Annotated in this window: 469 protein-coding genes, 1 tRNA gene, 5 pseudogenes, 1 riboswitch and 1 other annotated feature (1 of these 477 running past the window's edge); of the genes and pseudogenes, 402 read left to right on the plus strand and 73 right to left on the minus strand. The window is 35.7% G+C overall.

Annotation, left to right across the window (positions count from 1 at the left end):
* The 12 genes from CD003_RS22145 to CD003_RS01340 all read left to right on the plus strand — a co-directional run.
* On the plus strand, positions 1 to 631 hold a 631-nt coding region (locus tag CD003_RS22145), incomplete at its 5' end, for an IS3 family transposase (RefSeq protein WP_257008134.1).
* 157 nt (positions 632 to 788) lie between these two features.
* The gene (locus tag CD003_RS01290) at positions 789 to 1517 is read left to right on the plus strand and encodes a sugar phosphate nucleotidyltransferase (protein WP_096199084.1); all 729 of its coding nucleotides are present in this window, start codon (positions 789 to 791) and stop codon (positions 1515 to 1517) included.
* A 40-nt stretch (positions 1518 to 1557) separates the two neighbouring features.
* Complete coding sequence (locus CD003_RS01295) at positions 1558 to 2013, plus strand: dTDP-4-dehydrorhamnose 3,5-epimerase family protein (protein WP_096199085.1); 456 nt, start codon at positions 1558 to 1560, stop codon at positions 2011 to 2013.
* Positions 2014 to 2077: 64 nt separating this feature from the next.
* The gene (locus CD003_RS01300) at positions 2078 to 2860 is read left to right on the plus strand and encodes a glycosyltransferase family 2 protein (protein WP_096199086.1); all 783 of its coding nucleotides are present in this window, start codon (positions 2078 to 2080) and stop codon (positions 2858 to 2860) included.
* Positions 2857 to 4260 (plus strand): capsular polysaccharide export protein, LipB/KpsS family, encoded by a 1404-nt coding sequence (locus CD003_RS01305; RefSeq protein ID WP_096199087.1) that lies wholly within the window; start codon positions 2857 to 2859, stop codon positions 4258 to 4260. The genes CD003_RS01300 and CD003_RS01305 overlap by 4 nt, the downstream gene beginning before the upstream one ends.
* 162 nt (positions 4261 to 4422) lie before the next feature.
* Positions 4423 to 5427 (plus strand): SDR family NAD(P)-dependent oxidoreductase, encoded by a 1005-nt coding sequence (locus tag CD003_RS01310; RefSeq protein WP_096199088.1) that lies wholly within the window; start codon positions 4423 to 4425, stop codon positions 5425 to 5427.
* A 278-nt stretch (positions 5428 to 5705) separates the two neighbouring features.
* A complete protein-coding gene (locus CD003_RS01315; RefSeq protein ID WP_096199089.1) occupies positions 5706 to 6650 on the plus strand; it encodes a dTDP-glucose 4,6-dehydratase in 945 nt (314 codons plus the stop codon).
* A gap of 13 nt (positions 6651 to 6663) precedes the next feature.
* Positions 6664 to 7866, plus strand: coding sequence for a UDP-4-amino-4,6-dideoxy-N-acetyl-beta-L-altrosamine transaminase (pseC, locus tag CD003_RS01320; RefSeq protein ID WP_096199090.1), 1203 nt, complete (start codon positions 6664 to 6666; stop codon positions 7864 to 7866).
* 12 nt (positions 7867 to 7878) lie between these two features.
* Positions 7879 to 9651, plus strand: coding sequence for an N-acetylneuraminate synthase family protein (locus CD003_RS01325; protein WP_096199091.1), 1773 nt, complete (start codon positions 7879 to 7881; stop codon positions 9649 to 9651).
* 18 nt (positions 9652 to 9669) lie between these two features.
* Positions 9670 to 11334, plus strand: coding sequence for a UDP-2,4-diacetamido-2,4,6-trideoxy-beta-L-altropyranose hydrolase (gene pseG / locus CD003_RS01330; protein ID WP_142302821.1), 1665 nt, complete (start codon positions 9670 to 9672; stop codon positions 11332 to 11334).
* Positions 11321 to 12370 (plus strand): pseudaminic acid synthase, encoded by a 1050-nt coding sequence (pseI, locus tag CD003_RS01335; protein ID WP_096199093.1) that lies wholly within the window; start codon positions 11321 to 11323, stop codon positions 12368 to 12370. The genes pseG and pseI overlap by 14 nt, the downstream gene beginning before the upstream one ends.
* 121 nt (positions 12371 to 12491) lie before the next feature.
* Complete coding sequence (locus tag CD003_RS01340) at positions 12492 to 13964, plus strand: capsular polysaccharide export protein, LipB/KpsS family (protein ID WP_096199094.1); 1473 nt, start codon at positions 12492 to 12494, stop codon at positions 13962 to 13964.
* A gap of 367 nt (positions 13965 to 14331) precedes the next feature.
* On the opposite strand, the gene CD003_RS01345 is transcribed toward CD003_RS01340, so the two are convergent.
* Entirely contained in the window at positions 14332 to 14547 is a 216-nt protein-coding gene (locus tag CD003_RS01345) for a hypothetical protein (protein WP_096199095.1), read from the minus strand.
* Between the two features lie 171 nt (positions 14548 to 14718).
* Positions 14719 to 14910 carry a 23S rRNA (pseudouridine(1915)-N(3))-methyltransferase RlmH gene (locus tag CD003_RS22495; protein ID WP_179295383.1) on the minus strand — a complete coding sequence of 64 codons (192 nt, stop codon included), beginning with the start codon at positions 14908 to 14910 and terminating at the stop codon, positions 14719 to 14721.
* A 216-nt stretch (positions 14911 to 15126) separates the two neighbouring features.
* On the opposite strand from CD003_RS22495, the gene CD003_RS01355 reads away from it, so the two are divergent.
* Positions 15127 to 15687, plus strand: coding sequence for a hypothetical protein (locus CD003_RS01355; protein WP_096199097.1), 561 nt, complete (start codon positions 15127 to 15129; stop codon positions 15685 to 15687).
* A 77-nt stretch (positions 15688 to 15764) separates the two neighbouring features.
* Here CD003_RS01355 and CD003_RS01360 read toward each other — a convergent pair.
* Both CD003_RS01360 and CD003_RS01365 read right to left on the minus strand, forming a co-directional pair.
* Positions 15765 to 16006 (minus strand): annotated as a pseudogene (locus CD003_RS01360) (IS5/IS1182 family transposase); the annotation flags it as partial.
* 385 nt (positions 16007 to 16391) lie between these two features.
* Entirely contained in the window at positions 16392 to 19094 is a 2703-nt protein-coding gene (locus CD003_RS01365) for a glycosyltransferase (protein ID WP_179295384.1), read from the minus strand.
* Positions 19095 to 19293: 199 nt separating this feature from the next.
* Here CD003_RS01365 and CD003_RS01370 point away from each other — a divergent pair, with 199 nt between their 5' ends.
* From CD003_RS01370 to CD003_RS01400, 7 genes are all read left to right on the plus strand, one after another.
* A complete protein-coding gene (locus CD003_RS01370; RefSeq protein WP_096199099.1) occupies positions 19294 to 20040 on the plus strand; it encodes a DUF6385 domain-containing protein in 747 nt (248 codons plus the stop codon).
* Positions 20041 to 20117: 77 nt separating this feature from the next.
* On the plus strand, positions 20118 to 22127 hold the full coding sequence (locus CD003_RS01375; RefSeq protein WP_096199100.1) for a glycosyltransferase: 2010 nt from the start codon (positions 20118 to 20120) through the stop codon (positions 22125 to 22127).
* Complete coding sequence (locus tag CD003_RS01380) at positions 22124 to 23848, plus strand: glycosyltransferase (RefSeq protein WP_096199101.1); 1725 nt, start codon at positions 22124 to 22126, stop codon at positions 23846 to 23848. The genes CD003_RS01375 and CD003_RS01380 overlap by 4 nt, the downstream gene beginning before the upstream one ends.
* Positions 23841 to 25751, plus strand: a complete 1911-nt coding sequence (locus tag CD003_RS01385) for a tetratricopeptide repeat-containing glycosyltransferase family 2 protein (protein WP_096199102.1) — start codon at positions 23841 to 23843, stop codon at positions 25749 to 25751. The genes CD003_RS01380 and CD003_RS01385 overlap by 8 nt, the downstream gene beginning before the upstream one ends.
* 210 nt (positions 25752 to 25961) lie before the next feature.
* Positions 25962 to 26975, plus strand: a complete 1014-nt coding sequence (locus CD003_RS01390; RefSeq protein ID WP_096199103.1) for a DUF6385 domain-containing protein — start codon at positions 25962 to 25964, stop codon at positions 26973 to 26975.
* Positions 26976 to 27251: 276 nt separating this feature from the next.
* On the plus strand, positions 27252 to 27437 hold the full coding sequence (locus CD003_RS01395; RefSeq protein WP_096199104.1) for a hypothetical protein: 186 nt from the start codon (positions 27252 to 27254) through the stop codon (positions 27435 to 27437).
* 347 nt (positions 27438 to 27784) lie between these two features.
* Positions 27785 to 28174 (plus strand): phage holin family protein, encoded by a 390-nt coding sequence (locus CD003_RS01400; protein WP_096199105.1) that lies wholly within the window; start codon positions 27785 to 27787, stop codon positions 28172 to 28174.
* Positions 28175 to 28560: 386 nt separating this feature from the next.
* Here the strand turns inward: CD003_RS01400 and CD003_RS22810 are convergent.
* Together CD003_RS22810 and CD003_RS01410 are read right to left on the minus strand one after the other, a co-directional pair.
* A pseudogene (locus CD003_RS22810) lies at positions 28561 to 28640 on the minus strand (IS200/IS605 family transposase); the annotation flags it as partial.
* Positions 28641 to 28807: 167 nt separating this feature from the next.
* Positions 28808 to 30091: a UDP-glucose dehydrogenase family protein gene (locus tag CD003_RS01410; RefSeq protein ID WP_096199106.1), complete on the minus strand. Its 1284-nt coding sequence runs from the start codon at positions 30089 to 30091 to the stop codon at positions 28808 to 28810.
* Positions 30092 to 30366: 275 nt separating this feature from the next.
* Between CD003_RS01410 and CD003_RS01415 the strand changes: the two genes are divergently transcribed.
* The 5 genes from CD003_RS01415 (at position 30367) to CD003_RS01435 (ending at position 37152) form a co-directional block, all read left to right on the plus strand.
* On the plus strand, positions 30367 to 31173 hold the full coding sequence (locus tag CD003_RS01415; RefSeq protein ID WP_096199107.1) for a UTP--glucose-1-phosphate uridylyltransferase: 807 nt from the start codon (positions 30367 to 30369) through the stop codon (positions 31171 to 31173).
* A gap of 14 nt (positions 31174 to 31187) precedes the next feature.
* On the plus strand, positions 31188 to 32285 hold the full coding sequence (locus CD003_RS01420; RefSeq protein WP_096199108.1) for a CotS family spore coat protein: 1098 nt from the start codon (positions 31188 to 31190) through the stop codon (positions 32283 to 32285).
* Complete coding sequence (locus CD003_RS01425) at positions 32285 to 34297, plus strand: glycosyltransferase family 4 protein (protein ID WP_096199109.1); 2013 nt, start codon at positions 32285 to 32287, stop codon at positions 34295 to 34297. The genes CD003_RS01420 and CD003_RS01425 overlap by 1 nt, the downstream gene beginning before the upstream one ends.
* A gap of 258 nt (positions 34298 to 34555) precedes the next feature.
* Positions 34556 to 35662, plus strand: coding sequence for a CotS family spore coat protein (locus CD003_RS01430; RefSeq protein ID WP_096199110.1), 1107 nt, complete (start codon positions 34556 to 34558; stop codon positions 35660 to 35662).
* The gene (locus CD003_RS01435) at positions 35662 to 37152 is read left to right on the plus strand and encodes a glycosyltransferase family 4 protein (RefSeq protein ID WP_096199111.1); all 1491 of its coding nucleotides are present in this window, start codon (positions 35662 to 35664) and stop codon (positions 37150 to 37152) included. Before CD003_RS01430 ends, CD003_RS01435 begins: the two co-directional genes overlap by 1 nt.
* Before the next feature lie 85 nt (positions 37153 to 37237).
* On the opposite strand, the gene CD003_RS01440 is transcribed toward CD003_RS01435, so the two are convergent.
* Positions 37238 to 38329, minus strand: coding sequence for a glycosyltransferase family 4 protein (locus CD003_RS01440; RefSeq protein ID WP_096199112.1), 1092 nt, complete (start codon positions 38327 to 38329; stop codon positions 37238 to 37240).
* Positions 38330 to 38532: 203 nt separating this feature from the next.
* On the opposite strand from CD003_RS01440, the gene CD003_RS01445 reads away from it, so the two are divergent.
* The 3 genes from CD003_RS01445 to CD003_RS01455 all read left to right on the plus strand — a co-directional run bounded on the left by CD003_RS01445 (position 38533) and on the right by CD003_RS01455 (position 41886).
* Positions 38533 to 39480 (plus strand): NAD-dependent epimerase/dehydratase family protein, encoded by a 948-nt coding sequence (locus CD003_RS01445; RefSeq protein ID WP_096199113.1) that lies wholly within the window; start codon positions 38533 to 38535, stop codon positions 39478 to 39480.
* Positions 39481 to 39491: 11 nt separating this feature from the next.
* A complete protein-coding gene (locus CD003_RS01450; protein WP_096199114.1) occupies positions 39492 to 40565 on the plus strand; it encodes a glycosyltransferase in 1074 nt (357 codons plus the stop codon).
* A 175-nt stretch (positions 40566 to 40740) separates the two neighbouring features.
* Positions 40741 to 41886: a glycosyltransferase family 4 protein gene (locus CD003_RS01455; RefSeq protein WP_096199115.1), complete on the plus strand. Its 1146-nt coding sequence runs from the start codon at positions 40741 to 40743 to the stop codon at positions 41884 to 41886.
* 662 nt (positions 41887 to 42548) lie between these two features.
* On the opposite strand, the pseudogene CD003_RS22500 reads toward CD003_RS01455, so the two are convergent.
* Positions 42549 to 42863: pseudogene (locus tag CD003_RS22500) on the minus strand (glycosyltransferase family 2 protein); the annotation flags it as partial.
* A 285-nt stretch (positions 42864 to 43148) separates the two neighbouring features.
* Here CD003_RS22500 and CD003_RS01465 point away from each other — a divergent pair.
* Complete coding sequence (locus CD003_RS01465; RefSeq protein ID WP_179295385.1) at positions 43149 to 44324, plus strand: glycosyltransferase family 2 protein; 1176 nt, start codon at positions 43149 to 43151, stop codon at positions 44322 to 44324.
* A 64-nt stretch (positions 44325 to 44388) separates the two neighbouring features.
* Positions 44389 to 45705 (plus strand): glycosyltransferase family 2 protein, encoded by a 1317-nt coding sequence (locus CD003_RS01470; protein ID WP_179295386.1) that lies wholly within the window; start codon positions 44389 to 44391, stop codon positions 45703 to 45705.
* A 90-nt stretch (positions 45706 to 45795) separates the two neighbouring features.
* On the opposite strand, the gene CD003_RS01475 is transcribed toward CD003_RS01470, so the two are convergent.
* From CD003_RS01475 to CD003_RS01485, 3 genes are all read right to left on the minus strand, one after another.
* Positions 45796 to 46758, minus strand: a complete 963-nt coding sequence (locus tag CD003_RS01475; RefSeq protein WP_096199119.1) for a CgeB family protein — start codon at positions 46756 to 46758, stop codon at positions 45796 to 45798.
* A 10-nt stretch (positions 46759 to 46768) separates the two neighbouring features.
* Entirely contained in the window at positions 46769 to 47461 is a 693-nt protein-coding gene (locus tag CD003_RS01480; protein ID WP_096199120.1) for a hypothetical protein, read from the minus strand.
* A gap of 110 nt (positions 47462 to 47571) precedes the next feature.
* Positions 47572 to 48249 (minus strand): hypothetical protein, encoded by a 678-nt coding sequence (locus tag CD003_RS01485; RefSeq protein WP_096199121.1) that lies wholly within the window; start codon positions 48247 to 48249, stop codon positions 47572 to 47574.
* A 360-nt stretch (positions 48250 to 48609) separates the two neighbouring features.
* Here CD003_RS01485 and CD003_RS01490 point away from each other — a divergent pair, with 360 nt between their 5' ends.
* The 4 genes from CD003_RS01490 (at position 48610) to CD003_RS01500 (ending at position 50753) form a co-directional block, all read left to right on the plus strand.
* Positions 48610 to 49407: a hypothetical protein gene (locus tag CD003_RS01490; RefSeq protein WP_096199122.1), complete on the plus strand. Its 798-nt coding sequence runs from the start codon at positions 48610 to 48612 to the stop codon at positions 49405 to 49407.
* An 89-nt stretch (positions 49408 to 49496) separates the two neighbouring features.
* Positions 49497 to 49658, plus strand: a complete 162-nt coding sequence (locus tag CD003_RS21630; protein WP_179295387.1) for a hypothetical protein — start codon at positions 49497 to 49499, stop codon at positions 49656 to 49658.
* 132 nt (positions 49659 to 49790) lie between these two features.
* A complete protein-coding gene (locus tag CD003_RS01495) occupies positions 49791 to 50150 on the plus strand; it encodes a hypothetical protein (protein ID WP_096199123.1) in 360 nt (119 codons plus the stop codon).
* Between the two features lie 237 nt (positions 50151 to 50387).
* Positions 50388 to 50753, plus strand: a complete 366-nt coding sequence (locus CD003_RS01500) for a flagellar protein FlaG (RefSeq protein WP_096199124.1) — start codon at positions 50388 to 50390, stop codon at positions 50751 to 50753.
* 214 nt (positions 50754 to 50967) lie between these two features.
* Here the strand turns inward: CD003_RS01500 and CD003_RS01505 are convergent, their stop codons facing one another.
* On the minus strand, positions 50968 to 53289 hold the full coding sequence (locus CD003_RS01505; protein WP_257008135.1) for an ATP-dependent helicase: 2322 nt from the start codon (positions 53287 to 53289) through the stop codon (positions 50968 to 50970).
* 253 nt (positions 53290 to 53542) lie between these two features.
* On the opposite strand from CD003_RS01505, the gene CD003_RS01510 reads away from it, so the two are divergent.
* Positions 53543 to 53782: a hypothetical protein gene (locus CD003_RS01510; protein ID WP_096199125.1), complete on the plus strand. Its 240-nt coding sequence runs from the start codon at positions 53543 to 53545 to the stop codon at positions 53780 to 53782.
* A 158-nt stretch (positions 53783 to 53940) separates the two neighbouring features.
* Positions 53941 to 54240 carry a hypothetical protein gene (locus tag CD003_RS01515; protein WP_096202212.1) on the plus strand — a complete coding sequence of 100 codons (300 nt, stop codon included), beginning with the start codon at positions 53941 to 53943 and terminating at the stop codon, positions 54238 to 54240.
* Here CD003_RS01515 and mscL read toward each other — a convergent pair.
* Positions 54237 to 54755: a large conductance mechanosensitive channel protein MscL gene (gene mscL, locus CD003_RS01520; protein WP_179295578.1), complete on the minus strand. Its 519-nt coding sequence runs from the start codon at positions 54753 to 54755 to the stop codon at positions 54237 to 54239. The genes CD003_RS01515 and mscL overlap by 4 nt on opposite strands.
* A gap of 138 nt (positions 54756 to 54893) precedes the next feature.
* Here mscL and CD003_RS21635 point away from each other — a divergent pair, with 138 nt between their 5' ends.
* The 4 genes from CD003_RS21635 (at position 54894) to CD003_RS01535 (ending at position 56502) form a co-directional block, all read left to right on the plus strand.
* On the plus strand, positions 54894 to 55067 hold the full coding sequence (locus tag CD003_RS21635) for a hypothetical protein (RefSeq protein ID WP_179295389.1): 174 nt from the start codon (positions 54894 to 54896) through the stop codon (positions 55065 to 55067).
* Positions 55068 to 55155: 88 nt separating this feature from the next.
* Complete coding sequence (locus CD003_RS01525; RefSeq protein ID WP_096199127.1) at positions 55156 to 55740, plus strand: hypothetical protein; 585 nt, start codon at positions 55156 to 55158, stop codon at positions 55738 to 55740.
* Positions 55741 to 55961: 221 nt separating this feature from the next.
* Positions 55962 to 56162 carry a cold-shock protein gene (locus CD003_RS01530; protein WP_096199128.1) on the plus strand — a complete coding sequence of 67 codons (201 nt, stop codon included), beginning with the start codon at positions 55962 to 55964 and terminating at the stop codon, positions 56160 to 56162.
* Between the two features lie 181 nt (positions 56163 to 56343).
* Positions 56344 to 56502: a DUF1540 domain-containing protein gene (locus CD003_RS01535; protein WP_096199129.1), complete on the plus strand. Its 159-nt coding sequence runs from the start codon at positions 56344 to 56346 to the stop codon at positions 56500 to 56502.
* A gap of 48 nt (positions 56503 to 56550) precedes the next feature.
* Here the strand turns inward: CD003_RS01535 and CD003_RS01540 are convergent, their stop codons facing one another.
* Both CD003_RS01540 and CD003_RS01545 read right to left on the minus strand, forming a co-directional pair.
* Positions 56551 to 56976 carry a GNAT family N-acetyltransferase gene (locus tag CD003_RS01540; protein ID WP_096199130.1) on the minus strand — a complete coding sequence of 142 codons (426 nt, stop codon included), beginning with the start codon at positions 56974 to 56976 and terminating at the stop codon, positions 56551 to 56553.
* Between the two features lie 163 nt (positions 56977 to 57139).
* The gene (locus tag CD003_RS01545) at positions 57140 to 57871 is read right to left on the minus strand and encodes an alpha/beta hydrolase (RefSeq protein WP_096199131.1); all 732 of its coding nucleotides are present in this window, start codon (positions 57869 to 57871) and stop codon (positions 57140 to 57142) included.
* Between the two features lie 131 nt (positions 57872 to 58002).
* On the opposite strand from CD003_RS01545, the gene CD003_RS01550 reads away from it, so the two are divergent.
* Together CD003_RS01550 and CD003_RS01555 are read left to right on the plus strand one after the other, a co-directional pair.
* Positions 58003 to 58554, plus strand: a complete 552-nt coding sequence (locus CD003_RS01550) for a phosphatidylglycerophosphatase A family protein (protein ID WP_096199132.1) — start codon at positions 58003 to 58005, stop codon at positions 58552 to 58554.
* A 113-nt stretch (positions 58555 to 58667) separates the two neighbouring features.
* Positions 58668 to 58853 carry a hypothetical protein gene (locus CD003_RS01555; RefSeq protein ID WP_096199133.1) on the plus strand — a complete coding sequence of 62 codons (186 nt, stop codon included), beginning with the start codon at positions 58668 to 58670 and terminating at the stop codon, positions 58851 to 58853.
* A 14-nt stretch (positions 58854 to 58867) separates the two neighbouring features.
* On the opposite strand, the gene CD003_RS01560 is transcribed toward CD003_RS01555, so the two are convergent.
* The 5 genes and pseudogenes from CD003_RS01560 to CD003_RS01575 form a co-directional block, all read right to left on the minus strand.
* Positions 58868 to 59782, minus strand: coding sequence for a DMT family transporter (locus tag CD003_RS01560; RefSeq protein WP_096199134.1), 915 nt, complete (start codon positions 59780 to 59782; stop codon positions 58868 to 58870).
* A 162-nt stretch (positions 59783 to 59944) separates the two neighbouring features.
* Positions 59945 to 61324 carry a class II fumarate hydratase gene (fumC, locus tag CD003_RS01565; RefSeq protein WP_096199135.1) on the minus strand — a complete coding sequence of 460 codons (1380 nt, stop codon included), beginning with the start codon at positions 61322 to 61324 and terminating at the stop codon, positions 59945 to 59947.
* A gap of 314 nt (positions 61325 to 61638) precedes the next feature.
* Positions 61639 to 62070, minus strand: coding sequence for a peptide-methionine (R)-S-oxide reductase MsrB (gene msrB, locus CD003_RS22505; protein ID WP_373558547.1), 432 nt, complete (start codon positions 62068 to 62070; stop codon positions 61639 to 61641).
* A 63-nt stretch (positions 62071 to 62133) separates the two neighbouring features.
* A pseudogene (gene msrA / locus CD003_RS22510) lies at positions 62134 to 62598 on the minus strand (peptide-methionine (S)-S-oxide reductase MsrA); the annotation flags it as partial.
* Between the two features lie 106 nt (positions 62599 to 62704).
* The gene (locus CD003_RS01575; RefSeq protein WP_096199137.1) at positions 62705 to 63361 is read right to left on the minus strand and encodes a potassium channel family protein; all 657 of its coding nucleotides are present in this window, start codon (positions 63359 to 63361) and stop codon (positions 62705 to 62707) included.
* 226 nt (positions 63362 to 63587) lie between these two features.
* Here CD003_RS01575 and CD003_RS21640 point away from each other — a divergent pair, with 226 nt between their 5' ends.
* Positions 63588 to 63764, plus strand: coding sequence for a hypothetical protein (locus tag CD003_RS21640; protein WP_179295390.1), 177 nt, complete (start codon positions 63588 to 63590; stop codon positions 63762 to 63764).
* 58 nt (positions 63765 to 63822) lie between these two features.
* Positions 63823 to 64020, plus strand: coding sequence for a hypothetical protein (locus CD003_RS21475; RefSeq protein ID WP_142302823.1), 198 nt, complete (start codon positions 63823 to 63825; stop codon positions 64018 to 64020).
* A gap of 196 nt (positions 64021 to 64216) precedes the next feature.
* On the opposite strand, the gene CD003_RS01580 is transcribed toward CD003_RS21475, so the two are convergent.
* Together CD003_RS01580 and CD003_RS01585 are read right to left on the minus strand one after the other, a co-directional pair.
* A complete protein-coding gene (locus CD003_RS01580; protein ID WP_096199138.1) occupies positions 64217 to 64870 on the minus strand; it encodes a glycoside hydrolase domain-containing protein in 654 nt (217 codons plus the stop codon).
* A gap of 398 nt (positions 64871 to 65268) precedes the next feature.
* A complete protein-coding gene (locus CD003_RS01585; protein WP_096199139.1) occupies positions 65269 to 65700 on the minus strand; it encodes a hypothetical protein in 432 nt (143 codons plus the stop codon).
* Positions 65701 to 65845: 145 nt separating this feature from the next.
* On the opposite strand from CD003_RS01585, the gene CD003_RS01590 reads away from it, so the two are divergent.
* Positions 65846 to 66301 (plus strand): YtxH domain-containing protein, encoded by a 456-nt coding sequence (locus tag CD003_RS01590; protein ID WP_096199140.1) that lies wholly within the window; start codon positions 65846 to 65848, stop codon positions 66299 to 66301.
* Positions 66302 to 66626: 325 nt separating this feature from the next.
* On the opposite strand, the gene CD003_RS22150 is transcribed toward CD003_RS01590, so the two are convergent.
* A complete protein-coding gene (locus tag CD003_RS22150) occupies positions 66627 to 66755 on the minus strand; it encodes a hypothetical protein (RefSeq protein ID WP_257008136.1) in 129 nt (42 codons plus the stop codon).
* 141 nt (positions 66756 to 66896) lie between these two features.
* Between CD003_RS22150 and CD003_RS01595 the strand changes: the two genes are divergently transcribed.
* The 4 genes from CD003_RS01595 to CD003_RS01610 all read left to right on the plus strand — a co-directional run bounded on the left by CD003_RS01595 (position 66897) and on the right by CD003_RS01610 (position 69060).
* Positions 66897 to 68033 (plus strand): conserved virulence factor C family protein, encoded by a 1137-nt coding sequence (locus tag CD003_RS01595; protein WP_096199141.1) that lies wholly within the window; start codon positions 66897 to 66899, stop codon positions 68031 to 68033.
* A gap of 19 nt (positions 68034 to 68052) precedes the next feature.
* Positions 68053 to 68340: a hypothetical protein gene (locus CD003_RS01600; protein WP_096199142.1), complete on the plus strand. Its 288-nt coding sequence runs from the start codon at positions 68053 to 68055 to the stop codon at positions 68338 to 68340.
* A 329-nt stretch (positions 68341 to 68669) separates the two neighbouring features.
* A tRNA-Val gene (locus tag CD003_RS01605) sits at positions 68670 to 68744 on the plus strand.
* A 94-nt stretch (positions 68745 to 68838) separates the two neighbouring features.
* Positions 68839 to 69060, plus strand: coding sequence for a DUF1128 domain-containing protein (locus CD003_RS01610; RefSeq protein WP_096199143.1), 222 nt, complete (start codon positions 68839 to 68841; stop codon positions 69058 to 69060).
* Between the two features lie 221 nt (positions 69061 to 69281).
* Here CD003_RS01610 and CD003_RS01615 read toward each other — a convergent pair whose 3' ends face one another.
* Together CD003_RS01615 and CD003_RS01620 are read right to left on the minus strand one after the other, a co-directional pair.
* Complete coding sequence (locus CD003_RS01615) at positions 69282 to 69566, minus strand: cytosolic protein (protein WP_096199144.1); 285 nt, start codon at positions 69564 to 69566, stop codon at positions 69282 to 69284.
* 149 nt (positions 69567 to 69715) lie between these two features.
* The gene (locus CD003_RS01620) at positions 69716 to 71404 is read right to left on the minus strand and encodes a methyl-accepting chemotaxis protein (protein WP_373558548.1); all 1689 of its coding nucleotides are present in this window, start codon (positions 71402 to 71404) and stop codon (positions 69716 to 69718) included.
* Positions 71405 to 71665: 261 nt separating this feature from the next.
* Here CD003_RS01620 and CD003_RS01625 point away from each other — a divergent pair, with 261 nt between their 5' ends.
* The 3 genes from CD003_RS01625 (at position 71666) to ytaF (ending at position 74104) form a co-directional block, all read left to right on the plus strand.
* Entirely contained in the window at positions 71666 to 71896 is a 231-nt protein-coding gene (locus CD003_RS01625; RefSeq protein WP_096199146.1) for a hypothetical protein, read from the plus strand.
* Positions 71897 to 72319: 423 nt separating this feature from the next.
* On the plus strand, positions 72320 to 73444 hold the full coding sequence (locus tag CD003_RS01630; protein WP_257008137.1) for a mechanosensitive ion channel family protein: 1125 nt from the start codon (positions 72320 to 72322) through the stop codon (positions 73442 to 73444).
* A 33-nt stretch (positions 73445 to 73477) separates the two neighbouring features.
* Positions 73478 to 74104, plus strand: coding sequence for a sporulation membrane protein YtaF (ytaF, locus tag CD003_RS01635; RefSeq protein WP_096199147.1), 627 nt, complete (start codon positions 73478 to 73480; stop codon positions 74102 to 74104).
* Between the two features lie 103 nt (positions 74105 to 74207).
* On the opposite strand, the gene CD003_RS01640 is transcribed toward ytaF, so the two are convergent.
* Positions 74208 to 74891, minus strand: a complete 684-nt coding sequence (locus CD003_RS01640) for a methyl-accepting chemotaxis protein (RefSeq protein ID WP_179295579.1) — start codon at positions 74889 to 74891, stop codon at positions 74208 to 74210.
* A gap of 493 nt (positions 74892 to 75384) precedes the next feature.
* Here CD003_RS01640 and CD003_RS01645 point away from each other — a divergent pair, with 493 nt between their 5' ends.
* The 3 genes from CD003_RS01645 (at position 75385) to CD003_RS01655 (ending at position 77304) form a co-directional block, all read left to right on the plus strand.
* The gene (locus CD003_RS01645) at positions 75385 to 76641 is read left to right on the plus strand and encodes an FAD-dependent oxidoreductase (RefSeq protein WP_096199149.1); all 1257 of its coding nucleotides are present in this window, start codon (positions 75385 to 75387) and stop codon (positions 76639 to 76641) included.
* Between the two features lie 157 nt (positions 76642 to 76798).
* Positions 76799 to 77086, plus strand: a complete 288-nt coding sequence (locus CD003_RS01650) for an HPr family phosphocarrier protein (protein WP_096199150.1) — start codon at positions 76799 to 76801, stop codon at positions 77084 to 77086.
* Between the two features lie 26 nt (positions 77087 to 77112).
* Entirely contained in the window at positions 77113 to 77304 is a 192-nt protein-coding gene (locus CD003_RS01655) for a hypothetical protein (protein WP_096199151.1), read from the plus strand.
* A gap of 6 nt (positions 77305 to 77310) precedes the next feature.
* Here the strand turns inward: CD003_RS01655 and CD003_RS01660 are convergent, their stop codons facing one another.
* Complete coding sequence (locus CD003_RS01660) at positions 77311 to 78576, minus strand: MFS transporter (protein WP_096199152.1); 1266 nt, start codon at positions 78574 to 78576, stop codon at positions 77311 to 77313.
* 209 nt (positions 78577 to 78785) lie between these two features.
* Here CD003_RS01660 and CD003_RS01665 point away from each other — a divergent pair, with 209 nt between their 5' ends.
* The 4 genes from CD003_RS01665 (at position 78786) to CD003_RS01680 (ending at position 84183) form a co-directional block, all read left to right on the plus strand.
* On the plus strand, positions 78786 to 79835 hold the full coding sequence (locus CD003_RS01665; protein ID WP_096199153.1) for an HD-GYP domain-containing protein: 1050 nt from the start codon (positions 78786 to 78788) through the stop codon (positions 79833 to 79835).
* A gap of 14 nt (positions 79836 to 79849) precedes the next feature.
* A complete protein-coding gene (locus CD003_RS01670; RefSeq protein WP_096199154.1) occupies positions 79850 to 80698 on the plus strand; it encodes an SDR family oxidoreductase in 849 nt (282 codons plus the stop codon).
* Positions 80699 to 80811: 113 nt separating this feature from the next.
* Positions 80812 to 82026, plus strand: a complete 1215-nt coding sequence (locus CD003_RS01675) for an MFS transporter (RefSeq protein ID WP_096199155.1) — start codon at positions 80812 to 80814, stop codon at positions 82024 to 82026.
* 99 nt (positions 82027 to 82125) lie between these two features.
* Positions 82126 to 84183, plus strand: coding sequence for a putative bifunctional diguanylate cyclase/phosphodiesterase (locus tag CD003_RS01680; protein WP_179295391.1), 2058 nt, complete (start codon positions 82126 to 82128; stop codon positions 84181 to 84183).
* A 231-nt stretch (positions 84184 to 84414) separates the two neighbouring features.
* Here CD003_RS01680 and CD003_RS01685 read toward each other — a convergent pair whose 3' ends face one another.
* Positions 84415 to 84684: a DUF2621 family protein gene (locus CD003_RS01685; protein WP_179295392.1), complete on the minus strand. Its 270-nt coding sequence runs from the start codon at positions 84682 to 84684 to the stop codon at positions 84415 to 84417.
* Positions 84685 to 84873: 189 nt separating this feature from the next.
* Between CD003_RS01685 and CD003_RS01690 the strand changes: the two genes are divergently transcribed.
* From CD003_RS01690 to CD003_RS01705, 4 genes are all read left to right on the plus strand, one after another.
* Positions 84874 to 86370, plus strand: a complete 1497-nt coding sequence (locus CD003_RS01690) for a spore germination protein (protein WP_096199158.1) — start codon at positions 84874 to 84876, stop codon at positions 86368 to 86370.
* On the plus strand, positions 86367 to 87461 hold the full coding sequence (locus CD003_RS01695) for a GerAB/ArcD/ProY family transporter (protein WP_096199159.1): 1095 nt from the start codon (positions 86367 to 86369) through the stop codon (positions 87459 to 87461). Before CD003_RS01690 ends, CD003_RS01695 begins: the two co-directional genes overlap by 4 nt.
* A complete protein-coding gene (locus CD003_RS01700) occupies positions 87458 to 88675 on the plus strand; it encodes a Ger(x)C family spore germination protein (RefSeq protein WP_096199160.1) in 1218 nt (405 codons plus the stop codon). The genes CD003_RS01695 and CD003_RS01700 overlap by 4 nt, the downstream gene beginning before the upstream one ends.
* Before the next feature lie 262 nt (positions 88676 to 88937).
* On the plus strand, positions 88938 to 89549 hold the full coding sequence (locus CD003_RS01705; RefSeq protein WP_096199161.1) for a DUF4309 domain-containing protein: 612 nt from the start codon (positions 88938 to 88940) through the stop codon (positions 89547 to 89549).
* A 65-nt stretch (positions 89550 to 89614) separates the two neighbouring features.
* Here the strand turns inward: CD003_RS01705 and CD003_RS01710 are convergent, their stop codons facing one another.
* The 3 genes from CD003_RS01710 to CD003_RS01720 are packed head-to-tail and all read right to left on the minus strand — an operon-like array spanning position 89615 to position 92189.
* Complete coding sequence (locus CD003_RS01710; RefSeq protein ID WP_257008138.1) at positions 89615 to 90676, minus strand: ABC transporter substrate-binding protein; 1062 nt, start codon at positions 90674 to 90676, stop codon at positions 89615 to 89617.
* A complete protein-coding gene (locus CD003_RS01715; RefSeq protein WP_096199162.1) occupies positions 90673 to 91425 on the minus strand; it encodes an ABC transporter permease in 753 nt (250 codons plus the stop codon). Before CD003_RS01715 ends, CD003_RS01710 begins: the two co-directional genes overlap by 4 nt.
* Positions 91422 to 92189 (minus strand): ABC transporter ATP-binding protein, encoded by a 768-nt coding sequence (locus CD003_RS01720; RefSeq protein WP_096202216.1) that lies wholly within the window; start codon positions 92187 to 92189, stop codon positions 91422 to 91424. The genes CD003_RS01715 and CD003_RS01720 overlap by 4 nt, the downstream gene beginning before the upstream one ends.
* Positions 92190 to 92289: 100 nt before the next feature.
* Positions 92290 to 92389, minus strand: a riboswitch (TPP riboswitch).
* A gap of 568 nt (positions 92390 to 92957) precedes the next feature.
* Between CD003_RS01720 and aceA the strand changes: the two genes are divergently transcribed.
* Positions 92958 to 94259 (plus strand): isocitrate lyase, encoded by a 1302-nt coding sequence (gene aceA, locus CD003_RS01725; protein ID WP_096199163.1) that lies wholly within the window; start codon positions 92958 to 92960, stop codon positions 94257 to 94259.
* Positions 94260 to 94780: 521 nt separating this feature from the next.
* On the opposite strand, the gene rraA is transcribed toward aceA, so the two are convergent.
* Positions 94781 to 95263, minus strand: coding sequence for a ribonuclease E activity regulator RraA (rraA, locus tag CD003_RS01730; protein ID WP_096199164.1), 483 nt, complete (start codon positions 95261 to 95263; stop codon positions 94781 to 94783).
* Between the two features lie 278 nt (positions 95264 to 95541).
* Between rraA and dapD the strand changes: the two genes are divergently transcribed.
* The 4 genes from dapD (at position 95542) to CD003_RS01750 (ending at position 99204) form a co-directional block, all read left to right on the plus strand.
* The gene (dapD, locus tag CD003_RS01735) at positions 95542 to 96258 is read left to right on the plus strand and encodes a 2,3,4,5-tetrahydropyridine-2,6-dicarboxylate N-acetyltransferase (protein WP_096199165.1); all 717 of its coding nucleotides are present in this window, start codon (positions 95542 to 95544) and stop codon (positions 96256 to 96258) included.
* A 228-nt stretch (positions 96259 to 96486) separates the two neighbouring features.
* Positions 96487 to 97701 (plus strand): aspartate aminotransferase family protein, encoded by a 1215-nt coding sequence (locus tag CD003_RS01740; RefSeq protein WP_096199166.1) that lies wholly within the window; start codon positions 96487 to 96489, stop codon positions 97699 to 97701.
* Positions 97701 to 98828 carry an N-acetyldiaminopimelate deacetylase gene (locus CD003_RS01745; RefSeq protein ID WP_096199167.1) on the plus strand — a complete coding sequence of 376 codons (1128 nt, stop codon included), beginning with the start codon at positions 97701 to 97703 and terminating at the stop codon, positions 98826 to 98828. The genes CD003_RS01740 and CD003_RS01745 overlap by 1 nt, the downstream gene beginning before the upstream one ends.
* 124 nt (positions 98829 to 98952) lie before the next feature.
* Positions 98953 to 99204, plus strand: coding sequence for a YkuS family protein (locus CD003_RS01750; protein ID WP_096199168.1), 252 nt, complete (start codon positions 98953 to 98955; stop codon positions 99202 to 99204).
* A 53-nt stretch (positions 99205 to 99257) separates the two neighbouring features.
* On the opposite strand, the gene CD003_RS01755 is transcribed toward CD003_RS01750, so the two are convergent.
* The 3 genes from CD003_RS01755 to CD003_RS01765 all read right to left on the minus strand — a co-directional run bounded on the left by CD003_RS01755 (position 99258) and on the right by CD003_RS01765 (position 101113).
* On the minus strand, positions 99258 to 99722 hold the full coding sequence (locus tag CD003_RS01755) for a spore coat protein (RefSeq protein ID WP_096199169.1): 465 nt from the start codon (positions 99720 to 99722) through the stop codon (positions 99258 to 99260).
* Positions 99723 to 99823: 101 nt separating this feature from the next.
* Entirely contained in the window at positions 99824 to 100150 is a 327-nt protein-coding gene (locus CD003_RS01760; protein WP_096199170.1) for a hypothetical protein, read from the minus strand.
* 123 nt (positions 100151 to 100273) lie between these two features.
* Positions 100274 to 101113: a mechanosensitive ion channel family protein gene (locus CD003_RS01765; RefSeq protein WP_096199171.1), complete on the minus strand. Its 840-nt coding sequence runs from the start codon at positions 101111 to 101113 to the stop codon at positions 100274 to 100276.
* A gap of 520 nt (positions 101114 to 101633) precedes the next feature.
* On the opposite strand from CD003_RS01765, the gene CD003_RS01770 reads away from it, so the two are divergent.
* The 4 genes from CD003_RS01770 to CD003_RS01785 all read left to right on the plus strand — a co-directional run bounded on the left by CD003_RS01770 (position 101634) and on the right by CD003_RS01785 (position 104888).
* Positions 101634 to 102185: a peroxiredoxin gene (locus tag CD003_RS01770; RefSeq protein ID WP_096199172.1), complete on the plus strand. Its 552-nt coding sequence runs from the start codon at positions 101634 to 101636 to the stop codon at positions 102183 to 102185.
* A gap of 83 nt (positions 102186 to 102268) precedes the next feature.
* Positions 102269 to 102721: a redoxin domain-containing protein gene (locus CD003_RS01775; protein WP_096199173.1), complete on the plus strand. Its 453-nt coding sequence runs from the start codon at positions 102269 to 102271 to the stop codon at positions 102719 to 102721.
* A gap of 162 nt (positions 102722 to 102883) precedes the next feature.
* On the plus strand, positions 102884 to 104116 hold the full coding sequence (locus CD003_RS01780) for a peptidoglycan recognition protein family protein (protein WP_096199174.1): 1233 nt from the start codon (positions 102884 to 102886) through the stop codon (positions 104114 to 104116).
* Positions 104117 to 104216: 100 nt separating this feature from the next.
* Positions 104217 to 104888 (plus strand): potassium channel family protein, encoded by a 672-nt coding sequence (locus CD003_RS01785; protein WP_096199175.1) that lies wholly within the window; start codon positions 104217 to 104219, stop codon positions 104886 to 104888.
* A gap of 116 nt (positions 104889 to 105004) precedes the next feature.
* Here the strand turns inward: CD003_RS01785 and rnjA are convergent, their stop codons facing one another.
* Positions 105005 to 106672 (minus strand): ribonuclease J1, encoded by a 1668-nt coding sequence (rnjA, locus tag CD003_RS01790; protein ID WP_096199176.1) that lies wholly within the window; start codon positions 106670 to 106672, stop codon positions 105005 to 105007.
* Between the two features lie 3 nt (positions 106673 to 106675).
* Positions 106676 to 106885 carry a DNA-dependent RNA polymerase subunit epsilon gene (locus CD003_RS01795; protein ID WP_096199177.1) on the minus strand — a complete coding sequence of 70 codons (210 nt, stop codon included), beginning with the start codon at positions 106883 to 106885 and terminating at the stop codon, positions 106676 to 106678.
* A 407-nt stretch (positions 106886 to 107292) separates the two neighbouring features.
* On the opposite strand from CD003_RS01795, the gene CD003_RS01800 reads away from it, so the two are divergent.
* A complete protein-coding gene (locus CD003_RS01800; RefSeq protein ID WP_096199178.1) occupies positions 107293 to 108066 on the plus strand; it encodes a Cof-type HAD-IIB family hydrolase in 774 nt (257 codons plus the stop codon).
* A gap of 43 nt (positions 108067 to 108109) precedes the next feature.
* Here the strand turns inward: CD003_RS01800 and def are convergent, their stop codons facing one another.
* Positions 108110 to 108646: a peptide deformylase gene (def, locus tag CD003_RS01805; protein ID WP_096199179.1), complete on the minus strand. Its 537-nt coding sequence runs from the start codon at positions 108644 to 108646 to the stop codon at positions 108110 to 108112.
* A gap of 145 nt (positions 108647 to 108791) precedes the next feature.
* Positions 108792 to 108983 (minus strand): YjcZ family sporulation protein, encoded by a 192-nt coding sequence (locus CD003_RS01810; RefSeq protein ID WP_096199180.1) that lies wholly within the window; start codon positions 108981 to 108983, stop codon positions 108792 to 108794.
* A 330-nt stretch (positions 108984 to 109313) separates the two neighbouring features.
* On the opposite strand from CD003_RS01810, the gene CD003_RS01815 reads away from it, so the two are divergent.
* The 5 genes from CD003_RS01815 to lpdA all read left to right on the plus strand — a co-directional run bounded on the left by CD003_RS01815 (position 109314) and on the right by lpdA (position 115401).
* The gene (locus CD003_RS01815; RefSeq protein ID WP_096199181.1) at positions 109314 to 109970 is read left to right on the plus strand and encodes a YkyA family protein; all 657 of its coding nucleotides are present in this window, start codon (positions 109314 to 109316) and stop codon (positions 109968 to 109970) included.
* Positions 109971 to 110513: 543 nt separating this feature from the next.
* Complete coding sequence (gene pdhA / locus CD003_RS01820) at positions 110514 to 111599, plus strand: pyruvate dehydrogenase (acetyl-transferring) E1 component subunit alpha (protein WP_096199182.1); 1086 nt, start codon at positions 110514 to 110516, stop codon at positions 111597 to 111599.
* A 3-nt stretch (positions 111600 to 111602) separates the two neighbouring features.
* Positions 111603 to 112580 (plus strand): alpha-ketoacid dehydrogenase subunit beta, encoded by a 978-nt coding sequence (locus tag CD003_RS01825; RefSeq protein WP_096199183.1) that lies wholly within the window; start codon positions 111603 to 111605, stop codon positions 112578 to 112580.
* Positions 112581 to 112679: 99 nt separating this feature from the next.
* Positions 112680 to 113987 carry a dihydrolipoamide acetyltransferase family protein gene (locus tag CD003_RS01830; RefSeq protein ID WP_096199184.1) on the plus strand — a complete coding sequence of 436 codons (1308 nt, stop codon included), beginning with the start codon at positions 112680 to 112682 and terminating at the stop codon, positions 113985 to 113987.
* A 4-nt stretch (positions 113988 to 113991) separates the two neighbouring features.
* The gene (lpdA, locus tag CD003_RS01835) at positions 113992 to 115401 is read left to right on the plus strand and encodes a dihydrolipoyl dehydrogenase (protein WP_096199185.1); all 1410 of its coding nucleotides are present in this window, start codon (positions 113992 to 113994) and stop codon (positions 115399 to 115401) included.
* Between the two features lie 37 nt (positions 115402 to 115438).
* Here the strand turns inward: lpdA and CD003_RS01840 are convergent, their stop codons facing one another.
* The 3 genes from CD003_RS01840 to CD003_RS01850 form a co-directional block, all read right to left on the minus strand.
* The gene (locus CD003_RS01840) at positions 115439 to 115843 is read right to left on the minus strand and encodes a hypothetical protein (protein ID WP_096199186.1); all 405 of its coding nucleotides are present in this window, start codon (positions 115841 to 115843) and stop codon (positions 115439 to 115441) included.
* Between the two features lie 165 nt (positions 115844 to 116008).
* Positions 116009 to 117616, minus strand: coding sequence for a glycine betaine uptake BCCT transporter (locus CD003_RS01845; protein ID WP_096199187.1), 1608 nt, complete (start codon positions 117614 to 117616; stop codon positions 116009 to 116011).
* A gap of 195 nt (positions 117617 to 117811) precedes the next feature.
* The gene (locus CD003_RS01850) at positions 117812 to 118876 is read right to left on the minus strand and encodes an FUSC family protein (RefSeq protein ID WP_096199188.1); all 1065 of its coding nucleotides are present in this window, start codon (positions 118874 to 118876) and stop codon (positions 117812 to 117814) included.
* 145 nt (positions 118877 to 119021) lie between these two features.
* Here CD003_RS01850 and CD003_RS01855 point away from each other — a divergent pair, with 145 nt between their 5' ends.
* Positions 119022 to 119840, plus strand: a complete 819-nt coding sequence (locus CD003_RS01855; RefSeq protein WP_257008140.1) for a polysaccharide deacetylase family protein — start codon at positions 119022 to 119024, stop codon at positions 119838 to 119840.
* Between the two features lie 160 nt (positions 119841 to 120000).
* Positions 120001 to 121065, plus strand: coding sequence for a M23 family metallopeptidase (locus tag CD003_RS01860; RefSeq protein ID WP_257008141.1), 1065 nt, complete (start codon positions 120001 to 120003; stop codon positions 121063 to 121065).
* 55 nt (positions 121066 to 121120) lie between these two features.
* Here CD003_RS01860 and CD003_RS01865 read toward each other — a convergent pair whose 3' ends face one another.
* Positions 121121 to 121558 carry a DUF1885 family protein gene (locus CD003_RS01865; RefSeq protein ID WP_096199189.1) on the minus strand — a complete coding sequence of 146 codons (438 nt, stop codon included), beginning with the start codon at positions 121556 to 121558 and terminating at the stop codon, positions 121121 to 121123.
* A 465-nt stretch (positions 121559 to 122023) separates the two neighbouring features.
* Between CD003_RS01865 and CD003_RS01870 the strand changes: the two genes are divergently transcribed.
* The 3 genes from CD003_RS01870 to CD003_RS01880 all read left to right on the plus strand — a co-directional run bounded on the left by CD003_RS01870 (position 122024) and on the right by CD003_RS01880 (position 123171).
* Entirely contained in the window at positions 122024 to 122473 is a 450-nt protein-coding gene (locus tag CD003_RS01870; protein WP_096199190.1) for a hypothetical protein, read from the plus strand.
* A 109-nt stretch (positions 122474 to 122582) separates the two neighbouring features.
* Positions 122583 to 122879 (plus strand): DUF3055 domain-containing protein, encoded by a 297-nt coding sequence (locus CD003_RS01875; RefSeq protein WP_096199191.1) that lies wholly within the window; start codon positions 122583 to 122585, stop codon positions 122877 to 122879.
* Between the two features lie 151 nt (positions 122880 to 123030).
* Positions 123031 to 123171 (plus strand): GapA-binding peptide SR1P, encoded by a 141-nt coding sequence (locus tag CD003_RS01880; RefSeq protein ID WP_373558524.1) that lies wholly within the window; start codon positions 123031 to 123033, stop codon positions 123169 to 123171.
* A 72-nt stretch (positions 123172 to 123243) separates the two neighbouring features.
* Here the strand turns inward: CD003_RS01880 and CD003_RS01885 are convergent, their stop codons facing one another.
* The 3 genes from CD003_RS01885 to CD003_RS01895 all read right to left on the minus strand — a co-directional run bounded on the left by CD003_RS01885 (position 123244) and on the right by CD003_RS01895 (position 126630).
* Positions 123244 to 123513, minus strand: a complete 270-nt coding sequence (locus CD003_RS01885; protein ID WP_096199193.1) for a hypothetical protein — start codon at positions 123511 to 123513, stop codon at positions 123244 to 123246.
* 251 nt (positions 123514 to 123764) lie between these two features.
* Positions 123765 to 125240 (minus strand): aminotransferase class I/II-fold pyridoxal phosphate-dependent enzyme, encoded by a 1476-nt coding sequence (locus tag CD003_RS01890; RefSeq protein WP_096199194.1) that lies wholly within the window; start codon positions 125238 to 125240, stop codon positions 123765 to 123767.
* Positions 125241 to 125514: 274 nt separating this feature from the next.
* Positions 125515 to 126630: an IS4 family transposase gene (locus tag CD003_RS01895; protein WP_096199195.1), complete on the minus strand. Its 1116-nt coding sequence runs from the start codon at positions 126628 to 126630 to the stop codon at positions 125515 to 125517.
* Positions 126631 to 126937: 307 nt separating this feature from the next.
* Here CD003_RS01895 and CD003_RS01900 point away from each other — a divergent pair, with 307 nt between their 5' ends.
* Positions 126938 to 127213, plus strand: coding sequence for a UPF0223 family protein (locus CD003_RS01900; protein ID WP_096199196.1), 276 nt, complete (start codon positions 126938 to 126940; stop codon positions 127211 to 127213).
* Positions 127214 to 127350: 137 nt separating this feature from the next.
* Here CD003_RS01900 and CD003_RS01905 read toward each other — a convergent pair whose 3' ends face one another.
* Entirely contained in the window at positions 127351 to 127995 is a 645-nt protein-coding gene (locus tag CD003_RS01905; protein WP_096199197.1) for a YktB family protein, read from the minus strand.
* A gap of 283 nt (positions 127996 to 128278) precedes the next feature.
* On the opposite strand from CD003_RS01905, the gene CD003_RS01910 reads away from it, so the two are divergent.
* The 3 genes from CD003_RS01910 to CD003_RS01920 all read left to right on the plus strand — a co-directional run bounded on the left by CD003_RS01910 (position 128279) and on the right by CD003_RS01920 (position 130337).
* Positions 128279 to 128467 (plus strand): hypothetical protein, encoded by a 189-nt coding sequence (locus CD003_RS01910; protein ID WP_096199198.1) that lies wholly within the window; start codon positions 128279 to 128281, stop codon positions 128465 to 128467.
* A 170-nt stretch (positions 128468 to 128637) separates the two neighbouring features.
* Positions 128638 to 129447 carry an inositol monophosphatase family protein gene (locus tag CD003_RS01915; RefSeq protein WP_096199199.1) on the plus strand — a complete coding sequence of 270 codons (810 nt, stop codon included), beginning with the start codon at positions 128638 to 128640 and terminating at the stop codon, positions 129445 to 129447.
* Positions 129444 to 130337, plus strand: a complete 894-nt coding sequence (locus CD003_RS01920; RefSeq protein ID WP_096199200.1) for an NAD(P)-dependent oxidoreductase — start codon at positions 129444 to 129446, stop codon at positions 130335 to 130337. Before CD003_RS01915 ends, CD003_RS01920 begins: the two co-directional genes overlap by 4 nt.
* 44 nt (positions 130338 to 130381) lie before the next feature.
* On the opposite strand, the gene CD003_RS01925 is transcribed toward CD003_RS01920, so the two are convergent.
* Positions 130382 to 130567 (minus strand): DUF5325 family protein, encoded by a 186-nt coding sequence (locus CD003_RS01925; RefSeq protein WP_096199201.1) that lies wholly within the window; start codon positions 130565 to 130567, stop codon positions 130382 to 130384.
* A 270-nt stretch (positions 130568 to 130837) separates the two neighbouring features.
* Between CD003_RS01925 and typA the strand changes: the two genes are divergently transcribed.
* The 3 genes from typA (at position 130838) to CD003_RS01940 (ending at position 133368) form a co-directional block, all read left to right on the plus strand.
* Positions 130838 to 132673, plus strand: coding sequence for a translational GTPase TypA (gene typA, locus CD003_RS01930; protein WP_096199202.1), 1836 nt, complete (start codon positions 130838 to 130840; stop codon positions 132671 to 132673).
* A gap of 86 nt (positions 132674 to 132759) precedes the next feature.
* Positions 132760 to 133092: a YlaH-like family protein gene (locus CD003_RS01935; protein ID WP_096199203.1), complete on the plus strand. Its 333-nt coding sequence runs from the start codon at positions 132760 to 132762 to the stop codon at positions 133090 to 133092.
* A 3-nt stretch (positions 133093 to 133095) separates the two neighbouring features.
* A complete protein-coding gene (locus CD003_RS01940; RefSeq protein WP_096199204.1) occupies positions 133096 to 133368 on the plus strand; it encodes a hypothetical protein in 273 nt (90 codons plus the stop codon).
* A gap of 115 nt (positions 133369 to 133483) precedes the next feature.
* Here CD003_RS01940 and CD003_RS01945 read toward each other — a convergent pair whose 3' ends face one another.
* The gene (locus CD003_RS01945; protein ID WP_096199205.1) at positions 133484 to 133684 is read right to left on the minus strand and encodes a YlaI family protein; all 201 of its coding nucleotides are present in this window, start codon (positions 133682 to 133684) and stop codon (positions 133484 to 133486) included.
* A 155-nt stretch (positions 133685 to 133839) separates the two neighbouring features.
* Here CD003_RS01945 and CD003_RS01950 point away from each other — a divergent pair, with 155 nt between their 5' ends.
* The 3 genes from CD003_RS01950 (at position 133840) to CD003_RS01960 (ending at position 137209) form a co-directional block, all read left to right on the plus strand.
* Positions 133840 to 134295 carry a pyridoxamine 5'-phosphate oxidase family protein gene (locus tag CD003_RS01950; protein WP_096199206.1) on the plus strand — a complete coding sequence of 152 codons (456 nt, stop codon included), beginning with the start codon at positions 133840 to 133842 and terminating at the stop codon, positions 134293 to 134295.
* 92 nt (positions 134296 to 134387) lie between these two features.
* A protein-coding gene (locus CD003_RS01955) for an IS3 family transposase (RefSeq protein WP_096199207.1) occupies positions 134388 to 135550 on the plus strand; the annotation gives its coding sequence in 2 pieces (ribosomal slippage) (positions 134388 to 134664 and positions 134664 to 135550; 1164 coding nt in all).
* Positions 135551 to 135877: 327 nt separating this feature from the next.
* A complete protein-coding gene (locus CD003_RS01960) occupies positions 135878 to 137209 on the plus strand; it encodes a PhoH family protein (protein WP_096199208.1) in 1332 nt (443 codons plus the stop codon).
* Positions 137210 to 138664: 1455 nt separating this feature from the next.
* Here CD003_RS01960 and CD003_RS01965 read toward each other — a convergent pair.
* A complete protein-coding gene (locus tag CD003_RS01965; RefSeq protein ID WP_096199209.1) occupies positions 138665 to 139174 on the minus strand; it encodes a hypothetical protein in 510 nt (169 codons plus the stop codon).
* A gap of 108 nt (positions 139175 to 139282) precedes the next feature.
* On the opposite strand from CD003_RS01965, the gene glsA reads away from it, so the two are divergent.
* The 5 genes from glsA to CD003_RS01990 all read left to right on the plus strand — a co-directional run bounded on the left by glsA (position 139283) and on the right by CD003_RS01990 (position 144819).
* Entirely contained in the window at positions 139283 to 140212 is a 930-nt protein-coding gene (gene glsA, locus CD003_RS01970; RefSeq protein ID WP_096199210.1) for a glutaminase A, read from the plus strand.
* 110 nt (positions 140213 to 140322) lie between these two features.
* A complete protein-coding gene (locus CD003_RS01975; RefSeq protein ID WP_096202220.1) occupies positions 140323 to 140589 on the plus strand; it encodes a YlaN family protein in 267 nt (88 codons plus the stop codon).
* A gap of 239 nt (positions 140590 to 140828) precedes the next feature.
* Entirely contained in the window at positions 140829 to 144278 is a 3450-nt protein-coding gene (gene pyc, locus CD003_RS01980) for a pyruvate carboxylase (protein ID WP_096199211.1), read from the plus strand.
* Positions 144279 to 144392: 114 nt separating this feature from the next.
* Positions 144393 to 144620: a deoxyribodipyrimidine photo-lyase gene (locus CD003_RS22515; RefSeq protein ID WP_373558525.1), complete on the plus strand. Its 228-nt coding sequence runs from the start codon at positions 144393 to 144395 to the stop codon at positions 144618 to 144620.
* Positions 144565 to 144819, plus strand: a complete 255-nt coding sequence (locus CD003_RS01990; RefSeq protein ID WP_096199213.1) for an FAD-binding domain-containing protein — start codon at positions 144565 to 144567, stop codon at positions 144817 to 144819. The genes CD003_RS22515 and CD003_RS01990 overlap by 56 nt, the downstream gene beginning before the upstream one ends.
* 64 nt (positions 144820 to 144883) lie before the next feature.
* Here CD003_RS01990 and CD003_RS01995 read toward each other — a convergent pair whose 3' ends face one another.
* Positions 144884 to 145780, minus strand: coding sequence for a COX15/CtaA family protein (locus CD003_RS01995; protein WP_096199214.1), 897 nt, complete (start codon positions 145778 to 145780; stop codon positions 144884 to 144886).
* A gap of 297 nt (positions 145781 to 146077) precedes the next feature.
* Between CD003_RS01995 and cyoE the strand changes: the two genes are divergently transcribed.
* The 6 genes from cyoE to CD003_RS02025 all read left to right on the plus strand — a co-directional run bounded on the left by cyoE (position 146078) and on the right by CD003_RS02025 (position 151807).
* Entirely contained in the window at positions 146078 to 146998 is a 921-nt protein-coding gene (gene cyoE, locus CD003_RS02000; protein WP_373558549.1) for a heme o synthase, read from the plus strand.
* Between the two features lie 89 nt (positions 146999 to 147087).
* Complete coding sequence (coxB, locus tag CD003_RS02005) at positions 147088 to 148104, plus strand: cytochrome c oxidase subunit II (RefSeq protein WP_096199216.1); 1017 nt, start codon at positions 147088 to 147090, stop codon at positions 148102 to 148104.
* 29 nt (positions 148105 to 148133) lie between these two features.
* A complete protein-coding gene (gene ctaD, locus CD003_RS02010) occupies positions 148134 to 149999 on the plus strand; it encodes a cytochrome c oxidase subunit I (RefSeq protein ID WP_096199217.1) in 1866 nt (621 codons plus the stop codon).
* 2 nt (positions 150000 to 150001) lie between these two features.
* On the plus strand, positions 150002 to 150622 hold the full coding sequence (locus CD003_RS02015) for a cytochrome (ubi)quinol oxidase subunit III (RefSeq protein ID WP_096199218.1): 621 nt from the start codon (positions 150002 to 150004) through the stop codon (positions 150620 to 150622).
* A gap of 4 nt (positions 150623 to 150626) precedes the next feature.
* Positions 150627 to 150971: a cytochrome C oxidase subunit IV family protein gene (locus CD003_RS02020; RefSeq protein WP_096199219.1), complete on the plus strand. Its 345-nt coding sequence runs from the start codon at positions 150627 to 150629 to the stop codon at positions 150969 to 150971.
* A gap of 275 nt (positions 150972 to 151246) precedes the next feature.
* The gene (locus CD003_RS02025; protein WP_096199220.1) at positions 151247 to 151807 is read left to right on the plus strand and encodes a DUF420 domain-containing protein; all 561 of its coding nucleotides are present in this window, start codon (positions 151247 to 151249) and stop codon (positions 151805 to 151807) included.
* Between the two features lie 236 nt (positions 151808 to 152043).
* On the opposite strand, the gene ytvI is transcribed toward CD003_RS02025, so the two are convergent.
* The gene (gene ytvI, locus CD003_RS02030; protein WP_096199221.1) at positions 152044 to 153102 is read right to left on the minus strand and encodes a sporulation integral membrane protein YtvI; all 1059 of its coding nucleotides are present in this window, start codon (positions 153100 to 153102) and stop codon (positions 152044 to 152046) included.
* Between the two features lie 141 nt (positions 153103 to 153243).
* Here ytvI and CD003_RS02035 point away from each other — a divergent pair, with 141 nt between their 5' ends.
* Positions 153244 to 153591 carry an Asp23/Gls24 family envelope stress response protein gene (locus CD003_RS02035; RefSeq protein WP_179295396.1) on the plus strand — a complete coding sequence of 116 codons (348 nt, stop codon included), beginning with the start codon at positions 153244 to 153246 and terminating at the stop codon, positions 153589 to 153591.
* A 184-nt stretch (positions 153592 to 153775) separates the two neighbouring features.
* Positions 153776 to 154234 (plus strand): TcaA NTF2-like domain-containing protein, encoded by a 459-nt coding sequence (locus CD003_RS02040; RefSeq protein ID WP_096199223.1) that lies wholly within the window; start codon positions 153776 to 153778, stop codon positions 154232 to 154234.
* Positions 154235 to 154284: 50 nt separating this feature from the next.
* Here the strand turns inward: CD003_RS02040 and CD003_RS02045 are convergent, their stop codons facing one another.
* Positions 154285 to 154638: a YugN family protein gene (locus CD003_RS02045; RefSeq protein ID WP_096199224.1), complete on the minus strand. Its 354-nt coding sequence runs from the start codon at positions 154636 to 154638 to the stop codon at positions 154285 to 154287.
* A 184-nt stretch (positions 154639 to 154822) separates the two neighbouring features.
* Between CD003_RS02045 and CD003_RS02050 the strand changes: the two genes are divergently transcribed.
* The 3 genes from CD003_RS02050 to CD003_RS02060 all read left to right on the plus strand — a co-directional run bounded on the left by CD003_RS02050 (position 154823) and on the right by CD003_RS02060 (position 156901).
* Positions 154823 to 155251 (plus strand): CBS domain-containing protein, encoded by a 429-nt coding sequence (locus CD003_RS02050; protein ID WP_096199225.1) that lies wholly within the window; start codon positions 154823 to 154825, stop codon positions 155249 to 155251.
* A 224-nt stretch (positions 155252 to 155475) separates the two neighbouring features.
* Positions 155476 to 156573, plus strand: a complete 1098-nt coding sequence (locus CD003_RS02055) for a CAP domain-containing protein (RefSeq protein WP_142302827.1) — start codon at positions 155476 to 155478, stop codon at positions 156571 to 156573.
* Positions 156574 to 156661: 88 nt separating this feature from the next.
* On the plus strand, positions 156662 to 156901 hold the full coding sequence (locus CD003_RS02060) for a hypothetical protein (protein ID WP_096199226.1): 240 nt from the start codon (positions 156662 to 156664) through the stop codon (positions 156899 to 156901).
* 40 nt (positions 156902 to 156941) lie between these two features.
* Here CD003_RS02060 and CD003_RS02065 read toward each other — a convergent pair whose 3' ends face one another.
* Positions 156942 to 157298 carry a hypothetical protein gene (locus CD003_RS02065; protein ID WP_096199227.1) on the minus strand — a complete coding sequence of 119 codons (357 nt, stop codon included), beginning with the start codon at positions 157296 to 157298 and terminating at the stop codon, positions 156942 to 156944.
* A gap of 52 nt (positions 157299 to 157350) precedes the next feature.
* Positions 157351 to 157854 (minus strand): PaaI family thioesterase, encoded by a 504-nt coding sequence (locus CD003_RS02070; RefSeq protein ID WP_096199228.1) that lies wholly within the window; start codon positions 157852 to 157854, stop codon positions 157351 to 157353.
* Between the two features lie 179 nt (positions 157855 to 158033).
* On the opposite strand from CD003_RS02070, the gene CD003_RS02075 reads away from it, so the two are divergent.
* From CD003_RS02075 to CD003_RS02085, 3 genes are all read left to right on the plus strand, one after another.
* Positions 158034 to 158531: a YlbD family protein gene (locus tag CD003_RS02075; RefSeq protein WP_096199229.1), complete on the plus strand. Its 498-nt coding sequence runs from the start codon at positions 158034 to 158036 to the stop codon at positions 158529 to 158531.
* Between the two features lie 21 nt (positions 158532 to 158552).
* On the plus strand, positions 158553 to 158831 hold the full coding sequence (locus CD003_RS02080) for a YlbE-like family protein (RefSeq protein WP_096199230.1): 279 nt from the start codon (positions 158553 to 158555) through the stop codon (positions 158829 to 158831).
* A 147-nt stretch (positions 158832 to 158978) separates the two neighbouring features.
* A complete protein-coding gene (locus tag CD003_RS02085) occupies positions 158979 to 159419 on the plus strand; it encodes a hypothetical protein (protein WP_096199231.1) in 441 nt (146 codons plus the stop codon).
* Here the strand turns inward: CD003_RS02085 and CD003_RS02090 are convergent.
* A complete protein-coding gene (locus tag CD003_RS02090; RefSeq protein ID WP_096199232.1) occupies positions 159400 to 160191 on the minus strand; it encodes an ATP-grasp domain-containing protein in 792 nt (263 codons plus the stop codon). The two genes, CD003_RS02085 and CD003_RS02090, sit on opposite strands and share 20 nt — an antisense overlap.
* A gap of 171 nt (positions 160192 to 160362) precedes the next feature.
* Here CD003_RS02090 and uvsE point away from each other — a divergent pair, with 171 nt between their 5' ends.
* The 4 genes from uvsE to CD003_RS02110 all read left to right on the plus strand — a co-directional run bounded on the left by uvsE (position 160363) and on the right by CD003_RS02110 (position 164036).
* Entirely contained in the window at positions 160363 to 161334 is a 972-nt protein-coding gene (gene uvsE, locus CD003_RS02095; protein ID WP_096199233.1) for a UV DNA damage repair endonuclease UvsE, read from the plus strand.
* A gap of 65 nt (positions 161335 to 161399) precedes the next feature.
* Complete coding sequence (locus tag CD003_RS02100; protein WP_096199234.1) at positions 161400 to 161840, plus strand: YlbF family regulator; 441 nt, start codon at positions 161400 to 161402, stop codon at positions 161838 to 161840.
* 406 nt (positions 161841 to 162246) lie between these two features.
* Positions 162247 to 162525, plus strand: coding sequence for a YlbG family protein (locus tag CD003_RS02105; RefSeq protein WP_096199235.1), 279 nt, complete (start codon positions 162247 to 162249; stop codon positions 162523 to 162525).
* Between the two features lie 278 nt (positions 162526 to 162803).
* A complete protein-coding gene (locus CD003_RS02110; protein ID WP_096199236.1) occupies positions 162804 to 164036 on the plus strand; it encodes an MFS transporter in 1233 nt (410 codons plus the stop codon).
* A 31-nt stretch (positions 164037 to 164067) separates the two neighbouring features.
* Here the strand turns inward: CD003_RS02110 and CD003_RS02115 are convergent, their stop codons facing one another.
* Entirely contained in the window at positions 164068 to 164457 is a 390-nt protein-coding gene (locus CD003_RS02115; RefSeq protein WP_096199237.1) for a DUF7147 family protein, read from the minus strand.
* A gap of 538 nt (positions 164458 to 164995) precedes the next feature.
* On the opposite strand from CD003_RS02115, the gene rsmD reads away from it, so the two are divergent.
* Together rsmD and coaD are read left to right on the plus strand one after the other, a co-directional pair.
* The gene (gene rsmD / locus CD003_RS02120; RefSeq protein WP_096199238.1) at positions 164996 to 165547 is read left to right on the plus strand and encodes a 16S rRNA (guanine(966)-N(2))-methyltransferase RsmD; all 552 of its coding nucleotides are present in this window, start codon (positions 164996 to 164998) and stop codon (positions 165545 to 165547) included.
* A gap of 45 nt (positions 165548 to 165592) precedes the next feature.
* Positions 165593 to 166081, plus strand: coding sequence for a pantetheine-phosphate adenylyltransferase (gene coaD / locus CD003_RS02125; RefSeq protein WP_096199239.1), 489 nt, complete (start codon positions 165593 to 165595; stop codon positions 166079 to 166081).
* A 56-nt stretch (positions 166082 to 166137) separates the two neighbouring features.
* Here coaD and ylbJ read toward each other — a convergent pair whose 3' ends face one another.
* The gene (gene ylbJ, locus CD003_RS02130; protein WP_096202223.1) at positions 166138 to 167328 is read right to left on the minus strand and encodes a sporulation integral membrane protein YlbJ; all 1191 of its coding nucleotides are present in this window, start codon (positions 167326 to 167328) and stop codon (positions 166138 to 166140) included.
* A 343-nt stretch (positions 167329 to 167671) separates the two neighbouring features.
* On the opposite strand from ylbJ, the gene CD003_RS02135 reads away from it, so the two are divergent.
* Together CD003_RS02135 and CD003_RS02140 are read left to right on the plus strand one after the other, a co-directional pair.
* Positions 167672 to 168463 (plus strand): patatin-like phospholipase family protein, encoded by a 792-nt coding sequence (locus tag CD003_RS02135; protein WP_096199240.1) that lies wholly within the window; start codon positions 167672 to 167674, stop codon positions 168461 to 168463.
* Positions 168456 to 169490: a SepM family pheromone-processing serine protease gene (locus tag CD003_RS02140; protein ID WP_096199241.1), complete on the plus strand. Its 1035-nt coding sequence runs from the start codon at positions 168456 to 168458 to the stop codon at positions 169488 to 169490. Before CD003_RS02135 ends, CD003_RS02140 begins: the two co-directional genes overlap by 8 nt.
* A 125-nt stretch (positions 169491 to 169615) precedes the next feature.
* On the opposite strand, the gene CD003_RS02145 is transcribed toward CD003_RS02140, so the two are convergent.
* Positions 169616 to 170836, minus strand: a complete 1221-nt coding sequence (locus CD003_RS02145) for a nucleotidyltransferase (RefSeq protein ID WP_096199242.1) — start codon at positions 170834 to 170836, stop codon at positions 169616 to 169618.
* 222 nt (positions 170837 to 171058) lie between these two features.
* Here CD003_RS02145 and CD003_RS02150 point away from each other — a divergent pair, with 222 nt between their 5' ends.
* The 4 genes from CD003_RS02150 (at position 171059) to CD003_RS02165 (ending at position 173725) form a co-directional block, all read left to right on the plus strand.
* Positions 171059 to 171574 (plus strand): YceD family protein, encoded by a 516-nt coding sequence (locus tag CD003_RS02150; protein ID WP_096199243.1) that lies wholly within the window; start codon positions 171059 to 171061, stop codon positions 171572 to 171574.
* A 142-nt stretch (positions 171575 to 171716) separates the two neighbouring features.
* Entirely contained in the window at positions 171717 to 171890 is a 174-nt protein-coding gene (gene rpmF / locus CD003_RS02155; protein WP_096199244.1) for a 50S ribosomal protein L32, read from the plus strand.
* 133 nt (positions 171891 to 172023) lie between these two features.
* A complete protein-coding gene (locus CD003_RS02160) occupies positions 172024 to 172782 on the plus strand; it encodes an enoyl-CoA hydratase/isomerase family protein (protein WP_096199245.1) in 759 nt (252 codons plus the stop codon).
* Between the two features lie 280 nt (positions 172783 to 173062).
* Positions 173063 to 173725 (plus strand): RsfA family transcriptional regulator, encoded by a 663-nt coding sequence (locus CD003_RS02165; RefSeq protein ID WP_096199246.1) that lies wholly within the window; start codon positions 173063 to 173065, stop codon positions 173723 to 173725.
* A 74-nt stretch (positions 173726 to 173799) separates the two neighbouring features.
* On the opposite strand, the gene CD003_RS02170 is transcribed toward CD003_RS02165, so the two are convergent.
* On the minus strand, positions 173800 to 174282 hold the full coding sequence (locus CD003_RS02170) for an N-acetyltransferase (RefSeq protein ID WP_096199247.1): 483 nt from the start codon (positions 174280 to 174282) through the stop codon (positions 173800 to 173802).
* A gap of 157 nt (positions 174283 to 174439) precedes the next feature.
* Between CD003_RS02170 and CD003_RS02175 the strand changes: the two genes are divergently transcribed.
* From CD003_RS02175 to pyrE, 45 genes are all read left to right on the plus strand, one after another.
* The gene (locus CD003_RS02175) at positions 174440 to 175348 is read left to right on the plus strand and encodes a 2-dehydropantoate 2-reductase (RefSeq protein ID WP_179295397.1); all 909 of its coding nucleotides are present in this window, start codon (positions 174440 to 174442) and stop codon (positions 175346 to 175348) included.
* Positions 175341 to 175727 (plus strand): DUF3397 domain-containing protein, encoded by a 387-nt coding sequence (locus tag CD003_RS02180; RefSeq protein WP_096199249.1) that lies wholly within the window; start codon positions 175341 to 175343, stop codon positions 175725 to 175727. Before CD003_RS02175 ends, CD003_RS02180 begins: the two co-directional genes overlap by 8 nt.
* Positions 175728 to 175824: 97 nt before the next feature.
* Positions 175825 to 177444 carry a bacillithiol biosynthesis cysteine-adding enzyme BshC gene (bshC, locus tag CD003_RS02185; protein WP_179295398.1) on the plus strand — a complete coding sequence of 540 codons (1620 nt, stop codon included), beginning with the start codon at positions 175825 to 175827 and terminating at the stop codon, positions 177442 to 177444.
* 156 nt (positions 177445 to 177600) lie between these two features.
* Positions 177601 to 178038 (plus strand): division/cell wall cluster transcriptional repressor MraZ, encoded by a 438-nt coding sequence (mraZ, locus tag CD003_RS02190; RefSeq protein ID WP_096199251.1) that lies wholly within the window; start codon positions 177601 to 177603, stop codon positions 178036 to 178038.
* Between the two features lie 82 nt (positions 178039 to 178120).
* Positions 178121 to 179053, plus strand: a complete 933-nt coding sequence (rsmH, locus tag CD003_RS02195; RefSeq protein ID WP_096199252.1) for a 16S rRNA (cytosine(1402)-N(4))-methyltransferase RsmH — start codon at positions 178121 to 178123, stop codon at positions 179051 to 179053.
* A gap of 11 nt (positions 179054 to 179064) precedes the next feature.
* The gene (ftsL, locus tag CD003_RS02200) at positions 179065 to 179430 is read left to right on the plus strand and encodes a cell division protein FtsL (RefSeq protein WP_096199253.1); all 366 of its coding nucleotides are present in this window, start codon (positions 179065 to 179067) and stop codon (positions 179428 to 179430) included.
* 78 nt (positions 179431 to 179508) lie between these two features.
* Positions 179509 to 181689 carry a penicillin-binding protein gene (locus CD003_RS02205; RefSeq protein WP_096199254.1) on the plus strand — a complete coding sequence of 727 codons (2181 nt, stop codon included), beginning with the start codon at positions 179509 to 179511 and terminating at the stop codon, positions 181687 to 181689.
* 265 nt (positions 181690 to 181954) lie between these two features.
* Complete coding sequence (locus tag CD003_RS02210) at positions 181955 to 183874, plus strand: stage V sporulation protein D (protein WP_096199255.1); 1920 nt, start codon at positions 181955 to 181957, stop codon at positions 183872 to 183874.
* A 351-nt stretch (positions 183875 to 184225) separates the two neighbouring features.
* Complete coding sequence (locus CD003_RS02215; protein WP_096199256.1) at positions 184226 to 185692, plus strand: UDP-N-acetylmuramoyl-L-alanyl-D-glutamate--2,6-diaminopimelate ligase; 1467 nt, start codon at positions 184226 to 184228, stop codon at positions 185690 to 185692.
* The gene (locus CD003_RS02220) at positions 185692 to 187056 is read left to right on the plus strand and encodes a UDP-N-acetylmuramoyl-tripeptide--D-alanyl-D-alanine ligase (protein ID WP_096199257.1); all 1365 of its coding nucleotides are present in this window, start codon (positions 185692 to 185694) and stop codon (positions 187054 to 187056) included. Before CD003_RS02215 ends, CD003_RS02220 begins: the two co-directional genes overlap by 1 nt.
* A gap of 17 nt (positions 187057 to 187073) precedes the next feature.
* Entirely contained in the window at positions 187074 to 188048 is a 975-nt protein-coding gene (gene mraY, locus CD003_RS02225) for a phospho-N-acetylmuramoyl-pentapeptide-transferase (protein ID WP_096199258.1), read from the plus strand.
* Positions 188049 to 189404: a UDP-N-acetylmuramoyl-L-alanine--D-glutamate ligase gene (gene murD, locus CD003_RS02230; protein WP_096199259.1), complete on the plus strand. Its 1356-nt coding sequence runs from the start codon at positions 188049 to 188051 to the stop codon at positions 189402 to 189404.
* A gap of 83 nt (positions 189405 to 189487) precedes the next feature.
* Complete coding sequence (gene spoVE, locus CD003_RS02235) at positions 189488 to 190588, plus strand: stage V sporulation protein E (protein ID WP_096199260.1); 1101 nt, start codon at positions 189488 to 189490, stop codon at positions 190586 to 190588.
* A 183-nt stretch (positions 190589 to 190771) separates the two neighbouring features.
* Positions 190772 to 191866 carry an undecaprenyldiphospho-muramoylpentapeptide beta-N-acetylglucosaminyltransferase gene (murG, locus tag CD003_RS02240; RefSeq protein ID WP_096199261.1) on the plus strand — a complete coding sequence of 365 codons (1095 nt, stop codon included), beginning with the start codon at positions 190772 to 190774 and terminating at the stop codon, positions 191864 to 191866.
* Between the two features lie 71 nt (positions 191867 to 191937).
* A complete protein-coding gene (gene murB / locus CD003_RS02245; protein ID WP_096199262.1) occupies positions 191938 to 192843 on the plus strand; it encodes a UDP-N-acetylmuramate dehydrogenase in 906 nt (301 codons plus the stop codon).
* A 196-nt stretch (positions 192844 to 193039) separates the two neighbouring features.
* The gene (locus tag CD003_RS02250) at positions 193040 to 193819 is read left to right on the plus strand and encodes a cell division protein FtsQ/DivIB (protein WP_096199263.1); all 780 of its coding nucleotides are present in this window, start codon (positions 193040 to 193042) and stop codon (positions 193817 to 193819) included.
* Positions 193809 to 194516: a DUF881 domain-containing protein gene (locus tag CD003_RS02255; protein WP_306453955.1), complete on the plus strand. Its 708-nt coding sequence runs from the start codon at positions 193809 to 193811 to the stop codon at positions 194514 to 194516. Before CD003_RS02250 ends, CD003_RS02255 begins: the two co-directional genes overlap by 11 nt.
* A 5-nt stretch (positions 194517 to 194521) precedes the next feature.
* Positions 194522 to 195232 carry a DUF881 domain-containing protein gene (locus tag CD003_RS02260; RefSeq protein ID WP_096199265.1) on the plus strand — a complete coding sequence of 237 codons (711 nt, stop codon included), beginning with the start codon at positions 194522 to 194524 and terminating at the stop codon, positions 195230 to 195232.
* 7 nt (positions 195233 to 195239) lie between these two features.
* On the plus strand, positions 195240 to 195599 hold the full coding sequence (locus CD003_RS02265) for a small basic family protein (protein WP_096199266.1): 360 nt from the start codon (positions 195240 to 195242) through the stop codon (positions 195597 to 195599).
* 266 nt (positions 195600 to 195865) lie between these two features.
* Positions 195866 to 197143 carry a cell division protein FtsA gene (gene ftsA, locus CD003_RS02270; protein ID WP_096199267.1) on the plus strand — a complete coding sequence of 426 codons (1278 nt, stop codon included), beginning with the start codon at positions 195866 to 195868 and terminating at the stop codon, positions 197141 to 197143.
* A gap of 47 nt (positions 197144 to 197190) precedes the next feature.
* Positions 197191 to 198336, plus strand: a complete 1146-nt coding sequence (ftsZ, locus tag CD003_RS02275; protein WP_096199268.1) for a cell division protein FtsZ — start codon at positions 197191 to 197193, stop codon at positions 198334 to 198336.
* Between the two features lie 359 nt (positions 198337 to 198695).
* Entirely contained in the window at positions 198696 to 199622 is a 927-nt protein-coding gene (gene spoIIGA / locus CD003_RS02280) for a sigma-E processing peptidase SpoIIGA (RefSeq protein WP_096199269.1), read from the plus strand.
* 27 nt (positions 199623 to 199649) lie between these two features.
* Positions 199650 to 200363 carry an RNA polymerase sporulation sigma factor SigE gene (sigE, locus tag CD003_RS02285; RefSeq protein WP_096199270.1) on the plus strand — a complete coding sequence of 238 codons (714 nt, stop codon included), beginning with the start codon at positions 199650 to 199652 and terminating at the stop codon, positions 200361 to 200363.
* Between the two features lie 296 nt (positions 200364 to 200659).
* Positions 200660 to 201445 carry an RNA polymerase sporulation sigma factor SigG gene (sigG, locus tag CD003_RS02290; protein ID WP_096199271.1) on the plus strand — a complete coding sequence of 262 codons (786 nt, stop codon included), beginning with the start codon at positions 200660 to 200662 and terminating at the stop codon, positions 201443 to 201445.
* Positions 201446 to 201600: 155 nt separating this feature from the next.
* Positions 201601 to 201843 (plus strand): YlmC/YmxH family sporulation protein, encoded by a 243-nt coding sequence (locus tag CD003_RS02295; protein ID WP_096199272.1) that lies wholly within the window; start codon positions 201601 to 201603, stop codon positions 201841 to 201843.
* A gap of 121 nt (positions 201844 to 201964) precedes the next feature.
* Complete coding sequence (gene pgeF, locus CD003_RS02300; RefSeq protein WP_257008143.1) at positions 201965 to 202795, plus strand: peptidoglycan editing factor PgeF; 831 nt, start codon at positions 201965 to 201967, stop codon at positions 202793 to 202795.
* Between the two features lie 134 nt (positions 202796 to 202929).
* Positions 202930 to 203613 (plus strand): YggS family pyridoxal phosphate-dependent enzyme, encoded by a 684-nt coding sequence (locus CD003_RS02305; RefSeq protein ID WP_096199273.1) that lies wholly within the window; start codon positions 202930 to 202932, stop codon positions 203611 to 203613.
* A 19-nt stretch (positions 203614 to 203632) separates the two neighbouring features.
* On the plus strand, positions 203633 to 204067 hold the full coding sequence (locus CD003_RS02310; RefSeq protein WP_096199274.1) for a cell division protein SepF: 435 nt from the start codon (positions 203633 to 203635) through the stop codon (positions 204065 to 204067).
* 21 nt (positions 204068 to 204088) lie between these two features.
* Positions 204089 to 204343 (plus strand): YggT family protein, encoded by a 255-nt coding sequence (locus CD003_RS02315; RefSeq protein WP_096199275.1) that lies wholly within the window; start codon positions 204089 to 204091, stop codon positions 204341 to 204343.
* A complete protein-coding gene (locus CD003_RS02320; protein WP_096199276.1) occupies positions 204344 to 205117 on the plus strand; it encodes a YlmH family RNA-binding protein in 774 nt (257 codons plus the stop codon).
* An 82-nt stretch (positions 205118 to 205199) separates the two neighbouring features.
* Entirely contained in the window at positions 205200 to 205700 is a 501-nt protein-coding gene (locus CD003_RS02325) for a DivIVA domain-containing protein (protein ID WP_096199277.1), read from the plus strand.
* Positions 205701 to 205797: 97 nt separating this feature from the next.
* Positions 205798 to 206024, plus strand: a binding site (T-box leader).
* 81 nt (positions 206025 to 206105) lie between these two features.
* Complete coding sequence (ileS, locus tag CD003_RS02330) at positions 206106 to 208868, plus strand: isoleucine--tRNA ligase (protein ID WP_096199278.1); 2763 nt, start codon at positions 206106 to 206108, stop codon at positions 208866 to 208868.
* Positions 208869 to 209034: 166 nt separating this feature from the next.
* The gene (locus tag CD003_RS02335; RefSeq protein ID WP_096199279.1) at positions 209035 to 209685 is read left to right on the plus strand and encodes a TraR/DksA C4-type zinc finger protein; all 651 of its coding nucleotides are present in this window, start codon (positions 209035 to 209037) and stop codon (positions 209683 to 209685) included.
* Positions 209686 to 209784: 99 nt separating this feature from the next.
* Positions 209785 to 210261: a signal peptidase II gene (gene lspA / locus CD003_RS02340; RefSeq protein WP_257008144.1), complete on the plus strand. Its 477-nt coding sequence runs from the start codon at positions 209785 to 209787 to the stop codon at positions 210259 to 210261.
* A 2-nt stretch (positions 210262 to 210263) separates the two neighbouring features.
* Positions 210264 to 211172 (plus strand): RluA family pseudouridine synthase, encoded by a 909-nt coding sequence (locus CD003_RS02345; RefSeq protein WP_096199281.1) that lies wholly within the window; start codon positions 210264 to 210266, stop codon positions 211170 to 211172.
* Between the two features lie 232 nt (positions 211173 to 211404).
* Positions 211405 to 211944 (plus strand): bifunctional pyr operon transcriptional regulator/uracil phosphoribosyltransferase PyrR, encoded by a 540-nt coding sequence (pyrR, locus tag CD003_RS02350; protein ID WP_096199282.1) that lies wholly within the window; start codon positions 211405 to 211407, stop codon positions 211942 to 211944.
* Positions 211945 to 211993: 49 nt separating this feature from the next.
* Positions 211994 to 213298 carry a solute carrier family 23 protein gene (locus CD003_RS02355; protein WP_096199283.1) on the plus strand — a complete coding sequence of 435 codons (1305 nt, stop codon included), beginning with the start codon at positions 211994 to 211996 and terminating at the stop codon, positions 213296 to 213298.
* 169 nt (positions 213299 to 213467) lie between these two features.
* Positions 213468 to 214361 (plus strand): aspartate carbamoyltransferase catalytic subunit, encoded by an 894-nt coding sequence (locus tag CD003_RS02360; RefSeq protein ID WP_142302828.1) that lies wholly within the window; start codon positions 213468 to 213470, stop codon positions 214359 to 214361.
* Positions 214361 to 215647 (plus strand): dihydroorotase, encoded by a 1287-nt coding sequence (locus tag CD003_RS02365; protein ID WP_096199285.1) that lies wholly within the window; start codon positions 214361 to 214363, stop codon positions 215645 to 215647. The genes CD003_RS02360 and CD003_RS02365 overlap by 1 nt, the downstream gene beginning before the upstream one ends.
* A complete protein-coding gene (locus tag CD003_RS02370; RefSeq protein ID WP_096199286.1) occupies positions 215644 to 216729 on the plus strand; it encodes a carbamoyl phosphate synthase small subunit in 1086 nt (361 codons plus the stop codon). Before CD003_RS02365 ends, CD003_RS02370 begins: the two co-directional genes overlap by 4 nt.
* Before the next feature lie 12 nt (positions 216730 to 216741).
* Complete coding sequence (gene carB / locus CD003_RS02375; protein ID WP_096199287.1) at positions 216742 to 219930, plus strand: carbamoyl-phosphate synthase large subunit; 3189 nt, start codon at positions 216742 to 216744, stop codon at positions 219928 to 219930.
* 14 nt (positions 219931 to 219944) lie between these two features.
* The gene (locus CD003_RS02380) at positions 219945 to 220724 is read left to right on the plus strand and encodes a dihydroorotate dehydrogenase electron transfer subunit (RefSeq protein ID WP_096199288.1); all 780 of its coding nucleotides are present in this window, start codon (positions 219945 to 219947) and stop codon (positions 220722 to 220724) included.
* Complete coding sequence (locus CD003_RS02385; protein WP_096199289.1) at positions 220721 to 221635, plus strand: dihydroorotate dehydrogenase; 915 nt, start codon at positions 220721 to 220723, stop codon at positions 221633 to 221635. Before CD003_RS02380 ends, CD003_RS02385 begins: the two co-directional genes overlap by 4 nt.
* Positions 221635 to 222348: an orotidine-5'-phosphate decarboxylase gene (pyrF, locus tag CD003_RS02390; RefSeq protein ID WP_096199290.1), complete on the plus strand. Its 714-nt coding sequence runs from the start codon at positions 221635 to 221637 to the stop codon at positions 222346 to 222348. The genes CD003_RS02385 and pyrF overlap by 1 nt, the downstream gene beginning before the upstream one ends.
* Positions 222345 to 222977 carry an orotate phosphoribosyltransferase gene (gene pyrE, locus CD003_RS02395; RefSeq protein WP_096199291.1) on the plus strand — a complete coding sequence of 211 codons (633 nt, stop codon included), beginning with the start codon at positions 222345 to 222347 and terminating at the stop codon, positions 222975 to 222977. The genes pyrF and pyrE overlap by 4 nt, the downstream gene beginning before the upstream one ends.
* 57 nt (positions 222978 to 223034) lie before the next feature.
* On the opposite strand, the gene CD003_RS02400 is transcribed toward pyrE, so the two are convergent.
* Both CD003_RS02400 and CD003_RS02405 read right to left on the minus strand, forming a co-directional pair.
* Positions 223035 to 225212: an ATP-binding protein gene (locus CD003_RS02400; protein WP_096199292.1), complete on the minus strand. Its 2178-nt coding sequence runs from the start codon at positions 225210 to 225212 to the stop codon at positions 223035 to 223037.
* Positions 225196 to 225915, minus strand: a complete 720-nt coding sequence (locus tag CD003_RS02405; RefSeq protein WP_096199293.1) for a response regulator transcription factor — start codon at positions 225913 to 225915, stop codon at positions 225196 to 225198. Before CD003_RS02405 ends, CD003_RS02400 begins: the two co-directional genes overlap by 17 nt.
* Positions 225916 to 226099: 184 nt before the next feature.
* Between CD003_RS02405 and qhpC the strand changes: the two genes are divergently transcribed.
* From qhpC to CD003_RS02470, 13 genes are all read left to right on the plus strand, one after another.
* Positions 226100 to 226417 (plus strand): quinohemoprotein amine dehydrogenase subunit gamma, encoded by a 318-nt coding sequence (gene qhpC / locus CD003_RS02410; protein ID WP_096199294.1) that lies wholly within the window; start codon positions 226100 to 226102, stop codon positions 226415 to 226417.
* A gap of 11 nt (positions 226418 to 226428) precedes the next feature.
* Entirely contained in the window at positions 226429 to 228075 is a 1647-nt protein-coding gene (gene peaA, locus CD003_RS02415; protein WP_096199295.1) for a quinohemoprotein amine dehydrogenase subunit alpha, read from the plus strand.
* A gap of 13 nt (positions 228076 to 228088) precedes the next feature.
* The gene (locus CD003_RS02420; protein WP_096199296.1) at positions 228089 to 229543 is read left to right on the plus strand and encodes a radical SAM/SPASM domain-containing protein; all 1455 of its coding nucleotides are present in this window, start codon (positions 228089 to 228091) and stop codon (positions 229541 to 229543) included.
* A gap of 25 nt (positions 229544 to 229568) precedes the next feature.
* Complete coding sequence (locus CD003_RS02425; RefSeq protein WP_096199297.1) at positions 229569 to 230660, plus strand: YncE family protein; 1092 nt, start codon at positions 229569 to 229571, stop codon at positions 230658 to 230660.
* A 22-nt stretch (positions 230661 to 230682) separates the two neighbouring features.
* On the plus strand, positions 230683 to 231624 hold the full coding sequence (locus CD003_RS02430) for a hypothetical protein (protein ID WP_096199298.1): 942 nt from the start codon (positions 230683 to 230685) through the stop codon (positions 231622 to 231624).
* A gap of 25 nt (positions 231625 to 231649) precedes the next feature.
* On the plus strand, positions 231650 to 232645 hold the full coding sequence (locus CD003_RS02435) for a U32 family peptidase (RefSeq protein WP_096199299.1): 996 nt from the start codon (positions 231650 to 231652) through the stop codon (positions 232643 to 232645).
* A gap of 12 nt (positions 232646 to 232657) precedes the next feature.
* The gene (locus CD003_RS02440; RefSeq protein WP_096199300.1) at positions 232658 to 234343 is read left to right on the plus strand and encodes an ABC transporter ATP-binding protein; all 1686 of its coding nucleotides are present in this window, start codon (positions 232658 to 232660) and stop codon (positions 234341 to 234343) included.
* Complete coding sequence (gene qhpE / locus CD003_RS02445; protein WP_096199301.1) at positions 234324 to 235004, plus strand: subtilisin-like serine protease QhpE; 681 nt, start codon at positions 234324 to 234326, stop codon at positions 235002 to 235004. Before CD003_RS02440 ends, qhpE begins: the two co-directional genes overlap by 20 nt.
* Positions 235001 to 236473: an aldehyde dehydrogenase family protein gene (locus CD003_RS02450; RefSeq protein ID WP_096199302.1), complete on the plus strand. Its 1473-nt coding sequence runs from the start codon at positions 235001 to 235003 to the stop codon at positions 236471 to 236473. Before qhpE ends, CD003_RS02450 begins: the two co-directional genes overlap by 4 nt.
* Positions 236474 to 236683: 210 nt before the next feature.
* Complete coding sequence (locus CD003_RS02455) at positions 236684 to 239425, plus strand: response regulator (RefSeq protein ID WP_096199303.1); 2742 nt, start codon at positions 236684 to 236686, stop codon at positions 239423 to 239425.
* 43 nt (positions 239426 to 239468) lie between these two features.
* Positions 239469 to 240296 carry a CheR family methyltransferase gene (locus CD003_RS02460; RefSeq protein ID WP_257008145.1) on the plus strand — a complete coding sequence of 276 codons (828 nt, stop codon included), beginning with the start codon at positions 239469 to 239471 and terminating at the stop codon, positions 240294 to 240296.
* Between the two features lie 55 nt (positions 240297 to 240351).
* The gene (locus tag CD003_RS02465; protein WP_257008146.1) at positions 240352 to 241911 is read left to right on the plus strand and encodes a response regulator; all 1560 of its coding nucleotides are present in this window, start codon (positions 240352 to 240354) and stop codon (positions 241909 to 241911) included.
* A gap of 26 nt (positions 241912 to 241937) precedes the next feature.
* Positions 241938 to 242594, plus strand: coding sequence for a class I SAM-dependent methyltransferase (locus CD003_RS02470; RefSeq protein ID WP_096199304.1), 657 nt, complete (start codon positions 241938 to 241940; stop codon positions 242592 to 242594).
* Positions 242595 to 242653: 59 nt separating this feature from the next.
* Here CD003_RS02470 and CD003_RS02475 read toward each other — a convergent pair whose 3' ends face one another.
* The gene (locus CD003_RS02475) at positions 242654 to 244363 is read right to left on the minus strand and encodes an Rqc2 family fibronectin-binding protein (RefSeq protein ID WP_096199305.1); all 1710 of its coding nucleotides are present in this window, start codon (positions 244361 to 244363) and stop codon (positions 242654 to 242656) included.
* A 188-nt stretch (positions 244364 to 244551) separates the two neighbouring features.
* Between CD003_RS02475 and CD003_RS02480 the strand changes: the two genes are divergently transcribed.
* Positions 244552 to 247263, plus strand: a complete 2712-nt coding sequence (locus CD003_RS02480; RefSeq protein WP_096199306.1) for a cation-translocating P-type ATPase — start codon at positions 244552 to 244554, stop codon at positions 247261 to 247263.
* Between the two features lie 136 nt (positions 247264 to 247399).
* Here the strand turns inward: CD003_RS02480 and CD003_RS02485 are convergent, their stop codons facing one another.
* Positions 247400 to 247909: a hypothetical protein gene (locus CD003_RS02485; protein WP_096199307.1), complete on the minus strand. Its 510-nt coding sequence runs from the start codon at positions 247907 to 247909 to the stop codon at positions 247400 to 247402.
* 62 nt (positions 247910 to 247971) lie between these two features.
* On the opposite strand from CD003_RS02485, the gene CD003_RS02490 reads away from it, so the two are divergent.
* From CD003_RS02490 to spoVM, 13 genes are all read left to right on the plus strand, one after another.
* Positions 247972 to 248859 (plus strand): YicC/YloC family endoribonuclease, encoded by an 888-nt coding sequence (locus CD003_RS02490; RefSeq protein WP_257008147.1) that lies wholly within the window; start codon positions 247972 to 247974, stop codon positions 248857 to 248859.
* A gap of 149 nt (positions 248860 to 249008) precedes the next feature.
* Positions 249009 to 249272, plus strand: a complete 264-nt coding sequence (gene remA, locus CD003_RS02495) for an extracellular matrix/biofilm regulator RemA (RefSeq protein ID WP_096199308.1) — start codon at positions 249009 to 249011, stop codon at positions 249270 to 249272.
* A 109-nt stretch (positions 249273 to 249381) separates the two neighbouring features.
* Positions 249382 to 249996 carry a guanylate kinase gene (gene gmk, locus CD003_RS02500; RefSeq protein WP_096199309.1) on the plus strand — a complete coding sequence of 205 codons (615 nt, stop codon included), beginning with the start codon at positions 249382 to 249384 and terminating at the stop codon, positions 249994 to 249996.
* Between the two features lie 4 nt (positions 249997 to 250000).
* The gene (gene rpoZ, locus CD003_RS02505) at positions 250001 to 250201 is read left to right on the plus strand and encodes a DNA-directed RNA polymerase subunit omega (RefSeq protein ID WP_096199310.1); all 201 of its coding nucleotides are present in this window, start codon (positions 250001 to 250003) and stop codon (positions 250199 to 250201) included.
* A 127-nt stretch (positions 250202 to 250328) separates the two neighbouring features.
* On the plus strand, positions 250329 to 251537 hold the full coding sequence (coaBC, locus tag CD003_RS02510) for a bifunctional phosphopantothenoylcysteine decarboxylase/phosphopantothenate--cysteine ligase CoaBC (protein ID WP_096199311.1): 1209 nt from the start codon (positions 250329 to 250331) through the stop codon (positions 251535 to 251537).
* Position 251538: 1 nt separating this feature from the next.
* Positions 251539 to 253953, plus strand: a complete 2415-nt coding sequence (gene priA, locus CD003_RS02515; RefSeq protein WP_096199312.1) for a primosomal protein N' — start codon at positions 251539 to 251541, stop codon at positions 253951 to 253953.
* A 51-nt stretch (positions 253954 to 254004) separates the two neighbouring features.
* Positions 254005 to 254946, plus strand: a complete 942-nt coding sequence (gene fmt / locus CD003_RS02520) for a methionyl-tRNA formyltransferase (RefSeq protein WP_096199313.1) — start codon at positions 254005 to 254007, stop codon at positions 254944 to 254946.
* Between the two features lies 1 nt (position 254947).
* Entirely contained in the window at positions 254948 to 256297 is a 1350-nt protein-coding gene (gene rsmB, locus CD003_RS02525; RefSeq protein ID WP_096199314.1) for a 16S rRNA (cytosine(967)-C(5))-methyltransferase RsmB, read from the plus strand.
* A 125-nt stretch (positions 256298 to 256422) separates the two neighbouring features.
* Positions 256423 to 257172 (plus strand): Stp1/IreP family PP2C-type Ser/Thr phosphatase, encoded by a 750-nt coding sequence (locus CD003_RS02530; RefSeq protein WP_096202228.1) that lies wholly within the window; start codon positions 256423 to 256425, stop codon positions 257170 to 257172.
* A 9-nt stretch (positions 257173 to 257181) separates the two neighbouring features.
* A complete protein-coding gene (gene pknB / locus CD003_RS02535) occupies positions 257182 to 259161 on the plus strand; it encodes a Stk1 family PASTA domain-containing Ser/Thr kinase (protein WP_096199315.1) in 1980 nt (659 codons plus the stop codon).
* 178 nt (positions 259162 to 259339) lie between these two features.
* Positions 259340 to 260221, plus strand: coding sequence for a ribosome small subunit-dependent GTPase A (gene rsgA, locus CD003_RS02540; RefSeq protein ID WP_096199316.1), 882 nt, complete (start codon positions 259340 to 259342; stop codon positions 260219 to 260221).
* A gap of 1 nt (position 260222) precedes the next feature.
* Complete coding sequence (rpe, locus tag CD003_RS02545; RefSeq protein ID WP_096199317.1) at positions 260223 to 260870, plus strand: ribulose-phosphate 3-epimerase; 648 nt, start codon at positions 260223 to 260225, stop codon at positions 260868 to 260870.
* Between the two features lie 405 nt (positions 260871 to 261275).
* A complete protein-coding gene (gene spoVM, locus CD003_RS02550; RefSeq protein ID WP_096199318.1) occupies positions 261276 to 261356 on the plus strand; it encodes a stage V sporulation protein SpoVM in 81 nt (26 codons plus the stop codon).
* A 113-nt stretch (positions 261357 to 261469) separates the two neighbouring features.
* Here spoVM and rpmB read toward each other — a convergent pair whose 3' ends face one another.
* Positions 261470 to 261658, minus strand: coding sequence for a 50S ribosomal protein L28 (rpmB, locus tag CD003_RS02555; protein WP_096199319.1), 189 nt, complete (start codon positions 261656 to 261658; stop codon positions 261470 to 261472).
* A 384-nt stretch (positions 261659 to 262042) separates the two neighbouring features.
* Between rpmB and CD003_RS02560 the strand changes: the two genes are divergently transcribed.
* The 152 genes from CD003_RS02560 to CD003_RS03315 all read left to right on the plus strand — a co-directional run bounded on the left by CD003_RS02560 (position 262043) and on the right by CD003_RS03315 (position 417226).
* A complete protein-coding gene (locus CD003_RS02560) occupies positions 262043 to 262405 on the plus strand; it encodes an Asp23/Gls24 family envelope stress response protein (RefSeq protein WP_096199320.1) in 363 nt (120 codons plus the stop codon).
* A 21-nt stretch (positions 262406 to 262426) separates the two neighbouring features.
* Positions 262427 to 264103, plus strand: coding sequence for a DAK2 domain-containing protein (locus CD003_RS02565; RefSeq protein ID WP_096199321.1), 1677 nt, complete (start codon positions 262427 to 262429; stop codon positions 264101 to 264103).
* 114 nt (positions 264104 to 264217) lie between these two features.
* Positions 264218 to 264880 carry an L-serine ammonia-lyase, iron-sulfur-dependent subunit beta gene (sdaAB, locus tag CD003_RS02570; RefSeq protein ID WP_096199322.1) on the plus strand — a complete coding sequence of 221 codons (663 nt, stop codon included), beginning with the start codon at positions 264218 to 264220 and terminating at the stop codon, positions 264878 to 264880.
* Between the two features lie 100 nt (positions 264881 to 264980).
* Positions 264981 to 265871: an L-serine ammonia-lyase, iron-sulfur-dependent, subunit alpha gene (sdaAA, locus tag CD003_RS02575; protein ID WP_096199323.1), complete on the plus strand. Its 891-nt coding sequence runs from the start codon at positions 264981 to 264983 to the stop codon at positions 265869 to 265871.
* Entirely contained in the window at positions 265864 to 267909 is a 2046-nt protein-coding gene (gene recG / locus CD003_RS02580; protein WP_096199324.1) for an ATP-dependent DNA helicase RecG, read from the plus strand. The genes sdaAA and recG overlap by 8 nt, the downstream gene beginning before the upstream one ends.
* A 186-nt stretch (positions 267910 to 268095) precedes the next feature.
* The gene (gene fapR, locus CD003_RS02585; protein ID WP_096199325.1) at positions 268096 to 268650 is read left to right on the plus strand and encodes a transcription factor FapR; all 555 of its coding nucleotides are present in this window, start codon (positions 268096 to 268098) and stop codon (positions 268648 to 268650) included.
* A gap of 166 nt (positions 268651 to 268816) precedes the next feature.
* Complete coding sequence (gene plsX, locus CD003_RS02590) at positions 268817 to 269836, plus strand: phosphate acyltransferase PlsX (RefSeq protein ID WP_096199326.1); 1020 nt, start codon at positions 268817 to 268819, stop codon at positions 269834 to 269836.
* Positions 269837 to 269838: 2 nt separating this feature from the next.
* Positions 269839 to 270765, plus strand: a complete 927-nt coding sequence (fabD, locus tag CD003_RS02595) for an ACP S-malonyltransferase (RefSeq protein ID WP_096199327.1) — start codon at positions 269839 to 269841, stop codon at positions 270763 to 270765.
* Between the two features lies 1 nt (position 270766).
* Positions 270767 to 271510: a 3-oxoacyl-[acyl-carrier-protein] reductase gene (fabG, locus tag CD003_RS02600; RefSeq protein ID WP_096199328.1), complete on the plus strand. Its 744-nt coding sequence runs from the start codon at positions 270767 to 270769 to the stop codon at positions 271508 to 271510.
* Positions 271511 to 271743: 233 nt separating this feature from the next.
* Positions 271744 to 271977: an acyl carrier protein gene (acpP, locus tag CD003_RS02605; RefSeq protein ID WP_096199329.1), complete on the plus strand. Its 234-nt coding sequence runs from the start codon at positions 271744 to 271746 to the stop codon at positions 271975 to 271977.
* A 108-nt stretch (positions 271978 to 272085) separates the two neighbouring features.
* Entirely contained in the window at positions 272086 to 272889 is an 804-nt protein-coding gene (gene rnc, locus CD003_RS02610) for a ribonuclease III (RefSeq protein WP_096199330.1), read from the plus strand.
* Between the two features lie 145 nt (positions 272890 to 273034).
* Positions 273035 to 276601, plus strand: a complete 3567-nt coding sequence (smc, locus tag CD003_RS02615) for a chromosome segregation protein SMC (protein ID WP_096199331.1) — start codon at positions 273035 to 273037, stop codon at positions 276599 to 276601.
* 89 nt (positions 276602 to 276690) lie between these two features.
* Positions 276691 to 277695, plus strand: a complete 1005-nt coding sequence (gene ftsY / locus CD003_RS02620) for a signal recognition particle-docking protein FtsY (protein ID WP_096199332.1) — start codon at positions 276691 to 276693, stop codon at positions 277693 to 277695.
* A gap of 245 nt (positions 277696 to 277940) precedes the next feature.
* Positions 277941 to 278273 (plus strand): putative DNA-binding protein, encoded by a 333-nt coding sequence (locus tag CD003_RS02625; protein ID WP_096199333.1) that lies wholly within the window; start codon positions 277941 to 277943, stop codon positions 278271 to 278273.
* A 12-nt stretch (positions 278274 to 278285) separates the two neighbouring features.
* Positions 278286 to 279638 (plus strand): signal recognition particle protein, encoded by a 1353-nt coding sequence (ffh, locus tag CD003_RS02630; protein ID WP_096199334.1) that lies wholly within the window; start codon positions 278286 to 278288, stop codon positions 279636 to 279638.
* A 125-nt stretch (positions 279639 to 279763) separates the two neighbouring features.
* Entirely contained in the window at positions 279764 to 280036 is a 273-nt protein-coding gene (rpsP, locus tag CD003_RS02635) for a 30S ribosomal protein S16 (protein ID WP_096199335.1), read from the plus strand.
* Between the two features lie 114 nt (positions 280037 to 280150).
* Positions 280151 to 280390 (plus strand): KH domain-containing protein, encoded by a 240-nt coding sequence (locus CD003_RS02640; RefSeq protein WP_096199336.1) that lies wholly within the window; start codon positions 280151 to 280153, stop codon positions 280388 to 280390.
* A 118-nt stretch (positions 280391 to 280508) separates the two neighbouring features.
* Entirely contained in the window at positions 280509 to 280934 is a 426-nt protein-coding gene (locus tag CD003_RS02645; protein ID WP_096199337.1) for a YlqD family protein, read from the plus strand.
* Positions 280918 to 281436, plus strand: coding sequence for a ribosome maturation factor RimM (gene rimM, locus CD003_RS02650; protein ID WP_096199338.1), 519 nt, complete (start codon positions 280918 to 280920; stop codon positions 281434 to 281436). Before CD003_RS02645 ends, rimM begins: the two co-directional genes overlap by 17 nt.
* 1 nt (position 281437) lies before the next feature.
* Positions 281438 to 282172, plus strand: coding sequence for a tRNA (guanosine(37)-N1)-methyltransferase TrmD (gene trmD, locus CD003_RS02655; protein ID WP_096199339.1), 735 nt, complete (start codon positions 281438 to 281440; stop codon positions 282170 to 282172).
* 119 nt (positions 282173 to 282291) lie between these two features.
* Positions 282292 to 282636 (plus strand): 50S ribosomal protein L19, encoded by a 345-nt coding sequence (gene rplS / locus CD003_RS02660; protein ID WP_096199340.1) that lies wholly within the window; start codon positions 282292 to 282294, stop codon positions 282634 to 282636.
* A gap of 200 nt (positions 282637 to 282836) precedes the next feature.
* Positions 282837 to 283394 carry a signal peptidase I gene (gene lepB, locus CD003_RS02665; RefSeq protein ID WP_096199341.1) on the plus strand — a complete coding sequence of 186 codons (558 nt, stop codon included), beginning with the start codon at positions 282837 to 282839 and terminating at the stop codon, positions 283392 to 283394.
* Between the two features lie 8 nt (positions 283395 to 283402).
* Positions 283403 to 284257 (plus strand): ribosome biogenesis GTPase YlqF, encoded by an 855-nt coding sequence (ylqF, locus tag CD003_RS02670; RefSeq protein WP_096199342.1) that lies wholly within the window; start codon positions 283403 to 283405, stop codon positions 284255 to 284257.
* Between the two features lie 108 nt (positions 284258 to 284365).
* Positions 284366 to 285145, plus strand: a complete 780-nt coding sequence (locus tag CD003_RS02675; RefSeq protein WP_096199343.1) for a ribonuclease HII — start codon at positions 284366 to 284368, stop codon at positions 285143 to 285145.
* A 12-nt stretch (positions 285146 to 285157) separates the two neighbouring features.
* Positions 285158 to 286963 (plus strand): hypothetical protein, encoded by a 1806-nt coding sequence (locus CD003_RS02680; protein WP_096199344.1) that lies wholly within the window; start codon positions 285158 to 285160, stop codon positions 286961 to 286963.
* Positions 286960 to 287226 carry an EscU/YscU/HrcU family type III secretion system export apparatus switch protein gene (locus CD003_RS02685; protein WP_096199345.1) on the plus strand — a complete coding sequence of 89 codons (267 nt, stop codon included), beginning with the start codon at positions 286960 to 286962 and terminating at the stop codon, positions 287224 to 287226. Before CD003_RS02680 ends, CD003_RS02685 begins: the two co-directional genes overlap by 4 nt.
* A 135-nt stretch (positions 287227 to 287361) precedes the next feature.
* Complete coding sequence (locus CD003_RS02690) at positions 287362 to 287544, plus strand: small, acid-soluble spore protein, alpha/beta type (RefSeq protein WP_096199346.1); 183 nt, start codon at positions 287362 to 287364, stop codon at positions 287542 to 287544.
* A complete protein-coding gene (locus CD003_RS02695; RefSeq protein ID WP_096199347.1) occupies positions 287541 to 287813 on the plus strand; it encodes a DUF3905 domain-containing protein in 273 nt (90 codons plus the stop codon). Before CD003_RS02690 ends, CD003_RS02695 begins: the two co-directional genes overlap by 4 nt.
* 358 nt (positions 287814 to 288171) lie before the next feature.
* A complete protein-coding gene (gene sucC / locus CD003_RS02700) occupies positions 288172 to 289332 on the plus strand; it encodes an ADP-forming succinate--CoA ligase subunit beta (RefSeq protein ID WP_096199348.1) in 1161 nt (386 codons plus the stop codon).
* Between the two features lie 18 nt (positions 289333 to 289350).
* Positions 289351 to 290256, plus strand: coding sequence for a succinate--CoA ligase subunit alpha (sucD, locus tag CD003_RS02705; protein WP_096199349.1), 906 nt, complete (start codon positions 289351 to 289353; stop codon positions 290254 to 290256).
* Between the two features lie 104 nt (positions 290257 to 290360).
* On the plus strand, positions 290361 to 291209 hold the full coding sequence (dprA, locus tag CD003_RS02710) for a DNA-processing protein DprA (RefSeq protein WP_257008148.1): 849 nt from the start codon (positions 290361 to 290363) through the stop codon (positions 291207 to 291209).
* Positions 291210 to 291533: 324 nt separating this feature from the next.
* Positions 291534 to 293606: a type I DNA topoisomerase gene (gene topA / locus CD003_RS02715; RefSeq protein ID WP_096199351.1), complete on the plus strand. Its 2073-nt coding sequence runs from the start codon at positions 291534 to 291536 to the stop codon at positions 293604 to 293606.
* A 78-nt stretch (positions 293607 to 293684) separates the two neighbouring features.
* Complete coding sequence (gene trmFO / locus CD003_RS02720) at positions 293685 to 295007, plus strand: FADH(2)-oxidizing methylenetetrahydrofolate--tRNA-(uracil(54)-C(5))-methyltransferase TrmFO (RefSeq protein ID WP_096199352.1); 1323 nt, start codon at positions 293685 to 293687, stop codon at positions 295005 to 295007.
* Positions 295008 to 295370: 363 nt separating this feature from the next.
* A complete protein-coding gene (hslV, locus tag CD003_RS02725) occupies positions 295371 to 295913 on the plus strand; it encodes an ATP-dependent protease subunit HslV (protein WP_096199353.1) in 543 nt (180 codons plus the stop codon).
* Between the two features lie 74 nt (positions 295914 to 295987).
* Positions 295988 to 297385, plus strand: coding sequence for an ATP-dependent protease ATPase subunit HslU (gene hslU, locus CD003_RS02730; RefSeq protein WP_096199354.1), 1398 nt, complete (start codon positions 295988 to 295990; stop codon positions 297383 to 297385).
* A 20-nt stretch (positions 297386 to 297405) separates the two neighbouring features.
* Positions 297406 to 298185 (plus strand): GTP-sensing pleiotropic transcriptional regulator CodY, encoded by a 780-nt coding sequence (gene codY / locus CD003_RS02735; protein ID WP_096199355.1) that lies wholly within the window; start codon positions 297406 to 297408, stop codon positions 298183 to 298185.
* A gap of 334 nt (positions 298186 to 298519) precedes the next feature.
* The gene (gene flgB, locus CD003_RS02740; RefSeq protein WP_096199356.1) at positions 298520 to 298918 is read left to right on the plus strand and encodes a flagellar basal body rod protein FlgB; all 399 of its coding nucleotides are present in this window, start codon (positions 298520 to 298522) and stop codon (positions 298916 to 298918) included.
* 4 nt (positions 298919 to 298922) lie between these two features.
* Positions 298923 to 299375, plus strand: a complete 453-nt coding sequence (gene flgC, locus CD003_RS02745; protein ID WP_179295400.1) for a flagellar basal body rod protein FlgC — start codon at positions 298923 to 298925, stop codon at positions 299373 to 299375.
* A gap of 14 nt (positions 299376 to 299389) precedes the next feature.
* Positions 299390 to 299695 carry a flagellar hook-basal body complex protein FliE gene (fliE, locus tag CD003_RS02750; protein ID WP_096199357.1) on the plus strand — a complete coding sequence of 102 codons (306 nt, stop codon included), beginning with the start codon at positions 299390 to 299392 and terminating at the stop codon, positions 299693 to 299695.
* Between the two features lie 131 nt (positions 299696 to 299826).
* Complete coding sequence (fliF, locus tag CD003_RS02755; protein ID WP_096199358.1) at positions 299827 to 301401, plus strand: flagellar basal-body MS-ring/collar protein FliF; 1575 nt, start codon at positions 299827 to 299829, stop codon at positions 301399 to 301401.
* Between the two features lie 14 nt (positions 301402 to 301415).
* Positions 301416 to 302432 (plus strand): flagellar motor switch protein FliG, encoded by a 1017-nt coding sequence (gene fliG, locus CD003_RS02760; protein WP_096199359.1) that lies wholly within the window; start codon positions 301416 to 301418, stop codon positions 302430 to 302432.
* Complete coding sequence (fliH, locus tag CD003_RS02765; RefSeq protein ID WP_179295401.1) at positions 302425 to 303243, plus strand: flagellar assembly protein FliH; 819 nt, start codon at positions 302425 to 302427, stop codon at positions 303241 to 303243. Before fliG ends, fliH begins: the two co-directional genes overlap by 8 nt.
* Entirely contained in the window at positions 303230 to 304534 is a 1305-nt protein-coding gene (gene fliI / locus CD003_RS02770) for a flagellar protein export ATPase FliI (RefSeq protein ID WP_096199361.1), read from the plus strand. The genes fliH and fliI overlap by 14 nt, the downstream gene beginning before the upstream one ends.
* Positions 304535 to 304548: 14 nt before the next feature.
* Complete coding sequence (fliJ, locus tag CD003_RS02775) at positions 304549 to 304986, plus strand: flagellar export protein FliJ (protein ID WP_096199362.1); 438 nt, start codon at positions 304549 to 304551, stop codon at positions 304984 to 304986.
* Between the two features lie 14 nt (positions 304987 to 305000).
* Complete coding sequence (locus CD003_RS02780; RefSeq protein ID WP_096199363.1) at positions 305001 to 305567, plus strand: MotE family protein; 567 nt, start codon at positions 305001 to 305003, stop codon at positions 305565 to 305567.
* 28 nt (positions 305568 to 305595) lie between these two features.
* Complete coding sequence (locus CD003_RS02785) at positions 305596 to 306840, plus strand: flagellar hook-length control protein FliK (protein ID WP_096199364.1); 1245 nt, start codon at positions 305596 to 305598, stop codon at positions 306838 to 306840.
* 10 nt (positions 306841 to 306850) lie between these two features.
* Entirely contained in the window at positions 306851 to 307396 is a 546-nt protein-coding gene (gene flgD, locus CD003_RS02790) for a flagellar hook assembly protein FlgD (RefSeq protein WP_096199365.1), read from the plus strand.
* A 33-nt stretch (positions 307397 to 307429) separates the two neighbouring features.
* The gene (locus tag CD003_RS02795) at positions 307430 to 307807 is read left to right on the plus strand and encodes a TIGR02530 family flagellar biosynthesis protein (protein WP_257008149.1); all 378 of its coding nucleotides are present in this window, start codon (positions 307430 to 307432) and stop codon (positions 307805 to 307807) included.
* Between the two features lie 88 nt (positions 307808 to 307895).
* Complete coding sequence (gene flgG, locus CD003_RS02800; protein ID WP_096199366.1) at positions 307896 to 308846, plus strand: flagellar basal body rod protein FlgG; 951 nt, start codon at positions 307896 to 307898, stop codon at positions 308844 to 308846.
* Between the two features lie 66 nt (positions 308847 to 308912).
* Complete coding sequence (locus CD003_RS02805) at positions 308913 to 309131, plus strand: flagellar FlbD family protein (RefSeq protein ID WP_096199367.1); 219 nt, start codon at positions 308913 to 308915, stop codon at positions 309129 to 309131.
* Positions 309132 to 309563 carry a flagellar basal body-associated protein FliL gene (gene fliL, locus CD003_RS02810; protein ID WP_096199368.1) on the plus strand — a complete coding sequence of 144 codons (432 nt, stop codon included), beginning with the start codon at positions 309132 to 309134 and terminating at the stop codon, positions 309561 to 309563. It begins immediately after the preceding gene.
* Positions 309564 to 309592: 29 nt separating this feature from the next.
* A complete protein-coding gene (fliM, locus tag CD003_RS02815) occupies positions 309593 to 310585 on the plus strand; it encodes a flagellar motor switch protein FliM (protein ID WP_096199369.1) in 993 nt (330 codons plus the stop codon).
* Positions 310578 to 311864 carry a flagellar motor switch phosphatase FliY gene (gene fliY, locus CD003_RS02820; RefSeq protein WP_096199370.1) on the plus strand — a complete coding sequence of 429 codons (1287 nt, stop codon included), beginning with the start codon at positions 310578 to 310580 and terminating at the stop codon, positions 311862 to 311864. The genes fliM and fliY overlap by 8 nt, the downstream gene beginning before the upstream one ends.
* A 32-nt stretch (positions 311865 to 311896) precedes the next feature.
* Complete coding sequence (locus CD003_RS02825; RefSeq protein ID WP_096199371.1) at positions 311897 to 312259, plus strand: response regulator; 363 nt, start codon at positions 311897 to 311899, stop codon at positions 312257 to 312259.
* A gap of 27 nt (positions 312260 to 312286) precedes the next feature.
* A complete protein-coding gene (locus tag CD003_RS02830; RefSeq protein WP_096199372.1) occupies positions 312287 to 312949 on the plus strand; it encodes a flagellar biosynthetic protein FliO in 663 nt (220 codons plus the stop codon).
* Complete coding sequence (fliP, locus tag CD003_RS02835; RefSeq protein ID WP_096199373.1) at positions 312946 to 313623, plus strand: flagellar type III secretion system pore protein FliP; 678 nt, start codon at positions 312946 to 312948, stop codon at positions 313621 to 313623. Before CD003_RS02830 ends, fliP begins: the two co-directional genes overlap by 4 nt.
* A 23-nt stretch (positions 313624 to 313646) precedes the next feature.
* Positions 313647 to 313916, plus strand: coding sequence for a flagellar biosynthesis protein FliQ (gene fliQ, locus CD003_RS02840; RefSeq protein ID WP_096199374.1), 270 nt, complete (start codon positions 313647 to 313649; stop codon positions 313914 to 313916).
* A gap of 3 nt (positions 313917 to 313919) precedes the next feature.
* Positions 313920 to 314693, plus strand: coding sequence for a flagellar biosynthetic protein FliR (gene fliR / locus CD003_RS02845; RefSeq protein WP_096199375.1), 774 nt, complete (start codon positions 313920 to 313922; stop codon positions 314691 to 314693).
* Between the two features lie 3 nt (positions 314694 to 314696).
* Positions 314697 to 315782, plus strand: coding sequence for a flagellar biosynthesis protein FlhB (gene flhB / locus CD003_RS02850; protein WP_096199376.1), 1086 nt, complete (start codon positions 314697 to 314699; stop codon positions 315780 to 315782).
* Positions 315783 to 315816: 34 nt separating this feature from the next.
* A complete protein-coding gene (gene flhA / locus CD003_RS02855; RefSeq protein ID WP_096199377.1) occupies positions 315817 to 317856 on the plus strand; it encodes a flagellar biosynthesis protein FlhA in 2040 nt (679 codons plus the stop codon).
* Positions 317853 to 319049: a flagellar biosynthesis protein FlhF gene (flhF, locus tag CD003_RS02860; RefSeq protein ID WP_096199378.1), complete on the plus strand. Its 1197-nt coding sequence runs from the start codon at positions 317853 to 317855 to the stop codon at positions 319047 to 319049. The genes flhA and flhF overlap by 4 nt, the downstream gene beginning before the upstream one ends.
* On the plus strand, positions 319042 to 319905 hold the full coding sequence (locus tag CD003_RS02865; RefSeq protein ID WP_096199379.1) for a MinD/ParA family protein: 864 nt from the start codon (positions 319042 to 319044) through the stop codon (positions 319903 to 319905). The genes flhF and CD003_RS02865 overlap by 8 nt, the downstream gene beginning before the upstream one ends.
* Positions 319906 to 319959: 54 nt before the next feature.
* Positions 319960 to 320988, plus strand: a complete 1029-nt coding sequence (locus CD003_RS02870; RefSeq protein ID WP_373558550.1) for a protein-glutamate methylesterase/protein-glutamine glutaminase — start codon at positions 319960 to 319962, stop codon at positions 320986 to 320988.
* Between the two features lie 53 nt (positions 320989 to 321041).
* Positions 321042 to 321680, plus strand: coding sequence for a chemotaxis protein CheC (locus tag CD003_RS02875; RefSeq protein ID WP_096199381.1), 639 nt, complete (start codon positions 321042 to 321044; stop codon positions 321678 to 321680).
* Positions 321673 to 322161 carry a chemotaxis protein CheD gene (locus tag CD003_RS02880; RefSeq protein WP_096199382.1) on the plus strand — a complete coding sequence of 163 codons (489 nt, stop codon included), beginning with the start codon at positions 321673 to 321675 and terminating at the stop codon, positions 322159 to 322161. The genes CD003_RS02875 and CD003_RS02880 overlap by 8 nt, the downstream gene beginning before the upstream one ends.
* Positions 322162 to 322533, plus strand: a complete 372-nt coding sequence (locus CD003_RS02885; RefSeq protein WP_096199383.1) for a hypothetical protein — start codon at positions 322162 to 322164, stop codon at positions 322531 to 322533.
* A gap of 2 nt (positions 322534 to 322535) precedes the next feature.
* Positions 322536 to 323303, plus strand: coding sequence for a FliA/WhiG family RNA polymerase sigma factor (locus CD003_RS02890; RefSeq protein WP_096199384.1), 768 nt, complete (start codon positions 322536 to 322538; stop codon positions 323301 to 323303).
* A gap of 65 nt (positions 323304 to 323368) precedes the next feature.
* Positions 323369 to 324763 carry a FapA family protein gene (locus CD003_RS02895; protein ID WP_096199385.1) on the plus strand — a complete coding sequence of 465 codons (1395 nt, stop codon included), beginning with the start codon at positions 323369 to 323371 and terminating at the stop codon, positions 324761 to 324763.
* A 68-nt stretch (positions 324764 to 324831) separates the two neighbouring features.
* On the plus strand, positions 324832 to 325140 hold the full coding sequence (locus CD003_RS02900; protein ID WP_096199386.1) for a hypothetical protein: 309 nt from the start codon (positions 324832 to 324834) through the stop codon (positions 325138 to 325140).
* 14 nt (positions 325141 to 325154) lie between these two features.
* On the plus strand, positions 325155 to 325718 hold the full coding sequence (locus tag CD003_RS02905) for a hypothetical protein (RefSeq protein WP_096199387.1): 564 nt from the start codon (positions 325155 to 325157) through the stop codon (positions 325716 to 325718).
* Positions 325719 to 325874: 156 nt separating this feature from the next.
* On the plus strand, positions 325875 to 326597 hold the full coding sequence (rpsB, locus tag CD003_RS02910; protein ID WP_096199388.1) for a 30S ribosomal protein S2: 723 nt from the start codon (positions 325875 to 325877) through the stop codon (positions 326595 to 326597).
* Between the two features lie 130 nt (positions 326598 to 326727).
* Complete coding sequence (tsf, locus tag CD003_RS02915; RefSeq protein ID WP_096199389.1) at positions 326728 to 327612, plus strand: translation elongation factor Ts; 885 nt, start codon at positions 326728 to 326730, stop codon at positions 327610 to 327612.
* 150 nt (positions 327613 to 327762) lie between these two features.
* Complete coding sequence (gene pyrH / locus CD003_RS02920) at positions 327763 to 328482, plus strand: UMP kinase (protein ID WP_096199390.1); 720 nt, start codon at positions 327763 to 327765, stop codon at positions 328480 to 328482.
* Entirely contained in the window at positions 328482 to 329039 is a 558-nt protein-coding gene (gene frr, locus CD003_RS02925; protein WP_096199391.1) for a ribosome recycling factor, read from the plus strand. The genes pyrH and frr overlap by 1 nt, the downstream gene beginning before the upstream one ends.
* Positions 329040 to 329289: 250 nt before the next feature.
* A complete protein-coding gene (locus tag CD003_RS02930; RefSeq protein ID WP_096199392.1) occupies positions 329290 to 330057 on the plus strand; it encodes an isoprenyl transferase in 768 nt (255 codons plus the stop codon).
* 16 nt (positions 330058 to 330073) lie between these two features.
* A complete protein-coding gene (locus CD003_RS02935) occupies positions 330074 to 330871 on the plus strand; it encodes a phosphatidate cytidylyltransferase (RefSeq protein WP_096199393.1) in 798 nt (265 codons plus the stop codon).
* Between the two features lie 40 nt (positions 330872 to 330911).
* Positions 330912 to 332063 carry a 1-deoxy-D-xylulose-5-phosphate reductoisomerase gene (locus tag CD003_RS02940; protein WP_096199394.1) on the plus strand — a complete coding sequence of 384 codons (1152 nt, stop codon included), beginning with the start codon at positions 330912 to 330914 and terminating at the stop codon, positions 332061 to 332063.
* A 63-nt stretch (positions 332064 to 332126) separates the two neighbouring features.
* Positions 332127 to 333380: an RIP metalloprotease RseP gene (rseP, locus tag CD003_RS02945; RefSeq protein ID WP_096199395.1), complete on the plus strand. Its 1254-nt coding sequence runs from the start codon at positions 332127 to 332129 to the stop codon at positions 333378 to 333380.
* A 104-nt stretch (positions 333381 to 333484) separates the two neighbouring features.
* Entirely contained in the window at positions 333485 to 335197 is a 1713-nt protein-coding gene (locus CD003_RS02950) for a proline--tRNA ligase (protein WP_096202231.1), read from the plus strand.
* 105 nt (positions 335198 to 335302) lie between these two features.
* Positions 335303 to 339604 (plus strand): PolC-type DNA polymerase III, encoded by a 4302-nt coding sequence (locus tag CD003_RS02955; RefSeq protein ID WP_096199396.1) that lies wholly within the window; start codon positions 335303 to 335305, stop codon positions 339602 to 339604.
* Positions 339605 to 339906: 302 nt separating this feature from the next.
* A complete protein-coding gene (gene rimP / locus CD003_RS02960; RefSeq protein ID WP_096199397.1) occupies positions 339907 to 340377 on the plus strand; it encodes a ribosome maturation factor RimP in 471 nt (156 codons plus the stop codon).
* A 23-nt stretch (positions 340378 to 340400) separates the two neighbouring features.
* Positions 340401 to 341561 (plus strand): transcription termination factor NusA, encoded by a 1161-nt coding sequence (gene nusA, locus CD003_RS02965; RefSeq protein ID WP_096199398.1) that lies wholly within the window; start codon positions 340401 to 340403, stop codon positions 341559 to 341561.
* 15 nt (positions 341562 to 341576) lie between these two features.
* Positions 341577 to 341852, plus strand: a complete 276-nt coding sequence (rnpM, locus tag CD003_RS02970; RefSeq protein WP_096199399.1) for an RNase P modulator RnpM — start codon at positions 341577 to 341579, stop codon at positions 341850 to 341852.
* Positions 341849 to 342151 (plus strand): YlxQ family RNA-binding protein, encoded by a 303-nt coding sequence (locus CD003_RS02975; protein WP_096199400.1) that lies wholly within the window; start codon positions 341849 to 341851, stop codon positions 342149 to 342151. The genes rnpM and CD003_RS02975 overlap by 4 nt, the downstream gene beginning before the upstream one ends.
* A gap of 16 nt (positions 342152 to 342167) precedes the next feature.
* Positions 342168 to 344321: a translation initiation factor IF-2 gene (infB, locus tag CD003_RS02980; protein WP_096199401.1), complete on the plus strand. Its 2154-nt coding sequence runs from the start codon at positions 342168 to 342170 to the stop codon at positions 344319 to 344321.
* On the plus strand, positions 344318 to 344596 hold the full coding sequence (locus tag CD003_RS02985) for a DUF503 domain-containing protein (protein ID WP_096199402.1): 279 nt from the start codon (positions 344318 to 344320) through the stop codon (positions 344594 to 344596). Before infB ends, CD003_RS02985 begins: the two co-directional genes overlap by 4 nt.
* A gap of 98 nt (positions 344597 to 344694) precedes the next feature.
* Positions 344695 to 345054 carry a 30S ribosome-binding factor RbfA gene (gene rbfA / locus CD003_RS02990; RefSeq protein ID WP_096199403.1) on the plus strand — a complete coding sequence of 120 codons (360 nt, stop codon included), beginning with the start codon at positions 344695 to 344697 and terminating at the stop codon, positions 345052 to 345054.
* Positions 345055 to 345141: 87 nt separating this feature from the next.
* Complete coding sequence (gene truB / locus CD003_RS02995) at positions 345142 to 346056, plus strand: tRNA pseudouridine(55) synthase TruB (RefSeq protein ID WP_096199404.1); 915 nt, start codon at positions 345142 to 345144, stop codon at positions 346054 to 346056.
* A 35-nt stretch (positions 346057 to 346091) separates the two neighbouring features.
* The gene (gene ribF, locus CD003_RS03000) at positions 346092 to 347048 is read left to right on the plus strand and encodes a bifunctional riboflavin kinase/FAD synthetase (RefSeq protein ID WP_096199405.1); all 957 of its coding nucleotides are present in this window, start codon (positions 346092 to 346094) and stop codon (positions 347046 to 347048) included.
* A gap of 146 nt (positions 347049 to 347194) precedes the next feature.
* Positions 347195 to 347464 (plus strand): 30S ribosomal protein S15, encoded by a 270-nt coding sequence (rpsO, locus tag CD003_RS03005; protein WP_096199406.1) that lies wholly within the window; start codon positions 347195 to 347197, stop codon positions 347462 to 347464.
* Positions 347465 to 347631: 167 nt separating this feature from the next.
* Complete coding sequence (pnp, locus tag CD003_RS03010; protein ID WP_096199407.1) at positions 347632 to 349728, plus strand: polyribonucleotide nucleotidyltransferase; 2097 nt, start codon at positions 347632 to 347634, stop codon at positions 349726 to 349728.
* Positions 349729 to 349827: 99 nt separating this feature from the next.
* Positions 349828 to 350805 carry a polysaccharide deacetylase family protein gene (locus tag CD003_RS03015; RefSeq protein WP_096199408.1) on the plus strand — a complete coding sequence of 326 codons (978 nt, stop codon included), beginning with the start codon at positions 349828 to 349830 and terminating at the stop codon, positions 350803 to 350805.
* 16 nt (positions 350806 to 350821) lie between these two features.
* Positions 350822 to 352060: a M16 family metallopeptidase gene (locus tag CD003_RS03020; protein WP_096199409.1), complete on the plus strand. Its 1239-nt coding sequence runs from the start codon at positions 350822 to 350824 to the stop codon at positions 352058 to 352060.
* A 140-nt stretch (positions 352061 to 352200) separates the two neighbouring features.
* Positions 352201 to 352443, plus strand: coding sequence for a YlmC/YmxH family sporulation protein (locus CD003_RS03025; RefSeq protein ID WP_096199410.1), 243 nt, complete (start codon positions 352201 to 352203; stop codon positions 352441 to 352443).
* A gap of 454 nt (positions 352444 to 352897) precedes the next feature.
* The gene (gene dpaA, locus CD003_RS03030; RefSeq protein WP_096199411.1) at positions 352898 to 353776 is read left to right on the plus strand and encodes a dipicolinic acid synthetase subunit A; all 879 of its coding nucleotides are present in this window, start codon (positions 352898 to 352900) and stop codon (positions 353774 to 353776) included.
* 20 nt (positions 353777 to 353796) lie between these two features.
* On the plus strand, positions 353797 to 354390 hold the full coding sequence (locus CD003_RS03035) for a dipicolinate synthase subunit B (protein WP_096199412.1): 594 nt from the start codon (positions 353797 to 353799) through the stop codon (positions 354388 to 354390).
* A gap of 165 nt (positions 354391 to 354555) precedes the next feature.
* Positions 354556 to 355605: an aspartate-semialdehyde dehydrogenase gene (gene asd / locus CD003_RS03040; protein ID WP_096199413.1), complete on the plus strand. Its 1050-nt coding sequence runs from the start codon at positions 354556 to 354558 to the stop codon at positions 355603 to 355605.
* 254 nt (positions 355606 to 355859) lie between these two features.
* Positions 355860 to 357074, plus strand: coding sequence for an aspartate kinase (dapG, locus tag CD003_RS03045; RefSeq protein WP_096199414.1), 1215 nt, complete (start codon positions 355860 to 355862; stop codon positions 357072 to 357074).
* 60 nt (positions 357075 to 357134) lie between these two features.
* A complete protein-coding gene (gene dapA, locus CD003_RS03050) occupies positions 357135 to 357998 on the plus strand; it encodes a 4-hydroxy-tetrahydrodipicolinate synthase (RefSeq protein WP_096199415.1) in 864 nt (287 codons plus the stop codon).
* A gap of 394 nt (positions 357999 to 358392) precedes the next feature.
* Positions 358393 to 360060, plus strand: a complete 1668-nt coding sequence (locus CD003_RS03055) for a ribonuclease J (RefSeq protein ID WP_096199416.1) — start codon at positions 358393 to 358395, stop codon at positions 360058 to 360060.
* Between the two features lie 122 nt (positions 360061 to 360182).
* On the plus strand, positions 360183 to 360947 hold the full coding sequence (locus CD003_RS03060; RefSeq protein WP_096199417.1) for a ClpP family protease: 765 nt from the start codon (positions 360183 to 360185) through the stop codon (positions 360945 to 360947).
* Complete coding sequence (locus CD003_RS03065) at positions 360944 to 361171, plus strand: YlzJ-like family protein (protein ID WP_096199418.1); 228 nt, start codon at positions 360944 to 360946, stop codon at positions 361169 to 361171. Before CD003_RS03060 ends, CD003_RS03065 begins: the two co-directional genes overlap by 4 nt.
* Positions 361172 to 361475: 304 nt before the next feature.
* Complete coding sequence (locus CD003_RS03070) at positions 361476 to 363818, plus strand: DNA translocase FtsK (RefSeq protein ID WP_096199419.1); 2343 nt, start codon at positions 361476 to 361478, stop codon at positions 363816 to 363818.
* Positions 363819 to 363927: 109 nt separating this feature from the next.
* Entirely contained in the window at positions 363928 to 365214 is a 1287-nt protein-coding gene (gene yfmF, locus CD003_RS03075; RefSeq protein WP_096199420.1) for an EF-P 5-aminopentanol modification-associated protein YfmF, read from the plus strand.
* Complete coding sequence (gene yfmH / locus CD003_RS03080) at positions 365214 to 366521, plus strand: EF-P 5-aminopentanol modification-associated protein YfmH (protein ID WP_096199421.1); 1308 nt, start codon at positions 365214 to 365216, stop codon at positions 366519 to 366521. Before yfmF ends, yfmH begins: the two co-directional genes overlap by 1 nt.
* Complete coding sequence (gene ymfI, locus CD003_RS03085; protein WP_096199422.1) at positions 366518 to 367243, plus strand: elongation factor P 5-aminopentanone reductase; 726 nt, start codon at positions 366518 to 366520, stop codon at positions 367241 to 367243. Before yfmH ends, ymfI begins: the two co-directional genes overlap by 4 nt.
* Before the next feature lie 81 nt (positions 367244 to 367324).
* The gene (locus CD003_RS03090; RefSeq protein ID WP_096199423.1) at positions 367325 to 367573 is read left to right on the plus strand and encodes a DUF3243 domain-containing protein; all 249 of its coding nucleotides are present in this window, start codon (positions 367325 to 367327) and stop codon (positions 367571 to 367573) included.
* A 258-nt stretch (positions 367574 to 367831) separates the two neighbouring features.
* Positions 367832 to 368599, plus strand: a complete 768-nt coding sequence (locus CD003_RS03095; protein ID WP_096199424.1) for a DUF3388 domain-containing protein — start codon at positions 367832 to 367834, stop codon at positions 368597 to 368599.
* A gap of 8 nt (positions 368600 to 368607) precedes the next feature.
* Complete coding sequence (locus tag CD003_RS03100) at positions 368608 to 369498, plus strand: helix-turn-helix domain-containing protein (protein WP_257008150.1); 891 nt, start codon at positions 368608 to 368610, stop codon at positions 369496 to 369498.
* 217 nt (positions 369499 to 369715) lie between these two features.
* A complete protein-coding gene (locus tag CD003_RS03105) occupies positions 369716 to 370210 on the plus strand; it encodes a YajQ family cyclic di-GMP-binding protein (protein WP_096199426.1) in 495 nt (164 codons plus the stop codon).
* 54 nt (positions 370211 to 370264) lie between these two features.
* Positions 370265 to 370843 (plus strand): CDP-diacylglycerol--glycerol-3-phosphate 3-phosphatidyltransferase, encoded by a 579-nt coding sequence (gene pgsA, locus CD003_RS03110; protein WP_096199427.1) that lies wholly within the window; start codon positions 370265 to 370267, stop codon positions 370841 to 370843.
* Between the two features lie 33 nt (positions 370844 to 370876).
* A complete protein-coding gene (locus CD003_RS03115) occupies positions 370877 to 372130 on the plus strand; it encodes a competence/damage-inducible protein A (RefSeq protein WP_096199428.1) in 1254 nt (417 codons plus the stop codon).
* The gene (locus tag CD003_RS03120; RefSeq protein WP_096199429.1) at positions 372127 to 373734 is read left to right on the plus strand and encodes a DEAD/DEAH box helicase; all 1608 of its coding nucleotides are present in this window, start codon (positions 372127 to 372129) and stop codon (positions 373732 to 373734) included. The genes CD003_RS03115 and CD003_RS03120 overlap by 4 nt, the downstream gene beginning before the upstream one ends.
* 335 nt (positions 373735 to 374069) lie before the next feature.
* Positions 374070 to 375119, plus strand: a complete 1050-nt coding sequence (gene recA, locus CD003_RS03125) for a recombinase RecA (RefSeq protein ID WP_096199430.1) — start codon at positions 374070 to 374072, stop codon at positions 375117 to 375119.
* 80 nt (positions 375120 to 375199) lie between these two features.
* Positions 375200 to 376198: a metallophosphoesterase family protein gene (locus CD003_RS03130; protein WP_096199431.1), complete on the plus strand. Its 999-nt coding sequence runs from the start codon at positions 375200 to 375202 to the stop codon at positions 376196 to 376198.
* Positions 376185 to 377621, plus strand: a complete 1437-nt coding sequence (locus CD003_RS03135; RefSeq protein WP_096199432.1) for an AAA family ATPase — start codon at positions 376185 to 376187, stop codon at positions 377619 to 377621. The genes CD003_RS03130 and CD003_RS03135 overlap by 14 nt, the downstream gene beginning before the upstream one ends.
* Before the next feature lie 45 nt (positions 377622 to 377666).
* Positions 377667 to 377921: a hypothetical protein gene (locus CD003_RS03140; RefSeq protein ID WP_096199433.1), complete on the plus strand. Its 255-nt coding sequence runs from the start codon at positions 377667 to 377669 to the stop codon at positions 377919 to 377921.
* Positions 377914 to 378579 (plus strand): ATPase, encoded by a 666-nt coding sequence (locus CD003_RS03145; RefSeq protein ID WP_096199434.1) that lies wholly within the window; start codon positions 377914 to 377916, stop codon positions 378577 to 378579. Before CD003_RS03140 ends, CD003_RS03145 begins: the two co-directional genes overlap by 8 nt.
* A 274-nt stretch (positions 378580 to 378853) precedes the next feature.
* Complete coding sequence (rny, locus tag CD003_RS03150; RefSeq protein ID WP_096199435.1) at positions 378854 to 380419, plus strand: ribonuclease Y; 1566 nt, start codon at positions 378854 to 378856, stop codon at positions 380417 to 380419.
* A 140-nt stretch (positions 380420 to 380559) separates the two neighbouring features.
* Positions 380560 to 381357: a TIGR00282 family metallophosphoesterase gene (locus CD003_RS03155; protein ID WP_096199436.1), complete on the plus strand. Its 798-nt coding sequence runs from the start codon at positions 380560 to 380562 to the stop codon at positions 381355 to 381357.
* A gap of 107 nt (positions 381358 to 381464) precedes the next feature.
* On the plus strand, positions 381465 to 381725 hold the full coding sequence (locus CD003_RS03160; RefSeq protein WP_096199437.1) for a stage V sporulation protein S: 261 nt from the start codon (positions 381465 to 381467) through the stop codon (positions 381723 to 381725).
* 584 nt (positions 381726 to 382309) lie between these two features.
* The gene (locus CD003_RS03165) at positions 382310 to 384049 is read left to right on the plus strand and encodes a 2-oxoacid:acceptor oxidoreductase subunit alpha (RefSeq protein ID WP_142302832.1); all 1740 of its coding nucleotides are present in this window, start codon (positions 382310 to 382312) and stop codon (positions 384047 to 384049) included.
* On the plus strand, positions 384050 to 384916 hold the full coding sequence (locus CD003_RS03170; protein WP_096199438.1) for a 2-oxoacid:ferredoxin oxidoreductase subunit beta: 867 nt from the start codon (positions 384050 to 384052) through the stop codon (positions 384914 to 384916).
* A gap of 219 nt (positions 384917 to 385135) precedes the next feature.
* Complete coding sequence (hpaD, locus tag CD003_RS03175; protein WP_096199439.1) at positions 385136 to 386125, plus strand: 3,4-dihydroxyphenylacetate 2,3-dioxygenase; 990 nt, start codon at positions 385136 to 385138, stop codon at positions 386123 to 386125.
* A 124-nt stretch (positions 386126 to 386249) separates the two neighbouring features.
* Positions 386250 to 387083: a MerR family transcriptional regulator gene (locus CD003_RS03180; RefSeq protein WP_096199440.1), complete on the plus strand. Its 834-nt coding sequence runs from the start codon at positions 386250 to 386252 to the stop codon at positions 387081 to 387083.
* A 230-nt stretch (positions 387084 to 387313) separates the two neighbouring features.
* Positions 387314 to 388105, plus strand: coding sequence for a fumarylacetoacetate hydrolase family protein (locus tag CD003_RS03185; protein WP_096199441.1), 792 nt, complete (start codon positions 387314 to 387316; stop codon positions 388103 to 388105).
* The gene (locus CD003_RS03190; protein WP_096199442.1) at positions 388102 to 388860 is read left to right on the plus strand and encodes a fumarylacetoacetate hydrolase family protein; all 759 of its coding nucleotides are present in this window, start codon (positions 388102 to 388104) and stop codon (positions 388858 to 388860) included. The genes CD003_RS03185 and CD003_RS03190 overlap by 4 nt, the downstream gene beginning before the upstream one ends.
* A 38-nt stretch (positions 388861 to 388898) precedes the next feature.
* On the plus strand, positions 388899 to 389285 hold the full coding sequence (locus tag CD003_RS03195) for a 5-carboxymethyl-2-hydroxymuconate Delta-isomerase (RefSeq protein ID WP_096199443.1): 387 nt from the start codon (positions 388899 to 388901) through the stop codon (positions 389283 to 389285).
* Between the two features lie 228 nt (positions 389286 to 389513).
* On the plus strand, positions 389514 to 390158 hold the full coding sequence (locus tag CD003_RS03200; RefSeq protein WP_096199444.1) for a GntR family transcriptional regulator: 645 nt from the start codon (positions 389514 to 389516) through the stop codon (positions 390156 to 390158).
* Between the two features lie 29 nt (positions 390159 to 390187).
* A complete protein-coding gene (locus CD003_RS03205; protein ID WP_096199445.1) occupies positions 390188 to 391057 on the plus strand; it encodes an FAD synthetase family protein in 870 nt (289 codons plus the stop codon).
* A complete protein-coding gene (locus CD003_RS03210) occupies positions 391057 to 391848 on the plus strand; it encodes an SDR family oxidoreductase (protein ID WP_096199446.1) in 792 nt (263 codons plus the stop codon). Before CD003_RS03205 ends, CD003_RS03210 begins: the two co-directional genes overlap by 1 nt.
* 86 nt (positions 391849 to 391934) lie before the next feature.
* Positions 391935 to 392606, plus strand: a complete 672-nt coding sequence (locus CD003_RS03215; RefSeq protein ID WP_096199447.1) for a GntR family transcriptional regulator — start codon at positions 391935 to 391937, stop codon at positions 392604 to 392606.
* Positions 392607 to 392641: 35 nt separating this feature from the next.
* Positions 392642 to 394057, plus strand: coding sequence for an NAD-dependent succinate-semialdehyde dehydrogenase (locus CD003_RS03220; protein ID WP_096202232.1), 1416 nt, complete (start codon positions 392642 to 392644; stop codon positions 394055 to 394057).
* Positions 394058 to 394216: 159 nt separating this feature from the next.
* Positions 394217 to 395140, plus strand: coding sequence for a 2,4-dihydroxyhept-2-ene-1,7-dioic acid aldolase (gene hpaI / locus CD003_RS03225; RefSeq protein ID WP_096199448.1), 924 nt, complete (start codon positions 394217 to 394219; stop codon positions 395138 to 395140).
* 151 nt (positions 395141 to 395291) lie between these two features.
* Positions 395292 to 396767 carry a 5-carboxymethyl-2-hydroxymuconate semialdehyde dehydrogenase gene (gene hpaE, locus CD003_RS03230; RefSeq protein ID WP_096199449.1) on the plus strand — a complete coding sequence of 492 codons (1476 nt, stop codon included), beginning with the start codon at positions 395292 to 395294 and terminating at the stop codon, positions 396765 to 396767.
* Between the two features lie 60 nt (positions 396768 to 396827).
* Positions 396828 to 398303 carry a 4-hydroxyphenylacetate 3-monooxygenase, oxygenase component gene (gene hpaB, locus CD003_RS03235; RefSeq protein ID WP_096199450.1) on the plus strand — a complete coding sequence of 492 codons (1476 nt, stop codon included), beginning with the start codon at positions 396828 to 396830 and terminating at the stop codon, positions 398301 to 398303.
* A 278-nt stretch (positions 398304 to 398581) separates the two neighbouring features.
* Entirely contained in the window at positions 398582 to 399688 is a 1107-nt protein-coding gene (locus CD003_RS03240) for a TRAP transporter substrate-binding protein (RefSeq protein ID WP_096199451.1), read from the plus strand.
* 27 nt (positions 399689 to 399715) lie between these two features.
* Complete coding sequence (locus CD003_RS03245) at positions 399716 to 400204, plus strand: TRAP transporter small permease (protein WP_096199452.1); 489 nt, start codon at positions 399716 to 399718, stop codon at positions 400202 to 400204.
* A complete protein-coding gene (locus CD003_RS03250; RefSeq protein WP_096199453.1) occupies positions 400194 to 401501 on the plus strand; it encodes a TRAP transporter large permease in 1308 nt (435 codons plus the stop codon). Before CD003_RS03245 ends, CD003_RS03250 begins: the two co-directional genes overlap by 11 nt.
* Before the next feature lie 32 nt (positions 401502 to 401533).
* Positions 401534 to 401986, plus strand: a complete 453-nt coding sequence (locus CD003_RS03255; RefSeq protein WP_096199454.1) for a pyridoxamine 5'-phosphate oxidase family protein — start codon at positions 401534 to 401536, stop codon at positions 401984 to 401986.
* Positions 401987 to 402148: 162 nt separating this feature from the next.
* Positions 402149 to 402580 carry a universal stress protein gene (locus CD003_RS03260; protein ID WP_096199455.1) on the plus strand — a complete coding sequence of 144 codons (432 nt, stop codon included), beginning with the start codon at positions 402149 to 402151 and terminating at the stop codon, positions 402578 to 402580.
* A gap of 267 nt (positions 402581 to 402847) precedes the next feature.
* On the plus strand, positions 402848 to 404353 hold the full coding sequence (gene miaB / locus CD003_RS03265) for a tRNA (N6-isopentenyl adenosine(37)-C2)-methylthiotransferase MiaB (RefSeq protein ID WP_096199456.1): 1506 nt from the start codon (positions 402848 to 402850) through the stop codon (positions 404351 to 404353).
* The gene (locus CD003_RS03270) at positions 404353 to 404787 is read left to right on the plus strand and encodes a RicAFT regulatory complex protein RicA family protein (protein WP_096199457.1); all 435 of its coding nucleotides are present in this window, start codon (positions 404353 to 404355) and stop codon (positions 404785 to 404787) included. Before miaB ends, CD003_RS03270 begins: the two co-directional genes overlap by 1 nt.
* Positions 404788 to 405142: 355 nt before the next feature.
* Positions 405143 to 405712, plus strand: coding sequence for an outer spore coat protein CotE (locus tag CD003_RS03275; RefSeq protein WP_096199458.1), 570 nt, complete (start codon positions 405143 to 405145; stop codon positions 405710 to 405712).
* A 182-nt stretch (positions 405713 to 405894) separates the two neighbouring features.
* Complete coding sequence (gene mutS / locus CD003_RS03280; RefSeq protein ID WP_096199459.1) at positions 405895 to 408498, plus strand: DNA mismatch repair protein MutS; 2604 nt, start codon at positions 405895 to 405897, stop codon at positions 408496 to 408498.
* Between the two features lie 152 nt (positions 408499 to 408650).
* Positions 408651 to 410534, plus strand: coding sequence for a DNA mismatch repair endonuclease MutL (gene mutL / locus CD003_RS03285; RefSeq protein WP_096199460.1), 1884 nt, complete (start codon positions 408651 to 408653; stop codon positions 410532 to 410534).
* Between the two features lie 234 nt (positions 410535 to 410768).
* Positions 410769 to 411539, plus strand: a complete 771-nt coding sequence (locus tag CD003_RS03290; protein ID WP_142302833.1) for a class I SAM-dependent methyltransferase — start codon at positions 410769 to 410771, stop codon at positions 411537 to 411539.
* Between the two features lie 27 nt (positions 411540 to 411566).
* Entirely contained in the window at positions 411567 to 412493 is a 927-nt protein-coding gene (gene miaA, locus CD003_RS03295) for a tRNA (adenosine(37)-N6)-dimethylallyltransferase MiaA (protein ID WP_096199462.1), read from the plus strand.
* Between the two features lie 46 nt (positions 412494 to 412539).
* Positions 412540 to 412779, plus strand: coding sequence for an RNA chaperone Hfq (gene hfq, locus CD003_RS03300; protein WP_096199463.1), 240 nt, complete (start codon positions 412540 to 412542; stop codon positions 412777 to 412779).
* 137 nt (positions 412780 to 412916) lie between these two features.
* Positions 412917 to 414062 (plus strand): iron-containing alcohol dehydrogenase, encoded by a 1146-nt coding sequence (locus CD003_RS03305; RefSeq protein ID WP_096199464.1) that lies wholly within the window; start codon positions 412917 to 412919, stop codon positions 414060 to 414062.
* A gap of 10 nt (positions 414063 to 414072) precedes the next feature.
* Entirely contained in the window at positions 414073 to 415737 is a 1665-nt protein-coding gene (locus CD003_RS03310) for a sensor histidine kinase (RefSeq protein ID WP_096199465.1), read from the plus strand.
* A gap of 19 nt (positions 415738 to 415756) precedes the next feature.
* Positions 415757 to 417226, plus strand: coding sequence for a sigma-54-dependent transcriptional regulator (locus tag CD003_RS03315; RefSeq protein ID WP_096199466.1), 1470 nt, complete (start codon positions 415757 to 415759; stop codon positions 417224 to 417226).
* Between the two features lie 203 nt (positions 417227 to 417429).
* Here CD003_RS03315 and CD003_RS03320 read toward each other — a convergent pair whose 3' ends face one another.
* The 3 genes from CD003_RS03320 to CD003_RS03335 form a co-directional block, all read right to left on the minus strand.
* Positions 417430 to 418104, minus strand: a complete 675-nt coding sequence (locus CD003_RS03320; RefSeq protein WP_096199467.1) for a carboxymuconolactone decarboxylase family protein — start codon at positions 418102 to 418104, stop codon at positions 417430 to 417432.
* A 132-nt stretch (positions 418105 to 418236) separates the two neighbouring features.
* Positions 418237 to 419397, minus strand: coding sequence for an iron-containing alcohol dehydrogenase (locus CD003_RS03325; protein WP_096199468.1), 1161 nt, complete (start codon positions 419395 to 419397; stop codon positions 418237 to 418239).
* A gap of 402 nt (positions 419398 to 419799) precedes the next feature.
* A complete protein-coding gene (locus CD003_RS03335; RefSeq protein WP_096199470.1) occupies positions 419800 to 420774 on the minus strand; it encodes a tyrosine-type recombinase/integrase in 975 nt (324 codons plus the stop codon).
* Between the two features lie 163 nt (positions 420775 to 420937).
* Between CD003_RS03335 and CD003_RS03340 the strand changes: the two are divergent.
* The 9 genes and pseudogenes from CD003_RS03340 to glnA form a co-directional block, all read left to right on the plus strand.
* Positions 420938 to 421477: pseudogene (locus tag CD003_RS03340) on the plus strand (AAA family ATPase); the annotation flags it as partial.
* A gap of 148 nt (positions 421478 to 421625) precedes the next feature.
* A complete protein-coding gene (locus CD003_RS03345) occupies positions 421626 to 422618 on the plus strand; it encodes an aldo/keto reductase (protein ID WP_096199472.1) in 993 nt (330 codons plus the stop codon).
* A gap of 493 nt (positions 422619 to 423111) precedes the next feature.
* Positions 423112 to 423240, plus strand: a complete 129-nt coding sequence (locus CD003_RS22155) for a hypothetical protein (RefSeq protein ID WP_257008151.1) — start codon at positions 423112 to 423114, stop codon at positions 423238 to 423240.
* 44 nt (positions 423241 to 423284) lie between these two features.
* Entirely contained in the window at positions 423285 to 424748 is a 1464-nt protein-coding gene (locus tag CD003_RS03350) for a recombinase family protein (RefSeq protein ID WP_096199473.1), read from the plus strand.
* 19 nt (positions 424749 to 424767) lie between these two features.
* Entirely contained in the window at positions 424768 to 425178 is a 411-nt protein-coding gene (locus CD003_RS03355; protein WP_179295580.1) for a hypothetical protein, read from the plus strand.
* Positions 425179 to 425203: 25 nt separating this feature from the next.
* The gene (gene hflX / locus CD003_RS03360; protein ID WP_096202233.1) at positions 425204 to 426460 is read left to right on the plus strand and encodes a GTPase HflX; all 1257 of its coding nucleotides are present in this window, start codon (positions 425204 to 425206) and stop codon (positions 426458 to 426460) included.
* A gap of 12 nt (positions 426461 to 426472) precedes the next feature.
* Positions 426473 to 427744 carry a methionine gamma-lyase family protein gene (locus tag CD003_RS03365; RefSeq protein ID WP_096199475.1) on the plus strand — a complete coding sequence of 424 codons (1272 nt, stop codon included), beginning with the start codon at positions 426473 to 426475 and terminating at the stop codon, positions 427742 to 427744.
* Positions 427745 to 427995: 251 nt separating this feature from the next.
* Positions 427996 to 428391, plus strand: coding sequence for a MerR family transcriptional regulator (locus tag CD003_RS03370; RefSeq protein ID WP_096199476.1), 396 nt, complete (start codon positions 427996 to 427998; stop codon positions 428389 to 428391).
* A 56-nt stretch (positions 428392 to 428447) separates the two neighbouring features.
* Positions 428448 to 429794: a type I glutamate--ammonia ligase gene (glnA, locus tag CD003_RS03375; protein WP_096199477.1), complete on the plus strand. Its 1347-nt coding sequence runs from the start codon at positions 428448 to 428450 to the stop codon at positions 429792 to 429794.
* A gap of 123 nt (positions 429795 to 429917) precedes the next feature.
* Here the strand turns inward: glnA and CD003_RS03380 are convergent, their stop codons facing one another.
* Genes CD003_RS03380 through CD003_RS03390 form a run of 3 tightly spaced genes read right to left on the minus strand, consistent with a single transcriptional unit; the run spans position 429918 to position 432169 of the window.
* On the minus strand, positions 429918 to 431063 hold the full coding sequence (locus tag CD003_RS03380; protein WP_096199478.1) for a site-specific integrase: 1146 nt from the start codon (positions 431061 to 431063) through the stop codon (positions 429918 to 429920).
* A gap of 57 nt (positions 431064 to 431120) precedes the next feature.
* Entirely contained in the window at positions 431121 to 431543 is a 423-nt protein-coding gene (locus tag CD003_RS03385; protein WP_096199479.1) for a hypothetical protein, read from the minus strand.
* Complete coding sequence (locus CD003_RS03390) at positions 431543 to 432169, minus strand: ImmA/IrrE family metallo-endopeptidase (RefSeq protein ID WP_096199480.1); 627 nt, start codon at positions 432167 to 432169, stop codon at positions 431543 to 431545. The genes CD003_RS03385 and CD003_RS03390 overlap by 1 nt, the downstream gene beginning before the upstream one ends.
* Positions 432170 to 432344: 175 nt before the next feature.
* On the opposite strand from CD003_RS03390, the gene CD003_RS03395 reads away from it, so the two are divergent.
* Positions 432345 to 433706, plus strand: a complete 1362-nt coding sequence (locus CD003_RS03395; protein ID WP_096199481.1) for a DUF4041 domain-containing protein — start codon at positions 432345 to 432347, stop codon at positions 433704 to 433706.
* Between the two features lie 128 nt (positions 433707 to 433834).
* A complete protein-coding gene (locus CD003_RS03400; RefSeq protein ID WP_096199482.1) occupies positions 433835 to 434512 on the plus strand; it encodes a hypothetical protein in 678 nt (225 codons plus the stop codon).
* Positions 434513 to 434645: 133 nt separating this feature from the next.
* On the opposite strand, the gene CD003_RS21645 is transcribed toward CD003_RS03400, so the two are convergent.
* Positions 434646 to 434783 (minus strand): hypothetical protein, encoded by a 138-nt coding sequence (locus CD003_RS21645; RefSeq protein WP_179295402.1) that lies wholly within the window; start codon positions 434781 to 434783, stop codon positions 434646 to 434648.
* Positions 434784 to 434844: 61 nt separating this feature from the next.
* Positions 434845 to 435243: a helix-turn-helix domain-containing protein gene (locus CD003_RS03405; RefSeq protein ID WP_096199483.1), complete on the minus strand. Its 399-nt coding sequence runs from the start codon at positions 435241 to 435243 to the stop codon at positions 434845 to 434847.
* 159 nt (positions 435244 to 435402) lie between these two features.
* Here CD003_RS03405 and CD003_RS03410 point away from each other — a divergent pair, with 159 nt between their 5' ends.
* From CD003_RS03410 to CD003_RS03600, 43 genes are all read left to right on the plus strand, one after another.
* Positions 435403 to 435648 (plus strand): helix-turn-helix transcriptional regulator, encoded by a 246-nt coding sequence (locus CD003_RS03410; RefSeq protein ID WP_096199484.1) that lies wholly within the window; start codon positions 435403 to 435405, stop codon positions 435646 to 435648.
* Between the two features lie 54 nt (positions 435649 to 435702).
* Positions 435703 to 435975 carry a group-specific protein gene (locus CD003_RS03415; RefSeq protein WP_096199485.1) on the plus strand — a complete coding sequence of 91 codons (273 nt, stop codon included), beginning with the start codon at positions 435703 to 435705 and terminating at the stop codon, positions 435973 to 435975.
* The gene (locus CD003_RS21650) at positions 435972 to 436142 is read left to right on the plus strand and encodes a hypothetical protein (protein WP_179295403.1); all 171 of its coding nucleotides are present in this window, start codon (positions 435972 to 435974) and stop codon (positions 436140 to 436142) included. The genes CD003_RS03415 and CD003_RS21650 overlap by 4 nt, the downstream gene beginning before the upstream one ends.
* Positions 436143 to 436394: 252 nt before the next feature.
* A complete protein-coding gene (locus CD003_RS03420) occupies positions 436395 to 436634 on the plus strand; it encodes a hypothetical protein (protein WP_096199486.1) in 240 nt (79 codons plus the stop codon).
* A 339-nt stretch (positions 436635 to 436973) separates the two neighbouring features.
* The gene (locus tag CD003_RS03425; protein WP_096199487.1) at positions 436974 to 438278 is read left to right on the plus strand and encodes a 5'-3' exonuclease; all 1305 of its coding nucleotides are present in this window, start codon (positions 436974 to 436976) and stop codon (positions 438276 to 438278) included.
* 34 nt (positions 438279 to 438312) lie between these two features.
* The gene (locus tag CD003_RS03430; protein WP_096199488.1) at positions 438313 to 438507 is read left to right on the plus strand and encodes a hypothetical protein; all 195 of its coding nucleotides are present in this window, start codon (positions 438313 to 438315) and stop codon (positions 438505 to 438507) included.
* Positions 438508 to 438535: 28 nt separating this feature from the next.
* Positions 438536 to 438799: a hypothetical protein gene (locus CD003_RS03435; RefSeq protein WP_096199489.1), complete on the plus strand. Its 264-nt coding sequence runs from the start codon at positions 438536 to 438538 to the stop codon at positions 438797 to 438799.
* Entirely contained in the window at positions 438796 to 439473 is a 678-nt protein-coding gene (locus CD003_RS03440) for a Rha family transcriptional regulator (protein WP_096199490.1), read from the plus strand. The genes CD003_RS03435 and CD003_RS03440 overlap by 4 nt, the downstream gene beginning before the upstream one ends.
* A gap of 33 nt (positions 439474 to 439506) precedes the next feature.
* Complete coding sequence (locus CD003_RS03445; protein WP_096199491.1) at positions 439507 to 440292, plus strand: phage replisome organizer N-terminal domain-containing protein; 786 nt, start codon at positions 439507 to 439509, stop codon at positions 440290 to 440292.
* The gene (locus CD003_RS03450) at positions 440243 to 441034 is read left to right on the plus strand and encodes an ATP-binding protein (RefSeq protein WP_096199492.1); all 792 of its coding nucleotides are present in this window, start codon (positions 440243 to 440245) and stop codon (positions 441032 to 441034) included. The genes CD003_RS03445 and CD003_RS03450 overlap by 50 nt, the downstream gene beginning before the upstream one ends.
* Positions 441035 to 441047: 13 nt before the next feature.
* The gene (locus CD003_RS03455; protein ID WP_096199493.1) at positions 441048 to 441422 is read left to right on the plus strand and encodes a hypothetical protein; all 375 of its coding nucleotides are present in this window, start codon (positions 441048 to 441050) and stop codon (positions 441420 to 441422) included.
* A 51-nt stretch (positions 441423 to 441473) separates the two neighbouring features.
* Positions 441474 to 441626: a hypothetical protein gene (locus CD003_RS21655; protein WP_179295404.1), complete on the plus strand. Its 153-nt coding sequence runs from the start codon at positions 441474 to 441476 to the stop codon at positions 441624 to 441626.
* Positions 441623 to 441775, plus strand: coding sequence for a hypothetical protein (locus CD003_RS21660; RefSeq protein ID WP_179295405.1), 153 nt, complete (start codon positions 441623 to 441625; stop codon positions 441773 to 441775). The genes CD003_RS21655 and CD003_RS21660 overlap by 4 nt, the downstream gene beginning before the upstream one ends.
* Positions 441776 to 441808: 33 nt before the next feature.
* Entirely contained in the window at positions 441809 to 442144 is a 336-nt protein-coding gene (locus CD003_RS03460) for a transposase (protein ID WP_096199494.1), read from the plus strand.
* Between the two features lie 264 nt (positions 442145 to 442408).
* Positions 442409 to 442717, plus strand: a complete 309-nt coding sequence (locus CD003_RS03465) for a hypothetical protein (protein ID WP_096199495.1) — start codon at positions 442409 to 442411, stop codon at positions 442715 to 442717.
* Position 442718: 1 nt separating this feature from the next.
* Positions 442719 to 443027 (plus strand): SANT/Myb-like DNA-binding domain-containing protein, encoded by a 309-nt coding sequence (locus CD003_RS03470; RefSeq protein WP_096199496.1) that lies wholly within the window; start codon positions 442719 to 442721, stop codon positions 443025 to 443027.
* A 4-nt stretch (positions 443028 to 443031) separates the two neighbouring features.
* Entirely contained in the window at positions 443032 to 443211 is a 180-nt protein-coding gene (locus CD003_RS03475; protein WP_096199497.1) for a hypothetical protein, read from the plus strand.
* Entirely contained in the window at positions 443201 to 443491 is a 291-nt protein-coding gene (locus tag CD003_RS03480; RefSeq protein ID WP_096199498.1) for a MazG nucleotide pyrophosphohydrolase domain-containing protein, read from the plus strand. The genes CD003_RS03475 and CD003_RS03480 overlap by 11 nt, the downstream gene beginning before the upstream one ends.
* 131 nt (positions 443492 to 443622) lie before the next feature.
* The gene (locus CD003_RS03485; protein WP_096199499.1) at positions 443623 to 443991 is read left to right on the plus strand and encodes a hypothetical protein; all 369 of its coding nucleotides are present in this window, start codon (positions 443623 to 443625) and stop codon (positions 443989 to 443991) included.
* A 43-nt stretch (positions 443992 to 444034) separates the two neighbouring features.
* Positions 444035 to 444196 (plus strand): hypothetical protein, encoded by a 162-nt coding sequence (locus CD003_RS21485; RefSeq protein WP_179295406.1) that lies wholly within the window; start codon positions 444035 to 444037, stop codon positions 444194 to 444196.
* A gap of 15 nt (positions 444197 to 444211) precedes the next feature.
* Positions 444212 to 444709, plus strand: a complete 498-nt coding sequence (locus tag CD003_RS03490; protein ID WP_096199500.1) for a hypothetical protein — start codon at positions 444212 to 444214, stop codon at positions 444707 to 444709.
* 75 nt (positions 444710 to 444784) lie between these two features.
* The gene (locus CD003_RS03495; RefSeq protein ID WP_096199501.1) at positions 444785 to 445333 is read left to right on the plus strand and encodes a site-specific integrase; all 549 of its coding nucleotides are present in this window, start codon (positions 444785 to 444787) and stop codon (positions 445331 to 445333) included.
* A gap of 337 nt (positions 445334 to 445670) precedes the next feature.
* Positions 445671 to 446381, plus strand: a complete 711-nt coding sequence (terS, locus tag CD003_RS03500; RefSeq protein ID WP_179295407.1) for a phage terminase small subunit — start codon at positions 445671 to 445673, stop codon at positions 446379 to 446381.
* 1 nt (position 446382) lies between these two features.
* Positions 446383 to 447066, plus strand: coding sequence for an HNH endonuclease signature motif containing protein (locus CD003_RS03505; protein WP_096199503.1), 684 nt, complete (start codon positions 446383 to 446385; stop codon positions 447064 to 447066).
* Between the two features lie 106 nt (positions 447067 to 447172).
* Complete coding sequence (locus CD003_RS03510) at positions 447173 to 447520, plus strand: hypothetical protein (protein ID WP_096199504.1); 348 nt, start codon at positions 447173 to 447175, stop codon at positions 447518 to 447520.
* Positions 447513 to 449192: a terminase large subunit gene (locus tag CD003_RS03515; protein ID WP_096199505.1), complete on the plus strand. Its 1680-nt coding sequence runs from the start codon at positions 447513 to 447515 to the stop codon at positions 449190 to 449192. The genes CD003_RS03510 and CD003_RS03515 overlap by 8 nt, the downstream gene beginning before the upstream one ends.
* A 47-nt stretch (positions 449193 to 449239) precedes the next feature.
* Positions 449240 to 450475: a phage portal protein gene (locus CD003_RS03520; protein ID WP_218838240.1), complete on the plus strand. Its 1236-nt coding sequence runs from the start codon at positions 449240 to 449242 to the stop codon at positions 450473 to 450475.
* Positions 450459 to 451112 (plus strand): HK97 family phage prohead protease, encoded by a 654-nt coding sequence (locus CD003_RS03525; RefSeq protein WP_179295408.1) that lies wholly within the window; start codon positions 450459 to 450461, stop codon positions 451110 to 451112. Before CD003_RS03520 ends, CD003_RS03525 begins: the two co-directional genes overlap by 17 nt.
* A 16-nt stretch (positions 451113 to 451128) precedes the next feature.
* Positions 451129 to 452430, plus strand: a complete 1302-nt coding sequence (locus tag CD003_RS03530; RefSeq protein WP_096199508.1) for a phage major capsid protein — start codon at positions 451129 to 451131, stop codon at positions 452428 to 452430.
* A 64-nt stretch (positions 452431 to 452494) separates the two neighbouring features.
* Positions 452495 to 452845, plus strand: coding sequence for a hypothetical protein (locus CD003_RS03535; protein WP_096199509.1), 351 nt, complete (start codon positions 452495 to 452497; stop codon positions 452843 to 452845).
* Positions 452846 to 452864: 19 nt separating this feature from the next.
* Positions 452865 to 453167: a head-tail connector protein gene (locus CD003_RS03540; RefSeq protein WP_096199510.1), complete on the plus strand. Its 303-nt coding sequence runs from the start codon at positions 452865 to 452867 to the stop codon at positions 453165 to 453167.
* Positions 453148 to 453477: a phage head closure protein gene (locus CD003_RS03545; protein WP_096199511.1), complete on the plus strand. Its 330-nt coding sequence runs from the start codon at positions 453148 to 453150 to the stop codon at positions 453475 to 453477. Before CD003_RS03540 ends, CD003_RS03545 begins: the two co-directional genes overlap by 20 nt.
* Positions 453474 to 453890, plus strand: coding sequence for an HK97 gp10 family phage protein (locus CD003_RS03550; protein ID WP_096199512.1), 417 nt, complete (start codon positions 453474 to 453476; stop codon positions 453888 to 453890). The genes CD003_RS03545 and CD003_RS03550 overlap by 4 nt, the downstream gene beginning before the upstream one ends.
* Complete coding sequence (locus CD003_RS03555) at positions 453887 to 454312, plus strand: phage tail terminator family protein (protein ID WP_096199513.1); 426 nt, start codon at positions 453887 to 453889, stop codon at positions 454310 to 454312. Before CD003_RS03550 ends, CD003_RS03555 begins: the two co-directional genes overlap by 4 nt.
* A gap of 15 nt (positions 454313 to 454327) precedes the next feature.
* The gene (locus CD003_RS03560) at positions 454328 to 455386 is read left to right on the plus strand and encodes a phage tail sheath C-terminal domain-containing protein (RefSeq protein ID WP_096199514.1); all 1059 of its coding nucleotides are present in this window, start codon (positions 454328 to 454330) and stop codon (positions 455384 to 455386) included.
* A gap of 13 nt (positions 455387 to 455399) precedes the next feature.
* A complete protein-coding gene (locus tag CD003_RS03565) occupies positions 455400 to 455834 on the plus strand; it encodes a phage tail tube protein (RefSeq protein ID WP_179295409.1) in 435 nt (144 codons plus the stop codon).
* A gap of 13 nt (positions 455835 to 455847) precedes the next feature.
* Positions 455848 to 456246, plus strand: a complete 399-nt coding sequence (locus tag CD003_RS03570) for a phage tail assembly chaperone (RefSeq protein ID WP_218838241.1) — start codon at positions 455848 to 455850, stop codon at positions 456244 to 456246.
* A 185-nt stretch (positions 456247 to 456431) separates the two neighbouring features.
* On the plus strand, positions 456432 to 458507 hold the full coding sequence (locus CD003_RS03575) for a hypothetical protein (protein WP_096199516.1): 2076 nt from the start codon (positions 456432 to 456434) through the stop codon (positions 458505 to 458507).
* Positions 458508 to 458518: 11 nt separating this feature from the next.
* A complete protein-coding gene (locus CD003_RS03580) occupies positions 458519 to 458932 on the plus strand; it encodes a hypothetical protein (RefSeq protein WP_096199517.1) in 414 nt (137 codons plus the stop codon).
* A gap of 28 nt (positions 458933 to 458960) precedes the next feature.
* On the plus strand, positions 458961 to 459923 hold the full coding sequence (locus CD003_RS03585; protein WP_096199518.1) for an XkdQ/YqbQ family protein: 963 nt from the start codon (positions 458961 to 458963) through the stop codon (positions 459921 to 459923).
* The gene (locus CD003_RS03590) at positions 459923 to 460177 is read left to right on the plus strand and encodes a DUF2577 family protein (RefSeq protein ID WP_096199519.1); all 255 of its coding nucleotides are present in this window, start codon (positions 459923 to 459925) and stop codon (positions 460175 to 460177) included. The genes CD003_RS03585 and CD003_RS03590 overlap by 1 nt, the downstream gene beginning before the upstream one ends.
* Positions 460177 to 460623, plus strand: coding sequence for a DUF2634 domain-containing protein (locus CD003_RS03595; protein WP_096199520.1), 447 nt, complete (start codon positions 460177 to 460179; stop codon positions 460621 to 460623). Before CD003_RS03590 ends, CD003_RS03595 begins: the two co-directional genes overlap by 1 nt.
* A protein-coding gene (locus tag CD003_RS03600; protein WP_096199521.1) for a baseplate J/gp47 family protein crosses the window boundary here: on the plus strand, positions 460616 to 461373 show its 5' portion. Its footprint extends 307 nt past the window's final position; only the first 758 of its 1065 coding nucleotides appear in the window; the start codon lies at positions 460616 to 460618; its stop codon lies beyond the right edge, outside the window. The genes CD003_RS03595 and CD003_RS03600 overlap by 8 nt, the downstream gene beginning before the upstream one ends.

The raw sequence follows: 461373 nt of genomic DNA on the forward strand, positions 1-461373 counted from the left end.
AAATGGAATACGTTCTAAAACTGTAAAGAAGTACAAGGCGACGACAAATTCTAAACACAACTTACCTGTCTATCCGAACCTATTAAACCAAAAGTTTCAGGTGGACCATCCTAGCCAAGTTTGGGTAGCTGATATTACCTACATTTGGACAAAGCAAGGCTGGCTGTATCTCGCATCGATTATGGATTTGTATTCAAGACGAATTTTAGGTTGGCATATGAGTGAACGAATGACAAAAGAATTAGTCATCACAGCCCTTGAACGTGCGGTTGTTGCCCAAAAACCAACGCCAGGGCTCATTCATCATTCAGACCGTGGGAGCCAATATGCTTCAAATGCTTACCAAAGTTTACTACGGTCAAATGGTATGTTTACCAGCATGAGTCGCAAAGGAAATTGTTATGACAACGCTTGTATTGAGTCTTTTCATGGCGTGATTAAAAAAGAGTTAATTTTTCATAGAAACTATCAAACAAGAGATGAAGCTAAGAAAGATATATTCGAGTATATTGTCAGCTTTTACAACTACAAACGCATTCATTCATCAAACAATTATCAGTCTCCAATCGTGTTTGAAAAACTCTACTATAAGAATTATGTGTCAATAAGAAAATCCTCACTATCAAGTTGAGGGTGAACCCTTAACTTGATAGTGAGGTCACCAAGCGTAAGCGCGGTAGGGAAAAAGCAAAAGTCCCTATTCGATGTGTCCATTTTCTTGACATAGTATCATTTCTGCCTAAAGTTCGTCACTCTAATTATAATAACTATAAAAAGGAAGTGATTATATGAATAAGGCTGTTATTCTAGCGGGAGGAACAGGTTCACGCTTATCGCCTATCACACGTATCATAAATAAACATCTACTACCAGTAGGTAATTACCCTATGATTTACTGGTCAATTTATAAAGTAAGGGAAGCTGGTATTGAAGAAATCCTGCTATTAACATCACGGGAGTATTTAAGTTTGTTTATTCAATTACTTGGTGAAGGCGAAGAGTTTAATGTGAAAATAAAATATAAAATTCAAGAATCAGCCACTGGAATTGCAGGCGCCTTATCGTTAGCCAAAGATTTTATCGGCGATGAAAAATTCCTAGTATTGTTAGGAGACAATATTTTTCAAGATTCGTTACAGCCCTATTTATATGAATTTGAGGATAATAGGAGTGGGGCATTTGTATTACTAAAGGAAGTTGAGCAACCAGAACATTATGGAATTGCTAGGTTCAATAAGGATAAGGGAGAAATTATCTCAATTGTAGAAAAGCCAAAGGAAGAAGGACCAGCTTATTGTGTAACTGGGATTTACTTTTACGATCCTTCTGTTTTTTCTTATATAGAAAGAATTTCACCATCAACGAGAGGGGAATTAGAAATTACCGATGTAAATAATTTTTATCTCAATGACTCGTTGCTATCTTATGAAGTATTAAAAGGCTGGTGGATTGATGCAGGTACACCTGAATCTCTGTTTCTAGCAAATAAGTTCGTCCATAAAGGGGATGGAAAGTAAAAGGTGACTGACAAAATAAAAGTATAGGAGGCTGGTTTCATTGATTAGTGGAGTGAAAGTAAAAAGATTAATGAAGCATTGCGATGATCGTGGCTATTTTGCAGAGCTAGTTAGGGAAGATGAAGGTTTACTTGAACGGTTTGGGCAGGCTTCTATATCAATGAGCTATCCAGGTGTGATAAAAGCATTTCACTACCATAATTATCAGGATGATCTTTGGTTCTTTCCTTCAGGAAATGCTCAAGTTGTCCTTCATGATTTGAGGGACACATCCCAAACATATGGAGAAACCGACGTTTACTATTTAGGGGAAGAAAATCCTATCCTTTTGTTAATACCAAAAGGGGTTGCTCATGGGTATCGAGTATTAGGTGAGCGACCTGCAACGATTGTTTATTTTACAACAGAAGCGTACAACGGAGTGGACCCAGACGAAAGAAGAATTTCTTACAATGATCCTTGTATTGGTTTTGATTGGGTAACGAGGCACCGGTAGACCTCAAAAGTCCTATTCATGTTGTTAACTACCAACATTTTAAGTTTAATATGGAGTGATTCAGTTGACGAAAGTTTCCATAATTATGACTAGTTATAATAAACCAAAGTTTATAGGTAAAGCAATAGAAGGTATATTAAATCAAACATTTACAGATTTTGAGTTGTTATTAATGGATGATAATTCTAATGAAGAAACTCAAAAAATAATTGAATCATATTTACACGATAGTAGAATTAAATATTTTCGAAGTAATATTAAAAGTACGATAGAAAGAGTACAAAAAACCCGGTATGCTGTCTTAATTAATGAAGCTTTAAGAAAAGTAGAGGGAGAATATATTTCATATGCAACAGATGATAATATATACCTCCCAAAAAGGTTAGAAATAATGGTGGATTATTTAGATAATAATCCTTCAATCCCGATTGTATATTCATCGTCTAAAACAACACATGTCGATAAAAATGGAAGCACAACACATCAAATAGAAAGAAAAGCTATAGTTAATCAATGGCTTGCCTCATGTGTTATAGATCATTGCTCGATAATGCATAGAAAAGGTATTTTAAAAGAAATATATATAAAATGGGGTTCTTATTGGGATGAAAATCCAGAGTTCTATAGAATTGGAGATGCACGCTTTTTTTGGAGGGTAAATCATTTTTGGCCATTTTATCCAATTGATGAAGTACTAGATGATAACTATATTACAGAGGAGTCTATACATCATCAGTTGGTATTTGCCGATGAGAAATCAGAATTTGCTAAACTGCTTCCGCCACAACGAACATGTAAAGAATTACGTGAGGATTTAAGAAGGAATATTAGAGGGGATAATATATGAAGGAGATTTATTTAAAGCATTATTGGTTATTATTTATAGAATTTATAGAGACATTTAAAGAATTAACTCATAATAATATTCCTTTAGCATTGTTAGCAAACTTTTATCAATATATTGATGAAAATGTAAAAAAAGAGATGCATGAGGAAAGCTTTAGGCAGAAGATAAAACAAGAAAGGCTTAAGATGGAGGAAATTCAACCATATTTTGAAAATTTATTGGAACCAATTAAAAGTCCATTAAAAGAGAAAAAGCCAGGACCAACACTTTTAAACTTTGCGTATTTACGTTTTCCCTTAGAGACTTTTCATGATGAATTTAGACCTGAACAAACAGCTGTCCTTATGGGCAGAAAAACAAAAGATAATTCATATCAGGGAATCTCAATTTATCACCTTGTCGATTATGAAAAGAAAAATACTGAAGAAGAGGTACTTTTGATAAGAAAAGCAAAACAAATTTTTACTAATAATAGTAATCACATTTTATTTAGTAATCATTTCTTTATAAACAAGTTTATTAGTCAAATACCAACTATGATACGGATATTGAATAGTGTAAAAAATTTTTTAACGGAAGTTCCTATTTCCTGTGTCATAGTGGGTACCACAGAAGACTTAATAAGCCGTACACTTGCGATTGTTTCTGCTTCAAAAGGTATACCTAGTATTTGTATGCAGCATGGTGCTCTAATGGGGGAAGAAGCATTTTTACCGATATTTACCACTAAGGTGGCTGTTTACGGAGGATATGAGAAGCAGTGGTATTTAGCAAGAGGAGCTATTGAGGAACAAGTGGAAATTATAGGTCATCCACGTTATGATACTATTTTTAAAAGAGAAAGTATGCCAAAAAAACAATTTCAAGAAGAGTTTAACTTGGATCCCAAAAAGCAGTATATACTAATTGCAACTCAACCTGGCTCTCAGAAAAAATGGAGTCAATTAGTCAAGAAACTTATTAAGAATACAGACTATGAAATAATAATTAAGCCTCATCCGTGGGAGATTGGGAAAAAAAACTATTCAATCTATGAAGCACTAGGTAATAAATATAAATCCGTTAAACTTATTTTGAATAAAACGATATCAATATATGATATTTTGCCAAATATTGATCTTGTTATCGTTAAAACTTCTACAGTAGGTTTAGAGGCAATGTTATTAAACAAACGAGTAATTGTACTAAAGGATAGTATGTACCCTTATTATGATCAGCTAGGGAAGTTTGCAAATGATGATATATCAAGTGTAGTTAAACAAATTAATCAACTTTTCATTGACACTAAGTTACAACAAGAATTTGAAGAAACAAGAAACCAATTCCTCACAAATTCTTATCCGCAAAAATTATCAGGGATAAGACTAATTGAGTTAATAAGAAAACTTACAAATGGTTAATATATATTACCAATTTCTAGTTTTTTCATAAACTACGATGTCTAGGTCACAGTTTATGAAAAATTGAATATAACAGTATATTTATGCTGGTAAGGGAGAAGTAAATTTATAATAATGAAGTGTATGTATTATATCAAATTATTCAAGAAAGGAGGACTGATTGTGTTCTTTAGAGATAAAAAGCTTTTAATTATCGGAGGAACAGGAACAATTGGGAGAAATATAATTAAGCATATTTTAGTAGAACAACCTAGCGTGATTAGAATCTTCAGTCGAGACGAATATAAACAATACCAACTACAAAATGAATTAGGGGAAAGGTCTAATCTACGATTTTTAATAGGAGATGTTAGGGATTACGATCGTGTTTATAGCGCAATGCAGGATATTGATTATGTTTTCCATTTAGCCGCAATGAAGCATGTACCATCTTGTGAATATAATCCTTATGAAGCGGTATTAACCAATATACAAGGAACATATAATGTAATAAAAGCAGCAAACGCTCAATTTGTAAAAAAAGTAGTTTTTACTAGTTCAGATAAAGCTATCTCACCAACCAATACGTACGGTGCCACTAAACTAACAGCGGAAAAACTAATTACTGCGGCAGAAGCTACTAAGGGGAATGGTCAAACAACTTTTGCTAGTGTTCGATTTGGTAATGTGCTTGGCTCAAGAGGTTCTGTTATTCCTTTTTTTAAAAAGCAGCTCATAGAAAATAAGAGAATAACAGTTACTGATAAAAAGATGACTAGGTTTATGATGACATTAGGTCAGGCAACGAAACTAACAATCAAAGCACTTCAAGAATCGCAAGGTGGAGAAGTTTTTGTTCTAAAGATGCCAGTTATCCTCTTAGAAGATTTAGTTTCTATTATTATAGAGGAAGTATGCGGAAAATATAATATTAAATTAAAAGAAATAAACGTAGAAGAGATTGGGTTAAGAGCAGGTGAAAAAATGTATGAAGAATTAATGACTTATGATGAATCAACGGTAGCATGGGAGTTACCAGATATGTTTGTGATTCCTGGACTTTATCAAAAAGATGACAAGTATCCTGGAGCACAAAAGGCACTTCGCGGTACGTATAGCTCAATGAATCAAGTTCCACTTACAGATATTGAATTATACAATTTAATCAAAGGTGAACTATTAATATAATAATAGAACATACTTTTATAGAGTGTTCAAAAATTAGTGGCAATGGCTTCGTGCACTGTCCGCCTTAGTAGGAGAAAATCGCTCCAAAGGCTTTTAAAAGATTAAAGTGGCTTCACTCATTGCTTCAAGGTTGTTTAAAAGGGAAAAGACCCCCTTTTTAAACAACCTCTTTTACTATTTAACAGTTTCTTTTAAAAAAAAACGGTATATTACAGGAACCCTACTTATAAAATAAAGTGAAGTACTTACATGGAACAGATGATAGGGGGAGGGACTGTTTGAAAGTTCTTGTTACTGGTGGTGCAGGATTCATTGGTAGGTGGGTTGTCCAACAGCTGTTAAATGATGGTCATTATGTCTGGGTTCTCGATGACCTTTCAAATGGTCGAATAGAGAATATTGAAGAATTTCTAGGTCACAAAAAATTTAAGGAAATGATAAAAGGTGATATTAAAGATGTTTCCCTATTAAAAGACATATTTAAAAATAAGTTTGATATTTGTTATCATTTAGCAGCAAGTATTAATGTTCAAGATAGTATTGAAAGTCCAAAAAACACATTTGATAATGATACGGTTGGTACTTTTAATATTTTGGAACATTGCAAAGAAAGTAATATAAAGATAGTCTTTATGAGTACGTGCATGGTATATGATTGTGCATCTAATATAAGTGGAATTAAAGAAAATGATAAGATTAAACCTGTGTCTCCTTATGCTGGTGCAAAAATAGCAGCCGAAAATATGGTCTTGTCCTATTATTATGCATATGATTTACCAGCTGTAGTTATTCGTCCTTTTAACACGTATGGTCCTTATCAAAAAACGGGTGGTGAAGGGGGAGTTATCGCAATCTTTATAAAAAATAAGTTAGAAGGAAAACAGTTACAAATCTATGGGGATGGTACACAAACTCGTGATCTCCTTTATGTAGAAGATTGTGCTCGTTTTGTTGTGTGTGCAGGTTATACAAAGGAAGTAAATGGAGAAATTGTAAATGCAGGATTAGGTCGTGATATTAGTATTAACAGTTTAGCACAGATAATTGCTGAAGATGGTTCTCGTATCGACCATGTCAAACATATCCATCCACAAAGCGAAATTCCAAAGTTAATATGTAACTATGAAAAAGCAAAGAAACTCTTAGGTTGGGAGCCTAAAGTTAGTTTAGAAGAAGGAATAGAACGAACAGAAAAATGGATTAAATCAACTAACCTTATTTAATAAGGAGAAATACATGAAAAATATTGATAAACTGTATATAAATGGTGGAAAGCCTGTTAGAGACACATATCTTCCATATGGAAAACAAGAGATTGATGATGAAGATATTCAAGCTATTATTAACGTATTAAAAAGTGACTATCTAACAACTGGACCTACAATTTTACAATTTGAAAGAGCAGTTGCAGAGTATGTTGATGCAAAATATGCTGTAGCTTTTGCTAATGGTACAGGAGCATTACATGGTGCCTGTTTTGCTGCGGGTATTCAAGAAAGTGATGAGGTTATCACGACCCCAATGACATTTGTTTCAAGCTCAAATTGTATTCTCTACCAAAGGGGAAAGCCTGTATTTGCTGATATAGATCCTAGAACGTACAATATATCTCCTCTCTCCATCAAAAAACTCATTACCAAAAAGACAAAAGCAATTATTCCAGTTGATTTTACAGGCCAACCAGCCGATTTAGATGAAATTCAATACCTTGCTAATCAATTTAACTTAGTAATAATTGAAGATGCTGCTCATGCGATTGGAGCAACATACAAAGGAAGAAAAATTGGTTCAATTAGTGATATGACAATGTTTAGCTTTCATCCGGTAAAACATATAACCACTGGAGAAGGTGGGATAATCACTACTAATAATAAAGAGTACTACGAAAAGCTTATTCAGTTTAGGAGTCATGGAATAACACGTGAACAAAATCAACTAAGTGAGAATCATGGGCCTTGGTATTATGAAATGCAATTTCTTGGATTTAATTATCGAATGACTGATTTACAAGCTGGACTTGGGATAAGTCAATTAAAAAAATTAGATAGGTTTATAAAAATAAGAAACAAGTATGTAGATATGTACAATAAAGCATTTCAAGAAGTAAAGGAGGTCACGTTACCTTATCAACTAGCAAATTGTCAGTCGAATTGGCACCTTTACATTATCCGGCTTGATTTAGAACAATTAAAAATTGGACGCAAAGAAATATTTGAAGCCTTACAAAAAGAAAATATCGGCATTAATGTACATTATATACCAGTTTATTTGCAACCATATTATCAAAAATTAGGTTATAAAAAGGGAATATGTCCAAATGCAGAAAAACTATATGCTGAAATTATTACACTACCTCTATTCCCAGGAATGTCTGACAGTGATGTAAGAGATGTAATTAAAGCTGTCTTGAAGGTAATCATTAATTATAAAAAAACTTAATAGAAGGGGTTGATGATTATACAAAAACTAAAAATTATTGCTGAAATAGCTAATGCTCATCAAGGAGATATAGATACACTTAAGACATTAATTATAGCATCAGCAGAATCCGGTGCAGATGCAGTCAAATTTCAATGGTTCAAGTATGACTATCTTGCCACACCTGACTTTAATTGGTATTCAGTTTATAAAAATTTATTTATTAGTGAAGATAATTGGAAGAAAATGCTAAACTTAGCAAGGGACGTAGGACTCGAAATCTGGGTTGATATCTTTGACGAATGGGGATTAAAGTTAGCAAATAAACACAGCTCGTTGATCGATGGGATAAAAATACCGACTACTATTATTCAAGCAGAAAAGTTAGTTGAAGAAATATTGAAATTAAATAAGCCTATTATGCTAGGAGTTGGAGGCTGGTACGATAAAGAAATTGATTCCTTCATTAAACTATTAAAAGACAAGATGATAAATAAGACTAAAATCGTATTAATGCATGGGTTTCAAGGATACCCAACAAAAACAGAAGACGCTAATTTAAATCGCATAAATTATTTAAAAAATAAATACCAATTGCCAGTTGGTTTTGCAGATCATGAAGATGGGTCTCGTCCACTAGCAATAGATCTCCCTATGTATGCAGCATGCATGGGTGCAATTTATATTGAAAAACATATAACGCTTGACCGATCAAAAAAAGGGTATGATTATTATTCATCCTTAGAGCCTGAAGAGTTTTCTTTAATGGTTAGTAAATTACATCAACTAGAAGTAATACTCGGAGGGACAGAAGTAGGCGAGACCCAAAGAAACTATCTAAAAGATGCTGTGAGAGTTGTTAGTTCTACAAATATTAAAAAGGGTCAAGTGCTTTCAAGTAATCAAATAGTTTATAAAAGGTGTGAAAGAGAAGATGCACTTATGCCTTGGGATTTCAAAAAAATGTTACCTTGTATTGCAACGGAAGATATTAGTAAAGATAAACCAGTTCTATCCACTATGATTCGTAAACCGACTATTGTCATTGTTGTCATATGCCGTCTGAAGTCAACGAGGTTACAAAGAAAAGCGCTATTGAAAATTAATGGAATCCCATCAATACAAAGATGTCTTATAAATTGCTTGGCTATCCCGAATATATCGTCAGTAGTATTGGCAACGTCAGATCTACCAGAGGATGATCCTTTGGAACAATTTTCACTCAGTGGAAGAGTAAAAGTGGTTAGAGGGGACCCAGAAAATGTAGCTAGAAGAATGATTAAAGCTGTTAAGCTAACAAATGCGGATATCGTATTACGTATAACTGGTGACTGTCCTGCAGTTTCACCTGAGATAGTAAGTTTATTAATTGAGGAGCATTTAAAAAGCGGTAAAGACTTTACTACAGCCACAAGTGAGCACGCTATAGGTACTGCTGCTGATGTAATAACAGTAGAATCACTTAAGAGATTGTTAAATAGGGCAAACAAATTAATTTATACGGAATATTTATCATTTTATTATTATAATAACCCTAGTATTTTTTCAGTCAATTTAGTTAAATTACCAGAAAAATACCAATTTCCTAATTGGCGTTTGACATTGGATGAAGTATTAGACCTAGAAATGTTTGAAGCTTTATATAAAGGATTAGAACTTGGAGAAGAACCTTTATATTTCGAATTATTAAGGAACTATCTAATATATCATCCAGAAATAATAAAACTCAATGAAAACGTCTCACTATTGTGGAAGGATAATGTAAAAAAAATGAAAGAAATTAATCGAGCTACAATCTTGGAATAAAAAAAGGAGATTTTGCACTTGAACATATTTATTAGAGTTGATTCTTCTTTTGAAATTGGTACTGGTCATGTCATGCGTTGTCTTGCACTTGCGGAAGAATTAAAACAAAATGGAGCAAAAGTCTCTTTTATTAGCCGGAGATTTCAAGGAAACCTTCTCCACTTTATACGAGAAACAGGGTTCAAGGTTTGTGCGTTACCACCTCCAAAACAAAGTCTCTTTCATTTAGATAATGAAGTAAAACATTCTCATTGGCTTGGAGTTGCTTGGAAAACAGATGTTGCTCAAACTAAAAAAAAATTAGAAAAGTCCAAACATATAGACTGGTTAATTATTGATCACTATTCAATTGATAAAAAGTGGGAAAGTGAAATACGACCTTATGTAAGTAATATCATGGTTATTGACGATTTAGCAGATCGGCCACATGAGTGTGAATTGTTGTTAGATCAAAACCTCTTTCAGGATATGGAAAAACGGTACGAAGAATTGGTACCGAAAAAGTCAAAGAAGTTATTGGGACCGAAGTATGCACTATTACGTAAGGAATTTAGAGAGGCAAAAAATCATGTGAAGGTGCGAGACGGAACTGTGAAGAGAGTAATGATTTTTTTTGGAGGAAGTGATCCAACTAACGAAACAACGAAATGCTTAAAAGCTATTGAACTATTAAATCGAAGTGACATTATTTTTGACGTAGTGGTTGGAAGTACAAATCTGAAAAAAGAAGAAGTAAAACAAATGTGTGCAGTACTACCTAACGTAAATTATCACTGCCAGATTAATTATATGGCTAATTTAATGCTAAGAGCCGATATAGCGATTGGTGCGGGAGGGAGTACTATATGGGAGAGGTGTTATTTAGCTTTACCCACAATAACCATAATTACTGCTTTAAATCAAGTAGAGGTAGTGTCTGCTGCAGAAGAAGTCGGGATAGTTTGTAATTTAGGTTATAGTAATATCGTAGATTCAATAGAAATTGTTAGGAAATTAAAGTGTTTAATAAATAATCCAGAGAAAGTAAAGGAGATGTCTAAAAACTCCTTGTTACAAACTGGAGAAAAGTCAAAAATGGATGCCCTAACGCAGTCCATTATTTGGGAGAGTACATCAATGATTGACTTAAGGAACTTTAGCATAAAGGACATTCAGGAGGATCAATTGGACTTGGTTCGAAACTGGAGAAACTCTGATGCAATACAACCTTATATGTATACCGATCACAAGATTACAGAGCTCGAACATAAAGAATGGTTTAATAAAGTTAATAAAGATGAAAGTACAATAGTGAAACTCATTTATTATCTTAATAAACCAATAGGATTGGCGAATTTTTCTAATATTAATAAAAATAATAATACATGTAATTGGGGGTTTTATATAGGGGCACAGAATGCACCAATTGGTTCAGGTACTATATTAGGTTTGTTGGCTTTGGAATATATTTTTAAAAAAGTTGGTATGAGAAAGGTATGTGGAGAAGTATTAGAATTTAATCATACTAGTTTAAATTTTCATAAGAAGCTAGGGTTTGAAGAAGAAGGAAGATTTGTTAAACATGTTGTAAAAGATGGTGAATATATAGATGTAATTGCATTAGCTCTTTTTATTGATAAATGGTCAGCAGTAAAAAAAAATTTATTGTTTAAATATAGAGGTGAAGCGAATGAAGGAACTTAATATTTGCGGGAAAGAAATTGGTAGAAAGCACAGCCCTTTTATTATTGCTGAAATGTCAGGCAACCATAATCAATCATTAGAGCGTGCGCTTGAAATTGTAGAAGCTGCAGCTAAAGCAGGAGCCAATGCAATAAAAATTCAAACTTATACAGCTGATACAATGACTATAAATCTCTCGCAAGGCGACTTTACATTAAGTGATTCTAAAAGTCTATGGAAAAATAAGTCTTTATATAAATTATATCAAGAAGCATATACTCCCTGGGAGTGGCATCAACAAATTTTTACACGATGCAAGGAACTAGGCCTTATAGGGTTTAGCAGCCCATTTGATCAAAGTGCTGTTGATTTTCTTGAATCAATAGATGTACCTTGCTATAAGATTGCATCGTTTGAAAATAATGATTTGTCGCTAATACGTAAAGTTGCGAAAACAGGTAAACCATTAATTATTTCGACAGGGATGGCTACAATTGCTGAGCTTGATGAAACTGTAAGAACCGTAAGAAAGTATGGGTGTAAAGAGTTAATATTATTAAAATGCACGAGTACGTACCCAGCTACTCCAGAAAATACAAATATAACAACCATTCCACATATGAGAGAGTTATTTCAATGTGAGGTAGGATTATCAGATCACACTTTAGGAATAGGTACATCAGTAGCAAGTGTTGCCTTAGGGGCAACAGTAATTGAAAAGCACTTTACGTTATCCCGAGTAGATGGAGGAGTTGATGCACCCTTCTCGATGGAGCCGGATGAAATGAAAGCATTGGTAGATGAATCGAATCGGGCTTGGCAAGCTCTTGGTCAAGTATACTATGGTCCAACAGATATTGAAAAATCAAGTATTAAGTTTAGGAGATCACTTTATGTTACGGAAAATATGAAGAAAGGAGATATATTTACAGAACAAAATGTCAGAGTAATACGTCCAGGTAATGGACTGCCTCCTAAATATTATGAGGTTATATTAGGTAAAAAAGCTAATCAGGATATAAAAAAGGGAACAGCTTTCAGTTGGCAATTGATTTAATAGTCCACCAATGTGTATATCTAGAAATAGTTAGATAGACTTACACTAATATTTAAGGGTTTATATAAGGAAACAGAAATGTTTATGAACCATTTCTAATTTTAATAGAATTATAAGGAGGGTGACTGCTATAGGTGAATATGAAAATTATGATGAGTATTACCGTCATTATATGTCTTTATTCTTGGAATTTATAGACGATTTCAAAGGATTATCTTATATGGGCATTCTATTACCGCTTTTAAGCAAATTTGAACTTTATATTAATGAAGATGTAAGAAAAAAGGTGATCCGACCATCATATAGAAGAACTTTGAAAAGACAAATTTATAGGAATGAACAGATACAACAAGGATTTGACCATTATATAAACCTTATGAAGAGTAAACCACCAAAGTCAATTAAGAAAGGCGGAAAAATCTTACTATACCCAGTTGCTCTTCGTTTCCCAGAAGAGATAATGAGGAAATTTAATCCTAGTAAGACTATTATTCTTACACCAAACCAAAACGGAATTTACTACGGAATACCTATACATTCATTAACAGACTATACAAATAATAAGGATCATTTAGTTAAGAGTATTATGACAAGGGCAGAAATATTATTTGCCTATTATCAGAAGCATCCAATCTATAGTGATGCTCATTTTCAAAGAAAGTTTTTTGAAGATATTCCAAATATGATTCACAGTATTAAGGCAATTAATAATTATTTTAATGAGAAGCCGATTTCGTGCGTGATAGTAGGAGCAACATCTATTATCGAAAGTAGTATATTAGCCCTTTTAGCTGCTTCAAGAGGTATTCCAAGTATTTGCATGCAACATGGTTTATTAATGTGTAAACAACATAGTACATTTCTTCCTGTATTAGCAACCAAACAGGCTGTATATGGTCAGTATGAAAAAGACCTATACACACAATATGGAGTTTCAGAAGAAAATATTGAAATCACTGGGCATCCACGCTTTGATAAAATAAATTCGAATCCTTCAATTACAAAAGAACATTTTCTAGACCAACTAAAGATTGATAAAGACAAAAAATCTATTTTGATTACTACTCAGCCTTCTTCAGATTATTTATCTCATCCTACATTTGAATCTTCTCCATATTGGAACACATATATTGATATATTAGCGAAAGACCCTAATATTGAAATAATTATAAAACCTCATCCATATGAATATCAATTTAATACATTATTTTATTATAAGAAATATAGTCAATTATATAATTCAGTTAAGGTTGTTGATCAGGAAATTGATTTATATAGCATTTTTCATCATGTAGATTTAATTTCAATGGCAGGATCAACTACAGGGCTAGAAGGGTTAATTGCCAATAAACCAGTAGTCTGTTTATCCTATAATCAGAAATTTTGGTCAAATAGAGATTATTATGAAAGATTAGGTGATTTCAACCACTTAGATTCTGAGGCCGCTGCAATTTTTACAAAAAGGATCCTTTATAATGAAAGCATGCAGCAGAAAATGATTGAGTCTAGAAAAATATTTTTGAACTACGCATATCCAAATAAGTATGCTATAGATAAGTTATTTGACTTAATAAATAAACTCACTGAAATATGAGTAAAACATAAAAGTAACCATGTTGCCTTGGAAGGACTCTTAAAAATTGAAAATATAGAGAATTACACTGTCTATGAAATAGTCCTTCACTTAAATGCATATAAATCTTATAAACTAAATCTTATAAATCTTATACTAGGCATTCATAGCAATTGATGTATTGATATTTATAGCAAAGAAACACAAAAAATCCTTAAAGAGAAAAAGGCAATTCAACTTTCAAAAGATAATTTACTTTTTATTTTGGATTGGAGAGGTAATCCTAAAGAAGAACTAAATAGAGTAGGGTACCCACTTACGTGGCTATCCCCTCATCAAACCGTACATTCCCTACTAAGGCATACGGGTTACCAATGTGTTACTTGTATTATTTATTAGTTGCTAACCCTTTGGCAAATTTTATATATCGAGTTCGGTCGGGAGAGCAATATTTCTCTCCTTTTTCTTTTGCTCTTAGAATCGCTCTTCCCTGTTGTTTCTTCTGTTTTTCCTTCATGTATCTTAGATAATTTGCGAGTAAAGGACTGATAACACCACACTGAGGAGTGTCAGAATCGACTTGATGATATTTCCCTTCTTCCATGTAGCCAACTTCATATCATATTTAGCGATGTACCAGGTTCTTACTTCCGTACTATGAGAGCGTCTGATTTCTCTATTCATGATAATAATTTCTGTTTACATTATAATAACCTATCCGACTTTCCTGAAATACCAAGGCTATCTATTTTCTCTGAAAGACCCTCAGAGATATTCATCTCTTCCTTGCCAGTTGACACAAGGATTTTATATTATTTATCAGTGATTTTGCTAAGTGAGATTCCTTATTTTTAAACTTCTGTAATTTTATTTTACAGTACCTACTTAAACGCTTTTCATATTCTTTTATTCCTTCAAGGTAAAACTTTTCTATTTTGTCACCTACTATATAAACTTTAAAGTTCAATCGAATAAACTCTATAACTTATTTCGATAAAGGGCCGTTATCTTTAATATACAGGAGAAATATTTGTAGTAAATGGTTTAATTGAATTAGAGATTTTTTTAAGAATTAGACAATTTATGTTTTAATTCTTATTTTTTCCTAATACCTGATAAACGCACAAACATGTAATATATAGAAATCATATTAATAAGTAAGCATTTACTGGAGGGAATGCAGATGCCAAATTTTAATATTTTTAACTCCAAAAATGACCCATTAAATGTATTTCTAATAAATACATCAGGTTCACCAATTTTTACACTTCCTGTTGCTGAGCTCGAACATCCTACAGTAGTGGTTCCAATAGAGGAATTAGCAACTGAAAATGGGTTGCTATTTGCTGGTTCAACAGGAGCAATTAGCGTTCCAGCTAATGGTTTTTTAACTTTGCAATTAACAAATCCAGCTGGAGCTGCGAGAGTACTAGTTTTCTCAAGGTTATCTGGTGGAGCAACAGTTAATACAAGGATTTCAATTCTACGAAATGGTACTTTTACAGCGGCTGGAACAACTATTACACCGCGAAACACAAACTTTAGTTCTCCTGATAATAGTGTATGGACTGCTAAATTTATTTCACAAGCTAGTGACCCCACCGTTGGAGGAGTATTTGTGATTGAATATTCGGGTCGAATTAGAATAAACCCAAACACAACTATGCTAGTAAGAATGGCAAATAATACAAACAAAACAAATCTATTATCACTCAATTTTTCCTATTGGCAAGAAAGTATATAAATTTTCATCTTATAAATGAAAATAGTAGGTGTGATTAAAAAACGGGATTCTTAAGGTGGTCAGTGGCTACCTTATCCTTTTAATAGGGCTTCAATTTTGTGTCCAGAGAAGACAGATTGCGTGTAGGAACATAAGATAATTTTAAGCATCATGCGTGGATGATAGGTAGGACAACCCTCATTTCGAAGAAATGGTACAAAGGCTTCATTAGGGATACTTTCAACTAAATGATGGACATGGAAGGCAATATCATTATTTTGTAATTTCACTTCTAAATCTAAAGGTAAAACTACTTGATTCATGTATAATTTCTAAACATAAGGACCCTTTTTTCAGATGAAATTTTGTGTGGAAACTATATTTTATCAGAAGTGGTCCTTATTTTTATTCAAAAAATAATCAAAGCCGGTGAAATTTACTCGTCGTAAATTTCACCGGCCTTTTCATCTCAGAGGTGGGTTTTGTCCCAGCCTCTGATACAATAAATTAATTTTCGAGAAGCTTTCTTATTAGTGGGAAGGGGTAACATTAGGAAAAAATACTTTTACGTTTAAGGCTAAAGGTTGGAGCAAACTAGATTTAAAGTTGAACCTGTAATAGTATAATAACTTATCAATCATTTGTCACAGGTAAATCAAAATTATATAGAAAAATTAAAGCCACAATCTCTAGACTTTGAAAGCTCTTAGAGATTGCGAGGTTGATTATTTAGATTCGCCAGTAATTTTATCAACTTTAGTAAAGTGGTAGTGTTCTGCAAGAAAGCGTAGCAAAGGTAGGTAAAACATTTGTGTATTATTAGAAGGTATGTCTTTACTAAGGTTGTAGTCCTCAATAGTCGAACGGGGATGCATAAAGCAAAGTAATGGAGGTACAGTTGGTTCCTCTTCTGGTGTATATACTTCAGAATAGATTATCTCATTGTTTTTTTGGTGTCTTACTAATTCATCAATATGATTTGGATAAAAAATATCTCCTTCTTGAATGTAAGCAATAAATTCACCACTAGCAATTTTTAAACCATGCAATAGAAGTTGCTGTTTAGAGTTTACTCTTGACATACAAATGTGTGTGGTTAAAAATGGCCACTCGTCGTTATTGTAGATTTTATTCTCACAAATAGAATATGGATCAAGTATAATTAATTCAATGTTTTTGTACTTTTGCTTTTGTAAGCTATCAAATGTTCTTTTTAGTTTTCCGCCATTTTCTAGTATACAGATGATCGTTACTAAAATTTGAGGTTGTTCTTTGTTAGAACTAATAAATAAGTCTTTAGTTGAATATGTTTTTTTTATAAATTGTGGAATGTTTTGTCGGAATTCAGCGGGTGATTGTAAAGAACCTGGTAATTCCCATTTCCTTTTAAAGATATTCCAGTTTTCTTGCATACGATTTTGAAAATCAATATTTTCACCTCTAAACGTTGAACTTCCAAAGTGATGAATATATACATCGGAGGCTATCCATAGTTCAAAACCGCTTAGCGAAGCGCGTAAACAAAAATCATCATCCTCATAATTACCTAGTGGGAATTGTTCATCAAAACCACCGATATCATTAATTACTTTATGAGTAATAAAAAGACAAAATCCCGAAAGAAAAGTTGTTTTAGTGCCTTGCCTCCAGTAGTGGAGCATTCTTTCTTTAGCATATTCTTTTATCTCTTCGTATGAATCGAATGTTAGATTAGGAATAAGTTGATTTGAGCCGACATAATTGGAAACAGGCCCAATTATATCAGCATTCTTGTCAGTATGAGAAATAAAGCTACTAAGCCATCCCTTAGTTACTAAGGTATCATTATTTAAAAAGACAAGATAATCGCCTTTTGCTACGTTTATTCCTTGATTACATCCCCCAGCAAATCCTCTATTTTCAACGTTTTCAATTAAATTAAGGACGGGTATTGTCCGCAGATATTCAACTGTTCCGTCTGTAGAACCATTATCGACGACAATAATTTCATAGTTTTCTGAAGTGTTCTCAAAAATACTCTTTAAACATTGTTTTGTCATTTCTAATTGGTTTAACGTTAATATGATAATCGATGTTAGTTTGTCAGGATAGGACTTCACTTTTTGTTTAGAGCTACTTACAATAAATTCGGCTGTTTGTAATTCTTCTAAATCATATTTTGTAAGACTTTTTAATGTGTACCCCGTACTATCATAGTTAAACATTTCTTTTCCCTCTGGAATTTGAATAAAGAAATTAGGGTCTTTTGCAAATCCAATCGTTTTTGGGATAAAGCCACTATCATATAAAACTTTCTTCAACTTATTTATAGAGAAAAATTGCCTTTTTTCACTAAAATTCGAAATTGATTTCTCATTAAGAAACGATTCGAACTCTCCAAGATAACGCGTATTAGGAGTACAAGTGATAAGTGTACCGTTATTTTTTAGATAACGAGAGAGGAAACTTAGTGTACTCGTAGGTTCATGAAGAAATTCAAGATGGTTACAAATAATCACATCAAATGAATATGCTTCGAAAGGTAACTCCAATATATGTTCAACATTTGATTGTATCACTTCATCTAAATACTGATTCGCAATAGCTACTGCAACTGGATCATGCTCTATGCCGTATACTTCAACATCTCTATCCACTTCTTTTAACTTTCTTCCTAACTCTCCATATCCGCATCCTATATGAAGAATTGTCTCCGTATGCTCGGGGATAGTTGTGAGAAAATCCTGCCTCGGAGTTACTTGTTTGATGGTTCGTTTATATGGTGAAGTCCTCTCAAACGAACGTTCTTTCCACGGCATGAGTAGGTATTCTTGACTCTTTTTCTGGTCATCGTTTAAGCCTTGGTGTTCTGATATTACTTGTTTTGATTCTCCGTAGTGTTTTATTTTTACATCGATTGCTTTACCCTCACCATAAAGATTTGTAGGGATATAAGCAGATTGTTCTTGTGAGAAGAATCGCAGAGATTGTATATTTTGCCCCCACGTGGTAAATAGACAATTCTTCCATCCCTCGTTATAAATTTGCTTATCAGCGATAAATGAATGTTCTACAGGAAAATAAAGTGTGTGCAGCCTGAAATAGGTATACTGAGGGCTAGTTGGATCAATTCTAGAAATCTCGGTCAATATTCGCACTTTGGCGGATTCTTCTAACACTTCATTTCCTTGTAAAATGAGAATCCAATCAGGGTGATATTTTAGCGCGCTTTGTAAAAGTTGGTTCTTAAATTGCTGCTGTTCTTTCAGTGTTTTTTCAATTAATTTAACCTTTGGATACCCTTTACATTGTTCGATAACGTTATTTGATATTTCTTTAGCGACTATTAAAATTTGCATTGAAAATGAGGAAAGTATGTTTAATGAATATTCGAGTTTCTCATTGTATTCTCCAAGTGTTATGACTGAAAGAATGGTTGGTTTTTTCATGTTGTTGTCCCCCTCCATAAGTTATCATCTGTTAATTATATGAAAATAGGCGGTTGAATAGTGATGTTTTTGAAGGAAAACTAGAATAGTCTAAACAATTTGTACTCGTTATTCATATCCTATTACAGAAGTCTATGAGTTAATTTTAGGGTGACTTTATGTATTAATAAATAAATAAGAGGTAGGAGTTGTGAAAAAAATGCCAAACTTTTCAACGTTTAATTTAGATGCTGATCAGTTACGTTCGTCTATTTTTGGTACGGATGCTACTGGTGATGTATTAGCGGTACGTACAGATGACCAGGGTCGTTTGGATATCGTTGGTGATATTACTGTTCAGACAATTGAAGCAATTATGGGAGCAACGGTTACAACAATTGAAGGCGGAACGCTGAACAAAGTTGAAACAATCGATGCAGTGATGGGAGCGACAATAACAGCAGGAACGCTGAACAAAGTCGAAACAATCGATGCAGTGATGGGAGCGACAATAACAGCAGGAACACTGAACAAAGTCGAAACAATCGATGCAGTGATGGGAGCAACAATAACAGCAGGAATACTGAACACAGTTGAAACAGTAAACGAAGTAACGACTGTTGTTGCAATTTCTCAGCAAAATTTTGTAGAAGATGATTTACAAAACCAAACGCTTCCTGCTGCTCAGACTGACACAGAAGTCCCTGAAGATCAATTAAGGCGGGATACACAATTCTTTAAAGTTTATACGTATTTTATTACAAACCATGCTACAACAGATACACTTGATGTTAAGATTCAAGTAAGTCCCGATAACAATTTCTGGTTTGATGATATTGCGGCAACTGGAATTGTGGATGAGACAGTGGCACTTGTGCCCAAACGATTCGGTAAGTATACAAGACTTGTTTATAGTACAGTGGGAGAGGTAGCAACCGTTGATTTTTGGTTTAACGCACAGGGCTAATATTGCATAGGATAATAAGGAGTACATAGTAAATGTACTCCTTGTTTTGATTAGTGCTTTAGTAGGAGGAAGATCCAATGGGAGATTACAGATTATCTGCTAATATAATCGTGAGAAATGCCGAGGAAACCATTGATGCATGTTTGCAAAGCATTCAAGACATTGTTGATGAAATTGTAGTCATTGATACTGGTTCAACGGATGATACTCTAGAAAAATTGAAGAAGTATAGTGTGGATCTCTATACATGTGAATGGAAAGATGATTTTAGTGAAGCCAGAAATAAAGCATTGGAATTTTCTACAGGAGATTGGGTATTTATTATTGATGCTGATGAAACATTGCAGGCTCAACGTCGCACGCTTGAGGAAATGATGAGCGATTCGAAAGTGGAAGCGTATTGGGTAACTGTTGAGAATTTTCTTTCAACCAACCACTCTCATTCGAATTCTCAACAAAATATTCGAATGTTTCGTAACAATAAGGAGTACAGGTATGAAGGAAGAATTCATGAACAAATTGCTTCTTCTATTTTACGTATACATCCAAGAAATACACTACAAGAAAGTAATTTAACCATTAAGCATTATGGTGACCTCCCCTATTATGTGGAAAAATATAATAAGAATGAAAGAAACCGTTTTATAATCGAATTAGCGTTGGAAGAAGAACCAAATCATCCCTTTTATTTATATAATTTAGCAGTTGAATATATGAAAATTAAAGAATATGAGAAGGTTGTTAATAATCTAACCATCTGTATAAAAAAAGAAAATAAGAAAGCAACTTATTTGCCACATGCTTATTTGTTGTTAGCAACAGCAAAATTAAAAACGAGAGATTTTAATGAAGTATTAGATTTTATAGAACTTGCAATAAAACGATACCCAGATTATACCGACTTATACTATCTAAAAGCGCAAATATTAGCAGATGGCTATCGCTACGAACAAGCACTGGTAGCATTATATAAAACTATTGAATTAGGAGGAGCCCCAAAGAAATACATTTCGACAAAAGGGGTCGGCACTTTTCTTAGTCACTATGAAGTAGGGAAGATCTACAAAAAAAAAGGGTTTACAAAAGAAGCGATGCAACGTTTTATACTTTGTGTTCAAATAAACCCAAAGGTTGAAAAAGCGTATGAACTTATTGCGGAATGCTTAATAGAATTGAACGCAACCCCTCATGAAGTTCTGGAACAGTTTAATAAAATAAGTACTCTAGCTGGTATTTGTTTTTTTTTAATTGCAAAAGCATTATGTCGAATCGGTAAATATGAAGAGGCAATCCCATTACTTCGGAAGATAAAAGAGGAAGACTTAGCTGTTATGTCTTTACAAAATGAATGTCTGATGCAAACTGGCCAATGTATGGAGGCTCTTCAAATTCAAAGAAAGGCATTAAAGAGAATTGAGAAAGAACATTTTGATTCTGAAGAATGGCTAATTAAACATTTATGTTGTTTTTGGTCCGAAGACTTACCAGTTCCTTATACAGTTAGTAAGCATGTTGAATTTAATCCACACAGTAATTGGCTTATTTTGATAATTTCTTTATTAGAGGAAGAAGACACAGATAAGCAATACCCCATTCCAGAAGAAAAAGTAGCATATCTATTCGAATGGCTTTTACATTATGGATTTACAGATGTTGGAGAACGTATCATGAAAAGATTGAAGAGTATTAATTTTTTGTCAGTTTTTACGAAAACCCTTTACAGGAAAGGGTATGTAATGAAGGCAGCAGAAAGATTCATACAGCTATTGGAATTGGGGCAGTTAGATGATGAAGGAACATTTTATTTAGCGGAAATTATGTACGATAGGAGTCAATACGAATATGCAATCGCTTTGTTTGAAGAGGCACTAGAAAAGAATCCGGACAATTGGAGAGCGAGACAAGGAGCAGCATTAAGTTATTTAGCAGAAGGATTGAAATGGGCGGTAGAAAGCAGAGCCCATTATCCATATTCAGAATGGCTGGGTGTTCAAATTCAAGAGATAAAAGTGAGCATTCAACTGTTAAATGAAGTCGATTGGCATACCAAGTGGACGTATCGTCAAAGGAGGAACGCAAAATCATGAAGCCGCTAATATCTTTTTGTATGATTTGTAAAAATGAAGAAAAAATGATTGCACGTTGCTTAAATAGTATTAAACATGTTGTAGATGAAATGATTGTCGTTGATACTGGTTCGACGGATAAAACAATTCAAATTGCCACATCTTTAGGTGCAAAAGTGTATCAACATGAGTGGGTTCATGATTTTGCTGTGGCACGAAATTCTGGACTAGAGAGGGCAACAGGAGATTGGATTTTATTCTTAGATGCAGATGAGGAGCTTCATCCTGAAGATGGAAAAAAGCTCAGGAAGTTCGCGAAATATTCACGTGCCCCTGGCTGCTATCTGAAACTTATCAACTTTGTAGGGAAATCAGATAATTTTAAAAGTTCAACAAAGGATACAGTGCCCGTACTTCGTTTTTTTCGCAATCATCACGACATCCGATTTGTAGGGCGAGTCCACGAACAGATTGGTGGTAGTATACGAGCAAGGTATGAGACAAAGTATATTCCTTACGAGAATATTAGAATTTTCCATTATGGGTATCTTGAGGATATTGTAAAAGAACAGGATAAAATAAAAAGAAATTTCAAACTGATTAAAAAGCAAGTAGAAGAAGAACCTAAAAATCCGTTTCATCATTACAATATCGCGGGGGAGTATATTCGAGTAAATCAATTTCAATTTGCGTTAGAACACCTTAGGAAGGCGAAGTCATTATGCGAGATAAACAGAGTAGGATTTGGCCACTTAATAGTGAAAAAAGAGATTACTTGCCTAGATTTTCTTGGTCGACATGAGGAAGCTCTTGAAGTATGTCGTAATGAAATAAAGAGATTTCAAGACTATCCTGATTTATTGTACATTTTGGGTCGTTGTGCGATCGTTTGTCAAAAGAATGAAGAGGCAAAAGAGGCCTTTAGAAAGGTAATGACGATGACAACACCTCCTTCTCATTACGTAATTGATGTAACCATTCCAAAGATAAAAGCTCCGTTTTATTTAGCTAAATTGTTTGAAGAAGTAGGAGAGGTCGGGAAGGCTCTTAATTTTTACGAGGGTATTCTAATGAATAACGGTTTAGCTTATTATCCAGCATTTGAACGATTTTTAGATTTAATGGTAAGCCAAGAAGGAGAGAAGGTTCTATTACGACAACTAAGAAAACTTTCCTTTTCCAAAATAGAAAAGGAATTAATAGTTCAACATCTTTATGAAGCCAATTTCTATGAACTAGCTTTACAGTTAGTTAAAGAAGGTTGGAACGATAACGGACAGATAAAGAATATGCTACTTTTTTTAACGAACCATGAGAGTGAAGTATCGGGGGAAACTAATTTAAAGCTAATTGTACAATGGATAAAGGAGCAAACTTTGCATAACCCGACTAGAATAGAAAATAGTACATTTATACACTTTTTACACAATGGCGAATGGCCTGATGATGTTTACCCTACGAAGTTAGATTGGGAACTCCTTGAGTTTGCCTATAAATTATCTCGGGTTCATGAAAAGAGAAAGAATGCGACACAATTGATGAAGTTATGGAAATACTTTATATTTCTTAAAGGTAATACGAGTGAGGTAAGTAGAGGAGGATTGTCTCTTGCTTTAAATCTTGTTTTTCAGGCAAGGTCATTGTTAAATGAGCAAAAATCTCCTGTTTCTCACTTATGGGAAGACGTTTCTCATCATATTCCTTATCCTCTGATAGAGCAGGGGGGCCGAATAGATGTTTAAACCATATGATATTTCACTATGCATGGTAGTGAAAAATGAAGAAGGATGGATCAAACAATGTTTATCTTCCGTTAAAGATGTGGTCAAAGAAATGATTGTCGTTGATACGGGATCGACTGACGGCACGAGGAGAATTGCTCAATTTATGGGTGCGCAAGTTTTTAACCTTCCATGGAATGATGACTTTAGTGAAGCGAGAAACTTTGGTTTAAATAAAGCGACGTGTGAATGGATTTTAGTACTTGATGCAGATGAAGAATGGGAACAACCTGACGAAGAAATATTTCATCAGCTTTTATCTGCTAAAGAAGTATATGGCTATCATGTAAAATTGCTAAATTACTATGGGACAAAAAAGTTTGATGGAGATTATGTCATCGACTCTGTATGCCGATTATTCCGTAATGATTCTCATATTCGTTTTCAAGGAATTATACATGAAGAAGTCACAAAAAGTATAAAAGAACGGTACTCTTCACAAAGAATCTTGTTTTCAAATCTCAGAATTCATCATTACGGGTATTTAGATCAAGTTATCGAAAAAAAGCAAAAAAACAAAAGAAATATGGAGCTGGTAAAAAAAGCGATAGAACACAATCCAACAGATCTCTACATGCAATACGCCTTAGGGACGGAATATTTCCAAGAGGAAAACTTTCAATATGCGTTAAACGTTTTTGAACCATTACTTTATAAAATAAAGGTAACAGAAGGCTATGCCTCTGATTTGCTCTATAAGATTGTTTATTGTTTTAAGCAACTAAAGCAATTTTATAAAGCGTTGGATTATATAAAACAAGGAATATCATTTTACCCTGATTTTGTTGATTTGTTAGAATTGGAAAGTTTAATATTATTTGAACTTCACCGGTATCAAGAAGCTAGAGAGGTGTTAGAAAAGTGTTTAAAAATTGGGGATGTATCCCATTTATATTCAACATCATCAGGAGCAGGGACATTTCGAACGCTGTACCTTCTTGGAATGGTGAAGGAACGTCAAGCAGAGTGGAAGCAAGCATTTGAACATTATCTTATGGCAGTTAAGGAAGAAGAAAACTTTACATCGGCGCTTTCTCGTTGGGCAAACCTTAGCTTTTATTTTTATGAGGATGATCAGGAGTGGAGAGACCATTTTCAAAAACATTTTACGCAATTGACTGTGAAAAACTGTATGGTTATTTTGATGCAAGCTGTTTTTTGGGTACGACCTAAAATAGGGCTTACATTAGTAGAGAAAGTATCTACAAAAGATTTGCAGTTAGAATTGTTAAAGGCTATCTTTTATGCACAACAAGGAAGTTTTGTAAAATCAAAAAAAATAGTAGTAGAGTTGTTATCTCACCAACAAACAGAACAACTATATTTATATCTTTGGGCCATCCATCGACATTTAGGTGAAAAAAAAGAAGCGGAACACATATTATCAAAACTTATTCACCTAAAACCAGATTATAAAGGAGTCTATCACATCTTTGTAAAAGAAAATAGGAATATTAAGGTATTAGAAACAGTAAGAACACAATGTATTCACGTTTTATTAGCCCTTCAAGCATGGGAGGAATTACTAGTTCTCCTAGTTAGTACGAACGAGACCGGAAGTATTTTTTTACCGAGTCACCATTTTCCAGCTTTTCAACATGTACCACAGTCTGTATTAAAAGAATTATTAGAACAAACAAAAGGTTTATTGCGGGAGTGGGAATATACCGATTTAATTTTCTTAGGCTGGTCTGCATTAAAGACTAATAATCATCACATGTCCTATCATATATTTAAACAAGCAAAACGTAATACAGACAAGCGAATTGAGCATACAATTGGTGCTTTGTTGCATTTAGAAGGAAGTAGCATTGAAACTTTAAACGTTCACTTTGATCTAGACTGTTTGTTACTAACATTTTAAAAATTAAAAAAACTAAGAACTTCCTAGAGAGTTTCCAATAGAATAAATAAGGGTATTTCTACAGGAAAGATATTATTGTCTTTATAAAAAGGGATACATGAGACTTTAGCATTATATTTTGTTAATTACATTAGTTTAAAAGAAAACAAGCTGGACAAAAATGCGGTTATAGATAAATATGTCCAAGTAGAATTGTGAGGTGAGATTATTTTGGAAGGAGAAGATACTAACTTTAAATGGAAAGGTAAAAAAAAAACATGTTCAAAACTAATGGTGTCCAATCATTTAAAGACCTCCATCTCATCTAATTTGAATAATACTCGTTATGTAGAAGGAGAAAACCAGCCTTTATATTGGGCAAGATCTAAAGTTAAACTAAACCCAGAAGAGGATGGAGTTCTTTCTTTTGGTATGGATGAAGAAAAAAAACTTCATCCAATTAAACTAGATAAAAATGGTCAAATCTTTGTTTTAACAAGAGACTTAAATTCACTAAATGATGGGGTTTTGTCATACGGCCAAGATAAGAATAAAGCGGTACGTCCTATTTTAACCGATTATAAAGGAAGAATTGTATTAAAGGCAAAGAGGTTAAATGCTAAAAAAGACTCGATCCAAATCTTTGGTATGGATAAAGAAAAAAAACTTCAACCAATTAAACTAGATAAAAACGGTCAAGTATATGTAGTAACAAAAAAACTAAATTCTTTAAAAGATGGAGTCTTATCTTATGGTCTTGATAAGAAAAAAAAGGTACATCCTATTTTAACAGATAAAAATGGAAGAATTGCATTAAAGGCCAAAAGATTAAATGCCCAAAAAGACTCTATTCAAATTTTTGGAAAGGATGAACAAAATAAGCATAAAGCTATTCTTACGGATAAACAAGGGCGGGTACAAGTTCAAACAACAAAGTTTGTCTCTATTAAAAAGACAATAATAACAAAAAAGTGTTGGTGTGGCGCTTCCTCATTCGATGTATCCTTATATAAAGTATACTCTTTTGCTATTATCAATTTAACAGATAACCCAGCTGAAGTGATATTACAGATTAGTCCAAATAATGAAGATTTCTTTATTGATTTACCTACAAGAGCTATTCCGGGAGGCGAGACGATTGTCTTAGTACCGAAGCGGTTTTTACAATTTGCTCAACTCGTATTTCGTACAAAGGATAAATGTAAGGATACAAAACTGCAAGTATTCTTGCAGGCTCAATATTAAATTATGATAAAGAGGCTTTCTCATAAATTAAACTTTTGAGAGAACCTCTTTTTTGTTTGATTTAATTAATTCCCCAAAATGTTCTATTAAACTCTAGAATACTTTAAATATATAGCTAAATGCGTTTGCTTCCCTTTAAAATGAAGGCGAGTAGTGGTAGATTGAGATGGTTTTGTTTAAATTTAAAATGGTTTAATAAATAATTTTTTGATAGAGGCGCGCACAATCAAAGGTGCATGCCTTTTCATACTTATATAAAGAAGGGAGGTGGAAAAATTGAATAAATTGAAATCAAGAAAATTTTGGATGGCTATCGTTTCAGGTGGACTTATTGTAGCAAATGAAGGGATTGGTCTTAATTTACCATCAGAATCTGTTATGACTATTGCTGCATTAGTAGCTTCATATATTATTGGAGAATCATATATTGATTCAAAAAACGTTAGCAAAGACAAAAAATAATACTAAACAAGAGTTTACAAAACAATTACCTAATAGTGGCTCTAGTTTGTATTAAAATACTAGGTTAGAAATCAAAGACGTCGTCACTTGAATTCAACAGGTGGTGACGTCTTTGCTTTTGTGAATTATTGGACTTTTAGGTTGGAAAACAGACGGTTATCATAAATTTTTATGAGAGGAGATGCATTTCCACCTCGTGAAGAAGCAAACGTTATGACCAATGGATTTTGTGGTTTATAATGCCACCGATAAATATTAATGTTTCTTAGGTGAATGATAAAACCGTTTTTTTTTTTTAGAATAAATATAAAGTATTAGTTAAAAGGGATTAGGAGGGAGGGAGAAAGATGGAGAACATTAGCAAGTTCATTATTGCTATCAGTAGTTCAATCCTGACATTTTTATTTGGGGCTTGGTCAGTTTTATTACAGGTCTTAATAGTTTTTATAATTATTGATTATGTAACAGGTTTAATAGCCGCTGTGTATAGTGGGAAATTAAGTAGCAAAGTTGGTTTTAAAGGGATAATAAAAAAGGTAATGATTTTATCCATTGTAACGGTTGCTCATGGACTGGACATTATTTTAGGAGGTTTTAATTTTCTGAGGGATGTTGTGATTTATTTCTATATTCTAAATGAATTGCTCTCAATTATCGAAAATGCAGGTAGAATAGGATTACCACTTCCAAATGTAATTAAAAAGGCTGTCGAGGTTCTAAAGAAGAAAGATGATTAAAGGATACTAAGATTATGAAGTATTCAATATACCTAAATCTGGGTTAGTGGTATAAATTTTCATTGTTTAAGTGTATTGGCTGGATGCGTGGAATCCAGTTCTTTTCGTTTACTTGAGTACAATTAGATAGCGTAAATAGGTTAATAGAAATCAAAAATTAGAGGTAGTTTCCTAAAAATTTGATACTACTTCATTTATGTGTTTAAGTATGTATCCGCCCGTAAAACGGGCGGTTTTAATTTCGCCCTATAAGGGCACTTTACTGATAATCCCCTAAACGGGACTCAAAATTGACCGTCAACCGTTCACTTCTATTACTTGTCTTGGAATGGATCAAAGTATTCCCGCTTCGTCAAATGATCGGGCAGTCTATCTTCTGCTGTCTGTTCTCGTATATACTTCGGGATAAAACAATGTGATACTTACAATACCATCTTGTGTGTGATAAACTATTGTCACTCGACATGAGTATGCTCCTATCGTTAAAATAGAAGCTGGATTGATGACCATTTACTATTTTAACGATAGGAGTTTTTTTCTGTCATTATACCACTTAGAAGTTTTATATTCACACTTGCTGAGCATGTGTTTTTAAACCCCATTAATAATACCTGAATAATCCTTAATCAAGGATTATTCAGGTCTCCCCATTCCTAAATAGTGGAACCCGAACTTTTTTACTGTTGAAGGGTGAAACATATTTCTACCGTCTAGAAGGATGTTTCCATTCATCTTGTTATGAACTTTTGACCAATCTATTGATTTAAACGTATCCCATTCAGTTGCGACAATTAATATTTCAGAGTTGTGAATAGATTGATATATATCGTCATGAATCGTTATGTTTCTATCAGTTGAGGTAATAAGAGGATCATATGCATGAACTTCAGAGCCGTATTCTAGTAACTTATCTATTAAAGCCAAAGATTGAGAAAAGCGTAAGTCACCCGTATTTGGCTTAAATGTAAGTCCCCACACAGTGATCTTTTTATTTTCGAGTTTTTGGAATACAGACGTTAATTTATTAAGATACATATCAATTTGTGTTTTGTTAACATTCATAGTTGCCTCTAATAAAGGGACACTGACATTTTTTTTACTTGCTGAATGGTGTAAAGAACTTATATCTTTTGGAAAACAAGATCCTCCATAACCTAAACCAGCCCTAAGGAACAATGAGCCGATTCGAGGATCAGTACCAATACCTTTGGCAATATCATCTATATTGACACCATATGCATCACAAATACGCGCCATTTCATTAATAAAAGAAATTTTCGTTGCAAGAAACGCATTAGAAGCATATTTAATGAGTTCTGCACCAGTTAAACTAGTCATAATAAATTTTCCGTGAAACCCTTTATATAGTTGTTGCACTTTCGGAATTGGTCGATTACTTTTAGAGCCAATAACTGTCTTATCAGGATTTAACAAATCAGCAATGGCTGTTCCTTCCTTTAAAAACTCAGGGTTTGAAACAACGTCGAATAAATCTTCATTAATCCCCTTTTCTACTAATGTTTTATGAATCCATTCATTTGTTCCAGGTGGGACAGTACTTTTTGTCATAATTATCTTGTATGAATTTAGGTTGTTGGCAATAGTGTCAACAACACCTTTAATATAGGATAAATTTGTACTTCCATCAGGAAGAGATGGTGTTCCTACAGCAATGATAATAACTCCACTAGCCTTAATTTTATCAGGTATTTTTGTTGAGAAATTAAGAGTACCTTTCTTTATATTCCTAATAATATAGCTATCTAGTTCAGGTTCATAAATTGGAATTTTTCCTTTATTTAATAGCTGGATTTTCTCTTCCATAATATCAACAGAATGTACATGGTGTCCCTTATCAGAAAGAATCGCAGCTGTTGTGAGTCCGACATAACCAGCACCGACGATACATATCTCCATTAAACTATCACCCCTACAAAGTATTAATAGTTAAACTATTTTAGAGGCTGTTTAAAAAGGAGTAGCCCTTTTATCAACAACCTCTATAAAATGAGCAATTCAAATAAAACTTAGATGGTAAAACACGCTCTTTATAGATTATTTAAGTCTTTGCTAAAGGTGAGTCTTCTTTCCTAAATTGGACGTTTCAGCATTAAACCATTTTTGATAGGACAACTTCCATCGGTCTTCTTTTATGAATATTAATCTTAGTAAGGTTTCAAGGAGGGGTGTCAATGGTAAAAAAAGCCATTATTCCGGCTGCGGGCTATGGTACACGCAATCTTCCAATTACAAAGGTACTACCTAAGGAAATGTTTCCTATAGGGGGAAGACCAGCGATTGACTATATCATTGAAGAGGCTGAGAAGGCTGGAATTACAGAAGTGTTAATTATATTATCGCGTACAAAAACAATGATTATGGATTATTATGATCGTTCTCTTGAGCTTGAATCATTTTTACATTCAAACAACAAAAGTCACTTGTTAGAAAAAGTTAAGCTACCAAATGTTCATATACAATATGTAAGGCAACCATATGCTAGAGGACTAGGAGATGCTATTAAATTAGCAAAAGCATTTGTCGGGAATGAGCCATTTGCGGTACTCTTACCGGATGAAATATTGTTAACTGAGAAGGAACCCGCATTAACAGATTTGATTAAAGTATATGACAAATACGATGGAAACGTTATTGGAGTCCAAAAAGAAGAGGAAAGCAATTTAAAAAATTATGGTGTTATTAATGGTCAAACAATAGACAAGTGTTTATATCAACTATTAGATATTGTGGAGAAACCGCAAAATAATCCCCCATCTAATATGGCGGTAATTGGTAGGTATATATTAAAGGCTAAGATATTCGACTATTTAGAAAAACAACAAATTGGGGTTAATGGAGAACTTCAATTAACAGATGCGTTAAGGGAAATGAGTAAGGTAGAAAAGGCATACGGTTTAGAGCTCGTAGGTGAGAGGTTTGATATTGCAAAAAAAGAAGATTATTTAAAGTTATTAAATTTAAAGTCGAATATTGAATGAATGGTGGTTTAGTAATGGAAGATCAGATGATATTACCTTGGGAATTGATTGACCCTTTAGATAAGTTATATGTTCCTGACTATATCTTGGAGATAGCTCATGAAGTTTGTCAATATTATGATATGACTGTAAGTGACATGGAAGTTATTAATGTTAAGTCACATAAAGGTGGGGCAATTTGGAGGATAGATACGGATAAGGGTCCAAGAAGTTTGAAGTTATTACATCGACGGCCAACAAGAAGTCTTTTTAGCCTCGGAGCACAGGAATATTTAGTGAAAGAGAAACATGCTAGAATCCCTCAAATTATTCCCACAGTTGATAGGGAGCTCTACGTTGAAATGGGAGGTAAACTATGGTTTGTAGCAGAGTGGATATCAACTCTAGAACCTGCAGGAACTGACTTAGAAGGAATGAAAGAGAGAAGTTATGCGATTGGTGAATTTCACCGATTATCTAAAGGATATGTTCCACCAAAAGGTGCTGAACTTGCTTCACGACTTCAACGTTGGCCAAAAACCTACAAGAAAATAATTAATAAAATGGAGTGGTTTAGAGATATTACGAATGGTTACTCCCAAATGCCTGCTAGTTCAAAAATACTTTCAGTACTAGATACGTTTGAAGAACAAGCAATAGAAGCATTAAAACGTCTAGAACAGTCTGTATATTTCGATTTAGCAAATAGAGGAATTGAGGAATGGGGATTAGTTCACCAAGACTACGGCTGGTCAAATGGTCAAAAAGGTGAAGAGGGAATCTGGATAATTGATTTAGATGGTGTTGCATTCGACTTGCCAATTCGTGATCTCGGAAAACTTATCTCAGACACAACTGATAAATTAGGAAAATGGGATTACAACTGGGTAAATGAAATGATTCAAGCCTATCATGAAGCGAATCCAATTGATGATGATATGTATCAAATGTTGTTAATTGATATGTCACTACCCAATTTATTTTATAAAAGTGTTAAAGAAATGGTATATAAACCTACTGTATTCTTGGATGAGCAACTTGAAGAGGTAGTAGATCGAATTGTTTCCATTGATCAAACAAAGTGGCCTGTGCTTCAGGAATTAAATAGGCCATGGGAAGGAGGGAAGAAATAATGAATGTACTCATAATTTGTACAGAAAAACTCCCTGTACCACCTGTGAAAGGTGGGGCGATCCAAACGTATATAGCTGGAGCTATCCCAACGTTAAGTAAAGAACACACAGTTACAATATTAGGAACAACTGATCCCTCCCTCCCTGACGAGGAAACAGTTGATAACGTTCATTACGTTAGAAAGCCAGGTGGATTACTTGAAACCTATAGAGAAGAGGTAATAGAATATTTAAAAACTGAAAATTGCTACGATTTGATTCATATTTTTAATCGTCCTCGTTTGGTTACCGCTGTTCGTGAATTAGCACCTGAAGCCAAGATAATTTTAAGTATGCATAATGATATGTTTAAGCCTGAGAAAATTAGTCACGATGAAGGATTATTAGTTATTAAGAATGTAGATAAAATCGTTACAATTAGTGATTATATTGGGCAAACGATTACAAATTTCTTTCCAGAGGTTGCTCCAAAATTACGTACAATTTATTCCGGTGTAGATTTAGATAATTTTGTGCCTTCTTATTCTGAGAGTGCTATAGCCAAAAGGGAGCAATTAAGGAAAGAATACAATTTGGGTTCAAAAAAAATCATTTTATTTGCTGGAAGACTTTCTTTAAATAAAGGTGCTCATATCTTACTTCGGGCAATTCCAGAACTATCCAAAAAGTATTCAGATATTGCAGTAGTGTTAATGGGTGGAAAATGGTTTAGTGATGATGGGATATCAGATTATACGGCTTATGTTCGTTCACTAGCTGATTGTTCACCAGTACCAGTAATAGCAACAGGGTTTATATCACCTGATAAAATACAAGATTGGTTTGCAGCTGCGGATATTTTTGTTTGTACATCTCAATGGCAAGAACCGTTAGCTCGAGTTCATTATGAGGCAATGGCTGCTGGACTTCCTATTATTACAACAAATCGTGGAGGTAATGCAGAAGTAATTGAATTAAATAAAAACGGTCTCATTGTAGAAAAGCCAGATGAACCATTAGAATTTGCAAAACATCTTTCGTATTTAATAGAAAATCCAGATATTTGTCTAGAGATGGGTCGATACGGACGAAAGCTTGCAGAAGCAAAATATAGCTGGGATCGTGTAGTGAATGATATTTTGACTGTTTGGAATGAAGTTGAAAATATGAGTATTAATAATAATCCTCAAATAGAAGACATGTTAGGAGACGAACTAGATGAGTTGAATATGGGAGAACTAGGTTTAGAGCTAGTTAACCTTAATAATGAACTTGAGCCAGAATTGGATAATTCAGGAGGAGAGCTTCAAGAAGAAATGGAAGTTCAAGGTGAAGGGCAACACGAAGGAGAAGAAACAGTTACAGAGGAAGAAGAACACGGAGAAGAAGAAACAGTTACAGAGGAAGAAGAACACGAAGGAGAAGAAACAGTTACAGAGGAAGAAGAACACGAAGGAGAAGAAACAGTTACAGAGGAAGAAGAACACGAAGGAGAAGAAACAGTTTCAGAGGAAAAAGAACACGAAGGAGAAGAGACAGTTTCAGAGGAAAAAGAACACGAAGGAGAAGAGACAGTTTCAGAGGAAAAAGAACACGAAGGAGAAGAGACAGCTCCAGAGGAAGAAGAACTCGGAGAAGACTTGGCATCTCCAACACTAGAGAATGTTAATACGGATGCAATAGAAGACGATTTACTAGAAAAAGAAAAAATTCTATTAAAAACAAAGAAGAAAGGAAAAAAAGAGAAGAAAAAAAGAGAAGAAAAAATTAAATCAAAAAGCAAGAAGAAGTTAAAAAATAAGAAGAAAAAGAAGCCTTTCGTTACAGAAGAACAAAAAGAACATGTAGAGATAGTTGAAGAAAATGAACAAAACCAAATAGAAGGATATGAAGGCAGTGTAGAAATTAATATCACAGAGGTAGATGATAATAACCAAAATGAGATAAAAAAAGATATTCTAATAAGCTTTCGAGGTCAAAGAAGATACTTTACTCGTTCTGATTGGGAAAAGCAAAGAAAAGATCCTTTGTAATAATATCGTAATTAATCCCCCTTTATGTAATTTGAAGGGGGATTAATTTGTAATCAGAAATTACAAAACAGTCATATACCTAATTCTTATGGGACAACATACTCCTGAATTAATGGGAGAATACCCTATAGTAGGTTGAGAAGGTAGTAATCAGTATTATGCAGCGAACAATAAAGAACTAGTCTTTCATTGGCAGGTTGAACCTGTCACCTGGACTACATCATTAGTAGCAACCTAGGAATGGATGGAGGTAAATTGATGGAAAATGAACAACTGATTGTCCCCTGGGATTTAGGCGAAGAAATGGATGACTTTTATGTTCCGGAGTACATTGTAGAAATGGCTTATGAGGTAAATAAATATTACGACATGAATGTCAGTCATATGGAAGTTATTACGACGAAAGCTGATAAAGGTGGACTCATATGGAAGATTGAAACGGACAAAGGTCCACGAAGCTTAAAAATTTTACACAGACGGCCTACAAGAAGTTTATTTAGTCTTGGTGCACAAGAATATTTAGTAAAAGAGAAGAAAGCTAGAGTGCCAGCGATTATTCCAACGAAGGACGGTGAGCTTTACGTTGAAATGGGTGGCAAGCTCTGGTTTGTAGCAGAATGGATTGAGTCGCTTTTTCAAGTAGAAAAGGATTTAGGAGGAGCCAAAGACCTGTGTCATGCGATTGGGGAATTTCATCAACTATCGAAAGGGTATACTCCCCCAGCAGGAGCTGAAATGGCTTCACGTTTGTACCGTTGGCCGAAAACGTATAAGAAAATAGTCAAGAAAATGGATTGGTTTCGAGATATTGCAAAGTTGTATAACGAAATGCCAGCAAGTAATAGTATTTTAAACGTAATAGATATGTTTGAAGAACAAGCAATAGAGGCAGTATCACGTTTAGAACAATCACAATACTATGACTTAATTGCAAGAGGAAATAAAGCCTGGGGCCTTGTTCATCAAGACTATGGCTGGTCTAATGGACAAAAAGGTGATGGTGGAATGTGGATTATTGACCTTGATGGTGTTGCATATGACCTACCTATTCGTGACCTTCGTAAACTAATTACAGGGACGATGGATGATTTAGGAGGCTGGGATATTCATTGGGTAAAAGAAATGATTCAAGCCTATCATGAGGCAAATCCAATAGATGATGATATTTATGAAATGTTAATTATTGATATGTCACTACCAAACTTATTCTACAAAAATGTGAAAGAACTAGTATATGAGCCATCGATATTTATGGATAACGAACTCGATATGTTAGTTCAAAGGATTGTAGACATTGATAAGACTAAGTGGCCTGTTCTTGAAGAATTAGATGCAAATAGAAGTTGGTTAGGAGGCAAATCATAGTGAAAGTACTCATAATTTGTACGGAAAAATTACCAGTCCCTCCTGTACGAGGTGGAGCTATTCAAACGTATATCGCAGGAGCTGTTCCTACATTAAGTAAGAAGCATAGTATCACGATATTAGGTAGAACAGACCCGGACCTTCCTAATGAAGAAACAATAGATAATATTCATTATGTTCGAACAGAAGGTGGTTTACTAGAAACATACCGTAAAGGTGTAATAAATTATTTAAAGTCAAATCCTTCTTTTGATTTAATTCATATCTTTAATCGACCTCGTTTAGTTAATCCAGTTCGTGATAGCACACCTAATGCGCGAATAGTACTAAGCATGCATAATGATATGTTTCAACCTCAAAAAATTGACCAAGAAGAAGGGGCATTAGCGATAGAACAGGTTGACAAGATTATAACGATTAGTAATTATATCGGTCATGCTATTACAAATTTTTTTCCACAAGCTGCTCCTAAATTACGTACAATTTATTCAGGTGTTGATTTAAATCGTTTTGTCCCCTCTTACTCTGACAAAGCTCGTCCAATAAGGCAGTCAATTAGAAACGAATATCAACTTCAAAATAAAAAAGTGATATTATTTGCTGGTCGCTTATCTGCTAATAAAGGTGCGGATGTTCTCGTACGAGCGATACCTGAAGTTGCTAAAAAACATCCAGATGCTGCTTTGGTTCTTATGGGAGGTAAATGGTTTAGTGATGACGGTGTAACAGACTATATTGCTTATGTCCGTGCGCTAGCACAACGGTCTCAAGTTCCGATTATCACTACTGGATTTGTTGCCCCAGATAAAATTCAAGAATGGTTTGCGGCAGCTGATGTCTTTGTTTGTCCGTCACAATGGCAGGAGCCCCTTGCACGAGTTCACTATGAAGCGATGGCGGCGGGATTACCAATAGTGACAACAGATAGAGGTGGAAACACAGAGGTTATTGACTTAAATAAAAATGGTCTAATAGTTGAGAATCCGGAAGACCCTTCAGAATTTGCCAAGCACATTACTAATCTTTTATCAAATCCTTCAATTTGCAAGGAAATGGGTCAGTATGGGCGCAAAATCGCTGAACAAAAATACAATTGGAGTCGAGTCGTAAGTGATATTGAAAACGTTTGGAATGAGATAGAATATAATATTCAAAATAACATTGAAATAGGAAGTCAAGAAGTAGTAGAAACAACAATGGAAAGTGAACAATTTGATGTTATTGAGCAGGTTAATGAAGAAGTACGTCCTGAGGTTGTAGTACCTCTTGAAACGCAAGAAGACGTATTGCCTCAACAAAGTATAACTGAGGAACATCAAAATGTGGTTGATGTTACTGAGAGGAAACGTAGAAGAAAGCGAAATAGAAACAGAAATAGAAGTAAGGTTAGAAGGAAACAAAATAGCTCTTCTGGACAAATTCTAGTAAGTTTCTCAGGTCAAAGAAAGTACTTTACATCTGGAGAACTGAAAAGACAAAACATCCGTTAGAGGGAACTATAACATTAACCACTTCTAAGCCCGCTACAGTAATTGTATCTTAGCGGGCTATAGGTTTGATAAACATTAAAAAATTCTACCCATTTATAATCTGCTTAATAAATTCGACATACTGTTTCCCGCTTACCTCAGTAGAAAACTTTTCCTCAACTTCAAGAAGGGCATTTTTAATCAATCTATTTCTAGTTTTTGTATCATCTAAAAGACTATGTATCTGTCTAATGGCCATTTTTGTATTGTTTGTTTTGTATAGTTTTCCACTGCAATCGTCTGTAATGACTTCAGGAATTGCTGAGTTTTGAGGTGCGATGACAGGGCAACCACAAGCCATTGCCTCAGTGAAAATATTACCAAACGATTCAAATTTTGTTGTAGAAAATAGACACCCCCCTGAATAAGCAACCTTATTATAGTAAAGAGGAAGATCTTTGTAAGAAATGCTAGGGAACCATGTAAGATACTTTTCTATGCCTAGACGTTTACATTCCAATAAAAACCTTTCTTTTTCTTTACTTTTTATCCCACCAATAATCCAAAAGTAAAGATCGTTTCTATAAGTAGTAATTCTAGAAACTACTTTTAATAAAAATTCCCAATTTTTTTGCAAATTATTAATATTTCCAATCCATGCGATGATTTTCTTATTTTGAGGGAGTAATGGTTCGGGAACTTCGAAACAATGTTCCTTCTTCATCGGTTTAAAAAGTGTTGTGTTAACGGTATTATGAATGACCTGAACGGGAATAGTTTTTGTTGAAAGTACAGAGTTAACAAGTGATTTCTGAAAGTTTGAAGGTACGACAATATAAGATGGCCTTAATTTGCCGAGGTTCTTATATTGACGGCGCACATAGCTTTTAATAGGAACTCTAGATTCAAAAATGATTTTGCCAGCAAATCCAGATTGTGCAATTAGTGGATACATCTCTTGATAATCTATGTTAATAAGACAATCATAGTTATTTTCCTTTAGTAAACGGAGTATATCTTCGTTATTGCTTGTTATAAAGAGTTGAGAAACTGATTCCATCATAACTCTTCCACCGTTATCTTCAGTATATAAAAAATCAGTTGTAATACCATGCTTATAAAAGTAAGCAGCACGATTACGCCAGCCTGCATTAACCCCTCCTATTGATAGGCGTCTCCATATAACCAGTATTTTCATTTTTTCTCTCCTTGTTTTTACCACGTTGAAACTTTTTGGTTTTAGTTTATTAATATTCTAGATTAATAAATCTTATGTGAATATCTAGTAACTACATTACTCACATAATTAGACAGTCGACAGTTACTGATATAGCCAGCGTTGCATAGTTTACTGTATAACAATCATTATGTCGGTTAAGACAAAGGTAAGGAGAGAAAGAAGTGAAAAGAAAAGCTTTAGTTACTGGATGTGCTGGTTTTATTGGATCGACTTTATCAGAGGCTTTAATAAAGCAAGGGTATCATGTAACAGGTGTGGATTGTTTTACGGGAAATTATCCTAGATGGATCAAAGAGAGAAATCTACAATCCCTTATAAATTATCCAAACTTTACTTGGATTGAAGCGGATTTATGTAAGCTAGATTTAAAGTCATTAGTAGACGAACAAAATGTCGTTTTTCATCAAGCAGCTCTGCCAGGAGTGAGGTTAAGTTGGAATAAGGAATTTAAAGAGTATGTCGACAATAATATATTAGCAACACAACTACTACTTGAGGCAGTAAAAAATAGTAACATAGACAAATTTGTCTACGCTTCATCCTCATCTATATATGGATCGATGAATGGTCCAACAAAGGAAGAACAAATACCTTCTCCATATTCTCCGTACGGCTCAACAAAATTATCAGGTGAACATCTATGTCATTTATACTTTGCCAATTATCAAGTGCCTGTTGTTTCATTACGATATTTTACAGTGTACGGTCCAAGACAAAGACCTGATATGGCATTTCATCGATTTATTAAAAATATTTTACTTGATCAACCGATTAATGTATTTGGAGATGGAAGTCAAACACGGGATTTTACTTTTATTAAGGACGCTGTTAAAGCGAACCTGCTTGCGATGGAAAAAGGGAAGCCAGGTGAGGTTTATAATGTAGGAGGTGGTTCAAACATAGCACTTATTGATGTTATAGAAACACTAGGAAAAATTATGAGTAAGCAACCAAAGATTAACTATTTACCAGAACAACCAGGTGATGCTAAGCATACTAACTCTGATATATCGAAAGCTCAACTAGAATTAGGTTACTCACCAAGCTATCCATTAGAAAAAGGTTTAACGGAACAAGTTGCGTATATTAAGTCTCTGTATAAGTTGTAAAGGGGGAATATATGAAGGATTCAGCAATTGTTCATTATTTAATGAACAACTTAAATCCGTATCATGATGAGTTTATATATAATCAAATCTCAAGATTGACGAAATTTCATACAATATTGATTGGACCTTTTCACAAAAGAAGAAAGCAAGGACTATCAATTAAAAATTTCTATAATATTGAGGACATAAATTTTGAAACTTTTATTAAAGAACAAAACGTAAAGGTAATTCATTCCCATCATGGTGGTCAGGCATTAACTATTTTACAAATTTGTAAACATTATAATATTCCACTTATCGTAAGCATGCGAGGGCGTGATGGATCAGCACATGAAATGGCATTTCAACGGAATTGGAACCGTTATAAAGAGTTGAAAGAGTATGCTTCTATGTATTTACCTGTGTGTCAATTTCTTGCAAATGATTTGTTGAAATTAGGGTTTCCGAAAGAAAAAATCAATGTATTATATGGGGGAATTGATGTACAAAAGTTTCCTTATGTTGAGCACAGATTACCTTTACAAGGAAAGATAAGATTATTATCTGTTGGACGACTAGTTAAGAAAAAAGGGTTTGATACATTACTTGATGCTTTTATGAAAGTACATGAGAAGTACCCTATGATTACACTCGATATTATTGGTTATGGTTCCGAATGGGATAATATTGAATCGATAATAAATAGACATCAATTAAATCAGGTTGTAAGACTTAGAGGGAGAATGAAACCTAATCAAATTATTCGAGAGATGAAGAAAGCAGATATCTTTTGTTTAGCTAGTCAAACGGCTTCAGATGGGGATGTAGAAGGTATTCCTAATGCTTTAAAGGAAGCGATGGCAAGTGGACTTCCTGTTATTTCAACTAAAAATGGAGGTATCACTGAATTAATTACTCACCATAAGACAGGGTATTTAGTTCCAGAAAGAAATCCTGAACAACTAGCTATTGGGATTGAATTTTTTATTGAGAATCCAGAGATATGGACTGAATACACAAGGAACGCCCGATTGAAGGTTGAAGAACAATTTAATCTAGAAAAACAAATTAAAGTTCAAGAAGAATTTTATGAAAGAGTACGTTAGAAGGTTGTTCAAAAAGGATTAGGTTCTCCTTTTTGAACAACCTTTTATAATACCTGGTGGAATACACTACGTCATCTATAAAAGTAGGTTTTGTATTATTAACATATTAAATGGCATCGGACTCATAAAATATAATAATTACTATTATTGGTCATATGTTTTGGGGTGAAGTTTGTTGGAGAGAAACTGGAAGATAGAGGAAGCTAATGCGAAGCAAAAGGTTAATTATGATGAGTCATATATTAAAAAGATTAAGCAACCCTTTTCCGTATTATTTCTACTTCCTGTAAGAGGTGGAAGTGGTGGCACTCATTCTGTAGTACAAGAAACGATGGGACTTCGGTCTTTAAATGTAGGTGCCACAATAGCAATACAACGGAAACATCAACAAAATTATTTAGACCTATATCCCGAGTGCAAAGAGAATTTTATCTTTTATAAAAATCATAAAGAGCTCATACGAATTTCGAGTTCTTACGACATTGTTGTGGCGACTATTTTTTCTTCAATTGCAATATTAAAAAAAATAATAGAAAATCATCCATTTATTAGACCAGCATACTATATTCAAGACTATGAGCCATTGTTTTATTCAAAAGAAGATAGAAGATATAAAGTTGCTCAACAATCGTATGAAGAAGTTCCAAATATTTATGCATTTGCAAAAACACAATGGTTATGTAATGTAGTGGAAAAAAAGCACGGGATAAATGTTCAGAAAGTAGAACCTAGCCTAGACCATGAGATATATAAGCCTACCTTAATGTTAAATAATGAATGCGGTACAATTCGTCTAGTGGCAATGATAAGACCTTCAACACAAAGACGTTCACCACAAGAAACTTTGAGGGTATTACAGAAAATAAAAGAAAAATATGAGGAGAAAGTGAACATAAATATTTTTGGGTGTTCAGATAAGGAACTAACTACACTACAATTCAGTAAAAATTTTACCTTTACTAATTACGGAATATTAAAAAGGGGAGAAGTAGCTAAATTATTACAAGCATCTGATATTTTTCTCGATTTATCATCATATCAAGCATTTGGGCGAACTGGTTTAGAAGCCATGGCTGTTGGATGCTCAACAGTACTCCCATTGATTGGTGGAACTAATGAATATGCGACTCATAAAGAGAATTGTTATTTAGTAGATGTTAAAAAGACGGATGAGGTACTAGAAATTATTTCACAGTTAATTGAAAATCAATCAATAAGAGAGCTTTTTTCTCAAAATGGTAAAAAAACAGCAAGCAATTATTCTATCGAAAAGGCATCACGATGTATATACAGTTTATTTATAGAATTAATGGGTATATAATCGTTCAGTATTTGAGTTACAGTAGAACTACCTATAGGCTATAACTGTGTCAAATTACTCAGGGATACCATATTGATTGAGTTAGTAGATATACAATAAGTAAATCATCTAGCTTCACCTGCTTCTCCAAGTTTTATCAAGCTGCTCTATTTGAAACAATTGAAGTGACCACTATTGGAACAATGAATTTGCTTACCTTAGATAAACAAACAAGCAAAATTCGTTTATACGAGTACTAGTGAAGTATACGGTGAACCAGAAGTACATCCTCAACCTGAAGGCTACAGTGGTTCGGTAGATTTCAAGAAATATAAAGGGGTCACTCAGCCTATTGAAGGTGTTTCATCACTATTAGTAGAGTCAATTAAGAATACTACAATAACAGGGTTAATACCAAAAGATTATGTGGAAATAACAATAGTTCCGAGAGGTGAAACTGATCGTTGGTAATGGTATGGTCTTACAAAACAGATTCTGCATTATGCTGATATTGTTCCAAAAAGAAATTAGTTCAGTATGGGCTACACAAGGAATGATTTATCTGGAGAGTTTTTGGGATTTACTTAGGTAATAATCGGTTGCTTTAGTAGGAAGGTGTGCGCATGAAGCTACTCCTATAAGAATAGTTGGATTAGACCAAGAAAGAAAAGTAATAAGTAGAATTAGATATTAAAAATTGCTTTTTTGTGCTTAAAGTTAGTCGTATAAATTCTGTTCCAAAACTCCCCTGATACAAAAACTTTTTCGTGATTCTTATGGGACTCAATATGCTTAGTAATGAAATGTTTCTCGGGTAGCATGTCGCTGTCACTAAAAATAATAATTTCACCGGTGTAAGCTTCTATACCACGGTTTCTTGCAAAAGCCCTTGCTTTATTTAGAGGGAGGGATAGTAATTTTAGGTCATATTTAATTTGCAGATTTGATATTGCTTCTTTTGTTCCATCTGTAGATCCATCATCAACGACAATAATTTCAAATTGTTCATTCGGGAATGTTTGCTAAGTATAAGAGCATAAAGTTAATCGTAGTCTTTCAACAGCATTAAATGAAGATATGATGATACTGACTTTTTTCTTGTTCAAAGTTCCTACCTCCTTGTTAGCTTAGGAAATATACGCTCTGACACAAAAGAAGGTACTAAATTAATGCAACAATACCTATTCTTTATTCTATGAAGCCCTTATTACTTTGTGCAAAGCACTAATAACAAAAGAAGCTCATAGGATAAAGCAGTATGCAGTTGAAGTGGAGGGGACATGATGGGGAAAATAGACGTCAGCATAATCATTCCATCTTACAATAAATATCCACTGAATTTACTCACATTATCTAGCTTAGAAATACAAACATTTGATTTATCTAGAATTGAAGTTATTTTTATAGACGATGCTTCAACTGATGAAACAATGAAAATTAAGGAAGAATATTCACCATCTTATGAATTTCGGTATATCCGTTGTGAAAAAAATATAGGAAGAGCTAAAGCAAGAAACCTAGGTGTTCAAGTTGCTAGAGGTACTGTGTTACTTTTTTTAGATGCAGAAATGCTAGTCGCTCCTCAATTTATCCATGCTCACTTACGTCATCATGAGCAAAATCCTAACCTAATAGTAACTGGAGCACTAGAACTCCAGTCTATCTACTCATTTATTTTGCCCGGATTTTCTAATGAACAATTACATGAGTTAAAACAAAAGATAGGTAGCGATGATAAAGTAAAGAATGAATATCTTAAATTTAGAAGGCAGAGTGAGGATGCTATTCAGCTATTATCAATAGCTGATATAAAACATGACCAATTGAAATCTGTTTCTATTAAACGAAGTAATATGGAAAAAGAAATAACAAGGAAATTCGGTTCTAGTTTCACCAATTTTGAATTACCATGGTTAGCTTTTTTAAGTGGAAATGTTTCATTGACAAAGGCCAGTTTTGATGAAGCGGGTTGGTATGATGAGCGATTTAAAGGTTATGGTTGGGAAGACAGAGAGTTAGGTTATCGGTTACACAAATTAGGGAAGCAATTTGTTTTCGAAAAAATGGCTATTAGTTACCATCAAGAACATCCAATTTCAAAAGGTAAATTCCAAGAATCAATGAAAAATCTGAGGTTATTCCAAGAAATACATGCCGATATTGATGTCCTAGTATTAAGTCTTCAATACATGAATACGAGAACAAAGTATAATGAAATTAATTCAATTCTACGGGAATATAAAAAACTATGTTGGAAATATCCTTCAGAATTCACCACTTTTAAATCTGCATACGAAGCGATGTTGAAAAGGGCAACCTATTTATTAAACGAAGGGGTTCTAGTAAGAAAATTATTAGATCAAATGTATGAAGATTTAGATAAAGAAATCAAACATCTGACTAAGCTGAAAAAGTATAAAAATTTACTTAACTCCTTTCATAAATTACTGAAGATGTAAAGGTAACATGAAAAGGTTGGAATCTAATAAAAAGACGATTTTTTCGTTATAGAAGGTGCTATATGTGAATCCGACAGTATCTATTATTTTAACTAGTTATAATAAGCCTAATTTAATAGGGAAAGCAATTAAGAGTGTACTTCAACAAACATTTTCTAATTGGGAATTATTTATAATGGACGATAACTCAAACCAAGAAACAATAGAAGTTATTACGTCTTGTTTGAATGATCCTAGAATTAAATATAGTAATAGTTACATTGAACATGAAGAAAGGCATAAAACAACTCGTTATGCAACATTAATTAATCAAGCAATCGAGCGTTCGAGAGCAAAGTATGTAACCTATTTAACAGATGATAGTATGTTTTTTTCTGAAAGGTTACAAATAATGGTGAGTGATTTAGAGGCAAATCCACATAAGCAGGTTGTTTATTCAGAGCAAGAGATTAAGAGAATAGATAGCACAGGCCATGTACTTTCTTCCTACACAACTAGGACGAAGGGGATTTTGAAACAAGCTTCGAACATAGTGGATCATTGTTCAGTTATGCATACAAGGAAGATTGCAGAACTAGTTTACAAGAAGTATTGTTCCTATTGGAATGATGATCCGAGCTATTGGCATAATGGTGATGCAGCTTTTTGGGCTAGGTTAAATGAATTTTCTCCTTTTTACCCAATTCCTACTATTTTGGATAGTAGTTATAAAACACCCCACTCATTTCAAAGACTGAATAAGAACATTCCAGATGTAATACCAAATGGAGTGTTAGTTAAAGGATTAGAACCAGATATTTATCTAATTGAAAAACAAAAAAGAAGAAAGGTGACTCCTTCTGTATTTAAAAAATTGAAGTACAATAGGAAAAAGATAATTGAAATACCTGATCCCGTTCTATATAAATATAATGAATCTATAGAAATTAATAAAGATGTCTTTAAAGAAATGAAAAGCTTTCCTAATATGCGATTAGTCAAAGGAAAGAACAGCTCAGACATATACTATATTCAAAATGGGGAAAAAAGAAAATTTGACAACCATGAGATATTATCTAAATTTAGCTTTTCAATGGAAGATGTTATTACAGTTTCAAATGAATTTATTTCCAAATTTCCAGAAGGTTCAAACATTACTCAAATAACAAGTGAGTCGATATTACCGGATGGGGTAATATTTAAAACTAAAAAATCAAGGAAGATATCATATTTTTATAGTGAAGATAATACTCTTTATCCAGTAAGTAAAAATGTAGTAAGACGATTAATGTTAGATGAGAAAGTAGCTAATATCAGTGGAAGAGAGTTAGCTAATTTTCATATTGGTGAAAGGATAAGCTGGAAATTAAAAAAGTGGTCATGCTTCCCAAATAACGACTAGCTAAAAAAGGGTACATATCTAACGTGTACCTTTTTAGTATTAAGAAATGAAATACCCCTCTTAGAAGTATTCCTAAGAGGGGTGAATGATTTATAGAATAATTTTAGAAACTAATGTTTGAATTCGGTGATAAAAAGTATGTTCATTTAACACCCTTTTCCGAGCGTTTTCCCCTATTTTTCCTCTCTTAAAATTATCTCGTAAGTAAAAATCAAGTTTTTCTAAGAGGTCCTTTTCATTTTGATAGGATATCATTTCTACTCCTTCAACAAAGTGAGTTGCTAAATCCTCTTTATGTTCAATTAATTGAAATGTCCCACAAGCAGCGATATCAAATGTTCTATTATTAATACTTTCGTTAATGACCCCAATGCTATTTTCATTACTATGTTCTTGATAATGACGGTGAGGATTGAGAACAATTTTTGCACTTGAATAAAGAGTAGCTACCTTTTTTGGAGGAAACCAGCCTTTACATATTTTTAATTGCTTAGATTCCTTTACTTTTTTACGCCATCCTGTACCACATACTAGGATTTTATAATTTGTATTTTGAGCAATCTTTTTTATAAGTTTTACTCGGTCAGGATAAGGGTATCCGACTAACGCTATATCACTAGCGTAGATGTTCTTACTGGGTTTAGGTGTAAATGTATCACAATCAGTACCTAGTGATAGCAGTTCTACATGATGATAACCTTGTTCTTGATAGAAATCAAACGAACCTTTATCTATCGTGAATACATGATCATAATAGGGAATGAGTTCAATAGATTTATCCATAAAATAGGGATCTTCGGTTAACCATAAGACAGGTTTTACACCATTTTTCTTTAACCAGATTACTATTTCAATAGGTAGGTTATCACCAACAAGTGTTAGAAGAACTGTAGGTTTAAAAGAACCACATAAGGCTTTAAGTCCAGTTATTCCATTTTCCATTTCATAATATGTCGCCTCAATATTCTCAATTGAATGTAATTCATTCATAATACATTGATTGAAAAATTTATAAACCTTTACATAGCCAGAAGGAAGGTAGAGGATCTTCATTTCAACCCCCTTAGTAATTAACAATTATTTGATTAAGTGCAGGTATTCCTTGTTGTATTTCTTGAAAATAGACAAAGCCCGTAACTATAATTGAACTGCCCTTTTTAGGTGGAGAAAGTGTTAAATTAAAATTGGAAAAGCTAATTTGGCCTCCTGGTGATATATCTGTTTGGTGAGAAGGACGTATCCAGTGTTCCCCAGTTTCATTTACTTTTTCCTTCCAATTAGAATGGACATAGCTCCATTCTTCAGTGGCAGAATCCTCAAATAATTTGTCAGTCTCGTTATTTTTATGTGGAGTAAGTTTAATTTTTCCACTAAGACGTGTGCTCTCATAGGGCTCAACTTTTAAACAAAAAACAGGATTTGTTACGTCTGTATTCCCTATATTCTTACAAATGAAATTACCCATAATGATTACATCTCTTTGCTCATCTTCTAATTGAGGAAGTATTAGTGAATAACTAAAGTGTGGTTGAACTTCAATTCTAGTGACTTCTTTTACTTCTGGTTCTTTATTCTTTAATTTTTCTATTTCATTTTGAAGAACTTGATAATTCTCATCCTTTTTTTTCAATTTAATCTTATACTGTTCTAATGTATTCTGATAGCGAGCGACTTCTGAGCGGTAATGGATTACTTTTTGTTTAAGTTGAATAGTAGAATCCTTAGCGAACGATTGCTGAGAGGATTTTTTTGTCATAAGAAATGCCTCCTTATTTTAATGCTTATAATCAAGTGTATGAACAAAAAAAGGAGAGAATTATAAAAAAATAAAAAGGAGGGGAATTCCCCTCCTTTTATCAATACTTATTAGCACTTACCTTTACCTGGAAAAATTTCAGGGCATTGTGGTGGGAACTTTTCAGTTGGGCAAACAACGTCTTCAATTGGAAGCTCTTGACGAGGTTTGCAAATAGCAGCCTCAACTTCAAGTTTCACATCTGCTTCCATTTGTACATCTAAGCAAATTAAGATTGAAATATCTAATTGCTCGAAGTCATCTGTACAAATAATATCTGAATCACATTGGAAGTATGTGACCTTCGCGTGTAAATCCGTTCCCTCTGGAGCACATAGGAAGAATGTTTGTGCAGTTGCAAATGGAATTTCATCAGATACAGCAAGAACTTTTCCATGTGCATCAGTTATTGTTACTTCAACTAATCCTTTAACTAGGACTTTAACTTTCTGAAGTGTAACATTGTCCCCGTTAGGTAATGTTACATCAATATCTTGACGTTTAGGATGTTGTTTGATTTCTTGAGTATAAATAGAATCTTCTACTAAGTTACAGTGAACTTGAAACCCTGGATGTTTTTGTAAAAACTTACATACCTCAGTGTCGTAGTCATTGTTGTTATTTAAGTTATCAAATAAGTCATCCATGTCTCCGCCATCAAAACTCATTAGTGGTAAATCAACTTGACGTTGCACCCAGTCGTAAACCTTTGGTACTTTTATACAAACTTTATGCTTATCGTGGCTCATAATGATACCTCCTTAAATTTTAACCCGCGAATACTGTTTTTTGTTTAGTACACTCGGGCACTGAACTACTTTATCCTATGTTTTTTATAGTCATGTGTGCAGGGATAGGAGTGTAATTTTTGAATTGGGCGAATGTCCTGAAATGAGTAGGCTACTGAAAAAGTCCATTATAGACGATCGAGAAATAGTAATGGCTCAGCACGTTGCGCGCTAGCTATGAGAAAATCCACTCATAGCTAGCTTTTTCAAAGAGGCAACGGCTTCGCACATTACTTAAAGGCCACTTTTTTAGTGGCCTCTGAAATGAGACAAGTTTTTTTGTCATAGGTATTAGTAATAAAGGGAAGAGGAGAGGGTTTGATGAGGAAGAACGACAAAACGGTAGGGCGCTCAAGTGAACCAATGTTATTGAAACAAAAAATCATTTATTTACAATCAGAGCTTTCGTTATATCAACAGAAGGTAAAAAATTATCAAAACAATTATCATTATGCACAGATTGAGGAATTAAAGGTTGAAAATGAACGTTTAAATGAAGAGTATCAATCGACAGTTAGTAAATTAAATAATAAGGTTGAGTTATTACAAGATGAAAATGCAAGAGTAAAGAATAGATATGAAGAGGTTGTAGAAGAGAAGAATAAAGAAGTTCAATTACTGAATAATAAAATTGCTGAGTTATACGATAAACAAGAGTCAATGATCGTAGAATTAAAAGCAGAATTAAATGAAGTGAAGACTATTAATGAAGATTTAAAATATCAATTGTTAGAGAAGGAAGAAGTACTAAAAAAGTCTCAGGCTGAAAATGAACGAATGTTAGAGAAAGACAAAATGATTAAAGAATTAGAGAGTGAAAATGAACATTTAGAAAGAAGGCTCACACATTTGCAGGAGGAATTTGCGAAAACAAAAGGTGATTATCGAAAGAATATAAATACTAATGAAGATGAAGGAGACAATTCATGGTTTCTTCGTAGTTTAAAAGAAACACAATCATATAAAGAAGCTATATCAAATAAAGAAGGAAATACAAAGGCGTTTAACTCTGTTTTCTTCAATAATGTTACTACAAATGAGTTACCAAGAGACAGCTTTATTAACCACAAAGGGTTCCAACAAATAAAAAATAATAGTAAAAACGAAGACAAGGAATAGGGGAATATACTAATTATTTTTAAACCTGAACATCTCATTGTAAAGGGACATAGTATAAGGTATACCTTACAAGAGATGGGGGAGTTACTATGAAACAAAATCGACCAATCATGTCTTCCACGTATTCACAAAAACCTAAAAAGGCTCAAGCCGTTGTAAATCAAAATAATAAACAAGTATTATATGGTAGTGTGTCAACTTCAAAAAAAACTGGTGGCTGTGGATGTGGAAAAAAATATAAAACAAAATAATAGGGTAAATAAAGTTATTGTAGGAAGCTCAGAGCATTTACTGTTCTGGGCTTTTATTTAATTTAATGCCCAATCACTTTTGGGAGAGTGCACATATAGTAGCACAGAGAAATTTATTTTGGAGGTACAGACATGACCAAGAAAAGAAAAGTTTTACGAGTGGATGAATTAATTATCCATGCAAATGATGTTAAAATAATTCAAGATGTAAAACCAGAGAGTCCAATTGAAAAACCGGTAGAATATCGAGAAATTCCAGAAAAGACAGATGCCCCAGCTAAACCTGAACCTAGACCAATCTTTGACCCATGGGGATTTGGGCCACCTCGCCCTCTAGCTGATCAGACGACTTCTGAAGTACCTGAGGTAAACCCAACAGATGAACCAACTGAGCCACTAACGGGAGAAGAGACAATCGACGACACACCAGAACCTAGCGTAGAAGGTGATGAACAACAAGAGACACCAAGATCAAATTGGTCATGGATATAGTGCTAGTAGCACAATTTAGGCATTGAAATGGGTTATTTCCCTTTTCGATGCCTTTTGTAATATACAGATAATTTCTAAGGAGATTTACTAGTACACAAATTATGTCCATTTAAAAGAAAATTCAAAAAATAAATTGTTTAGCTGTCATATCATGGTATTATAATTATGATAAATTAATAGTCTAATTAAAAGACCTTTCGCTTTAAGCAGAATAACTCTAAAGTGAGGTGAGAATATTTGCAAATCCATCGCTCTAACGAATCAATAAAACCAATTCTTAAGCAACCACGTCATGATGTCGACGATCTCAAAACTCCTAAACAGCAGGAAGTCGAGAGGGAAGCAAATATCAAAAATGATAAATCAAAGAGAATCGCTCAACAATCTGTTGACAAGACATATGAAATGATGCAAAAGCTTGTAAAGAACACGGAGTATAATGTTAGTTTTAAAATTGATGAACTAGGTTCTGCTAAGCAATTTAACTTTACTTTGAAGAATAGTGGTGAGCTAATAGCTTCCATACCACCTGACATTGCTGTTAATATGGCTGATAAAGCAAAGAAACAAACAATTGGTTTACTTTTGGATTACCCGGCCTAATGTAAAACAAAAAACGAAAGCCTGATCACCGTTTGGTGGTAGGCTTTCGTTTTTTAATACAAATTTAGAATTTAGAATTTAGAATTTAGAATTTGAATTTAGAATTGCAAATGGCGAATTGCGAATTAAAGGCTTTGATGTTCTAGCTCTGCTAGAACGAGCTCTTGCTAATTGTCGCGGCTGATTTATCAGCCACGCAATTAGCAATTAGCAATTAGCCGCTTGTTTGCCTTCCAATCTCTCGAACAAATCTTGAACGATACGCTTTCTTTCCGCGTCTTGTATTTGGTACGGATATCTTGAGTGTTTGCTCCGCTCTAGTAATAGCTACATACATAAGTCGGCGTTCTTCTTCGATAGGACCATCATCACCGTCACGCCAAGCGTCTAGGGCATAATCATGAGGTATTCCACCATCAACGCCTCCAATAATGTACACGTGTTTAAACTCAAGCCCCTTAGAACGGTGAATTGTCATGAGTTGAATTCCGTCATTTACTTGTCCACGCATATCTTTCATCTCTTTGTTTTTTGCAATCATATGCTCAACATGTTCTAAGAAAGTAGAGACGGTTGGGTGAGTTTTCGCAGCTACTTTTAAATCACGAACATCGTCGGACCCTTTATCCATAACGTTTCCTTCGTTACCTTGCTTTTTTAAATAATCAGAGAGCCCCATTTCTTTTTCAATAAAGGCAATTGCATCAAGAGGGGTAAGTTTTGGAAGCTTTTTAAATAAAGGGACCATTTTTTTTAGTTTCTTTTCTTGGAAGCTTTTTAAGCCTGTGAGCTTTGTTAGAGCTTCGACGAGCGTGCAGTCATTTGTAATACTTAATGCCTTCAAATCCTGGAAGGCAGATTGCTTTAAGAATAAAGCTCCAACTAGGTCTCCCATTGCTTTTGTATCATCAGGGTTCAATCCTAATCGTAAATAAGCTAAAACTTTTCGAACCGCTTTTCGTTGGTAAAACGAATCTCCTTCTTGTTCAATTGTAAATGGAATATTCGATTGAACAAAACGTTCGAATAATGCACGTGCAGCCACATTTGTACGATATAAAATAGCAAAATTGGTAGGGTTTTCCCCAGCTTCAATTCTTTCTTTTATATCAGTAACAATCATCGTTGCTTCTTCTTCCTCATCATAAGGGTAGAAAAGAATTGGTTTATCTACTGAGTCTGACAGGGCTAACAGTTTCTTTGAATTACGAGATTGATTATGACAAATGACATTGTTTGCTGCGCTAACAATTGGATGTGTAGAACGGTAGTTACGATCAAGTATAACTGTTTTTGCTTCTGGATAATCACGCTTGAAGTTTAGGATGTAGGAAGGGTCACTTCCACGAAATCCATAAATTGATTGATCATCATCACCTACTACACAGAGGTTACGTGTTTTACCTGCAAGTAACTCAATAATTTTATATTGAACTTTATTAATGTCCTGAAACTCATCTACTGCAATATAGGAAAAGCGCTCTTGATATTTTTCAAGAAGACCTTCATTTTCCATTAAAAGCTCATAGCATCCTACGAGCATATCGTCAAAATCAAATGTATTTGCAGCTAATTTCATTTCTTCATAACGTTTGTACAAATGAAGTACTCGTTCCTCCCAAATCTCGCCGGCTTTAATGTCAGTGGGGAGCTTCATTTCATTTTTCCATAACCCAATTTGTGTTAAAGCTTGGTCATAGGCAAATTCCTTTTCATCAAGGTCAATTTCACGTCCTGCTTGTTTAAGTAGTTGATCTCTTTGCCAGTCCCATTTTAATAATTGATTAGGCTGCCATTTATCAGGCTGATGATGCATCAACATTTTATAAAAAATACTATGGAAAGTCCCAACAAGTAATTGCCTTAACTGTAGAGAGGTTAAGTCTGGATACATCCCCATTCGTTCTTTCATTTCCTTGGCAGCCTTAGCAGTAAACGTAACAAGCAAAATTCTGTTTGCTGGAATTTGTTTTTCGCTAAGCATATAGGCAGTTCTTGTTGTTAATACTCTCGTTTTTCCACTACCCGCTCCAGCAAGAACTAATAGTGGACCATCTATTGTAGTAGTAGCTGACCATTGTGATGGATCTAGTTGATGATTGTGATTTTGAAGCTTTTGATAGTACGGGTTATCAAAATAAGATGTCTCATTCTCTACTGGGGTAAAGGGAGCGATACCGGTAATTGTTTCTGGTTCGACCCATGTAACGGTTTTATCGGCAACTGCAGTACCACCTGATTGAATTGAACGACCTCTAGGAAGCTGAAAACCATTTGAGGTCATAGTTTGTTCTTCAGAATGTATTTCAATGTTATTTATATAAGCGTCTGCAATCGTTTCGCAGTCGAATGATGTTGTCGGATGAATAAATATAGGTGCTTGGTTAATCCCAAGTCGTAGTCGAAGCGGATCACCACAATGAATACAGTGAATTTGACCATTTAAGCTTTCAGTATAGTATCTTTGAAAATCTTCACGCTGACAATTTGTTAGATTGATAATGTTGTCTCTATATCGTGCAACAAGCAATTTCATTAGTTTCTCTCCTTATTAAAGGATTACGAACATAGGAAAAATCATATAAATTTTATCATAGCAAAATTAGTAGGAACATGATAGACACTTCCTGCATATTTTTATTATAAGTAGTTTGTTAAAGTTGGTTTTCTTTAGGTGGACAACATAAGGAGTTAAGATGGCAGGCGGTTAAACTTTTAAAAAATGTATAAAGAGGGAAAACCCAAAGTAACAAAAGATTGTCCAATTCAGGAAATGAGGTGATGGTCAAATGGGTTATGTACCACCACATCATAACCTAACAGCAGTTAATTATGGAAATCGTACTCCTATCCCACAGAGTTCAATTAGAAGACGGGACCCAGTGCAAAAAGGTAGCTTTTCAACCATGCTGAATCACTATAAACGAGAAGGTCAATTCGCTGAACGGTACGCTGAAGGTGTCATGAAAAGAAGAGAAATTGAGCAAAAGGTAACGGGAAAGGGAAAACAAATTGATACACTAGGATAGAAAAGGCTGGGACAAAAGGTCAACGGACCATTTGTCCCAGCTTTTTTAAGTTTATGTAAAAGAATTCTTTCGTTCTTAGTTATATACTAAGCTTTCTCCCTTTTGGAAAAGATAAACAAAAGATGTTATACAAATCAGTTGCAATTATATTTGGAGGTATGGAAAAAATGGGGAATAAGAGGGGCAATTGTGAGCTTTGTGAAAGGGAGAATGTAACAATTACAGTTCATCATTTGACCCCAAGAGAAGAGGGAGGAAATCACTTAGCGAAGGCTGATCTTTGTATTCCTTGCCATAAGCAAATTCATGCCCTCTATTCAAATAAAGAATTGGCAATAAGGTTGAATACAATTGAACGTCTTAAAGATGATGAGCAATTAAAAAGATTTATTAAATATATTCAAAAGCAACCTTCTACACAGCTTATTCGTGTAAGGAAGTCTAAAACTAAGCGTTAACGTCGTGCTCTCAGTTTGACAACAGTACTGTGTTCAACTTCCTCTTTTTCTTTTTGTACAGGTTCTTCTAAAATCGTTTCATCTAAGATAGAAGTACAATGTGGACAGCGTTTAGCTTTAAATTGAATACTAGAAAAACAGCGGGGACAGAGCTTTGTCTTCATATTCATTAACGGGTCTTCATCTGGTCGTCTCCAACGATTCATTTGACGAACGAATAAAAATAGAACAAAAGCGACAATTGTAAAATGAATGAGATGATTTAAGAAAATCCCATAGTTTAACGTTGGTGCACCTGCAGCTTTTGCTTCAGACAATGATTGATAATGGTCAGAGGTAAGTGATAAATACAGATTAGAAAAGTCAACCCTACCTATTAATAATCCGATTGGTGGCATTAGTACATCATCGACAAATGATTGAACGATTTTACCAAAGGTAGTTCCAATAATCACCCCAACACTCATATCAATGACGTTTCCGCGCATTGCAAACTCTTTGAATTCTTCCATAATTTTCATCGCACAACACCTGCTTGTCTTTACCTAGTTAGTCGATCCTATGCAAGAAAAGGAGTAAGTTTGATAATAAATTACGAGAGAATGTTCAAAAACATACTTTTTATTGAACAACTAAAATTGGAGGGGCTTTTTGTGGGTTTTATCTTGCTTGTCTTTACTGGGTTACTTTTATTATATGGATGCTTTTTCTATGTTTCGAAAATTGATAAAAAGTTAGATAAGTTAATTGAGCAAAATGAGTATTTAATAAAGCTAACGATTGATAGAGAAGTAAGAAGGGGACATGAGGGAAACGACGATACATAAAAAGTGTTATAACGAGCAGTTTCAATGAATATCATCTAAAAACGGCGGACTAGTTCTATGTGTTGACATGAAACTAGGGGGGACCTAGATGAAGATTATTGAATCCTTGGACTTGGTATATGAAAAAGAAAGCTTGTTAAAGTCACGTTTTAATATTCATAAGTCTCACGTAATGGCTGCACTTGATGGAGTTCATTCTGCTATCGAGTGGTTAAAGACATCAATTTATAGAAGTGTACTAAGTGATGTTAGCTTCTATATTACTGATGAACCAATTAATTTCCCTGGTGAACTAATGATTCATGAAAAAGTGGAGTTTCAACCCGTGATTTACTTAAACATCATGACAATTGCAGAAGATTACCAGAATGAGGAATATTTGCTTGAGGTCAAAAAGAAGGATATATCTTGTTTTGAGTATGCAGCTTTCGTTTTACTCCATGAATTTGGCCATCTAATACATGGATTAATTGGTGGAAACGGAAAAAAACAAAGAGATAGACTATTTGATTATTTTGACAGAGGCGAGTATTACTATACACGTTTTATCCAAACTATGAATAAGGGAGAGACTTATGAGGAGAAGAAAAGGTATCGTAACATTCCTCATGAAAAAGCAGCCGATCGATTTGCCAGACAAAATTTAAAAATTATGATGGAACACTACAAGTAGCAGCTTTTTAAAGTAATTATATCTTAAATGTTGAAATAATTTTTCCAAAAAAATTAATAAGTAGTAGCTTTTTGGATTTATCCGTGTTATATTATGAGTAACTTATTTTTGCTCGTTTTTAGTAAGAGATGGATTGCTTTATGTTTTCCTCTTTGTGATTAATAATGACAAGAATAGTAATAAAATTGTGTACAAAAGTACACTAACAGGAGGAAATACACATGTTACAAGGTACAGTAAAATGGTTTAATGCAGAAAAAGGTTTTGGTTTCATCGAGCGCGAAGACGGAGACGATGTATTCGTACATTTCTCAGCTATCCAAAGCGAAGGATTCAAAAGCTTAGACGAAGGTCAAGCTGTAACTTTCGAAATCGTTGAAGGTAACCGTGGCGAGCAAGCTGCTAACGTTCAAAAAGCATAATTAATATAATTAATTATAGAAAAAGACTCTCCTTGTGAGGGTCTTTTTTATTGTTTTCTTCTATAGCTCAAATGGATATTGAGGTTCTTCTGGAATTATTGGAATGATTTAAAGACTCGCCTAAATGTATGGTATTAAAAAAAATGACCAACCTAAATGTTAGAAAGGGAGGTGTTTCAAGATGGCAAAGGACGTATTATGTGAAGTAAGTAACTGTAAATTCTGGGCACAAGGAAACCAGTGTTCCGCTGATGAAATTTACGTGGTCAGTCATAAAGGTGAACAAGCTGCAAAGCAAGAGGAGACTGACTGTAAAACATTCGACCCTGCTGGATTGTAACATTTAAAAAGGAAGGACAGCTTGAACGTGCTGGCCTTCCTTCCCTTTCTAATTTAATTCTTTTTTCATTGATACATGAGGAATACCTGCATCTAGAAATTCATCTGAATATGTAACATATCCTAGGTTTTTATAAAATGTTTCTGCTTGTATTTGAGCATTGAGCTTCAATGCTTTGAATCCTTCTTGTTGTGCTACTTCTTCAATTTTTATCATTAAATCTTTTCCTACATTACGTCCACGGTATTCTTTTAATATACAAATACGTTCTACTTTACCATACCCATCGACAGAACGGAATCTTCCCGCGCCTATTGGTTTTTCTCCGTCATATACGACAAAATGTGTTGCTTCTTCTTCATGTTCATCAATTTCTAATTCAACTGGAACCTTTTGTTCCTCTACAAAAACAATTGTTCTTACTTGATAAGCATCTTTTCGTTGTTTTTCATTTGTTACAATTTCAATCTTCATTGTTTATCTCCTCTACTTACGTTTAATTTTTGTTTTAATATTGTAAAATCTTGGTTGAAGAGGTTGTTCAAAAAGGTAAAATCGACCTTTTGAACAACCTCTTGAAGTATTTCTAGGATGAATCCAATACTCCATACATTGCACATGGCATTTGGAAAACCACTTAGCTGTTATCATTAAACATCATTTTTAATGCTGCTTTCAAGTCCTGTTGCCAATAAAGCCATGTATGGTCTCCTTCAAATTCATTATAGAAGTATGAATGAGACTGTTTGGAAAGGACCTCTTTTAGCTTGCGGTTTGGGGAAAGGAAATCCTTTGTTTTGTTATTGGTCGTCTTCACTTCAGTTTCACCAGTACCAATGACATGGTAAATCGATAAGGCTGGATTAATTTTTTCGCCATTAGTAATGAAATCATCATTGACATAAGGTGATTGCATTATTAATTGGCCAAAGCTATTTGGATAGGCAATAGTAGTATAAAAAGAAACCGTTGCACCCAAAGAATCTCCAATTAATGTTCGTCCAGCCGCGAGCTGATGTGTGTGAAATTCTTGGTCAAGATAAGGGAGTAGTTCCTCAGCTAAAAAACGTAAGTATTGCTTATGCTTACTCCCCTTAGGATGGTATCTTTCTCGTCTTTCTTCAACAGAAGGATATGGAATTCCTACAATAATAATATCTTTGATTTCATCTTCTACAATTAACTCTTCAGCTTGAGTTGCAATTCTACCTAAGCGAAAGTAATCATCACCATCTTGTGCAATTAATAAATCATATGTATAAAGTGGTGAGTAATTTGGTGGTAGATAAAGTAGTATTGATACGTTTTCTTGTAAATGTTTACTGAATAATGATTCTTCCAACCTCTTTCCATAAAGACGCTTTACCATACTAAAAACTCCTTCTGATGTGTATTCATCTGTCCAGATGTTGTTATTTTACCATATTTTCTGGATTCTATTTTGTTCCTAAGAAACATTTCTATAAGTGTGATAGAATAGCCAGTAGGAGGGGAAGAGACATGAAAATACCAGTACCATGCGACATAGTAGAAGCAGAGGCAAGAAGGTTACTTAAAGAGCGTGGGGTTGAAATTGAGGACATTGCAAACATTGTCTATGAACTTCAAATAAAGTACAACCCAGAATTACAACTTGAGGATTGTATCGTTAGTACAGATGCAGTTCTATGTAAACGTGAAATTCAACATGCCATTTTAGTAGGTGTTGAGTTGGACAAGTTAGCAGAACAAGGAAAATTGTCAGAACCATTGCAATCATTAATAACTTCTGACGAAGGATTATTTGGAGTCGACGAAACGATTGCTCTTGGTTCAGTATTTGGATTTGGAAGTATTGCCGTAACAACATTCGGATACTTGGATAAAGCCAAAGTAGGAATAATTGATGAATTAGATAAAAGAAAAAGTGAAACTCATACATTTTTAGATGACCTTGTATCTAGTATTGCGGCAAGTGCAGCTGCAAGATTAGCTCACAGATTGCGTGATAGAGCGGAAAATCGTCGTATGGAAGATATTAAAAGGCGTGAAGAAGAAGATTTAATTGGATAATATAGCAAAATGTGTTCCGGTGATTTTTTTGGAACACATTTTTTCTTTTCATAGTGAACTTTTTCATGAAACTGGATAAAATATAGAAAAAGGGTGGAAAGGTAGAGAGGAAGATGACGAAGAAGCCGCGTTGGATCTATTGGAAGCAAACATTTCGTTCAAAATTTCAAGCTGGCTGTTTGAAGGCTAAGCTAGAAGATAATTGGTTTAATGGTTATGAAATTGGACCTTGTGTAGAAATCAAAAAATTAAAAACAGAAAAATACGTCGTTCGATATACGTATGATGAAATCATGTAAGGAACGACATACTGTTAATTTGTAAGGCTGGTCGAATGTTGACGGCCTTTTTCTTCTGTTCTTTTTTCTTGAACAGTAATTACAGCGATTATTACTAAAGCAATACCAACATATTGCCAAAATGTTAGCATTTCTTGAAAGATTAAGAAGCTCATTAGTGCTGCAACTACTGGCTCTACTGTTGCAATGATTGATGCTCTACTTGATTCAACCGAACTTAAACCCTTTGTATAGAGAATGAAAGCGAGCATTGTTGATAGAAATCCTAATCCAATAATGAAAATCCAAACTTTTAAATCAAGAAATAAATGTCCATAAGACCATATTCCGCTGAACGGGACTATGGAAATTGTAGCGAATATAAATGTATACACAGTAACAGTTAACGAGTCATATTTGTTCAAAGCAAACTTACCGAATATGCTATAAAGAGCATAGAAAAGTCCAGATCCTAAGCCTAAGATTAACCCAAGGAGAGTAATAGATTCACTATTGTTAGGAAAAATTCCTATAACTAATGCACAACCTATTGTCGTAATGAGTAAGGCTGTTATCTTTTGTGGAGTAAGGGATTCTTTAAATAATATTCTTGAAAAAATAGTAACAAAAGCAGGCGCTGTGTAAAGTAAGATTGCGGCAATAGATATTGAGGTTTCCTGTATCGCACTGAAGAAACACAAGTTAAAAAATACAATACTTATAATCCCTGTCCCTACAAAATATTTACTATCTGTTATTTTTATTTTTAGCAGTTTTCTGTTTTTAAAGAGCACATAAATCAATAGGAAGATAGCTGCTGTTGCTACTCGGACTGCAACAACCTGAGTGGGGGTAAAGCCTAGCTCATAAAGGTATGTAACAAAAACCCCAATAATCCCCCATAAAGTGGCTCCCAATAGGATAAGTGTATAGGCGATTTTTTTGTCCATTGAGTAGTACCTCCTGAAGTAAAATAAACTATTAATTCAGTTTACTACTGAAGAACAAATACGGAAAGAATTATTTGAGCTCTCTAAACAGAAAAAAAGCAATGGCATCACTCACTACGAGTTAGTAATGTAGTGGTTGTGCTCATTGCATGGACAAAAAAATTATTTAGTCATGTTTTCAGGCTTTACAATGTCGTCAAATTGAGCTTCTGTTAATAATCCTAGAGAGAGCGTTGCTTCCTTTAATGTAGTCCCTTCCTCATGTGCCTTTTTTGCAATTTTAGCTGCATTTTCATAGCCGATATGTGGATTTAATGCTGTAACAAGCATTAATGAGTTTGTTACGTACTGTGAGATGACCTCTTCATTAGCTTCAATCCCAATAGCACAGTTATCATTGAAAGAAACGATACAATCAGAAAGTAGTGTAACAGACTGTAAGAAGTTATAAATGATAACTGGCTTAAATACATTTAACTCAAAATTTCCTTGACTTGCTGCAAAACCGATTGTCGCATCGTTACCAAATACTTGTGAACAAACCATTGTCACTGCTTCACTTTGTGTTGGATTGACTTTCCCAGGCATAATTGAGCTCCCAGGCTCATTGGCTGGTATTGTAATTTCTCCAATTCCAGAACGTGGTCCACTTGCTAACCAACGAACATCATTGGCAATTTTCATTAAATCAGCTGCTAATGCTTTTAAAGCTCCGTGTACATGAACCAATTCGTCATGGCTTGTTAAAGCATGGAATTTATTTTTTGCTGAAACAAATGTCTTACCAGTTAAAGTGCTTAGCTCTTTAGCTACTGCTTCTCCAAACTGTGGGTGCGCATTAATACCCGTACCTACGGCAGTTCCACCAATCGCCAATTCTCTAACATGGATAAGACTGTTCTGGATCATTTCTTCTGTTTTCTCGAGCATTCGATGCCATCCACTAATTTCTTGTCCGAGTGTTAGAGGAGTTGCATCTTGTAAGTGTGTTCTACCAATTTTAATAATTGAGTCAAATTCCTTAATTTTCTGTTTGAGAGTTTCCTTTAATATAGTAATAGCTGGGTAAAGAGCATTTTCAACCTTTAAAATTGCAGCAATATGCATCGCAGTTGGAAATGTGTCATTTGAGCTTTGTGAGCGATTAATATCATCATTTGGATGAACTCGTGTTTGACTTCCTTTAGCTGATAAAATTTCATTAGCACGAAAGGCAAGAACCTCATTTACATTCATATTTGATTGCGTTCCGCTACCAGTTTGCCAAACGACAAGAGGGAATTGGTCATCATGGCATCCACTTAATATTTCATCAACAGCTTCTGCAATTGCATTTGCTTTTTCTTTTTCAAGATTATTTAACCGTTCATTGCTCGTTGCACATGCTTTCTTAAGTAAACAAAATGCCTGAATAACCTCTTTAGGCATCTTTTCTGTCCCGATTTTAAAGTTTTGAAGGCTCCGTTGTGTTTGCGCACCCCACCATTTATCTGCAGGAACCTCTATTTCTCCTAATGTATCTCTTTCTATGCGTACATTCATGTTATTTATTCCTCCTTTACCTATTCATTTGTTTACCCTCGAATTCAGCTAGTCATACGCCTTTTTTAGTAAGTATGTATAAAAATAGCTAAATTCAGCAATAACTTGGAAGGAAGTACAGCTCCATGCTCAATGAAATGAGGGTATGTTCTTGTTTAAAGGTAATGACTTTTTTGAAGGTGTGTTTTGGTCGAGTCTACTTAGCCTTCCTTTATGGGTGTCTATTATTGGGTGGGTGAAGCTACTGTTTTAGTAAAAAAAGAGTTGTCACAAAGGTCAAATATATTTACCTTTTAGGACAACTCTTTGAGGCTTTATTCAAATAGGTGTAAGAATTTTTCGTATCCTTCTTTTTCTAATTCACTCTTAGGAATAAAACGAAGTGCCGCTGAATTTATGCAATAACGTAACCCTGTAGGTCCAGGCCCGTCGTTAAAAACATGTCCTAGATGTGAATCACCTTCTTTACTCCTTACTTCAGTACGAACCATTAAATGACTGTGGTCCCTTTTCTCAACGATTTGTTCTTCTTTTACAGGGGCTGTAAAGCTTGGCCATCCACATCCAGCATCGTATTTTTCATGTGATGTAAATAACGGTTCCCCAGAGACGATATCGACATAAAGTCCTTCCTCTTTATGATTCCAGAACTCATTTTGAAATGGTGGCTCAGTTCCACTATTTTGAGTAACCTCATACTGCATAGGTGAAAGGTTCTTCTTTAGCTCGGCTTGATCTTTTTTCATTTTCCAGTGCTCTTGTATAAACACATCACGTCCTGAGCCTTTACGATATAGTTTATAACGTAAAGGATTCTTCTTATGAAATCCTTGATGGTATTCTTCTGCCTCATAAAAAGTAGATGCTGGGAGAATTGCTGTAGCAATTGGTTCAGAAAATCGTCCACTTTCCTCAAGCGCTTTTTTTGAAGCTTCTGCTTTTTCTTGTTGTTCTTCCGTATGATAAAAGATTGCTGTACGATAAGAATGTCCCCGATCATGGAATTGACCACCTGGGTCAGTTGGATCAATCTGCTTCCAAAATAAATCAAGTAATTTCTCATAAGAGAAAAGAGAGGGATTAAATGTAATTTGAACCGCTTCATAATGACCAGTCGTTTCTTGGCAAACTTCTTCGTATGTAGGGTTTTCTTTATGCCCACCTGTATATCCAGAGACTACTTGTTCAATTCCCTTTTCCTCTTCAAAAGGTGTGACCATACACCAAAAACAACCTCCTGCAAATGTAGCTAACTCTTCTGTCATGTTTACCATCCCTTCTAACTTCAAATGAAATTTACTTTTATTTTAACTGTTTGGTTTAAGAGGTACAAAGATTATGAATTCAATTTTCGAATTTGTAGATTTGTAAAACTAAAATTTACATTCCTTCCTCTTCAAACCGTTTTAAATCACTTTTATTACCTATAACAATTAAGATGTCGTTCATAAAGATGAGATCTGAAGGAAAGGGGGAAATATTAATTTCCTTTCCACGTTTAATCGCTAATATAGTACAGCCATATTTGGCACGGATATCAAGTTCGAGTAGTGAGCGATTGCAAACTTTATCTGTGGCAATTAATTCAACGATACTATAGTCTTCTGAAAGCTCAATATAATCAATGATTTTCTCAGAGACGAGATGCTGTGCTATTCGAATCCCCATGTCTTGTTCAGGATGAACAATTCGATCAGCCCCTATTTTTTCAAGTACTCGGTGATGATAGTAATTTTGTGCTTTCACCCACACCTTTTTAACTCCTAACTCCTTTAATAGAAGGGTACACAAAATACTTGATTGAATATTATCGCCTATAGCGACAATGACATAGTCAATATTTCGAATCCCTAATGAGATAAGAGCTGACTCATCAGTACCATTTGCAATCACACTGTGGGTTGAATATTTAGTCGATGTATGAACTTTATCTGGATTATTATCGATAGCCAATACTTCGTGGCCTAATTTGTATAATTCTTTACAGACACTACTACCAAATCGACCTAGACCAATAACAGCAAATTGTTTTTTCATCGTAAGACTTCCCCTTAATTTTATAGATCTAGAATAATCGAATAGAAATATTCATATTAATAGTATGTCAAAGGAAAAAGTTTTTATCAGAATTGGTGTAGCTATTAGATTTTACTCAAAAGTAGTAATAATGTAGTATATGAGTAAATGGATGTGTGTTGTCACAACTAGAATCGTTTTGCAGAAAAGCCGTCACCGGGATTTTGCTTGGAAGGGAGGGTGAAGTATGTACGATTTTTTGAATGAAGATGATAAAAAAAATATTGCCGAACTCCAGAAAAAAATAAACAGTGCCAAATCAGATCAAGAGTCCAAAAAGTACTTTACAGAAATGGCCCTTATTACTGAGAAAGCAAGGGTACGAGCATTGAAAAAAAGTAATGTACAAAAACAAAGTACGTAAGGTGGGTCGCGAGGGGACAATCGTTCATAACGGTTGTCCCCTCGTGTTTTTTGTCTAAATGAAAACCCTGGCTAGGCTTGGTTCAGTGGTAGAAGCTGATGACGAGAAACCAACTGTTGTTTTAGTAGAGGATGATAATATCTTAGCGTTGCTACTTAATGAACAACTCCGTTCACATGGCTTCAATGTACATCATGTTCGAGATGGTGATTATGCAATACAGGTTACAAAATGGAGAAGTGTTGTTTCCAGATGAAGATGCTAATGAAGGATTTGGAAGTGAATAAGTGGGTGTGAATTCAGAACATGAATGAGAACACTTAGACTACCTGGGGTCTCAAAAGTTTCTGAAATTAAGGGTGTGCCTCAAAAGGTAAAAACAACCTTTTGGGGTACACCCTTTAAAATAAGTAGTATCTTAAATTCAATTTGTATAATAGTCCGAATTCACTTTACCATAGAACATCATACATCTGTTGGGTAATTAAATTTGTGTCAATTGGACATTGTTCAGCATCTCTTCCATATTGCCAGCCCCACACATTTGCTTCACATTGCACAGATGCTGGTGCAAAGCGTCTTGGTCTATTCTGCTTAGAGGTTGTGCCTGGTTCTGGTTCCGCACTCCAGAGAATAGATTGTATTCTAACTTGTTCATTGTTTTCAACGGCTTCACAAAAGGCACTGCTAAAATTTCCTTGTACAGGGTCATGATAGAAACCTGGTAAATACCCACTCGGATAAAATGCATCGACCCAGCCACGAATCCATCCCTCATCTACATTAAAAAAGTGTTCGACATTAGCAAAAATAACTGAGCCAGTTGGTATCCCTAAGCGTCTTGCTTGAAAGACTGAATTGTTAGCAGTGATTTTTCCTTGTCGATAGCCAACAGCTTCACGAAATACATTATAAATCGGGAGAATCCTAATTCCATTCCCTCTTAAACGAGCAACCTCATCACTTGTAATACCGTCGCTGACATTAGGAACTGTTGTTAAGTATCTCCCCCAATATTCAGGCTTTCCGAAATTTTCAATTACACAATTATATAGGTCTTCACTAACAGCAGCAGCTGAGTCGACACCCCAAAGTGTTCTAGGCATACAATTCACTCCATATCTATAGAAAATAAAGAAGCCTGTGCTATCCACAGACTTCTACCTACGATTACTATATGCAAATGCCTTAATATATGACCCAATCAACTTGGAGCATCGATGGGTTTTTAAGAGGAATTGGTTTAAGCCAGACTGGATACCAACTATTAATCATTGTTGCATTGGAATGTTAAAGAAGGAAGCTTTGAGAGAAAAACGAAGAGGTTGGGACACAAGTCTCTAATAGAGGATGCAATGGCTCGTTCGCTACGCGCCTTGAAAGGAGAAACCCACTCCTTTCAATCCTTTATAATGATGTAGCGACTCCGATCATTGCTTCGAGGCTGTGACAAAAGGTCAAAAACGGACCATTTTTGTCACAGTCTCTTCGAGTTAGTTTTATTTTAGGTACTTTTGGTTTCCCTCTCTTCAGAGTATTCTTGAAGAAGGTTTTCAATTATTTCATGGTGAACGGAAGCCCATGCTTGTTCACGGTAGTGAACAAGTATCGAAGCAATTGTGATGGAAGTGTATATAAGTAGAGCCAAAATAATTATATGAAGATTTTTTTCTGCAAAACCTTGAATTTGTTTCGAAAAAATAAGACCAAGCCAAGGAATTGTTGATACTAATATCGGAATCGTACCTGCACCGTTTTTTTCTTTAATAAAACGATATCGTATTAATCGTAGTTCGTCTTCTGACAGTGTATTGTAGAAATCCTTAATATTATCAATTTCGTGCATCATTTTTAATTTAGCGATAGGTTCTTTTTTATGCACGGCTCTTCGTATTTTTAAGTAAATCCTATGTACATCACCACGTAAAGTAAACATATTATCTCTCCTCCTTATCTTTACCTTTTACCAATAAGGTGATATTAAACAAAAAAGATTCAAGAAAAGCTAAGTTTAATATTTAGTCTGTAGGGTAAAAAACAAACAAGCGAAAGGATATATTATTAGATAGGAGTGATTGATAATGGATAATCAAAAGGAATTAATGGTCGGAGCAGTTGTAGGTGGTGTCGTTGGAGCAGCTACAGCATTATTAACGACTCCAAAATCTGGACAAGAGTTAAGAGCAGATATCAGTAACAGAGTGGAAGAAGGGATGAATAAAACAGAAGAGTTAACAGTTTTTCTAAAAGAAAAAATAACTGAGTTATCAGCATTAGTTAGTAAAAGCTCAGGAGAAATATCAGAGACAGCCCTAGAACAAATTGAAAATGTTTTAGCAGAAGCCAAGGAAGCACTTGAAGTTATTCAAAACAGGGAAGATGTCAAAGTAGAGGATTTTAGGGATGTTATTAAAGAAATCATGGAAGAAGAAATGAAAGCAGGTAAGGAAATAAATAATATTGTAAGAGAAGAAATGAAAAGCTTTCAAGAAAGGCTAAACGAAGATATAGTTGAGTTAAAAGAGAAAATTAAATAGTAAAGAGGTGATCGATTGGAAATTAGTACTGATGCAAGTAAATTTCTTAAACAACTTTTAGTAAAAAGAAAGAAAAGCGGTATTCGAATTGGTTATAATGAAAAAAGTAAATGAGGAGTTTCAAAATTTAAGTTAACTCTGGATGAGTATAACGAAGGTGATTTTCAACAAGTGGTGAAAGATATTACAGTTTTTTACCGAAAAGATGTCATTCCTCATCTGCCACGTTTGTATATTAAAAATGAAAACGGTAGACTGTCCTTAGTAGATAAATCAAATCAACAAAAACCACTCTAATTGAGTGGTTTTGTTGGTTTTTTAGACTTTATTCTTCTTTCTTGCCTTCGAAATTGTCACCAAATCGAGAAATCGTGACCCTTTCTCTACCATTGCTTGGTTGAGCGGCATCTTTACTTTTTATCATATTGCGTTTTGATTTAGAACGTTTACTCATAGAGTATCTCTCCTTAGTGAATCAATTTTCATTTATATTGTTAACCTTCATTAGGAAATAGATGTAGTCAAGTTGTGGAAATGGAGTTTCATTTTTAACTGTGTTAGGATCATATTACATTTATTAAAGGAGCAGATAATTATGAAGTTAATATCAATAGAACCAACACCGAGTCCAAATTCAATGAAAATAAATTTAAGTGAAAGTCTGCCATCCGGTGAGAGTAAAAATTTTAAAAAAGAACAGAAAGCAGAAGCACCAGCACAGTTAAAAAAGTTACTTGATATCGATGGTGTAACAGGTGTTTTCCATGTTGCTAATTTTATCGCAGTGGAAAGACATCCGAAAAAAGATTGGCAAGAAATTCTGCAACATGTCCGTCAAGTTTTTGGAGAGGAATCATTTGAAAATGGTAAAAATGCTAGTGAACAACCAGATGATTCTTTTGGTGAAGCAAAGGTACTTCTACAGGTATTTAGAGGAATTCCAATGCAAATTAAGGTTGAAACTGGTGGAGAAGAAACTCGTTTTGGTTTGGCAGAACGATTTACAATGGCAGCAATGAAGGCAGAGTCTGCATCAGATAATTTAGTGATGGAAAGACAATGGAAAGAATATGGTGTCCGATATGGTGATATAGAAGAAATAGGAAAAGAAGTGGAAGAAGAATTGGAAGCTGCTTATGACCAAAGCCGCTTGGATAGATTGGTAAATGAAGCTTTTAATAAGAATGCTGGTGAACAGGAACAAGTAAAGACAATTTCATCTCAAGAGGTGAAAGAAGCTCTACAGAATTCTGATTGGAAAGTACGTTTTGCTGCACTAGAAAAATTAAACCCTAAAGAAGAAGATATAGAATTATTGGGCTCTGTATTAAAGGATGATAAGGCGTCTATCCGTAGACTTGCAACAGTATACCTTGGAATGATTGAAATAGAGGACGTTCTTCCGTATATTTATCAAGCATTAAAAGATTCATCAGTTACTGTTAGACGTACAGCGGGCGACTGTTTATCTGATCTTGGTTTTTCAAAAGCAATACCAGCTATGATTGAAGCATTAAACGATAAAAATAAGCTTGTACGTTGGAGAGCAGCGATGTTCTTATATGAACTAGGGGATGAGACTGCAATCGAAGCGTTAAGAGCTGCTGAAGATGACCCAGAGTTTGAAGTAAGCTTACAAGTGAGAATGGCTTTAAAACGAATTGAGAGTGGTGAAGAAGCAGCTGGTTCTGTCTGGCAGCAAATGACTAATGCTCGTAAGAATGAATCTTAGCTAGTAAGGAGAGTTTTCATTGATCGATATAAATTTCGAAAAATATTCAGAAACAGTATTGGAAGATTTTAAATTAACGGATATGTATATGATTCAAAATTGGATTCATTGTACAGTTACCTTTACAACCACTAATATGCCTGAGGATATTATCGATCCGCAGGCACTTATCATTATGAATAGTGATAAGGAGATTCTGCAAATTGTTTTACATGAAGAAGGTTGTGACTCGCCTAATTATCAGTTTACTGAGAAGGAAAAGGAACAGATAATGAACTGGTTTAGGACTGAAAAAGTAGAATTATAATAAAAAAGAGCACTGAAAAAGTCCAAGGTAGAGTATTCAAGTAGAAGTAACGGCTTCACACGTTGCAAGCCAGCTATGAGTAAACCCATCCATAGCAGGATTATTTAAAAGAGGCAACGGTTTCGTACATTACTAAAACGCGACTGAAAAAGTGAAGTACATACTTTTTCAGTCGGGTTGTAATAAAGGAGGGTGTGTAGTCTACACATCCTTACAAAAAACGTTCATATTCAACAAAATTTCCTAGGAAATAATCAAGTATCATGTTCCTTTCTATTGACTATACACTAGTATTATTGTATATTTATCTTGTCATAATGTTGAATTTAGGACTGTTAGCTCAGTGGGAGAGCACTTGCTTGACAGGCAAGGGGTCACTGGTTCAATCCCGGTACAGTCCACCATACATATTGTAAATAAGCACCTTCTTGTATAAGAATCAGTACAAGGAGGTATTTTGGTATAAAAATGACTGAATAAAAAGTAAGGGTGATATCATTGGACTTATCTGTAAAAAAATATGAGAATATGGAATTTATGATTGAAGAAATTAAAAAGAAACTACAAGTTGTTAACTCCGGAGTGATTTTAGCTGAATATTTCACATTAGAAAACTATGAGGATATACATGATATTTATGAAATGGTAAACAGAAAAGCATCGGTTAGTGTTAGTGAAATTGAAGCAATTATTTCTGAATTAGGAAAACTTCGTAAGTAGATTTGAAAAAGACTGTACTGATTAGTTTTATCAGTACAGTCTTTTTCAAATTCATCAATACGGATAAGTGAAGTCATATTTAAAGAAAGGAGATGACTTCGCACACTACTCGTAAACTAAGCAACAAGAATAATACCTCACTAAACTTAAAATTATACTGCCTTCATATTGCTTTTAAATTAAACAAAATCTACTTTTGAAAGTTTTATACTTGTACTCGTTTATTGGTCACGGTTATAAGGTGTTTCTTCATTTTTCTCTTTATCATCATGAGTCGGATGCGCGCCAGGGAATTGTCGAGGCATGTCTTGGTGTAAGTTTTTAAACTCATAATTAAATGCGCTATAGTAACGCTGTCCTTCTTTCCAAGGAGTTTCTTTGTTTTCTACTGGTTTTTCTTTATTTCTTGGTGAACCATAAGAACCTTCAGGCAAATCCTCGACTGTTAAAAAATTTCGTTGGGTTTCCACATTTGAAAAGTCAGTATATTCCTCTCGTCGATCCAAGTAAAAACACCTCCTGTATGGTAATGGTGTTAGTTTGTACAGTAAGAAAAGAACTATTCGAGTTGTGAAAAGAACCAGAACGCAATAAAAGCCGGCGTAATGTCGGCTTTTATTTAGAGAGCTCATTTAATAAGAAAAAAGTTTTCTTATTAGACTTTAAAGTTTTGGATTGAACTTAACAGTTCTTCACTTAGACGAGCCAACTGCTTAGATGATTCATTAATGCTTTGGATTGCTTCATCTTGACGTTCAACTTTGTCGGATGCTTCACTTGAGCCGTCAGCTACTTCTTGAGCCAATGTACGGACTTCATCAATACCTGTGAAGATTTGAACTGTATTTTCAGCTATTTGTTCTGTACCAGCTGTTACTGCTTCGATTTCACGAACGGTTGATGTAATTGATTCTAAAATTTGCTGGAATGACTCTCCTGCTGTAGTTGCGATGTGTTCACCTTTTTCAACTTCTTCTAAACCATATTTCATTTTAGAAACAACTTTACTTGTATCTGTTTGTATTTTTTGGATAAGCTCAGTTACATTTTTAGCAGAGGAAGCAGATTGCTCTGCTAGCTTACGAACCTCCTCGGCTACGACTGCAAAGCCTTTTCCTTGTTCACCTGCCCGTGAAGCCTCAATTGCTGCATTTAGAGCAAGTAGGTTCGTTTGCGCTGAAATATCAGAGATAACACTAATAATTGAATTAATTGCTTTGGAACGTTCAGAGAGTTGTTCAATTACTTTTGATAAATCCTGGACAGTATCTCTAATAACATGAATCTGGTTTACTGTACTTTGAACAGCATCCTTACCTTTTGTTGCTTCAATCTCTGTTTCCTGACTCATATTTTTCACTTTTGTTGTTTTGTCAGCAACTTGACCAAAGTGTTTTGTCACATCTTCAATTGTCGTTGTAAGAGTATTAGTTCTAGATGACTGATCTTTGGCACTAGAAGCTATTTGCTCTATAAAAGAGGAAATTTCTTCTGAAGCAGCGCTAGTTTCTCCAGAATTCGAGGTAAGTTGCTGTGAAGCTGCAGTTACTTGTTCTGAGCTTTCTTTCATTTTATGAATTAATTGACGTAATTGTTTTTTCATTTGGTCAGCTGCTTGTGCAAGTTCACCGATTTCGTCCTTTGACCGAATCTCAATATCATTGTCTGTTAAATCACCATTAGATATCTTTTGTACCCTTGAAACAATCGACTGAACTGGTGATACGATTGTTTTGCGAATAGTTATGAAAATAATAACCAATAATAGGAGAATGATGATTAATCCACCTATTACTAATGAACTTGTATTTTCCTTTACTCCATTAATGACATGAGTAGCTGGGACAGTTACTGTTACTGCACCTTTTAAATCACCTACATTAAGACCTTCTCTTACATGTCCTAGTGGGTCAAGTTCTCCTTTAGCTCCACCATGACAGCCAATACATGAGTCGCTAATTCGAAGAGGTTCTAAGTAACGATAAACTTGTTGTCCATTCACCTCTACCAATTGTTGGTATGAAGTAAGTTCTGGATTTGCTTGAAATTCCTCAAGTGCTTTCATTTCAAAAGCATCGGGTTCATGATCTGGATTTCTAAGAAGATCGGGAACACCAACCTGACCAAGTTGCACATGAACAGCTCCATCGAGTTCGTCTCTAATACCTGTTAATTGAATTTTATTCGTATGTATTTGGATAAAAGTACTTTCGTCTGATAGTTGTTCTGCCATTCCTACTGCTTGGTTCTCTAAGTTTGTATGAGCATTGTTCATACTAACGATGTAAAAGTATGTGAACAATAGTGCAAAAAGAACAATTAGGGAAGAAAAGATTATTAACATAAACTTTTTTGCCAATTTTATCACTCCATTCGTTTGCCAGGTAGAAATATTAGCTTGTTAATTGAACTAATGCAGTTATTTGTATTTCAATCTTTATTAAAAAGAATAGTAAAACGTAGAAAAAGTGAAAAACCTATGCCAAAAGTCATTAATTAAAAATTGTGAATTCAGGCTATATTATTATTTTAGTGGTAACTAGTAATGAATAGCAAAGGTTTTTTTGACAAGTTATAGAATAAATTGAAATTGAGGTAGGACTTCATGTCTAGAAGAAGAAATAGTGAAAATATCAGCATAGTATTAGGGGCATTTGCCGGAGGTGTAATAGTAACGTTAGGCGCACGTTTATTATCAGAAAAACAGGGGATGAAAGTCCATAAGATTAATAATCTTATACAAGATAAAGCTGTTGATTTTACAAAAATGTCTACTGAAATGGGTAGTGAATGGATTATGAATTTAGTTGATGAGGTAGAAAAGAAAGGGACATGAGGGCAGGATACATGCTTTTATTAAAACCATAATTTAAAACTTAGATAACATAATTTATTGAATAGTGAAGAATCAAAATAGAATGACAGTGGATATGACATGATTCTATGGACATTATGATGTCCTAGGATGATGTTTTTTTACGGCTTAGGAAATTACAAAATACTTAAGCTGAGGGATAAGTGGAAGCTTATTCAAAGAAGGGCAATGGCTTCGCGCACTACGCGTATAGCGCCAAGAAACCTACTTGTTACTATATTTTAAACAGGTAGTGGCTTCGCACATTGCTTTAAACAAAAGTCCGCTTTGCGGTTTTTGTTCTTGAACTATAGTTGTCCTCGGCCCTTATAGTTTGCTATCTACCTTCTAATAGATTATTTGTGATAAAATGAACGATAAGTGAATAATAAGGTGGGAATTTTTGTGTTAGTGTGGGAATGGGAATCAATAGTTAATTATGTTTATCGTATTCCATGGATGGATATAGGAATTGCGATAGGAATTTTTCTGATATTTTTAGTTTTTCGGAAAATTTTTACGAGATATATCTTTAAATTAATCATTCGTTTGTCAAAAAAGACTCCAACAGAGATTTTTACAAATGTCCTATTAGCATTTGAGAAACCATTACGTTTTATATTTGTCATAATCGGTTTCTATTTAGCTCTAGTATATTTACCGTTAAGTCATGGAACGATGGAACTTATTAATCAAATTTATCGGATGTTAATTGTTGCTTCCATCGGTTGGGGGCTTTATAATTTTGCAGCGGAAAACTCAAGTTTATTTGTTAACATAGCTGAAAAGCTTGATTTAGAAGAAAATAGTATGCTTATACCATTCTTATCTAAGGTTTCTAGATTTATAATAATTGCGTTGGTAGTAAGCATTATTGCGGGAGAATGGGGATTTGAAGTAGGGGGATTTGTTGCAGGTCTTGGCTTAGGTGGATTAGCTTTTGCATTAGCTGCTCAGGATACGATTGGAAATTTTTTTGGTGGGATTATTATTGTTACCGAAAAGCCCTTTAGTAAGGGCGACTGGATACAAACTCCAAGTGTAGAGGGTACAGTTGAGGACATTACTTTTAGAAGTACAAAAGTTCGTACATTTGCACAAGGTGTCGTAACAGTGCCTAATTCAACATTAGCAAATGAAGCGATAACAAACTGGACTCAGATGGAAAAACGTCGCATTACATTTAATTTAGGAGTGCTATACTCTACTCCAAAAGAAAAATTAGAAAATGTTATTAAGCGAATTGAGCAGACGCTTCAAGAACATGATGGAATTGATAAGGACATAATTTTTGTCCGATTTAATGAGTATAACAGCTCAAGTTTAGATATATACTTGTACTTTTTTACGAAAACCACAGTCTGGGCTGAATGGCTAAAGATTAAAGAAGAGATTAATTTTAAAATATTGGAAATCTTAGAGGATGAGGGTGTATCTGTAGCTTACCCTAGCAGAAGCCTTTATTTTGAAACACCTCTCGAAAAACAAATGTTCCATGAGCAAATGAGTAAGAATAAAGAAATAGAGTAGTAAGTCAACTTTATCGAGAGGATTAAATGGTAAATGTATCACTTTTTCTCAATTTTTCTATTAGTAATTGCAGCAAGCATTGATAATTTTGGGGTTGGTATGGTCTATGGGGTACGAAAGATTAAAGTTCCTTTTGGCTCATTACTAATCATTGCTTTGTTTTCTGCTATCGTCGTTGTTGTTTCGATGTTATTTGGAAGAACAATCCTTCAGTTCATTTCACCAGATATAACAGATATAATTAGTGGTTGTATGTTAATCGTAATCGGTATAATCAATTTTTATTTCTTATATAAAACAAATCCTCGCTCCGTGAATAATGATGATAAGAAAAAAAAGAAAAAGAGCGACTCTACATTTTTATCTGTACTTAAAGAACCAACAAAAGGGGATGTAGATAATACTGGGGTTATTACACTTAAAGAAGCTGTAATGTTAGGAATTGCATTAGCAATTGATGCCTTTGGTGTTGGATTGAGCGCGGCATTATTAGGTTATTCAATGATACTAACCACGTTGCTTATTTCTGGATTAGGTGCCGTTTTTGTAGCATTAGGAATATTCTTAGGGATGTTTTTAGCTGATAAAACTTGGGTGAAAGGACTTGCCTATATCCCAGCATTACTTCTAATATTATTGGGAATACATGTACTGCTATAAAAAGAAGAGGCTATTTTAGTTAGGTCACAGTAATAAATGTGATGTAAACTAAAATAGCCTTTTTTCGATTTAGGAGAAAAATGCTCTATACCTTTTTCTCAATCTATCGTTGCAATTCTTTTAATTGGTTAATTCCATCACGCAATTGTCTTTCAACCTGTTCTGCTTCTTGAATGTGTTGCATGATTAAATCATTTGCATCATCAAAAGAACATGTCGTTTGGTGAACTTCATTCATTACATCATTACTTAAACGATCTTGTACTGTAATTGTATCAAGTACATTGGAAACCTCAGAACGAACGGTTTCAATTGCGCCGAGAATTTCATCAATGCTAGCAGCTGTCTTGTTACTGTAATCGATACCTTCTTCAACAGCACGTAATGTATTATTAGAATCTTCTTGAGCGCGTTCTGTTTCGACTTGGATATGCTTAATTAAATCATCGATACTTCTCGTACTTTGTGCAGTGTTTTCTGCAAGCTTACGAACTTCATCAGCAACAACCGCAAAACCTTTTCCATGTTCGCCAGCCCTTGCAGCTTCAATTGAAGCGTTTAATGCAAGAAGGTTAGTTTGCTCAGCAATCTCATTAATTACTTTGACGATTCCTTCAATTTCCTTTGAACGAGATCCTAATTGAGCCATACTATTAGACGTTTGTTTTGATTCTTCCCCTAATCGGTGGATTAAGTTTTGAATCTTTTTAACTGCTTCTTGTCCACTAGTTGACTTTTCTACCATAATATTTGCTGATGAAATAAGGGATTCTCCCTTTTCTGACATAACTGATGATGTATCACTTAATTGTTCACTAATCTCATTCACTTTGTCGAAACGTGATTTTATTTCATTCACAAGGTTACCTAATTGATTATGCTGATCATTTACAGCAGCATGTTCTTCAATTGCTGCTAAAAAAGATGATGCAAGGGCGTCTAACTGTTGATTAGATTGGTTTTCTTTTTCGCTAAGCTTCCCCTCAAGATCAGCGATCTCTCTTTCTAATCGTTCGTTTTCTAATTTTAATTCATTGATCTTTCCATTGGAAAAAAACAAAGACGGTCACCTCGGTTCATTAAAAATAGAGTGATGTACTCTATGACTATCATACCATAAGACTATGACATTAATTACCTAGTTTTCATAAGTTAAATAAATTTATAATTGTAAATGATTATGTTAATTATAATCATTATAATATGGTATTGACTTTAAACAAATAAATAGTTAAAATAAAAATTAAGAAAAATTTAACAGGAAACAGGGGGAGATTTAATTGAGTAACCATGAAGTAATAGTTTATAGCAGTACGGGATGCCCACATTGTGAAAAGGTTAAAGAAGCATTAAAGGCATGGGGTATAGAATATGATGAAAGAAATGTGTCTGTTACAAAAGAATATTTTGATGAATTAATGGCTAAGAATGTACGTGCAACGCCTGCTACTTTTATTAATGGGAAACTAATTCTTGGCTTCCATGAGAAGAGATTTAGAAAGGCTTTAGGATTAAACGAAGAGGCTAAGACTGAGAAAGTTGACGAATCAAATGAGAAAGATGTAGATATCTTTAAGAGTGTTGATAAAGATGTTCTTAATGAAGTCTATGATTTTGTTATGATCGGTGGCGGACCAGCTGGTGCATCAGCAGCAGTTTACGGTGCGAGAGCCAAGTTAAAAACGTTAGTTATTGATAAAGCACCAAAAGCAGGTACTTTAGCAATAACACATAAAATTGCAAACTATCCAGGTGTTCGAGGAGAATTAACAGGACTTGAGCTACTTGATTTAATGCAACGTCAAGCACATGACTTTGGTGCCGAGTTTGTTCGTTCAAATGTCCTATCAGTTGATTTCGCTGGAGACATTAAGAAGATTGAAGTACCTGAAGGAGTTATTCAAGCAAAAAGTGTCTTTATTGGAGTGGGGGCTAAAGCGCCTAGTAGCAAAATAACTGGTGAAGAGGAATTCACTGGTCGTGGTGTAAGTTATTGCTCGACTTGTGACGCAGCATTCTATCAAAATAAGGTAGTAGCAGTTGTTGGTGAAAACGAAGAAGCAATTCATGAAGCAGAAACTTTATCCAAGTTCTGTAATGAGGTTCGAGTAATAATTCCAACTGGAAATGTAAAAGGTGATGCAGACCTTTCTACATTAGAAAGTCTTGATAATGTACAAATCTTCAAGAAGCATCGTGTTAAAGAAATATTAGGTGAAAACGGTGTTGAAAAGCTAGTAATTCAAGATGACAAACGTGAACAGCAAACTTGGGAAGTAGATGGCATTTTCCTATATCTTGCTGGAATGAAGCCGGGTACGGATTTCTTAGGTAATGCAGTAGAGCGTGACGAGGAAGGGTATGTAGTTGTTGATGAAAATTTACGTACAAATGTTGATGGGGTATTTGCTGGTGGAGATGCTCGCCGTACTCCAATTAAGCAAGCTGTTATTTCAGCTGCCGATGGTGCAATTGCTGCATTAGGTGCAGATCAACACGTAAATAGCAGAACAAAGTTAAGGCCACAATATAGCTAATGTATTAAAATGAGGCGGACTTTCATAGTTCGTCTTTTTCTGATTGTAAAAGCAAAAACTTAACTAATTTCTCAGGTAAAAAACCTAACAAACTTGTAGAGAGGTCTATACCTGTTTCCCTATACTAAAAGAAATAACTTTGAATGGAGGGGATATAATGAGTCAGGTACAGACAGTGATTCAACTAAGTGGCTTTACTGTTCGTAAAGTGATTGAACTTGTCTCGATGAATAAAAAATGTGAGAGTGTAATTTATCTTAAAAAAGGGAATCAGCTTACAAACGGGAAGTGTTTACTAAGTGTCCTTTCGTTCATTTTAGTTACTAGAGAAGGAGAGAGATATCAAGTAGTTGCAGAGGGTAAGGATGAAGAGGATGTCATTCACAACTTTATTGCTTTTACTAAGCGAATGAATGGTTCGTATACGTTAAGTTTAGAAAAATAATGAAGTTAAATAGGAGGAGAAGTAGTATGTTTGGATTAATATTTGCTTGCTTAATTGCTGGAATTTTATTAATGTATTCAACTTTATTACATGTAATCAGTGTTAGTCGTGTTAGAAGTCAAGAGATTGCCAGCAAGCTTCGAAAAAGAACATTCACTTATGGTATAAGCGGTATACTTTGCATGCTTACTGGCATTCTTCTCATAACGATACATTGAAATCTCTTAGGCTGAAACTTCTACGTTAGTATTTTGTTTCTTTTGTTTAAGGTGAAGACTGAAGCTACCTAATGTACAAAGTAGACAAGTAAAGCTAGAAAATAGAAATGCAGTTAAATAGGAATTAGTGTATTCAATTAAATATCCTGTAACCATTGGTGAAATAAATTGACCTGCACTAAAGAAAATTGTTACAAACCCCATTGCAACGGGAATATACTTTGGCATAATATAGTCACCGACACTAGCGTTCATAATTGCAGGTACTCCCCAAAGAGTGACACCATAAATGAGGATTAGCCCTAATATTAATAGATGATCAGTTGTAAACGTTAAACCAGTTAACATGACAAATTGGACTAAAAACACCATTGAGAGTGCAGTGGAACGTCCAATTCTATCTGAAACACTTCCCCAAATAAATCCGCTAATTATACTAGCAGCTCCACCAACAGCAAAGTAGGTTCCTGCAAGGGAAGGTTGCATATTAACATCCGCTATTAAATAATCAACGATAAACGTAGAGAAAATAAGGTAGCTCATTCCCCAAAACATATAAATGAAGCCAATGATCCAAAGTGTTTTATTTCGGTAAACGCTACTTGCAGATTCCTTTGTTGGCTCCTGTTCTTTGTTGTTCGGTTTGTTTGGAGTTGTTGTTTCACCACCAATAGGAGACAAATTAAGATCTTCAGGACGGTTTTTTAATAAGAAGATATTAATGATTGCTACCGTAAATACAAAAATCGCTAAGAGGTACCAGCTGATTTTCCATCCATCTACCCCAAATGTAGATACAATTGCTGGGACTGAAAATCCACTTAACACCATTCCAAGTCCAGCACCAGCCATAGCGGTACCCATTGCCATTCCTCTTTTTTTAGGAGAGAACCATTGGCCAACAAGGCCGAGGGATGGTACGTAAGCTCCACCAGTTCCTACCCCAATTAAGAAACAACCGATGTATGCTACTAGAAATCCTGGAGCTAAAGCTGTTAGGACCATGGAAAATGATACTAAAAATAAAGAAAAGATAATCACTTTTTTTGCTGTATAGCGAATAACAAAGTATCCAGCAATAGTTACAGCAAACAAGTATCCAAAGAAAATTGAAGAAGCAATAAAGCCAGTTTGCCGGTAATCCAAGAATAACCCATCTTTCATAAAGGGGAGTATGGCACCAAAGGCAAAACGTCCAAAGCCAAGCCCTGCTAGGACACTTAGTACAATTAAGGCGAGAATCCACCAACCTTTATGTATTTGTTTACTCATAAGTAACCCAACTTTCTGAATATTTTCAATTTAGTTGATCATACAACAAGTTTAGGATTCAAACAATGGGAGAGAAGATATTAATTACTAAGCACGAAAGATTAGTGTAAGTGAAGATATTGTAAGCATTGTATTTCACATTCGTATTTCAATTTGAGTTCCTTATCATCTATAATAAGAAATAGAGAGATTAAGGATGTGAGTGGTCTATGAAATATACATTGATTGATTCTGTAGAGCAAGGTGATTACCTTGGAAAACATATATATGCAAGTGACGGAAGAGTGTTGCTCCATGCAGGGGTCCAATTGACAATTGGCTTAATTTCAAAGCTTCGCCACATGGGAGTTAATGCAGTTTTTTTAAGAGACGAACGTTTAGAGGATATTGAAATTGAAGAAGTTGTTTCTGAAAAAACAAAGAGAGAAACAATGACGACATTAACAGCGTCTTATCAATACATACAAAGTGGAAAAGAAATAGATTCGAAAGCGTTAAACAAATCAGTTAGCAGTATTATCGATGAAATATTATCAAATGAAAATATTCTTCTAAGCCTAACTGATATTCGAACACAAGATAATCAGCTTTTCGTTCATTCTGTTAATGTCTGTATCACTTCTGTTATTATTGGTGTGAAAATTGGCTTAGATAAAACGAAGCTTCAGGAATTAGCAGTCGGGGCATTATTACATGATGTAGGGAAAACATTACCCGATAGTCCAAATGCCATTGTCTCTAAAGATGACGGTGATTTGAATCACCACTCCTGGAAAGGCTTTAATGCTTTAAGGAAAAATAAAGAAATCAGTACATTATCTTCTCATGTCGCACTAACACATCATGAACATGTTGATGGTACAGGTGAACCTAGAAATTTAATTGAAAAGGATATACATTTACTATCAAAAATTGTCTCAGTTGCTAATTTTTATGATAATTTACTTGCGCCAACTGATGGTTCTAACCCGATGCACCCTTATGATGCTTGTGAACATATTATGGGACTTACGGAAAAACATTTCTCACATCCAGTTGTTTGGAGATTTTTGCGAGCGGTTGCATTTTATCCAACGGGAAGTCAGGTTCGTTTGTCTACGAAAGAAACAGGAGTTGTCGTAGGTCAGCATACTGGTTTACCACAACGACCAATTGTCCGTACGTTTAAGATGATCGGTAGCTCAAATGATGATTATGAAATTAAAGAAGTGGATTTAGCAAAAGAAACAACAGTATTTATCCAAGAAATTATTTCATAAGAGGAGAAGGATAGATGGAACGATACAAACAAGTAGTATGTATTACTGGTGCTGGCAGCGGCTTCGGCTTAGATGCCAGCCTCTTTTTTGCAAAAAAAGGGTTTCAAGTGGTTGCGACTGTACGCTCTATAGAACGTAGCAGTTATTTACAGCAACGAATTAAGGAAGAGGGCATAGAAGAGAAAGTTGATGTGGTTGGACTAGATGTTACAAAACAAAGTGAAATTGTGAGAACTATAACTAGTATTCTAGAAAAACATCAGCAAATTGATATCTTAATAAATAATGCCGGATTCGCAATGGGTGGCTTTGCTGAAGAGATATCTCAAGATGAATGGAAAGATCAATTTGATACAAACTTCTTCGGATTAGTGGCAGTTACACAAGCAGTACTCCCTTCGATGAGGAAACGGTCGAAGGGGAGGATTGTAAATATTAGTAGCATTAGTGGAAAAATTGCGTTTCCTGGAATGTCAGCTTATGCAGCGTCAAAGCATGCTGTTGAAGCGTATAGCGAAAGTTTACGCTTTGAAGTTAAGCCATTTGACATAGATGTTTGTATAGTGGAGCCAGGTTCATATCAAACAAATATTTGGTCGAAAGGTAAGAAAGTAGCTTCTAGAAGTGTTGAGCCATCCTCTCCTTACTATAAACAATATGTAGCGATTGAAAATTACTTGAAAAAGTCTGAACCTAACTTCGGTCCAACTTATGAGGTAACGGAAGTAATATTCAAAGCTTGTACAATTATTAAACCTAAACTACGCTACCCAATTGGGAAACAAGTTAAGCTTCTAATCCTGTTGAAGGGACTTCTCCCTTGGAAGCTCTGGGAGCGTTTAGTCGTTAAGACGATGAAATGATGATACAGTTGAAAACGAAGGGCACTAAAGGAGGAAACCTTACCTCTTAAAGTGTCCTTTTACATTACCATTTGATACGATTACTTCAATTAGTAAAATAAGGGTGAATAAAAATGATTGAATTACGTACGAAACAATTTTGGAAAGCATCAGTGGCTCTAGGTATTGCATCTTTTTTAATTTTTGCGAATGTTTACTTTACTCAACCTTTATTACCGTTATTTTCAGAGGAATTTAGTGTATCACCAGTCGTATCAAGTTTGTCAATATCTCTCGTGTTATTAACTTTAGGAATTTGCTTCACATTTTACAGTATTTTTTCAAATGCTATAGGGCGAAAAGTAATTATGGTAGCTTCAATGATAGTTGGCACAATCGTAACATTTTTGATAGCCTTTGCTCCAAATTATGAAGTACTACTCGCCTTTCGAGTTATCCAAGCAATTGCCTTGGCTGGAATTCCTACAATAGCGATGACTTATATAGGTGAGGAGTTTTCAGTTAAGGCATTAACATTGGCTGTGGGTATTTATATTAGTGCTAACACAATTGGGGGGATGGGTGGACGCCTAATGAGTGGGATCATTACTGACTTATACGATTGGCGTATGGCCTTTATTGGCATGGGGATACTTAGTTTCATAATGATGATTGTCTTTATTTTTCTCCTACCGCCATCGAAGCATTTTATAAAAGAAAAAATAAACAAAAAAGTAATTGTGGAGCAGTATCGATCTCATTTACGTAATCGTACGTTACGATACGCCTATATTGTAGGTGGGCTTCATTTCTTTTTGTTTGTAGGGGTATATAATTTTATTACGTACTTACTCAGTGGTGAACCATTTCATGTATCAACGACTATTCTAGGGTTCTTGTTTATTACCTATATAGCGGGTACATTCAGCTCTACCTATGCAGGCAAGGTATCACAAACGTTCTATCAATCTACTTGTATTGGAATTGGAATCTTAATTATGGTTGTAGGGTTATTGCTTACATTAGTGACCAACCTTACAATGATTTTCATAGGATTACTCTGTTTGTCATTTGGTTTTTTCTTTGCCCATTCATGTTCGAGTGCATGGGTAGGTCGCTACGCAACGAAGGCTAAGTCAAGTGCATCTGGTATTTATTTAACCTCGTATTATTTATGTGGGAGTTTAGGGAGTTTTTATTTTGCGTTCTTTTGGAACGCTGCTGGTTGGATTGGAGTTATCGTTGGCGCTGTATTCGTACTTATAATAACAACTTATTGTATGTTTAAAATGTATCAAATTGAAAACAGTATTGTAACAAACTCTCATAGTAAGGGAATAATTGTTTGATAGTTCAGAATATTAAAGGTTTTACGTGTTGAATTGGTGAATAACATACTATAATATAATGAGTATAGTATAGTTGATATGAACCATAGGATGGTGAAGATGGTGAAGCACCAATCAGTAACATCAAAAATTATAATAAGAATGACGGCTGTCCTCATAATTATTGCAATATTTAATTTTAGCTTATCCCATATTTTTTTAAAAGACCGGTTAACAGATTATTTATCGCAAGAGCTTGAGGATAAGAAGCTACTACTCTCTCAATTAGTTGTTTTTTCACAATCCAATGGTGAAGATGAAATGATTGTAGATGAAATTACAATGTTTATTGAAGATAATGAGAATATCGAGAATATTGCACTCTATAAAATGCAAGAAAATACGAACGATATTATCGTAGCCAATAGTGATACACGACTACATATAGAAGATCATGAGTGGGTAGAGTCCGCTATTCTTTCTGGTCAAGAGTTTATATTCGATGAGAAAGTCAACGATAGGGATTTCCGTTATTTTTATACACCAATAAATAATGAGATGGTTGTTGGTATAAAAGCAAATTTAGATCGGCAGAACTCGCTCGAAATCGCAATTATTTACGTTGATATATTTGTTACTTTATTTGCATTCCTATCAATATTGCTGATACTTAGAATGATTTCCCAGAGTCAGTTAAAGCCACTAGGAGAAATTGAAAGGTATTTAACGACCGTTTCTAATGGAGATTTCTCGAAAAAGCTGACAATTGAAAAGAATAATGAATTTGCATGGCTTGGTGACCGAATTAATGAAATGACAAGCAAAATAAACCACCTTATAAAAAATGTGAAAGAGCGGGCTGATGATAAAATAGAATATATGGCGTATCATGATGACCTTACGAATCTACCGAATCGTCGTATGTTTCAAGAGGAAATAGAAAAACATATTATTCAGTCTGAAAATAATACTAGTCAATTTGCAATTTTGTATATTGATTTAGATGGTTTTAAAAGGATCAATGATACGATTGGTCATGTATATGGTGACAAAATGCTTTTGCTTATATCAACAAGATTAACAACAGTTATAAAAAAGGAAGGTTTAATTTGTCGTCTAGCTGGTGATGAATTTGCAGTAATTGTTCCATTTAACGAAAAACGAGAAGTAGCTGCACTCTCGGAGAAAATTCTAAAAAGCTTTGAAACATCCTTTGAGGTGGAAGGGGATGATATGGCTGTATCTATTAGCATTGGTATCTCCATTTTTCCAACAGATGGGACTGACTATGATACTTTACTAAGGAATGCCGATTCAGCAATGTATGAAGCAAAGGAAAAGGGAAAGAAGCGTTATCAATTTTATGAACCATATATGAATGAAAAGAAGCTTGAACAAATAGAAATAGAAAAACATTTAAGAAAATCGTTAGAGAATAATGAGCTAATTCTTTATTATCAACCACAAGTAGATTCAGAAAGTGGTCAATTAGCAGGAGTCGAAGTATTATTACGATGGCATCATGAAGAATTAGGTATGGTACCTCCAGGAAAATTTATCCCTATTATTGAAAAGTCGAATCTTATTAATGATGTAGGTGAGTGGGTATTAAGGAAAGCCTGTATTCAAAATAAGCAATGGCAGGCTGTTGGATTACCTAAGACGAAAATATCAGTGAATGTATCGCCAAGACAGTTTCAACAATCGAATTTTGTTGATATTGTAAAAAAGGCGTTAGATGACTCAGGATTAGATCCACATTATTTATCGATTGAAATTACTGAAAGTGTAGCGATGGATAATATCAATTTAACCTTTGAAAAAATGATCGCATTAAAAGAAATAGGGATTCATGTTGCGATTGACGATTTTGGAACTGGTCATTCCTCATTACGTTATTTAAAGAGTTTTCCTATTGATACACTTAAAATCGATCGAGAGTTTGTTAAGGATGTCAATGAGTCAAACAGTGGTTTTGAAATTGTAACCGCAATAATTGCCCTTGCTCATAGCTTGAAAATTGGATTAATTGCAGAAGGGGTAGAAACTGAACAGCAACTTAGTTTTCTAAAGGAAAAGAAATGTTTCATCATACAAGGCTATTTCTATAGTAAGCCATTATGTGCAGCAGATTTTGAAAAGTGGATTAACGAGCGAAAAGAATTGCAATTAAATTAAGAAAAAGGGGTGTCATCTAAGGTAGATATATTACCTTAGGTGGCACCCCTGTATTTTGGCTAAGGAAATTAAAAAATACCTAAGCTATGGATAAGTGAAAGCTTATTCAAAGAAGGGCAATGGCTCCGCGCACTACGCGTATAGCGCCAAGAAATCCACTTGTCACTATACTTTAAAAAGTATTGGCTCCGCACATTGCTTTAAACAAAAGACCGCTTTGCGGATTTTGTTCTAGCCTTCTTTTGTTTCATTAATTAAAGCTTCATAAGGTGTTAAATCAATACCTTTGCTATTTAACATTGCAATAGCTCTCTCTTGCATTTTGCCAGGAGAACCAACTATGTACCCACGGATTACATGGTCCTTCGTAATTTCTTCTTCACCATTAGCTTGCTGAATAATATTCTTTTCAATCCCTTTTTTTGCCATAGGGCGAACAAATACCGGGATAGGCTTAACTAATTCTTCTAGTAAGGCTTTTGCTTCATCATTCCAATTCATCATTCATCTTCCTTTCATAACAGCTACATTTTGAACAAATCTATTATACACTTTGCACTGTGAAAAATCACTTAATAAAATTACTTATAACTATTTACTATGATCAGCTCCCTTCTATAGATACTCTCTTACTGTGCCCAGAATATTATAAAGTTTACTGGTACATAGTAGTAGAAGAAGTAAAAAGAGGTGATCTCTTTGGATGTTGATACATTATCTGGTCGATTTGGTGAGGATATTATAAGAATTAAGGAAGAATTTTCATATCCAATAAATGAAGATTTCCAGCTTAGGAAGCTATTTATACCTCGATTGGACAAGGAAGCAGTTCTTTTCTATGTCAATGGACTAGTTCAAGGTGATGTGATTGAACAATCTGTCATTACGCCACTCTTAAAAAATAAAACAGCTAGAAAAGGAAAGGCCACTCTCTATAAAATGGAGCAAATGCTACCATTACGTGGAGTAGGAAAAAGTAGTGATATTTCAAAAATTGTTGAAGGTATTGTGAGAGGCAGTGTTGCACTCTTAATTGAAGATGATGATTCTGCCTATTTATTAAACACTTCAACAACCGAGCATCGCGGGATAGGGGAGCCACAATCAGAAAATGTAATAAAAGGACCGAATGAAGGATTCGTTGAATCAAGCATTACAAACCGCTCTTTAATTAGGAAGCATGTTCGTGATCCGAAACTACTAACAGAAACAATGACAGTTGGACAACGAACGAAAAGCGATGTCTCTATTATGTATATAAAAGGAATAGCGAACCCGGCCTTTATTGAGGAGCTTAAAGAACGGATTGGAAATCTTGAAGTAGATGACCTACAAGGAATCTCTGTATTAGAGCAGCATATTGAAGAAAGGCCTTATTCTTTATTGCCTAGTATTCTTTATACTGAAAGGCCTGACCGGTGTGCTTCATTTCTATTAGAAGGTCATATTGTAGTTTCCATGGATCATACTCCAGCTTGCTTAGTATTGCCTGTGACAGTGTGGTCTTTCTTTCATACAGCAGAAGACTTTAATCAACGATTTGCTTTTGGAAATTTCATTCGTTTGATTCGGTTGCTTGCTGTATTTGTGGCTTTATTAATGCCGTCATTTTATATAGCGATTACTAACTTTCATATCGAAATGTTACCGACTGACTTAGTACTAGCTATTGCTGCTACCCGTGAAAGAGTACCATTTCCAGCAGTAGTAGAAGTTCTATTGATGGAGCTAGCCTTTGAGCTATTGAGGGAGGCAGGTGTAAGAATTCCAACACCCATTGGTCCGACAATAGGAATTGTCGGGGCATTGATTCTTGGACAGGCTGCGGTTGAAGCGCATATTATTAGTCCTATTCTTGTCATAGTCATTGCTATAACGGGTCTGGCCTCGTTTGCTATTCCAGATGTTAGCTTTAGTTTTGCAATTAGAATAAGCCGCTTTATCTTTTTATTTTTCTCAATGTTTATGGGCTTTTTTGGTATTGCGGTTATTTTTACGATGATACTAGCATACGCAACAACGGCTAAATCTTTTGGTGTACCATTTTTAGCTCCTGTCGCACCTCATTATCGTTCATCAAAGGACTTAATAATACGCCCTCCTGTTTGGAAACAATGGATTAGACCACAGCATATGAAGCCGGTAGAGTCAGTTCGACAAAAACGAAAAACAGGGAGTACGGAATGATTAAGCCATCAGATGGAAAAATTGGAACAAGAGAATTGATTGCTATTCTATTATTGATCATTGGAATAAAAGCGACAGATATCACACCGACTATCTTAATTGCTGAAGGGAAAAATGCAGCATGGTTAATTCCTTTAGTCTCAGCTTTATTTGGGATGTTACCGTTTCTTTTAATGTTTTTTCTTTTTCGAAGATATGAGGGTAGAGGGCTTATTGACTGTGTCTATCTTTTAACTGGAAATATAGTAGGTCGGTTTATCACCTTTTTATTACTAGTTATTTCCTTTAGTTCTCTAGTCCTCTATAGTCGAAGTACAATTGATGTGGCAACAACTATCTTTTATCCGACAACCCCAATTGAAGCAATCTATATCTTTTTAATTATCGGAAGCTTATTTGTTGCAAAAAGAGGATTAGAAGCGATAGGTAGAACAGCTTGGCTTGTGGTTCCTTGGGTGAAACTTACAATGCTGTTTCTATTTCTTATGTTACTAACATCAATGGATATAGAGAACTTGTTTCCTTTGTTTGGTCCTGGTGGAAAGGAACTAGTAGTTAGTGGTTTTACTAATCAAGGAATGTATATTGAATTATTTCTTTTACTCGTGTTATTCGCTTATGTTAGGTCAGGGAGAGAAGGAAGAATAGCATATATAATTGCTAGTGTGTTCGTCGTGGTTGAGCTGTCATTTTCTTTAGCTGCTTACGTGATGATTTTGGATTTTCCTTCTGTCGAATATATTACTTATCCATTTCAACAGGTGACGAGAATGGTTAAAATAACTGGTGTATTTTCAAACTTTGAAGGATTCTTTGTCGGCTTTTGGGTAATATCATCCGTAGTTCGTTTTGCCATGTTATTATATATTACAACTTACATTTTTGGACAACTTATACAGATAAATGAGTTTGAACCATTGCTCATTTCTTTTGCAGGGCTGACGGTCATGTTAGGCTTATTGCCTGAAAATCCTATCAAAACTACGGCGTATATAGAAAATTATCTTTTCATAGGTAGTTCATTTATTTTCTTTCTTCTTCCCATTCTGTTATTTGTTCTTTCTTGGAGGAAGGAGAGGATGTCAGCATGAAAAAAGTGATTATACTCGTTATCGCTTTATTACTTTCAGGATGTTGGGACCGCGCTGAATTAGAAGAGCTTGCCTACGTCATTGCTGTTGGAATTGATATGGGAGATCATGATGAATTAATCGTTACGTATCAATTAGCTAGACCTGGTGCAACAGCTGAAGGAGGAAATGAGGATGAGTTTTCAGACATTGTTTCCGTTGCAGCACCAGACTTGTTATCAGCAAGAGATCTAGCTGTTGCTTTTGTCACGAGAGATATTATTTTTACCCATTCGAAAGCATTAATTATTAGTGAAGAGGTAGCTAGAGCAAATAAAATGATGCCTTATTTAAGTGCAACTGTACGTGATAGACAATTAAGAAGAAGAATGAATGTCATTATTTCAAAGGAAAAAGCAGAGCATTTTTTACAGGAAAATAAGCCTACATTAGAAATTCAGCCTCATCGATATTATGATGAATTAGCTGAAAGATGGGAAGATACTGGATTTATTCCAGATTCTACACTACATCAATTATTGAGTCGTACCGAGGAAAATGCAGGATTATTTTTGGCTTCATATGGTTCTGTGGACAACTCTACTAATAAAAAGGAGGGAGAAGAAGACAAATACTTTCCAGGCGAAATAAAAAAGTCAGGTGGGAATCCTACTCAAACGATTGGTTCAGCTGTTATTAAACAGGGTGAAATGATAGGGGCATTAAATGGTGAAGAAACAAGATTTTCACTCCTTCTTAGGCCCAAAATTGAAGTAAAGCAGATGATTATTACTTTTTCTGATCCAATTGAAAGTGAAAAACATATTACTGCAAGATTGCTTAATGAACAAAGAACAGAAGTGAAAGTGGATGTAAAGGGTGACAAGCCAGTAGTGAATGTGATGCTGCCGGTTCAGTTAGATATAATCGGTATTCCAAGTCATATCAATTACGTAGAAGATATGGAGAAGCAGCAAATTCTTAAGGAACATATTGAAGCCGAAATAAAAGAAAAAACACTGAATTTAATAAAGAAAACACAAGAGGAATTTCGTGGGGAACCATTTTTATGGTCTTCCATTGTGAAAAGAAATTTTCTTACATTACAAGAGTATGAAAGCTTTGATTGGATGGCGTCATACCCAAAGGCTAAAATTAACGTTGAGGTAGATGTTGAATTAAAGCAATTTGGTAAGCATCTTAATCAAATGGATATAAGAAAGTTTAAGGACTGATGAAGTGGATATTGTGATGTTGTTGATTGGAGCATATCTTTGTTATTATACCTTCACCTATGCCTATATTCTTTGGAAGGATAAGAAACAAATAGGGGCAATTATTGTTGGAGGAATGGCTATGATTTTACTCATACTGCCAATTTGGACTATTTTGAACTAACTTTTAAGATGAATAATTTATTGTTAGTAGGGTACATATGTAATAAAGAGTTGTTAGGTTGCAGGAAAAAGCATCGTTGCCAAGGGAGAGTGATGAACGGTGAAACAGAAGACGACTTTATTAACAATTATTGTCTTGGGTCTATTGCTAACTGGGTGTAGTCATCATGGGGCTCATTTTTTGCATAACAAAACATTTGCTAGTAGTACATTACAATCTTCGATAAATCACAATCTACCAGTCAAGCATATGGAAACGAATACTAAGCTTGGGAGTTATACAACAGAAAAACCAAAACATGAGGAAAAGGAAAGTGTCATTGATTTTAGTTGGATAGAAAAAGGGTTCAAGGGACAATTAGTCGATACTGATCTTCCGGTAGGTACTTCTAAAGAAGAATTACTTGCACAAAAAGGAGAACCTCTTGATACTGGATGGTACGAGGGTGGCCTCTTTTATCAATATGAAGAAGAAACATATTTTATTCATCCAGATAGAGAAGTTGTTGTGGCGATTGCTAAACCAATTTCAAAGCTTGAGCTTAATGTACAAGATGTAAAAAAAGCATTAGGAAATCCAGACATTGATGAACTAAATGAAATGGAAGGGTTATGGATGATTGAATATAAAATTGGTAACTATCGATTAATGTTTGAAGCGGAAGAACAAGATGGAGCGGTTATCTACGTTTGGTTATTTGAACAAATATAAAAAGAAGGAGTAGTAGGGACGATATCTGAGCCCTATACTCCTTCTTTTTACTGTATGATAAAAGTTTAGTTTTCTAAGTTAATGAAAATATCTCCAGCATTCAGTTCTTCAGTTACTAATCCTTCTTCTACAAGCCACTGAATTACCTCTTCCCAAGATTCCTCAAATTGGCTACCAAATGCTTCTGTTTCAGTTTCCATCTTAGATAGAAGGATCTCTAAGCTTTGTTCTTCAACTTCACGAATAAGCGGGAAGTTTGCTTGGTCTTGGTTAGCAAATAAAATGTCTAGTGCTTCACTTGGGTTGTTTTTCATTAATTCATAACCTCTTGTAGCAGCACGCCAGAATGCTTTAATATCTTCTTCTCTTTCAGCTAACGTGTCTTCATTTGTAACGATTACTAATTCGTAAAAAGCAGGGACACCATAGTCAACAGGGTTAAAATAACGAACGTCATGTCCTTGGTGTTGTAATACTGGAAATTCATGATTAATATAAGTTCCAATGACAGCATCAACACGCTCAGAGACGATTGATGAACCTAATTCAAAGCCAACATCAATCATATTCACTTTAGAGAAATCTCCACCGTCTGCTTCAATCATTGTCTTTAGTAACGGTTCATTAACAGGAATCCCAGGATATCCGACATCTTTTCCTTCTAAGTCACTTGGAGATTGAATCTCACTGTCTTCCATTATCATCATATGATTCAATGGTGAGCGAACAATTGCAGCAACAGATACAACTGGAATGTCCATAGCTCTTGCTGAAATAACATCTGGCTGATATGTAATACCTAAATCGATTGATCCTGTTGCAGCTAAATTAATTGGGTCAGTTGGATTAGCAGGGAAGATGATACTCACATCTAAACCTTCTTCTTCAAAATAGCCTTCCTCAATCGCAGCGTATAAATAAGAGTGAACAGCATTTGGATACCAATCTAGCATTATATCGATTGTCGTTAAATCTGGTTCTCCAGTTGTAGCATCCGTTTCCTCGGTAATTTCTTCCTCGCCACCAGTAGCATCACTTTCTTCTAAAGGTTCATCTGTTCCACCGCCACAAGCTACTAAGCTAAGTGCAGTAGCAATTGATAAAAGATACATTGAAAATCTCTTCATTTGTTATTCCTCCATTTTAATGTAATTTGTTCTATTATTTTTACAATTAGGAACAGTAGAATTCCTAAAATAGATAACCATACGATAGGGGCAAAGACGCCTGCCCCGTCAAATTGAGTCATCATGCGACGACTAAAGTAACCTAGACCAGCGTTAGCACCTAACCATTCTCCTATGGCTGCACCAATAACACTTAAGGTTACGGCAACTTTGAGTCCGGAGAAGAAATAAGGAAGTGCAGATGGTACTTGGACTTTAAAGAATACGTCCCTTTTGTTAGCACCCATTGTTTTTACTAAGTCAATTAATTGTTTATTTGTTGAACGAAGACCATCAAAGGTACTGACAGTAATCGGGAAAAATGTAATTAATATAGTTACTACTACTTTGCTCCAAATGGAATAGCCAAACCAAAGAACAAAGATAGGTGCAAGTGCAATGATTGGTATCGTTTGAGAAGCAACGACTAATGGAAAAAATGTTTTTTCAGCAATGACGCTCATATTCATCCAAATAGCTAAAGACACACCAAAGATGATTGAGATTGCTAAACCAATTAATACAATCTGTAATGTCGCCGGAAAGTGAACAAACAACAGAATATTGTTTAGCTCTATCATCTTAAAAAAAATGTCGGTAGGGGCGGGGAGAATAAACTTCTTATCATAACTTTGTGCACTAATCTCCCAGATGAACATTAGAAGCGCGACAAGAATAACTGAACTAAAATAATATTTTAATGATTTCATAGCTTCACCTGTTTACGTAGCTTAGTAAGTAATTCCTGTTTTAGCTTAATCATTTCGGGCTTGATTAGGTCATCCACTTTTCGTGGACGGGAAAGAGGCACATGTAACTCTTCATAGTGTGAGAGCGGCTTATCGGAAAAAAGTAAAATACGATCTGATAAAAACAACGCCTCATCTATATCGTGTGTTATGAATAAGACAGATTTTTGATGCTGTTCCCATTGCTCTAGGAGCCATTCTTGCATTGCTAGTCTTGTCATAGCATCTAATGCGCTAAAAGGTTCATCCAGTAGAAGCATGTCATTTCCACTAAGCATAGCTCTAAGAAATGACACGCGTTGCCTCATTCCACCTGATAATTGATGTGGGAAATCATTTTCATGGCCAGCAAGCCCAAATTCTTTTAAAGTAGTTAATACTCTTTGTTTAGCTTTCTTTTTTGAAACACCTTGTATTTCTAATGGAAGCATTGCATTTTCTGTTACAGTACGCCATTCAAGTAGCATATCTTGCTGAGGCATATAGCCGACCTTGCCACAACGGTTGTTTTCTGGATTTCCATTTAAATTTATTTCCCCAAGTAGTGGTTGTTCTAATCCAGTAATTAATCGGAATATTGTACTTTTTCCAGAACCACTGGGGCCTAATAATGTAACGAACTCTCCTTGTTCAACCTTAAATGAAAGGTTTGAAAGTATGTTCAATTGGTCTGTTTTACTATAAGCAAAGGATACATCCTTAAAGGAAAGGACGTCGTTCTTCATATTAATCGACTCACTTTCGATAAAATAAAGAGCCACTTCAGTCATGAAGTGGCTCTAGGTATATGAGTAATATCATTTTTAAATCAAATTAAAAAGCTCATATGTATCCCATCCACTTCCCTACGCTAGTTTTAACTAGATCAGGTGTAAGGGTTAAGGCTAAAACCTCTCTCAGCATATCAGCACCCCTAGCGGAAACTATTTTATTATTTTTACTATAACTATATAGAAAACTAACATAAATAGACTATAAAAACAATATAAAACTTCTGGTGGAATTTGCTGAATGTTCAATGAATAATATAACTGTTTTATTATATGAAATACCAATTGAGTTGTCTTATAACAACATTTTTTAGAAAAAAATAATATTTGCAAGCGCTTACTAAATAGCCGTAACTACTGTTACATAAGGGTTTAAATTAACAGAAAATTAAGACTTATTTAAAATAGGCCAAAATATGAAAAAAGTGGTTGTAATTTATTTTTCTCTGTTATATCATAAGGACATAAGATAACAACCTGTAGTAATACAGAAGAGAGAATACAAGAAACTGACAATTAATACTATGTTTCTACTATTCTCGTACGACGCAATTACTCATTGTTAGACTTATAACTTTCTCATTTGGCAAAAAAACCTAACTTTCTCAAACAGGTGACGGCTCAATGTAAGCTACTCCTTACAGTCGTCACCAGACAAAACGGCAGCAAAGATTTTTTTCATAAAATTTCAACTTTTACTTATTTATTAAACAATTAAGGGAGATGGAGACTATGACAAAAGTAAACATTCAAGAAGCAGCTAAAAAATTGCAGGAACAATGGGACAACGACCCACGTTGGGCAGGAGTAACACGTCCATACTCAGCAGAGGAAGTAGTTCGTCTTCAAGGTTCTGTAGTTATTGAACATACATTAGCACGTCGCGGTTCTGAAAAGCTTTGGAATCTTATTAATGAAGAGCCATTCGTTAACGCTCTAGGAGCATTAACTGGAGGTCAAGCGGTACAACAAGCTAAAGCTGGTCTTAAAGCAGTTTACCTTAGTGGGTGGCAAGTAGCAGCAGATGCTAACTTAGCTGGACAAATGTATCCAGACCAATCTTTATATCCGGCTAACTCTGTACCACAAGTTGTAAAACGTATTAACAACTCTTTATCTCGTGCAGACCAAATTCAACATATGGAAGGCGAAGGTGACGTAGATTACTTCCTACCAATCGTTGCAGATGCTGAGGCAGGTTTCGGTGGCCAGTTAAACGTATTTGAATTAATGAAAGGTATGATTGAATCTGGTGCTGCTGGTGTTCACTTCGAAGACCAATTAGCTTCTGAGAAAAAATGTGGTCACTTAGGTGGTAAAGTACTTATCCCAACTCAAAATGCAATCCGTAACTTAATTAGTGCTCGTCTAGCAGCGGACGTTTCTGGAGTTCCTACAGTAATCGTTGCTCGTACTGATGCTGATGCAGCGGATTTAATTACAAGTGATATTGATGATAACGATAAGCCGTTCATCAAACAAGGTGAAAGAACTGCTGAAGGTTTCTACCGCACTAATTGTGGTATCGACCAAGCAATCTCTCGTGGTCTTGCTTATGCTCCATATGCAGACCTTATCTGGTGCGAAACTTCAAAACCAAGCCTGGAAGAAGCGAAGCAATTTGCTGATGCTATCCATGCTAAATTCCCTGGAAAAATGCTTGCATACAACTGCTCGCCATCATTCAACTGGGAAGCTAACCTTGACAAAGCAACAATCGAAGAATACCAAAGAGAACTTGGAAAAATGGGTTACAAATTCCAATTCGTTACACTTGCAGGATTCCATGCACTTAACTACAGCATGTTTGAACTTGCTCGTGGATACAAAACTCGTGGAATGGGTGCATACTCTGAGCTTCAACAAGCTGAATTTGCTGCTGAAGAGTTTGGTTACACTGCAACTCGTCACCAACGTGAAGTTGGAACTGGTTACTTCGATGAAGTGGCACAAACTATTACAGGTGGGACTTCTTCAACAACTGCTCTTAAAGGGTCTACTGAAGAAGCACAATTCCAAAAATAATAATCTTCATATGAAACTCCGTCCATTGGGCGGAGTTTTTAAGCGCTTACCAGGAAATTAAAAAATACTTAAGCAGTGGATAAGTGAAAGCTTATCCAAAGAAGGGCAATGGCTCCTTGGACTACGCGTATAGCGCCAAGAAACCCACTTGTCACTATACTTTTAAACAGGTAGTGGCTCCGCACATTTCTTTAAACAAGGCTGTTACAAAAGGTCTGCTTTTGACCTTTTGTCCCAGCCTCCGAAGCAATGAGCGAAGTCGCCACATCTTTTACAAGGATTGAAAGGAGTGGTATTTTCTTTCAAGGCGCGTAGCGGACGGAGCCATTGCACCCTTTATTTAAGACTTGTGCCTCAACCTCTTTTGTTCTGCGCTAAAAATTGATACAAAAGATATAATGATCATTTCAGTAAAATTCTTTGCCTTTGGATGTAAATAAATATAAATAGCACTGAGTAAAATGCTATCTCAGTGCTGTCTTAAATATAATTCTATAAAAAAATAGTGGGAAGCCATAACCTTATAGTTGTAATTCTTCTTCAGAAATTAAAATTCCATCTGTGTCAGCATAAACAAACTGACCTGGAATCCAGTTAATTCCTGCAAATTGAACAGGAACATTTTCTTCCCCTTTTCCTTGTTTAATGCTTTTAATCGGGTTAGTCCCTAAAGCAAAAACTCCAATTTTCATTTCGTTAATTTGACCAGAGTCTCTAATGCAGCTATTGATTATCACACCTGCTAGGTTTCTAGAAACAGCAATTTCAGCAAGGTTATCTCCCATTAATGCGCACTTTCTTGATCCAGCACCATCAACGACTAGAACACTTCCCTCAGGGATTTCTTGTAGTGCTTTTTTAACAAGGACATTGTCTTCAAAAACTCTTACTGTACAGATTGGTCCTGAAAATGCCTTTTTCTTTCCGAAGTGTGAAAAAACTGGCTCAGCAAGTTTTACTTTTTCTACATGTACATCACAAATATCAGCAGTATGTAGTGTCATATTTAAAGTACCTCCTAAAAAGAATATAGTGTAAATATTCGATATTTTCGTTTATTTTTCCTGCGCTTTAGTTCAATAAATGATAACTTATGACAAAAAAGTACTTTTTCTTAATTTTTTTGCGTAAAAATAAGATGATTTAATAGAGTAAAGAGGAAATTTTTGATACAATCAAAACAGTCTACGATGAAGAAGAGACAGTTAGTGAATGATTGCTTTTTCTACGAGGCACTACTATTATTAGAGTGATAATGGTACATAACTAAGGAGGAATAATAATGAAAATGATGGATGCAAACGAAATTATTCAATTTATCTCAACTAGTGTTAAGAAAACACCGGTTAAAGTACATATTAAAGGTCAGCTAGAAGGTATTGACTTTGGTGCAGATACAAAAGCATTTATTACTGGTAATGTAGGAGTTCTTTTCGGTGATTGGGAGCAAATCGATGCTGCAATCAAAGCGAACGAAGGACAAATTGAAGATTATGTTGTAGAAAATGACCGTCGTAACTCAGCGGTACCTCTAATTGACATGAAAAATATCAAAGCTCGTATTGAGCCAGGTGCAATAATTCGTGACCAAGTTGAAATTGGTGACAATGCTGTTATTATGATGGGGGCTTCAATTAATATTGGTTCAGTAATCGGTGAAGGTACAATGATCGATATGAACGCAGTACTTGGTGGACGAGCTACTGTTGGTAAGAACTGTCACGTTGGTGCAGGTTCTGTATTAGCTGGTGTTATTGAGCCACCTTCAGCTCAACCAGTAATCGTTGAAGATGATGTAGTAATTGGTGCAAACGTAGTTGTTCTAGAAGGCGTAAGAGTTGGAAAAGGTGCTGTAGTTGCAGCTGGAGCTATTGTAACTGAAGATGTACCACCAAACACTGTTGTCGCTGGTACACCTGCTCGTGTAATTAAAGAAATCGATGAAAAAACAAAAGGAAAAACTGAAATCAAGCAAGAGCTACGTCGTTTAAATGACTAAAAGAGTAAGATAAAAGTGGTGTTCACTTTTTAATCTTTCTCGGAGCAATGAGCGAAGCCGTTGTAATCTTTTTAAAGCCTTACTAGGAGTGTTTTTTCCTAGGGAGGTGAACAACGTGCGAAGCCATTGATACTACACGATATTCTATACAAGAAATTTACTGGCATTCATTAGGCTAATCTAAGCTTGATGGATGCCACATTTATAAGAAGAAAAGGGGTAGTTATGATGACAGATTGGCAAAACCTCGACCAAACATACATGATGTCAACATATAATCGTTTACCGATTGCCATTGAGAAAGGTGTAGGAAACCGATTGTATGATGTGAACGGAAAGTCATACTTAGACCTTTTTACAGGACTTGCTGTTAATATACTAGGGCATTCCCACCCTGAGATTGTGCGTACAATTAAGGAGCAAGGTGAAAAGTTTCTTCATATTTCTAATGTTTTCTTAAATCCACCTGCAATTCAATTGGCGGAAAAGCTTATAAAGAACACAATTGACGGCAAAGTGTTCTTCGTAAATTCAGGTGCCGAGGCAACAGAAGCAACTTTAAAGCTAGTTCATAAGTGGACAAAGGAACAACCAGAAAAAAGAAATGGGATTGTTGTTCTTCAAAAAAGCTTCCATGGTAGAACACTTGGAGCGTTAAAATTAACTAGGCAACCAGGGGTGTATCAGGACTTTCCTGTAACAGACACACCTGTATATGAAATAGAGCCAGAAAATGTTGAAGCGCTTAAAGAGGTATTAAGAACGAAAAAGCCAGCTGCAGTCATTATGGAACCTGTATTAGGATCAGGGGGTATTGTTCCGTTAACTGAAGAATATTTGAAACAAGTATCAGCACTTTGTAAAGAGTACGGCGCCCTTTGTTGTATGGATGAAATTCAAACAGGAATTGGGCGTACTGGTAAGCTATTCGCCTATCAGTATGCAGGGGTCACACCAGATGTCATTCTTTTTGCTAAAGGTGTAGGTGGAGGATTACCACTTGGAGGGATAATAGTAGGACAACATATTAGTCATTTGTTCAAGCCGGGTGACCACGGGACTACTTTTGCACCTGCTCCACTAAGTGCTGCGCTAGGTAATACAGTAATGAAAGTACTACTAGAAGATGGGCAATTAGAAAAGGGAAGAAAACAAGCTGACTATTTAATGAGTAAATTAACAAGCTTAAAGGAAAAATACCCAACATTAGTGTCTGAGATTCGAGGTAAAGGAATGATGTTAGGAATTGTTACGAAAGTCGATCCTGAATCTGCGAAAGATTTACAGCGAAAAATGCTATCAGATGGTTTTTTAGTTGATGTAACACAACAAACTATTATTCGCTTATTGCCTCCGTTAACATTACTCAAGGAGGAAGTAGACCAATTTGTTGAAACATTTGAAACAAATTTGCTCACTCTTGAGAAAGAGGTCACTTCGTAATGAATAAAGACAAGCTCATTGACATTCGTCGTCAATTACATCAAATACCAGAACTTGGCTATGAAGAAGTAAAGACGCAAGCATTTTTATTGGATTATATTAACTCTTTACCTCAAGAGAATTTGGAACAAAAAACTTGGAGAACGGGGATTGTTGTTAAAGTGAAGGGAACTAGTCCCTCGAAAATGATCGCCTACCGTGCTGATATTGACGGGTTACCAATAACGGAAGAAACAGATTATCCATTTCAATCAATACATGAAGGAAATATGCATGCTTGTGGACATGATTTTCATATGACGATTGCACTTGGGGTGTTAACACACTTTGCTAAAAGCCCTGGAAATGATGATTTGCTATTTATTTTTCAGCCAGCAGAAGAAGGACCTGGTGGAGCACAGTTAATGTTAGAAAGTGATATTTTGAACATGTGGAAGCCAGATCAGATGGTCGCACTTCACATTGCTCCTGAATATCCAGTCGGAACAATTGCTACACGAGAAGGGCTCTTATTTGCTAATACATCTGAACTATTTATTGACCTAAAAGGGAAAGGTGGACATGCTGCTTATCCCCACACTGCAAATGATATGGTAGTGGCAGCAAGTCATCTAGTAACACAGTTGCAAACGATTGTTGCGAGGAATGTGGACCCTCTTGATTCAGCTGTTGTGACGATTGGTAAGATTACTGGTGGAACGAAGCAAAATATTATCGCTGAGAAATCTAGAATCGAAGGGACTATTCGTACATTATCGATTGAGTCTATGACGAAAGTAAAACAAAGAATAGAAGCTCTTGTTAATGGAATTGAAGTTGGGTTTGACTGCAAGGCGACAATTGATTATGGTTCGAATTACTGTCAGGTTTTCAATGATAGCCAATTAACTAGAGAGTTTATGGACTTTTCTAAAACTAAAGTTAACTTAATTGAATGTACCGAAGCAATGACAGGAGAAGACTTTGGATATTTCCTTGAGGAAATTCCAGGTTTTATGTTTTGGTTAGGTGTAGATAGCGAACACGGATTACATGATGCGAAATTAAAGCCTAATGAGGATGCGATTCAAGTAGCTGTCGATTTGTTCGTTGAATATTTAAGCTATAAAGTAAGTTCAAAAGGGTAGAGAGAGTCTACCTTTTTGAACTTTTTATTACTTATTAGCTTTATAAATTTTTTTGTATAGTTCTTCTAGAAAGGCAAATACTAACATTGAAATTAAGTTATTGACTTTTCTGGAGGTGCTACATATGCCAAAAATTGGTGTAGAACAATCGTTAACTGCTGTACAACAAGAATTACAATCAAAAGGGTATGAGGTTGTTCAATTGAAACAAGAGCAAGATGCTACTGGTTGCGATTGCTGCGTAATTACTGGTCAGGATCAAAATGTAATGGGTATTCAAAATGTAGTGACAAATGGTTCTGTTATTAATGCACATGGTATGAATGCTGATGAAGTATGTCAACAAGTAGAACAAAAACTTAATCAAGGTCAATAAAAAGAAAAGGAGCCAAAATCTAACTGATTTTGGCTCCTTTTGTAATCTATTACTTAAAGAATGTCTAGCTTAACAAGTAACGCTAATAGTATTTGAAGTAATACTTGGATATTTAGGGCTACTTGAGTATCCGTTGTTGTTACATCAACGTTTCTAGAGTTTTCAATAATTGTTTTTTGGTGTGTGATTTGTTTAATTTTAGAAGACTGTAGTAAATCTTGAGTGATTTTTTCTGCTCGAGAGCTATCAGCGATTGATATGCTGATAACAATTGCAATAGCTGCTTGTAATGAAGCTTGTAATGAAACAGCTGCTTTCGTGTCTGTTGTATTTACTGAAATATCACAAGAATCTTTAATATAAATATATTCTTCAGATAGTTGAAGAGTTTTGTTTGTTTGTTCAGCACCTTGAGTATCTTGAGGCTCAGTTGGGCACAATGGATGTTTTGTTTTAGGGTCTAGAGCAGACCAATTTGAACTTGGTTTTGCACTTGAACGATAAACATCTTGATTCATGTTTAATTCCTCCTTTCATTATCTACTCTCATCCTATGATAGGAGGGCGTCTTTGTTTGGACAGTTACCCTAGTGCGGATGACCAATTTTTATTCGAATGACTACTTTCTATTTAAGAACGTTCGAACTGTATTTGGGTTATTTGCGGAGTGAAACTGCCTTTTTGGTCTTACTAGTTCTTGTTGTTGTTCTTGTACGTTAGGGTTGCTATCTACAAAGTCTTTTTCTGTTTTCGTATTCTTTTTAGCTAGAAATCCTTCTACTTCTGTTTTAATGTTATCAACGATTTCTTTAATGTTTTTCTTTTCTTCTGGTGATAAATCATTGTCAGCTTTATTTACATGGTGCTTTTTTAATGTTTTATCCACAACCATTTCCATTAGTTTTTGTTGATTCTTTAAGTCTAAACCTAATTGTTCCTTATCCATGATATAAAACCTCCTAAAAAAATTGGAATGCTCCCAATAGTACAATATGCTCGAGGGCAAAATGTGTATAGGTATTCATATAAAAAGGCGAGAAAATGGGTGCCATTTTCTCGCCTGGAACTATTAGTCATTATTTTTTTGAATATAAACTTGATGTGGAAACGGAATTTCGATTCCATTTGCATCAAGGGCCTCTTTACAACCCTTACGAAGCTTTCTTTCTACGGCCCATTGAGACATATTTTCTGTTTTAGCAATAATTCGAATGACAACATCAGAATCACCAAGGCTTTGGACACCAACTACATTAGGGCCTTCTTTTATTGCTGGTTCATCTACGGCAATTTTATCACAAGCTTCTTGAAGAACCACAATAGCTTTGTCAATATCATCATCATATGAAATACTCAGATCTACAAGTGCGCGCATATTACCTCTTGAGTGGTTGCTAATACTACTAATTTCCCGATTCGGTATAAAATGAAGAGTACCATCAAAGCCACGAATCTTTGTCGTACGTAACCCAACCTCTTCAACAACACCATCAAGTCCACCTGTTGTAACATAATCATCTACTTCGATTTGTTTCTCTAATAAAATGAAAAATCCAGTAACAACATCACTAACTAGTCCTTGTGCACCAAACCCGATAGCAAGACCGATAATACCGGCACCCGCAATTAATGGTGCTATTTCAAGCCCGAATATCCCAACAATAATTGTAATAAATACAAAAATAAGAGCATACGAAAATACATTTATAGATAGTTTTTCTAATGTCATGACACGGCCTTTTGACATATTCTTTTGCTCTGCCATTCTCGAAAATCCTGTCGAGATAATCTTCTTCCCAATTCCCTTTGCTACAAAAAATGCAATAATTACGAGGACTATCTGCAAGATGATAACTAGAGCACTATTTAACATAGTGGACCAATCAACCTCTTCTAACCAATTATTCATTAATGACACTCCAATCAATTTTTTAGCGCATTTTTTAAATAGTAATAGTAGTAAAATGCTAAATCTATTTATATATACCCTTTTGCTACTATTACTAATCAAAAAGAATAGCCTCTAAAATAATCGTAACATAGATTTATATTCCTCTCAAACTAGAGGTTATAAATCATGCGAGAGGACCTTATAAAAGATGAGTATGACTACAGAAACATCAATTGTTTCTATTGTTTATAGAATATTTATTAATAAAGAGCTTGTTATATTGAATTGCATGCATAATAAATGAGAATTTCAGATGCATATTATTAGTAAAAAAAGGACAAATCGTCTATAATAAAATTGTTCATGAATTGAGTGTAACTCATTAAAACATGGGTATAATACGTACAGTGCATTATTATAGTAGGGTTAATTATGCAGTTTAAATTAATTATAATTTAATATTGACTAAAAATAACTCTTCTTTTATAATAATCATTGTAAACAAAAATATTAGGAATAATTTTAGGAGGTTTTACATATGACAGATAAGCGTATGGTAGCAAAACAAGCACCTCGTTTTGAGATGGATGCAGTATTACCGAACAAGGAATTTGGTAAAGTAAGTTTAGAAGAGAACATGAAGAACGACAAATGGACAGTACTTTATTTCTACCCAATGGACTTCACTTTCGTTTGTCCAACAGAAATTACTTCTTTAAGTGACCGTTTTGACGAGTTCGAAGATTTAGATACTGAAGTAATTGGTGTATCTACTGATACAGTCCACACTCACAAAGCATGGATCAACACGTCTCGTGACGAAAATGGTTTAGGTGAGTTAAAATATCCTTTAGCTGCTGATACTAATCACCAAGTGGCTCGTGACTATGGTGTATTAATCGAAGAAGAAGGTATTGCTCTTCGTGGTCTATTCATCATCAGCCCAGAAGGTGAATTAATGTATTCTGTTGTTAACCACAACAACATTGGACGTGACGTTGAAGAAACTTTACGTGTACTTCAAGCACTTCAAACTGGTGGACTTTGCCCAGCAAACTGGAAGCCAGGTCAAGAAACATTAAACGTATAATAAATGCATAATATATAAAATGAGAGAGGTCTAGCAGTTATGTGTTAGGCCTTTTTATTACATGAGAGAAGAGGCGATTTACTATGGCATTAAAATTACGTTCTCCATTACCGGAATTATCCGGTGCTACTGAATGGTTAAACGGTGAAGTAAAAAGAGAAGATTTAATTGGCAACAAACCAACTTTAATACACTTTTGGTCAATTTCTTGCGGACTATGTAAAGAGGCAATGCCAAATGTGAATGAATTTAGAGACAACTATAAGGACCAATTAAATGTAATTGCAATTCATATGCCACGTTCGGAAAAGGATTTAAACCTTGATGAAATTAAGAAAGTGGCAGCAGAGCATGAGATTACACAACCAATTGCAATTGATAATGGGCATAAAATAACAGATGCGTTTGAAAATGAATATGTACCTGCGTATTACGTTTTTGACGAAGAAGGTAACCTTCGACATTTCCAAGCTGGCGGTGGCGGTATGAAAATGTTAACGAAGCGTGTCAACCGTGTATTGGGTATTAAAGAATAGTAATTAGAGCGATTTGCACATGCAAGTCGCTTTTTATAATGGCCTACGAAATTAAAAATACTTAAGCTTTGGCTAAATAAAAGACCGCTTTGCAGTTTTTGTTCTGTTTAAAAGTCACCCACACCCACTCAGTAGGCATATACATATCTTGAGGTGGTTTAGTTGAATATTATAGATAAAAGAAATTCACTTACAAGACATAGAAGTAGAACGTATCGACGTCGTGCAAAAAGTGGGATACGGAATATTGCCATTCATCATAGTGCAACGACATCAGGGAGCGCAGAAGCTTTTGCAAGATATCATGTGAATACATTAGGCTGGCCTGGTATTGGTTATCATTACGTCGTAGATAAAGACGGAACAATCAGTCTCTGTCACGATTTAGAAGTAGTTAGTTATCATGTTGGAAATAGTAATAGTAGAGCTGTGGGTATTTGTATGGTAGGAGATTTTCGAACACAAACATTAGGAAATGCTCAAAAAACAGCAACGATAAACTTAGTTCTATCTTTATTAGATGAATTGAGCGGTGTTTCTGTGGAAGATGTCTGGGGGCATATTGAATTTCCGGGCTACTCTTGGAAAGCGTGTCCTTCAATTAGTATGAGTCAATTTCGAAGAGACCTTGCGAGAGAAGCGGGGACAACTGTCCCGAGCTCGATACCATCACCTAACTATATTTCTGGCCCTAGACAACGAACGATTATCTCTAGAGGTGATCAAGGCGATGATGTGAGGGAAGTTCAAGAAAGATTAGATGAGTTAGGATTTAAGCCAGGACCTATAGATGGGATATATGGTCCACAAACGTTTGATGCGGTTCAGCGATTTCAACGGGCTGCTTCTATTTCTGTAGACGGAATTGTAGGACCGGAGACACGGAGGGCGTTAGAGAATTATCAGGCTTCTGACGATATCATAGAGCATGGTTCCCCTACAGATGAACCAGATGAGAGGGAAGAGAGCTTTGCTAGTGAATCAAGACGATTATTACGGAATATGAGGCCTATGATGAGAGGGACTGATGTACGAGAAGTTCAACAAAAAGTAGGAGCGATGGTTGATGGTATCTTTGGTTCAGAAACAGAACAACGAGTTCGAGAATTCCAACAGAGGCACCAATTGACTGTAGATGGAATTGTAGGCCCACAAACTTGGAGATCATTAGACCGTGTGACCGATACAGAACCAAGTTATCACCGCTTATTGTCATTACAAACTCCTTATCTTAGAGGGGATGATGTAAAGAGAGTACAAAGGAGACTGGGAGTTCAAGTGGATGGCTTATATGGACCTCAAACAGAAAGAGTAGTACGAGAATTTCAACGGAGAGAAAATATAACTGTAGATGGAATTGTAGGAACACAAACATGGAGAAGGTTATTTGATTAAAGTTGGTTATTTGACTAATTAATCTATTCTAGAAATTTATCTGATTGTATATGCTAATATATAGGTAACAATATATGAACTAAGAGTAAGTAGGGGTAAAATGAAAAAAAAACAATTTGCCGTTGTTGGTCTTGGACGATTTGGTGGGAGTGTATGTAAGGAATTAAGTAAACAAGGGATGGATGTATTAGCAATTGATACAGATGAAACGAAAGTTAATGAATATAAAAACATTGTCACGCATGCCGTTGTAGCTGATTCTACTGATGAGAATACTCTAAAGTCGTTAGGAATACGTAATTTTGAGCATGTGATTGTTGCAATTGGTGACAATATTCAAGCGAGTATTTTAACGACACTTATTTTAGAAGAATTAGGAGTTAATCATATAACAGTTAAGGCTCAAAATGATTATCATGAAAAGGTATTGATTAAGATAGGAGCAGATAAAGTTATTCATCCTGAACGGGATATGGGTGTACGGATTGCCCATAATATCGTATCAAAAAATGTTCTTGATTATTTAGAGCTATCGGATGAATATAGCATTGTCGAGCTAATTGCAGGAAACATCATGCATGGAAAAACGTTAATAGAACTAGATGTTCGTGCAAAATACGGTTGTAATATTATGGCGATTAAAAGAGGTGAGGATATTAATGTCTCACCTATGGCACACGAATCAATCATAAGAGGAGATATACTAATTGTAATTGGTGCCGATAAGGATATTAATCGTTTGGAAAAGAGTTTGTTGGATGATGATGATTAAAAAAGTGCTAGATGGGATTGAAAGTCCATCTAGCACTTTTAAGGTTAGAGAGCGAATTCGAGGAGGCAAAGGCTCAGCACACTACTTCCAACAAAAGCACCCTTCGGTTTTTGTTTTTATACTTCCATAATAATCGGAAGAATCATTGGCTTACGTTTTGTTTTTTCGTAGAGGAATGGTCCGAGTAAATCACTAATTTCATTTTTGATTTCTGACCATTGTGTTGTCTTTCTTTCCATAATACCGTCTAAGTGTGTTGCTAGTAGCTTTTGAGCTTCGTGAATTAAGTCGCTAGATTCTCTCATATAGACAAATCCACGAGAGATAATATCAGGACCTGCGGTAACTTTAAATTCTTTCATATTTAGACTTACGACAACTACTACAAGACCTTCTTCAGAAAGTATACGTCTGTCTCTAAGAACGATGTTTCCGATATCACCAATTCCATTTCCGTCAACATACACTGAACCAGAAGGTACCTTACCAACAACACCTGCTTCATCTGGATGAAGGGCAAGTACTTCACCGTTGTCCATAATAAAGCAATTTTCAGCTTTCACATCACAATCTTGAGCAAGGACTGTGTGCATCTTTAACATACGGTATTCTCCATGGATCGGCATGAAATATTGTGGTTTCATTAAACGTAGCATAAGCTTTTGTTCTTCTTGACCACCGTGACCTGATGTATGAATATCACTTAAAGCACCATGAATAACATTTGCTCCTGCACGGTATAACTGATTAATTGTCTTACTAACACTTAATGTATTTCCTGGGATTGGTGATGATGAAAATACAACTGTATCTCCAGGAATAATTTGAATTTGGCGATGAGTACCGTTTGAAATACGTGATAAAGCAGCCATTGGTTCACCTTGACTTCCGGTACATAAAATAGTTACTTGGTTATCAGGTAACTTATTTAATTGGGAAGTGTCAATAAATGTATTTTTTGGTGCTTTTATATAACCTAACTCTTGTCCAATTGTAATAGCCGATTCCATACTACGACCAAATACAGCAACTTTACGTTGGTATTTAACTGCAGATTCAACAACTTGCTGTAATCGGTGGATGTTAGAGGCGAATGTAGCAAAAATAATACGGCCTTCTACTTTACGAAAAATGGATTCTATACTTTCTCCTACTTTTCGCTCCGACATTGTAAATTCTGGAATTTCACTATTTGTACTATCTGAAAGTAAGCAAAGGACGCCTTCTTCACCGATTTTAGCCATTTTTGTTAAGTTGGCTGGTTCACCAACAGGGGTAAAATCAAATTTGAAATCCCCTGTATGAACGATATTTCCTGGTGGTGTTTTCACAACTACTCCATAAGAATCAGGAATACTATGTGTTGTGCGGAAGAAAGATACGGATGTTTTTGCAAATTTGATAACTTGATCTTCGTGAATTTCGATCAGTCTAGATTTTCGGATTAATCCGTGTTCTTCTAATTTACCTTTAAGTAAGCCTAAGGCTAATTTACCACCATAGATAGGAACATTAATTTCTCTAAGTAGATAAGGGATACCACCAATATGATCTTCATGGCCATGTGTGATAAATAGTCCCTTAATTTTGTCTGCATTCTTTTGTAAATAAGAATAGTCTGGTATGACATAATCAATCCCTAATAACTCATCCTCTGGGAACTTTATACCAGCATCAATTAAGATAATCTCATCTTGGAATTGAACAGCATATGTGTTCTTTCCAATCTCACCGAGACCACCTAGCGCATAAACGGCTGCCTGATTATTTTTTATTTGCTTCATATACTATATCTTCTCCACTTTAAAGTCTTCGTGTTGTTGTTCGTACTCAAGGTACTCTCCAGATACAGGACGAATGAATTCGATATTGTAGTTACGGTCAGCTAACTTAAGGCGTACATCTGACTCGCTCACACCTTCTACATAAATTGCTTTTGTATTTTCACGCACCGGTGATTGATAAATACTTTCTTGAAAAAATACTTTAAAAATCATAATTACCTCTCCTTAACGAATAGTTTCTATTTTATCATTATAAATGAAATTGGTTTGTTTTTCATGTTTTTATTTTCATTACCAATCACTTAACTAAAATTTGCATGTTTCCTATTAATACCACTTTCTAACGTAATATGCAACTTATCTTTGAAGAGAGGACTTATATTTTCCATTTGGTAGAAGAGTTCGGAAACGCTTTAATAACCTTTCACGCCATCGCTTTAACATTTTTTATACACTCCTTTCACTTTTATGTTCGAGGTATTTCCCTACTTTGTTCTTAGTATGTGAAAGGAATGCCAAACATCTACAAGGTAAAAAATGGAGATGCTGTATGACTAAGAATATATTTAGCAAATGTGGTACATTAGACTATAGGATAGTAATAAAGGAGAGTAAACTAAATGGAGAAAAAATTAGTGTTTTTAGATATTGACGGAACAATTTTAGATGAGGAAAAAAATATTCCTGATTCTGCGTTAGAAGCAATCTCCCTTTTAAAGAAGAATGGTATCCATGTGGCAATAGCTACTGGCCGAGCGCCTTTTATGTTTCAGACATTATGTAAAGATCTTAGTATAGATTCTTATATTAGCTTTAATGGGTCTTATATTGTAGATAAGGGGGAGGTTATTTATAAAAATCCCTTGAGCAAATCGCATTTACAAACACTAGAAAGTCATGCGGCTAATTCAAAGCATCCGATGGTTTTCCTTGATCATAAAACTGCACGTTCTAACCATGAGGAACATCCGTATATCGTTGAAAGTATTGGGAGTTTGAAGCTTCCATATCCACCATATCAGCCAACTTTTTACCAAGAGAAAGAGATTTTTCAAGCATTATTATTCTGTGAAGAAGAACATGAGTCTACATACCTTGATACTCATAAGGATTTTGATTTTGTTCGATGGCATCCATATTCAATTGATGTTCTTCCTTTGGGTGGTTCGAAGGCAAGAGGGATTGAAGAGCTCTTAAAAAAATGGGATATAAAGATAGAGAATACATTTGCATTTGGCGATGGGTTAAATGATCTCGAGATGCTAGCATATGTCGGCACAGGTGTCGCGATGGGGAATGCTGTAGACCCGGCCAAAAAGGTTGCTGACCTTGTAACTAATAATGTTCATGAGGATGGATTGTATCACGGACTAAAGAAGCTCGGATTAATCTAGAAAGAGGAAGTGCTATAAGCACTTCCTCTTTAACTTTCATTCATTATAGGTCCTTTTTCAACTTGTCTTTAAAGTCTTCTATACGGTCATAGAACATTATCCCATTTAAATGGTCAATCTCGTGCTGGAATACGATAGCGGGAAGTCCTTTAAGTTTTATTTGAACTTCTTCTCCTTCTAGAGTTGTTCCTTTGACAGTAATTCGTGCATAACGTGGTACAAGGCCAGGTATTTCTCGGTCTACAGATAGGCAACCTTCACCGTTATCTAAGTGTGTCATTTCAACAGAATGACTAACAATACGTGGATTGTACATTCCGTAGCTTATTAAATTCTCTTGTTCATCTTCGAGGTGAACAGCAATCATTCGTTTGCTTACCCCAATTTGAGGAGCAGCAATTCCGATTCCAGGACGTAAATCAAATTTTTCAGCTATTTCTGGATCTTGACTATTTATAACAAATTCAAGCATTTTTTGTAATATTTCTTTGTCTTCAGCAGAAGCGGGCGTAGGGACCTCTTTTGCCACTTCTCTTAGAACAGGATGTCCTTCACGTACAACGTCTTTCATCGTGATCATCTTCAATCACTCCTTATATGTAGTCATTATGATTTTATGGATGTATGGTATGTAATTTCCTTACTAAGTATAGCAAAGTACTGATAAATGGGGAAGTATAGGATAGTAAATAAGGGAGGCGAATAAACGCCACCCTTTGTATTAATTAGCATTTACCGTAGTAAGAAGCACCTACGATGATTAATAGAATGAAAAGCACAACGATTAACGCAAAGCCTTTACCAGCACCTGCACCGTAACCTGGTCCTGCATAAGCTCCTGCTACTTGAGGTCCGGCTACTGGTGCTCCATATCCATATCCACAAGGGTCCCAACATCCTGTTCCGTGTCCGTACATTGAAACATTCCTCCTTTTGTTTTATGCATCGCTCTTATGTGGCGATTCAATATTACAATATGCATTTCAAGGCTAGGTGTTTGGATGAATACCCAGTTTTCTATAATTTTTTTGAAAAATGAAGACATTCGTACTAAAGTGTTAAAACGTATAATATACTAACAACGTGTTAAACAAGCTGCAGTTGTAATGATTTAAGCAGTATGTTTAATTACGACTAAAACAGTGAAATAGCTATTGTAAAGATAGATAATTTCATATAGTGTTTTAGTTATATACATATCGTTGAATTTGCACGACTAAGTAAGAATTATCTTGGGGGGTTAGTTAGTGGTGAAAGTTAAGGGTACATTAATATTGTCAGTTCTCACTCTTCTGTTATTGTTAACGGGGTGTGGTACAAATCCAGCTGAAACTATGTACGGACATTTAGAGAAGGCAGTTGTAATGGAAGAAATATTTGAACAGCAACAAGAACCATTAGTAGAAGCAGAAATACAAGAGCATGAGCTATATGAGGAAATTATCATGCTAGGTATGACAGACATAGACAAGATTGTTTCGTTATCACAGGAGGCTATCTCATTAGTCGACAAACGACAGCAGTTAATAGATAAAGAAAAGATGAGTATTGAATCAAGCTACGAGGAATTTATGAAAGTTGAAGAATTCATTTCTAAATTAGATGAGGGAAGTCCTCAAGAGTTGGCAATTGAATTGCAAGCGAGTATGACAAACCGCTTTGAATCATACCAATCATTATATAATCAATATTCAGAAGCATTATCACTAGATAGAGAATTATACGAAATGCTTCAAAGTGAGGAATTAACGATAGATGACCTTCAAGAACAAATTGATAAAATTAATGAGTCGTACCAAGGCGTTTCTAATCTAAAGGAAGAGTTTAATGAGAATACTGAGCTATATAATCAAACGAAAAAGGAATTTTATGAAACTACGGGTATAGAGGTACAATATAATTAGGAAAGATAACCAGATGATCCAACATAATCATCTGGTTTTTTGTGTTCTATAAGAGGTGGTTATGACAAATTTCGCGGATTGTTATTTTTGAAACTATGTACTTTTAGACAGTCTGTATTATAAAAATATTCATTTGATATATAACACAGAGTTTTACAGTATGTGAATCGAAATAAATAAAAGATAATTTTAAATAAGTAAAACAAAAGGATTGACGAGTTTTTAGTATGTGAGTTAGACTATAACGGTAATAGAAATTGTATTACTTTATCAAAAAAATAATTAATACAGTTTTAAAAACATGATGGTTAATTGTTTGGCACAATGGGTATTACATAGTAGAGAGGCGTATTAAATTAAGTTTATCCATAATATATTTCTGATTTAATAAAAGCCTTACTGTAATTTAACATTTTAAAAATGGGTATCCTAATAATGATTTTTCTTCGCGTTCATATGGATCGAAAGAACTAATTCAATACTTAATTTTCAAGTAATTGAAGTTAATTTAGATTTTTAGTAGGAAAGGAAGAGGTGAAGGTAATGAACACAAGAACATTAGAACAAATCGAAAGTCAATTTGAAATGTTTCAAATTTTAAATGAAGAAGGCGAAATCGTTAACGAATCAGCAATGCCTGAACTATCTGATGAACAATTACAGGAAATGATGCGTCGTATGGTTTATACGCGTATTTGGGACCAAAGAGCAATTTCTTTAAATCGTCAAGGACGTTTAGGATTCTATGCCCCTGTTGCTGGTCAAGAAGCCTCTATGTTAGGTTCTCAGTTCGCATTAGAAAAGGAAGATTGGATTTTACCAGGTTATCGTGATATTCCACAAATAGTTTGGCACGGACTACCATTACACATGGCATTCTTATATTCTCGAGGACACTTTGAAGGTGGACAAATTCCTGATGAGGTAAACGTATTAATGCCTCAAATCATCATTGGTGCGCAAATTGTTCAAACTGCTGGTGTAGCTGATGGTTTAAGAAGAAGAGGGAAGAAGAATGTTGCGATCACGTATACAGGTGACGGTGGAGCATCTCAAGGGGATTTCTATGAAGGGATGAACTTTGCTGGGGCATATAATGCACCTGCGATTTTCGTTGTTCAGAACAACCGTTTTGCTATTTCTGTCCCAGTAGAAAAGCAATCCGCTGCCAAAACGATTGCTCAAAAAGCAGTGGCCGTTGGTATTGAAGGCATCCAAGTTGATGGAATGGATATTTTAGCTGTATATGCCGCAACTAAAGATGCACGTGATAGAGCTGTGAACGGTGAAGGGCCAACGTTGATTGAGACAATGACATACCGTTATGGTCCACATACTATGGCTGGTGATGACCCAACGCGTTACCGTACTTCAGATCTTGATGATGAGTGGGAGAAGAAAGACCCAATCGTGCGTTTCCGTAAGTTCTTAGAAAAGAAAAACTTATGGACTGAAGATATGGAAAATCAAATGGTAGATAAGGCAAAAGAAGATATTAAAGCAGCTATTAAGAAAGCTGACGGAGCTCCAAAACAGAAAGTTACGGACTTAATTGGACATATGTTTGAAGAACTTCCAGCAAATCTTCGTGAGCAAATGGAAGAATACACAGCAAAGGAGTCGAAATAACCCATGGCGCAAATGACGATGATTCAAGCTATTACTGATGCGATGCGTAATGAGCTGAAATCTAACGAGAATGTACTCGTTTTTGGTGAAGACGTAGGTCAAAACGGCGGTGTTTTCCGTGCTACTGAAGGCTTACAGCAAGAGTTTGGAGAAGAAAGAGTATTTGATACACCACTTGCAGAGTCTGGTATTGGTGGTTTAGCTATTGGTCTTGGACTAACTGGTTTCCGTCCAGTAATGGAAGTCCAGTTTTTCGGATTTGTATTTGAAGTATTTGATTCAGTGGCAGCTCAAATGGCACGTATGCGTTACCGTTCAGGTGGAAAATATTCATCTCCGGTTACAATACGTTCACCGTTTGGTGGTGGAGTAAAAACTCCTGAGCTTCATGCAGATTCGTTAGAGGGTCTAGTTGCTCAATGTCCGGGTTTAAAAGTTGTTATTCCATCAACTCCATATGATGCAAAAGGGTTATTAATTTCTGCAATTCGTGATAACGATCCAGTTGTTTACTTAGAGCATATGAAATTATATCGTTCTTTCCGTGGAGAAGTTCCGGAAGAAGAATATACAATACCTTTAGGAAAAGCTGACATTAAACGTGAAGGTAAGGACATCTCCATTATTACATATGGAGCAATGGTACACTCTTCTTTAAAAGCAGCTGAAGAGCTTGAAAAAGAAGGTATTGATGCTGAAGTTATTGATTTACGTACTATTAGTCCATTAGATATCGAAACAATTATTGCTTCTGTTGAAAAAACAAATCGTGCAATGGTTGTTCAAGAAGCACAAAAGCAAGCTGGTATTGGTGCTTCAGTTGTTGCTGAGATTACTGAACGTGCGATTTTAAGCTTAGAAGCACCAGTATTACGAGTAGCTGCGCCTGATACAGTCTTTCCTTTTGCGGCGGCAGAAGATGTATGGCTACCTGACTACAAAGATATCGTAGAAAAAGCTAAGTATATCGTTAACTTCTAATTCACCTTAGGAAAGGAGTCAGCTTTGCTGATTTCTTTTTCTCTAATTTGATAACGACGAAGAAAAAACTATTGATTTGAAATAAGGGAGGCGCTTTTTGTGGCATTCGAATTTAAATTGCCTGATATCGGTGAAGGTATCCATGAAGGTGAAATTGTCAAATGGTTTGTTAAAGCTGGTGACGAAGTAAAAGAGGATGATATTTTACTTGAAGTACAGAATGATAAAGCGGTAGTGGAAATTCCTTCTCCTGTTGATGGAAAAATTTTAGAGGTCAAGGTAGAAGAAGGTACAGTTGCAATAGTTGGTGACGTACTAATCACGATTGATTATGATGGTGAAATTCCTGCTTCTGCTCATGGTGATCATGAAGAGGAGAAGCCAGCAGAAAAAGCTGAAGTTAAGGAAGAAAAGAAGGAAACGGTTGCTGAACCTGCAGCTGTAGCGGAAGAAGAGGCAGTCGATGAAACAAAGCGTGTTATCGCTATGCCTTCTGTTCGTAAGTATGCACGTGAAAAAGGGATTTCTATCCGTAAATTAAATGGCTCTGGTAAGAATGGTCGTATTCTTAAAGAGGACATTGATGCCTACTTAAATGGAGGTCAAACTGAGGAGGAGGAAGCAACTAAGTCAGACGAAGCTACTGAAGCGAAAGAACAACAGGCGAAGAAACCAGCTTCAACGCCAATGTCAATTCCTCAGGGTGAACTTGAAGAGCGTGTTCCATTAAAAGGTATCCGTAAAGCAATTGCAAATGCAATGGTAAACTCTAAACATACGGCTCCACACGTTACACATATGGACGAAGTTGATGTGACAGCTTTAGTTGCTAGTCGTAAAAAATATAAAGAAATGGCAGCTGACAAAGGTATTAAGTTGACTTACCTTCCATATGTTGTTAAGGCATTAACGAGTGCATTACGTGCGTATCCTACGTTAAATGCTTCAATTGATGATGCAAATGAAGAAATTGTATACAAAAAGTATTTCAATATTGGTATTGCGGCAGACACTGAACAAGGTCTGGTTGTACCGGTAATTAAAGATGCAGATCGTAAATCAGTATTTATGCTTGCGGAAGAAATTAGTGAATTAGCTGTTAAGGCTCGTGACGGTAAATTAAGCCCTAATGAGATGAAGGGTGGTTCTTGTACAATTTCTAACCTTGGATCAGCTCGTGGTGCATGGTTTACTCCAATTATAAACCATCCAGAGGTAGCAATCTTAGGAATTGGTCGTATTGAAGAAAAGCCAGTCGTTAAGAATGGTGAAATAGTCGCTGCTCCTATGCTAGCATTATCAATTAGCTATGATCATCGTTTAATTGATGGTGTGACTGCTCAAAATGCATTAAACCAAATTAAACGTTTATTAAATGACCCAGAATTATTAATTATGGAGGGATAATCGAATGGTAGTAGGAGATTTCGCAACAGAAGTAGATACGCTAGTCATTGGTTCAGGACCTGGCGGATATGTTGCAGCAATTCGTGCGGCACAATTAGGTCAAAAAGTAACAATTGTAGAAAAAGGAAATCTTGGTGGTGTATGTCTAAATGTTGGATGTATCCCTTCTAAAGCATTAATACAAGCTGGTCACCGTTATCATGATGCAAATTCTTCTGAAAACATGGGGATTACTGTGAAAGATGTAAATCTTGACTTCGGAAAGATGCAGGAATGGAAAGGAACTGTTGTTAACAAGCTTACAACAGGTGTTGAAGGTTTATTAAAAGGAAACAAGGTTGAAATTGTAAAAGGTGAAGCATACTTCGCTTCAAGTAACTCAGTTCGAATTATGGATGAGAAACAAGCACAAACATACACGTTTAAAAATTGTATTATTGCTACAGGGTCTCGTCCAATAGAATTACCAGCATTCAAATGGAGCAAGCGTGTATTAAGCTCTACGGGTGCATTAAACCTTGAAGAAAAGCCGAATAAGCTTATCGTCATCGGTGGTGGGTATATTGGTATTGAATTGGGAGCAGCATATTCAAACCTTGGTTCAGATGTTGTTGTACTTGAGGGTGGAAAGCAAATTCTTCCTGGATTTGAAAAGCAAATGAGTCAGCTTGTTTCAAGAAGAATGAAGAAGAATGGCGTGGAGTTTTTCACTCAAGCATTAGCTCAATCAGTGGAAGAAACAGAAACTGGCGTGAAGGTTACTGCTGAAGTAAAGGGTGAAACAAAAACAATTGAAGGAGATTACTTATTAGTAACAGTAGGTCGTTCTCCTAACACTGAAGAAATTGGTCTTGAACAAATCGGTGTAGATATTGATGAAAAAGGTTTTATCAAAGTAGATAAACAATGTAAAACCAATATAGATGGTATATATGCTATTGGTGATATTGTACATGGACCAATGCTAGCGCATAAAGCTTCATATGAAGCGAAAGTAGCGGCAGAAGCAATTGCAGGAATGCCATCAGAGGTTGACTATGTAGCGATTCCTGCAGTCGTATTCTCAGGGCCTGAACTTGCAACTGTAGGTTTATCTGAAGCAGAAGCAAAAGAGAAGGGTTATGATGTAGAAGCAGTTAAGTTCCCATTTGCTGCAAATGGTCGTGCATTATCGATGGATGAGCCAGATGGTTTTATGAAGATGGTTACACGTAAAGAAGATGGACTAGTACTTGGTGTACAAATTGCTGGGGCAAATGCATCTGATATGATATCTGAAGCAAGTGTGGCTATTGAAGCAGGAATGACTGCAGAGGATATTGCGATGACAATTCATGCTCACCCTTCATTAGGTGAAATTACAATGGAGACAGCAGAGGTCGCGTTAGGTCACCCAATTCATATTGTAAAATAAAATGGCGTTAACCATAATTTAAGAAGGCACTTTGATTTTAGTTAATCAAAGTGCCTTCTTCTATATTAAATGCTTCTTTAAGTAATGATACAATTTCTTCTTTCTGGTGTGCTCCCTCTGCTCTTAGTGTAACACCATCACGATTAACAACTAACATTGTGGGATATTCGATGATTTCATAATGGCGAATAAGTGCACGATCAGTTTGATTAACAATCTTTAAAGGAAAGACTTTGTCAGGATAGCTATTTCGTACGTCTAGAAGTGCGTCATAAAATTCTCCCTCTTTATGTAGAGAACTCTCATCGGAGAATAGCACAACAAGGCTTGCCTCATCTGTACCTAAAGGATTTTGATTACTTGCTTCTGATGACCAACATCCAGTAGTAAATATAATTGATGATAAAATAAGAAATGAAAGATGCTGTTTCATCGATAACATTCCTTCCTTCTAAGGTGGATTAGCTATTAGAAACTATTCTATCATGTCAATTTATGGTTTAGAGAGAAGTAACAAAAATGTAATATAAACGAAATAAAAAAGCAGTCTAGACTGCTTTTTTATTTTCCACATATAAGTTATATTCCAACTCTTTACACGTTTTCTTTATTTTTTATCTTTAAACTCAGCTTTTTCTTTCTTGAATTTGGCTTGCTCTTCTTTAAAGCGAGCTTTTTCTTCACGAAATTTAAGCTTCTCTTCCCGTATTCTAACTTTATCGTATGCAAGGATATCCTTTTCTTCTCGTAACGCTTTCATTAATGAGAAAATCATTAATATCATAATAATTGCAAAAGGTAGTGCGGCGATAATAGATGCAGTCTGTAAAGCGCCAAGGCCACCTGATAATAATAAAACTGCTGCGGCAGCTGATTGAATAAGCCCCCATATGAATTTAACTGAGTTAGGCGGCGTTAAACTTCCGTTTGTCGTTTGCATACCTAATACAAAGGTTGCTGAGTCTGCAGAAGTAATGAAGAATGATGCAATTAATAACACTGCTATTATCGACATAAAGGTACTAAATGGGAATTGATCTAATACAGAGAACAGTGCTACTTCCATACCTTGAGTGTTAATTACATCCATAATGCCAACATTATCATATAAGTCTAATGAAATCGCTGTACCTCCAAATACTGAAAACCATAAGAATCCAAATAGAGTTGGGACAGCTAGTACACCGATAACAAATTCTCGAATAGTACGTCCTCTAGATACACGTGCAATAAACGTACCGACAAATGGAGCCCATGCAATCCACCATGCCCAATAGAATATAGTCCATGCCTGTACCCAATTGGTTTCAGGATCAAAAGGATCAAGTCTGAAGCTCATACCAGCAAGATTTTGCAAGTAACTACCTATTGTTTGTGTAAATACATTCATTATAAAGTTTGTAGGTCCAAGGAATAAGAGGAAAAGCATTAATGCAATCGCTAAGTAAATATTAGTCTTACTTAGTATACGAATTCCTTTATTTAGACCTGTTTGAGATGACAACATATATAATACAGTAATAATAACGATAATGACTAGTTGTGTAACTATTGTATTATTAATTCCCGGTATAATATGAGATACTCCCCCTGCAATTTGCGCAGTACCAAATCCGAGAGATGTAGCTACCCCAAAAATTGTAGCGAAAACGACAATGACATTAATGATAGTACCTATTGCCCCGTCAACACGATTCCCTAATAGTGGTCTAAAAATCGCACTCATTACTCCAGGAGCGTCTTTTCTAAACTGGAAGTAAGCAAGTGCTAGCGCAACTACTGTGTATATTGCCCATGGATGTAATCCCCAGTGGAAGAAAGAAAATCGCATAGCAACGCTTGCTGCTTGGTATGATTCAGCCTCTCCTGTAGGAGGAGCATAGAAATGATACATTGGTTCTGCTACTCCCCAGAAGACTAAACCAATACCCATTCCAGCAGTAAAGAGAAAAGCAAACCAGGTAAGGTAATTATACTCTGGCTTATCGTCAGGTTTTCCTAACTTAATTCTCCCATATGGACTGACGATTAGATATAGTGCGAAAATCAAGAAACCTGTAGCAGCTAATAGATAAAACCAGCCGAATTGTTCTGTTATAAATCCTTGGATATTATTTGTTACTGTTTCCATGTTGCTAGGTAATATGGCGCCCCATAATATAAAGGCTAGCGCAATGATGACTGATATCATAAAAACTGGAGTCAGTTTCTTCAAAACAAAGTAACCACCTTTCAACTATGTATGAAATTTTAGGATAACTATACTAACGTAACACATTGGTTGTCTAGAAACAACGAAAACGCTCAAAACGTGTCGATTAAACTCTAAGATTACATTGCCCAATTTCAGCCTAAGTAAAACAGAAAGGGTCATTAAAATGAATAGGTAAATTAGTGAAAAAATAAAACTCTAATCATATGAAACACGTCTATTAAAAATATAACTAGGATAAGTTTGTTCATTTAGAGAATATTGTCGTTCCTTATTAGTAACATCTGCTAAACCATTGACTAACTTTTCTAAAGACACTATTTCAAACAAAAAAAACAAACGTCTATTTATATTTTCATCCATTGTGTGCATTGGGAGATTGTTTACGTCTTGATGTAATTGAAACCTCAATTGTATATGGTTATCATTAATTTCATGTAATGGGTCTTTTAGAATTAGGATTAGCGAACTTGTTAGACCCGTTAATAACGGTTTATCTACTAATGATTTATCATGTTGTGCAAAATCGAAAAACGATATGTTTCCTATATGAAAAACAATTTGTTGGAGGTAGTCTAATTTTTTTTGTAAAAAGATAAATGATCGTTGTTCATTTTCGTTAAAATTTCGGTACTTCAATTCTTCATCTTGAAACTTGGTTAACTGTAATGTTTTTTCGATTTCTTGATTTAATGCTCTGAAGCGTTCTAATAATATTGCTCTTTCTGAGGTTGATTCTTTTTTCAGCACTAATTCTAATAAATTTGCAGCCTGGAAATATAGCGAATCTACTTTATGAACGACTATTGGGCCGAATTTAGGTGGTAAGATGACGAAGTTTACTAAAGTAGAGACCACAATTCCTATTGTTGTACCAGACAGACGACTGATAAAATCGATGATAAAACTTTCGCTCGTACCCGGAATCATAGCGACAGCAGTTAGTGTAGCAATAAGAGTTCCGTTGTCTAGCTTTAGTTTAGAGCAAGCTACTATTGTCGTCATTGCAACGAGAGCATAGGTGAGTGCGGAATGACCGAAAATCATATCTACAACAATAGCAAAAATGGCACCAAGTGCTGCCGCTGGTAAACGAATTGCTCCTTTCTTAATTGAATCTGCTGCTGTTGGTTCTGTAGTAACAATTGCAGTAATAACAGCAAACATTACTGGCAAATCAAAATAATTGCAAACCCAAGCAGTGATGAAAACAGCTAATCCGGTTTTTATTACGCGTCTTCCAATCCATTTAGATTGGTTCATGATGATCACCTTCTAGAAGTTGGCTAGTTTCATCTTCTAGTATGTACTTTGATAACCATGTTATACTCATCGAGGAAAAGTATAGAAAATCAAGATGTCATTTATTTTTAATCAGAATCGTTAACGAATAGGAAGGGTGTTTAAAGTGGAAATAAAAAGGATATTAATACTAATATTATCTTTTGTAATAATAAGCACAGCATGTAATAACGGAGCAATGGAAGAAGAAATAGTGGAAGAGACTGAACAAGAGTTTTCTATTATAGAGGAACCTATAATAGATGAAAGAGATGAGGAAGAGGAGTCAGTAGTTACTGAGGAAGAGAGTAGTATTGAGCCTTTATATGAATTGAGTTCTGACTGGAGAGTTATTCCTATTGAAGGAACGGGAGCTAATGAAAAAGTCGTTCTTCTTACAATTGATGATGCTCCAGATAAGTATGGAGTAGAGATGGCAGAACGACTGCAAAGTCTTGGTGTAGGAGCAATATTTTTTATCAATGGACACTTTTTACAATCAGATGAAGGAAAAAGTCAGTTAAAACAAATTTATGAATTAGGATTTGAAATTGGAAACCATACAATGACTCATCCAAACCTAAGTAAACTTTCTGAACAAGAGCAACGAGATGAAATAATTAAACTAAATGTTTTAATTGAAGAAATAACTGGAGAACGCCCGAGGTTCTTTCGTGCACCATTCGGTGTAAATACAGACATTTCTAAGCAAGTTGTTGGTGAAGAGGATATGAAGTGGATGAACTGGAGTTATGGCTATGACTTTGTAAGTGAATATATGAATGCTGAAGCATTAGCGGAAATTATGGTGAACACAGACTTACTTAGACCTGGTTCTAACTTATTGATGCATGACCGAGATTTTACTTTAGAGGCATTAGAGGAAATTGTAGAAGGACTCCAAGAAAAAGGCTATGAAATAGTTGAACCCAGCCTAATAAAATAGTTTGTGTCAAGGTTGTCTTAATAGTTTGAAACAAACTATTAAGACAACCTCTTCAAATTTACAAAGAACTCTTGAAAAAAATGTCGAAAAACGTTACATTATCTTTTGTATTTAAAGTGTTTATTTCTAATGAAATTAAAGAAGGAAGAGATGGTAGGACATGGTTAAATGGGTCATCGGCATTGTTTTTGTCGTCTTAATGGTAGGATGTCAAAATCAATCAGGAGAAGAGATTACGCATGGTGAGGCTAAAAATAATAATGCGCCATCGGCTGAGTTAGAAAGTTTATCTATGGAGGTAACTGAATCAGAGGCTCGTTTTTTAGTGGACGATTTATTCGCTATCATAGATGGTGAGTATGCGTATGATGAAATTCATCGAACGCTTCAAATGACAATAAATGATGAAAGTTATTACTTGATTGATGGTGTTAAAGTTTTAGAACGTAATGGAGAGTATCTTCCTACTGATGAAATTTATTTAATGATAGAAGGTGACCATGTTTATCTTCCTGCATCATTTTTAAATCAAGGATTAGGGATAGATTTTCAATACGAAGAGTCAGCCTTAGTATTTGGGTGGAAAGGGCCTACTGAAAGGGTAGGAGGACCTCCTACAAATTTTGATTTTGATAGTTGGGATGCAGATAGGATGGTTGAATACTTATCCTTCCTACAGAAACCTATTAAGAATGCACAAGTGAGTACGCTTCCTAATCATCTACCTGGTGCTAAGCGTCTTTATCGAAATGGTTATCATGAGGGTTTAGATTGGTATGACTTTGCATCAGGTGGAAATATTAGTAGTGAAACACCAATCTATGCAATGGGTGAAGGAAAAGTTGTAAGAGCAGACCATGACTATGAGGAATATCCAACTGCTGAAGTTAGAAACGAGGATTTAAAGCTTACAGCAGCTCTTAAAGAAACACCAGAATATATATTTGATCGGTTACGAGGTAGGCAAGTATGGGTTCAGTATGATAATGGAATAATGAGTCGCTTTGCTCACTTGTCTCATATTCCAGAGGAAGTAAAAGTTGGAGATAAAGTAAATGATGAAACTGTCATTGGTTTTGTGGGGAATTCAGGGACAAGTGGTGCTGTAAATCAAGATGATACAGAACTTCATTTGCATCAAGATTTACTGATTTATGGAGAATTATTTTGGAAGCCGTTGAGTCAAGAAGAAGTACATGATGTATTAGTGAGGGTTTTTAAATAATAATACAAAAGAGCCATCAGAAATATTTATCTGATGGCTCTTTTGTAGTTAATTCTTATTTTCTTTTATAGAAGTACATAATGCGATTGTTGAATAAATGAAGCTCACCTTCTAATTTCTTAGCTAGGAATTTACAAAATTCATTAGCTTTTCCTTTATCACCGTGAGTAGCTCCTTCAGGGAGAATGACTTCAATGTACATTTGTTCTTCTGTGGTGTCATCACTAGTAACAATTTCTTCAATCCCAATTCCGAATACGATGTACTTATATCGAGAAATTCCACGGCTTTTTAAATAAAAATATTGCCCATTACTCTCTGGTACATCTAACATTTCATAAGGAAATGATGAATCCTCATAAGCCCAGTCAACTTGTGTTCCAGTTTTTGTTGTAATTGATTGGTAGTATCTGAAAATATCCTTAAGTTCCTCAAGTGTAATCGATTGTTGTTTTGAACCCTCTACCAGCTTTATGTATGCGCGATTTGACATCCTATAAGCACTCCTGTCATTAGAACGTTAAAAATCATACAATTATCTTAGCATTTGTTACCAGAAGTGACAACAAGAAAGTAATTGAGTGATTCTAAAGATTCACAGACTAAATAACTATAAAAGCGACAAAAGGTGTTTCATTAACATAGGTTACGACAAAATAAATTTCTTTCCGACAAAAAAATCGACCGAAATCTATCTGTGGACTAGATGTAATGTTATCTTAGTTACTCGGTAATTAGGTAAAAGGATAGATAATTGACTATATAATTTATGATATCCTATAAAAAGAAAAAAAGAGTAAGTGAAAAGGGTTTAAAACTTGTAAAAATAGACTGTTTTAATAGGGTTTATAAAAGATAGGACTCTAGGTACTGTTCAATGTGCTTGTGATGTAAGTAACTAACAAAATTAGACTAACTAAGTGGAAGAAGATAGAGGATTTGTGTAGGGGGGATTTGTATGAACAAATCACAAATGCTAGATGAATTAAGATTAGAAATAGGTTTGGTACCAGAATACGCTACTACTGTTAAAGAGTTTTACATAGGAATTGTAAAGGCGATTGGAAGTAGAATTAGGGTTAAATACGGTGTAGGTATTTATGAAATGAAGGGAAGTCATTTTCAAATGTTGTGCAGCATGGGGAGTACCCAACATAGAGTTATAGAACCATTTGATGATAGTCCATTTTCAACAAGTGCAATAAGAGGGAATACATTTATTCACACTAATAATAACTATCGTTCAATTATTTCGCCATTTTATAATGGTCATCATCTGATTGGTTTTATTGTTATTGATCTACCTGAGAGGGATTACTTTATTACGGAAGAAGATGTTATTTTTGTTAAAGAAGTATCTCGTTTTATAGAGGTTCAGCATAATCGTTATTCGAATTCTTACCTATAAAATCGTTAGTTGGATTCCGAAAGTAATTAAAGGTATTGTATTTTGATAATTTATAAGTTATAATAATAATCAGAATATTAAATTAATTATAAATCGGGGGTGTGTATCAATGAATTTGTTTGAGCGATTATACGATGAGCAAGAAAATGTAAAGGTACAGTTTACTGGGTTCACGACTGATGAAGCGCGCTATGATTTTGGGATTGTTTATACAAACATGTTCTTTGGTAAGCCTCTAGTCGTTTGCATGCAAACTGGACGTTCTGCATTACTATGTGCAGATGATATTACGAATCCAGAGCATCTACAAAATGCATTTCATATCAAAGAGAGAAAAGAAGCAGAGGATTTGGCGTTATTTTTTGAGAAAGCGTTACCTTCAATGCCGAGAGAGCCTCAGTATTAAATAAAATGAAAAGCGGTCCTAGATAGGGCTGCTTTTTTAATGTGTAATAAAAAATTAAATGTGTTATACGAATTAGGGTTGACAGCATTAATATGACATATTATTATAAAGGTATAGTAAAAATAAAACGCTTTCAATAACATTAAGGGAGATGGAAACTGTGGGTATTATTGTATGTCAAACTTGCAACGAGACAATTGAACATTTTGATGGGGAAAAGGTGACTACTTTATACGCAAAGTGTGCTGCAGACTGTCCAAAGTGTAGTAAAGAGAACTTAAATAAAAAATAAAAAACTATTTATAATATAGAAAGGTGAAGCTTATCAGCTTCACCTTTTTTTTCTGCATATAACAAATTCGCTCTACATAAATTGGTATGGTCCAATTGGCTGTTCTAATACATAGCGTTCTTGTGCCTTGATTAACATCTCATTCCAACTTGTAAATGTCGTTTCATCGCGAACAAATACATCCCATTCATGAGTTCTTTCTTGCGTGAATTGATGCCAAGTTGAAAAGTTTGTGTATTTTTGCATGAAACGATCATTAAATAAATGATGATACGGTGCAATATCCGTTGTTACTTCTGTAGAAAAGAAATCTTTAATTAATGATAACCCGTTCTTAAACATCTTATATCACCTCAGAATTGTTTTGGTTGTATTTGTGTCTTACTCATTAGTATTTATCGTTTTAGTTGTTGTTATTATATTATTCTTATAATTCATAGTTGTCAAGTTGGTTTTATGTAATTTTTACATGAAATAAATGAGTTATGTTAGTAATGTAGTGTTTATAAAACATACTAAATTAGTTGGTTTTAATAAAAAAACAAACCACCATATCTCTAAGGGTATGGTGGTTTGTTTTTTTATCTATTTTATTACCTAATTGCTCGATGTTCTTTAATTACTTTGATCATTTTGAACTCTGGATCTTCTGGTCCTTGTACTGGTAATCCCACTTCAAGGTTTTGATTTATATAATCAATGTTTTGCTCTGATATAATTTCTCCAGGTATGAGAATTGGAATTCCCGGTGGATATACCATGACAAACTCTGCAATAACTCTTCCTGCAGATTCATCGAAAGGAATAGATTCAGTCTCTGCATAAAAGGCATCCCGTGGAGAAAGGGATAGATGTGGAATATTCGGTACATCTACATGTACGGTTTTTCTTGCTTGAATATTCTCTTCATGTAGCTTTGATAACTCAGAAAGTGCACTAATTAAACGGTTGACTTCTTCGTGAGTATCACCGAATGAAATAATACAAAGAATGTTATATAGGTCAGAAAGTTCGACCTCAATATTATACTGCTCTCTAAGCCAAACTTCTGCATCATATCCGGTGATACCAAGATCCTTAATAGAAATAATTAATTTTGTAGGGTCATAATCATAAGTAGCTTTTGTACCTAGAATTTCTTTCCCTACACAGTAAAAGCCGGAAATATCGTTAATTTTTTCTCTAGTGTAATTTGCTAATTTTATCGTATTATCTATCATCATTCTACCTTCAGTAGCTAACCGCTTCCTAGCTGTGTCTAAGGATGATAATAGTAAATAGGATGTTGAAGTAGTTGTAAGCATACTTATAATGGATTGTACTCTAGTAGGGGAAACGAGTCCTTCCTTTACATTAAGTACTGAACTTTGTGTCATTGACCCGCCGAGCTTATGAACACTTGTAGCTGCCATATCAGCTCCTGCTTGCATAGCGGATAGTGGAAGTTCATCATGAAAGTGAATATGAACTCCGTGTGCTTCATCAACTAATACAGGGATAGAATAACTATGAGCTAATTCAACAATGTCTTTTAAATTAGCGGAAATTCCGAAATAAGTTGGGTTTATTACTAGTAGCCCCTTTGCATCTGGGTGCTGTGATAAAGCTTTTGCAACTGAGTCAATTGTGATTCCATGTGAGATTCCAAGGTCCTTATCAATTTCTGGGTGAATAAAAATGGGAGTTGCTCCAGAAAAGATTATCGCCGACATAATGGATTTGTGGACATTTCTTGGTACGATTATTTTATCGCCAGGGCCACAAACAGACATAATCATTGTCATGATTGCTCCGCTTGTCCCTTGGACTGAAAAGAATGTATGATCAGCACCGAATGCTTCAGCAGCTAATTCTTGAGCTTCTTTTATAATCCCGTGGGGGTGATGAAGATCATCTAATGGACCTATGTTTATTAAGTCTATTGACAATGCATTTTCGCCTATAAAGTTACGAAAGCTTGGGTCCATACCTTGTCCTTTTTTATGTCCTGGTATATGGAATTGGATTGGGTTCTTTTTTGCGTGTTCAACGACACCTGTAAATAATGGTGTTAATTGTTGTCGGGACAACGTGGTCACCTCATTCTATAAATATTAATTCTCCTTCATAAAAACAAGATTGAGTATATCAAATACGCAAAAAAAATCATAGATAAATTCATCGTCAATTGTGAAATTTTTATATAGATATTTAACCACTAGTGTTGCATAAACATTGTTAGAATTTTCAGTTTTAATATTTTCTCTTCTTAGAGCCAAAAAAGGGAATACCTAACCAAAGGTGGCTCCATCCATTTGGTAAAATATTTACAATTAAGCATAAGCAACGACGACAATTTGTTTATTAAGGGACTGCTTTTCCTTCAATTTTTCGAATCCAGATATGCGCTGGCTTCCATAGCGCAGCCCTTAAATAACGGCTAATTTGTAAGGTTTTTCGCTTGCTATTCGTTTCGAGTTGAACAAGAACATGCAGGCAAAAAACAATCAGTGCAATAAACACTTGATTTTGAATCGCCCATTCGCTTTGACCATAGAACTTTTTAATGTTGAGATGCTGTTTTATCCATTTGAAAAACAGTTCAATTGCCCAACGTGATTTATACATCTCAGAAATTTCTTCAGCACTCAAGTCAAAACGGTTAGTGATTAAATGAAGTTCATTTCCTTTTGAATCCTTCACTTTTAATAGGCGAAAGTAATTTTCACTACGGTTTTGAGTTGTACCAATCAATACCATTTGATCTGATAATACAGCTGAACCTTCTGGTAGTTTAAATTCATACACTTCACGTACGACAGCGTTTTTACGTAGTCTTGTAAGAAAAAAGTAGCCATCATCCGTCATGCGATCAAAGCGCTCATAATCAAGGTAACCACGGTCAAACACATACATGCATTCTTTGTTATCAATCATCACTTCAAGTTGACCACGATCGTGTTCTTTTGCCGTTGTGATAACAGCTTTTTCAGGATAGGAGAGTCCATTTTCCATAAACACAAGACGCAAATGTAACTTAACTCCCGCTTTTGTTTTGCGGAACTTAGCCCATTTATGATGGGTCAAATTAAGTGGCAATGTGCTTGAATCAATGATTTTTAACGGCATAATAAGTTTTGTAGGGTGTGTTTTGGCATGAATTTGTGTAACTAAATCTAAGAAAAGCTTTTGAAATAAGTCAGGATTCATACCATTTAATCGCCGTGATAGCTGAGAGATACTGATAGAATCAAGGTTAACTTCTTTTTGAAGTTTGTCATCAAAAAGACTATCGCCCAGCGCATGAAGACTTTCGATTTCTTGAATTTGTGCAAAGAGAAGTAATTTTAGAAATGATTCGGTCGTTAACTTTTTCGTATAGTAATCTAATTTCAATGTTTTCACGTTTTCTTCAAATAATTGAAAATTAATGGGTGAAAACCATTGTCCAAATGAAGTTTTTCGTGTAATCTTGTCCATAAGCGTGAGTCCTTTTTAGTGGATTTGGACGGGTTACCACCTGACTTATCCATTATAAAGGACTTTTTCTTTGCGTAAAATAAGATTATTGAAGATTTTGAGTCTTTTTAATATTCAAATTTAATTAATGCAACACTAGTGATATTTAACAGTTAAAATTAAGTATAAGTAAAGTATGATCTGTTTAGGCACAAACTATGAGTTGTAGTCAATTATCGTATCTAACAGAAACTTTGTTACTCATTACGTAAATACGGTATAATGGTTTTAAAAATTAGAATGTAAAATTAGGAATAAGGTGATTAGTATGGAACATAGCGTTAATATGCCTATCTCGTTAGATTGGAGCAAAGAAGAAGTAATTGATGTGATGGAGTTCTTCCAAGGGATCGAAAAGGTTTATAGTAAAGGTCTAGAAAGGGATAGATTAATGAACCTTTATCGTAGGTTTAAAGAAATTGTTCCTTCCAAAAGCGAAGAGAAACAAATTTTTAACCAATTTGACAGTGATTCAGGTCTATCATGCTATCATGCTGTGAAAAAGGCGAAGGAATCTGAATCTGGCTTGATTATTAAGCTATAAAATAAAAACATGTGTTCCAGCAATATTAATATGCTGGAACACATGTTTTTTATTAAAAAATAGTACATATGTAATTATATAAGAAATATGGACATCTCGTACGGTGCCGTTTACAAAAGTACGTTATTTTGTTCTCATTATTCTACCACCATCGTAGATTGTTGAGCCATTTTATATATTGGCATAACAGTTTTAAACGTTTCCTCTATTTTTTTTAAAAGAGCTTGTCCATTTGATAATATAGGGTCATGTCGGTCAATATGAATTCCACATAGTATTTCTGCTTTTTTTACATTCCCTAGACGTTCAAAAAGTGATTCTAGTTCAGTTAAGTCTAATTCCGACTGTTTTGTTGCATCTGGCTTCATATGGTCACCAGACCACATGTAATCATCAGGGATTAGGTCTTTAACTTTGTTTGATTGTGCAAGTAATTGTTTTGAAAATCCTTCTTTGATTGGAGCTTCGTATATCACTGCAAACCATACAAATAAATGACTTTCAAACAAACCAATTTGAAAATGTGGTAACATTTTATAGCCTCGTTTATTGTTAGCAAAGGCAACCCATGTATCATTAGGAGGGTTTACTTTTCTTCTAGCATGTTTGGCTACATGTGGAAACATCTCGTCACCAGTCATAGTAGATAAAGTAGGAGCAAGATGTTCACCTAACTGTTCAAGTTTCGGTCTAACTCTTTCTTTTAAAGCGTCCATACGAGGATCTAATCCTTCTATTGTAAAAACATCAAAATCCTTCTGTTCAAATCCTTGAAAATCCATTGTATACACCTACCTATGAGGATAATTTGTTATTAGTTTACCATATCCTTTTACTTCTTGAAAAATTATAAACCTTCCTTAGAAGGTCAATGTATTATGTCTTAGAATAATCTTATTTTTAAAAATTAAATATCACTGTACCATTTCAAAAACAAACTTCATATGTTATAATAAGTATTAACTAAAGAATCAGAATTTTTAGTTAATAATAGTTGGTGACCATTTATTGAGAAGAAAGCCCCTTATAGTCAGAGATTAACTATTCAAAGGAGTGTGGGTTACCATGGAACAAGTCATGCAAATTTTAAAACGCACAGATGCGGAAAAACGTATTCCGGTACTGAAATTAGAAATTGATTATGAACTAGTTACTTTACACGATGCGATGCTTGTTGAAAATGTAAAAGAGATAAATCAAACCAAACATCGTTTAGAAGAACTTCGACAAGAATTAATTAGGTTAGAAGTATAATTTTAGAAATATTGAAAAGCGTGCCTAATTGGCCGCTTTTTTTTGGATTTATATATAGTTGATTCATAATTTTTTGACAATGTTTTTTAAAACGTTTTCCTGTAGTTATTTTTTATGTCATAATAATGGATAAGAATAATGAACGAGATGGCTAAAGAGGGGGTCACATCATGAATGAAATTGATTGGTTTGACGTTGAAAAGATTGCTAAAGACTGGGTGAAAGAAGCGGGTCAATTACTCAAGGAATCTATGTTACAAACGATAGAAGTCGAGAGTAAATCTAATCCAGATGATTTAGTGACAGAAATGGACCGACGAATAGAACGTTATTTTTTAAATAAAATTAACGAACGATTTCCTAACCATCAATTTCTTGGGGAAGAAGGTAGTGGTGAAGTGGTTGAATCAGAAAAAGGGATCGTTTGGATCGTTGACCCTATAGATGGTACAACAAATTTTGTTCACCAAAAATATAACTTTGCCATTTCTTTAGCTGTCTATGAAAATGGAATTGGCAAGATTGGGCTGATTTATAATGTCATGGCAGATGAACTATTTAGTGCAGTAAAAGGTAACGGTGCCTATTTAAATGACACAAAACTCCCTAAACTAGCCCCTGTATCAGTAGAAAAAGCAATAATAGGGCTGAATGCAAGATGGCTTTTAGAAGAAGAGAATAGTACAAACAAATGTTTTAAACGATTAGTGGAATCTGTTCGTGGAGTTAGATCCTATGGTTCTGCAGCTATAGAAATATGTTATGTCGTTGCAGGAAGGTTAGATGGCTATATCAGTTTAGGTTTATCACCTTGGGACTTTGCAGCTGGTACGGTTCTTCTAGAAGAAGTGAACGGGTGCTATTCAACTTTTGATGGTAAACCATTAAATATACTTAAATCTAGTTCAGTTTTTGTAGGGAAACCAAAGTTTCATGACGAAATAATTAAAGATTTTGTTCAGAAGGAGTTGGGAGCATGAAAGTAGGTTTTATTGGTTTAGGGACAATGGGATTACCGATGACGAAAAATATCATTTCTGCTGGATACGAAACATACGTGGTAAGTAGAAGTCGTCCGCCTATTGAAGAAGCTGTATCACTTGGTGCAAAGGAAGCTGCAAGTCCAAAAGAATTAATAGAGACAGTAGATATTGTTTTAACGTGTTTACCTTTACCAGAATCAATTATTGATGTTTACGAAGGAGAAAACGGTTTAATAGCTGGTGCAACTGAAGGTAAAATCATTGTTGATCATTCCACTGTAAGTCCTGAGCTTAATAAACAAGTGAGTGCTCAGTTGGAGGAAAAGGGTGCATTCTTTATTGACGGACCTGTTAGTGGTGGACCAATGGGGGCTAAGGCTGGCACTTTAACTATTATGTGTGGAGGTAGTGAAAAAGCTTTTCATGACAGTTATGAAGTATTGAAGGTCATTGGGGATTATGTTGTACAAGTTGGACCGACTGGAAATGGAAGTGTGATTAAGCTCATCAATAATATGCTAGTTGGTGTTCATACTACTGCACTTTCGGAAGCGTTTGTCATGGGTGAGAAGGCTGGGGTTAATCCAAAAACCCTTTTTGATATAATAAAAAGAAGCTCTGGTTTTTCTAAAAGTATGGATTGGTCTGTTGAAGCAATTCTTGATCGTGCATTTGAGCAAAGGTTTAGTATTAAGCTACTTCATAAAGATATGAAACTTGCTTTATCTCTTGCTGATAATCTAGAAGTACCTGTTGAAGTGGTGGAATTAGCTGAAGCGATCGTAGCTAGGGCTAAAGAAAGTCATGGTAATGAAGATGTATCTGCCATTATCCGTCCTCTTGAGGAAAAGGTAGGAGTACGAGTGGAGCGTTGGGAGAAGAATTAATTGGAAATGTAAAAAAACAGTTGAGATTAATCTCAACTGTTTTTTTACATTTCATTCGATTCTCGTAGCTTCTTTTTAAGATTAAAGCCCAGACCAGTTGCAATGAAAATCCCAATTAATGATAAGAGTGTAATTAAAAGACTTCGTTCAGCTACCGCTATCCCAATACCCATAATACAAATGACAGTAATCACTGCTAACAATAAAAACATTATATTTTCTTTCTTCATTATTCGTACCCCCTGAAATTCGAAACCATACTTACACTTTACACTAGTTTAACCCCCTTTGCATAGTAGAAATAGCTTTAGATTTGACAATTAAGTTACAGCTCAATCCTGTTTTAATGGTTTAATTGGAGAATTAAAGGGAAAAATGGTATTAAAACTGTAGTTATTTTTCTATTTTTGTATAAAATAAAAATACATTAGATATGCCATAATGAATGTTTATGATATAATTACACAGTTAGTAAATGAAAAGGGAGCGAATAATTACGCATGAAACTTCGTGAAGATTTAAGAAATATAGCAATCATTGCCCACGTAGACCACGGTAAAACAACATTAGTTGACCAATTGTTAAAGCAGTCTGGAACTTTCCAAACACATGAACAGGTAGAAGAAAGAGCGATGGATTCAAATGCTATTGAAAAAGAAAGAGGTATTACAATCCTTGCTAAAAATACTGCAATTAATTACAAAGAAAAACGTATCAACATTTTAGATACACCTGGACATGCTGATTTTGGTGGAGAAGTTGAGCGTATTATGAAAATGGTAGACGGTGTCCTTTTAGTAGTTGATGCTTATGAAGGGTGTATGCCACAAACTCGATTCGTTCTTAAAAAAGCACTTGAGCAGAAATTAAGCCCAATTGTTGTAGTAAATAAAATCGATAGAGACTTTGCTCGACCTGCAGAGGTTGTAGATGAAGTTGTTGATTTATTAATTGATTTAGGAGCAGATGAAGACCAATTAGACTTCCCAGTTGTTTATGCTTCAGCTATTAATGGTACTGCTAGCATGAATCCTGAGAAGCAAGATGAGGACATGTCTTCATTATTTGAAATGATTATCGATAATGTTCCAGCACCGGTAGATAACCATGAAGATCCATTACAATTCCAAGTAACAATGCTTGATTACAATGATTACTTAGGAAGAGTTGGGATTGGTCGTGTCTTCAGAGGAACGATGAAGGTTGGACAACAGGTTGCTTTAATGAAATTAGATGGTAGTGTTAAGCAATTCCGTGTAACAAAGATTTTTGGTTTCTTAGGTTTAAAGCGTATTGAAATTGAAGAAGCAAAAGCTGGAGACTTAATCGCTGTTTCTGGAATGGAAGAAATTAACGTAGGAGAAACAGTTTGTCCTGTTGAACACCAAGAGCCACTACCAATTCTACGTATAGATGAGCCGACGTTACAAATGACGTTCTTGGTAAATAACAGTCCATTTGCAGGTCGTGAAGGGAAGTTTGTTACTAGTCGTAAGCTTGATGAACGTTTAAAAGCACAGTTAGAAACAGATGTAAGTTTACGTGTTGAGAATACTGACTCACCAGATGTTTGGGTTGTTTCTGGGCGTGGAGAGCTTCACCTTTCCATTTTAATTGAGAATATGCGTCGTGAAGGCTATGAACTACAGGTTTCTAAGCCTGAAGTTATCATCCGTCTTATCGATGGTGTGAAGTCAGAGCCAGTTGAGCGAGTTCAAATTGATGTTCCTGAAGAGTACACAGGTGCAGTTATGGAATCACTTGGAGCTCGTAAAGGTGAAATGATTAACATGACAAACACTGGATCTGGTCAAGTTCGTCTAGACTTCATGGTTCCTGCTCGTGGATTAATTGGATATTCAACAGAATTTTTAACTCAAACTCGTGGATATGGGATTATTAACCACTCATTTGATGGTTATATGCCAATGGCACAAGGTCATGTTGGCGGACGTCGTCAAGGTGTTCTTGTTTCTATGGAGTCAGGTAAATCTTCAGCTTACGGTATTATGCAAGTAGAAGACCGTGGGGTAATTTTCGTAGAGCCTGGTACTGAAATTTATGAAGGTATGATTGTTGGTGAGCATAATCGTGATAATGATATAACGGTTAACATTACAAAAATGAAGCAAGCTACAAACGTACGTTCTGCTAATAAAGATCAAACAGTAACAATGAAAAAACCACGTACAATGACACTAGAAGAAGCGCTTGAGTATTTAAATGAAGACGAGTTCTGTGAAGTAACTCCAGAATCAATTCGTTTACGTAAAAAGGTTTTAAATAAGAGTGAACGTGAAAGAGAAGAAAAGAGAAGAAAAGTAGCACAACAATAATAAACTTTTGCCTTTAAACGTAGGACAAGCATACGCTTTTCTATTTTTAAAGGCATTGGTTATAGAACAAATAGGGAGGGACTGGGATGGAAGAAACAGTAGACATAAACCCTAGTGATTTATCCACGTTTGCAGCCCTTGTAAATATAGACCAAAACCCAGTTGTTGGGTTTTGGCTATTATTTGGTATTGTCGTTCTTATGTCAATTGTCGTTTATAATCTAGGCTTTGCTAGAAAACTTCCTTTATTGAAGCAAGCTGTTATATATATTATGTTACTAATTGGTTCTATACCAATAACTATATTTGCTATTGGTATGCCTGTAGTTGAGTCATTACTAGTAGCTGCTTTAGTACTTGGAATTTATAAATATCGACTAGCGAAAAGTCAAAAAGAGCAGCAAGTTGGGGATTCATAATTTATGAATCTACAAGATGCGATCTATAATTGGCTTTCAATTAAAGTAGTACATGAAGCAAGGCCGGACGACAATGCGGCAAAAGAAACCTTTGATTTTTTTACCGAAATACTAGAAGAGGACCATCATATTGAAAAGCTAAATATTTCAACGAGTGGTCCTATGTATGTTGTTACGTATTCGATTGATGGGGAAGAATTAGAGAAGAAATATCCTATTGAGCTTGTTGATGCTCTGTTAGAAAGTATAGAGGCAGAGCCGAAATATAATCAATAAAAAAGATGTTCTAAAAGGTTTTTATTTAACCTTTTAGGACATCCTTTTTTATTGCGTGGTCTATAAAGAAAACTTGCTAATTGAGTATAAAGCCATGTTGAGGTGTCTACTGTGTTTACCAATCATTCTCTGTTTTCTTACTCTCGAATAGTTTGAAGTTGCCAGTAGCCTTTCTTTCGTTTGTACGTACAGTAATTCTTTCATAGCATTCTGGGCATGTATACGTATGAATAGGTCTATTTCTTAACTTTTTAGCTAATGGATTATAATCATCAATGTTGTCTATTCTATCACATATTACACATTTTACTCTCATCTCTTCACCTCGAATCACACGTTAAACATTATCATTTATCCTATTGTAGCTATATTAATGAAAAAAATAAACCCAAATGTAGCATATCTGTTTTAAAAGCATCTAAAATAGGTATAGTATAAGTGTAGCATATATTAGATGTGGAGGGCTTTTTTATGGGAAATCAAGTAGAACAAAGGTTAACAGATGAACTATTACCTCTTTTACAGAAGGAACGTTTTGTTACAATTGCGACTGTTGATTACGAAACAAAAATACCAAATGTAAATGCAATTTCATGGGTATATGCGCCTGATAACGACAAAGTTAGATTTGCTGTAGATAATCGTTCCAGAATTATTGAAAATATCCAAGCGAGCCCTGGTGTAACGATTAATTTAATCGGAAATGGCTCAACTTACTCTATTTCTGGTGAAGCAAAAGTCGTTGTTGATAAGTTAGATGAAGTTCCGTTAAAGTTAGCACTTGTTGAAATATCAATTAGTGCCGTACGTGATGTAATGTTTTATGGATCGAAAATAAGCGTAGAACCGAGCTATGAAAAAACATATGATGCTGAAGCGGCTGCAAAGCTAGATAAACAAGTAATGGAAGCGATTAAAAAAGCTTAGTCTATAGTAGACTAACCTAAATTATTGGGACACTATAAAACACCTTCGAAATGGTACACTTAAAAAAAGTACTATTCGGAGGTGTTTTTTGCATGGGCAAAAACGTATATTCAAATGAAGTGAAATGGGCAGTTGTTAAAGATAAGATGAGTGGGCAATTCACAAATAGAGAAATCATGGAGAAGTATGGAGTTAAAAATGTCTCTCAAATTAAAACATGGATGAAATGGTATCGTGAAAATCAGGTTCATAGATTCGATCAGCCGATAGGCAAACAGTATTCGTATGGTCATGGGCCTGACAATCAAAATGATGAAGAAAGAAAAGAACGACAAATGATGCATTTAAAACAAGAGAATGAAATCTTAAAAAAGTATTTGGAGATCGAAAAGGAGTTGAAAAAGAAATAGTCCTCCAACTAGTAGATACATTACGCAAAAAATATACTGTTTCAGCCATCTTATTAGCTTTAAATGTTCCAAGAGCTACTTATTACCGCTGGGCTTCTTCACAATCAATCAAATTGTCCGTGGAGGAGGAAACGATTATTTCCCTTTGCGAAGAAACGAAATATCGCTATGGGCATCGTAAAATTAAAGAGCTGTTAAAGCGTAAGTACCATATAAAGTTAAACCGTAATACAGTTCAACGGATCATGCAGAAGTATCACTTGCAATGCAGAGTAAAGCAGAAGAGGAAGTGGAAATCTCAAGGAGAATCTGTGATTGTGGCTCCGAACTTATTACAACGAGAGTTTTATGCAATCAAACCTAACCAAAAATGGGTAACCGATATTACCTACATTCAATATGGTCCAAACACTCTGTATTTATCAACAATAATGGATTTATTTAATAACCAAATCGTCGCTTACAAGATCTATACTCACCAACAAATCCCTTTAGTTGTCGATACATTGAATGAAGCATTACAAAAAAGAGGAAACCCAAAAGGGGTTATCATTCATTCAGATCAAGGAACTGTCTATACTTCCTATGCTTATCAAAACCTAATAAAAGAGAAGAATTTAGTGAGTAGTATGTCACGTAGGGGAAACTGTTGGGACAATGCAGTAATAGAATCTTTTCACTCTAACCTAAAATCAGAGGAATTTCAGTATGTTAAATTTAATTCGTTATCTTTAGAAGAAGTTAAAGAGCGTGTAGACGAATTTATGAGGTATTATAATGAAGAGCGTATCCAAGAGAAGTTAGGCTACCACACACCAAAAGAATTTGGTAATATGGCAGCCTAAGAAGGTGTTTTATTACTGTCTCAAATGACTAGGTCAGTCTATAGACTAAGCTTTTTTCTTTAAGGAAAGAGATATATAAATTTGTTGCTTCACACATTGCAATGGATGTCTTAGTCGTTGTTAATACCTATATATTCGTTAAATTTGTTGTGAGAATATTTGTATTTTTGTGACAGAAGTTTCGTTTTCTCTTCTAATAAGATAAGCCCTAACATAGATCTATACTATAAGGCATGTATCAAGTTTAGATAACAATTTTTATACGAGGTGCATAAGCTAGTAGTAAGCAATGTTGACAAAATGATTCTTCAGTCGGGAGGCGGAATTTTGAGGAAAATATACGTCTTAGATACAAATGTTCTATTACAAGACCCACTATCAATGTATTCTTTTGAGGACAATGAAGTCGTATTACCTGCAGTAGTATTAGAAGAGGTAGATTCAAAAAAACGTTATATGGATGAAATCGGTAGAAACGCAAGGCAATTCTCTAAGATGATGGACAGCCTAAGAGGGAAAGGGAAACTCCATGAAGGAGTCGAGATAGAAGAGACAGGTGGTACCGTACGTGTGGAGCTTAATCATCGCTCCTTTGAAAAAATGAAAAAGTCATTTGCGGATATGACTAACGATAATCGTATTATTGCTGTAGCATTAAATTTAATGCTTGAAGAGCAAGAAAAGCATAATGGTAAAGAAGTCATCCTAGTGAGTAAAGATGCGTTAGTACGAGTGAAAGCTGATGCATTAGGAATTACGGCAGAAGACTTTTTAAGTGATAGAGTTATTGAATTTGACCATGTTTATCCTGGTTATGTAGAAATTTATGTAGATACTGATGTACTAAATCGCTTTTACGCATCAAATGAAATTGCTATATCAGAACTAACTAAGCATCCTTTCTACCCTCATCAATTTATTATTATGAAAGATGCGCTAGGAAGTTCCAGTTCTGCTGTAGGAAAAGTTGAACCAGACGGGAAAAAAATTAAGCCATTTATAATGGAGCAAGATCAAGTATGGGGAATTAAGTCTAGGAATGTACAACAAAAGATGGCATTTGAATTATTATTACGTGAAGATATACAGTTAGTAACTCTCATTGGGAAAGCTGGTACAGGTAAAACATTATTATCCCTAGCTGCAGGTCTTTTGCAAACCGAAGATATCGGTTCGTATAAAAAACTATTAGTAGCACGTCCTGTAGTGCCAATGGGAAAAGATATCGGATTTTTACCTGGGGAAAAGGAAGAGAAGCTTAGACCTTGGATGCAACCTATATATGATAATCTAGAATTTCTATTTAACACAAAAAGACCAGGGGAAATTGACCAAATTTTAGCGGGTATAGGTTCAATTCAAGTTGAAGCCTTGACGTATATTAGAGGTAGAAGTATTCCAGACCAATTTATAATAATTGACGAAGCACAAAATTTAACAAAGCATGAAATCAAAACAATTTTAACGAGAGTTGGAGAAGGAAGTAAAATTGTGTTAATGGGAGATCCTGCTCAAATAGACCACCCTTATTTAGACGAATACAACAATGGGCTAACATACGTTGTTGAAAAGTTTAAAGACGAGACTATAAGTGGACATGTCAAGTTAGAAAAAGGGGAGCGTTCAGGTCTTGCGCAGTTAGCTGCGGATTTATTATAACAACTACAATAGATTTACCTATCTATAAATAAAGTAATGGTGCGAATTCGCGGTAATATATTTTGTCGAGGGTGTCCAAAAGGTCGTGTTTTACCCTATTGGAACACCCTCAGGTGCTGCGAATGAACCAAGCTTTTAACTGTGGACAAGCATAAAATTCAAAAAATCTCTGAAGCTATGGGGTTGGGACAAAAGTTCAACGTACCTTTTGTCGAGGCCGCTGAAAAAGTCCAATCTAGACGATTCGAGAAGTGGTAATGGCTCCGCACGTTGCACGCTGGCTATGAGAAAACCACTCCTAGCGCGCTTTTGAAAAGAGGCAACGGCTTGGCGCATTCCTTAAAGGCCGCTGAAAAAGTCCAATCTCGACGATTCGAGATGTGGTAATGGCACCGCACGTTGCACGCTGGCTATGAGAAAACCACTCCTAGCGCGCTTTTGAAAAGAGGCAACGGCTTGGCGCATTCCTTAAAGGCCGCTGAAAAAGTCCAATCTCGACGATTCGAGATGTGGTAATGGCACCGCACGTTGCACGCTGGCTATGAGAAAACCACTCCTAGCGCGCTTTTGAAAAGAGGCAACGGCTTGGCGCATTCCTTAAAGGCCGCTGAAAAAGTCCAATCTCGACGATTCGAGATGTGGTAATGGCACCGCACGTTGCACGCTGGCTATGAGAAAACCACTCCTAGCGCGCTTTTGAAAAGAGGCAACGGCTTGGCGCATTCCTTAAAGGCCGCTGAAAAAGTCCAATCTCGACGATTCGAGATGTGGTAATGGCACCGCACGTTGCACGCTGGCTATGAGAAAACCACTCCTAGCGCGCTTTTGAAAAGAGGCAACGGCTTGGCGCATTCCTTAAAGGCCGCTGAAAAAGTCCAATCTCGACGATTCGAGATGTGGTAATGGCACCGCACGTTGCACGCTGGCTATGAGAAAACCACTCCTAGCGCGCTTTTGAAAAGAGGCAACGGCTTGGCGCATTCCTTAAAGGCCGCTGAAAAAGTCCAATCTCGACGATTCGAGATGTGGTAATGGCACCGCACGTTGCACGCTGGCTATGAGAAAACCACTCCTAGCGCGCTTTTGAAAAGAGGCAACGGCTTGGCGCATTCCTTAAAGGCCGCTGAAAAAGTCCAATCTCGACGATTCGAGATGTGGTAATGGCACCGCACGTTGCACGCTGGCTATGAGAAAACCACTCCTAGCGCGCTTTTGAAAAGAGGCAACGGCTTGGCGCATTCCTTAAAGGCCGCTGAAAAAGTCCAATCTCGACGATTCGAGATGTGGTAATGGCACCGCACGTTGCACGCTTGCTATGAGAAAACCACTCATAGCGCGCTTTTGAAAAGAGGCAACGGCTTCGCGCATTACTTAAAGGCCGCTGAAAAAGTGAAAACCACACTTTTTCAGCGGCCTCCCTTTTGTCCTAGCCTCTTCTTTTTTTACTCACATAAATTATTTCACCACAAAGCGACTAACATGTGTAATAGGTTTATTTTTATTGCTACGATCACCCATGTAAACATGTACTGGGCCTGTTTCTCGTAATGGTTTACCGTCTTTTGAAAATCCTAATAGAATTTGCTGAGCTTCTTTCATATTAAACACATGTGATTCCCCAGTGGATGTCTCTACTACGACCGAAGTAGCGTCTTCTTTAGGAGTGGCATTTTTTAAGAAAGGATCGAATGGTATTCCGAAACTCCCAGATAATAATTCTTCTTTTTTAAATCGCGTATCCGCTTTGTTGTTGTTTTGCTCACTAGGTGGCGTTGAACCTTCTGTTATTTCTCTATCCCATTGTGCAGAGATTGCTTTTTTATATGTAGTTAGTTCATCTTCTACTGGTTCACTCGAGTTAAAGAATGTATCTAAGTTAACCTTTCGTTCATCAAATATCCAAACAGAAGGGTCAATTGTTAATGAATGTTCAACTTCTCCTGTAATAAAAACGATAAATTCCATATTGTATACCTCCTCATTTATTCTTTCATAAGTATAAATCTTATCTATCTTTTTGTCACACTTGGTAAAGATAGTAATACATGATAATAAATAAAGGGGTAGATGTAAATGGAATGTGTGCAAGCGGAAGAATTAGTTAAAATGGTAGAAGAAGCTAGGCATTACACGATTAATGGTAAAGTGGCGGACTATATCCCTGCATTAAAAGAAGCAAACAAGGATGCACTAGCAGTTGCAGTCTATACAGGAGAAGGGGAGTGCTTGTATGCGGGGAATATAGGTGAAACGTTCACATTACAGAGCATTTCGAAAGTACTTTCACTAGTATTAGCTTTAATGGATCATGGAGAGGACTATGTTTTTTCTAGAGTGGGAAAAGAACCAACAGGAGATCCTTTTAATTCAATAGCAAAGTTAGAAACAAGTGTACCTTCTAAGCCTCTAAATCCAATGATTAATGCTGGAGCACTTGCAGTGACAAACATGATAATGGGTGAAAATAATGAAAAAAAGATTAACCGGTTACTGGCCTTGATACATCAGCTAACAGGGAATGACTCAATTACTTATAATAATTATGTTGCTAAATCTGAATATGAAACTGCCGACTTAAACAGGTCATTGGCGTATTTTATGAGACAGCATGATGTAATAAAAGGTAGTATTGAGGAACTGCTCGATTTATACACAAAACAATGTGCAATTGAAGTGAATTGTAATGATTTAGCTAAAATAGGCTATGTATTGGCAAATGAAGGAAAGGACCCAAAAACAAAAAAGCAAATAATCCCTAATGAAATTGCAAGAATAGTGAAAACCTTTATGGTTACTTGTGGGATGTATAATGCATCTGGGGAATTTGCTATAAATGTAGGGATACCAGCAAAAAGTGGAGTTTCTGGTGGAATACTTGGAGCTGTACCAAATGGAATTGGAATAGGGGTTTATGGTCCTTCACTCGATGATAGGGGGAACAGTACGGGTGGTTTAAGGCTAATAGAATTATTATCAGCTAAATATAACTTAAGTATCTTCTAGATGAGAGTAGCGATTTAGTAGGAGAATAAAATGATTGCAATTTATCATGACAAAGGATAGTATAAGAACAAAGGTAATAAAAAGGAGGGATCACCTTGTCTTCAGAGACAATGACAGGACATAGAGAAAAAGCCTATGCCCTTCTTAAAGCAGATGCTGAAAAGATACAAAAGCTAATTGAGGTACAGATGGGAAACTTAACAATGCCTCAATGTCCATTGTATGAAGAAGTGTTAGATACTCAGATGTTTGGTCTTTCAAGAGAGATTGATTTTGCCATACGTTTAGAGTTAGTTGGTGAAGATACAGGTAAGCAATTACTAAGTGAGTTAGAAAGAAAGCTAGCTGCACTACATGATGCATCAACAAAGAGATAAATGAACCAAGCTATTTTTTATAGATAGCTTGGTTTTTTGTATAGTAAAAAATAATAGTTTGCGCATTAAATGGTTACTAGAATTATCTTTATATTAAAAAAAAATTGTTTTTTTTTAATAATTTTAAAAAATCTGATAGAAATCATGGTAATATACATTTTATACTAAGTTATAAATAGTCATCAGATCATCATCTTATTTTATAAATGAAAAGCTGTAAAAGTAAAAGGAGGATATTTATGAACGGTTTAAAAAATATTAAAAAGGTATTAGTTGCTAATCGAGGAGAGATAGCAATAAGGATCTTCCGGGCTTGTACAGAATTACATATTCGAACAGTGGCTGTATATTCAAAAGAAGATACAGGTGCATTCCACAGATATAAAGCGGATGAAGCCTATTTAGTTGGCGAAGGAAAAAAACCTATTGATGCCTATTTAGATATTGAAGGAATTATTGAAATTGCGAAGCGAAATGATGTTAATGCGATTCACCCGGGTTATGGGTTCTTGTCTGAAAATATTCAATTTGCTAAAAGATGTGAAGAAGAAGGGATTATTTTTATTGGACCAAAATCAGAGCATCTTGTGATGTTTGGAGACAAGGTGCAAGCACGTGAGCAAGCGATAAAGGCAGATTTACCAGTAATACCAGGAAGTGATGGACCAGTTAAATCAGTTGAAGATGTGGAAAAGTTCGCTGAAAAACATGGATATCCTTTTATAATTAAAGCAGCTCTTGGTGGTGGTGGACGAGGTATGAGAATCGTTCGTGAGCCTAAAGAATTAAGGGAGGCATACGACCGAGCGAAGTCAGAAGCAAAGTCTGCATTTGGTAACGATGAAGCCTATGTAGAAAAGTTCATCGAAAATCCGAAGCATATCGAGGTTCAAATTTTAGCGGACAAGCATGGAAATACTGTTCATTTATATGAGAGAGATTGTTCTGTTCAACGTCGCCACCAAAAAGTCGTAGAAGTTGCTCCTAGTGTGTCTATTGATAATCAGCTAAGAGATAAAATTTGTGACGCAGCGGTCAAGTTAGCTGAGAATGTAAACTATATTAATGCTGGTACAGTTGAATTCCTAGTTACAGAGTCTGGCGAGTTTTTCTTTATTGAAGTGAATCCTCGTGTACAAGTTGAGCACACAATCACCGAAATGGTCACAGGAATTGATATTGTCCAATCTCAGTTATTTATCGCAGACGGAGAAGAACTACACAGCAAAGTGATGGGAATACCTAAACAAGAAGAGATTCGTTGTAACGGGTTTGCAATTCAATCGCGTGTAACAACGGAAGACCCTAGTAATGGGTTTATGCCTGATACTGGTAAGATTATGGCTTATCGTTCTGGTGGAGGGTTTGGAGTACGTTTAGATGCAGGTAATGGATTTCAAGGAGCTGTTATAACCCCTTATTACGATTCATTATTAGTAAAATTATCAACATGGGCACTTTCGTTTGAGCAAGCAGCAGCAAAAATGCAGCGTAACTTGAGGGAGTTTCGTATTCGTGGAATTAAAACAAATATAGCATTCTTGGAAAATGTCGTTACTCATGAAAACTTTTTAACGGGTGAATATAATACATCATTTATTGATTCGTCACCTGAATTATTCATTTTTCCTAAACGAAAAGACCGTGGGACAAAGATGTTAACATTTATTGGAGAAACAATTATTAATGGCTATCCTGGACTAGAGCAAGTTAAGAAGCCAGTATTTGATACTCCTGTTGTACCTAACGTGAATTATACTGAACCAATTCAAAGTGGGACTAAGCAGATTCTTGATGAAAAAGGACCAGATGGCTTAGCGAAATGGGTTAAGGAGCATAAGGAAGTTTTATTAACTGATACAACATTCCGTGATGCTCATCAATCATTACTAGCAACGAGAGTTCGTACTCATGACTTGAAAAAGATTGCAGAGCCAACCGCAAGAATGATTCCTAACCTCTTTTCAATGGAAATGTGGGGAGGAGCGACATATGATGTGGCGATGAGGTTTTTACACGAAGATCCATGGGAGAGACTGGAAACGTTACGTCAAAAGATGCCAAATCTATTATTTCAAATGCTTCTACGCTCATCAAATGCTGTAGGCTATAAAAACTACTCTGATAATTTAATAAAAGAATTTGTTGATAAATCAGCATCTACAGGGATCGATGTCTTCCGTATTTTTGATAGTCTTAACTGGGTTGAAGGAATGAAATTAACGATTGATGCGGTTCGTCAATCAGGAAAAATTGCAGAAGCATCAGTTTGCTATACTGGTGATATATTAGATTCTAGTCGTACGAAATACGACCTAGCATATTACAAAAACGTGGCGAAAGAACTTGAGCAATCTGGTGCACATATCCTTGGAATTAAAGATATGGCAGGGCTATTAAAGCCAGAGGCGGCTTATCAGCTAATTTCTACTTTAAAAGAGACTATTGATATTCCTATCCATCTTCATACACATGACACAAGTGGAAATGGATTGTTCACGTATTCTAGAGCAATCGAAGCTGGGGTGGATATTGTAGATGTGGCGGTATCTTCAATGGCAGGTCTTACATCTCAGCCGAGTGCAAATAGTCTTTATTATGCATTAACTGGTTCCGAACGACAGCCTAATCTTAATGTACAGTCACTAGAGAAGTTAAGTGAGTTCTGGGAAGGTACAAGAAAGTTCTATAATGGCTTTGAAAGTGGAATGAATGCACCTCATACAGAGGTGTATCAGCATGAAATGCCTGGCGGTCAATATAGTAATTTACAGCAACAAGCTAAGGCAGTTGGGTTAAAAAATCGCTGGGATGAAGTTAAGAAAATGTATCGGACTGTAAACGATATGTTTGGTGATGTAGTAAAAGTTACGCCTTCTTCAAAAGTAGTAGGGGATATGGCCTTGTATATGGTTCAAAATAACTTAACTGAAACCGATGTAGTTCAACGTGGTGAAAGTCTAGATTTTCCAGATTCGGTAGTAGAATTTTTTGAGGGACAATTAGGTCAACCATATCAAGGGTTTCCTGAAGAGTTACAAAAGGTTATCTTAAAAGGAAGAAAACCGATTACATGTAGACCAGGAGAGTTGATGGAGCCAGTTAATTTTGAAGAATTAAAAGCTACATTATCTGAATCTCTAGAGAGAGAAGTAACTAGCTATGATTTATTAAGTTATGCACTTTACCCTAAAGTATTTATAGACTTCGAGCGCTTCCGTGAAATGTTTGGAGATTTATCAGTATTAGATACGCCAACATTCTTCTATGGTTTACGCCTTGGTGAAGAAATTGAAATAGAAATTGAACAAGGGAAAACATTAATTGTTAAACTTGTCTCTGTTTCAAAAGCTCATGAGGATGGAAATCGAATTGTTTATTTTGAATTAAATGGACAACCTCGTGAAGTTATAATAAAAGACCAAAATGTAAAAACATCTGTAATTGCGAAACAAAAGGCAGAGAAGGGTAATCCTAATCAAATCGGTGCATCAATGCCGGGAACAGTAGTAAAAGTGCTTGTTGTAAAGGGAGACAAAGTGAAAAAAGGTGATCATCTAATGATTACTGAGGCAATGAAAATGGAAACGACGGTGCAAGCACCGTTTGACGGTGTCATTAAAGGGCTTCATGTATTGAATGGCGAGGCTATTCAAACAGGTGACCTATTAGTTGAATTAGAATCGTAGATAAAATAATTACCTTGATTATAGTCTGATATATTGGAGTGAGAATGGCTAGAGAAAAATAATCATGGTATCCATCTTCATATTTTGTACGGAAATTTAGAGCAATTTCTACAAATGCTTGTTACATCTATATCCAATTTAACGAGAGTGTATTTTAATGAAGATAAGGTAGGTAGGGGAGCAATAAGGGATACAAAGGCTAGAAATTATTTCTCGATAAATAATATAGAAGTTCATAGTTTTTTTGATGCTCATTTAGTTGAACCTGAAAGTGTTGTAAAGAAGGATGGAACACCTTATAAAGTGTTTACTCCTTATTATCGAGACTTTCAGCATATTTAATCCGATTACTCAAGGGAAACGTTTCGATCCAAATGCAGAGTACATTAAGAAATATGTTAAAGAGCTCGAGGATGTTGAACTTAATGCAATTCATTCTCCTAACAATGATGTGAATAGAGGACAATATCCACCCCAGGTTATTGACCATAAAGAACAAAGAGTGAAGGCAATTAATTTATTTAAACACCTAACTGGATAATTGTTCGATAAAATAAAAAGAGTGAAGCAATTGGAAAGTTGCTTCACTCTTTTCTATTGATTTATTAATTTTGTGGCTTTCTAAACAATACCATCGTCAAATAGGATAATGCAGTAAATAATAAGCAAATAAGTAGAGCGTGGAACATTGCAGTTACTAAGGAATTTCCAGTGTAGATAATAGAGATACCACTAATAACTTGTCCTAATACTAGGATGAACGCGATAATACTACCATAAAATAGAGTTAATTCATGTTTGTATTTCTTAATTGTTATTATAAAGAGAACGACAATAAGAATAAACATAACAATTCCGAAGACACGATGCATAAAGTGAGCACCTACAGGACCACTTAAACCAGGGAATAGTTGTCCATTACATAAAGGGAAGTCACCACAAGCAAGAGTAGCGTGTGTATGTTTTACATATGCTCCTGTGTAAATTGCTAAATAACAGTATATAATGACAAAGTAAACATAATTGCGATAGCCTTTACTTACTAGAGGAGCAGGTACTTTTTGTTTTCCATCTTCAAAAGCTAGTACTGTTAATAAAACAACAGTTGCTAGTGATAGGGACGAAATTCCAAAGTGTAGGGCAAGTATTGCACTTGATTGTCCAAATACAACAGCACCAGCGCCTAGTAGACCTTGGAAGATGATAAAGAACACAGCCATAATTGATAAAAATTTTGTTTCGCGGAGATGTGATAACTTTTTCCAAGCCCATATTGCTAGAATGATTACCATTAACCCTAATAATCCGGAAACAACACGATGGCTATACTCAATAATTGTTTCAATTGCAGGAGAAGTAGGGATAACTTCACCGAAACATAAAGGCCAAGAGGCACCGCAACCCTCACCAGAACCCGTTTTGGTGACAAGTGCTCCTTGCATTAGAACAATAAGCATACCGATTGATGTGATTACACCATAAATCTTTAATAATCTGTGCACTATCTTCACCTAACCTTATATAAGAATAAAATTTCTATTACAATAAACTCATAAATTATCTTAAAAATAATAGTGATAAAAGTCAATTTTTGAAGAATGAACTTTTTATGTATACTATTAAATGTGAATAAAATGTGAAACTTATGATTTTGATGAAACTCAGTAGATTTTGATATATAATGTGTTTAGAGTATAGGCATAGGTCTGTTTACTCATAAAAAAATACTTTTCTAGGAAAGAGTTGCAATGTAATCCTATGAAGGGGGTGAGAACTGAATGAACAAAACCAACACTGCGATTGGGGCAACAAACGTAATTAATTCGACAAATACCAGTAATTCCATACAAGTTTCTCAGCAAAAATCATGGAAAGATTACTTAACTCTTGCTAAGATGGGTATAGTCACCTCGAATCTTATTACAACGTTTGCCGGTTTATTTTTAGCAGCAAAGTATACGGGGGTTAGTTTGTCAGATAACTTGCACATTGTTTTATTTGCACTTGTCGGTGCAGCTCTAGTAATGGCAGGTGGATGTACACTAAATAACTTCATTGATAGAGACATCGATCCAATTATGGAGAGAACGAAGGAGAGACCGTCAGTAACTGGCAGGTTCCAACCTAATCAAATTCTTTGGGTAGGCATAATACAATCAGCTCTAGGTATATTACTTCTATATTTAACAACACCTGTTGCTGGATTAATAGGTATAATTGGTTTACTCGTTTATGTCGTTATCTATACTATGTGGCTAAAACGAACTCATTCATTGAACACGATTGCAGGGAGTGTCTCTGGCGCAGTACCCCCACTTATTGGCTGGGCTGCTGTTGATCCAGGTTTGCATACATTCGCATGGGTTTTATTTTTTATTATGTTCCTTTGGCAACCGCCACACTTCTTAGCGTTGGCTATGAAGCGTTGTGAAGAATACCGTGCAGCGGGGATACCTATGTTACCGGTTGTAGCAGGGTTTGAAATAACGAAGAGGCAAATGGTTGTTTATGTGGCTGCTCTCATTCCAGTATCATTAATGTTATACTCATTTGGGATGGTGTACTCAATAATTGCAGCTATTCTTGGAATTGGTTGGTTAATCCTTGGATTTGCAGGGTTCAAAATGAAAGACGATATTAAATGGGCTAGACTCATGTTCGTTTACTCTTTGAACTATTTAACCATTATTTTTGTTCTTATGGTCATTGTCCACATATAGATAGAGTACCTATGAGGGGGATAGTGACTGTAAAATATTAATTAGACAGTAGTGAAAACTACTTAGCGAAAGTGAGGTTTGATTGTCAGATGAAAAATTGGAAAAATGCATGGCGTTTTTTACCGCTCTCACTAGTCGTTTTATTCTTAGCTGGGTGTGGTGAAGAGAACCTAACTGCCCTAGATCCTAAAGGTCCGCAGGCGGCATGGTTATTAGACAATATGATGTTGTCAGTTTATGTCATGACCTTTGTAAGTGTAGTTGTATTTGCAATCTTCTTTATCATTCTTGCAAAGTTCAGAAGAAAACCTGGTGATGATACCTACCCAAAACAGGTAGAAGGGAATCATACACTAGAGATTATTTGGACAGCTATTCCGATTCTATTATTAGCAATCTTAGCTGTACCTACTGTAACAGGTACTTTCATGTTGGCAGATACTGAGCCGGAAGGTGAACATACAGTAGAGATTAAGGTAACAGGTCATCAATTTTGGTGGCAGTTTGATTACGAAGGTGAAGGATTCACTGCTGGTCAAGATGTTTACATTCCAGTTGGTGAGAAGGTAATCTTTGAATTACATGCATCAGATGTTCAGCATTCATTCTGGGTGCCTGCACTTGGTGGTAAAGTCGATAATGTTCCTGGTATTACAAACCACTTATGGTTAATTGCTGATGAGCCAGGAATATACAAGGGTAAATGTGCAGAGCTATGTGGTCCTGAACATGCTCTTATGGATTTTAAAGTAGTTGCTTTAGATCGTCCTGATTATGATGCTTGGGTAGAAGGTATGCTTGCTGCTACTGGAGAGTCAGAAGATACTTTTGCACAACAAGGTTATGAAGTATTCCAAAACAATGGATGTATTGGATGTCATGCTGTTAGTGGAACAGGAACAGCTGCTGGTCCTACATTAACAAATTTTGGAGAGCGTACGGTTGTTGCTGGGTACTTAGAGTACACAGAAGAGAACTTAGAAGCTTGGATTCGTGACCCAGAATCATTGAAGCAAGGTAACAACATGCCAGGTTACCCACAACTTAGTGATGATGACATGGCTGCATTAATTGCATACTTAAATTCACTCAAGGTTCTTGAGTAAAATTTTCTTATAAAAAGGAGGTAAACCAATTGGCTTCTAAAACAGCTCAAAAAAGCGTTTTATGGGACTGGTTAACGACCGTAGACCATAAAAAGATCGCTATAATGTACTTAATAGCTGGTACGCTTTATCTAGTTCAAGCCGGCGTTATGGCTTTACTAATGCGTATTCAACTTATGTACCCTGAAAATACATTCTTAAGTGGTCAAACATTTAATGAATTGGTAACAATGCATGGAACGGTTATGTTATTCTTTGTAGCCGCACCACTATTGTTTGCCTTTATGAACTATATTATTCCGTTACAAATTGGTGCTCGTGACGTAGCATTCCCATTTGTTAACGCACTTGGTTTTTGGATTTATTTCTTTGGTGCTTTACTAACTAGTTTAAGTTGGTTCATGGGTGGAGGAGCAGATGCTGGATGGACTGCTTATGTTCCACTGGCCGGTGGTGATTATGCTGGACTTGGATTAGACTTTTATGTTATCGGTTTACAGGTTGCTGGTATCGGTACATTATTATCAGCTATTAACTTCTTAGTAACAATTGTTAACATGCGTGCTCCTGGTATGACTATGATGCGTTTACCATTGTTCGTCTGGACATCATTCGTATCTTCAATGCTAATTCTATTCGCATTCACACCATTAGCTGCCGGTCTTGCGTTACTAATGCTTGATCGTATTTTCGACGCACAGTATTTCATTCCTGATATGGGTGGTAATGTTGTACTTTGGCAACATATCTTCTGGATTTTTGGTCACCCAGAAGTTTATATCTTAGTTTTACCGGCATTTGGTATTATTTCTGAAGTATTACCAGCTTTCTCAAGAAAGCGTCTATTTGGTTACACAGCAATGGTTTTTGCTACATTAATTATCGCATTCTTAGGATTCATGGTTTGGGCTCACCATATGTTTACAGTTGGTATGGGACCAATCGCGAACTCTATCTTTGCTGTAGCTACAATGACAATTGCTGTACCTACAGGTATTAAGATCTTTAACTGGCTATTCACGATGTGGGGCGGTAAGCTTACATTTAACACAGCAATGTTATTTGCGGCTTCTTTTGTACCAACATTCGTACTTGGTGGGGTAACAGGTGTAATGCTTTCTATGGCACCAGTTGACCACTTATACCATGATACGTATTTCGTAGTAGCTCACTTCCACTACATCATTGTTGGTGGTATCGTTCTAGCAATTTTTGCAGGTTTATTCTATTGGTATCCAAAAATGTTTGGTCACATGCTAAACGAAACTTTAGGTCAGATTTTCTTCTGGACGTTCTATGTTGGATTCCATTTAACATTCTTAATACAGCATTTCTTAGGTTTAATGGGTATGCCACGTCGTGTTTACACGTACTTAGCAGACCAAGGTTTAGACACCTTTAACTTTATTAGTACGATTGGTACGTTCTTAATGGCAATCGCAGTTGTTATTTTAGTTATTAACGTTATTTATTCAGCATTTAAAGGAGAGCGTGTTACAGTTGCAGATCCATGGGATGCTCGTACTTTAGAGTGGGCAACTCCTACACCAGTTCCTGAGTATAACTTTGCACAGACTCCAATCGTTCGTTCTCTAGATCCTCTATTTTATGAGAAAGTTCATGGAGACGGAAAAATGAAGCCAGCTGAGCCGATTGCTCCAATTCATATGCCTAATGGTTCAATTGTTCCATTTATTATGTCTGTTGGATTATTCTTCTTAGGTTTAGGTTTTGTTATGATGAGTCCTTATATGGAAAATCCAATTGTTCCACCAATTGCGGTTATCATTTTTGGTGCTGCTATAACTGTAGGTTCTTTATTAACTCGTTCAATTAAAGAAGACCATGGATATTACATTCCAGTTGAAGAAATTAAAGAGAAGGAGGTAAGCTAACTATGGCAGGACATGTTGATACGTCAAAGGGGCTTCCTTCTCATCCTGAGAGAGCGACGCTCGAAGGTAAAAATAAATTCTTAGGTTTCTGGTTCTTCCTTGGTGGAGAAACAATTCTATTTGCAACATTCTTTGGTACGTATTTAGGACTACGTAATGGTATTGCTGATGGTCCAGCTTCACATGAAATCTTTGCTTTACCACTTGTATTTATCATGACAATGTTACTTTTAACAAGTTCATTAACAAGTGTAATAGCAATGACTGCAATGAAGAAAAATAAGTTTGGGGCTCTAAAGCTTTGGATGTGGATCACAGTTTTACTTGGTTTAGCATTCTTAGGCTTTGAGATTTATGAATTCTATGAGTATGTACATCACTATGGTTTAGGATTCACAACGAGTGCTTTTGCTTCTTCATTCTATACGCTTGTTGGTTTACATGGTGCCCACGTAGCCTTTGGTCTAGGCTGGATTATCACGTTATTAATTCGTTATAACAACAGTGGAATTACATTAACAAATGCACCTAAGTTCTATGTTGCAAGTTTATACTGGCACTTTATCGACGTAGTGTGGGTATTCATCTTCACTGTTGTATATCTTATGGGAGTAGGAGGTTGATCATATGGCAGATAACTTAAGTCAATCATTTTCTAAAAGTGCAATGACGGAAGAAGAAGTGATGAATACGAATAAGGAAATCAAAAAGCAATATGTAGCATTTGCTTTAATGATTTTTCTAACAGTAATTGCGTTTCTAGCTGTCGGAAGCGATATGATACCTGGTTCGTTTGCTATTCCATTTATTCTGTTATTAGCAGTAGTTCAGTTTCTTTTGCAAATGCTTTATTTCATGCATCTTAAAGATAAAGATCATGGGTGGGCAAGTGCATTCATCGTGTCAGGAGTTGTAATTGCAATTCCTACGGTTGCAGCATTAATCCTACTTCTAGGTATTGTAAAATACTAAAAAAGTACAAAAATCCCCTACCAGTTTCGGTGGGGGATTTTAATTATGAAGTTTGAATTATGAATTTTGAAATACTACGTTGTTAACCATATAGTATTGAATGAGAAGAATTCAATAAGTAGCAATTATAGTTTTTTTGAAATTTATTTTACGTTATTAAATGTTCATATTATTGTCGGATAGTTTGCTCTTCAAGCTCGTGTTTGTTAATCTATTTAGTGTATAATATATGTACAAGTTGCCTTTATTGATCAAAACTTTGGAGGGTGAAAAAGATGAAAGAAAATGGTCACGAAGCAATTAGTGAACCTACGTTTAAAAAAAGAAATTATAAACCAATTATTATCATATTAACATTAGTAATAAACGGTCTAGTTGTATTACTTGCTTCATTACCTGGAGTAGAAGGCTTTGATTTATTTGACGTTCGTATACTTCCTCTAATGAATGCTATATTTAATAGTTTTACGTTCCTATTTTTATTATTTGCTCTGATAGCTATAATAAAAAAGAATGTAAATCTTCATAAAAAGTTAATTTATGCCGCCTTTATTACAACAACGTTATTTTTAGTAACATATGTAGGACATCATTTTCTAGCTGAATCTACAGTGTATGGAGGAGAGGGAATACTTCGTTCTATCTACTACTTCATACTAATTACTCATATTGTGTTAGCAGCCGCTATTGTACCATTAGCATTAACTACAGTAGCAAGAGCGTGGAATATGGAAAATGAAAGGCATAGAAAGATTGCACGTTGGACAATGCCTATATGGCTTTATGTAAGCTTAACAGGGGTATTAGTTTATATAATGATATCTCCCTATTATTAAAAGATTACTAAAGAAAAGAACCTCATACAGTTCGTGAGGTTCTTTTCTTATACATATAAAAAGAGGTTGGGACAGAAGTCTTCAATCGAGGATGCAATGGCTACGTTCGCTTCGCGCCTTGAAAGGAGTAACCCATTCCTTTCAAGGCTTTTAAAAGATGTAGCGACCCCGCTAATTACTTCGAGGCTAGGACAAAAGGTCAACACGGTACCTTTTGTCCTAGCCTCTTTTATTTTCTATACTTTAAAATTTAATTTAATTATGCCAGCTTCTTTAGCTGATGTGAATGCGATGACGATTAGAGGTCCGATGATGAAACCAATAATACCAAAAAGCATTAAGCCTAGATACATTGCGATAAGAGTTGCTAATGGTGAAAGACCAATATGTTGTCCCATTACCTTAGGTTCTACTGTACGACGTATGATTAGTAACACTGCTGCTAATATAAATAATTGTGTTGCCATAGCGACATCTCCGGTTAACAGCTGGAAGAGTGCCCAAGGTGCTAGAATTGCTATTGAGCCTATAATAGGTATAAAATCAATTAACCATATGATAAATGCCATTAACAAGGCTACTTCAGGTGCGATTAACAATAGTCCTACAAGTGAAACGAGGAATATAATTATACTAACAAGAAATTGAGCTTTGAAAAAACCAAAAATAACATATGATAAACGAGAAGCCATAAAATTAACTTTATCTGCAGTTTTCTCTGATAAGTAAGAATACATTTGAACCTTCAAGCGAGGAAGCTCTAATAAAAATAAAAACAATGCAATTAGATATACAAGGAACGTTACTAAATACCCGGGAATTTTTGTAATTGCTGAAGTGATATCAGTAATTAAATTCCGATTACTAATTTCTAAACGTAATGAATATAATGTTTGATTTACATGATTGTTGATTTCCCATATTAATTCTGGAGGTAAATCAGCATATGTATGTTCTAAATCTTTCTGAAAATTAAGCCATGCCCTGTTAATATCGTTTATGTACATTGGCAAATTCTCTACTAATTCAATTGATTGGGTTATTACTTTTGTAACAATAAAGTAACCACTTAGCCCAATAAAACATACAAATATAGTGAAGACGATCATAACAGCAATATTACGCTTCATCTTACCTTGCTTGTGTAGTGCATCAACTATTGGTGCAAGGATAAATGCAGTAAATAATGCAAGGATCAGAGGTAATGAAACAGGAAGAATGAAATAACCTGCAATAATTAGTACAATGATAGTTAAAATGACAATAATTGTTTTTTTTGTAAAAATAGTTGACAATTTCAAACCCCTCTCTTAGTAGCTCTGAATCAACTACTTTTATTATAGTATTTTCGATTACCCTTGAACAGGGATAATGTTCGTTTTTCCTTATATGTTATTAATATTTAATAAATTTTATAAAAAGGAGGTTGAATGTTAATGAATAAGCTTATGTTAAGTGGTGGAGAGTTAGTAATTGCTCGTGATGTAATGATAGACTTAGTGTTGCACAGTTTATCATTTTTTTCTCCCTACGTAAAACCTTTTGCTCCACTTGTAAAAAATATTGTCAATATCCATAATAAGACTGTTAAGAATGGTGTTGAGCTGCAAACAGTGGAAAATGAGGGGTTTAAGCTCTACCTCCATTTATCATTTTTATATGGAGAGGATATTGCATTGCGAAGTTTTCAAATACAAAATCAAATTAAAAAAGACCTTGAAGATATGACTGGATTAAGTATACGAGAAGTGAATATAACAGTTGAAAGAGTTCATTTCGATTAATGAATTTTAACATTAGGTTGTTTTTAACTTCTACCAGGCAATATAGGTGGAAGTTTTTTTATTTGTGACAAGATGTTGTCCAGTACTATCGGACAAGTTTTGTTTAATTCAAATATGATATAATCTAAGATATGTTAAGGAGAATTATACTAATGAAATTTCACTGATATAGAGGGGTATAAAAATGAAAAAAAATGTTTATGCAATATTGTTATTATTTACTTTTCTACTTATCCTTAGTGGTTGTGGACAGGACGAAGATAGAACTCCGGTAACAGGTGAAAGAAAAGAAGAGATATCTTCCTTTGTAAATAACTTTAAACAAGAAATGTTAATCGCTCTTAATGAAGATGATTTTAACAGATTAGAACCTTTCTTAATTGTAAATAACCATTTTTATCATTCAGTAAGAAGATATTTGAGTGATGCACAATCTAAAGCAACAAACGCTAAACTACATGACTTCATAGTCGAAAGTGTTGAAGTGAATGATTATGATGAATATTTTGTTAATATTTACGAAAAAATGGAAGTAACAGAAAGACAGTTAGAACCTCAGATAGAAGAATCGAAGCATACTTATGTTATTGTTGAAATAAAAAATCAGTTAAAATTAGTCGAGATACAAGTTCGAAGAGAATAAAAAAAGAGCCGACGGCTCTTTTTTTATTGAACAATTATGTAGAGTTTCGATTACTTTCCTAACTTTTCTTTAAACTGTTCTAATTTTTTCTTGCTTTTGTCTACAATTGCTTTTGGGAAGTCTTCTCCATCATATTCAACCCCATGTGGGTAATAATGTTTACCTAAAATTGGGTCAAGTAGCTTAACTACTGCATCAGATTTAGGGATTTCGCCTTCAACAGCAACACCTTGTACACGAAGGTAATATATTGCATTTTCTACCTGGTCTTCATATTTGTAATCAAATGATACGCGCTCATAATCCCATTGACCAGCATGTACTAACCCTACTGACTCAGCAGCATGTTTAAGTGTTGAGAATTTAACTTCTTCTGAATTAATACCAATATTTTCGAACTTCATTTCTATTCCCTCCTAAGACAGATACCTACTATACTTACCTAATGATAGTATGAAAATTAGGAAGATGCAACGAAATAATATGGAATCTTTATGAAAGTCTTATGTTTACAAAATTTTAGCATGGGAAGAAGAAAAGTGGGCAAGCTATAAAATGCACCACAGGATAAAAAGGAGGCGCTTATAAATGGAACATTTACGCGATGTAATGACTAGTGATGTAGAATTTTGTACTCCAGATGACAATGTTTATGAGGTTGCAGTAAAAATGCAAAATTTAGAGGTTGGTGCGATTCCGATCTGTAAGGAGCAACAATTATTAGGTATGATTACTGACCGTGATATTGTTGTAAGAGGTGTGGCAGAAAAGAAGCCTAATTCAACTCAAGTGACTGAAATTATGAGTGAAAATCTAATTACAGCTTCTCCAGATATGAGTGTGGATGAAGCTGCAAAAATGATGGCTCAAAAGCAAATCCGTCGTTTACCAGTTGTTGAAAATAACAAATTGGTAGGGATTGTTGCTTTAGGTGACCTTGCTGTACATCAAGGTACTTCTGATGAGGCAGGCTTTGCTTTAAGTGAGATTTCTGAACGTCCGGAAGTCCACCATTAATTTAATGTTCTTATCAGAACTTTCTCTCTAAAAATTTAAGAGGTTGTTCCAATTTTGGAGCAACCTCTTTTTTGTGTTGAAAAAAATATATATGACCATAACCTCTATATTCGACATTGTTGCCAATTGATGGCGATATTTTACGATAATGGGGTGAAGGAGAATTGAGGCAATTGCAGAAGAATGTAAAGAGAGACAATAGTGTTTGTTGAGAGGAGTCAGTTATGAAACGAATTGGTTGTGGTTTCCTTATAATGGTGCTTATTCTATTCTTTTTAGTAGCAGAATTCTTACCTGATGAGGCAGCAAGGATATTAAGTAATAACCCTTTTGAGAGTGGTAGTTCTACGACAATAGAAGATGGGACTCATAATAAAGGCATAGTTTTAAACCAAGAAGAAAGTGATGATAAGAAAGAAGAGATTTTTAATACTGATTCTCTTTTGTACTATATCGGTAAGGGGGAAGGAGATGTGCTTGCTAACTTTGGCGAGCCAGTACGTAAAGATCCATCAGCTTACGGCTATATATGGTGGGTATATGATAGTGATGATAGGTATGTTCAAATAGGGATAGAGTCAGGACAGGTTGTGACGGCAATCGGAATGGGAGAAAATGTTGTTATCGAGCCTTTTACTATTGGAAGTGATTATCATAACTTACTATCACAGTATCAGTTTGAAGAACAGGTATCACTAAGTAAAGGTACTAATTCCTATCGTTTCGAATTATCAGCCGAGGAGCTTCGGTCTAGGCCGCTAATTGAATATGAAGATAAGTGGGTTCAATTATATTTTGATACTTTTACAAATAAATTGAGTAGTATTCGTATTCTTGATCGCGAAACACTACTAGTAAAACGACCTTATTCTATGACATATCGAGGGAGTATCCCTGAGCCACCTACACTCTCAGCCGATGTTTGGAAGGCTGTAGAGGCTGGAGCAGCTAGACAGATTTTAGATATGACGAATATGATAAGAGTGCGCCATCAGTTAAATAGGCTAGAGTGGGATCGTGAGGTTTCCGATGTAGCCTACCTTCATAGTGAAGATATGAGTACGAACCAATACTTTTCACATACGTCACCACAATTTGGCCAACTAAAAGATAGACTAGAAAGAAATGATGTTTTATTCCAGCTTGCAGGTGAAAATATTGCAGCACAATATGTAGATTCTCTTGCAGCAGTAGAAGGGTGGCTAAATAGTGAAGGGCATAGAGTAAACTTATTAAATGATGAATTTACCCACTTAGGGGTGGGAATCTATGAAAAATACTATACACAAAATTTTATTACTCCATGGAATGCATTTGACTAAAAAATTTGTTCTAATCAATTAAAATATGACATCTACTGTTAATGAAGACCTGAGTACAACAACATGATAAACGTCTAGGAGGTAGGTCATGAAAAATCCCGGTTTAGCAGCGGTGTTAAGTTTTTTCTTTGCAGGGTTAGGACAAATTTATAACGGTCAAATTGGAAAGGGAATTGCATTCATTGTTGCTTATTTTATTTCTGCTTTATTAATGTTTGTAATTATTGGATTTATTACAACACCAATTCTTTGGATTTGGGGAATGATTGATGCCCATAAACAAGCTGAGGCTATTAATGCGGAGGTAGCTAGTAGAGCAAATGGATGATAGAAATAGAGCTACTGTAAAGAATCCTTTACGGTAGCTCTTATTTTATTACTATACGATTCGCTAAAAATGTATCGCCTTCCCACTTTCCATAACAACGAAGATAATCTCCTTGCTTAGACTGAATAGGCGCTTGGTCTGTTTCTGCGGGCTTCTTGTAGTGCACAGTTGTTTGTTTATGTTGGTCAATTAGTATTATTTCACTATACCATATAAAATAATGATGATAGAATCGTCTCTTTTCTAGAAAAAATCGATTTACTTTCCCTTCTACGAAAGTCTCTTCTTCTGATTCCTTTAAAGAATACCAACTTTCTACATGCTTTTTTCGTTCTTTTTTAGAAATTAAGAAAAACATAAAAAATAGGATTGGAATAACGATTGCAGCAACCAACAAACAATCCTCTCCTTACGAAATTTTTTATTAATAGACATAAATAAAGTCAATGTTAGCGGTTTTTATTGATAATTACAAATGACCCAGAGCCACTCGCAACAATCTTGCCTTCATCAGAATATACTTTAGCCTCTGTTACACAAAGTCTTTTTCCTTGATTTAATAATGTCGCCACACAGCGTAAATAATCTCCCACACCTGGTTTAATGTAATGAATATTGATTTCACTAGTGACAACGGCTTGATCGGACGGTAGTTTCTTACTTACTAACGAACCCATGGCTGTATCGATAAGGGTTGCAGTAATACCACCATGTGCCATGTTAACAACATTTTTAATGACTGGCTGAATAGGAATGACGATTTCATAATCTCCATTTTCAAGGTAAAGGGACGACATTTGTGTTATCGCATTAATATAAGTTTCATACTCTCCGTCTTTCTTTTTCATTATTCCTGTTACTAGTGAATCAAGAACATCTACTTCTTCATGATTAGCCTCTTGTAAGTATTGTTCTACTTTTTGTAAAATTGCTTTCCTTTTATTAGGTTCCATAACTTTTCCTCCTGAAGTACTTATCACCATTTTAGCAAGAGTTTCCACCAAAGGGCAAATAAGAGGAAAAGTAGAAGACAAAACAAAAAAATCTTTTTCAAACAAAATTGGGCGAACAAATCAATGGGCACTTTTGTATGATGTAATGAAGAGCCGTGTTAGTACTAGGAGGGGAAAGTATGAAAAGGAAAAGTAATTTACATCCTTCTGTTCAACAGTTTAAGCAGTTCGTTAAAAGTCATCCGGAATTGGTTAAAGAGGTCAGACAAAATCGAAAGACATGGCAGGAATTATTTGAGGAATGGACATTATTAGGAGAAGAACATGATATGTGGGAGCAATATAAAATAAAAGATAATGATCAAGATTCTGAGACTATGTCTGAATCGACAGAGGAAGCTACTAATGAAACAAATAACCCTGGTCAAAGTGAATCGTTATCAAATTTATTAGGACTGATAAAAAATATTAACTTTAACGATCTGCAACACCATCTCTCACAATTTAGTGGAGTACTTGGAAACGTTCAAAGCTTAATGCAGATGTTCAGCCAAGGTAACCAAGGGCAACAACAGCAACAACAGCAACAACAGCAACAATCACAACAAACCCAAGAAAATCCACAGCAAGAGCAACAGAATCAACAAGACCACCCTTTTTCATTTCGAGGTCACTAAATTAGAAGGATGGTGAACTAAATGAGAAAAGAAGTGCAATATTTTCTAAATAGTCAACCTGAATTGAAACAATATATAAGACAGCACCCGTATTGGTATCGACGTTTAGGTAGGGAACCTTATTTGATTGAAACGTTAAAAAAAGAGGCGGATCAGTTCTATGGTCGAACGTTTCCTCAGCGTATTGAGAAATTTCAGGGGAATCTACAACTTGCAATGATGTTATTACAAATGTTAAAGAGTGACGGAACTCAAGGTGCTCCAGACCATTCAGGGCAAGCACAAGAGCAGGGTTCATAGCCAAGTTGAATTCCTTGGCTATGAATTCTTATAATTGTATAACTTAATTACCTGTAATTACTGTAACTGAAAAAAATGGATAGTAGATATAATGGTTGCTCAAACTAGTAAAAGAATTTTTTATGAGAAAAGTAAGGAGGGTGTCGTATGAAACGTATATGTTCAATTATAGTAGTCGGTTCATTACTGTTCGGAAGTGGACAAGCTTTCGGTTGTGAAAAACTAGAGGATGAATCATTAAAATCTGTTCAAGTAGAATCACTTCACCGTCAACAAGCGATTGAAGTTTCGGTAGAAAAGAAAGAGCGTTCTTTGAAGGTTAACCATCAAGTGAAGGGTAAAGATGTGTACATTGAGTGCATAGTGAATGACTTCAGCTTCTCAAAGGATAATGCAGGTAAATTGCACAACGAGGGAGAAGGTCATCTTCAGCTGTATGTAGATGGACAAAAAGTTGATTCGATTTATCAAGCAGCATTTATTGTGAAAGGTCTTCCGCAAGGTAATCATGAAATAAAGGTAGAATTGGTGAGAAATAATCATGAGCCTTACGGAATAGAGGAAGAGTTTACTGTGTCGATTCCGTAGTATTATTTTGATATGTTTTTAGAAGAAATTCATGGACTTTCTTTTCAACTGAAATACCGGATTGTTGGAATCCTTGATTTCCAAACAAAATATTGAACTCGAGAATGTAAATGCGGTCATTAACAAAAACAAGGTCAAAGCCTGCGTGGTTAACGCCTAGAGCGGTAGCTACCTTTGTTACAACTTCATTGGCCTCTTCTGGAATATCGTCAAATGAAATACGGGCACCTTGTGCGACATTATTTTTAAAATCAGTTCTTTCGTTAATTCGCCAATATGAAGAAATGACTTCATCTCCAACAAAGCAAACTCGTAAATCACGGTCAATTGGTAGGTATTCTTGAACGTAAAGGTATGGGTTATTCTCAACATACTCAGTAAATTGCTGATGATTTTCAATTAAGAAAACCCCTTTACCCATTGAATTTCTAATTTCCTTTGCTACAAAGGGGAATGGCAATGTTGATAATACTTTGTTAATGTTATCATCATTTCTTCCAAGGATCATTGTTTGTGGCACATGCTCTGGACATACGCTCCAAAGAGCACGTGTCACTTCGATTTTATTAAAGCCCATCTGAATGGATTGAATACTAGGATAAATATTTTTTTTCATACCATACACGAGGGCATTGACTTGCCAATTTTCAGGAAATAGGCAAACATCTGCTTCACTTATTTTTTCACGTTCTTCAAACATATGTTCAGGTTTTACATACTTTATATTAGGAATACCAATTGTTCTGAAAGGATTAAATGTTAATAAATTCATGTCAAACACCTTCTTTGAGTTTAATTAGTTTTACCCTTTCCAAAAGGAAGGATTATTACTGTCAAGATAACGAGGTAATATTATGCATTATGCCAAAAAGAATTATAGGTTCAATATAGGAGAAAGTCAACGAAAAAAAGAGCACACGTGAGATACAATGAGGTGATTAAAATGGACGTACGATTTGGTTATGTAGCAATGAGCGAACAATTGCAAAATGCCTCACCATCCCAAACAATGACAGCAACCCAATTTGAAAAAATTCCAGATCGAACGAGGGCATTAAAAAAATTAGAGGAAATTGCAATCTCTAACTTAGAAAATTGTCTTCGCCTTCTTAAGCATAATGTAGCTCATGATATTTATTTCTTCAGGCTTTCATCAAGACTTGTTCCACTTGTCAATCACTCATTAACAGAGGGGTGGAAGTATGAGAGAGCGATACTACCTATGCTACGAGCTATCGGAGAGTTTGTTCAAAAGAATCAAATGAGAATTGGATTCCACCCCGATCATTTTGTTGTTTTAAATTCAGGAAACGATGATATCTTACAGCGCTCTCTGCAAACTCTTCTTTATCACTATAAACTACTTAAAGGAATGCAGATTGATCCAACACATCGATGTGTACTTCATATAGGAGGGAAGAAGGAAGGAAAGATTTCGGGACTAGAAACTTTTGTTGAGAATTTTTCTACGATACCTGAGCAAATTCAAAGAATGCTCATTCTTGAGAATGACGATACAGTGTATGACCTTGAGGATACTCTTTATTTAGGTGAAAAATTAGGGGTTCCTGTAGTCCTAGATTTGCATCATCATGAACTGAATCATTCTACAATGTTAACTCGTGAATTGTGGATTCGTGTTTTATCAACGTGGAAGGATAGTCCGTTACCTGTAAAAATACATATATCAAGTCCAATGGAAGGGCCTGATGATAAACGACACCATAACTTTATCGAACCGAATAGACTACTTGAATTTCTTAGCATGGCAGAGGGGAGTTGTGAGCAAATTGATATAATGATTGAAGCAAAGAAGAAGGATGAAGCATTATTTCAGCTCATGAATGAGTTAAAAGAAAAACATAACTGCACGTTCAAATCCGAGGCTAGTTTGGTGTATCACTCAAGCTATTAGAGGAATTAACAACACACTTATATTAGAAACTATTTCGTGTTATAATGATGTAGGAGGTGTATTGAATGTCTCTTACAGCGACATCCACTGACGTATTATCAGAAACGGATATGCTTAGTCAGATGGTTATTCAATCCGAGTTGTTTTATAATTATCAAGCAAAAAAAAGAGAATTACAACAAGACGAAGAAGCTCAGTCTCTTATTCGTCAATTTCAATATATAAAAGACCAATACGAAGATGCTCAGCGGTTTGGGAAATATCATCCAGACTACTTAAAAATCGTTACTGAAACGAGAGAGTTAAAACGTGAGGTTGATTTACAACCTTCTGTTGCTGCATTTAAAAAGGCAGAAAAAGAGCTAGAGGACATATTAATTGAAATAAGTACACTAATTGCTCACTCCGTTTCAAAAACAATCAAAGTCCCTACAGGAAATCCATACTTCGATAGTATGTCGTGTAGTGGGGGATGTAGTACAGGTGGAAGCTGTGGATGCGGTTAAGGGAATTATGAGTTCTGAGTTATTAATTATGAATGGATATAGTATAGACAAAAGGCAATCACCTGGTGATTGCTTTTTGTCTTCCTATCCGTAAATTATCACTCATAATTCATAATTTAAATCTATTCTCTGTATTGCTACGGAAAACATGATATCCGCTTACTGACACTCCGAGAATTACTTTGAATGATTTGCAGAAATAATGGAGAACCTTCAGGAACATCATCTTCATCGATTGTTTTCATGTACTCACCTACATAATTGTATTTTATTTTATTATACAAAATCTAAATATTTGTTGCACGATAATTGTATTAATATTTTAGTTGTTTACCTCAGTATTGCTCCAATAATAGGAACGTGCTAGACTGAGAATACAATGTTTATGAGCAAAGGAGAAACATATATGGTCGATATGAATCGTCAAGGCGTAGCTGTTTGGTTGCACTCACTTAAATATGCGCGTCAGTTAAGGAAGTTTGGAAATGTCCATTATATTTCAAAGAAAATGAAGTATGTCGTTTTATATTGCAACCAAGATACGATTGATGACACAATTCAGCGTTTAAATTCACTTCATTTTGTTAAAGAGGTTGAGATTTCTATGCGACCGTTTATTAAAACCGAATATCAAAATGCTAAGCCAGATAAGGCTAAAGAATACGATTATAGAATGGGAATATAAGAAAAGGAGTTGAATATCAACTCCTTTTTTTCGTGGAAAGGTATTTAAAAGTAATTTGTTAATGAAATTATTGGTCAATAAAACATAATATTAAGGATCTATCTCAAGTTTTCTAATTAACCATTAACCATTGCCAATTAATAAATTAGCCATAAGAGTGTGTTTATTGAAGTTATAGATGGATACCACAGGAATTTAGTTAATAAATGCCCATTTCTCTCAGTTGAATATTTCGGTTAGCGAAATATATAATGAATATACTGAAAGGGATGGGGAAAATGAACAATCAATGGAAACGAAATTTATTCATCCTTGTAATTTGTCAATTTTTAGTAATGGGTGCAATGACGATGATTATTCCGTTTTTGCCCTTGTATTTACAAGAGTTAGGTGTCACTGAACCGAAACAAGTTAGTTTGTGGGCGGGAATTATTTTTGGAGCAAATTTCTTAACTGCTTTTTTATTTTCACCTTTCTGGGGCCGTTTGGCTGATAAGTACGGTCGAAAATCAATGATTTTACGATCAGGGTTTGGGATGGCTCTTGTTATAACATTAACTGGTTTTGCAGTTGGTCCTTGGTCTTTATTATTATTACGTTTACTTAATGGTGTTATTTCAGGTTTTATCCCAGCGTCAATAGGTTTGATCTCAACGAATACACCGAAGGAAAGAGTTGGTTATGCCTTGGGGGTACTTCAATCAGGTGCAGTAGCAGGAGGTATTTGTGGACCATTACTAGGTGGATTAATGGCTCAATCACTAGGGTATCGAGGGATTTTCTATGTGACAGGAATATTTATTTTGCTAGCAGCATTTGTCGTGCTTTTCTTTGTAAAAGAAGATTTTACCCCTGTGGAGCAAAAGGAAAAAACAAATGCTTTTGAAGATTTTAAAAAAGTGACAGCACATGCACCTGTTCTTTCACTTTACATGGTTGTGTTTTTCATCCAACTGGCAATCATGGGAGTCAATCCGTTACTTTCTTTATTTGTTCAAGAACTGACAACAGGACAAAATGTTGCTTTATATGCTGGTTTAGCTATTTCTGTCATGGGATTTGCAAATATGCTTTCATCTCCACAACTAGGAAAGATAAGTGATAAAAAGGGTGCTCAGCATGTCCTTATCTACTCATTACTTGGAGTTGCTCTATTTACAATTCCTCAAGCTTTTGTAACAGAGTTTTGGCAATTAATATCTCTAAGGTTTTTGGTTGGTTTATGTTTAGGAGGCTTACTTCCAGCAGTTAATACGTTAATACATCATCATTCCCCAAAAGGAATGGAAAGTCGAACATATGGATTTTCTAATAGTGCGATGTATTTAGGCACGATGTTAGGTCCAATTATTGGTGGCTTTATTGTTTCTTCTGTAGATATTCGAGCAATCTTTTTCTTTTCAAGTTTTTTCTTACTACTAAACGTATTTCTAGTGAAAACAAAAATACTACCTGCTACGAAAAAAGATAAAGTTTTACACGAACAAAAAATGGCTTCTTCTCACAAATGAGTTGATGCCATTTTTTGTTCCTATGACTGTACTAAGACAGCGGTGGGATATAATTATTAGTACGCAATACACCAATTACATATTGATAGTATAGGTCTGTCTCACCAAAAGTATCAGAAGACTTTAAATCTAATGGTATTACTTTTTTATTAAGACTAGTAGCCATTTCTGAAAATAAGTCATATCGTTTATTTGCTTTCCATTCTGGATTGGGAATACCTTCTCTACAGATGTAAAGTGGCATAAAATTACCGTCGCCTGCTGGTTTTAAGATGATAACAAGAGAGGACATCTGTCTGTCGTTGATTATTGTATCAAATCTCATTAAATGAAGTAGTCTATTTTTATTTGTTTTCGCTAGTTCAACTATTTCATAAATATCGGAATAGCCTTGTCCTAATTCAATAAAACGTTGGATCATCTAACAACGCTCCTTTAAGATATTCTAATACCAATAATTACTCTAGCACTCCTATGTGAAATTGTCGAATTAGTTTACTGTGAAATTCTAAAAAATAAAAAAACCTCGTAGGCAAGTCAGCCTACGAGGTGCCCTACAACATACTATGTATGTACAAGGCTATGGGAGAGGAGAAACCGGAGGAAGAACTTATGGGGAAACGTAAGCCTTCTCCGCGGTTGTCGCAACATTGAATCAATGTTGCTAGTCATAGTATGACCATCAGATATAGTTCTATACATACAAACACGAAAAAAATCAAAATAGAAGATAATTCGACGTTCTACTTTATTAATTGTTTTCCATTCTCAAGAGAAAGAGTGTTTAAAAATTATACTATTTGAAATATTTTATTTTCTGATAAAATAATCAAGTATGTATTTTAGGTATTTCATTGAAGAATGTTCATGTTTTTGCCAAATTTGTGATAGGATAAAGGAAAGTAGAATTGTGTCGTTTACCTAGTAAGCGAAATTAGAGAGAAAGAATGGTGGCTAAGTTGCGTGTAGTTTCAGGTGAGAAAAAGGGAATGCCCTTAAAGGCTGTTCCAGGATCGTCTACCCGACCAACTACTGATAAGGTGAAAGAGTCTATTTTTAATATGATTGGTCCTTATTTTGATGGTGGGATGGCATTAGACTTATATGGTGGCAGTGGTGGCCTTGGTATAGAGGTTTTAAGTCGTGGTGCCGATAAAGTTATTTTTGTTGACCAAAATAAAAAGGCAATTGATACCATTAAAGAAAATGTTAATCAATGTAAATATAATGATAAGGTAGAAATATATCGTAATGATGCAAGTAGAGCATTGAAAGCGTTAATAAAAAGGGAAGTTAGTTTTTCTTATATTTTCTTAGACCCACCATATGCGAAGCAACAATTGGCATCTGAAATTAGCATTATATCTGACCATGGACTTCTTGAAGAGAATGGTGTTATTGTTACAGAACATGATGCTTCTGTTCAGTTACCGGAGAAAGTAGGTTCAGCCATCTGTATAAGAAAAGAAACATATGGCGATACAACGATATCAATTTTTAAAAATGAATAGAACGATGAAAGACAAATCATACAGAAGATGAAGGAGGAGAAATGAATGGAAAAAATAGCTGTTTGTCCAGGCAGTTTTGACCCTGTAACGTATGGTCATTTAGACATCATTACTAGGGGAGCAAAGATATTTGATAAAGTAATTGTAGCAGTACTACATAACCGAAATAAAGTTCCTCTATTTTCAGTTGAAGAACGGGTTGAATTATTAAAAGAAGTGACAGGTCACCTTGATAATGTCGTTGTTGATTCGTTTAATGGTTTATTAATTGATTATGTTAAAGCTCAAAAGGCGAAAACAATTATTAGAGGTTTACGTGCTGTTTCTGATTTTGAATATGAAATGCAGGCTGCATCGATTAACAGGAAACTTGATTCGGATGTAGAAACATTTTTTATGATGACTAATAATCAATATTCCTATTTAAGTTCAAGTATTGTAAAAGAAGTTGCAAAGTACCAAGCAAATGTATCAGATATTGTTCCTGATGCGGTAGAGCTGGCATTACGAGGTAAGTTTAATCAAGCTGAATAAGAAAAAATCCATTTCTCAATTTGCTGAGAGATGGATTTCTTTGTTTTCTAAGGAAATTACCAAGACAATGCTTTTCTAGAACGTAAAAGGATGTACATAATAAGAGTGAATAAAGTTATAATTCCCCCATATTGGAGTAGTAATTGCCAACCATAAGATATCCATGACCAGGAGTTATCTTGTAAAAAGACTGGAATTGCTTTTGTCCCTTCAATAGATAACTGTTGGTTTAAGTATAATGGTTTCCATAGTAGGAGAGCGAATCCAGCTGCAAAAAAACCATGGAAAATTCGAGCAATAAAGAATGGTTTGAACCTAATATCTGTTTCTCCTAATATACTAGCAACCTGTGCTTGAACGGAAAAACCACTAAAAGCAAGTATAAAAGATGTAATGATTACTTGCTGTAGTAGTGTTGCGCTTTCTGTTTCGCTCGCCATTTGTCCACCAAGAGTTATTTCAAACATTCCCGAAATTAAAGGGAGACTTAATGAACTAGGGAGTTGGAAAAAGGCAAGAATAATAGATAAAACAGTTGACAATATTGCTGCAATCCCTACTAAACTTAATACATTATTTAAAACAGAAAATAAAACTATAAAGCCACCAACCTTTAGGAGTGTATGAACAGAGGACTGTACAGCATCACCTAATAATTGTCCAATCGCTCTTCCGTCTTTAATCCTTTCTTGGTGGAGTTGTTTAAGGGCACCCTTAATAGTTACTTTATTTTTGTTATTTTGTTTGTTGTTTTCCTCTTCTAAGTCACCGATACCATGAAACCTCATCATAATTCCTACACATATATTGCCAAGGTAATGTGCTAAAGCAAGTACAATTCCTAGCGTCGCATTATGAAAGAACCCAATGGCAATTGCACCAAAAATAAACAATGGGTTAGAAGAGTTCGTAAATGAAACTAGCCGTTCAGCTTCAATTCTTGTGAGTTTCTTCTCCTGGCGTAGTCTAGCTGTTAACTTTGCACCTGCTGGGTAGCCAGAAGCAAGCCCCATGGCCCATACAAATCCACCTACACCGGGCACTCTGAAAACAGGGCGCATTAATGGTTCTAGTAAGGCTCCTAGAAATGTAACGACACCAAAACCGATTAATAACTCGGAAACTATGAAAAAAGGTAGCAAAGATGGAAATACAACGTCCCACCACATTGACATTCCTCTCATAGAAGCTTCAAAGGATTCCTTAGGAAATATCATTAATGAGGCTGCGAAGCCTGTTGCAAGCATTGCTAAGGTAATTGTTTTAATGAAAGAAGCATTCAATGGCTTGCCTCCTTTAGTAGTATAGAGGGTGTTCAAATAGAGATAGACTGTTTACACGAATTCTAGGTGTATGTAGGTTATAGTTTTATTCGTTTGAAGACAATGGTTCGGTACGCTACTTGTCAAACTGCTTGTTATTTGACTTCAATGCAAAGTAGCGACTCCGTACATTGCTTCTAAGAAAAGCCAATTGTGCCGATTCTCTTATACAAACATGTCCCATTATTCAATATACGTCTAAGAGTTTGATTTAGACCATATGATTGAAAACAAGGATCGGAAGCCTTAAGATAGGAGTTGATTATTTTTGACTAAACCAAAAATTGGATTAGCTTTAGGAGCGGGTGGAGCAAGAGGCTTCGCTCATGTTGGCGTCTTAAAGGCGTTAGAGGAAGAAAATATACCGATAGATTATATAGCAGGAAGTAGTATGGGTTCTCTAGTCGGTGCAATTTATGGCTCAGGACAAACAATCGAGAATCTTATAAAATTTGCTACGTTATTTAGAAGAAAGTATTACTTAGATTTGACTGTCCCTAAAATGGGATTTGTATCAGGTAAAAAAGTAAAGGAATTAATAAAGATCTTATCGAAAGGTAAATCAATTGAAGAACTATCACCAAACTTATCTATTGTAGCAACTGATTTGCTAAATGGAGAACGGGTTGTTTTTACAAAAGGTCCAGTTGCTCCTGCTGTAAGAGCAAGTATATCAATTCCTGGTATTTTTGTTCCTGAAAAAGTTGATGGGCGATTATTAATCGACGGTGGGGTTGTTGATAAAGTGCCAGTTTCAACAGTTAGACAAATGGGTGCCGATATTACAATAGGAGTCGATGTGAGTTACTTTCAAGTAGAGCCTGAAATTAATACTATTTATGATGTGATTCTACAAAGCATGGATATTATGGAAAGGGAAATGGGGCGTTATCGAGAAATTGATGCAGATGTCATGATTCGTCCTATGATTAAGCAAAGCAAGTCACTTGTTTTCACGAATGTAGAAGAGTACATTGAACTAGGAAGCCAAGAAACAAAAAATCAAATTTCATCTATAAAGCAAGCAATTGAAGACTGGAAGGAGAAAATTAATGAGTAGTGAAAAAAAGTTTCCTCGAAAACGATGGTTTATTTTAGTAGCAGTTTTATTGTTTTTGCATTTCTATCAATTACCTTATTTTTATACAGAGCCTGGAGATTCAAGGATTTTAGCAGCCTATGTAGAAGTAGAGGATGGTTATGAGGACCAAGGTTCATTCATGTTAACGACTGTAAAGATGGGGAAAGCTAATACATTTTTCTACGTCTGGTCACAGTTTAGTGATTTTCGTTTGTTAATACCAGAAGACCATATGATAGGTCCAGATGAAACGGATGATGATTATTTTCATCGTCAAAGAATGATGATGACAAGCTCACAAGAGGCAGCGAAGATTATAGCTTATAAAAAAGCTGGCAAAACAGTTATGTTTGATCATCGTGGCGTATTAGTTATGTCATTTATTGATGGCATGCCGGCAGCAAAGATTCTACAGCCAGAAGATAGAATTATCGCTGTTGAAGGAGTTCCAATAACGACAGTGACGGAATTAAATCAACGGGTCGGACATAAAGAAGCGGGTGAGGAAGTGATGTTAACGGTAGATCGTGACGGGGAAGAATTACAGCTTTCAGTTCCAATTGCTCAGTTCCCTGATGAACTAGGCGGAGAAGATGGTCGAGCTGGACTGGGGATTATGTATCCTGTTGCGGATCGTGATGTTACATACGAGCCTAACGTGTCTATCGATACAGAAAAAATCGGAGGTCCTTCAGCCGGGCTTATGTTTTCCCTTGAAGTTTATAATCGTTTAGTTGAGGAGGACATTACGAAAGGCTATCAAATTGCAGGTACGGGAACAATTGATGAGGATGGTTATGTTGGTAGAATTGGTGGAGTGAAACAAAAGGTCGTAGCAGCTCATAATGCGAGTGTGGATATCTTTTTTGCTCCAAAAGAAGAGGGAAGAGAGGATTCAAACTACGTAGACGCCCTTAAAGCAGCAGAACAGATTGGAACATCAATGAAGATAGTTGGAGTTAATACATTTGATGAAGCACTTGCGTACTTGGAGAAACAACTTTAATTTAATGATTAATGGTTAATTGACAATGGTCAATTGGAATGGTTATTAATTATCAATTAACCATTAACAATTACCAATTAAAATAAGCGTAAAGTCTATCCCAAAAAGACTTTACGCTTATTTTTTTAGGTTCTAATTGGAGGTGTTGCATGTTCTTCGGCTAGTTTTTGTGCTTGGATTGATATTGGATAACCCATTGCATAGCAAGCTGCAGCTCTTTTGTCTAGGTCAAGCATAGGGTGTTTGTAGGATGCTAGACGACTAATGATAGGAGTATTAATATTTTTTTTTCTTTGTCGTAAATACTGCTGTCCACTCTCGTTCATTCCTAATAGGCGTATATATGGTGGTCTTTTATGATTTGATGTAAGATTGTGTATCTCGCTTTTTTTCGTATTTGTTAAAATATGTAGACAGTATCGCTGTAATCGGTTCCAAGTGTACCGCTTAGTTTTTATAGATTCCATAAATTCCTTAAAGTTATTAGCGCTAGATATAAGTTTACGAATTCGATATTCAAGCCCTTCTTCACCTTCATAGATCTCTCTTAGCTCAGTTTCTGACATTGATAAAATTCTATATTTCAGTAATGGAAAGTATTGCTCCCACGTATGAAATATACCAACTTCTTTTTTGTATTGTGTTAATACGTTATATGTCGGTTCAGGAATGACATGTTTAATTGCATCTAAGTTTCCATTTTCCTCAACTAGGGCTTTACGTATGCTTGTGGCACTTGCAATCGATTCACTAGAAAAGGTTTCGTCATGATAATTTGCACTTTTTCTAGCAACAGTGTATGCCTTTATTGAGCTATTCAGCTTTTGAATCGATTGGACATAATGGTAACCAAGAATATTATTTGGAAGGGACAAGTCGAGCATCGATTCAGAAGGGGAGAGGGATTCAAATGCAAGAGAACATGATTTAGGATAACTATTTCCTTCTGCTAAAAATTGTTGAATTTCATGATTGAATCGATCTTCATTTAATTGTAAAAAAGTGACTAATTGAGTAAATGGTTCAACTGTACCTTCTTCACTTCCAAAACAGATGTAATCAACACCAATTGAATCTAACAAGGAAACAGACCCATACGCAAAAGTTTCTGCTTTTTGGGTTGAATAGGCATACGGAAGCTCAATGACAAGATCAGCTCCATTATTTAGAGCCATTTTCGTTCTTGCCCATTTTGAAACGAGAGCAGGCTCACCGCGTTGCAAAAAATAACCGCTCATTACGGCTACAACAATGTCGGCGTTCGTACTATCTTGTGCTGATTGGAGATGGAATAGATGACCGTTATGAAATGGGTTGTACTCAACAACAACACCAACAGATTTCATTCGAAACTTCACCACCAAGTATAAATTTTTTCTAGTTCCATTTATTACATAAAAAAAAGTAAGAAGCAATCTTTAAGATATATTCCATTGAAATCTTGTGTTTTCTAATAGAAAAATGTTAAAGTAAATACTCGAAACCACTTCTTTTATGTGTAAAGAAGAAAGGTTGACAAATAATAAAGGTGAAGATATAATTACTCTTGTTGCCTTGAGGTGATGACAATGAAATGGACAATTCAACAAATTAATGCTCAAAAGCATAGGGGATTTACATTTGACGAAACATTGGATTTAAGTGAGTTAAAAGAACAAGACCCTCAAATACGTGCAGTTTCACCTGTTCGTGTAAAAGGTCAGGCTCTTTTTTCAGGAGATGTGATAACATTTCCGGTTGAAATTCAAGGAACATTAACCCTTCCTTGTTCAAGAACACTTACTGATGTGGAACTACCCTTTGATATGCAAGTAAGTGAACGTTTTGTTGTAAACAATTCTTGGATGACATCGGAAGATTCAAATGATGAAATTCATGTTGTTGAAGGAGATGTAATTGATTTACTTCCTTATATTAAGGAAAACATTCTATTACAAATTCCGCTACAAATATTCAGTGACACGGACGAAGAAAATGCTGAAGCTCCTCCGGTAGGAAACGGCTGGGAAATTGTTACTGAGGAAGAGCAGAAGGATAAAATTGATCCGAGATTAGCAGACCTAGGAAAGTTTTTTGGAAAGTAATGGTAAAAAATCGAAGTACCGGCTTATTCCGGCCTTCATTTTTATAGGTCAGATTTAAAATGACCGCCCAACTCCTTTTTGATAGGTTTACTATTTTATAAGGGGTTTGAACATATTTATATCTTGTAAGGAGGTGGGAATGATGGCAGTACCTTTTAGAAAGACTTCAAAAGAAAAGAAAAGAAAACGTCGTACTCACTACAAATTGGCAGTACCTGGTATGGTAAAATGCCCTGAGTGTGGAGAATTAAAGATGTCTCACCGTGTTTGTAAAGAGTGTGGATCATACAAAGGACAAGACGTACTAAACAAATAATAAGTACAATAAACAGAGTTACTCATGATATGGGTAACTCTGTTTTTATTTCATAGGTTATTCCTACTTTGATGGAAGAGGTTTTCTCTTTATTTCTGTCGAATAATTTAGACAACAGAAAAGGGGGATACATATGGGTAAAGTGGAGTTAACGAGAGAGTCAGGAATTGCATGGGTAACATTAAATCGTCCTGATAAGCGAAATGCGATTGATTTTGAAGTGATGGAGCTATTACATCAGGTATTAACTGAGGTAGAAGAGAATGATGATGATAAAATCCTTGTTATTCGTGGAGCGGGGGATCAAGCCTTCTGTTCAGGGGGGGATTTATCAATTTTTCACAACCTACATACGAAGGAACAAGCACAGGAAATGCTATCGAAAATGGGGGAAGTGTTGTTTCGATTATTTTTCTTTCCAAAGCCAACGGTAGCAGTTATAAATGGTTCCGCTGTCGGAGGTGGCTGTGAGATTGCCTCAGCATGTGATTTTCGAATTGCAGCACCACATGTGAAGATAGGATTTGTTCAAGGTACACTTGGGATTACGACTGGGTGGGGTGGTGCAACGATGCTTCTTCAAAGGTTGAATCAAGTGGAAGCAATGGAAATGCTACTAAGTTGTAAACGATATAGCGCTGATGAAGCGAGAGATATTGGATTTATTCATCGTGTAATGTATGAAGCTGATTTTTCTAAAGGATGTTGTAATTGGCTATCATCATTTACAAAACAAAGTGGTGGTGTACTAAAGGCTTATAAACACCGTTGGTGTGACCAATTTGATAAAGAGGATATAAAAAGAAGAATGGCTAAGGAAATTGATGAGTGTTCCACATTATGGGCTTCTGATGAACATCATGAGGCCGTACAACGATTTTTAGCTAAATAATGTTAAGATTTTATCTTTTAAGCTAGAGGACATGTTTTACTAGATAAAAACTACTAGAGAGTCCATTCATATTTATGGTAAAAAGAGATTGTCTCAAGGTCATACCTTAAGACAATCTCTTTTTTTAGGTTGTTTAGTTGCTGTTTTGCCTTTTGTATCAAAGGATTCTACTGTTTTTGAATAGATTCATCGGAACAAGGACATAATCCTTTACTAGAAGAAAGTCTATCTTATCTAGCATTTGCATATGATAAGACTAAAGGCGAATAGGAGGGATACAATGTCTGTAATAAGACAAGATGCTTGGAGTAGTGATGAAGACTTAATTTTAGCTGAAGTGGTGTTAAGACATATAAGAGAAGGTAGTACACAGTTGGCTGCTTTTGAGGAGGTTGGTGAGCGACTTTCAAGAACTTCGGCTGCTTGTGGCTTCAGATGGAACTCAGCTATTCGAAAAAAATATGATGCAGCGATAGCTTTAGCTAAAAAGCAACGAAAGAAAGGGAAATCAAATCAACCTGAAGAACAAGAACAGGTTTATCATGTTACGGAAGTTGAGTTTGCTGAAGAGCAATATGTTCAAGGTGAGGAAAAGCTTGTAATTCCAGCTAATGAAAAGGCTGTTGCTGAATTAACAGATGAAGTTACAGAGGAAGAACAAAGCACTCTTTCAATTTCAGATGTTATTGCGTTCTTAAAGCAGCACGAATCTAGTTTGTCTAACCGCTCAAAGGTTGAAAGAGAAAATGAGAGTCTTAAAAAGGAAAATAAAGAACTGCAAAAAAGGGTAGATGTTTTAAAGAAAGATGTTGAGAAATTAAGAAAAGATAAAGAAATCGTTAACGAAGATTATCGGGCGTTAATTGGAATAATGGAGCGTGCAAGAAAAATGTCCATTTTAGTGGATGAACCAAAAGAAAGAACGAATGCTGAGTCAAGATAATAAAAGATGTACCATAATTACGATAAGAAAAAGCTGAGCTCAGTTGTGATTGGGCTCAGCTTTTTAGCTAGGTATTACTCGTCATGCGTTTGTTCTTTAACTCCTTGAGGATACCAAACGAATGGATTTTCTCCTCTATCTCGTCCTTCTTCATAAGTGGCGGCTTCGAATCCCATCTTGTTCCAGAAATCATCAGAACGTTGTCTTGCGTTTGTTTTTATTGGTAAATTAAAGCTCTTTGCGTAGTCTACTAATGCTACTCCATATCCTTTCGAACGGTAAGGTTCTAATACCTCTAGCTTCCATAGTTCTAAATAATCCTGTGGAGGATCGAAGTATAAATCATATTTCCCCTCAATACGATATAAACTCATTCTTGCAATTAATTTGTTGCCATAATAAATACCGTAGAATGGCGATTCGCTGTCATTTTCAATTATGTTAGCTTGCAGATCCTCTTTCATCGAGAGCTCGGCAGCACCATATTCTCTGAAATTTTGAAACTCTTCTAGCGTTTTATAATTCGTTAATAAGCGCTTTACTACTGGTATATCCATTATTGCGACCTCCCTTAATAAGCCTGTATTATATAAGTTAAGAGCTTTCAATTTCTATTTTACAATAAAATGAATGAAAATTCGTCTAAAAAATGAAATTTATACTACCATTTTATGCTACAATTTTCTTACTAGTAGAGTTATTAGGAGGATAAAGGTGAAAGTAGCAGTTATTGGTGCAGGGGCAGTAGGGATGTTGGTTGCTGCTTATTTAAAAAAAGAGGCATTGGATGTAACGATTTTAACAAGAGGTGAAAAGCTGTCGAGAGAGTTAACTGAAAAGGGAGTAACCTTAACGGTCGGTGATATCTCTTCAACGGTAGAAATGAAGGCTGAGAAATTTGTCGCAAAGGATATTCATACATATGATCTTATTTTCTTAGCCGTTAAACAGTATCATCTTCCAGAACTTATGAGTGAATTGAACGTTCTTGAAGAAAGCAAATTACCAGCCTTTGTTTTTTTACAAAATGGAATGGGACACTTGACGTTGTTGAAGGAATTTAAAGGTTTAACTAGTTACATAGGAATTGTAGAGCATGGAGTATTAAAACGTTCTCCATATGAAGTTGTCCATACAGGTATTGGTCAAATTAAATTCGGTGTTTATAGTGGTCAAGTGGACGTACTAGAGAAGTTAACGGCCTTAATACATAATGTGAACTTCAAAATGGAAATTGCCTCTGAGTGGTTAGATATTATGACACGGAAACTCGTGGTTAATGCTTGTATTAACCCGTTAACAGCGTTATTTCGTGTTGAAAATGGCAAACTCCGTGAGAACCCTTACTTTTTAAAGTTGATGCGATATTTATTTGACGAAGCTACAGAGACGTTAGAGTACATGGAGAAAGACTTGCTCTGGGAGGAAGTACTACGTATTTGTTTAGCTACTGGGAAGAACCGCTCGTCCATGCTACGAGATATTGAAAGTTATAATCCAACGGAGATTGAGGCAATTTCAGGGTATGTACTAGCCAATCGGAAAATTGATTTACCTTATACTACTTTTGTCTATGAAAGTATTAAAGGGATTGAAAGGGAAGGAGAGGGAGTATGTGAGTAGTGCCCTTGCTTGGTTTTTAGCAACTATTATTACAATCCCCTTATTAGGGTGGTATCTTGCCTACATTAGTCACGTTAAATTATTTAGAAAAAAACCTCAAGCGGTTCGTTTTGCTTCAGACTTTTCGACCATACTATTTATCATTGCTGTATATTTTATTATGCTTGAAATTTGGGAACGGACTTTTTTATGGTTAATACTAGTTATTATTTTTTCTGTTGCAATCATTTTTACCTTTATCCATTGGAAGCATAAAGAAGATATTCATGTGGTTCAACTTCTCAGAGGAATATGGAGATTTAACTTTTTATTATTTATTGTTGTATATATTGTTTTATTTACATATGGAATTATTACTCGGATTATTGCAAGTGCTTAATGTTTTAGTGTAATAAGCACATTCTTTGGTATCCATAAAACTTTTTGCTATAATACTACCGAAAGTTCCCCATTCACGAATGAAAGGGCGTTACATAATGAATGTGAAAGAGTATATCCTTCCCCTTACAAATGATATAGCTAAAGGCTATATTCAGTCAGATGAAAAGATTGCGTCTTTATTTGATTACTCACTAAATGACGAGATGAAGTTTCATAAGCGGAAGGAAGATTTAGAAAAAAGAAACTTTCAAAGACAAGAATTAGCAAGTGTCTTAGAGAAAGCACATAAAAATTATAAATACAACACAAAGGCATTGGAACAAATCGAACGATTAAAAGATGAAAATAGCTTATTTGTTGTGGGCGGGCAACAGCCTGGTGTTTTAACAGGACCATTGTATACAATTTATAAAGCGATTACGGTTATTGAACTTGCAAAGGAGCAAGAAAGCGAGTTAGGTGTACCGGTTATCCCTTTGTTCTGGATTGCAGGAGAGGATCATGATTTTGCAGAAATTCATCATATTTTTATCCAATCGAATTCAAACAACAACTGGAAAAAACACGCTATTTCTGATCAATCCCTAAATAAAAAGATGCTCTCATATCTTGAAATAGAACAAAAAGATGTAAAGCAGTGGCTTGAAAAAGTGTTCTTTAGTTATAAAGAAACAGCACATACGAAAGAGCTTTATAACGTGGCACTTGAATTGTTAGAGCGTTCTAACACTTTTGTGGATTTCTTTGCTGAATTGATGAGTTGGTTATTTAAAGAAGAAGGTTTGTTATTGCTTGATTCTGCTGATAAAAATGTAAGGCAGTTAGAAAAAACGTATTTTGTTAAAATGATAGAACAGAATCAACAAATACAAGAGGCTTTTATAGAAGGTGTAAGACAGATTGAATCGCTTGGCTTTACAAGTCCGATCGAGCTCGCAGTGGAGAATGGAAATTTATTTTATGTCGAAAATGGTAAAAGACACCGAATCGATAGAGAAGGGGAACATTTCAATACAGGAAAACGAACATTATCAACTGATGAACTCCTTAAGATAGCAAAGGAATCTCCTGAGTACTTAAGTAATAACGTAGTTACTCGTCCACTAATGCAAGAGGAGCTACTTCCTGTGTTGGCATTCGTTGGTGGTCCAGGTGAAATTGCGTATTGGTCAACCCTTAAAGAAGTGTTTCATTTATTTTCATATAAAATACCACCACTTATCCCTCGTATAGCAGCTACGATAGTAGACAGGCAAACTGAGAAATGGTTAGAGGAATATCAAGTATCTGCTGAAGAGGCTCTGCAAGGAGTTTCTCAGGAGAAAAATAAATGGTATGAAAAGCAAAAAAAATGGAATGTTGAAGAGACAGCCATATTAGTTAAAGAAAAGATTTCAGCGGTGCATCGAGAATTTCAAGACCTTGCTACGGCTATTGATCCGTCTTTAGAAAAAATCGCTTTAAAAAATTACCAAATAATAGAAGGTCAACTTACTTATTTAGAAAAAAAGCTAGAAGGACAAATTCGAAAGCAATATGAAGTTGAACTCTCCCATTTTGATCTTATTGAGATGAGCTTTTCACCAGATGGTAAGCCTCAAGAACGATTTTTCAATATATTTTACTATTTAAATCAATATGGTAGTGATCTTGTACCTAGAATTAGTAGTCTACAACTTAAAAGGAACTATCTACATAAGGTCATCTATTTATAATCACTAGTTTTATAATAATTATTTTAAAAATTAAACAAAAAAATCCTGCGATTTAGCAGGATTTTTTTGTTTGGAATAGAATTTGAAAATTTAGTGGTGAAAAGTGGGGTGTTGTGGTAATTTAGAGGTAGGAAGTGGGGGAAGGAGTCAAAAGCCATGTTTATGGGGGAATATCGGCATACTGTCGATGAAAAAGGAAGGATGATTATACCTGCAAAGTTCAGAGAAGAGCTTGGTGCGTCCTTTGTCGTTACCCGTGGCTTAGATCGCTGTTTATTTGTATATCCCTACGATGAATGGAAGCAATTAGAGTCAAAGCTAAAGTCACTTCCATTTACCAAAAAAGATGCCAGAGCTTTTACTCGATTTTTCTTCTCAGGTGCTACTGAATGCGATTTAGACAAACAGGGGAGAGTAAATATATCTTCACCACTAAGAGAATATGCTCATCTTGAGAAAGACTGTGTTGTTATTGGAGTAAGTAACAGAGTGGAAATATGGAGTAAAACAATCTGGGAAGAGTACTTTGCAGAATCGGAGGATTCTTTTGGAGAGATAGCTGAGAATCTTGTAGATTTTGATATTGATTTGTAAGCCAAAGTATGGGATGTAAAGCTGTATGTATAGGCACTTTGACGATAACATCAATCAAACTTTACATAAAGAAGGTGTATGAATGTTTAATCATATAACGGTATTGAAGGAAGAGTCTGTAGATGGATTAGCAATTAAAGAGGACGGGGTATATGTTGATTGTACATTAGGTGGGGCAGGACATAGCTCCTTAATCCTTTCAAAGCTTGGAGAGAATGGTCATTTATTTGCCTTTGACCAAGATGATATTGCATTAAAGAATGCCGAAGAGACACTAAAGGAATACGAAGGGAAATTCACGCTAATTAAAAGTAATTTCCGCCATTTAAAAGAGGAACTTGCAAATCGTGGAATTACTTCTGTTGATGGTGTGTTATTTGACCTTGGTGTTTCGTCACCACAATTGGATGAAGCGGAAAGAGGGTTTAGCTATCATCAAGATGCACCACTTGATATGAGAATGGATCAAAGTGCCGAACTAACAGCGTACCACGTTGTAAATGAATGGCCCTTTGCTAAGCTAGTTTCTATTATCTCTAGATATGGCGAAGAGAAATTTGCGAAACAAATCGCAAGAAAGATTGAAGCTCACAGAGAAAAAAAACCGATCGATACAACTGGAGAGCTTGTGGAGATTATTAAAGAAGGGATACCAGCTCCTGCGAGAAGAACAGGTGGTCATCCTGCTAAACGTACGTTCCAAGCAATCCGTATTGCTGTTAATGATGAGCTCCGTGTATTTGATTATGCGCTAGAGGATGCAATTGAAATAACAGGTAAAGGTGGGCGGATTTGTGTTATTACGTTCCACTCTTTAGAAGATAGAATATGTAAGGATATTTTTAAGAAAGAAAGCAGGGGGCCAGATTTACCACCTGGATTACCTGTCATCCCGGAAGGATATGAGCCGAAGCTGAAGTTGATTTCAAGAAAGCCAATCTTACCTTCTGATAATGAGTTAGAGGAAAATAATCGTTCACGTTCAGCAAAATTGAGAATTGCTGAAAAACAATAGGGGGGAAACGGATGAGTAATTTAGCGAGAAAGTTAGAAAGTCAGCAAGTAGTTAGAAAGAAAGTACAACCAAAACAAAAGCCTGCTTTAAGAAGAGTAAGGTCAACGATAACAAGGGGTGAAAAGGCTATTGTTGGATTTTTATTAGTAGCTGGTGTTGGCTTATCTTCATTTATATTAGCTAATTACGCCTCTATTTACACAGTGAATCAAGAAATACATACGTTAGAACGTTCGATACAACAACAAGCACAAGTTAACGATGGTCTACAGCTACAGGTTGTTGAATTAAGTGCCCCTGACCGAATCTTACATATTGCAACTGAGAAACTAGGCATGACCCTTGATGATAATAAAGTAAAGGTTATACAAAACTAGTTCGATTTCGGACTAGTTTTCTTTTCATTTTAATGGCTCAGGATTAATCCTAGAATGAGAAAATGGAAGTGATGAGAAATGCAATTTAGAAAAAAAACAGTAACGAATGTTCGTGCTGTAACCCTCATGGTTGTATTCCTATTAGGTTTTTCACTCTTATTTGGTAGACTTGTTTATATACAAGCAGCTAAAGAGGTTAACGGAGAAGACCTGAAACAGATAGCAGAAGAGCGATGGACAAAGAAAAGATCACTAGAAGGTCAAAGGGGTACGATATTCGATCGAAATGGTAGTACATTAGCTCAAGAGATTACGTCGTACACAATGTATGCCGTTTTACGGGAAGACCAACCGAATCATGTAAAGGACCCTCGCAAAACGGCTGAATTACTAGCGCCATTAATTGATGTACAAGTAGATGATTTAGAACAGAGGCTTTTAAGAAACGAACAATTCCAAGTAGAACTTGGTCCGAATGCGACAAATATGAGCCATGAATTGATGAGCAATATAGTAGAATTTGATTTACCAGGTATATTCTTTAGAAAAGAGCCACGTCGATATTATCCGAAACAAACTTACGCTTCTCATATAATTGGTTATACTGAGCGTGATATGAATAAATCTCGAATGGGCTTAGAATTAAGTCTAGACGAATATTTACGAGGCGAAGACGGGTTTGTTCAGTATCAAAGCGATAGAAAGGGAATACGACTTCCAAATCCAAACGAAATTATTAATCCTCCAAAGCATGGATACGATGTATATTTAACATTTGATTCGAATATTCAGACAGCGTTAGAACAGGTTATGACAAAAGTGGAAGAGGAGTATGAGCCTGAACGTATTATAGCGATCGTTTCCAATCCGAAAAATGGACAAATTCTAGCAATGAGTAATCGTCCGAGTTTTAATCCAAATCGTTATGAGGAAATCACAAATTATATTAACTATGCTGTATCAGATAGATTCGAGCCTGGTTCAACAATGAAAATGTTCACTCTGGCGGCAGCGATTGAGGAAGGCTTATACAATGGACAAGAACTGTTTCAATCGGGAACGTATCGAATAGGTAATCGTACAATTTCTGACCATAACCGTGGAAGAGGTTGGGGAATGATTTCTTATGAAGAGGGTATGGCGCGCTCCTCCAATGTTGCGTTTTCGAAAATAGCATTAGAAAAGCTAGGACCAGAAAAACTCTATGAATATGTTGATAGATTTGGGCTTTCGCAACCGACTGGAATTGATTTACCGAATGAAGCAACTGGACTAATCGCAAATAGTTATACGATTGATGCGGCGACAACAGCTTTTGGTCAAGCAACGGCGATAACACCAATTCAGCAGGTTCAGGCAGCTTCAGCTATCGCGAATGGCGGGACAATGATGAAGCCTTATGTAATTGATCGTGTTGTTAATACAGAAACGGGGACCGTCATTGAACAGAATAATCCTGAAGAAGTGGGTACACCTATTTCAGAAGATACAGCAAAGGAAATGTTACACGTACTTGAACAGGTTGTTGTTTCTCCAGCAGGCACAGGAAAGCCTTATCAAATTGAAGGTTTTGATGTAGTTGGAAAAACTGGTACCGCCCAAATTCCAAACCCAAATGGAGGCGGATACATTCAGGGGCAAAATCAAAACATTTTTTCTTTTTTAGGAATGGCACCAAAGGATGACCCGAGGGTAGTCGTTTATGTAGCGGTAGATCGTCCTAAGCTAAAGCCAGTAGAAGCTGGTTCTGCACCTGTTTCTCAAATCTTTAATACAGTGATGAAACAAAGTTTACAATACTTGAACATTACACCTTCATATACGGAAATGATTGAGGAAAAACAAGAGGGTGTTGTTTTAGAGAACTACGAAGGTAAGCCAATTAGTTCTGTAGAGCAAGAATTATTAGCTAAGGGTCTTGAAGTAATAAAGATTGGTAATGGTCAAACGATTGAGGCGCAGCAACCTATCCCTAATAGTGCGATACTAGAAGGGGAAAGGGTACTATTACGTACGGACGGAGATTCGTATGTTATGCCAATGGTTGAAGGTTGGTCATTTAGAGATGTAATGAAGCTATCGAATGTAATGGAATTAAAGCCTAATATTTTCGGTTCTGGCTTTGTATTCAAACAAAGTGTGAATCCAGGCGCAGAGATTCAGAAAGGTGACTATATTCATATTGAGCTAGAAGAACCGAGTACAGAAACTAATGATGCAGAAAACGAAGACGAAGAAGAGGTTGAGGCTTCAATCTAGTTAACTTGCTTGAAGTTTTGCGATATTGTTCAAAGAAATTATAAGAGGTAGCAATATTCACTAGCGTATAACAACTAGAAATTCATTTGTTGATAGACTCAAAATGTAAAATGATATCAGCTAATTGATAGAATAAAAACCGTTAGCGGCATCGTTACTAGTACAGGCAGTTCTATTCCCTATAGTACAAGCATATAGTAAAGATAGATGCACTAGGTAATGTAGAAATAGCATCAAATGTATGCTGAAAGTGGGGGTACGATCTGTGCGAGTTTCAAATGTAACAGTGCGGAAGCGACTCGTGTTCGTTTTATTTGTTGGGATACTAGTGTTTGCTGTCATTGCTATTCGTTTAGGGTATGTTCAATTTGCTTTAGGAGGTTGGCTCACTGATAAAGCTGAAGATTCATGGAGCAGAGATATTCCTTTTGAAGCGATGCGTGGAGAAATATTGGACCGAAATGATGTTGTATTAGCTACGAATGTTAGTGCACCTTCTGTCTTAGTCGTTCCTCGACAGGTGAAGAACCCTGTAGAAACATCTGAGCAGTTAGCTGCCGCTCTAAACATGGATAGGAAAAAAGCCTATGAATTGATTACGAAGAAGGAGTCGATTGTTCGTATTAATCCAGAAGGTAGAAAGGTTTCAAAGGAGAAGGCTAGTGAGGTTAAAGCGCTAGGACTAGCAGGGGTTTATATTGCTGAGGATAGTAAGCGTCATTATCCTTTTGGTGATTATTTATCTCATGTACTTGGTTTTGCGGGAATTGATAACCAAGGTTTAACAGGTTTAGAGCTTTATTATGACGAAAGATTAAGTGGAAAAAAAGGAAGGGTATCTTTTTTTTCTGATGCAAAAGGGAAAAGAATGCCAAATTTAGCTGATGAATATACAGCTCCGGTCGATGGATTGAATTTACGACTAACAATTGATAGCAAGGTGCAGACGATTATTGAACGAGAGTTAGACATTGCAGAAGCAACTTATAATCCAGATGGCGCCATTGCAATCGCGATGGATCCTAATACTGGTGAAATTCTTGGAATGTCAAGTCGTCCTCACTATAATCCCGAAAACTTTCGGGATGTTCCACCTGAGATTTATAATCAAAATAAACCGGTTTGGATGCAGTATGAGCCTGGTTCTACCTTCAAGGTTATTACTATTGCTGCAGCTATTGAAGAAGGAGAAGTTGACCTACTGAATGATACGTATAACGATAAAGGAGCAATTGAAGTTTCAGGTCACAGATTACGTTGTTGGAAAAAAGGTGGCCATGGACATCAAACTTTCTTAGAAGTTGTTCAAAACTCTTGTAACCCTGGATTTGTTGTATTAGGTGAACGGCTTGGTAAAGACCGATTATTTGACTATATTGAGAAATTTGGTTTTGGAAAGAAGACAGGGATCGACCTTCAAGGTGAGGCAAAAGGGATTCTCTTTAATCGGGATAATGTTGGTCCACTAGAGCTAGCAACTACTGCCTTTGGTCAAGGGGTTTCAGTTACTCCAATTCAACAGGTTTCAGCAGTTGCAGCAGCTGTAAATGGTGGATATTTATATCAGCCGTTTATCGCAAAGGAATGGGTTGATTCAGTTACAGGACTAACATTGCATAGTCAAGCTCCGATTTTAAAAGAGAGGGTTATCTCACAAGATACGTCAGATCAAATTAGAAACGCTCTTGAACATGTAGTTGCACAAGGTACTGGTAAAGGTGCATTCGTTGATGGGTATCGTGTTGGTGGAAAAACAGGTACTGCCCAAAAAGCTAAAGATGGACGTTACTTAGAAAATAACCATATTGTTTCTTTTATCGGAGTAGCTCCCATGGATGACCCACAAATTGTTGTATACGTAGCAATTGATAATCCAAAAGATACGTTACAATTTGGTGGAATTGTTGCAGCACCTATCGGAGGAAAAATTATTGGTGATAGCTTACGAGCAATGGGTGTTGAAAAAAGAGAAGACCAAATTGAAAAAGAATATATGTGGAATGATCAAAAGCTAATTGAAGTTCCTGATTTAGTTGGAAGAACGAAGCGTGAAATTCACGAAGCGTACTATGATTTAAAGATTGATGCAACTGGAGAAGGACAAGAAGTATTAGCACAAGCTCCTCAACCCGGAATCAAAGTAAAAGAAGGAGCAACAATAAGACTTTATATGGGTGACAAATAGAATTGAACAGATTAAAATATTTTTAGTCTATCATTAGCCAAGAATGGGTATCTTGGCTAATGATATTATTTTATAGAGGTTTTACAAAAAGTATAGCTATACTTTTTGTAAAACCTCTATAAAAAACGGAGGGTTTCTAGTGAGACACAGTGAGGTGAACTACAACTTTTAACAAGGTAAATATGTGGTTAGTTTAAAGGGTTGCATATAAAAGTGTAGTGGAAGTCACGTCTTAACTTTGTATCCTATACATACGATTTAATAGAAGGAAAATATGAGGACAGTAGTACGGTTAAAAAAGCAATATTGTTGCTAAGCTGAGGATAATGAGATGATTGAGAGGAATTTAAAATGAAACTTGATAAATTGACAAATATACTTCAAAACCATAAAAAAATAGGTGATGGAAATCCTGAGATTTCGTCAGTGGAAATGGACTCTCGTGAAGTTACGAATGGTAGTCTATTTATTTGTATAGATGGATACACCGTTGATGGTCATGATTTTATTGACAAAGCAATAGAGAATGGAGCTGTCGCAGTTTTAGCTGAAAAGGAAGTTGAAACTACTGTTCCAGTCATTCGAGTTCACGATACAAAGAGAGCAATGGCTATTGTTGCTAACTACTTTTATAATCATCCTACCAGATCGTTGAACCTTATCGGTATTACTGGAACAAATGGGAAAACAACGATTACACATTTAATTGAAAAGATATTACGTGATGTAGGTGAGAACACAGGATTAATTGGTACAATGTATATGAAAATTGGTGATGAAGTTAGAGAAGTGAAAAATACAACTCCCGAATCATTATCATTACAAAAGGCTTTTCATGAAATGAGGGAAAAAAAGGTTGATACAGCAGTAATGGAAGTGTCCTCACATGCGTTGCATTTGGGACGTGTCCGTGGTTGTGATTTCAATATTGCTGTCTTTACGAATCTTACTCCTGATCATTTAGACTATCATAAAACGATGGAAGCCTATATGTATGCAAAAGGCCTACTCTTTGCCCAATTAGGTAATACGTATGATGAAGGGAAATTAAAAGTCGGGATTTTAAACAATGATGATCCAGCAAGTCAAGAATATGATAAAATGACTACTGCACAAATTTTAACGTATGGAATTGATACGAAAAGTGATGTAATGGCAAAAGATATTAAGATGTCAGCAGGTGGAACTAGCTTTGTTTTAACTACTGCAAATGAATCTATAGAAATGAAGCTTAAACTTATTGGGAAATTTAGTGTCTACAACGCATTAGCTGCAACAGGTGCCTGTTTAGCTTATGGAATCTCGCTTGAGCAAATCAAAGAGAGTTTAGAACAAGTTGAGGGTGTTGCTGGGCGCTTTGAGCCAGTGGATGCAGGTCAATCTTATACAGTAGTTGTTGATTATGCTCATACTTCTGATAGCTTAGAAAATGTACTAAAGACTGTACAAGAGTTTGCACAAGGTAAGGTTTATGTTGTTGTGGGATGTGGTGGAGATAGAGACAAAACGAAGCGTCCAATCATGGCTAAAATAGCCTCTGAACATAGCGATTTTGCTGTATTTACTTCAGATAACCCACGTAGTGAGGACCCAGCACAAATCCTTAAGGATATGGAAGAAGGAGTTAAAGGCTGTCAAAATTACCGTTCTGTCATCGATAGAAAAGAAGCAATTTATGATGTAATTAATATGGCAAAAGATAATGATGTAATTGTCATTGCTGGCAAAGGTCATGAAACTTATCAAATTGTTGGAAAAGAGACATTTGAATTTGATGACCGTTTAGTAGCAAGAAAAGCGATTGAGGAGCGAGAATAATGGGGAATATTAGCTCAAAACTGATAAGAAATCTTTTTCTGTCTTCTTCATCGACAGAGGAAACAACAACCTTATATAGTCAAGTGTTTATCGATAGTCGTGTACATACGAATAATGGCTTATTCGTTCCTATCGTTGGGGAGCGATTTGATGGACATGATTTTATTAAATCCGCGATAGATAATGGAGCAGTAGGTGCCTTATGGGGAAAAGAACATAAGGTGCCTAATGACCTTCCGGCTTCTTTTCAATTATATTTTGTTGATGATACGTTAACAGCTTTGCAACAGTTAGCTAAAGCGTATGTAAAAGAAGTAAACCCAGTTGTTATAGGGATAACAGGTAGTAACGGAAAAACGTCAACAAAGGATATTGTAGAATCTGTACTAGCGACAAAATATAGTACTCATAAAACAAAGGGAAATTATAATAACCATATTGGTTTACCTTTAACGATCTTAAGCATGGGGCAGCAATGTGAGGTGCTAATATTAGAGATGGGAATGAATCATTTTGGTGAAATATCTCTATTGAGCAAAATAGCAGAGCCTGATTATGCGATTGTAACGAATATTGGTGAATCTCATATTGAGCACCTAGGTAGTCGAGAAGGTATTGCGAAGGCAAAGATGGAAATTGTTGACGGTCTAAAAGAAGGTGGAAAAGTCTATCTAGATGGAGATGAGCCTTTACTACATTCTTATCATACTAACTATGCTGTTTGTTGTGGTTATGAAGCTACAAATGATGTTGTGATTACCTCTTATTCAGGAGACGAAAATGGATTTGAATTTCAGCTGAATAATAAAACAAGTTATAACCTGCCTTTACTAGGAAAACACAATGTCAAAAATGCAAGTTATGTTATTGCCCTAGCAGAGGAATTAAAATTAGATGAAAAGCTTATAAAAAAGGGTCTTTCAAAAGTTCAGTTAACGAACATGAGGCTCGAACGTAGAAAAGGTTACAATGATTCGTTGCTTATAAATGATGCTTACAATGCAAGTCCTACATCGATGGTTGCTGCAATAGAATCAATAAAGGAACTACATGATTATTCAAAAAGAATACTCGTACTTGGAGACATGTATGAGCTAGGTCAAGATGAAGAGAAATTACATCGCTCAATTGCAAAGGTTATTCATGAACCAATTACTCATCTTATTACGGTAGGAGATAAAGGAAATTGGATTGGGGATGAATTACAGAAACAGACAGTTAATACAATGGTAGTGCATTCAATAATAACTAAAGAAGAAGTATCAAAATATATTAAACCGTTATTAAATTCAACAACAGTTGTTTTATTTAAGGCATCAAGAGGTGTTAAATTAGAAACAGTTGTTGATGAGTTAACACAATAGGAAAGGAGGGTTATTCTATGTTAGAAATGGTATTATTATTTGCATTAATTGGGTCATTTCTTGTTTCGGTCATACTTTCACCAATTATTATTCCTTTTCTTAGACGACTAAAGTTCGGTCAAAGCATTCGTGATGAAGGACCAAAATCACATCAAAAGAAAAGTGGAACACCAACAATGGGTGGAATGATGATTTTAATATCCGTTATTGTTACTGCAATTGTTATTTCATTTAAATTTTTATCTTTATCAACAGAAATGATTTTATTGCTATTTGTTACATTTGGATTTGGGGTTCTTGGATTTTTAGATGATTTTATTAAAGTCGTGATGAAACGAAATTTAGGACTGACATCAAAACAAAAACTACTTGGTCAACTAGTAGTAGCAGGTATATTTTATATCGTGCTTCACCAAATTGGTTTTTCTACAGAAATTACAATTCCAGCAACAACACTATCTATCGATATTGGGTGGTTATATCTACCATTTGCGATTGTCATGTTAGTTGGTGCATCAAATGCAGTTAACTTAACGGATGGTCTTGATGGCTTATTAGCTGGGACTGGAGCTATAGCCTTTGGGGCATTTGCTGTATTGGCTTGGAATGCAGGCATGGTCGATGTCGCAATCTTTTGTGCTTCGGTAGTTGGTGCTGTTCTAGGCTTCCTAGTTTTTAATGCTCATCCCGCAAAAGTATTTATGGGTGATACGGGGTCATTAGCGTTAGGTGGTGCAATAGCAGCAGTAGCGATAATACTTAAGCTAGAAATCTTATTAGTTATTATTGGAGGGGTTTTTGTAATCGAAACTCTTTCTGTAATCATACAAGTAATCTCATTCAAAACAAGAGGGAAACGGATATTTAAGATGAGTCCTCTGCATCATCATTACGAATTATCTGGATGGTCCGAGTGGAGAGTTGTTGTCACGTTCTGGCTTGTGGGGATGATTTTTGCAATTATAGGAATCTATTTAGAGGTGTGGATATAGATGAAGAATGAACAGCAATTTCAAGGTAAGCACGTGTTAGTGTTAGGGTTGGCCAAAAGTGGAGAGGCTTCAAGCCGTCTACTTCATCGATTAGGTGGGATAGTTACTGTGAATGACGCTAAACCTATCGAGGAAAATACACAAGCAAAAGAGTTAGAAAAAGAAGGAATAAAAGTGATTTGCGGTGCTCATCCATTATCTTTATTGGATGAGCCAGTTGACTTTATTGTGAAAAATCCAGGAATTCCTTACACAAATCCAATCATAAAAGAAGCGGTTACTCGTGGGATTTCTGTCTTTACTGAAATCGAGCTTGCTTCTAAATTATCGGATGCCGAGATTATCTCAATTACAGGGTCAAATGGAAAGACAACAACAACTACTCTTATTGTAGAAATGCTAGAAAATAGTGGACGTACTCCATTAGTTGCAGGAAACATTGGTAAAGTTGCTTGTGAGGTAGTACAGAAAGCTTCGGAAGATAACATTATTGTGATGGAAGTTTCTTCTTTCCAGCTTCAAGGAACAGAGACATTTCATCCAAGAGTGGCAGTCTTATTAAATTTGTATGATGCTCATTTAGACTATCATGGAACTAAAGAAGCATACGGAGAAGCAAAGGGAAAGATGTTTGCTAACCTAACGGATGAGGACTACGCTGTTATTAACAAAGACAGTGAAATGGTCATGAAACTAGCAGCAAATACAAAAGGAAAGAAAATCTTTTTCTCAGTGAATGAGCCTCTAGATGAAGGTGTTAGTATTAAAGATGAGAAAATTTATTTTAACAATGAGATGATAGCTCCTGTGAGCGATGTAGTATTGCCAGGGAAACACAATCTTGAAAATATTTTAGCAGCAATTGCTTCAGCTAAATTAATGGGTGCAAATAATGAACAAATTATCCATGTTATAAAGACCTTTTCAGGTGTGAAGCATCGTTTACAATTCGTAACCAATGTTAATGAGAGAGCCTTTTATAACAATTCCAAGGCAACAAATATAACAGCTGCAGAAACAGCAATATTTGCCTTTGAAAACCCAGTTGTTTTATTAGCTGGTGGTTTGGACCGTGGGAATTCATTTGATGAATTTATACCTGCTTTACAAAAGGTTAAGGCAGTCATTACATTTGGAGAAACAAAGAATAAGATTAAAGAAGCAGCAAAAGAAGCAGGTGTAAGTACGATTATTGAAACGGAAAATGTTCAGTCAGCTGTACCGTTAGCCTACGATGCATCAAGAGAAGGGGACATCATTCTTCTTTCTCCTGCTTGTGCTAGTTGGGACCAATACAAGACCTTTGAAGAACGCGGTGACAAGTTTATTGAGGCAATTGAAGCATTAAAATCATAGAAATGGACATGTTTTTCTATCTGGTGCATATGTTTTAGGTAAAGAGGTTGTACTAATTATCTTGTAAAGATGAGGTGTTCTCATTGCCTAAAACAAAAACAGCACCAGATTTTATTTTGTTAATCACAACGATTACCTTGCTACTGATTGGCATGATTATGGTGTACAGTGCAAGTGCTGCGTGGGCAACTTATAAATTTGATGATTCATTCTTCTTTGCGAAGCGACAGTTGTTTTTTGCAGGTCTAGGTGTGATTGCTATGTTCTTTATGATGAATGTTGAATATTGGACATGGCGAAAGTGGTCTAAGGTATTATTGATTATTTGCTTTATCTTGTTAGTGGTTGTACTCATCCCGGGTGTAGGGTTAGTTCGTGGTGGGGCAAGAAGCTGGTTAGGGATAGGAGCCTTTTCAATTCAGCCCTCTGAATTTATGAAGCTAGCGATGATAGCCTTTCTGGCAAAATATTTATCTGAGAATCAGAAGCTTATCACATCATTTAAAAAGGGTCTAGTACCATCCTTATCTCTAGTACTTCTTGCATTTGGTATGATCATGCTTCAGCCAGATTTAGGTACAGGTGCAGTAATGGTAGGTACATGTGTTGTGATGATTTATGTTGCTGGTGCCCGAATCTCTCACTTCGTAGGAATGGCGATGGTTGGGGTTGTTGGGTTGGTTGGACTTATTATATCCGCCCCGTATCGTGTGAAAAGGATAACATCTTTCCTTGACCCATGGTCTGATCCATTAGGAAGTGGCTTTCAAATTATTCAATCACTTTATGCAATAGGCCCTGGTGGTCTTATGGGACTAGGGTTAGGCGAGAGTAGGCAGAAGTTCTTTTACCTACCAGAACCACAGACGGACTTTATCTTTGCGATTTTAACAGAAGAGCTGGGATTTATTGGTGGATTTATTGTTATTAGTTTATTTGGTATTTTGTTGTGGCGAGGAATTAGGGTTGCTTTAGGTGCCCCTGATTTATTTGGGAGTTTCTTAGCTGTTGGTATTATAGCGATGGTAGCAATTCAAGTCATGATTAATGTTGGGGTTGTTACAGGATTAATGCCAGTTACAGGTATTACTTTGCCGCTATTAAGCTATGGTGGTTCATCGCTTACGTTAATGCTCGTCGCCATAGGTGTTCTATTAAATATCAGTCGTTTTTCCAGGATATAATGAATAAATAAGGGGATGACTTGCAAGTAGCTTATAAGCACTTAGTGAGCATTCCCTTTCTTCTATTTTTGATTCTTATAGAAAGTACAAGGTTATAATGTATAATCCAAGTATTACTCATGATAAAATGGAAGTATTAGCTTATTGTGTGGTTAGAAATAGCCGAATGGATGGAGGCATAACATGAGAGTAATTGTAAGTGGTGGAGGTACAGGTGGACATATTTATCCTGCCTTATCATTAATTAAAGAAATAAAAAAGCAACATAAAGATGCGGAAGTTTTGTACATAGGAACAGATAATGGACTTGAAAGTGAGCTAGTACCTAGGGAAAATATTCCCTTCAAAACGATTACAATCACTGGTTTTAGGCGAAAATTATCATTAGAGAATGTAAAAACTGTTCTGAGATTTATTAATGGAACTAAAAAAGTAAAAAAAATAATAAAGGAATTTAAACCTGATGTCGTAGTAGGAACAGGTGGATATGTATGTGGTCCTGTTGTTTATGCGGCGGCAAAACTAAGAGTACCGACTTTAATTCATGAGCAAAACAGTGTACCTGGATTAACAAATAAATTTTTAAGTCGATACGTAGATAAAATTGCAATTTCTTTTGAACAGTCGAAGGCATTCTTTCCTGAAAAGAAAGTTGTTTATACAGGTAACCCTCGTGCTTCTGAAGTAATTGATACAAATGGTGAACAAGGTAGAGCTTCGGTAGGCTTACAGGATGGCAAACGTACAGTATTAATTGTTGGAGGTAGTCGTGGTGCTCGTCCAATTAACGATGCCTTTCTAGAAGTACTTAAAGAAGCAAAAACACGTGATTATCAATTTTTATACGTCACAGGACAGGTTCATTATGATAAAGTGATGGAGGAAGTGAAAAAGCAAGGCAATCCATCAAATGTTATTATTCGTCCATTCATTCATAATATGCCAGAGGTGCTTGCAGGTGTAGATTTGATTGTGGCACGAGCAGGGGCAACGACATTAGCTGAAATTACTGCGCTAGGATTACCGAGTATTTTAATACCGAGCCCGTATGTTACAAATAATCATCAAGAAAAAAATGCCAGAGCACTAAGTTCAAGAGGAGCTGCACTTGTCAGACTTGAAAATGAAATGAGCGGTAAACAACTATTAACAGATATTGATGAAATATTTACAGAAAATCGTTTGAATAATATGAAGGAAGCATCAAAAGAATTAGGGATGCCTAATGCAGCTACAGATGTTTATCATACATTACAGACAATAGCCAAGAAACGTTAACACCGTTAAGTAGGCAAAGACATATAATAGAATTAAATAGAGAGATTTACAAGAGAAGTGAGGAGATCGTGATGGAGCAATTTATTAAACAACTAGGAGAAAGAGACATCGGTCTCATTTTTAAAAATGAACCTTTAGCAAATCATACTACTTGGAAAATTGGTGGACCGGCTGATTTTTTAATTGAACCAAAAAATGTTGATGGCCTTAAAGAGTTGATGACATTACTTACAACACATAATGTTCCGTGGAGGGTTATTGGACGTGGCTCTAACCTACTAGTTGGCGATGGTGGGATTGAAGGGGTCGTAATAAAACTAGGTGAAGGGTTGAGTCATTTAGATGTTGAAGGTGAAACTGTTACAGTAGGCGGAGGGTATTCTATTATTAAACTAGCTACTGTGATTAGTAAGCAAGGCCTGTCAGGTCTAGAGTTCGCTGGAGGGATACCAGGTTCTGTAGGTGGTGCAGTTTTCATGAATGCAGGTGCTCATGGCTCAGATATTTCTAAGATCTTAACGAAGGCGTTAATTTTATTTGAAGATGGCACTTTAAAGTGGATAAATAACGAGGAAATGGAATTTTCTTATCGTACCTCTCGTTTGCAGAAAGAAAATGGAATATGTGTTGAAGCTGTTTTTAAATTGGAAGCTGGAGACAGAGAATCCATTGTGAATGAAATGCAAAAAAATAAAGATTATCGTAGAAAGTCTCAGCCATGGAACTTTCCGTGTGCAGGAAGTGTTTTTAGAAATCCTTTGCCAAACTATGCAGGTCAATTAATTGAAAAATCAGGTTTAAAAGGATTTCAAATTGGTGGGGCACAGGTCTCTGAAATGCACGGTAATTTTATTGTTAATATAGAAAATGCAAAAGCAGAAGATGTATTACAACTAATTGATCATATTAAAAAAACTGTGTACGATAAATTTGAAGTTCAAATGGAAACCGAAGTGGAAATTGTGAACAGAGGTTAACATAAAATAAATTTGCAGAGATTTATCTGGAAATATATTTATGTCTACTTTTTTCCTGATTTTGTGTTATAATTTACAATTGCATATGCTGAGTGTAAACGTGATAAACGGCATATATTTATATGTCGTTTTTCTAGGTTTTTTTTATAAAAATGCTATGAATTTTCTTATCTAATTTAAATGGAGGACGGAATAAATGGTGGAAGTTAAAGTTGTTACAATACATGACCGTATTCCAAAATTAAAAGAACAGCGAAGACAGAGAGCAAATCGACGTCTAATCTTTTTCTTATCTTTTTTCTTTTTATTGATTTTATTCGTCATTTATTTTCAATCTCCATTGAGTCAAATAAAGAATATCGAAGTGAATGGGAACTATCATATTGATGATAAACAAATTATTAAGCGCAGTTCTATCCAAGAGGGGACAAGCATCTGGAATTTAGATACAACTATGATTGAAGAAAGAATTAGCACGATAGATGAAGTGAATCGAGTAGAAGTTCAAAGGAAATTACCAACCACAATTATCATAGAGGTTGAAGAGCATCCGAGAGTTGCTTATCTATTTAATGATGGGAAATATTATCCTATTCTTGCTACCGGAAGGTTTCTACCTGAACTTCCTTTACATCAATTTCCGTCGGACGCTCCGATTTTGAAAAATTGGGAGCAAGGTGATGTGGTTGAAGAATTAGCGACAGAATTAATGAAACTACCTGAAAGTTTAAAAAATCGCATCTCAGAAATATACCATACACCGACAGAATCTGATGAAATGAGAGTTACTCTGTTTATGAATGATGGTTATGAAGTACATTCTACCATTCGGAATTTTTCAGAAAGGCTAGCTCCTTATCCTTCGATAGTAAGAGAATTAGATCCTACTGTAAAAGGAATTGTTCATATGAGAATGAATCCATATTTTGAACAGTATGAGATAGAGGAGGACGAAGAAATTGAAGGTGAGCGGTAAATACGTTATTCTATCCCTTGTTCTACTTGTTACCGGTTTTATCGTGGCACTCTCCTATCAGTTTGCTAATGAAAATGAAGATTCCAATGCAATTTCTCAAAGTCAATGGCGACATGAAGATGAATTGAGAAATAGTATCATAGTCGAACAGGCGATAAATCGTAATTTACAGGAAGATTTACGAGCTTATAAAGCTCAATTAAGAGAAAAAGAGAAACAGATTGCTGAATTAGATGAGGAAATTCAAGTAAGAGCAACTAATTTAGTGGAAGATATAGAAAGATTTAGAAAAATAGTAGGTACTGTAGAGGTAAAGGGTCCAGGAATTGAGGTATCTCTTTCTGACCACTCGTATCTTCCAGATGGTGCGAATCCAAATGATTATATCGTCCACGAACAACATATTCATAAGGTTGTACAAGAGCTATTAGTTGCAGGTGCTGAAGCAGTCGCAATTAATGGACAGAGAATTTCGCAACGCTCCTACATTCAATGTGTTGGCCCTGTTATTCGAATTGATGGGTTTACGTCCTATGCACCATTTATTGTGTCTGCAATTGGTGAACCAACTCAACTCGAAGGAGCTCTTCAGTTATTTGGTGGAGTGAAAGACCAACTATTAAACGACCAAATTGAAGTTCGTATACAGAAAAAAGATGAAATTGTGTTAGCACCTTATTTGGCTGAAAGAGGGTGAAGCAAATGAGGGATCGGAAAGTAATATTTACAATAGTTACCCTGATTATTGGGTTTATGCTTGCGATTCAGTTCCAATCAACGAAAGAACCTGTAGTGAGAGATACTAGAGATGTATTAGCGTTAAGAAAAGAATTGAGAGATGAACAAGAACGTCAACAACAGATTATTAAAGAGATAGAGAAACACGTGACATTATTAGACCAATATAATGAATCACTAGATAACCAACGAGAAAATATCGTGTATGTGATGGAAGAACAAGTTGAAGAGTTAAAGAGAGAAGCCGGTTTAACTGAGGTTAGTGGTGAAGGAATCATTCTAACAATAGAACCGTTATATAACGACCAGTTCTTTGGGAGTGAACGTCCTTCGGTTTCACCTGAGTTGTTTCGAATATTAGTAAATGAGTTAAACATAAATCAGGCTAAAGAGATTGCTGTTGGGAGTCAACGTGTTGTTGCATCAACTGTATTTAGAGAAGTTGCTGGAGTGACCCAAGTTAATGGAAGAAGAGTTCCACCTTTACCTATAGAAGTAAAAGTCTTAGCTGATGATGCTCAAAGGCTTCATAATGAAATGGTTGTTTCTCAGTCTGTAGAATATTTTGAGATCGAAAACTTAAGTCTTACATCTACACCAGTGAATCATATCACACTTCCGGCACATGACCAGACTCCTAGAATTCGTTATTTGGAGATTGAGAAGGAGGACTAAATAAGGAATGTGGCTACCGATTTTAGGATTACTTATAGGAATATTGTTAGGTTTTTTTACTGAGTTTCGTATCCCTGACGAATACTCGAACTATTTGTCGATAGCAGTACTTGCTGCTCTCGACACTTTATTTGGAGGGATTCGTGCTCATTTGCAAAATACATTTGAAGGAAATGTGTTTTTAACAGGATTCTTTTTTAATATTATTTTAGCTGCAGGTTTAGCTTTTCTAGGTGTCCATCTTGGTGTAGACTTATACTTAGCAGCCATATTTGCTTTTGGAGTTAGATTGTTTAATAACATTGCGGTTATCCGTCGAATTTTACTGTCGAATTGGGAAGAAAGTAGACGAAAGAATGAGGCGTAACTAATAGAAAAATAGTAGAGTATACATAGTAAAGATTCGTAAAATTTGAAAAAAAGTTAATTTATTAAAGGGAAATCGAGACTTCTGTTGAATTTATTCTGTATATACCTATTTAGCAGGACAGGCTTTAGAGCAATACTCACTCCAAAGAATTAATGCAATTAAAACAATAATCAGAACGTAATTTATCTTTGTCGTATAAACGACATTGGTACAGATAGAGTAAAATTTCTAGCAGAAAACACAATTTAAGGAGGTGCCACAGATTGAACAGCAATGAAATATATGTCAGTTTAGACATCGGTACATCCAATGTTCGGGTTATCATTGGAGAAATGGCAAATGGTAACTTGAATATCATTGGTGTTGGAACGACAAAATCAGAAGGCATTAAAAAAGGGTCGATAGTAGATATTGATGAAACAGTGAACTCTATCCGTCGAGCTATAGAACAAGCGGAACGTATGGTAGGGCTTTCAATTAATCAAGTAATAGTTGGAGTGAATGGAAACCACATACAACTACAACCATGTCATGGTGTTGTAGCAGTTTCTAGTCCTGATAGAGAAATAGGTGATGAAGATATAGGCAGAGTAATTGATGCTGCACAAGTCGTATCGATTCCACCAGAAAGAGAAATTGTGGATGTAATTCCAAAGCAATTTATCGTAGATGGACTTGATGAAATCAATGACCCTCGTGGGATGATTGGTGTTCGTTTAGAAATGGAAGGGACAATCATCACTGGATCAAAAACAGTATTACATAATTTATTACGTTGTGTTGAAAGAGCAGGTTTACAAATAGCAGATATTTGTCTACAACCTTTAGCTGCTGGAGCAGTAGCAATTTCTAAGGATGAAAAAAGCCTAGGAGTAGGTTTGATTGATATTGGTGGGGGCTCAATCACTGTCTCGATCTTTGAACAGGGAGCCTTACAAGCGACTTCTGTTATTCCAATTGGTGGAGAGCATATTACAAATGATATTGCAGTTGGATTACGAATACCTTCTGAAGAAGCAGAACGTATTAAAACAAAATATGGACATGCTTATATTGATGAAGCTTCGGATGAAGAATTTTTCAAAGCGCCTAGTATCGGCAGCAATGAAGAAGATGAGTATTCTCAATATGAATTAGCTCACATAATTGAGCCTCGAGTAGAAGAGATGTTTGACCTAGTAACTAGTGAAATTAAGAGATTAGGTTATAAAGACCTTCCTGGTGGTTTCGTTTTAACTGGTGGTACTTGTATGATTCCAGGTGTACTAGAGTTGGGGAAAGAAATGCTAAGAAGTAATGTTCGAATTGCAATTCCCGATTATATTGGTGTTCGTGAGCCTCAGTATACAACTGGTGTTGGTTTAATCCAATTTGCTTATCGAAATGTAAAAATTCAAGGTAAAGAGGTTGCTTCTTCAGTTACGAATATTGAACATGAAGAAATCCCTAAGAAAAAGAAGGAGAAAGCAACTGATAGCACGAAAGAGAAACAAGGAGTGACAAAAAAGGTAAAAGGGTGGTTCAAAGTCTTTTTTGAGTAACGACTGAACTGAAATTTGACATAGACGATTGATTAGGAGGATCTTACATGCTAGAGTTTGAAATGGATATGGACCAGTTAGCACAAATAAAAGTTATCGGCGTCGGTGGTGGCGGAAACAATGCGGTCAACCGAATGATTGAAAATGGATTACAGGGTGTTGAATTTATTGCGGTAAATACAGATGCGCAAGCATTACACCTTTCTAAAGCAGAAACAAAGATTCAACTTGGTGGGAAGCTAACACGTGGATTAGGTGCTGGTGCTAATCCCGATATTGGTAAAAAAGCAGCTGAAGAAAGTAAAGAGCAGTTAGAAGAAGCGTTACGTGGAGCAGATATGGTCTTTATTACTGCTGGAATGGGTGGAGGCACAGGTACAGGTGCAGCTCCTGTTATCGCTGAAGTAGCTAAAGAAATTGGTGCATTAACAGTAGGTGTTGTGACACGTCCATTTACTTTTGAAGGGCGTAAACGTCAGACACAAGCGGCAAATGGAATTACAGCTTTAAAAGAAAAAGTAGATACGTTGATTGTTATTCCAAATGATCGTCTACTTGAAATCGTTGATAAAAATACACCGATGCTTGAAGCATTCCGTGAAGCAGATAATGTATTACGTCAAGGGGTTCAAGGTATCTCTGATTTAATTGCTGTACCAGGTTTAATTAACTTAGACTTTGCAGATGTGAAAACTATTATGAGTGATAAAGGTTCTGCTTTAATGGGGATTGGTATTGCGACTGGTGAAAACCGTGCAGCAGAAGCTGCTAAAAAAGCAATTTCAAGTCCATTATTAGAAACTTCAGTAGACGGTGCTCAAGGGGTCCTAATGAACATTACAGGTGGTTCTAACTTGAGTCTATATGAAGTTCATGAGGCAGCAGAAATCGTTTCAGCTGCATCAGACCCAGAAGTAAATATGATTTTCGGTTCTGTTATTAATGAGAATTTAAAGGATGAAATCGTTGTAACGGTTATCGCTACTGGTTTTGATGATAGCGAAACACAAACTCACAGCAGACCACAACGTCCTACTGCTACTAAGCTTACTAGTAATCAAAGTCAAGTAGCGCCTAAGCAAGAAGAAGTTAAAGAATCAAGATTCTCACAACAACCACAAGCGCAACAATCTGAACCAACAGATACATTAGACATTCCGACGTTTTTAAGAAACCGTCGTAAACGTAGATAGCAAAAAAAGAAGAATCCAGACACTAAGGTGTCTGGATTCTTCTTTTTAATGGCAAGTATTAAAGGGCAATTTTTAATGGTTAATGATTAATTGCATTGCGAATGGCAAATTAAAAGCTTTTGATGTTCTAGCAAAGCTAGAACGAGTCTTTGCTAATTGCCGCGGCTGATTTATCAGCCGCGCAATTAGCAATTCATAACTCATAATTCATAACTCCCAATATTCCCCCTCCCCCTTCCTTAGACAGAATTTCTAAAAATCTTTCAAAATAACTGCTTCTATCCCGTCATGAAGTGACAGACATATAAATACAATGTGTAATATACTTGTTTCAAATCAAAAGTTGTGAGGTCTTGCTGATGACGGTATACCTAGATGTCATCTGGTTTTTAAACCTTTGTATCGATATGATGCTCATTATGATGACGGCTGTCGCTTTAAAAAGACCGTTTAAAAAATGGCGCTTTTTCGCAGCTGCCCTTCTCGCTTCAACAGTTGTACTGATTTTGTTCACTCCAATGGCTTGGTTATTCTATAAACCGTGGATGAAGCTATTATTCTCTATGGTAATTGTGTTATTAGCCTTTGGTTTTAAGCGTTTTTCTTATTTTATTCAGAATCTATTAATGTTCTATTTTGTAACGTTTATGACAGGAGGTGGATTATTCGCTCTACACTTTTTTTGGCAAACTGAGGTAGAAATCCTTGATGGAATCATGATGACAAAGACATCAGGCTTTGGAAGTACATTTAGTTGGATTTTTGTATTAATTGGATTTCCGCTAATTTGGTATTTCTCTAAACAGCAAATTGGTCAGATTGAAGCGAAGAAAGTACGTTATGATGAAATTACGTCAGTTGAAATAGGAATTGATGGAACAATTATTCATGTACAAGGCTTAGTAGATAGCGGGAACCAGTTACATGACCCGATTACAAAAGTACCTGTCATGATTTTAGAATTGAAGGCTTTAGAAGACCACCTTCCAAAAGAAGTTATTGCAAATTTAAAGGACGTAGAATCATTAACAATGAATGAAAATGAAGCTAGTCAAAGATATGCTGATAGAATCCGTATTATTCCTTATCGTGCAGTAGGACATGGTCAACAATTTTTGTTAGCACTGAAGCCAGATTACGTAAAGGTAACTAATCATCAAGAAGAGCATCTAATAAAAAGAGTATTAGTTGGTTTAAATGACACGATCCTTTCCAATGAGGGAGAGTATCAATCTATCGTGCATCCAAAAATGCTAGTTTCTGCTGAAAGCAAAAAACTAGCCTGATTCTGAAAAGATATTAGGAGGCTACTGATGTTAAAACTGAAATTTACATTAATTTGGTATCGTGTACTTTATCGCTTTGGTATAAAGCCAGATGAGATTTATTATATTGGAGGTAGCGAAGCATTACCCCCGCCATTATCTAAAGATGAGGAGGCACACTTATTAAAGAAGCTACCTAGTGGGGACAAAGCCGTACGCTCTATGCTTATTGAACGGAATCTTCGTTTAGTCGTATATATAGCAAGAAAATTTGAAAATACAGGAATAAATATAGAAGACTTAATAAGCATAGGTACAATTGGGCTGATTAAGGCAGTAAATACGTTCAATCCAGAAAAGAAAATTAAATTAGCTACGTACGCATCTAGGTGTATTGAAAATGAGATTTTAATGTACCTGAGACGTAATAACAAGATTCGTTCTGAAGTTTCATTCGATGAGCCACTAAACATCGACTGGGATGGAAATGAACTACTTTTATCAGATGTACTAGGTACAGAAGAGGATATTATAACAAGAGGAATTGAAGAAAAGGTTGATAGAAAACTTTTAATTAAAGCACTACACACATTAAATGACCGAGAAAAACAAATTATGGAACTTCGTTTTGGACTAGCCGGGGATGAGGAGAAAACACAGAAGGATGTAGCTGACATGTTAGGTATTTCTCAATCCTACATATCAAGGCTAGAAAAAAGAATCATTAAACGGTTACAAAAAGAATTTAATAAAATGATTTAGGTTAACGAGACTGAAGAAGTTGTGAAATAACCTTTTCTATTTTAACTGCTATTATCCGTATCTTCTATAAAATCCCCTACTCTTTAGTACAAAGGTGTAGGGGATTTTATAGTTCAAAGTAAAAGAGAAAACATAGAAGCAATTAATTGCTTGGAAAAAATTTTTTCCTGTTTCTGTCGTTGATATATAGGGAATCTTGTCGACTTAGTTAAACTTATTTATTTTACCTCGTGCATATTTTTTCCTACCGAGGAGATACTTTACTTGTACATCATCTCCTGTAAGGAGGGAAAGAATTGACACGAAATAAAGTTGAAATCTGTGGTGTTGATACGTCAAAGTTACCAGTCCTGAAAAATGCAGAAATGCGTGAGTTGTTTGAACAATTGCAGAGCGGGGACGAAAGTGCAAGGGAAAAGCTAGTTAATGGAAATTTACGCCTTGTACTAAGTGTAATCCAACGTTTCAATAATCGTGGAGAATATGTTGATGATTTGTTTCAAGTTGGTTGTATTGGTTTAATGAAATCCATTGATAATTTCGATTTAAGCCAAAATGTAAAGTTTTCTACGTATGCTGTACCAATGATTATCGGTGAAATTAGACGGTATTTACGTGATAATAACCCAATTAGGGTTTCGCGTTCATTAAGAGATATAGCATATAAAGCATTACAGGTACGAGATCAATTAATGGCACATAAGGCCCGTGAAAGTGAACCAACTGTACAAGAAATTGCAAAGGTGTTAAACGTCCCGAAGGAGGATGTCGTTTTTGCACTTGATGCCATTCAAGACCCAGTTTCTTTATTTGAACCGATTTATAATGATGGTGGGGATCCAATTTATGTAATGGATCAAATAAGTGATGATCGGAACAAAGATATTAATTGGGTAGAGGAAATCGCCTTAAGAGAAGCCATGATACGTTTAAACGATCGGGAAAAAATGATACTTAATATGCGATTTTTCCAAGGGAAAACCCAAATGGAAGTTGCTGATGAAATCGGTATTTCCCAAGCTCAAGTGTCAAGGCTTGAAAAAGCAGCCATCCAACAAATGAATAAACATGCTCAAAGCTAGCCTGCTACGTTGTAGCAGGCTTTATTTATGAGGCTGTAAATAGCTCGTAAAAGGAAATGGTAAAGCCCACCTCTCTTTAGTATATTCAGTACGGAGAACTCATATCATGTACTAACGTAGTAAAACCGTACGAATAAGCGAGAGGATGAGATAATATGTTAAAAGTTTCTGACCTTCAAACAAAAGATATTGTTAACGTAGATAATGGTAGGCGCTTAGGGAATTTAGGTGACTTAGATATAAATTTAGAAACGGGTGAAATTGATTCAATTATCATTTCTGGTACAGGAAAAATGATGAGTTTTTTTCAAAAGGAAGAAGAGGTGGTTATTCCTTGGAGTAATATTGTCAAAATTGGTTCGGATGTAATTTTAGTCCAATTACCAGATGCAGATTAACGATATTCTGACAAATGCCGACGATGAATTTAAACTCAGGTAGAAAGTCTTTAACTAGAATGTAGCAAAATATGATAAAATAGAGAAGATATCCTCGATTTTACTAGATGGAAGTGATTTTTTGTTACAAGATCCGTTTGCATTAAAGAATTCAAAATTCTTAACAATTCCATTATGGGAAAAGATGAATTGTCAGCTACAAGTTGGCTTTACTGTTAGGAATGAAGGGTATAGTTCTATTCCTTTTGAATCATTTAATTTAGGGTTACATGTCGGTGATCGTGATACTGATGTTGGTAAAAATCGTGAATTATTAGTGGAAGTACTTCATTCAACGTTAGAGGATATGGTTGTTGGGGAGCAAATTCACCAAGGTGAGATTGCGAAAGTATCTAATGTTCATAGAGGAGCAGGAGCGAAAAGCTTAGATTCCGCCATTAAAGGTGTTGATGGACTTTATACTTCTGAGAAAGATGTGCTATTAACAAGCCTTTATGCTGATTGTGTTCCACTTTACTTTTTTGCACCAACAAGTGGGTTGATTGGTTTAGCTCATGCAGGTTGGAAAGGAACGGTATCTCCAATAGGACCTAACATGATTGACATTTGGAACAACGAAAAAAATGTAGCAGTAGAAGATATTCACGTAGCAATTGGCCCTTCAATAAGTGGCTCATGCTATGAGGTAGATAGTAACGTCATCACTCATGTGGATACGCTTTGCGAAGCAAGGGGTCTACCATTGCCGTACCAAACGGTCAGCAATGGTAAATACCTACTAGATCTAAAAGAACTAAATAAGCAGTTACTATTAAATAAGGGTGTTCTCGAAAAAAATATTCTAGTTAGTCAGTATTGTACAGTGAAAAATAATAATTTATTCTTTTCCCACCGTAAGGAAAAAGGTAAAACCGGGAGAATGATGAGCTTTATTAGAGTTAGAGCGAAGTAGGGCAATGGCTCCGCACACTACTTTTAACAATCAGAAAACCACTGTTTGTTAAATTCAAAACAAGGTAGTGGCTATCCGCATTGCTTATAAGAAAATCGACAACGTCAATTTTCTTATTGAAAGGAGTGAGGTCGTTGACGGTTATAGAAAATTTACAACAAATAAAATCAGAAATAGCTGCTGCTTGTCAGCGAGTCAGTAGAGACCCAAGTGAGGTCAAAATTATTGCAGTAACAAAATACGTAAGTGTAGAACGGACAAAGGAAGCATTAAATGCCGGAGTCGAGCATATAGGCGAAAATCGAATTGAAGGGGGTCTAGAGAAGAAAGAATCTCTAGGCTCTATAGGTACATGGCACTTTATTGGTTCGTTACAATCAAAAAAGGTGAAAAAAATGATACATGATTTTGATTATATTCATTCTCTTGACCGATTGTCGCTAGCAGAGGAAATCGATAAAAGAGTTGAAGATGATAGAGTTGTAAATTGTTTTATTCAAGTCAATGTGTCAGGAGAAGAAACTAAAGCTGGATTATCACCTAATGATCTAACCGTATTTATTGAAAACTTAAAACAGTATTCAAAAATAAAGGTAGTAGGATTAATGACTATGGCACCGTTTGTTGAAGATCCAGAAGAAACTCGGACTGTATTTCGTCAGTTAAAAGAACTTCAAAAAAAGGTACAAACTATGAACTTTTATCATGCTCCGTGTAATGAGTTATCGATGGGGATGTCTAATGATTTTCATATTGCAGTAGAAGAAGGGGCTACCTATATACGTGTTGGTACTTCACTAGTAGGTAAGGAAGTCTAATAAGAAAGAGGGGAAGGTTATGGGAATGAAGTCTAGATTCAAACGTTTTTTTGAGTTGGAAGAGGACATGCAAGATTCACAAGAATATGTGTCAGAAGGACCTAGTGATAATGAATTTGAACAAAAGAGCTTGGAAAAAACAAAGGGACAAAATGTAGTAAGCTTACAAAGTGTTCAAAAATCAGCAAAGGTCATGTTAATGGAACCGCGAACATATGATGAAGTACAAGACATAGCGGACCAGCTAAAGAATAGAAAAGCTGTAATCATTAATTTACAACGAATGTCTCATGAGCAAGCGAAACGGATAGTCGATTTTTTAAGTGGAACAGTGTATGCTATAGGAGGAGACATTCAAAAGCTTGGAGTCGATATCTTTCTTTGTACACCAGATAATGTGGACGTGTCAGGAACGATTACAGAAATGATGCAACATGACAGATTTGATACATAGGTTGAAGGTGGTGATTGTTAGATGCAGAGTATAGGTGCATTGTTAGATTTTATTTTAGGAATTTACTCTTTTATGATTATTGGTTACATTCTAATGTCTTGGTTCCCAAATGCAAGGGAAACAAGTATCGGACAATTTCTAGGGTCCATGGTAGAGCCTTATCTTGCCCCGTTTAGAAAAATTATACCTCCGCTTGGAATGATTGATATCTCTCCAATTGTAGCGATTCTAGCAATTGGATTCGCTCGTACTGGAGTAAGGGCAATATTTGGATAGATGAGTATTTACCAACATTTTCGAGTTGATGAACACCCATTTATAGACCAAGTGCTTGAGTGGAAAGGGGAGGTTAGTCTAGCATATCAGATGAAACTTACTGACTTTTTAGACCCTCGTCAACAGCAAATCATTTCCTCTATCATCGGAAATGATGATGAAGTTCGCCTCTCCTCATGGGGAGGTACTCCTTATTCCGAGCGAAAACGTATTCTTCTATACCCTTCCTTTTTTGAGCTAAATGATGATGATTTTCAAGTATGTACATTTAATGTCGACTATCCGAGAAAATTTGTAACGATTGAGCATCGAGAAGTACTCGGCTCACTCATGTCATTAGGTATGAAGAGAGAAAAATTTGGAGATATCTTATTACATAACGATACGATTCATATTGTATTAGCTTCTGAAATAGCAGATTATGTTCAGTTAAATTTAGAGTCAATTGGACGAGCTAAAATCAAATTGAATCGAATTCCTAATTCAGAGCAAATTAAGTATATCGATGAGTGGGAGGAACAAGGAATAACTGTATCTTCCCTTCGTTTAGATTTGGTGCTTTCGGAAATTTACAAAACTTCTCGTTCGAAAATACTTCCTTATATTGAAAAAGGAGTTACCAAAGTAAATTGGAAAACGATAGAACAGCCTTCTTTTCAAGTAGAGGAACAAGACCATTTTTCAGTTAGGGGTTTTGGAAGAAGTAAATTAATTTCTGTTGATGGTAAAACTAAGAAAGATAAATGGCGACTTATTATTGGTAGAAAAAAATAAGGTATTTGAAGGAATTCGGATGTATTTGTCGAATCTTATAATGCTAGATAGTTGTTTGTTATTTCATATGGGGGTGAAATAAGTGCCTTTAACACCACTTGATATTCATAATAAAGAATTTACACGTGGCTTTCGTGGCTATGATGAAGATGAAGTGAATGAATTTCTTGACCAAGTAATTAAGGATTATGAATCTGTGCTGCGTGAAAAGAAAGAACTTTTTGAACGTGTGCAAGAATTAGATGGGAAGCTTGAACATTTCACTAATATCGAACAAACGTTGAATAAATCGATATTAATTGCACAAGAGTCTGCTGAAGAAGTACGAAGAAGCTCTCAAAAAGAAGCGCAACTTATTGTGAAAGAAGCTGAGAAGAATGCTGACCGGATCATTAATGATGCTTTAAGTAAATCAAGAAAAATTATGTATGAAATTGAAGAGCTTAAAAAGCAAGCATCTGTTTATCGTATGCGCTTTAAGATGCTTGTAGAAGCACAATTAGAAATGCTTGATACAGATGATTGGGAGAAATTAACAACAAAATCAAATGAGAGTGTAAGTGAACAGGAAGTAAGTGAGTGAAGTTAAGATAGTGCTTGACTAACACTTTTGACTGTCATATAATTTCTTTCAATTGAAAGTTACCACTTTTAATCAAAAAAACTAACATTTTCATAAGAAAAAAACAATGACAGGAAGAGTACCTTACTCAATACTTTACTAAGCGAATTAGGGTTGGTGAGAGCCTAATTAAAGAGAGAAGGGAAGATCCCCCTGTAGTTCCATACTGAACGTTTGCAAGTAAGCTATGGCGCATCATTCACGTTACGAGTGTGAAAGTGGACAAGCAATTTGGTCATGTTTGTTTAATAGGGTGGTACCACGGGTAACCTTCTCGTCCCTAAGATGGATGAGAAGGTTTTTTTCTGTGATTTTATAAAAAAATTTGGACATTACGTCCCCTAAAACACATAGGAGGTTTTTTTCGTGGAATACAAAGACACATTACTAATGCCGAAGACGGAATTCCCAATGCGTGGGAACTTACCGAATCGAGAGCCTGAGCTTCAAACAAAATGGGAAGAAATGAATATTTATGAGAAGGTACAAGAAAGAACAAAGGGACGTCCATTGTTCATTTTGCATGATGGTCCTCCATATGCGAATGGTGATATTCACATGGGACATGCCTTAAACAAAGTTCTTAAAGATTTTATCGTTCGATATAAATCAATGAGCGGTTTTAATGCACCGTATGTACCAGGTTGGGATACTCATGGATTACCAATTGAAACTGCACTTACAAAGAGCGGAAAAGTAAAACGCAAAGAGATGAGTGTAGCAGCCTTCCGTAAACTTTGTGAGGAGTATGCATTAAAGCAAATCGATCGTCAACGTGAACAATTTAAACGTATAGGTGTACGCGGTGATTGGGAAAACCCTTATATTACGTTAGATAAAAGCTATGAAGCTCAACAAATTAAAGTGTTTGGTGAGATGGCGAAAAAAGGCTTTATTTATAAAGGGAAGAAGCCGGTTTATTGGTCTCCATCATCTGAATCAGCATTAGCAGAAGCGGAAATTGAATATCAAGATAAGCGTTCACCTTCTATTTATGTCGCTTTCCCTGTGAAAGATGGCAAAGGTGTTTTAGCAGGAGATGAGCAGATTGTTATCTGGACAACTACTCCATGGACAATTCCTGCAAACCTTGGTATTTCAGTACATCCAGACCTTGAATATAGCATTGTAAAAGTTAATGATAAAAAGCTTATCGTTGCATCTGGTCTACTTGAAACACTCGTAAAAGATTTAGAGTGGGATGGTTATGAGGTAACTGGGACATTAAAAGGTGCTCAAATGGAAAACATCATAGCTAAACATCCAATTTATGACCGTGAATCATTAGTAATGTGTGGTGAACATGTAACGTTAGATGCTGGTACGGGTTGTGTACATACAGCACCAGGGCACGGCGAAGATGACTTTATTGTAGGTCAAAAATATGGCTTAGATGTTCTTTGTCCAGTTGATGATAAAGGTGTAATGACAGAAGAAGCTCCAGGGTTTGAAGGTTTATTTTATGATGAAGCCAATAAACCAATTACAGAAAAGCTTCAAGAAGTAGGGGCATTATTAAAGCTTACGTTCATGACTCACTCATATCCGCATGATTGGAGAACGAAAAAGCCTGTTATTTTCCGTGCTACTGCTCAATGGTTCGCATCCATTAAAGACTTCCGTAATGAGCTATTACAAGCTATTGAAGAAGTAGAATGGATTCCTACATGGGGTGAAACGAGACTTCACAACATGGTGAGAGATCGTGGAGACTGGTGTATCTCTCGTCAGCGTGCGTGGGGTGTACCGATTCCTGTCTTTTATGGTGAAAATAATGAAGCAATTATTACAGATGAAACGATCAACCATATTTCAAGCTTATTTAGAGAGCATGGTTCTAATATTTGGTTTGAGTGGGATACAAAAGACTTACTTCCAGAAGGATTCAAATCAGAATATAGCCCGAATGGTGAATTTACTCGTGAAATGGATATTATGGATGTTTGGTTCGACTCAGGTTCGTCTCACCAAGCAGTATTAGTTGAACGTGATGAATTACAACGACCAGCTGATTTATACTTAGAGGGCTCAGACCAATATCGTGGATGGTTTAATTCATCTTTATCAACTGGTGTTGCTGTATCAGGTAAATCACCATATAAAGGTATTTTAAGTCACGGATTTGCTCTTGATGGTGAAGGGCGTAAGATGAGTAAATCTATTGGTAATGTTGTTGTTCCAAATGATGTTATGAAGCAACTAGGTGCTGATATTTTACGTCTATGGGTTGCATCAGTTGATTATCAAGCGGATGTACGTGTTTCTGATAAAATATTGAAGCAGGTATCTGAAGTGTATCGTAAAATCCGTAATACGTTCCGTTTCTTACTTGGAAACTTACATGATTTTGATCCGAAAGTAAATGCTATTAAGAAAGAGGACTTATCAGAACTTGATTTATACATGCTTGTAAAACTGAACGATGTTGTGAAGAAAGCAAAAGATTCATACGACCTATATCAATTCTCTTCTGTTTATCATGCTGTACACAATTTCTGTACAATTGATTTAAGTTCTTTCTATATGGATATTGCAAAGGATACATTATACATTGATCATGCTGATAGTGAAGCTCGTCGTGGTATTCAGACTGTGATGTATGAAATCCTAGTGGCATTAACGAAACTTGTATCACCGATTTTATCTCATACAGCAGATGAAGTTTGGCCATTTATCCCAGGCTCAGAAGGGGAAAGCGTTCAATTGACTGATATGCCAGAAGTAGTTAACTTTGAAAATGTTGATGAACTAAAGGCGAAATGGGACAAATTTATGAGTGTTCGTGATGAAGTGTTAAAAGCACTAGAAACGGCTAGAAATGAGAAAACTATTGGTAAATCACTCACAGCATCAGTGAGACTTTATCCAAATGAGGAAACTAAACAATTATTAGACAGTGTTGGAAATCTTCACAAGCTTTTAATTGTTTCACATGCAGAGGTTGCAGATGATAAGAACAATGCTCCAGCAAATGCACAAGAATTTGACCAAGTTTCGATTGTTGTTGAAAAAGCTGAGGGAGAAACATGTGAGCGTTGTTGGATTGTTACACCTAAAGTTGGTGAAAACAAAGAACACCCTACATTATGTCCGGATTGTGCAACAACAGTGACGAATCATTATAGCTAATCAATTTAAGTAGGCTGGGACAAAAGGTCAAACGACCTTTTGTCCCAGCCTTTTTCCTTTTTATGTAATAATGCACTAAAGATTTTCTGGCTAACATAAAGAATGGAGGTCAAACTAAAAGGTGAGTAAATCAGTTTGCTCTGACTAAACAAAGAGGGGGAGTTTGATGAGTAACTATTCTCACCTAAAGCAGAAGCTGCAGGATAGAAAAGATAAGATAGAAGCTCGCTTACGTGAATCTGACCATTATGGTTTATCGGCAAGTGCTAGCTTCTCTACTGGTGAGTTATCTCAGTATGATAACCATCCAGCTGATACGGCGACAGAAACATATGAACGGGGAAAAGATATTGCATTACATGAACATCTTGAGCAAGAGTTAAAGGACTTAGACCATGCTTTAGAAAAATTTAAAAATGGAACATATGGTATTTGTGAAGTAACAGGAAAACAAATTCCAGTCGAACGATTAGAAGCAAATCCAACAGCGCGAACGGTCGTTGAGCAATCATCAGGTGCGATAAGTGAACATCGTCCAGTTGAAGAAGAGGTTCTAACTGGCTTTGACCAATTTAATTTTGATAATAGAGATGATGAGACACAGTTCGATGCAGAAGATGCATATCAATCTGTTGCTTCATTTAATGAAAACTCGATGATTTTTGAAGATGCATCACTTGATAAAACTGATGAATTAGTCGGTTATGTTGAAGAGTTAGAAGGCTTTGTCTCTACAGGGATTGAAGGTTATCAAGGGGATGAAAATGTAGAATTTCAACGTAATATTCATTATGATCGCTATTTAAATGATAAGTAGGGGGACACACCCCCTATTTTGTGCTAAGATAATAAAGTGAAAAAATTGGTTATTACATTTAACAGGTTGCTTATTAATAGACAATTATAGAAAAGAGAGATGGAGGAGCAAATGTTGTTGTATTATTTAATAGCGTTATTAGTTATTATATTTGATCAAATAACAAAATGGATTGTTGATACTTCAATGGTAATTGGGGAAAGAATATCAATATTAGATGGTCTATTATATTTCACGTCCCACCGAAATCAAGGGGCTGCATTCGGTATTTTACAAGGTCAAATGTGGTTCTTCTATATTATTACGGTACTAGTTGTAGGATTTCTTGTTTATTATATTCAAAAGGAAGCGAAAACGAGCCGTTTCTTAGGTATCATCTTGGGAGTCATTTTAGGTGGTGCGATTGGAAATTTTATCGATCGTGTTTTTAGGGGCGAAGTAGTCGACTTTATTGATGTTTATATTTTTACATATGACTTTGCAATTTTTAACGTAGCAGATATGGCTTTAGTTATAGGTGTAGGTTTACTTATTATTAAAATGATACTTGATGAGAGAAAACTAAAGGAGAAATAATTATGGAATTGTTTGAATGGACAGTAGATGAAGAAAATAAAAACGATAGAATAGATAAATTAATTACGACCAAACATGATGAGTGGTCAAGAACCCTAGTACAACAATGGATTAAAGATGGACATATTAAAGTTAATAATGAGCAAGTAAAAACTAATTATAAAGTACAAGTAAATGATATGGTTCTGTTAGAAATTCCTGAGCCTGAAATATTAGAAGTCACACCAGAAAAAATGGATTTAGATATTGTTTATGAAGATGCTGATGTGATAGTTGTAAATAAAGCAAAAGGGATGGTTGTTCATCCAGCACCAGGACATTATTCTGGCACTCTTGTTAATGGTCTTATGTACCATTGTAAAGACCTTTCTGGTATTAACGGTGTAATCCGCCCAGGTATTGTTCATCGCATTGATAAGGATACATCAGGGTTATTAATGGTAGCAAAAAATGACAAAGCACATGAGTCATTGGTAGAGCAACTTAAAGCGAAGACAACAAAAAGAGTGTATAAGGCAATTGTTCATGGAATTATTGCACACGAGCACGGAACAATTGATGCACCAATCGGCAGAGATAAAAAAGATAGACAAAGTATGACGGTAACTGAAGAAAATAGTCGTGATGCGGTTACACATTTTACTGTATTAGAGCGCTTTGAAAACTTTACGTATGTTCAATGCCAATTAGAAACAGGTAGAACACATCAAATTCGTGTTCATATGAAGTATATTGGGTTTCCATTAGCAGGTGATCCTAAATATGGACCGAAAAAGACACTTGAAATTGACGGACAAGCATTACATGCATCAGTATTAGGATTTACCCATCCTCGTACAGGTGAAGAAATGGTTTTTGAAGTACCTTTACCGAAAGAAATGGACGAGCTATTAGATAAATTAAGAAAATAAAGTTATTGACTTCTATGTCGAAATTTGAAATAATGTATTAAGAACTTAATAGGTCCTTTAACTACAGTCCCGTGAGGCTGAGAAGGAAGCGGAAATAATTTAATGGGTGAAGTGTACCTATTAGATAAAATTTGCATGGCTTTATCCTCTCATCAAACGCGGTGAGGGGATTTTTTATTATTGTGACCGCTTCTAACATCTAGTAGTACTAAAAAGTGAGGTGTTTATAATTATGAGTAAACGTGTGATTTTTGACGAACAAGCAATACAACGAGCAACTACGAGAATAGCACATGAAATTATCGAACGTAATAAAGGAATTGAAAATTGTGTACTCGTAGGAATTAAAACAAGAGGGATTTATCTTGCAAAGCGATTAGCAGAACGTATTGAGCAAATAGAAGGCATGAGTATTCCGGTTGGAGAAGTTGATATTACATTGTATAGAGATGATTTAACAGTGAAAACAGCTTCAGAAGAACCTTTATTAAAGGGTACTAATGTACCGATGGATGTAACGGATAGAAAAGTTATCCTAATTGATGATGTCTTATACACAGGCCGCACCGTACGCGCTGCCCTAGATGCATTAATCGATTTAGGAAGACCAGCTCAAATACAACTAGCAGTTCTAATTGATAGAGGTCATAGGGAGCTGCCAATCCGTCCAGACTATGTAGGTAAGAATGTCCCAACTTCAAAAGAAGAAATTATTGCAGCAAATTTAAAAGAAATTGATGAAGTTGATGAAGTAAGTATCAAACAGAAATAAAAGTGGTTCATAAAGATAAACACAGAGGATTTTAAGGGGGAACACACCAGTGGCTAAACAGCAAGAAGTAGGAATTCGAGTAATACCAAGAATAGATAAATGGCTTACTTTAAGTCTTCAGCATTTATTTGCAATGTTTGGTGCAACAATTTTAGTACCATTCTTAGTAGATTTAAGTCCTGCAGTAGCGTTAGTTTCAAGTGGATTAGGTACACTAGCGTATTTACTCATTACAAGAGGACAAGTTCCAGCATACTTAGGTTCTTCGTTTGCATTCATTGCTCCAATAATAGCGGCAACTTCGTTAGGTGGACCAGAAGGAGCAATGGTAGGGAGCTTCCTAGCTGGTCTTGTTTACGGGTTAGTCGCACTGTTAATTAAAGCAAGTGGAATCAACTGGTTGCTCAAATTATTACCGCCAATTGTCGTTGGCCCTGTTATTATGGTTATCGGGTTAGGGTTAGCTGGAGTAGCGATTGACATGGCTATGAACAACCCCGTAACAGGAACATATGATACGCAGTTCTTTATCGTAGCACTAGTCACTTTAACGATTACAGTTATAGCATCAATGTTCTTTAAAGGATTTTTTAGCTTAATTCCAATTATGTTTGGAATCGTTGGTGGTTACTCGTTTGCCTATGTACAAGGATTAATCGACTTTTCTCCAGTTAGTGAAGCTGCATGGTTCGCGATGCCAAACTTTATAGTCCCTTTTGTAACATATAGTCCTTCATTCTCGTGGGAAATTGCATTAATTATGGTTCCGATAGCAGTAGTAACAATCTCAGAACATATTGGTGACCAAATGGTGTTAAGTAAGGTTGTCGGGAAGAACTTTATTGCAAAACCAGGGTTACACCGTTCCCTTTTCGGTGATGGAGTAGCAACAATGATTGCTTCATTCTTAGGTGGACCACCAAATACTACTTACGGAGAAAACATTGGAGTTATTGCGATTACGAGAGTTTATAGTGTGTTCGTCATCGGTGGAGCAGCAGTACTTGCAATTTTCTTCGGATTCATCGGTAAAATTTCAGCATTAATTACTACGATACCAACAGCGGTAATGGGTGGAGTTTCAATCTTACTTTTCGGTATCATCGCATCTTCAGGTTTACGCATGTTAATAGATAATAATATCAACATTGGTTTAAAACGTAACTTAATTATTTCATCAGTTATCCTAGTCATCGGTATTGGTGGTGCGTTCATTCAAGTAACAGACACAATTCAAATTGCTGGAATGGCATTAGCGACAATTATCGGTATTGTTTTACATCTTATATTGCCTGGGAAAGAAGAAAGCTACGGTAAGAAACCAATGTTTGAAATAGAAGAGACAAATTCATAAGCAATCCCTTTAAAATAAGTACAGAGAGACTTAAAAGGGTGTTTAGAAGGAAAAGTATTCAGTACGTTTGATTACTTCTGCTTTGTTACACCCTAAGAATAACTCTTAGGGTGTTTTTTAAAAAATGTACACAGCTTTTTATTTTACATATATGAGAGGGAGATGGCTCATGATGCACCTACTAACTATGCCCATGCTAGATACGGAGGAAATACATTACATCTTACACGAAGCTCAATCATTTTTAAATGGAGAGCGCTGGCAGCCCAATAAAGAAACATTTGTTACAAATTTATTCTTTGAACCAAGTACACGTACGAAATTTAGTTTTGAAGTAGCTGAAAAAAAATTAGGCTTACAAGTGCTAAATTTTGAAGCTCAAACGTCAAGTGTTCAGAAGGGTGAAACACTATATGACACTGTGAAAACGTTAGAAGCGATAGGTACAAATATAGTTGTCATTCGTCATGAGCAAGACCACTATTACGATGAACTCGTAGATAAAATTAATATCCCAATAATAAACGGAGGCGATGGATGTGGGCATCATCCAACTCAATCATTATTAGACTTACTTACAATCAAACAAGAATTCGGCTCATTTGAAGGATTAAAGGTAGTAATCGTAGGGGATATTCGTCATAGTCGTGTCGCGCGTTCGAATGCAGAAGTTCTCCATCGTTTAGGTGCTAGCGTTTGGTTTTCTGGTCCAAGACAGTGGATTGATGAGACACTGCAATATGGACAGTTCATTGATATCGACGATGCTGTTGAAATGGCAGATGTGATGATGATGCTACGAATTCAACATGAGCGTCACGCAGTAAAAACGGTCACAACAGGAAGCTACCATGAAAATTTTGGTTTAACAATAGAAAGAGAAATGAGAATGAAAAAGGATAGCATTATTATGCATCCTGCTCCTATTAATAGGGGAGTGGAAATTGCTGATGAACTAGTCGAATGCCCTCGTTCAAGAATTTTTAAACAGATGACAAATGGGGTAGCTGTAAGAATGGCAGTTTTAAAAAGAGCGATAGAAAAAAGCGGAGGTGCACGTTAATGAATATGTTACTTAAAAATGGAAAAATCATTGATGGAAATGGTGAATTAGTTCAAAGAGATGTTTTAGTAAAAGGAAATAAAATTGAAACGATTGGTGAGAATTTGTCGATAGAGGCTGAAAAAACAATCGATGTGAATGGTCAGCTTGTTATTCCAGGAATGATTGATTTACATGTTCATTTACGTGAACCTGGTGGGGAGCATAAAGAAACAATTGAAACAGGAACACTATCAGCAGCACAAGGTGGTTTCACAACGGTTGCTCCAATGCCTAACACTAGACCAGTACCTGATACGAAAGAGCAAATGGAATGGCTACAAACCCGAATTAAAGAGACGGCTCACGTACGCGTATTACCATACGCTTCTATTACAATTAGAGAATTAGGTCAAGAATTAACGAACTTTGCTGAATTAAAAGAAGCTGGAGCATTTGCTTTTACTGATGATGGTGTCGGTGTACAAAGTGCGGGCATGATGCTAGCAGCAATGAAGGAAGCAGCTAAAGTTGATAAGGCAATTGTTGCACATTGCGAAGATAACACACTAATCAATAAAGGCTCAGTTCACGAAGGAACATTCTCAGAAAAACACGGAATTAACGGTATTCCTTCTGTATGTGAATCAGTTCATATTGCTAGAGATGTGCTATTAGCCGAAGCGGCTGGGGCTCACTATCATGTATGTCATATCAGTACAAAAGAGTCTGTCCGTGTAGTACGTGACGCAAAAAAAGCAGGTATTAAAGTAACAGCAGAAGTAACACCACATCATTTATTACTTTGTGATGAAGATATTCCTTCATTAGATACTAACTTTAAAATGAATCCACCTTTACGTGGAAAAGAAGATAGAGATGCATTAATTGAAGGTCTTTTAGATGGCACAATTGATTTTATCGCGACAGACCATGCACCACATTCTGCTGACGATAAAGCGCAATCAATTCAACTTGCACCATTCGGAATTGTTGGATTAGAGACAGCATTCCCACTTTTATATACAAACCTAGTAGAAAAAGGTGTTATAACGTTAAAGCAATTAGTTGATTGGTTAACTGTTAAGCCGGCAGAAACGTTTAACTTATCATACGGTAAATTAGAAGAGGGAGCACTTGCTGACATTGCTATCATAAACCTAGATAACGAAGAAGCAATTAATCCTGATAACTTTGCATCAAAAGGAAAGAACACACCATTTACAGATTGGAATTGTAAAGGATGGACAACGACAACAATTGTTGATGGGAAACTAGTTTGGGAGAAGAAAGGGGTAGCAAAATGAAACGACAATTAATTTTAGAAGACGGTACAGTATTTGTTGGTAAAGGCTTTGGCTCTGAGGAAGTAAAAGAGGGAGAAGTAGTTTTTAATACAGGAATGACTGGCTATCAAGAAATTTTATCAGACCCTTCATATTGTGGACAAATTGTTACATTGACATATCCATTAATTGGAAACTATGGTGTGAATAGAGATGACTTTGAATCAATTGTACCAGCAGTTCATGGGTTAATTGTAAAAGAAGCAGCAGTACATCCTAGCAACTGGCGTTGTGAAGAATCAATTGATGAACTGTTAAAAGCAAAAGGTATCCCAGGGTTAGAAGGAATTGATACAAGGAAATTAACTAGATTAATTCGTAAACATGGGGCATTAAGAGGAAAGCTTTGCAACATGGATGTAAACGTAGAATCAGTTGTTGCAAGCCTTCAAGATGTTTTATATACAGACCAAGTAGCTACAGTATCAACAAAAGATCCATACCATGCTCCAGGTCGAGGTCATCGTATTGTTTTAGTTGATTACGGTGCAAAACATGGAATCTTACAAAATTTAATTCATCGTGACTGTGATGTGGTAGTTGTTCCTTATAACGCAACAGCTGAGGAAGTATTACGTCTACGTCCAGATGGAATTATGTTAAGTAATGGACCAGGTAACCCAGTACATGTACCAGAAGGAATTGAAATGATTCAATCATTACTTGGGAAGGTTCCTATTTTCGGAATTTGCTTAGGTCATCAATTATTATCATTAGCTTGTGGAGCAACTACAAGCAAGCTGAAATTTGGTCACCGTGGTTCAAATCATCCAGTAAAAGAAATTAAAACAGGTAAAATCGACATTACATCACAAAACCATGGGTATACGGTTGACCCTGAGTCATTAAAGGATACTCGTTTAGAAATGACGCATATCTCTGTAAATGATGGAACGGTTGAAGGAGTTTCACATTTAGATTATCCAGCATTTAGCGTTCAATATCATCCAGAAGCATCTCCTGGACCTGAAGATTCAAACCATTTATTTAACGAATTTATTGAAATGATCGAAGCACATAAATCTACGAAGGTAAAAGGCTAAGGGGGAGACAACATGCCAAAACGTACTGATGTAAAGAAAATTCTAGTAATCGGATCGGGACCAATTGTAATCGGACAAGCTGCAGAGTTTGACTATGCAGGGACGCAAGCATGTCAAGCATTAAAAGAAGAAGGTTATAATGTTGTTTTAATTAACTCAAATCCAGCGACAATCATGACAGATACGACGATGGCTGACAAAGTATACATCGAACCAATTACATTCGAGTTTGTAAGTCGTATTATTCGCCAAGAGCGTCCTGATGGCTTATTAGCTACACTTGGTGGACAAACTGGTTTAAACATGGCAGTAGAGCTTGATGAGTCTGGAATTCTAGACGAATATAATATTGAATTATTAGGTACTAACTTAGGTGCTATTAAACAAGCAGAGGATAGAGATTTATTCCGTACCCTTATGAATGACTTAAATGAGCCTGTTCCTGATAGTGAAATTATAACGACTTTAGAAGGTGCGTATAAATTCGTTGAGCGAGTAGGCTACCCTATCATTGTTAGACCAGCTTATACGTTAGGTGGCACTGGTGGAGGACTTGTATATAATGAAGATGATTTAAAAGAAATCGTAGCTAGTGGTCTTAAATATAGTCCAGTAACACAGTGTTTGGTAGAGAAAAGTATTGCAGGCTTTAAAGAAGTGGAATATGAAGTAATGCGTGATGCTAAAGACCAAGCAATCGTTGTATGTAACATGGAAAACATTGACCCTGTTGGTGTACATACAGGTGATTCAATTGTTGTAGCTCCATCACAAACGTTAGCTGACCGTGAATATCAAATGTTGCGTAATTCTTCATTAAAAATTATTCGTGCTTTAGGGATTGAAGGTGGATGTAACGTTCAGTTTGCTCTAGACCCTGATAGCTATCAATATTACATTATCGAGGTTAACCCTCGAGTTAGTCGTTCATCAGCATTAGCTTCAAAAGCAACTGGTTATCCAATTGCGAAAATTGCAGCAAAAATTGCAGTTGGCTATGCACTAGATGAAATTAAAAACCCTATAACGAAAACAACATATGCTAGCTTCGAGCCAGCACTTGATTATGTAGTAAGTAAAATTCCTCGCTGGCCATTTGATAAGTTCGAAGCTGCAAATCGTTCACTAGGAACACAAATGAAGGCGACTGGAGAAGTCATGGCGATTGGCCGTAACTTAGAGGAATCGCTACTAAAAGCTGTTCGCTCTCTAGAAGCAAATGTATATCATATTGAGCAAGAAGGTTTTGATAAGCTTGAAAATGATGTCATCGATAACCGTTTAGAAAAACCAGATGATGAGCGTTTGTTTATTGTTGGTGAAGCATTACGTCGTGGTTATACAATCGAAAGAATTTGGGAATTAAGCAAAATTGATTTCTTCTTCCTTTATAAATTACAAGGAATCGTCGAGCTTGAAAAGACGTTAAAAGAGCAAGTTGGTAATATTGAAGTTCTTCAAGAAGCAAAAGAAAAAGGATTCTCAGATATCACAATTGCTAAACTATGGGGCAAAGAAGAAAAAGAAATTTATAACCTTAGAGAACAAGAAGGAGTTATGCCAGTTTACAAAATGGTTGACACATGTGCAGCAGAATTTGAATCTGCTACTCCTTATTATTATGGAACATATGAAGTTGAAAATGAATCAGTTAACTCTGATAAGAAAAGCATCCTAGTATTAGGTTCAGGTCCAATCCGTATTGGGCAAGGAATTGAGTTCGATTATGCAACGGTTCATACGGTATGGGCAATTAAAGAAGCAGGTTATGAAGCAATTATTATTAACAATAACCCAGAAACTGTTTCAACAGACTTTAGTACTTCTGATAAGCTATACTTCGAGCCTTTAACAGTTGAAGATGTTATGCATGTTGTTCGAAATGAAAATCCAGAAGGGGTTATCGTTCAATTTGGTGGACAAACAGCGATAAATCTAGCGGCAGATTTACAAGAGCGTGGAGTAAAAATCCTAGGTACAGCTCTTGAAGATATGGACCGTGCAGAAAATCGTGATAAATTTGAGAGCACACTTCAAGACCTTGGTATACCTCAACCATTAGGAAAAACAGCAACATCAGTTGACCAAGCAGTAGCAATTGCAACTGATATTGGCTATCCGGTATTAGTACGCCCTTCGTATGTACTTGGTGGACGTGCAATGGAAATTGTATATCAAGAAAGCGAACTTCTTAACTATATGGCGAACGCAGTAAAAATAAATCCAAAGCATCCAGTTTTAATTGACCGTTACTTAACTGGTAAAGAAATTGAAGTAGATGCGATTTCTGATGGTGAAAATGTGTATATCCCAGGTATCATGGAGCATATCGAACGTGCGGGAGTTCACTCAGGTGACTCAATTGCAGTGTATCCACCACAAACATTAACACAAGAAATCAAAGATTTAATAATAGAGCGTACGATTGCATTAGCAAGAGGACTAAAGATAGTGGGACTTTTGAACATTCAGTTTGTTCTTCATGACAATGAAGTTTATGTGCTTGAAGTAAACCCACGTTCAAGTCGTACTGTACCATTCTTAAGTAAAATTACAGGTGTAGCGATGGCGAACCTTGCAACAAAAGCTATCTTAGGTCAAAAACTCCCGAGCTTAGGATATGAAACTGGATATCATCCAGAAAAGAATGAAGTGTCTGTAAAAGTACCTGTATTCTCATTCGCTAAGCTAAGAAGAGTTGATATTACATTAGGACCTGAGATGAAGTCAACAGGTGAAGTAATGGGGCGTGACTACACACTTGAAAAAGCATTATACAAAGGTTTAATTGCATCAGGAATGAAGATTCCAAAGCATGGTTCCGTATTATTTACTGTAGCCGATAAAGACAAAGATGAAGCAATGGCTCTTGTACGTCGCTTCAATCGCATTGGCTATCATATTTTAGCAACAGCTGGTACAGCAAGTCTAATCCAAGAAGAAAATATCCCAGTAACAGTTGTAAATAAAATTGGTGATGTTAAACCAAATCTGTTAGACGTAATACGCCAAGGACAAGCACAATTTGTTATTAACACATTAACAAAAGGGAAACAACCTGCACGTGATGGCTTCCGCATTCGTCGTGAATCAGTTGAAAATGGCGTTGTTTGTTTAACAAGCATTGATACAGCTGAGGCGCTACTTCGTGTATTAGAACTAATTACATTTGCATCAGAAAGTATGCCAGCAATGGAATAAAGGAGGCGGACCGGATGAAGAAAGGTCTTTTAACGATTGTCCAACAAGAACAAGTCGCTGACCGGATTTTTGAAATCACGCTACAAGGTGAACTGGTAACGAAAATGGTAAACCCAGGTCAATTCGTACATGTAAAGGTGGGCAGAGGGATTGACCCTCTTCTCCGCCGTCCAATAAGTATTTGCAATGTTGACTTAGAAAAGCAATTACTTACAATGTTATATCGAGCTGATGGAAAAGGTACATCACTTCTCTCTGAACGAGTAATGGGAGAGTTAGTCGACGTAATGGGCCCACTTGGAACAGGTTTTCCAGTTGAAGAAGCGAATGAGGGAGAAACCGCACTATTAGTCGGTGGCGGAATTGGTGTTCCTCCACTGTACTACCTCTCTCAACAACTAAAGGCAAGAGGAGTGAATGTTGTCCATGTCCTTGGTTTTGCTTCATCTAAAGATGTCTTTTATGAAGAGAAGTTCGCTGAACTTGGACCAACATATGTAGCTACTGTAGATGGAAGTCATGGCACGAATGGGTTTGTTACAGATGTTATTGATAATGAAAATCTAGCCGACTTTGACATTCTATACTCTTGTGGTCCTAATCCAATGCTTAAAGCATTGGAAGCACGGTTCCATGATAGAAGAGCTTATTTATCACTTGAAGAACGAATGGGCTGTGGAATTGGTGCTTGCTTTGCCTGTGTTTGTCATTTGCAAAATGACCCAACAGGAACATCATATAAAAAAATCTGTAGTGATGGCCCAGTATTTCCAGTAGGGGAGGTTATCCTATGAGTCGTTTAGCAATTGAGTTACCAGGATTATCAATGAAAAATCCAATTATGCCTGCATCAGGTTGTTTTGGATTCGGAAAAGAGTATGCTGAGTATTTTGATTTAAGCAAATTAGGTGCGATTGCAGTAAAAGCATCAACTATAGAGCCACGTTATGGAAATCCAACTCCTCGTGTAGCGGAAACTTCTGCAGGTATGTTAAATGCAATCGGACTTCAAAATCCAGGCGTAGAGAAAATCATGGCAAATGAACTACCTTGGCTTGAAAAATACGATGTTCCAATCGTAGCGAATGTAGCTGGTTCTGAAATGGAAGATTATATAGAGGTAGCAGAAAGGGTGTCAAAAGCACCAAATGTTACGGCGTTAGAACTTAATATTTCTTGTCCGAATGTTAAAAAGGGTGGAATTGCCTTCGGCACGATGCCTGAGGTAGCAGCTGAGTTAACGAAAAAGGTAAAGGATGCTTCTTCCGTTCCTGTCTATGTGAAGCTTTCACCAAATGTATCTGATATTGTCGCTATGGCAAAAGCTGTTGAAGCTGCAGGTGCGGATGGACTATCAATGATTAACACATTACTGGGTATGAGAATTGATTTAAAAACAAGAAAGCCAATCCTAGCAAATGGGGCAGGAGGGTTATCTGGTCCCGCAATTAAACCAGTAGCCATTCGAATGATTCATCAAGTAAGCCAAGCTGTTTCGATTCCGATTATTGGAATGGGTGGGATTCAAACGGCTGAAGACGTAATTGAGTTTTTCTTAGCAGGTGCAAGTGCAGTCGCAGTAGGTACGGCAAATTTTGTAGACCCATTCATTTGTCCAACAATTATAGAGGAGCTACCAACGTTATTAGACGAAATGAAGGTAGAGCACATCTCAGAATTAACTGGAGGGAGTTGGAAAGAGTAATGAGTCAACCAGTAATTATTGCTTTAGATTTCTCAAGTGAAAAAGAGGTTACTAATTTTTTAACACCTTTCGAGGGAGAAAATTTGTATGTAAAAGTGGGAATGGAGCTTTTCTATAGCACAGGTCCAGCTTTAATTGAAAAGCTTAAGGACCGAGGGCATAATGTATTCTTAGATTTAAAGCTTCATGATATTCCTAATACTGTTAATAAAGCAATGAAGGCACTTGCTAGATTAGATATAGATATTGTTAACGTTCATGCTGCTGGAGGAAGTGCGATGATGAAGGCTGCCCGTGAAGGCTTAGAGGCTGGAACGGCTGCAGGTACTACTCGTCCGAAATTAATTGCGGTGACTCAGCTTACTAGTACCACAGAAGAAATGATGCAAAATGAACTTAGAATTCAAGGCTCTCTTGAAAGCACAGTAAAAGGATATGCTCAATTAGCAGAAGCTAGTGGGCTAGATGGAGTTGTTTGCTCTTCATTAGAAGTCCCTTTAATAAAGGAAGCATGTCAGTCATCCTTTATTACGGTAACCCCTGGAATTAGATTAGCTGGAGATGCAGTAGGAGACCAAAAACGTGTCACTACTCCTGAGCAAGCTCGTAAGCTAGGTAGCTGGGGAATTGTTGTTGGTCGTAGTATTACTGGAAGTGCCGATCCAAAGACAGCTTATGAAAAAGTACTCAGAGAATGGGAGTGTCAGTCATGAAAGAAGCAATTGCAAAGCATTTACTAGAAATTAAGGCAGTAAGCTTAAGCCCAAGTGAACCATTTACATGGAGCTCTGGAATGAAGTCGCCAATTTATTGTGATAACAGATTAACTTTGTCATATCCAGCTATTAGAAGAGAAGTAGCTTCCGGACTTGAACAGTTAATTAAAGAAAATTACTCTACTGTCGATGTTATTGCTGGAACTGCTACAGCAGGTATTCCTCATGCAGCGTGGGTTAGTGAAAGAATGGACTTGCCAATGGTGTATGTTCGTAGTAAGTCAAAGGGCCATGGTAAAGGAAACCAAATAGAAGGTGCGATCAAGTCTGGAGACAAAGTAGTCGTTGTTGAAGACTTAATTTCAACTGGTGGTAGTGTTATTACAGCAGCTGAAGCGTTACGTGAAGCTGGAGCTGAAGTAATTGGAGTTGTAGCAATCTTTACATATGGTTTAGAAAAGGGAAATACGCAGCTTGAAGAAGCAGGACTAGCATATTCAGTACTGACTGATTATGAAACATTAATCCAAGTTGCTCTTGAAAGCAACCATGTAACAGATGAAGAAGTAACGAAGCTAAAAAAATGGCGTGAAAATCCATCAACAACTGAATGGATGAATGGATAATTACGAAAAAAGGATGGGATAATAGGTCAAAATCGGACCTTTTGTTCCATCCTCTTATTAATATAGTGGGAATTCTAGTGTGAACGTTGTAGTTTTTCCGACTTCACTTGATACACTGACCTTTCCATTATGTGCTTCAATAATTTCCTTTACAATTGCTAAACCAAGCCCGTGTCCAGCCTTTTTAGAATTTCTAGCTTTGTCCACACGATAGGTCCGTTTAAATAAATGGGGTAAATGTTCAGCTTGAATGCCTTGCCCTTCGTTAGTAATATCGATAGTTAAATTATCGTGCTCAATTTTCACTTCAATTACTAATGGTTTATCGGAATCCCCATATTTTATTGCGTTTTCTATTATGTTATCCAATGCCCGGTTAAGATAGACAATATCGACTTCAATTGAAAGTGAATGAAAAGTATCTTTCAATTCTTTGTCCCAATACACTTTAACAGCAAATTTGTCTATTGGCTTCGTTTTTGTCCCCATTTCAATAAGTTCAATTATTTGTAACAAGGACTTTTTCTCTTTACGTAATATTGACTTGTTACTCTCAAGTGAACTTAATTCATGCATATCTTTAACTAATCGATTTAAGGAAAGAATTCGCTGATTCATTTTCTCTAAATACATTTTTTCTTCTTCTTTAGGGATTATGCCATCTTGAAAAGCTTCAATATACCCTGAAATCACAGTTAGCGGAGTTTTAAAATCGTGTGACAAGTTAGAGATAAGCTCAGATCTTGCCTTTTGCACCTTTTTTAACTCTTTATTTTTTTCAGTTAACTGCCTATTCGTTGTAATTAATTCTTTCGTTCGAGCTTCAACAATTTGTTCTAATTGGTAATTTAATTGGATGAGTTCATTATGTAAATGCTCTTTTTCTTCCAATCGATTTTCTAACTGATGAAGCAAATAATCAATATGGCTACTCATTGAATTGAATGAGTCTGTTAAGTGTTGGAATTCTGTGAATTTCGATTTAGTTATGATGTCGGTTGTCCCAGTACCTAGTTTACTAAAACCATAGATTAAATCGTTGATCGGCGTAGTTATGCTTGTGCGTAACATAATAGAAAGCATGATACATAAACAAAGTAAAAGAAATGACATTAAGGCAATTTGGGTAATAATTTTTGATTCGCTACCTTTGATAAACTCTGTTGTCATTACTTTAATTGGTCCTACAAGCGATTCTTTTGGAAGTACATATCCTAGGTACCAGTCAGTTGTAGGAATTACACTAGAAAGAAGGATATTATCATCCTGTAAATAAGAGATTTTAGGTAATTGCTTATTGTTAGCTAACCGATTTTTTATTTCTAAAGCCTTAAAGTGATCGATTCCATTTTCTTGTATTGCAATTAGACTGCCTTCTTTATCTACTAAAAAAGAATAGGCATTATCATCTTTGAATTTGATATTTAAGATATTATTAATGACCGTTTCAATTGTAATGTCAGCGCCTACAACACCAAGTAATGTTTCATTATCGTAAACAGGTGTAGTAGAAGAAAACATAAGCATTCGATGTGTTACGTCTAAGTATGGCTCTGTCCATATGGTTCTATTAATATCATGATTGTTAGTCAAAGCTGATTGATAGAATGGGTAATCGGTAATTGGCGTAGATGGATCGAAAAATCTTTCAGAGACTTCCCTTTCTAAATTCATTGCAGGAAAAATACGCCAAGATGAATCTGGCATAATAAAATAAATAGCTGAAATATTGTCGTTTTGCTTAAGTGATTGTTGAAATAATGGCTCTAAGTATTTGCTTCTTGATAAATTATCAAGTAATTCAACCGTTATTTCCCTCTGACCGAGCACTCCTACATTAGATGAACCTCTTTGAACAATCTGGTCCCAATAATAACCTTCTTCAGCTTTTGTTAATACTATTTCTTCAATAGGCATATATGTATCTTGATTTTGAAATATTTCCTCTGTCATTTGTTTAACCATCATAACGTTTTGTTCAACAAGCTTTAACTCTAAGTCGATATGCTGAGCTTGTCCTAAGATATTTCGTTGATACACTTCAATTAAATGTTCACTAATGGCTTCAGTTGAATTAGAGGCACTTTCATCTAAGGATGTTTTTACAAACTTCATTGAATAAGTTCCGAAAATAATGATAGGAATGATAGCAACGATTAGCATGACTACTAAAATTCTGAATGAGAATGATTTAGTAAGTACTTTCCAATTAAAATTCTTACGTATTATCTTCATTAAATTTGTAACCTACGCCTCGAATATTTAGTAAAATCTTAGGATTCTTCGGGTCTTCTTCAATTTTCTTTCGCAAATTCCCAATATGTACTTTGACAGTCTTCGTATTTAAATATTGTTCATAACCCCATATTTTTTCTAATAGATGTTCCGTACTAAATACTTGCTTTGGGTGTGCCATAAAAAAGCTTAGCAACTGAAATTCTTTTGCTGAAAGGGTCAAGGGTCTATTATGTAGCAAAGACTCGTGCTTCTTTAAATCAAGCTTTAGAGATTTTGAAATGAGAAATGAAGGTTCTTCATTTTTCATTTCTTCATTAAAAGGTTTCTTTAATAGTCTAACCCTTCTTAAATGTGCTTTCATACGTGCAATTAATTCGTTCGGACTAAACGGTTTGCTAATATAATCATCTGCTCCGATAGTTAACCCAACTATTTTATCGACCTCAGTATCTTTACAGCTCAGAAATAGAATAGGAGTTTCTGAGAATGTACGAATCGTTCGACAAACATCTAAGCCACTTACATCTGGTAAAAAGATATCAAGTATGATTAGGTCTGGCTTTTCCTCTTTTACTACTTCAATCCCTTTAAGACCTTCTTGGACTACTGTGTATGTATACCCTTCTTTCTTTAAATAAAGGCTGAGGAGTTCCCCGATTTCTTCTTCATCATCTATTACGACAATATGCTCAAATGCCATCGTGTCCTCCTAATAATCTTTTATTATCATCATATTGTATTTTTTAAAGTTAGTCTACGAAATATTCTAACTATTTACACTATCTTTACTTTATTTTTACTCTCTTAGAGATGTTATTTTACTTTGAGATTGTACGATTAGTTTTAATATTAATCTATTTACTTGGATGGAAGGGGGACATTTAATGAAACATATTAAAGGAATTAACGGTAAGGCACAAAGTTTAGAAAGAAGATTAAAAGATGGTGAGTTACGAGATGTTCAAGGTTTATCATTACCAATGGGGTGTACAACAGTATTTGATCCCGGTTGGGAAGCTGATGACAGTGGTACAGGTTTAGCTAATGCGTGTCAACCGATGGAACGAGATTTATATGGCTGCTATGGTGATTGTTGGTGGGCTGCTCAAGTACCTGATGGATTGGTGAAACATACAACTTGGCATGAAGAATGTCCAGCAGCAGTTAGAGATTGGCAGAAATTGAAATTTGTTGGAGAGTAGGTGGTATATAAATGAAGAAACAAATGAAAAGAGGGACACGTTGGGGGATTTGGTCTTTAAATTTAATTATTCTACTACTAGTATGGACAGCCTGTAGTAATCAAGATGAAGTAAAGGAAGGACCAGTTGAGGACGAGCCAGTAAATGTTGTATTAGAAACAGAGTATAGTAGTCTAATCCAAAGCTCATGTCTTACCTGTCATGCAGTAGAGAATGGTAAAGCTGAGCGCATTAGTGATATAAGGAAAACTCCTGAGGGTTGGGATTTAACCATTTCTAGAATGCAGGATGTCTGGGGACTTGATATAACACATGAAGAAAAGCGAGAAATTATAAAAGAGTTAAGTCATACAAATGGTTTGGCACCTGCAGAGATGGAAGAATCTATGTATTGGATTACTAGAGAAGGTACGACAATTGAGGATGATAGAGGTGTTTTTGCCCAATCATGTTTACAATGTCATTCGATTGGCCAACCATTAGCGCAAAGGAGAACTGATGAAGAATGGGATAAGCTAAAAGATTTTCATGTAGCCTTTAATCCAGCAATGATTTATCAGTTACGTGCAGTTGATTGGGACGAAGAAGCAGGTCGAGCGATTAAATACTTACAAGAAAATTACGGATTCCATACTAAGGAATATGAGGAGTGGCAAGGCAATAAGGTTACTCACAATCCAGCTGGTGAATGGCGCATTGTTGGGATTTCACCTACCTATGGAATGTATACAGGCACCTCTACTTTTACTGGTGAGGGTGATGACTTCCGTGAAGAGCGAACGATTGCTGTGAATGGTGAACAAATACATCACAAAGGTAATTCAATTCTTTATAGTGGCTATTCATTACGAACTAGTTTAGACGGTGAGGAAAGATTCAGAGGTTACTATAACTTTGACCGTGCAGGGAAGAAGATAACTGGTTCAAGAGTAAAAGTAGGCGATACTGGAATTTATGCTAATGAAGTTTATTATCCAATAGACAGCAATGAACTATTAGATGTTTGGCCAAAAAGTATCCAAAAGGGTATAAAAACAAAAGTTCATATTGCGGGAAGTGGTTTACCTGAAAATATTGCGCTAGAGCAAATAAAAACAAATGACATGTTACAAGTTTCGAGTATTGAGCAACAAAATGACGATTTATGGCTTGATGTTGAAATTCAAACGAATGTAACTGATTTGGTAGTGACGGAGATATCTGTTGAAGGTGTGTCTAATACAGTATCTATCACATTATTTAACGAAGTCGACTTTATTAAAGTAACTCCAGAATATGGTTTAGGACGTTATGGAGACGAGCATGGTAGAAAAAGTGTTCAATTCCAAGCGATTGCCTACTCTTTTGGTCCTGATGGTATTCAAGGAACAGAAGATGATGTTGCGCTCGGTCCAGTACAAGCAAATTGGAGTATGACAGACTATAGTTCTTGGGGGGAGGAACATCATGATGACCAGTTCATTGGTAAATTAGATGAACATACAGGTATGTTTGAACCTGCTGGTCACGGTCCAAATCCAGAAAGAGAATGGAATACGAACAATGCAGGTGGTGTAAATATTCACGCAGTTTATGTTGATCCTGTGACGGGTGAACATTTAAGTGCAGATGGGTTCTTATTATCAACAGTTCCAGACTTTGTTCCAAAAGTTTACTAATAGGAGGATATTCATGCTACAAAAAACAGTATCTACTGAGATTGTATTATCTAATGAAATTGTATTTTATGTTGATGACGAGCCCTATATTTTTCAAGGACTAAGCGGAATTATTACAGCCCTGGATGGGGTTTCAGAAGCAATTATAAAATATATGAAACGAAATAAACCAATCAATACAGGTGAAATCGTAGATGGTTTATCAACAACATTTTCAAGAGTAGATATTGAAGAAGCAATTGATGAATTAATCAAATCTAGTGTCTTATATGAACAAGGGGATAGAAAACACCCCCTTGTTCGTACAACGGATGTCCCTAATGCTACAGAGCTACCAATTGCAACATTGGTATTTCACCTAATCAATTCTTGTAATCTAGGTTGCACGTATTGCTATGCTGGTGACGGTGAATATGGTGCTCCACAAAAAGTTATGAGTCAACAAACCGCAACGGATGCAATTGATTTTCTCATCCGAGAATCAAAGCATTTAAACGATATTTCAGTCATTCTTTTCGGTGGGGAACCTTTCTTAAATTGGAAGCAGTTAAAGTATATTGTTGAATATGGAAAACAAGCTGCTGAACGAACTAATAAGAATATCAGCTTTTCATTAACAACAAATGGAACGCTTTTAAATGATGAGAGAATTGCATTTATTAAAGAGCATAATATTGGTGTTTCCGTAAGTATGGATGGTGATGAAAAAACACAAGATAAGTGGCGGCCTTTTCAAAATGGTGCAGGTTCATACAAACTAGTTAGCTCAAATGTTAGGAAGCTAGTAGCAGAAAAATCAGGGAAGCCCGTTGCGGCAAGAGTTACTTTGACTAAAGGGTTTCCGTATGTTCGTGACACGTTACATCACCTTTTTAGTTTAGGGTTTCATGAAGTAGGTTTTGCACCGGTGACTGAAACAGATGAAATGATGATGCTGGCTAGACCGGAAATGATGGATCTCCTAGATCAGTTTGAAGAGTTGGCAAATGACTTTATCGAAAGTGTGAAACAAAATGAGTACTTAGGTTTCTCGAATCTAACAAACTTACTCAGTGACTTACATCAAGGGCAAACAAAGGCTTATGGGTGTGGTGCTGGTTTAGGTTTTATGGCCGTTTCACCAGGTGGGGACTTGTATCTGTGTCATCGCTTTAATGAAGACCCTGAAGTTCAATTAGGTGATATTTATCAAGGGATAAATCGTGAATTTCAACAAAAACTCCTCAAGGACCTTCATGTTGATACAAAAACAACATGCTCACGTTGTCCTTTAAAGCATAGCTGTGCTGGGGGTTGTTATTACGAAGCAAAGGAACAACAAGGAGAAATAACTGCACCAAATCTACATTACTGTAATTGGATGCTACGCTGGACAAAGATTGGATTAGAAACATATGTACGGATTATGAAGGAAGATTCGAGTTTTATGGACCGAATGACAGGAACAAATTATTGTCAAACAAATTAGTATTTCGAAGTTAGGAGTGACAAATATGAGTGTAAGGTTAGATAGTCGAATCATCTATCCAATCTTGGTGTTTATCTTAATAGCTTCCATAGTAGGGATATATACACAAAAAGTAACATCAGCTGCTACTGAAGTTAAAGAAACCCTTTATATTAGTGGTTATGATATGACAATCGCAGTTGACCCTATAAAAATGGAAATAATTGAAGAAATTCCAATCAAAGGTCCAAATCGTGACATGACTTGGACGAAGGATGGTCAAACACTTTTTGTTAATAGCGCTGGGCGACAAGAGGTAGCCGTTGTAAATACAATCAAAAACGAAGTCGTAGATACACTTACTTTTAGTGAACCTTCAAACCAAATTACTGCAAGAATTTTTGGGATAGCAGTTGATGAAAAGGGAGAAACATTATATGCAACATTAATGAGAACAAAACGTAAGCCAGCTGAACTTGTTCCACTAGATCCTATTATTGCAGTGATGGATTTAGAGACTAAGGAAGTTGTTAAGGAAATTGATGTTCCTGTAGGTACACATGCATTACAGTTTTTAGAGGACCCTACTAAGCTAGCAGTTTGGGCAAAAGACCTCTATATGTTAGATCTTACAACAGACGAGTTAACAAAATATCATGAATTAATGCTTCCGAGTAATCCAAATGAACAAGGAATTGCAAACTATTTATATTTTTGGAATCGGGATAAAGAAAGTGCAAACTCTTTAACAGCAGGTATGTTCAAGTTTTTCCCAGATACCGAGGAAGTAACAGAAAATATCTTTATGGTTGACAGGAAAACAGCTGAAGTAACCGATATCGAACTTCCAGAACCTATTGGTTTGTTCTCTGTAGTAGTTACAAATGATAAAAAATATGCGTATGGAGGAATGAACTATATCCATAAAATTAAGCTCGATACAATGGAAATTGAGTCAATCGTTCATGAGCCAGGTACATCATATGGATATAACTTAAGTAGTGATGGACAAACGCTATATGTTTCAGGTGCTGGAGCAGATTTATCATTTATTGATACAAACTCGATGGAGTATAAGAAAATTCTAGAATTACCAACGGATACGATGGATATTCGAGTTGTTCAAGTACAACAATAGATAAGCATTCAAGGAGGTTAACATGGAACTCGTAGTTGCGATTCAATCGTTTGAAGACTTAGGGATAATTCAAACGCCATGGGGTTACGATAAATTAACAGCAATGGAACAAGAAACTAGTCAATCATTTTACAATGCATTGAATGAAACGATTGGAGAATTACAACCAAAACGAGTGTATTTTGGTTCAGAGTTCTGTCAATATCGTCTATGTGATGAGGATGAATTAATTGAAGCATTTGAAGTAACTCATCAGAACGGACTACAGTTTTCTTTTGCTGCACCATACTTACCACAAAGTGGAATGAAGTCGCTCGAGCGACTTCTTAACCACCTTGCAAATTATATCCAAGAAAATTATCCAGAGGTAGAAGTGGAAATTATCTGTAATGACTGGGGAGTATTGCACTTTATTAAGACTTATCATGGGCACATTTTTACACCTGTGTTAGGTAGATTATTGAATAAGATGATTCGAGATCCACGTGTGACCCAGCATTATAATCGTGAAGATGCACCTAAATTAGCAAACTCGCAATTTAAACAATCTAGTTATACAGTTCATTACTACCGTGATTTTGTAAAGAGTGCAGGTGTTCAACTAATCGAGTTTGATAATACGAGCCAAGGTCTAGAGCTTGAAGAAGGATTTTCAGATTTTCAAATTGCTATTCATTTTAATTATGGTTGTATTGCTACAGGGCGTACATGTTTAGTTGGTAGCTTACACGTTGAGCAATCAGAAAAATTTCGGGGGCACATTGCTTGTAAACAACAATGTCGTCAGTATACTGCTGAAATGATTAATAAACATCCAAGAATTAATTCGTTACAAAACCGTGTTTTTCAAAAAGGAAACAGCGTGTTCTTTCAACAAAATTTTGAGCAAATGAAGGAAGGTTTGCAAGTAGCTAAACAAAACAATGCCCATCGAATTATATATAGTCCAAGGCTTCCGGTTTAAAATGCGATAAGTGAGGTGAGTTTTAATGAATGTTCTAGCACCAATTAGTAGTGCAGAAGAAGTAGAAATGCTTGCTGAAAATGGAGCAGAAGAATTTTATTGTGGAGTTCTTCCTACAGAATGGATCAAAAAATTTTCAGCTGGTGTTTGGATGAATCGCCGTAACCCTCAAGCTAGTCTACCTTCTTATGAAGAATTTGCTTTATTAGTAGAACGATCACAAAAATATAGTATTCCAGTTTTTATCGCATTAAACGCACCTTATTATACACAAGACCAGATCCCGAGTATTTTAGAGATGGTTAAAGAAACACAGTCGTTAGGAGCAGGAGCTTTTATTGTTAGTGATATTGGATTAATGAAAGCGATCAAAGACCATGTCCCTAATGCTCAAATTCATGTAAGTAGCTTAGCTACACCAATAAATAAACATAGTGTTCATATGTTTAAAGAGCTTGGTGCTAATCGAATTGTTTTTCCAAGAAGCTTACATTTAGATGAGATCGCTGAGATTATTGATGCCGGTGGAAAAGAGATAGAATATGAGGTTTTTATCCTGAATGATGGTTGTATTTATGAAGAAGGTAATTGTTTTACGACTCATAATCAAGTTGGTGCTTTTTGTTCAACTGAAAATTGGGATTTTGAATGGCAACCTTCAAATGGAGATAAAACATTCTCTTCTTTAGAAACAGTTAAACTAGAACAACATATTAAGGATTACAGAGAATTTGTTTGGTATACAAATAGCTGTGGTTGTACATTGTCAGATCAGGGGTTACCACTTGGACCGTGTGGTTTGTGTGCTTTACCCAGCTTAGCAAAAATCGGAGTGAACTCTCTGAAAATTGTTGGTAGAGAAACATCACCATATCGAAAATTAGCAAGTGTCCAATTGGTTTCTGAAATTGTTCGTTCAGTCAGAGAGGGCGTAGAAGAAAAAAGTGTAAAAGAAAAAGCGATTCGCATTCGTAAAACACCGGATAAATGTGCTTCTGGATATATGTGCTACTACAAATAGAGGGGGCCATCAATGAAAAAATATAAATGGCTATTCCCTTATATTAAACCATATACGCCACATTTGGTTGTAGTGCTAGTCATTTCGTTAGTTTCGACGGCATTATCACTAAGTTATCCTTATTTTACTAGTCTGTTAATTGATGATGTACTAATCAATCAAACGTACTCGCTAAAATCAATTGTTTTTCTTGCTTTTGGTGCTATGTTTGCAGGATATGTCCTTTCATCATTTAATAGCTTATTGTACTTACATGTCACACTTCAAATGCTTAGAAATCTAAGACGTGATTTATTTCTTCGCATTCAGAAAACAAAGTACCGTTTCTTTGTTCATCGTAAAGTTGGAGATATTATTACACGCTTGAACGGGGATGCGGCTGAAGTTCAAAGTGGCTTAACGGATACGATATTACAAGCGATAATTCAAGTGTCAACCTTCATTTTTGTAGCAAGTATGCTTTTGTGGTTAGATTTTAAGCTAGCGTTAGTATGTTTTTTATTTATGCCAGTTCTTATTTGGGCAATTGTTTATTTTCGACCGTTGATTGTAAGCGTTACCACGGATATGAGAAAGCAGCATAGTACATTACAAAGTTTTTTAATAGAACGATTAAATGGTATTAAACTAATTAAATTTGTTAGTGCAGAAACTAGAGTGACTGTTGAATTTGACAAACAAGTAAAAGAAATAAATCAAAAATCTTTTCGCTATAGTCTTCTTTCAACACTTGCTGAAGGAATCCCAAGAATAGCAATCCTTCTATCTACTATTCTTGTCTTTAGTTGGGGTGGACATTTAGTATTAACCGAGCAAATGACTATTGGAGCACTTGTGGCATTTACAGGCTATCAGGCTCGTTTATTTGGACCAGTTCAGAGTATTGCAGCCTTATATATGCGATTTCAACGAATGAATGTATCTTTAGGTAGATTAGAGGAACTCGTTCAACAAACAGAAGTTGAAATATATGAAAAAAGCGGAGGGAACCATTCTAAAGTAGGAGAAAATGAGCCGCTCCTAACTTTAGAAAATGTGTCCTTTGGTTATCAACAAGATAAACACCTACTACATGGTGCTAATTTTAAGATGGACAAAGGGGAAGTTGTTGCTATCGTTGGACCGAGTGGGATAGGAAAAAGCACATTTATTGATTTAATAACGGGACTGTACCAACCAACAAATGGTTCAATCGGTTTTAAAGGAACTAACATTGAGGAACTTTCATTAAGCCAGTTAAGAGCTCAAATTGCTGTTGCAACTCAGCAAGCTCCTCTTTTTAACGGATCAATCTTTGAAAATATAAAATTTAGTCAACCTAATGCTACTCTTGAAGAAGTGAAAGAGGTAGCCGAGCTCGTTGGACTTCATGAAGACATTAGTACTTTTGAAGCCAGGTATGAAACGTTGATTGGAGAAAGAGGTAGTGCGTTATCTGGTGGACAAAGACAAAGAATTGCCTTAGCTAGAACGCTTCTTCAAAAGGCAGACTTATATGTTTTAGACGAAGCTACGTCAGAGGTTGATATTCAAAGTGAAAAAGCAATCTTCAAACGATTAAGAAATAGCGGACGAACGAGAAACGTCATTATAATTAGCCATCGTCTTTCTACATTAGATTGGGTTGATTCTACATGGGTCGTTCAAAACGGTCAACTTTTTCGAAAGGAGGTCGGTTATGAAAAAGAAACAAGTTAAAATTGGTGTCATTGATAGTGGTATAAACCCTTATCACTCCCATATTGGAGAAGTGAACGGTGGAATTTCTATAAGTGTAGGAAAAGATATGTATTTAGAATGGAATAGTGATTTTCGAGATAGATTAGGTCATGGTACTGCAGTTGCAGCAGCGATACGTGATGAAATGCCAGATTGTGAGTTGTATGCGATTCGAATTTTTAATGAACAATTAACTACGTATCCGACTGTATTATGCGCAGCATTGGAATGGGCTATAGCTGAAGAACTCGATATTATCAATCTTAGTTTAGGAGTCATGAATGAATCAGTGGAACTGAAGCAATTATGTCAAGAAGCTAAAGAGAAAGGGATATTTGTTGTTGCAGCTTTAGATGAAGACCGTGGCTTTATTTATCCTGCGAGGTATGAAGGGGTATTAGCAGTATCGGCAGGGGAATATTCTAAGGGAGAGTTTGAATATAGTCATGACAATTGCTTTAGAGCTTGTGGATATCCGAAAGAATTAAATGGAGACATACAAAGGTACAATCTCCATGGACATAGCTTTGCATCTGCTAGGTTCACTGGAATGATCGGAAAAACTATAAAGGAACAAGATGAGAAGAATTACTCAAGTATATACGAACTATTAATTAAAGAGGGGCTGAAAAATAAATGACTAAGAACTATCAATTATTTATAAATGGAAAATGGGAAAACTCAGTTTCAGGAAAAACATTTCAAACAATTAATCCAGCTACAGGTGAGGTACATGCAACAGTAGCAGAAGGTGGAGCTGAAGATATTAATCTTGCAGTTAAAGCTGCTCGTAAAGCATTTGAGGTAGGACCGTGGGCTGAAATGACTCCAAGTGACCGAGGACGTTTATTATACAAAGTTGCTCAAAAACTATGGGATAATGCAGATAGACTTGCAGAAATTGAATCAACTGATAATGGGTTACCTATTAATGAAACAAAATTAATTGCTATGCCAGCGACGATTGATGTACTAGAGTTTTATGCTGGACTAGCAAACAAAGTTCAAGGGGAGACGTTAGCATCTCCGGGGAACCGATTTAATTATACTTTACGTGAACCTTTAGGAGTTATAGGTGCAATTGTCCCATGGAATTTCCCATTGATGTTAACGATGTGGAAGCTAGCGCCAGCATTAGCTGCTGGAAATACAATTGTCATTAAGCCTGCAGAACAAACACCAGTAAGTATATTAGAACTAGCAAAGATTTTTCAAGAAGCGGGAATTCCTGATGGAGTGATTAATGTTGTACCTGGTTACGGCGCAACAGCTGGTGATGCGCTTGCATCACATCCTGAAGTAGACAAAATTGCGTTTACTGGATCAACAAATACAGGTCGTCTTGTTATGCAGTCAGCTAGTAAGAATTTAAAACCTGTCAGCTTAGAATTAGGCGGAAAATCACCAAATATCGTATTTGAAGATGCTGATATTGAAAGTGCAGTTAATGGTTCGATGTTTGGAATCTATTTTGCACAAGGTCAAGTTTGTGCCTCGGGATCTAGATTGTTCGTTCAAGAAAGTGTTTATGATAAATTCATGAGTGAATACGTCCGAAAAGTAGAAACGATTCGTGTAGGGAACCCGCTAGAACAAACGACTCAAATGGGACCGCAAGTAACCGAGGAACAATTAAAAAGAATCGAATACTATGTAGCCTCAGGATTAGAAGAAGGTGCAAAAGTTGTTACAGGAGGTAGACGTAATCAAAGTGCTGGCAGTGGATATTACTACACACCAACAATTTTTGAAAATGTAACGAACGAAATGAAGATTGCTAGAGAGGAGATTTTTGGTCCAGTCGTCTCAGTTATCCGATTTAAAGATGAGGAAGATGCTCTAAGGAAAGCAAATGATACAGTGTATGGTTTAGCTTCAGGTGTATGGACTAACAATTTAAAAAGAGCTCATCGAATGGCTAAAGGACTACATGCAGGAACGGTTTATGTTAATACATTCAATATGTTAGATAGCACTGCTCCATTTGGGGGTACAAAGCAAAGTGGTTTTGGTAGAGAGCTAGGGGTGCAAGCGATGGATATGTATACACAAACGAAACATGTATGGGTTGACTTAAATGAACAAGGGTTAAATTGGTACGGAGTTTAATAGACACAAAAAATGTCGTCATTCTTCATATATTGAGGGATGGCGGCATTTTTATATATTAAAGTACCTATAGCTCCATTCATTGAAAAATAAGTGTCATATTTTAGATTATCTGACACAATTTATTCGAATGATGTTACACTAATATGTAGAAATATTAGTAAATTAAAACTCTATTATATAAGTAAATAAAGTGAGAGGACCTTTCGTATGAAATTAAAAACTAAATTATTTTTAGGATATGCATTTATATTTGTAATCGTTATTATATTAGCTGTTACAGCAATCAATGCTTTAGAGCAGCAAAAAAAACGTCTAGATGAGGTAGTTAACAATAATTATGAAAGGGTGAATCTTGCAAAAAATTTAATCAATCAAACACAGAATTCTGGTAGAGAAATAAGAGAAATATTACTAGTAGGCAGTAACTATGATCCAGAACCAATTGCAGAAATGCGCCAACAAGCTTCAATTATGTTAAACGCTTTAACAGAAATACCTACCGATAATGAAGAAAAAGAAGAAGTAATAGGAGAATTTGTTTATTTAAATTCTGCTTACGATGAACTAATACAACAAGTACTCACACTAGTTTTAGTTGATGACATTGATATTGCAACTAAGTTGTTATTAGATGACAACCGAGATTTAAGGGAACAGTTAGTTGACCGGGCTAATAAATTAACCTTGCTTGAAGAAGAGTCTATGGATTTAGCAATCCAAAACTCTGAAAATAGGTATACATACATCGCAAGTTTTATGTTAATCATTAGTGGAATTGCAGCTATACTTGTTATTATAATCACATTATTAATGACTAAGAATATTTCTGAAAGTATTAAAAAAGTTAGTCGAGTTATAAGTAGTGTTCCTAATCATTCCACTACAGAGTTACCGAGAATTGAGATAACTACTAACGATGAGTTAGGAGAGATTGCCAATTCTTACAACAGTATGGCAAAATCACTTGAGGATCATGCAATACAGGAAAGTAAACTAAATGATCAATTAATGAACGAAAATTGGATGAAAACTAAATTTGCTGAAGTAGGTACGATGATTCAAGGTACGAAAGATTTGAAGAAGTTTAGTGAGCAATTTATCCAAAAAATAGCAAAAATGTTGAATGCAACATACGGGGCCTTATATATTAAAGATGAAAAGAGTACATTCCTACATAATTACGCTTCATATGCAGGAAACAAGAAAGAGTTAATTGAACGAAAAATACAAATAGGTGAAGGTTTAGTAGGTCAATGTGCGTTAGATAATAAAAAAGTACACATTGAATCTCTTCCAGAAAATTATATAAAAATTCAGTCAGGTTTAGGTCAGGCAAATCCAAAAGCATTGCTTATACTCCCTATTGAATTTGACGGTGAAGTGTTAGGAGTGATTGAATTAGCGAAACTAGAGCAATTTACGACACGTCAAATAAGACTTCTTGAACAAATTTGTAATGTGACGGGTACGAGCATAAACCGAATACTCGATCATATGAAAATCGAAGAACTATTAGCTGAATCCCAAGCATTAACAGAAGAGTTACAGGCGCAAACGGAAGAACTACAAAGCCAATCAGAAGAACTTCAACAGCAACAAGAAGAGCTGTCAATGACAAATGAACAGTTACACGAGGAATACAGAAATTCAGAGGAAAAAGCGAAGCAGCTAGAAAAAATACAAGTAGATTTAGAACAAAAAAATCAAGATATTGAACTTAGTTCTAAATATAAGACAGAGTTTCTTGCAAATATGTCTCATGAATTACGTACGCCACTTAATAGCATGTTGATTTTATCTGAATTGTTATCTCAGAATATAGAAGGGAACTTATCTGAGAAACAGGCTGAACATGCCCTTACGATTCATTCGGCTGGTAAGGATCTTCTAAATTTAATAAATGACATCTTAGATTTATCTAAAATAGAGGCTGGTAAGACAGACGTCTATCCAGAGGAGATTGTTATCCATGAAGTACAAGCTTTCATAGAAAGACAATTTCTACCAGTTTCTAAAGAAAAAGGGTTAGAATTTATAGTTACTGTTGATGAGGATGCTCCTTCATATATTTACACAGATGAAATTAAGTTGAAGCAAATTATTAAAAATTTATTATCAAATGCATTTAAATTTACTGCAAATGGTCATGTTGAATTGCAATTTAAAAAGGTATCAAGTCCATCACACGATGTCAAATTGAAAATAGTTGTAATTGATACAGGGATTGGTATTCCGAAAGAACAGCTAGAAAGTATTTTTGAAGCTTTTAGTCAAGGTGATGGAACTACGACAAGAAGATATGGGGGGACAGGCTTAGGCTTGTCAATAAGTAAAGAGCTTGCCCATTTATTAGGTGGTTATCTTGAGGTAGATAGTATTAGCGGTAAAGGAAGTACATTTATATTGTACATGTCAGATTACCAAGCCGGATCTGTAAATCAACACCAAGTCATTAGTGAGATAGCTTCTACTAATGAACTTGTGCAAATACCAAATGTAAATAAAAAAGAACAAAATAATGACGAATTATTAGTCATTGATACAACAACTGCTGAAACTAGCAATCAAGAAGTATTAGAAAACAAAGTTGTATTAGTTGTAGATGATGATATGAGAAATATTTTTTCTTTAACAACTGCACTTGAAACTCAAAATATGGAAGTGTTATTTGCAGAGAATGGGCGAGAAGCACTAGACATTTTAAATGAAAATCCACATATAGATATTGTCTTAATGGATATCATGATGCCTGAAATGAATGGCTATGAAGCGATGGGGGCTATACGACAAAATAATAGTTTTATAGATCTGCCAATTATTGCCCTTACTGCAAAAGCTATGAAAAATGATAGGGAAAAGTGTTTAGAGGCTGGGGCTTCCGATTATATTAGTAAACCTATTAATCTTGAGCAATTAATATCATTGATTAAAGTTTGGTTATATAGATAGAGGAGTGAGTAAAATAAAGTACTCTCCGGCGGAAGAAATTTGTTTGGAAAAAGGAAATGAGATAGAGAAAATAGAAGTAGAGTTATTATTGGAGGCGATTTATAGGTATTATGGTTTTGATTTTCGAAATTATGCCTATGGATCAATTAGAAGAAGGATTCTACATCGACTCCAAATAGAAAATGTCGATACGATTTCAGCATTACAAGGTAAATTACTATATAGACCTGAAATGATGGAAAGTATCCTGAAAGACTTTTCGATAAACGTAACAGAAATGTTTAGAGATCCAGACTTTTTTAAATCATTTCGTACGAATGTTGTTCCTAATTTAAAAGACTTATCTACGATTCGGATTTGGCATGCAGGTTGTGCGTCAGGAGAAGAGGCATATTCAATGGCTATTCTCCTCTATGAAGAAGGTCTTTATGAAAAGTCGAGAATTTATGCAACTGACATGAACGAAGAAATACTAGAAAAAGCGAAACTGGGTGAAATTCCCCTAGGACAAATGAAACTTTATACTAGAAATTATCAGGAAGCTGGGGGAAAAGGGGAGTTTTCAGAGTATTACGCAGCAAATACGGATCATGCATTTATTGTACCTCAACTTAAAAAGAATATTATTTTTGGTCATCATAATTTAGTCACCGACTATTCTTTTAATGAATTTCAAGTTATTATCTGTAGAAATGTGATGATTTATTTTAATAATGAGTTGAAGGAACGAGTATTTAACCTTTTTTATAATAGCCTTTGTGAGCAAGGTTATTTAGGTTTAGGAAACAAAGAATCATTAAGCTATTGCTCCTTTTCTAGTGAATTTGAGGAAGTTGACTTCGCTCAAAAAATTTACAAGAAAATAGAATGATACGAAAGATTTCATAATAATTCTCAAACTAAATTCAAAAAAACTGAGGTAAAAAATGATGAAGAATGGGGAGAAAATAAATATATTACTTGTAGACGATCTTCCTGCGAATATAACGGCTCTAAAGGCAGTATTAGATTACGATGAGTATCAATTATTCGCAGCAGGTTCTGGTGAAGAGGCTTTAAAATATGTGCTGAAGTATGACTTTGCTGTTATTCTTTTAGATGTTCAAATGCCAGGCTTAAACGGATACGAGACTGCTAGAATTATTAAACAACGGAAAAGTTCAAGTCATATCCCAATAGTGTTTATAACTGCGTTGAGCCAAACTGTTGAGCATGTCTCTCAAGGATATACATCTGGTGCTATAGATTACATATTCAAGCCATATAGTCCTGATATTTTACGTTCCAAGGTGGAGGCCTTTGTTCAGCTTTATAAGAGTAAAAAAGAAGTAGAGGAACAGAAAAAACATCTCGAAGCTCAATATAATAATCTTGAAAAGATAGTTGACCAAAAAACAAAAGAGCTTAGGGAAGCTAATGAGGAATTAAGGCTTTCTTATAACCAATTTGAGAAAATTTTTCAGTCGAGTCCAAATTTAATGGCGATTCGGTCAGTAGAAGATGGAAGAATTATTTCTGTTAATAGTAGCTGGTGTAAACAAACAGGTTATGATTTAACTGAAGTAATTGGTGATTCGAGTAATATTCTTAAGATAGAAGCCTCTGAAGGTGAGAAAATTCTTACATATGATTTTAATAAACTCTTTGGTTTAAGGGAACCAGTTAAAAATTTAAGAATTACGTTTATAACGAAGGGTAATGAGAAGCGAGATGGGTTACTTTCAACAGAATTACTCGTTATTAACGGTGAGTCTTGTATCATAAGTGCGATTACTGATGTGACGGATAGAGTAGAGATGGAAAAAGAAATATTTCGTTTAGATCGTTTGAATATGGTTGGAGAAATGGCAGCAGGAATTGCTCATGAAATAAGAAATCCAATGACAACTGTTTTAGGCTTTTTGCAAATCTCAAGAGACCAGGAAAAACCTACACCTAGAGAATATATTGATTTAATGTTAGATGAGCTAAGGAGAGCAAATAGCATTATTACTGAATTTTTGTCGCTTGCGAAAGACAAGGCATCTAATAAATCGAAAAAAAATCTCAACGATATTATAAAAGCAATGTTTCCTCTACTACATGCTGAAGCACTTCTTGGTACTAAAGGAATTGATTTAGAACTTAATGAATGCTCAGACTTGGCTCTTGATGAGAAGGAAATTAGACAAATGATTCTTAACATCGGCTTAAATGGACTTGAAGCAATGCCTTCAGGTGGTAAGTTAACGATAAGAACATATGATGAGAATGACGGTGTTGTTTTAGCTATACAGGATGAAGGATCTGGCATAAAAAAAGAAATTATTGATAAAATTGGAACACCTTTTTTTACAACTAAGGAAAAAGGAACTGGCTTAGGTCTTGCTATTTGTTACAGTGTAGCATCACGTCACAAAGCAGAGATCGAAATTGATACTAATGATACCGGAACCACTTTTTTAATAAAATTTAAACAGAGAGCCAAACTTGAAGCAATAAAGTAGTAGTGAAAATTGGTCAGGAGGTTCCAATGAAAAAAATGACTGGAAATGACTTTGACCACCTTGTGCGTTTCTTTGATGGTATGGCTCAAACAAGCTGGTTAGGAAGTGTACATAATCAATTAAAGGAAGTAACTGGACTTTGGAATAATAAGACAGTATTAGACGTTGGTTGTGGTACAGGGAGAATGTTAATAAGAGGTGCCAATGAAGCGTCATCCTTAACTGGTATTGATTTATCAGAAGGGATGGTTGAAGCAGCAAAAGAACTATTTAAGGAAAAAGGGTACTCTAGTAAGTCCAATTTTATAGTTGGTGACGCTTGCGCCCTTCCTTTTTCAGATGATGAATTTGATTTAGCAATCTCTACGTGTGTGCTATTTTTATTACCTGAACCAGAATCTGGAATGCGTGAAATTCTAAGAGTAGTGAGAGAGGGAGGCATGATAGTCATGCTTAATCCTTCTTCAAAAATGAACCAAAATGAAGCTGCGAAATATTGTAAAAAGTATAACCTAGCTGATTTTGAAGAAAAAACAATAATGCAATGGTCGAATATTTCTACATTGCGCCACCGCTATGATAAGGAACAATTAAAGAATTATTTTAAAGAAAATGGTGCTAAACGAGTTAGACATGAAGAGGTCCTTGATGGCTTAGCTCTAATAACATTAGCTGAACTGTAGAATACAAGAAAAGGGTTGTCTCTAAACGTGAAATTCACTTTTGGGGACAACCCTTTCTACTATTTCCTCAACTGTAATACTAAATCAGCATCTGGTGTAACGTATATGGTCGTTTGATTATCATAGATGACAAAGCCAGGCTTGGAACCATTTGGCTTTTTAACATGACGTATTTTTGTGTAATCAACAGGTACACTACTTGATTGTCTTGCTTTACTAAAGTAAGCGGCAAGGTTTGCTGCCTCAAGTAACGTTGTTTCGTCAGGTTCGATACTTCGAATAACGACATGAGAACCAGGAATGTCTTTTGTATGTAACCAAATTTCATCTTGTCTTGCTAATCGGTTAGTGACATATTCATTTTGCTTATTGTTTTTTCCTACTAGCATCTCAATCCCAGAAGAAGAAACATATTGTTCAATTTGTGGTTTTACATTCTTTTTCTTACGGTTACCACCTTTTTGACGTTTTCTGATGTAACCTTCTTCGATTAACTCTTCTCGAATCTCCTCTATATCACCTGGTGAAGCAGTTTCCATTTGTTGAATCAATTGTTCCAAATATTGAATTTCTTCCTCCGCCTTTTGAATCTGGTCTTGAACGACTTGGACGGAGTTTTTCGCTTTATTATATTTTTTGAAGTAGTTTTGAGCATTGTCTGATGGTGATTTTTGTGGATCAAGTGAGATGCTCACTGTCGATCCATTTTCATCATAATAATCAATAACTTCAACGGATTCTTCTCCTCGATTTATTGCATACAAGTTAGCAGTTAGAAGCTCACCATACTTCTGAAACTTTTTCGCTTTTTCAGCATCATCTAACGTTCGTTCAAGTTTTTTTATTTTTTTTACGTTTTTTTGTAATTCATTTTTTAAGAATCTCTCTAGGTCATGCGCTTGTTGCTTTACTCGGTCACGCTCAGCTTTGCCATAATAATAACGATCCAACAATTCACTTGTGCTGTCGAAGGTACGTACTTCACCAGAAACATGAGTCAAGTTAATGATTGAAAAATATTCCTTGCTATCTGTTACTATCATTTGAGGCTGATAATCACCTTTTGCAAGTGGTGTAACTACTTCAAAAAAAACATTAGCTAAGGTTTCTTTATTTGCCATTCCTGCACGATGAACAATTTCCTTCGTAACAACTGGAGATAGACCAGAAAATTGTTCTAGTATTTGTTTGTCTAACTTCCCTTTATTAAAGTCTATTTTCTTTATAAAACCTTCTTCATCCACAGAAAATGGATTTGTTTTTTCTTGTGCTGGTGGCATTGTGTAATCTTGCCCTGGAAGCACTGTTCGTTGGCTACTTTGTGCAAGTGAAATATGCTTGATGCTATCTAATATTTTATTTGTTTCTCTGTCTAGTAAAATAATATTACTATGCCTACCCATAATTTCAATCATTAATCGTTTATAGCTAACATCTCCAATTTCATTTTTTCCCTTCAAATCAATCATGATGATGCGTTCCATCTCTATTTGCTGAATAGATTCAATAATACTTCCTTCCAAATGCTTTCGTAATAGCATACAAAACATTGGAGGTGTCGACGGATTATCATACTTTTCTTTTGTTATATGCACCCTTGCAAAGCTAGGATTTGCAGAGAGTAATAATTGATGATTTTTTCCTTGTGACCGTATTGTAAAAATTAATTCTGTCTTAAAAGGCTGATATATTCTAGAAATACGCCCGGTTGTTAAAGTATCTGCTATTTCCTCACTAATTGCCTTTGTCATTAAACCATCAAATGACATACACTCACCCCAATTATTATCAAACTATGTAGTTAATAAGCATACACTGATGCTTATTTTAATGAAAGAAAAGATGCTACGCGCTTTTCTTTTATTTTACGTAAGTACTAGTAAACAGTATAGCATTTTTTAGGACGTGCCTGAATATGATGGCTTGTAAGAACGTGTACAAGATATGGGGTGTAGTGATGAAGTGGTTTGAGATGGAGGTTGAAGAGGTTGAAAGAGCAACAGGTTCCGATGCTGAAAAAGGATTATCTGAGAAGGAGGCACAAAAGCGCTTAAAAAAATTCGGTTATAATAAGCTCGATGAAGGAGAAAAGGCATCTGCAATTTTTATATTCTTAGCTCAATTTAAGGATTTTATGGTTCTTGTTTTATTAGCCGCGACCTTAATTTCCGGTTTACTTGGTGAGTATATCGATGCAATTACAATTATGCTCATTGTTTTAATCAATGGAGTACTTGGATTTATACAAGAAAGAAAGGCAGAAAAATCTCTTGCTGCATTAAAGGAGCTATCAGCTCCGCAAATGATGGTTTTACGTGATGGACAATGGGTTAAAACCCCCTCTACTGAAGTTGTTGTAGGAGATATCGTTAAAGTCACTAGTGGAGATAGAATTGGTGCTGATTTACGTTTATTTAAAACAAATGGATTACAAATAGAAGAGTCTTCATTGACAGGTGAGTCAGTTCCTGTTCAAAAGTATGAACGCCCTTTAGGAGGAGAGGAGCTTTCGATTGGAGACCAGGATAACATGGCCTTTATGGGTACAATGGTTACCCAAGGAAATGGGATAGGGGTTATCGTTGCTACTGGGATGAAAACCGAGATGGGGAAAATCGCCCATTTACTTCAAACAACAGAGACGCTTGTAACTCCATTACAAAGACGCTTAGAGCAATTAGGTAAAATATTAATTGCCGTTGCACTTGTATTAACGGCATTAGTCGTTCTATTCGGTGTTTATCAAGGTCATAATGTCTATACAATGTTTTTAGCTGGGGTCTCTCTAGCAGTAGCGGCAATTCCAGAAGGGTTACCAGCGATTGTCACTGTTGCTTTAGCACTCGGAGTTCAACGAATGATCAAGCGTAAGGCGATTGTTAGAAAGCTACCAGCAGTTGAAACACTTGGTTGTGCCTCTGTTATTTGTTCAGATAAAACAGGAACACTGACTCAGAACAAAATGACGGTTACTCATATATGGTCTGGTGGTAAGACATGGAATGTTACGAATACTGGGTATACACCACATGGAGACTTTCTATCCGAAGGGAAAAAAATCGATGTAGATAATGAAAGGGTATTACAACAGATTTTAACCTTTAGCTTATTATGTAACAATACAAAATTATATAAAAAAGATGTGAAGGACGGATTACTAAAGAAGAAAAAGGAAGAATTTGTACTCGATGGCGATCCGACAGAAGGGGCATTAGTCGTTGCAGCAATGAAGGCAGGGATTACTGATGAAAACCTTAAAAAGAATTATAAAGTTATTAAAGAATTCCCATTTGAATCAACGAGAAAAATGATGAGTATGATAGTTGAAAACTCAAAGGGACAGCGTTTTGTTGTTACAAAAGGTGCACCAGATGTAGTTCTTACGAATAGTACTCATTTTGCGGAAGCGGGACAAGTGAAGACAGCCAATAATCAGCTTCGCCAAAAAGTTGAAAATGCGATTACAACTCTAGCAGGGCAGGCGCTTCGAACAATAGCCGTTGCTTACCGTCCTTTAAAGGCGACAGATAAAGTTGAGCATTCTATAGATGTGGAAAAGGATTTAACATTCTTAGGTTTACAAGGGTTGATAGACCCTCCACGACCAGAGGTTAGAAAGTCAATCCAAGAATGTCGTCAAGCTGGAATAAAAACAGTCATGATTACAGGGGACCATGTGATTACAGCTAAAGCAATTGCAAAACAGTTAGACATCCTGCCAGAAAATGGGAAGGTACTAGATGGTAAAACATTATCACGAATTAGTGTGAAACAGCTTGAAGAAATTGTTGATGACGTGTATGTGTATGCACGTGTTTCACCAGAGCACAAATTAAAAATCGTAAAAGCTCTTCAAGCAAAGGGACATATCGTAGCCATGACAGGTGATGGTGTAAATGATGCCCCTGCTATTAAAGCAGCGAATATTGGTATAGCAATGGGTATCACTGGAACAGATGTTGCAAAAGAAGCATCATCGTTAATTTTAAGTGATGATAATTTTGCTACAATTAAAGTAGCAATTAAAGAAGGAAGGAATATATACGAAAATATCCGTAAATTTATTCGTTATATGTTAGCATCTAATGTTGGGGAAATTTTAGTGATGCTTTTTGCAATGATGCTAGGTATGCCACTTCCGTTAGTGGCGATTCAAATTTTATGGATTAATCTAGTAACTGATGGTTTACCTGCAATGGCACTAGGAATGGACCAGGCAGAGAATGATGTAATGAAACGGGCACCACGTAGTCCAAATGAAGGTATATTTGCAAGGGGACTCGCATGGAAAATTGTGAGTCGTGGGTTTATGATTGGTGTGGTAACACTTGCAGCTTTCTGGATTACGTTGCAACAAAATCCAGACGATTTAACACATGCACAAACAGTAGCATTTGTTACATTAGTTATGGCACAATTAATTCATGTATTTGATTGTCGAAGTGAATATTCTGTATTTCATCGAAATCCGTTTCAAAATATGTATCTCGTATTAGCGGTTATTTCATCAATGATTTTAATGCTAGTAGTTGTTTACTATCCAGGATTGCAACCAGTCTTCCATACAACATTCTTAGGTGTTAGAGACTGGCTATTAATTTTAGGGATGGCAGCAATACCAACTGTTGCTTTAGGTGGATTCTATTTTCTTAAACGTTCAAAGAGATAAATTGTAGAAAAAAAGTGACAAAGACTTAGGCCTTTGTCACTTTTTTATTTTATTCGGGTTGTTGACAAAGGTAGTAAAAAGGAGACTATTATGGAGAAGAGATTTGTTAGTAGATGAATATAGAACTTCTAGTTAACTAGTGTGTGTTCCTCTTTAATTGATGGATTTCTGATTCGTGTGTTATGGATCGATGAGAGAGTAGTTTTATAATATTATTTTGTTCTTTTTGGATCGTAGAAAGGGTAGAAAACTCCTTTCCAATAAAATTTTCTAATACTTCATATTGCTCAGGTATTTGACCGAGTTTACGTTCAATTCGTTCTTGTCCAATTTTTAGGGTATGAACATCATTTTTTAGTTGTTGCACATCCACTTTTAGGTTGTGCACATCCTTCGTTAGTTGATGTACATCGATTTTCATGTTGTGCACATCATTTTTTAGTAGATTAACATCACCTTTTAGCTCTTGCACATCACCTTTAAGTTCTCGAACTTCATGTTTTACTTCACGTACTTCTGTTAAAATTTGTTTCATTAATACTTCTACGGTTGTTCCTCCTTTCTTTCGTAATACTGTCAATATATCATGGGAACGAAAAAAGAAATAAATATTTTTAAAATGAAGGTCTGAATAATTACAAGGCAAGATTATTTCTTCTACTTGTTGATGGTGGTAAAATTGGTTAGAATAGAGAAGTGGATGTGATTATGATGATAACAAGTATGACTGGCTATGGTCAGGCAAAACTAGAGCAAGGTAACTATGTCGTAACAGTTGAAATCCGTTCCTTTAATCATCGTTTTTCTGAAATATCTGTTCGCATTCCAAGATCGTTTCTACATTTAGAAGACCAGATAAAGAAAACAATACAGACCTTTGTCCATAGAGGAAAGGTAGATGTATATATTTCGATAGAAGGTGAAGGTCTTGTCAAACGTATGTTAGACGTTGATTGGGAATTGCTAAAGCAGTATATTAAGACAGCAAACGAAATGCAAAATATTACTGGAGCAACATTAAATATGCCTTCTGTTGATACATTATTGCTACACGAACAAATTGTTTCTGTCCGTGAAGAGGAAGCAACCGATGAAGCAATAAATGGGCTTGTCTTAGAAACAACAAAGCTTGCTACTGAAAAGCTTTTTGACATGCGTAGGCTTGAAGGTCATGCACTGTATAAGGATTTTAAAGTCCGTATTGATAAAATGACTGAGACTACAAAGCAATTATCTTTATACGCACCAACTGTTTCTGAAAATTATCAGAAACGATTAGAAAAAAGAATGACTGATTATTTAAAGGGGAAGCTTGATGTTGATGAAAGTCGAATACTTACTGAAGTAGCAATATTTGCAGAAAAAGCAAGTATTGATGAAGAAATAACAAGACTTCTTTCTCATCTAAATCAATTTTTGTCGATTATAAATGAAGGTGGAGTGATTGGTCGTAAGTTAGACTTTTTAGTGCAAGAAATGAATAGAGAGACGAATACAATTGGCTCAAAAGCAAATGACATACATATAAGTAAGCAAGTAGTTGATTTGAAAAGTGAAATTGAAAAAATAAAAGAGCAGGTACAGAATATTGAATAATGCTTCATTTGAAATTGCTTAAATGGTCAAATTGACATTAGAAAGCATACTCTTGTAGTAAACGAACGAATTTTCGTATATAGTGGAAATAGGATGGAAATAATAGAAAGAGAGTGTCTTTGGCTCTCCAAATAGGTGAGGGGAAATAGATGAATATTAAGCTTATCAACATTGGATTTGGAAATATTGTTTCTGCCAATCGTATCATATCAATTGTTAGTCCTGAATCTGCACCAATTAAACGAATTATTCAAGAGGCGCGTGACCGTAATATGCTAATTGATGCTACATATGGTAGACGTACAAGAGCAGTTATTATTGCTGACAGTGACCATGTGATACTTAGTGCTGTACAACCTGAGACGGTAGCACAACGTCTAACGGTGAAGGAAGAAGGTACAGAAGAAGCATAACTGTTATGTTAGGATAAATAGACATGAGGAGTAAGGTTTAGGTTACATAACAGCTTTTATATAATATAGCAATTTTTACGCTATATGAAAATAGAATTCGGAGGTAATTATGAAAAAGGAAAAAGGATTGTTGATTGTTCTTTCTGGTCCTGCAGGAGTTGGAAAGGGAACCGTTTGTGGAGCATTGCGACAAGAGGATACAAACATCCAATACTCAGTATCTGCAACGACTAGAAACCCTCGTGAAGGAGAAGTGGATGGGGTCAATTATTTTTTCAGGTCTAGAGATGAATTTGAAAACATGATTGTGAATGACCAACTCCTAGAGTGGGCTGAATATGTAGGCAATTATTATGGAACACCAATTGACTATGTAAAGGAAACAATCAACAAAGGTACAGATATTATTTTAGAAATTGAAGTTCAAGGAGCTTTAAAGGTGAAAGAGCGTTTTCCTGAAGGAGTATTTATTTTCCTAATGCCACCAAGTTTAGCTGAACTTCGAAGTCGAATTGTAGGTCGTGGTACGGAAACTGAAGATATTATTAATAAACGTATGACAGTTGCTAAAGAAGAAATTGATATGATGAAAAAATACGATTACGTAGTAGAAAATGACCAGGTTGATTTAGCGGTTGACCGTATCAAGGCTATTGTAACAGCAGAGCATTGTAAACGTGAAAGACTTATTGAAAAATATAAACAATTAGTGGAGGTTGAATAATATTATGTTATACCCATCGATTGATTCATTAATGGATAAATTGGATTCAAAATATACGTTAGTAACGGTTTCTTCAAGAAGAGCACGTGAAATTCGCGAGGACAAAAAGAGAGTCCCATTAGTAGAGAAACCAGTTTCACATAAACAAGTTGGTATGGCTTTAGAAGAAATAGTAAGCGACCAACTAAAGTTTGAACGTAAATAATAATGCAGTCTAATAACAACCTAGTAGATAGGTTGTTATTTTTCTTAATATGGCTACATCTCGTGGTTGTATAACTATAACAAATCTCAAAATTGATTTAGCTTAAATATTAGGAGGAAAGAATTAGATGCTACAGGGGAAAAAAATATTACTTTGTGTTACAGGAGGAGTTGCTGTTTTTAAAGCAGCTGCACTTACAAGTAAATTAAGCCAGGCAGGGGCTACTGTTAAGGTTATGCTAACAGAATCGGCAAAGAAGTTTGTTACGCCACTAACTTTTCAAACGCTATCAAGACAAGCTGTGTATGATGATACATTCGATGAAAAAGACCCAAGTGGGGTCTCTCATATTGACTTAGCAGATTGGCCGGATGCAATCGTTGTTGCACCATGTACAGCTAATATGGTTGGGAAATTGGCGAATGGAATAGCAGATGACCTAATCTCGACATCACTACTAGCAGCTACGGCTCCAGTGTTTATCGCACCAGCAATGAATGTACATATGTATGAGCATCCAGCAGTACAAAAAAACCTTGGAACTCTTACATCATTTGGTTACCGTTTTATTGCGCCAAATGAGGGATATTTAGCATGTGGTTATGTAGGAAAAGGAAGACTTCCAGAGCCAGAAGAAATAATGGAAGTATTATCTAGATATTTTGCAATAAAAGATGAAAAGCCTTTAGAAGGAAAGCAAATAATAGTAACAGCTGGCCCGACGAGGGAAATTATTGATCCAGTTCGTTATTTTACAAATCATTCATCAGGGAAAATGGGCTATGCGATCGCTGAAACAGCTGCGGAATTAGGAGCGATAGTGACGCTTATTTCTGGTCCAACGTCTCTACCCACGCCAAAAACGGTAACAACAGTTAAAGTTACATCTGCACAAGAAATGTATGAAGCAGTAATGGATTATTATTCCGAAACTGATGTAGTGATTAAAAGTGCAGCAGTTGCTGACTACCGACCAAAACAAACGTTTCAAGAAAAAATGAAAAAGCAACCTGGAAACTGGGCAGTTGAGATGGAGAGAACGATTGATATATTAGCTACTTTAGGAGAGAAGAAAGAGAATCAGCTTTTAATCGGATTTGCTGCGGAATCTGAAAAGGTAGAAACATATGCCATGGACAAGCTTACTAGAAAAAATCTAGATATGATAGTAGCGAATAATATTGCCGAGGAAGGCTCAGGATTTCAAGGAGATACAAATATTGTAACTATTTTAAAGCGAAATGGAGAAAAGACATCTTTACCTATTCTTTCAAAGAAAGAAGTAGCAGAAAAAATTATTGATGAAGTGATTATATTATTGGAAGGGCAACGCTAGAATGATTGCAAAAGTTGTTGTGGATGTACCTTCAGGACAGACAGACCGACTATTTGATTACTTAGTTCCGAAGGAACTTGAAGAAGTAGTTCAAAATGGGGTGAGGGTCGTTGTTCCCTTTGGCCCACGACAAATACAAGGATTTGTCGTTCAAATAGTGGATGAGACAAATGTTAGTAAAATCAAACCGATTTCTGATATCTTGGATTTTCTTCCTGTTTTAACTGAGGAATTACTAGAATTAGGAGATTGGCTAACACTTAAGACTCTATGCTATAAAGTTTCTGCTTATCAAGTGATGTTACCTGCAGCGATGAGGTCAAAGGTGAAAAAAAATATTCGTTTACTTGATAGTAAAATCGACCAGATATCTGAGGAATTAAAAAATCTCTTTGTTAATGGTGATACGGTTGGATGGGAAGATGTGGTAAAGAAAGGGAGGCACTACTTCCCCCTAATTCAAAAAGAAATTAAATTAGGAAACTTGGAAGTGGATTATGTTGTAAAGGATAAGCTGTCAAAAAAGAAACAGCGTTTTGTCAGAGCAGCAGTTTCAAAGGAAGAGTTGTTACTCACAATTGAAGCTCTATCAACTCGAGCGGATAAACAAAAAAAGGCACTAGTCTTCTTCGTTGAACACGAAGAAGATATTTTAGTTACTGATTTATTAAGTATAACGGGAGTAACCCGTTCAACGATAAAAACATTAGTTGAAAAGGGCTTATTAGTCGAAGAGGATAAAGAAATTTACCGTGACCCTTTTGCAGAACGTACCTTCAAGCAAACAAAGCCTCTACAACTAACTTCACTACAGCAAGAGGCATTAAATCCAATATCACAATCGATTGAAATTAATAAACACGATACGTTTTTGCTACATGGTGTAACAGGGAGTGGAAAGACGGAAGTTTATTTACAAGCAATTGATAAGGTGCTTGCTCGTGGAAAAGAAGCGATAGTTTTAGTGCCAGAGATATCGTTAACACCCCAAATGGTTACACGTTTTAAGGGGAGATTCGGTTCAAAGGTTGCGGTATTACATAGTGGACTTTCAATGGGAGAGAAATATGATGAGTGGAGAAAAATCCAGCGTAAAGAAGTAGATGTAGTCGTTGGTGCCCGTTCGGCAATTTTTGCTCCTTTCGAAAATTTAGGAATTATCATCATTGATGAAGAACATGAGGGAAGCTACAAGCAGGAGGAAAATCCCAGGTATCACGCCAAAGATGTAGCAATTTATCGAGGTAAGTACTACAATTGTCCTGTTGTTTTAGGAAGTGCCACCCCTTCTCTAGAAACGTATGCACGTGCGAAAAAAGGTGTTTATACACTACTTCCTTTAGTTGAAAGAGTAAATAAAAGTGAAATGCCCAAAGTAGATATTGTTGATATGAGAGAGGAACTAAAGGAAGGAAACCGCTCAATGTTTTCTCGTTCTCTTTTTGAGAAGCTGGAGGAACGCCTAAATAAAGGAGAACAAAGCGTTTTATTTTTGAACCGACGTGGGTATTCAACATTTGTAATGTGTCGAGACTGTGGGTACGTACCGACTTGTCCTCATTGTGACATCTCATTAACATTTCACCGTAACTCTAACACACTAAAATGTCACTATTGTGCGTATGAGGAAAGAATGCCGTCTACTTGTCATGAATGTGAAAGTGAGCATATTCGCTTCTTTGGTTCAGGTACGCAAAAAGTTGAGGAAGAATTGGCTAAAGTGTTACCACATGCAAGGGTTATTAGAATGGATGTTGATACAACGAGAAAGAAGGGTTCTCATGAGAAGTTATTAGATGCTTTTGGTGAGGGACAAGCTGATATACTCTTAGGGACACAAATGATTGCAAAGGGATTGGATTTTCCAAATATTACATTGGTAGGTGTATTAGCGGCTGATACGATGCTATACTTACCAGATTTTAGAGCATCAGAAAGAACTTTTCAGCTCTTAACTCAAGTAAGTGGGCGAGCTGGTCGACATGAAAAAGAAGGAGAGGTTGTTGTACAAACCTACACTCCTGAACATTATAGTATTGAACTTGTAAGGAAACATGATTACATAGGCTTTTTTCATCATGAGATGAATGTTAGAAAATATGGTGGATATCCACCTTATTATTATGTGGCTTTAGTAGGTGTTTCTCACCCTGAGTTGACAAAAGTGATACAGGTGACAGAAAAGATTACTACCTTTATAAAAGGAGAAGTGTCTGAACAGGCAGTTGTGCTTGGTCCTGTTGCATCGCCAATTGCTCGGATAAAGGATAGATATCGCTATCAATGTTTGATAAAATACAAAAATGAACCGAGATTACCGGAAATATTAAAAGAAGTACAACAACATTTTCAACGTGAAATGAGTCAAGGTGATTTATATATTTCTATTGATATGAATCCATACATGTTTATGTAAATTAAAGGTACGTTAACTTTAGAGAGAAGTAGAAGAGAGGAAGCAAAAAATATGAAAATTGTATTTATGGGAACTCCAGATTTTTCAGTTCCGGTATTAAGGCAGTTATTAGATGACGGACATAATGTAGTCGCTTGTGTGACACAACCTGATCGTCCAAAAGGTAGGAAGAAAATTCTCACTCCTCCTCCTGTTAAGGTTGAGGCAGAACTCCATGGTATTGATGTTCTTCAGCCTGAAAAAATTAAAGAAGAAGCAGAATTAAAGAAATTATATGCTTTCGAGCCAGATTTAATTATTACAGCTGCGTTTGGACAAATTTTACCAAGGGAATTGTTAGATTACCCAAAGCATGGTTGTATAAATGTCCATGCTTCCTTATTACCTAAATATCGTGGTGGGGCACCGATTCATCAATCTATCATTGACGGTGAAAAAGAAACGGGTGTGACGATTATGTATATGGTGGAAAAGCTTGATGCAGGTGATATTTTAACTCAAACAGTGGTAGAAATTGAGGAGACGGATCATGTCGGTTCATTACATAATAAATTGAGTGCAGCAGGAGCAAAGCTACTTTCTGAAACAATCTTACCTCTAATTTCAGGGGAGATTAAGCCAATTAAACAATATGATGATGAAGCAACATTTGCTAGAAATATTAATCGAGAACAGGAAAAAATTGATTGGTCGAAAACTGGAGAAGAAATTTATAACCAGGTTCGAGGTCTGCACCCATGGCCAGTTGCCTATACTTCGTTAAATGGAAATGTGATGAAGGTTTGGTGGGCGACGAAGGAATCAGTTTCTAAGAACGAAAATCCAGGAACGATTATTCGAATTGATGAGGACGGTTTTGTAGTGGCAACTGGTAATGAAACTTCAATCAAAATTACGGATCTTCAGCCATCAGGAAAAAAACGTATGTTAGCTGAGCAATTTTTACGTGGCACTGGTTCACAAATCGAATTAGGAATGCAAATAGGAGAATAGAATGGCAAAAAAAAGTGTACGAGACATCGCATTAGAGATATTATTACAAATCGAGAAAAATCAAGCATACAGTAACCTTCTTTTAAATCAACGAGTGAAAAAGGAATTAATTTCTGAACGTGATATTGGTTTATTGACAGAAATCATATATGGAACGATCCAGAGACGAGATACGCTAGATTACTATCTCACACCCTTTGTAAAAAAAGGTTTAAATAAGCTTGAACAATGGGTGCTAGTATTATTGAGATTATCATTGTATCAAATGATTTATTTGGATCGTGTTCCTGAACATGCAATCTTAAATGAGGCAGTTACAATTGCTAAAAAGCGCGGCCATCAAGGGATATCAGGGATGGTAAATGGAGTTTTGCGTAGTATTCAAAGAAGTGGTGTACCATCAATAGAGTTAATCAAAGATGAGATGGACAAATTGGCGATTGAAACAAGTCACCCTAGGTGGTTGATAGAGAGATGGGTGAAGGAATTTGGTTATGAGGATGCAAAGAAAATGGCAGAAATGAATTTAATTCCACCATCGGTAACTATTCGAGTTAATCAAGTTAAGAGTACAGTCGAGGAAGCAGTAAAGCGACTAACCGATGAGGGGTTAATAGTAACAAAGGGAGACCTTTCTCAAGATGCTATTAAGGTTACAAAAGGGTATGTACCTTCTTCGTATAGCTTTATTAAAGGGTTTGTTACAATTCAAGACGAGAGCTCGATGCTTGTAGCGAGAGCATTAGACCCACAACCTGGAATGAATGTCCTTGATTGTTGTGCTGCCCCTGGAGGGAAAACTACTCACTTAGCTGAAAGGATGGAAAATGAAGGACAAGTAACAGGATTAGATTTGCACTCTCATAAAGTAAAGCTTATAAAAGAGCAACAAGACCGATTGGAGTTATCGAATATTGAAGCCAAGGCGCTAGATGCTAGAAAGGTACAAGAAGAGTATGAAAATGAAAGTTTTGATTGTATTCTTGTTGATGCCCCATGTTCTGGTCTAGGTGTTATTCGAAGAAAACCGGATTTAAAATGGACAAAAACTCAGAATGATATTGAAGGAATTACTAGTATTCAAAAAAGTATTTTACAATCTGTCGCTCCATTACTTAAAAAGGGAGGACGAATTGTCTATAGTACTTGTACAGTAGATCGGGTTGAGAATGAAGATGTAGTTAACAACTTTTTAAGTCAAAATGATGAATTTTCACTTGATGAATCGATGGGTGAGCGTTTACCACAAGAAATATTGACATCTAAACGATATCAACCAGGTATGCTTACGATATTACCACAGGATTTTGGAACAGATGGTTTTTTCATTTCCGTTATGAAAAAGCAATAAAGCAATGATAAAATGTTGAAGGATTAGTAGTAAATATTGGCGAAAAAATGTACGTAAAAGTTTGTGAACTTTGTAGCTTTTAAAATATAGTTGAAGGTATGTAAAGAGGAGACGAGGTGACTTTGATGCAATTTGCTTTTAAAACAGATGTGGGTCAAATTAGACCCCATAATGAAGATAACGGTGGTATTTTTGAACATGAAAATGGTTCAATATTAGCGGTTGTTGCTGATGGTATGGGTGGACATCAAGCAGGTGATGTAGCGAGTCAAATGACAAGTGAATTACTCGAAGGTAGATGGAAGAGTACTACATCGATACAAACTCCAGTGGAAGCAGAAAAATGGCTATACGAAAGAATAAACGAAGTAAACCAAACTTTATACTCCCACGCAAAAGGTAATGCAGAATGTGAAGGTATGGGGACTACACTAGTGGCAGCTGTATGTACGGAGCAATTTATTTCAATAGGCCATATAGGCGATTCTCGTGGTTATTTATTAAATGATAATGGATATGCGCAGAAAACAGAAGACCATTCGTTAGTAAATGAACTCGTACGTACAGGGCAAATTTCAGATGAAGAAGCTGAAAATCATCCTAGAAAAAACGTATTATTACGCGCGCTTGGTACAGAAACAGATATAAAAGTCGATGTTACAACGATAAATTGGGAAGAGGGAAACTATCTTCTTTTATGCTCTGATGGTCTTTCTAATAAAATATCAGATGATGAAATGTCTGAATTGATAGCGAAGGAAGAAACGATTGATGAAAAAGTGAATCAGCTCATTAAACTAGCCAATAAACGAGGTGGCGAGGACAATATAACCGTAGCCCTTGTCCATTTTAACGAGCCAAAAGAAGCTAGGTGATGATACCGGATGCAAAATAAACGAATAAATGGTCGCTATCAAATATTAGAAACAATAGGCGGCGGTGGAATGGCGAACGTGTACAAGGCACGAGATGTTATTCTTGACCGTGATGTTGCTGTTAAAGTACTTCAACCCCAATTTTCAGGTGATGAAGAATTTATTAAACGTTTCCGTCGTGAAGCGCAAGCGGCATCAAGCTTAGCACATCCTAACGTTGTAAATATTTATGATGTAGGGGAAGAAGAAGATGTTTATTATATTGTAATGGAATATGTTGAGGGTGTAACCTTAAAGGAGTTAATTCAAAAAAATGGAGCATTACCGCTTGAGGATGTAGTCGATATTATGTCTCAAGTGACTTCAGCTATTTCTCATGCTCATGCTAATCATATAATTCATAGGGATATAAAGCCTCATAATATTTTAATTAGTCATTCAGGTGATGCGAAAGTAACAGATTTTGGAATTGCTAGGGCAATATCCTCTGCAACTATTACACATACAAATTCCGTAATGGGATCAGTTCATTATTTATCGCCTGAACAAGCTAGAGGAGGACTTGTTACTTATAAGTCAGATATTTATTCTTTAGGGATTGTTTTATATGAAATGGTAACAGGAAAGCTTCCGTTTGATGGCGATACGGCTGTCTCGATTGCTATTAAGCATTTACAGGATGAGATTCCTATTCCAAAAGAGCTTAATCCTAGTCTGCCTCAAAGTATTGAAAATATTATCTTAAAATCAACAGTAAAAGACCCATTTCATCGATTTGAAACTGTACAGGAGATGGAGCAAGAAATCACTATTTCTTTATCACCAGAACGAAAAGATGTAGCTAAATTTCAAATTCCTTTAGATGATGTTGAAGCAACAAAAGCGATACCTATTATTAAAGAGGGAATGTTTCCTGAGGATGATTTAGACAAGACAATTGAGGTTAGAGCTCCTGATGCTAGTACTAAGATTGTCAACAATGATTCTCATAAGAATCTTAAATCAAAAAAGAAGCCAAGAGCGAAAAAATGGCTAACGATTCTGTTAGTATTGATGTTTCTTACAGTCGGTTCGGCAATAGCGGCATTTGCTATATTACCTAACCTATTAAAAGTTGATGATGTAGAAGTAGTAGACGTTATAGGGATGGAGTATGAAGAAGCAAAAGACCTTCTTGAAGACTTAGGGTTTACTGTTGAGAGGGAAGATACTTTTGATGAAGATATGGAAGAAAACCATGTTGTAAGACAAAATCCTGTCGCAGGAAGGGTTGTTAAAGCCCATACAACAACAGTTACTCTTTTTGTAAGTGTAGGGAGAGAGACTGAAGAAATGCAAAACTTTGTAGGTCTTCAAAAGAATGATGTGGAACGTATGCTAGAACGTTTTGAAAATTATGAATTTAAGCCAAGAGAGACTACTGAACGTTCTCCTGGTACGATTGTTACGCAGGATCCTGCTGCAAACACACCAGTTATAGTTGAAGAAACAACTGTTATTTTAACTTATAGTGTAGAGCCTACAGTAAGCCTAGAAAATCTACAAGGACGTAAGGAACAGGATGTACGAGATTATTTCCATAACAATGGATTAATTGGTATTTACTCATATCAATATTCAAATACGGTAGAAGAAGGGCGGGTGAAATCCCAGTCGGTAACTCCTTTTACTAGATTAAAAAAAGGCTCTGAAGTAAAGATAGAAATATCAAAAGGACCCGAGCCTGTTCCAGAACCGAAAGTGCGTGAAGGGAAAGTAGAGGTTGCTATTAATATTCCAGAAACGGATCATGGAATGTCAACACGTGTAAGAATAACCTATATTGATTCAACGACAGATAATGAAATTGTTTCAGTAGATAAGGAGATTTCAGAATCGGAAACGTTCCAAATTTCATTAAAAGTAAGTGAAGAAAAGCCGGCAACAATTTTTATTTATGAAAATGGAAATATTGAGGATACAAGAACTATTAGATATTCTGATTTATAAATTTTCTGGACAACTATAGAATTTTGGTTTGGTTTTGTCTAAAATAGGGATTATTAGAAAAAATAAAAGGGGATGTGTCAAAATTGTTCTATTTTTGATACATCCCCTAAAGTAATAACAATGATTTTTTGTGATACATACAAACAATTGTGGCTTTAATAGTAAAAAGGAGGCATACATGGCAACCGGAAAGATTATCAAGGCTCTAAGTGGTTTTTATTATGTGAAAAATGATGAAGGTACGTTTCAATGCCGGGGAAGGGGGAACTTTCGAAATAGGAATATTAAGCCTCTCGTTGGTGATGAAGTAGAGTTTCAGGTAGAAAACAAAACGGATGGTTATATTCTTGATGTATTTGAACGTGATAATGAGTTAGTACGCCCACCAATTTCTAATATAGATCAAGGGATTCTAGTTTTTTCAGCAATTGAACCAAATTTCAGTTCTCATTTATTAAACCGTTTTCTTGTTCATTTAGAGGCTAATCGAATTGAGCCATTAATCTGTATAAGTAAACTAGACCTACTAAATGATAAACAAAATGAAGAAATAGAAAAATATAAAGAAAATTACGAAAAGATTGGCTACACTGTTATCTTAACTTCTACAATTACGAAAAAGGGACTTGAAGAAATACAACCTTTCTTAGATGACAAAGTTAGTGTGATAGCTGGACAGTCTGGAGTTGGAAAGTCTTCTTTATTGAACGGAATAAGGCCAGATCTAAAAATAGAAACTAATGAAATTTCAACACATTTAGGACGAGGGAAGCATACTACAAGACACGTAGAACTTCTCCCGATTGGTAATGGACTTGTAGCAGATACACCAGGTTTTAGTTCATTAGATTTCATTGATATTGAAGCAGAAGAGTTATCTGATTATTTTTTAGAAATGCGTGAACGCTCAGGAGGGTGTAAATTCAGAGGTTGTACTCATACATCTGAACCAAAATGTGCTGTAAAAGATGCTCTTGAAAGAAATGAAATTTTACAGTATCGATATGACGATTATGTTCAGTTCTTAGAAGAAATTAAAAGTCAAAAGCGGAGGTACTAATATGGTTAAAATAGCACCATCAATATTATCAGCAGATTTTTCAAAGCTAGGGGATGAAATTAAGGAAGTAGAACAAGGAGGGGCGGATTATATCCATGTTGATGTTATGGATGGACACTTTGTTCCAAACATTACAATTGGACCATTAATCGTTGATGCGATTCGTCCAATTACTACTTTACCTTTAGATGTTCATTTAATGATTGAAAATCCAGATTTATATATTCCACAATTTGCGAAAGCAGGAGCAGATATAATTACTGTTCATGTAGAGGCTTGTAATCACTTGCATCGTACAGTTCATTTAATCAAGGAACAAGGAGTGAAAGCTGGTGTTGTGTTAAATCCTGCGACACCTGTTGATACGATTCAACATATCATTGATGATGTTGATATGGTACTGTTAATGACGGTCAATCCAGGCTTTGGTGGACAGTCATTTATCGAAAGTGTTATTCCGAAAATTAGAGCAGTTTCAGAAATGGCAAAATCTAAAGGGCTATCTATCGATATAGAAATTGATGGAGGAGTTAACGCTGAAACAGCAAGACGATGTGTTGAGGCAGGTGCAAATGTACTTGTTGCAGGGTCAGCAATATATAGCCAAAAAGACAGAACAGCTGCAATAAAGGCTATTAGAGGAAATTAGCATTACATAAAAATAGAAGCAACAGTTCAGTGGAGCTGTTGCTTTTTTTGAATTTAACAATTGCTTCACACTCTTTGGGTAACTGACATAATTTAGATAGGGGAGCATATACATGGTGATAGAGCACGTCTTCAAGATAGGAACCTTTTATGTGAAAATAAGTTTTGATTATTAGAATTTCTCTGTGACTGTGACATTGTGGTAAGTGGGTTAGTTATCATTTTATAATGACTGTGGATTTGGCTTGTCCATGTACTTTTTTAAGGGAGCAAGATGGCTTGAAGGTTTTCTTAAAAAAGAGGGTACTATTTTGGTAGTGATGAATATACTAGTATAAATGAGCATTAGGTTTGTCATCATCCTTCATTATATGTCGGTGGCAATTCATGTTGAGGAGGAGGAGCTATGAAATTTTATACGATTAAGCTGCCCAAGTTTTTAGGTGGATTTGTAAGAGCAATTTTAGGTTCATTCAAAAAGGGATAAGAGATCAAAAAAAGCACCTAAATATAAGGTGCTTTTTTGATTAGAAAAATGAAAAAGAGAAGTTGCCCTAAGACAGCTTCTCTTTAGCTGCTAACGATCGTTAGCATGAGCAATTAAACGCGCTCTACTTTGCCAGACTTTAATGCACGAGCAGATACGTATACACGTTTTGGTTTACCGTCAACCATGATACGTACTTTCTGAACGTTCGCACCCCAACGGCGCTTAGTTTTATTCAACGCGTGTGAACGCTGATTTCCTGTGCGCGCTTTACGACCAGTAATAACACATTTGCGAGCCATCGTATGCACCTCCTTGTTCCCTCTACGAGATCAATCATAAACTGTGATCATCAAAAATCATACTCGATAATCTTAGCATAGCAATTACCGGATTGCAATAGTTTCCACAAAAAGATATCAAGGAAAGTTGCTTGACAGCAAAGAAGGACAAATTATTAATGGCAAATTGCAAATTTAAATCAAAATGCTAAAGGCATTAGTAAGATAGTTAAATAGTTTATTCGAAGTTTTAAGTAAAGACGAAAATTCGCAATTCGCAATTAAATTCATAACTCATAACTCATAACTCATAATTGTACTATAACCCCGTATCAAACTTTTAAAATAACAAATAGTATAGTAAAATGGTGTACAGTAGAATCATTTCCAAAGGGGGCTATATTTATGTCAATTGAAATGAAAACACAAAATGGTGTCATCGATGTATCGAAAGACGTTGTTGCTACCATTGCAGGCGGAGCAGCAATTGATTGTTACGGTATTGTTGGAATGGCTTCTCGTAAACAGATAAAAGATGGAATTACAGAATTATTAGGGAAAGAAAACTTTCGTCGCGGTGTAGTGATTCGTGAAGAAGAAGAGGAAGTACATATTGATATGTACATTATCGTAAGTTATGGTACGAAAATTTCAGAAGTAGCTTATAATGTGCAAACTAAAGTGAAATATCAACTAGAGCAAATGTTAGGGTTGGACGTTGATTCTGTGAACATTTTTGTACAAGGTGTCCGTGTAACAAACCCTTAATGGAGGTAAGGAGGAGCGTTTGTGTCAGTAAAGGAAATTAAAGGTCAATTATTAGCTCAAATGTTTATTGAAGGTGGGGCTAATCTAACAAAACATGCAAATATAGTGGACGCCTTAAATGTTTTCCCTGTACCCGATGGTGATACAGGGACAAATATGAAATTGTCAATCACATCAGGTGTAAATGAGGTTAAGCAAAAATCTACAGACCGAGTTAGTGAAGTAGCTACTTCATTTTCAAAAGGTTTATTAATGGGAGCAAGAGGGAATTCCGGTGTTATTCTTTCTCAGCTTTTTCGAGGTTTTGCTAAAGGCGTTGAGAATAAGGATAAGGTAAATGCAGAAGAATTAGCAAAAGCCTTTGAACTTGGTGTAAGCATGGCGTATAAAGCAGTTATGAAACCTGTAGAGGGAACGATTTTGACTGTTGCGAAAGATGCTGCTAATGCAGCTGTAAAATTAGCTAAGAATGAAAAGGATATCCTACTTGTGATGGAGGAAATCGTTAGCGAGGGAAGAAACTCTTTAAAACGAACGCCTGATCTTTTACCTGTTTTAAAAGAAGTAGGAGTAGTTGATTCTGGTGGACAAGGACTTCTGTACATTTATGAAGGTTTTTTAGCTATACTAAGTGGAAAAGAGTTATCTGATACCCAGCCTGTACAACCTTCAATGAATGATTTAGTTAATATTGAGCACCACAACGCTCAAAGTATGCTTTCTACAGATGAGATTGAGTTCGGTTATTGTACTGAGGTAATGGTTAAGTTTGATGCTGAAAAAGTGTCAAAAACTCCTTTTAATGAAACTGAATTTAGAGATAGCCTTGATAAACTTGGAGATTCTCTACTAGTCGTTTCTGATGAAGACTTATTAAAAATTCATATTCATGCTGAACAACCAGGGGAAGTTATTACGTCAGCCCAACAATTTGGAAGCCTAATCAATGTGAAAATTGAAAACATGCGTGAACAGCATACTCATTTATTAGAAGAAACGAAAGCTGTCTATGGTGAAGCGGTCGAGCAACCAAAAGAAAAGCAGCCTTTTGGTGTTGTAACAGTTGCCATGGGTGAAGGAATTGAGGAATTGTTTAAAAGTGTAGGGGCAAATGTAGTTATCCAAGGTGGACAAACGATGAACCCAAGCACTGAGGATATAGTAAAAGCAATTAAGGAAGCAAATGCTGAGAAGGTAGTCGTGTTACCTAACAACTCAAATATTATAATGGCAGCTGAACAAGCGGTAGATGTAAGTGATACCGATGTCGTTGTTGTACCTACAAAATCAGTACCACAAGGTTTATCGGCACTACTTGCCTTTAATCCAAGTCAGTCATTAGAAAGCAATGCATCTTTAATGGAAAAAGCTATGGGTGATGTGAAGACTGGTCAGGTTACTTTTGCTGTTCGCGATACGAACCTAGAAGGTATTGAAATAAAAAAAGATGACTTTATGGGTATTGAGGAAAAGAAGATTATTAGCTCAGGACCTTCTTTATTAGAAGTTACAAAAGAACTAATTGACAAAATGGTTGATGATGAGTCAGAAATCATAACGTTAATTTGGGGCGAAGGTGCATCAGAAGAAGATGCAGCTGAAGTTGTTTCTTATATAGAGGAAAAGAATGAAGAGGTAGAAGTTGAGGTACATGAAGGAAAACAACCGCTTTATTCATTTATCCTTGCAGTAGAATAGAGAGTAGTCATAGTTATTTTACTACGAAAGAGGGGTCAGTCCCCCAGGGATTGTGGTTCCCTGGAGGTCTGACCTTTCGATTTGTATATCATAAACTCAACTTAGGAGGTCATCATGAAATACAGAACAGTTTTTGATATTATAGGACCAGTTATGATTGGTCCCTCGAGTTCCCATACAGCTGGTGCCGCAAGGATAGGGCGAGTGGCTAGAACTCTCTTTGGTCGTAAGCCTACTTGGACGAATATTTCATTTTATGGTTCGTTTGCTAGCACATATAGAGGACATGGTACTGATGTGGCAATAGTTGGTGGTATCTTAGATTTTGATACGTTTGATGACCGTATAAAAGATTCTTTACAAATCGCTAAACAGTCAGGTATAAAGGTTAATTTTGAGGTGGAGGATGCGATACCAAACCATCCAAACACAGCGAGAATTGTCATAGGTGATGAAAAAGAACAGCTAGAATTAGTAGGGATATCAATTGGTGGCGGAAAAATTGAAATTACTGAACTTAATGGGTTTGAATTAAAGCTTTCGGGTAACCACCCTGCGATTTTAGTTGTTCATGATGATCGCTACGGTGTCATTGCAAATGTTTCGAACAACTTGGCGAAACATGAAATAAATATAGGACATATGGAAGTTTCACGTAAGGAAAAGGGACAAGAGGCATTAATGGTAATCGAAGTAGACCAAAATGTTGAAGAGTCCTTGCTAAGTGAAATGGAGAAGCTTCCACATATTTATAAAGTAACAAAAATTCATGACTAGTTTTTTTGATAAAAGTGATTATTTTTCATTTAGAATCCAATCGTAATAACAAAAATGGTACATGATATAAACAAGCATCATTAGGAGGAGGCACCTTAGAATGTTTCGTAACGTAGCAGAGTTAGTTGAAATAGCAGAAAATAAAAATATACCTATATCTGAAGTTATGATAGAACAAGAAATGTCTGTTACAGAAAGAAGTCGTGACGATATCCTCTCTCAGATGGAACGGAATTTAACCGTTATGGAGGATGCAGTAGAAAGAGGTATAAAAGAGGATGTACGCTCCGTTTCGGGGTTAACTGGCGGGGATGCTGTTTTATTACAGCGTTATATTGAAAAAGGTAATATGCTTTCGAATGACACATTGTTAGATGCTGTCAGTAAAGCCGTAGCAACAAATGAAGTGAATGCAGCGATGGGAATGATTTGTGCAACACCAACTGCAGGGTCTGCAGGAGTCGTACCTGGTGTTCTATTTGGGTTAAAAAATAAATTAAAACCTTCGCGCGAACAGATGATACGATTTTTGTTTACGTCAGGTGCCTTTGGGTTTGTTGTAGCAAACAACGCTTCTATTTCAGGAGCTGCCGGTGGGTGTCAGGCGGAGGTTGGTTCTGCTACGGGTATGGCTGCAGCAGCGGCTGTTGAGCTTGCAGGTGGAACTCCGCAACAATCCGCAGAAGCGATGGCGATTGCGTTGAAAAATATGCTTGGCTTAGTATGTGACCCGGTAGCTGGTCTCGTGGAGGTACCATGTGTAAAACGAAATGCGATTGGCGCATCGATTGCTATTGTTGCTGCTGATATGTCATTAGCAGGTATAACAAGTAGAATTCCGTGTGATGAAGTAATTGATGCAATGTATCGAATTGGTGAAACAATGCCAGTTGCTTTAAGAGAAACTGCCCAAGGAGGTCTTGCGGCGACACCGACAGGAAAAGCATTAGCTGAAAAGATCTTCGGTGCAACGCAAAAGGAAAATGAATAGTCCATTACTACAAGATATAACGGTTGTTAAAGGCGTGGGAGAGGAAACAGCAAAACAATTATACAACTTACGAATAAAAACAATAAAAGACTTAATTGAATATTTTCCATTTCGCTATGAAGATTATAGTTTAAAGAATTTACATGATGTAAAACATGAAGAACGTGTAACTATAGCAGGTGTTATTCATAGTGAGCCAAGTATTCGTTATTTTGGTAAGACGAAGAACAGGCTCTCTTTTCGTCTGTTAGTAGGAAATATATTAATAACGGCGACATTTTTTAATCGTGCATTTTTAAAGAAGCAAATAGTTATAGGTGACACAATTACTGTTACAGGAAAATGGGACCAGCATAGAATGACATTAACTGCAAGTGAAATGAAAAAGGGTGAACAAAACAGCAACCAGTCTTTGTCGCCGGTCTACTCTGTCGGTGGGAAAATGACAGTTAAGACTTTGAAAAAATTAATTTACCAAGCATTTAGTCAATATAAAGATGTAATTGTTGAAGTGTTACCTCAGTATATGTTAGAAAAGTACAAACTTTTACCAAAGAAAGTAGCTATTTATAAGCTGCATTATCCAAAGGATCTACAAGATACTAAACTAGCAAGACGGACAATTGTATTTGAAGAATTACTATTATTTCAATTGAAAATGCAAGCATTTCGAAAATTAACTAGAGACCAAACGAGTGGAATAATCCATCAAATTGAGCAGGGTGTAGTAGAGGAATTTATTGGTCAACTTCCATTCCCATTAACGAATGCACAACAGAGAGTAGTCGATGAAATATTACAAGACCTACAATCTCCTTATCGAATGAATAGACTGTTACAAGGAGATGTTGGTTCGGGGAAAACCGTTGTTGCAGCTATTTGCATGTATGCCGCTATTCGCTCAGGTTATCAAGCTGCTTTAATGGTACCCACAGAAATATTAGCGGAACAGCATCTAGAATCTTTAACAAGTCTTTTAGAGAAGGTAGGTGTAAATGTTGCCTTATTATCTGGATCTGTTAAAGGGAAGAAGCGAAGGGAAAAATTAGAACGTTTACTGTCTGGGGAACTTCATGCCCTAGTTGGAACTCATGCTCTTATCCAGGACGATGTTCACTTTCAGCGTCTTGGACTCGTAATTACTGATGAACAACATCGTTTCGGAGTTGAACAACGAAGAGTTTTACGAGATAAAGGTGAGAACCCTGATGTTCTTTTTATGACAGCTACTCCAATTCCAAGAACTTTAGCAATTTCAGTTTTTGGTGATATGGATGTGTCTATTATTGATGAAATGCCTGCTGGGAGAAAGCCTATTGAAACATACTGGGCTAAGCATGATATGTTAGAAAGAGTATTAGGCTTTATGGAGAAGGAATTAGCTCAGGGTAGACAAGCTTATGTGATTTGTCCTCTAATTGAAGAATCAGACAAGCTGGATGTTCAAAATGCCATTGATGTCCACACAATCTTGCAACAACATTTTAAGCAATATAATGTTGGATTGATGCATGGAAGGCTTCACTCAACTGAAAAGGATGAAGTGATGGAGGCGTTTAGTGATAATCGGTCACAAATTCTTGTTTCGACGACTGTAGTAGAGGTTGGGGTGAATGTTCCTAATGCTACATTTATGCTAATTTATGATGCTGAGCGTTTTGGTTTATCACAACTCCATCAGCTTCGAGGACGGGTTGGACGCGGAGAGTATCAGTCATATTGTATTCTACTTGCTGACCCTAAATCAGAAGTAGGAAAAGAACGTATGAGAATTATGACAGAAACAAACGATGGATTTAAACTTTCAGAACGGGATTTAGAGCTAAGAGGTCCAGGTGATTTCTTTGGTCAAAAACAAAGTGGATTACCAGATTTTAAATTAGCTGATATCGTACATGACTTTAGAGCACTAGAAGTGGCGAGGCAGGATGCTGCAACTCTAGTAAAGTCTGATCAGTTTTGGCAGGGTTCAGAATTCTACCAACTAAGAACGCACTTAGAGGAGCAGGGAGTAGTAGAAGGAGAGAAGCTTGATTAGGAAAAAATGTTTGTTGAAATACAACAACAAGGTTACAACTTGTTGTTGTATTTATTAGTGTCTATGTTATGTCATTTCGTAAGTAGCGGATAATAATACTCAGCTTTTTTCGCTTGAAATCTTTTAGGGCTAATTATATACTACTCTTAGTACCTAGTCATATAACTATGAATGGTGGCTTGTATTATGAAAATGACAAAGAAAGAACGGCAGAAACGTTTAAAGGAAACAATCGCTGAGAATCCTTTTATTACAGATGAGGATCTAGCAAAAATGTTTTCTGTTAGTATTCAAACGATTCGCCTAGATAGAATGGAACTTTCGATACCAGAGTTAAGAGAACGAATTAAAGACGTTGCTAAAAAGCAGTTAGATGATGTAAAAGCTCTACCGCTTGAAGAAGTTATTGGAGAAATTATTGACCTTCAATTAGACCTGAGTGCGATCTCAATCTTAGATATTAAACCTGAGCATGTTTTTTCTCGCAACCAAATAGCGAGGGGCCATCACCTTTTTGCGCAGGCTAATTCCCTAGCAGTTGCGATTATCAATGACGAACTTGCACTAACAGCTAAGGCGACAATACATTTTACGAGACAAGTAAAAGTAGAAGAGCGTGTAATCGCGAAGGCAAAAGTAACAAAATTGGAAAAAGAAAGAACTGTCGTAGAGGTTACTAGCTTTGTAGAACAGGAAAAAGTATTTTCTGGTCGCTTTGATATGTTCCGTTCGAAAAATTAATTTTACTAAAGATAGGTACTCAAAAAAAGGCTAATATCCCTTTTGAAATGAATACAGGAATTTTTCTTTCTGTTGTAGAAGAAAGATACAGATGGGGTGTAGTGTTCATTTTTCCCGGTGATATCTAATACTTTAATAAAATAGGCAGGGAAATGAGGGTATAGAGATGAAACTAGCAATGGATGCAATGGGAGGGGACAACGCTCCTGAAGCAATTGTTGAAGCAGCTATGAAAGGAATCCAAACTCATAGCGATCTTGAAATTATTTTAGTAGGAAATGAAGAACACATAACGAAATACTTAAAAGATGAAACAAGAATATCAATATTACATACCGACGAAAAAATAGAAGATACGGATTCACCTACTGCTGCCGTTAGGAGAAAGAAAAATGCTTCTATGGTTCTAGCAATTAAGGAAGTAAAAGAGGGTCGAGCTGATGCAGTCATTTCAGCTGGCAATACTGGGGCATTGATGACAGCAGGCTTATTACATATCGGACGTATAAATGGAATTGAAAGACCTGCTTTAGCACCGATGCTAAAGACGACTGCTGGAGAAGGGTTTCTATTACTTGATGTTGGGGCAAATATGGATGCCAAAGAAGGACATCTCCTTCAATATGCCATCATGGGTAATATTTATATGCAGACGGTTCAAAAAATGAACAAACCTCGAGTTGGTTTATTAAATGTAGGAACGGAAGAAGGCAAAGGAAACGAATTAACGAAAAAAGCTTTCGAATTATTAAAAGAAACTGATTTCCAGTTTATCGGTAACATTGAATCTAGAGATTTACTAAATGGTGCAGCAGATGTAGTCGTTTGTGACGGCTTTTCAGGAAATCTTGTATTAAAGTCTGCAGAAGGAACAGCCGCTACAGTTATGTCAATGCTGAAGAAAGAACTAACGAGCTCCTTGCTAAATAAACTAGCAGCGAGTATTTTAAAACCTAGCTTTAAACGATTGAAAAAACAAATGAGCTATTCAGAATACGGTGGAGCAAGTTTATTTGGTTTAAAGGCTCCTGTTATTAAGGCACACGGTTCATCTGATGCAGTTGCATTAGCACATGCGATTAGGCAAGCAAATGAAATGGTTTCTGAACAGGTCGTAACAACGATTAAAAATGAAGTAGCAAAGTATCAAAAAATGACAGGAAACATTGAAGATAAAGGAGAATGATTATGGGGAAGATAGCATTTTTATTTCCGGGACAAGGCTCTCAATTTGTAGGAATGGGAAGTACATTAGATAATGATATTTTTTCAAGAGCTGATGAACGATTAGGTTTCTCCCTTTCTGATATTATGTTTCAAGGTCCTGAGGATGCATTAAAACGAACGGAAAATACCCAACCAGCACTACTTACTATGAGCGTGGCAGTATTAGAGTCAATGAAGAAACATGATATTACACCTGATTATGTGGCTGGACATAGTTTAGGAGAATATAGTGCATTAGTAGCTGCAGGAGCTATGACCTTTGAAGATGCGGTTTATGCTGTAAGACAGCGTGGTTTGTTTATGGAAGAAGCTGTTCCAACTGGTGTGGGAGCAATGGCTGCGGTACTTGGAATGGAACGTGAAGCTTTAGAACAGGTTTGCTCTACTGTTTCGACAGATGAACATGTTGTACAATTAGCAAATATGAATTGTCCTGGACAAATTGTTATATCTGGTTCGGCGGAAGCTGTTCAGTTAGCTTCTGAAAAAGCAAAGGAAGAAGGGGCTAAACGAGTTATTCCATTACAAGTAAGTGGTCCATTTCATTCATCACTAATGAAACCAGCTGCTGATAAACTAGCAAAAGTATTAGAAGAAATTACGATAAAAGATGCAACAATTCCAGTAATAGCAAATGTGACAGCAGAGGAAATGATATCTGCTTCTGACATTACAGAAAAACTTATTGAACAAGTTTATTCGCCTGTACTCTGGGAAGATACTGTAAGGAAGCTTTTAGACCTTGGAGTTGATACATTTGTTGAAGTTGGTTCAGGGAATGTATTATCTGGCCTAGTGAGAAAAGTACAACGTCGTGCAAATGTTCATGCAGTAAGTGATTTCGAAAGTATTGAAAAAATGGTTTTGGCTCTGAAAGGAGAGAAATAATATGTTAAAGGGTAAGTCAGCTTTAGTAACAGGAGCATCGCGTGGAATTGGACGTGCAACTGCAATTGAGTTAGGGAAACAAGGTGCAAATGTAGCGGTCAATTATTCAGGTAGTAAAGAAAAAGCTGAAGAAGTTGTGGCTGAATTAAAGGGAATGGGTGTTGAGGCATTTGCTATTCAAGCAGACGTAGCTGACTCAGAATCAGTACAAGGTATGATTAAAGAAGTAATAGGAACTTTTGGTTCGCTTGATATCCTTGTAAATAACGCAGGTATCACTAGAGATAATTTAATTATGCGTATGAAGGAAGAAGACTGGGATGCAGTTATTAATACAAATTTAAAAGGTGTGTTTAACTGCTCAAAAGCAGTAACAAGACAAATGATGAAACAACGTTCAGGTCGCATAATTAATGTTGCTTCTGTCGTAGCAGTTATGGGGAATGCGGGACAAGCTAACTATGTTGCTGCAAAAGCTGGTGTTATTGGTTTAACAAAATCAATGGCTCGTGAGTTAGCTAATCGTAATATTACTGTAAATGCAATTGCTCCAGGCTTTATAGAGACAGACATGACGGATAGTTTAACTGACGAAATCAAGGGTGAAATGCTAAAGCAAGTACCACTTGCAAAGTTAGGGCAACCTGAACAAATTGCATCAGTTATTCGTTTCCTAGCATCTGACGACAGTAGTTATATGACGGGACAAACTTTGCACGTTGATGGTGGAATGGTAATGCCCTAAGAATAATTATTAGTTATGAATGGTGAGTTATGAATGAAAAATGGGAATTGAAATCTTTGGATACTTAGTTAATTTTGTAATGTTTCGACATCATTAACAATTCATAACTTATAACTTGTAATTCATAATTAGCAATTCCCACTTGCGTATTTGTTGTAAAATCACCTATAATGATTTTCATTGGATATGTCGTTAATTAATTCCAAATTACTTTGAGAGGAGGTGAACGAAAGATGGCAGATGTTTTATCTCGTATCACAAAAATTATTGTTGATCGTTTAGGAGTAGAAGAATCAGAAGTCAAACCTGCGGCTTCATTCAAGGACGATTTAGGTGCAGATTCATTAGACGTTGTAGAACTTGTTATGGAATTAGAAGATGAGTTTGATTTAGAGATTTCTGATGAAGAAGCTGAAAAAATCTCTACTGTAGCAGATGTTGTAGAATACATACAAAGCCAACAGTAGTTCTCTTATTGTCAAGTCCCATATATTGATATGGGACTTGCATTTAAGGAAAGACTGCTTCACAGCTTTTCTTATTAAAATTTACCTGTGAACGTGTTGGAGGTAGCCATGTCACATTCTTCAAAAAATTATCGAAAACGTTTTGGCCCAAACCAGTATGACCGTAAAAGACAAACTAGAAGATTGACACTAACTGTTAAGCAAAAAGAAAGGTTTGAACAGTTAGTTTCTGAAATTGGACTACCGTTTCATGATAATAAGCTGTTAATTCAGGCTTTTACACATTCATCCTATGTGAATGAGCATCGCATTAGCTCTTGTCAAGATAACGAGCGTCTTGAGTTCTTAGGAGACGCTGTGTTAGAACTAGCTGTTTCTCAATACTTATATAAAAAATTTGAGGCGATGAGCGAAGGGGATATGACGAAGCTAAGAGCGGCGATTGTCTGCGAAGCTTCATTGGCTAATTTAGCTAATGAACTATGCTTTGGTGAACTAGTGTTACTCGGTAAAGGTGAGGAAATGACCGGTGGAAGAGGTCGTCCTGCGCTATTAGCTGATGTATATGAATCCTTTGTTGGCGCGTTATATCTTGACCAGGATCTAGATGCAGTCTATCGCTTTTTAGACCTAACGATTTACCCTAAAATTAATGAGGGTGCTTTTTCTCATATGATGGATTTTAAAAGTCAATTACAGGAGTTTGTTCAACGTGATAATATTGGACAGATTCATTATGAAATTGTCCAGGAACGTGGTCCAGCTCATAGTCGAGAATTTGTTTCAGAAGTCTTATTGAATGCTCGAACATTAGGTATCGGTACTGGCCGTTCAAAAAAAGAAGCAGAACAACATGCTGCTCAGCAAGCTCTTATTAGCTTAAGTGAAGAAGGGCAAAAAGATAATATATAATTGGAAAGAAGGGGACAAACTCATTCCTCTTCTTTTTTGTGTAAATACAGGTTGTATATCATAATTCGTAACTTGTGAATCGGCATATCAAGTTTTAATTATGATATAATAATTGCGTTGTTATCAAAGGTGAGGAGGATGAAAGATGTTCCTCAAACGTTTAGAGGTCATTGGGTTTAAATCATTTGCTGAACAGATGAATATTGACTTTGTGCCAGGGGTTACAGCTGTAGTTGGACCTAATGGGAGCGGAAAAAGTAATATTTCAGATGGTATACGGTGGGTGTTAGGAGAGCAATCTGCGAAATCATTACGTGGGTCAAAAATGGAAGATATCATTTTCGCCGGAAGTGACACAAGAAAACCATTAAATTTTGCTGAAATAACATTAGTCCTTGATAATGAGGATCATTACATAGGAATTGACTATAGTGAGGTAAGTGTTACTCGACGAGTCTATCGCTCAGGAGATAGTGAGTATCTATTAAATCGGCAAACATGTAGATTAAAGGATATTGTTGATTTATTTATGGATTCTGGTCTTGGTCGAGAGGCATATTCGATTATTGGTCAAGGTAAGGTAGAAGAGATATTAAGTAGTAAATCAGAAGACCGCAGAGTCATTTTTGAAGATGCTGCTGGGGTACTTAAATACAAGAATCGTAAAATAAAAGCAGAACGTAAATTAGCAGAAACTCAAGAAAATCTTTTTAGAGTAGAAGACATTTTACATGAGCTTGAAGGGCAAGTAGAACCTCTGCAAATACAGGCATCTGTTGCAAAAGACTACCTTCAAAAAAAGGCTGAACTAAAAGATGTAGAAGTTGCTTTAATGGTCTATGAGATTGATGATTTACATAAAAAATGGTCAGAGCATAACCAACAGTTTGAAAAGCTTAAAGAAGAAAAAACAACTCGCCAAAATAGTATAGAAGAAAATGAAGCAAAACTAACACTTGTTCGCGAACAACTTCAACAACTTGATGAAGAGATGAACGAATATCAAGATTCTCTATTAAAAACTAGTGAAGAATTAGAAAAAAATGAAGGGCAAAAGGAAGTACTTAAAGAAAGAAAAAAGAATTTTACTCAAAATAAAGACCAGCTACTAAAAACAATAAATAATCTTAAAGAGGAAAAACTCGAACTAGGGCAAAAGCTAAATGAAGAAATTGGAAAGCAAAAAAATATTGAAAAGATACTAGTTCATTTAAAAGAAGAGATGACTGATAAGAATAAAGCACTAGCTCTTGCTGAGGAAGACCTAGAGGCTGAATTAGATAGGCTAAAGTCAGATTATATTGAAGTGTTAAATGAACAAGCATCAATTCGAAATGAAACCCGTTATTTAAAAGAACAACTCCACCTTCAAGAAAAAAAAGTAATAAGAATAGAGGATGACAATAAGCAATTAATTACTTTGCGTGAGGAAGTGGCAATTAGGAAGAATGATTTAACATCAGTTCTTCTTCAAAAGCAGGGTGAGGTTGAAGAGAAAGTAAAGGAATATAGAAATGTTCAACTGGAATTAGAACAAAAACGGAATTCCTATCAAAAGCAACAAAGTAAACTATATGAAGCATATCAGCTTATCCAGCAAGTTCGTTCAAGAAAAGAAGTTCTTGAGGAAATGCAAGCCGATTTTTCAGGGTTCTTTCAAGGGGTAAAAGAAATACTAAGAGCTAGAGGTGGACAGCTTTCAGGTATAGTTGGAGCAGTTGCAGAGCTAGTGAAGGTACCAAAAGAATACGAGACAGCATTAGAAATTTCATTAGGCGGGGCGACGCAACATATCGTAGTGGAAACCGAAGAACAAGCTCGTCGTGCAATTCAATTTTTAAAGCAAAAACGATATGGCCGAGCAACATTTCTCCCTTTACCAGCCATTAAAGGAAGGTATCTGAGTGATAATCAGCTATCAATTGTAAATACACATCCGTCGTTTGTTGGTGTGGCATCTGATTTAATCAATTTTGATAAAAAATATGAACACGTTATAAGTAATTTACTAGGACATGTCATCATTGCCACTGACCTACAAGGGGCAAATGAAATTGCTCGTTTATTAGGGTTTAGGAATCGAATTGTGACAGTAGATGGAGATGTAGTAAATCCAGGTGGCTCTATGACGGGTGGAAGCATTAAACAAAAAACAACACCACTTCTTGGTCGTTCAAGAGAACTTGAATCATTAACTGATAAGCTGGTAAAAATGGAAGAAACGACCTCTGTATTAGAAAATTATGTAAAAGATTTAAAACAACAGGTTTCTGCACTTGAAGTAAGGTTAGAAAAACTGCGAGTAGAAGGTGAAGGTTCAAGGGAGGCAGAGCAAGAAATTCGTTCCGCTATAAGAGAGATAGAGATGGAAGAAAAGAACGTAAATGAACGTCTTCTATTGTACGACCGAGAACATGGGTCTTTTACAACAGAGCGTCAAGAAATAGAAAATCGTTTAATTCATCTTGAACATACACTAACGCAAACAGTAGCTTCCTCAGAGTTACTAGAAAAACAAGTTTCAGAAATTGAAGAAAAAAAGAAACTACAAAAAACATCGAAAGAGACTGTACAAGAAGATTTAATTGAGTTAAAGGTTGAGCTTGCTAAAGAAGAAGAACGACTACATAACCAGAAGGAAACTGTTCAACGTTTATCGAATGAAGAAGAGCGAACAACAAACCGTCTTAAGGATATGGAAGAGCAATACTGGTTACTAGAAAATGAAATGACTGCTAGTTCAACAGGAGAAGAGACGATTGAAGACAAAATTGAAAGAAATCGTAAACGTAAGGATGAAGCAATTCATTCTCTTTCTAAGATTCGCCATCAACGACAAGATTTGCAGCAAAAAGCTACGTACCTTGAGGACAAGCTTAAGCTTGAAAAGGGTCAGTTAACGTACATTATGGAACAACTTCATGACAAGGAAGTCCTTGTCAATCGTTTAGATGTTGAGCTAGAAAACCGTTTATCTCATATACGTAATGAATATGAACTGAGCTATGAAGCTGCAAAAGAGCATTATCATTTAACGCTTGATGTAGATGATGCTCGAACAAAAGTAAAGTTAATCAAGCTGGCAATAGAAGAGCTAGGGCATGTAAATTTAGGGGCAATTGAAGAGTTCGAGCGAGTGAATGAACGATTTCAATTTTTGTCAGAGCAAAAGAACGATTTAACAGAAGCAAAAGAAACTCTTTACAATGTAATCGCTGAGATGGATGAGGAAATGACGAAGCGTTTTGAACAGACTTTTACACAAATACGTGCACATTTCCAAGTCGTCTTCAGAAAGCTATTTGGTGGTGGTGAGGCGGATTTAGTCTTATCAAACCCTGACCAACTCCTACATACAGGTGTGGACATTGTTGCAAGACCGCCAGGTAAAAAGCTACAGCACCTTGCCTTACTATCTGGGGGAGAACGTGCACTAACCGCAATAGCTTTACTCTTTGCGATATTAAAAGTTCGTCCAGTCCCATTTTGTGTTCTTGATGAAGTTGAGGCTGCTCTAGATGAAGCTAACGTAAGTCGCTTTGCGGCATATTTAAAAGAGTTCAGTAGTCATACCCAATTTATCGTCATCACCCATAGAAAAGGAACCATGGAAGAAGCGGACGTTCTATATGGAGTTACTATGCAAGAGTCAGGTGTATCAAAATTAGTTTCTGTTAGATTAGAGGAAACAGAGAAATTTCTTGTGGAATAGGAAAAATATGAATTTAGAATTGAAAATTAAGAATTGCGAGTTAAAACATGGTTAGGAGCTATTAGCAATCCAACTATAAGGAGGACCTTATGAGTTTTTTTAAGAAGTTAAAAGAGAAGATTACCCTACAAACAGATACAGTAACAGAGAAGTTTAAAACTGGATTAGAAAAAACACGTGACTCATTTGTCGGAAAGATGAATGAATTAGTAAGTCGTTATCGTAAAGTAGATGAAGAATTTTTTGAAGAGTTAGAGGAACTCTTGATAAGTGCTGATGTTGGTGTAGAAACGGTAATGGAATTAATTGATACACTTAAAGATGAAGTACGTCTTCGTAATATAAAAGATACCAAAGATATTCAGCCTGTTATCTCAGAGAAGTTAGCTGAACTATTACAAAAGGAAGAGGAAAATTCTCAGTTAAATATCCAAGAAGGTGCTATGACAGTAATCCTTTTTGTTGGTGTTAATGGAGTAGGGAAAACAACAACAATTGGAAAAATGGCTCATATGTTTAAAGAAGAAGGTAAATCAGTAGTACTTGCAGCAGGAGACACATTCCGTGCAGGGGCAATTGAGCAACTTGAAGTATGGGGAGAGCGCGTTGGTGTTGATGTAATTAAACAGCAAGCGGGGAGTGACCCGGCAGCAGTTATGTATGATGCTGTTCAAGCTGCCAAATCTCGTAATGCAGATGTTCTATTATGTGATACTGCTGGAAGATTACAAAATAAAGTAAACTTAATGAAGGAACTCGAAAAAGTAAAGCGTGTCATTGAACGAGAAGTCCCAGGTGCTCCCCACGAGGTATTACTTGTACTAGATGCTACAACAGGTCAAAATGCAATGAGCCAAGCAAAGGCGTTTGGACAAACAACGGATGTATCAGGTATTGTCTTAACAAAACTAGACGGTACAGCAAAAGGTGGAATTGTTGTTGCGATTCGTCATGAACTAGATATCCCTGTAAAGTATGTCGGTCTGGGCGAAAAAATGGACGATCTCCAACAATTTGACTCTGAACAATTTGTATATGGACTTTTTAAAGATATTCTTGAAGAGCAGGAAGAAGAGGAAGAGAAGGAATTATAAGTTCTGAGTTATTAGTTATGAATGATTTTAATGGGTAATTGTAAATGGCCAATGGTTAATTGAATTTAGAATTGCAAATGGCAAATAAAAACCTAAAAATTAGCAATTCATAACCCATAACTCATAATTCATAATTAATTCCCACTCAGGGGTTTTGTATGTTAAGAAAAAAACTTGACACTAGATTTTTTTTCGTGTAATATTTGTATTCGTAAAGGGAATTCACTTAACAAGGGGTTGGTGTTGTGTTAGATAAAACGTTAAGAATGAACTATCTGTTTGACTTTTATCAGTCACTCCTAACACCCAAGCAGCAGAAGTACATGTCATTGTACTATCTTGATGATTTGTCTCTTGGTGAAATTGCCGAAGAATTTGAAGTCAGTCGACAAGCTGTTTATGATAACATTAAACGTACTGAATTAATGCTAGAAGAATACGAAGTGAAATTATCGTTATTAGCTAAGTTTGAAAAACGTACGTCGTTATTAGAAACACTGAAAAAGACTGCGCAAGAAAAAAAATCGACTCCTGAAGAGATCAACAACTTAATTGATTCTCTTGAAAAATTAGATTAGGAGGCGAAAGCAATGGCATTTGAAGGTTTAGCTGAACGATTACAGAATACATTAGCTAAAATGAAGGGGAAAGGGAAAGTAACCGAAGCAGACGTTAAAGAAATGATGCGTGAAGTTCGCCTTGCCCTCCTAGAAGCAGATGTTAACTTTAAAGTTGTTAAACAATTTATCGCAGATGTAAAAGAGCGAGCAATTGGACAAGAGGTGTTAAAGAGTTTAACACCTGGACAACAAGTTATAAAAGTAGTTAATGAAGAGCTTACTAATTTAATGGGTGGTGAGCAGAGTAAGATTGCTCATGCAAATAAACCCCCGACAGTTGTCATGATGGTTGGTCTGCAAGGTGCAGGTAAAACGACTACTACAGCAAAATTAGCGAATCATTTACGAAAAAAGCATAACCGCAATCCGATGCTTGTTGCTGCTGATATTTATCGTCCTGCTGCGATTAAGCAGTTAGAAACATTAGGTAAGCAGCTAAGTATGCCAGTGTTCTCGTTGGGTGACCAAGTGAGCCCAGTGGAAATTGCTAAGCAAGCACTTGCAAAAGCAAAAGAAGAGCATCATGATTACTTAATCATTGATACAGCTGGTCGTTTGCATATTGATGAAGGATTAATGGAAGAATTGCAGCAAGTGAAAGAAGTAGCTAATCCTGATGAAATTCTGTTAGTTGTCGATGCAATGACAGGGCAAGATGCTGTTAATGTGGCAGAAAGCTTTAATGAACAACTAGATATTACTGGTGTAGTTTTAACAAAGCTAGATGGTGATACACGTGGTGGTGCGGCGTTATCTGTTAAGGCAGTAACGAAAACACCAATTAAGTTTGCTGGTATGGGCGAAAAGATAGACCAACTTGAACCATTCCACCCTGAGCGAATGGCTTCTAGGATTCTAGGTATGGGTGATGTATTAACACTCATTGAAAAGGCTCAAGCCAATGTAGATGAAGAGAAGGCCAAAGAGCTAGAGAAGAAAATGAGAACGATGGATTTCACGTTTGAGGATTTTCTTGAACAGCTTGAGCAAGTTCGTAATATGGGACCACTTGATGAGTTACTAGGGATGATGCCTGGAATGAACAAAATGAAGGGTATGAAAAATCTTCAAGTGGATGATAAACAAATTAATCGTGTTGAAGCTATTGTCCGTTCAATGACAAAAGCAGAAAAGCAAGACCCAAGTCTTATGAATGCAAGTCGTAGACGTAGAATCGCTAAAGGAAGCGGTACGAGCATTCAGGATGTCAATCGCTTACTCAAACAATTCGAGGATATGAAGAAGATGATGAAGCAAATGACGAATATGGGTGGAAAAGGTAAGAAAAAAGGCAAAGGCGGTCTTAAGTTACCGTTTATGTAAATTATGTTATTCATTTTTCCTAGCACTTTCAGTTTTTAGCATGAAAATGTTGAATGGTATTGCAAGCTAGTGAAATTTACTATATTATAAAATATTGTGTGAAATAATTTTGGAGGTGTCAACGAATGGCAGTAAAAATTCGTTTAAAGCGTATGGGTTCAAAGAAAGCTCCTTTCTATCGTTTGGTAGTAGCAGATTCTCGTTCTCCACGTGATGGTCGTTTCATCGAGGAGATCGGTACTTATAACCCATTAACTCAACCAGCGAAAGTAGACATTAAAGAAGAGAAAGCACTTCAGTGGATGTTAGAGGGTGCAAAACCATCTGATACAGTTCGCAACCTTTTCTCTCAAGCTGGTCTTATGGAAAAGCTTCACAACGCAAAAAACAGTAAGTAATTGAGAAAGGGAAAGGATCCTATTGATCCTTTCCTTTTTTCAAATTATAGAAGTAAATCAAATATTTATGATACAATAAATGAAATCTATCAAATGACAAGGAGTACATATATTATGAAAGAGTTAGTAGAGACGATTGCGAAAGCTCTAGTTGACCATCCTGATGATGTATATGTCACAGTACGGGATGAAGAACAGCTTATTACGTTAGAACTAACAGTAAATGGTCAGGACATGGGAAAAGTTATTGGAAAACAAGGTCGAGTGGCAAAGGCAGTTCGCTCGGTAGTCAATGCAGCAGCAGCACAGCAAAATAAACGTGTTCGATTAGATATCATTGATCCTGTAGGGTGAGGGAAACCTCGCTCTTTTTTATAGAGTCAGAATTTACCTCAAAAGTATTGTAAGATTGATTCATTTTACTAATATCTTTAAAATAATTATTGATAGAACTTTTGCAGCGAGGTGAAAGATGGATATTATTAGAACCGTTACTGTGAAACAGATACTGACAGAGAAGCGAAAACAATATTTAATGAATGAGTTGAGCAATGAAGAAGTACAAGTAAGTAAAGAATTAGAACAGCTAAAGTTCCAATTACATAAAAAATTAAAGAAATTTCAGAGCGACCATGAATATAGCCAAACGATTCGTCAAAGTTTTAACAGTGAAATTAAACAAAGACAGGAAAAGCTAAGAGCAGTTGAATTTAAGAAGCATCAATTAAACAAACTAGAGATAGGTACAGAATTAAAGGACGGCTCAGTACAATCAATTTGTAGTATACAAGTTGGAGATAACTGGGATGATGTGTTACGTGATACTGAAGTGATTATAAGAGATGGTATTGTTGATGAAATTAGAAAAGGACTGAAAAAAGATGACAAATTGGTTTAAAGTCGGAAAGATTGTTAACACACAAGGGCTACGCGGTGAAGTAAGGGTCATTTCCATTACAGATTTTGAAGAAGAGAGATTTTCTGTCGGGAGTAAGCTTTATCTAGAGCACGATGATTTAAAAGATTTGCGTCCACTTACTGTCGCAAGTCACCGAAAGCATAAAAATTTTGATTTACTAACGTTTGAAGGACTTACGAACATTAATGAAGTAGAGCCTTTTAAAGGTGGTACGCTTCAAGTTTCAGAAGAGGCTCTTGGTGACCTAGATGAAGGTGAGTTTTACTATCATGAAATTATTGGTTGTGAGGTGTGGACAGACGAGGGTAAAGAGCTTGGTAAGATAAAAGAAATACTTTCACCAGGTGCAAATGATGTATGGGTTGTTCAACGGAAGGGGCCAGGAAAAGAAATTCTACTTCCATATATAGAGGATGTAGTAAAAGAAGTGAATATTGAAGAGAAAAAAGTAACTGTCCATTTAATGGAAGGGCTTATCTAAAATGAAAATTGATGTATTAACGCTTTTTCCTGAGATGTTTACTGGTGTATTTGGTTCATCAATTTTGAATCAAGCTCAGGAAAAAGGGTACGTAAATTTTAATGTGGTAAATTTTCGGGATTATACAGAAAATAAGCATAAGAAAGTGGACGACTATCCTTATGGTGGAGGAGCAGGAATGGTCTTAGCACCACAGCCATTGTTTGATGCGGTAGAAACGTTGAGGGCAAATCATAATACAAAGCCTCGAGTAATTCTCCTATGTCCTCAAGGGGAAAGATACACTCAAAAAAAGGCTGAGGAATTAGCACATGAGGAACATCTAATCATGCTATGTGGACACTATGAAGGATATGATGAGCGTATTCGAGAGCATCTAGTTACTGATGAAATTTCCATTGGAGATTTTGTTCTAACGGGTGGTGAAGTAGGAGCAATGATTATCGCTGATAGCGTGACTCGTCTTTTACCGGGGGTGTTAGGAAACGAAACCTCAGCTGTCACTGATTCTTTTTCAACAGGTTTACTAGAGCATCCACAGTATACTAGGCCATCTGATTTTAGAGGTATGAAAGTACCTGATGTTCTTTTATCTGGTCATCATGAAAACATTGAAACATGGAGGCGTAAAGAAGCGCTTCGACGTACATATGTAAGAAGACCTGATTTACTAGAAGGGAAAGAGTTAACTGAGGAAGAGAAAAAGTGGATAGAGGAATTTAAATTCGATGCTTGAACTTTAGTATAATATATGATATTATACTCTTTGTGGCTAAGGCCCGTTATTCCGATGTTCCGCTAGTGATTATTACATATCTGCTATGAGCATCTGTGCTGGAAGGAGGGAAATATACGATGAACAACATTATCCGTGAAATTACACAAGAACAACTTAAATCGGATCTTCCATCATTCCGTCCTGGAGACACTTTAGTTATTCATGTTAAAGTTGTTGAGGGAACTCGTGAGCGTATTCAGCTTTTCGAGGGCGTTGTAATCAAACGTCGTGGATCTGGAGTTAGTGAGACTTTTACAGCTCGTAAAATCTCATACGGTGTAGGTGTTGAACGTACATTCCCATTACATTCACCGAAAATCGCTAAGATTGAAGTGAAACGTCGCGGTAAAGTACGTCGTGCGAAACTTTACTATCTACGTGCATTACGTGGTAAAGCGGCTCGTATTAAAGAAATTCGATAGTATTCAAAAAAGGAAGGAGCTTGATATTCAAGCTCCTTTTTTGAAATTTACGAGAAAGTTTTTAAATGGTGTATTTGGATTGGAAGTCTATTTTAGATGTTTTCTTTATGGTAATAAATTGATGAATAAAGTAAAATAAGGTTATCTAACGTTTTTTTATAGTAAAATTTAGTACTTTAGGTTTTGGAGGAGACGTTGTTATGACGACAAGGGGAAAAAGCGAAATAGTAGAATGGACCAAAGCCATTGTAATTGCTTTATTATTAGCTGTAGTTATCCGTTATTTTTTATTTGCGCCTATAGTAGTAGAAGGGCAATCAATGATGCCGACTTTACATCATAGTGATAGAATGATTGTCAATAAAATTGGGTATACCATAGGAAAGCCAAAGAGGTTTGATATCATTGTTTTCCATGCTACTGAAGAAAAAGATTATATCAAACGTGTAATTGGTCTCCCAGGAGATACGATTGAATACAAAGACGATGTTCTATTTATTAATGGTGAAGCGGTTGAAGAGCCATACTTAGATCATTTAAAAGCTGATCTTGAAACGAACGATTTTTTAACATATGATTTTACTTTAGAACAAGTGGCAGATCAATCAGTAGTGCCAGAAGGACATGTGTTTGTACTTGGGGATAACAGAAGACATAGCCTAGATAGTCGAGATATTGGCTTCGTAGAGTACGAAGATGTGATTGGTAAAGCTAACATGATTTATTGGCCAGTGTCAGATATTCGTTTTGCAAAGTAGGTGAAGAAATGACGATTCAATGGTTTCCTGGACATATGGCGAAAGCCAGACGAGAAGTAACAGAAAAGCTTAAGCTTATTGATGTTGTCATTGAGCTTCTTGATGCAAGAGTACCTCTTTCTTCAAGGAACCCAATGATTGATGAAATTGTAGCACATAAACCAAGATTAATTTTATTAAATAAGGCTGACTTAGCCGATCCTAAAATGACCGATAAATGGACTTCATACTTCCGTAAACAAGATGTTGTCGTATTACCAATTGATTCTCAGTCAGGTAAGGGTGTAGAGAAAATACCTGGAGCATGTAAAGAACTAGCTCATGCATTATTTGAGAAGTGGAAATCAAAAGGTATGAAACCAAGAGCAATACGAGCGATGATACTTGGAATTCCTAACGTTGGTAAATCAACATTAATCAACCGTCTAGCGGTGAAAAAGATCGCTAAAACAGGCGACCGACCGGGTGTTACGAAAAAGCAGCAATGGATAAAGGTCGGTAAGGAATTGGAGCTTTTAGATACACCAGGGATTTTATGGCCGAAGTTTGAAGATCAACAGATTGGCTATCGTTTGGCAGCGACAGGGGCAATTAAGGATGAGCTCTTAGATTTTCAGGACATTGCTTTATTTGTTTTGAATTTTATGAAGGATCATTATCCTGAAACGATTCAACAACGATATAAATTAGAGGAAGTTCCTGATGAAGGACTCGCGCTGTTTGATGAGATTGGGAAGAAAAGGGGATGTCTCTTACCTGGGGGCTACATAGATTATGATAAAGCAGCTGAGATTATTCTACGGGAACTTCGCTCAGGTACATTAGGAAGAATTACATTAGAGCAAACTCCGTCGAATTCTTAGGATGAAATATAAAAGGCATACGTATGATTGCGTATGCCTTTTATATTTCAACTTAAAACTGTTGTTGTTCAAGCCGATATAATACATAAATTGATACGGGAGAGAGACATGAAGAGATTAGCTATAAGACAAATTGAAGATTTACTGTTTGGTAGTAAAACTGTTGAACAGTCAACTTTGGATGAGATTAAACATGATGAAAGAAAAGGAGTTCAAAAGTTAATAGAACGTTACAATAGAAAAATACAAAAAGAACAAGATTTAAAAGAAGACTTTTACAAAATGATGGTTTATGAAGAAGACTTAAAGATAAAGGGTATTCGGTATATTGCTGGCATTGATGAAGTGGGTAGAGGTCCTCTAGCTGGACCTGTAGTTAGTAGTGCAGTTATACTTCCTACAGATTTTTACTTACCTGGGCTAACTGATTCAAAAAAATTACCGAAAGACAAAAGGGATGAATTCTACTCAATTATAATTAAAGAAGCAATTGCCTTTCATGTGAGTATTGTTCCGGCAACTGTAATTGATGAAGTTAATATCTATCAAGCTACGAAACGATCTATGCTAGAAGCTGTTAATGGTTTAGACATTCAACCAGAGCATTTACTAATAGATGCTATGGAATTAAAGGTTTTACTTCCTCAAACGTCACTTATAAAAGGGGACCAAAAAAGTGTATCCATTGCGGCTAGTTCTGTTGTTGCAAAAGTTACACGTGATAGGTATATGGAAAGATTAGGGGAGATACATCCACACTATGGTTTTGAAAAACATATGGGTTATGGAACGAAAGAGCACCTAGAAGCAATTGATAAATATGGTGTAATTGATGAGCATCGTCGGTCCTTTGCCCCAATAAGAGAAAGTATTGCTACTGCTAAATAGGAGGGGAGTACGGTGTTTCAAACGAATATAACGACTGGTAATACAGGGAGTGTTTCTAACAATAACCAAGTTCGCTCCATACGTTTAAAACCAGGCGAAGTTTTTCAAGGTAGAGTGATAAAGTTATTTCCAAATAATATTGCAGCTTTGCAACTTGCTGGGATGAACCTAACAGCAAGACTTGAAGCTGCATTAACTGCTCAACAAACATATTGGTTTGAGGTCCAACAAAGTACAGGAATTCCGAAGTTAAAGGTACTTGATGATAACTTATTTAGACAAAGAGATTCTCAATCTACTCCTAACAACCAACCGCAATCTACACAACAAGTATTACAACAGTTAGGGTTACAGCAAACAAAAGCGAATGAATTATTAATTAGACATTTTGCTTCTGAACAAGTTCCGTTTACAAAAGAAAAAATTACAAAGGGAGCAGAGTTACTTAAGCAAACTGGGCAACTTAATAGAGAGGGAATGCAAGTACTTCAACAGATAATGCAGCGTAATTTGCCACTAACTTCAGAGGTTTTTCATGCGATACGTGCAGTTCAATCTAGTGAATCTATTTCTAATCAGCTAACACAATTACTATCGGATATGAATCGTATCGGGGGAGCTGATGAAAAGTCAAAGCAAATACTTGATTCACTTAATTCTTTAAATCGTGGGACAGTAATTCCTTCTAGCCCTTCATCAATAGGCAATCTTTTGACGATGCTTTCAACAAGTCAACTGTCAGAAGAGAGAGAGGGCTCATTTCAATTACTCCAAAAAATCGGGGTTGTTCCTCAACAAGCTTCGAGAAGTGAATTTTACGAACAATTTAAAACAGCGATTCTTAACCCTGCTAATCGTCCAGTCCTTGAACAACTTTGGCCTTTTCTTTCAAATAATCAAACAGGTGGTATGAGGTTAGAAACATTAGATGCGAAAACCTTGTTTGATTTATTAGTACCCCGTTTAAATCTAACGGATGGTAAAGATGGACAAGAAAGGTTACAACAATTTCTGACTTTGATCTCATCGCAAAAAACAGAAAAGCAATCCGTTCAGTCGTTACAATCGCTAATGAGAAGTCCTGAGCAACTATCACAGCAAGAGAGAAATATGTTAAGTCAACTTGTCCAACAATCCTTTACGAATGAATCTACTGCTAATAGTGAACGTTCGAACCTTGGTAATCAGCTTTCAAGAATTGTCCAAAGCATGGGCTTCCAACAAGAACAAGAAATTATGAGGTTACTCCAAGGAAACCAGCAACAACCTAAAGAGGTACTCCAACTTGAAAGGTTCAAATCCTTGTTAATTCAAACCCAACAACTTGATTTACCATCAAATGTAAAAGAGCGAGCAGAATCAATCATACACCGAATAACAGGGCAACAGTTAATCGCAAGTGAAAACAGTGGTCCTTTACATCAATTAGCTGTTCAAGTTCCTTTACATTTAGCTGGTCATCAAACAGATTTGACAATGCAATGGGAAGGAAGAAAAACTAAAGAGGGAAAAATTGATTCGGAACACTGTCGAATATTATTTTATCTACATTTAGAAAACCTTGAAGAAACGATTGTAGATGTTCAAATTCAAAAGAGAATAGTTTCTATACATGTTTTTAATGAACACCCTAGACCAAACTTTCTTATTGAAAGTTTACAACCGTTGTTAAAAAAACAATTAGAAAAGTTTGAATATCAATTGTTGTCAGTAAAATGGAAAGAGATTAAGGAATCAACAAAGCATCAACAAATGACGCAGCCCAAAAATGCATATAATCAACAAGGATTTTATCAAGGAGTTGATGTTCGAGTATGACGGAAAAAAAACAAGCAATTGCATTAAGCTATAATGAAGAGCAGGATAATGCTCCAAAAGTGATAGGTAAAGGAAAAGGATTTATTGCAGATGAAATCATTAAAAGAGCTGAAGAAAATGATATACCGATACAACAGGACTCTTCACTTGTAGAAATACTAGGTCAATTAGAAATTAACGAAACCATTCCAACTGAACTTTATGAAGTTGTTGCAGAGATTTTTGCCTTTATCTATCGTGTAGACCGAAATGTAGCAAAATAAAATAGAAATATTACCAAGTAGTCAGTTCGTTTGTTAGTGTGTCCAAAGCTGGACATACTAACAAACAATGAACTGGCTTTTTAATTATTAATGACCAGTTCATTATTTATTAGTTTTATTGTAAGGGGTGTTATTATGACGATGAAAAATTTACTTCTAGTCCCTGAGTCTGAGGCATTTGTTGAGCAATATAAAGAAGAAATTGCTAGTGAGTTTGGTATTTATCGTTCAACTCAGGAAATTGATGCAATGAGTAAAGATATGACAAAAGCATTATTAAAGAAGAAAGAAAAGGATGCAAAGGAGGATACCAAGTGAAAAAAAAACGTGAATTCGAACCAAACCCAGAAACACCGTTAGATAATTGGGATGAAAATGTAGACCCTGCCCAAATGTCAGGTGACCATTGGGTAGAGGAAGAAAATGCTCCGTTGCAAGAATTTTTTGATACGAAAGACTGTAATGTTGTAGAAGAAAAAATGTCTGATCCTGCAGCGATGTTTCAACATCCAAGTATCAATGTAACATACGGAAATGATTCATTTACTGGAACTGCTCCAAAAGATAGCAGAGAAAAAAGAAAATAGAGTAAAGTTAAACTTAGCCTTGTTAAGAGATGTATCTTAACAAGGCTATATTTACATAAAAAAACACAAAGTTGGTAAAAAGGTGTAGAAAAAAGTGGATTATGAACATTTTATGAAATATTAATGGTCTTTTTTTTGCCAATCTATTCACCTTTAGCCATTTAAGTGGTATCCTATTAAAGGATATTATTTGGAGGGAAAATTCGAAAAAATTTTTGAAATAAAAAAAGGATTTTGCCAAATGATATCGAATAGTAGTGAAAGACATGCAATTAAACCTGTCTATTTATAAATTTTTTTAGAAGTGTTTTTTTATTGCATGAAATTTGCATCGAATTGATAGGAGGATGGAGAGAGAATGAATATCCACGAGTATCAAGGAAAAGATCTACTTCGTAAATATGGAGTAGCTGTTCCAAATGGTAAAGTAGCTTTTTCAGTAGAAGAAGCAGTAGAAGCAGCAAAAGAGTTAGGCTCAGAGGTTTGTGTTGTTAAAGCGCAAATTCATGCTGGTGGACGTGGAAAAGCTGGTGGCGTAAAAGTTGCTAAAAATCTTGACGAGGTTCGTACATACGCTGATGAGATTTTAGGTAAAACACTAGTTACACACCAAACTGGTCCTGAAGGTAAAGAGGTAAAGCGCTTACTTGTTGAAGAAGGATGCGACATTAAAAAGGAATACTATGTAGGTCTTGTTCTTGACCGCGCAACTTCACGTGTTGTTATGATGGCATCTGAAGAAGGTGGTACAGAGATTGAAGAGGTTGCAGAAGCAACTCCTGAAAAAATCTTCAAAGAAGTTATTGATCCTGCAGTAGGTCTTACTGGGTTCCAAGCTCGTAGACTAGCGTTCAATATCAACTTACCAAAAGAATTAGTTGGCCAAGCAGTTAAGTTCATGATGGGTCTTTACAAAGTATTCAGCGAAAAAGATTGTTCAATCGCTGAAATTAACCCACTTGTAACTACTGGTGATGGTAAGGTTATGGCTCTTGATGCGAAATTGAACTTTGATTCAAACGCTCTATATCGCCAAAAGGATATTCTTGAGTATCGTGATCTTGAAGAAGAAGATACAAAAGAAATCGAAGCTTCAAAATATGACTTAAGTTATATCGCGTTAGACGGAAACATCGGTTGTATGGTTAATGGTGCTGGTCTTGCTATGGCAACAATGGACATCATTAAACATTACAGTGGTGACCCAGCTAACTTCCTAGATGTAGGTGGCGGTGCGACGGCTGAAAAGGTTACTGAAGCATTCAAAATTATCCTATCTGATGAAAACGTTAAAGGTATCTTCGTTAACATCTTTGGTGGAATCATGAAGTGTGATATCATCGCTGAAGGTGTTGTTGAAGCAACGAAACAAGTTGGCTTAGAGTTACCACTTGTTGTTCGCTTAGAAGGAACGAACGTTGATTTAGGTAAAAAGATTCTTGAAGAATCTGGTTTAAATATAACGTCAGCTGACTCAATGGCAGATGGCGCACAAAAAATCGTATCTCTAGTGAAATAGAAAGGCGGGACGTGGAGAATGAGTATCCTGATTAATAAAGATACAAAAGTAATTGTACAAGGGATTACTGGAGCTACAGGACTATTCCATACGCAACAAGCTGTAGAATACGGTACACAAATTGTTGGTGGAGTAACTCCTGGTAAAGGTGGTACAGAAATAGAAGGAATTCCTGTATTTGATACAGTAGAGCAAGCGGTTAAGGCAACTGGAGCTAACGCTTCTGTGGTATACGTACCACCTGCATTCGCAGCTGATGCTATTATGGAAGCAACTGATGCAGAGCTTGATTTAGTTATTTGTATTACTGAAGGAATTCCTGTTCTTGACATGACAAATGTTAAGCGCTATATGGAAGGTAAGAAAACTCGTTTAGTTGGACCAAACTGCCCAGGTGTTATCACTCCTGATGAATGTAAAATTGGTATCATGCCAGGATACATTCATAAAAAAGGTCATGTTGGTGTAGTTTCACGTTCTGGTACTCTAACGTATGAAGCTGTACATCAATTATCAACTGAAGGTATTGGTCAGTCTACTGCTGTTGGTATTGGTGGAGACCCTGTAAATGGAACTGACTTTATCGATGTTCTTAACCTTTTCAACGAAGATCCAGACACTTATGCTGTAATTATGATAGGTGAAATCGGTGGAACTGCTGAAGAGGAAGCTGCTGAGTGGATAAAGGCTAACATGAAGAAGCCAGTAGTTGGATTTATCGGTGGACAAACTGCTCCTCCAGGGAAACGTATGGGCCATGCTGGTGCAATCATTTCTGGTGGTAAAGGTACTGCTGCAGAAAAGATTAAGACATTAGAAAGTTGTGGCGTTAAAGTTGCTCCAACACCTTCAGTAATGGGTGAAACATTAATTTCTGTGTTAAAAGAGCAAAGTTTATTAGAAAAATGTACTACTCATAAGTAAGATGAAGAGGCTCCCTACTTAGGGGGCTTTTTCATAAATTATAATATCTGAAAATTCAGTTAAAATGAGGTGATTTTATTAGTGTTAAAATTATTAACGAAAGGTTGATACTAATTCATCATTGTCGTGGAGTAGGTTGGAAAACAATAAATGCCTTTTTCTGTTTTGATCCTTCGCTTTCTTCTATATTTAAAATGACTGTTAAAGATCTAGTTACCACTTTTCGAATGCGGGAAGAATACGCCTCTTTATTTTATGAAGACTTACACTCAACCATTATTTCTACTATCCTTCAAGAATATGATAAGCATAAAATCAAAACAGTAACTGTGTTAGATGATGATTATCCTAAGTTACTTAAAGAAATTTATGACCCGCCATGGGTGCTATATAGCATTGGTGATCTTTCGATTGCAAATAGAATTGGGTTAGCGGTAGTTGGAACTAGGTTTCCTACTAAGAATGGACTTTATAGCCTTGAAAAGATTGTTGTTCCACTTATCAAGCAAGGATGGGTTGTTACAAGTGGTTTAGCTTTAGGTATTGATACACATGCCCATACACTCGCTTGCACACATAATGGGAAAACTATTGCAATTCTTGGAGCTGGATTTTATCACATTTATCCTAAAGAAAACAAATCATTAGCAAGAGAACTCGCTACAAATCATTTATTATTATCCGAATTTCCCCCTTTCAAACGACCTCAAAAATGGCATTTCCCGTTACGGAATCGAATTATTAGTGGACTTAGTATTGGAACTCTAGTTGTAGAGGCTAAGGAAAAAAGTGGGGCACTCATTACAGCTGATCAAGCATTGGAACAGGGGAGGGAAGTGTTTTCAATTCCTGGTTCCATATTAGAGAATAATTCGATTGGAACGAATCATTTAATCCAACAAGGAGCAAAGTTAGTTTTAACATATGAAGATATTTTACTAGGTTATTCGTAAAGAGGGAGTAAAACTATTATAAATTGTCTATTCTGTAGTTATTGTAATATATATTTTAAAAAATATGTTTAATCTAGTTTTTTTATATAGTTAACCGTATAAAGATAACATAAAACCTATAAAATTTAGTTTTTTATAAAAAAGGAACTGAATACCCCTAGTACTATGAATTAGTTAATTTACAAAAAAAAAAATAAAGTGGCATTTAGGCTGAAATTTATCCTTCTTTCATCCTAAATAATTAAGTAATGTTTGACAAATGATAAAATTGTGATTAATAATAGGGAAGATTTTAAAAATACTCTCATGGGGGAGGAAACATATATGGCTGATTATTTAGTAATCGTTGAATCTCCCGCTAAAGCAAAGACGATTGGTAAATATCTAGGAAAAAAATATACGGTTAAAGCATCAATGGGACATGTTCGAGATCTGCCGAAAAGTCAAATGGGAGTGGATGTAGAACAGGAATTTAATCCAAAGTATATTACAATTCGTGGGAAAGGTCCGGTTCTAAAAGAATTAAAAACAGCAGCAAAAAAGGTTAAAAAAGTGTATCTCGCAGCTGACCCGGATCGTGAAGGGGAAGCAATTGCGTGGCACTTAGCGCATAGCTTAAATATTGATGAGACTTCTGAATGTCGAGTTGTTTTTAATGAAATTACCAAACAAGCAATTAAGGACGCTTTTAAAGAACCACGTAAAATAAATATGGATTTAGTAGATGCCCAACAAGCTAGACGTATACTAGATCGACTTGTAGGTTATAACATTAGCCCATTATTATGGAAGAAAGTAAAAAAGGGGTTAAGTGCAGGTCGAGTACAATCTGTAGCGGTGAAAATGATTATGGAACGTGAAAAGGAAATTAAAGCTTTTATTCCTGAAGAATATTGGAGTATACAAGCTTCATTATCTCTAGAGGATGAGGCGTTTGAAGCGAAATTCTATGGGGTAGATGGAAAGAAAGTTGAGTTATCATCTGAACAGGAAGTTAATGAAGTTTTAAGTAAATTAAAAGAGGATTCTTTTATTGTAGAATCAGTTAAAAAGAAAGAACGTAAAAGAAATCCAGTTGCACCATTTACGACTTCATCATTACAACAGGAAGCAGCGCGCAAGTTGAATTTTCGTGCTAAGAAAACAATGATGATTGCCCAGCAATTATATGAAGGTATTGATATAGGGAAAGAAGGTACGGTTGGTTTAATTACATACATGCGTACTGACTCTACTCGTATTTCTGATACAGCAAAAGAAGAAACGAAAAGTTACATCGAAGAAAATTACGGTAAAGAGTATACGCGTCAAGGAACAAGAGTTGTTAAGCAGGATAAAAAATCACAGGATGCTCATGAAGCAATCCGTCCAACATCGGTTTATTATGACCCAAAAACAATTAAAAGCTATTTATCTAGAGATCAATTAAGACTGTATAAATTAATCTGGGAACGGTTAGTTGCTAGTGAAATGGCACCTGCTATTATGGATACAATGACAGTTGATATTAATAATGAAGGTGTAATATTCAGAGCGACAGGTTCTAAAGTTAAGTTTGCTGGTTTTATGAAAGTTTATATTGAAGGAAATGATGACGGTAAAAAAGAAGAAGACCGCTTGTTGCCGAATCTTGAAGAAGGAAATAAAGTGATACAAAATAGCATTGAACCTAATCAACACTTTACGCAACCACCACCAAGATATACTGAAGCAAGACTCGTCAAAACTATGGAAGAGATCGGAATAGGTCGTCCATCTACTTATGCACCTACATTAGACACAATTCAAAGAAGAGGCTATGTTGCTCTTGAGGAAAAACGGTTTGTCCCAACAGAATTAGGTGAAATCGTTTTAGAGCTAATTGTAGAATTTTTCCCTGAAATTCTTGACGTTGAGTTCACAGCTAAGATGGAGAACGATTTAGACTCTATTGAAGAAGGACAACAAAATTGGGTAGGAATTATAGACCACTTCTATACAAATTTTGAAAAGCGTTTAAAAGTTGCAGAAGAACAAATGGAAGAAGTAGAAATAAAGGATGAACCTGCTGGAGAAGATTGTGAAAAGTGCGGACATGAAATGGTTTATAAAATGGGGCGCTATGGGAAGTTTATGGCATGTTCTAATTTTCCAGAATGTCGAAATACTAAGGCTATTGTTAAAGATATTGGCGTTAAATGCCCAACGTGTAAGGAAGGGAATATCGTTGAGCGAAAAAGTAAAAAGCGTCGTACTTTTTATGGGTGTGACAGATTCCCTGAATGTGAGTTTGTATCGTGGGATAAACCTATTGCAAGACCATGTCCGAAATGTGAAAAGATGCTTGTAGAAAAGAAAACGAAAAAAGGTGTGCACGTACAGTGTGTATCTTGTGATTATAAAGAAGAAACAAATTAACAATTCGTGAAAGTTAAGTAAATTTAATTGATTGAAACATTATTCTAGTATATGATGTTAGAGGTTTGATGAAAGGCGATGGAGGGAATACGATTGCAAAAAACACATGTTAATGTCATCGGGGCAGGTCTTGCAGGAAGTGAAGCTGCATGGCAGATTGCCGAAAGAGGCATTCCAGTCAATTTATACGAAATGAGACCTGTTAGACAAACGGCGGCTCATCATACAGATAAATTTGCAGAATTAGTATGTAGTAATTCTTTAAGGGCAAATACGTTAACTAACGCAGTAGGCGTCTTAAAAGAAGAAATGAGACAATTAGACTCAGTTATCATTAAAGCTGCTGATAACTGTTCAGTGCCTGCAGGTGGTGCTCTAGCAGTAGACAGACACGAATTTAGTCAGATGGTAACAGAATCAGTTAAGAATCATCCATTAGTGACAGTTATTAATGAAGAGATAACATCAATACCAGAGGGAATTACAGTAGTAGCCTCAGGACCTCTAACATCAGAAGCGTTATCTTCAGAGCTAAAAAGGTTAACTGGTCAAGATTATTTTTATTTCTATGATGCTGCTGCTCCAATTATTGAAACTGAATCAATTGATCGTTCTAAGGTTTATTTAAAGTCTCGTTATGATAAAGGTGAAGCGGCTTATTTAAATTGCCCAATGACAGAAGAGGAATTTGACCGATTCTATGATGCTTTAGTATCAGCGGAAACTGTACCGTTAAAGGAATTTGAAAAAGAAATCTTTTTTGAAGGGTGTATGCCGATTGAAGTTTTGGCTAAAAGAGGAAAGAAAACGATGCTTTTCGGACCGATGAAGCCAGTAGGGCTTGAAGAACCAAAGACTGGGAAGAGACCATACGCGGTAGTGCAACTACGACAGGATAATCAATCGGGAACATTATACAACATTGTTGGCTTTCAAACTCATTTGAAATGGGGCCCTCAAAAGGAAGTTCTTCAATTAATTCCAGGACTTGAAAACGCAGAAATAGTTCGTTATGGTGTAATGCACCGTAATACGTTTATAAATTCACCGACACTACTGAAAACAACCTACCAATATAGAGAAAATGAAACTCTCTTTTTTGCAGGACAAATTACAGGAGTTGAAGGATATGTGGAATCGGCTGCTTCGGGTCTAATTGCTGGTATTAATGCAGCGAGGTTAGCCCAAGAACAAGAGGTTGTTTCATTTCCTCCAGAAACTATTATTGGTAGTATGTCTGAATATATTACGACAGCAAATTCTAAGAATTTCCAACCGATGAATGCTAATTTTGGTTTAGTGCCACCTTTAGAAGAACGTATTCGTAATAAGAAAGAACGTTATGAAAAGTTAGCTGAGCGAGCATTACAATCAATTCAGAATTTTATGAATAAATTGTAAATTTGTTGTCATGTGTTCAGATGTGTGGTAAGATTTAATGGCTTTGTTAAGGTAGTATGGTTAATGAAAACTTAAAACTAGTATAATTTTAAAAAGAATGTTTAATTTATACAGTTATGACTAAACGCAGACATTGATCACTTACTGTCATTTATGAAGCAGCAGTTTCATCGAAAGCTTAGCTGCTGTTTCTTATGCCTTCATATATGTTTATGTATATATACGCTACTCTACATACCAGTTCTCACCTTAATAAACAATGTTTATCATATTGTACTTTACATGCACTATATTGATTATTAGTTAGGCATTATTACAAATGATGGCATGAGTTCAGTTTTTATTGCTAAAGGAGGATTTCTAATGGAACAAACCTTTCATGCAACAACTATTTTTGCTATACAACATAATGGTAAATCAGCTATGACGGGTGATGGTCAAGTTACGTTTGGTAATGCGGTAGTTATGAAGCATACAGCAAGAAAGGTCAGAAAGATATATCAAGGGAAGGTTCTTGCAGGCTTTGCTGGTTCGGTTGCAGATGCTTTTACATTATTTGAGAAATTTGAAGGGAAGCTTGAAGAATATAACGGTAATCTCCAGAGAGCCGCTGTAGAACTAGCAAAAGAATGGCGTAGTGATAAGGTGTTGAGACGTTTAGAAGCAATGCTTATCGTAATGAACTCAGACGACTTACTCTTGGTATCAGGAACTGGTGAGGTTATAGAGCCAGATGATGGCATTCTTTCAATTGGGTCTGGAGGGAATTATGCTCTATCAGCGGGCCGAGCTTTAAAGAAACACGCAAAAGATATGACAGCAAAAGAAATTGCAGTTGCTGCTCTAGAAACAGCAGGCGAAATTTGTGTATATACCAATGACCAAATTGTTATAGAAGAACTTTGATTGATATTTGAAATTATGGTTCCAATGTATAGTTAAAGCTGAATTAATTAATCCATCTTATGGAGGTTGATTATATGCAAAAAAATTTAACACCTCGTGAAATTGTACAAAAGTTAGACCAGTATATCATTGGGCAAGAAAATGCAAAGAAATCCGTTGCAATTGCTCTCCGCAATAGGTATCGCCGTAGTTTGTTAGCTGATAAATTGCGTGAGGAAGTAACACCTAAAAATATTCTTATGATTGGCCCTACTGGTGTTGGGAAAACAGAAATTGCTAGAAGGCTTGCAAAGTTAGTCGGAGCTCCATTTGTAAAAGTTGAGGCGACGAAATTTACTGAAGTAGGCTACGTTGGTCGAGATGTTGAATCAATGATCCGTGATTTAGTTGAGACATCAGTTAGACTTGTAAAAGAAGAAAAAATGATTTCTGTTCGAGGTACAGCAGAAGAGCACGCAAATCAACGAATGGTTGAATTATTGGTCCCGTCGAAGAAAAAAACGACCCAATACAAAAATCCTTTTGAAATGCTATTTAATCAAGGACAAACAACAACACAGGAAACATCAACAGATCCTTCAGAAGAACAAGACATCAACCAGCGAAGACGACAAATGGCACATAAGTTAGCGTTAGGTGAGCTTGAAGATACTATGGTTACGATTGAAGTAGAAGAGCAGAGCCAAGGCTTTCTAGATATGTTTCAAGGTGCGGGTATGGAACAAATGGGAATGAATATGCAGGATATGCTTGGAAACATGATGCCTAAGAAAAAGAAAAAACGTAAACTACCAGTTAGTGATGCTAGAAAAGTGTTAATTGAGGAAGAAGCACAGAAGCTAATAGACATGGATGAAGTGACACAAGATGCAGTCGACCGTGTTGAGCAACTAGGAATAATTTTTATTGATGAAATAGATAAGGTTGCTGGAAAAAATCAAAATTCGGCAGATGTATCAAGAGAAGGTGTTCAACGGGATATATTACCTATTGTAGAAGGTTCTACGGTAGTGACGAAATATGGTCCAATTAAAACAGATCACATCTTATTTATTGCAGCGGGTGCCTTCCATATGGCTAAACCATCTGATTTAATCCCAGAATTACAGGGGCGTTTTCCGATTCGTGTTGAGTTATCTAACTTAACAGTTGATGATTTTGTGAATATTCTTGTTGAACCCGATAATGCATTAATTAAGCAATATGCAGCTCTATTGGAAACAGAAGGTATAAAAGTTGTATTTTCTGACGAAGCTATTCGTAAGATTGCGACAATTGCCACTGAAGTAAATCAGGATACTGAAAATATAGGAGCGCGTCGACTTCATACTTTACTAGAGCGTCTACTTGAAGACTTATCTTATGAAGCTCCTGATATTACACTTGAGGAGATTGTAATTACCCCTACTTACGTTGAAGAAAAATTATCATCCATAGCGAAAAATAGGGATTTGAGCCAATATATTTTATAGAAATTGCAGGAGGATTTGTAATGAATTTATTAATGAGAACGAGAAAAATTAACGAAATGCTACAAAAATCTAGTGGTCAGCATGTGAATTTTAAAGATATGGCTGAAACTCTACGAGACGCAATAGCAGCTAACATCTTTGTAGTTAGTCGTCGTGGTAAACTACTAGGATTTGCAATTAAGCAAGAAATTGAAAATGAAAGAATGAAGAAAATGCTAGAGGACAGACAATTTCCGGAAGAATATACAACTGGACTGTTTAAGATCGAAGAAACGTCAGCAAATCTTGACATTGAAAGTGAATACACTGCTTTCCCGGTAGAAAATAAAGATTTATTTATGAGTGGATTAACGACAATCGTTCCTATTATTGGTGGGGGGCAGCGCTTAGGTACACTTGTACTGGCTCGATTAAGTGATTCTTTTTCAGATGATGACTTGATTCTTGCTGAGTATGGCGCTACAGTTGTTGGAATGGAAATACTACATGAAAAGACACAAGAAATTGAAGATGAAGCTAGAAGTAAAGCTGTTGTTCAAATGGCAATAAGCTCTCTGTCTTATAGTGAATTAGAAGCTGTTGAACATATCTTTGAAGAGTTAGATGGTAAAGAGGGATTGCTAGTAGCTAGTAAAATTGCAGATCGTGTAGGTATTACTCGTTCAGTAATTGTTAATGCTTTAAGAAAACTTGAAAGTGCTGGTGTAATTGAATCCCGTTCTTTAGGAATGAAAGGTACGTATATTAAGGTATTGAATGATAAATTTTTAGCTGAACTCGAAAAACTTAAAAACGACTAGTACCAAAAAGAGGTTATTCTCTCATCAGATGGAATAGCCTCTTTTTTATGACAACATTGGGTTTATTTTTGTAAAAAATAGTAAATATTCTAGGCGTTTATCCATAGGTTTTGTATTATAATTAAAAATGACATGAGAGTATAGTTTGCTATGTAGATTATTTTTTAGTTTAACTAGGACAATTGTTGTGTTAACGATTAGTTCATTAATTAGGTCTTTCTATTTGTCTAGTTGTTGTTTAAAATGTAAATTAGACAAGATTAGACAAAATGTATAACTTTCGTCTATGGTAATGTACAAATAAGAGCGTCTGTTAAAAGGATGGGATTTACCGATGAATCTATTTACAAATAATACGTTCCAAGCGTTAGAGAGAGGTCTTAATGGTTCAACGTTAAGACAACAAGCGATTTCACAAAATATCGCAAATGTTGATACTCCAAATTATAAAGCAAGGCAAGTAAATTTTAAACATACGTTAGATGAAGCGTTAAACAATCGAATATTATCCGCTAATCGTACAGATGCGAGACATCATGAATTTTCTTCTGCCAATTCTGGTCCACGCATTTCAATTAATAAGAATACAATGTATAATCATAATGGCAATAATGTCGATATTGATCATGAAATGTCGGAACTTGCCAAAAATCAAATTTATTATAATGCATTAATTGACCGAATGAATGGAAGATTTACTAGCTTGCAAACTGCTATTAAAGGAGGGAGATAAATAAATGTCAATCTTTAATGGATTTAATGCAACGGCCTCAGGTTTGACATCTCAGAGATTAAGAATGGATGTTATTTCTTCTAATATGGCAAATGCTGATTCAACCAGAGCTAGAATGGTAGATGGAGAGTGGCAACCTTATAGAAGAAAAATGGTCGTATTACAACCGAACCAACAGAATTTTTCAACTTTCCTTAATAAAGCAATGAATCAATCAAATAGTCCAGGAGAAGGGGTAAAGGTGTCACGTATTATTGAGGACCAAAACCCTTTTAAAATGATTTTTCAACCTGAACATCCCGATGCTAATGAAGAAGGATATGTACAATTACCGAACGTAGACCCTTTGAGAGAAATGGTCGACTTAATGAGTGCGACAAGGTCTTATGAGGCGAATGTAACAACATTAAATGCAACAAAAAATATGCTTATGAAAGCATTAGAAATTGGACGTTAAGGAGTTAAATGATAATGAACATTAATCCTATACAATCTCCCTTTGTAGCAGGCTCTATTACTGGAATTACACCAGCGAAGAGAACACCAGCTGAAGCTCAAGGGGAATTTAAGGCGGCATTAAGTAACGCTATTAATAACGTGAATGAATTGCAAAATTTGTCGGGTAAAAAGACGCAACTTTTGGCTCAGGGAAAAATTGATAATTTACATGACGTAATGATCACTGGACAAAAAGCTAGCGTAGCGCTACAAGCAACAGTAGAAATTAGAAACAAAGCAGTTGAAGCTTATCAAGAAATAATGAGAATGCCAGTATAATTTCTAACATTTCACCCTGGAAGAACGGAGATAATTTCTAATTTAGTAATCTATACGACGTACCATCTATTTTTCAGGGTGGAATTTAAAAGTATTTATTTTAATGTTGTTGTAGGTAGTGGGGAGGGCACATGAACGACAAATTAATGAACTATAAAGAGAAGGTAACAGAATTTTGGAATAGTAGAACCAGTGTTCAAAAAGGTATTATGCTTGGTTCTGTTCTACTCTTAATTATCTTACTTATACTTTTGACCTTTTTCGGAACTAGGTCTAATTTTGTTCCTTTATATAGTAATTTATCTGTTCAAGAAACTGGACAGATTAAAGAAACTCTTGATGCGAGGGGGATTGCGTCACAGATTTCAGACAATGGTACAACGATAAGTGTTCCAGAAACACAAGTTGATGTGCTTAAAGTAGAACTTGCTGCAGAGGGTATACCTAGGAGTGGGAGTATTGATTATACGTTTTTCCAAGATAGAATGGGTTTTGGAATGACAGATAATGAATTCTCGGTCATGGAACGTGCAGCTATGCAAACGGAACTTGCGAATTTAATTCGTAATATAGATGGTGTTAATCGCGCTAACGTTATGATTACATTACCTGAAGAAAGTTTATGGATATCTGATAGTCAGGAAGCGGCGTCTGCTTCGATTGTTTTAGATATTGCTCCAGGATATCAGCTTGAACCGACACAGGTGAAGGCGCTGTTCCACCTTGTCTCTAGAAGTGTTCCGAAGCTAACTACTGATAATATCGTCATTATGAATCAGATGTTTGAGCATTTTGAGTATAATGATGAAAATTCTTCAACAAATACGTTTAGTGCCTATGAACAGCAGAGAAATATTAAACGTGATATAGAGAGAGACCTACAAAGACAGTTGCAGCAAATGCTTGGTACGATGATGGGCCGAGATAAAGTTCTAGTTTCAGTTACAACCGATATTGACTTCACACAAGAGAATCGTGAAGAGCAGTTAGTTACTCCGGTAGATGATGAGAATATAGAAGGACTTGCAGTTAGTATCGAAAGAATTACTGAAACTTATACTGGTGAAGATGTTGAAGGTGGAGTTGCAGGAGTTGGCGATGAAATCCCTAACTTTCCAGGTGTAGTTGGCGGCGCTGGTGGAGACTATGAGCGCATTGAGGAAAGAATTAATAATGATGTAAATCGTATTCGTCGTGAGATTGTTGAAAGCCCATATAAAGTTCGTGATTTAGGAATTCAAGTCATGGTAGAGCCTCCGGATGGTTTAGAGGAATTACCTGTTGAGCGTATTCAAGATGTTCAACAGATACTAGGTACAATTGTAAGAACGACAATTGATAGTACGATTGCTGCAGATTTAACTCCTGAACAAATTAATGACAAAATATTTGTTTCTTCTCAACCATTTATTGGGAAGGTTGAATTTGACCAAGATGTACAGCCGATGATCCCTACTTGGTTATATATCGTTGGTGGTATATTAGTTGCAATTATTATTCTACTAATCTTCTTATTAGTTCGTAAAAAGCGTAAGGAAGAAGCGGAAGAAGAATTTGTTCTTGAAGAGGTAAATAAAGAAGTAGATGCTATACCAGATGATGATAATAGCGAGTCAGCTACAAAGAGAAAGCAATTAGAGAAAATGGCAAAAGAGAAGCCAGAAGAATTCTCGAAGCTAATTCGTACTTGGTTATCTGAGGATTAAAGGGGGAGAGCGGTTTGGTAGGAGCAAAAAAAAGTGAACTAACTGGAAAACAGAAAGCTGCAATACTCCTTATTTCTTTGGGTCCAGACGTATCAGCCCAAGTGTATAAGCACTTGTCTGAGGAAGAAATTGAAAAGCTAACACTTGAGATTGCAAGTGTTAGAAAAGTTGAAAGTTCTCTTAAGGAAGATATTTTAGAACAATTCCATCAATTAGCCATTGCCCAAGATTATATATCACAAGGTGGAATAGGCTACGCGAAGAGTGTTCTTGAAAAGGCATTAGGTGAAGCTGAAGCAATGGAGATAATAAATCGTTTAACTTCAACTTTACAGGTTAGACCTTTTGATTTTGCGAGGAAAGCAGATCCATCACAAATATTAAACTTTATACAAAATGAACATCCTCAAACAATAGCGTTAATACTTTCCTATTTAGAATCAGTTCAAGCTGGACAAATTCTTTCTGAACTTCCACAAGAGGTTCAGGCGGATGTTGCTAAGAGAATTGCACTAATGGATAGCACCTCACCTGAAATTGTGAATGAAGTAGAAAGTATATTAGAGCAGAAGCTATCGTCTACTGTTACTCAAGATTACACTGACGCTGGTGGAATCGAGGCAGTAGTAGAGGTATTAAATAGTGTTGATAGAAGTACAGAACGTACAATTTTAGATGCATTAGAAATTCAAGACCCTGAGTTGGCTGAAGAAATTAAGAAGAGAATGTTTGTATTTGAAGACGTTGTTACACTCGATAACCGATCTATTCAGAGAGTTATACGTGACGTCGAAAACGAAGATTTACAATTATCTCTTAAAGTTTCTAGTGAAGAAGTTCGTGAAGTTATCTTTAATAATATGTCTCAACGTATGGCTGAAACTTTTAAAGAGGAAATGGAGTTTATGGGCCCTGTTAGATTACGTGATGTTGAAGAGGCTCAATCAAGAATTGTTGCTATTATCCGCCGTTTAGAGGAAGCGGGTGAAATTGTCATCGCACGTGGTGGAGGAGATGATATCATTGTCTAGGTTGATAAAATCCCCTTTTGCTCAAGCAAATGAAATTGAAGCTAAGACGATAGGAATTAAAAAATTATTTGATGACTTTGAGCCTTTGGATTTAACTGGAAAAATAAGCTTAGACGCTATAGAACCTGAGGAGTCTAAAATAGAAGAAAAAAGTAATAAGTTAGCTGAGGAGATTATATCAGAAGCTAACTTACAAGCTGAACGGGTTTTACAACAGGCTAAGCAAGAACTTATAGACGCAAGAAAGCAAATCGAAAATGAGCGTCAAGTTGCTCAAGATGAAATTTTTCAATTAAAAGAACAGGCTAAAGAGCAAGGTTTTCAAGAGGGTTATCAAATAGGTCAACAAGAAGGTCAGCATTCTTTTGATAACCTAATAGCAGAAGCACAAAATGTGGTGGAGTCAGCAAAAGATGATTATTTTAAAACAATAAAAAATGCTGAACCAATCATAATTCAATTAGCGATGAAGGTCAGTAAAAAGATAATTGGTCAATCATTAAGTCAAGATGAAGACTGTTGGAAACATGTGCTAGAACAGGTAATTAACGAAGTGAGAGAACACGAACATATAAAGATTTATGTTCCTCCAAAATGGTATGAGTTAACCTTGAAGAAAAAAGAGGAACTTGAATCTATGTTACCCCATCGTCAAGAGTTATATATTTATCCAGATAACAAGCTATACTCTGATGGCTGTATTATTGAAACCCCCTTTGGTCAGATAGACGCTACAATTGATAGTCAACTTAACGAAATAAGAATTCAATTGTTAGAAAAACTGAAGGAGGAAAGGAATGAACGCCAATAAGCTACTTGATTTCATTCAAGAAATTGATCCATATAAAATGTACGGTAAAGTGACAAGAGTAGTTGGGTTAACTATTGAATCAAAGGGCCCACAAGCTTCAGTAGGTGAACTATGTTATATCCACGTAGGAAAGCAAAAGAAATTAAAAGTAATGGCAGAAGTTGTTGGTTTCCGTGATGAAAATGTTTTATTGATGCCGTTGAATGGAACGAGTGAAATTTCACCTGGTAGTCTAGTAGAAGCAACAAGAAAACCTTTGGAAATTAAAGTGGGTTCTGGTTTAATCGGAAAAGTAGTTGACGGTTGTGGCTTACCTCTTGATGGAACAGAATTACCTAATGGATTATCTCCAGTTGCAACAGAAAATGACCCACCTAATCCATTATCGCGACCACGTATAAAAGAACCTATGGGTTTAGGTATTCGTGCAATTGATAGTTTATTAACGGTAGGTAAAGGACAAAGAGTTGGTATTTTTGCAGGTAGTGGTGTAGGAAAAAGTACATTAATGTCGATGATAATTAAAAATTCAGAAGCAGATATTAATGTGATTGCATTAATAGGTGAACGTGGCAGAGAGGTAAAGGATTTTATTGAGAGAGATTTAGGTGTAGAAGGATTAAAAAAGACCATTTTAGTTGTCGCTACTTCAGATCAGCCAGCTTTAATGAGGATTAAAGGGGCAATGACAGCAACCGCCATTTGTGAATATTTTCGTAATCAAGGCTTGCATGTCAACCTTATGATGGATTCAGTTACTCGTTTTGCAATGGCACAACGTGAAATAGGTCTAGCCGTTGGTGAGCCACCAACGACAAAAGGATATACTCCTTCTGTATTTGCTATGCTTCCAAAATTATTAGAACGCTCTGGAACTAATGATAAAGGGAGTATAACTGCCTTTTATACAGTATTAGTAGATGGTGATGACATGAATGAGCCAATAGCTGATGCAGTACGTGGTATTTTAGATGGACATTTTGTTTTAGATAGAAAGTTGGCTAATAAAGGCCAATTTCCTGCAATTAATGTACTAAGAAGCGTGAGTCGTGTGATGAATGAAATAATTACACCCGAGCATCAAAGAAGTGCAGATGAATTAAGGAAACAATTATCAACCTACTACGACTCTGAAGATTTAATTAATATTGGGGCTTATAAAAGAGGTTCATCAAAAGAGATTGATATGGCAATACAATCATATCCAAAGATCATTAGCTTTCTAAAGCAAGCAACAGAGGAAAAGTTAACTTATAAAGAGGCAGTAGATTCCTTAGTTCAGGAATTTTAGTGAGGTGACAGTGTATGTCCTTTCAGTATACATTACAAAAAGTTCTAGAAATTAAAGAACGTAAAAAAAATGAAGTAGAAGCGGATTATACCGAGGCTAGTTCTTTATTTGAGAAAACAGCGACTGAATTATATAACCTATTGAAGAAAAAAGAAGACTTTGAAGAAGGATATAAGCAACAAATCTCACAAGGAATATCTGTAAACCAACTCCAACAATATGAGACAGTTTTATCTAGATATCAAGGTGAGATAGAAAGACAACAAAAATCTACTCAAATTGCCCGGGATAAAATGCATAGAAAGCAAGATGCATTGGTTACTATGTCTATTGAACTAAAAAAGTATGAAAAAATGAAAGAATTAAAGCACCAAGAGTACTTAGAAGAAGTAAAAAGGGAAGAAAGCAAGTTAATGGATGAAATATCAGTTCAACAATTTGCTAATCGCTGAAATTAGGTGAACCTATGAGCAAAGAAGATACAAAAGAAAAGGGATACGGTAAGCTTCAATGGTTTTTTTTAATTATCGTAATCCCATCTATTTTTGCAATTATATTAATATATATCATTTTGACTATCCTTGGGATTAATGTATTTGAACGTGCAAAAGAAATAGGATCACAAGTTCCATTTCTATCATCATATCTAGTTGAAGAAGAGGAAGAGCAAATAAACATCGATGAATTATATTTGACTATTGAAGAATTTGAAGCAGAAATAGAGCGGCTTCAAAGGCAATTAGTGGCTAAAGAAGATGAAATCTCCGACCTTACAAACCAAGCGAGTATACTTGAAGAAGAACTAGAGATCGAACAAGAACAAACTGTAGAAGTACAAAAGGAACTAGCTGAAATAGGAAAAACATATGAATCGATGTCTACCAAAAACGCTGCTAATATCCTTTCTGAACTACCAATAGAAGAAGCAATCCTCCACATATCACAAGTATCAACAGATACAAGAGCTGGAATTTTAGCAAAAATGAACCCTGAGTTGGCAGCTTCGATTATGTCGAGATTAGCAAATCAATAATTTTTCACATTTGAAAGGGGGTGAAAACATGAATATAGGACAATTTATGCTAATGTCATCACAACCAAATCTTACTACACAAACTAAAACTACAATATCTGGTACAGACGGCCCTAAAGGTCAATTTGACCAATTGTTGATGAGTCTCGAAGAAGAGATATTAGATAGTGAAGATATTGTAGTTAATAATAAGGTAGCTAAAGAAGAGTTAATTTTAATTGACAAATTAGCGGAATTAAATGATGAGTTTGAGTCATTCGAAAAATATTTAGAGCAAATTCCGGTAGAGAAATTAGACGAAGTAATAGAAATGATAGTACTAAAAATTAATTCAAGTGAATTCCTTAATACACTTGATAAATATATTGATTTTGAATACTACAATGATGGTACTGATTTTTTGAAAGAGTATGAGGATGAATCTCCTAGTGATATTGCAAGCAATATAATTACTCAATTAATTCAATTGTTGCCTAATTTAAAAGAAAATTTAAGCTTGAATCAAAATATTTCTTCAAATAGTGTACTTGTTAAGAATGATTTTTTCCATTTGTTAAATCAAGATATAAAACAGTTAAATATCACTGTGAACAAAAATGAGAATTTTAATGAAAAAGTAAATATAACTTCTTTTATTTCTAAGTTAGTAAATCAACTGAACCTAGTTGACCCTACTGCAACTCGTACAAAAATAAATTCTTTCCAACTGGATGGTTTTATAAATAAGTTTGGTGAGAAATCCAATAATCTTAGTAATGTGTTACTGACAAATGGGGATTTATCACAACCAATGAATAAAACTCAACAACTTGTAATTCATATTGGTGAAAGTCAATCGAAACAAGGTCAACAGCAACAGTTTATTCGTCAATTTCAAGAGATGATTAGTCGCGGAACATTTTCAAACTTAAATAATGGGATGCAACAATTGACAATTAAGCTCTTCCCAGAGCACCTTGGTAGATTAGATATTCAACTTACTCAAATGAATGGGGTCATGACTGCACGTATATTAGCTAGTTCAACTGCGGCAAGAGAATTAATTGAATCTCAAATTCACCAGTTGCGCCAAGCTTTTAGTCAACAACAGATCCAAGTTGAGCGAATTGAAATTTCACATCAAAATCAACAGCAGTTAGGTCAAACAGATAAAGACGAACAGCAAAAAAATAATAAAGACCAAAAAGATGATAATAAGCAATCTGATGATGACGAGAATAATGATTCATTTGAAGAGGAATTAAAACAATTTTCAATTAATGAGGAAGTATAGGTGATATTTCATGCCAATAATAAATGAGCCTCTTTATTTAACGGATAGACCAAAGCAACAATCTCAAACTGGACAAAATATTTTAGGTAAAGATGATTTTCTAAAAATATTAATTACGCAATTACAAAATCAAGATCCTTCTAATCCTATGGATGATAGAGAGTTTATTGCACAGATGGCTCAGTTTTCTTCATTAGAGCAGATGACGAATATGAGTCAAAATATGGAAAGGTTTATTAATATCCAAACTAGTCAAAGTCTTGTTAATCATAGTGAATTGATTGGAAAACAAGTTAAATGGTCTAGAGAGGTTGAAATTGATAAATTTCGAAGCCGTACAGAGTATCTAGATAATATTGTGAATTCTGTAAAGATAGATAAAAACGGTAAGATAACCATTGAATTAGATAATGGTCGTTGGATTAGTAATGAGCAATTAGTTCAAGTTAGTCAAAATAATCAAGTAAAAGAAGACCTTATAAAAGAAAAAGCTGAATCTGATTCACAAAGTAATTTGTTAGATTCAACTACTAAAAATTTTGAAGTTGATGAGTAACTAGACAATTGAATACTGAAGAGGTGATGTAGGGTGGAATCTAAAGTTAATGCTCATCAACTGCATCAGTTACCAAAAATACCTCAAAATAAACAAAAAACAAATTATTGCACTTGTAATTTTACTGATATATTAAAATCAAAGTTAGACGAAACAAACAGGTTAAAAATCAGTAAACATGCAGAAAAAAGGTTAAAAGAAAGACAAATCTGTCTTGATGGAACAACTTGGAATATTATTCAAGAAAAAGTCCTTGAAGCTAAACAAAAAGGTATTAAAGATTCCCTTGTAGTAACTGATAATGTTGCACTTGTCGTTAGTGCGCAGAAAAATACTGTTATTACAGTCATGAATCGTGAAGAAGCAAGAACACAGATATTTACCAATATTAATGGAACAATCATATTATAACTACTAGCTGGACCTTAACGGGGGGCTATATAGGTTGTGGAACGATAGAAGCAACCTATAATTGTAAATTGAAAGGGGAAAAATAATTATGTTACGTTCAATGTACGCTGGGGTATCAGGCATGAAAAATTTCCAAGCAAAATTAGATGTAATAGGTAATAATATTTCAAACGTTAATACATTTGGATTTAAGAAAGGAAGAACAACTTTTCAGGATTTAGTTAGTCAGCAATTAAATGGGGCTACTGGACCTACAGTGTTTCAAGGAGGGAGAAATGCTTCACAGGTAGGTTTAGGTAGTAGTTTAGCGAGTATTGATACTATTCACACACAAGGTAGTTTGCAAAATACAGGAAGAGAATTAGACTTGGGTATATCTGGTGACGGCTTTTTTGTAGTTGGTAGGGCTATAGAAGATGGTTTATGGGAAGATCCAGAAGACAGAGTAGCTGATCCTGATGAGATAAATTTGAATTATACAAGAGCTGGTAACTTTTATTTAGATAAAAATGGATTTATTGTAAATACTGATGGTCTTTATTTAATGGGGAAAACTTCTGAAGATGAAGAAGGTGCAACATCTCTTGAAGATATCGGCCAAGACTTCGGTAGAATTAAAATTCCTTCCAATGCACAAAGTTTTAGTATTGGTGCAGATGGAACTATAAATTATATAAATAGCGGTGGAGAGTTACGTATTGCTGGTCAACTTATTTTGGCTAATTTCGCCAATCCAGATGGATTACAAAAAGTTGGAAGTAATCTTTATCAAGTTACTGCGAACTCTGGCATACCAATTGGAGAAGATGATGGATTGGGTGGAGGCTTTGGAGATGAGGAAATTATGTGGGAAAGCTTCTCTTCTCCAGGCTTAAACGGTACTGGTCAACTTGTTGCTGGTGCGCTCGAAATGTCTAATGTAGATTTATCAGAAGAATTTACTGAAATGATTGTAGCACAGCGTGGTTTTCAAGCAAATACTCGTATGATAACAACATCTGACGAAATTTTACAAGAACTAATCAACTTAAAGCGTTAGACTAATAGATTTCTCATTATGAGGAGGGTGGGCTAGGAAGCAAAGTCCTAGCCCTTACATATTTATATGATTGAACTAATTCGATTAAATGGTAGACCTTTTTTATTAAATGCACTATTAATTGAGCAAGTTGAAGCATTTCCAGATACAACAATTTCCTTGATAAATGGAAAGAAAATTGTCGTGCTTGATACAATTGATGATGTTATGCTAAAGATAAATCAGTTATACAGCACATTCGGTCTGACAGCTATCTATAAAGACAAGGATGCGGGGGGCTCGTGATTGTTTAAAAATAAGTTAGTTAATATCATGTTAATAATTTTGATTTCTTTAACTTTAATTGGGGGTATTACATTAGTACTAATAAACTATTTATCTACTGATAATGCCCCTTATAACGAACCAACGATTGATGAAATCATAGCTTTATCTTATGATACACCAGAAATCACTACAAATTTAAAATCTAATGATTTTGCTAGAATTCAATTTAAAATACAAGTAGATAATAAAAAGGCTTTAAGTGAAATTCAAAAAAGAAATTTTCAGTTAGATAATATTATTATTCGTGAATTAGCTGGAATGAGGGCTTCAGACTTAGCAGGTGAAGAAGGTATTGAAGGTTTAGAAAGTCGGCTTAAATTGCGGTTTAATGAACTTATGCAAGATGGAATGGTTGTACAAGTCTATACGACTGGCTGGATTATTCAATAAATGAACTAAGTATGTGAGAGGTGAGGCTCTTGGCTGACATTTTGTCACAAGGAGAGATAGATGCACTTCTTTCCGCTCTATCAACAGGTGAAATGGATGCGGATGAACTAAAAAAGGAAGAAACAGAAAAAAAAGTAAAAGTTTATGACTTCAAGAGAGCCCTTCGTTTTTCAAAAGATCAAATACGGAGCTTGTCTCGAATTCATGAAAATTTTGCGCGTTTACTTACTACTTACTTTTCTGCTCAACTACGTACATTTGTACAGATTTCAGTTGCATCAGTTGACCAACTTCCTTATGAAGAGTTTATTCGTTCAATTCCCAAAATGACAATATTAAATGTATTTGAAGCCTACCCATTAGATGGTCGTTTTCTAATGGAGGTTAATCCAAATATTGCATATACAATGTTAGATAGGTTGTTAGGCGGTAAAGGTGTTAGCATTAATAAGGTAGATAATTTAACAGAAATAGAAACTAGAATTATGTCCCAGTTATTTCAACGGACATTAGAAAGCTTCACTGAGGCGTGGACCTCGGTTATCGAGTTAGATCCTATCATGGAGGATTTAGAGGTTAACCCTCAGTTTTTACAAATGGTGTCACCGAACGAAACAGTTGTCGTTATTTCTCTTTCTACAACAATAGGGGAAACTTCTGGAATGATAAATATTTGTTTGCCACATGTAGTATTGGAAGAAATATTACCCAAGCTTTCGGTACACTATTGGATGCAAACAAAGAAGAAACAAAGACAGCCTGGTGAAATTGAAGCAATAGAGCAAACAGTTCATTCTGCTCCTCTATTAATTCAAGCTGAATTAGGTCGTTCTGAAATCACAATTCATGAATTTTTACACTTAGCAATTGGTGATGTCATAGAATTAAACCAAGGTATAAATAATGATTTACGAATTAACGTGGGTGGAGAAAGAAAGTATTTAGCACAGCCAGGTAAAGTAAAGAATCAGTTAGCTGTGCAAGTAACTGATATTATTGAGGAGGCGGAAGACGATGAATGATGATATGCTTTCCCAAGAAGAAATTAATCAACTTCTGCAAGGAATCGGGTCCGATGATGACGATGATAATGAAGTAGAAGATAATGAAGATTCAAGTGGTGGACCTAGTTTAAATGTTGAAGATTATATATCACCTATTGAACAGGATGCATTAGGTGAGATAGGTAATATTTCTTTTGGAAGTGCTGCAACAGCTCTTTCTACATTATTAAATCAAAAGGTAGATATAACTACACCGCAAGTTTCGATTATTGAGAGGCGATTATTAGAAGACGAGTTTCCGCAGCCTCATGTCGCTGTACATGTAGAGTACACTGAAGGCTTCGAAGGTATGAACCTTCTAGTTATTAAAACAACGGATGCTGCTATAATTGCAGACTTGATGCTAGGTGGGGATGGACTAAATCCCTCTGATGATTTGGGAGAAATGCAAGTTAGTGCTGTTCAGGAAGCGATGAATCAAATGATGGGTTCTGCTTCCACATCAATGTCTACTATTTTTAATAAGAAAGTAGATATTTCTCCACCAGGCATTGATTTAATGGATGTAAAGAGAAAAGAAGGAACATCAAACATACCTTCTGATGAAGTATTGGTGAAAATTTCATTTCGTCTAAAAATTGGCGAATTAATAGATTCATCTATAATGCAATTGGTAACAGTGAGATTTGCTAAAGGACTTGTAGATGAGCTAATGAATCCGTCAACTGAGGAATCTGTTTTTGAAGAACCTAAGGTTGAAGAACCAACACAACCGGCTGTTCAACAACCACAACAAGAACAAGCCATGCAACAGCAAGACCAATACCAACAACCACCAATGCAACAACCGATGAACCACCAACAACCACCAATGCAGCAGCAACCTATGTATCAACAACCACCAATGCAACAGCCAATGTATGAGCAAAGGGGACAACAGCATTTAGGTGCACCATATCAACAACAACGACAAGTGGATGTTCAACCAGCTGCATTTTCTAGTTTTGATTCACCTGATTTAAGTGTAAGTGAATCAAGAAACTTAAATATGTTACTTGATATTCCATTAAACGTCACAGTAGAGCTAGGTCGAACTAGAAGAACAATCAAGGATATTCTTGAATTCTCTCAGGGCTCAATTATTGAGTTAGATAAGCTAGCAGGTGAACCTGTTGATATTTTAGTTAATCACAAGCTAATTGCGAAGGGCGAAGTTGTCGTTATTGATGAGAACTTTGGAGTTCGTGTAACGGATATTGTTAGTCAGGAAGAAAGAATTAAACACTTAAAAAAATAGAATATCTCCTATAGAAAGGGTGTATAAACAATATGTCCGGAAAAATTTTAATTGTAGATGATGCAGCTTTTATGAGAATGATGATAAAAGACATCTTAACAAAGAATGGTTTTGAAGTAGTTGGTGAAGCAACAGATGGTGCGCAAGCTGTTGAGAAATATAAGGAAACATCACCTGATTTAGTTACAATGGATATTACGATGCCTGAGATGGATGGTATAACATCTCTAAAAGAAATAAAAAAGTTTGACCCTAATGCAAAAATCATTATGTGTTCGGCAATGGGACAGCAAGCAATGGTAATTGATGCAATTCAAGCAGGTGCAAAAGATTTTATCGTAAAGCCATTTCAAGCTGACCGTGTATTAGAGGCAATCAAGAAAACACTTGGTTAATTTCTCCTGAAAGGGTGGAAATATTTGTTGCGATTAATATTTCTTTTTTGTCTAGTAATTATTACATTTTTCCCTATCACTGTTATTGCTGAAGAAGGAGAACCTTCTGATGGTTCTGTATTTGACATGTATCACCCTCCTGAAGGTAGTGGTGGGGAAATAGTTGAAGAGATAGAGGAATCAATAGTTAATGAGGAGGCTCTTCTTGAAAACGAGACAAGCTTCTTTGTGATTTTTGTTCAAATGATAGGTGCACTAGTTGTTATTATTGCTTTAATTTATATCTTTTTAAAATTTGTAAATGCAAAGTCACGTTCTTTTCGTAATCACCATACTATTCAAAATTTAGGTGGGGTACCACTTGGGGCTAATCGTTCAGTTCAAATGGTTAAAATTGGTGAGAGAATTCTGGTTGTAGGTGTAGGTGAAACTATTCAACTATTAAAAGAGATTGATAGTCAAGATGAAGTAGATATGTTACTAAATGACCAAAATAGAGATAACTCAATGTCAAATATAGAGGATCCTGTAACGAAGGCTTCCAAGTGGATTAGTCAAAAAGTTAAAGGAAGTTCAAAGTCTAACTCGAAAAATGAGCTTGAATTTGGTGAGCTTTTAGATAAACAATTCAATGATGTATCCCAATCGCAGCAAAAAATCCATCAGGCGATTAAGGAGCATAAAAAATGATAGAAATTCCAGGACTTGATTTAGATATATTTAATGATGAACCTGCTAATGTTGCTACAACGCTTCAGTTAATAATTTTATTAACTATTTTAACGTTAGCCCCTGGCATTTTAATATTAATGACATCTTTTACTAGGATTGTAATCGTCTTGTCATTTGTACGTACAGGTTTGGCTACTCAGCAAATGCCTCCAAACCAAGTAATTATTGGTTTAGCACTTTTTTTAACTTTTTTTATAATGGCACCGATATTTGCTGAAGTTAATGAGACTGCATTGACGCCGTTTATTGAAGAAGAAATAGACCAAGAGGAATTTCTGGAGCGTGCAGCGATACCAATGAAGGAATTCATGGCGAAGCATACGAGAGAAAAGGATTTAGCTCTATTTATGGGCTATGCGGGAATGGAGAGACCTGAGACGATTCAGGACATACCGCTAACCGCATTAGTACCTGCGTTTGCAATTAGCGAATTAAAAACAGCTTTTCAGATTGGTTTTTTAATCTTCGTTCCATTTTTAGTTATTGATATGATTGTTGCTAGTGTATTAATGTCTATGGGGATGATGATGTTACCACCAGTTATGATTGCTTTACCATTTAAAATATTACTTTTTGTCATGGTTGACGGTTGGTATTTAATTGTACAGTCATTGTTATTAAGTTTTAATTAAAGCCTTAATAGAGGGTGATATATTTGAGTTCAGAATTTGTTATATCTATGGCAGAACAAGGTGTTTGGACAGTATTGATGGTTGCGGGTCCGTTGTTATTAATTGCATTAGGACTTGGATTAGGCGTAAGTATATTCCAAGCAACAACCCAAATTCAAGAACAAACTTTAGCCTTTATTCCAAAAATAGTTGGAGTACTGGCTGCCCTCGTTATTTTTGGTCCATGGATGTTATCACAGGTAATAAACTTTACCTATAATATATTTAATAATTTGCATAGGTTTGTAGGGTAAGCAATGGAATTTATTAATCTACTTCCGGCATTTTTGTTAATTCTTATTAGGATCCTAGCTTTCTTTACAGTGATGCCGATTTTTTCATACAGAAATGTTCCAGCTCGATTCAGAGTGGGACTAGCTTTTTACTTAGCCTGGATTATGCTTTTTACTATCGAAGATCCTATTATAGTTATCGATAGTGCATACTTCTTATTAGTGCTTAAAGAAGTGTTATTCGGACTATTTGTAGGTTTAGTTGCCATGATGCTTATGTATGCTATTCAAGTAGCTGGAGGATTTATTGATTTGATAATGGGATTAATGATGGCAACTGTTATTGATCCTCAAACTGGTGCCCAAACACCGTTGTTTGGTAGTTATTTGTATGCATTTGCAATGTTATTTTTACTTGCTGTAGATGGTCATCACCTGCTTTTAGATGGAATCTACTATAGCTATCAGTTTGTACCTATCAATCAGCCATTTTTGCCATTGGGTGATGAAAAATTGTTAGAGTTTGTCGTAACGACCTTTAATACAATGTTTATTATTGCTTTTCAAATGGCATTTCCAATTGTTGGTTCACTGTTTCTTGTTGATATAGCGTTAGGGATGGTATCGCGTGCTGTTCCCCAAATGAATGTTTTTGTTGTAGGGCTTCCTTTAAAAATGTTAGTTGGATTTCCTCTTGTAATGCTTTTTTTAGGAGTATTCTTTGTGTTAGTACAACAGTTATTTGAAAAAATCATTATTACCATGAGAACGTTAATGCAGATTTTTGGAGGAGTTTAGGACATGCCGTACCTTTCTCTTAATCTACAATTTTTTGCGGATGAAAAGACTGAAAAAGCAACCCCTAAGAAACGACAGGAACAAAGAAAGAAAGGACAAGTAGCTAAGAGTAATGATGTTAATACGGCCATTATTCTTTTAATTGTCTTTTTATTTTTATGGTTTATAGGTGGTATGCTCGGTTATAAGCTTATTGATATTATGGAACATACGTTTCGTGAATATCTTCTTATGGAGCTAACTCCTTCATCAATTACAGCTATATTTTACGAATTAACGATGGAAGCTGTAGTACTTGTATTACCAATAATGGCTATAGCGATGATTGCTGGGGTTTTTAGTAGTTATATTCAAGTAGGACCCCTGTTTGCACCAGAAGCGATAAAAATGAAGCTTTCAAAGCTAGACCCAATAAAAGGTGCAAAACGTATCTTTTCTGTTCGTGCTCTTGTTGAGCTTCTAAAATCACTATTAAAAATATCACTTGTTGGTATTGTTGTTTTTACAATTCTTTGGATTAATTTAGATTCAGTCATGATTCTAGCACTAAAATCAGTAGAAGATGGATTTTATCAAATTGCAATGCTAACAGTTATTATGGGTATTGCAGTTGCGCTTTTATTACTTATATTATCTATACCTGATTATTTATATCAGAAATATGACCATGAAAAACAAATGAAAATGTCTAAAAAAGATATTAAAGATGAGCACAAAAATACGGAAGGTGACCCAAGAATTAAATCAAAACGTAGACAAAAGCAAATGGAAATGGCAATGCAACGCATGATGCAGGAGGTTCCTAAGGCTGACGTTGTTATTACGAACCCAACCCATTATGCAATAGCCTTACGTTATGATGGTGAAAAAATGGATGCTCCTGTGATTGTAGCAAAAGGTGTAGATTATGTAGCATTAAAAATCAAAGGAATCGCTAGAACTAACAATGTTATTACAGTAGAAAATAAACCATTAGCGAGAGCATTGTATGCTCAAGCTGAAATCGGTGACCAAGTTCCTGAGGATTTGTTTAAAGCTGTTGCAGAGGTCCTCGCTTATGTATATCGACTTAAAAATAAAGAAGTTTAGTGGAAATATTTGAAGGATGAGGAGAGAGATTCCATTGGCTATAAGAGATTTATCTGTTTTATTAAGCGTTATTTTAATTGTCATCATGTTAATTATTCCACTTCCTCCTGCCATGTTAGACTTCTTGATTATTATCAATATCTCTTTAGCTTTAATCATCATTTTAGTGGCAATGAACACGAAAGAGCCATTACAGTTTTCAATTTTTCCTACATTATTGCTACTAGTTACACTATTCAGACTGGGCTTAAATGTATCGACAACTCGTTCGATTCTCGGAAACGCTGAAGCAGGAAATGTAATTGATACATTCGGTTCCTTTGTTGTCGGAGGAAACGCCCTCGTTGGATTTGTTGTCTTTTTAATTTTGATTATTATTCAGTTTATCGTTATTACAAAAGGGGCAGAGCGTGTTTCAGAGGTTGGGGCAAGATTTACCCTAGATGCGATGCCAGGTAAACAAATGAGTATTGACGCTGATTTAAATGCTGGAATGATTTCTGATACAGAAGCAAAAGCACGACGTGAAAAAATTGAAAAAGAAGCTGACTTTTATGGTTCGATGGATGGTGCTAGTAAATTCGTAAAAGGGGATGCGATTGCTGGTATTGTCATTGTTATTATCAATATGATTTTTGGTCTCGTTATTGGGATGATGCAACAAGGAATGGATTTAGCAACTGCCGCAAGTACGTATACATTGTTAACGGTAGGGGATGGTCTAGTCAGTCAGATACCTGCTTTATTGATTTCAACAGCAACAGGTATCGTTGTAACTAGAGCTGGTTCTTCTGAAGGAAACTTAGGAACAGATATTACCCAACAATTATTTGCATATCCAAAGATGTTGTATGTAGCAGGTGGAACAATTTTATTACTCGGTATTATTACACCCATTTCTTATGTTGTAACTTTCCCGATAGCTGCCTTACTTTTATTTGGTGGTTTCCATTTGAGTAAAATGGAGAAAAAGGCAATTGAAACGGAGCAGCAAGAAGAGGAAGACGAGCCTGAGGATGAAATGAAATCTCCAGAGAGTGTTGTTAACCTTTTGCAGATCGACCCAATTGAGTTTGAATTTGGCTATGGTCTTATTCCTTTAGCTGATGCAAACCAAGGTGGAGATTTATTAGATAGAGTTGTTATGATTCGCCGTCAGTTGGCGCTCGAGTTAGGGATGGTCGTTCCTGTTATCAGGATTCGAGATAATATTCAACTTCAACCTAATGAATATGTAATTAAAATAAAGGGTAATGAAATAGCAAAAGGGGAGTTATTACTTGACCACTATATGGCTATGAGTCCTGGAGTTGACGATGACAGCATCGTTGGAATTGAAACATTTGAACCAGCATTTGGTTTACCAGCCTTATGGATTGGTGAAGATATGAAGGAGCAAGCTGAATTATCAGGTTATACCGTTGTGGACCCACCTTCTGTTGTATCTACACATCTAACGGAAATTGTGAAAAAGCATGCTCATGAGTTACTTGGAAGACAAGAAACGAAGCAACTAGTCGACCATTTAAAAGAATCCTACCCGACTCTTGTAGAGGACGTAACTCCAAATCCATTAACGACAGGAGAGATTCAGAAGGTATTAACGAATCTATTAAAGGAAAATGTATCTATTCGTAATTTACCAGTTATTTTCGAAACATTAGCGGACTATGGTGTTATGACTAAAGATATGGATTTAATAACAGAGTACGTTAGACAATCTCTCTCAAGGCAAATTTCAAAGCAATATGCAACGCCAGGAGAACCGATGTACGTAGTGACATTAAGTGGTGCTGTTGAAAAGGCTCTTGCTGATTCAGTTCAGCAAACAGAGCACGGAAACTTCTTATCGATGGATCCGAACCATTCACAAAAAATAATAGAAAATATCTCTATTGAGATGGAACGTTTGTCTCAAATGGGACAAGTACCAATATTATTATGTTCACCTGCAGTAAGAATGTACGTAAGACAATTAATAGAGCGATATATACCTAATGTTCCAGTCCTATCCTACAATGAATTAGAGCCGGACATTGAGGTTCAAAGTGTAGGGGTGGTGAATTTAGATTGAAGGTAAAAAAATACGTAGCAAGTACAATGCCAGAGGCGATGAAAAAGATAAGACATGAACTTGGGCATGATGCTGTCATCCTCAATTCAAAAGAGATTGAAACAGGTGGCTTTTTAGGTTTTTTTACAAAAAAAAGCATTGAGGTAATCGCTGCGATTGACAATACTCCGTCGATCCAGCGCCCTTCTAAAAAAAAGCCTAACAAGATAAATGTGAACGTTAAAAAAGAGATGTCTGATAGTATGAAAGGCTCTCCAGTACAACAGGTGTCTATAAAAAGAAATGAAAAAGAAGTTCAAAAAGACAATGATGTTTTAGCTAATGAAATTCAGCAATTAAAGAAAATGATTACAACGATGTCAACAAAAAGTGAAACAAGTATGAAGGAATACCCAGAACCATTTCAACAGATTAATGATTTCTTAGAAGAACAAGAATTCAAAACTTCTTTACGACTTGAAATTATTAAGCACCTTCTCAAGAAATGGTATAACAGTGATGAGAGGGATCAAAACGAAGAAAATGTTCAAATTTGGTTAAAGGAATTTTTATATGATCAACTATTAACTGTTAAACTAGGTGGAATTTCTTTTGAAAAGAAATTTGTTAATGTTGTTGGACCAACTGGTGTTGGAAAAACGACAACAATTGCTAAGATTGCTGCTCATTGTGTACTAAAGAAGAAAAAGAAAGTAGCTTTAATTACAACTGATACATATCGAATTGCTGCCGTTGAGCAATTAAGAACGTATGCAAAGATATTAAATATTCCTCTAGAGGTTGCATACTCTATTGCCGACTTTAAAAAAGCAAAAGAACAGTTTTCTCAAGAATATGATCTGGTATTAGTTGATAGTGCAGGTAGGAATTTTCGTAATAGATTATATGTAGAGGAATTAAAGAAGACTATTGATTTTGATGAAGAGATGGAAACATTTCTTGTATTAGCCTTAACTTCTAAGTATAAAGATATGGAAAAAATTTATGAGCAATTTTCATTAATACCAATTACGAAATTAGTCTTTACAAAAAAAGATGAAACTTCATATTATGGAACAATGTTTAACTTAATAACAGACCATCAGACAGGAATTGCCTATATTACAACTGGACAAAATGTTCCTGATGACATTGTTGAAGCAAGTAGCGATGAAATAGTAAATATCATAATAGGGGTACAAAATAATGAATGATCAAGCAGAAAGCTTAAGAAGAATAGTTGATGATTCAAGTGATGTACCAGAGTGTAAAGTCATCTCTGTAGTTAGTGGAAAAGGAGGCGTTGGCAAGTCAAACTTTTCTTTGAATTTTTCTATCGGTCTTGCTCAAGAGGGAAAGAAAGTTATTTTATTTGATTTAGATATTGGCATGGCTAATGTAGATATATTAATGGGAGTATCAGCTAAATACAATATTGTCGATATGATTGAGCACGAAATGACGATTTGGGATATAATAGAGGAAGGACCGGAAAATATTTCTTATATCTCTGGTGGCTCAGGTTTTACGTCAATTTTTAAGCTTAGCATCACAAAATTTGAACGATTTATACAACAAATAGAAGCCTTACAAAAAAAATATGATTATATTATTCTCGATATGGGAGCAGGAGCTTCTGAAGATAGTATGCAATTCATACTTTCAGCACATGAAACGTTTATTGTAACTACACCTGAGCCTACTTCAATCACAGATGCTTATGCGATGATAAAATATATACACCTTAAAGATAAAGAGCTTCCGTGTTCATTACTTATTAATCGAATTGAATCCGCTAAAGAAGGTCGGGCTACTGCAGAGAATTTACAACGGGTAGCTAAGCAGTTTCTGGATAAAGATCTTAATTTACTAGGGAGTTTACCAAATGATAAGACAGTTGTTAAAGCTGTTAAATCTCAAAAACCATTCCTTTTGTTAGATCCAAAGTCAAAATCTAGTCGATCTTTGAAAGAAATTGTTAAGTCATATTTAGGAGAAAGTCAGGATAAAGCTAATCCTCCTAATTCATCTTTTATCAGTAAATTTACAAGATTTTTTAAAGAAAGATAGGGATGATGTGTGCAAAAAGAAATCAAGGTGTTAGTAGTAGATGATTCTGCTTTTATGAGAAAAGTAATTAGTGACATGTTAAATCAAGAAGAATGTATTTCAGTTGTCGGCACTGCGAGAAATGGTCAAGATGCAATTGATAAAATTAAAGTGCTACAGCCTCATGTAATTACCCTCGATGTAGAAATGCCTGTTATGGATGGTCTTGAAACGTTAAAAATAATCATGGTAGAAAATCCTCTTCCAGTTGTTATGGTTAGTAGTACAACAGTTGATGGTGCAAAAAATACACTATTAGCTATTGAATATGGTGCAGTTGACTTTGTAGCTAAGACCTCAGGTGCAATTTCTTTAGATTTACACAAAGTGAAGGAAGAATTAGTAGAAAAAGTTATTTTGGCTTCATCAGTTAAAATGCAAAACGTTTTTCCTAATAAAAATAAACCTCTTCAAAATATTATTAAATCTAAAACGCAAGAAGAAATGACGAAAAGCCCGTTATCTTTAACAAAAAAAATTGTCGCAATTGGAACTTCTACTGGTGGTCCGAAAGCATTACAGCAAGTGTTAACAAAGCTTCCAAAATCATTACAAGCACCAATTGTGATTGTTCAGCATATGCCAGCTGGATTTACTAATTCTTTAGCTAATAGATTAAACACTCTTTCTGATATAGCAGTGAAGGAAGCTGTAGACGGTGAAATATTAAAAAATGGTGTTGCCTATATTGCACCAGGTGGGTTTCATCTTACTATAGTAAAGATGGGGGCTTCTATGGTAATACACATTGATAAAAGCCCTCCAAGAAAAGGTCATCGACCATCAGTTGATGTGATGTTTGAGTCTTTATCGCTCGTAAGAGATTTTAAAATGATTGCTGTCATCATGACTGGTATGGGGGCTGATGGTACAGAGGGGCTAATGAAGTTAAAAAGTAAAACAAATTGCTATGCGATTGCTGAATCTGAAGAAACAGCGATTGTTTATGGTATGCCAAAATCAGCAATCAATACAAACTCAGTGGACGAAGTAGTGCCTCTTCAAAATATAGCCAAAAGTATTATAAATAAGTGTTTAAACTAGGGGAAGCTAAATAAATTAATATACGAAATCTATGAAACTGTGAGGCGGAAACAATGAGTTTTATTGATAGAATTAAACCTTATCATCTAGATGTACTAAAAGAAGTGGGGAACATAGGTGCTGGAAATGCAGCGACAGCACTATCTAAACTCTTAAATAAAGTAATAGATATGAAAGTACCATCAGTTCGTGTTGTTTCATTTCAGGAAATTACTGAACTTGTTGGTGGGGCTGATAAAATTGTAGCAGCAATTTTTTTACGTATAGAGGGTGAAGCTCCTGGTAGTATGTTTTTTATGGTTCCTATTGATGAAGCAGAAGAGTTAATACGTCAATTAATTGGAAATGATCAATTCCAACTACAGGAACCACCTTTTATGGAAATTGGAGTATCAGCATTACAAGAAGTAGGGAATATCTTGGCAGGTTCATACTTATCTTCATTTTCAGACTTTACAAACTTAAACCTACAGCCTTCAGTACCTGCTTTAAGTATTGATCTTGCTGGAGCAATTTTAAGCTATGGTCTTATTGAGCTTTCACAAGTTGGAGATTACGCAATTGTTATCGATACAAAAATTACTGAATTAGATGGCAACAGTCAACAATCAACAGGTCACTTCTTCTTATTACCAGATCCCGATTCTTTCGATAAAATATTTAAGTCATTAGGAGTAGGGATCGATGAATGAAGTTGTTAAAGTAGGAATGGCAGACTTAAATATTGCAAAATATCCAAAAACAATTAGAACGTCGGGATTAGGGTCGTGCGTTGGAGTCGTTTTATATGATGATTATTCTAATATTTCAGGAATGGCACATGTTATGTTGCCGGACTCTAATTTAGGTAAATCCGGTACAGTTAATGTTGCTAAATATGCTGATACAGCGATTGTTGAACTTGTGAATAGATTAGAGAGGGCAGGACTACGTACAAGAGCACTCAAAGCAAAAATCGCAGGAGGTGCACAAATGTTTAATTTTTCCTCTACAAATGAAATGATGAGAATTGGACCTAGAAATGTTGAAGCAGTAAAGGAACAGTTGAAGAAACTAAGAATTAACATTGTTGCTGAAGATACAGGTGGAAGTAGTGGACGAACGATTGAATTCAATAATGAAACAAAGATGCTTAATATAAGAACTGTAAGTCAAGGTGTTAAGGAAATATAAATGTTTGCTGGTAATTGGCTTATAAACCTTAGTTTAGCTGTTATTGCTTTTATTTTAACTTTTATTGGCTCTTTTTTTACTAATTTAGTAACTACTTCTCTTATTCGTGGTGCCATCGCTTTTATTGTGTTTTTTCTTTTAGCGTACCTATTCAGATTTCTTTGGGGGCTTGCTCTTAAAAATAATCTTACTGAAAATACAATTGAAAATATGGATGAAACTGAAGGAACTGACATAAAACAAAAGAAGAATAATGACTCTTATGATGAATTTGAAAAAAGAACTGTGGATAAAATGAATTTAACAGATGATGAAATTGTTCGTGCTTCTGAATATGTAAAGGACTTAATGGATGATGACAAGGAGGTATAGGTATGGCAAATTCTTCTACGATTGAAGAGAAAAAGCTATGGCAAAAGTGGATGAATGACCGTGATAGCGAATCAGCTGATTCATTAATTCGCCTTTACATGCCTCTAGTAAAGTATCATGTCAATCGAATTTCTGCAGGGCTTCCTAGAAATATTAATAAAGAAGATCTTATTAGTCATGGAATGATGGGATTGTATGACGCATTAGAAAAGTTTGACGTAAATCGAGACCTTAAGTTTGATACATATGCATCTTTTAGAATAAGAGGTGCTATTCTTGATGGTTTAAGAAAAGAGGATTGGTTACCTCGTTCAATGAGAGAAAAAGCTAAAAAAATTGAAATAACAATAGAAAGATTAGAACAATTGTTAGGGCGTACTGTGAAAGTTGAAGAAATAGCAAAAGAGATAGGCATGGGTGAAGAAGAAGTAACACATGTCATGTCTGAAAGCTTTTATGCAAATATGCTATCGATGGATGAGAAGACAAACGATTCAGAACGTGATGAAACCTACAAATCGACAATTGAAGATAAGAAGATAGTGACACCAGAAGATAATGTGATGCAGGATGCCACTAGAGAAGAACTTGTCGAGGTAATAAAACAACTTAACGAACGAGAACAAATGGTCATTAGTCTTTTTTATTATGAAGAGCTTACTCTAACTGAAATAGGTCAAGTGTTAAACCTTTCTACATCTAGAATTTCACAAATACATTCAAAGGCATTATTTCGATTACAACAAGTTTTATCAAAGCCGGGTAAATAGATGTATTGATACTTGCTTTTAGTTTTCATATACTGTCTGTAAAGACGAAAAAGGATTTGAGAGCCGTGACTAAAATAGAGCAGTTTTTCAAAATCTCCATTGCAAAAAATAAAATGATGGCTACTATCGTTCAATTAAATGCTTTAAATGATGATGTTATTGTAACAAAAGAATCACTTATAGAGTTTCTAAATGAAAACGAGGTCTTATTTGGTATAGATGAAACCAAAATAGAAGACATTGTAGTAATGGTTAACGAAGAAAAAGAAATAACGGATCCTATTACAATTGCTAATGGTATCGCTCCATCTAATGGGGAAGATGCTTACTTAGTACCTGTACAGTTTTCTAGTAAACGAGAACATAGTGACAATGTACAACAAGTTGACCTGAAGAAGGTTATTGATATTCCAGCGGTAACTCAAGAGGATTTAGTTGGAGAGAAGATGGCAGCAACAGAAGGCGCTCCAGGAAGAACAGTTACCGACGAAGAAGTCCCACCACAACCAGGTAAAGATTTTATTCTAAGAGCTGGAAAGAATACTAGATTAAGTGAAGATAGAATGAAGGTTTTTGCTATTGTTGATGGTCAAGTGAGTGTTGAAAAAAAGGTTATTCATGTATATCCTGTTTATGAAATAAACGGTGATATTGATATGAGTGTTGGGAATATTGATTTTGTTGGAAACGTTAACATTAGAGGGAGTGTTCCTGCTGGTTTCTCGATTAAGGCTAAGGGAGATATCCGTATTCATGGAACTGTCGAAGCAGCTACTCTAGAATCAAATGGTTCAATCTTTGTTTCTCAAGGTATCGTAGCTCAAGGTGGGGGATTAATTAAGGCTAAACAAGATTTACATACCTCTTTTATCAACCAAGGGAATATAGTAGTAGATGGTGACATCCATGTGACACAAGGAATAATGCATAGTAATTGTACAGCAGGTGGAAGTGTCTATTGTAACGAAGGTAGAGGAAATATTGTTGGTGGTGTAACTTCTGCTGCAAAGGATATCATTGCTAAGGAAATAGGAAACTCAATGCATACAGCTACTTCTTTGTATGTTGGGACGCAAAAGCAAATATTAGAAAAAGAGAAAGAGTTAGAAAACATAATAAAAGAAGCAACGGATGAAATAGAAAAGCTTAATAAACTACTTCAGATGTATGAGCTAAAAGCTCAGAACGGTATTGCACTATCAACCAAAGAAAGAATTATGAAGCTTCGTGTACGTAGTACATTACAGTTATCGAATAGTAAAATCGAAGTTTCTCAAGAAGAATTAAAAGAATTACGAGAGCAATTAGAAGATAGTGAAAAAGGAAGCGTTATTGTAGAAGGTGCTATACATCCTAATGCCGATGTTAATTTCGGTAAGTATCGTCGGAAAATTTCGTCAAAACATCAATTCACCAAAATAACATTGGTTGATAGTGAAATTAAAGTCTTAACACTGTAGAAGTTGTTCAAAAAGGTCAAAGGATACCTTTTTGAACAACTTCTAATTATCTTAAGGAGGTTTTGGGTATGAGTTTACGTCCCGTAGAAATGCTAGGCCAAATCCCCCGTTCTCAAAGTGTAGGTAAAATCCAGGAACAAATGCAACAGCGAGGCCAGGTCGGGCAAGATATTATTACAAACGAACAAAAACAAGAAGCTGAGTTAAAAAGGAAACGAGTACTAGATTCAGAGGAAAGTAATAAAGTAAGTTTAGAAAATGATAAAGAAGGAAATGATAGTCAACAAGAATCGAAGCAAAAGAAGAAAGAAGAATTAAAGGAAGAAAAGCAAGCCACACACCCGTATAAAGGAAATTTTATAGATTTTAGTGGTTAGAAGGAGAGCGAATAATGGTCACATATTTACTAGTTATAAGTTTTATTTTACATTTAGTAACATTCCTCTGGATCATTACGCTCATGCAACGACATCAATCTCCCTCGAAAATTGATGAAGAAAAAATAAAGAGTGATATAGAGGATTTGCTTATAACATATACAACTGAATTGAAAGCCGAAAATGAGAAGTTGGCAAATGAGATAAACAAATGGAATAAATCAATTGAATCACTCCCCCAACGCAATAAATTTCAAGTAGAGAAAAACCCAGTCCAAACTGAGCAAATGCCTTTAAAGGAAAAAAAGGATGAAGTAATAATACCTCCGATTAAGAAACAAGGAAAAAAAGTATTTCAGGCATATATGAAAGAAAAAGTGGACGAGCAACGTATAGAAAATAAGTATTCTGACTATACTCCTCCTATTGAAAAGATTATTCCAGAAAAGAAAGTGGAGGAAACAGAGTCTGATAAAATAAAAAGACTCTCTGAAGAGGGACTCTCATCTGAACATATTGCTAAGAAGCTAAATATGGGCAAAGGCGAAGTAGAGTTATTTCTTAAATTTTATCAATAAATTTCCCACTATGCTTGCTAAAGAGATTTGGATATGTTATATTAATCCACGGTGTTAATCACACACGTTTTCTAATTTAAGTAAATGGTGCTGTTATCAGTCTTACTTAAAAATGATGAAAGCGGAGGACAAAAAAACCAAGAGGAGGTGTTGAATGTGGCAGTTATTTCCATGAAACAATTATTAGAAGCTGGGGTACACTTCGGTCATCAAACACGTCGTTGGAACCCAAAAATGGATCGCTACATCTTCACAGAAAGAAATGGTATTTACATTATTGACCTTCAAAAGACGGTTAAAAAAGTTGAGGAAGCTTACAATTTCGTAAGAAACCTTGCTGCTGACGGAGGAAAAGTTCTTTTCGTTGGTACTAAAAAGCAAGCTCAAGATTCAGTTAAAGAAGAAGCTGAGCGTTGTGGTATGTATTTCATCAATCAACGTTGGTTAGGTGGAACTTTAACTAACTTTGAAACAATCCAAAAACGTATTACACGTTTAAAAAAACTTGAGAAAATGCAAGAAGACGGTACTTTTGATGTGCTTCCTAAGAAAGAAGTAATTCTTCTTAACAAGGAAATGGATCGTCTTGAAAAGTTCTTAGGTGGAATTAAAGATATGAAGGGTGTACCTGATGCACTATTCGTAATTGATCCACGTAAAGAGCGCATTGCTATTGCAGAAGCTCATAAATTAAACATCCCAATCGTTGCGATTGTTGATACGAATTGTGATCCTGATGAAATTGATTACGTTATCCCTGGTAACGATGATGCAATTCGCGCTGTTAAATTATTAACTGGTAAAATGGCTGATGCTATCATCGAAGCTAACTCTGTTAATGAGCAGCAAGAAGCTGCAGTGCAAGAACAAACAGTTTAATTTAGTCTGTAAGTAAGGGTGGTAAAGGGGTATACCCTTTATCGCCTTTTTTAGTATCTATGAGTATTAAAGGGAAATAAGGACAAGCTTAAACTATTTTACATAAGTAAAAAACAAGGAGGAATTTAATATGGCAGTAACAGCAGCTATGGTAAAAGAATTACGTGAAAAAACTGGTGCAGGTATGATGGATTGTAAGAAAGCATTAACAGAAACTGATGGTGATATGGAAAAAGCAATTGATCTACTTCGTGAGAAGGGTATTGCAAAAGCAGCTAAAAAAGCAGACCGTATTGCTGCAGAAGGCTTAACTTTTGTTAAAGCTGAAGGTAACAAAGCTGCAATCGTTGAAGTAAACTCAGAAACTGACTTCGTTGCAAAAAATGACAACTTCAAAAATCTTGTTGCTGAATTAGCTGAGCATGTATTATCTCAAAACCCAGCTTCAGTCGAAGAAGCATTAACACAACCTTTCAAAGGTGCTGGAGATTCTGTACAAGAATTCATTAATACACAAATCGCTAAAATTGGAGAAAAAATCTCTTTACGTCGTTTTGAAGTTGTAGAAAAAACTGATGCTGATGCTTTCGGTGCATACTTACACATGGGTGGACGAATTGGAGTATTAACAGTATTAGAAGGAACGACTGATGAAGAGTTAGCTAAAGATATCGCAATGCACGTTGCAGCTATTAACCCAACATATGTATCACGTGATGAAGTTTCTCAAGAAGAAGTTTCACGCGAGCGTGAAGTTCTTAAGCAACAAGCTTTAAATGAAGGTAAACCAGAAAACATCGTTGAAAAAATGGTAGAAGGCCGTCTTAGCAAATACTTCGAGCAAGTATGTTTACTTGACCAACCATTTGTTAAAGATGGTGACCAAAAAGTTAGTAAGTTCGTACAGAACAAAGGTGGAAGCGTGAAGTCATTCGTTCGTTATGAAGTTGGAGAAGGAATGGAAAAACGTGAAGACAACTTCGCTGAAGAAGTAATGTCTCAAGTGAAGAAGTAATATTTGAAATAGGGGGCACTACGTGTTCCCTATTTTTAAAAATGTCAAGTTTCACTTCCAAATATCATAAATATATATTTTTTGTGCTAATTTGTTTAGATTAGGATGTTTTAGTCAACATTTAGTACATATCAACAGTTGGAGGTTATAATGAGTAAGTATAAACGTATCATATTAAAACTAAGCGGCGAAGCCTTAGCTGGAGAGCAAGGATATGGTATTGATCCTTCTATTATTCAATCAATTGCAAAACAGATTAAGGAAATTATAGAGCTTGATGTAGAAGTTGCGGTTGTTGTAGGTGGAGGAAACATCTGGAGAGGGATGGCAGGTAGTGCAAAAGGCATGGACCGTGCTACGGCTGATTACATGGGAATGTTAGCTACTGTAATGAATTCTCTAGCATTACAGGATAGTCTTGAAAATATAGAAGTAGAAACTCGTGTTCAAACTTCGATAGAGATGAGACAAGTAGCAGAGCCATATATTCGTCGAAAAGCGATTCGACACCTTGAGAAAAAGCGTGTTGTTATTTTCGCAGCAGGAACAGGTAATCCATACTTCTCAACTGACACAACTGCAGCTTTAAGAGCAGCTGAAATAGAAGCTGAAGTTATTCTAATGGCAAAAAACAAAGTTGATGGAGTATATAGTGCGGATCCAAGTGTTGATGCAACAGCTAAGAAATACCAAACGATTACATATCTAGACCTATTAAAAGATGGATTAGCTGTAATGGATTCAACTGCGTCATCACTATGTATGGATAATGATATTCAACTGATTGTATTCTCAATTATGGAAGAAGGAAACATTAAACGTGCAGTACTTGGTGAAGAAATTGGTACAATAGTAAGGGGGAACTCATAATGTCAAAAGAAGTAATCCAAGATGGAAAAGAACGTATGAAAAAAGCGATCGAATCACTTTCACGCGAATTAGCTACGTTACGTGCCGGTCGTGCGAACCCATCTATTTTAGATAAGATTGTTGTCGAATATTACGGGGCACCAACTCCGTTAAATCAATTAGCGACTATTTCAGTGCCCGAGGCAAGATTGCTTGCTATTCAGCCATTCGATAAAACATCAATCGGAGAAATTGAAAAGGCAATTCAAAAATCAGAGCTTGGCCTTACACCATCAAATGATGGAACTTTAATTCGTATCGTGATTCCTGCATTAACAGAGGAACGTCGTAAAGAATTAGTTAAACTAGTTAAAAAGTATGGTGAAGACGCGAAAGTAGCTGTTCGTAATGTAAGACGTGATACAAATGACGAACTTAAAAAGTTACAAAAAGACGGAGAAATGACAGAGGATGAGTTACGCCGTTCTACTGAAGATGTTCAAAAACTAACAGACAGTCATATCGAAGAGATTGATTCAGTTACATCAAATAAAGAAAAAGAAATCATGGAAGTATAAAGGATTTCAAGGTAAAATAGAATAATGTAATAGACCCTCTCATTTTTAGTGCATATTCAATAAGGAGGATAACGAGAGGCAGAGAAAATCGAGGAAGTATAGTTTTGGATTATTATGTATTTAGTCCAAGCACATGCTGACGAAGAGATTCACCGCCAATCGTTCTCAAGCTTATGAATATTCTCTTGTAGGGGGGTTTTTTTACACCATTTTGATGTAAAAGATGAGATTGTTGGTGGAGGACATACAAATGCTTGAAAAATTTTCGAAGTGGAAAGCGGAGCGTGAAACAAAATCTCCTTCATACGATGTAGGAACTGAAAATGTTCCTAAACATGTGGCGATAATAATGGATGGTAATGGCAGATGGGCTAAGAACCGTGGGTTACCTAGAGTGGCTGGTCACCGTGAGGGAATGAAAGTTATTAATAAAATAGTATCAAAATCAAACGAAATTGGTGTAGAGGTACTAACTCTCTATGCATTTTCAACGGAAAACTGGAAGCGCCCGAAAACAGAGGTTGATTTTTTAATGAGGCTACCCGAACGATTTTTGAGCATTGAGCTTCCGAAATTAATCGAGGAAAATGTGAGAGTCCGTTTAATGGGTAGTACAGAAAATTTACCAGATCATACTTTACGTGCAGTAGAAACTGCAGTTGAGAAGACAAAACATAATACAGGACTTATTTTAAACTTCGCATTAAATTACGGAAGTCGTTTTGAAATGGTAAAGGCTGTTCAAAAAATTGTTGAAAAGGCAAAGGATAACCACATATCAGTAGAAGAAATTGATGAATCAATTATTGCTAGTCATCTAATGACAAATAATTTAAGAGACCCTGACTTATTAATTCGTACGAGCGGTGAAGTAAGATTAAGCAATTTTATGCTTTGGCAATTGGCTTATAGTGAATTTTGGTTTACAGAAGTACTTTGGCCTGACTTTACAGAAGACCATTATGTTGAAGCAATACGTGTATATCAGAATAGAGCTCGGAGATACGGAGGCGTTTAGACAAAGGAGGAATGACATGAAGCAGCGTATCATTACTGGAATAATTGGTGGGGCTCTATTTCTAAGCTTAGTAGTAGTGGGTGGACTGCCGTTTACTATTTTTATTGTATTCGTAGCATCATTAGCTATGATGGAGCTACTAAGAATGAAAAAGATACCTCCTATTTCTTTTATTGGTTTCGTTAGTCTATTAATGATGTGGTTATTAGTTGTACCGGCCCATTGGGTAGACTTTGGTGTAATATCCCACTTGTCAAAAGTGGAAATATTCATTTTTATGATTATATTTTTATTGATGTTAACGGTATTGACTAAAAATACGTTTACGTTTGATGAAGTAGGATTTGTTATATTATCTTCAGTGTATGTTGGCTTTGGTTTTCATTATTTAATTATGAGTAGAGCTATTGAAGGCAATGGAATGGCTATCGTTTTTTTTGTATTATTTGCAATTTGGGCTACTGATTCAGGAGCTTATTTCGTTGGTCGTTCTTTAGGGAAACGTAAACTTTGGCCTGATATAAGCCCGAAGAAAACAATTGAGGGCTCAATTGGAGGGATCATTTGTGCACTTTTTATTGGTGTTATATTTCAATGGGTATCTCCAGTATTTGACTCTTGGGTAATTATGACATTAGTCGTGTTTGTAACTTCTATATTTGGACAATTAGGGGATTTAGTTGAATCGGCATTAAAGCGACATTATTCGGTAAAAGATTCAGGAAATGTACTACCTGGACACGGAGGCATTTTAGACCGTTTTGATAGCTTAATTTATGTCATGCCAATTTTATATTTGCTACAATTAATATAAAGCCCCATAAATACATATATTTTTATAGAGGATGGATCGGATGAAAAAAATTAGCTTATTAGGGTCTACAGGTTCAATCGGAACGCAAACCTTGGATATTCTTGAACAACATCCAGATAAATTTTCTCTTGTGGCTATGTCAATAGGAAAGAATATGGAACTAGCACTTGAACAAATTAAAAAGTTTTCTCCGAAGTTAGTTTCAGTTGCTACAAAAGAAATTGCAGAAGAAATGAAACTACTTGTTCCCCCATCAACGAAAATAGTTTATGGTGAGGATGGATTACTTGAAGCGGCAACATATCATGAAGCTACTATTTTAGTGAATGCCGTTATAGGAAGTGTGGGGCTTGGACCTACTCTAGCAGCAATTAGAGAAGGTAAAACAATAGCGATTGCTAATAAAGAAACGTTGGTAACTGCTGGTCATATCGTGACGGAAATGGCAAAAAAATATAACGTGCCTTTACTTCCTGTAGATAGTGAACATTCTGCTATTTTTCAATCACTAGAAGGACAAGATAAATCAGCTATTGAAAAATTAATTTTAACAGCATCCGGTGGAAGTTTCAGAGATAAAACACGTGAAGAATTAACTAGAGTAACAGTAAAAGAAGCGCTTAACCATCCCAATTGGTCAATGGGTGCGAAAATAACAATTGACTCTGCTACGATGATGAATAAAGGGCTTGAGGTAATTGAGGCTCACTGGCTATTTAAGGTGCCATATGAGAAAATTGAAGTATTATTGCATAAAGAAAGTATTATTCACTCCATGGTTGAATATATCGATAGAAGTGTCATTGCACAACTAGGTACACCAGATATGAGAGTTCCGATTCAATACGCATTAAGCTACCCTAGTAGACTTGAATTGCCACAGACAGATAGGTTAAACTTATCGGATATTGGAGCATTACATTTTGGGAAGCCGGATTTTGAACGTTATCGATGCTTACAATTTGCATACGAAGCAGGAAGAATTGGTGGTACACTGCCGACTGTTCTAAATGCAGCGAATGAAGTAGCAGTTGCAGAATTCTTGGCTGGAAAGGTATCGTTTTTAGGAATTGAGGACCTAATTGAACAAGCGCTTGAACGACACGATGTTATTCATTCTCCAAATTTAGAGGAAATAATTACTGTTGATAAAGAAACAAGAACGTTTGTATTATCAGCAGTTACTAATTAAAGACGAGAGTCACTTCAATGAAAGTGAGGATTGGCTTATTCATTAAAAGGACGGAGGTACTAAGTGAATACACTAATTTCGATTATTATTATTTTTGGATTGCTCGTATTTATCCACGAATGGGGGCATCTATATTTTGCCAAAAGGGCTGGAATACTTTGTCGTGAGTTTGCGATTGGCTTTGGACCTAAAATTTTCTCATTTAAAAAGGATGAAACAGTATATACGATTCGTTTACTCCCGTTAGGTGGATTTGTTCGAATGGCAGGGGAGGATCCTGAGTCAATTCAAATAAAACCAGGCTTTGAAGTTGGACTTGTTTTTAATGGAAATAATAAAGTTTCACAAATAATCGTGAATAACAAATCAAAGCATCAAGACGCAAAGGTTGTTACTGTCGAGCACATTGATTTAGAAAGAGAGCTAGTTATTACTGCTTATGAAGATGATGTGCTGCAAAAGTTTAAGGTTGATGAAAAAGCAGAACTAATCTACGATGAGCAACCGACACAAATTGCTCCATATGACCGACAGTTTGGTTCAAAGACTATACCTCAAAGGGCTATGGCAATTTTTGCTGGTCCATTAATGAATTTTGTACTAGCATTTGTGATTTTGACGATCTTTGCCCTTTTACAAGGGACACCTGTAGACCAATCAAAAGTTGGGATGATTTCTCCAGAAGGAGCTGCATTTGAAGCAGGGTTACAGGAAAATGACCGAATACTAGCTATAAATGGTCAAAGGCTTGAAACATGGAATGATTTAACTACAGTAATTCAGCAACATCCAAATCAGGAACTAACTTTTGAAATTGAAAGAGACGGTATGCAAAGTACTGTTCAAGTAACTCCTGATGAGAGAGTTGGACAACATGGTGATAAAGAGGGCTTTATCGGTGTCGGCCAAGCGACTGAATTTTCTATCTTAGGTTCTGTAAAATATGGTGTAACAGAAACATACATGTTTACAGTTTTGATTCTTGAAGCTCTTGGTATGCTAGTGACTGGTCAATTTTCATTAGATCATTTAGCAGGGCCGGTTGGGATTTATAACTATACTGGTGAGGCTGCAGCTATGGGGATTTTCGTGTTAATGAAGTGGGCAGCGATTTTAAGTGTTAACTTAGGTATTATCAACCTATTACCACTTCCTGCATTAGATGGTGGTCGATTAATGTTTATTGGATTAGAAGCTGTTAGAGGCAAACCTGTTGATCCACAAAAAGAAGGAATGGTTCACTTTATCGGATTTGCACTTTTAATGTTATTGATGCTTGTTGTAACATGGAACGATATTAATAAGTTTTTCTTATAGAATTTATATGAAAACTAGTCCCCTTTTGAAAAAGCATTTAAAAGGGGGACTTTTCTATGAATTGTAATTTGAAGTCTACTAGTTGGAGAAGGAAGGGACATTTTATGAAACAAAGCTTATATATGCTTCCAACATTACGTGATGTACCTGCTGATGCAGAGATTTCTAGTCACCAGTTAATGTTGAGAGCCGGTATGATCCGTCAAACTGCTTCCGGTATTTATTCGTATTTACCATTAGGAAAGCGTGTATTAAAAAAGGTTGAAGAAATTATACGTGAGGAAATGGATAATTCCAGTGCACAGGAAGTTCTAATGCCTGCGATTCAACCAGCAGAGCTGTGGGAAGAGTCAGGACGCTTAGCAGATTATGGTCCTGAGTTAATGCGTTTAAAAGACCGGCATGAACGTGACTTCGTATTAGGTGCTACTCATGAGGAAGTTATTACGAGTTTAGTACGTGATGATATTAAATCCTATAAGAAACTACCTGTAAACCTCTATCAAATTCAAACGAAGTATCGTGATGAGCGTAGACCACGCTTTGGAGTGTTACGTTCTCGTGAGTTTATTATGAAGGATGCTTATTCCTTTGATACATCTCAAGAAGGTCTTGATGAAAGCTATCAAAACATGTATAACGCTTATGAGAGGATTTTTTCTAGATGTGGCTTAAACTATAGAGCGGTTGAAGCTGATAGCGGGGCTATTGGTGGAACTGATACGCACGAATTTATGGTGTTATCAGAAGTAGGAGAAGATACAATTGCTTACTCTGATTCTTCAGATTTTGCAGCAAATATTGAGATTGCGCCTGTAAAAGGAAATTATGAAAAGAGTGGAGAAGCTTTAGAAACTCTTGAAAAAATTGAAACACCTAATATGAAATCGATCGAAGAATTAGTATCTTCGTTAAATGTTGATGCGAAGCAGTTAATTAAATCTATTTTATTTATTGTAAATGAGGAACCTGTTTTAGTATTAGTACGTGGAGATCATGAAATTAATGATATTAAAGTTTCAAATCTATTTGACAAAGCAACGGTGGAGTTAGCAACAGCAGAAGAAACACAAAACTATATGAAGTGTAAAGTTGGTTATGTAGGACCTATTCATGTTCCTGATGGGGTTAAGGTTGTAGCTGATGAAGCTGTCGAATATGTTGTTAATGGGATTTGTGGAGCTAACGAAGTAGATTTCCACTATAAAAATGTTAATGTAGAACGTGACTTTAACGTTGAGCAATTTGCAGATTTACGTTTTATTAAAGAAGGAGATCCATCACCTTGTGGAAATGGTACGATTCAATTTGCTAAAGGTGTTGAGGTAGGTCATGTATTTAAGTTAGGAACTAAATATAGTGAGGCTCTTGGAGCTACTTACTTAGATGAAAATGGGAAGTCTCAAACGATGATTATGGGCTGTTATGGTATTGGAGTGTCAAGAACAGTTGCTGCTGTTGTTGAACAATGTCACGATGAGAACGGAATCGTATGGCCACCTTCAGTAGCTCCATTTGCTATTCATTTAATTGCAATAAATGTAAAGAATGAAGAGCAAAAACAATTAAGTGATAGCCTTTATGACGAGTTAAAGTCAAATGGCTTTTCTGTTCTATACGATGATAGAAATGAAAGAGCTGGTGTAAAATTCAAAGATTCTGATTTAGTTGGTTTACCGATTCGTATTGGTGTTGGGAAGCGGGCGTCTGAAGGAATTGTAGAAGTGAAGATTCGAAAAACTGGTGAAATGCTTGAAGTAGAAGTGGACAAGCTATTGACAACATTAAAAGAAGAACTACAAAAGCTAGAAAATTAAAGAATGGGTTAATATAAGTAGCAATGTCTATCATTGCTTCAGGGGATGTCTAAGAGGCATCCCCATTCCCTTTTCTATACTTAAACTACTAAGGGGGAGAAACTAGTGAGTCAAGAAGATTTGAGGAAAGAACGGTTCCAACTGTTACTCGAGCAAATCCTATTACCTACAGATGTACTAGAAAAACAATTTCAGCACGGAAAAATAGAAAAACTCACGATATATAAAGAAAAAAAGCAATGGCACTTTCTTTTTCGTTTAGAATCAGTTCTGCCCGTTTTAGTGTACCAGCTATTTGCTGAAAGGATTAGATTATCTTTTGAGCATATTGCCTCTGTTTCTTTTACTATCTCCTATGAAAATAATGAGGTAAGTGAAACTGTATTACATGATTATTGGGAAACGATGGTCACTCAGCTTGATGGAATATCAAACGGGTTAAAGGGATTATTAGAAAGTCAAAAGCCTAAGCTTGTTAATGGAAGACAGTTAATAGTTGAAGTGCGAAATGAAACAGAAGCAGTCGCATTAAAACGAAAACTTCCAATACCATTACATGATGTGTTACGTCAATTTGGCTTTCCAGAATTTTTAGTTGAAGCAGAAGTAAAGGAATCAGCACAAGAGTTTGAAAAATTCGTAGAGCAGAGACAGCAAGAGGATCACTCAAAGGTTATTGAAGCGATGCTTGAAAAGAAAAAGGTTGAGCAAAAGGCTGGAAATAGAGATTCAAATGAGGCATTTGTACTTGGGTACCCTATTAAAGATGAACCAGTCCCTCTCGAATCAATTGTTGATGAGGAACGTCGAATAACTGTACAAGGGTACGTATTCTTTGCTGAAACTCGTGAACTACGAAGTGGTAGAACTCTTCTTACGTTTAAAATTACCGACTATACAGATTCAATTCTTGTAAAAATATTCTCTCGAGATAAAGAGGATGTACCATTACTAGAGTCAGTAAAAAAAGGAATGTGGCTTAAAGTACGAGGCGGAATTCAAAATGATACCTTTGTTCGTGATTTGGTTATGATTGCTAATGACATCAATCAAGTGAAGGCTATTGAACGTGTTGATAAAGCGCCAGATGACGGAAAGCGAGTAGAGCTACATCTTCATACAACAATGAGTCAAATGGATGGTATTACGTCTGCAGGTCGTTATGTAGAGCAAGCCGCTAAGTGGGGACATAAAGCTATTGCCATTACAGATCATGGTGTTGTTCAATCTTATCCTGAGGCCTATTCAGTTGGTAAAAAGAATGGGATTAAGGTCTTATTTGGTTTAGAAGCAAACTTAGTCGATGATGGTGTACCTATTGCCTACAATGAAGCTAATCGCAATCTACAAGAAGATACCTTTGTTGTATTTGACGTTGAAACAACTGGACTATCAGCAGTTTATAATACAATAATTGAGCTGGCAGCAGTAAAAATTATAAATGGAGAAATAATAGACCGCTTTGAATCATTTGCTGACCCTCATGAACCACTATCAAAAATTATTATCGAACTTACAGGGATAACAGATGATATGGTTCAAGGTGCACCAGAAGTAGACCAAGTACTGAAGGATTTCCATGAATTTGTTGGTGATGCAGTACTCGTTGCACATAACGCTAGCTTTGATATGGGATTCTTAAATGTAGGCTATCGAAAAATTGGATTAGGAGAAGCAACAAATCCAGTAGTAGATACATTAGAACTAGGTCGATTTTTATACCCTGAGTTAAAAAACCACCGTCTAAATACATTGTGTAAGAAGTTTGATATAGAGCTAGTCAGTCACCATAGAGCAATTTATGATGCAGAAGCAACAGGCTATTTATTATGGAAAATGGTAAAAGATGCAGCCGAACGAGAAATACTGTATCATGACCAACTCAATAATAATATGGGAAAAGGTGATTTTCATCGCCTACGTCCATCCCACTGTATTTTACTTGCTCAAAATCAGGAAGGCTTAAAAAATCTTTATCAGTTAGTTTCATTATCCCATATTGAATACTTCTTCCGTACACCAAGAATTCCACGCTCAGCTCTACAAAAATATCGTAATGGGATATTAGTTGGCACTGCTTGTGATAAAGGTGAAGTATTTGAAGGTATGATGCAAAAGTCTCCAGAAGAGGTTGAAGAGATTGCTAAGTTCTATGATTATTTGGAGATTCAGCCTTTGTCTAATTATGAACACCTTATTGAACGGGAACTAGTGAAAAACGAAGCATCACTACAGGAGATTGTTACTAATATAGTTACACTAGGAGAAAAGTTAGATAAGCCAGTAGTTGCTACTGGGAATGTTCATTATTTAGAACCGAATGATTATATTTATCGAAAAATATTAATAGCTTCGCAAGGTGGGGCAAATCCATTAAATAAGCAAAAGTTACCTGAAGTTCATTTGAGAACAACAGATGAAATGCTTGAATGCTTTGAGTTTTTAGGGGAGGAAAAGGCAAAGAAGGTTGTTGTAGACGACCCACAATATATTGCAGAACAAATCGAAGAAATTCAGCCGATTCCAGATGATTTATATACACCGAAAATTGAAGGTGCTGACGAAGAAATTAGGGAAATGAGTTATTCTCGAGCAAAAAGTATTTATGGGGAAGATTTACCAGAAATTGTAGAAGCACGAATTGAAAAGGAATTAAAGAGTATCATTGGACACGGATTTGCTGTAATCTATCTTATTTCTCATAAACTTGTGAATAAGTCATTAAATGATGGTTACCTCGTTGGCTCCCGTGGATCGGTTGGTTCATCATTGGTTGCGACGTTGACCGAAATTACCGAGGTTAATCCGTTACCCCCTCACTATGTATGTCCAGATTGTCACCATTCTCACTTTTTTGACGATGGTTCAGTAGGATCAGGTTATGATTTACCAGATAAGGACTGCACAGAGTGTGGGGCGATATATGTAAAAGATGGACAAGATATACCATTCGAAACATTCCTAGGCTTTAAAGGGGATAAAGTTCCTGATATCGATTTAAACTTCTCAGGTGACTATCAGCCAAGAGCACATAACTACACAAAAGAATTATTTGGTGAGGAATATGTGTATCGCGCAGGAACGATTGGTACAGTTGCAGAGAAAACAGCCTATGGATATGTCAAAGGATATCAAAGTGACCATGATTTATTAATGCGTTCTGCTGAAATTGATAGACTTGTTGCTGGCTGTACCGGTGTTAAACGAACAACTGGTCAGCATCCAGGTGGGATAATTGTTGTGCCAGATTATATGGATATTCATGATTTTTGCCCAATTCAATTCCCTGCGGACGATAAAAATTCTGAATGGAAAACAACCCATTTTGATTTCCATTCGATCCATGATAATCTTCTCAAACTTGATATTTTAGGCCATGATGACCCAACAGTTATTAGAATGCTTCAGGATTTAAGTGGAATTGATCCTAAGACAATCCCAACAGACGATACTGAAGTCATGAAAATATTTAGTGGTCCTGATGTATTAGGGGTTACTGAAGAAGATATTTTATGTAAAACTGGAACGTACGGAATACCAGAATTTGGTACGCGATTTGTTCGTCAAATGTTAGAAGAAACGAAGCCAAGTACTTTCTCTGAACTCGTCCAGATTTCGGGATTATCTCACGGAACTGATGTTTGGTTAAATAATGCTAATGAACTCATTTATAGTGGGACATGTGAGTTAAAGGACGTAATCGGTTGTCGTGATGATATAATGGTTTATTTAATTTACAAAGGGCTAGAACCTTCTTTAGCGTTCAAAATTATGGAGTTTGTACGTAAAGGAAAAGGGCTCCAAGAGGAATGGATTGAAGAAATGAAGAAACATGATGTACCAGATTGGTACATAGGTTCATGCTTAAAAATTAAGTATATGTTCCCTAAAGCACATGCGGCAGCATATGTATTGATGGCGGTACGTATTGCTTATTTTAAAGTCCATTTTCCGGTGCTATATTATGCAGCATACTTTACTGTTCGTGCTGATGATTTTGACTTGGATACGATGATTCGAGGATCTGCTGCTATAAAAGGAAAAATAGAAGAAATTAATGCGAAGGGCTTAGAGGCGTCACCTAAAGAGAAAAACGTGCTTCTAGTTTTAGAACTAGCCTTGGAAATGTGTGAGCGTGGTTTTTCATTCCAAAAGGTAGACTTGTATCGTTCTAGCGCAAATGAATTTATCGTTGAAGGAAATAGTTTATTACCTCCATTTAATGCACTTACGGGTGTGGGAACGAATGCAGCACATAATATTGTAAAAGCAAGAGGAGAAAAGCATTTCCTTTCGAAAGAAGATTTACAACAACGTAGTAAGTTAACGAAAACAGTTCTAGAACATTTAGACGATCATGGATGTTTAACTGATTTACCAGATTCGAATCAACTTTCATTGTTCTAATTGTTAGTTTCTAAAGCAGTTGCACGCCTTTATTACAAGGATTTGTGAGAGTTGGCTAACACGCCCATTCCTTGCATTTGTTCACCGGTTATGATATTGTATTTATGGTAATACTTAGAATAGTGAACGGGGAAAGAGTGGGGCAACCCACTCTTTCGTTTATTCTATACACAATTCTGTATGAATTTATCAACTTGAAATTAGGAAAAATAATTATATAACTGTTCCTTCTCAAAATAAAGTCTCGATGATGATAAATTGAATGAGTATTTAAGGAAAGCAATTAGGAGGTTTAGTTTCATATGAGCAAGAAAGCAACTGATATCACAGAAGAACTAGTATTACCAATATTAGAGGAACTGAATTTAGAGCTAGTTGATGTGGAGTTCAAAAAAGAAGGAAAAAATTGGTTTTTGCGAGTGTATATTGATAGCGAAACAGGTGTAGATATAGAGGATTGTGGAACTGTTAGTGAAAAATTAAGTGAAAAGCTTGATGAGACAGATCCGATTGAACAAGCATATTTTTTAGAGGTTTCATCACCAGGTGCTGAACGACCATTGAAAAAAGAAAAAGATCTTTATAAATCGATTGGTAAGAATGTTTATGTCACTACATATGAGCAAATTGAAGGTGAAAAGGCCTTTGAAGGAAAACTTGCAGATTTTGATGGTGAAAAGCTAACTATACAAATTTTGATTAAAACTCGTACAAAAGAAATTGAAATTCCATACGACAAAATGGCAAGTGCTAGACTTGCTGTTGTCTTTTAACTTGAAAGGGGGAGAAACATTCCATGAATAGCGATTTTATGGATGCATTAATAACATTAGAAAGAGAAAAAGGTATTGACAAAGATGTCATTATCGAAGCGATTGAAGCAGCCCTTATATCTGGATATAAAAGAAACTTTAGCCAAGCACAGAACGTAAGAGTTGATATTAACCGTGAAAACGGAAGTATTCGAGTGTTTGCTAGAAAGACAGTTGTAGAAGAAGTGTTTGATGCACGTTTAGAAATCTCATTAGAGGATGCAAAAAACATGAATCCTAACTATGAGGTAGATGATGTTGTAGAAATTGAAGTAACACCTAAAGACTTCGGGCGTATTGCTGCTCAAACTGCTAAACAGGTTGTAACTCAACGTGTACGTGAAGCTGAAAGAGGGATTATTTACTCAGACTTCATTGACAGAGAAGAAGATATTATGACTGGTATTGTTCAAAGACAGGATAGTCGTTTCATTTATGTTGATTTAGGTAAAGTAGAAGCTCTTCTTCCATTAGGTGAACAAATGCCAAATGAACAATATCATCATAATGATCGAATTAAAGCCTTTATTACAAAGGTAGAAAAGACGACAAAAGGGCCTCAAATACTTATTTCACGTAGTCATCCTGGTTTATTAAAGCGTTTATTTGAACTTGAAGTTCCTGAAATTTATGAAGGTATTGTTGAGATTAAATCGGTAGCTCGTGAAGCTGGAGATCGTTCAAAAATTGCAGTCTATGCGGAAAACCCTGAGGTTGATCCTGTTGGTGCATGTGTTGGGCAAAAAGGGCAACGTGTGCAAGCAATTGTTAACGAACTTAAAGGTGAAAAGATTGACATTGTACGTTGGTCAGAAGACCCAGTGGAATACGTAGCAAATGCACTAAGTCCTTCGAAGGTAATTAAAGTAAATGTAAATGTAGAAGAGAAAATGACTCAAGTTATCGTTCCAGACTATCAATTATCACTAGCAATTGGTAAAAGAGGTCAAAATGCTCGCTTAGCTGCTAAGCTAACTGGTTGGAAGGTTGATATTAAGAGTGAGTCTGAAGCAGGAGAATTAGGATTACTTGATGCAAGTGAAGAGTTTAATGATGTTGTTCTTGATGAAGATACTTCAGGTGTTGAGGTAGAAGAGAATAGTGAAATGTCTGATGTAACTGAAGAAGAGCTAGAGCAATCGTAAGGGAGGTGGGGCAGTATGAAGCAACGAAAAGTTCCACTTCGAAAATGTATTGTTACAAATGAAATGAAGCCCAAAAAAGAACTTATACGTGTAGTTCGTTCCCCTGAAGGAGAAGTTTCAATTGATCCTTCTGGTAAAAAAAATGGTCGTGGCGCTTACATAAGTAATAGTCAGGAATGTTTTGAATTGGCTAAGAAGAAAGATGTGTTATCAAGGCATCTGAATGTTAAAGTTAGCGATGAAATATACGACCAACTTGAGGTAGCAAGAGCGAAGGTTGTTAAGAAATGACTGAAAAATGGTATTCATTATTAGGATTAGCAGCTAGAGCCCGTCAGTTAATTTCAGGGGAAGAATTAGTTCTTAAAGATGTGAAGCGAAACAAAACAAAATTAGTCTTACTTTCTAATGATGCCTCAGAAGGTACAAAGAAGAAAGTAACTGACAAATGTACCTTCTATAAAGTTCCTTTACGTATAATAGGAACAAGAGAAGAACTAGGGCGAGCGATCGGTAAAGAAGAACGAGTTGTAGTAGGTGTAATCGATGCAGGCTTTGCTAAGAAGTTGATGACACTTATCGAACAATAGACGTGGAGGTAAGTATATGCGGAAAATGCGAATATATGAATATGCCAAAGAGAAGAATTTACAAAGTAAAGATGTTATCGAGCGAGTCAAAGAACTAGGTGTTGATGTGTCAAATCACATGTCTGTTATAGATGAAGAAGTTATGACAAAGCTCGAAAAGGGTACAACTAATTCTACAGATAAAAAAGCTACTAACAATTCAACAGAGGCAAAACCACCAAAACAAAAAGAAAATAATAAACCAAAGAATAATTACAATCAGGGAGCAGCGATGAAATCAAACAATCAAAAAATAAACCAAAAACCACAGTCTAAAGGTCAAAAGTCACAGAATCAAAGAAAACAGAATAACCAAAGAGGTCAACAAACTCAACAAACTCAACAAACTCAACAGCCTAAGGCCCAACCAAAAGAGTTACCAAGCAAAATTACGTACTCTGGCTCTTTAACAGTTGGTGAGTTGGCAGGGAAATTAAATAAAGAACCTTCCGAACTGATTAAAAAGCTATTGTTTTTAGGTGTGATGACAACAATTAATCAAGATTTAGATAAAGATTCAATCGAATTAATTGCTGGCGATTATGGTGTAGAAGTGGAAGAAGAAATTATTATTGACGAAACAAATTTTGAAGAAATTATCGAAGAAGATGATGACAAAGATTTAAAAGAAAGACCGCCGGTTGTCACAATTATGGGACACGTTGACCACGGGAAAACAACATTATTAGATTCTATTCGTCATACGAAAGTAACTGCTGGAGAAGCGGGTGGAATTACACAGCATATTGGTGCTTACCAAGTGGAAACTGATGGTAAGAAAGTTACATTCTTAGATACACCTGGGCATGCTGCCTTTACAACGATGCGTGCACGTGGAGCTCAAATTACAGACATTTGTATTTTAGTAGTTGCTGCAGATGATGGTGTAATGCCACAGACAAAAGAAGCAATTGCCCATGCGAAAGCTGCGAAGGTTCCTATTATCGTAGCCGTTAACAAGGTTGATAAAGAAGCAGCAAATCCTGACCGTGTAATGCAGGAATTAACAGAATATGAATTAGTACCTGAAGCTTGGGGTGGAGACACTATCTTTGTACCAGTGTCAGCTTTAAATGGAACTGGAATTGATGAACTTTTAGAAATGGTATTACTTGTATCTGAAGTTGAGGAACTTAAAGCAAATCCAGATAAATTAGCTCTTGGTACAGTTATTGAAGCTCAATTAGATAAAGGTCGTGGACCAGTTGCAACCTTATTAGTTCAAGCTGGTACATTAAAAATAGGTGACCCTATTGTTGTAGGTAACACGTTTGGCCGTGTACGTGCAATGGTAAACGATTTAGGTAGACGTGTTAAAGTTGTAGGACCTTCTACACCAGTTGAAGTAACTGGTTTAAATGATGTTCCACAAGCGGGTGACCAATTTAAAGCATTCCCAGATGAAAAAACAGCTCGTTCTGTTGGTGAAACTCGAATGGTTCGTCAAAGAGAAGAGCAACTTAATGAGACATCGAGAGTTAGTCTTGATGATTTATTTAACAAAATTCAACAAGGTGAAGTAAAAGAAATCAACGTTATTATTAAAGGTGACGTACAAGGTTCAGTAGAAGCTATGAAAGGCTCACTTGAAAAAATTGATGTTGAGGGTGTGAAAGTTAAAATTATTCACACCGGTGTTGGTGCCATTGCAGAATCAGATATTATTTTAGCATCAGCTTCTAACGCAATTGTTATTGGATTTAATGTTCGTCCTGATGTTAATGCGAAGCGTACAGCAGAGCAAGAGAAAGTAGACGTTCGATTACACAGAGTTATTTACAATGCGATTGATGAGATTGAAGCGGCAATGAACGGTATGCTTGACCCAGAATTTGAAGAGAAAGTTATTGGTCAATTAGAAGTACGTACAACGTTCAAAGTTTCAAAAGTTGGTACAATTGCTGGTTCATACGTAACGGAAGGGAAAGTTACACGTGACTCTACTGTTCGTTTAATCCGTGATGGTATTGTTATTTATGAAGGTGCAATCGATGCATTAAAACGATTCAAAGATGATGCTAAGGAAGTTGCAGCAGGTTATGAATGTGGAGTGACGTTAGAGAAGTTCAATGACATCAAAGAAGGAGACATCATTGAAGCCTACGTTATGGAGGAAATCAAACGTAAATGATCGGAGCGGTCTATTGTGAATTATTGATTTATGATGCTAATTCTCTTAAGGAGAAACGGTCTGTTCTGAAGAGCATAATTACGAAGCTGAAACAGCGCTATAATGTTTCCGTCGCTGAAATTAACCATCAAAATGTTTGGCAACGTTCCGAAATCGCTATTGTAACAGTTTCTACTGATAAAGCAGTGGCAGAGAAGGAACTTCAACGAGCATTAGCACTTATAGATGGAGTGACAGAGCTAGAACGAACAGTAACGAATTATGAATGGTTATAAGTGAAATCCATTTACTTACAAATTATAAATCTAAAGTTCATAGCATTTCTTTCAATTTACTAGTAACTTAAGCACTGCAACAAGGTGAGGTGTAGATAATGAGTAATGTTCGTGCAAACCGTGTTGGTGAGCAAATGAAAAAAGAGTTAAGTGACATTATCATGCGTGAAATAAAAGACCCACGAGTTAAATTTGTCACAGTCACTGGGGTTGATGTAACAGGTGATTTACAGCAAGCAAAAGTATATATTACTGTTTTAGGTAACGATGAAGAGAAAGAAGAAACGTTAAAAGGTTTATCTAAAGCAACAGGTTTCATCCGTTCTGAAATTGGTAAAAGAATACGATTACGAAAAACACCGGAAATATTCTTTGAATTTGACCAATCTATAGAATATGGGAATCGAATTGACACTTTGATTGCTGATTTAAATAGACAATCAAAAGATAAAGAATAACGAATGAAGGATAGATAGGGGGGTACTCTTGTCTATCCTTTATCTATGGGGTAAATTATTACAGTAAACTGTTTACGGGGTGAGAATATGAATGTTACAGGAATACTCCCATTAATTAAGCCAAAAGGAATGACATCTCATGATTGTGTCTTTCGACTAAGGAAACTTTTCAATACTAAGAAAGTAGGACATACAGGTACACTTGATCCAGACGTAACAGGCGTACTTCCAATTTGCTTTGGTAGAGCAACGAAAATTGCTGAATATATGACTGATTATCCAAAAACATATATAGGTGAAGTAACATTAGGTTTTGCAACGACTACTGAGGATTCTAGTGGGGAAGTTGTAGAAGAAAGAAAAGTTGATACAGAAATTCCGTATTCAAAAGTACAATCTGTTATTGATGAATTTAAAGGGGAGATTATTCAAATCCCTCCTATGTATTCAGCTGTAAAAGTCAATGGGAAGCGACTATACCAATATGCTCGTGAAGGGAAAGAGGTTGAGCGTCCTCAAAGGAAGGTTACCATTCATAATTTAACTTTACTATCTAATAAGCTTAACTACTCGAATGATAATGCTTCTTTTTCTTTTGAAGTCCATTGTAGTAAAGGTACGTACGTTCGTACTCTTGCTGTTGATATCGGAAAAAAATTAGGTTTTCCTGCCCATATGTCAGACTTAAAACGAATCGCATCTGGCCCCTTTACAATAGATGAATGTTTTACATTTGAAGAAATCGAACAAGCATTGGAAAACGGTAAAGAAAAGGAATTATTATTAACAATTGAAGAAGCTGTTAGTCACTTCGAAAAAGTTACAGTTTCGAGAGAGCTAGAAGAAAAAATCAAGAATGGCGCTGTATTGCCATTAATTAAAGGCATAGAAGAATCTCGTTTTTCTGTTTATAATGAAGAAGGAGTTTGTATTGCTATTTATATAAAGCATCCGACAAAAGAAGGACTAATGAAACCGGAAAAAATGCTACAAATAGAGTAAAATTGTACCAACTATGAATCGAGAAGGTGATAACGATGGAAACGATTTATTTATCACACCCACTACAACTACACGATGAACAAATTAAAGAAAATGTCATGGCACTTGGCTATTTTGATGGTGTTCATATAGGTCATCAGCAAGTTATTAAAACAGCGATGGATATTGCCAAAGGGAAAAATATCCTTTGCTCAGTTATGACCTTTTCACCTCATCCTCGTGAAGTCCTTGTTAGAGACTGTCCTAAGCCGATGAACTATATCACACCTATAAGCGAAAAGAAAAATGTGATTGAAGAATTGGGCGTTGATAAACTATATATTGTTCAGTTTGATTTACCCTTTTCAAAGCTTACACCTCAGCAGTTTATTGATGATTATATTATTAAGCTTCATGTAAAGCATGTTGTTGCTGGTTTTGACTACACATATGGTTCATTAGGGAAAGGAACGATGGAGACAATCTCCTTTCATTCTAGAGGTGAGTTTGAGCATACCACGGTAGATAAAATTCAATATGCCCAGGAGAAAATTAGTTCCACTCTTATTAGAGAATTACTTTTAGAGGGGAAAGTTGAAGAGATTGAACAATATTTGGGTAGAGAGTATCGAATTGAAGGTATCGTAGTTGATGGGGAAAAGCGAGGGCGCACTATAGGATTCCCTACAGCTAATATACAATTACAGGAGAGATATATTGTACCGAAAGCAGGAGTTTATGCTGTTCAAATGTATATTGACAACGTAGCATATGATGCTGTTTGTAATATTGGTTTCAAGCCTACTTTTCATAATCAGTTGTTGGAGCCAACTATTGAAGTACATATCATTAACTTTAATGATGATATATATGGTAAAAAAATAACTGTAGTATGGAATAAATTCATTCGTAGTGAGCAAAAGTTTTCCTCAGTTGATCAACTAATTGAACAAATAGAAAAGGATAAACAAGAGGCGATAGATTTTTTTCAAATGCCTCTTGAAAAAGACTAAAAAGATAATATTTGCCCATTCCTTGCAATTTGAATAAAAAGGATGTATTATTAGGTTTGTACTTATGTACAGAGCCGTTCCTTGGCAAATCGAGTCACCGACGTTTGCTAGGTAATTGGCGATTATATTTTAAGGAGGTGAACAGGATGGCATTAACTCAAGAACGCAAAAACGAACTTATTTCTGAATTCAGAACTCATGATACTGATACTGGATCTCCAGAAGTACAGGTAGCTATCCTTACAGAGCAAATCAACACTCTAAATGAGCATTTACGTACTCATAAGAAGGATCATCACTCTCGTCGTGGTCTTTTGAAAATGGTAGGTCAACGTCGTAACTTATTAACGTACTTACGTAATAACGACGTAACTCGTTACCGTAACTTAGTTGACAAACTAGGCTTACGTCGATAATGGTAAGAGGAAAAGCGGGAATAGTCCCGCTTTTTTCTTAGCAAAAAAATGAGGAAAAAATTCTCATTTTTTATAAAAGAAATCAATTTTTCTTTTAATTTGATTATAAATAGGTAATAATAATATTAAATTGTATAACTATGTATACGAGAGGAGCACTCTTCTTTATGGAACAAGAAAAGCAAATTTTTAGTACTGATTGGGCTGGACGGACGTTAACCGTTGAAACTGGTCAGCTAGCTAAGCAAGCAAATGGTGCAGTATTAGTTCGCTATGGCGATACAGCTGTACTCTCTACTGTAACCGCATCGAAATCTCCAAAGGACTTAAATTTCTTCCCATTAACAGTTAACTACGAAGAAAGACTTTATGCAGCAGGAAAAATTCCTGGTGGTTTTATTAAACGTGAAGGTAGACCTAGTGAAACAGCAGTTTTGACTAGTCGTTTAATTGACCGTCCACTTCGTCCTCTATTTCCAGATGGTTTTCGTAATGAAGTACAAGTTATTAGTATTGTAATGAGTGTAGACCAAAATTGTTCTTCAGAAATGGCGGCAATGGTTGGTTCATCAATTGCATTAAGTATTTCTGATATTCCTTTTGATGGTCCTATTGCTGGTGTCACAGTTGGACGTATTAATAACGAATTTTTAATTAACCCGACAACTGAACAACTAGAAGAAAGTGATATTAACTTAGTAGTTGCAGGTACAAAAGAAGCCATTAACATGGTTGAAGCAGGGGCTGACCAAGTTTCTGAAGAAGTTATGTTAGAAGCGATTATGTTTGGTCATGAAGAAATTAAGCGTTTAGTTGCTTTCCAAGAAGAAATTCAAGCAGCTGTTGGCAAAGAGAAAATGGAAGTTCAGTTAAAGCAGATTGATCAAGATCTAGAAGCGAGAGTTCGTGAGCTTTCAGAAGCTGACCTAAAGCAAGCTGTACAAGTTGTAGAGAAGCATGCTAGACAAGCTGCAATTGATGCTGTAATTGAAAAGTCAGTTGAACATTTTGAAGATGACGAAGATGTCAAGCTTGATGTAGTAAAAGAAATTCTACATAAGGTTATTAAAGAGGAAGTTAGAAGACTGATTACGAAAGAGAAAGTTCGCCCAGATGGACGAGCAATCGATGAAATTCGTTCGTTAGATTCACAAGTAAAACTGTTACCACGTACTCATGGTTCTGGATTATTTACTCGTGGACAAACACAAGCACTTAGTATTTGTACATTAGGTGCTCTAGGAGACGTTCAGATTCTTGATGGCCTAGGAATTGAAGAATCCAAGCGTTTCATGCATCATTATAACTTTCCGTTATTTAGTGTTGGTGAAACTGGCCCTATTCGTGGCCCAGGTCGTCGTGAAATCGGACATGGTGCACTTGGTGAGAGAGCATTAGAACCAATTATTCCAAGTGAAGACTCTTTCCCTTACACAATTCGTTTGGTGTCTGAAGTATTAGAATCAAATGGCTCTACATCTCAGGCTAGTATTTGTGCAAGCACATTAGCGATGATGGATGCTGGAGTTCCAATTAAAGCACCTGTAGCGGGTATTGCAATGGGACTAGTAAAGCAAGATGAGTATGTAACTGTTCTTACTGATATTCAAGGAATGGAAGATGCTCTAGGGGATATGGACTTTAAAGTAGCTGGTACGAAAGATGGTATTACGGCACTTCAAATGGACATTAAAATTTCTGGAATTAACAGAGAAATATTGGTGGAAGCATTAGAGCAAGCAAAGCGTGGAAGAATGATTATTCTTGATAACATGCTAAAATCAATTGGAGAATTCCGTCCTGAGCTCTCTACTTATGCACCAAAGATTCTTACAATGAAAATTAAAGCTGACAAAATTCGTGATGTCATTGGACCAAGTGGTAAAATGATTAATAAGATCATTGAAGACACTGGTGTGAAAATTGACATTGAACAAGATGGTACGATTTATATCTCTTCTGTCGATAATGAAATGAATCTAAAAGCAAAAGGAATCATTGAAGATATTGTCCGAGAAGTAGAGGTTGGTCAAACTTATCTTGGTAAAGTCAAACGAGTTGAAAAATTTGGGGCATTCGTAGAAATCTTTAAAGGAAAAGACGGATTAGTTCATATTTCTCAGCTTGCTGAAGAACGTGTGGAGAAGGTTGAAGACGTTGTGAAAATTGGTGATGAAATTTTAGTGAAAGTAACTGAAGTTGATAATCAAGGAAGAGTAAACCTTTCACGTAAGGCTGTTTTAAAGGAACAAAAAGAAAGTTAACAGTAAGAGGCTGGAGCTTAGCCAGTCTCTTTTTTTACATCTCTTCGTTCTAACCTGTCCTATTATCGCATATTGTGATAGTACGAGGAGGTAGGAATCATGACGAAAAAAAGCGCCGTACATATCATTGTTTTTTTATTTATTGTGTTTCTTTCATATGGCACAGTACAGAACCCATATTCAGTCAATTACATAAATACGTTGAAGCAAGATAGCCTTGCTGTTTCTATAGTAACCGATGAGCTATACGAGGAAATTAAGCAGCAAGGAAAAAAGTATGAAGAAGCACCTATTGATGCAGTCGTTGATAAAGTGTGGAAAGCAATACCTGGATATAATGGGATTGAAGTAGATGTTGAAGCATCATATGAAAATATGCGAGAAAATCAGGTATTTGATAAGCAAAAACTAGTTTTTAAAGAAGTAGCACCTGAAGTTCAATTAGACGATTTACCACCAGCACCGATTTATAAAGGGAACCCTGAAAAGGAAATGGTGACTCTATTAGTAAATGTTGCTTGGGGTAATGAATATTTACCGCATATCTTAAAGGTAATGAATAATCATGATGTGAAATCAACTTTTTTTCTTGATGGTTCGTGGGTGAAAAAAAATCCGAAATTGGCTAAAATGGTATTAGAAGAGGGCCATGAAATTGGAAATCATGCGTATTCACATCCTGATATGAAACAATTAACTGCAGCGCGAGCGAGAGAAGAATTACAAAAGACAAATGAAGTGATTCACGCAACATTAGATGTTACACCAAAGTGGTTTGCACCTCCTAGTGGTAGCTTCCGTCAGGAGACAGTAGAGCTCGCTGATGAGATGAATATGAAGACAATAATGTGGAGTGTAGATACAGTGGATTGGCGAAAGCCTGAGCCTCATACAATGGTACAGAATGTATTAGGGAAAGTACACCCAGGGGCAATGATACTCATGCATCCAACATCTTCAACTGCTGCTGGACTAGAGCAGTTAATCTTAGGACTAAAATCTAAGGGCTATCAGATTGGTACAGTATCACAACTAATGGACCCGTCTCGAACTAGCTTTGGTGTAACCCGAGACTGATTAAGGGGGCAATAATTTGATACAAAAGATTGAATTACAAAATGGTTTACGAGTGTTAGTGGAAGATATTCCAACAGTTCGTTCAGTATCGATTGGTATTTGGATAGGGACTGGTTCTCGTTTTGAAAACAGTGTCGAAAATGGAGTTTCTCACTTTTTAGAGCATATGTTCTTTAAAGGAACGAAGACTAGATCAGCAGCTGATATTGCTGAATCATTTGACCGTATTGGTGGTCAAGTAAATGCTTTTACCTCTAAAGAATATACTTGTTACTATTCGAAGGTGTTAGATGAGCATGCTGATTATGCAGTAGAAGTACTAGCTGATATGTTCTTCAACTCTGTTTTTGATGAGGATGAATTAGCTAAGGAAAAAAATGTTGTTTTTGAAGAAATTAAAATGGTGGACGATACTCCTGATGATATCGTTCATGATTTATTAAGTAAGGCTGCTTATGGTGAACACGCATTAGGGTATCCAATTTTAGGTACGGTTGAAACCCTGACTGCTTTTAATGGTGATAAATTACGTGATTATATGAATCGTTTTTACACAGCAGACAATGTAGTAGTATCGATTGCTGGTAATATAAATGAGAAGCTGATAGAAACAATTAAAGAGACGTTTTCAGCTGTTAAGAGCTCAAAAGATGAAAGAAGCTTTGATGAGCCTGTCTTTTTATCTAATAAAATTTCTAGAAAGAAAGAAACAGAGCAAGCTCATTTATGTCTAGGGTATGAAGGCTTACAAATTGGCCATGATGATATTTATCCATTGGTTCTTTTAAATAATCTTCTTGGTGGAAGTATGAGTAGTCGATTATTCCAAGAGATTCGTGAAAAGAGAGGCTTAGCTTATTCGGTATTCTCTTATCATTCGTCTTACAAGGATAGTGGCATGGTCACTATTTATGCAGGTACGGCACCTGGTCAGCTAGAGGAATTGTATGAGGCAATTCAAGAAACGACAAACCGTCTAAAAGACGAAGGAATTCGTGAAAAAGAATTAATAAATGGTAAAGAGCAATTAAAGGGAAGTTTGATGCTTAGCCTAGAAAGTACGAATAGCCGTATGAGTCGTAATGGTAAAAACGAGTTATTACTAGGAAAACACCGTACCCTGGATGAACTAATTGAGCAAATTAATAAGGTAAGCTTTGATGAGGTAAATGAATTAGCAAATAGAATTTTTTCTAAGCCATTCTCAACATCTCTTATTAGTCCAACAGGTGAACTTCCAAAGGGGTTAAAATAATTTTCAAAAAATACTAATGACTCTGTCATTGGTATTTTTTTTGCTTTGTCCTCATAAAACAGTAAGAGAAGGTACTGCACCTATCGATAAGGTTACGTCTGATGCTTACGAAAACTCAATAATAGAGGGAGGATTCGGTTATGAGATTAAGTGAAATAAGTGGAAAGGAAATTATTGATTATCAAAAAGGGGCTCGACTTGGTGTGTTAGGTCAAACGGATTTAGTTATTGATGAAGAAACAGGTCGAGTCGTTTCATTTATCGTACCAACAATGAAATGGTTTGGTTTTGGAAAGAAGGAGAATGAAGTCACGGTTCATTGGGATCAAATTATAAAAATAGGTTCTGATATGATTATTATTGATGTACAAGATAAAAGTTAGAGCTCAACCATTTTGGTTGAGCTTTTTAATGCGGATAAGTGAAAGCATATTCAAAGGAGGGCAATGGCTTCGTAACTACTTTTTCAGCGAAAAGAAAACCACTTACACTGAACTTTAAACATGTATTGACTTCACGCATTGCTTTCAATAAATTCCGCTTTTTAGGTTATTTGTAATGGACAAGCATCTTCACATAATTAGTTATGGGCACATAAGGTTTATAACGGCAGTATTTATTGAAACTCGAAAAGTTATCATTTATCGAACTCATAAAATAAACCCTGTGAATTACTAAGATTATCTATAACACGTTACCTTTGCAAGCAGTTTTCCATTCTTATTCACCCATTAGGTATTTCTCACATATGCTAGTGTTGAAATCATTAAACACAGGAAACCCCTACTGAAGCTTCCTAGTTAATAAAAATAAATGATAAGAAAGGGGCCTGAAAATATGTTAACTGGAAAACATATTGTGATTATTGGTGGCGATGCCCGTCAGCTAGAGATAATACGGAAGTTGTCAACGCTAGATGCAAAGATCACAATGCTTGGTTTTGAGCAATTAGATGATGGCTTCGTTGGAGCAACAAAGAAGCAAATAGATGATGTAGATTTTAAAACTGTAGATGCGATTTTATTGCCAGTCAGTGGAACAAATCAATCAGGTGTAGTAGAAACGGTATTTTCAAATCAACCTGTAACGATTACAACAGATATGTTAAAGAAAACACCTGATCATTGCATTGTCTATACAGGTATTAGCAACGATTTTCTCAATGAATCAACTGACGAGGTAGGACGTAAACTTGTGAAATTATTAGAACGTGATGATATTGCAATCTATAATTCTATTCCTACGGTAGAAGGAACGGTCATGATGGCTATACAACATACTGATATTACAGTTCATAATGCAAACGTAGCTGTATTAGGACTTGGGAGAGTAGGTATGTCTGTAGCTAGAACGTTTGATGCCTTAGGGGCCAATGTGAAGGTAGGAGCTCAGCAATCAAAGGATTTAGCTAGAATATTTGAAATGGGGTTAACTCCTTTTCAAATTGCTGAACTAGTGGAGCAGGTTTCAGATGTTGATATTGTAATAAATACGATTCCTGCCCCTGTAATAACAGCAAATGTTATTGCTGAACTACCATCAAATGCGCTTATTATCGACTTAGCATCAAAGCCAGGTGGTACAGATTTTCGTTATGCTGAAAAAAGAGGGATTAAAGCATTGTTAGCTCCAGGGCTGCCTGGAATTGTTGCTCCGAAAACAGCTGGGCAAATTTTAGCAAATGTTCTTTCGAAATTATTAGTAGAAGATTTATAACTATGAGAGGAGGACATTTCATGTCTTTAAAAGGTAAACACATTGGGTTTGGGTTAACAGGATCTCATTGTACGTATGGTGAGGTGCTCCCTCAAATGAAAAAATTAGTCGAACTAGGTGCCAAGGTAACACCATTTGTTACTCATACAGTGAAATCAACAGATACTAAATTTGGGGATAGTGACGATTGGATTAAGCAAATCAAAGATATTACAAGTGAAGAGCTAGTTGATTCCATTGTAAAGGCTGAACCATTTGGTCCAAAAACACCACTAGATTGTATGGTGATTGCACCTTTAACAGGGGGATCAACTAGTAAATTTGCGAATGCTCTTACAGATTCTCCTGTATTAATGGCAGCTAAGGCAACCCTAAGAAATAGTAATCCAGTTGTGTTAGGGATTTCTACAAATGATGCTTTAGGCTTAAATGGGGTAAATATTATGAGGCTTATGTCAACAAAAAATATATACTTTATCCCTTTTGGGCAAGACGCTCCAGATGTAAAACCTAACTCGTTAGTAGCAAGAATGGAAGCAATTCCAGAAACAATAGAGCATGCACTACGTGGTAAGCAATATCAGCCTGTGGTAATTGAAAAATTCAGAGATTAGTCGCCATAAGGAAGTTGCGAAAAAACCTTGATTCCCTTAAAGTTTAATAGAACAGGTTGCTAATGTAATAGGTTAATTCTTTGATTATATGTTAGAATGGAACGTAATCTATAAAGTTTTTGCAGCACTATTAAACTATTGAAAGTTGAGAAGGGAGTAAGGTATATGGTACAACAAACAGGATATAACGTAGCAGTAGTAGGAGCAACAGGTGCAGTAGGTCAACAAATCTTAAAAACTCTAGAGGAAAGAAATTTCCCAGTGTCTGAGTTGAAATTACTTTCTTCAAAGCGTTCTGCAGGGAAGAAAATTGAATTTAAAGGTCAAGAGGTAACAGTTGAGGAAGCAACACCTGAAGCATTTGAAGGAGTTCAATTAGCATTATTCAGCGCAGGTGGTTCAGTATCAAAGGCTCTTGCACCAGAAGCGGCAAAACGTGGGGCAATTGTAGTTGATAATACGAGTGCATTCCGTATGGATCCGGAAATTCCACTTGTAGTGCCGGAAGTAAATGAAGAGGATCTTCATAATCATAAAGGAATTATTGCAAATCCAAACTGTTCTACAATTCAAATGGTTGTTGCTTTAGAACCTCTTCGTAAAAAATATGGTCTAAAGAAAATTATTGTTTCTACGTACCAAGCAGTATCAGGTGCAGGCTTAGGAGCAATTAATGAAATGAAAGAACAATCAAAAGCACTATTAGAGGGGCAAGAGGCAACACCAGAAATCCTTCCTTGTGGTGGAGATAAGAAGCATTATCAAATTGCTTACAATGCAATTCCTCAAATCGATGTATTTGGTGATAATGGATACACGTTTGAAGAAATGAAAATGATAAATGAAACGAAGAAAATTATGCATATGCCTGAGCTTGAAGTAGCTGCAACATGCGTACGTCTACCAGTAGAAACTGGTCACTCTGAATCTGTTTACGTTGAAACAGAAAAGGGTGGAGCAACAGTTGCTGAGCTTAAAGAACTAATGGCTTCATCTCCTGGAATTACACTTGAAGATGATACGGAAAATCAAGTTTATCCAATGGCTATTAATTGTGTAGGTAAAAACGATGTATTTGTTGGTCGTATTCGTAACGACCTAGACAAAGATAATGGTTATCATATGTGGATTGTTTCTGATAATTTATTAAAAGGAGCGGCATGGAACTCTGTTCAAATAGCTGAAAGCCTTGTTAAATTACAATTATTGAAATAAAGTAATCAAACTTAGGAAAACAAGAGAGTATGGGCCTAAGAGGACTCTGCTCTTTTGAAGCTACGCTAAGAATAGAGTGATAGGTGGGGAAAATGAATGAAGATAATCCTTTATTCATTTTCAACCACTAGCTTCTAGAACACCCTCCGCAACTACTCTTCTTCATACTATTCAATTCGCGAGTACACCCTAATCGAAGAAGAGCCATCGTTTCCTATATTCTGAACAACCTTTTAAAAGAGTAGGTGCCATAAATGAAAATAATTGTTCAAAAATTCGGCGGAACATCTGTAAAGGATGAAGATGTTCGTAAGAAAGCTGCCTCTCATGTGAAAGCTGCAGTTGATGACGGATATAAAGTAGTTGTCGTCGTATCAGCTATGGGGAGAAGTGGTGACCCCTATGCGACAGACACTTTACTAAGTCTTATTAATAAAGAGACTTCAAGTAAACGTGAACTAGATTTGCTAGTTTCCTGTGGAGAGGTTATATCCTCTGTCGTATTTACAGACCTACTATCAAGTTATGGTCTAAAGGCGACTGCTATGACGGGACCACAAGCTGGATTTAGAACGAATGAAGATTTTTCTAATGCGAAAATTGTAGAGATGGAATCAAAGCATTTACGAAATGTATTAGAAGACTTTGATGTTATTGTTGTTGCGGGATTTCAAGGTCAGTCTAAATCTGGTGAAATCACTACATTAGGTCGTGGTGGTAGTGATACATCCGCTACTGCTCTCGGTGTAGCTATTGAAGCAGAGTGGGTTGATATTTTTACAGATGTAGAAGGAGTTATGACAGCAGACCCTCGAATTGTTTCAGAGGCACGTCCACTATCATCAGTCTCCTATACAGAAATTTGTAATATGGCATACCAAGGAGCTAAGGTCATTCACCCGAGAGCGGTAGAAATTGCAATGCAAGCTAAGATACCAATTCATATACGTTCTACTTATTCAGATAATAGAGGAACGTTAGTATCGACAATGCCAAACGAAAAATCTGGTCATGAAGTACAAGAACGACCTATTACTGGAATTGCTCACTTAGCAAACATTTCTCAAATTAAAGTGTTAGCAAAAGATGGGCAATTTGATTTACAGGAGAAGGTCTTTAAAGCGATGGCTAATGAAAATATTAGTGTTGATTTTATCAATATTAATCCTTTAGGCGTAGTATATACGGTGACTGATGATTTAGCCAATCGTGCAATTGAAGTGTTAACAGAAATGGGGTATGACCCTCTAGTTACAAGACATTGTGCAAAAGTGTCTGCAGTAGGTGCAGGGATGACTGGAGTACCAGGTGTCACAGCAAAAATAGTTGCAGCATTAGCGGGAGAAAATATTCAAATATTACAATCTGCTGATTCACATACAACGATCTGGGTTTTAGTTAAAGAAGAGGACATGGTAAAATCAGTCAATGCATTGCATCAAATGTTCCAGCTTGAACAAGAATTGTGATTCAAGCTGATAGTTTATACTTTACGGGAAAACCATATCGTGTAGAGGAGTTGAACAGCAGTGAACTTTGGTCAGGTAGTAACGGCAATGGTGACTCCCTTTGATAAAGAGGGAAACATTGATTATAAGTTGACCGAGAATTTAATTGACTACTTGTTGGAGAACGGAACCGATGCCCTTGTTATTGCAGGTACAACGGGAGAATCTCCAACACTAACTACAGAAGAAAAGCTTTCGTTATTTGAATTTGTTGTGAAGCACGTTAATGGTAGAGTGCCAGTGATAGCAGGAACAGGTGGGAATAATACGGCATCATCAGTTGCCTTAACAAGAAAAGCTACTCTTCTTGGTGTCAATGGTATAATGGCAGTAACACCTTATTATAATAAGCCGTCTCAAGCTGGATTGATCGCACATTTTACTGCTATAGCAAATGCTACCCACTTACCAGTTATGCTATATAATATTCCTGGTCGTTCGGTAATAAATATGACTGCAGAAACGACAATAGAACTATCAAAGGTTAAGAATATTGTTTCTGTAAAAGAAGCAAGCGGTGATTTAGAACAAATGGCAGCTATCATAGAAGCTACCGATAGTTCTTTCACACTTTATAGTGGTGATGACCAATTAACATTACCGGCGATGTCAATTGGGGCAGATGGCATTGTTTCTGTATCAGCGCATGTGATAGGAAACGAAATTAAAGAAATGGTTACACATTTCATTAATGGAAGAACTAAAGAGGCAGCAAAGCTTCATCGTGAATTACTACCTATTATGAAGGGGATGTTTGCAGCACCGAACCCAACGTGTGTAAAAGCAGCATTAGGCTTAAAGGGTATTGATGTTGGAGGTGTAAGGCTACCTCTTGTACCGTTAACTGATGAAGAAAAAGAAATCGTTTCTCAAGTAATGAAATAATAGAGTAATTGGCGTTGTGAGCTGAAGTAATTACACTTCTAAATAGCTAAACAGGTATTTAAAGCAAAGCTCATTTAATTAAATATAGTAAAAAAACAATCAAACGAACTGTTTGATTGTTTTTTTATTCCAACGGAGGAACTTACCTCTTGTTTTCATCTAATAAGTTACGTTATACTACAAATAAGTGATTAGTTCGGGCTTAAGGTCAGTTACCAGACCATAAAATGGTAATTCCATTCCGTAAGAATCAATTATCTACTAAGGATCGTGTTTCTTTAGGTGATAGTTGTTGAATCTAGCGCCATTTCAATTCAAATAGAAACGAGCGGAGTCAGTACAGAGTGGTTTAGTTAAATAAAGTAGATATAGTGGTTATTAGGAGGAGCAAAAATTGTCAAATGAATATGTAGAAAAAATACGGGTTTTTGCCTTGGGTGGAGTCGGCGAAATAGGCAAAAATATGTATGTAGTAGAGGTTGGCGAGGATATTGTTGTTATTGACTCTGGTTTAATGTTTCCAGACGATGATATGCTCGGTATCGATATAGTCATTCCAGACGTATCTTACCTCGTTGAAAATGCTGATCGTGTTCGTGGAATCATCTTAACGCATGGACATGAAGACCATATTGGTGGTTTACCCTATGTGTTAAAGAAGCTACAAGTTCCCGTATATGGAACTAAGCTGACACTGGGATTAGTAGAAGAAAAGTTAAAAGAAGCAGGTAGTTTAAAATCTAGTACATTAAAGTTAATTGACTCTAATTCAAAAATTACAATTGGAGCAGTGAATGTATCGTTTTTCAGAACTAATCACAGCATTCCTGACTCTGTTGGAGTTTGTATTGAAACATCACAAGGTGCAATTGTGCATACTGGGGACTTTAAATTTGACCAAACTCCAGTCGATGGTAAAAGAGCTGATATAGGTAAAATGTCTGCTATTGGTGAAAAGGGAGTCCTTTGCCTACTATCAGATAGTACAAACGCTGAGCGCCCTGGTTCAACAGCTTCTGAATCAGTTATTGGACAAGGAATTTCAGAAGTTTTCCAAGAAACAGAAGGTCGTATCATTGTTACGACATTTGCCTCTAATGTCCATCGTATTCAGCAAGTAATTCATGCAGCAGCTAAAGCAAATCGTAAAGTTGCGATTATCGGTCGAAGCATGATTAAAGTGATTACAATTGCGACAAAGTTAGGGTATTTAAAAGCACCAAAGGATATATTTATAGAAGTGGATGAGGTTAATAAGTTAAAGCCTCATCAAGTAGCTATTTTAACTACTGGTAGCCAAGGTGAACCAATGTCTGCTCTTACTCGTATGGCGAAAAAAGCCCATCGTCAAATTGCGATTACAGATGAAGATACGGTTATTATTGCTGCATCACCAATACCTGGAAATGAAAAATCCGTTTCAAAAATTATTGATCAATTATATAGAATAGGTGCAGATGTTGTTTATGGACAAGCAAAAGTTCATGCATCTGGACATGGTAGTCAAGAAGAGTTAAAGCTAATGCTTAATTTAATGCAACCTAAGTATTTTATTCCGATTCATGGTGAATTCCGTATGCAATGCGCACATAAAGAATTAGGAATACAAACTGGTGTAGAGCCACAAAATATTTTCCTTATCGATAAAGGTGAGGTAGTAGAATTTACAAAAGGACAAGGTAGAAAATCAGGGAAAGTACCATCAGGTAATGTGTTAATTGATGGATTAGGTATTGGAGATGTAGGTAATATCGTTCTCCGTGACCGTCGTTTACTTTCGAAAGATGGCATACTTGTTGTTGTTGTTACATTAAACAAACAAACAGGTGACATTGTTTCAGGACCAGATATCATTTCTCGAGGTTTTGTCTACGTGCGTGAATCCGAGAAACTTTTAATAGAAGCAAATGAGTTAGTCGCTGTAACATTAAAAAAATGTGTAACTGAAAATGTAAACGAGTGGTCTTCTTTAAAGAGCAATGTTAGAGAAGTTCTAAGCCGTTTCTTGTTTGAGAAAACGAAGCGTCGCCCAATGATTCTTCCGATTATAATGGAAGTGTAATGAAATATTTAGAAAAGGAGTGCTTTTATAGCACTCCTTTTTCTTTTGAATGAAGGGAAAGGTTGTCGATCATACTATATACAGAACAGGTTATTGTTGTATGAAAAAAAGGAGGTATTATAATGAATGAACAACCGAATCAACCCGAGCAACCGAAACAACCGGCACCTCCTCAAGGAGATGGCGTACAAGGTGGTAAAAGTGACAGTCTTTTAAATAAAATTCAAGAATTAGGTCAAACAAATGTACCGGAAATGGACCAATCAAACATTCACTGCTTAACGATAATCGGTCAAATTGAGGGGCATATGCAACTGCCACCACAGAATAAAACGACGAAATATGAACATATTATTCCTCAACTTGTAGCAGCAGAACAAAATTCAAAAATTGAAGGTATGCTAATTATTTTAAATACTGTAGGTGGAGATGTTGAAGCAGGTCTAGCGATATCAGAAATGCTTGCATCTATGTCCAAGCCGACAGTTACACTTGTTTTAGGTGGTGGACACTCTATAGGTGTTCCGATTGCCGTAGCTTCTAATTATAGTTATATAGCAGGAACGGCAACGATGACAATCCATCCTGTTAGATTGACAGGTCTAGTCATCGGTGTTCCGCAAACATTTGAATACTTAGATAAAATGCAAGACCGTGTCGTTAATTTTGTTACGACTCACTCAGAAATTACCGAAGAAAAGTTCAAAGAGCTAATGTTTTCTAAAGGCAATTTAACGAGAGATATTGGAACAAATGTTGTTGGTACAGATGCTGTATCATATGGCTTAATTAATGAAGTAGGTGGAATTGGCCAAGCATTGAAAAAATTAAATGAGCTAATAGAGAAAAAAAGAAATTCAACGCCTGAAGGGGATATGATCCAATGATACTCTATACAACAGTCCCGCAAGAACTAATTTATCCTGAACAAGAAGAAAGTTTCGCTAAGCAGCAAACAATTGAAATTGCTGGGGGATTATTAGTAGTGGAGGCTGTCTCAGAAAGTGAATATAAAGTTATTCGTCTAATTAGCTCTGATCCTATGCAATACTTAAACAGTAGTTATTCTCCAGGAGCAGTCATCCCGATGAAACCTCAAATTAATATGTAACGAAAGTAAGCCAGATGTGATAGTTATTCATGTCTGGCTATTTTCATTCTCTAATTTTATTGGAATCCTCTGATTGATAGGTCAATGGAGGTTTATGTTATAATAAATGCATAAAGTTGGATGAAGTAGCTAAATACTGGCTAGAATTAAGCGTAATTGAGGTTTATGCTTATGTCATTAAATGACTGTAGTATTGTAAATAACTTGCTATAGCTATAGCTATTTGGTACTTTCCTTTTCATCTTAGAAAATAGCATAAAAAGGAGCAAGAAAAGACTTGTGACTTAAGGTAGAGGGTGGTTACATGGCAGGAAGAAAGAAAAAAAGAAAAAAATTTGAATGGAAGTCACAGTTGAAATATGAACTTATCGGATTAAGTTTGCTTATTCTCTCTGTTATTACATTCGCCCGACTTGGAAGTGTCGGTGAAGTGACAGTGAATATGTTTAGGTTATTTTTAGGGGAATGGAATATTGCATTGACGATCGGACTTTTCCTTACAGCTATGTTTATCATAGTAAAAAGGGCAGTGCCGAGTTTCTTTACTAGGAGATTGTTAGGGGTCTACTTATTAGTCTTCTCATTTTTATTATTAAGCCATTTACGACTTTTTGAAATATTAGCGGGTAGTGATGGTTTTCAAGATCAATCTGTTATACGAAACACATGGCAGATATATTGGCTATATGTACAAGGTAATCCTCCTGCATTAGGTTTAGGAGGAGGTATGATTGGAGCAATAGGTTTTGCTGTCAGTCATTTTTTATTTGATTCACTGGGTACATATTTAATATCCTTTTTTTGTTTTATTGTTTCTATCATTTTAATTACAGGTCAGTCATTAACGGAATTAATTACACGTATGTTTGGTAGAAGTTATCATTTTGTTAAACAGCTTATAGATGGTGTTGTGAATGACTTACAAAATGGTTTTGAAACAATGCAGAAAAAATGGGAAGAGCGTAAAGCAATAAGGGAACAAATGAAAGAAGTACAAAATCAAAATAATCAAGGAGATAGTCAGAATACTCCTGTACAGGTATCAACTGATGAAAATGAAGAACCTATTATTTATGATTTTACATCTCAAGCGTATGGTGATGAGAAGTCAGATGAAGTACCTTCCATAGTTGAAAGTGAATCAGCTGATATAGAAACTGATGGACAAGCCTCAACAGAACCTGAATACATAGTAGAATCAGAAGTTCAAACAAATAAAGATTATCAATTACCATCTTTTGATCTATTAAGTAATCCTAAGGCGAATGGGCAGCACTTAGAAAGGCAGAATGTATCAGCAAATGCGAGGAAATTAGAGCAAACCCTTGAAAGTTTTGGAGTTAAGGCAAAGGTGTTACAAGTTCACCTAGGACCAGCTGTGACAAAATACGAAGTCCATCCTCATGTAGGTGTAAAAGTAAGTAAAATTGTTAATTTATCAGATGATTTAGCTTTAGCATTGGCAGCAAAGGATATTCGTATTGAAGCCCCTATTCCTGGAAAATCGGCTATCGGTATTGAAGTACCGAATAAAGAAGTGGCAATTGTTACATTACGTGAAGTATTAGACTCACCACAAAACAAAAAAGATTCTGTTCTTTCTGTAGGTTTAGGGAGAGATATTTCCGGGGAGCCTGTATTAGCAGAGCTAAATAAAATGCCACATTTATTAGTAGCTGGTGCTACCGGTAGTGGTAAGAGTGTATGTATTAATGGGATTATTACTAGTATTCTCATGAAAGCGAAGCCTCATGAGGTAAAGCTTATGATGATTGACCCCAAAATGGTTGAGCTTACGATGTACAATGGTGTCCCTCATTTATTAACACCTGTTGTAACGGAACCTAAAAAAGCGTCACAAGCACTGAAGAAAGTTGTAAGTGAAATGGAACGAAGATATGACTTATTTTCACACTCAGGAACTAGGAACATTGAAGGCTATAATGAATTAATTCGACGTCAAAATGAAACGAATGAAGCCCAGCAACCATTTTTACCATTTATCGTAGTGATTGTTGATGAGCTTGCAGATTTAATGATGGTAGCTTCAGGGGATGTAGAGGATTCGATTACACGCCTAGCACAAATGGCGCGTGCTGCTGGAATTCATATGATTATTGCGACGCAACGACCTTCTGTTGATGTCATTACTGGGGTAATTAAGGCGAATATTCCTTCTCGAATTGCTTTTGGTGTATCATCTCAAATAGACTCTCGAACAATCCTAGATTCGGGTGGAGCAGAAAAGCTACTAGGAAGAGGAGACATGCTTTACTTACCAGTTGGTGCTTCAAAGCCAACACGTATTCAGGGAGCGTTTTTATCTGATGAGGAAGTAGAATCGATTGTTGACTTTGTTATTGCACAGCAAAAGGCACAGTATCAAGAAGAAATGATGCCAACAGAAGTACCTCAATCAACGAAAGAAGTTGAGGATGATTTATATTTAGATGCAGTAGATTTAGTAATGGAAATGAATACTGCAAGTGTATCAATGCTACAAAGACGTTTTAGAATTGGCTACACAAGAGCAGCAAGGTTAATTGATGAAATGGAGGCAAGAGGAATCGTAGGTCCTTATGAAGGAAGTAAACCTAGAGAAGTCCTTGTACAAAAGCCACTAGAAGAAGAAGCTTCTTCACAGTAATCTGGCAATTTTATGCTATACGTAGTAAGAACGGGAAATTATGCATATCCTAAGTAAGTAGGAAATTTGAAAGTATTGATAGAAAGTAAGAAGAAGGAGATGAGTTAATATGAAAGAACTCCAAGAGCACCATGCACAAGTCAATGGTATGAATGTACATATGGTACAAACGGATAAGTATAAAACAAACACAATTGTTTTGATGATAAAAGCTCCACTACAGAGTGAAACTGTAAGTCAAAGAGCAATTCTACCTCATATTTTACAAGGTGGTTCTGAGAAATTTCCTACTAGACAACAGATACGAAGCCAATTAGATGAGTTATACGGGGCTTCCATGTATGCTGACGTTCAGAAAAAAGGGGAAGATCATGTTATTGTCTTTCGCTTAGACGTTGCGAATGAAAACTTTATCAACGACCCAACACCTTTATTTGAAAAAGGAATGGAATTATTAGCGGATGTACTTCTTCACCCGAAGTTAGATGGTCAAGGCTTTGCCCAAACAGTTGTTGAAAGTGAAAAACGTTCATTGAAGCAACGTATCCAGGCAATTTATGATGATAAAATGCGCTATGCTAATATGAGAATTACTGAAGAAATGTGCAAAAATGAGCCATTTGGTTTACTTGTGTATGGGAAAGAAGACGGTGTAGACACTTTGACTTCAGAAAGTCTGTACTCTTACTATCAAAACATGCTTATAGAAGATGAAATTGACTTATACGTCATTGGTGATTTAAATCAAGAGAAAATAAAGCAAACGATTAGTTCACAGTTTAACTTTACTATTGAAAGAGCACCAAAGAAAAAAGTTCATGAGATAACCAATCAGCCAATACCGTCTGAAGAGAAAGTTGTCTTTGATGAGCAAGACGTTAAACAAGGGAAATTGCATATTGGCTATAGAACGTACACAACGTACAGTGATAAAGAATATTATGCTTTGCAAGTCATGAATGGATTATACGGTGGCTTCTCACATTCAAAATTATTCTTAAATGTTCGCGAAAAAGAAAGCCTAGCTTATTATGCAGCTTCTCGCTACGAGAGTCACAAGGGGATTTTAATGGTGATGAGTGGCATCGAATTTACTAATTACGATAAAGCAGTTCGTATCATAAAAGAACAAATGGAAGCGATGCGTAACGGAGAGTTTACTGAGGATGAAATTAATCAAACGAAAGCGATGATAAAAAATCAGTTACTAGAAACAGTGGATGTAGCGAAAGCATATATCGAACTTCTTTATCATAATGTTGTATCTGGAAAAGAGCGAACAGTAGAAGAGTGGTTACAAGGGATTGATGCTGTAACGAAAGAGGAAATGGTTGCCGTAGCGAATAAACTAAAATTAGACACAATTTATTTCTTAAAAGGCAAGGAGGTAGTTTAATGGTAAACAAAATTGATTTTGAACAATTAAAAGAAACACTTTATCATGAAACATTAGATAATGGATTATCAGTATACGTCCTTCCAAAGCAAGGATTTAATAAAACATATGCTACATTTACAACAAAATATGGTTCCGTTGATAACCATTTTGTTCCACTAGGTGAAAATGAGCCAGTTAAGGTGCCCGATGGAATTGCCCATTTTTTAGAGCATAAAATGTTCGAAGATGAAGAAGGAGATGTTTTCCAGGATTTCAGTAAGCAAGGTGCATCGGCTAACGCATTCACTAGTTTTACAAGAACTGCTTATCTTTTTTCAAGTACAACAAATGTAGAAAAGAACTTAGAAACGTTACTAGACTTTGTTCAGCATCCATATTTTACAGAGGACAGTGTTGAAAAGGAAAAAGGGATTATCGGTCAAGAAATTAACATGTATGATGATAATCCTGATTGGCGTGTCTATTTTGGAGCTATTGAAAATATGTACAAAAACCATCCTGTTAAAATCGATATTGCCGGTACGATCGATTCAATTTCCAAAATAACAAAAGATATGCTCTATCAATGCTACGAGACTTTCTATCATCCAAGTAACATGGTGCTTTTCATTGTTGGACCTCAAGACCCAGAGGAAGTTATGAAGTTAGTGAGAGAAAATCAGGGTAAGAAAGAATTTAAAGCACCTACAGACATTCAAAGATTCTTTGATGAGGAACCAAGTGAAGTAGCTAAGAAAAAAGAAGTACTACACATGAGTGTGCAAACACCAAAGTGCTTAGTGGGCTTTAAAGAGAAGGACCCGACAAGAAGTGGAGAAGAGTTATTAGAAAGGGAGCTATCGATTAATATCTTACTCGATATTATGTTTGGACAAAGTACATCTAATTACCAAGCTCTATATGATGAGGGGATTATTGATGATACATTCTCATTTGATCACTCAGCAGAGTATGGATTTGGATTCTCTATTTTAGGTGGAGATACGAAATATCCTGATAAATTGGCAAATAAAATTGAAGAAATGGTTACAAAATTTTTATCTGAACCTTTAGATGAAAGCATGGTTGAGCAAGTAAGAAAGAAGAAGATAGGTTCTTTTTTACGTTCTTTGAATTCACCAGAATATATAGCAAATCAATTTACACGTTATCAGTTTAATGACATGAACCTATTTGATGTAGTACCAGTATTAGAGGGTATTACAACAGATTCTTTAACAAATGTACTTAAAGACCATTTTGACTTTGATCGCTATACAGTATTCCAGGTTAAACCTGAAGGGTATACAGAGGATTTGAAGTGAGTAAGTGGGCACTAGTAACTGGTGCAAGTGGAGACATCGGAGCAGCTATTGCTATGCAATTAGCTGCTCAAGGTTTTTCTCTTTATTTGCATTACCATAAAAATGAACAAAGTGTTCTTGAACTGCAAGAAAGGTGTAATGAACACAATATCGGAACATACCTTGTACAATCAGATTTATCTACTCCAACAGGACCCAACGAGCTACTCAAGCAGATAACAAATCCAGTTGAAGTGATTATTCATAACAGTGGTAATAGCTATTTTGGGTTATTAACGGATATGAAGGATGAAGAAATCATGTCGATGATTCAACTCCACTTAACAAGTCCTATACAACTTACGAAAGCCCTTCTACCGAGTATGATTACCAATCATAGTGGAAAGGTAATTGTTATTTCCTCTATTTGGGGTCTAACTGGAGCTTCGTGTGAAGTTGTTTATTCAACAGTAAAAGGTGGATTGAATTCTTTTGTCAAAGCTTTATCGAAAGAAGTAGCACCGTCTAATTTGTACATAAACGGGATAGCTCCAGGAGCGATTGATACGAAAATGCTCTCGAGCTACACTGAGGAAGATTTACGTGAATTAGCAGATGAAATACCAATGGGACGCTTTGGTTCCCCAGATGAGGTAGCAAATGTCGTATCATTTTTAACATCAGAAAAATCTACATACATAAATGGTCAAATCATTTCCGTAAATGGGGCATGGTATTGTTGATGCAGTTGAAAATGGTTTGTATATTTTCAAGCGTTTTTTGTAAAAATAACACTGTATCACACATTAAGGAGGGAACAATCCATGTCTGTATTAGATAATTGGAATCAATGGAAAGATTTCTTAGGTGACAGACTTTCCCAAGCAGAGCAGGAAGGAATGACACAAAATGTTGTTTCTGATGTTGCTTATCAAGTTGGTGAATACTTAGCGCAACAAGTTGAGCCAAAAAATGAACAAGAACGTGTTCTAAGAGAGCTATGGGCGGTTGCTTCAGAACAAGAGCAGCATGCAATAGCTAACATGATGGTGAAGCTAGTTCAAAATAACTAAGTTAACCTTCTTATAAGGGTGTCGCATGATAGCGGCACTCTTATTTTAAATAAATTCCTCTGGTTAATAATATGGAAACCTCCAATTTTTTTCAAAAAAAACTTTTCATTAAAAAAAAGATCATATATCATAGAAAAAAAGGTTTTTTTGTCAATACATAGAATACATATAATAAGGTAGAATATTTCTTCATCAATTTACTTTTTGTTAGGACAATTTTTAAAAGCTTACGCAACTTACATAAGGGGAGACGGTAGTATGAAAGAATGGTATTTAGAATATCAAATACATAAAAATCGTCCTGGTTTATTAGGGGATATTGCGTCTTTACTTGGTATGCTTTCAATTAATATTGTTACGATAAATGGTGTAGAAGATATGCGGCGTGGTATGTTAATTCGCAGCAAAAGTGATGATCAAATTGAGCGTTTTAGAGCAATTTTGGAAACGATTGATAACATTACAGTAAGAAAGTTACGCGAACCACGTCTTCGTGATCGATTGGCCATTCGTCATGGACGTTATATTGAAAGAGATGCTGATGATAGAAAGACCTTTCGATTTGTAAGAAAAGAGTTAGGGATACTAGTTGATTTTATGGCTGAAATTTTCAAAAAAGAAGGTCATTATTTAGTTGGTATTCGTGGGATGCCACGTGTTGGAAAAACAGAATCAGTTGTTGCTGCAAGCGTTTGTGCGAATAAGCGTTGGTCGTTTATTTCGTCCACATTATTGCGTCAAACAATACGCAGTCAGCTTGCTGAGGATGAATTAGGAGAAGGTCATATTTACATCCTTGATGGGATTGTTTCAACAATGAGAGCAACTGAAAAGCACAGAATGCTTGTGAACGATATTATGAAGCTTCCAGTGGTGAAAGTAGTGGAGCATCCTGATATTTTTATTCGTGAAACTGACTATTCAATGGATGACTTTGACTGTATTATTGAGTTACGAAATGATGAATCGGAAGAAATTAGCTATGATGTAATTGAATCTGGCTTCTCATCATTCGACATTAGCTAAGTTGGTAGGTGGTTTTTTTGTCAGAGTTAGGACAACGTTTAAAGAAAGCTAGAGATGAAAAAGGGATAAGCTTAGAGGAATTACAAAAGGTTACAAAAATCCAAAAAAGATATTTACAAGCGATCGAGGAAGGTCGATTTGAAGTATTGCCTGGAAAATTTTATGCCCGTGCTTTTGTGAAAAACTATGCAGAAGCTGTTAACCTTGATCCTGAACAATTATTTGAAGAACATCATTCAGAGCTACCAAACCCTCAGAAAGGGGGAAGTGAGCTTCCTTCTAGAGCACAAAGGACGAATGCTGCGGTTAGGTCAACAAATACAAAGCTAGCTCCGTTTTTGCCAGCTATCATCGCAGTTGTGTTTATATTAGTAGTTGGGATAGGAGCGTGGCTTATGCTTCAATCTAGTGGTGGAGAAGAAGCAGAAGGGGTTTCCCCAGACGAACAGGAGCAAACAATCGATGCAGAGATTGGTGAAGAAATCCCTGTAGAAGAACCTCAGGAGCCGATTGAAGAAATTCCGACTGGAGATGAGGTTCCTATAGAGGAACCAGTGGAGGAAGAACCAATTGAAGAGCCTCAACATGAGCTAACATTTGTGGAATCTAGTGGAAATACATCCTCCTATGAGCTTACAGGTACTGATGAATTTTCAGTTGTTATTAATTTCACAGGTCGTAGTTATGTAGGTATTAAAAATACTAAAGGGAAATCTTTCTATGCTTCAGAGGTAACCGCAGAAGACGAACTTACTTATGACTTTAGTGAGGAAGAAGGAATTGAATTTAATTTTGGTGCATCGAATTTTGTTGAAATGACAATTAATGGTGAAGAATTTTCGTTTCCATTAGACATCGTACACCAAAAAGTTTCCGTTTCGTTTAACCTTTCTAATTAAAAGTAATTATAGTTGTAAAAGCCCGCTATGAAGATTTATTCATAGCGGGTTTTAAATGCGTAAATTTCAAAGGGTAAATCATATGTCAGAATGTTTTTACTTTAGTAAAAAGCTAGAACAGTTTTAGATAAGTTATTTTTAACGGTATGAAACGTATGGTACAATAAGTATATCTTGGCAAACTACATATATATATGAAGTGAAAGGATGAATTCATATGGCAAAGGAACACTCTTTTGATATAGTATCTGAAGTTGACCTACAAGAGGTAGATAATGCAATCAATCAAGCTATAAAAGAAATCACAACGAGATATGACTTTAAAGGTTCAAAAAGCTCGATCGAGCGAACGGGGAATGAGCAAATCACATTAATTTCTGATGATGAGTATAAGCTTGACAGTGTCATCGATGTTTTAAAGACAAAGTTTATCAAACGCGGATTGTCGCAAAAATCTATGGATTTTGGTAAAATTGAAAAGTCCTCAGGGCAAACAGTTAGACAAGTAATCACATTAGTTTCAGGATTAAATAGTGACCGAGCGAAACATATCACAAAGTTAGTGAAAGAGTCTAAGCTTAAAGTTAAGGCTCAAATCCAAAACGAACAAGTTCGTGTAACTGCAAAAAGCATTGATGATTTACAGTCAGTCATACAATTAATTAAAGAGCAAAACTTTGAATTTCCTGTTCAATTTTCAAATATGAGATAGACTTCCCTTATGTTTCAACATGGATATAAGTAAGGGTTAATTAGGGAGGACACTGTGAATTTACCAAATAAGATAACAATCTCGAGGATATTATTAATCCCAGTATTAATGATATTCTTCTTAGCCCCGATTGATTTAGGGAAGATATTTATTGGTGTTGAGCTTCCTACAACACATTTTATAGGTGCGATTATTTTTATAGTAGCAGCTATTACTGACGGACTTGATGGCTATTACGCAAGACGTTTTAATCTTGTCACTAATTTTGGGAAATTTTTAGATCCGCTAGCGGATAAGTTATTAATCACCGCTGGGCTAATTGTTTTGGTTGAACTGCAAATGTTAGCCGCGTGGATTGCAATTGTGATAATTAGTAGAGAGTTCGCAGTTACAGGAATTCGTTTAATAGCTGCAGCAGATGGGTCTGTTATTGCAGCTAGTCCATTAGGTAAAATTAAAACGATTACTCAAATAATTGGTATTTCAGCCTTGATGTTGTATAATTTCCCATTTGGTGCAATCGGCTTTCCTTTTGCAGAAATAATGATTTGGGTAGCAACTGTGATGACAATCATCTCAGGAATTGATTATTTTATTAAAAATAAGCATGTTTTGTTTAATTCAGTTTCGTAGAAATGAAAAATTTACACTTATTGAGGTGTTTTCATGAATGCTGAAATTATTGCAGTTGGTTCAGAATTATTGTTAGGCCAAATAGTAAATACAAATGCCTCTTTTATTTCCAAGGAGCTAGCAGACAAAGGGATTAATGTATATTACCAAACGGTTGTAGGTGATAATGCAAGCAGGCTAAAGGAAGCAATAGTAACAGCTCAGTCTCGTGCTAACTTAATTATCTTAAGTGGAGGGCTTGGACCAACACAGGATGATTTAACAAAAGAGACTGTAGCACAGCTTGTTAATCGTGATTTACAGTATGATGAGGTAGCATTAGAAAAGATTGAACAGTACTTTCAACAACTTGGTAGAGCGATGTCAGAAAATAACAAAAAGCAAGCTTTAGTAATTGAAGAGGCGGACGTTTTAATTAATGAGAATGGTATGGCACCAGGAATGGCGTTTGTTAACGATTCGATTACTTATATGCTATTACCAGGCCCCCCTAAAGAACTAGAACCAATGTTTGCCCAATATGGTATTAACTATTTAATGAAGCATAAAGAAGATAATTTTTTTCTCCGTTCAAGGGTTTTACGTTTTTTTGGAATTGGAGAATCACAGCTTGAGCATATATTAGTAGATATTATAGAAGCCCAATCGAATCCAACGATTGCACCTCTAGCTGGAGACGGTGAGGTTACATTGCGATTAACTGTTAAACATACTGATGAAAATGAAGCAGTTAATCTATTAGACGAAGTTGAAGGGAAAATAGTTGAACGGGTAGGCAAGTACTTATATGGTTATGACGATACAAGCTTATTTGAACAACTACTTCATACGTTACAAAAAAATAATCTAACAATGGCGTCTGCTGAAAGCCTAACTGGTGGAATGTTTAGTGAAAATATAACATCCATTTCTGGAGCTTCCTCGGTTTTTCCAGGAGGAATTGTTAGCTATGGTACCGAAATTAAGAAAAAATTACTCCAAGTACATACTAAAACAATAGAAAACTATGGTGTTGTTAGTGAACAATGTGCAAATGAAATGGCTGAAGCAGTAAAGACCAACTTCGGTACTACTATCGGTATTAGCTTTACTGGTGTTGCAGGTCCGACAAGACAAGAAGGGAAAGACATAGGAACTGTATTTATCGGGATTGCAATGGAAGATAAGGAAACAATGGTTTTTACGCTTAAGTTAGCTGGTACAAGGGAACAGATTCGTGAGCGAGCTGTTAAGTTTGGATGCTACTACTTATTGAAAGAATTGAAAAGGTGGAATTTAATAGGATGAGTTATTTTAAAGATTTTCAAGTATCAGAGGATATTAAAAAAGCAATTTTGGATATGGGTTTTGAAGAGCCATCTCCAATTCAAGAAAAAGTTATTCCTGTCATTTTAGATGGTGGAGATGTCATCGGGCAAGCTCAAACAGGAACTGGAAAAACAGCAGCATTTGGTATACCGGTAATTGACAAAGTTGATATTAAAGATACTCGTAACGTTCAAGCGTTAATTTTAACACCTACGAGAGAGCTAGCAATTCAAGTATCTGGTGAACTACAAAAGCTTTCAAAGTATAAAAAAGTTCGTGCATTACCAATTTACGGAGGCCAACAAATTGGACATCAAATCCGTGCATTAAAACAAGGGGTACAAGTAGTTATTGGTACTCCTGGGCGTATCATCGACCATTTACGTCGTAACACACTTAAGCTAGATCGTGTTCATACAGTTGTACTTGATGAAGCGGATGAGATGCTAGATATGGGATTTGTTGATGATATTGAATCAATCTTGAAGCAAGTCAATGTTGAAAGACAAACGATGCTATTCTCAGCAACAATGCCTCCTGCGATTAAAAAGCTATCTCATAAATACATGAATACACCAAAGATTGTATCCATTAATCGTGGAGAAGTAACAGCACCTTCTATTAACCAAATGTATTTTAAAGTATTAGAAAGAAATAAGCTTGATTCACTTTGCAGAATCATTGATAGTGAAGAAATTGATTTAGGGATTCTTTTCTGTCGCACGAAAAAAGGTGTAGCAGAATTAACGGAAGCTTTACAGGCAAGAGGTTACATTGCTGATGGATTACATGGAGATTTAACACAATCACAACGTGATAGCGTTATGAAAAAATTCCGTGATTCAACAATTGAATTTTTAATTGCAACTGATGTAGCGGCAAGAGGAATTGATGTTGATAATGTAAGCCATGTTATTAACTATGATATTCCACAAGATCCTGAAAGCTATGTTCATCGTATTGGACGTACAGGACGAGCTGGTCGTCAGGGGTTAGCCTTAACTCTTGTGACACCTAGAGAAATGAAGCATCTTCGTTCAATTGAATCAGAAATTAAAATGTCGATCCCTTCACAAAATGTACCAACGTTTGAAGAAGTGATGGAAAAACAACAATCATCTTGGAAGAAGCAAATAGAGTCTACAATTCAAGATGAGAAAAACATGGCTTTATTTGAACCGTTAGTGAAAGAAGTAATGGAGAATCATCCTCCAGAGAAAATCATCAATGCACTATTACAAATGACGTTCTCTACTGATAACAACTTTGAAGACGATGGATATAACTTCGGAGAAACTGGTGGAGCAAAAGGTATGGTTCGTTTCTTTATCAATGTTGGTAGAAATGTAAACATGACACCCAAAGTTTTAATTGATGAAATTTCTGAACTTGTTGGTATTCCAGGAAAAACAATTGGAAGAATTGACATTTTTGATAAGTTTACTTTTATTGAAGTACCAGAAGAAGCTGCACCATTTGTCTATGAAGCTCTAAGATACTCACGCATTAATGGAATAAGAGTCAATCTTGAGCCGGCAAAGCCTCGTCCGAAGCGTGAAAGAAGACCAACGAAACAATCATAATCCTCAATTAATTAATATCAAGATGCCCCAAATGTGTTACTCTGACCTTTTGGGACATTCTCTTATGCAATGCAGGTAGAAGCTACATGTAGTATAGTTTTGAAGTGGAACTCAGTAGCTTCTTTTGCATTGTCTATTAATCCCTTTAGAGACTCCACAATGCCCTACAACTATTTCCATAAAAAAGCGAATAAATGTTCGTTAAAACTATTGGCAAATGATAAAAAAAGAGATATGATATGAATAAGACAAGTATTAATACTTACTCATATTTACTTAGATTTATATAAACTTATATTCATAATGTATTTAATATAGAGGAGAGATGTTAGAAGATGAGCGATCGTAAAGCGGCATTAGATATGGCACTAAGACAAATTGAAAAGCAATTTGGTAAAGGTTCAATTATGAAATTAGGTGAACAAACAGAAAGAAGGGTATCTACAGTATCTAGTGGAGCGTTAGCGTTAGATATAGCTCTTGGTGTAGGTGGTTACCCAAGAGGTCGTATCGTTGAAGTTTATGGGCCAGAATCATCAGGTAAAACAACAGTAGCTCTTCATGCCATTGCAGAGGTACAAAGAAATGGTGGACAAGCTGCATTTATAGATGCTGAGCATGCACTTGATCCAGATTATGCTGAAAAACTTGGTGTAAATATTGACGAACTTCTATTATCTCAACCAGATACTGGGGAGCAGGCATTAGAAATTGCTGAGGCTCTAGTACGAAGTGGTGCAGTAGATATTATCGTTGTAGATAGTGTCGCGGCACTTGTTCCAAAAGCAGAGATTGAAGGGGAAATGGGAGACGCACATGTAGGTTTACAAGCTCGTCTAATGTCACAAGCGTTACGTAAGCTTTCAGGTGCAATTAATAAATCTAAAACACTAGCAATCTTCATTAACCAAATTCGTGAAAAGGTTGGAGTTATGTTTGGGAACCCTGAAATAACTCCAGGTGGACGAGCGTTAAAATTCTATTCTTCTGTACGTTTAGAAGTAAGGAGAGCAGAAACTTTAAAGCAAGGTAATGACATGGTTGGTAACAAGACAAAGATTAAAGTCGTGAAGAATAAGGTAGCACCTCCATTTAAGGTTGCAGAAGTAGATATTATGTATGGAGAAGGGATTTCTCGTGAAGGTTCTATCTTAGATATTGCTTCTGAACTTGATATCGTTCAAAAGAGTGGTGCTTGGTATTCATTTAATGAGGAACGCTTAGGACAAGGTAGAGAAAATTCTAAACAATTTTTAAAGGAAAATACTGATATTACATCTACAATTGAGCGTCAAATACGTGATCATTACGGCTTAAATGGTGAAATTTTAGTAGATGCACCATCTGAAGACGCTGAAGATGAACTACCTCTAGACTTAAAATAATAGCATGATAAGAATAAGCACCTAGATAATGGGTGCTTATTCTCTTATGAAAACATTACTATAAAGGAGTGGGGTAAGAGGTGAAATTTTTATACTTTACAGATACACATATTCGTGGAACAACCCCAAAAAATCGTTTAGATACATTTTCTGAAACGTTAAAAAAGAAGATAGAAGAAATTATTTCTATCGGAAATAGAGAAAAAGTTGATGTTTTCTTACATGGAGGAGATGTGTTTGACAGACCAGATATTTCTCCTAATATAGTTGGACAGTTTGCAAAAATATTTCGACAGGCAGAAGCACCGATTATTGCGATATCAGGGAACCATGACACGTTTGGACATAACCCTGATACAATAACACGTACGATGCTAGGTCTACTTGACGCATTTGGGATTATGAAGGTAATAGATCAAGAAAATCCTGTTGTAATAGAGAAGAATGGGGTCGTTGTTCAAATTTCAGGACAACCTTATCACTATGATCTAGACCAAAGGGATGTGAAACTTGATTACTACCCTGAAAATAAACATAATGCAGATATTTGCATTCATATGGTTCATAGCATGCTTGTGGAGAAGGCATTACCAGAAGGGATTCCACATACATTAGTTGACCATATTTGGACAACTACCGCAGATGTTGTTTTAACTGGACACTTCCACGGAGGCTTTGGTATTAAAGAAAATCAAGGGAAATTTATTTGTAACCCAGGTGCTATAGCACGGGTAAATAATCATTGGTCTGAAATTAGCCGTTTGCCAACCATAATCCTCGGTGAGATTACAAATGAAAAAAAGATTATTCTTAAACAACAAGTATTAACGGTAGCTGAAAAAGGGGAAGAAGTATTGGACCGTAGCTTCCTAGAAAAGGCTGTATTTAAAGAAGAGAAATTAACTGCTTTTATTCAACAAGTAAAGGAACAAAATGAATTCCAAGCATTAAGAGTCAATGACATAATAGATGAAATAGCTTCGATGTCCAATGTAGAAGAAGAGGTTCGTAAAGAAGCTCTTCGTAGAATTTCAATGGTCGAGGAAATGTGGGAGGGGAGAGAAGATGAATACGATTAAGTCAGTAAGGCTAGAAAATTTTCAGTCTCATCTTGATACTAGGATGGAATTTGATAATGGTTTGAATGTCATCGTTGGTCAATCTGATAGTGGAAAAACAGCAATATTACGAGGGATTCGCTGGGCTTTATTTAATCAACCTAGAGGCACGGACATGATGCGAGTAGGTGCTGATTTTATAAGGGTAACAATTACACTTTCGACAAATGTAAAAATTGTTAGAGAAAGAACAGCATCTAAAAACCGTTATATTATAAAAAAGCCTGATATAGAAGATTTAGTATTAGAAGGCTTTGGAGTACATGTTCCTGAAGAAGTCTTAGAGGCACATGGTATTAGAACGTTACGTGTAGACCGTGATCATGAGCTTTCACTTCATATTGCGGGACAATTGGATGGACCTTTTTTATTAGAACAGACAGCGACGGTCAGGGCAAAGGCTATTGGCCGAATTAGTGGTGCTCACTTTTTGGACATGGCTTTTCGAGAGACTGCGAAGGATGTTTCAAAGTTACAACAATCGATTAAGTTCCATGAAGATGAAATTACAAAAACGAAAGAAAAGCTCATACCATTTGAAACACTGGATGAAAAGAAAAAATCTCTAGAACAATCAGAAGCTAACCTTTTAGAACTAAAACGTAAGCAAACACGGAGCGAAGAACTAAAGAAGCTCCAACAAATGATTTATGAAAATCAAGGGAAACAAGATAAGTTAAAGGAGTTTCAAACAACACTATCTGATATTTCTATGTGGGAAGCAAGCTACCAAAAGTTAACAAATGAATTTGAGAGAGTAAGAAATTATCGTCAAAAGAAGAGGCAACAAGATGAGCTTGAAAAGGCAATAAATAAGTGTAAAGAATGGATTGAAAAAACGTCACTTGTTACTAAAGCTCAAGAGAGTATTCAGAAGTTAAAACAACAAGTAGAGAGACTTCAACTATTAAAGGTAAAGGAAAAACAATACGTTGAGTTAACAAAATCTTCTAATCGAGCTAACACTATACTAGAAAAGACAAGTTTTGCTAAGAAAGAAAATGATTTTCATTGGAATTGGATCGAAGAAGGAAGCGAAAAGCTGAGAAAGTTAGAGGATACTAAGGTACGTTATACCAATTTACTTAAGGAAAAAGAACGCTACTCAAATGCATTAGATAATCTTAAGGGCATTGACCAGGTAAAAGAGAATAGTAATAAGCTTGAGGAAGGGTATCATCGATACACTAGCTTTATTTCGTTACGCTCAAATATGAATGAATTAAAGAGAAGAATAAAAGAAGGTAAAGAATTTGTTCAACAAAAAGTAACTGAAGAGCAAGAGTTTAGTAGACAGTATGAATCTTATCTAATAGAGCATCGTACTTGCCCAACATGTGGTGGGATAGTAGATGCAAATGAGGTTAAGAAGCTATTAAAATAAATGAATTGCAAACATATATTATATTTCTATAGGAGTGACAATCATATGAAACATGTAGAAACAGATCTTGTACAAATTAAAGAGGCAATCGATAAAGCAAAGGATATGAGGTATAGAGCAGAAGCGAAATTGGAAGAATTAGAGAACCAAATGCAACGTCTCCTTGAGGAATTACACGAACTTGGAGTTGAGCCACAACAGTTAGAAGTGGAGATAGAACGTCTAGAGAAAGAAATTCAACAAGGTCTAGAGAAAACATGGGCAATGATCCCAAAGGAATTGGTTAAGGGAAATGACTAGTTTTAAAGAAGAAATAAATTCTTTAGAAGAATCGTTACAACGTAAAAGAGATGAATGGGTTCGTCTAGATGCTAATCGCCAACTGCTGTTAGCTGAACTAGAGGAGAAGGAAAAGGCACTACAGGAGTATGAAGATACAAAGGATGTTTATGAAAAGACACGAATACTTTTACAACAGTCAGCTGAATACGCACGTGAACAAGCAAAGCAACAGATTGAAACTCTTGTAACAAATGCGCTTCAATATATTTTTGGACCATTGTTTCAGTTTCAAATTGAAATTGAACAACACGGTAATAAACCTGTCGCAGAGTTTTATGTAGTTTCTGATTATGAAGGTACTAAGATTAAGACGAAGCCACAAGAGGCTCGTGGTGGTGGAGTAGTAGATATTGTTACACTTGCATTACGTGTAGCTATTATTGAAACTGTTCAACCTAAAATGAACGGTCCAATTCTATTAGATGAGCCAGGAAAACATGTTTCAGGTGAGTATATTCATTTTCTATATGAATTTTTAAAATCGTTAAGCACAATGTTTAATAGACAAATTATTATGATTACGCATAATCACCATTTAGCAGAGTCTGGGGATCGCTCTTATGAAGTAGATATTCGGGATGGAGTAAGTGAAGTATCTGTTACTGACAACACTTGACAATAAAAATAAGCAACTATACAATAAAAAAGAATAATCTTTTAAATTATCCCGTTCTAGTACGTTGGATGTCTTTAATTACTATAGAGGTATAAATACTGAAGACGTAAAGAACATGATAAGCGACTAACCATAAATTTGGGGAGTCTACTGATTTTTAAGCAAGTCTTCTTTAAAAATTGATGAGTTAAGGAAAAATGATCATCTCTTAATTAAAGTATGACAAAATGAATGTTTTAACCAACAATAAGATAGCAAGAGGAGGTGAAAGAGTATGGATAATATCCTAGTCATCTCCATTTTGCTTGTTGTCTCTGCAGCGATTGGTGCAGTTGTTGGATATCTTGTTAGAAAATCCATTGCTGAAGCAAAAATTTCCAGTGCAGAACATGCTGCGAAACAAATTGTTGAAGATGCAAAGCGTGAAGCTGAAGCTAGTAAGAAGGAAGGCATCCTTGAAGTGAAGGATGAAGTTCATAAATTACGTACGGAAGCTGAACGTGAGGTTCGTGAACGACGAAATGAGATTCAAAAACAAGAGAATCGTTTGGTACAGAAAGAAGAGATCCTTGACCGAAAAAGTGAAACCTTAGATAAGAAAGAGGAATCATTGGATAAGAGAGAGGAGTCTCTCACCAAAAAACAACGACAAATTGAAGAGATGGATAGCAAAGTGGAGGAAATCTTGAACCAGCACAAGGTAGAGCTAGAGCGGATTTCAGGATTTTCACGAGAAGAAGCCAGAGATGCTATTCGTACCGAAGTTGAGCAAGAGCTTGCTCATGAAACAGCAGTACGAATTAAGGAAAGTGTGGCTAGAGCGAAAGAAGAGGCAGATAAGAAAGCGAAAGAAATTCTTTCACTTGCCATTCAACGTTGCTCAGCCGATCATGTAGCTGAAACAACAGTTTCAGTTGTAAGCTTGCCTAACGATGAGATGAAAGGTCGAATCATTGGACGTGAGGGACGAAATATTCGTGCTTTAGAAACGTTGACAGGTATTGATTTAATTATTGATGATACACCTGAGGCAGTTATTTTATCAGGCTTTGATCCAATTCGTCGTGAAATCGCTAGAACTGCATTAGAGAAACTTGTTCAAGACGGACGAATTCATCCAGCTCGAATTGAAGAAATGGTGGATAAATCTCGTCGTGAAGTAGATGAGGCAATCCGTGAATATGGTGAACAAACAACCTTTGAAATGGGTATACATGGCTTACATCCAGATTTAATTAAGATTTTAGGTCGACTTAAATTTAGAACAAGCTATGGTCAGAATGTACTTAAACATTCAATGGAAGTTGCATACTTAACTGGGTTAATGGCTTCTGAATTAGGTGAAGACGTTCAATTAGCTAGAAGAGCGGGACTTCTTCATGATATTGGGAAAGCAATTGACCATGAGGTAGAAGGAAGCCATGTAGAGATTGGTGTTGAATTAGCTACGAAATACAAGGAACATCCGGTAGTTATTAATAGTATTGCTTCTCACCACGGTGATTCAGAAGCAACGTCCATTATTTCTACACTAGTAGCTGCAGCAGATGCGTTATCAGCTGCTAGACCTGGTGCTAGAAGAGAAACTCTTGAAACATATATTCGCCGTTTAGAAAAGTTAGAGGAAATCTCTGAATCATTCGAAGGCGTTGAGAAAACATATGCAATTCAAGCTGGACGAGAAGTTCGTATTATGGTGAAACCCGATATAGTTGATGATGCATTAGCTCATAAACTTGCGAGGGATATCACAAAGAAAATTGAAGATGAACTTGACTATCCTGGTCACATTCGGGTAACCGTAATCCGTGAAACAAGAGCAGTCGAGTACGCGAAATAAAGTGGTTTTCAACCACTTTATTTTTTTTCAAATTTTTAAAGCTGTTATTATATATTAATATAACTTTAATAGAGGTAATTGAATCATAAATTATTTTTTACTATGATTAAGTAGATTTCAATTTGAAAAGGAGTTTGGAAATGAAAATATTATTTATTGGAGACGTAGTTGGCTCTCCAGGAAGAAAGATGGTAGATGCATACCTACCAAGACTAAAAAAGAAATACAAGCCTGCTATGACCATTATAAATGGCGAAAATGCAGCTAGTGGAAAAGGAATTACAGAGAAAATTTATAAAGGCTTTTTATCAGCTGGTGCACAAGCAGTAACATTAGGTAATCATTCCTGGGATAAGAAGGATATATTTGAGTTCATCGATAATGCTAAATCGTTAGTTCGTCCAGCAAACTATCCAGAGGGGACACCAGGAAAGGGCTACGCTATTATTAAAGTGAATAGCTTTGAGATTGCTGTCGTCAATTTGATGGGAAGAACGTTTTTACCGGCAAATGATTGTCCATTTAGAAAGATAGATCAAATTTTAGATGAGTTACAAGATAGAACTCCCTTTGTATTTGTTGATTTCCATGGTGAAGCAACAAGTGAAAAGCAAGCGATGGGGTGGTATCTGGATGGAAGAGTAAGTGCGGTCGTAGGAACACATACACACGTACAAACAGCGGATGAACGCATTTTACCAAAAGGAACAGCATATATTACTGATGTAGGCATGACGGGTCCATATGATGGGATTCTAGGTGTGGAGCGTGGCGCTGTGATTCATAAGTTCTTAACGAATTTACCTGTTAGATTTGAAGTGTCAGAAGGTAGAGAACAATTAAATGGCGTACTCATTACACTAGATGACAAGACAGGTGTGACGAAGTCGATTGAAAGAATTATAATCAATGAAGATCATCCTTTTTCTCAAGATTAAAAAAGATTTGAATATTTAGAAAATAACTTCTTAGGAGCAGGAATATTGCAAAATTTCGTGAATATAGTATGTAAGCGGCAATATTCATCCTTAAGGAGGTTCAAGAAATGGAAATATTAAAAGTTTCAGCAAAATCTACACCTAATTCTGTAGCTGGCGCACTTGCAGGAGTCATACGAGAAAGAGGAGCAGCAGAAATACAAGCAATTGGAGCTGGGGCATTAAATCAATCTATTAAAGCAGTTGCAATTGCTAGAGGTTTTGTAGCCCCTAGTGGGATTGATTTAATCTGTATACCTGCATTTACTGATATTGTGATTGATGGGGAAGAAAGAACAGCAATTAAGCTTATAATTGAACCACGGTGATAAGATAGAAACCTGTTTGCACAGCAAACAGGTTTTTTAAAGTTATACGTATTTAAGAGAAGAAGAAATCACATTGTTTACATAGTTTAGAAGAATATACCTTAGTAAGCTAAATTTTTAATGTTTTGTATAGAAATTCGGATAAAAATTTTACTTTTTCGAACAAAACCTTTGGTGTTTACATTCATTATTTGTTAAAATTATGTCAAGAACGTGAACGGACCATTTGGTTTACGTTCAAATATAATCAATTGTTCTTATTGTAAGGGAGGAAATTAAATCGAAGAGTAGTTTTTTCATTTAAATGAAGCTGTTTTTTGATAAGTTTTGTTAACTTTTACATAGGGAATACAGGTGGTAAAATATTTCTTAGAAAAAGTTTTCACTAATTCGTAATATTTTGCTAAGAAGTCTTGCTTTTTTTCAGGCTTAGGTCTATTATTGTAATCGTTTAGAGTACATATTCAAATTTAAAAAAGCAGTGGCTCTATTAAAACTTACGTATCAAAAATGATTTCTAGTGAATATGATAATTTTTTTAATATTATGTCATTGCATTCAATTACGCCAAAGGGGTGGAGAATATGATTAATCAACTTTCTTGGAAAGTTGGCGGACAGCAAGGTGAAGGTATTGAGAGTACCGGTGAAATCTTTGCTATAGCATTAAATCGTTTAGGTTACTATTTATATGGGTATCGACATTTTTCTTCTCGTATCAAAGGAGGACACACAAATAACAAAATTCGTGTGAGTACAAAACCTCTGAATTCTATTTCTGATGATTTAGATATTCTAGTTGCTTTTGACCAAGAAACAATCGATGTAAACATTCACGAACTGCGTGAAGGTGGAATCGTAGTTGGTGATGCAAAATTTAACCCAACAATTCCTGAAGGGTCTAAAGCTACGTTGTATGCGGTTCCATTCACTGAAATCGCAAATGACTTAGGTACATCATTAATGAAGAACATGGTTGCGGTTGGTGCATCAAGTGCCATCTTAGGACTAAACCCTGAATCATACCGTGAAGTAGTAGAAGAAATTTTCTCGAAAAAAGGTGCTTCAGTGGTTGAGAAAAACATGGAAGCTATTAAAGCTGGTGCAGAATTCTTCAAAAAAGAAGCAGGCGGCCAGGTTGAAGGTATACAGTTAGAAGAAGCAGACGGTAAGAAGAGAATGTTTATGATTGGTAATGACGCTATCGCTATGGGTGCTGTAGCAGGAGGATGTCGTTTCATGCCAGCATATCCAATCACTCCAGCTTCAGAAGTAATGGAGTATCTAATCAAGAAGCTTCCTGAGTTTGGTGGAACAGTTATCCAAACAGAAGATGAAATTGCTGCTTGTACAATGGCAATCGGTGCTAACTATGCAGGTGTACGTACACTAACTGCATCAGCTGGACCTGGATTATCATTAATGGCAGAGGCAATTGGTTTATCTGGTATAACAGAGGTTCCACTTGTAGTTATCGATACACAACGTGGTGGTCCGAGTACAGGTTTACCAACAAAACAAGAACAATCTGACCTTATGGCGATGATTTACAGTACACATGGTGATATTCCGAAAGTTGTAATGACACCAAGTACAGTAGAAGAAGCTTTCTATGATATCATTGAAGCTTTAAATATTGCTGAAGAGTACCAAGTACCAGTTATCTTTGTAACTGACTTAGCGCTATCTCTTGGTAAACAAACAGTTGAACCATTAGATTATAACCGTATCCAAGTACGTCGAGGTAAGCTAGCTAATGCTGAGTTACCAGAACGTGTTGATGGAGAGTACTTCAAGCGTTATGAAGTAACTGAAGATGGTGTTTCACCTCGTGTTATTCCAGGAATGAAAAATGGAGTTCACCATGTAACTGGTGTTGAACATGAAGAGACTGGTAAGCCTTCTGAAAGTCCTAAGAACCGTGTATTACAAATGGACAAGCGCATGCGTAAGCTTAATAACTTAGCAAACACTTTCGATACTCCTGTATTTGTAGATGCACCTCATGAAGAAGCAGATGTTTTAGTTGTAGGTATTAACTCAACTAGAGGAACAATTCATGAAGCTATGCCACGTCTTGAAGAAGATGGTATTAAAGTGAATCACGCACAAATTCGTTTATTACATCCGTTCCCAACTGAGCAATTCAAACCATTAATGGATAAAGCGAAGAAAGTGATTGTTGTTGAGAACAACGCAACGGCACAGTTAGCTAATATCATTAAAATGAATGTTGGTGGAGAGAAAATCGAGAGCGTGCTTAAGTATGACGGTAATCCGTTCTTACCATCTGATATTCATAAACAAATCAAGGAGTTGGTCTAAATGGCGACGTTTAAAGACTTTAGAAATAAAGTAAAGCCTAACTGGTGCCCAGGTTGTGGTGACTTCTCAGTTCAAGCTTCAATTCAACGTGCTGCGGCAAATGCAGGCTTAGAACCTGATAACTTAGCGGTTATTTCAGGTATTGGATGTTCTGGTCGTATCTCTGGATATTTAAATACTTATGGATTCCATGGTGTTCATGGTCGTTCACTTCCAATCGCACAAGGTGTAAAAATGGCTAATCGTGATTTAACTGTTATTGCATCTGGTGGAGATGGAGATGGATTCGCAATTGGTATGGGTCATACAGTACATGCGATTCGTCGTAACATCGATATGACTTACATTGTTATGGATAACCAAATTTATGGTTTAACAAAAGGGCAAACTTCTCCAAGAAGTGCAATGGGCTTCAAAACAAAGAGTACTCCACATGGTTCAATTGAATCAGCAATTAATCCTATGGAGCTTGCACTGACTACTGGTGGTACGTTTGTTGCACAAAGCTTCTCAAGTGACTTGAAAGAGTTAACTAGTATCATAGAAGCTGGGATTGCTCATAAAGGGTTCTCATTAATTAACGTATTCAGCCCTTGTGTTACTTTCAATAAGGTAAACACTTATGACTGGTTTAAAGATAACATTACGAAGCTTTCTGATATTGAAGGTTATGATTCTTCAAATCGTATGAAAGCAATGCAAACATTAATGGAGCATAACGGTCTTGTTACAGGTATCATTTATCAAGACAAAGAAAAACAATCATATCAACAACTTGTAAGTGGATATGATGAAAATCCATTAGCTCACCAAGATTTATCTCTTGATGAAGATAAGTTTAATCAATTAATGGAAGAGTTCATGTAAGTATAATCAAAAAGAGAGTCAGATTAAACATATCTGACTCTCTTTTTTTTGTCAAAATACTCGAATTTAAGTTAGGACGTACCTTTTGTCTGAAAATTTATAAAAAATAAAAAATAATATTGACTCTCCAGTAGCTGGAGCTTTTATGATGAAAGTAGTTTAAATGGAATTGCTTATTTTAAGTAGGGTCCAATTTAAGAAATGGAGAGGAAGATTGACATGACAAAGAAAAATTTTGATATCGTACGGCTACATCATGCTGAAGTGACAGTAACAGACTTAGAGCGTGCTCGCGAATTTTACTGTACAGGTTTAGGGTTAATTGAAACTGAGTCAGATGAAAATCATATTTATTTACGAGCTTTAGAGGATGCAAACCATCATACATTAGTTCTTACTAAAGGAGAACAAGCTAGCTTAAAACATATAGCTTACAGAGTAAGTGCTGATGAAGACTTAGATGAATTAGATAAATTGTTTACTAAACTAGGTGTAAAGAAGCGTTGGTTAGTTCCGAATGAAGAAAAAGGCCAAGGAAGAGCAATTCGTATTCAAGATCCTGGTGGTATACCAGTAGAATTCTTCTTTGAAATGGATAAAGCTGATAGAATGTTACAAAAATATCATCTGCAAGGAAATTGTAAGATAAAAAGAATTGACCATGCAAACTGTTTAATTACTAACATTGACCATTTATATGATTGGTATAGTGATAATCTAGGATTTAGAACATCTGAATATACAGTGAAGGGTGAAGGGAACGATGAACATATTTGGGCTGCATGGATGCATAGAAAGCCAAGTGTTCATGATCTTGCATTAATTAGTGAAAAAGGACCACGTTATCACCATACTGGTTTCTGGATGGATGATGCTAAGTCAATCTTAGATGCATGTGACCATCTTGCTTCATTAGGTTATTATGCGAATATTGAGCGTTCACCTGGTAGACACGGTACATCAAATGCGTTCTTTGTATATATTAGAGATTTTGATGGAAATCGTGTTGAGCTTTATACAGGAGACTACTTTACAAACGATCCAGATTGGGAACCTGTAAAATGGCATCTAGATGACCCACAAAGAGCAACATTCTGGGGAGCATTACCTCCTGATAGCTGGAAAAAGGAAGCGGTTCCAGTTGAGGATATTCTGACTGGTGAACTATTACCAGTTGAAGAATTAAAAAAAGGTGAAAATATTAAATAATATATAAAAAGTGAGAATGCAGATGCTGTGAACTGTATTCTCACTTTTTTATTGAATAGTTGCTTTTCTAGTATAGAACGTTTATCTTTGAGTTATATGGATAAATACTAGAGTGGTGATTATTTTGAAAAATAGATTCTCGATAGGACAAATGTCTAATCTGCATAATATTCCTGTAAAAACATTACGCTATTACGATGAAATAGATTTATTTAAGCCTGTTGAGGTAGATACTACAAACGGATATCGTTATTATTCTATCGAACAGTTTAAACTATTAGACATAATTAATTATCTGAAAATATTAGGAGTACCTTTAAAGGAAATTAAACAGCAAATTACTAACCGAGACATAAATGATTTTTTACATACATTAAAAAAACATAAAGAAATTACTGAACAAAAACTAAAGGAATTACAGGCAATAAATAAAAGACTAGACGGTAGAATTGCAGAAATTGAAAGGATAAGAGATATTAACGATATTGCTATTCCGATAGTTAAGACTATTAAAGAAAGAACTGTGTTTCAAATGCATGAGAAAATTTCATCAGCTTATGACTTAGAAATATCGTTAAGAAAGATTAAAACAGAATTACATCCAAATGTTCCTTTATTTATTGGAAAAGTGGGCTTAACTATTTCTGAATATGAAATAGCGAGGGATAATTTCTTTGAGTACAATTCGATTTTCTTATTAATTGAAGAAGTTGAAGAAAAGGATGTTAAAGATGAATTAATTACAACATTTCCTGCCGGAGACTATGTTTGTATTTATTTTAGAGGGGGACATAGTGAAGCTCCACCTTATTATCGGATGCTACTTGATTATGTTCAACAAGAGAATTACGAAATTAGCGGTGAATTTATTATTCGAACGATTATTGATCGTTTTATTTCGAATGATCGTAATGACTTTATTACAGAAATCCAACTGCCTATAAAAGTTAATAGATAAACAGTATACCTTATAGAAAGTGGCGTCTATTTAATTAGACGTTTTTTTATTGATTTAAATTTTATTATTTTAGTTTTAAAATTATTTGAATCTTATGATTATATAATATATCATATATGATATACGATCTTGTCATATAGTATCGTAAGTAATGCTCTATCAAAGAAGTAGATGTTACATATGTTGGAAAGCTTATTACATTATTAAATAGAAGTAGGGGAGTGAAGTAAATGAGTAAGGCAAAAATTAAGTATCAAGGTATACAACAAACAAATGAAGTTGTGGCAAGCCCAAACAATAATACATTTGAATTAAATGGTGATAGTTATGAAGTTACAAAGGCAAATGTAGATTCTCCAGTCTCGGGTACAATTTATGGTGCTCTATTAAACTATAAAGGTGCGCTAGCTTCTTTAGGTAATGCAGTAAATGAGGCTCCATATAATGAAGCTCCTAAAGCGCCAATTTTATATATTAAGCCAGTAAATACTATTAGTAGTTACGGAACGCCTATTCCACTACCAGCAGGTTTTCCTGAGGTAGAAATTGGTGCATCACTTGGAATAGTGATTGGTCGTAATGCTACTAGAGTTACCGAAGATGAGGCGTTAAGTTATGTTGCAGGTTATACGATTGTTAATGATGTTAGTATCCCGCATGACAGTGTGTATCGTCCGGCAATAAGTCAAAAGGCACGTGATGGATTTTGCCCAGTAGGTCCATGGGTAATAGAACGTGATAGTGTTACAAATCCAGATGCTCTAGGAATTAAAGTTTTTATTAATGATGAATTAAAACAAGAAAATAACACTAGTAATCTAGTACGCTCTGTTTCACGTTTATTAGCCGATGTAACGGATTTTATGACATTAAGTGAAGGTGATGTATTACTAGTTGGGGTTCCGGAAAATGCACCACTTGCTAAAGATGGTGATATTGTACGAATTGAAATTGATGGAATTGGTCAATTAGAAAATTCAGTTAAGCTTGAACAAGAAATTACAAAGGGGGCTTCAAAATGAAACGTGCAAGAGTAGCATATGCTGGTTCAATTCATGGAGCTGTAGAATATGAAGGTCGTTTAAAATTAGATGATGGTAGAATTGTTTCAGAAGAAGATGTAGTATGGTTACCACCAGTTCAACCAAGAACGGTATTTGCATTAGGATTAAATTATGCTGACCACGCAGCAGAGCTTTCTTTTAAAGCGCCAACTGAGCCATTAGTATTCTTAAAAGGGCCAAACACGTTTATTGGACACAAGGCTGAAACTCGTCGTCCAAGTGATGTGACATATATGCATTATGAGTGTGAATTAGCTGTCGTTATTGGTAGAGCGGCACGTAATGTAAAAAAGGAAGATGCGTATAATTATGTATCTGGTTACACGGTTGTAAACGATTACGCGATTAGAGATTATTTAGAAAATTACTATCGTCCAAACTTACGAGTGAAGAACAGAGATACTTGTACGCCAATGGGGCCTTGGTTTGTAGATGCAAAGGATGTTTCAGATCCTATGAACTTAACTTTACGTACGTTTGTTAATGGGGAGAAAACACAAGAAGGTACGACAAAAGATATGGTGTTTGACATTCCTACTCTTATTGAATACTTAAGTAGCTTTATGACATTAAATGAAGGAGATGTCATCTTAACAGGTACACCAAAAGGTTCAGTTGATACTAAGGTTGGAGATGAAGTAATTACTGAGGTAGAAGGTATTGGACGTTTAGTCAATACAATTGCTGGTGATGAAAGATTTTCAATTAAATAAGCAAATTAAATTGACTAGACCTTAAAAGGAGACGTCTTATGCCACATTTAATTATCGAATATACAAATAATATTAAGAGTGAAGCAAATATCCCTCAATTACTTGAAAAGGTCAACGGAGTACTAATCTCTCGTAGCGACATATTCCCAATTGGTGGAATTCGTGCTAGAGCAATCGAAATAATGGATTTTCGAGTAGCTGACGGTACAGAGGACGATGCATTTGTTCATGTGACTTTAAAAATCGGAGCAGGACGCTCGGATAAAGATAAAAAAGATACTTGTGATAAACTTTTTGAGGTAATAAAAGAACATTTTGATTTATTATTTAATAAAAGGTATTTAGCTATCTCAATGGAATTAATTGAGTTTAGTGAAGCAGGCACGTATAAACACAATAATATTCATAAGCGTTATAAAAAATAAAAAACTAAAGGCTAACTCATGAATAACGATCCTCCATTGTTTGGAAAGGGGGAAGTTATTTGTGAGTGTAGCCTTTTTTCTTTTTATAAATATATGATTTGGTTATACTTCATTGAATTTTCTAAAAATTATTGAAATAATATAGCAAATCATATATAATTTACATTAAATAAACAAGTAGAGGATAATTTATGTAAGCGATTACTTTGCTTTGTATAGAGGTGACGTATGGTAAAGTCGAAGCAAATGCATGCATTTGAAATGATTCACTCTCGGATTACTAATGGGGAGTATAAACCAGGAGAACGAATCGTTATAGAAGAAATTGCTAAAGAAATTGGTGCTAGTCAAACCCCAGTAAGAGAAGCACTTCGTCAATTAGAGTCTAAAGGTCTAATTAAATATAAAATGAACTCTGGGGCAATTGTTCAGCCTATCGATAAAGAATCCTTTATTGAAATATTAAAAGGATTTGCTGTACTAGGAGGATATGCAACAGGTATTAGCCTAGAAAATATGAAACAAGAAGATATTAACAGTCTTAAAGAGATTAACGCTCAAATTAAGAAAGCATACAAAGAAGAGAAGTATGAAGAGTTTGATTTATTAAATCAACAGTTTCATAAAGCAATCTACGCTTGTTGCACTAATAAAGTATTGCAAGCAGAGATTGATAAGATTTGGGAACGAATTAATAGTATGAGAAGTGGCTTTAGCTTTTCTTCTGCACGTGCAAAGGAAGCTGTTGATGAGCACGCTTTTATTATTGAACTAATTGAAATGAATGCACCAATCGATAAAATAGAAATGTTTGTACGTAATCATAAATTAAAAACCGTCGATGAATTTAAAGGAAGAGATAAAGTAACGTAAATTTAAATTAATGTTGGGGGAGATGAAACATGAGGGTCATTAACTTTTCTTGTCCAGAAGAATTGAAGGTAAGATATTTTCCTTCGACTGTATTGGCAATTGGCTTTTTTGATAGTGTGCACCTAGGTCATCAACACGTAATTAAAACAGCAAAAGAGATATCCAAGAAAAAAGGATTGAAATTAGCAGCGTTGACCTTTTTCCCTCATCCAAAGGAAGTCTTGAGTAATGGGACAAAAAAAGTCAATTACCTTACACCACTATCTGATAAAATTCAAAGTCTTGCTAATCTAGGTGTTGAAATATGTTATCTAGTTAATTTTAATAAAGAGTTCTCAAATATGTCGCCAAAAAAGTTTGTTCATGAATGTATTGTTAAACATAATGTCAAACATGTAGTTGCAGGATTTGACTTTGCCTATGGTCGACGTGGTGAAGGGAATATGAGCCGAATGAAAGAAGATGGAAATGGCATGTTCGATGTGACAACTATTTCTAAAGTAGAGGAGCAAAATAACAAAATTAGCTCTACATTGATTCGGAATTTAATAAATGATGGTGAAGTTGACAAGGTTCCTAGTTATCTAGGGGATTTCTATATAAGTAAAGGTAATATTGAGGGTTATGAAATGGATTATAGGCAAAATAAAATTTATTTTACCTTAAAACAACACTCACATTATATGTTACCCAAAAGTGGTGCTTATAAAGTTGAACTAACTGTCGATAGTAGAAAGATATTTGGAATTGCTTATGTGGATCGAGGGTGTAGTCTAATAACTTTAGCTCTTGACCAATCTATTAACAATTTAGATGACGCGAGCGTAACAATTAAATGGATCAATCACTCTGAAGAACATACATTATCTTCTTTATTACAAAAGGCTAGGATAGTTTGATGGATGTAACATTTAAAGAAAAAGTTGTTTTGGTCATTGCTGGTAGTAAAGGTCTTGGAAAAGCGATTGCAGAAAGATTTCTACAAGAAGGAGCACAAGTTGCAATTGTAAGCCGCTCAGAAGAAAACTTAAAACTAGCAGTAAGAGAATTGCAGGAAAAAACAGGGAATAATACTGTTAAGGGCTTTACTTGTGATATAACAAACGATTTTGAAATCAAAACATTAATAAAAGATGTTATTAATCATTTTGGGAAGATTAATATATTGATTAATAATTCTGGAGGTCCAAAGCCGGGTGGTTTTAAGGACCTTGAAGAAAGTGATTGGATTCACGCTTTTCAGTTAAATTTAATGAGTTATGTTCGAATGACAAATGAAGTTTTACCTCATATGAAAAAGAATCATCAAGGATTCATTATTAACATTGCCTCGTCTTCAATCGAGCAAGTTATCGACGATTTAATTCTTTCAAATACATTTAGAAATGCTATTACAGGATTTTCAAAAAGTCTTGCTAGAGAGCTCGGAGAATTTGGAATAATGGTGAACACAATTGGACCCGGTAAATTTGCAACCGAGCGAGTTGAATTACTTGATAATAAGGCTGCTGAACGACAACATGTAAGTTATGCAGATATCCGAAAAAGAAATGAAGCAACAATCCCGCTTGGTCGTTACGGTACTCCAAATGAATTAGCTAATTTAGTGCTATTTCTTTGCTCAGATTATAATCAATACATTACAGGTCAATCTATTGTCATTGACGGTGGTAAAGGTACAGCCCTTTAAATAGTTTTCGAATTAATAGTAAGAAATTTCTAACAAATCATTCGATACTGCTTGAAATCATATATGATTTTGTATAAACTTAAAGTATGGAAACGAAAAAAATTAATAAACAGCAAACCGCATATAAGGTCATTAGAGAAAGGATTCTTTCCGGAGAGTATCCACCAGGTATTCGTATAGTTATTAACCAAATAGCAAAGGAACTTTCACTTAGTGCTATCCCCATCAGGGAAGCGATAAGACAGCTTGAATCAGATGGATTAATTGTTTATCAACCGAACATAGGAGCAGTAGTATCAAGCATCGACGAAAATGAATATCTAGAAACATTAACACTACTGGCAGTTCTTGAGGGATATGCAACAGCTGAAAGCGCTGACAATTTTCCTAAAGAAAAAATTAAAGAACTAACGACGATCAATGAGCAATTAGAGCAAGCACTCGATGAATTAGACTTTGCTCGATTTGGAGTTCTTAATCGTTTATTCCACGAAAAAACGTATGCTTATTGTGAAAATAAATATGTAATAGAAACGATTAAAAATACATGGAGTAAGCTTAGTCGTATTCGTGGAATGGGTGCAGCTTTTGTTTCGTCAAGAAGTAAACAGTCGGTAGGGGAACACAGACGAATAATTAAATTAATAGAAAATAATCATTCATTTTCTGAAATTGAAAGCTTCGTTAGATTGCACAAAATGAATACTGTTGCTGCTTTTATAAAAAGAAAAGAAGAAAAGGAAATTAAACAACTATAAATAATTTCAGGGAGGGAAACATGGAACAGTACAAGATGTATATCAATGGCGAATGGGAAGAAGCAGATTCACAAGAAACAATAGCAATAGAAAATCCAGCGACTAAGGAAACCATTGCATATGTACCAAAAGGAGGGACAGCAGAAACTGAACGTGCAGTAACTGCAGCTGACGAAGCTTTGAAATCATGGAAATCAAAAACAGCCTATGAACGTAGTGCAGTACTAATGAATTGGTACAACTTAGTAAATGAAAATAAGGAAGACTTAGCAAGAACGATGACAAAAGAGCAGGGGAAACCACTAGCAGAAGCAATAGGTGAAATTGATTATGCAAATAATTACATTTTATGGTATGCAGAGGAAGCAAAACGAATTTACGGCGAAACAATACCTGCTTCGCATCAAAATAAGCGTTTACTTGTAATAAAACAGCCAGTCGGTGTAGTAGCAGCTATTACGCCTTGGAACTTCCCAGCGGCAATGATTACTCGAAAGGCTGCGCCTGCATTAGCTGCAGGTTGTACAATTGTTGTAAAGCCAGCTAAGCAAACACCACTTACAGCAATTAAGTTAGCTGAACTTGGACATAAGGCTGGTATTCCTAAAGGTGTATTAAATGTTGTTACTGGTGATTCAGGTAAAATTGGGGATGTGTTGCTTAATGACACTCGAGTGCGAAAATTAACATTTACCGGTTCTACTGAAGTTGGTAAAACACTTATGAAACAAGCGGCAAATACGATGAAAAAGCTATCACTAGAGCTTGGAGGGCATGCACCTTTCATTATTATGGGGGATGCTGATTTAAGAAAGGCAGCTCAAAATTTACTAGGTTCAAAGTTTCGTAATGCAGGTCAAACATGTGTATGTACAAATAGAGTATATGTAGAAGAAACTGTAGAGCAAGATTTTATTAAAGTGTTTAAAGAGGAAGTAGACAAGATTAAAGTTGGTAATGGTTTAGTTGAAGGCCACTCAATGGGTCCTCTAATTGATGAGAATGCAATTCTTACCGTTGAAAATCAAGTATCTGATGCTATTTCGAAGGGGGCCACTCTTGAATGTGGAGGAAAACGTATAGCTGATGAAACAGGCTATTATTATGAACCTACACTTATTTCGAAAGTAACTGATGACATGTTATGTATGAATGAGGAAACATTTGGACCACTAGCACCAATCACGACTTTTAAAACTGAAGATGAAGTGATTAAACGAGCTAATAATACGCCATATGGTTTAGCAGCATACTTATTTACTAAAGACATAAGTCAGGCAGTGAGAATGTCAGAACAACTTGAATATGGAATTGTTGGCTTAAATGATGGATTACCATCTACTGCACAAGCCCCATTTGGTGGTATTAAAGAGAGTGGGATGGGCCGTGAAGGTGGACACCATGGCATTGAAGAATATTTAGAAATTAAGTATTTGTCATTAGGTATCTAAGTTAAAAACTGTCTATTCTAAAAATTTTAAAAAAATATATTTTTTTACTTTAAATCATATATGATTTCGTATATAATACTAATTAAGGGAATTATTAAACAATTCTCAAAAATATACTTACTTATAAAATAGACCAGTAAAAGGAAGGTTGGATTTAAAATGGATAAAGTTAAATATCTAAAAGAAAACTTAAGAGGTTCAATCGCACCAGTAATCACTCCATTCGATGCAAATGATAATGTTGATTATGATAAGTTAGCTGAACTAGTAAACTGGCAAATAGAAAATGGTAGTCATGCAATCTCTGTAACTGGAACTTCTGGTGAACCTAGCTCATTAACAGTAGAAGAACGTGTAAAAGTTATGGAAACTGCAATTAAAGCAGCAAACGGAAGAGTACCTGTAGTACCTGGTACTGGTTCAACTAACCATCAAGAGACTCTATATTTAACGAAGAAAGCTCAAGAATTAGGCGCTGATGGTGCAATGGTTATCGTACCTTATTACAACAAGCCTAACCAAGATGCACTTTACAAGCATTTCAAAGCAGTTGCTGATTCAGTAGCAGACTTCCCGTTAATCGTATATAACATTCCTGGAAGAACAGCTGTTAACCTTGAGGTTAAAACATTAGCTAGAATTAATGCAGATTGTCCGAACATTATTGGTGCTAAAGAATCAAACAAAGATTTCGAGCATGTGAATCGTGTACTTTTACATTGTGGAAGAGATTTCCTATTATTCTCTGGTATCGAATTACTTTGCTACCCAATGTTAGCAATCGGTGGTGCTGGTTCAATTAGTGCAACTGCAAACGTAGCTCCTGCTAAAGTTGCTGAAATGCACAATGAATTCGCTGCTGGGAATATCGAAAGAGCAATTGAATTACATTACGAGTTAATGCCATTAAACGATATTCTATTTGCTGATACGAATCCAGCTCCGGTAAAAGCTGCATTAGGAATGATGGGTAAAATCACACCAAAATTACGTATGCCAATGGATTTACCAACAGAACAACTTCAAGCTGAAATCAAAAAAGTTCTTGTTGATTATGGAATTATTGAAAAAGTTAATTCTTAATCAATAATAAATCCAGAGCCTACTTTTATATGCTTACTCTAACTAGTGTAATTAGATACAAAGGATATGGTGAGCAGTTCTAACATAAAGGTAGGTTCTTATTTCAACAGAATGTAAGCGAATACATTCAATAACCAAGGGGGACTATAGCATGGAAATTAAACCAACAGTTCTTCACTACATAAATGGAGAATTCGTAGAAGGTACAAAGAAACAACAGTTTGATAACATTTGTCCTTTTTCAAACGAACCTATTAATAAAGTAAGTGAAGGTCATAAGGAAGATATCGATTTAGCAGTAGCAGCTGCAAGAGAAGCTTTCGATAACGGTCCGTGGAAAAAGATGAAACTGGCTGAAAGATTAAAGTATATTTACAAGATTGCAGATCTTATTGATGAACATATTGATGAAATTGCACATCTTGAATCGAAAGACACTGGGCTACCTATTAGTCAAACGAAAAAAATGACGTCGAGAGCTTCACAAAATTTCAGATTCTATGCTGAAATGGTAAATACGAAATTATATGGTGAAGCGTATCAAGTGGATGATGAGTTCATTAACTATACTGTTCATTCACCAGTTGGGGTAGCGGGTCTAATTACACCTTGGAATGCTCCATTTATGTTAGAGACTTGGAAGGTTGCTCCTTCTTTAGCTACAGGTAATACAGTAATTTTAAAACCAGCTGAATGGTCTCCATTATCAGCAAATAAGTTAGCGGAAATTATTGACGAAGCAGGATTACCAAAAGGTGTATTCAATATCGTCCATGGCTTTGGTGAAACAGCTGGTGCATCATTAGTAGCTCATCCTAATGTTAATATGATTTCTTTCACTGGCGAAACTACTACAGGTGCTGAAATTATTAAAAATGGTGCAGATACTATGAAGCGTTTTTCAATGGAGCTTGGTGGGAAGTCACCAATTATCGTTTTTGATGATGCTGACTTTGAAAGAGCACTGGATGCTTGTATCTGGGGAATCTTCTCTTTCAATGGAGAAAGATGTACAGCTAATTCACGCTTATTCATTCATGAAGATATCAAAGATGAATTTGTTGCTAGATTAAAAGAGCGTGTTGATAACATTCGAGTGGGTGCTCCAGATGATGAAACTACACAAGTTGGGCCTTTAATTCACAAGGTACACCAAGAGAATGTATTGAACTATATTAATATCGCTAAAGAAGAAGGTGCTGAAGTCTATAGTGGTAAAGTACCTGATGAGTTCTCAAATGGAAACTATATTGCACCTACACTTCTATTAAATGTGACAAATGATATGACTGTTGCACAAGAAGAAATTTTTGGACCTGTAATGGCTGTCATTTCATTTAAAACAGAAGAAGAAGTAATTAGAATGGCAAATGACATTAAATATGGATTAGCAGGTTATGTTTGGACGAAGGACTTCACAAGAGGTCATCGTGTAGCAAATGCTATTGAATCAGGAATGATTTGGGTTAACTCACAAAATGTCCGTGATTTAAGAACACCATTTGGTGGTTCTAAATATAGCGGTATTGGTAGAGAAGGTGGCCATTATGGCTTTGAGTTCTACACAGAAATTAAGGTAATTCATCTAGCTGTTGGTGATCATCATATTCCTCAATTCGGTAAGTAAAAGAGGGACATGATTACAATAAAAATAATAGATAATTAAATTTTCTAGGAGGGGTATTTAATGGGAGCAAGAACTGGTAAAGAATACTTAGCGGCACTAGACGCAGCACAAAATAATGTATGGATTCACGGGGAAAAAGTGGAGAAAGTTTCAGAACATCCAGCATTTAAAGGTATTGTACAAAGCATGGTTGAATACTATGATTTACAACATGAGAGAGCGGATAAAATGCTTTACACGTCACCGACTTCAGGGGAAAAAGTTGGATTATCATATATCGCACCGAAAACTATTGAAGACCTAGTAAAACGTCGTGAAATGATCACTGAATGGGCTAGATATTCTGGTGGTATGATGGGACGTTCTCCAGACTATTTAAATACTAGTATCATGGCTTTTGGTACTGCTTTTGAATATTTCGGACAAGGAGATTCTCGTTTTGCAGAAAATGCTAGAAACTACTATGAATACTGTCGTGAAAATGACATTAGCTTAACTCATACGTTAATTCATCCTCAAGCAAACCGTTCAAAAATTCAATCTGAACAAAATGATCCGTTCTTATCAGCTCGTGTTGTAGAAGAGACGGACGAAGGAATCATTATTAAAGGGTGTCGTTTATTAGCTACTTTAGGTGGAGTAACTGATGAGATTGTTATCTTCCCGTCAACTCTTAACGTTGTTGATGAGAAAGATAAGCCATATGCATTTGCAGCAGCTATTCCAAACAACACACCTGGTCTTAAGTTCATGTGCCGTGAATCATTTGATTATGGTAAGAACGTTTGGGATCATCCAATGGGTGCTCGTTATGATGAAAGTGATGCTATTGTTGTATTTGATAATGTATTAATCCCTTGGGATAGAGTATTTATCTATCAAAATGCGAAATTATGTCAAGGAACTTACCCAGGAACTCATGCTGTTCATCATATGGCACACCAAGTTGTTGCTAAAAACACAGCTAAAACTGAGTTTTTACTTGGTATTATTCTTCGTATCATTGATGCTGTTGGAATTGAAAAATTCCCTCACGTTAAAGAAAAAGCTTCTGAAGTTATGATTGCTTTAGAAACAATGAGATCACATTTATTCCGTGCAGAGCAAAATGCAACTCTTGATCAGTATGGTAACATGACTCCAGAATTTGCACCTTTAAATGCTGCAAGAAACTGGTATCCTAAAATGTACCAACGTATCGTAGAAATCTTAAAAATCTTAGGTGCTTCTGGATTAATGGCAATTCCAACATTAGCTGACTTTGAAAATCCAGAAACTGGAGAAGATATGGTAAGATACAACCAAGGGGCTAACATCGATGGATTAGAACGCGTACAGCTTTATCGTCTAGCTTGGGATGTTTGTATTAGTGCATTTGGTAACCGTCAAGCTCTTTATGAGTACTACTTCTTCGGAGATCCAGCTCGTATGTCTAATGTATACTATGATATGTTTGAAAAGGATCAATATGTAGATTTAGTAAATAGTTTCTTATCAAGAGCAGATCATTTAAGCAAAAGTGTTGTTAAAGCTTAAAAGAGTATATGAGTTTTAGAAAAAGGTGGTTATTTAACCACCTTTTTTTAAAACACTAGAAAAATACGACAAAAATTCCGGTTATTCGACTGTTATTTTTCTAAAGAATCTAGCATATTATCAACGTTTTTAAGTAATTATATATTATTTAATATATTTTTTTAAATAATTTCTGAAAAATCACTTTTTTTAGTTAAGTAGATTTGATATAATGAAAGCGTTAACACGTTAAAGAAACGTTAACACTATTTTGCATCATACAAAAAGGGGGAGTAAGAATGATTAAGAGAGTGGGAAGTAGCAAGAAAATCTTGTTTGCTGCAATGTTAGCATTATTCATGATTTTCATGGCGGCATGTGGTTCTCAAGACACAGCACAAGAGCAAGATTCTGGTAGTAGTGATGGTGAAGCTAATGATGGTGGGGAAGTAGTAGAAGAGGGTGGAACTCATAATTTCATGATTTCTCATTTCTTGCCAGGTAATCATCCGATCCATATGGATGTGTTAGTACCGTTTGTTAGTGATTTAGAAGAACAATCTAACGGAAGAATTACGGCAGACATTTATGACAACAATCAATTAGGTGCACCAGGTGCTCATTACGATATGACAGTAACAGGTGAAGCTGACATTGGTTTAAGTGTTCATGCATACTCAGCTGGTAGATTCCCAATTTCTACGATCATTGATTTACCTTTCTTAGTAGATTCAGCTGAAAAGGGTGGAGAGATTTTCTGGACTTTATTTGAAGAGTTTGAAGAGTTACAAGCGGAACATGGTGAAACTACACCTTTATTCCTATTCTCTGCAGAACCTGCACAATTCTTAAGTCCTGATAAAAAAATTGAAACACCTGACGATTTAAGAGGTTTACGTGTACGTACGCCATCTCCAGCAGGTGCTCAAATGCTTGAAGCTTTAGGTGCAACACCAGTAACAATGCCAATGGGAGAAGTTTTTGAAGCTTTAGAAAGAGGAGCAATTGACGCTGCAATGGTACCATTCTCTACAATTGCTGACTACAGCTTCCACGAAGTTGTTAAATATGCGACTGTTGGTAATTTCTCAGCTACTCCATTCTTCTCAGTAATGAATACTGATGAGTATAATAGCCTATCTGATTCAGATAAAGCATTATTAAATGATTTAACACAAATAGACATGTCAATGCATGCTGGAAGAGTATTTGATGCAGCAGGTCAAAATGGCTATGACGAAGGAACTGCAAATGGTGTTGAATACATCGAACTTACTGGTGAAAACTTAGCAGCTTGGGAAGATGCTTTCCAATCAATCATTGAGAAATGGATTGAAGATATGGAAGCACAAGGTGTACCAGGGCAAGCAATGTATGATCGTGCACTTGAAATCAGAAACAACTAAATCTAGACAAAAAGAAGTGATTTTACTATGAAGAAACTCATTCACATACTAAGTCAAGGGCTACATTATGTAGCCCAGCTTATTTTACTAGCTATGATGCTTATGATAACATTTGATGTTTTAGGGCGCTGGCTATTTAACCTACCTGTTAGGGGTACTTACGATTTCACACAATCAGGACTTTCAATGGTTATTTTCTTAGGGTTAGCCTATACACATTTACTTAAAGAACATATTACAATTGACTTTCTCGTTGAAAAGTTCCCAGAAAAAGTTCAACACATCATGAATAGTGCTATCAATTTTTTTATAGCAGGTGTGATGAGTTTAGTAACTGTTCAACTATGGAATAATTCACAACGATTACTTAATTCAAATACTGTTACCGGAGATTTAAATTGGCCGATTTATTTATTTGCTATATTGGCGGCAATCGGTACTGGTGTTTTTGCTTTAACTGCAGCAATGAATGCAATAGCTTACGTACAAAAGGTGGTTAAGAAAAATGAGTCCTGAAATGATTGGAGTATTAGGGATTGTCCTGTTATTAGTTTTATTTATTCTAAAAGTTCCAGTAGGTATTGCCTTACTAGTGGTTGGATTAGTAGGAACTGGGATTATAAGAGGATGGGACATTGCTTTATTACAACTCGGCCGAACGCCTTTTGATACAGCATTTTCTTACTCTTTAAGTGTTATACCCTTATTTATATTAATGGGTATGGTTTTATCTTATTGTGGATTAGGTAAAGATTTATATCGTGCGGTGGATAGCTGGGTTGGTCATATGCGTGGTGGTTTAGCAATGGCTACAATCGGTACGGCTTCTATATTTTCTGCTATATCAGGTTCTGTAAATGCTACTACTGCAACAGTTGCGAAGATTACGTTACCAGAAATGTCGAAATATAATTACAAGCCGAGTTTGTCTACAGCTTGTGTAGCTGCTGGAGGAACTCTAGGAATCTTAATTCCACCAAGTGTTATTCTTATTTTATATGGAATATTAACGAGGGAGAATATTGGTTCTCTATTAATTGCAGGTATAATTCCTGGGATTTTACAAATTATTCTATTTTTAATTACGATTCAAATTCTCATTCGCCGTGACCCTAGTTTAGCCCCTGTAAGAGCAAATGTTGCACCTCTTTCAGAGAGACTTTCTAGTCTAAAAGGTGTTTGGCCAATTGCAGCACTTTTTGTTATTAGTGTTGGTGGTATTTACGCAGGTATCTTTACACCAACTGAAGCAGCTGGTGTTGGTGCAGCTGGAGCGTTCTTATTTGCCCTTATAACTAGAAGATTAAATTTTAAAACACTTAAAGCATCAATGGATGATAGTGTTCGTTTAACAGCGATGATTTTCTTAATTTTAATGGGAGCTAACCTTTTTAGTCAGTTTTTAACAATAAGTAGAATTCCAGTTCAAGTTACAAACTATGTAAGTAGTTTAGATTTAAACCCGTATATAATCTTGTTTTTAATCTTAATAGTTTTATTTATATTAGGATTATTTATAGAAGGCTTATCGATATTTGTGTTAACATTGTCTATATTACATCCAATGGTAACAGCTTTAGGTTTTGATGGAATTTGGTTTGGTGTTATTATGGTAATGGTAGTAAATATCGGTTTATTAACACCGCCATTAGGGGTAAGTATATTTGTAATTAAGGGTGTTGCCAGGGATATTCCAATCCAAACGATATTTAGAGGTGTTACACCGATGGTAATTGCGATGGTTATTTGTACAGCAATTCTTATCGCATTCCCTCAATTAGTTACTTTCTTACCTGATTTAATGAGAAGTTAGTATGAATAATTAGTTTTGAAAGGGATGGTAAAATGAGTAAAAATGAACCTATTACAACTTTAAGTCAAGAATTACAAGATAAGCTAAATGATGAAGCACTGATACTAATCTCAACTATTGATGAGACAAATACTCCGAATGTTTCGGCAATCTCTTGGGTAAAAGCAGTAAGTGAAAGTAAACTTCGCTTTACTGTAACAAATAATTCAAGAATTGTTTCAAATATTCAACATAATAATAAAGTAGTTTTAAATTTAATTGGCCTTGGGAATGTGTATTCAATCCAAGGAACTTGCAATATTCTTGAAGATGTAATGGATGGCGTTGCTATGAAGCTATCAAAAATCGAAGTAGATATAGACCAAGTTTTTGAAAGCATGTTCTGGGGTGCTGAGATTGTTCAAGAACCAAAATATAATAAAACGTACAACCCAGAAAAAGCAAAAGAGTTAGATGTACAAGTATATGCAGCTTTATTAAAATAGTTACAAAGAAAAAGTGCCTAATGAGGCACTTTTTCTTTGTGTATATAAAAACATAGAATAATCAGAATATTTTTAAAAATAAATGAAAATGTGTTATATAATTATAAATTTAATGGTAAAATTAAGTAACTTTATTTACTTTATAATTTTGGAGGGATTGTAATGTTTAGTTTTTATTCTAGAATAGTTATTGCTTATGATGGATCCTCTTTAGGAAAGAAAGCTTTAAGTATGGCTAAGGAGCTGGCACAACAAGATAAACGTGTTGAAATTCATGTACTTAATGTTATTAATCCAAAATACTTAGGGAGTGAATTTGGAGTTTACGATGCAATAAAAGAAGAGCAACAGAAGAAGATTGAAAGGATATTAGATGAAGTAAAAGAAACATTACAACCTTTAGAAAACAAACAAGATTATGTTATTTTGAAAGGGAATCCAGCAGAAATGATTATAGATTATGCAAAAAATAGAGATGTAGATTTAATAGTAATTGGTAGTAGAGGTTTAAGTAAGTTTAAGGAAATGGTGTTAGGTAGTGTCAGTCATAATGTTGTTCAACATGCACATTGCCCAGTTTTAATAGCTAAATAATAGAATGGTGTGGTAGAGACGTCCTATTATAGGGGCGTCTTTTCTTATAAATTAATAGAGTATGAAACTTAGATAAAGCATAGGCTTTTTTACTAGTTTTTCAATAGAGAAAAATGAAGCCGTTTTGTGAAAACTCTAATAGTTGCTTTGATTGTTGATAGAACTTATACTATACTACTATGGTAGTGTAATTATTCGCCTAAATGGCATAAAAATAAAAAATATAGCAATAGAAAAGTAAGCTTACTATTGGAAGGAGTTACAACTATGACAACAAGTAATAACGATAATTCTTCGGTCTTAAAAACCGAAAAGGATTACGATAAGTATTTTCAACCACCGAGTTTAAAAGATGCGAAGCGTAGAGGAAAAGAGGATGTACAAGTTCATTACGACTTTGAAATTCCTGATGAAATGAAGTTAATCGGGAAAGGGAAGAAGTTCCTTGTTCGCACATATGGTTGTCAAATGAACACACATGACTCTGAAAATATGGCTGGAATTCTTCATGAAATGGGATTTGAAGCTACTGAAAATACGAAAGAAGCAGATGTTATCCTATTAAACACTTGCGCAATTAGAGAAAATGCGGAAAATAAAGTGTTTGGTGAAATTGGACATTTAAAGCCATTAAAGCAAGAAAAGCCTGAGTTAATTATCGGTGTTTGTGGTTGTATGTCTCAAGAGGAAGCAGTTATTAACCGTATCTTGCAAAAGCATCAGCACATTGACCTTATTTTTGGTACTCATAATATTCACCGTCTCCCTCATTTAATGAAAGAAGCTATTCTAGGGAAAGAGATGGTTATTGAAGTATGGTCTAAAGAAGGAGATATTGTTGAGAATATGCCTCGTGTACGTCAAGGAAGTACTCAAGCATGGGTAAACATTATGTATGGTTGTGATAAATTCTGTACGTATTGTATCGTTCCTTACACACGTGGGAAAGAGCGTAGTCGTATGCCCGAGGATATTATCAGTGAGGTACGAGATTTAGCTCGTCAGGGATATAAAGAGGTAACTTTACTTGGTCAGAACGTAAACGCTTATGGAAAAGACTTAGCGCTAGACAAAGAGTACGGGCTAGGTCAATTGATGGATGAACTACGTAAAATAGATATTCCTCGTATTCGTTTTACAACGAGTCATCCTCGTGACTTTGATGATTACTTAATTGATGTGTTAGCTCAGGGTGGAAACTTAGTTGAGCATATTCACCTACCAGTTCAGCATGGTAATACAGAGATTCTGAAATTAATGGCTCGAAAGTATACACGTGAACAGTATCTTGAATTGGCAGGAAAAATTAAAAAAGCAATTCCTAACGCAAGCTTTACTACAGATTTAATCGTAGGGTTCCCAAATGAAACAGATGAACAATTTGAAGATATGCTTTCTTTAGTGAAAGAAGTTGAATTTGATAGTGCTTTTACGTATATCTATTCACCTAGAGAAGGAACTCCAGCTGCGAAAATGGAAGACAATGTTCCGATGGAAGTAAAGAAAGAACGTTTAGCTCGACTAAATGCCCTAGTTAATGAAATTTCAGCAAAGAAAAATCTTGAGTTCCAAGGTAAAGTAGTAGAAGTACTTGTTGAAGGTGAAAGTAAGAAGAATCCTGACGTATTAGCTGGACGTACGCGAACAAACCGTCTAGTTAATTTTAGAGCACCTAAAACGGTTATCGGCCAAATTGTTTATATAAAAATAACTAATGTAAAGACGTGGTCTTTAGACGGAGATATGGTAGAATTAGCTGAGGTGAAAAAATAATGAATAAACAACTATATACTAAAGATGAAATTGTTCAAAAAGCAAAAGATTTAGCTAAGATGATTGCAGAAACGGAAGAAGTTGAATTTTTTAAACAAGCTGAAAAGCAAGTAAATGAAAATGAAACAGTACAAAAGTTAATTTCAAAAATAAAGAGACAGCAAAAAGAAGCTGTAAATTTACAACATTATGATAAGCGAGAGGCTCTTAAGCAAGTAGAAGAGAAAATAGATGCTCTTCACAATGAGATTGATGAAATTCCTCTAGTTCGTGAATTCAAGCAAAGTCAAATGGATGTTAACCATTTACTTCAATTAGTATCTTCAACAATTTCTAATACTGTAACGGATGAAGTAATTTTATCGATGGGTGGAAATGTCCTACAAGGTACAACAACGAATAAATCTCGTGGCGGTGGCTGCGGTTCTTGTTAAATTGCAAGCGTCTCAAAGGGGTACAAACCTCTTTGAGACGCTTTTTGTTTAGGTAAATAAAACTGTACCTAACTATTTAATGAACTTGAGTCATAAATCCATTTTTCGTGACATATTGTTGTAAGGATTATGGCTTTCCTTCGTTTTATCGTTAAAAGGAAAGTGGTTTTAATTAACTGGTGAAGTTTTACTCACCTGTTTGGAATTCTTCTTCTTTATACTCATACAATTATCATTTCATCTCATTTTATTCGATTTTTTTGGAACAATGGTCATTCGCCCTGCATAGGATGGAAGTGAAGAAAAAACGGCTTTCGCGGTTGCAAGTTTAGATTTGAATGAGGAGGGTTTATACATGGCACAGACAGATGGAGTAAACTACCGTGAGATTATAACGAAAGCGGTATGTGGTAAGGGAAGAAAGTTTTCACAGGCAAGCCATACGATAAGTCCGGCTAGTAAACCAACTAGTATTTTAGGGTGTTGGATCATTAATCACAAGTATGAGGCTTCGAAAAAAGGGGATTCTATTGAAGTGATTGGGAGCTATGACATTAACTGTTGGTTCTCTCATAGTAGCAATACGAAAACGCAAGTAGCTACTGAAACAGTCACATACACAGATGTTGTTCCATTGTCGGTAAGAGATGAAAATGTAATGTCTGATGATTTAGAAGTAATTGCACGAGCAATTCAGCAACCGAACACTCTAGAAGCAACAATTTCGCCAAATGGATCTACTGTTGTTGTCCAAGTGGAAAGAGAATTTCTTGTGGAAATTATTGGTGAAACAAAAGTTTGCGTTGCAGTAAATCCAGAAGGCTGCATTGATGAAATTGAAGCAGCAGATTGGCAAGAGCAAGTCGATGATGAAGAGTTTGAAGACTTAGATCCAAACTTTTTAATGGGTGATTTAGAAGAATAATAATTGAAACATTGAACTAGGAAGGGGGTCACTACTTCCTAGTTTTTTTTCGTTTTCTTAAGATGATTTTACGACAGCTTACATTTCATAGAAGAATGGAAGTTGCTCTATTTACCACCTGATGAAACTACTCCTCTATGCTATAATTAATGTAGAAAAATGAAGAACGTTGGAGGAGAAACATGTCACAGCAAACGCCAATGATAAAACAATATCTAGAAATTAAGGCACAGTATGAGGATGCCTTTTTATTTTTCCGTTTAGGGGATTTTTATGAACTGTTTTTTGAGGATGCCAAGAAGGCAGCGCAGGAATTGGAAATCACATTAACAGGACGTGGAGCAGATAAAGAGAAAATACCAATGTGTGGTGTTCCTTACCATTCAGCAGAAAATTACATCACTCAGTTAATCGCAAAAGGGTATAAGGTTGCGATTTGTGAGCAAGTGGAAGACCCTCGTCAGGCAAAAGGGGTTGTGAAAAGGGAAGTAGTTAAACTTATAACACCTGGTACAGTAATGGACGGAAAAACAATTAATGAGAAAGAAAATAACTTTATTGTTGCGATCACTGATTTTCGTGACGGGAGCTTCGGATTTGTTCGAGCTGATTTAACAACTGGTGAAAGCTATGTCACTTTACTACAAGGAGATATTGATGAGGTTGTTCAAGAGCTTGCATTAACGGGAGCGAAGGAAGTCATTTTGTCTTCTGATTTTGATGAGCTATACCAAAGTAAGTTAACACAAATTTTAGATTTAACAGTTTCATATGAAGGTGAAGAAAGCTTACCAGAAATGTATAAACATCTTTGCGAAGAAATAGGTCAAAATAAATTAATTACATCATTTGCGAGGCTTTGTCACTATTTAATTCGTACGCAAAAAAGGTCACTAGACCATTTGCAAAAAGTACAGCACTATACTACAAATCAATACTTGAAAATTGACCTTCATTCTAAGAAAAATTTGGAGCTAGTTGAAACCAATCGTGAGAAGAAGAAAAAGGGATCATTATTGTGGATATTGGATCAAACGGTAACAGCAATGGGAGGAAGGTTACTCAAGCAATGGGTCGAACGTCCGCTAATTAATCAAGAACTGATTGAAAAGCGAGTGAGTATGGTAGAGGTATTATATGAGCAACTGTTTGAGCGCGAGGATTTACGAGATGAATTAAAGCTAGTTTATGATTTAGAAAGATTAGCAGGTAAAGTTGCTTATGGGAATGTCAATGCCAGAGATTTAGTTCAACTACGTCAGTCGTTACAGCAAATCCCTCATATTGTTGCTAAAGTGAATGGATTGAGCAATAGCTATGGTAACGAATTAGTTTCTGGTGTTGATTGCTGTGAAGAGTTATTAGACCTATTAGAACAAAGTCTAAACGACGACCCACCATTGTCAATTAAAGAAGGTGGGATGATTCGTGAAGGGTACAATCTCGAATTAGACCAATATCGAGATGCGAGTATTAATGGTAAGACGTGGATAGCTCAACTAGAAAAGAAAGAGCGAGAAGAAACAGGGATTAAATCGTTAAAAATTGGCTACAACAAAGTATTCGGTTACTATATCGAAGTCACTAGGTCTAATTTGCAACACCTTACAGATGGTCGTTATGAGCGGAAACAAACGTTATCGAATGCAGAACGTTTTATTACGCCAGAACTAAAGGAAAAAGAGGCTCTTATTCTTGAGGCAGAAGAGAAGATAGAGACACTTGAATATGATTTATTTCTTTCAATAAGAGAAGAGGTTAAGCAGTTTATTTCTCCGCTCCAGTCATTAGCAAAGTGTATTAGCACTATTGATGTCCTGCAAAGCTTTGCGACTGTCAGTGAACAGCAACATTACACGAAGCCAAATTTCTCCAAAGAAAGAGAAGTAAGAATTATAGATGGACGTCATCCTGTCGTTGAGAAAGTAATCCCTAGAGGGGAATATGTAGCAAATGATGTTTCCTTACAGCCAGGTAGGGAAGTACTCCTTATTACAGGACCAAATATGGCTGGGAAAAGTACTTACATGAGACAGTTAGCACTAATCTCTGTGATGGCTCAAATGGGTTGTTTCGTACCTGCGACAGAAGCTACATTGCCAATTTTTGATCAAGTTTTTACAAGAATTGGTGCAGCTGATGATTTAGCAAGTGGTCAAAGTACGTTTATGGTTGAAATGCTTGAAACAAAACATGCACTTACGAAGGCTACACAAGATAGCTTACTGTTGCTAGATGAGATTGGGCGAGGAACTTCTACGTATGACGGGATGGCGTTAGCACAATCGATTATTGAATACATTCATACGAATATCGGCGCAAAGACATTATTTTCCACTCATTATCACGAATTAACAGCGTTAGAAAATATATTAGAGCATCTTAAGAATGTTCATGTGTCTGCAGTAGAAAAGGACGGGAAGGTTGTTTTCCTTCATAAGGTTGTTGATGGACAAGCTGACCGAAGCTACGGTATTTATGTTGCTGAGCTTGCTGAGCTTCCTAAAGAGGTTATTTCTCGTGCTGAGGCAATTCTAACAGATTTAGAGCAGTTTAATAGAGATGGGAAGGAAGCTGTAGTTAGTCAGCCGATTCAGGTTCATGAGGCAGAGCAAATTTCACTATTTCCTTCAGAGGATGTGGATTCTTCTACTAAGGAAAAAAAGATAAGTTCAGTAGAAAAGAAGATTATTGAAAACATACGTAAGGCTGATATTTTAAATATGACGCCAATTGAAGCATTACAACAGCTTAATGAGCTTCAAAAGAAACTTCGATTGAAGTAGATATTGATATAGCTACCACACGTTGCGTACTTGCTCACGGAATTCACATATAGCAAGATTTTAAAGATTGAACCTGCTTCTGACAATACTAAAAGTCCAATGATAGAGAAAACCATCCTTTTCATTGGACTCCTAAGAGAGGAGGAAGACCTATGGGGAAAATAGTTAAGCTAGATGAACAGCTATCAAATAAAATAGCAGCAGGCGAAGTAGTAGAACGTCCTGCATCGATTGTCAAAGAGCTAGTCGAAAATGCGATAGATGCAAATAGCAGTAAGATCCTTATTGATGTTGAAGAAGGTGGATTGTCTAAAATAAGAGTACTAGATAACGGTGATGGCATCGAAGACGACGATGTGGAAACGGCCTTCTTTCGTCATGCCACAAGTAAAATTAAAACCGATAAGGATTTATTTAAAATCCTGACACTAGGGTTTCGTGGCGAGGCTCTACCGAGTATTGCTTCTGTCTCCTTTGTAGAGTTGAATACAAGTCTTGGTGAGGGTGCTGGAACGAAGCTTATAATTGAAGGTGGTAAAATCACAGACAAAGCTCCAGCGAAGAGTCGTAAAGGGACAGAGGTGATAGTGTCGAACCTCTTCTATAATACTCCAGCACGTTTGAAGTATTTGAAAACCGTCCATACAGAGCTTGGAAATATTAGCGATGTCATTAACCGTCAGGCTTTAGCTCATCCCGATATTTCGTTTCAGTTAGTTCATAATGGAAAGGAAATGCTTCATACGAGTGGTAATGGCGATTTATTACATGTTATTTCTGCTATCTATGGTCGTTCAGTTGCTAAGAAAATGCTACCTTTAAAGGTAGAATCAATTGATTTTAAAATTACAGGATATATTGCGAAACCAGAAATTACGAGAGCCTCAAGGCAATATATTTCAACCTTTATTAACCATCGATATATTCGTAACTTCCCGTTAGCGAGAGCGATTCAAGATGGTTACCATACATTATTACCGATCGGACGGTATCCTTTAGTCGTACTTAATATAGATATGGATCCATTATTAATTGATGTGAACGTTCATCCTTCAAAGCTAGAAGTACGTTTAAGTAAAGAAGAGGTATTAACTGAGCTTGTAACAGATGGTATAAAATCTATTTTTAAAGAAACGCAGTTGATTCCTGATGGGACTATTTCGAAGGGAGAAAAACAGAAGTCAGAGCAAATAAGCTTTTCATTATCGTCCTTCGACTTGTCTCCTAAGAAAAAAACTGACGCAGAAGTAAGGCAAGAACCGATTTACAAAGAAGCACCCCTTATAAAAAAAGAAGAACAACCTATAACTACTACGAACTATCGCCAGGAACAAGAGGCTAATACGATAGATAGAGTCTTGGAAAATACAGTAATTGCAGAGGAATTGATAGATGAGGTTTCAGACATTCAAGAACGAATCGAAGAGCGTAACATCGTAAGTGAAACCGATAATCGGGTACCTGCCTTTTATCCAATTGGGCAAATGCATGGAACGTATATTCTAGCTCAAAATGAAAATGGCCTTTATATTATTGACCAACATGCGGCCCAAGAGAGGATTAAATATGAGTACTTCAAAGAGAAGGTTGGTCAGGTGAATCCGGAAGTTCAAGATCTCCTAGTACCAATTACATTTGAGTTTACACAAGGTGAAGCACTTATTATTGAAGAAAATAAACAGGCACTCGAAGAAGTTGGGGTGTATGTAGAACCATTTGGGGCACAAGCATTTATTGTTCGTTCTCACCCTACGTGGCTGCCTAGAGGGCAAGAGGAAGAAACGATTAAAGAGATGATTCAACAGGTGCTAGATAATAAGAAGATAGAGATTAAGAAACTAAGGGAAGAAGCAGCAATTCTAATGTCTTGTAAGGCTGCTATTAAAGCAAACAGGCATTTACGTCAGGATGAAATGTTTGCTCTATTAGAATCTTTACGAAAAACGAGTGAACCATTTACATGCCCACATGGCAGACCTATTATCATTCATATATCTACGTATGAGATGGAAAAAATGTTTAAACGAGTAATGTAGAGTGGAGATGTCTGAAAAGGTAATAAACCACCTTTTGGGCATCTTATTCAAATGAGTTTATAGGAGGTAAAGTATAACCCTTTACTTCATTTGATATCTTTTTAAATTATAGTTATATCTTTTCAAAAAATGGACAATAATGAATTTAGCCTGCCTGCTTGCTGAAGCATTGCTTACTTATTGTTGGTCATGTAAGATGAGAATAAAGTAGATAAGTAAAAAAGAGGGATAGACGTGGTAGTAACGACCGCATTAAGAACTACAGAGCAATTAGATCAGTATGCAATTGATATTGCTAATGAATTAGAACTACCATTTTTGCCACGTAATAAAAGAAAACTTTCAAAAGTACGAGAGCTTGTTGATGGTAATCTTCTTGTTGTAGGAAAGGAACAGCTTAAACTTTACTACAATGATGTAGATGAACCATTCTTTTTTCATCCTAATACTGCCATGTTTCGGATTAAGAGGTTAATACGAGGCGAGCAAGACCCTCTCATTGAAGTTTGTCAGTTAAAAAAAGGAATGAGTTTTCTTGATTGTACTCTCGGTATGGCTTCAGATAGTATGGTTGCTAGTGCAGCTGTTACTGAAAGTGGAAAAGTCCTTGGGTTAGAGGCTGAAAATCTAATAGCGTTTATAATTAAAAATGGTCTAAAACGCTGGGACGCAAAGAATGTACATATTAATAGTGCCATGAGACATATTGAAGTTATTCAAACGAATCATGAAGATTATTTGCATACATTTCCATCAAATTCGTTTGATATAGTTTATTTTGATCCGATGTTTGAGGAAGAAATTGATTCAGTTGGAATTGCACCCTTAAAATCAATTGTACAAAAAAGTCCATTGTGCAAAGGTAGTATTGAAGAGGCAAAACGAATAGCCAAAAAAAGAGTCGTGTTAAAAGACCATTTTCGTAGTAAACGATTTGAAGAGTTTGGTTTTCACATAATAAAGAGACCGACCTCCAAATTTCATTATGGGTATATTGATGTGTGAGATGGATTTTGTAAAGAGGAGAAAGAAATGAAAGAAAAATTAGTAGTTATCGTTGGTCCAACTGCGGTAGGTAAGACGAAGACGGGAATAGAGCTAGCAAAGGCTCTACATGGGGAAGTTATTAGTGGAGATTCTATGCAAATTTATAAAGGGATGGATATCGGTACAGCAAAGGTGACAGAAGAAGAAATGGAACATATTCCACACCATTTGATTGATATTAAAGAGCCAACTGATTCATTCTCCGCTGCAGAATTTCAAGGGTTAGTAAAGCCACTTATCACTGAGTTAAACAACAAAAGAAAAATTCCTTTTATCGTTGGTGGTACTGGGCTTTACGTGAAATCAGTTACTCATGATTACCAGTTTCCAGAGACTGAGGCTGATGAAGAGTATCGTCTTGAGTTAGAGCAATATGTGAAAGAGCATGGTGTAGATGAATTACATAAAAAGTTATATTCTATCGATCCAACTAGAGCTGATGCAATACATCCTAATAATTATCGTCGTGTTATTCGGGCATTAGAGTTATATCGAACATCGGAAGGACAAATAGAAGCTCCAAATGATGAAGAAAAACCATCGCCTTATCAATTAGTGATGATAGGCTTAACAATGGATAGAGAAGTCTTGTATAATCGAATTAATAAACGAGTCGATATCATGGTGAATAATGGACTAATTGAGGAAGTGTCAAGGCTATACTATCAAGGGGTGCGAAACTGTCAATCAGTACAAGCTATTGGGTATAAAGAAATTTATGAATACTTAGATGGTACAGTTAGTTTAGCTGATGCAATTGAGAATTTAAAGCGTAACTCTAGAAGGTATGCGAAAAGACAGCTAACGTGGTTTCGGAATAAGGCAGATGTAGAATGGTTCGATATGACAGGTGTCAATTTTTCAGAAAAAATTGTAGAAATAAAGCAATTTGTAGAAGGAAAGTTAAAATGAAAAGCGAAATAGTATATAGTCGTGTAAATAGGAGGGGAACTGTGAAATGAAGCAATCAGTTAATATTCAAGACCAGTTTTTAAATCAACTTCGTAAGGACAATATCCAAGTAACAGTATTTCTACTTAATGGATTCCAATTACGAGGTCTAATAAAGGCATTTGATAACTTTACAGTTATATTAGAAACAGAAGGAAAGCAGCAATTAGTTTATAAACATGCAATCTCTACATTTTCGCCGCAACGTAATGTACAAGTAAATGTAGATAATGAACAATCTTCATAGATAGAAGTAGCGTAAATATACAAATCCTCCTATTGGTGGGTTTGTATATTTTTTTAAGTAAACGTTGGAGAAAATAGTGAGGGAATTGTAATACTAATGACTTTACTGATTGTATAAAAAATAGGGTAGGTGGGGACATGATTAATAAATTTGTTACACCAGAAATTATCTTCGGCAAGGGTGCTATCCAACAGGTAGGTGAATGTTTTTTACGATTAGGTGCTAAAAAGGTGCTAGTTGTTAGTGATAAAGGGGTTTGTGGTGTTGGATGGGTTGAACAGGCGATCTCTAGTTGTGTGGAAGCGGGATTAGCTTATGCTACATTTTTTGAACTGACAACGAACCCACGAGATTTCGAAGTAATGAATGGTGCTCTGATATATGAAGAACATGAATGCGATGCAGTTCTTGGCATTGGTGGTGGTAGTTCACTAGATGTGGCTAAGGCAATTGCCATCGTTGTAACAAATGGAGGAAGTATTAATGACTATGAAGGGGTAGATAAAATACATTCACCATTGCCTCCGTTAATCATGATTTCAACTACTGCGGGATCAGGGTCAGAAGTTTCTCAATTTTCCGTTATTTTAGATTCGGCACGAAAAAAGAAGATGACGATTATCTCTAAATCACTTGTCCCAGATATTTCAATTACCGATCCTTTAACGTTAATGACGAAGGATGCAGCACTAACAGCTTCGACAGGTTTAGATGTATTAACTCATGCTATTGAGGCTTATGTTAGTGTGGCTGCTACACCGCTTACAGATGTTCAAGCGAAAAATGCTATTTATCTAGTAAGTCGTTATTTAAGACCTTCTGTTGCATCAAAAACAAATGAAGAAGCAAAGAATGAAATGGCAATGGCGAGCCTTCAAGCTGGTTTGGCTTTCTCGAATGGTATTTTAGGAGCCGTCCATGCGATGTCGCATGCTATTGGTGGTCGATGTGATTTATCACATGGTGAAGTGAATTCAATCCTACTTCCTTATGTTATGGAATTTAATTTAATTGCCAAGCCAGAACGTTTTTCAGATATTGCTAGATTAATGGGTGCGGATATTCGTGGTTGTTCCGATTCTGAGGCTGGGAGAAAGGCTGTTGAATTAGTCAAGAGCTTGTCTCAAGATATTGGTGCACCAAAGCGCTTATCTGAGTTAGGTTTTACAAACGAAAACCTTGAAGGAATAGCAAAAGATTCAATTGAGGACGCATGTATGATTACAAATCCACGTGATATATCATTATCAGAAATCAAGAAAATTGTTTCGTTAGCGATTTAGGAGGTTCATTGTGATAGAGAAAAAGCCAATCATAGAATTGCTTACAGGTGTAAAATCTTCGAAAAGAAGCTATTATACAGAGCTAAAGAAAACTATCGAACAATTAGAAAGAAAGAATATGAAGCTAGAAATTATTAATGAAGTAATGAAGAGCTTCAAAGTTGATATGTCGATGGATGAGATGCTTGAAAATGTAATGAAAAAGCTTGAGAAACTTTATAAAGTTGACCGCCTGAGCCTATCAATTTATGAAAATAAACAACTTATTCTTACAAATGTGTATCCAGTTGATTCCTTTTTTTTGAAGCTTGGAGAAGTACTACCAGAGCAGGACTCACTTTATTATAAAGCTGTTTATAGTAGGGAAGCTTTATTTCATTCTGTGAAGAATCCTAATGAGTTATCTAATATTGAGCAAGCAACAATACAAACGTTAAATATAAAATCATTATTTGTTTTTCCGCTTTTAAGCAAGAATAGTGTTTCAGGTATTCTAAGTTTAGGTAGTAATGAAATTGTTGAGTTTGATGAAAGAGATGTTACTTTCTTACAGCAGCTCGCTGACCAATTAGCTGTTTGTATAGAAAATTCTAGACTGTATCATGCTGTCTTACATGGGAAGAAAGAATGGGAGGAAACGTTTCGTGCAGTAGAGGATTTGCTTATTTTTGTCGATATGGATTACCGGATTATTCGATTTAATGATGCGGTTAAATCTTTTTATCAAATCAATGATGACAGTTTATATGGTCAAAGTATAAAAGATGTCATTACTTATAAAGCATCGAAAAGCACAACGATTTGTCCAATTGATGAAAGTTATCATACAAGAGAAGTAGCCAATCAACAACTACATTTAACCAATGGGAAAATAGTAGATGCCTATACTTACCCTGTCTATAATGAGGATTCTGAAATGTACGGTGTGATTGTCTATATGAAAGATGTAACGAAAAAAGTTTATACAGAAGCTCAATTATTACACTCTGGTAAGTTAGCAGCAATAGGAGAGCTAGCTGCTGGAGTAGCTCATGAATTGAATAGTCCACTGACTGCTATCATTGGAAATGCACAATTATTAATGCGTGATTTTGATAAAGATAACATGTCTTACCAATTACTTTCAGATATTTATAATTGTGGGGATCGTTCAAAAAATATTATTCGTAACTTATTAACTTTTTCTAGACAAGATGAGAATGATGTACAAGGCTGTTCATTGAATCAAGCGATAAAACATGTATTAAGCTTGATTCGTTTTCAAGTGGAACGGCAATGTATCACAATTGAAACAAAGCTTTGTGAGGGCTTACCTGAAGCGAAAGGGAGTATTCAACAAATTGAACAGATTGTCATTAATCTAGTTATCAATGCTAGAGATGCGATAGAGCAAACCGAGAATGAAAAGAAATTAATTAAGATTGAGACGGGTCAGAAGCAAATTAATAAAAAGGAATGGTTATATTTAAGTGTTGAAGATAACGGAATTGGGATTAGTGAGGATTACATGAAAGAAATATTTAGACCTTTCTTTACGACAAAGGAAGCAATTCAAGGAACTGGTTTAGGGTTATCGGTAAGTCTTGGAATTGCAAAGGAACATGGTGGCACAATTGAGGTTAATAGTGAGGAAGGCAAAGGAAGTAGGTTTACTTTATTAATACCGAAAATGTAAATGGTCACAGGGGGTAGGGATGAAAAGAATTTTGGTAGTGGATGATGAGAGGGAAGTTGTCACATTTTTATATTATTTATTATCTAAAAAGGGCTATGATGTGACATATGCACATAATTATGATGAAACGATTGAGAAACTAGAGCTAAAAGAAGTAGATTTAGCATTAGTAGATTTGAAAATGCCTGATACTAACGGCATTACAGTTTTGAAAAGGATTAAAGAATATTACCCTTCTTGTAAGGTCGTAATTATGACTGGGTATAGTACAGTGAAGACAGCAGTAGATGCAATAAAAAATGGTGCAAGTGATTATATAGAAAAGCCCTTCGATGATATAGATAAGCTAGAAAAACATATTGATGAACTGATACATACAAATACAGTATTTTATGATTATGAAATTGAAAAAATTGCTCAAAGCATTGGGATGGTCGTCGGTCAAACAGAGGAAATGAATATTCTGCTGAAAATGGCTTATAAGTTTGCAAAGAAAAATATAAATGTTCGTATAGAAGGAGAAACAGGTACAGGGAAAGAGGTGCTAGCTCGTTTTATACATGAAGCGAGTATGAGACCAAACCAGCCTTTTATCGGTGTGAACTGTGGAGCTTTTTCGGAAACCTTACTAGAGAGCGAATTATTTGGCCATGAAAAGGGAGCTTTTACAGGTGCAAGTCAACAAAGAAGAGGTCTTTTTGAAGTGGCGAGTAGTGGTACTCTCTTTTTAGATGAAGTAGCAGAAGCATCTCCTTCAATTCAAGTGAAATTATTAAGAGTACTAGAAACAAGGGAATTTATGAGGGTTGGCAGTGAGCAGTCACTACATACAAATACGAGAATCATTACAGCTTCTCATGTCAATTTAGAAGAAGCAGTGAAAAAGAAAGAATTTAGAGAAGACTTAATGTACCGTTTAGATGTTGTGAAGCTTAGTATTCCTCCGTTAAGAGAGCGCAAAGAAGACATAGAAATGTTAGTAGATAAACTATTGAGTAATACCCCTAGTGTAAGTTTTTCAAAAGAATCATTACATTATTTATCGAACTACCAATGGCCAGGAAATATTCGAGAGTTATCAAACGTAGTAACTAGAGCTGTTGCGTTAGCAGAGGGAGAGACGGATGTCATTACCCCTGAATATTTACCTCGTCAAATTACATTACAAAAAAGTTGTGTTGAAAAGCAGGAGGGGAGAAATGAGCTTGATATCCCTCAACAATTAGTAGGAGATTCTTATAAGGAAGAGTTAGCTGAATATGTAGATGAATGGAAGAATCGAATTCTAACATTATGGGAGCAGGAACGAGTGATTGACCTTGAGGAAATCCAGAACAATTTGAAAGAACTAGAAGAAAAGATAGAACGTTCCTTTGTGACTCGAGCACTGAGAGAAACATTAGGTAATCGAAAGGAAGCATCTAAGCTACTTAATATTTCTGTGAGAAAATTAAGGTACATCATGAATGAAAAGGGACAACTGAAATAATAGGATTGAATGAGACATAGCTATTGTAAGTTGTAGATGGGTAAAAGAGGCTGGGACAAAAGGTCGTTTGACCTTTTGTCCCAGCCTCGAAGCAATGTGCTCCGTTCGCTACATCTTTCAAGGCGCGTAGCGAACGGAGCCATTGCACACCTATTGAAGACTTGTGTCCCAACCTCCTCCTTGGAGAGAGGTAATCACTTTTCTTAACAAGTTGAGCAATCTTCACAAGAGCAATACGCGTTTAAAGCGTTTACACTATGGGCTAGAGCAGCTCCAGCCTTTAAAGCTGTTGCAACCATAATCGCTTCTGAAATTTCTTGAATTGTTGCGTCAGCTGTTTTTGCTGCCTTTGTATGAAGCTCAATACAATATGGACAACCAGTTGCGTGCGCGGAAGCGACTGCAATTAATTCTTTTTCTTTTACAGTTAGTGCACCAGGTTTCATTGTTTGTTTATCGAAGTCAATGAAGGCTAAGAATGCATCTTTATTTAACGTAGAGAACTCTTTCAATCTATCAAAATATTGTTGTTTATACAAAACATCTTCATCTGCATCAAACGCATTTAATGCATTTACACCGTGTGCTAAGGCAGAACCAGCTTTCATTGCAGTTGCAACAAATAATGCTTCTGACATTTCTTCTTGTGTCCCACCAGCATCTTTGAATTGATTTACGTGAATATCAATACAATATGGACAACCAGTAATGTGTGCAACAGCGACAGCAATTGTTTCTTTCTGTTTAACAGATAAGGCACCTTTTTTTAATGCATCTTTATCAAATTTAATAAAAGCTTGGAATGCTTCAGTTGCGTGCTCGTTTAATTCACCGATTCGATTGAAATAAGACATTTTGTATAAAATTTTGTCCCCCATTGTTAGCCCCCTTGAATTATATAAGTAATACGATTTATAAAGTTATTGCTTAAAAAACAGGAGCCTTACTCACGTTATTGAGAAGCTCCTGCTGTGTGTGATTTGTTGTGATTTGTGACTAATACAATTTTATTAGTATGATCCAGCGATAATATCTTTTAGCTCTTGTAATGTTGCTTTTCTTGGGTTTGTAAGAGCGCATGCATCATTCATTGCATTTTCAGCCAGAATAGCGATGTCTTCTTCTTTAGCTCCCAGCTCAGTAAATCCAGAAGGAATGCCAACATCTTTAGCTAATGTCTCAATAGCAGTTATTGCTTTTTCTGCTGCTTCACGCGTTGGTAAACCGCTTACATTTTCACCTAGAGCAACAGCAATATCTACAAAGCGTTCGGGCTTAGCAATTAGGTTAAAACGCTCTACGTGTGGTAATAGGATTGCATTACATACTCCGTGTGGTAAGTTATAGAATCCACCGAATTGGTGAGCGATTGCATGTACATAACCTAATGATGCGTTGTTAAATGCCATACCAGCTAAGAATTGTGCATAAGACATATTGTTACGAGCGTCAATGTCTTCACCATTTGCTACAGCTGCACGTAGATTATTACTTACTAGACGAATTGCTTGTAAAGCACACGCATCTGTAATTGGAGTAGCTGATGTAGAAACATATGCTTCGATTGCATGTGTTAAAGCGTCCATTCCAGTTGCTGCTGTTAAACCAGCTGGCTTTTTCACAGTTAATATAGGGTCGTTAATTGAGATTGTAGGTGTAACGTGTTTATCTACAATTGCCATTTTAATTTTTCTTTCGCTATCTGTAATGATACAGAAACGTGTCATTTCACTTGCAGTACCTGATGTCGTATTGATTGCGATGATAGGTATAGATGGTGATTTAGATTGGTCTACACCTTCATAATCATGAATACGTCCTCCATTAGCAGCGACTAAACCAATACCTTTTGCGCAGTCGTGTGAGCTACCGCCACCTAATGATACGATTGCATCACAACCTTTATCGTTATATGCATTTAATCCGTCTTCAACATTTTTATCTGTCGGGTTAGGCTCAGCACCTGAGAAGATTTCAACTTCTACTCCAGCTTCTCGAATATAAGCAGCGATTTGGTCTGCAACTCCCATTTTGTATAATCCTTCGTCGGTAACGATTAATGCTCTTTGGCACCCAAGAGATTTGATTCTTGGACCAGCTTCTTTCACTGCTCCAACTCCCATTAAGTTCACACTCGGAATGAAAAAACCATATACTTGTTCAGCTGACATAATACGAACTCCCCCTAGAAAGAAAAATTATTTTTGCTACACCATTCTATATTGCAAGGGCTATGCCAACTTTTAAGAAAAGCATAAATAAACTGAAAATTTTATATTTAATTAGGATTTTTATTTAACTGATTAGAGTTCCTTATAATAAGGAAAACATTTGAAAATACTGCATTTATTAGGGGTGGTAAAAGTCAGAAAAATTAATAGGAGGTTGTACATAAAAATTAGTTACTTTAAAAAGGAGTGGTTGGAAGATGCTCCTTATTTTAAGGGATATGCCGAAAGTGCGGCACAATGTAACGTTGTTTTGTTAGGACTTGCCATATTAATGATAGAGGTTGTTTTTGAATATAAAAAAGAAGGCACGGAAAAATTCACTTTTTCGTGCCTTCTATGAATCTAGCTATTTAAATTACTATATTCAATATAACGTTGTAATAGATGGGGGGTTTTTAATCCGAGGATGCGTTGGATATCTTCGATTGGTACATTATTTGAAAGTTGATTAAGGATAAACGTATGACGTATTAGCTTAGCTGAAATTCCTTTACGTAATCCAGCTCGTTTTACTTCTTCACGGATCATTTTTTGAATCGCTATTTCTGTTAATGCTTTCGGTTGATCAAGCTCATAGAGCCAACGGTACGTATTACGCTGAAAGTCAAAAGAAACAAAGAATGGGTCATGACTATGGTATCTCGGTCGAACAGGTTCAGGTATTTGTTTGAAATAGGTATAGAGCTGAACTTTGTCGTTTTCGTTAATAGTAATTGTTCTTGAAAGGCTCGTTTTTGAAGCAATGTAAATAGTATTGTTTTCAAAATGAATATCTTTCATTTTTAAGTTTGTTAGTTCTTGAAGTGTAAGACCATAAGATAGGAATAGTAGAAATATAGAAATATTACGATCGACAAGAAAGTGTCTACTTTTTTCTTGATTTTCAGTTAAGCCATTCATTGATTTCACACTTTTGAATAATTTTTCAGCTTCTTTCTCTGTTATGAAATGATCAGTTTGAAAAGAATGTTCTTTTAATGATAGAAGTTCAATCCCATCTATTGGATTATCATTACATACTCCTTGCTTAATGGAGTATTTATATAGCTGATTAAGAACAGTCGCGATTCTTTTCGTTGTTCGAATATTGTACTTACGTTCTTTTTCAAGTAACCAAAAAAACGGTTTAATTTCTTCAGTCGTTAGCATTAACCAATTAGTCACCTCTTTTGCTTCGTATTCCTCGGCTAGCCACTTAAAAAAGTCTTCTAAATCATAGAAATACCGCCGTACCGTTGAAGGCTGTCGTTTTCCTTCTAAGGATGTTAAGTATTCTTTTACAGTAGAGGGAAGTATTGAGTCGTGTAAAAGATTCATGCGACACCTCCTTAGTTATTTCTTTTATTATAGCAAGCTGTTCATTTATTTGGAATTTTTAGAGACAACTAGTAATCTCAGAAAAAGGTAGGCATTTGTCACAAAAAATTTCAACTTGCGTATAGTAGTGTAAGGAAAAGTGAACAGAAGGGGTGTGACATAAATGAAAAACCCATCATCAAGGACACGTTCAAAAGGTCAAATAAATGTTGTGTTAAATCATAAATCAAATAAACAGTCAGACTTAAGGCATCAATTTGTTTCAAAAGAAGAGAAAGAGAAACATTACATCTTAGAACGTGTTGAAAAAGAACTAGAATCACTAGTTGGTTTACAAGATATTAAGCGCTTTCTGAAAGAAATTTACGCTTGGTTATATATTAATAATTGTAGAAAAGAAGAAGGGTTAAAAGTTGCAAAACAATCACTGCACATGATTTTTAAAGGAAATCCAGGTACGGGTAAGACAACTGTGGCAAGACTTATTGCGAAATTCTTTCATGACATGGATGTTTTATCAAAAGGGCATTTAATAGAGGTAGAAAGGGCAGATTTGGTTGGTGAATACATTGGCCATACAGCTCAGAAAACGAGGGAGATCATTAAGAAAGCAAGTGGTGGTGTATTATTTATTGATGAAGCCTATTCTCTCGCGCGTGGTGGTGAAAAAGACTTTGGAAAAGAGGCAATAGATACGTTAGTCAACAGTATCGTATGACTTTTTCCTAAATACAAGCTATAAAGGAGGACAAGCTTACCTTCTTAAATTCAAAAGGTAAAACTCTTTTTGGTTATTCTCATTAATGGTAAACTATAGACAAATCAAGTGGTAATGAAAGGGGAATTTTACATTGGAATATCGTAAGTTAGGTAAGAGTGGAATTGTTGTATCTGAGCTTTGTTTAGGAACCATGACATTTGGGAGAGGCACATCAGAGGATGAATCAATCGCAATTGTCGATCGATTTCTTGAGGATGGTGGGAACTTTATTGATACGGCAGATGTATATGCAAGGGGTACATCCGAGGAATATGTAGGCAAAGCGATTAAAGGTAAACGCTCTGAAGTAATTGTGGCAACGAAGGTTCGAATGAAAGTTGGTGTCCATCCGAATGCAAATGGCTATTCTCGTAAACGTGTATTAGAAGGTGTTGAAGCAAGCTTAAAGCGTTTAGATACTGATTATATTGATTTATATCAGCTTCATGTTTGGGATAATTTAACACCAATTGAGGAGACGTTACGCACGTTAGACGACTTAATCACGTCAGGGAAGGTACGTTATATAGGATGCTGTAACTTCTTAGCTTGGCAGTTAATGAAGTCATTATCTTATAGTGAAAGACAAAAGTATGCCAAATTCATCACGGTACAGCCTCAATATAATCTGTTACATAGAGAAATCGAAAGGGAATTACTCTCTCTTTGCAAAGAGGAAGATATAGCTGTCATTCCATGGGCACCTTTAGCAGGTGGTTTTTTAACTGGAAAATATGAAGGGTACGAATTACCATCAGAAGGACGATTTTCTTTAGGTTGGACAGGTGAATATGGCTGGGAAAATATCGCTCTAGAACGACATTTTCACATTCTAAATAAGGTAAAAGAAATTGCGAGTGAAATTGGGAAAACTCCAGCACAAGTAGCACTTAATTGGGTGTTAAACAAAGAATGTGTTACATCTCCGATTTTCGGACCTCGAACAATGGAGCAATATGAAGAAAATATTGGTGCTATCGGTTGGAAATTAAGTGAAGAGCACTTTAATAAGTTAGATGAAATTAGTGCATTACCATCAGAGTACCCTGAAAGATTTATCGAAAAATTCAAGCGTACTTTATAGTTTAGTGGGGTGACTTAAAAGGTGATTTATATCTTTTAAGGTCACCCCTCTTATATTAAGAGCACTCATTATTCACTAATTTACTATTGGTATGTATAATACCTAATGAGGTATAAAAGTAAAGAGGTGGTTATTTGGAAAAGAAAGAGCAATGTCAGACGAATTGAGGGATTAAGAAAAAGAGAATGAAGTTTATCCCGCCAATATGACCGGGCATTCTCATATGGCTTCTGGTAGGAGCTATTTATGTGATATACAATTTCATCAAATAACGTTTTCTGAAAAACTAAAGAGATGGTACACAGGTAAAGTGTGCCATCTCTTTAGTTTTTTTGTTAACGATTTTTTATCATGAAATGTAATACTGGTCGATGGAGAGTGATTAAATACTTACTGTATTGGTATTCTCTCAGGACTTAATTGTAATTTTTCTTATAAGACAAACTCTAGTATACATATAATCTTCTATACCTATATAAGTGGGGGAGATGTGATGAGGAGAAAAAGATTAAAGGGAGAGGATTTGACAATAAAGGTTCAATGGGAAAAACCTACGAAAGAATCTGAACAGCAGTGGAAACATTTCGTTCAATGGCTAATGTCGAACGCAAATAAACGTTGATGAAATAACAGGAAGCTGAAAAAGGGTTTCTCAGAGGTGATACAATGCTCGGTGGAAAGGTTATTGTTTACGCTCGTGTATCAACGGATGAGCAAGCTGTAAAAGGGTATAGTATCGAGGCTCAAATAGAAAATGGAATAGAAAAGGCTAGAGAGTTGGGATATTCCGAAGAACAGGTAGTCATATTAAAAGAACAAAGCTCAGGAGCTACGCTAGATAGGCCAAGTCTTAGTTATTTACGAGAGTCAATTGCAAATGGTGATAAGCCAAAAATAATTATTGTCTATGATCCTGACAGATTATCACGTCAACTAACCCAACAGTTAATTTTAACCGATGAATGGATTAAATCAGGGATACAATTAGAATTTGTTAATTTTGAGTGGAAGCAAACACCAGAAGGAATGATGTTCTATCAGTTAAGGGGGATGTTTGCTCAATATGAACGGGAAAAAATCAGAGAACGAACAATTCGAGGGCGGCTAACAAAAATCAAGAAACATGGAAAGCTAAGTGTTGATCCAAGGCTTTTTGGTTATCGTTTTGATACAAAAGACGATATTCTTAAAGTGAATGGAAAAGAAAGTGCAATTGTTAAACAAATCTTCCAGTTAGCTGCAAAGGGAAAGAGTGGAGAAGCAATCGCACGTACATTAACTGCAGAAAACATTCAAGCACCTCGTGGAGAAAAATGGTACGGTTCAACAGTAACAAGAATTATAAGAAATAGAAGTTATTTAGGGACTTTCATGGCGTATAAGACTGATTATCATCAAGGAGTAAAAAGGAAACGGAATGAAGATGAACAGTTCCCTATTCCGATACCTCAACTAATTGAGCAACCTCAGTTCGACTTAGCTAATAAAACAATTGATAAATTTAGAACAAATACAGGAAGACCATCAACTAGACCTTATTTATTAAAGGGAATAGGTCAATGTCAATGTGGTGCATCAATGGTTGCAACTGTAAAATCAGGGAACAGGGAATATACGTACTATAAATGTTCTAGTAAAAGTAAAACCTGTTCTGGATATTGGAATTCAAAAATTGTAGATACGGAGATTTGGAAAAAAGTGAAATTAGAGCTTTGTAACATACAATTATTTAACAAAGAATCATTCCTAAGCCCTTTAGTGGAAACTGGTTGGAGGCAAGAAAAAGCAGAATTACTAAAGAAGAAAGAAAAAAATATACGAAAGCTTGAGAATTTGTTAGAGTTGTTTATTAATGAAGAAATTGAAAAAGAATTATTTCAGCATTCTAAGGAAAATTTAGAGAAGGAAAGGGATAAAATAGAAAAAATGCTTCATAACTTAGATGTTCTAAACGAAGAAGTGGTTGAGGACAATTTTTTTACAAGTGATGATGTATTGAAGATCCTTGATGAAATTTCTATTGAAAAGAAGAATGAATTGATGCAAATGTTAGTAGAGAAGGTAAGTTTTCACAAAGATTATCAATTGTTGATTGAATTCAAACTTTCAGATCGTTATTATGGGAGATAGCCAAACGTTAGTGAAAGCTATGGAAGACCAACAACATGAATTTGTCTTAATTTTGGCTGGGTACTCAAAAGAAATGGACTATTTTCTCTCTTTAAACCCTGGATTGCCTTCTCGCTTTCCGATATCAATTGATTTTCCGGATTATTCTACTGATGAATTAATGGAGATAGGAAGTAAATTATTAGAGGAACGTGAATATTGGCTAGCAACAGAAGGCGAATGGAAGGTACGAGAGCATTTACGAAAAATTAAAACAGATAGTGGTCGAACTTTTAGTAATGGAAGATATATTCGAAATTTAATCGAGCAGGCAATTCGTTCACAGGCGGTTAGATTATTAACGGAAGGTAAATATGACCGTCAATCATTAGCAATATTAGCTGCATCTGATTTTGATTTTGAACATTCTACTGTTCGGCCATATGCATAATAGAGGTGGATAATGATTGAAAGATATTAATAGTGATGCAATTGAACAAGTGTTACTTGTTGGCTGTCAAACAAAAGACCAGTTAGACGATGATTTTGACTACTCAATGAGTGAATTAGAATCATTAACGAAAACAGCAAAAGGGCAAGTTGTAATGACGGTTACACAGAAACGTTCAGTCATTGATCCCGCGACCTATATTGGTCGTGGGAAAGTGAGTGAAATTGAGGAAATTATAAATGAATTAGATGTGGATTTGATTATTTTTAATGATGAATTAACACCTAGTCAAGTTCGAAACCTGTCAGCTAGTTTTGAAATACGTATTGTTGATCGGACTCAATTGATTCTTGATATTTTTGCTAAGCGAGCTCAATCAAGAGAAGGGATATTACAAGTTGAGTTGGCTCAGCTCAACTATTTACTTCCTCGACTTAAGGGACAAGGTACAGCGTTATCAAGGCTAGGTGGTGGAATCGGAACAAGAGGACCTGGGGAAACAAAGTTAGAATCTGACCGACGTCATATTAGACGGAGAATGGATGAGATAAAAACACAGCTTAGCACGATTCTAAGCCATCGAGAGAGATACCGTGAAAGAAGAAAGCAAAATCAGACGATACAAATTGCGTTAGTTGGGTATACGAATGCAGGTAAGTCTACGTTATTAAATAAATTAACAAATGCAGATACGCTTGAAGAAGATTTACTATTTGCGACTCTAGATCCAACAACAAGAAAGCTTAAGTTACCATCAGGATTAAATGTTCTGCTATCTGATACTGTAGGATTTATTCAAGATTTACCGACAACGTTGATTGCAGCTTTTCGTTCAACTCTTGAAGAGGTGTGTGAAGCAGACTTTATTCTTCACGTCGTTGATGGGTCTCACCCTAATCATTTCCAACATGAACAAACGGTCCTTTCATTATTGGATGAGCTTGAGGTGAAAGATGTCACAGTTTTAACAGTTTATAATAAACGAGATAAAATTCATGAAGACTTTTATCCATCATCAAAGCATAATACAATTAAAGTCTCAGCGTTTTCAAAGGAGGATAGGGATAGCCTTTTAAAAGAGATTGAGCGTTTGTTAAAAGAAAAAATGGAATTTTACCGAGTGTTTATCCTTCCGACAGAAGGAAAGCTACTTGCAGAATGTGTGGAGAAGTCTATTGTGTTGGAAAAAGAGTGGAATGATAATATCCAAAAATACGAGGTTTCAGGCTATATACATCCATCATTAGGACTTAGTCAAAAGCTGAAAGAACGCATGGAATAGAAGGAGAAAAAAATGTACGAACAATTCACGAATGGAACAGCACTGCAACCAATAATAAATGAAATAGAAGAAAAAATAGCGCCTACTCACCGACAGATTGAAACAGTCGTTGAAACAAATCAATTACGCGTTATGGACATTTTTAAACAAAATCAAGTGTCAGATTTTCATTTTACCCCATCAACTGGATATGGCTATGACGATGTGGGGAGAGATACATTAGAGCGAATTTATTCCGAAGTATTTGGAGCGGAAGCAGGACTCGTTAGGCCGCAAATCATCTCAGGTACTCATGCAATTGCAACAGCTTTATTTGGAATCTTACGACCTTATGATGAATTACTATATATTACGGGTAAGCCTTATGACACATTAGAAGAAATTGTAGGGATTAGAGGAAGTGGAAATGGTTCTTTAAAGGAATATCATATCGGTTATGATGCCATCCCGCTTACAGAATCTGGTGAAGTTGATTTTGAAAAGATAAAGCAAGCAATTACCGCAAAAACGAAAGTTATCGGGATTCAACGTTCAAAAGGATATGCGAATCGTCCATCATTTACGATTGAAAAAATAGAAGAAATGATTCAATTTGTGAAAAACATCAAGGAAGATGTAATCGTTTTTGTTGATAATTGTTACGGTGAGTTTGTTGAAACAAAAGAACCATGTCATGTTGGTGCAGATATTATCGCTGGGTCTCTTATTAAAAACCCTGGTGGTGGTATTGTAAAAACTGGCGGTTATCTTGTTGGAAAAAAGGAACTTATTGAATTGGCATCTTATCGTTTAGCTGCTCCAGGTATTGGTGCGGAGGGAGGAGCGTCATTATATAGCTTATTGGAAATGTATCAAGGCTTCTTCCTTGCACCACATGTTGTTGGACAAGCATTGAAAGGTGCGATTTTTACATCGGCTTTTCTTGAAAAGATAGGGATGAACACAAGTCCAAAATGGAATGAAAGACGAACAGATTTAATTCAGTCAGTACAATTTGACGATGAGAAGAAAATGATTGCGTTCTGCCAAGCGATTCAACAGGCTTCGCCAATCAATTCTCATGTGACACCTCATCCAAGTTCTATGCCAGGATATGAAGACCCTATTATCATGGCAGCAGGAACATTTATCCAAGGTGCGAGTATTGAGCTTTCGGCTGATGGTCCAATTCGTCCACCTTATGTTGCATATGTTCAAGGCGGTTTGACATATGCACATGTTAAGTTAGCGGTAGTAAAAGCAGTTGATTCACTAATAGAAAAAGAATTAGTAACAATTACATAATGATGATTGAAGCACCTGTTACCTATTTTTAGGAAATGGGTGTTTCTTTGCTCTAGTATGTTTTAAAACTTATTAGGTAGGTAAAATAGATAGTGATATTAAATTAAAAACAGGGTATTTTAAATATGTCGGTTAGTTTAGAATAATGTCTAAAATCCGAAAAATATTGATGTTAAAATAGGTAACATGTGTTGACATAGAACCTTACATCAGTTATTCTAATAATAGTTCAAGCGAAGGGGGAGTAAGTTATGAATGATCAAATGAGAAGGAATTTGCCGTTATTTCCTATAAGTATTGTTAAACAATTAACTGAATTATCGGCAAGGCAAATTCGGTATTATGAAGAACATAACTTAATTCAGCCAGCTAGAACTAATGGGAATCAACGTTTATTTTCGTTCAACGATGTAGACAAGTTATTAGAAATTAAATCTTATATTGAACAAGGAATTAACATTTCTGGAATTAAACAAATATTTGAAATGAAACAAAATGCTCAGCTTGAGGAACTAGAACGAAAATCAAATTCAAAAGATATTAGTGATAAAGAACTTCGGAAACATTTGAAAAATGAACTAATGATGGCAGGCAAACACGGTAAAGCGTCTATTATTCAAGGACAACTTTCACGATTTTTTCATTAAAACACATGATCAAAACTATTTAATAGTTTTATATATTCTGAAAGGGGATTACATACATGTCTTACACTAAAGAAGATATTCTTAAGATTGCTAAAGAAGAGGGCGTACGTTTCATTCGCTTACAATTTACAGATTTATTAGGTATTATCAAAAACGTTGAAATTCCAGTTGATCAATTGACAAAAGCATTATCAAATCAAATGATGTTTGATGGTTCATCGATTGAAGGATTTGTTCGCATCGAGGAGTCTGATATGTACTTGTATCCAGACCTTGAAACATGGGTAATTTTCCCTTGGACTGCGGATAAAGGAAAAGTAGCACGTTTAATATGTGATATTTACCAACCTGGAAAACCAGGCGAAGAGCCAACTCCATTCGAGGGAGATCCTCGTGGGATTTTAAAACGTGTTCTTAAAGAGGCAGAAGAAATGGGCTTCACTTCTTTTAATATTGGACCTGAGCCAGAGTTTTTCTTATTTAAGAACGATGAAAAAGGTGAGCCAACTCTTGAATTAAACGATAAAGGTGGATACTTTGATTTAGCACCAACAGACTTAGGTGAAAACTGCCGTCGTGATATCGTATTAGAACTTGAAGACATGGGCTTTGAAATTGAAGCTTCTCACCATGAGGTAGCTCCAGGTCAGCACGAAATCGATTTCAAATATGCAGATGCGATTTCAAGCTGTGATGATATTCAAACATTTAAATTAGTCGTAAAAACAATTGCTCGTAAGCATGGATTACACGCAACATTCATGCCAAAACCATTATTCGGTGTTAACGGTTCAGGTATGCATTGTAATATGTCATTATTCCGTGGAAAAGAGAATGTGTTCTACGATCCAAATACAGAAACACAATTAAGTGAAACAGCAATGCAGTTCTTAGGCGGAATCTTAAAGCATGCTGAATCGTTCACGGCAATTACGAACCCGATTGTTAACTCATACAAACGTCTAGTACCAGGTTATGAAGCACCTGTATATGTTGCTTGGTCAATGCGTAACCGTAGCCCGCTAGTACGTATTCCTAACTCTCGTGGTTTAAGTACTCGTGTAGAAGTTCGTAGTCCAGACCCAGCTGCTAATCCATATTTAGCGATGGCTGCTATGCTAGCTGCAGGCCTAGATGGAATTAAGAAGAAAATAACTCCACCAAAAGCAACTGACCGTAACATCTATGTAATGAGTAAAGAAGAGCGCGAAGAAGAGGGTATTAGTGATTTACCTGCTACTCTTAAAGAAGCAATCGATAAATTACTTGCAAACGAAATTTTAGTTGCTGCTCTAGGTGAGCATGCAGTAGAACACTTCGTGGAAGCTAAAGAAATCGAATGGGATATGTTCCGCACTCAAGTTCATCCTTGGGAGCGCGACCAGTACCTACAAACTTATTAATAGCCAAACCCCTTGATACCACTGGTGTTGAGGGGTTTTTCTTATTGTGGGCGTTTTACACTTTTTACTCATTAACTTTCTATGCCCACAATATGCCCACAAAAAAAATTGTAAAAAATTAAGCTACTTTAGGATATCATCCATATAGCTTTCGTACTTATGCATTGTGTCCTTTTCAATCTTCTTACTTATGTGGGCGTACACATCAGATGTTATTTGTATGCTTCCATGACCAAGACGTTCCTGGACATATTTCATATCGGCCCCAGCTTCCAAAAGAATCACTGCGTGTGTATGGCGTAATGAATGAATCGGGAGGCGTGGTAAGTTAGCTCGTTTTAAAATACGCTCAAATGCATTGAATAGAGTGGACTTAGGCATAAAATTTCCATCATTTCTACATAAGACTAAGTTTAAATCATGGTGATAAATTGCATTTAAAGCAAGTTTGTTCTGATTTTGAAACTTAATGTGGAACGACAAGTCATTTATTAATGAGCGTCCTATCGTAATGGTACGCATAGAATGATATGTCTTTGTATCACCAAACAATTGTTCATATTCAGTAGCTTGGAAGTCCAATGTCTTATTAATGTTGATGGTGCCTTCTTTTAAATCAATATCAGTCCATTGTAATGCAGCTGCTTCGCCTTTTCGCATCCCTGTTTCAATTAACACTTTAAAGAATAGCCAATAGATATAATCATATTGATACGCTTCCTTCAAGAACGTACCTACATCTTCTGAGATTAGATACTGTAATCCTTCATCCTTACGTGACTTGTTAGTAGGGATAATTGCACCCTCACATGGGTTTCTTTCTATTTTCCCTAATGACAGTGCTTTTCGTAAAGCTCCATTCATAGTACCGTTAATAAGCTCAATTGTACGCTTGCTGTAGCCTTGCTCTGCTAGTTGATTAAGGAACTTTTGATACATTACAGGTCCTATACGTTTTAGTGCAATTTCTTTGAAATGTGGGAGGATATGATTATCTATGTTACGCTGATGAATTTGAAACGTGTTCTTTCTAATCACAGGTTTTTTATACTCAAACAGCCATTCTTTCAAAAAATGCTTAAGTGAAACATCCTCTGTGATTTCATACCCTTCCAACAACTTCTTTTTCATTTCAGCAGCTGCAATTTCTGCTTCTGGTTTAGTAGCGAAGCCTCTTTGAGACTTTTCACGGTACTTCTTTGTAATTGGATCCTTGAACCGTATTCGATATTCCCATTTCTTATCTTTATGCTTCTTGAAACTAGCCACTAAAATATTCCCTCCTTTCGTTGATATATCATTTGTAGAAAATTTATACTTAATACCTTACATTTCATCCGTGTTAAAAATCGTTAATCCATCATGAGGTTTAATAAAGCCACATTCAACAGCGAATATTCTAATATTTTCACTCATTAATTCGATTGGTGTATAAATATCATCAGGAACGGTGAAGATTGAAGTATCCGGGGTGACATTTGTAGCCAATCGCATTAAATACCGCTCCTCAGAACGAACAATTACTAACTTGTCACGAACAGAATCATGATAGTAGTTTTGAAAGAGAAGGTAGTCACCTTTTTCTATGTCTAATTCTTCAAGGCCATTATCACCTAGTTCAATCGCAAATTGAGCAGTGTGGTAGTTATCTACTTCTAGATATTTACTCCAGCTCATTTCATCATTAAAATCAACATCAAAAAAATCTTCTGTATAACCTATCCCTACAAGTGGAATCATTTTAGCCATTAGTAATCACTCCGTTTATTTATAATACCGACAATACCGTTATTTCTATTAATCAAGTAGGTGTTGTGAGAGTCCTCATGCACATAATCACATCCAATTTGCCTTTTAAACTCTTGTTCTGCCTCAAATTGAGCTTGTAACTGAGCAGAGTATTTTGATCCTAATAATTGTTGTTCGTACCGTTCAAGGCGCTTTTTGGCAAAGAGAGGGGTAACGTTAAAAGTCTCTGCAATAAATCCAATGACCAGAGAACGTTGCAAAGGAAGTTCTAACTCTTCTAGCATGAATGTAGGCACACAAAAGTGTAGCGCGAAATTGTCTGCTTTTTCTTCCTGATAGGTTAGAAAGTCAGTTTGCATATTTAATTGTGATCCATATTGCCTTAATACATGGCAGAGCTCATGACCGAAATCTTCCCACTGTTCAGGAGGAGAAAGCCTTGAGTCAATATTTATACGTAAGCCATTGAACGTGACAACTTGACTATTGAGAGGTAAGAAGTAGGTCGGTATTTTTAAAATTTCAGCAATTGTTGAAAGATTTATGTTTTCTGGGTGTCTTATATCAATATGGTTATAAATAGATTCAACATAGTTTTCTAAAGTAGTAGATTGGTATGTAATCATATAATCACCTCAAAATAGGAACGTGGGTTCTCTTTTTTATGATTATATAAAGAATACTTAACTTTGTAAACTACTTTTGCATTATATTAGATTACATATTTTACATTTTTCATATAATTTTTCAAATAAATGTTATACAATTGGTGTGAAACAAAATGAAAAAGGGGGAAGAAATGTGGTAAAACAAAAATGGTATTTATCTACATGGTTTATTGCATTATGGTTTGCATTCACCTACTTCGTATTTCCGTTCTTTATTGGTCTTATTCTTCTTGTAATGCAAGTGTTAGAACGTAGAAAGCAGTTGAAATACTGGAGGGAAAATGGATTAGATGACCTATCAAATATTAAGGAGAAGACAGAACAACTCGAAAAAGAAGTTGGTAAATTAGAGAAAAAGAAAGAAAATGCAGATGAAAAATTGACAGAAGTTGAAAATAGTATTGCTCAGAAGAAAGAAGAGCTTATTATTTTAGAAGATGAATTACTATATCAATCATTTGGTTTTTATGAACCTAAATATGGGTTTGAGAATTCGGAGGAGTATAAAAATCAACTTGATAAAATACGAAATAAGCAAAAAGAAATGGTAAAACAAAATTCAGCTGCAGATGCAAAAACATGGACAGTAGATGGTAGCAAGAAAAAGGGAGAAGTACTTGCTAAAAATAACGTTAATATAACTATGAGGGCATTTAATAATGAATGTGATACGGCGATTGCTAAAGTGAAATTTAATAATATCGATAGTGTTGAAAAACAGATTAAACGTGCTATGGAGCAATTAAATAAGATGAACAAGCATAATGGAATCGAAATTACCGATAGGTATTTAAGTTTAAAAATCGAGGAACTTTACTTAGCATATGAATATCAAGTTAAAAAAGAAGAAGAGAAAGAAGAGCAACGAAGAATTAAAGAGCAAATGAAGGAAGAAAAAAGAATACAACAAGAAATTGAGCGTGAAAAGAAAAAGCTTGAGAAGGATGAACAACATTTTAAAAATGCTATCGATAAATATAAAGAACAATTAGAATCAGCAAGTGAAGAAATGAAGGTTGAAATTGAATCAAAGTTGGCTGAAATTGATGAGAAAATGGCAGAGATTCAACAGGAAAAAGAGGCAGTAGATTACCGTGAACAAAATGCAAAAGCTGGTTATGTTTATATTATTTCAAATATAGGTTCATTCGGTGAAGATGTATACAAAATTGGTATGACTAGAAGGTTAGAGCCTCTTGAGCGTATAAGTGAGTTGGGGAATGCTTCTGTTCCTTTTGGTTTTGATGTTCATGCTATGGTGTTCTCGGAAGATGCACCTAAATTAGAAAGCTCATTGCACAGAGCATTTGAAGATTACCAGGTTAATAAGGTTAATCCTAGAAAAGAGTTTTTCAGTGTCACATTAGATGAAATTGCTAAAGTAATTAAAGAGAATCATAACAAGACTGTGGAGTTCACGAAGTTAGCTGCTGCAGAAGAATACCGGAAGTCTCTTCAGTTGAATAAGGAAGAAAAGATTAGAGTTGGGGCATAATGAGAAAGACAGTCATGATTTGACTGTCTTTTTTCTTTGTAAATAAAAAGAAAACGCCCAAATGATAGTATTGTGTTTCTTGTGCTGTTGCTACCAAATAAGTGATAGAATAGGGAAGAGGTGAGAATATGGAATTAAAAACAGTAATCGCAACAATATTATTCATTCTGCCTGGAGTACTCGCTTATAACTGGAGCGAATACGTTTCGAATACTACAAACAGAAATAAAACGAATACCGAAAAAACAGTAATGATTCTATGTTTTGCTATTCCGATTGTTTCATTAAGTTTACTAGTCTTAAATACGTGGTTTAATTACGATATTAGCGGTCTGACATCATTAACAAAAGCTGGTGACGATATTAACTTTTTATTGTCGTATGTTTTAGTTAACGTTATCATTGCTTATTTTGTAGCTGAAATCTGGGTTCTTTACTTAAGAAAGCTAATTAATACTTTTGTTAATTTTAATAGAGGAAGTTCAGGGCTTACGTCTAGACAAACGTTATCTGTGTGGGAAGAAGCTTTTGATAATGAAGGAACGAAAGTGGCATATATTGCTGAAATGAGTAACCCTTCTAGTGGACAGTGGGGTATACTTAAAACAATTTCTTTATCCGAAGAAAGGGATAGAGAGTATATTCTAATTGGCACAGAAGTAATTGAAAACGTAAAGTACCTTTTTACAGAATCCACAAATTCTTATATAGATAGCAAATCTGGTATGCTCGTAAGATTATACGAATTCGATCCAGTAGAGGTCCAAGAAGAGTATCATAAAATACTAAACAAAAAAGAGGAGTGAAAATCACTTCTCTTTTTTTGATGCGTTATTAGTTGAGTTATTGGAAGGTGGGTTTTTTATCTGAGTCAATAAACTTTGAGCATTGTTGTATGTAAGAGATCTAATAATTTTAGTATTATCTTTTTTACTCATGTTATTTCTCCTTTTTTGGTTTTGTCTTAATCATTTTGAGGACTTCTTCTGCTTTACGGTCAGTTAAAGATTCACCAAAGAATTCCCTACGACTTTTACCGATAAATGTAGCACTTTGTGGTACGTTCTTCTTGTCCAATTTATATCACCCCCTTTAGAAAGAAACAAAGACACGCATTCTCCCCTTGCGTGTCTCGTTGTTATTTCTTATTCTGTTCCTCTTCCATAATCAAAAACTTCAAGAACTTTCGTACATCCTCACGTTTATCTTCTGGAGCTGCTAAGTAGTCTTTTAAGAAAGTCTGTGAATTTGGGTCTTTTAATAGTTCTTCCACTTTTTTATCTAAGTCTTCACTACTCGTATTGTCTTCTTCAATATATCCAGCTTTTTTCAACAATTCATTGCTAGGGTAATCATAAGCTTTAGCTAATTGTTTAAGTGTATCAGCAGAAGGACGAATTGGTGCTTTGGTTTTTCTGTTTATCCCTAATTCTAAGTCTCGAATATAGGTATGACTTAACCCGCTTTTGTTAGCGACTTCTCTTAGGCTAGTCTTACCTCTTAACTCTTCTAAAAATTTCCCTAATTCATTTTCCATATTGGCGTTCTCTCCTATATGTACGCTCTATATAACATATTGTAAATTATAGCTTACTAAAAAATAATAACTTTTTTGTTGTTTTTACTTGACGTTATGTAAGATTGATATTACAATGTGTTTTGTAAGGTTGATACAACATAGTTGGGAGGTGTCAAAATGTTATGTAATCGCGTCAAATATCTTAGAAGAAGTGAAGGATTTGATTTAACACAAGAGCAACTAGCTAATGAATTAGGTGTATCAAGACAAACAATTGTAGAATTGGAAAAGGGGAGACCCCCTTCAGCGGAGTTACTTTTGAAAGTTGCAGATTTTTTCAATAAAGACCCTAGAGAAATTTTTTTTAGTGAAATTGTTGTATCAAACTTACAAAGAGAAAGTTCAAAGGTATCCACAGCCTAACACCTAATTATTGTTACCAAATTTAAGCGAATGATGAGAAGGGAGGTGACATCGGTGTTAAACGTACAAGTCGACACAGAAGAAGTAAGACAACTTTACTTAGAAAAACTTGAAGAGAAAGTAAAGGAGATTGATAAAGAATTGGTCTTCTGGGACACAAACGAATTAAAAAGAAGAACGTGCCTATGTTGGAACACTATCCAAAAAGAATTTTTCTTTCATCCAGAGTTTCCAAAGTACAAAGTCGGAAACAAGTGGATGTTCCCAGCAGAGGACACAAAAAAATTCTTGCTTACATGGTTAAGAGAAAAAGGGGGAGTTTCATGAGTGTAAGAAAGCAATTAGCGATTACTGAGATTAAAGCAGCAGTACTTAATGTTGCCCACATTATAGAAGAAGACCAAACATACACGAGTGAAGAGATAGTGGAAAAATTACTAGCTATTAATTCAATGCTCGATGATGAAATACAGGTCCTGGATAAGGAGAGGTAGCATTGGATTACTATTATCAAATGCTAATTGTAGAATTAGCAACCATAAATTTGTTATCACCAACTCGTACTGAACAAATTGACCTGTTAATGAGAGCTTACTGTATACCAATGTATTAGAAGTTTATTAATTCCTCTGCGGAGGCTTTCTTTTTACCATAATGGCGAAATTTGACTGAAAGTGCTGTTAATCAGTGTCGAACAGATTAGAAAACGACATAAAAATATATATAAAATATTTGGAGGAAATAAAATGACAAATTTCTATGAAAATCCTACATTAGATAAGTTTCTAAGGTTAGTAAACAAAGAGATTCAAATGATAGAAAGAGCTGAGGTACTAGCTTTACAGGGTGAACTTAATAGAAGGCAAATCGTGCTCGAGGCAAAAAAGAAAATCAAAATTAAACGAATATGCATGAAGGCGGCTTTAAGACAAAAAGAAAAAGCAGCAAGTGCGGACACACTTACTGCAACTGCAATAGCTAATTAATAGACTACAAGATAATAAAATAATACCACAATTTATCAGTGGGCGGCAAGCATTCCTGCCGTTGGGGCTACGACTTGTTAATGGTGTTCCCCTCACCAACTCTCTCCCTTACAGTCGTAGTCCGAACGGTGCGAATGCACTACATACTAATTGATGCGCTGTTTGGTAGTACAGCCGACGCAAAAATACCATCGAATTTAAAGCGAAAGGGGTGAAGTTATATAAGTATTCAATATTGGTAAAAGGAGCTATCAGACCGGCATCTGACTAGCTCAAATTAAAACAAAACCTAAGTACAGTATACCGTATTTTTAGAAAATTTCAATTTGGAGGAAGTTTATGGCTAAGAGTTCATATACAGGTAAAGTCATGGAAGTTAATAAATGCATGGTCCTTCTTCCAGCAACGCAATTAGGGAAAGCGACAAGAGCATCTTTTCAAAGTCTTGCAAAGCAATTAAAAAGAATTTCTTTATTTGATGTTGTAGAAGAGATAGTAGTTGACCAATTAGCTGACATGCAACGGATTACTCTATTAATTAGAGAAGGACAAGCATCTGATAATGAGAGTATTGAAAATCATTTTATTTCGGGTATGAAGGTTGAAGTTGCTATTCAACAATTGAACGAAATAGACAAATATATTAGTGCTCATTCAGAAGATAAGATCATTGTAACGATGGAAGAAGGCGCAATTTCTTTAAAGGCTGAGAAAGTGAAACAGAAGGATACACCTGTTAAGACAGTGAAAGGTGAACGTCTGTTGTTGATTGATGGTAGCAATATACTTGCTACAGCCTACTTCGCTACAAGAAAAAGCATGATGAAAAATGAAAACGGTCTATACACAAATGCAGTATACGTTATGGCAAGAAGAGTACTTGAATTGATAAGTAGGTCTAATCCAAGTCATGTAGTCATCGCTTGGGATGAAGGTCGAAATACGTTTAGAAAGGCTATGTATAACGATTATAAGGCTCACAGAAAAGAAACTGAACCAGAGCTAAAAGAACAATTTACTACTGCACAACAGTTATTTTCTGATTTACAAATTGCTCAATACTCACATATGGAAATTGAAGCAGATGACGTAATCGGAACAATTAATTCAATATGGCAAAAAGAAGAACGAGGTAGTTCTGTCATTGTTTCGAACGATAAAGACCTTTTTCAGTTAGTTTCAGATAAAACAACTCAACTTATTAGTAAAAATGGTCAAGAGTATAGCATAAGACCTGAGCACATGAAAAAGATGTGGAACGTTACACCTGGACAATGGGTCGATTGCAAAGCCTTATTGGGAGATACTTCCGACAATATTCCTGGTGTAAGTGGTGTTGGTGAAAAATCTGTTTATCCTCTCATTTCTACATATGGAAACATCGAGAATTTATACGAACGATTAGAAGAACTTGAGGATACAGAATACAAAAGATACGTTAAAAAACTTGAAAAGGGCAAAGACGAAGCCTTTTTAAGCAAGAAATTAGCGACCATTAAGTGTGATGCTACAGACGTAATTACCCCTTGCTTTAAAGAAATGCAATTAAATATAACTCGCAATCAATTAATTAAATATTTTGAACAGTTAGGATTTAATTCTCTCATTCAATCAATAAATAAAGGGTTATATCGTGTTGGCTAAGGAAGCAAAGTGTATTAACGCAGGAGATTGTATATTGCTAAATAAAGGAGCGTTATATCTCATACGTCCAGTAGGTGAAAGTAAGAAGTTTGTCTATGTCAGTCTATTAAATAGCAAATCTACCAATGCGCACTTTGCTATTTTACAAGCGAATTATTTCGAGCTACTAGAAGAACCAGAGGAAGTAGAAACAGAAATCAAGGGTTTCCGACAGTTAAGTTTGTTTTAGCCAACCGATTAGGAGGGAGCTGCAAAAGATGAAAAAGCGTCAAAAAATGAAAATATTAAAACGTTCTGGTATTAAGTTGCACAAAAAAATTACTCTGACGAAATTAGAAAGTCGTGTATTTATTGTAGAAGTCGAATCCAAGTTGATGAGCGCTCTATGCTCACTACGTAATGATGAGTTTAACGCCGGAACTATTTATGAAGATGGGTATTTGGCGAGAGTGAACAAAACCTTTAAAGAATCATTAACAATCGAAAATGTTACTGGCGTTAAAAAAGGAGTGAGCATATGAACATTATCAAACGTGATGAACAATTATTAGTTGATAGTAGGGAAATAGCCAAAATGATCGGCAGAGAACATAAAGAGGTATTAGCGATGATTGATGGGCAGGAGCATCGAGACGGAAGAATCAAACATATTGGATTTTTGCCTACGATTTCTGAAAGTGGACTTTTCAACCCTATTGATTTTTTTATTGAAAGTTCTTACAAGACAAAAGGAAACAACAAAAGTTATAAATGCTACCTACTCACTCGTAAAGGCTGCGATATGGTCGCAAACAAAATGACTGGTGAGAAAGGTGTACTTTTCACAGCAACATATGTAACAAAATTTGACGAAATGGAACGCCAATTAGTCCAGCCGAAGTCACAATTAGAAGTATTACAAGGGACTATTAATCAATTAATTCAACATGAAAAACGATTGGATAAGGTAGAGAAGGTTGTAACGGAGCGAATTACTTTAGACCACGGACAACAAACTGCATTGCACCACCAGATTAAGAAACGTGTCGAGCAGATTTTCCCTGAATATGAGGAACAGTATACCAAAAATAAATTATATGCTCAACTACACAGTCACCTAAGAAGAGCTTTTCAAGCGCCGAAGTATGTATTTATTAAATCAAAAGACTTTGATGAAGCTATGAGCTGGATAAAATCATGGCGGCCATTAATATAGACGAATAGCTTCAAGATATGAGAGGTGGGACATATGGCAGATGTGAAGTGGATTAAGTTATCAACGAATATGTTCGATGATGAAAAGATTCGATTAATTGAGTCAATGCCAGAATCAGATGCATTATTAGTGATTTGGATAAAATTATTAGCTCAAGCAGGTAAGACCAACGCTAGCGGATACATTTATTTGAATGAGAATATACCGTATACAGATGAAATGTTAGCTACGTTATTTTGTAGGCCTTTAAACACAACAAGATTAGCCCTTAAGACGTTTCAGCAGTTTGGAATGATTGAGATAGACGAAAATGATTTCATATCAATCTCAAATTGGGAGAAACACCAAAATATTGAGGGTTTGGAAAAGATACGTGAGCAAAACAGACTTAGAAAACAAAGAGAACGAGAAAAGAAGAGGTTGTCACTGGACAGTCACGTGACAGTCACGCAAAGTCACGCAACAGAAGAAGAATTAGAAGAAGAAGAAGATCTAGAAAAAGAAGAAGAAAGAGAAGTAATACCTTTTGTCGAGATAATTACTTATCTCAACCAAGCAGCTAATAAAAATTACCGCTCATCAACTCGTAAAACAAAAGACCTTATCAAAACTAGATGGAATGAAGGTTTTAAACTGGATGATTTCAAGAGAGTCATAGACATTAAATGTAGTGAATGGCTCAAAGACAAGAAAATGAATCAGTTCTTACGTCCAGATACATTATTCGGTACCAAATTTGAAGGATACCTTAATCAAGAGGTGAAACCAAATGCAGTCAATCAAGGATTCAATCCACAAGAATATGGCATTCAGTTCTGATGTATGCGAAAAACATAATATCAACTTGATGGATTTTAGTGGGGAAGTTGTATGCCCCAGATGCTTTTTGGAGAAAGAGAATGAAAAAGTGCAGCAGCGCGAAGAAGAAAAGTACTTGAAAAGAAATTACTTATTACTGAACAGTAAGAGCTTGGTAAGTGATAAGACAATATTAAATGCCACATTAGACAACTTTAAACCAACCTGCGCGGAAGAGAAGAATAACAAACAACTAGTTAAAGAGTGTATCAACCGCTACAAAGACGGACAGGTATTTAACGTTGTACTTCAAGGTTTACAAGGCACAGGTAAAAGTCATTTAGCTTATGCGATGTTAAAGGAACTCAACGAGAATTCAAATTTTAAAGCGTCATGTTTGTTTATGAGTGTTGAAGAAATGATTCGAAAAATCAAAGGCACCTTTAAAGACGATAAGAGCATCTACACTGAGAATTATTTTATTGATTTGATATCTCAAGTGGATTATCTAGTTTTAGATGACTTAGGAGCTGAAACAGGGGCTATCGGAACAGACAAAAGTGCGACTGATTTTGTGCAAAGAGTCTTGTACGCGATAACAACGACAAGGCAGGATAAATCGACAATAATCACAACCAATTTAGCAAGCGCTACTATTTTTGGAATGTACGATAGGAAACTTGTATCGCGCCTATTTAAAAAGCCGAAATACATCGTGTTTAGGGAGTCAAAGGATAAAAGAATAGCAGATATTCCATTCTAGGAGGGTAGGTGAAATGAGGAGTCTAGTAATTGAGGAATTAACAATCTTTGAAACTTTGAATAGCTTTGACTCAGACCAAGCAAAGTGGATTCGACTACAACATACAAGCAATCGATATTGCAATGTTTTAGCCTATGTCCCTGGACAAGCACTTTCGCCAACAGAAACAAACTATAGCAGTCCAGGGCGCTCCAAAAGAAATGACTTTCAATTTGAATTGTGGGAACATCATGCATTCGCCATTTGGAGTTATCGTCGGTGCTCTTGGGAAGAGGCAATTGAGTTACTCATTAAGTCTAGGAACGAAGAGAAGCCAATTGAAATGAAGGTATACCAAGATGTAGTGGAGTGGTTTGAAACAACGCAGGTAGTTGAGTATCTGGAATAGGCGATCCATTAACTATGATTGAAATATATCTATGAAAAAGGCGGGAACATCATGAAATCATTACATGGACCAGTAAAAGTATCGAAGTTAACAGAAGAAGAACTAGTTAAGTATAGAGAAATGGACAAGCCAGTATTACGGGATAGTGAGGCAACTAAGAAGGTTGATTATACATGGCCATTGAGAAGGGACGATAGAGAATGACAGTGAAGGAGCTTCGGGAAAAGTTAGCTGACATGCCACAGGATGCAACAGTCAAATTAGATGCGTTTGGCGAGTTATCGGACATTGAAGAAATAGGTGTGGTTCAAGATGGTGTAGTTATTCAAGCTTTCGAGGATTTTGAAGAGTGACAAAAACCGCTAATACTAAAAGGAGATATAGAAATGAGTAAAAAAGACGAGAAATACATTCATAGAATTATTGCACAAAAAGAAGGAATTACCATTACGGCAGAAACATCCAATGAGGTTACTTTTGAAGAAGCAAAAAATACTGCTATTGCAGAGGTATTAGGTGGAGTTGATAAAGTTGTTAGCTTTCAACCATTTGTTGTAATTCCACTAACTACAAAGGAACGTTGGGACGACAAAACAATTAACTTCTGTCCTCGTTGTGGCAGTAATTTAAAGGATTATGAATTAGAACAAGCAGCAAGTTTTGAATGCCTTGAATGCGATACCTCTATGGATGTTCATATCCATAACTGGTTAGAAGATTAATTCATAGTCGACAAAAACTGTGACACAAAAGAAGGTGTGTAAAATGTGGAGCTTTAAAGGTGATGAAGTTTTATTATCCTTTTTGAAACTTGAGGGTTTTAAAGAAAAACCTTTTAAAATTAAGATTCAATGGCTTATTAGATATATCCCTGTATTAGTTATGTGTGTCTGTTTTATTATCGGATATTACGTTTCTAAACTAACCAATAAAAAGAAATAACTTCGTAGTTCGAGAATATCACGCAGCAAAGAAAGGAGACGTATATGAAAAACCTACAAAGGCATTTAAGTCATCCATTTTATAAAAATGTACAGACCTATAGAGAAAGTGTACGTATTGGACAGATAAAAAAGGGAGCTGAAAAGTATCCAGAGCCATTTACTACTTCTTCTTGGTCGAATGATGAGATTGTGGAACATGCCATGCAAGAGAATGTAGACCAGGCACATTATATTTATGCTTGTAAGGAACGGATGGATGAATTGCAAAAGAGAATTAATAAAGCGCGTGAGTTAACGTTTAAATCTCCTTGTTCTCGTGAAGAAATACGCCAAGTGTTGGATGGAAAGTAACATGCCTAAGAAGAAAAAATACTGGTTCCATTATTGCAGAGAATGCGAAATTGATTTTTTAGTTGCTGCAAAGGTACAAGGTATGGTTAGTTGCCCGAAATGTGGCGATGGTTTTTACACGGAAAAAGTTAGAAGCATTTGGCTAGAAAGACCTTTTAGTTATAGGAGGCCTTGGACAAGTGAAGAAGATGATTTAGTCCTGGCTAGTGTAGAACAAGGATATACACACCAGGAAATATCAGATTCTTTGAATGGGAGAACTAAAAACGCTGTAACAAGACGTTTGCAACAATTAAGAAAGCAAGGGTGATACCATGCTTAATTACAAAGAGCAGCTGAAACTCATCGAACATGGCAGGAACCTTGAAAAGAATTCATATGTTGAAGAATTGGAAAAGATATTTAAGAGTCTAGCTAATCGCAAAGGTATTGGTGAAAAGACTATGCAAATAATCTATGAAGAGTTTGGAGTTGAATGGCAAGATGATAAATAAACTATGTGAGCAAGCTTATAAAACTGCTAAATCAAAAGGATGGCACGATGAGGAAAGGGAAACTGGTACTATATTAGCGCTAATTCATTCGGAGGTAAGCGAAGCACTAGAAGCTGATCGTAAAGGTGAACAAGAAAATTTTGCTGAGGAATTAGCTGATGTTTGTATAAGAATTTTTGATTTGTGCGGAGCTAGAGGTATTGATTTAGAGCTTGCCATTAGTAAGAAGATGGAACGAAATAAAGGTAGGTCATACAAGCATGGTGGAAAAGCTTATTAAATAATAAGGGTGGTGTAATCAATGACAAATGAACAAACATCATCTATGAAAGAACAACAAGAGCAAATAGCCTGGCAAAAACGAGTGATTCGTGAGGAATATGTAAATACAGAGAAGGAGCAAGATAAAAAATGAGTACAACGTTAATGATTATGTATGCTTGCATGATTGCTCTACTAATTATTGCAGTTTTGCAACATATTAAAAATATTAAACTATCAAATTTGAGAATTGAAGAGTTAGAAGAGGTTATTGAACTTGGTGAAAAACTAAACGAACAACATAAAACTCAGCTAAAAGCACACAAGAAGAACATGGAACGATTAGGGACTGTTATAGGAAAAGCTCATAGTTCAGCCAACATTGTTATACAAGAAGCGCAAACGAATCTCACGAACGAATTAAACATTTGGAGATCTAAACGTCAAGACTTTGAAACAGTAATAAATAATAAAAATCGTGAACGTAAAAAAATTAGAGGAAAAAGAAATAAAGGCTGAAATTAGCGTATGCATAAGGGCATTGATAGGAGTGATTCATATAGTGAGTGTACTTCCAGATGTATCTAAAAAAAGAAAGAGCAAAAAGCCAAGAAAGAAACAACAGGGAACAAAAAATAAAAAGATGAGCAATAAAGAAATCAATGGGTTGATGGGAACTTACAACAAAGGGCTTAAAAGAGGTAAAGGTGGAGCGTGGAGATAGTAGGGGGGATGAAGCTTGGATAAAAAAGAGATTGAAAGTATGATAACCGACTACCGTTGGATGAAAAGAGAGGTTTCAAGGTTAGAAGAGTTGCTAGGGGGTACCAGTAGATATTCTTCAGCAAAATCAGAAGGTGTTGCTCAATATGGGGACGAGGCTGGAATGCCAAAAGGTTCAGGGTTAATCAGTAAAGCGGAATTAGACAACCTTGACTACCGAGAGCAAAAAATACTTATTCGTATAAAAAAATACAAAAATACGATTGAGTTTGTGGAAGTTGGAGAGGAATACATCGAAGAACCAGTACAACAAGTCATCTATAGTTGCATGATGGAAGGCATGAGCTACCGTACAATCAGTAAACACATCGGAATGTCAAAAGATAAAATAAGGCAACTAAGAGACGAACTAATAACCCAATTAAGCCAAAATAGTCATTTTCGCCAAAATCTGCACTATTTGAAATATAAAAAACAAACCGTGTATGATGGAGTGGAGAACGAACTGACATAAAATAACACATGTTTAAAATAAAAGTCGCTGATAACAGCGGCTTATTTTTTTATAGAAAGAGGGTGCTGGAATGAGATGAACTTTGTGCAGCCTATCAGAGATACGAAAAAAATTAATGAAATCATTGAGTACTTGAAGAATCAAAGCGAACGTAATTACATGATATTTTATTTAGGAATTAATACAGGTCTTAGAATAAAAGACATTTTACACTTAAAAGTAAAGAACCTTAATGGCCATTACATTAGTGGACTTAGAGAGTTTAAAACAGGTAAACAAAAGAGACTTAGAATTACTCCTTCTCTGTATAGGGAGCTAGAAAAGTATTGTGCTGGTATGAAGCCAAATGAATATCTCTTCCAGTCACGGAACGGAAAGAATAGACCAATCGTTAGAGAAACTGCTTATAAGATTTTACGTGAAGCAGCAGAAGCGTGTGGAGTTAAAGAGATTGGTTGTCACACTCTTCGCAAGACATATGGGTATCACTTTTATTTACAAACGAAAGACATAGCCTTATTACAAAAGCTATTAAATCATACAGACCAATCAGAAACATTGCGTTACATTGGCGTTGATCAAGATGCAATGGATAAGGCCATGAGAAAATTTAAAATCGTTTAAAACTATATATTTTTTACTCCCAACACAACATAAATAGTTGGTTGTGGTGTTCGTTTTTAAAATGCTTATAAATCCTGTTATATCAAGGGTTACAGGCGATAGACCAAATGCCACTCGCAATAAGATATGTTGCATTGGTGGATAAGTATTGAATTTTGTGGATAAATCATTAAAATTCAATTATTTTATAAACTACTTTTGTGTAAAACGTTACTACTTACTTTGGGTTGTTTATTAATGAAAAAATATAGAAAGACCTTATTTATCAAGCGTTTAAAGAGCTTCTTACTTAAGCGTGAAAACAACTCAATTAGGTTTTGGAGGTGGGTGTTTTGAATTGCCTAGAAACATAAATCCTAATCGTTTAGAGGCTCTTAAAATTTGGTTGAAAAGTGGAAGAGAAAAGCAGCCGAAAGAGATAGCTGAAGAATTAAATGTATCTGCTAACCAAGTTAGAAAGTGGAAATGCATTGATAAGTGGGAAGACATTCCTAATACACCAAATAAAAGAGGAGCACCTTATCGTAATAAAAATGCAGTCGGCAATAACGGCGGGGCGCCATTAGGAAATCAAAACGCTTATAAACATGGAATGTTTGCGAAGTGGCTTCCTAATGATGAAGAGACTCTAGAAATTTATGAAGCTACAAGAGCAATGCCAATGCTGGATTTATTGTATGAGGAGATAAGAATAGCTTTTACTAACTTCATAAGAGCTCAAAAGATCATGTTTGTTAGGGATATAAACGATGAAACAAAAGTATTGAAAAAACAAAAGAAGCAAATCGAGCGTGATAAGAATGAGCACGGTGAAGTTGAGTCCTATGAAACGTTTGTCGAAGAAGAGTGGGAATATCAACATGCATGGGACAAGCAAGCGAAAGCATTAACTTCCCAGGCAGCAGCAATGAGAAATATAACAAGTAAAGTTAAACAGTACGAAGAATTACTAAGGACTCTTCCTCCAGAAGAGGTAAAAGAGGAGCAACGTTTAAGAATTACAAAAATGAAAGCTGATATAAAAGCAGCAGAATCAAAGGCGTGGTAGTATGGCGAAATATGCGATATTAAAATCTTTTTATGCTTCTGAGAAATGGCAAAGGTTTAGAAGAATAATTGTTAGTGAAAGAGGTCCAACGTGTGAACATTGCGGAGGGCTAATCGCTGAACCGAAAGATTTACATGTCCACCATATTGAAGAACTAACACCTGAGAATGTTCATGATGTAAGTATCTCTTTAAATCCTAAAATGGTTATGATTGTACATCATGAATGTCACAACAAAATACACAATCGATTTGGTTATAAGAATAAAAATAGGCAAGTGTATATTGTGTATGGTCCGCCTTTATCAGGAAAAACATCTTTTGTTAAACAGTATTCTACAAGAGGAGATTTAATAGTTGATATTGATAGACTTTATGAAGCTGTCACAATGTTACCTAGTTATGATAAACCTGACCAACTATTAGGTAATGTGATAGGAATTCAGAGTCAATTAATTGATAACATTAAAACTCGTTATGGTAAGTGGAATAATGCTTGGGTCATTGGTGGATACGCTGACAAACATAAGCGTGAGAAGATAGCTAATGATTTAGGAGCAGAGTTAATCTTTTGCGATGTAAGTAAAGAGGAATGCATAAGACGGTTAGAGATTGATGTTGATAGGCAGTACCGACAGGATGAATGGCGTGGCTATATTGAGAAATGGTTTAGTGATTACACATAGCAGCCCCCCTATTTGCTAAATTAGAGGAAATTGCTCCAGACCGTTCCCCCTACCTTTTTTTCACGCAAGTTGAAAATTTTGAAAATCGTTGGAGGTTCTTTGAACTATGCCAAAAAGCGAAATTTATCAAAAAGAACTGTTGAAGTTAAGGGAGATATTTGAAGATGTTGAAGAAGCAAAAGCTAAACTAGTTGAAGGTTTAATTGAGGACGCAGCATTTATTAAAGCTGAAAATTATGCATTAAAAGAAATACTGTCCAATTCTGGAATGGTTAAGGTTCATCCAGAGCACCCAGAACTGCAAAAAAGAACAGAGGCAGGCAAACAATTCTTAAGTAATGTAAATAGCTATGCAACAGTTATTAAAACATTAAACGGTGTACTGATGAAAAATGTAGTAGAGGGTGACGATGAGTTTGATGATTTCATGAAAGAGATGAGAGGGAATGGTTGATTTAGACAACAACACCATCCACGGCAAGCATTCTTATCTGCTCGAATACCTAAACAAAATAAAATCAGGAGAAATCATAGCAGGACAAGAGTTAATTCAGCAGCTAGAGAACCTACTGCAAGATTTAGGTAGCCCTGATTATATTTTCGATAACACTGATTCGGAGTTTAGAATTATGTTTATTGAAAAGTTCTGCAAGCATACAAAGTCACCTTTCTTTGGAGAACCTTTCTTACTTGAGTTATTTCAAAAAGCACTAATTGAAGCTGCTTATTCTTTCAAGTGTTCTGAAACGAAGCTTAGGCGATTCAAAAAAGTAATATTACTCATCTCTCGCAAAGGCGGGAAAACAACTCTGTGTGCTGGATTAAGTAATTCAGAGTTTTTTTGTGGCAACGGCGGTGCTGACATCGTTTGTTCCAGTAACGATGATGCTCAAGCTAGTATTATTTTTGATGAAATAAACTCTATGAGAGAATGGTCACCAGCATTGAAGAAACGCAGCCATAAGAATCAAAAGGGTATCTTTAATCTCAAGAATAAATCAACTGTTAAAAAGCTCTCAGATAGGACTCGTAATAAAGAAGGGCGTAACATTGACTTTGCCATACTGGATGAAGTCCATGAGATGAAAACAAACATCATAGGTAAGTCTATTGAGCAGTCCCAGTCCACAAAGGATGAACCAATGCTTATTATGATTACGACTGAGGGGTTTGTTAATGATGGATACCTAGATGCAGAATTGAAATATGCTAGAAAGGTATTAAACGGTGAAATTGAGGATCCTACCCTATTAACGTGGCTATATACTCAAGATAGTGAGAATGAGATTTGGCAGGATGAAAAAAGCTGGTATAAATCCAATCCAAGTCTTGGAGTAGTAAAAAAAGTTTCATACCTTAGAGACCAATTAAGAAAAGCGCAACAAGATAAGGCAGAACGAGTATTTACATTGGCAAAAGATTTCAATTTAAAACAAAACAATGCAACTGCTTGGTTAGCTGAGAATGAATTTATTAACGAAGCTACATACAAACTAGAAGACTTTAAGAATTGTGTTGGCCTTGCTGCAGTCGATTTATCTGAAACTACTGACCTATGTTGTGCAAAGGTCCTTGTAATGAGGAAGAACGACAACAAGAAATATATTATTACAAAGTATTTCATACCAGAAGCAAAAGTTGTGGATGGAAGTGTTGAAGATAAAAAAAATTACTTGGAATGGGCTAGGCAGGGATTGATTGAAGTTTGTCCAGGTAACGAAAATGACTATAGTCTTATTACAAATTGGTTTGTGAGTCTCTACAAACAGTACGGTATTAGGATATTTAAAACAGGTTATGACAACTGGAATGCGAAGTATTGGATTAAAGAGATGGAGGACATTGGCTTCGATACTGAAAAAGTTGGAATGGATTATAACAACCTGTCTAATCCGATGAAACTGGTTGAAGCAGATTTAAGAAGTAAGCTCATTAACTATAACAATAATCCGATCACACGCTGGAATCTTGGTAATACTGCTTTGAAAGTTAATAACCTTGGTCAAATTATGCCAGTTAAAGTGAACGACTTACAGAATCGTAGGATAGACGGTGCAGTTACGCTAATTATCTTATACGCTATCTACCAGCGTTACAAAACAGAGTACTTAGAAATGGTGAGATAGTCTGAAAGCGAGGTGAGATAATGGGATTTATGGATAGTTTTAAAAATATGTTTAAAGACAACAGTACCAAGCAATATACCCACGCACAAATGTTAAATGGATATATTCCTATATTCAGTCAATTTGGAGATAGTATTTATGCATCTGATGTTGTTCAGACTTGTATAGATGTAATAGCTACTGAATGCTCTAAGCTACGACCTAAACATATCCGTACTGACAGTAATGATATTCAGACTGTTGTAAATGGGAGCATCAATCGACTTTTTAAGTTTAGTCCTAATGAGTTGATGACAACGCGAGATTTTATTGAAAAGACAATTTGGTTGTTGTTTATGAACTATAACGCATTTATCTATCCAACCTATGACATAGTGACCAAGAATGGTGTTAGTCGAAGAGAATATACAGGGTTTTATCCGCTTAACCCTACACAGGTTGATTTTTTGCAAGATGAATCAGGAAGACTTTTTATAAAGTTAACCTTTAATACCGGTCAAAATTACACTCTGCCTTATTCTGACATAGTTCATTTACGAAAGAAGTTTTCAGTGAATGAAGTTATGGGTGGAGGTGCAAACGGACAACCTGACAATGCAGCTATATTAAAAGTACTGGGGATAAATGACAGTGTGTTACAAGGGTTGGAAAAATCAATTAAAAGTAGTCTATCTATTCGTGGTATTTTAAAAATAAATACTATGCTAGATGATGGTAAACAAGATGAAGAACGTAAAAGATTTGAACAAGCAATAAAAAACAGTGACACCGGAATACTTCCAATGGATTTAAAAGGGGAATACCAGGACATTAAGGTAGATCCCAAATTAGTAGATAAAGATACTTTAGACTTCTTGGACAACAAGATTCTAAAGTTTTTTGGCGTTTCAGTTCCGATTCTGACTGGTGACTTTACCGATGAGCAGTACCAAGCTTTTTATGAAAGAACATTAGAAAGTTTAATTATTAGTTTAGGACAAGCATTTAGTAAAACATTATTTACAAAGCGAGAACTAGAAGTTGGTAATGAAATCGTATTCTATCAACGTGACATGATGTATCTGAACACTAAAAGTAAGTTATCACTAATCAAGACAGCGGGAGAACAAGGCTTATTAACTGATAACCAAAAGCTTCAGATACTTGGATATGGACCAATAGAAGGTGGAGAACGGCGAACACAGAGCTTGAATTATATTAGTCGTGACATTATCGATGAATATCAGCTTAAGCACGGTGAAATAAAAGTAAGGAAGGGTGATGAAGGTGGACAAGAAGAATAAGGTTATACGATTTAATGAAATACATGAATTACGTGCAGCCCAACCTACTGAAGAAAATGGTGCAATTGTAGAAGGGTATGCCATTGTTTATGATGAAGAAACAAATATTGGCGGTTGGTTTAGAGAAACAATTAGAGCGGGTGCATTGATTGGAGCGAACTTAAAGGATGTTCCTTTTTTTGTTCATCATCAAAGAAATAAAATACCTCTTGCTCGAAGTCGAAACAATAATAGTAATTCAACACTGCAACTGAGAGTCGATGATCGAGGACTTTATTTTAAAGCAGAATTAGATACTGAAAATAATAGTGAAGCAAAGGCCTTATACTCCGCTGTTAATCGTGGAGACATTACGGGAATGAGCTTTGCCTTTTCAGTTCTGGAAGAAGCTTGGAGAGATAAAGACAAAGAAGTTCCTCTAAGGGAAATTATTAAGTTTGATAAGATTTTTGAAATATCAGCGTTATCAACACCCCAATATCAGGGGTCTGATATAAATGCTCGGAGCGAACCACTGGATAGTGCGGACAAGCAAGCATTGGATAATGCGTTGCGCTCAAAAGAAACGGATGATTCTGAAAACGAGCAAGGGCAAAAAGAATTAGAGTTAGAAAGACTAAAACTAAATTTATTATAGAAGGAGTAGATGGACAATGAAGGATTGGTTAAAAAAGCAATTAAAAGCAAAAGAAGAGGCTAGAGCTGCACTAAAGGAAAAAGGAAAGAAAAGCGAAAACGTTGAGGAAGTTCGTAGTATTGGGGAACAAATTGAATCGCTTGATAAAGAGATTGCCGAATTCCGTTCACAAATCGAGGCTATTGAAAAAGAAGAAGGTCAAGATGAGAAACGCCAGCAACAAGACTTCTTAGGAGAACATGAAGAGCGTAGCAAACCAGCAGGACAATTGAATGCGTTAGGCACTTACGGAGTAGGCAATGGTCAAATTGTTGGTGATGAAAAGCGAGAGCAAGATCTTACAAAAACTTATGAAGAGCGTGGAGCTGCATTAAAAGAAAAACGCTCAGTAACATTTGAAATTGACGAAGTACCTGAATTACGTGCGGTTTCAATTGGTGGAGGCACATTAATTAATGAAAAGAAATACAGCAAAGAATTAAATGAAAAATTCAGCGAAGTATCTTCATTGGTCGATGTGGTTAGTGGCGTACCACTTATGGGTGGTGAAAGCTACGCAAAAGGTTTTGAAATTTCAAGTGGTGAAGGTGACTATACTTCAGAGGATGGTAACTATGCTGATGCTGAGCCTGTATTTGATTATGTAACAATTGGCAAAGCAAAAATTACTGCTTATGCTGAAATGACTGATGAGTCTATGAAGCTACCTAACGTAGACTATCAATCTCGCGTAGCCAAAAGTATTGGCGAAGCTATTAAAAAGAAAATCACAAAGCAAATTATTGTTGGCCCAGGTGGAGCGAACGCATTAACTGGTATTTTTAATGCTCCAACAAATGTTATTCCAACTTCTACCGATATTGAAGTCTCTGCAATCGATGCTGATACATTAGATGAAATCGTATTTGGCTATGGTGGAGATGAGGAAGTAGAAGGTGGTGGCTATTTAATTCTTAATAAGCGAGACTTAGCTGCATTTGCAAAAGTTCGAAGCTCGGATGGTAAGAAGTTATACAAAATTAAGAAGGACGGTAACACAGGTACTATTTCATCTGATGATAGCTTTGAAGTTCCATTCATCATTAACAGTGCTTGTGCACCTATTTCTTCTGATTCGACTTCAGCAGACACATACTGCATGGCTTATGGTATGGTGAAAGCTTATGAAATGCCTATCTTCTCACCAATTACAGTGGAAGAATCAAGAGACTTTAAATTCCGCACAGGACAAATCGCTTACCGCGGATCTGTATGGGCTGGTGGTAACGTAGCGATGCATAAAGGATTTGTTCGTGTTAAGAAAGTAGCTGCAGTCTAATAATCATTCACCCCTTTCCATGAATTGGAGAGGGGCTATTTTAACTAAAGGAGGTTAGTAAAAAATGGAATATAATGTAATTAACTCTTTTGTAGACAAAAATACTAAGAAACTTTACTCAAGTTTAACTAAGGGTACAGTTTATGTGACAGAAGATAGGGAAAGAGCAACAACTCTTATTGAAAAAGGTTACTTAGAAGAAAGAGAACCCCAAACCCGGCAAACTGAAGAGGTTTCAGGGGAAGGAATGGCAATAAGTATAGAGGTTCTACTAGGGACAGTTGCCGAAATCATTGAGAATGTTACTAGTGAACTTACTCAAGAGAATTTATCTGAATTACTGGAATTAGAAAAACAAGGTGAAAATCGTAAAGGTGTAATTAAACACATTGAATCTCTCGTTAAGAGTGATTAAAGAATATGGGTGATAACTCATGACAGTTCAACAAATCTTTCAAGAAGAGATAAAACAGTTTTTAAGGATTGATGGCGAGGAGGATAATAATCTCGTTACTTCTCTAATTGTTGCAGCTGAAGTTTATATAAAAAATGCAACACGTCCAGATGTTGATACTACTCTTGAATTGTATAAAACAGCCGTAAAATTACTTGTTTCTAATTGGTATGAGAATCGTGAGCCAATTGGTAAAGCAACAACATTAGCTTTTTCACTAGAAAGCATTCTAATACAACTCTCTCACTGTGGAAGTGATATTAATGAATCCGGGAAAACTTAGACATCGAATCGATGTGTACGGGAATGTGAAAAAAGTAAACGAACTCAATAAGGTAAATTTTAGCTTTGAAAAATTAAAGACTATATTTGCTGAAATAGTACCACAGACTGGTAATATGCAACGACAACAAGCCGAAACAATTCTCACCAATGTAACCCATAAAATCATTGTCCGTTATCATGCAGGTAAAGATATCACAAAAGATATGGAGATTCATTTTAGGAATAGTAAGTTTGAGATTAAATATATACTAAATCCTTATTTTAAAAATGAGACATTAGAAATCTTTTGTGTGGAGGTGATGGAATGAGTTTAGAGATTAAGAACTTAGATAAATTCGAAAAAATGTTAGTAGAGAAAGCAACGAAAGAACTTCCGAGAGAAACTAAGCAGATTATGAGAAAAATGGGTAGTAAAGCAAGGACATTAACAGCTAGAAATGCTAGAAGTAAAGTTAAAAAGGTAACAGGTAGCTATCATAAGTCTTGGAAACGCGGTAAGTTATTTTTTGATGGAGATAAATTTGTAATACGTGTTTATAGCGGTTCACGTAAAGCTCACTTAATTGAAAAAGGACACAGGATAGTTAGGAACGGACGAGAAGTAGGCTTTGTAAAGGGAAAGAATGTTTTAGAAGAATCGATGAAAGAATTTGAAGACCGAGAAATGGACCAAATGTTAAGCGATTGGTTAGATAACCTCCTAGAGAGTGGGAAGTTATGATTAGCTATAAAGATATTCTCAATGTTATAACTACAAAATTAATAAAAGAGTTTCGGATTGAAATTAACTCGAATGATGTGAAGGAAGGTTTTAAGCGACCTTCTTTTTTTGTTGATTTTGATAATGTTAGGCGCTCTTCCACAGAAGAACAGATTGAAAGAGGCTTAACGATTCGAATTTATTATTTTCCTAGTGACAGAAATAAGAATGAAGTTGAATTATTGGATGTTCAAGAGGAACTTGAATCTCTATTTGAGCTGAAATTAGGTGTATTTGATAGAAGTTTTAATATTATCGAGACATTTAGCGAAGTAACAGATGGCGTACTGAACTTCTCATTTGATATTGAGTATTTCGAAGGCAAGGAAATTGAAGAAGCTGAACCTATGGAAAACTTAGAATTTAATAATGAGAATAACTAAGAAAGGGTGAAATAAATGGGCTTACCACAAATAGATATAGTATTTAAAGGTCAAGCAGTCACGGCCGTGAATCGAAGCGCAATGGGCATTGTACTTTTAATGGTAAAGGACGCAACAGCTAATTTTTTAAATGACTTCATTGCATACCGTGATATTACTCAAGTGAACGAAGAGAATTGGTCAGAGGAAAACTTTGATTATATTAGCCAAGCATTCATGGGTACTCCTTCTCGTGTTTTAGTATGTAATCTAGGTCCTGAAGGCACTGTATCAGATGGTTTACAAAAATCTAAATCAAAGAAATGGAATTACTTAGCTGTGCCGTTTGCTGAGGAAGAAACTACTTCAATTGCTAGTTTCATTAAGTCACAACGCGAGAACGAAAAGAAAACATTTAAAGCGGTTCTAGCTAATGAGCAAGCAGACCATGAGGGGATTATTAATTTCACCACTGATGAAATTGTGGTAGGAGAAAAAATCTATACGACAGCAGAGTATACGCCTCGTATTGCTGGAATACTTGCAGGTCTTCCATTTACTCGCTCAGCTACTTACTTCTCTCTTCCAGAAGTGGATTCAATTAAAGAGCATGATGATCCAGATGCAGATATTGATAATGGTCAATTAATTCTTGTGAATGATGGTGAAGAAATCAAGATTGGACGAGCTGTTAACAGTCTAACTTCTTTCACTGTGAAAAAAACAGAAGATTTTAGTGTGATCAAAGTAATGGAAGTTATGGATATGATGCATGATGATATCTATTCTACATTCAAGAATGAGTATGTAGGGAAGGTACAAAACATTTATGACAATCAAGTGTTATTCTTTACTTCAGTAAATGCCTATTATCAGGGGTTAGAGGGCGATGTGATTCTTGACCCTAACTTTGATAACCGTGCTGAAATTAATGTTGAGGCACAACGTTTAGCGTGGGAAACCATCGGTACGGATACATCCGATTGGGACGATCAAAAGGTAAAAGAAATGTCATTCAAGAGAAATGTGTTTACAAAAGGTAGAGTCAAGATTGTGGATGCAATTGAAGACTTAGAATTCCAAGTTTCTATATAAGGGGTGAATATTTATGAAAAAAATAAAAAGTAATCGAATTATTAATGGAACATACGGCGCTATTTGGGTTAATGGTGAGAAGTGGGTTGATGTTGACACCTTCGAAGCGAAAGTAACAGTAAACTATGAAGATGTAAACATGGCAGAAGATTTAGCGACTCATAAAAAAATGACTGGTTGGGCTGGAGAAGGTTCATTAACAGTTAAAAAGGTTTATAGTCGCGGAGCTACTCTTATGGCAAACGCAGTAAAAACAGGACAAATGCCTGATATTACTCTTGTAGGTAAACTAGCAGACCCGGATGCGTTTGGTAGTGAACGTGTAGCTATTAAAGAAGTAACATTTAATGAGTTCATGCTTCTGAAATTTGAGCAGAAGACTTTAGGAACTGAAGAAATGCCATTTAACTTTGCTGATTATGATCAAATTGATTTAATCCCAGCATAAATAGGAGGATATTATGAGTAAAAAGGAAATCAAAAAGCTAACACTTACTGAATTAATGAAGAATAAAGAGAAGTACCAGGTTGAAGCGGACAAAAAAGAACAACTTTATATTGAACGCTTTGGTGCTAGTATTACAATCAGAAAACCTGAGCGTTCTTTATGTATTGAAGCTACAGAAATGGCATATGACGCTGAAAGACAGGACATTAGTGATGTTCATATGGTTTATAACATTGTTGTAGAGCCGAATTTAAAAGACCCAGAGCTTCAAAAGGAATTTGGATGTGTAGAGCCTTATGACATTGTAGATAAGCTATTTGAGACTGGTGAAATTGGTAAAATTAGTGGTGCGGCAATGGACCTTGCCGGATTTAGCTCATCGGTACAAAGGGTAGCTGAAGTAAAAAACTAATTAAAAGTGATGATGATTTTTATTTGATTCATCACTATTTACAAAAAGGCTTTACTATGGACTATCTTTTAAATTTACGGGCAGACGAAAAGCTTTTTATGACAGCTAGTTTAGATTTATATTTTGAAGAAGAAAAGGCTAAGGTTCCTACTTAGTCTTTTTTCTTTGTAAAGGTGGTGAGATAAATGGCTAGTAAGGTTTTATCCGCCGTATTAACACTTAAAGATAAAAACTTTTCAACAGGTATGAGAAATGCTTCGAAGGGTGTTAGTGGTTTTGATAAGCGCTTAAAGTATTCCGGTAATCAAGTTAAGAGGTTTGCAAGCAATACAACGGCAAACTTTGCAAAGGTTGTAAAAAGTGCTGCAGCACTAGCTGGAGCTTATTTAGGTATTCGAGCTGCAACGTCCGCGGTTAGAGAGTCGATAAGCTTAGCATCTGAATTAGAGGAATTAGACGGGAAGTTTAGCGTTGTTTTTGGAAACATGTCAAAAGAAGTTGAAGATTGGGCGGGTACTCAGGCGCAAGCTTTAGGTCGTTCTAAAATGGATCTTAAAGGGTATCTTTCAGAGAATCAAAACATGCTTGTTGGTATGGGAATGGCTCGTGAAGAAGCTACTAAGATGTCACAAGATATTACTACTTTAGGGGTAGACTTAGCATCATTCAATAACTTAGCTGAAGATGACGCATTACGTAATCTACGTTCTGCAATCTCTGGTAACCACGGTGCAGCACAATCATTAGGTGCAGTTCTTAACGAAAATACTTTATCTCTTGAAATGAATAAAAGAGGGTTACAGGGACGTTTTGCAGATTTAGATGAATCTACAAAAATGGAACTAAGGTATGCTGCTATTGTCAGTCAATCAAGCGACGCTTTAGGTGATGCAGAACGCACCAGTGATTCATATGCCAACCAACAACGTAGGTTAGCTGGTATTAAGAAGGATCTTAAAGCCGAACTAGGTAAAGGATTCTTACCTATCGCAACTAAAGTTACTCAAACAATGGCTAACTTTGCTAGTAACATGATGGTCCACATGCCTAAAGTTCAAGCTTTTACTGAACGAGCAATGGACGGTATTAGTAGAGGGATGTCATTTGTAGGTAGGATGGGTACCTCAACTTTCAGGACAGTAAGAGGGGTTATTCAAGACAATCAACCGACTATGGATACTATGAGAAGTGGTTTAGTCTTTTTAGGGCAAACTGCGATTGCTATAAAGGACTGGTTTGTTGATGCATTCCAGAACATTAAAGCAAGAATTTCTGAAAATCGACCGACTATAGATGGGGTTAAATCGGCCTTAGAAGATACAGGTGTTAGAGCATTAGAACTAAAAGATTGGCTATTACAAGCCTTTGACAGTGCTAAACCGGCGCTTAATTGGTTAAAGGACGAAGGACTCCCCCTAGTTGTGGATGGCGTAGCTGGTGTGATTGATAAGGCTACTGGTCTTTATAATTATGTAAATGATAATTGGAGTAAATTTGAACCGATTGTCTATGGTATAGCTGGATCTATTCTTTTTTATAAAACAGCCGTAGGTATTGCAGCTTTAGCTACAAAAGGGTGGGCGGTTGCCACAGGTATCTTAGCTCTTGCAAAAGCTGGGTTAAATACCGTTCTAGCTATATCTCCGTTAGGATGGGTAGCTCTTACGATTGGTGCCGTTATAGCCGTTGGGGTTTTACTTTATAAAAACTGGGATACTGTTAAAGAAAAAGCTAGCGAGCTTTGGAGTAGGTTGAAAGAAAGATTCGAAGGTATACAGAATTCAGTGTCAGAGTCGATGGATAATGCTAAACAGAAAGTTTCAGAGTTCTTTTCTCCTTTTATTGGTTTTATAGATACAGTAAAAAGTAAGTGGGATGATCTCAAATCATCGTTTTCTAATTTCAAAATGCCTAAGATTGGTCTACCTAAATGGGCGGGTGGAAATGGTCTAATTCAAGCTTCTTATGCAGTAGGTACAAATCGAGTTCCTCATGATATGGTAGCTCAAATTCATAAAGATGAAATGATTATTCCAGCACGTCAGTCACAAAGACTTCGTGAACAAGGCGTTACTATCGACAACATTACGGATATGCCTCAAACGAGACAACAAACAACCATTACACGTACAGAAAACAAAACAGACCGTTCAACTAAGAGAAATAATGTAATAGTCAATGTCTATGCAAAGGGAACCTCAGCTAAAGAGGTACTTGATGAGTTGGTCCCACAATTAGAACTGGTATTAGATAACATGTAGGAGGGATAACAGTGGATATATTTTTAAGTATTAATAACCGAGAACAAGTTATTCAGCTTCCTGTTATCCCTAGCGAGTTTAATATAAACAGTCCTCAGAACAATGATAGGTATGAAACAATATCTCAGGGAGAGCTAAAATTAATAGGACTTAGAGGATTAAAAAGTTTTACTATCTCTTCATTTTTCCCTAAAAAGGATTATCCATTTTTACGTGACCGGACATACAAAGGTTGGGAGTATGTAGATATAATCGAATCATGGATTGATAGAAGAGTACCTATTAGAGTTATCATCACAGATACAAATATCAACTGGGCAATGTCTATTGAAAACTTTAATTATGGTCCTCGTGATGGCACTGGAGATATTTATTTTGATTTACAACTGGAGTATTTTCCTTTTGTTCAAGTAGGAGGAGCGTGAACATAATGGGATAACAGGTAATCAACAATTGTGGACGGCATCCAATAATGGGTTAGTTAATATTACACCTATAGTGGGTGCTATCTCGTGGCGGTCAAGCATTGAAGAGTTGGGACAGGAACTTGATTTTGATATTGCATATAATGATTCTCGATTCATCCCTAAAAATCCAGTAGATGTTGGTCAAATGGCTATTTTACGTAACGGAGATACAGAGGTCCTTCGTACGATTGTGATAAGTGAAAACAAGCAAGGCAGACAACCTATTAAATATATTTCGTTTGATGCTGCTTTTTACTTAAATAAATCTAAGAAAATTTATCAATTCAATCGTATGCCAGGAGGACAAGCTATCAGGAAGATACTAACAGACTTTAATATTCCTATTGGAGAAATCACGTCAATACCTACCATTATTGATGAAATATACCCAAATGAAAGCCCTTCTGATATCATCCGAGATATTCTTAAACAAGCAGAAAAGGACCAAGGGATAAAGTATAGGATAGAGATGAGAGTAGGTAAACTTTATATCCTTCCACAAACTGATTTACTTGTAAAAGGGTCATTCAGATTAGCAAGGAACTTGTGGGAACATGATATTCAAAAATCAACTGCAGAACCTACTCGAAGTCGGTCAATTGAGGAAATGAAAAACAAAATTCAGATTGTTCAAGATAACCAAGTAATTGCAACATTAACGGATTCAAATATGATTGAACAATATGGTCTTTTATCCGACATTGTGGAAGTACAAGACAAAGATACTTCACAAGCTAGGAACATTGCTAAGAATATGCTGAAAGATTTATCACGAGTTATGGAATCGAATACTATTGAAATGCTTGGTGATGATAGAGTAAGAGCAGGAAGAATAATAGAGATAGAAGAACCTGTTACTGGCATGAAAGGTCGATATCTTATTGAATCAGTAGAACATACTCTTAAAAATGGTATACACCGGATGTCTTTAGATTTGGGGGTAGTTTAATGGATACCACTGTAAGATTAGCGAAATTATTTAAAGAAAGGGAGAATCCTTTTTTGTTTGGTGCGCTAGTGGGAACTGTTATAAGTACATCTCCTCCACAAATTAAAATTTCGAATGATATTGCCCCAAGGGGCTCAAAAGTTATCATAGCTAACAGTTATAGAAATGTAATGAAAAACGGAGATGAGGTTATTGTTATTACCTCCAGTGACAATCAAAAATATTTTGTCATAGATAAGGCGGTGAGAGGCTAATGCTGCCGAAAATTACTGAGCTCGAATTCGAAAACATTTTAAAGCAAGAAGAACAAGACCAACCTGTTGCTAGGTTAAGGTCTTTTTTATTTGACTTTAAAAAAGGTAGTCTTGTTTTACGTGATGGTAAACCAGTTCCTGTTTATGGTATTGAAGCGTTAAAAGTATGGATAGAGGCAACCATTCGTACTGAGCGCTACAAGTTTCGAGTTTATGAAGGAACTGAACACGGGGTAAGGTTAGAAGATTTAATTGGATCTTCCTTACATTTGGGCTTTATACAAACTGAAATAGAAAGGGAGCTCACAGAAGCTCTAACACGGCATCCTGTTATTCAATCGTTAGGTAATTGGTCAATTTCTCGTGAGGGTTCAAAATACATTGTTTCTTTCCGTGTATTTACTATCGAAGGAGCATTTGAACAGGAGGTGGAACTAGGTGGATGAACGTGAAAAAGAAATACATGAGGAAATTCTTAGTGATATAGATGATTCTTATTCAAAACTACAAGGGGACTTTATCTATGAGGCTACTCGTCCTCCTGCTATTCAATTTAACAAATTAGAAAAGCAAAATGAAAATGTTAGAAATAAGTTGGATGTTGAGAATCTAAGAGGGGAAGAGTTAGCAAAGTATATTTTCAACAGAACAGGCCAGGAACGGAGAGAAAAAACCTACTCTATTGGCGAAGTGTTAGTTGAAGCAGATGGAACTGTCTATGTAAATGATTTGTTCGAAACAGAAAGCGGTATTCAGTTTGTTGCTACTGAAGAAAGAACTATAAGCGAATCAGGTACAGTAAAAATCCAAGCGGTGGAGCCCGGACCAATCGGAAATGTACCTGCGAACAGAATCACAAAAATACCAGTTACTCTTTCTGGTGTAGTCTCAGTAGCGAATCCTCAACCGACATATGATGGTTTTTCAGCTGAAAGTGATGCTGATTTATTACAACGTTACTATGAACGAATTAGAACACCTGCAACAAGTGGAAATAGAGCGCATTATCTTATTTGGGCTAAAGAAATTGCAGGAGTAGGCGATGCCAGGGCTTTCCCACTGTATTATGGAGGTAATACAGTAAGAGTGGTCATTATCGATGCTGAAAAAAAGCCAGCTTCCAATGACTTGATTGAACAGGTACAAGAACACATAGACCCAGGAAGCAATGGATTAGGGGATGGCGTCGCTCCATT

It is taken from the genome of Bacillus sp. FJAT-45350, from assembly GCF_002335805.1.
Classification (GTDB): domain Bacteria; phylum Bacillota; class Bacilli; order Bacillales; family NISU01; genus FJAT-45350.

Excerpts from the sequence above, each read along its gene's own strand:
- CD003_RS02140 (WP_096199241.1), top strand. The coding sequence starts at position 168,456 with ATGAGTAGTGAAAAAAAGTTTCCTCGAAAACGATGGTTTATTTTAGTA.
- CD003_RS01915 (WP_096199199.1), top strand. The coding sequence starts at position 128,638 with ATGAATGAAATTGATTGGTTTGACGTTGAAAAGATTGCTAAAGACTGG.
- CD003_RS22150 (WP_257008136.1), bottom strand. The coding sequence starts at position 66,755 with ATGAGTAAACGTTCTAAATCAAAACGCAATATGATAAAAAGTAAAGAT.
- CD003_RS01365 (WP_179295384.1), bottom strand. The coding sequence starts at position 19,094 with ATGAAAAAACCAACCATTCTTTCAGTCATAACACTTGGAGAATACAAT.
- CD003_RS03170 (WP_096199438.1), top strand. The coding sequence starts at position 384,050 with ATGGCGACGTTTAAAGACTTTAGAAATAAAGTAAAGCCTAACTGGTGC.
- CD003_RS01795 (WP_096199177.1), bottom strand. The coding sequence starts at position 106,885 with ATGATTTTTAAAGTATTTTTTCAAGAAAGTATTTATCAATCACCGGTG.
- ytaF (WP_096199147.1), top strand. The coding sequence starts at position 73,478 with ATGTATCACTTTTTCTCAATTTTTCTATTAGTAATTGCAGCAAGCATT.
- CD003_RS02060 (WP_096199226.1), top strand. The coding sequence starts at position 156,662 with ATGAAAAATCCCGGTTTAGCAGCGGTGTTAAGTTTTTTCTTTGCAGGG.
- CD003_RS03200 (WP_096199444.1), top strand. The coding sequence starts at position 389,514 with ATGGTAAAGTCGAAGCAAATGCATGCATTTGAAATGATTCACTCTCGG.
- CD003_RS01715 (WP_096199162.1), bottom strand. The coding sequence starts at position 91,425 with ATGAAATCATTAAAATATTATTTTAGTTCAGTTATTCTTGTCGCGCTT.
- CD003_RS01380 (WP_096199101.1), top strand. The coding sequence starts at position 22,124 with ATGAAGCCGCTAATATCTTTTTGTATGATTTGTAAAAATGAAGAAAAA.
- CD003_RS02875 (WP_096199381.1), top strand. The coding sequence starts at position 321,042 with ATGAGTTTTATTGATAGAATTAAACCTTATCATCTAGATGTACTAAAA.
- coaBC (WP_096199311.1), top strand. The coding sequence starts at position 250,329 with ATGCTACAGGGGAAAAAAATATTACTTTGTGTTACAGGAGGAGTTGCT.
- CD003_RS03385 (WP_096199479.1), bottom strand. The coding sequence starts at position 431,543 with ATGGCTAAAATGATTCCACTTGTAGGGATAGGTTATACAGAAGATTTT.
- murB (WP_096199262.1), top strand. The coding sequence starts at position 191,938 with ATGGAGCAATTTATTAAACAACTAGGAGAAAGAGACATCGGTCTCATT.
- trmFO (WP_096199352.1), top strand. The coding sequence starts at position 293,685 with ATGGAGGGAATACGATTGCAAAAAACACATGTTAATGTCATCGGGGCA.
- CD003_RS02075 (WP_096199229.1), top strand. The coding sequence starts at position 158,034 with ATGAAAAGGAAAAGTAATTTACATCCTTCTGTTCAACAGTTTAAGCAG.
- fumC (WP_096199135.1), bottom strand. The coding sequence starts at position 61,324 with ATGAATGTACGCATAGAAAGAGATACATTAGGAGAAATAGAGGTTCCT.
- CD003_RS01650 (WP_096199150.1), top strand. The coding sequence starts at position 76,799 with ATGAGTCAGGTACAGACAGTGATTCAACTAAGTGGCTTTACTGTTCGT.
- CD003_RS03160 (WP_096199437.1), top strand. The coding sequence starts at position 381,465 with ATGGAAATATTAAAAGTTTCAGCAAAATCTACACCTAATTCTGTAGCT.
- CD003_RS02890 (WP_096199384.1), top strand. The coding sequence starts at position 322,536 with ATGGCAAATTCTTCTACGATTGAAGAGAAAAAGCTATGGCAAAAGTGG.
- sdaAA (WP_096199323.1), top strand. The coding sequence starts at position 264,981 with ATGTTTCGTAACGTAGCAGAGTTAGTTGAAATAGCAGAAAATAAAAAT.
- rsmB (WP_096199314.1), top strand. The coding sequence starts at position 254,948 with ATGGCAAAAAAAAGTGTACGAGACATCGCATTAGAGATATTATTACAA.
- CD003_RS03070 (WP_096199419.1), top strand. The coding sequence starts at position 361,476 with ATGGCAGGAAGAAAGAAAAAAAGAAAAAAATTTGAATGGAAGTCACAG.
- truB (WP_096199404.1), top strand. The coding sequence starts at position 345,142 with ATGAATGTTACAGGAATACTCCCATTAATTAAGCCAAAAGGAATGACA.
- CD003_RS01535 (WP_096199129.1), top strand. The coding sequence starts at position 56,344 with ATGGCAAAGGACGTATTATGTGAAGTAAGTAACTGTAAATTCTGGGCA.
- aceA (WP_096199163.1), top strand. The coding sequence starts at position 92,958 with ATGGAGACTATGACAAAAGTAAACATTCAAGAAGCAGCTAAAAAATTG.
- CD003_RS03570 (WP_218838241.1), top strand. The coding sequence starts at position 455,848 with ATGAGTAAAAAGGAAATCAAAAAGCTAACACTTACTGAATTAATGAAG.
- pyrR (WP_096199282.1), top strand. The coding sequence starts at position 211,405 with ATGAGTAAACGTGTGATTTTTGACGAACAAGCAATACAACGAGCAACT.
- qhpE (WP_096199301.1), top strand. The coding sequence starts at position 234,324 with ATGAAAAAGAAACAAGTTAAAATTGGTGTCATTGATAGTGGTATAAAC.
- tsf (WP_096199389.1), top strand. The coding sequence starts at position 326,728 with ATGGCAGTAACAGCAGCTATGGTAAAAGAATTACGTGAAAAAACTGGT.
- fliF (WP_096199358.1), top strand. The coding sequence starts at position 299,827 with ATGAACGACAAATTAATGAACTATAAAGAGAAGGTAACAGAATTTTGG.
- CD003_RS02145 (WP_096199242.1), bottom strand. The coding sequence starts at position 170,836 with ATGAAATCTGTTGGTGTTGTTGTTGAGTACAACCCATTTCATAACGGT.
- flgD (WP_096199365.1), top strand. The coding sequence starts at position 306,851 with ATGCCAATAATAAATGAGCCTCTTTATTTAACGGATAGACCAAAGCAA.
- CD003_RS01765 (WP_096199171.1), bottom strand. The coding sequence starts at position 101,113 with ATGAATAATTGGTTAGAAGAGGTTGATTGGTCCACTATGTTAAATAGT.
- CD003_RS02805 (WP_096199367.1), top strand. The coding sequence starts at position 308,913 with ATGATTGAACTAATTCGATTAAATGGTAGACCTTTTTTATTAAATGCA.
- CD003_RS01480 (WP_096199120.1), bottom strand. The coding sequence starts at position 47,461 with ATGACAAAAAAATCCTCTCAGCAATCGTTCGCTAAGGATTCTACTATT.
- CD003_RS01540 (WP_096199130.1), bottom strand. The coding sequence starts at position 56,976 with ATGAAGATTGAAATTGTAACAAATGAAAAACAACGAAAAGATGCTTAT.
- flhB (WP_096199376.1), top strand. The coding sequence starts at position 314,697 with ATGCCGTACCTTTCTCTTAATCTACAATTTTTTGCGGATGAAAAGACT.
- typA (WP_096199202.1), top strand. The coding sequence starts at position 130,838 with ATGAAACTTCGTGAAGATTTAAGAAATATAGCAATCATTGCCCACGTA.
- CD003_RS02400 (WP_096199292.1), bottom strand. The coding sequence starts at position 225,212 with ATGAAGATAATACGTAAGAATTTTAATTGGAAAGTACTTACTAAATCA.
- bshC (WP_179295398.1), top strand. The coding sequence starts at position 175,825 with ATGAATGTGAAAGAGTATATCCTTCCCCTTACAAATGATATAGCTAAA.
- glsA (WP_096199210.1), top strand. The coding sequence starts at position 139,283 with ATGGAATGTGTGCAAGCGGAAGAATTAGTTAAAATGGTAGAAGAAGCT.
- CD003_RS02905 (WP_096199387.1), top strand. The coding sequence starts at position 325,155 with ATGGTCACATATTTACTAGTTATAAGTTTTATTTTACATTTAGTAACA.
- CD003_RS03105 (WP_096199426.1), top strand. The coding sequence starts at position 369,716 with ATGGCAAAGGAACACTCTTTTGATATAGTATCTGAAGTTGACCTACAA.
- CD003_RS03140 (WP_096199433.1), top strand. The coding sequence starts at position 377,667 with ATGAAACATGTAGAAACAGATCTTGTACAAATTAAAGAGGCAATCGAT.
- CD003_RS02250 (WP_096199263.1), top strand. The coding sequence starts at position 193,040 with ATGGTGGAAGTTAAAGTTGTTACAATACATGACCGTATTCCAAAATTA.
- mutS (WP_096199459.1), top strand. The coding sequence starts at position 405,895 with ATGTCACAGCAAACGCCAATGATAAAACAATATCTAGAAATTAAGGCA.
- hpaB (WP_096199450.1), top strand. The coding sequence starts at position 396,828 with ATGGGAGCAAGAACTGGTAAAGAATACTTAGCGGCACTAGACGCAGCA.
- CD003_RS02110 (WP_096199236.1), top strand. The coding sequence starts at position 162,804 with ATGAACAATCAATGGAAACGAAATTTATTCATCCTTGTAATTTGTCAA.
- fliY (WP_096199370.1), top strand. The coding sequence starts at position 310,578 with ATGAATGATGATATGCTTTCCCAAGAAGAAATTAATCAACTTCTGCAA.
- rimP (WP_096199397.1), top strand. The coding sequence starts at position 339,907 with ATGAGCAAGAAAGCAACTGATATCACAGAAGAACTAGTATTACCAATA.
- pnp (WP_096199407.1), top strand. The coding sequence starts at position 347,632 with ATGGAACAAGAAAAGCAAATTTTTAGTACTGATTGGGCTGGACGGACG.
- CD003_RS03445 (WP_096199491.1), top strand. The coding sequence starts at position 439,507 with ATGGCAGATGTGAAGTGGATTAAGTTATCAACGAATATGTTCGATGAT.
- CD003_RS03145 (WP_096199434.1), top strand. The coding sequence starts at position 377,914 with ATGACTAGTTTTAAAGAAGAAATAAATTCTTTAGAAGAATCGTTACAA.
- ftsL (WP_096199253.1), top strand. The coding sequence starts at position 179,065 with ATGAGTAATTTAGCGAGAAAGTTAGAAAGTCAGCAAGTAGTTAGAAAG.
- CD003_RS02935 (WP_096199393.1), top strand. The coding sequence starts at position 330,074 with ATGAAGCAGCGTATCATTACTGGAATAATTGGTGGGGCTCTATTTCTA.
- CD003_RS21655 (WP_179295404.1), top strand. The coding sequence starts at position 441,474 with ATGAAATCATTACATGGACCAGTAAAAGTATCGAAGTTAACAGAAGAA.
- CD003_RS21475 (WP_142302823.1), top strand. The coding sequence starts at position 63,823 with ATGAAAACCCTGGCTAGGCTTGGTTCAGTGGTAGAAGCTGATGACGAG.
- CD003_RS03560 (WP_096199514.1), top strand. The coding sequence starts at position 454,328 with ATGGGCTTACCACAAATAGATATAGTATTTAAAGGTCAAGCAGTCACG.
- CD003_RS01490 (WP_096199122.1), top strand. The coding sequence starts at position 48,610 with ATGAGGAAGAACGACAAAACGGTAGGGCGCTCAAGTGAACCAATGTTA.
- coaD (WP_096199239.1), top strand. The coding sequence starts at position 165,593 with ATGGAAAAAATAGCTGTTTGTCCAGGCAGTTTTGACCCTGTAACGTAT.
- acpP (WP_096199329.1), top strand. The coding sequence starts at position 271,744 with ATGGCAGATGTTTTATCTCGTATCACAAAAATTATTGTTGATCGTTTA.
- CD003_RS02530 (WP_096202228.1), top strand. The coding sequence starts at position 256,423 with ATGCAATTTGCTTTTAAAACAGATGTGGGTCAAATTAGACCCCATAAT.
- CD003_RS02405 (WP_096199293.1), bottom strand. The coding sequence starts at position 225,915 with ATGGCATTTGAGCATATTGTCGTAATAGATGATGAAGAAGAAATCGGG.
- CD003_RS01880 (WP_373558524.1), top strand. The coding sequence starts at position 123,031 with ATGGAAACTGTGGGTATTATTGTATGTCAAACTTGCAACGAGACAATT.
- CD003_RS01485 (WP_096199121.1), bottom strand. The coding sequence starts at position 48,249 with ATGAGCCACGATAAGCATAAAGTTTGTATAAAAGTACCAAAGGTTTAC.
- rpe (WP_096199317.1), top strand. The coding sequence starts at position 260,223 with ATGGTTAAAATAGCACCATCAATATTATCAGCAGATTTTTCAAAGCTA.
- glnA (WP_096199477.1), top strand. The coding sequence starts at position 428,448 with ATGTCTTACACTAAAGAAGATATTCTTAAGATTGCTAAAGAAGAGGGC.
- CD003_RS02690 (WP_096199346.1), top strand. The coding sequence starts at position 287,362 with ATGACGATGAAAAATTTACTTCTAGTCCCTGAGTCTGAGGCATTTGTT.
- CD003_RS02170 (WP_096199247.1), bottom strand. The coding sequence starts at position 174,282 with ATGGATATACCAGTAGTAAAGCGCTTATTAACGAATTATAAAACGCTA.
- gmk (WP_096199309.1), top strand. The coding sequence starts at position 249,382 with ATGAAAAAGGAAAAAGGATTGTTGATTGTTCTTTCTGGTCCTGCAGGA.
- CD003_RS02470 (WP_096199304.1), top strand. The coding sequence starts at position 241,938 with ATGAAAAAAATGACTGGAAATGACTTTGACCACCTTGTGCGTTTCTTT.
- yfmH (WP_096199421.1), top strand. The coding sequence starts at position 365,214 with ATGGTAAACAAAATTGATTTTGAACAATTAAAAGAAACACTTTATCAT.
- CD003_RS01875 (WP_096199191.1), top strand. The coding sequence starts at position 122,583 with ATGAATTTGTTTGAGCGATTATACGATGAGCAAGAAAATGTAAAGGTA.
- CD003_RS03350 (WP_096199473.1), top strand. The coding sequence starts at position 423,285 with ATGCTCGGTGGAAAGGTTATTGTTTACGCTCGTGTATCAACGGATGAG.
- sucC (WP_096199348.1), top strand. The coding sequence starts at position 288,172 with ATGAATATCCACGAGTATCAAGGAAAAGATCTACTTCGTAAATATGGA.
- CD003_RS03460 (WP_096199494.1), top strand. The coding sequence starts at position 441,809 with ATGAGTAAAAAAGACGAGAAATACATTCATAGAATTATTGCACAAAAA.
- hpaE (WP_096199449.1), top strand. The coding sequence starts at position 395,292 with ATGGAAATTAAACCAACAGTTCTTCACTACATAAATGGAGAATTCGTA.
- CD003_RS01965 (WP_096199209.1), bottom strand. The coding sequence starts at position 139,174 with ATGGAATTTATCGTTTTTATTACAGGAGAAGTTGAACATTCATTAACA.
- CD003_RS02295 (WP_096199272.1), top strand. The coding sequence starts at position 201,601 with ATGTTAAAAGTTTCTGACCTTCAAACAAAAGATATTGTTAACGTAGAT.
- CD003_RS02490 (WP_257008147.1), top strand. The coding sequence starts at position 247,972 with ATGATGATAACAAGTATGACTGGCTATGGTCAGGCAAAACTAGAGCAA.
- fabD (WP_096199327.1), top strand. The coding sequence starts at position 269,839 with ATGGGGAAGATAGCATTTTTATTTCCGGGACAAGGCTCTCAATTTGTA.
- CD003_RS02685 (WP_096199345.1), top strand. The coding sequence starts at position 286,960 with ATGACGGAAAAAAAACAAGCAATTGCATTAAGCTATAATGAAGAGCAG.
- CD003_RS02085 (WP_096199231.1), top strand. The coding sequence starts at position 158,979 with ATGAAACGTATATGTTCAATTATAGTAGTCGGTTCATTACTGTTCGGA.
- mraY (WP_096199258.1), top strand. The coding sequence starts at position 187,074 with ATGTTAGAAATGGTATTATTATTTGCATTAATTGGGTCATTTCTTGTT.
- flgG (WP_096199366.1), top strand. The coding sequence starts at position 307,896 with ATGTTACGTTCAATGTACGCTGGGGTATCAGGCATGAAAAATTTCCAA.
- CD003_RS03485 (WP_096199499.1), top strand. The coding sequence starts at position 443,623 with ATGAGTACAACGTTAATGATTATGTATGCTTGCATGATTGCTCTACTA.
- fabG (WP_096199328.1), top strand. The coding sequence starts at position 270,767 with ATGTTAAAGGGTAAGTCAGCTTTAGTAACAGGAGCATCGCGTGGAATT.
- pyrE (WP_096199291.1), top strand. The coding sequence starts at position 222,345 with ATGAAAGAAGCAATTGCAAAGCATTTACTAGAAATTAAGGCAGTAAGC.
- CD003_RS03465 (WP_096199495.1), top strand. The coding sequence starts at position 442,409 with ATGAAAAACCTACAAAGGCATTTAAGTCATCCATTTTATAAAAATGTA.
- CD003_RS01910 (WP_096199198.1), top strand. The coding sequence starts at position 128,279 with ATGGAACAAGTCATGCAAATTTTAAAACGCACAGATGCGGAAAAACGT.
- CD003_RS03025 (WP_096199410.1), top strand. The coding sequence starts at position 352,201 with ATGAGATTAAGTGAAATAAGTGGAAAGGAAATTATTGATTATCAAAAA.
- miaA (WP_096199462.1), top strand. The coding sequence starts at position 411,567 with ATGAAAGAAAAATTAGTAGTTATCGTTGGTCCAACTGCGGTAGGTAAG.
- CD003_RS21650 (WP_179295403.1), top strand. The coding sequence starts at position 435,972 with ATGAGTGTAAGAAAGCAATTAGCGATTACTGAGATTAAAGCAGCAGTA.
- CD003_RS01760 (WP_096199170.1), bottom strand. The coding sequence starts at position 100,150 with ATGGATAAGGAACAATTAGGTTTAGACTTAAAGAATCAACAAAAACTA.
- CD003_RS03015 (WP_096199408.1), top strand. The coding sequence starts at position 349,828 with ATGACGAAAAAAAGCGCCGTACATATCATTGTTTTTTTATTTATTGTG.
- CD003_RS01770 (WP_096199172.1), top strand. The coding sequence starts at position 101,634 with ATGACAGATAAGCGTATGGTAGCAAAACAAGCACCTCGTTTTGAGATG.
- CD003_RS01700 (WP_096199160.1), top strand. The coding sequence starts at position 87,458 with ATGAAAAAAGTGATTATACTCGTTATCGCTTTATTACTTTCAGGATGT.
- CD003_RS02035 (WP_179295396.1), top strand. The coding sequence starts at position 153,244 with ATGAATAAGCTTATGTTAAGTGGTGGAGAGTTAGTAATTGCTCGTGAT.
- CD003_RS02040 (WP_096199223.1), top strand. The coding sequence starts at position 153,776 with ATGAAAAAAAATGTTTATGCAATATTGTTATTATTTACTTTTCTACTT.
- CD003_RS02070 (WP_096199228.1), bottom strand. The coding sequence starts at position 157,854 with ATGGAACCTAATAAAAGGAAAGCAATTTTACAAAAAGTAGAACAATAC.
- CD003_RS01355 (WP_096199097.1), top strand. The coding sequence starts at position 15,127 with ATGCCAAATTTTAATATTTTTAACTCCAAAAATGACCCATTAAATGTA.
- CD003_RS01590 (WP_096199140.1), top strand. The coding sequence starts at position 65,846 with ATGGATAATCAAAAGGAATTAATGGTCGGAGCAGTTGTAGGTGGTGTC.
- CD003_RS03275 (WP_096199458.1), top strand. The coding sequence starts at position 405,143 with ATGGCACAGACAGATGGAGTAAACTACCGTGAGATTATAACGAAAGCG.
- CD003_RS02560 (WP_096199320.1), top strand. The coding sequence starts at position 262,043 with ATGTCAATTGAAATGAAAACACAAAATGGTGTCATCGATGTATCGAAA.
- infB (WP_096199401.1), top strand. The coding sequence starts at position 342,168 with ATGCGGAAAATGCGAATATATGAATATGCCAAAGAGAAGAATTTACAA.
- fliR (WP_096199375.1), top strand. The coding sequence starts at position 313,920 with ATGGAATTTATTAATCTACTTCCGGCATTTTTGTTAATTCTTATTAGG.
- CD003_RS03470 (WP_096199496.1), top strand. The coding sequence starts at position 442,719 with ATGCCTAAGAAGAAAAAATACTGGTTCCATTATTGCAGAGAATGCGAA.
- CD003_RS03135 (WP_096199432.1), top strand. The coding sequence starts at position 376,185 with ATGAATACGATTAAGTCAGTAAGGCTAGAAAATTTTCAGTCTCATCTT.
- CD003_RS03420 (WP_096199486.1), top strand. The coding sequence starts at position 436,395 with ATGACAAATTTCTATGAAAATCCTACATTAGATAAGTTTCTAAGGTTA.
- priA (WP_096199312.1), top strand. The coding sequence starts at position 251,539 with ATGATTGCAAAAGTTGTTGTGGATGTACCTTCAGGACAGACAGACCGA.
- CD003_RS02440 (WP_096199300.1), top strand. The coding sequence starts at position 232,658 with ATGAAAAAATATAAATGGCTATTCCCTTATATTAAACCATATACGCCA.
- CD003_RS01430 (WP_096199110.1), top strand. The coding sequence starts at position 34,556 with ATGGAAAATGAACAACTGATTGTCCCCTGGGATTTAGGCGAAGAAATG.
- CD003_RS02320 (WP_096199276.1), top strand. The coding sequence starts at position 204,344 with ATGAGTATTTACCAACATTTTCGAGTTGATGAACACCCATTTATAGAC.
- CD003_RS01530 (WP_096199128.1), top strand. The coding sequence starts at position 55,962 with ATGTTACAAGGTACAGTAAAATGGTTTAATGCAGAAAAAGGTTTTGGT.
- CD003_RS02020 (WP_096199219.1), top strand. The coding sequence starts at position 150,627 with ATGGCAGATAACTTAAGTCAATCATTTTCTAAAAGTGCAATGACGGAA.
- CD003_RS02150 (WP_096199243.1), top strand. The coding sequence starts at position 171,059 with ATGAAATGGACAATTCAACAAATTAATGCTCAAAAGCATAGGGGATTT.
- CD003_RS01710 (WP_257008138.1), bottom strand. The coding sequence starts at position 90,676 with ATGAAGAGATTTTCAATGTATCTTTTATCAATTGCTACTGCACTTAGC.
- CD003_RS02380 (WP_096199288.1), top strand. The coding sequence starts at position 219,945 with ATGAAGAAAGGTCTTTTAACGATTGTCCAACAAGAACAAGTCGCTGAC.
- fliE (WP_096199357.1), top strand. The coding sequence starts at position 299,390 with ATGAACATTAATCCTATACAATCTCCCTTTGTAGCAGGCTCTATTACT.
- flgB (WP_096199356.1), top strand. The coding sequence starts at position 298,520 with ATGAATCTATTTACAAATAATACGTTCCAAGCGTTAGAGAGAGGTCTT.
- CD003_RS01670 (WP_096199154.1), top strand. The coding sequence starts at position 79,850 with ATGGAACGATACAAACAAGTAGTATGTATTACTGGTGCTGGCAGCGGC.
- CD003_RS03315 (WP_096199466.1), top strand. The coding sequence starts at position 415,757 with ATGAAAAGAATTTTGGTAGTGGATGATGAGAGGGAAGTTGTCACATTT.
- CD003_RS01495 (WP_096199123.1), top strand. The coding sequence starts at position 49,791 with ATGACCAAGAAAAGAAAAGTTTTACGAGTGGATGAATTAATTATCCAT.
- CD003_RS01800 (WP_096199178.1), top strand. The coding sequence starts at position 107,293 with ATGGAGAAAAAATTAGTGTTTTTAGATATTGACGGAACAATTTTAGAT.
- CD003_RS01655 (WP_096199151.1), top strand. The coding sequence starts at position 77,113 with ATGTTTGGATTAATATTTGCTTGCTTAATTGCTGGAATTTTATTAATG.
- def (WP_096199179.1), bottom strand. The coding sequence starts at position 108,646 with ATGATCACGATGAAAGACGTTGTACGTGAAGGACATCCTGTTCTAAGA.
- CD003_RS03035 (WP_096199412.1), top strand. The coding sequence starts at position 353,797 with ATGTCTTTAAAAGGTAAACACATTGGGTTTGGGTTAACAGGATCTCAT.
- CD003_RS02335 (WP_096199279.1), top strand. The coding sequence starts at position 209,035 with ATGAGTAACTATTCTCACCTAAAGCAGAAGCTGCAGGATAGAAAAGAT.
- CD003_RS01885 (WP_096199193.1), bottom strand. The coding sequence starts at position 123,513 with ATGTTTAAGAACGGGTTATCATTAATTAAAGATTTCTTTTCTACAGAA.
- CD003_RS01990 (WP_096199213.1), top strand. The coding sequence starts at position 144,565 with ATGGAACACCTTATAAAGTGTTTACTCCTTATTATCGAGACTTTCAGC.
- CD003_RS01410 (WP_096199106.1), bottom strand. The coding sequence starts at position 30,091 with ATGGAGATATGTATCGTCGGTGCTGGTTATGTCGGACTCACAACAGCT.
- rnpM (WP_096199399.1), top strand. The coding sequence starts at position 341,577 with ATGAAGCAACGAAAAGTTCCACTTCGAAAATGTATTGTTACAAATGAA.
- CD003_RS01515 (WP_096202212.1), top strand. The coding sequence starts at position 53,941 with ATGGAAAAAATGGGGAATAAGAGGGGCAATTGTGAGCTTTGTGAAAGG.
- CD003_RS01850 (WP_096199188.1), bottom strand. The coding sequence starts at position 118,876 with ATGAACCAATCTAAATGGATTGGAAGACGCGTAATAAAAACCGGATTA.
- CD003_RS01755 (WP_096199169.1), bottom strand. The coding sequence starts at position 99,722 with ATGAATCAAGATGTTTATCGTTCAAGTGCAAAACCAAGTTCAAATTGG.
- CD003_RS02360 (WP_142302828.1), top strand. The coding sequence starts at position 213,468 with ATGATGCACCTACTAACTATGCCCATGCTAGATACGGAGGAAATACAT.
- lspA (WP_257008144.1), top strand. The coding sequence starts at position 209,785 with ATGGAGGAGCAAATGTTGTTGTATTATTTAATAGCGTTATTAGTTATT.
- miaB (WP_096199456.1), top strand. The coding sequence starts at position 402,848 with ATGACAACAAGTAATAACGATAATTCTTCGGTCTTAAAAACCGAAAAG.
- CD003_RS03120 (WP_096199429.1), top strand. The coding sequence starts at position 372,127 with ATGAGTTATTTTAAAGATTTTCAAGTATCAGAGGATATTAAAAAAGCA.
- CD003_RS03270 (WP_096199457.1), top strand. The coding sequence starts at position 404,353 with ATGAATAAACAACTATATACTAAAGATGAAATTGTTCAAAAAGCAAAA.
- CD003_RS02885 (WP_096199383.1), top strand. The coding sequence starts at position 322,162 with ATGTTTGCTGGTAATTGGCTTATAAACCTTAGTTTAGCTGTTATTGCT.
- fliI (WP_096199361.1), top strand. The coding sequence starts at position 303,230 with ATGAACGCCAATAAGCTACTTGATTTCATTCAAGAAATTGATCCATAT.
- CD003_RS01545 (WP_096199131.1), bottom strand. The coding sequence starts at position 57,871 with ATGGTAAAGCGTCTTTATGGAAAGAGGTTGGAAGAATCATTATTCAGT.
- CD003_RS01680 (WP_179295391.1), top strand. The coding sequence starts at position 82,126 with ATGGTGAAGCACCAATCAGTAACATCAAAAATTATAATAAGAATGACG.
- CD003_RS02435 (WP_096199299.1), top strand. The coding sequence starts at position 231,650 with ATGAATGTTCTAGCACCAATTAGTAGTGCAGAAGAAGTAGAAATGCTT.
- CD003_RS21660 (WP_179295405.1), top strand. The coding sequence starts at position 441,623 with ATGACAGTGAAGGAGCTTCGGGAAAAGTTAGCTGACATGCCACAGGAT.
- CD003_RS01750 (WP_096199168.1), top strand. The coding sequence starts at position 98,953 with ATGCCAAAAATTGGTGTAGAACAATCGTTAACTGCTGTACAACAAGAA.
- CD003_RS02480 (WP_096199306.1), top strand. The coding sequence starts at position 244,552 with ATGAAGTGGTTTGAGATGGAGGTTGAAGAGGTTGAAAGAGCAACAGGT.
- pyrF (WP_096199290.1), top strand. The coding sequence starts at position 221,635 with ATGAGTCAACCAGTAATTATTGCTTTAGATTTCTCAAGTGAAAAAGAG.
- rsgA (WP_096199316.1), top strand. The coding sequence starts at position 259,340 with ATGGCAACCGGAAAGATTATCAAGGCTCTAAGTGGTTTTTATTATGTG.
- mraZ (WP_096199251.1), top strand. The coding sequence starts at position 177,601 with ATGTTTATGGGGGAATATCGGCATACTGTCGATGAAAAAGGAAGGATG.
- recA (WP_096199430.1), top strand. The coding sequence starts at position 374,070 with ATGAGCGATCGTAAAGCGGCATTAGATATGGCACTAAGACAAATTGAA.
- rplS (WP_096199340.1), top strand. The coding sequence starts at position 282,292 with ATGAACAACATTATCCGTGAAATTACACAAGAACAACTTAAATCGGAT.
- rpmB (WP_096199319.1), bottom strand. The coding sequence starts at position 261,658 with ATGGCTCGCAAATGTGTTATTACTGGTCGTAAAGCGCGCACAGGAAAT.
- CD003_RS03205 (WP_096199445.1), top strand. The coding sequence starts at position 390,188 with ATGAGGGTCATTAACTTTTCTTGTCCAGAAGAATTGAAGGTAAGATAT.
- fliP (WP_096199373.1), top strand. The coding sequence starts at position 312,946 with ATGATAGAAATTCCAGGACTTGATTTAGATATATTTAATGATGAACCT.
- CD003_RS03530 (WP_096199508.1), top strand. The coding sequence starts at position 451,129 with ATGAAGGATTGGTTAAAAAAGCAATTAAAAGCAAAAGAAGAGGCTAGA.
- CD003_RS01465 (WP_179295385.1), top strand. The coding sequence starts at position 43,149 with ATGGGGAAAATAGACGTCAGCATAATCATTCCATCTTACAATAAATAT.
- CD003_RS02475 (WP_096199305.1), bottom strand. The coding sequence starts at position 244,363 with ATGTCATTTGATGGTTTAATGACAAAGGCAATTAGTGAGGAAATAGCA.
- CD003_RS03595 (WP_096199520.1), top strand. The coding sequence starts at position 460,177 with ATGCTGCCGAAAATTACTGAGCTCGAATTCGAAAACATTTTAAAGCAA.
- CD003_RS02015 (WP_096199218.1), top strand. The coding sequence starts at position 150,002 with ATGGCAGGACATGTTGATACGTCAAAGGGGCTTCCTTCTCATCCTGAG.
- CD003_RS02050 (WP_096199225.1), top strand. The coding sequence starts at position 154,823 with ATGGAACATTTACGCGATGTAATGACTAGTGATGTAGAATTTTGTACT.
- fliJ (WP_096199362.1), top strand. The coding sequence starts at position 304,549 with ATGTCCTTTCAGTATACATTACAAAAAGTTCTAGAAATTAAAGAACGT.
- CD003_RS01305 (WP_096199087.1), top strand. The coding sequence starts at position 2,857 with ATGAAGGAGATTTATTTAAAGCATTATTGGTTATTATTTATAGAATTT.
- CD003_RS01865 (WP_096199189.1), bottom strand. The coding sequence starts at position 121,558 with ATGTCAAATCGCGCATACATAAAGCTGGTAGAGGGTTCAAAACAACAA.
- CD003_RS02370 (WP_096199286.1), top strand. The coding sequence starts at position 215,644 with ATGAAACGACAATTAATTTTAGAAGACGGTACAGTATTTGTTGGTAAA.
- CD003_RS01580 (WP_096199138.1), bottom strand. The coding sequence starts at position 64,870 with ATGCCTAGAACACTTTGGGGTGTCGACTCAGCTGCTGCTGTTAGTGAA.
- CD003_RS02025 (WP_096199220.1), top strand. The coding sequence starts at position 151,247 with ATGAAAGAAAATGGTCACGAAGCAATTAGTGAACCTACGTTTAAAAAA.
- recG (WP_096199324.1), top strand. The coding sequence starts at position 265,864 with ATGAATAGTCCATTACTACAAGATATAACGGTTGTTAAAGGCGTGGGA.
- msrB (WP_373558547.1), bottom strand. The coding sequence starts at position 62,070 with ATGAAAAAAGATCAAGCCGAGCTAAAGAAGAACCTTTCACCTATGCAG.
- CD003_RS02160 (WP_096199245.1), top strand. The coding sequence starts at position 172,024 with ATGGGTAAAGTGGAGTTAACGAGAGAGTCAGGAATTGCATGGGTAACA.
- CD003_RS03335 (WP_096199470.1), bottom strand. The coding sequence starts at position 420,774 with ATGAATCTTTTACACGACTCAATACTTCCCTCTACTGTAAAAGAATAC.
- CD003_RS01935 (WP_096199203.1), top strand. The coding sequence starts at position 132,760 with ATGGAAGAAACAGTAGACATAAACCCTAGTGATTTATCCACGTTTGCA.
- nusA (WP_096199398.1), top strand. The coding sequence starts at position 340,401 with ATGAATAGCGATTTTATGGATGCATTAATAACATTAGAAAGAGAAAAA.
- CD003_RS02215 (WP_096199256.1), top strand. The coding sequence starts at position 184,226 with ATGAAACTTGATAAATTGACAAATATACTTCAAAACCATAAAAAAATA.
- CD003_RS03245 (WP_096199452.1), top strand. The coding sequence starts at position 399,716 with ATGAAGAAACTCATTCACATACTAAGTCAAGGGCTACATTATGTAGCC.
- CD003_RS01555 (WP_096199133.1), top strand. The coding sequence starts at position 58,668 with ATGACGAAGAAGCCGCGTTGGATCTATTGGAAGCAAACATTTCGTTCA.
- CD003_RS02825 (WP_096199371.1), top strand. The coding sequence starts at position 311,897 with ATGTCCGGAAAAATTTTAATTGTAGATGATGCAGCTTTTATGAGAATG.
- remA (WP_096199308.1), top strand. The coding sequence starts at position 249,009 with ATGAATATTAAGCTTATCAACATTGGATTTGGAAATATTGTTTCTGCC.
- CD003_RS03215 (WP_096199447.1), top strand. The coding sequence starts at position 391,935 with ATGGAAACGAAAAAAATTAATAAACAGCAAACCGCATATAAGGTCATT.
- CD003_RS01575 (WP_096199137.1), bottom strand. The coding sequence starts at position 63,361 with ATGAAAAAACAATTTGCTGTTATTGGTCTAGGTCGATTTGGTAGTAGT.
- CD003_RS02865 (WP_096199379.1), top strand. The coding sequence starts at position 319,042 with ATGAATGATCAAGCAGAAAGCTTAAGAAGAATAGTTGATGATTCAAGT.
- pknB (WP_096199315.1), top strand. The coding sequence starts at position 257,182 with ATGCAAAATAAACGAATAAATGGTCGCTATCAAATATTAGAAACAATA.
- CD003_RS01785 (WP_096199175.1), top strand. The coding sequence starts at position 104,217 with ATGAAAAAAAAACAATTTGCCGTTGTTGGTCTTGGACGATTTGGTGGG.
- CD003_RS01595 (WP_096199141.1), top strand. The coding sequence starts at position 66,897 with ATGAAGTTAATATCAATAGAACCAACACCGAGTCCAAATTCAATGAAA.
- ffh (WP_096199334.1), top strand. The coding sequence starts at position 278,286 with ATGGCATTTGAAGGTTTAGCTGAACGATTACAGAATACATTAGCTAAA.
- trmD (WP_096199339.1), top strand. The coding sequence starts at position 281,438 with ATGAAAATTGATGTATTAACGCTTTTTCCTGAGATGTTTACTGGTGTA.
- CD003_RS02975 (WP_096199400.1), top strand. The coding sequence starts at position 341,849 with ATGACTGAAAAATGGTATTCATTATTAGGATTAGCAGCTAGAGCCCGT.
- CD003_RS01420 (WP_096199108.1), top strand. The coding sequence starts at position 31,188 with ATGGAAGATCAGATGATATTACCTTGGGAATTGATTGACCCTTTAGAT.
- lpdA (WP_096199185.1), top strand. The coding sequence starts at position 113,992 with ATGGTAGTAGGAGATTTCGCAACAGAAGTAGATACGCTAGTCATTGGT.
- CD003_RS01745 (WP_096199167.1), top strand. The coding sequence starts at position 97,701 with ATGAATAAAGACAAGCTCATTGACATTCGTCGTCAATTACATCAAATA.
- CD003_RS03475 (WP_096199497.1), top strand. The coding sequence starts at position 443,032 with ATGCTTAATTACAAAGAGCAGCTGAAACTCATCGAACATGGCAGGAAC.
- CD003_RS03060 (WP_096199417.1), top strand. The coding sequence starts at position 360,183 with ATGAATGAACAACCGAATCAACCCGAGCAACCGAAACAACCGGCACCT.
- CD003_RS03510 (WP_096199504.1), top strand. The coding sequence starts at position 447,173 with ATGCCAAAAAGCGAAATTTATCAAAAAGAACTGTTGAAGTTAAGGGAG.
- CD003_RS02260 (WP_096199265.1), top strand. The coding sequence starts at position 194,522 with ATGAGGGATCGGAAAGTAATATTTACAATAGTTACCCTGATTATTGGG.
- CD003_RS03115 (WP_096199428.1), top strand. The coding sequence starts at position 370,877 with ATGAATGCTGAAATTATTGCAGTTGGTTCAGAATTATTGTTAGGCCAA.
- CD003_RS01450 (WP_096199114.1), top strand. The coding sequence starts at position 39,492 with ATGAAGGATTCAGCAATTGTTCATTATTTAATGAACAACTTAAATCCG.
- rpoZ (WP_096199310.1), top strand. The coding sequence starts at position 250,001 with ATGTTATACCCATCGATTGATTCATTAATGGATAAATTGGATTCAAAA.
- CD003_RS03305 (WP_096199464.1), top strand. The coding sequence starts at position 412,917 with ATGATTAATAAATTTGTTACACCAGAAATTATCTTCGGCAAGGGTGCT.
- CD003_RS03370 (WP_096199476.1), top strand. The coding sequence starts at position 427,996 with ATGAATGATCAAATGAGAAGGAATTTGCCGTTATTTCCTATAAGTATT.
- CD003_RS01525 (WP_096199127.1), top strand. The coding sequence starts at position 55,156 with ATGAAGATTATTGAATCCTTGGACTTGGTATATGAAAAAGAAAGCTTG.
- CD003_RS03550 (WP_096199512.1), top strand. The coding sequence starts at position 453,474 with ATGAGTTTAGAGATTAAGAACTTAGATAAATTCGAAAAAATGTTAGTA.
- CD003_RS01860 (WP_257008141.1), top strand. The coding sequence starts at position 120,001 with ATGGTTAAATGGGTCATCGGCATTGTTTTTGTCGTCTTAATGGTAGGA.
- CD003_RS01665 (WP_096199153.1), top strand. The coding sequence starts at position 78,786 with ATGAAATATACATTGATTGATTCTGTAGAGCAAGGTGATTACCTTGGA.
- CD003_RS03545 (WP_096199511.1), top strand. The coding sequence starts at position 453,148 with ATGAATCCGGGAAAACTTAGACATCGAATCGATGTGTACGGGAATGTG.
- CD003_RS01675 (WP_096199155.1), top strand. The coding sequence starts at position 80,812 with ATGATTGAATTACGTACGAAACAATTTTGGAAAGCATCAGTGGCTCTA.
- CD003_RS01740 (WP_096199166.1), top strand. The coding sequence starts at position 96,487 with ATGACAGATTGGCAAAACCTCGACCAAACATACATGATGTCAACATAT.
- CD003_RS02950 (WP_096202231.1), top strand. The coding sequence starts at position 333,485 with ATGAAACAAAGCTTATATATGCTTCCAACATTACGTGATGTACCTGCT.
- CD003_RS02465 (WP_257008146.1), top strand. The coding sequence starts at position 240,352 with ATGATGAAGAATGGGGAGAAAATAAATATATTACTTGTAGACGATCTT.
- dapG (WP_096199414.1), top strand. The coding sequence starts at position 355,860 with ATGAAAATAATTGTTCAAAAATTCGGCGGAACATCTGTAAAGGATGAA.
- CD003_RS01345 (WP_096199095.1), bottom strand. The coding sequence starts at position 14,547 with ATGGAAGAAGGGAAATATCATCAAGTCGATTCTGACACTCCTCAGTGT.
- CD003_RS01920 (WP_096199200.1), top strand. The coding sequence starts at position 129,444 with ATGAAAGTAGGTTTTATTGGTTTAGGGACAATGGGATTACCGATGACG.
- CD003_RS03440 (WP_096199490.1), top strand. The coding sequence starts at position 438,796 with ATGAACATTATCAAACGTGATGAACAATTATTAGTTGATAGTAGGGAA.
- CD003_RS02450 (WP_096199302.1), top strand. The coding sequence starts at position 235,001 with ATGACTAAGAACTATCAATTATTTATAAATGGAAAATGGGAAAACTCA.
- CD003_RS02785 (WP_096199364.1), top strand. The coding sequence starts at position 305,596 with ATGAATATAGGACAATTTATGCTAATGTCATCACAACCAAATCTTACT.
- CD003_RS02930 (WP_096199392.1), top strand. The coding sequence starts at position 329,290 with ATGCTTGAAAAATTTTCGAAGTGGAAAGCGGAGCGTGAAACAAAATCT.
- ribF (WP_096199405.1), top strand. The coding sequence starts at position 346,092 with ATGGAAACGATTTATTTATCACACCCACTACAACTACACGATGAACAA.
- ftsZ (WP_096199268.1), top strand. The coding sequence starts at position 197,191 with ATGCTAGAGTTTGAAATGGATATGGACCAGTTAGCACAAATAAAAGTT.
- CD003_RS01810 (WP_096199180.1), bottom strand. The coding sequence starts at position 108,983 with ATGTACGGACACGGAACAGGATGTTGGGACCCTTGTGGATATGGATAT.
- CD003_RS02870 (WP_373558550.1), top strand. The coding sequence starts at position 319,960 with ATGAGAAAAGTAATTAGTGACATGTTAAATCAAGAAGAATGTATTTCA.
- uvsE (WP_096199233.1), top strand. The coding sequence starts at position 160,363 with ATGGACGTACGATTTGGTTATGTAGCAATGAGCGAACAATTGCAAAAT.
- CD003_RS02045 (WP_096199224.1), bottom strand. The coding sequence starts at position 154,638 with ATGAAGTTCGAAAATATTGGTATTAATTCAGAAGAAGTTAAATTCTCA.
- flgC (WP_179295400.1), top strand. The coding sequence starts at position 298,923 with ATGTCAATCTTTAATGGATTTAATGCAACGGCCTCAGGTTTGACATCT.
- CD003_RS03435 (WP_096199489.1), top strand. The coding sequence starts at position 438,536 with ATGAAAAAGCGTCAAAAAATGAAAATATTAAAACGTTCTGGTATTAAG.
- yfmF (WP_096199420.1), top strand. The coding sequence starts at position 363,928 with ATGAAAGAACTCCAAGAGCACCATGCACAAGTCAATGGTATGAATGTA.
- CD003_RS22515 (WP_373558525.1), top strand. The coding sequence starts at position 144,393 with ATGCTTGTTACATCTATATCCAATTTAACGAGAGTGTATTTTAATGAA.
- rpsP (WP_096199335.1), top strand. The coding sequence starts at position 279,764 with ATGGCAGTAAAAATTCGTTTAAAGCGTATGGGTTCAAAGAAAGCTCCT.
- CD003_RS03255 (WP_096199454.1), top strand. The coding sequence starts at position 401,534 with ATGAGTAAAAATGAACCTATTACAACTTTAAGTCAAGAATTACAAGAT.
- CD003_RS02345 (WP_096199281.1), top strand. The coding sequence starts at position 210,264 with ATGGAATTGTTTGAATGGACAGTAGATGAAGAAAATAAAAACGATAGA.
- CD003_RS03390 (WP_096199480.1), bottom strand. The coding sequence starts at position 432,169 with ATGATTACATACCAATCTACTACTTTAGAAAACTATGTTGAATCTATT.
- CD003_RS01325 (WP_096199091.1), top strand. The coding sequence starts at position 7,879 with ATGATTATACAAAAACTAAAAATTATTGCTGAAATAGCTAATGCTCAT.
- CD003_RS02640 (WP_096199336.1), top strand. The coding sequence starts at position 280,151 with ATGAAAGAGTTAGTAGAGACGATTGCGAAAGCTCTAGTTGACCATCCT.
- CD003_RS02900 (WP_096199386.1), top strand. The coding sequence starts at position 324,832 with ATGAGTTTACGTCCCGTAGAAATGCTAGGCCAAATCCCCCGTTCTCAA.
- sucD (WP_096199349.1), top strand. The coding sequence starts at position 289,351 with ATGAGTATCCTGATTAATAAAGATACAAAAGTAATTGTACAAGGGATT.
- CD003_RS02880 (WP_096199382.1), top strand. The coding sequence starts at position 321,673 with ATGAATGAAGTTGTTAAAGTAGGAATGGCAGACTTAAATATTGCAAAA.
- CD003_RS03220 (WP_096202232.1), top strand. The coding sequence starts at position 392,642 with ATGTATATCAATGGCGAATGGGAAGAAGCAGATTCACAAGAAACAATA.
- fmt (WP_096199313.1), top strand. The coding sequence starts at position 254,005 with ATGAAAATTGTATTTATGGGAACTCCAGATTTTTCAGTTCCGGTATTA.
- CD003_RS03320 (WP_096199467.1), bottom strand. The coding sequence starts at position 418,104 with ATGGGGGACAAAATTTTATACAAAATGTCTTATTTCAATCGAATCGGT.
- CD003_RS03365 (WP_096199475.1), top strand. The coding sequence starts at position 426,473 with ATGTACGAACAATTCACGAATGGAACAGCACTGCAACCAATAATAAAT.
- CD003_RS02115 (WP_096199237.1), bottom strand. The coding sequence starts at position 164,457 with ATGATCCAACGTTTTATTGAATTAGGACAAGGCTATTCCGATATTTAT.
- CD003_RS03590 (WP_096199519.1), top strand. The coding sequence starts at position 459,923 with ATGGATACCACTGTAAGATTAGCGAAATTATTTAAAGAAAGGGAGAAT.
- CD003_RS01625 (WP_096199146.1), top strand. The coding sequence starts at position 71,666 with ATGTCTAGAAGAAGAAATAGTGAAAATATCAGCATAGTATTAGGGGCA.
- CD003_RS02420 (WP_096199296.1), top strand. The coding sequence starts at position 228,089 with ATGCTACAAAAAACAGTATCTACTGAGATTGTATTATCTAATGAAATT.
- CD003_RS03355 (WP_179295580.1), top strand. The coding sequence starts at position 424,768 with ATGGAAGACCAACAACATGAATTTGTCTTAATTTTGGCTGGGTACTCA.
- CD003_RS02985 (WP_096199402.1), top strand. The coding sequence starts at position 344,318 with ATGATCGGAGCGGTCTATTGTGAATTATTGATTTATGATGCTAATTCT.
- CD003_RS01695 (WP_096199159.1), top strand. The coding sequence starts at position 86,367 with ATGATTAAGCCATCAGATGGAAAAATTGGAACAAGAGAATTGATTGCT.
- carB (WP_096199287.1), top strand. The coding sequence starts at position 216,742 with ATGCCAAAACGTACTGATGTAAAGAAAATTCTAGTAATCGGATCGGGA.
- CD003_RS01560 (WP_096199134.1), bottom strand. The coding sequence starts at position 59,782 with ATGGACAAAAAAATCGCCTATACACTTATCCTATTGGGAGCCACTTTA.
- ylbJ (WP_096202223.1), bottom strand. The coding sequence starts at position 167,328 with ATGCTTGCAACAGGCTTCGCAGCCTCATTAATGATATTTCCTAAGGAA.
- rny (WP_096199435.1), top strand. The coding sequence starts at position 378,854 with ATGGATAATATCCTAGTCATCTCCATTTTGCTTGTTGTCTCTGCAGCG.
- CD003_RS01905 (WP_096199197.1), bottom strand. The coding sequence starts at position 127,995 with ATGGATTTTCAAGGATTTGAACAGAAGGATTTTGATGTTTTTACAATA.
- smc (WP_096199331.1), top strand. The coding sequence starts at position 273,035 with ATGTTCCTCAAACGTTTAGAGGTCATTGGGTTTAAATCATTTGCTGAA.
- qhpC (WP_096199294.1), top strand. The coding sequence starts at position 226,100 with ATGAAACATATTAAAGGAATTAACGGTAAGGCACAAAGTTTAGAAAGA.
- CD003_RS03165 (WP_142302832.1), top strand. The coding sequence starts at position 382,310 with ATGATTAATCAACTTTCTTGGAAAGTTGGCGGACAGCAAGGTGAAGGT.
- rimM (WP_096199338.1), top strand. The coding sequence starts at position 280,918 with ATGACAAATTGGTTTAAAGTCGGAAAGATTGTTAACACACAAGGGCTA.
- CD003_RS01945 (WP_096199205.1), bottom strand. The coding sequence starts at position 133,684 with ATGAGAGTAAAATGTGTAATATGTGATAGAATAGACAACATTGATGAT.
- CD003_RS03190 (WP_096199442.1), top strand. The coding sequence starts at position 388,102 with ATGAAACGTGCAAGAGTAGCATATGCTGGTTCAATTCATGGAGCTGTA.
- CD003_RS03505 (WP_096199503.1), top strand. The coding sequence starts at position 446,383 with ATGGCGAAATATGCGATATTAAAATCTTTTTATGCTTCTGAGAAATGG.
- rpmF (WP_096199244.1), top strand. The coding sequence starts at position 171,717 with ATGGCAGTACCTTTTAGAAAGACTTCAAAAGAAAAGAAAAGAAAACGT.
- rpsO (WP_096199406.1), top strand. The coding sequence starts at position 347,195 with ATGGCATTAACTCAAGAACGCAAAAACGAACTTATTTCTGAATTCAGA.
- peaA (WP_096199295.1), top strand. The coding sequence starts at position 226,429 with ATGAAGAAACAAATGAAAAGAGGGACACGTTGGGGGATTTGGTCTTTA.
- frr (WP_096199391.1), top strand. The coding sequence starts at position 328,482 with ATGTCAAAAGAAGTAATCCAAGATGGAAAAGAACGTATGAAAAAAGCG.
- CD003_RS03240 (WP_096199451.1), top strand. The coding sequence starts at position 398,582 with ATGATTAAGAGAGTGGGAAGTAGCAAGAAAATCTTGTTTGCTGCAATG.
- CD003_RS03155 (WP_096199436.1), top strand. The coding sequence starts at position 380,560 with ATGAAAATATTATTTATTGGAGACGTAGTTGGCTCTCCAGGAAGAAAG.
- CD003_RS03515 (WP_096199505.1), top strand. The coding sequence starts at position 447,513 with ATGGTTGATTTAGACAACAACACCATCCACGGCAAGCATTCTTATCTG.
- CD003_RS03405 (WP_096199483.1), bottom strand. The coding sequence starts at position 435,243 with ATGGAAAATGAATTAGGGAAATTTTTAGAAGAGTTAAGAGGTAAGACT.
- rnc (WP_096199330.1), top strand. The coding sequence starts at position 272,086 with ATGTCACATTCTTCAAAAAATTATCGAAAACGTTTTGGCCCAAACCAG.
- CD003_RS02455 (WP_096199303.1), top strand. The coding sequence starts at position 236,684 with ATGAAATTAAAAACTAAATTATTTTTAGGATATGCATTTATATTTGTA.
- CD003_RS03575 (WP_096199516.1), top strand. The coding sequence starts at position 456,432 with ATGGCTAGTAAGGTTTTATCCGCCGTATTAACACTTAAAGATAAAAAC.
- mutL (WP_096199460.1), top strand. The coding sequence starts at position 408,651 with ATGGGGAAAATAGTTAAGCTAGATGAACAGCTATCAAATAAAATAGCA.
- plsX (WP_096199326.1), top strand. The coding sequence starts at position 268,817 with ATGAAACTAGCAATGGATGCAATGGGAGGGGACAACGCTCCTGAAGCA.
- CD003_RS03425 (WP_096199487.1), top strand. The coding sequence starts at position 436,974 with ATGGCTAAGAGTTCATATACAGGTAAAGTCATGGAAGTTAATAAATGC.
- CD003_RS02940 (WP_096199394.1), top strand. The coding sequence starts at position 330,912 with ATGAAAAAAATTAGCTTATTAGGGTCTACAGGTTCAATCGGAACGCAA.
- rnjA (WP_096199176.1), bottom strand. The coding sequence starts at position 106,672 with ATGAAGCAAATAAAAAATAATCAGGCAGCCGTTTATGCGCTAGGTGGT.
- CD003_RS01415 (WP_096199107.1), top strand. The coding sequence starts at position 30,367 with ATGGTAAAAAAAGCCATTATTCCGGCTGCGGGCTATGGTACACGCAAT.
- CD003_RS02080 (WP_096199230.1), top strand. The coding sequence starts at position 158,553 with ATGAGAAAAGAAGTGCAATATTTTCTAAATAGTCAACCTGAATTGAAA.
- CD003_RS02675 (WP_096199343.1), top strand. The coding sequence starts at position 284,366 with ATGAAGAGATTAGCTATAAGACAAATTGAAGATTTACTGTTTGGTAGT.
- CD003_RS03185 (WP_096199441.1), top strand. The coding sequence starts at position 387,314 with ATGAGTAAGGCAAAAATTAAGTATCAAGGTATACAACAAACAAATGAA.
- sdaAB (WP_096199322.1), top strand. The coding sequence starts at position 264,218 with ATGAAATACAGAACAGTTTTTGATATTATAGGACCAGTTATGATTGGT.
- CD003_RS01950 (WP_096199206.1), top strand. The coding sequence starts at position 133,840 with ATGGGAAATCAAGTAGAACAAAGGTTAACAGATGAACTATTACCTCTT.
- CD003_RS01290 (WP_096199084.1), top strand. The coding sequence starts at position 789 with ATGAATAAGGCTGTTATTCTAGCGGGAGGAACAGGTTCACGCTTATCG.
- CD003_RS02055 (WP_142302827.1), top strand. The coding sequence starts at position 155,476 with ATGAAACGAATTGGTTGTGGTTTCCTTATAATGGTGCTTATTCTATTC.
- CD003_RS03325 (WP_096199468.1), bottom strand. The coding sequence starts at position 419,397 with ATGTCAGCTGAACAAGTATATGGTTTTTTCATTCCGAGTGTGAACTTA.
- CD003_RS02315 (WP_096199275.1), top strand. The coding sequence starts at position 204,089 with ATGCAGAGTATAGGTGCATTGTTAGATTTTATTTTAGGAATTTACTCT.
- CD003_RS01925 (WP_096199201.1), bottom strand. The coding sequence starts at position 130,567 with ATGAAGAAAGAAAATATAATGTTTTTATTGTTAGCAGTGATTACTGTC.
- rsmH (WP_096199252.1), top strand. The coding sequence starts at position 178,121 with ATGTTTAATCATATAACGGTATTGAAGGAAGAGTCTGTAGATGGATTA.
- pseC (WP_096199090.1), top strand. The coding sequence starts at position 6,664 with ATGAAAAATATTGATAAACTGTATATAAATGGTGGAAAGCCTGTTAGA.
- CD003_RS02105 (WP_096199235.1), top strand. The coding sequence starts at position 162,247 with ATGGTCGATATGAATCGTCAAGGCGTAGCTGTTTGGTTGCACTCACTT.
- CD003_RS01440 (WP_096199112.1), bottom strand. The coding sequence starts at position 38,329 with ATGAAAATACTGGTTATATGGAGACGCCTATCAATAGGAGGGGTTAAT.
- CD003_RS01940 (WP_096199204.1), top strand. The coding sequence starts at position 133,096 with ATGAATCTACAAGATGCGATCTATAATTGGCTTTCAATTAAAGTAGTA.
- CD003_RS03565 (WP_179295409.1), top strand. The coding sequence starts at position 455,400 with ATGAAAAAAATAAAAAGTAATCGAATTATTAATGGAACATACGGCGCT.
- hfq (WP_096199463.1), top strand. The coding sequence starts at position 412,540 with ATGAAGCAATCAGTTAATATTCAAGACCAGTTTTTAAATCAACTTCGT.
- CD003_RS01975 (WP_096202220.1), top strand. The coding sequence starts at position 140,323 with ATGACAGGACATAGAGAAAAAGCCTATGCCCTTCTTAAAGCAGATGCT.
- CD003_RS01620 (WP_373558548.1), bottom strand. The coding sequence starts at position 71,404 with ATGTTAATAATCTTTTCTTCCCTAATTGTTCTTTTTGCACTATTGTTC.
- ylqF (WP_096199342.1), top strand. The coding sequence starts at position 283,403 with ATGACGATTCAATGGTTTCCTGGACATATGGCGAAAGCCAGACGAGAA.
- CD003_RS02100 (WP_096199234.1), top strand. The coding sequence starts at position 161,400 with ATGTCTCTTACAGCGACATCCACTGACGTATTATCAGAAACGGATATG.
- murD (WP_096199259.1), top strand. The coding sequence starts at position 188,049 with ATGAAGAATGAACAGCAATTTCAAGGTAAGCACGTGTTAGTGTTAGGG.
- dapD (WP_096199165.1), top strand. The coding sequence starts at position 95,542 with ATGAAAATGATGGATGCAAACGAAATTATTCAATTTATCTCAACTAGT.
- CD003_RS01400 (WP_096199105.1), top strand. The coding sequence starts at position 27,785 with ATGGAGAACATTAGCAAGTTCATTATTGCTATCAGTAGTTCAATCCTG.
- CD003_RS02780 (WP_096199363.1), top strand. The coding sequence starts at position 305,001 with ATGAGCAAAGAAGATACAAAAGAAAAGGGATACGGTAAGCTTCAATGG.
- CD003_RS02645 (WP_096199337.1), top strand. The coding sequence starts at position 280,509 with ATGGATATTATTAGAACCGTTACTGTGAAACAGATACTGACAGAGAAG.
- hslV (WP_096199353.1), top strand. The coding sequence starts at position 295,371 with ATGGAACAAACCTTTCATGCAACAACTATTTTTGCTATACAACATAAT.
- fapR (WP_096199325.1), top strand. The coding sequence starts at position 268,096 with ATGAAAATGACAAAGAAAGAACGGCAGAAACGTTTAAAGGAAACAATC.
- CD003_RS01660 (WP_096199152.1), bottom strand. The coding sequence starts at position 78,576 with ATGAGTAAACAAATACATAAAGGTTGGTGGATTCTCGCCTTAATTGTA.
- lepB (WP_096199341.1), top strand. The coding sequence starts at position 282,837 with ATGACGACAAGGGGAAAAAGCGAAATAGTAGAATGGACCAAAGCCATT.
- CD003_RS03195 (WP_096199443.1), top strand. The coding sequence starts at position 388,899 with ATGCCACATTTAATTATCGAATATACAAATAATATTAAGAGTGAAGCA.
- CD003_RS03410 (WP_096199484.1), top strand. The coding sequence starts at position 435,403 with ATGTTATGTAATCGCGTCAAATATCTTAGAAGAAGTGAAGGATTTGAT.
- CD003_RS01775 (WP_096199173.1), top strand. The coding sequence starts at position 102,269 with ATGGCATTAAAATTACGTTCTCCATTACCGGAATTATCCGGTGCTACT.
- CD003_RS01895 (WP_096199195.1), bottom strand. The coding sequence starts at position 126,630 with ATGGACAAGATTACACGAAAAACTTCATTTGGACAATGGTTTTCACCC.
- CD003_RS01475 (WP_096199119.1), bottom strand. The coding sequence starts at position 46,758 with ATGAAGATCCTCTACCTTCCTTCTGGCTATGTAAAGGTTTATAAATTT.
- CD003_RS01900 (WP_096199196.1), top strand. The coding sequence starts at position 126,938 with ATGGAACATAGCGTTAATATGCCTATCTCGTTAGATTGGAGCAAAGAA.
- CD003_RS03540 (WP_096199510.1), top strand. The coding sequence starts at position 452,865 with ATGACAGTTCAACAAATCTTTCAAGAAGAGATAAAACAGTTTTTAAGG.
- CD003_RS03450 (WP_096199492.1), top strand. The coding sequence starts at position 440,243 with ATGCAGTCAATCAAGGATTCAATCCACAAGAATATGGCATTCAGTTCT.
- coxB (WP_096199216.1), top strand. The coding sequence starts at position 147,088 with ATGAAAAATTGGAAAAATGCATGGCGTTTTTTACCGCTCTCACTAGTC.
- CD003_RS03480 (WP_096199498.1), top strand. The coding sequence starts at position 443,201 with ATGATAAATAAACTATGTGAGCAAGCTTATAAAACTGCTAAATCAAAA.
- CD003_RS03555 (WP_096199513.1), top strand. The coding sequence starts at position 453,887 with ATGATTAGCTATAAAGATATTCTCAATGTTATAACTACAAAATTAATA.
- pdhA (WP_096199182.1), top strand. The coding sequence starts at position 110,514 with ATGAACACAAGAACATTAGAACAAATCGAAAGTCAATTTGAAATGTTT.
- CD003_RS01640 (WP_179295579.1), bottom strand. The coding sequence starts at position 74,891 with ATGTCAGAAAAGGGAGAATCCCTTATTTCATCAGCAAATATTATGGTA.
- CD003_RS02430 (WP_096199298.1), top strand. The coding sequence starts at position 230,683 with ATGGAACTCGTAGTTGCGATTCAATCGTTTGAAGACTTAGGGATAATT.
- spoVM (WP_096199318.1), top strand. The coding sequence starts at position 261,276 with ATGAAATTTTATACGATTAAGCTGCCCAAGTTTTTAGGTGGATTTGTA.
- CD003_RS03400 (WP_096199482.1), top strand. The coding sequence starts at position 433,835 with ATGGAATTAAAAACAGTAATCGCAACAATATTATTCATTCTGCCTGGA.
- CD003_RS01370 (WP_096199099.1), top strand. The coding sequence starts at position 19,294 with ATGCCAAACTTTTCAACGTTTAATTTAGATGCTGATCAGTTACGTTCG.
- asd (WP_096199413.1), top strand. The coding sequence starts at position 354,556 with ATGGTACAACAAACAGGATATAACGTAGCAGTAGTAGGAGCAACAGGT.
- CD003_RS01505 (WP_257008135.1), bottom strand. The coding sequence starts at position 53,289 with ATGAAATTGCTTGTTGCACGATATAGAGACAACATTATCAATCTAACA.
- CD003_RS02310 (WP_096199274.1), top strand. The coding sequence starts at position 203,633 with ATGGGAATGAAGTCTAGATTCAAACGTTTTTTTGAGTTGGAAGAGGAC.
- CD003_RS03260 (WP_096199455.1), top strand. The coding sequence starts at position 402,149 with ATGTTTAGTTTTTATTCTAGAATAGTTATTGCTTATGATGGATCCTCT.
- pyc (WP_096199211.1), top strand. The coding sequence starts at position 140,829 with ATGAACGGTTTAAAAAATATTAAAAAGGTATTAGTTGCTAATCGAGGA.
- hpaI (WP_096199448.1), top strand. The coding sequence starts at position 394,217 with ATGGATAAAGTTAAATATCTAAAAGAAAACTTAAGAGGTTCAATCGCA.
- codY (WP_096199355.1), top strand. The coding sequence starts at position 297,406 with ATGAATTTATTAATGAGAACGAGAAAAATTAACGAAATGCTACAAAAA.
- CD003_RS01840 (WP_096199186.1), bottom strand. The coding sequence starts at position 115,843 with ATGTTATCGATGAAACAGCATCTTTCATTTCTTATTTTATCATCAATT.
- CD003_RS02090 (WP_096199232.1), bottom strand. The coding sequence starts at position 160,191 with ATGAATTTATTAACATTTAATCCTTTCAGAACAATTGGTATTCCTAAT.
- CD003_RS02165 (WP_096199246.1), top strand. The coding sequence starts at position 173,063 with ATGTCTGTAATAAGACAAGATGCTTGGAGTAGTGATGAAGACTTAATT.
- CD003_RS03495 (WP_096199501.1), top strand. The coding sequence starts at position 444,785 with ATGAACTTTGTGCAGCCTATCAGAGATACGAAAAAAATTAATGAAATC.
- hpaD (WP_096199439.1), top strand. The coding sequence starts at position 385,136 with ATGACAAAGAAAAATTTTGATATCGTACGGCTACATCATGCTGAAGTG.
- CD003_RS03090 (WP_096199423.1), top strand. The coding sequence starts at position 367,325 with ATGTCTGTATTAGATAATTGGAATCAATGGAAAGATTTCTTAGGTGAC.
- CD003_RS01425 (WP_096199109.1), top strand. The coding sequence starts at position 32,285 with ATGAATGTACTCATAATTTGTACAGAAAAACTCCCTGTACCACCTGTG.
- CD003_RS02265 (WP_096199266.1), top strand. The coding sequence starts at position 195,240 with ATGTGGCTACCGATTTTAGGATTACTTATAGGAATATTGTTAGGTTTT.
- CD003_RS01685 (WP_179295392.1), bottom strand. The coding sequence starts at position 84,684 with ATGAATTGGAATGATGAAGCAAAAGCCTTACTAGAAGAATTAGTTAAG.
- CD003_RS22155 (WP_257008151.1), top strand. The coding sequence starts at position 423,112 with ATGAGGAGAAAAAGATTAAAGGGAGAGGATTTGACAATAAAGGTTCAA.
- rbfA (WP_096199403.1), top strand. The coding sequence starts at position 344,695 with ATGAGTAATGTTCGTGCAAACCGTGTTGGTGAGCAAATGAAAAAAGAG.
- dpaA (WP_096199411.1), top strand. The coding sequence starts at position 352,898 with ATGTTAACTGGAAAACATATTGTGATTATTGGTGGCGATGCCCGTCAG.
- CD003_RS03065 (WP_096199418.1), top strand. The coding sequence starts at position 360,944 with ATGATACTCTATACAACAGTCCCGCAAGAACTAATTTATCCTGAACAA.
- spoIIGA (WP_096199269.1), top strand. The coding sequence starts at position 198,696 with ATGACGGTATACCTAGATGTCATCTGGTTTTTAAACCTTTGTATCGAT.
- pyrH (WP_096199390.1), top strand. The coding sequence starts at position 327,763 with ATGAGTAAGTATAAACGTATCATATTAAAACTAAGCGGCGAAGCCTTA.
- CD003_RS01385 (WP_096199102.1), top strand. The coding sequence starts at position 23,841 with ATGTTTAAACCATATGATATTTCACTATGCATGGTAGTGAAAAATGAA.
- murG (WP_096199261.1), top strand. The coding sequence starts at position 190,772 with ATGAGAGTAATTGTAAGTGGTGGAGGTACAGGTGGACATATTTATCCT.
- CD003_RS03210 (WP_096199446.1), top strand. The coding sequence starts at position 391,057 with ATGGATGTAACATTTAAAGAAAAAGTTGTTTTGGTCATTGCTGGTAGT.
- CD003_RS21640 (WP_179295390.1), top strand. The coding sequence starts at position 63,588 with ATGTACGATTTTTTGAATGAAGATGATAAAAAAAATATTGCCGAACTC.
- CD003_RS03535 (WP_096199509.1), top strand. The coding sequence starts at position 452,495 with ATGGAATATAATGTAATTAACTCTTTTGTAGACAAAAATACTAAGAAA.
- CD003_RS03095 (WP_096199424.1), top strand. The coding sequence starts at position 367,832 with ATGAAAGAATGGTATTTAGAATATCAAATACATAAAAATCGTCCTGGT.
- ftsY (WP_096199332.1), top strand. The coding sequence starts at position 276,691 with ATGAGTTTTTTTAAGAAGTTAAAAGAGAAGATTACCCTACAAACAGAT.
- hslU (WP_096199354.1), top strand. The coding sequence starts at position 295,988 with ATGCAAAAAAATTTAACACCTCGTGAAATTGTACAAAAGTTAGACCAG.
- CD003_RS01720 (WP_096202216.1), bottom strand. The coding sequence starts at position 92,189 with ATGAAGAACGACGTCCTTTCCTTTAAGGATGTATCCTTTGCTTATAGT.
- CD003_RS01585 (WP_096199139.1), bottom strand. The coding sequence starts at position 65,700 with ATGTTTACTTTACGTGGTGATGTACATAGGATTTACTTAAAAATACGA.
- CD003_RS02365 (WP_096199285.1), top strand. The coding sequence starts at position 214,361 with ATGAATATGTTACTTAAAAATGGAAAAATCATTGATGGAAATGGTGAA.
- CD003_RS02220 (WP_096199257.1), top strand. The coding sequence starts at position 185,692 with ATGGGGAATATTAGCTCAAAACTGATAAGAAATCTTTTTCTGTCTTCT.
- CD003_RS02205 (WP_096199254.1), top strand. The coding sequence starts at position 179,509 with ATGCAATTTAGAAAAAAAACAGTAACGAATGTTCGTGCTGTAACCCTC.
- CD003_RS02425 (WP_096199297.1), top strand. The coding sequence starts at position 229,569 with ATGAGTGTAAGGTTAGATAGTCGAATCATCTATCCAATCTTGGTGTTT.
- pseI (WP_096199093.1), top strand. The coding sequence starts at position 11,321 with ATGAAGGAACTTAATATTTGCGGGAAAGAAATTGGTAGAAAGCACAGC.
- CD003_RS03455 (WP_096199493.1), top strand. The coding sequence starts at position 441,048 with ATGAGGAGTCTAGTAATTGAGGAATTAACAATCTTTGAAACTTTGAAT.
- CD003_RS01825 (WP_096199183.1), top strand. The coding sequence starts at position 111,603 with ATGGCGCAAATGACGATGATTCAAGCTATTACTGATGCGATGCGTAAT.
- CD003_RS03520 (WP_218838240.1), top strand. The coding sequence starts at position 449,240 with ATGTTTAAAGACAACAGTACCAAGCAATATACCCACGCACAAATGTTA.
- CD003_RS01550 (WP_096199132.1), top strand. The coding sequence starts at position 58,003 with ATGAAAATACCAGTACCATGCGACATAGTAGAAGCAGAGGCAAGAAGG.
- CD003_RS21630 (WP_179295387.1), top strand. The coding sequence starts at position 49,497 with ATGAAACAAAATCGACCAATCATGTCTTCCACGTATTCACAAAAACCT.
- rraA (WP_096199164.1), bottom strand. The coding sequence starts at position 95,263 with ATGACACTACATACTGCTGATATTTGTGATGTACATGTAGAAAAAGTA.
- CD003_RS01375 (WP_096199100.1), top strand. The coding sequence starts at position 20,118 with ATGGGAGATTACAGATTATCTGCTAATATAATCGTGAGAAATGCCGAG.
- CD003_RS03250 (WP_096199453.1), top strand. The coding sequence starts at position 400,194 with ATGAGTCCTGAAATGATTGGAGTATTAGGGATTGTCCTGTTATTAGTT.
- sigE (WP_096199270.1), top strand. The coding sequence starts at position 199,650 with ATGTTAAAACTGAAATTTACATTAATTTGGTATCGTGTACTTTATCGC.
- CD003_RS01870 (WP_096199190.1), top strand. The coding sequence starts at position 122,024 with ATGAACAAATCACAAATGCTAGATGAATTAAGATTAGAAATAGGTTTG.
- CD003_RS01510 (WP_096199125.1), top strand. The coding sequence starts at position 53,543 with ATGGGTTATGTACCACCACATCATAACCTAACAGCAGTTAATTATGGA.
- topA (WP_096199351.1), top strand. The coding sequence starts at position 291,534 with ATGGCTGATTATTTAGTAATCGTTGAATCTCCCGCTAAAGCAAAGACG.
- CD003_RS02385 (WP_096199289.1), top strand. The coding sequence starts at position 220,721 with ATGAGTCGTTTAGCAATTGAGTTACCAGGATTATCAATGAAAAATCCA.